431 protein-coding genes, 33 pseudogenes and 1 other annotated feature (2 of these 465 running past the window's edge) are annotated in these 451024 nt (G+C 61.9%); of the genes and pseudogenes, 210 read left to right on the forward strand and 254 right to left on the reverse strand.

What is annotated here, in order from left to right; all coding sequences use genetic code 11:
- The 4 genes in view from Q9316_RS23250 to Q9316_RS23265 are tightly spaced (at most 4 nt apart) and all read left to right on the forward strand, a layout consistent with a single transcriptional unit that may run on beyond the window.
- Positions 1 to 236, forward strand: the 3' end of a protein-coding gene (locus Q9316_RS23250; RefSeq protein WP_306036189.1) for an ABC transporter substrate-binding protein. 748 nt of this gene lie to the left of the window's left edge; only the last 236 of its 984 coding nucleotides appear in the window; its start codon lies off the left edge, out of view; it ends in the stop codon at positions 234 to 236.
- Positions 237 to 240: 4 nt separating this feature from the next.
- Positions 241 to 1050: an ABC transporter permease gene (locus Q9316_RS23255; RefSeq protein ID WP_306036190.1), complete on the forward strand. Its 810-nt coding sequence runs from the start codon at positions 241 to 243 to the stop codon at positions 1048 to 1050.
- Complete coding sequence (locus Q9316_RS23260; protein ID WP_306036191.1) at positions 1047 to 1799, forward strand: ABC transporter ATP-binding protein; 753 nt, start codon at positions 1047 to 1049, stop codon at positions 1797 to 1799. Before Q9316_RS23255 ends, Q9316_RS23260 begins: the two co-directional genes overlap by 4 nt.
- Complete coding sequence (locus Q9316_RS23265; RefSeq protein ID WP_306036192.1) at positions 1796 to 2986, forward strand: NnrS family protein; 1191 nt, start codon at positions 1796 to 1798, stop codon at positions 2984 to 2986. The genes Q9316_RS23260 and Q9316_RS23265 overlap by 4 nt, the downstream gene beginning before the upstream one ends.
- Positions 2987 to 3274: 288 nt before the next feature.
- Here Q9316_RS23265 and Q9316_RS23270 read toward each other — a convergent pair whose 3' ends face one another.
- From Q9316_RS23270 to coxB, 5 genes are read right to left on the reverse strand one after another with little or no spacing between them, the layout of a single operon-like run.
- Positions 3275 to 4321, reverse strand: a complete 1047-nt coding sequence (locus Q9316_RS23270) for a c-type cytochrome (protein WP_306036193.1) — start codon at positions 4319 to 4321, stop codon at positions 3275 to 3277.
- A complete protein-coding gene (locus tag Q9316_RS23275; protein ID WP_306036194.1) occupies positions 4315 to 4926 on the reverse strand; it encodes a cytochrome c oxidase assembly protein in 612 nt (203 codons plus the stop codon). Before Q9316_RS23275 ends, Q9316_RS23270 begins: the two co-directional genes overlap by 7 nt.
- Complete coding sequence (locus Q9316_RS23280; RefSeq protein WP_306036195.1) at positions 4923 to 5303, reverse strand: hypothetical protein; 381 nt, start codon at positions 5301 to 5303, stop codon at positions 4923 to 4925. The genes Q9316_RS23275 and Q9316_RS23280 overlap by 4 nt, the downstream gene beginning before the upstream one ends.
- A 4-nt stretch (positions 5304 to 5307) precedes the next feature.
- Positions 5308 to 7827 carry a cytochrome c oxidase subunit I gene (ctaD, locus tag Q9316_RS23285; protein ID WP_306036196.1) on the reverse strand — a complete coding sequence of 840 codons (2520 nt, stop codon included), beginning with the start codon at positions 7825 to 7827 and terminating at the stop codon, positions 5308 to 5310.
- Positions 7824 to 8684, reverse strand: a complete 861-nt coding sequence (gene coxB, locus Q9316_RS23290; RefSeq protein WP_371878084.1) for a cytochrome c oxidase subunit II — start codon at positions 8682 to 8684, stop codon at positions 7824 to 7826. The genes ctaD and coxB overlap by 4 nt, the downstream gene beginning before the upstream one ends.
- Before the next feature lie 336 nt (positions 8685 to 9020).
- On the opposite strand from coxB, the gene Q9316_RS23295 reads away from it, so the two are divergent.
- Complete coding sequence (locus Q9316_RS23295) at positions 9021 to 9362, forward strand: nuclear transport factor 2 family protein (protein ID WP_306036197.1); 342 nt, start codon at positions 9021 to 9023, stop codon at positions 9360 to 9362.
- A gap of 238 nt (positions 9363 to 9600) precedes the next feature.
- Here the strand turns inward: Q9316_RS23295 and Q9316_RS23300 are convergent, their stop codons facing one another.
- The 4 genes from Q9316_RS23300 to Q9316_RS23315 are packed head-to-tail and all read right to left on the reverse strand — an operon-like array spanning position 9601 to position 13532.
- Complete coding sequence (locus tag Q9316_RS23300) at positions 9601 to 10638, reverse strand: FecCD family ABC transporter permease (protein WP_306036198.1); 1038 nt, start codon at positions 10636 to 10638, stop codon at positions 9601 to 9603.
- Positions 10635 to 11675 (reverse strand): FecCD family ABC transporter permease, encoded by a 1041-nt coding sequence (locus tag Q9316_RS23305; protein WP_306036199.1) that lies wholly within the window; start codon positions 11673 to 11675, stop codon positions 10635 to 10637. The genes Q9316_RS23300 and Q9316_RS23305 overlap by 4 nt, the downstream gene beginning before the upstream one ends.
- Entirely contained in the window at positions 11672 to 12637 is a 966-nt protein-coding gene (gene fepB, locus Q9316_RS23310) for a Fe2+-enterobactin ABC transporter substrate-binding protein (RefSeq protein ID WP_306036200.1), read from the reverse strand. The genes Q9316_RS23305 and fepB overlap by 4 nt, the downstream gene beginning before the upstream one ends.
- 28 nt (positions 12638 to 12665) lie before the next feature.
- Complete coding sequence (locus Q9316_RS23315) at positions 12666 to 13532, reverse strand: siderophore-interacting protein (RefSeq protein ID WP_306036201.1); 867 nt, start codon at positions 13530 to 13532, stop codon at positions 12666 to 12668.
- A 169-nt stretch (positions 13533 to 13701) separates the two neighbouring features.
- Between Q9316_RS23315 and Q9316_RS23320 the strand changes: the two genes are divergently transcribed.
- A complete protein-coding gene (locus Q9316_RS23320; RefSeq protein ID WP_306036202.1) occupies positions 13702 to 14523 on the forward strand; it encodes an ABC transporter ATP-binding protein in 822 nt (273 codons plus the stop codon).
- On the forward strand, positions 14520 to 15803 hold the full coding sequence (locus tag Q9316_RS23325) for an NtaA/DmoA family FMN-dependent monooxygenase (protein WP_306036203.1): 1284 nt from the start codon (positions 14520 to 14522) through the stop codon (positions 15801 to 15803). The genes Q9316_RS23320 and Q9316_RS23325 overlap by 4 nt, the downstream gene beginning before the upstream one ends.
- A 72-nt stretch (positions 15804 to 15875) precedes the next feature.
- Here Q9316_RS23325 and Q9316_RS23330 read toward each other — a convergent pair whose 3' ends face one another.
- Entirely contained in the window at positions 15876 to 16661 is a 786-nt protein-coding gene (locus Q9316_RS23330; protein WP_306036204.1) for an IclR family transcriptional regulator, read from the reverse strand.
- Between the two features lie 186 nt (positions 16662 to 16847).
- On the opposite strand from Q9316_RS23330, the gene Q9316_RS23335 reads away from it, so the two are divergent.
- Positions 16848 to 18926, forward strand: a complete 2079-nt coding sequence (locus Q9316_RS23335; protein WP_306036205.1) for a TonB-dependent receptor — start codon at positions 16848 to 16850, stop codon at positions 18924 to 18926.
- A 172-nt stretch (positions 18927 to 19098) separates the two neighbouring features.
- On the opposite strand, the gene Q9316_RS23340 is transcribed toward Q9316_RS23335, so the two are convergent.
- The gene (locus Q9316_RS23340) at positions 19099 to 20412 is read right to left on the reverse strand and encodes an MFS transporter (RefSeq protein WP_306036206.1); all 1314 of its coding nucleotides are present in this window, start codon (positions 20410 to 20412) and stop codon (positions 19099 to 19101) included.
- A 282-nt stretch (positions 20413 to 20694) separates the two neighbouring features.
- Positions 20695 to 22215 (reverse strand): MFS transporter, encoded by a 1521-nt coding sequence (locus Q9316_RS23345; protein WP_306036207.1) that lies wholly within the window; start codon positions 22213 to 22215, stop codon positions 20695 to 20697.
- An 84-nt stretch (positions 22216 to 22299) separates the two neighbouring features.
- On the opposite strand from Q9316_RS23345, the gene Q9316_RS23350 reads away from it, so the two are divergent.
- Positions 22300 to 22842 (forward strand): TetR/AcrR family transcriptional regulator, encoded by a 543-nt coding sequence (locus Q9316_RS23350; RefSeq protein WP_306036208.1) that lies wholly within the window; start codon positions 22300 to 22302, stop codon positions 22840 to 22842.
- A gap of 22 nt (positions 22843 to 22864) precedes the next feature.
- Here the strand turns inward: Q9316_RS23350 and Q9316_RS23355 are convergent, their stop codons facing one another.
- The 8 genes from Q9316_RS23355 to Q9316_RS23390 form a co-directional block, all read right to left on the reverse strand.
- Complete coding sequence (locus Q9316_RS23355) at positions 22865 to 24100, reverse strand: NAD(P)/FAD-dependent oxidoreductase (protein WP_306036209.1); 1236 nt, start codon at positions 24098 to 24100, stop codon at positions 22865 to 22867.
- 16 nt (positions 24101 to 24116) lie between these two features.
- Positions 24117 to 25052 (reverse strand): 3-hydroxyacyl-CoA dehydrogenase NAD-binding domain-containing protein, encoded by a 936-nt coding sequence (locus Q9316_RS23360; protein WP_306036210.1) that lies wholly within the window; start codon positions 25050 to 25052, stop codon positions 24117 to 24119.
- Complete coding sequence (locus Q9316_RS23365; RefSeq protein WP_306036211.1) at positions 25052 to 25807, reverse strand: SDR family NAD(P)-dependent oxidoreductase; 756 nt, start codon at positions 25805 to 25807, stop codon at positions 25052 to 25054. The genes Q9316_RS23360 and Q9316_RS23365 overlap by 1 nt, the downstream gene beginning before the upstream one ends.
- A 9-nt stretch (positions 25808 to 25816) precedes the next feature.
- On the reverse strand, positions 25817 to 27238 hold the full coding sequence (locus tag Q9316_RS23370; RefSeq protein WP_306036212.1) for an aminobutyraldehyde dehydrogenase: 1422 nt from the start codon (positions 27236 to 27238) through the stop codon (positions 25817 to 25819).
- On the reverse strand, positions 27238 to 28170 hold the full coding sequence (locus Q9316_RS23375) for a 3-keto-5-aminohexanoate cleavage protein (RefSeq protein ID WP_306036213.1): 933 nt from the start codon (positions 28168 to 28170) through the stop codon (positions 27238 to 27240). The genes Q9316_RS23370 and Q9316_RS23375 overlap by 1 nt, the downstream gene beginning before the upstream one ends.
- Before the next feature lies 1 nt (position 28171).
- A complete protein-coding gene (locus Q9316_RS23380) occupies positions 28172 to 28972 on the reverse strand; it encodes an SDR family NAD(P)-dependent oxidoreductase (protein WP_306036214.1) in 801 nt (266 codons plus the stop codon).
- Between the two features lie 20 nt (positions 28973 to 28992).
- Complete coding sequence (locus Q9316_RS23385) at positions 28993 to 30132, reverse strand: aromatic ring-hydroxylating oxygenase subunit alpha (RefSeq protein WP_306036215.1); 1140 nt, start codon at positions 30130 to 30132, stop codon at positions 28993 to 28995.
- Between the two features lie 119 nt (positions 30133 to 30251).
- The gene (locus Q9316_RS23390) at positions 30252 to 31262 is read right to left on the reverse strand and encodes a GlxA family transcriptional regulator (RefSeq protein ID WP_306036216.1); all 1011 of its coding nucleotides are present in this window, start codon (positions 31260 to 31262) and stop codon (positions 30252 to 30254) included.
- Between the two features lie 105 nt (positions 31263 to 31367).
- Here Q9316_RS23390 and Q9316_RS23395 point away from each other — a divergent pair, with 105 nt between their 5' ends.
- The 5 genes from Q9316_RS23395 (at position 31368) to Q9316_RS23415 (ending at position 38446) form a co-directional block, all read left to right on the forward strand.
- Positions 31368 to 32330, forward strand: a complete 963-nt coding sequence (locus Q9316_RS23395) for an ABC transporter substrate-binding protein (RefSeq protein ID WP_306036217.1) — start codon at positions 31368 to 31370, stop codon at positions 32328 to 32330.
- Between the two features lie 12 nt (positions 32331 to 32342).
- Positions 32343 to 33401, forward strand: coding sequence for a quaternary amine ABC transporter ATP-binding protein (locus tag Q9316_RS23400; RefSeq protein ID WP_306036218.1), 1059 nt, complete (start codon positions 32343 to 32345; stop codon positions 33399 to 33401).
- Positions 33398 to 35500 carry an ABC transporter permease gene (locus tag Q9316_RS23405; RefSeq protein ID WP_306036219.1) on the forward strand — a complete coding sequence of 701 codons (2103 nt, stop codon included), beginning with the start codon at positions 33398 to 33400 and terminating at the stop codon, positions 35498 to 35500. Before Q9316_RS23400 ends, Q9316_RS23405 begins: the two co-directional genes overlap by 4 nt.
- Positions 35501 to 36285: 785 nt before the next feature.
- Complete coding sequence (locus tag Q9316_RS23410) at positions 36286 to 37758, forward strand: nucleobase:cation symporter-2 family protein (RefSeq protein ID WP_306036220.1); 1473 nt, start codon at positions 36286 to 36288, stop codon at positions 37756 to 37758.
- A 133-nt stretch (positions 37759 to 37891) separates the two neighbouring features.
- A complete protein-coding gene (locus Q9316_RS23415; protein WP_371878085.1) occupies positions 37892 to 38446 on the forward strand; it encodes a nucleoside deaminase in 555 nt (184 codons plus the stop codon).
- Between the two features lie 138 nt (positions 38447 to 38584).
- On the opposite strand, the pseudogene Q9316_RS23420 reads toward Q9316_RS23415, so the two are convergent.
- A pseudogene (locus Q9316_RS23420) lies at positions 38585 to 38695 on the reverse strand (RidA family protein); the annotation flags it as partial.
- A gap of 42 nt (positions 38696 to 38737) precedes the next feature.
- The gene (locus Q9316_RS23425; RefSeq protein ID WP_306036222.1) at positions 38738 to 39784 is read right to left on the reverse strand and encodes a LacI family DNA-binding transcriptional regulator; all 1047 of its coding nucleotides are present in this window, start codon (positions 39782 to 39784) and stop codon (positions 38738 to 38740) included.
- A 99-nt stretch (positions 39785 to 39883) separates the two neighbouring features.
- Between Q9316_RS23425 and Q9316_RS23430 the strand changes: the two genes are divergently transcribed.
- A complete protein-coding gene (locus Q9316_RS23430; RefSeq protein ID WP_306036223.1) occupies positions 39884 to 40720 on the forward strand; it encodes a phytanoyl-CoA dioxygenase family protein in 837 nt (278 codons plus the stop codon).
- A 107-nt stretch (positions 40721 to 40827) separates the two neighbouring features.
- Here Q9316_RS23430 and Q9316_RS23435 read toward each other — a convergent pair whose 3' ends face one another.
- Positions 40828 to 41304, reverse strand: coding sequence for a DUF3597 domain-containing protein (locus Q9316_RS23435; RefSeq protein ID WP_306036224.1), 477 nt, complete (start codon positions 41302 to 41304; stop codon positions 40828 to 40830).
- A 478-nt stretch (positions 41305 to 41782) separates the two neighbouring features.
- Between Q9316_RS23435 and Q9316_RS23440 the strand changes: the two genes are divergently transcribed.
- The 4 genes from Q9316_RS23440 (at position 41783) to Q9316_RS23455 (ending at position 44281) form a co-directional block, all read left to right on the forward strand.
- Positions 41783 to 42871, forward strand: coding sequence for a YihY/virulence factor BrkB family protein (locus Q9316_RS23440; RefSeq protein ID WP_306036225.1), 1089 nt, complete (start codon positions 41783 to 41785; stop codon positions 42869 to 42871).
- Positions 42872 to 42963: 92 nt separating this feature from the next.
- Positions 42964 to 43491, forward strand: a complete 528-nt coding sequence (locus tag Q9316_RS23445) for a DUF4142 domain-containing protein (RefSeq protein ID WP_306036226.1) — start codon at positions 42964 to 42966, stop codon at positions 43489 to 43491.
- A 49-nt stretch (positions 43492 to 43540) separates the two neighbouring features.
- Positions 43541 to 43765 carry a hypothetical protein gene (locus Q9316_RS23450; RefSeq protein WP_306036227.1) on the forward strand — a complete coding sequence of 75 codons (225 nt, stop codon included), beginning with the start codon at positions 43541 to 43543 and terminating at the stop codon, positions 43763 to 43765.
- Positions 43766 to 43960: 195 nt separating this feature from the next.
- Positions 43961 to 44281 carry a GFA family protein gene (locus Q9316_RS23455; RefSeq protein ID WP_306036228.1) on the forward strand — a complete coding sequence of 107 codons (321 nt, stop codon included), beginning with the start codon at positions 43961 to 43963 and terminating at the stop codon, positions 44279 to 44281.
- A gap of 198 nt (positions 44282 to 44479) precedes the next feature.
- On the opposite strand, the gene Q9316_RS23460 is transcribed toward Q9316_RS23455, so the two are convergent.
- From Q9316_RS23460 to Q9316_RS23485, 6 genes and pseudogenes are all read right to left on the reverse strand, one after another.
- On the reverse strand, positions 44480 to 44989 hold the full coding sequence (locus Q9316_RS23460; RefSeq protein WP_306036229.1) for a gluconokinase: 510 nt from the start codon (positions 44987 to 44989) through the stop codon (positions 44480 to 44482).
- Positions 44986 to 45891 (reverse strand): annotated as a pseudogene (locus Q9316_RS23465) (GntP family permease); the annotation flags it as partial. The gene Q9316_RS23460 and the pseudogene Q9316_RS23465, both read right to left, overlap by 4 nt.
- Positions 45892 to 45937: 46 nt before the next feature.
- A complete protein-coding gene (locus Q9316_RS23470) occupies positions 45938 to 46357 on the reverse strand; it encodes a type II toxin-antitoxin system VapC family toxin (protein WP_306036230.1) in 420 nt (139 codons plus the stop codon).
- Positions 46354 to 46608: a FitA-like ribbon-helix-helix domain-containing protein gene (locus tag Q9316_RS23475; protein ID WP_306036231.1), complete on the reverse strand. Its 255-nt coding sequence runs from the start codon at positions 46606 to 46608 to the stop codon at positions 46354 to 46356. Before Q9316_RS23475 ends, Q9316_RS23470 begins: the two co-directional genes overlap by 4 nt.
- A gap of 390 nt (positions 46609 to 46998) precedes the next feature.
- Positions 46999 to 47655 (reverse strand): phosphoribosylanthranilate isomerase, encoded by a 657-nt coding sequence (locus tag Q9316_RS23480; protein WP_306036232.1) that lies wholly within the window; start codon positions 47653 to 47655, stop codon positions 46999 to 47001.
- Positions 47656 to 47697: 42 nt separating this feature from the next.
- Positions 47698 to 48552 (reverse strand): MurR/RpiR family transcriptional regulator, encoded by an 855-nt coding sequence (locus tag Q9316_RS23485; RefSeq protein ID WP_306036233.1) that lies wholly within the window; start codon positions 48550 to 48552, stop codon positions 47698 to 47700.
- A 145-nt stretch (positions 48553 to 48697) separates the two neighbouring features.
- Between Q9316_RS23485 and Q9316_RS23490 the strand changes: the two genes are divergently transcribed.
- From Q9316_RS23490 to Q9316_RS23510, 5 genes are all read left to right on the forward strand, one after another.
- A complete protein-coding gene (locus tag Q9316_RS23490) occupies positions 48698 to 49951 on the forward strand; it encodes an ABC transporter substrate-binding protein (RefSeq protein WP_306036234.1) in 1254 nt (417 codons plus the stop codon).
- Between the two features lie 67 nt (positions 49952 to 50018).
- Complete coding sequence (locus Q9316_RS23495; RefSeq protein WP_306036235.1) at positions 50019 to 50912, forward strand: carbohydrate ABC transporter permease; 894 nt, start codon at positions 50019 to 50021, stop codon at positions 50910 to 50912.
- Complete coding sequence (locus Q9316_RS23500) at positions 50909 to 51748, forward strand: carbohydrate ABC transporter permease (RefSeq protein WP_306036236.1); 840 nt, start codon at positions 50909 to 50911, stop codon at positions 51746 to 51748. Before Q9316_RS23495 ends, Q9316_RS23500 begins: the two co-directional genes overlap by 4 nt.
- A gap of 19 nt (positions 51749 to 51767) precedes the next feature.
- Positions 51768 to 52979, forward strand: coding sequence for a trans-sulfuration enzyme family protein (locus Q9316_RS23505; protein ID WP_306036237.1), 1212 nt, complete (start codon positions 51768 to 51770; stop codon positions 52977 to 52979).
- A 10-nt stretch (positions 52980 to 52989) separates the two neighbouring features.
- Positions 52990 to 53967, forward strand: a complete 978-nt coding sequence (locus Q9316_RS23510) for a carbohydrate kinase family protein (protein ID WP_306036238.1) — start codon at positions 52990 to 52992, stop codon at positions 53965 to 53967.
- 241 nt (positions 53968 to 54208) lie between these two features.
- Here Q9316_RS23510 and Q9316_RS25745 read toward each other — a convergent pair whose 3' ends face one another.
- From Q9316_RS25745 to Q9316_RS23555, 10 genes are all read right to left on the reverse strand, one after another.
- The gene (locus tag Q9316_RS25745; RefSeq protein WP_371878086.1) at positions 54209 to 54301 is read right to left on the reverse strand and encodes a LacI family DNA-binding transcriptional regulator; all 93 of its coding nucleotides are present in this window, start codon (positions 54299 to 54301) and stop codon (positions 54209 to 54211) included.
- Between the two features lie 158 nt (positions 54302 to 54459).
- A complete protein-coding gene (locus Q9316_RS23515) occupies positions 54460 to 55407 on the reverse strand; it encodes an ROK family protein (RefSeq protein WP_306036239.1) in 948 nt (315 codons plus the stop codon).
- A 101-nt stretch (positions 55408 to 55508) separates the two neighbouring features.
- Entirely contained in the window at positions 55509 to 56312 is an 804-nt protein-coding gene (locus Q9316_RS23520) for an alpha/beta fold hydrolase (RefSeq protein WP_306036240.1), read from the reverse strand.
- Entirely contained in the window at positions 56309 to 57148 is an 840-nt protein-coding gene (locus tag Q9316_RS23525; RefSeq protein WP_306036241.1) for a sugar phosphate isomerase/epimerase family protein, read from the reverse strand. The genes Q9316_RS23520 and Q9316_RS23525 overlap by 4 nt, the downstream gene beginning before the upstream one ends.
- Positions 57148 to 58221, reverse strand: coding sequence for a Gfo/Idh/MocA family protein (locus tag Q9316_RS23530; RefSeq protein ID WP_306036347.1), 1074 nt, complete (start codon positions 58219 to 58221; stop codon positions 57148 to 57150). The genes Q9316_RS23525 and Q9316_RS23530 overlap by 1 nt, the downstream gene beginning before the upstream one ends.
- Positions 58222 to 58274: 53 nt before the next feature.
- Positions 58275 to 59303: a hydroxyacid dehydrogenase gene (locus Q9316_RS23535; RefSeq protein WP_306036242.1), complete on the reverse strand. Its 1029-nt coding sequence runs from the start codon at positions 59301 to 59303 to the stop codon at positions 58275 to 58277.
- Between the two features lie 12 nt (positions 59304 to 59315).
- Positions 59316 to 60440 carry a Gfo/Idh/MocA family protein gene (locus Q9316_RS23540; protein ID WP_306036243.1) on the reverse strand — a complete coding sequence of 375 codons (1125 nt, stop codon included), beginning with the start codon at positions 60438 to 60440 and terminating at the stop codon, positions 59316 to 59318.
- A 66-nt stretch (positions 60441 to 60506) separates the two neighbouring features.
- A complete protein-coding gene (locus Q9316_RS23545) occupies positions 60507 to 61523 on the reverse strand; it encodes a sugar-binding protein (protein WP_306036244.1) in 1017 nt (338 codons plus the stop codon).
- Between the two features lie 91 nt (positions 61524 to 61614).
- Positions 61615 to 62595 carry an ABC transporter permease gene (locus Q9316_RS23550; protein WP_371878087.1) on the reverse strand — a complete coding sequence of 327 codons (981 nt, stop codon included), beginning with the start codon at positions 62593 to 62595 and terminating at the stop codon, positions 61615 to 61617.
- Between the two features lie 38 nt (positions 62596 to 62633).
- Positions 62634 to 63377, reverse strand: coding sequence for an ATP-binding cassette domain-containing protein (locus tag Q9316_RS23555; protein WP_306036246.1), 744 nt, complete (start codon positions 63375 to 63377; stop codon positions 62634 to 62636).
- A gap of 283 nt (positions 63378 to 63660) precedes the next feature.
- Between Q9316_RS23555 and Q9316_RS23560 the strand changes: the two genes are divergently transcribed.
- Positions 63661 to 64860, forward strand: coding sequence for an ROK family transcriptional regulator (locus tag Q9316_RS23560; RefSeq protein WP_306036247.1), 1200 nt, complete (start codon positions 63661 to 63663; stop codon positions 64858 to 64860).
- Positions 64861 to 65034: 174 nt separating this feature from the next.
- Positions 65035 to 65529 (forward strand): GyrI-like domain-containing protein, encoded by a 495-nt coding sequence (locus Q9316_RS23565; RefSeq protein ID WP_306036248.1) that lies wholly within the window; start codon positions 65035 to 65037, stop codon positions 65527 to 65529.
- 579 nt (positions 65530 to 66108) lie between these two features.
- On the opposite strand, the pseudogene Q9316_RS23570 reads toward Q9316_RS23565, so the two are convergent.
- The 3 genes and pseudogenes from Q9316_RS23570 to Q9316_RS23580 all read right to left on the reverse strand — a co-directional run bounded on the left by Q9316_RS23570 (position 66109) and on the right by Q9316_RS23580 (position 67914).
- Positions 66109 to 67297, reverse strand: a pseudogene (locus Q9316_RS23570) (IS3 family transposase).
- Between the two features lie 48 nt (positions 67298 to 67345).
- On the reverse strand, positions 67346 to 67675 hold the full coding sequence (locus tag Q9316_RS23575) for a homocysteine S-methyltransferase family protein (protein WP_371878088.1): 330 nt from the start codon (positions 67673 to 67675) through the stop codon (positions 67346 to 67348).
- A complete protein-coding gene (locus Q9316_RS23580; RefSeq protein WP_306036249.1) occupies positions 67567 to 67914 on the reverse strand; it encodes a hypothetical protein in 348 nt (115 codons plus the stop codon). The genes Q9316_RS23575 and Q9316_RS23580 overlap by 109 nt, the downstream gene beginning before the upstream one ends.
- Before the next feature lie 126 nt (positions 67915 to 68040).
- Between Q9316_RS23580 and Q9316_RS23585 the strand changes: the two genes are divergently transcribed.
- Positions 68041 to 68421 (forward strand): hypothetical protein, encoded by a 381-nt coding sequence (locus Q9316_RS23585; protein WP_306036250.1) that lies wholly within the window; start codon positions 68041 to 68043, stop codon positions 68419 to 68421.
- A gap of 21 nt (positions 68422 to 68442) precedes the next feature.
- Here the strand turns inward: Q9316_RS23585 and Q9316_RS23590 are convergent, their stop codons facing one another.
- From Q9316_RS23590 to mobC, 3 genes are all read right to left on the reverse strand, one after another.
- Positions 68443 to 68661 (reverse strand): hypothetical protein, encoded by a 219-nt coding sequence (locus tag Q9316_RS23590; RefSeq protein WP_306036251.1) that lies wholly within the window; start codon positions 68659 to 68661, stop codon positions 68443 to 68445.
- Between the two features lie 442 nt (positions 68662 to 69103).
- Positions 69104 to 71680 (reverse strand): relaxase/mobilization nuclease domain-containing protein, encoded by a 2577-nt coding sequence (locus Q9316_RS23600; RefSeq protein ID WP_306036252.1) that lies wholly within the window; start codon positions 71678 to 71680, stop codon positions 69104 to 69106.
- The gene (mobC, locus tag Q9316_RS23605) at positions 71670 to 72038 is read right to left on the reverse strand and encodes a plasmid mobilization relaxosome protein MobC (protein WP_306036253.1); all 369 of its coding nucleotides are present in this window, start codon (positions 72036 to 72038) and stop codon (positions 71670 to 71672) included. Before mobC ends, Q9316_RS23600 begins: the two co-directional genes overlap by 11 nt.
- Before the next feature lie 451 nt (positions 72039 to 72489).
- Here mobC and Q9316_RS23610 point away from each other — a divergent pair, with 451 nt between their 5' ends.
- A complete protein-coding gene (locus Q9316_RS23610; RefSeq protein ID WP_306036254.1) occupies positions 72490 to 72885 on the forward strand; it encodes a ParA family protein in 396 nt (131 codons plus the stop codon).
- Positions 72845 to 73123, forward strand: coding sequence for a hypothetical protein (locus tag Q9316_RS23615; RefSeq protein ID WP_306036255.1), 279 nt, complete (start codon positions 72845 to 72847; stop codon positions 73121 to 73123). The genes Q9316_RS23610 and Q9316_RS23615 overlap by 41 nt, the downstream gene beginning before the upstream one ends.
- Before the next feature lie 15 nt (positions 73124 to 73138).
- Here the strand turns inward: Q9316_RS23615 and Q9316_RS23620 are convergent, their stop codons facing one another.
- From Q9316_RS23620 to Q9316_RS23635, 4 genes and pseudogenes are all read right to left on the reverse strand, one after another.
- Positions 73139 to 73564, reverse strand: coding sequence for a hypothetical protein (locus Q9316_RS23620; protein WP_306036256.1), 426 nt, complete (start codon positions 73562 to 73564; stop codon positions 73139 to 73141).
- Positions 73506 to 73895: pseudogene (gene repC / locus Q9316_RS23625) on the reverse strand (replication initiation protein RepC); the annotation flags it as partial. The pseudogene repC (Q9316_RS23625) and the gene Q9316_RS23620, both read right to left, overlap by 59 nt.
- Before the next feature lie 273 nt (positions 73896 to 74168).
- Positions 74169 to 75017, reverse strand: a complete 849-nt coding sequence (locus tag Q9316_RS23630) for a DUF932 domain-containing protein (protein ID WP_306036257.1) — start codon at positions 75015 to 75017, stop codon at positions 74169 to 74171.
- 473 nt (positions 75018 to 75490) lie between these two features.
- Positions 75491 to 76000: a hypothetical protein gene (locus Q9316_RS23635; RefSeq protein ID WP_306036258.1), complete on the reverse strand. Its 510-nt coding sequence runs from the start codon at positions 75998 to 76000 to the stop codon at positions 75491 to 75493.
- A gap of 52 nt (positions 76001 to 76052) precedes the next feature.
- Here Q9316_RS23635 and Q9316_RS23640 point away from each other — a divergent pair, with 52 nt between their 5' ends.
- Positions 76053 to 76355, forward strand: a complete 303-nt coding sequence (locus tag Q9316_RS23640; RefSeq protein ID WP_306036259.1) for a helix-turn-helix domain-containing protein — start codon at positions 76053 to 76055, stop codon at positions 76353 to 76355.
- A 75-nt stretch (positions 76356 to 76430) separates the two neighbouring features.
- On the opposite strand, the pseudogene Q9316_RS25750 reads toward Q9316_RS23640, so the two are convergent.
- The 5 genes and pseudogenes from Q9316_RS25750 to Q9316_RS23660 all read right to left on the reverse strand — a co-directional run.
- Positions 76431 to 76602: pseudogene (locus Q9316_RS25750) on the reverse strand (ISNCY family transposase); the annotation flags it as partial.
- A 94-nt stretch (positions 76603 to 76696) separates the two neighbouring features.
- Positions 76697 to 77827, reverse strand: a complete 1131-nt coding sequence (locus Q9316_RS23645) for an NAD(P)/FAD-dependent oxidoreductase (protein ID WP_306036260.1) — start codon at positions 77825 to 77827, stop codon at positions 76697 to 76699.
- 44 nt (positions 77828 to 77871) lie between these two features.
- Complete coding sequence (locus tag Q9316_RS23650) at positions 77872 to 78879, reverse strand: Gfo/Idh/MocA family protein (RefSeq protein WP_306036261.1); 1008 nt, start codon at positions 78877 to 78879, stop codon at positions 77872 to 77874.
- 18 nt (positions 78880 to 78897) lie between these two features.
- Positions 78898 to 80406 (reverse strand): amino acid ABC transporter permease/ATP-binding protein, encoded by a 1509-nt coding sequence (locus Q9316_RS23655; RefSeq protein WP_306036262.1) that lies wholly within the window; start codon positions 80404 to 80406, stop codon positions 78898 to 78900.
- 60 nt (positions 80407 to 80466) lie between these two features.
- Positions 80467 to 81303: an ABC transporter substrate-binding protein gene (locus Q9316_RS23660; protein WP_306036263.1), complete on the reverse strand. Its 837-nt coding sequence runs from the start codon at positions 81301 to 81303 to the stop codon at positions 80467 to 80469.
- A gap of 225 nt (positions 81304 to 81528) precedes the next feature.
- Here Q9316_RS23660 and Q9316_RS23665 point away from each other — a divergent pair, with 225 nt between their 5' ends.
- Positions 81529 to 82608 carry a LacI family DNA-binding transcriptional regulator gene (locus Q9316_RS23665; protein ID WP_306036264.1) on the forward strand — a complete coding sequence of 360 codons (1080 nt, stop codon included), beginning with the start codon at positions 81529 to 81531 and terminating at the stop codon, positions 82606 to 82608.
- A gap of 104 nt (positions 82609 to 82712) precedes the next feature.
- The gene (locus Q9316_RS23670) at positions 82713 to 83042 is read left to right on the forward strand and encodes a hypothetical protein (RefSeq protein ID WP_306036265.1); all 330 of its coding nucleotides are present in this window, start codon (positions 82713 to 82715) and stop codon (positions 83040 to 83042) included.
- On the opposite strand, the gene Q9316_RS23675 is transcribed toward Q9316_RS23670, so the two are convergent.
- The 5 genes from Q9316_RS23675 to Q9316_RS23695 form a co-directional block, all read right to left on the reverse strand.
- The gene (locus Q9316_RS23675) at positions 83023 to 83733 is read right to left on the reverse strand and encodes a winged helix-turn-helix transcriptional regulator (RefSeq protein ID WP_306036266.1); all 711 of its coding nucleotides are present in this window, start codon (positions 83731 to 83733) and stop codon (positions 83023 to 83025) included. The genes Q9316_RS23670 and Q9316_RS23675 overlap by 20 nt on opposite strands.
- Before the next feature lie 11 nt (positions 83734 to 83744).
- Positions 83745 to 84521, reverse strand: coding sequence for a 3-oxoacyl-ACP reductase FabG (fabG, locus tag Q9316_RS23680; protein ID WP_371878080.1), 777 nt, complete (start codon positions 84519 to 84521; stop codon positions 83745 to 83747).
- Positions 84518 to 86233, reverse strand: coding sequence for an acetolactate synthase catalytic subunit (locus Q9316_RS23685; RefSeq protein ID WP_306036267.1), 1716 nt, complete (start codon positions 86231 to 86233; stop codon positions 84518 to 84520). Before Q9316_RS23685 ends, fabG begins: the two co-directional genes overlap by 4 nt.
- Positions 86230 to 87579 carry an aspartate aminotransferase family protein gene (locus Q9316_RS23690; RefSeq protein WP_306036268.1) on the reverse strand — a complete coding sequence of 450 codons (1350 nt, stop codon included), beginning with the start codon at positions 87577 to 87579 and terminating at the stop codon, positions 86230 to 86232. Before Q9316_RS23690 ends, Q9316_RS23685 begins: the two co-directional genes overlap by 4 nt.
- 98 nt (positions 87580 to 87677) lie before the next feature.
- The gene (locus tag Q9316_RS23695) at positions 87678 to 88364 is read right to left on the reverse strand and encodes a GntR family transcriptional regulator (protein WP_306036269.1); all 687 of its coding nucleotides are present in this window, start codon (positions 88362 to 88364) and stop codon (positions 87678 to 87680) included.
- A 202-nt stretch (positions 88365 to 88566) separates the two neighbouring features.
- Between Q9316_RS23695 and Q9316_RS23700 the strand changes: the two genes are divergently transcribed.
- The 7 genes and pseudogenes from Q9316_RS23700 to Q9316_RS23730 all read left to right on the forward strand — a co-directional run bounded on the left by Q9316_RS23700 (position 88567) and on the right by Q9316_RS23730 (position 95739).
- Positions 88567 to 89676 (forward strand): ABC transporter ATP-binding protein, encoded by a 1110-nt coding sequence (locus tag Q9316_RS23700; protein ID WP_371878089.1) that lies wholly within the window; start codon positions 88567 to 88569, stop codon positions 89674 to 89676.
- On the forward strand, positions 89673 to 90557 hold the full coding sequence (locus Q9316_RS23705) for an ABC transporter permease (protein ID WP_306036271.1): 885 nt from the start codon (positions 89673 to 89675) through the stop codon (positions 90555 to 90557). Before Q9316_RS23700 ends, Q9316_RS23705 begins: the two co-directional genes overlap by 4 nt.
- 151 nt (positions 90558 to 90708) lie before the next feature.
- On the forward strand, positions 90709 to 91419 hold the full coding sequence (locus Q9316_RS23710) for an ABC transporter permease (RefSeq protein ID WP_371878090.1): 711 nt from the start codon (positions 90709 to 90711) through the stop codon (positions 91417 to 91419).
- Positions 91420 to 91477: 58 nt separating this feature from the next.
- A complete protein-coding gene (locus tag Q9316_RS23715; RefSeq protein ID WP_306036351.1) occupies positions 91478 to 92488 on the forward strand; it encodes an extracellular solute-binding protein in 1011 nt (336 codons plus the stop codon).
- A 113-nt stretch (positions 92489 to 92601) separates the two neighbouring features.
- Positions 92602 to 93294: a winged helix-turn-helix domain-containing protein gene (locus Q9316_RS23720; protein ID WP_306036272.1), complete on the forward strand. Its 693-nt coding sequence runs from the start codon at positions 92602 to 92604 to the stop codon at positions 93292 to 93294.
- 119 nt (positions 93295 to 93413) lie between these two features.
- Positions 93414 to 94689 (forward strand): annotated as a pseudogene (locus tag Q9316_RS23725) (aminotransferase class I/II-fold pyridoxal phosphate-dependent enzyme).
- An 858-nt stretch (positions 94690 to 95547) separates the two neighbouring features.
- The gene (locus tag Q9316_RS23730) at positions 95548 to 95739 is read left to right on the forward strand and encodes a hypothetical protein (protein ID WP_306036273.1); all 192 of its coding nucleotides are present in this window, start codon (positions 95548 to 95550) and stop codon (positions 95737 to 95739) included.
- A gap of 55 nt (positions 95740 to 95794) precedes the next feature.
- On the opposite strand, the gene Q9316_RS23735 is transcribed toward Q9316_RS23730, so the two are convergent.
- The 8 genes and pseudogenes from Q9316_RS23735 to Q9316_RS23770 form a co-directional block, all read right to left on the reverse strand.
- On the reverse strand, positions 95795 to 96088 hold the full coding sequence (locus Q9316_RS23735) for a hypothetical protein (RefSeq protein WP_306036274.1): 294 nt from the start codon (positions 96086 to 96088) through the stop codon (positions 95795 to 95797).
- Positions 96089 to 96188: 100 nt separating this feature from the next.
- Entirely contained in the window at positions 96189 to 96389 is a 201-nt protein-coding gene (locus tag Q9316_RS23740) for a hypothetical protein (RefSeq protein ID WP_306036275.1), read from the reverse strand.
- Positions 96390 to 96576: 187 nt separating this feature from the next.
- Positions 96577 to 96828, reverse strand: coding sequence for a hypothetical protein (locus tag Q9316_RS23745; protein ID WP_306036276.1), 252 nt, complete (start codon positions 96826 to 96828; stop codon positions 96577 to 96579).
- Between the two features lie 939 nt (positions 96829 to 97767).
- Positions 97768 to 98460: a permease gene (locus Q9316_RS23750; protein ID WP_306036277.1), complete on the reverse strand. Its 693-nt coding sequence runs from the start codon at positions 98458 to 98460 to the stop codon at positions 97768 to 97770.
- 658 nt (positions 98461 to 99118) lie between these two features.
- Positions 99119 to 99367: pseudogene (locus Q9316_RS23755) on the reverse strand (response regulator); the annotation flags it as partial.
- Between the two features lie 18 nt (positions 99368 to 99385).
- A pseudogene (locus Q9316_RS23760) lies at positions 99386 to 100574 on the reverse strand (IS3 family transposase).
- A 63-nt stretch (positions 100575 to 100637) separates the two neighbouring features.
- A pseudogene (locus Q9316_RS23765) lies at positions 100638 to 100790 on the reverse strand (response regulator); the annotation flags it as partial.
- 12 nt (positions 100791 to 100802) lie between these two features.
- Positions 100803 to 101906: a PAS domain-containing protein gene (locus Q9316_RS23770; RefSeq protein ID WP_306036278.1), complete on the reverse strand. Its 1104-nt coding sequence runs from the start codon at positions 101904 to 101906 to the stop codon at positions 100803 to 100805.
- A 225-nt stretch (positions 101907 to 102131) separates the two neighbouring features.
- Here Q9316_RS23770 and Q9316_RS23775 point away from each other — a divergent pair, with 225 nt between their 5' ends.
- Entirely contained in the window at positions 102132 to 103931 is a 1800-nt protein-coding gene (locus Q9316_RS23775) for a sensor histidine kinase (RefSeq protein ID WP_306036279.1), read from the forward strand.
- Between the two features lie 364 nt (positions 103932 to 104295).
- Here the strand turns inward: Q9316_RS23775 and Q9316_RS23780 are convergent.
- From Q9316_RS23780 to Q9316_RS23795, 4 genes and pseudogenes are all read right to left on the reverse strand, one after another.
- Positions 104296 to 105536: pseudogene (locus Q9316_RS23780) on the reverse strand (type II toxin-antitoxin system HipA family toxin).
- Positions 105529 to 105843, reverse strand: a complete 315-nt coding sequence (locus tag Q9316_RS23785; protein ID WP_306036280.1) for a helix-turn-helix domain-containing protein — start codon at positions 105841 to 105843, stop codon at positions 105529 to 105531. The pseudogene Q9316_RS23780 and the gene Q9316_RS23785 overlap by 8 nt, the downstream one beginning before the upstream one ends.
- Complete coding sequence (locus Q9316_RS23790; RefSeq protein ID WP_306036386.1) at positions 105795 to 105950, reverse strand: hypothetical protein; 156 nt, start codon at positions 105948 to 105950, stop codon at positions 105795 to 105797. The genes Q9316_RS23785 and Q9316_RS23790 overlap by 49 nt, the downstream gene beginning before the upstream one ends.
- A 46-nt stretch (positions 105951 to 105996) precedes the next feature.
- A complete protein-coding gene (locus tag Q9316_RS23795; RefSeq protein ID WP_306036281.1) occupies positions 105997 to 106464 on the reverse strand; it encodes a helix-turn-helix domain-containing protein in 468 nt (155 codons plus the stop codon).
- A gap of 71 nt (positions 106465 to 106535) precedes the next feature.
- Between Q9316_RS23795 and Q9316_RS23800 the strand changes: the two genes are divergently transcribed.
- Positions 106536 to 107726: an MFS transporter gene (locus Q9316_RS23800; protein ID WP_306036282.1), complete on the forward strand. Its 1191-nt coding sequence runs from the start codon at positions 106536 to 106538 to the stop codon at positions 107724 to 107726.
- Positions 107727 to 107744: 18 nt separating this feature from the next.
- On the forward strand, positions 107745 to 108314 hold the full coding sequence (locus Q9316_RS23805; protein ID WP_306036283.1) for a GNAT family N-acetyltransferase: 570 nt from the start codon (positions 107745 to 107747) through the stop codon (positions 108312 to 108314).
- 177 nt (positions 108315 to 108491) lie between these two features.
- Here Q9316_RS23805 and Q9316_RS23810 read toward each other — a convergent pair whose 3' ends face one another.
- From Q9316_RS23810 to Q9316_RS23835, 6 genes are read right to left on the reverse strand one after another with little or no spacing between them, the layout of a single operon-like run.
- Positions 108492 to 109511, reverse strand: a complete 1020-nt coding sequence (locus Q9316_RS23810) for a histone deacetylase family protein (RefSeq protein WP_306036284.1) — start codon at positions 109509 to 109511, stop codon at positions 108492 to 108494.
- 12 nt (positions 109512 to 109523) lie between these two features.
- A complete protein-coding gene (locus tag Q9316_RS23815; RefSeq protein WP_306036285.1) occupies positions 109524 to 110906 on the reverse strand; it encodes an aminotransferase in 1383 nt (460 codons plus the stop codon).
- A 42-nt stretch (positions 110907 to 110948) separates the two neighbouring features.
- Positions 110949 to 111758 (reverse strand): ABC transporter permease, encoded by an 810-nt coding sequence (locus Q9316_RS23820; RefSeq protein WP_306036286.1) that lies wholly within the window; start codon positions 111756 to 111758, stop codon positions 110949 to 110951.
- Positions 111758 to 112660 carry an ABC transporter permease gene (locus Q9316_RS23825; RefSeq protein WP_371878081.1) on the reverse strand — a complete coding sequence of 301 codons (903 nt, stop codon included), beginning with the start codon at positions 112658 to 112660 and terminating at the stop codon, positions 111758 to 111760. The genes Q9316_RS23820 and Q9316_RS23825 overlap by 1 nt, the downstream gene beginning before the upstream one ends.
- Positions 112657 to 113724 carry an ABC transporter ATP-binding protein gene (locus Q9316_RS23830; protein ID WP_306036287.1) on the reverse strand — a complete coding sequence of 356 codons (1068 nt, stop codon included), beginning with the start codon at positions 113722 to 113724 and terminating at the stop codon, positions 112657 to 112659. The genes Q9316_RS23825 and Q9316_RS23830 overlap by 4 nt, the downstream gene beginning before the upstream one ends.
- 22 nt (positions 113725 to 113746) lie before the next feature.
- Positions 113747 to 114790 (reverse strand): ABC transporter substrate-binding protein, encoded by a 1044-nt coding sequence (locus Q9316_RS23835; protein WP_306036288.1) that lies wholly within the window; start codon positions 114788 to 114790, stop codon positions 113747 to 113749.
- Between the two features lie 176 nt (positions 114791 to 114966).
- On the opposite strand from Q9316_RS23835, the gene Q9316_RS23840 reads away from it, so the two are divergent.
- The 9 genes from Q9316_RS23840 (at position 114967) to Q9316_RS23880 (ending at position 124877) form a co-directional block, all read left to right on the forward strand.
- Positions 114967 to 115533 (forward strand): MarR family winged helix-turn-helix transcriptional regulator, encoded by a 567-nt coding sequence (locus tag Q9316_RS23840; RefSeq protein WP_306036289.1) that lies wholly within the window; start codon positions 114967 to 114969, stop codon positions 115531 to 115533.
- Positions 115534 to 115612: 79 nt separating this feature from the next.
- Positions 115613 to 116539: a hydroxymethylglutaryl-CoA lyase gene (locus Q9316_RS23845; protein ID WP_306036290.1), complete on the forward strand. Its 927-nt coding sequence runs from the start codon at positions 115613 to 115615 to the stop codon at positions 116537 to 116539.
- 8 nt (positions 116540 to 116547) lie between these two features.
- Positions 116548 to 117294, forward strand: coding sequence for an enoyl-CoA hydratase/isomerase family protein (locus tag Q9316_RS23850; RefSeq protein ID WP_306036291.1), 747 nt, complete (start codon positions 116548 to 116550; stop codon positions 117292 to 117294).
- Complete coding sequence (locus Q9316_RS23855) at positions 117294 to 118481, forward strand: CaiB/BaiF CoA transferase family protein (RefSeq protein WP_306036292.1); 1188 nt, start codon at positions 117294 to 117296, stop codon at positions 118479 to 118481. Before Q9316_RS23850 ends, Q9316_RS23855 begins: the two co-directional genes overlap by 1 nt.
- Entirely contained in the window at positions 118481 to 119260 is a 780-nt protein-coding gene (locus Q9316_RS23860) for an enoyl-CoA hydratase/isomerase family protein (protein ID WP_306036293.1), read from the forward strand. Before Q9316_RS23855 ends, Q9316_RS23860 begins: the two co-directional genes overlap by 1 nt.
- Positions 119250 to 120872 carry an AMP-binding protein gene (locus Q9316_RS23865; RefSeq protein ID WP_306036294.1) on the forward strand — a complete coding sequence of 541 codons (1623 nt, stop codon included), beginning with the start codon at positions 119250 to 119252 and terminating at the stop codon, positions 120870 to 120872. The genes Q9316_RS23860 and Q9316_RS23865 overlap by 11 nt, the downstream gene beginning before the upstream one ends.
- Positions 120873 to 120876: 4 nt before the next feature.
- The gene (locus tag Q9316_RS23870; protein WP_306036295.1) at positions 120877 to 121866 is read left to right on the forward strand and encodes an NAD(P)H-dependent flavin oxidoreductase; all 990 of its coding nucleotides are present in this window, start codon (positions 120877 to 120879) and stop codon (positions 121864 to 121866) included.
- Entirely contained in the window at positions 121856 to 123286 is a 1431-nt protein-coding gene (locus Q9316_RS23875) for an NAD-dependent succinate-semialdehyde dehydrogenase (RefSeq protein ID WP_306036296.1), read from the forward strand. The genes Q9316_RS23870 and Q9316_RS23875 overlap by 11 nt, the downstream gene beginning before the upstream one ends.
- A 7-nt stretch (positions 123287 to 123293) precedes the next feature.
- Positions 123294 to 124877, forward strand: coding sequence for a GMC family oxidoreductase (locus Q9316_RS23880; RefSeq protein ID WP_306036297.1), 1584 nt, complete (start codon positions 123294 to 123296; stop codon positions 124875 to 124877).
- 159 nt (positions 124878 to 125036) lie between these two features.
- Here Q9316_RS23880 and Q9316_RS23885 read toward each other — a convergent pair whose 3' ends face one another.
- Genes Q9316_RS23885 through Q9316_RS23895 form a run of 3 tightly spaced genes read right to left on the reverse strand, consistent with a single transcriptional unit; the run spans position 125037 to position 130162 of the window.
- On the reverse strand, positions 125037 to 128147 hold the full coding sequence (locus Q9316_RS23885; protein ID WP_306036298.1) for an efflux RND transporter permease subunit: 3111 nt from the start codon (positions 128145 to 128147) through the stop codon (positions 125037 to 125039).
- A complete protein-coding gene (locus Q9316_RS23890; protein ID WP_306036299.1) occupies positions 128147 to 129250 on the reverse strand; it encodes an efflux RND transporter periplasmic adaptor subunit in 1104 nt (367 codons plus the stop codon). The genes Q9316_RS23885 and Q9316_RS23890 overlap by 1 nt, the downstream gene beginning before the upstream one ends.
- An 18-nt stretch (positions 129251 to 129268) precedes the next feature.
- Complete coding sequence (locus Q9316_RS23895) at positions 129269 to 130162, reverse strand: NAD(P)/FAD-dependent oxidoreductase (RefSeq protein WP_306036300.1); 894 nt, start codon at positions 130160 to 130162, stop codon at positions 129269 to 129271.
- Between the two features lie 95 nt (positions 130163 to 130257).
- On the opposite strand from Q9316_RS23895, the gene Q9316_RS23900 reads away from it, so the two are divergent.
- Positions 130258 to 130941: a TetR/AcrR family transcriptional regulator gene (locus Q9316_RS23900; protein ID WP_306036301.1), complete on the forward strand. Its 684-nt coding sequence runs from the start codon at positions 130258 to 130260 to the stop codon at positions 130939 to 130941.
- Positions 130938 to 131834, forward strand: a complete 897-nt coding sequence (locus tag Q9316_RS23905; protein ID WP_306036302.1) for a class I SAM-dependent methyltransferase — start codon at positions 130938 to 130940, stop codon at positions 131832 to 131834. Before Q9316_RS23900 ends, Q9316_RS23905 begins: the two co-directional genes overlap by 4 nt.
- Before the next feature lie 210 nt (positions 131835 to 132044).
- Here Q9316_RS23905 and htpG read toward each other — a convergent pair whose 3' ends face one another.
- The 3 genes from htpG to Q9316_RS23920 form a co-directional block, all read right to left on the reverse strand.
- Entirely contained in the window at positions 132045 to 133937 is a 1893-nt protein-coding gene (gene htpG / locus Q9316_RS23910; RefSeq protein ID WP_306036303.1) for a molecular chaperone HtpG, read from the reverse strand.
- A 308-nt stretch (positions 133938 to 134245) separates the two neighbouring features.
- Complete coding sequence (locus Q9316_RS23915) at positions 134246 to 134605, reverse strand: GNAT family N-acetyltransferase (RefSeq protein ID WP_371878082.1); 360 nt, start codon at positions 134603 to 134605, stop codon at positions 134246 to 134248.
- Positions 134606 to 134737: 132 nt separating this feature from the next.
- On the reverse strand, positions 134738 to 135034 hold the full coding sequence (locus Q9316_RS23920) for a type II toxin-antitoxin system TacA family antitoxin (protein WP_306036304.1): 297 nt from the start codon (positions 135032 to 135034) through the stop codon (positions 134738 to 134740).
- A 481-nt stretch (positions 135035 to 135515) separates the two neighbouring features.
- Between Q9316_RS23920 and Q9316_RS23925 the strand changes: the two genes are divergently transcribed.
- Positions 135516 to 135848: a hypothetical protein gene (locus tag Q9316_RS23925; protein WP_371878083.1), complete on the forward strand. Its 333-nt coding sequence runs from the start codon at positions 135516 to 135518 to the stop codon at positions 135846 to 135848.
- A 170-nt stretch (positions 135849 to 136018) separates the two neighbouring features.
- Here the strand turns inward: Q9316_RS23925 and Q9316_RS23930 are convergent, their stop codons facing one another.
- The 15 genes from Q9316_RS23930 to Q9316_RS24000 form a co-directional block, all read right to left on the reverse strand.
- Complete coding sequence (locus tag Q9316_RS23930; RefSeq protein ID WP_306036305.1) at positions 136019 to 137452, reverse strand: NAD(P)(+) transhydrogenase (Re/Si-specific) subunit beta; 1434 nt, start codon at positions 137450 to 137452, stop codon at positions 136019 to 136021.
- 16 nt (positions 137453 to 137468) lie between these two features.
- Entirely contained in the window at positions 137469 to 139043 is a 1575-nt protein-coding gene (locus tag Q9316_RS23935; RefSeq protein ID WP_306036306.1) for a Re/Si-specific NAD(P)(+) transhydrogenase subunit alpha, read from the reverse strand.
- 68 nt (positions 139044 to 139111) lie between these two features.
- On the reverse strand, positions 139112 to 140386 hold the full coding sequence (locus Q9316_RS23940; RefSeq protein ID WP_306036307.1) for a hypothetical protein: 1275 nt from the start codon (positions 140384 to 140386) through the stop codon (positions 139112 to 139114).
- Positions 140383 to 141243 carry an ABC transporter permease subunit gene (locus tag Q9316_RS23945; RefSeq protein WP_306036308.1) on the reverse strand — a complete coding sequence of 287 codons (861 nt, stop codon included), beginning with the start codon at positions 141241 to 141243 and terminating at the stop codon, positions 140383 to 140385. Before Q9316_RS23945 ends, Q9316_RS23940 begins: the two co-directional genes overlap by 4 nt.
- A gap of 11 nt (positions 141244 to 141254) precedes the next feature.
- Positions 141255 to 142043, reverse strand: a complete 789-nt coding sequence (locus Q9316_RS23950; RefSeq protein WP_306036309.1) for an SDR family NAD(P)-dependent oxidoreductase — start codon at positions 142041 to 142043, stop codon at positions 141255 to 141257.
- A 15-nt stretch (positions 142044 to 142058) separates the two neighbouring features.
- Positions 142059 to 143036 (reverse strand): ABC transporter ATP-binding protein, encoded by a 978-nt coding sequence (locus Q9316_RS23955; protein ID WP_306036310.1) that lies wholly within the window; start codon positions 143034 to 143036, stop codon positions 142059 to 142061.
- 13 nt (positions 143037 to 143049) lie between these two features.
- Entirely contained in the window at positions 143050 to 143292 is a 243-nt protein-coding gene (locus tag Q9316_RS23960) for a hypothetical protein (protein ID WP_133036475.1), read from the reverse strand.
- A gap of 1 nt (position 143293) precedes the next feature.
- The gene (locus Q9316_RS23965) at positions 143294 to 144439 is read right to left on the reverse strand and encodes an ABC transporter ATP-binding protein (RefSeq protein ID WP_306036311.1); all 1146 of its coding nucleotides are present in this window, start codon (positions 144437 to 144439) and stop codon (positions 143294 to 143296) included.
- A 42-nt stretch (positions 144440 to 144481) separates the two neighbouring features.
- A complete protein-coding gene (locus Q9316_RS23970; RefSeq protein ID WP_306036312.1) occupies positions 144482 to 145339 on the reverse strand; it encodes a carbohydrate ABC transporter permease in 858 nt (285 codons plus the stop codon).
- A gap of 9 nt (positions 145340 to 145348) precedes the next feature.
- Positions 145349 to 146314, reverse strand: a complete 966-nt coding sequence (locus Q9316_RS23975) for a carbohydrate ABC transporter permease (RefSeq protein WP_306036313.1) — start codon at positions 146312 to 146314, stop codon at positions 145349 to 145351.
- Positions 146315 to 146416: 102 nt separating this feature from the next.
- Positions 146417 to 147841: an ABC transporter substrate-binding protein gene (locus Q9316_RS23980; RefSeq protein WP_306036314.1), complete on the reverse strand. Its 1425-nt coding sequence runs from the start codon at positions 147839 to 147841 to the stop codon at positions 146417 to 146419.
- A gap of 50 nt (positions 147842 to 147891) precedes the next feature.
- Positions 147892 to 149046: an ABC transporter ATP-binding protein gene (locus Q9316_RS23985; RefSeq protein WP_306036315.1), complete on the reverse strand. Its 1155-nt coding sequence runs from the start codon at positions 149044 to 149046 to the stop codon at positions 147892 to 147894.
- A gap of 21 nt (positions 149047 to 149067) precedes the next feature.
- Positions 149068 to 149850, reverse strand: a complete 783-nt coding sequence (locus Q9316_RS23990) for an SDR family NAD(P)-dependent oxidoreductase (protein WP_306036316.1) — start codon at positions 149848 to 149850, stop codon at positions 149068 to 149070.
- Positions 149851 to 150027: 177 nt separating this feature from the next.
- The gene (locus tag Q9316_RS23995) at positions 150028 to 150951 is read right to left on the reverse strand and encodes a LysR family transcriptional regulator (RefSeq protein ID WP_306036317.1); all 924 of its coding nucleotides are present in this window, start codon (positions 150949 to 150951) and stop codon (positions 150028 to 150030) included.
- Between the two features lie 176 nt (positions 150952 to 151127).
- A complete protein-coding gene (locus Q9316_RS24000; protein ID WP_306036318.1) occupies positions 151128 to 152030 on the reverse strand; it encodes a LysR family transcriptional regulator in 903 nt (300 codons plus the stop codon).
- A 109-nt stretch (positions 152031 to 152139) separates the two neighbouring features.
- On the opposite strand from Q9316_RS24000, the gene Q9316_RS24005 reads away from it, so the two are divergent.
- Positions 152140 to 153207 carry an SDR family oxidoreductase gene (locus Q9316_RS24005; RefSeq protein WP_306036319.1) on the forward strand — a complete coding sequence of 356 codons (1068 nt, stop codon included), beginning with the start codon at positions 152140 to 152142 and terminating at the stop codon, positions 153205 to 153207.
- Positions 153208 to 153290: 83 nt separating this feature from the next.
- Here Q9316_RS24005 and Q9316_RS24010 read toward each other — a convergent pair whose 3' ends face one another.
- From Q9316_RS24010 to Q9316_RS24085, 16 genes are all read right to left on the reverse strand, one after another.
- Positions 153291 to 153587, reverse strand: a complete 297-nt coding sequence (locus Q9316_RS24010) for a NifU family protein (protein ID WP_306036320.1) — start codon at positions 153585 to 153587, stop codon at positions 153291 to 153293.
- Positions 153584 to 154594: an amidohydrolase family protein gene (locus tag Q9316_RS24015; protein ID WP_306036321.1), complete on the reverse strand. Its 1011-nt coding sequence runs from the start codon at positions 154592 to 154594 to the stop codon at positions 153584 to 153586. Before Q9316_RS24015 ends, Q9316_RS24010 begins: the two co-directional genes overlap by 4 nt.
- A gap of 145 nt (positions 154595 to 154739) precedes the next feature.
- The gene (locus Q9316_RS24020; RefSeq protein WP_306036322.1) at positions 154740 to 155549 is read right to left on the reverse strand and encodes an inositol monophosphatase family protein; all 810 of its coding nucleotides are present in this window, start codon (positions 155547 to 155549) and stop codon (positions 154740 to 154742) included.
- 11 nt (positions 155550 to 155560) lie between these two features.
- Positions 155561 to 156460 (reverse strand): MurR/RpiR family transcriptional regulator, encoded by a 900-nt coding sequence (locus tag Q9316_RS24025; protein ID WP_306036323.1) that lies wholly within the window; start codon positions 156458 to 156460, stop codon positions 155561 to 155563.
- A gap of 68 nt (positions 156461 to 156528) precedes the next feature.
- A complete protein-coding gene (locus Q9316_RS24030) occupies positions 156529 to 157407 on the reverse strand; it encodes a sugar phosphate isomerase/epimerase family protein (RefSeq protein WP_306036324.1) in 879 nt (292 codons plus the stop codon).
- Between the two features lie 59 nt (positions 157408 to 157466).
- A complete protein-coding gene (locus tag Q9316_RS24035; RefSeq protein ID WP_306036325.1) occupies positions 157467 to 158378 on the reverse strand; it encodes a sugar phosphate isomerase/epimerase family protein in 912 nt (303 codons plus the stop codon).
- Between the two features lie 10 nt (positions 158379 to 158388).
- Complete coding sequence (locus Q9316_RS24040) at positions 158389 to 159174, reverse strand: SDR family NAD(P)-dependent oxidoreductase (protein ID WP_306036326.1); 786 nt, start codon at positions 159172 to 159174, stop codon at positions 158389 to 158391.
- Complete coding sequence (locus Q9316_RS24045; RefSeq protein ID WP_306036327.1) at positions 159158 to 160501, reverse strand: arsenate reductase/protein-tyrosine-phosphatase family protein; 1344 nt, start codon at positions 160499 to 160501, stop codon at positions 159158 to 159160. The genes Q9316_RS24040 and Q9316_RS24045 overlap by 17 nt, the downstream gene beginning before the upstream one ends.
- Positions 160498 to 161421 (reverse strand): phosphoglycerate dehydrogenase, encoded by a 924-nt coding sequence (locus Q9316_RS24050; protein WP_306036328.1) that lies wholly within the window; start codon positions 161419 to 161421, stop codon positions 160498 to 160500. The genes Q9316_RS24045 and Q9316_RS24050 overlap by 4 nt, the downstream gene beginning before the upstream one ends.
- A 12-nt stretch (positions 161422 to 161433) precedes the next feature.
- On the reverse strand, positions 161434 to 162009 hold the full coding sequence (locus Q9316_RS24055; RefSeq protein WP_306036329.1) for a glucose-6-phosphate isomerase: 576 nt from the start codon (positions 162007 to 162009) through the stop codon (positions 161434 to 161436).
- A 13-nt stretch (positions 162010 to 162022) separates the two neighbouring features.
- The gene (locus tag Q9316_RS24060) at positions 162023 to 162973 is read right to left on the reverse strand and encodes a shikimate dehydrogenase family protein (protein WP_306036355.1); all 951 of its coding nucleotides are present in this window, start codon (positions 162971 to 162973) and stop codon (positions 162023 to 162025) included.
- Between the two features lie 7 nt (positions 162974 to 162980).
- Entirely contained in the window at positions 162981 to 164480 is a 1500-nt protein-coding gene (glpK, locus tag Q9316_RS24065) for a glycerol kinase GlpK (RefSeq protein WP_306036330.1), read from the reverse strand.
- A 75-nt stretch (positions 164481 to 164555) separates the two neighbouring features.
- On the reverse strand, positions 164556 to 165551 hold the full coding sequence (locus tag Q9316_RS24070) for a galactitol-1-phosphate 5-dehydrogenase (RefSeq protein WP_306036331.1): 996 nt from the start codon (positions 165549 to 165551) through the stop codon (positions 164556 to 164558).
- On the reverse strand, positions 165548 to 166606 hold the full coding sequence (locus Q9316_RS24075; protein ID WP_306036332.1) for an alcohol dehydrogenase catalytic domain-containing protein: 1059 nt from the start codon (positions 166604 to 166606) through the stop codon (positions 165548 to 165550). The genes Q9316_RS24070 and Q9316_RS24075 overlap by 4 nt, the downstream gene beginning before the upstream one ends.
- Before the next feature lie 4 nt (positions 166607 to 166610).
- A complete protein-coding gene (locus Q9316_RS24080; RefSeq protein ID WP_306036333.1) occupies positions 166611 to 167444 on the reverse strand; it encodes an SDR family NAD(P)-dependent oxidoreductase in 834 nt (277 codons plus the stop codon).
- Positions 167445 to 167502: 58 nt separating this feature from the next.
- Positions 167503 to 168144, reverse strand: coding sequence for a bifunctional 4-hydroxy-2-oxoglutarate aldolase/2-dehydro-3-deoxy-phosphogluconate aldolase (locus Q9316_RS24085; RefSeq protein WP_306036334.1), 642 nt, complete (start codon positions 168142 to 168144; stop codon positions 167503 to 167505).
- Between the two features lie 201 nt (positions 168145 to 168345).
- Here Q9316_RS24085 and Q9316_RS24090 point away from each other — a divergent pair, with 201 nt between their 5' ends.
- Positions 168346 to 168981: an HAD family hydrolase gene (locus Q9316_RS24090; RefSeq protein WP_306036335.1), complete on the forward strand. Its 636-nt coding sequence runs from the start codon at positions 168346 to 168348 to the stop codon at positions 168979 to 168981.
- A gap of 519 nt (positions 168982 to 169500) precedes the next feature.
- Here Q9316_RS24090 and Q9316_RS24095 read toward each other — a convergent pair.
- Genes Q9316_RS24095 through Q9316_RS24105 form a run of 3 tightly spaced genes read right to left on the reverse strand, consistent with a single transcriptional unit; the run spans position 169501 to position 172317 of the window.
- Positions 169501 to 170475, reverse strand: a complete 975-nt coding sequence (locus Q9316_RS24095; RefSeq protein WP_306036336.1) for a zinc-binding dehydrogenase — start codon at positions 170473 to 170475, stop codon at positions 169501 to 169503.
- Between the two features lie 13 nt (positions 170476 to 170488).
- Complete coding sequence (locus Q9316_RS24100) at positions 170489 to 171190, reverse strand: SDR family NAD(P)-dependent oxidoreductase (protein WP_306036337.1); 702 nt, start codon at positions 171188 to 171190, stop codon at positions 170489 to 170491.
- A complete protein-coding gene (locus tag Q9316_RS24105; RefSeq protein ID WP_306036338.1) occupies positions 171187 to 172317 on the reverse strand; it encodes a glycerol dehydrogenase in 1131 nt (376 codons plus the stop codon). The genes Q9316_RS24100 and Q9316_RS24105 overlap by 4 nt, the downstream gene beginning before the upstream one ends.
- An 86-nt stretch (positions 172318 to 172403) precedes the next feature.
- On the opposite strand from Q9316_RS24105, the gene Q9316_RS24110 reads away from it, so the two are divergent.
- Positions 172404 to 173210, forward strand: a complete 807-nt coding sequence (locus Q9316_RS24110; RefSeq protein ID WP_306036339.1) for a shikimate dehydrogenase family protein — start codon at positions 172404 to 172406, stop codon at positions 173208 to 173210.
- 16 nt (positions 173211 to 173226) lie between these two features.
- On the opposite strand, the gene Q9316_RS24115 is transcribed toward Q9316_RS24110, so the two are convergent.
- From Q9316_RS24115 to Q9316_RS24135, 5 genes are all read right to left on the reverse strand, one after another.
- Positions 173227 to 174213 carry an ABC transporter permease gene (locus Q9316_RS24115; protein WP_306036340.1) on the reverse strand — a complete coding sequence of 329 codons (987 nt, stop codon included), beginning with the start codon at positions 174211 to 174213 and terminating at the stop codon, positions 173227 to 173229.
- Between the two features lie 5 nt (positions 174214 to 174218).
- Entirely contained in the window at positions 174219 to 175706 is a 1488-nt protein-coding gene (locus Q9316_RS24120; RefSeq protein WP_306036341.1) for a sugar ABC transporter ATP-binding protein, read from the reverse strand.
- Positions 175707 to 175764: 58 nt separating this feature from the next.
- Positions 175765 to 177003: a sugar ABC transporter substrate-binding protein gene (locus Q9316_RS24125; protein ID WP_306036342.1), complete on the reverse strand. Its 1239-nt coding sequence runs from the start codon at positions 177001 to 177003 to the stop codon at positions 175765 to 175767.
- A 107-nt stretch (positions 177004 to 177110) separates the two neighbouring features.
- A complete protein-coding gene (locus Q9316_RS24130) occupies positions 177111 to 178100 on the reverse strand; it encodes a transketolase family protein (protein ID WP_306036343.1) in 990 nt (329 codons plus the stop codon).
- A gap of 1 nt (position 178101) precedes the next feature.
- Entirely contained in the window at positions 178102 to 178965 is an 864-nt protein-coding gene (locus Q9316_RS24135) for a transketolase (RefSeq protein WP_306036344.1), read from the reverse strand.
- 107 nt (positions 178966 to 179072) lie between these two features.
- On the opposite strand from Q9316_RS24135, the gene Q9316_RS24140 reads away from it, so the two are divergent.
- Together Q9316_RS24140 and Q9316_RS24145 are read left to right on the forward strand one after the other, a co-directional pair.
- Positions 179073 to 180569: an aldehyde dehydrogenase gene (locus Q9316_RS24140; RefSeq protein ID WP_306035837.1), complete on the forward strand. Its 1497-nt coding sequence runs from the start codon at positions 179073 to 179075 to the stop codon at positions 180567 to 180569.
- 49 nt (positions 180570 to 180618) lie between these two features.
- Positions 180619 to 181797: an iron-containing alcohol dehydrogenase gene (locus Q9316_RS24145; RefSeq protein ID WP_306035838.1), complete on the forward strand. Its 1179-nt coding sequence runs from the start codon at positions 180619 to 180621 to the stop codon at positions 181795 to 181797.
- A gap of 15 nt (positions 181798 to 181812) precedes the next feature.
- Here Q9316_RS24145 and Q9316_RS24150 read toward each other — a convergent pair whose 3' ends face one another.
- From Q9316_RS24150 to gabD, 3 genes are read right to left on the reverse strand one after another with little or no spacing between them, the layout of a single operon-like run.
- Positions 181813 to 182484, reverse strand: a complete 672-nt coding sequence (locus Q9316_RS24150; protein ID WP_306036356.1) for a GntR family transcriptional regulator — start codon at positions 182482 to 182484, stop codon at positions 181813 to 181815.
- Between the two features lie 54 nt (positions 182485 to 182538).
- A complete protein-coding gene (locus Q9316_RS24155; RefSeq protein WP_306035839.1) occupies positions 182539 to 184143 on the reverse strand; it encodes a GMC family oxidoreductase in 1605 nt (534 codons plus the stop codon).
- A gap of 50 nt (positions 184144 to 184193) precedes the next feature.
- Complete coding sequence (gene gabD, locus Q9316_RS24160) at positions 184194 to 185645, reverse strand: NADP-dependent succinate-semialdehyde dehydrogenase (RefSeq protein ID WP_306035840.1); 1452 nt, start codon at positions 185643 to 185645, stop codon at positions 184194 to 184196.
- Between the two features lie 76 nt (positions 185646 to 185721).
- On the opposite strand from gabD, the gene Q9316_RS25755 reads away from it, so the two are divergent.
- Positions 185722 to 185985 carry a GMC oxidoreductase gene (locus tag Q9316_RS25755; RefSeq protein ID WP_371878053.1) on the forward strand — a complete coding sequence of 88 codons (264 nt, stop codon included), beginning with the start codon at positions 185722 to 185724 and terminating at the stop codon, positions 185983 to 185985.
- Positions 185986 to 186081: 96 nt separating this feature from the next.
- Here the strand turns inward: Q9316_RS25755 and Q9316_RS24165 are convergent, their stop codons facing one another.
- The 10 genes from Q9316_RS24165 to Q9316_RS24210 form a co-directional block, all read right to left on the reverse strand.
- Complete coding sequence (locus Q9316_RS24165) at positions 186082 to 186594, reverse strand: gluconokinase (RefSeq protein WP_306035841.1); 513 nt, start codon at positions 186592 to 186594, stop codon at positions 186082 to 186084.
- A gap of 1 nt (position 186595) precedes the next feature.
- On the reverse strand, positions 186596 to 187351 hold the full coding sequence (locus Q9316_RS24170) for an SDR family oxidoreductase (RefSeq protein WP_306035842.1): 756 nt from the start codon (positions 187349 to 187351) through the stop codon (positions 186596 to 186598).
- A gap of 8 nt (positions 187352 to 187359) precedes the next feature.
- The gene (locus tag Q9316_RS24175) at positions 187360 to 188391 is read right to left on the reverse strand and encodes an L-idonate 5-dehydrogenase (RefSeq protein ID WP_306035843.1); all 1032 of its coding nucleotides are present in this window, start codon (positions 188389 to 188391) and stop codon (positions 187360 to 187362) included.
- Positions 188392 to 188401: 10 nt separating this feature from the next.
- Positions 188402 to 189349, reverse strand: a complete 948-nt coding sequence (locus Q9316_RS24180; protein ID WP_306035844.1) for a 2-hydroxyacid dehydrogenase — start codon at positions 189347 to 189349, stop codon at positions 188402 to 188404.
- A gap of 14 nt (positions 189350 to 189363) precedes the next feature.
- On the reverse strand, positions 189364 to 190038 hold the full coding sequence (locus Q9316_RS24185; RefSeq protein ID WP_306035845.1) for a 4-carboxy-4-hydroxy-2-oxoadipate aldolase/oxaloacetate decarboxylase: 675 nt from the start codon (positions 190036 to 190038) through the stop codon (positions 189364 to 189366).
- A gap of 94 nt (positions 190039 to 190132) precedes the next feature.
- A complete protein-coding gene (locus Q9316_RS24190) occupies positions 190133 to 190969 on the reverse strand; it encodes an ABC transporter substrate-binding protein (RefSeq protein WP_306035846.1) in 837 nt (278 codons plus the stop codon).
- Between the two features lie 26 nt (positions 190970 to 190995).
- On the reverse strand, positions 190996 to 191763 hold the full coding sequence (locus tag Q9316_RS24195) for an amino acid ABC transporter ATP-binding protein (RefSeq protein WP_306035847.1): 768 nt from the start codon (positions 191761 to 191763) through the stop codon (positions 190996 to 190998).
- On the reverse strand, positions 191760 to 192518 hold the full coding sequence (locus Q9316_RS24200) for an amino acid ABC transporter permease (protein ID WP_306035848.1): 759 nt from the start codon (positions 192516 to 192518) through the stop codon (positions 191760 to 191762). The genes Q9316_RS24195 and Q9316_RS24200 overlap by 4 nt, the downstream gene beginning before the upstream one ends.
- A complete protein-coding gene (locus tag Q9316_RS24205) occupies positions 192515 to 193222 on the reverse strand; it encodes an amino acid ABC transporter permease (protein WP_306035849.1) in 708 nt (235 codons plus the stop codon). The genes Q9316_RS24200 and Q9316_RS24205 overlap by 4 nt, the downstream gene beginning before the upstream one ends.
- Positions 193219 to 193971, reverse strand: a complete 753-nt coding sequence (locus Q9316_RS24210) for an SDR family oxidoreductase (protein ID WP_306035850.1) — start codon at positions 193969 to 193971, stop codon at positions 193219 to 193221. Before Q9316_RS24210 ends, Q9316_RS24205 begins: the two co-directional genes overlap by 4 nt.
- A gap of 150 nt (positions 193972 to 194121) precedes the next feature.
- Here Q9316_RS24210 and nac point away from each other — a divergent pair, with 150 nt between their 5' ends.
- Positions 194122 to 195033: a nitrogen assimilation transcriptional regulator NAC gene (gene nac, locus Q9316_RS24215; protein WP_306035851.1), complete on the forward strand. Its 912-nt coding sequence runs from the start codon at positions 194122 to 194124 to the stop codon at positions 195031 to 195033.
- Here nac and Q9316_RS24220 read toward each other — a convergent pair.
- Genes Q9316_RS24220 through Q9316_RS24250 form a run of 7 tightly spaced genes read right to left on the reverse strand, consistent with a single transcriptional unit; the run spans position 195030 to position 200978 of the window.
- Positions 195030 to 196232: a pyridoxal phosphate-dependent aminotransferase gene (locus Q9316_RS24220; protein ID WP_306035852.1), complete on the reverse strand. Its 1203-nt coding sequence runs from the start codon at positions 196230 to 196232 to the stop codon at positions 195030 to 195032. The genes nac and Q9316_RS24220 overlap by 4 nt on opposite strands.
- Before the next feature lie 26 nt (positions 196233 to 196258).
- Positions 196259 to 197026 (reverse strand): LamB/YcsF family protein, encoded by a 768-nt coding sequence (locus tag Q9316_RS24225; RefSeq protein ID WP_306035853.1) that lies wholly within the window; start codon positions 197024 to 197026, stop codon positions 196259 to 196261.
- 9 nt (positions 197027 to 197035) lie between these two features.
- A complete protein-coding gene (locus Q9316_RS24230) occupies positions 197036 to 198028 on the reverse strand; it encodes a biotin-dependent carboxyltransferase family protein (RefSeq protein ID WP_306035854.1) in 993 nt (330 codons plus the stop codon).
- Positions 198025 to 198723, reverse strand: a complete 699-nt coding sequence (pxpB, locus tag Q9316_RS24235) for a 5-oxoprolinase subunit PxpB (RefSeq protein WP_306035855.1) — start codon at positions 198721 to 198723, stop codon at positions 198025 to 198027. The genes Q9316_RS24230 and pxpB overlap by 4 nt, the downstream gene beginning before the upstream one ends.
- Entirely contained in the window at positions 198720 to 199187 is a 468-nt protein-coding gene (locus tag Q9316_RS24240) for a hypothetical protein (protein ID WP_306035856.1), read from the reverse strand. Before Q9316_RS24240 ends, pxpB begins: the two co-directional genes overlap by 4 nt.
- Positions 199174 to 200541, reverse strand: coding sequence for an acetyl-CoA carboxylase biotin carboxylase subunit (locus tag Q9316_RS24245; RefSeq protein ID WP_306035857.1), 1368 nt, complete (start codon positions 200539 to 200541; stop codon positions 199174 to 199176). The genes Q9316_RS24240 and Q9316_RS24245 overlap by 14 nt, the downstream gene beginning before the upstream one ends.
- Positions 200541 to 200978, reverse strand: a complete 438-nt coding sequence (locus tag Q9316_RS24250; protein WP_306035858.1) for an acetyl-CoA carboxylase biotin carboxyl carrier protein — start codon at positions 200976 to 200978, stop codon at positions 200541 to 200543. The genes Q9316_RS24245 and Q9316_RS24250 overlap by 1 nt, the downstream gene beginning before the upstream one ends.
- 382 nt (positions 200979 to 201360) lie before the next feature.
- On the opposite strand from Q9316_RS24250, the pseudogene Q9316_RS24255 reads away from it, so the two are divergent.
- Positions 201361 to 201606, forward strand: a pseudogene (locus Q9316_RS24255) (transposase); the annotation flags it as partial.
- A gap of 463 nt (positions 201607 to 202069) precedes the next feature.
- On the opposite strand, the pseudogene Q9316_RS24260 reads toward Q9316_RS24255, so the two are convergent.
- A pseudogene (locus Q9316_RS24260) lies at positions 202070 to 202615 on the reverse strand (alpha/beta fold hydrolase); the annotation flags it as partial.
- On the opposite strand from Q9316_RS24260, the pseudogene Q9316_RS24265 reads away from it, so the two are divergent.
- Positions 202601 to 203058 (forward strand): annotated as a pseudogene (locus Q9316_RS24265) (ATP-binding protein); the annotation flags it as partial. The pseudogenes Q9316_RS24260 and Q9316_RS24265 sit on opposite strands and share 15 nt — an antisense overlap.
- Before the next feature lie 257 nt (positions 203059 to 203315).
- Here Q9316_RS24265 and Q9316_RS24270 read toward each other — a convergent pair.
- From Q9316_RS24270 to Q9316_RS24280, 3 genes are all read right to left on the reverse strand, one after another.
- Positions 203316 to 203984 carry a BA14K family protein gene (locus tag Q9316_RS24270; RefSeq protein ID WP_306035859.1) on the reverse strand — a complete coding sequence of 223 codons (669 nt, stop codon included), beginning with the start codon at positions 203982 to 203984 and terminating at the stop codon, positions 203316 to 203318.
- Between the two features lie 196 nt (positions 203985 to 204180).
- Positions 204181 to 204777 (reverse strand): general stress protein, encoded by a 597-nt coding sequence (locus Q9316_RS24275; protein ID WP_306035860.1) that lies wholly within the window; start codon positions 204775 to 204777, stop codon positions 204181 to 204183.
- 23 nt (positions 204778 to 204800) lie between these two features.
- Entirely contained in the window at positions 204801 to 205118 is a 318-nt protein-coding gene (locus Q9316_RS24280; RefSeq protein ID WP_306035861.1) for a PepSY domain-containing protein, read from the reverse strand.
- Between the two features lie 178 nt (positions 205119 to 205296).
- On the opposite strand from Q9316_RS24280, the gene Q9316_RS24285 reads away from it, so the two are divergent.
- From Q9316_RS24285 to Q9316_RS24295, 3 genes are all read left to right on the forward strand, one after another.
- Positions 205297 to 205704, forward strand: coding sequence for a DUF1236 domain-containing protein (locus Q9316_RS24285; RefSeq protein ID WP_306035862.1), 408 nt, complete (start codon positions 205297 to 205299; stop codon positions 205702 to 205704).
- 131 nt (positions 205705 to 205835) lie between these two features.
- Positions 205836 to 207299 (forward strand): sensor histidine kinase, encoded by a 1464-nt coding sequence (locus tag Q9316_RS24290; protein WP_306035863.1) that lies wholly within the window; start codon positions 205836 to 205838, stop codon positions 207297 to 207299.
- Complete coding sequence (locus Q9316_RS24295; RefSeq protein ID WP_306035864.1) at positions 207271 to 207930, forward strand: response regulator; 660 nt, start codon at positions 207271 to 207273, stop codon at positions 207928 to 207930. Before Q9316_RS24290 ends, Q9316_RS24295 begins: the two co-directional genes overlap by 29 nt.
- Here Q9316_RS24295 and Q9316_RS24300 read toward each other — a convergent pair.
- Positions 207927 to 208370, reverse strand: a complete 444-nt coding sequence (locus Q9316_RS24300) for a hypothetical protein (protein WP_306035865.1) — start codon at positions 208368 to 208370, stop codon at positions 207927 to 207929. The two genes, Q9316_RS24295 and Q9316_RS24300, sit on opposite strands and share 4 nt — an antisense overlap.
- 235 nt (positions 208371 to 208605) lie before the next feature.
- Between Q9316_RS24300 and Q9316_RS24305 the strand changes: the two genes are divergently transcribed.
- The 4 genes and pseudogenes from Q9316_RS24305 to Q9316_RS25760 all read left to right on the forward strand — a co-directional run.
- Complete coding sequence (locus tag Q9316_RS24305; RefSeq protein ID WP_306035866.1) at positions 208606 to 208800, forward strand: hypothetical protein; 195 nt, start codon at positions 208606 to 208608, stop codon at positions 208798 to 208800.
- Positions 208801 to 209127: 327 nt separating this feature from the next.
- Positions 209128 to 209448, forward strand: coding sequence for a hypothetical protein (locus Q9316_RS24310; protein ID WP_306035867.1), 321 nt, complete (start codon positions 209128 to 209130; stop codon positions 209446 to 209448).
- 150 nt (positions 209449 to 209598) lie between these two features.
- Positions 209599 to 210417, forward strand: a complete 819-nt coding sequence (locus tag Q9316_RS24315) for a DUF1206 domain-containing protein (protein WP_306035868.1) — start codon at positions 209599 to 209601, stop codon at positions 210415 to 210417.
- 111 nt (positions 210418 to 210528) lie between these two features.
- A pseudogene (locus Q9316_RS25760) lies at positions 210529 to 210900 on the forward strand (IS256 family transposase); the annotation flags it as partial.
- A gap of 357 nt (positions 210901 to 211257) precedes the next feature.
- Here the strand turns inward: Q9316_RS25760 and Q9316_RS24320 are convergent.
- A pseudogene (locus Q9316_RS24320) lies at positions 211258 to 211888 on the reverse strand (ATP-binding protein); the annotation flags it as partial.
- Positions 211889 to 212084: 196 nt separating this feature from the next.
- Here Q9316_RS24320 and Q9316_RS24325 point away from each other — a divergent pair.
- Positions 212085 to 212876, forward strand: a complete 792-nt coding sequence (locus Q9316_RS24325; RefSeq protein WP_306035869.1) for a DUF1236 domain-containing protein — start codon at positions 212085 to 212087, stop codon at positions 212874 to 212876.
- Positions 212877 to 212911: 35 nt separating this feature from the next.
- On the opposite strand, the pseudogene Q9316_RS24330 reads toward Q9316_RS24325, so the two are convergent.
- Positions 212912 to 213768: pseudogene (locus tag Q9316_RS24330) on the reverse strand (chromate transporter).
- 293 nt (positions 213769 to 214061) lie between these two features.
- Here Q9316_RS24330 and Q9316_RS24335 point away from each other — a divergent pair.
- The 3 genes and pseudogenes from Q9316_RS24335 to Q9316_RS24345 all read left to right on the forward strand — a co-directional run.
- Positions 214062 to 214988 (forward strand): annotated as a pseudogene (locus Q9316_RS24335) (IS3 family transposase); the annotation flags it as partial.
- Positions 214343 to 214459 (forward strand) — a sequence feature (AL1L pseudoknot). (Overlaps the previous pseudogene by 117 nt.)
- A gap of 34 nt (positions 214989 to 215022) precedes the next feature.
- Positions 215023 to 216441 carry an IS30 family transposase gene (locus tag Q9316_RS24340; protein ID WP_210421835.1) on the forward strand — a complete coding sequence of 473 codons (1419 nt, stop codon included), beginning with the start codon at positions 215023 to 215025 and terminating at the stop codon, positions 216439 to 216441.
- A gap of 4 nt (positions 216442 to 216445) precedes the next feature.
- A pseudogene (locus tag Q9316_RS24345) lies at positions 216446 to 216747 on the forward strand (integrase core domain-containing protein); the annotation flags it as partial.
- Positions 216748 to 216986: 239 nt separating this feature from the next.
- On the opposite strand, the gene Q9316_RS24355 reads toward Q9316_RS24345, so the two are convergent.
- The 3 genes from Q9316_RS24355 to Q9316_RS24365 all read right to left on the reverse strand — a co-directional run bounded on the left by Q9316_RS24355 (position 216987) and on the right by Q9316_RS24365 (position 219071).
- Complete coding sequence (locus Q9316_RS24355) at positions 216987 to 217286, reverse strand: DUF982 domain-containing protein (RefSeq protein WP_306035870.1); 300 nt, start codon at positions 217284 to 217286, stop codon at positions 216987 to 216989.
- A gap of 77 nt (positions 217287 to 217363) precedes the next feature.
- Positions 217364 to 217837: an Hsp20 family protein gene (locus tag Q9316_RS24360; RefSeq protein WP_306035871.1), complete on the reverse strand. Its 474-nt coding sequence runs from the start codon at positions 217835 to 217837 to the stop codon at positions 217364 to 217366.
- Positions 217838 to 218144: 307 nt separating this feature from the next.
- Positions 218145 to 219071 (reverse strand): AraC family transcriptional regulator, encoded by a 927-nt coding sequence (locus tag Q9316_RS24365; RefSeq protein WP_306035872.1) that lies wholly within the window; start codon positions 219069 to 219071, stop codon positions 218145 to 218147.
- Between the two features lie 245 nt (positions 219072 to 219316).
- On the opposite strand from Q9316_RS24365, the gene Q9316_RS24370 reads away from it, so the two are divergent.
- The 10 genes and pseudogenes from Q9316_RS24370 to Q9316_RS24415 all read left to right on the forward strand — a co-directional run.
- Complete coding sequence (locus tag Q9316_RS24370; protein ID WP_306035873.1) at positions 219317 to 220747, forward strand: extracellular solute-binding protein; 1431 nt, start codon at positions 219317 to 219319, stop codon at positions 220745 to 220747.
- A gap of 138 nt (positions 220748 to 220885) precedes the next feature.
- The gene (locus tag Q9316_RS24375) at positions 220886 to 221764 is read left to right on the forward strand and encodes a carbohydrate ABC transporter permease (protein ID WP_306035874.1); all 879 of its coding nucleotides are present in this window, start codon (positions 220886 to 220888) and stop codon (positions 221762 to 221764) included.
- Complete coding sequence (locus Q9316_RS24380) at positions 221761 to 222594, forward strand: carbohydrate ABC transporter permease (protein ID WP_306035875.1); 834 nt, start codon at positions 221761 to 221763, stop codon at positions 222592 to 222594. Before Q9316_RS24375 ends, Q9316_RS24380 begins: the two co-directional genes overlap by 4 nt.
- Before the next feature lies 1 nt (position 222595).
- Positions 222596 to 222802, forward strand: coding sequence for a DUF2160 family membrane protein (locus tag Q9316_RS24385; protein WP_306035876.1), 207 nt, complete (start codon positions 222596 to 222598; stop codon positions 222800 to 222802).
- A 5-nt stretch (positions 222803 to 222807) separates the two neighbouring features.
- Positions 222808 to 223848, forward strand: coding sequence for an NAD(P)-dependent alcohol dehydrogenase (locus Q9316_RS24390; RefSeq protein ID WP_306035877.1), 1041 nt, complete (start codon positions 222808 to 222810; stop codon positions 223846 to 223848).
- 1 nt (position 223849) lies between these two features.
- Positions 223850 to 224620, forward strand: coding sequence for an SDR family NAD(P)-dependent oxidoreductase (locus tag Q9316_RS24395; RefSeq protein ID WP_306035878.1), 771 nt, complete (start codon positions 223850 to 223852; stop codon positions 224618 to 224620).
- A 65-nt stretch (positions 224621 to 224685) separates the two neighbouring features.
- Entirely contained in the window at positions 224686 to 225756 is a 1071-nt protein-coding gene (locus tag Q9316_RS24400) for an ABC transporter ATP-binding protein (protein ID WP_306035879.1), read from the forward strand.
- Positions 225757 to 225784: 28 nt separating this feature from the next.
- Positions 225785 to 226510 (forward strand): SDR family oxidoreductase, encoded by a 726-nt coding sequence (locus Q9316_RS24405; protein WP_306036357.1) that lies wholly within the window; start codon positions 225785 to 225787, stop codon positions 226508 to 226510.
- Between the two features lie 21 nt (positions 226511 to 226531).
- Complete coding sequence (locus Q9316_RS24410; RefSeq protein ID WP_306035880.1) at positions 226532 to 227260, forward strand: SDR family oxidoreductase; 729 nt, start codon at positions 226532 to 226534, stop codon at positions 227258 to 227260.
- A gap of 336 nt (positions 227261 to 227596) precedes the next feature.
- A pseudogene (locus tag Q9316_RS24415) lies at positions 227597 to 227785 on the forward strand (IS66 family transposase); the annotation flags it as partial.
- A gap of 34 nt (positions 227786 to 227819) precedes the next feature.
- On the opposite strand, the pseudogene Q9316_RS24420 reads toward Q9316_RS24415, so the two are convergent.
- A pseudogene (locus Q9316_RS24420) lies at positions 227820 to 228011 on the reverse strand (TRAP transporter large permease subunit); the annotation flags it as partial.
- Positions 228012 to 228091: 80 nt separating this feature from the next.
- Between Q9316_RS24420 and Q9316_RS24425 the strand changes: the two are divergent.
- Complete coding sequence (locus tag Q9316_RS24425; protein WP_306035881.1) at positions 228092 to 228313, forward strand: GNAT family N-acetyltransferase; 222 nt, start codon at positions 228092 to 228094, stop codon at positions 228311 to 228313.
- A gap of 186 nt (positions 228314 to 228499) precedes the next feature.
- On the opposite strand, the gene Q9316_RS24430 is transcribed toward Q9316_RS24425, so the two are convergent.
- The 4 genes from Q9316_RS24430 to Q9316_RS24445 form a co-directional block, all read right to left on the reverse strand.
- A complete protein-coding gene (locus Q9316_RS24430) occupies positions 228500 to 229876 on the reverse strand; it encodes a peptidase S41 (RefSeq protein ID WP_306035882.1) in 1377 nt (458 codons plus the stop codon).
- A 60-nt stretch (positions 229877 to 229936) separates the two neighbouring features.
- Positions 229937 to 231112: a class C beta-lactamase gene (gene ampC, locus Q9316_RS24435; protein WP_306035883.1), complete on the reverse strand. Its 1176-nt coding sequence runs from the start codon at positions 231110 to 231112 to the stop codon at positions 229937 to 229939.
- A 165-nt stretch (positions 231113 to 231277) separates the two neighbouring features.
- Positions 231278 to 231682 (reverse strand): VOC family protein, encoded by a 405-nt coding sequence (locus tag Q9316_RS24440; protein WP_306035884.1) that lies wholly within the window; start codon positions 231680 to 231682, stop codon positions 231278 to 231280.
- Between the two features lie 28 nt (positions 231683 to 231710).
- On the reverse strand, positions 231711 to 232043 hold the full coding sequence (locus tag Q9316_RS24445) for a cupin domain-containing protein (RefSeq protein WP_306035885.1): 333 nt from the start codon (positions 232041 to 232043) through the stop codon (positions 231711 to 231713).
- 148 nt (positions 232044 to 232191) lie between these two features.
- Here Q9316_RS24445 and Q9316_RS24450 point away from each other — a divergent pair, with 148 nt between their 5' ends.
- Complete coding sequence (locus Q9316_RS24450; RefSeq protein ID WP_306035886.1) at positions 232192 to 232740, forward strand: MarR family winged helix-turn-helix transcriptional regulator; 549 nt, start codon at positions 232192 to 232194, stop codon at positions 232738 to 232740.
- 38 nt (positions 232741 to 232778) lie between these two features.
- Here Q9316_RS24450 and Q9316_RS24455 read toward each other — a convergent pair whose 3' ends face one another.
- The 3 genes from Q9316_RS24455 to Q9316_RS24465 all read right to left on the reverse strand — a co-directional run bounded on the left by Q9316_RS24455 (position 232779) and on the right by Q9316_RS24465 (position 235169).
- Positions 232779 to 233642, reverse strand: a complete 864-nt coding sequence (locus tag Q9316_RS24455) for an NmrA family NAD(P)-binding protein (RefSeq protein WP_306035887.1) — start codon at positions 233640 to 233642, stop codon at positions 232779 to 232781.
- 62 nt (positions 233643 to 233704) lie between these two features.
- Complete coding sequence (locus Q9316_RS24460) at positions 233705 to 234628, reverse strand: DMT family transporter (protein WP_306035888.1); 924 nt, start codon at positions 234626 to 234628, stop codon at positions 233705 to 233707.
- Between the two features lie 13 nt (positions 234629 to 234641).
- On the reverse strand, positions 234642 to 235169 hold the full coding sequence (locus tag Q9316_RS24465) for a MarR family winged helix-turn-helix transcriptional regulator (protein ID WP_306035889.1): 528 nt from the start codon (positions 235167 to 235169) through the stop codon (positions 234642 to 234644).
- 69 nt (positions 235170 to 235238) lie between these two features.
- Here Q9316_RS24465 and Q9316_RS24470 point away from each other — a divergent pair, with 69 nt between their 5' ends.
- Positions 235239 to 236132: an arginase family protein gene (locus Q9316_RS24470; RefSeq protein ID WP_306035891.1), complete on the forward strand. Its 894-nt coding sequence runs from the start codon at positions 235239 to 235241 to the stop codon at positions 236130 to 236132.
- Positions 236133 to 236234: 102 nt separating this feature from the next.
- On the opposite strand, the gene Q9316_RS24475 is transcribed toward Q9316_RS24470, so the two are convergent.
- The 4 genes from Q9316_RS24475 to Q9316_RS24490 all read right to left on the reverse strand — a co-directional run bounded on the left by Q9316_RS24475 (position 236235) and on the right by Q9316_RS24490 (position 240864).
- Positions 236235 to 236684: a GFA family protein gene (locus Q9316_RS24475; protein WP_306035892.1), complete on the reverse strand. Its 450-nt coding sequence runs from the start codon at positions 236682 to 236684 to the stop codon at positions 236235 to 236237.
- Between the two features lie 781 nt (positions 236685 to 237465).
- Entirely contained in the window at positions 237466 to 238560 is a 1095-nt protein-coding gene (locus tag Q9316_RS24480; RefSeq protein ID WP_306035893.1) for a nucleotidyltransferase family protein, read from the reverse strand.
- Positions 238561 to 238900: 340 nt separating this feature from the next.
- Entirely contained in the window at positions 238901 to 240175 is a 1275-nt protein-coding gene (locus Q9316_RS24485) for a HAMP domain-containing sensor histidine kinase (RefSeq protein ID WP_306035894.1), read from the reverse strand.
- Between the two features lie 2 nt (positions 240176 to 240177).
- On the reverse strand, positions 240178 to 240864 hold the full coding sequence (locus Q9316_RS24490; protein ID WP_306035895.1) for a response regulator: 687 nt from the start codon (positions 240862 to 240864) through the stop codon (positions 240178 to 240180).
- A gap of 252 nt (positions 240865 to 241116) precedes the next feature.
- On the opposite strand from Q9316_RS24490, the gene Q9316_RS24495 reads away from it, so the two are divergent.
- The 3 genes from Q9316_RS24495 to Q9316_RS24505 all read left to right on the forward strand — a co-directional run bounded on the left by Q9316_RS24495 (position 241117) and on the right by Q9316_RS24505 (position 245714).
- Positions 241117 to 242247 carry an efflux RND transporter periplasmic adaptor subunit gene (locus Q9316_RS24495; RefSeq protein WP_371878054.1) on the forward strand — a complete coding sequence of 377 codons (1131 nt, stop codon included), beginning with the start codon at positions 241117 to 241119 and terminating at the stop codon, positions 242245 to 242247.
- A complete protein-coding gene (locus tag Q9316_RS24500) occupies positions 242244 to 245315 on the forward strand; it encodes an efflux RND transporter permease subunit (protein WP_306035896.1) in 3072 nt (1023 codons plus the stop codon). Before Q9316_RS24495 ends, Q9316_RS24500 begins: the two co-directional genes overlap by 4 nt.
- Before the next feature lie 102 nt (positions 245316 to 245417).
- Positions 245418 to 245714, forward strand: a complete 297-nt coding sequence (locus tag Q9316_RS24505) for a hypothetical protein (protein WP_306035897.1) — start codon at positions 245418 to 245420, stop codon at positions 245712 to 245714.
- Between the two features lie 362 nt (positions 245715 to 246076).
- On the opposite strand, the gene istB is transcribed toward Q9316_RS24505, so the two are convergent.
- The 6 genes from istB to Q9316_RS24535 all read right to left on the reverse strand — a co-directional run bounded on the left by istB (position 246077) and on the right by Q9316_RS24535 (position 252456).
- Positions 246077 to 246889, reverse strand: a complete 813-nt coding sequence (gene istB / locus Q9316_RS24510; protein ID WP_306031938.1) for an IS21-like element helper ATPase IstB — start codon at positions 246887 to 246889, stop codon at positions 246077 to 246079.
- The gene (istA, locus tag Q9316_RS24515; protein ID WP_306036359.1) at positions 246879 to 248405 is read right to left on the reverse strand and encodes an IS21 family transposase; all 1527 of its coding nucleotides are present in this window, start codon (positions 248403 to 248405) and stop codon (positions 246879 to 246881) included. Before istA ends, istB begins: the two co-directional genes overlap by 11 nt.
- Before the next feature lie 106 nt (positions 248406 to 248511).
- Positions 248512 to 249513, reverse strand: a complete 1002-nt coding sequence (locus tag Q9316_RS24520; RefSeq protein ID WP_306035898.1) for an RHE_PE00001 family protein — start codon at positions 249511 to 249513, stop codon at positions 248512 to 248514.
- A 260-nt stretch (positions 249514 to 249773) separates the two neighbouring features.
- Positions 249774 to 250685 carry a nucleotidyltransferase and HEPN domain-containing protein gene (locus Q9316_RS24525; protein WP_371878056.1) on the reverse strand — a complete coding sequence of 304 codons (912 nt, stop codon included), beginning with the start codon at positions 250683 to 250685 and terminating at the stop codon, positions 249774 to 249776.
- A gap of 558 nt (positions 250686 to 251243) precedes the next feature.
- Positions 251244 to 251831, reverse strand: a complete 588-nt coding sequence (locus Q9316_RS24530) for a thermonuclease family protein (protein ID WP_306035899.1) — start codon at positions 251829 to 251831, stop codon at positions 251244 to 251246.
- 1 nt (position 251832) lies between these two features.
- Complete coding sequence (locus Q9316_RS24535; RefSeq protein ID WP_306035900.1) at positions 251833 to 252456, reverse strand: hypothetical protein; 624 nt, start codon at positions 252454 to 252456, stop codon at positions 251833 to 251835.
- Between the two features lie 83 nt (positions 252457 to 252539).
- Between Q9316_RS24535 and Q9316_RS24540 the strand changes: the two genes are divergently transcribed.
- The 17 genes from Q9316_RS24540 to Q9316_RS24620 all read left to right on the forward strand — a co-directional run bounded on the left by Q9316_RS24540 (position 252540) and on the right by Q9316_RS24620 (position 267722).
- Entirely contained in the window at positions 252540 to 253100 is a 561-nt protein-coding gene (locus tag Q9316_RS24540; RefSeq protein ID WP_306035901.1) for a lytic transglycosylase domain-containing protein, read from the forward strand.
- Between the two features lie 45 nt (positions 253101 to 253145).
- The gene (locus tag Q9316_RS24545; RefSeq protein ID WP_306035902.1) at positions 253146 to 253469 is read left to right on the forward strand and encodes a TrbC/VirB2 family protein; all 324 of its coding nucleotides are present in this window, start codon (positions 253146 to 253148) and stop codon (positions 253467 to 253469) included.
- A gap of 1 nt (position 253470) precedes the next feature.
- Positions 253471 to 253761: a type IV secretion system protein VirB3 gene (locus Q9316_RS24550; protein WP_306035903.1), complete on the forward strand. Its 291-nt coding sequence runs from the start codon at positions 253471 to 253473 to the stop codon at positions 253759 to 253761.
- Entirely contained in the window at positions 253758 to 256169 is a 2412-nt protein-coding gene (locus Q9316_RS24555) for a VirB4 family type IV secretion/conjugal transfer ATPase (RefSeq protein ID WP_306035904.1), read from the forward strand. Before Q9316_RS24550 ends, Q9316_RS24555 begins: the two co-directional genes overlap by 4 nt.
- Positions 256162 to 257325: a transglycosylase SLT domain-containing protein gene (locus Q9316_RS24560; RefSeq protein WP_306035905.1), complete on the forward strand. Its 1164-nt coding sequence runs from the start codon at positions 256162 to 256164 to the stop codon at positions 257323 to 257325. The genes Q9316_RS24555 and Q9316_RS24560 overlap by 8 nt, the downstream gene beginning before the upstream one ends.
- A gap of 8 nt (positions 257326 to 257333) precedes the next feature.
- On the forward strand, positions 257334 to 258050 hold the full coding sequence (locus tag Q9316_RS24565) for a type IV secretion system protein (RefSeq protein ID WP_306035906.1): 717 nt from the start codon (positions 257334 to 257336) through the stop codon (positions 258048 to 258050).
- 183 nt (positions 258051 to 258233) lie between these two features.
- Entirely contained in the window at positions 258234 to 259253 is a 1020-nt protein-coding gene (locus tag Q9316_RS24570) for a type IV secretion system protein (RefSeq protein ID WP_306035907.1), read from the forward strand.
- 54 nt (positions 259254 to 259307) lie between these two features.
- Positions 259308 to 259541 (forward strand): hypothetical protein, encoded by a 234-nt coding sequence (locus Q9316_RS24575; RefSeq protein ID WP_306035908.1) that lies wholly within the window; start codon positions 259308 to 259310, stop codon positions 259539 to 259541.
- A gap of 11 nt (positions 259542 to 259552) precedes the next feature.
- The gene (locus tag Q9316_RS24580; RefSeq protein ID WP_306035909.1) at positions 259553 to 259927 is read left to right on the forward strand and encodes a hypothetical protein; all 375 of its coding nucleotides are present in this window, start codon (positions 259553 to 259555) and stop codon (positions 259925 to 259927) included.
- Between the two features lie 156 nt (positions 259928 to 260083).
- A complete protein-coding gene (locus Q9316_RS24585) occupies positions 260084 to 260818 on the forward strand; it encodes a virB8 family protein (RefSeq protein ID WP_306035910.1) in 735 nt (244 codons plus the stop codon).
- Complete coding sequence (locus tag Q9316_RS24590) at positions 260818 to 261600, forward strand: TrbG/VirB9 family P-type conjugative transfer protein (RefSeq protein WP_306035911.1); 783 nt, start codon at positions 260818 to 260820, stop codon at positions 261598 to 261600. Before Q9316_RS24585 ends, Q9316_RS24590 begins: the two co-directional genes overlap by 1 nt.
- Positions 261597 to 262982 carry a type IV secretion system protein VirB10 gene (gene virB10, locus Q9316_RS24595; RefSeq protein WP_306035912.1) on the forward strand — a complete coding sequence of 462 codons (1386 nt, stop codon included), beginning with the start codon at positions 261597 to 261599 and terminating at the stop codon, positions 262980 to 262982. Before Q9316_RS24590 ends, virB10 begins: the two co-directional genes overlap by 4 nt.
- The gene (gene virB11 / locus Q9316_RS24600; RefSeq protein WP_306035913.1) at positions 262979 to 263977 is read left to right on the forward strand and encodes a P-type DNA transfer ATPase VirB11; all 999 of its coding nucleotides are present in this window, start codon (positions 262979 to 262981) and stop codon (positions 263975 to 263977) included. Before virB10 ends, virB11 begins: the two co-directional genes overlap by 4 nt.
- Positions 263974 to 266088, forward strand: coding sequence for a type IV secretory system conjugative DNA transfer family protein (locus tag Q9316_RS24605; protein WP_306035914.1), 2115 nt, complete (start codon positions 263974 to 263976; stop codon positions 266086 to 266088). Before virB11 ends, Q9316_RS24605 begins: the two co-directional genes overlap by 4 nt.
- Before the next feature lie 153 nt (positions 266089 to 266241).
- The gene (locus Q9316_RS24610; RefSeq protein ID WP_306036361.1) at positions 266242 to 266631 is read left to right on the forward strand and encodes an antitoxin Xre-like helix-turn-helix domain-containing protein; all 390 of its coding nucleotides are present in this window, start codon (positions 266242 to 266244) and stop codon (positions 266629 to 266631) included.
- On the forward strand, positions 266628 to 267326 hold the full coding sequence (locus tag Q9316_RS24615; protein ID WP_306035915.1) for an RES family NAD+ phosphorylase: 699 nt from the start codon (positions 266628 to 266630) through the stop codon (positions 267324 to 267326). Before Q9316_RS24610 ends, Q9316_RS24615 begins: the two co-directional genes overlap by 4 nt.
- Before the next feature lie 231 nt (positions 267327 to 267557).
- Positions 267558 to 267722 (forward strand): thermonuclease family protein, encoded by a 165-nt coding sequence (locus Q9316_RS24620; protein ID WP_306035916.1) that lies wholly within the window; start codon positions 267558 to 267560, stop codon positions 267720 to 267722.
- Positions 267723 to 267907: 185 nt separating this feature from the next.
- Here Q9316_RS24620 and Q9316_RS24625 read toward each other — a convergent pair whose 3' ends face one another.
- Genes Q9316_RS24625 through Q9316_RS24635 form a run of 3 tightly spaced genes read right to left on the reverse strand, consistent with a single transcriptional unit; the run spans position 267908 to position 273358 of the window.
- The gene (locus Q9316_RS24625; RefSeq protein ID WP_306035917.1) at positions 267908 to 271168 is read right to left on the reverse strand and encodes an error-prone DNA polymerase; all 3261 of its coding nucleotides are present in this window, start codon (positions 271166 to 271168) and stop codon (positions 267908 to 267910) included.
- A complete protein-coding gene (locus Q9316_RS24630; protein ID WP_306035918.1) occupies positions 271168 to 272682 on the reverse strand; it encodes a Y-family DNA polymerase in 1515 nt (504 codons plus the stop codon). The genes Q9316_RS24625 and Q9316_RS24630 overlap by 1 nt, the downstream gene beginning before the upstream one ends.
- Positions 272600 to 273358 (reverse strand): ImuA family protein, encoded by a 759-nt coding sequence (locus tag Q9316_RS24635; protein ID WP_306035919.1) that lies wholly within the window; start codon positions 273356 to 273358, stop codon positions 272600 to 272602. Before Q9316_RS24635 ends, Q9316_RS24630 begins: the two co-directional genes overlap by 83 nt.
- A gap of 207 nt (positions 273359 to 273565) precedes the next feature.
- On the opposite strand from Q9316_RS24635, the gene Q9316_RS24640 reads away from it, so the two are divergent.
- From Q9316_RS24640 to xth, 8 genes are all read left to right on the forward strand, one after another.
- Positions 273566 to 275635, forward strand: coding sequence for an ATP-dependent helicase (locus Q9316_RS24640; RefSeq protein ID WP_306035920.1), 2070 nt, complete (start codon positions 273566 to 273568; stop codon positions 275633 to 275635).
- Positions 275636 to 275755: 120 nt separating this feature from the next.
- Positions 275756 to 276796, forward strand: coding sequence for a DNA polymerase IV (gene dinB / locus Q9316_RS24645; protein ID WP_306036362.1), 1041 nt, complete (start codon positions 275756 to 275758; stop codon positions 276794 to 276796).
- A 92-nt stretch (positions 276797 to 276888) separates the two neighbouring features.
- Positions 276889 to 277479 (forward strand): SOS response-associated peptidase, encoded by a 591-nt coding sequence (locus tag Q9316_RS24650; protein ID WP_306035921.1) that lies wholly within the window; start codon positions 276889 to 276891, stop codon positions 277477 to 277479.
- The gene (locus tag Q9316_RS24655) at positions 277479 to 277736 is read left to right on the forward strand and encodes a hypothetical protein (RefSeq protein WP_306035922.1); all 258 of its coding nucleotides are present in this window, start codon (positions 277479 to 277481) and stop codon (positions 277734 to 277736) included. Before Q9316_RS24650 ends, Q9316_RS24655 begins: the two co-directional genes overlap by 1 nt.
- A 266-nt stretch (positions 277737 to 278002) precedes the next feature.
- Positions 278003 to 278185, forward strand: coding sequence for a hypothetical protein (locus Q9316_RS24660; RefSeq protein ID WP_306035923.1), 183 nt, complete (start codon positions 278003 to 278005; stop codon positions 278183 to 278185).
- 93 nt (positions 278186 to 278278) lie between these two features.
- A complete protein-coding gene (locus Q9316_RS24665; protein WP_306035924.1) occupies positions 278279 to 278527 on the forward strand; it encodes a DUF982 domain-containing protein in 249 nt (82 codons plus the stop codon).
- Between the two features lie 138 nt (positions 278528 to 278665).
- The gene (locus Q9316_RS24670; RefSeq protein ID WP_306035925.1) at positions 278666 to 278923 is read left to right on the forward strand and encodes a hypothetical protein; all 258 of its coding nucleotides are present in this window, start codon (positions 278666 to 278668) and stop codon (positions 278921 to 278923) included.
- A 9-nt stretch (positions 278924 to 278932) separates the two neighbouring features.
- Positions 278933 to 279715 carry an exodeoxyribonuclease III gene (gene xth, locus Q9316_RS24675; RefSeq protein ID WP_306035926.1) on the forward strand — a complete coding sequence of 261 codons (783 nt, stop codon included), beginning with the start codon at positions 278933 to 278935 and terminating at the stop codon, positions 279713 to 279715.
- Between the two features lie 2 nt (positions 279716 to 279717).
- Here xth and Q9316_RS24680 read toward each other — a convergent pair whose 3' ends face one another.
- Complete coding sequence (locus Q9316_RS24680) at positions 279718 to 280602, reverse strand: hypothetical protein (protein ID WP_306035927.1); 885 nt, start codon at positions 280600 to 280602, stop codon at positions 279718 to 279720.
- A 24-nt stretch (positions 280603 to 280626) separates the two neighbouring features.
- Positions 280627 to 280809 (reverse strand): hypothetical protein, encoded by a 183-nt coding sequence (locus Q9316_RS24685; protein WP_306035928.1) that lies wholly within the window; start codon positions 280807 to 280809, stop codon positions 280627 to 280629.
- Positions 280810 to 281012: 203 nt separating this feature from the next.
- On the opposite strand from Q9316_RS24685, the gene ku (Q9316_RS24690) reads away from it, so the two are divergent.
- From ku (Q9316_RS24690) to ligD (Q9316_RS24700), 3 genes are read left to right on the forward strand one after another with little or no spacing between them, the layout of a single operon-like run.
- Positions 281013 to 281918, forward strand: coding sequence for a non-homologous end joining protein Ku (gene ku, locus Q9316_RS24690; RefSeq protein ID WP_306036363.1), 906 nt, complete (start codon positions 281013 to 281015; stop codon positions 281916 to 281918).
- An 11-nt stretch (positions 281919 to 281929) separates the two neighbouring features.
- Positions 281930 to 282742 carry a non-homologous end joining protein Ku gene (ku, locus tag Q9316_RS24695; RefSeq protein ID WP_306035929.1) on the forward strand — a complete coding sequence of 271 codons (813 nt, stop codon included), beginning with the start codon at positions 281930 to 281932 and terminating at the stop codon, positions 282740 to 282742.
- Positions 282743 to 282795: 53 nt separating this feature from the next.
- Positions 282796 to 283839, forward strand: a complete 1044-nt coding sequence (ligD, locus tag Q9316_RS24700; protein ID WP_306035930.1) for a non-homologous end-joining DNA ligase — start codon at positions 282796 to 282798, stop codon at positions 283837 to 283839.
- A 105-nt stretch (positions 283840 to 283944) separates the two neighbouring features.
- Here the strand turns inward: ligD (Q9316_RS24700) and Q9316_RS24705 are convergent, their stop codons facing one another.
- From Q9316_RS24705 to ligD (Q9316_RS24715), 3 genes are read right to left on the reverse strand one after another with little or no spacing between them, the layout of a single operon-like run.
- Positions 283945 to 284457, reverse strand: coding sequence for a DUF4334 domain-containing protein (locus tag Q9316_RS24705; RefSeq protein WP_306036364.1), 513 nt, complete (start codon positions 284455 to 284457; stop codon positions 283945 to 283947).
- A gap of 60 nt (positions 284458 to 284517) precedes the next feature.
- Complete coding sequence (locus Q9316_RS24710) at positions 284518 to 284928, reverse strand: DUF4112 domain-containing protein (protein WP_306035931.1); 411 nt, start codon at positions 284926 to 284928, stop codon at positions 284518 to 284520.
- On the reverse strand, positions 284925 to 287567 hold the full coding sequence (gene ligD / locus Q9316_RS24715) for a DNA ligase D (RefSeq protein WP_306036365.1): 2643 nt from the start codon (positions 287565 to 287567) through the stop codon (positions 284925 to 284927). Before ligD (Q9316_RS24715) ends, Q9316_RS24710 begins: the two co-directional genes overlap by 4 nt.
- Before the next feature lie 178 nt (positions 287568 to 287745).
- Between ligD (Q9316_RS24715) and Q9316_RS24720 the strand changes: the two genes are divergently transcribed.
- The gene (locus Q9316_RS24720; protein WP_306036366.1) at positions 287746 to 287949 is read left to right on the forward strand and encodes a cold-shock protein; all 204 of its coding nucleotides are present in this window, start codon (positions 287746 to 287748) and stop codon (positions 287947 to 287949) included.
- 23 nt (positions 287950 to 287972) lie between these two features.
- Here Q9316_RS24720 and Q9316_RS24725 read toward each other — a convergent pair whose 3' ends face one another.
- Complete coding sequence (locus tag Q9316_RS24725) at positions 287973 to 288419, reverse strand: DUF1810 domain-containing protein (protein ID WP_306035932.1); 447 nt, start codon at positions 288417 to 288419, stop codon at positions 287973 to 287975.
- 792 nt (positions 288420 to 289211) lie between these two features.
- On the opposite strand from Q9316_RS24725, the gene Q9316_RS24730 reads away from it, so the two are divergent.
- A complete protein-coding gene (locus Q9316_RS24730; RefSeq protein WP_306035933.1) occupies positions 289212 to 289496 on the forward strand; it encodes a hypothetical protein in 285 nt (94 codons plus the stop codon).
- A gap of 54 nt (positions 289497 to 289550) precedes the next feature.
- Here Q9316_RS24730 and Q9316_RS24735 read toward each other — a convergent pair.
- Both Q9316_RS24735 and Q9316_RS24740 read right to left on the reverse strand, forming a co-directional pair.
- Positions 289551 to 289935, reverse strand: a pseudogene (locus Q9316_RS24735) (hypothetical protein); the annotation flags it as partial.
- Positions 289936 to 290049: 114 nt separating this feature from the next.
- A pseudogene (locus Q9316_RS24740) lies at positions 290050 to 291313 on the reverse strand (DUF763 domain-containing protein).
- 244 nt (positions 291314 to 291557) lie between these two features.
- Here Q9316_RS24740 and Q9316_RS24745 point away from each other — a divergent pair.
- From Q9316_RS24745 to Q9316_RS24775, 7 genes are all read left to right on the forward strand, one after another.
- The gene (locus Q9316_RS24745) at positions 291558 to 291845 is read left to right on the forward strand and encodes a hypothetical protein (protein ID WP_306035934.1); all 288 of its coding nucleotides are present in this window, start codon (positions 291558 to 291560) and stop codon (positions 291843 to 291845) included.
- 29 nt (positions 291846 to 291874) lie between these two features.
- A complete protein-coding gene (locus Q9316_RS24750; RefSeq protein WP_306035935.1) occupies positions 291875 to 292342 on the forward strand; it encodes a hypothetical protein in 468 nt (155 codons plus the stop codon).
- A 78-nt stretch (positions 292343 to 292420) separates the two neighbouring features.
- Positions 292421 to 293467: a YihY/virulence factor BrkB family protein gene (locus Q9316_RS24755; protein WP_371878058.1), complete on the forward strand. Its 1047-nt coding sequence runs from the start codon at positions 292421 to 292423 to the stop codon at positions 293465 to 293467.
- A 68-nt stretch (positions 293468 to 293535) separates the two neighbouring features.
- Positions 293536 to 294063: a DUF4142 domain-containing protein gene (locus tag Q9316_RS24760; protein ID WP_306035937.1), complete on the forward strand. Its 528-nt coding sequence runs from the start codon at positions 293536 to 293538 to the stop codon at positions 294061 to 294063.
- A gap of 37 nt (positions 294064 to 294100) precedes the next feature.
- Entirely contained in the window at positions 294101 to 294325 is a 225-nt protein-coding gene (locus Q9316_RS24765) for a hypothetical protein (RefSeq protein ID WP_306035938.1), read from the forward strand.
- Positions 294326 to 294337: 12 nt separating this feature from the next.
- Positions 294338 to 294520, forward strand: a complete 183-nt coding sequence (locus tag Q9316_RS24770) for a hypothetical protein (protein WP_306035939.1) — start codon at positions 294338 to 294340, stop codon at positions 294518 to 294520.
- Complete coding sequence (locus Q9316_RS24775) at positions 294517 to 294891, forward strand: GFA family protein (protein WP_306035940.1); 375 nt, start codon at positions 294517 to 294519, stop codon at positions 294889 to 294891. The genes Q9316_RS24770 and Q9316_RS24775 overlap by 4 nt, the downstream gene beginning before the upstream one ends.
- 54 nt (positions 294892 to 294945) lie before the next feature.
- On the opposite strand, the gene Q9316_RS24780 is transcribed toward Q9316_RS24775, so the two are convergent.
- The 4 genes from Q9316_RS24780 to Q9316_RS24795 form a co-directional block, all read right to left on the reverse strand.
- Complete coding sequence (locus Q9316_RS24780; RefSeq protein WP_306035941.1) at positions 294946 to 296259, reverse strand: Nramp family divalent metal transporter; 1314 nt, start codon at positions 296257 to 296259, stop codon at positions 294946 to 294948.
- Positions 296260 to 296347: 88 nt separating this feature from the next.
- Complete coding sequence (gene treZ, locus Q9316_RS24785; RefSeq protein ID WP_306035942.1) at positions 296348 to 298150, reverse strand: malto-oligosyltrehalose trehalohydrolase; 1803 nt, start codon at positions 298148 to 298150, stop codon at positions 296348 to 296350.
- Entirely contained in the window at positions 298147 to 298920 is a 774-nt protein-coding gene (locus tag Q9316_RS24790) for an SDR family oxidoreductase (RefSeq protein WP_306035943.1), read from the reverse strand. The genes treZ and Q9316_RS24790 overlap by 4 nt, the downstream gene beginning before the upstream one ends.
- 3 nt (positions 298921 to 298923) lie before the next feature.
- Positions 298924 to 299184 carry a hypothetical protein gene (locus Q9316_RS24795; protein WP_306035944.1) on the reverse strand — a complete coding sequence of 87 codons (261 nt, stop codon included), beginning with the start codon at positions 299182 to 299184 and terminating at the stop codon, positions 298924 to 298926.
- 153 nt (positions 299185 to 299337) lie between these two features.
- Between Q9316_RS24795 and catE the strand changes: the two genes are divergently transcribed.
- The 3 genes from catE (at position 299338) to Q9316_RS24810 (ending at position 302781) form a co-directional block, all read left to right on the forward strand.
- Complete coding sequence (catE, locus tag Q9316_RS24800; protein ID WP_306036367.1) at positions 299338 to 301500, forward strand: catalase C; 2163 nt, start codon at positions 299338 to 299340, stop codon at positions 301498 to 301500.
- 113 nt (positions 301501 to 301613) lie between these two features.
- Entirely contained in the window at positions 301614 to 302114 is a 501-nt protein-coding gene (locus tag Q9316_RS24805; protein ID WP_023513649.1) for a YciE/YciF ferroxidase family protein, read from the forward strand.
- Positions 302115 to 302199: 85 nt separating this feature from the next.
- A complete protein-coding gene (locus tag Q9316_RS24810; protein ID WP_306035945.1) occupies positions 302200 to 302781 on the forward strand; it encodes a cysteine hydrolase family protein in 582 nt (193 codons plus the stop codon).
- An 18-nt stretch (positions 302782 to 302799) separates the two neighbouring features.
- On the opposite strand, the gene Q9316_RS24815 is transcribed toward Q9316_RS24810, so the two are convergent.
- The 6 genes from Q9316_RS24815 to Q9316_RS24840 all read right to left on the reverse strand — a co-directional run bounded on the left by Q9316_RS24815 (position 302800) and on the right by Q9316_RS24840 (position 308510).
- Entirely contained in the window at positions 302800 to 303207 is a 408-nt protein-coding gene (locus Q9316_RS24815; RefSeq protein ID WP_306035946.1) for an HD domain-containing protein, read from the reverse strand.
- Between the two features lie 4 nt (positions 303208 to 303211).
- On the reverse strand, positions 303212 to 303445 hold the full coding sequence (locus tag Q9316_RS24820; protein ID WP_306035947.1) for a DUF2934 domain-containing protein: 234 nt from the start codon (positions 303443 to 303445) through the stop codon (positions 303212 to 303214).
- 45 nt (positions 303446 to 303490) lie between these two features.
- The gene (locus Q9316_RS24825) at positions 303491 to 304660 is read right to left on the reverse strand and encodes a zinc-dependent alcohol dehydrogenase (protein WP_306035948.1); all 1170 of its coding nucleotides are present in this window, start codon (positions 304658 to 304660) and stop codon (positions 303491 to 303493) included.
- An 11-nt stretch (positions 304661 to 304671) separates the two neighbouring features.
- Positions 304672 to 306477: a YbhB/YbcL family Raf kinase inhibitor-like protein gene (locus Q9316_RS24830; RefSeq protein WP_306035949.1), complete on the reverse strand. Its 1806-nt coding sequence runs from the start codon at positions 306475 to 306477 to the stop codon at positions 304672 to 304674.
- 97 nt (positions 306478 to 306574) lie between these two features.
- Complete coding sequence (locus Q9316_RS24835; protein ID WP_306035950.1) at positions 306575 to 307441, reverse strand: SDR family oxidoreductase; 867 nt, start codon at positions 307439 to 307441, stop codon at positions 306575 to 306577.
- 103 nt (positions 307442 to 307544) lie between these two features.
- Positions 307545 to 308510, reverse strand: a complete 966-nt coding sequence (locus Q9316_RS24840) for an SDR family oxidoreductase (RefSeq protein ID WP_306035951.1) — start codon at positions 308508 to 308510, stop codon at positions 307545 to 307547.
- A 145-nt stretch (positions 308511 to 308655) separates the two neighbouring features.
- Between Q9316_RS24840 and Q9316_RS25765 the strand changes: the two are divergent.
- Positions 308656 to 309006: pseudogene (locus Q9316_RS25765) on the forward strand (DUF6766 family protein); the annotation flags it as partial.
- A 395-nt stretch (positions 309007 to 309401) separates the two neighbouring features.
- Here Q9316_RS25765 and Q9316_RS25780 read toward each other — a convergent pair.
- The 6 genes from Q9316_RS25780 to Q9316_RS25790 all read right to left on the reverse strand — a co-directional run bounded on the left by Q9316_RS25780 (position 309402) and on the right by Q9316_RS25790 (position 311906).
- Positions 309402 to 309710: a DUF982 domain-containing protein gene (locus Q9316_RS25780; RefSeq protein ID WP_371878061.1), complete on the reverse strand. Its 309-nt coding sequence runs from the start codon at positions 309708 to 309710 to the stop codon at positions 309402 to 309404.
- Between the two features lie 164 nt (positions 309711 to 309874).
- Positions 309875 to 310069 (reverse strand): DUF2934 domain-containing protein, encoded by a 195-nt coding sequence (locus Q9316_RS24850; protein WP_306035953.1) that lies wholly within the window; start codon positions 310067 to 310069, stop codon positions 309875 to 309877.
- Positions 310070 to 310146: 77 nt separating this feature from the next.
- Entirely contained in the window at positions 310147 to 310449 is a 303-nt protein-coding gene (locus Q9316_RS24855) for a DUF982 domain-containing protein (RefSeq protein ID WP_306035954.1), read from the reverse strand.
- Positions 310450 to 310539: 90 nt separating this feature from the next.
- Positions 310540 to 310923: a response regulator gene (locus Q9316_RS24860; protein ID WP_306035955.1), complete on the reverse strand. Its 384-nt coding sequence runs from the start codon at positions 310921 to 310923 to the stop codon at positions 310540 to 310542.
- Between the two features lie 6 nt (positions 310924 to 310929).
- Positions 310930 to 311463, reverse strand: a complete 534-nt coding sequence (locus Q9316_RS25785; RefSeq protein WP_371878062.1) for an HWE histidine kinase domain-containing protein — start codon at positions 311461 to 311463, stop codon at positions 310930 to 310932.
- 59 nt (positions 311464 to 311522) lie between these two features.
- Positions 311523 to 311906: a PAS domain-containing protein gene (locus Q9316_RS25790; RefSeq protein ID WP_371878063.1), complete on the reverse strand. Its 384-nt coding sequence runs from the start codon at positions 311904 to 311906 to the stop codon at positions 311523 to 311525.
- 413 nt (positions 311907 to 312319) lie between these two features.
- On the opposite strand from Q9316_RS25790, the gene Q9316_RS24870 reads away from it, so the two are divergent.
- Positions 312320 to 312832, forward strand: a complete 513-nt coding sequence (locus Q9316_RS24870) for a ferritin-like domain-containing protein (RefSeq protein ID WP_306035956.1) — start codon at positions 312320 to 312322, stop codon at positions 312830 to 312832.
- Positions 312833 to 313464: 632 nt separating this feature from the next.
- Positions 313465 to 314175: a Crp/Fnr family transcriptional regulator gene (locus Q9316_RS24875; RefSeq protein WP_306035957.1), complete on the forward strand. Its 711-nt coding sequence runs from the start codon at positions 313465 to 313467 to the stop codon at positions 314173 to 314175.
- Between the two features lie 15 nt (positions 314176 to 314190).
- Here the strand turns inward: Q9316_RS24875 and Q9316_RS24880 are convergent, their stop codons facing one another.
- The 3 genes from Q9316_RS24880 to Q9316_RS24890 all read right to left on the reverse strand — a co-directional run bounded on the left by Q9316_RS24880 (position 314191) and on the right by Q9316_RS24890 (position 315092).
- Complete coding sequence (locus tag Q9316_RS24880) at positions 314191 to 314424, reverse strand: DUF6894 family protein (protein WP_306035958.1); 234 nt, start codon at positions 314422 to 314424, stop codon at positions 314191 to 314193.
- Positions 314425 to 314552: 128 nt separating this feature from the next.
- Positions 314553 to 314786, reverse strand: a complete 234-nt coding sequence (locus Q9316_RS24885; RefSeq protein WP_306035959.1) for a DUF2934 domain-containing protein — start codon at positions 314784 to 314786, stop codon at positions 314553 to 314555.
- A 117-nt stretch (positions 314787 to 314903) separates the two neighbouring features.
- Entirely contained in the window at positions 314904 to 315092 is a 189-nt protein-coding gene (locus tag Q9316_RS24890) for a general stress protein (RefSeq protein WP_244763831.1), read from the reverse strand.
- Between the two features lie 183 nt (positions 315093 to 315275).
- Between Q9316_RS24890 and Q9316_RS24895 the strand changes: the two genes are divergently transcribed.
- On the forward strand, positions 315276 to 315806 hold the full coding sequence (locus tag Q9316_RS24895; RefSeq protein ID WP_306035960.1) for a sigma-70 family RNA polymerase sigma factor: 531 nt from the start codon (positions 315276 to 315278) through the stop codon (positions 315804 to 315806).
- On the opposite strand, the gene Q9316_RS24900 is transcribed toward Q9316_RS24895, so the two are convergent.
- Positions 315799 to 315948, reverse strand: coding sequence for a hypothetical protein (locus Q9316_RS24900; RefSeq protein WP_306035961.1), 150 nt, complete (start codon positions 315946 to 315948; stop codon positions 315799 to 315801). The genes Q9316_RS24895 and Q9316_RS24900 overlap by 8 nt on opposite strands.
- 218 nt (positions 315949 to 316166) lie before the next feature.
- On the opposite strand from Q9316_RS24900, the gene Q9316_RS24905 reads away from it, so the two are divergent.
- Positions 316167 to 316757 (forward strand): response regulator, encoded by a 591-nt coding sequence (locus tag Q9316_RS24905; protein ID WP_306035962.1) that lies wholly within the window; start codon positions 316167 to 316169, stop codon positions 316755 to 316757.
- A 125-nt stretch (positions 316758 to 316882) separates the two neighbouring features.
- Positions 316883 to 317113: a hypothetical protein gene (locus Q9316_RS24910; RefSeq protein ID WP_306035963.1), complete on the forward strand. Its 231-nt coding sequence runs from the start codon at positions 316883 to 316885 to the stop codon at positions 317111 to 317113.
- 16 nt (positions 317114 to 317129) lie between these two features.
- Here the strand turns inward: Q9316_RS24910 and Q9316_RS25795 are convergent, their stop codons facing one another.
- Positions 317130 to 317441, reverse strand: coding sequence for a DUF982 domain-containing protein (locus Q9316_RS25795; protein WP_371878064.1), 312 nt, complete (start codon positions 317439 to 317441; stop codon positions 317130 to 317132).
- A complete protein-coding gene (locus Q9316_RS24915; RefSeq protein WP_306035964.1) occupies positions 317432 to 317785 on the reverse strand; it encodes a hypothetical protein in 354 nt (117 codons plus the stop codon). Before Q9316_RS24915 ends, Q9316_RS25795 begins: the two co-directional genes overlap by 10 nt.
- Positions 317786 to 318011: 226 nt before the next feature.
- On the opposite strand from Q9316_RS24915, the gene Q9316_RS24920 reads away from it, so the two are divergent.
- The 4 genes from Q9316_RS24920 (at position 318012) to Q9316_RS24935 (ending at position 320589) form a co-directional block, all read left to right on the forward strand.
- Complete coding sequence (locus tag Q9316_RS24920; protein ID WP_306035965.1) at positions 318012 to 318167, forward strand: hypothetical protein; 156 nt, start codon at positions 318012 to 318014, stop codon at positions 318165 to 318167.
- A 45-nt stretch (positions 318168 to 318212) separates the two neighbouring features.
- Complete coding sequence (locus Q9316_RS24925; RefSeq protein ID WP_306035966.1) at positions 318213 to 319583, forward strand: NAD(P)/FAD-dependent oxidoreductase; 1371 nt, start codon at positions 318213 to 318215, stop codon at positions 319581 to 319583.
- The gene (locus Q9316_RS24930; RefSeq protein ID WP_306035967.1) at positions 319580 to 319999 is read left to right on the forward strand and encodes a DUF983 domain-containing protein; all 420 of its coding nucleotides are present in this window, start codon (positions 319580 to 319582) and stop codon (positions 319997 to 319999) included. The genes Q9316_RS24925 and Q9316_RS24930 overlap by 4 nt, the downstream gene beginning before the upstream one ends.
- Positions 320000 to 320061: 62 nt before the next feature.
- The gene (locus tag Q9316_RS24935; RefSeq protein ID WP_306035968.1) at positions 320062 to 320589 is read left to right on the forward strand and encodes a DUF4142 domain-containing protein; all 528 of its coding nucleotides are present in this window, start codon (positions 320062 to 320064) and stop codon (positions 320587 to 320589) included.
- A gap of 29 nt (positions 320590 to 320618) precedes the next feature.
- Here Q9316_RS24935 and glgA read toward each other — a convergent pair whose 3' ends face one another.
- The 3 genes from glgA to Q9316_RS24950 form a co-directional block, all read right to left on the reverse strand.
- Positions 320619 to 322103: a glycogen synthase GlgA gene (glgA, locus tag Q9316_RS24940; RefSeq protein WP_306035969.1), complete on the reverse strand. Its 1485-nt coding sequence runs from the start codon at positions 322101 to 322103 to the stop codon at positions 320619 to 320621.
- Between the two features lie 59 nt (positions 322104 to 322162).
- On the reverse strand, positions 322163 to 322405 hold the full coding sequence (locus tag Q9316_RS24945) for a DUF2934 domain-containing protein (RefSeq protein ID WP_306035970.1): 243 nt from the start codon (positions 322403 to 322405) through the stop codon (positions 322163 to 322165).
- Between the two features lie 869 nt (positions 322406 to 323274).
- Entirely contained in the window at positions 323275 to 325467 is a 2193-nt protein-coding gene (locus tag Q9316_RS24950) for a putative bifunctional diguanylate cyclase/phosphodiesterase (protein WP_306035971.1), read from the reverse strand.
- Positions 325468 to 325722: 255 nt separating this feature from the next.
- Between Q9316_RS24950 and Q9316_RS24955 the strand changes: the two are divergent.
- From Q9316_RS24955 to arsH, 8 genes and pseudogenes are all read left to right on the forward strand, one after another.
- A pseudogene (locus Q9316_RS24955) lies at positions 325723 to 326534 on the forward strand (chromate resistance protein ChrB domain-containing protein).
- A gap of 5 nt (positions 326535 to 326539) precedes the next feature.
- Positions 326540 to 327942, forward strand: a pseudogene (chrA, locus tag Q9316_RS24960) (chromate efflux transporter).
- 161 nt (positions 327943 to 328103) lie between these two features.
- On the forward strand, positions 328104 to 328457 hold the full coding sequence (locus Q9316_RS24965) for an ArsR/SmtB family transcription factor (protein WP_306035972.1): 354 nt from the start codon (positions 328104 to 328106) through the stop codon (positions 328455 to 328457).
- On the forward strand, positions 328454 to 328894 hold the full coding sequence (gene arsN2 / locus Q9316_RS24970) for an arsenic resistance N-acetyltransferase ArsN2 (RefSeq protein ID WP_306035973.1): 441 nt from the start codon (positions 328454 to 328456) through the stop codon (positions 328892 to 328894). Before Q9316_RS24965 ends, arsN2 begins: the two co-directional genes overlap by 4 nt.
- Before the next feature lie 15 nt (positions 328895 to 328909).
- On the forward strand, positions 328910 to 329437 hold the full coding sequence (locus Q9316_RS24975; protein ID WP_306035974.1) for an arsenate reductase ArsC: 528 nt from the start codon (positions 328910 to 328912) through the stop codon (positions 329435 to 329437).
- Positions 329437 to 330495, forward strand: coding sequence for an ACR3 family arsenite efflux transporter (gene arsB / locus Q9316_RS24980; RefSeq protein WP_306035975.1), 1059 nt, complete (start codon positions 329437 to 329439; stop codon positions 330493 to 330495). The genes Q9316_RS24975 and arsB overlap by 1 nt, the downstream gene beginning before the upstream one ends.
- A gap of 2 nt (positions 330496 to 330497) precedes the next feature.
- A pseudogene (arsC, locus tag Q9316_RS24985) lies at positions 330498 to 330782 on the forward strand (arsenate reductase (glutaredoxin)); the annotation flags it as partial.
- 108 nt (positions 330783 to 330890) lie between these two features.
- Entirely contained in the window at positions 330891 to 331619 is a 729-nt protein-coding gene (gene arsH / locus Q9316_RS24990) for an arsenical resistance protein ArsH (RefSeq protein ID WP_306036368.1), read from the forward strand.
- On the opposite strand, the gene arsK is transcribed toward arsH, so the two are convergent.
- Entirely contained in the window at positions 331611 to 332873 is a 1263-nt protein-coding gene (arsK, locus tag Q9316_RS24995) for an arsenite efflux MFS transporter ArsK (protein WP_306035976.1), read from the reverse strand. The two genes, arsH and arsK, sit on opposite strands and share 9 nt — an antisense overlap.
- The gene (locus Q9316_RS25000) at positions 332821 to 333189 is read right to left on the reverse strand and encodes an ArsR/SmtB family transcription factor (protein ID WP_306035977.1); all 369 of its coding nucleotides are present in this window, start codon (positions 333187 to 333189) and stop codon (positions 332821 to 332823) included. Before Q9316_RS25000 ends, arsK begins: the two co-directional genes overlap by 53 nt.
- 37 nt (positions 333190 to 333226) lie before the next feature.
- Here Q9316_RS25000 and Q9316_RS25005 point away from each other — a divergent pair, with 37 nt between their 5' ends.
- Entirely contained in the window at positions 333227 to 333742 is a 516-nt protein-coding gene (locus Q9316_RS25005; protein WP_306035978.1) for a DUF6428 family protein, read from the forward strand.
- Positions 333743 to 333824: 82 nt separating this feature from the next.
- Here Q9316_RS25005 and Q9316_RS25010 read toward each other — a convergent pair whose 3' ends face one another.
- Together Q9316_RS25010 and Q9316_RS25015 are read right to left on the reverse strand one after the other, a co-directional pair.
- Positions 333825 to 334991, reverse strand: coding sequence for a GGDEF domain-containing protein (locus Q9316_RS25010; protein WP_306035979.1), 1167 nt, complete (start codon positions 334989 to 334991; stop codon positions 333825 to 333827).
- A gap of 423 nt (positions 334992 to 335414) precedes the next feature.
- Positions 335415 to 340529, reverse strand: coding sequence for an autotransporter outer membrane beta-barrel domain-containing protein (locus Q9316_RS25015; protein ID WP_306035980.1), 5115 nt, complete (start codon positions 340527 to 340529; stop codon positions 335415 to 335417).
- A 1353-nt stretch (positions 340530 to 341882) separates the two neighbouring features.
- Between Q9316_RS25015 and Q9316_RS25020 the strand changes: the two genes are divergently transcribed.
- From Q9316_RS25020 to Q9316_RS25030, 3 genes are all read left to right on the forward strand, one after another.
- Positions 341883 to 343190, forward strand: a complete 1308-nt coding sequence (locus Q9316_RS25020; protein ID WP_306035981.1) for a hypothetical protein — start codon at positions 341883 to 341885, stop codon at positions 343188 to 343190.
- A 62-nt stretch (positions 343191 to 343252) separates the two neighbouring features.
- Positions 343253 to 343984, forward strand: coding sequence for a hypothetical protein (locus Q9316_RS25025; protein WP_306036369.1), 732 nt, complete (start codon positions 343253 to 343255; stop codon positions 343982 to 343984).
- 273 nt (positions 343985 to 344257) lie between these two features.
- On the forward strand, positions 344258 to 344437 hold the full coding sequence (locus Q9316_RS25030; RefSeq protein WP_371878065.1) for a hypothetical protein: 180 nt from the start codon (positions 344258 to 344260) through the stop codon (positions 344435 to 344437).
- Between the two features lie 18 nt (positions 344438 to 344455).
- On the opposite strand, the gene Q9316_RS25035 is transcribed toward Q9316_RS25030, so the two are convergent.
- The 3 genes from Q9316_RS25035 to Q9316_RS25045 all read right to left on the reverse strand — a co-directional run bounded on the left by Q9316_RS25035 (position 344456) and on the right by Q9316_RS25045 (position 345777).
- Complete coding sequence (locus tag Q9316_RS25035) at positions 344456 to 344863, reverse strand: HD domain-containing protein (RefSeq protein WP_306035288.1); 408 nt, start codon at positions 344861 to 344863, stop codon at positions 344456 to 344458.
- Positions 344864 to 344867: 4 nt separating this feature from the next.
- On the reverse strand, positions 344868 to 345101 hold the full coding sequence (locus Q9316_RS25040; RefSeq protein ID WP_306035982.1) for a DUF2934 domain-containing protein: 234 nt from the start codon (positions 345099 to 345101) through the stop codon (positions 344868 to 344870).
- A gap of 373 nt (positions 345102 to 345474) precedes the next feature.
- Positions 345475 to 345777 carry a DUF982 domain-containing protein gene (locus Q9316_RS25045; RefSeq protein ID WP_306035983.1) on the reverse strand — a complete coding sequence of 101 codons (303 nt, stop codon included), beginning with the start codon at positions 345775 to 345777 and terminating at the stop codon, positions 345475 to 345477.
- Between the two features lie 224 nt (positions 345778 to 346001).
- On the opposite strand from Q9316_RS25045, the gene Q9316_RS25050 reads away from it, so the two are divergent.
- From Q9316_RS25050 to Q9316_RS25070, 5 genes and pseudogenes are all read left to right on the forward strand, one after another.
- Positions 346002 to 346526 carry a (2Fe-2S)-binding protein gene (locus tag Q9316_RS25050; protein WP_306035984.1) on the forward strand — a complete coding sequence of 175 codons (525 nt, stop codon included), beginning with the start codon at positions 346002 to 346004 and terminating at the stop codon, positions 346524 to 346526.
- Complete coding sequence (locus Q9316_RS25055; RefSeq protein WP_306035985.1) at positions 346523 to 347539, forward strand: FAD binding domain-containing protein; 1017 nt, start codon at positions 346523 to 346525, stop codon at positions 347537 to 347539. The genes Q9316_RS25050 and Q9316_RS25055 overlap by 4 nt, the downstream gene beginning before the upstream one ends.
- 9 nt (positions 347540 to 347548) lie before the next feature.
- Positions 347549 to 349801: a xanthine dehydrogenase family protein molybdopterin-binding subunit gene (locus tag Q9316_RS25060; RefSeq protein ID WP_306035986.1), complete on the forward strand. Its 2253-nt coding sequence runs from the start codon at positions 347549 to 347551 to the stop codon at positions 349799 to 349801.
- Entirely contained in the window at positions 349798 to 350949 is a 1152-nt protein-coding gene (locus Q9316_RS25065) for a catalase family protein (protein ID WP_306035987.1), read from the forward strand. The genes Q9316_RS25060 and Q9316_RS25065 overlap by 4 nt, the downstream gene beginning before the upstream one ends.
- Before the next feature lie 295 nt (positions 350950 to 351244).
- A pseudogene (locus tag Q9316_RS25070) lies at positions 351245 to 352500 on the forward strand (diguanylate cyclase).
- A gap of 43 nt (positions 352501 to 352543) precedes the next feature.
- Here Q9316_RS25070 and Q9316_RS25075 read toward each other — a convergent pair.
- Positions 352544 to 352789, reverse strand: a pseudogene (locus Q9316_RS25075) (DUF899 family protein); the annotation flags it as partial.
- A gap of 106 nt (positions 352790 to 352895) precedes the next feature.
- Here Q9316_RS25075 and Q9316_RS25080 point away from each other — a divergent pair.
- A complete protein-coding gene (locus Q9316_RS25080; protein WP_306035988.1) occupies positions 352896 to 353282 on the forward strand; it encodes a response regulator in 387 nt (128 codons plus the stop codon).
- Between the two features lie 42 nt (positions 353283 to 353324).
- Here Q9316_RS25080 and Q9316_RS25085 read toward each other — a convergent pair whose 3' ends face one another.
- Genes Q9316_RS25085 through Q9316_RS25095 form a run of 3 tightly spaced genes read right to left on the reverse strand, consistent with a single transcriptional unit; the run spans position 353325 to position 356979 of the window.
- A complete protein-coding gene (locus Q9316_RS25085; protein ID WP_306035989.1) occupies positions 353325 to 354347 on the reverse strand; it encodes a sensor histidine kinase in 1023 nt (340 codons plus the stop codon).
- Position 354348: 1 nt separating this feature from the next.
- Entirely contained in the window at positions 354349 to 354807 is a 459-nt protein-coding gene (locus tag Q9316_RS25090; protein ID WP_306035990.1) for a response regulator, read from the reverse strand.
- A 3-nt stretch (positions 354808 to 354810) separates the two neighbouring features.
- The gene (locus tag Q9316_RS25095; RefSeq protein WP_306035991.1) at positions 354811 to 356979 is read right to left on the reverse strand and encodes an ATP-binding protein; all 2169 of its coding nucleotides are present in this window, start codon (positions 356977 to 356979) and stop codon (positions 354811 to 354813) included.
- Positions 356980 to 357286: 307 nt separating this feature from the next.
- Between Q9316_RS25095 and Q9316_RS25100 the strand changes: the two genes are divergently transcribed.
- Positions 357287 to 357691, forward strand: a complete 405-nt coding sequence (locus tag Q9316_RS25100) for a response regulator (RefSeq protein WP_306035992.1) — start codon at positions 357287 to 357289, stop codon at positions 357689 to 357691.
- A gap of 155 nt (positions 357692 to 357846) precedes the next feature.
- Entirely contained in the window at positions 357847 to 360309 is a 2463-nt protein-coding gene (locus Q9316_RS25105) for a PAS domain-containing protein (protein WP_306035993.1), read from the forward strand.
- Between the two features lie 18 nt (positions 360310 to 360327).
- Here Q9316_RS25105 and Q9316_RS25110 read toward each other — a convergent pair whose 3' ends face one another.
- Together Q9316_RS25110 and Q9316_RS25115 are read right to left on the reverse strand one after the other, a co-directional pair.
- Positions 360328 to 360816 (reverse strand): biliverdin-producing heme oxygenase, encoded by a 489-nt coding sequence (locus Q9316_RS25110; protein ID WP_306035994.1) that lies wholly within the window; start codon positions 360814 to 360816, stop codon positions 360328 to 360330.
- A 176-nt stretch (positions 360817 to 360992) separates the two neighbouring features.
- Entirely contained in the window at positions 360993 to 362324 is a 1332-nt protein-coding gene (locus Q9316_RS25115) for an NAD(P)/FAD-dependent oxidoreductase (protein WP_306036371.1), read from the reverse strand.
- A gap of 135 nt (positions 362325 to 362459) precedes the next feature.
- Between Q9316_RS25115 and Q9316_RS25120 the strand changes: the two genes are divergently transcribed.
- The 5 genes from Q9316_RS25120 to Q9316_RS25140 are packed head-to-tail and all read left to right on the forward strand — an operon-like array spanning position 362460 to position 366200.
- Entirely contained in the window at positions 362460 to 363098 is a 639-nt protein-coding gene (locus Q9316_RS25120) for a sigma-70 family RNA polymerase sigma factor (protein ID WP_306035995.1), read from the forward strand.
- Positions 363095 to 363751: a ChrR family anti-sigma-E factor gene (locus tag Q9316_RS25125; protein ID WP_306035996.1), complete on the forward strand. Its 657-nt coding sequence runs from the start codon at positions 363095 to 363097 to the stop codon at positions 363749 to 363751. The genes Q9316_RS25120 and Q9316_RS25125 overlap by 4 nt, the downstream gene beginning before the upstream one ends.
- A gap of 3 nt (positions 363752 to 363754) precedes the next feature.
- Complete coding sequence (locus Q9316_RS25130) at positions 363755 to 364570, forward strand: DUF1295 domain-containing protein (protein ID WP_306035997.1); 816 nt, start codon at positions 363755 to 363757, stop codon at positions 364568 to 364570.
- A complete protein-coding gene (locus Q9316_RS25135) occupies positions 364567 to 365604 on the forward strand; it encodes an SAM-dependent methyltransferase (protein WP_306035998.1) in 1038 nt (345 codons plus the stop codon). The genes Q9316_RS25130 and Q9316_RS25135 overlap by 4 nt, the downstream gene beginning before the upstream one ends.
- The gene (locus Q9316_RS25140; protein ID WP_306035999.1) at positions 365601 to 366200 is read left to right on the forward strand and encodes a hypothetical protein; all 600 of its coding nucleotides are present in this window, start codon (positions 365601 to 365603) and stop codon (positions 366198 to 366200) included. The genes Q9316_RS25135 and Q9316_RS25140 overlap by 4 nt, the downstream gene beginning before the upstream one ends.
- Here Q9316_RS25140 and Q9316_RS25145 read toward each other — a convergent pair.
- Positions 366165 to 366566 (reverse strand): DUF2177 family protein, encoded by a 402-nt coding sequence (locus Q9316_RS25145; protein WP_306036000.1) that lies wholly within the window; start codon positions 366564 to 366566, stop codon positions 366165 to 366167. The two genes, Q9316_RS25140 and Q9316_RS25145, sit on opposite strands and share 36 nt — an antisense overlap.
- Before the next feature lie 121 nt (positions 366567 to 366687).
- Here Q9316_RS25145 and Q9316_RS25150 point away from each other — a divergent pair, with 121 nt between their 5' ends.
- From Q9316_RS25150 to hemH, 4 genes and pseudogenes are all read left to right on the forward strand, one after another.
- Positions 366688 to 367068, forward strand: coding sequence for a DUF2147 domain-containing protein (locus Q9316_RS25150; RefSeq protein ID WP_306036001.1), 381 nt, complete (start codon positions 366688 to 366690; stop codon positions 367066 to 367068).
- 20 nt (positions 367069 to 367088) lie between these two features.
- On the forward strand, positions 367089 to 367913 hold the full coding sequence (locus tag Q9316_RS25155; RefSeq protein ID WP_306036002.1) for a DUF1365 domain-containing protein: 825 nt from the start codon (positions 367089 to 367091) through the stop codon (positions 367911 to 367913).
- 146 nt (positions 367914 to 368059) lie between these two features.
- A complete protein-coding gene (locus Q9316_RS25160) occupies positions 368060 to 369268 on the forward strand; it encodes an SAM-dependent methyltransferase (protein ID WP_306036003.1) in 1209 nt (402 codons plus the stop codon).
- Positions 369269 to 369285: 17 nt separating this feature from the next.
- Positions 369286 to 369987: pseudogene (gene hemH, locus Q9316_RS25165) on the forward strand (ferrochelatase); the annotation flags it as partial.
- A 718-nt stretch (positions 369988 to 370705) separates the two neighbouring features.
- On the opposite strand, the gene Q9316_RS25170 reads toward hemH, so the two are convergent.
- Together Q9316_RS25170 and Q9316_RS25175 are read right to left on the reverse strand one after the other, a co-directional pair.
- The gene (locus tag Q9316_RS25170) at positions 370706 to 371008 is read right to left on the reverse strand and encodes a DUF982 domain-containing protein (RefSeq protein WP_306036004.1); all 303 of its coding nucleotides are present in this window, start codon (positions 371006 to 371008) and stop codon (positions 370706 to 370708) included.
- A gap of 918 nt (positions 371009 to 371926) precedes the next feature.
- A complete protein-coding gene (locus Q9316_RS25175) occupies positions 371927 to 373636 on the reverse strand; it encodes an amidohydrolase family protein (protein ID WP_306036005.1) in 1710 nt (569 codons plus the stop codon).
- Between the two features lie 312 nt (positions 373637 to 373948).
- On the opposite strand from Q9316_RS25175, the gene Q9316_RS25180 reads away from it, so the two are divergent.
- Positions 373949 to 374308: a type II toxin-antitoxin system RelE/ParE family toxin gene (locus Q9316_RS25180; protein ID WP_306036006.1), complete on the forward strand. Its 360-nt coding sequence runs from the start codon at positions 373949 to 373951 to the stop codon at positions 374306 to 374308.
- Positions 374298 to 374621 (forward strand): helix-turn-helix domain-containing protein, encoded by a 324-nt coding sequence (locus Q9316_RS25185; protein WP_306036007.1) that lies wholly within the window; start codon positions 374298 to 374300, stop codon positions 374619 to 374621. The genes Q9316_RS25180 and Q9316_RS25185 overlap by 11 nt, the downstream gene beginning before the upstream one ends.
- A gap of 449 nt (positions 374622 to 375070) precedes the next feature.
- Here Q9316_RS25185 and Q9316_RS25190 read toward each other — a convergent pair whose 3' ends face one another.
- The 3 genes and pseudogenes from Q9316_RS25190 to Q9316_RS25200 all read right to left on the reverse strand — a co-directional run bounded on the left by Q9316_RS25190 (position 375071) and on the right by Q9316_RS25200 (position 377379).
- On the reverse strand, positions 375071 to 375592 hold the full coding sequence (locus Q9316_RS25190; RefSeq protein WP_306036008.1) for a hypothetical protein: 522 nt from the start codon (positions 375590 to 375592) through the stop codon (positions 375071 to 375073).
- Between the two features lie 137 nt (positions 375593 to 375729).
- Positions 375730 to 376425: an SMC-Scp complex subunit ScpB gene (gene scpB / locus Q9316_RS25195; RefSeq protein WP_306036009.1), complete on the reverse strand. Its 696-nt coding sequence runs from the start codon at positions 376423 to 376425 to the stop codon at positions 375730 to 375732.
- 1 nt (position 376426) lies between these two features.
- Positions 376427 to 377379, reverse strand: a pseudogene (locus tag Q9316_RS25200) (DUF1403 family protein).
- A gap of 242 nt (positions 377380 to 377621) precedes the next feature.
- Here Q9316_RS25200 and Q9316_RS25205 point away from each other — a divergent pair.
- Positions 377622 to 378621 (forward strand): annotated as a pseudogene (locus Q9316_RS25205) (tyrosine-type recombinase/integrase); the annotation flags it as partial.
- A gap of 106 nt (positions 378622 to 378727) precedes the next feature.
- The gene (locus Q9316_RS25210; RefSeq protein ID WP_371878066.1) at positions 378728 to 379663 is read left to right on the forward strand and encodes a lytic transglycosylase domain-containing protein; all 936 of its coding nucleotides are present in this window, start codon (positions 378728 to 378730) and stop codon (positions 379661 to 379663) included.
- Positions 379664 to 380127: 464 nt separating this feature from the next.
- On the opposite strand, the gene Q9316_RS25215 is transcribed toward Q9316_RS25210, so the two are convergent.
- Complete coding sequence (locus tag Q9316_RS25215; RefSeq protein WP_306036010.1) at positions 380128 to 380817, reverse strand: winged helix-turn-helix transcriptional regulator; 690 nt, start codon at positions 380815 to 380817, stop codon at positions 380128 to 380130.
- Between the two features lie 154 nt (positions 380818 to 380971).
- Here Q9316_RS25215 and Q9316_RS25220 point away from each other — a divergent pair, with 154 nt between their 5' ends.
- Positions 380972 to 382129 (forward strand): acyl-CoA dehydrogenase family protein, encoded by a 1158-nt coding sequence (locus Q9316_RS25220; RefSeq protein WP_306036011.1) that lies wholly within the window; start codon positions 380972 to 380974, stop codon positions 382127 to 382129.
- 306 nt (positions 382130 to 382435) lie between these two features.
- Here the strand turns inward: Q9316_RS25220 and repC (Q9316_RS25225) are convergent, their stop codons facing one another.
- From repC (Q9316_RS25225) to Q9316_RS25240, 4 genes are all read right to left on the reverse strand, one after another.
- A complete protein-coding gene (gene repC, locus Q9316_RS25225; RefSeq protein WP_306036012.1) occupies positions 382436 to 383650 on the reverse strand; it encodes a plasmid replication protein RepC in 1215 nt (404 codons plus the stop codon).
- 153 nt (positions 383651 to 383803) lie between these two features.
- Complete coding sequence (gene repB / locus Q9316_RS25230) at positions 383804 to 384826, reverse strand: plasmid partitioning protein RepB (protein WP_306036013.1); 1023 nt, start codon at positions 384824 to 384826, stop codon at positions 383804 to 383806.
- Complete coding sequence (gene repA, locus Q9316_RS25235) at positions 384823 to 386037, reverse strand: plasmid partitioning protein RepA (RefSeq protein WP_306036014.1); 1215 nt, start codon at positions 386035 to 386037, stop codon at positions 384823 to 384825. Before repA ends, repB begins: the two co-directional genes overlap by 4 nt.
- 325 nt (positions 386038 to 386362) lie before the next feature.
- Positions 386363 to 387811 (reverse strand): helix-turn-helix domain-containing protein, encoded by a 1449-nt coding sequence (locus Q9316_RS25240; protein WP_306036015.1) that lies wholly within the window; start codon positions 387809 to 387811, stop codon positions 386363 to 386365.
- Between the two features lie 147 nt (positions 387812 to 387958).
- Between Q9316_RS25240 and Q9316_RS25245 the strand changes: the two genes are divergently transcribed.
- Genes Q9316_RS25245 through scpA form a run of 4 tightly spaced genes read left to right on the forward strand, consistent with a single transcriptional unit; the run spans position 387959 to position 393946 of the window.
- Entirely contained in the window at positions 387959 to 389491 is a 1533-nt protein-coding gene (locus tag Q9316_RS25245) for an acyl-CoA carboxylase subunit beta (protein ID WP_306036016.1), read from the forward strand.
- 9 nt (positions 389492 to 389500) lie between these two features.
- Positions 389501 to 389791 carry a hypothetical protein gene (locus Q9316_RS25250; RefSeq protein ID WP_306036017.1) on the forward strand — a complete coding sequence of 97 codons (291 nt, stop codon included), beginning with the start codon at positions 389501 to 389503 and terminating at the stop codon, positions 389789 to 389791.
- A 25-nt stretch (positions 389792 to 389816) separates the two neighbouring features.
- Entirely contained in the window at positions 389817 to 391820 is a 2004-nt protein-coding gene (locus tag Q9316_RS25255; protein ID WP_306036018.1) for an acetyl-CoA carboxylase biotin carboxylase subunit, read from the forward strand.
- A complete protein-coding gene (scpA, locus tag Q9316_RS25260) occupies positions 391820 to 393946 on the forward strand; it encodes a methylmalonyl-CoA mutase (RefSeq protein WP_306036373.1) in 2127 nt (708 codons plus the stop codon). Before Q9316_RS25255 ends, scpA begins: the two co-directional genes overlap by 1 nt.
- 10 nt (positions 393947 to 393956) lie before the next feature.
- Here the strand turns inward: scpA and Q9316_RS25265 are convergent, their stop codons facing one another.
- From Q9316_RS25265 to Q9316_RS25280, 4 genes are read right to left on the reverse strand one after another with little or no spacing between them, the layout of a single operon-like run.
- Complete coding sequence (locus Q9316_RS25265; protein WP_306036019.1) at positions 393957 to 394655, reverse strand: ABC transporter ATP-binding protein; 699 nt, start codon at positions 394653 to 394655, stop codon at positions 393957 to 393959.
- Complete coding sequence (locus Q9316_RS25270) at positions 394648 to 395439, reverse strand: ABC transporter ATP-binding protein (RefSeq protein WP_306036020.1); 792 nt, start codon at positions 395437 to 395439, stop codon at positions 394648 to 394650. Before Q9316_RS25270 ends, Q9316_RS25265 begins: the two co-directional genes overlap by 8 nt.
- A complete protein-coding gene (locus tag Q9316_RS25275) occupies positions 395436 to 396614 on the reverse strand; it encodes a branched-chain amino acid ABC transporter permease (RefSeq protein ID WP_306036021.1) in 1179 nt (392 codons plus the stop codon). The genes Q9316_RS25270 and Q9316_RS25275 overlap by 4 nt, the downstream gene beginning before the upstream one ends.
- A 4-nt stretch (positions 396615 to 396618) precedes the next feature.
- Positions 396619 to 397527 carry a branched-chain amino acid ABC transporter permease gene (locus tag Q9316_RS25280; protein ID WP_306036022.1) on the reverse strand — a complete coding sequence of 303 codons (909 nt, stop codon included), beginning with the start codon at positions 397525 to 397527 and terminating at the stop codon, positions 396619 to 396621.
- 283 nt (positions 397528 to 397810) lie between these two features.
- Here Q9316_RS25280 and Q9316_RS25285 point away from each other — a divergent pair, with 283 nt between their 5' ends.
- The 3 genes from Q9316_RS25285 to Q9316_RS25295 all read left to right on the forward strand — a co-directional run bounded on the left by Q9316_RS25285 (position 397811) and on the right by Q9316_RS25295 (position 399991).
- Complete coding sequence (locus Q9316_RS25285) at positions 397811 to 398947, forward strand: branched-chain amino acid ABC transporter substrate-binding protein (protein ID WP_306036023.1); 1137 nt, start codon at positions 397811 to 397813, stop codon at positions 398945 to 398947.
- A 175-nt stretch (positions 398948 to 399122) separates the two neighbouring features.
- Entirely contained in the window at positions 399123 to 399356 is a 234-nt protein-coding gene (locus Q9316_RS25290; protein ID WP_306036374.1) for a BrnA antitoxin family protein, read from the forward strand.
- A 215-nt stretch (positions 399357 to 399571) separates the two neighbouring features.
- Positions 399572 to 399991 carry a GFA family protein gene (locus Q9316_RS25295; RefSeq protein WP_306036024.1) on the forward strand — a complete coding sequence of 140 codons (420 nt, stop codon included), beginning with the start codon at positions 399572 to 399574 and terminating at the stop codon, positions 399989 to 399991.
- Positions 399992 to 400003: 12 nt separating this feature from the next.
- Here Q9316_RS25295 and Q9316_RS25300 read toward each other — a convergent pair whose 3' ends face one another.
- Positions 400004 to 402160 carry a putative bifunctional diguanylate cyclase/phosphodiesterase gene (locus Q9316_RS25300; protein ID WP_306036025.1) on the reverse strand — a complete coding sequence of 719 codons (2157 nt, stop codon included), beginning with the start codon at positions 402158 to 402160 and terminating at the stop codon, positions 400004 to 400006.
- Between the two features lie 218 nt (positions 402161 to 402378).
- Positions 402379 to 403893, reverse strand: a complete 1515-nt coding sequence (locus Q9316_RS25305; protein WP_306036026.1) for a GumC family protein — start codon at positions 403891 to 403893, stop codon at positions 402379 to 402381.
- 161 nt (positions 403894 to 404054) lie between these two features.
- On the opposite strand from Q9316_RS25305, the gene Q9316_RS25310 reads away from it, so the two are divergent.
- A complete protein-coding gene (locus tag Q9316_RS25310) occupies positions 404055 to 404303 on the forward strand; it encodes a hypothetical protein (protein WP_306036375.1) in 249 nt (82 codons plus the stop codon).
- A 132-nt stretch (positions 404304 to 404435) separates the two neighbouring features.
- Here the strand turns inward: Q9316_RS25310 and Q9316_RS25315 are convergent, their stop codons facing one another.
- The 4 genes from Q9316_RS25315 to Q9316_RS25330 form a co-directional block, all read right to left on the reverse strand.
- The gene (locus Q9316_RS25315; RefSeq protein ID WP_306036027.1) at positions 404436 to 406385 is read right to left on the reverse strand and encodes a caspase family protein; all 1950 of its coding nucleotides are present in this window, start codon (positions 406383 to 406385) and stop codon (positions 404436 to 404438) included.
- Between the two features lie 240 nt (positions 406386 to 406625).
- Entirely contained in the window at positions 406626 to 407627 is a 1002-nt protein-coding gene (locus Q9316_RS25320; RefSeq protein ID WP_306036028.1) for a glycine betaine ABC transporter substrate-binding protein, read from the reverse strand.
- Between the two features lie 88 nt (positions 407628 to 407715).
- Complete coding sequence (locus tag Q9316_RS25325) at positions 407716 to 408822, reverse strand: mandelate racemase/muconate lactonizing enzyme family protein (RefSeq protein ID WP_371878092.1); 1107 nt, start codon at positions 408820 to 408822, stop codon at positions 407716 to 407718.
- Positions 408823 to 408841: 19 nt separating this feature from the next.
- Positions 408842 to 409912, reverse strand: coding sequence for an alcohol dehydrogenase family protein (locus tag Q9316_RS25330; RefSeq protein WP_306036376.1), 1071 nt, complete (start codon positions 409910 to 409912; stop codon positions 408842 to 408844).
- Between the two features lie 292 nt (positions 409913 to 410204).
- On the opposite strand from Q9316_RS25330, the gene Q9316_RS25335 reads away from it, so the two are divergent.
- Positions 410205 to 411176, forward strand: a complete 972-nt coding sequence (locus tag Q9316_RS25335; RefSeq protein WP_371878067.1) for a LysR family transcriptional regulator — start codon at positions 410205 to 410207, stop codon at positions 411174 to 411176.
- A gap of 80 nt (positions 411177 to 411256) precedes the next feature.
- Here the strand turns inward: Q9316_RS25335 and Q9316_RS25340 are convergent, their stop codons facing one another.
- The gene (locus Q9316_RS25340) at positions 411257 to 411610 is read right to left on the reverse strand and encodes a DUF2200 domain-containing protein (protein ID WP_306036030.1); all 354 of its coding nucleotides are present in this window, start codon (positions 411608 to 411610) and stop codon (positions 411257 to 411259) included.
- Positions 411611 to 411680: 70 nt separating this feature from the next.
- A complete protein-coding gene (locus Q9316_RS25345; RefSeq protein WP_306036031.1) occupies positions 411681 to 412688 on the reverse strand; it encodes an AraC family transcriptional regulator in 1008 nt (335 codons plus the stop codon).
- A gap of 194 nt (positions 412689 to 412882) precedes the next feature.
- Here Q9316_RS25345 and Q9316_RS25350 point away from each other — a divergent pair, with 194 nt between their 5' ends.
- The 20 genes and pseudogenes from Q9316_RS25350 to Q9316_RS25440 all read left to right on the forward strand — a co-directional run bounded on the left by Q9316_RS25350 (position 412883) and on the right by Q9316_RS25440 (position 433443).
- Positions 412883 to 413650 carry a 3-hydroxyacyl-CoA dehydrogenase gene (locus tag Q9316_RS25350; protein WP_306036032.1) on the forward strand — a complete coding sequence of 256 codons (768 nt, stop codon included), beginning with the start codon at positions 412883 to 412885 and terminating at the stop codon, positions 413648 to 413650.
- A 13-nt stretch (positions 413651 to 413663) separates the two neighbouring features.
- Entirely contained in the window at positions 413664 to 414851 is a 1188-nt protein-coding gene (locus tag Q9316_RS25355) for an acetyl-CoA C-acyltransferase (RefSeq protein ID WP_306036033.1), read from the forward strand.
- Positions 414852 to 414874: 23 nt separating this feature from the next.
- On the forward strand, positions 414875 to 416002 hold the full coding sequence (locus tag Q9316_RS25360) for an acyl-CoA dehydrogenase family protein (protein WP_306036034.1): 1128 nt from the start codon (positions 414875 to 414877) through the stop codon (positions 416000 to 416002).
- A 63-nt stretch (positions 416003 to 416065) separates the two neighbouring features.
- Entirely contained in the window at positions 416066 to 417298 is a 1233-nt protein-coding gene (locus Q9316_RS25365) for a 3-methyl-2-oxobutanoate dehydrogenase (2-methylpropanoyl-transferring) subunit alpha (RefSeq protein ID WP_306036035.1), read from the forward strand.
- 1 nt (position 417299) lies between these two features.
- Positions 417300 to 418313, forward strand: coding sequence for an alpha-ketoacid dehydrogenase subunit beta (locus Q9316_RS25370; protein WP_306036036.1), 1014 nt, complete (start codon positions 417300 to 417302; stop codon positions 418311 to 418313).
- A 2-nt stretch (positions 418314 to 418315) separates the two neighbouring features.
- Positions 418316 to 418564: pseudogene (locus tag Q9316_RS25800) on the forward strand (biotin/lipoyl-containing protein); the annotation flags it as partial.
- 201 nt (positions 418565 to 418765) lie between these two features.
- Positions 418766 to 419635: pseudogene (locus tag Q9316_RS25375) on the forward strand (dihydrolipoamide acetyltransferase family protein); the annotation flags it as partial.
- A gap of 4 nt (positions 419636 to 419639) precedes the next feature.
- Positions 419640 to 421028, forward strand: coding sequence for a dihydrolipoyl dehydrogenase (gene lpdA, locus Q9316_RS25380; protein ID WP_306036038.1), 1389 nt, complete (start codon positions 419640 to 419642; stop codon positions 421026 to 421028).
- Positions 421012 to 422100: an enoyl-CoA hydratase/isomerase family protein gene (locus Q9316_RS25385; protein WP_306036039.1), complete on the forward strand. Its 1089-nt coding sequence runs from the start codon at positions 421012 to 421014 to the stop codon at positions 422098 to 422100. Before lpdA ends, Q9316_RS25385 begins: the two co-directional genes overlap by 17 nt.
- On the forward strand, positions 422097 to 422987 hold the full coding sequence (gene mmsB, locus Q9316_RS25390; protein ID WP_306036040.1) for a 3-hydroxyisobutyrate dehydrogenase: 891 nt from the start codon (positions 422097 to 422099) through the stop codon (positions 422985 to 422987). Before Q9316_RS25385 ends, mmsB begins: the two co-directional genes overlap by 4 nt.
- A gap of 20 nt (positions 422988 to 423007) precedes the next feature.
- A complete protein-coding gene (locus tag Q9316_RS25395; protein WP_306036041.1) occupies positions 423008 to 423778 on the forward strand; it encodes an enoyl-CoA hydratase in 771 nt (256 codons plus the stop codon).
- A 176-nt stretch (positions 423779 to 423954) separates the two neighbouring features.
- Positions 423955 to 426375 carry a TonB-dependent receptor domain-containing protein gene (locus tag Q9316_RS25400; protein WP_306036042.1) on the forward strand — a complete coding sequence of 807 codons (2421 nt, stop codon included), beginning with the start codon at positions 423955 to 423957 and terminating at the stop codon, positions 426373 to 426375.
- 56 nt (positions 426376 to 426431) lie between these two features.
- Positions 426432 to 427364: an iron-siderophore ABC transporter substrate-binding protein gene (locus Q9316_RS25405; RefSeq protein WP_371878093.1), complete on the forward strand. Its 933-nt coding sequence runs from the start codon at positions 426432 to 426434 to the stop codon at positions 427362 to 427364.
- Positions 427361 to 428404, forward strand: a complete 1044-nt coding sequence (locus Q9316_RS25410) for a FecCD family ABC transporter permease (protein WP_306036044.1) — start codon at positions 427361 to 427363, stop codon at positions 428402 to 428404. The genes Q9316_RS25405 and Q9316_RS25410 overlap by 4 nt, the downstream gene beginning before the upstream one ends.
- A complete protein-coding gene (locus Q9316_RS25415) occupies positions 428401 to 429387 on the forward strand; it encodes a FecCD family ABC transporter permease (RefSeq protein WP_306036045.1) in 987 nt (328 codons plus the stop codon). Before Q9316_RS25410 ends, Q9316_RS25415 begins: the two co-directional genes overlap by 4 nt.
- Positions 429388 to 429394: 7 nt before the next feature.
- Entirely contained in the window at positions 429395 to 430171 is a 777-nt protein-coding gene (locus Q9316_RS25420) for an ABC transporter ATP-binding protein (RefSeq protein ID WP_306036046.1), read from the forward strand.
- 253 nt (positions 430172 to 430424) lie between these two features.
- Positions 430425 to 430973, forward strand: a complete 549-nt coding sequence (locus Q9316_RS25425) for an RNA polymerase sigma factor (RefSeq protein ID WP_306036378.1) — start codon at positions 430425 to 430427, stop codon at positions 430971 to 430973.
- Positions 430974 to 431034: 61 nt separating this feature from the next.
- A complete protein-coding gene (locus Q9316_RS25430) occupies positions 431035 to 431985 on the forward strand; it encodes a FecR family protein (protein WP_306036047.1) in 951 nt (316 codons plus the stop codon).
- A gap of 58 nt (positions 431986 to 432043) precedes the next feature.
- Entirely contained in the window at positions 432044 to 432340 is a 297-nt protein-coding gene (locus Q9316_RS25435; RefSeq protein ID WP_306036048.1) for a DUF2218 domain-containing protein, read from the forward strand.
- Positions 432341 to 432543: 203 nt separating this feature from the next.
- The gene (locus tag Q9316_RS25440; protein ID WP_306036049.1) at positions 432544 to 433443 is read left to right on the forward strand and encodes a helix-turn-helix domain-containing protein; all 900 of its coding nucleotides are present in this window, start codon (positions 432544 to 432546) and stop codon (positions 433441 to 433443) included.
- 39 nt (positions 433444 to 433482) lie between these two features.
- On the opposite strand, the gene Q9316_RS25445 is transcribed toward Q9316_RS25440, so the two are convergent.
- Positions 433483 to 435621: a TonB-dependent siderophore receptor gene (locus Q9316_RS25445; protein WP_306036050.1), complete on the reverse strand. Its 2139-nt coding sequence runs from the start codon at positions 435619 to 435621 to the stop codon at positions 433483 to 433485.
- A gap of 279 nt (positions 435622 to 435900) precedes the next feature.
- Here Q9316_RS25445 and Q9316_RS25450 point away from each other — a divergent pair, with 279 nt between their 5' ends.
- The 5 genes from Q9316_RS25450 to Q9316_RS25470 are packed head-to-tail and all read left to right on the forward strand — an operon-like array spanning position 435901 to position 440870.
- Complete coding sequence (locus tag Q9316_RS25450; protein WP_306036052.1) at positions 435901 to 436896, forward strand: iron-siderophore ABC transporter substrate-binding protein; 996 nt, start codon at positions 435901 to 435903, stop codon at positions 436894 to 436896.
- Positions 436893 to 437939, forward strand: coding sequence for a FecCD family ABC transporter permease (locus Q9316_RS25455; RefSeq protein WP_306036053.1), 1047 nt, complete (start codon positions 436893 to 436895; stop codon positions 437937 to 437939). Before Q9316_RS25450 ends, Q9316_RS25455 begins: the two co-directional genes overlap by 4 nt.
- Positions 437939 to 438976, forward strand: a complete 1038-nt coding sequence (locus Q9316_RS25460; RefSeq protein ID WP_371878068.1) for a FecCD family ABC transporter permease — start codon at positions 437939 to 437941, stop codon at positions 438974 to 438976. Before Q9316_RS25455 ends, Q9316_RS25460 begins: the two co-directional genes overlap by 1 nt.
- Positions 438973 to 439821, forward strand: a complete 849-nt coding sequence (locus tag Q9316_RS25465) for an ABC transporter ATP-binding protein (RefSeq protein ID WP_306036055.1) — start codon at positions 438973 to 438975, stop codon at positions 439819 to 439821. Before Q9316_RS25460 ends, Q9316_RS25465 begins: the two co-directional genes overlap by 4 nt.
- Positions 439818 to 440870: a DUF2218 domain-containing protein gene (locus Q9316_RS25470; protein ID WP_306036056.1), complete on the forward strand. Its 1053-nt coding sequence runs from the start codon at positions 439818 to 439820 to the stop codon at positions 440868 to 440870. Before Q9316_RS25465 ends, Q9316_RS25470 begins: the two co-directional genes overlap by 4 nt.
- Positions 440871 to 440896: 26 nt before the next feature.
- Here the strand turns inward: Q9316_RS25470 and Q9316_RS25475 are convergent, their stop codons facing one another.
- The 4 genes from Q9316_RS25475 to Q9316_RS25490 form a co-directional block, all read right to left on the reverse strand.
- Positions 440897 to 441376 carry a DoxX family protein gene (locus Q9316_RS25475; protein WP_371878069.1) on the reverse strand — a complete coding sequence of 160 codons (480 nt, stop codon included), beginning with the start codon at positions 441374 to 441376 and terminating at the stop codon, positions 440897 to 440899.
- Positions 441354 to 442133 (reverse strand): HvfC/BufC N-terminal domain-containing protein, encoded by a 780-nt coding sequence (locus Q9316_RS25480; RefSeq protein ID WP_306036057.1) that lies wholly within the window; start codon positions 442131 to 442133, stop codon positions 441354 to 441356. Before Q9316_RS25480 ends, Q9316_RS25475 begins: the two co-directional genes overlap by 23 nt.
- Before the next feature lie 3 nt (positions 442134 to 442136).
- Positions 442137 to 442991, reverse strand: coding sequence for an MNIO family bufferin maturase (gene bufB / locus Q9316_RS25485; RefSeq protein WP_306036058.1), 855 nt, complete (start codon positions 442989 to 442991; stop codon positions 442137 to 442139).
- A 64-nt stretch (positions 442992 to 443055) separates the two neighbouring features.
- Positions 443056 to 443337, reverse strand: coding sequence for a BufA1 family periplasmic bufferin-type metallophore (locus Q9316_RS25490; protein ID WP_306036059.1), 282 nt, complete (start codon positions 443335 to 443337; stop codon positions 443056 to 443058).
- 225 nt (positions 443338 to 443562) lie between these two features.
- Here Q9316_RS25490 and Q9316_RS25495 point away from each other — a divergent pair, with 225 nt between their 5' ends.
- Both Q9316_RS25495 and Q9316_RS25500 read left to right on the forward strand, forming a co-directional pair.
- Positions 443563 to 444117: a sigma-70 family RNA polymerase sigma factor gene (locus Q9316_RS25495; RefSeq protein ID WP_306036060.1), complete on the forward strand. Its 555-nt coding sequence runs from the start codon at positions 443563 to 443565 to the stop codon at positions 444115 to 444117.
- Positions 444118 to 444753 (forward strand): DUF1109 domain-containing protein, encoded by a 636-nt coding sequence (locus Q9316_RS25500; RefSeq protein WP_306036061.1) that lies wholly within the window; start codon positions 444118 to 444120, stop codon positions 444751 to 444753. It begins immediately after the preceding gene.
- Positions 444754 to 444790: 37 nt separating this feature from the next.
- Here Q9316_RS25500 and Q9316_RS25505 read toward each other — a convergent pair whose 3' ends face one another.
- The 7 genes from Q9316_RS25505 to Q9316_RS25535 all read right to left on the reverse strand — a co-directional run.
- Positions 444791 to 445447 carry a GntR family transcriptional regulator gene (locus tag Q9316_RS25505; RefSeq protein ID WP_306036062.1) on the reverse strand — a complete coding sequence of 219 codons (657 nt, stop codon included), beginning with the start codon at positions 445445 to 445447 and terminating at the stop codon, positions 444791 to 444793.
- A 121-nt stretch (positions 445448 to 445568) separates the two neighbouring features.
- Positions 445569 to 446876 carry an aspartate aminotransferase family protein gene (locus tag Q9316_RS25510; protein ID WP_306036063.1) on the reverse strand — a complete coding sequence of 436 codons (1308 nt, stop codon included), beginning with the start codon at positions 446874 to 446876 and terminating at the stop codon, positions 445569 to 445571.
- Between the two features lie 5 nt (positions 446877 to 446881).
- Positions 446882 to 448030 (reverse strand): phosphotransferase, encoded by a 1149-nt coding sequence (locus tag Q9316_RS25515; protein ID WP_306036064.1) that lies wholly within the window; start codon positions 448028 to 448030, stop codon positions 446882 to 446884.
- 35 nt (positions 448031 to 448065) lie between these two features.
- Complete coding sequence (locus Q9316_RS25520; protein ID WP_306036380.1) at positions 448066 to 448848, reverse strand: SDR family NAD(P)-dependent oxidoreductase; 783 nt, start codon at positions 448846 to 448848, stop codon at positions 448066 to 448068.
- 5 nt (positions 448849 to 448853) lie between these two features.
- Entirely contained in the window at positions 448854 to 449951 is a 1098-nt protein-coding gene (locus Q9316_RS25525) for an ABC transporter ATP-binding protein (RefSeq protein WP_306036065.1), read from the reverse strand.
- A gap of 14 nt (positions 449952 to 449965) precedes the next feature.
- Positions 449966 to 450388 (reverse strand): diol dehydratase small subunit, encoded by a 423-nt coding sequence (locus Q9316_RS25530; RefSeq protein WP_306036066.1) that lies wholly within the window; start codon positions 450386 to 450388, stop codon positions 449966 to 449968.
- Positions 450385 to 451024, reverse strand: partial view of a propanediol/glycerol family dehydratase large subunit gene (locus tag Q9316_RS25535; RefSeq protein WP_306036067.1) — the 3' portion only. It continues 1634 nt past the right edge of the window; 640 of the gene's 2274 nt are visible here — the last part of the coding sequence; its start codon lies beyond the right edge, outside the window — the gene reads right to left on this strand; the stop codon is at positions 450385 to 450387. Before Q9316_RS25535 ends, Q9316_RS25530 begins: the two co-directional genes overlap by 4 nt.

Below are 451024 nucleotides of genomic sequence, written 5' to 3' on the forward strand. Positions count from 1 at the left end.
TCGAGGCCGCGCTTGCCGATGCGCTTGGCGACCCCGGGGCCGCCTCTGCCGCTGTCGCGGACGCCCTCGGTTTTCCGCCGGAAATCATCGCCGCATCCTTCCCGACCAGCCATTTGAGCGCGATCCCCGCCAGCGCGGCACGCAAGACCCTCGAAGGCTTCTATGGCGTGCTGGCGGAGGCCAATCCGGCGATCATCGGCGGCAAGCTGCCGGGCGACGGTTTCTATCTGGTGTGATGCCATGAACGCTCTCCTTGTCGGCCTCGGCTGGACGGGCCGCTATCTGTGGGCCGGCTGGGCGGGCCTTGCCGGCATTTTCTGCTTTCTCGCCGTCTGGCAGGCCGGGCACGAAATTTACGGCTCCTTCGTCCTGCCGTCCCCGCCCGAAACGGCGGCGGCAATCGGCACGCTCGTGGCGCGGCCGGATTTCTGGACGATCGTCTCGCAGAGCGCCGGCCGGGCGCTTTCGGGTTTCGCGCTCGCCGCCATTATCGGCACGGCGACGGGGCTCGTCGCCGGCTATTCCTTCGCCGCCATGCGGCTGATGAAGCCGGTGGTCACCGTCATGCTGGGCGTGCCGCCGATCGGCTGGATTGTGCTTGCGCTGATCTGGTTCGGCTCCACGGGCGGAACCGCGATCCTGACCGTCGTCATCGCCTCCGCGCCGCTCTCCTTCGCGGGCGCGCTGGAAGGGGTCGCCAAACGCGACCGGCAGCTCGACATCATGGCCCAATCCTTCGGCGCCTCCTGGCTCTACCGACTGCGCACGATCACCCTGCCGCATGTGCTCTCCTATCTTTTTCCTGCTTGGACAACGACGGCCGGCAGCGCCTGGAAGGTGACGGTCATGGCCGAACTCCTCTCCAATTCCGGCGGTATCGGCGGCGAGCTTGCAACGGCGCGGGCACTCTTCGACATCCCGCTCGTCACGGCCTGGCTGGCGATCACCGTGATCCTGGCGCTCGCAACCGACTACGGCGTGCTGCATGTGGTGCGCGAGGCTGTGGAGCGCTGGCGCAGCGCCGGCCTTCCATGGGGCGTAAAGCGATGACGGAAAGCGCCACGCTGGCCTTCTCCCGCGTCGGGCATGCCTTTCTCGGGCGCAGCCTCTTTGAGGATTTCGACCTTGCCATAAGCAAGGGCGAGGCCGTTGCCCTGCTTGGTCCCTCCGGCAGCGGCAAGACGACCCTCTTGCAGATCGCCGCCGGCATCGTCGAACCTGTCAGGGGGCGGGTTTCGCGAGGATACCACCGCCAGGCCGTCGTGTTCCAGGAACCGCGCCTGCTGCCGTGGATGACGTTGACGGACAACATCGCCTACGGCCTTGCCGCGCGGGGCGAGGGCATAGCGAGACGGCGCAGGACGGCCGAACGCCTTGCTCATGCCGTCGGCCTGGAGGAGGCGGATTTCGGAAAATACCCGGCAGAACTCTCCGGCGGCATGCGGCAACGGGCGAACGTGGCGCGGGCGCTCGCCGTCGATCCCGACATGCTGTTTCTCGACGAGCCCTTCAGCGCGACGGATGTCGGCCTGCGCCGGCACCTTCAGGATCTGCTGATCGCCGCGGCGCAGGAGAAAGGTTTTTCCGTGCTGCTGGTTACGCACGACCTTGCCGAAGCCGTTCGCGTGGCGGACCGCATCGTGGTCCTCTCTGCCCGCGACGGGCGTATCGCGGCGAGCCGCGCGCTTGCCGGCCGGCCGGGCGACCGCTCGGAACGGGCCATTTTCCAGCAGGTGGAGGCGTGGTCGCGCGATCCTGTCTTCGGCGAGCTTTTTTCGGCGTCGGAGCGACTGAGATGACGGAGCGTCCCATCCTTGCCGAAGCACTGCGGCTGTTCTTTCCCCTGGCCGCCGCCCATGGCGCACTGCTGCCTTTCCTGTGGGTGATCGCGGGTGGTTATGAGTTGCCCTTCGCCGCGGACATTCCGCCCTCGCAATGGCATGCCCACGAGATGATCTTCGGCACTTACGGCATGGCGCTCGCCGGTTTCCTCGGCTCGGCCGTGCCGGAATGGACCGATACCCGCCCGGCGCGGGGCAGGACGCTGCTCTGCCTTGCCGCCCTCTGGCTGCCGGCGCGGCTGATCGGCGCGATGGGAGCGGATGTCTTGAGCCTGGTCGCCGCCGTCTTCGACCTCGCCTTCCTCCTTGCGCTTTCGATGCTGATCGGCCGGGCAATGCTTGAACGCCGCACGGCGAAGCATCTCGCCTTCCCGTTCTGGCTACTCTCCTTTGCCGCAGTGGAGGCCAGTATGCGCTATTGCTGGTTCACCCGCGATGTCGCACTTGCCGCCCGCCTCCTGGAAACGGCGGTTTGCATTTTCATCGTGATGTTTTCCCTCTCCGCCTCGCGCATCAATGTCGTGGTGATCAACCTGGCGCTAGACCCGACCGGCGAAACGACACCGTACCGACCGCATCCGGGGCGGCGTCATGCGGCCGCCGCTATGACGGTGCTCTATCTGGCCTCAGCCTTGTTCTTTCCCGAAAGCGCCGTCTCGGCTTGGCTGGCGCTGGCGGCTGGCGCCGCGTTCCTCGACCGGCTTGCCGAATGGTTCATCGGTCGTCCCGCCTTCAAGACGGAGGTCGCGATGCTGGCGCTTGGCAACGCCTTTGCCGGCGCGGGTTTCTTTGCGCTCGGCGCGACGCGCTTGGGCTTCGATCTGCCGCGTGTCGCCGGCCTACACATGCTCTCGATCGGCGCGCTCGGATGCGCGGTGATTGCCGTGCTGATCATCGCGGGCCTGCGGCATACGGGCCGCGATCTTCTCCACCTGCCCTGGCAGGCCCACGGCGCGGCCCTTCTGATGGCCGCCGCTGCCTTCGTCCGCGTTCTCCCGGAATTCGATTTCGCCTCCGGCCTCGCACCCCTGCACCACGCGGCGAGCGCGGTGCTGTGGGCCGCGAGCTTTGGCGTGTGGCTTCACGGCTTCTTCCCGATGCTCGCCACTCCAACCGTTGGCCAGGAGGAGAGTGCCTGCCATTGACGACGGAAAGACGCCTTGGCCGCGCACGGCATCACCCCGTTCCGAGACGAGAAGCCTTTATCAGATGAGTGCCCAGTCCTTCGTCTGGCGGCGGCGATACGGCCTCCGGCGGTGATGAGGTCGTCGCGGCTGCCGGATTTCGGCGCCGAGGCGAACAAGATCGCTCGGCGTCATGCCGCCCGGCGGTGTCAGGTTATCTAGGGTCATGCCGAATACGCTTCGCCTCGCGTTCACACGGAAACCCACAACAACTTGAAAGAAATCAATTTCTATTATCCGTCTCCGCTGTCAGTCCGTCGACTGTCTTGCGGCGAAGTAGGCCGCGAGGGCCGCCATGTCTTCCTCTTCCAGGTTCGCGGCAACCTTCTGCATCACATCCCTGAACGGACCGCCGCCGCGCGTCTTGGCGGCGAAGCGTTTCAACTGGCTTTCGAGATAGGCGGCCGGCTGGCCGGAAAGCCGCGGAAAGGCGGGGTTGGCGCCGGCCTTGTCATGGCAGGACAGGCAGGCAGGAACGCGTCTGGCCGGATCGCCCTTCAGGGCGAGCGTTTCGCCGCGCGCCGTGTCCCTAGAGACGGGGTGTCGGAAACCCGGAGGCTGGGCGGCAAAGTGGCGGGCGAGGGTGCGGCGGTCCTCGTCGTCCAGCCCCTCGATCGCGACGGCCATGACGCCGCTTCCGCGCGTTCCGTCGGCATAGGCGGCAAGGGCCTGCTCCAGATAGGTGACGGATTGCCCGGCAAGCTGCGGGATGAGGCTTTGCCCGTCGAGCCGGTCCGGCGCGTGGCAGCCGTTGCACGTCCCGATCACGCTGTCCATCGCCGTCGACCGCGTGGCGGCAAAGCCCGCAAGGTCGCGATAGCCCGCCGCGTCGAGCTGCCGATAGCGGCGCAGGAAGGCGACCATGGCCCAGGCTTCATCCTCGCGCCCCGCCACCGGCCAGGCCGGCATGCCGGTGAAGCGCACGCCATGCTGCACGATCTGGAAAAGCTCGGCATCGCTCCATTCGCCGATCTTGTCCTTCAGGTCCGGCGGGGCGGGCAGCATGTTGCGGACGCTCGCCGGCCGCGGCAGGGCGGGCGAACCGTGACAGAGGGCGCAGCCTTTCTCGAAATGGCCGGCCGCCATCGGCAGCATGCCCTCTGTGAAGGCGGGGACCGGCGTTCCGATGGCCGCCGTGCGCACGGAGGAGCGCATCACCCAGTGCAGAAACCAGTCGGTCGCCTTCCAGTGGCCCGTGCTCGCGCCCACCCCGATGATGCCTGACCAGGCAACGAGGAAGGCGGCGACCATGCCGGCAAGGACGAGGCCGGCAATCTGTTTCCAGCCGATCAGCATTGCGCCCTGTCCTCCCGCAGCAACCCGGCCAGCAGCACTATCCCTCCGAGAAGATAGGCGCAGGCGCCGACCATCAGCATGACGACCCCGCCGATCTGCTGGTCGGCGGCGGCCGAAAGCGAAATGCCGAAGCAGGAGACGTCGCCCTCGCCGTAGAGGGGGCGAGGGGCGAGGGCCAGCAGCACGCCGAGCAGGGTCATGTGCATCGAGGTGAACAGCAGCCCGGCCGCGCCGGCAAGACGGCCTTCCCCCGGCCGGAGGCAGGCACGCCAGAGCAGGACACCCGCCGCAAGGAAACTTGCCTGTTCGAGAAGCGAGAGCGCGAGGCTCGCATCGGCGAGCGCGCGTAGCGCCGGCAGGTGCCAGAACCAGACGGCGACGAGTTCGACGAAGGATGCGAGCATGGGCGTCATCCGGGCGACGCCCGGAAGCGCATCGAGCCGCGTGCCGGGCATGCCGCAGGCGATGAGCGGCGCGGCGACCGCGACGATACCCATATGGACGACCATGTGGACGGCGAACGAGCCGCCGCCGAAGCTCGCCACGAGAACGGCGCAAAGCACGATGAGGAGGAGAAGGCCAAGGATGCGTGCGGATCTCTTCATGGCTGGCAGGCCTCGATGAAGACGAGCGGCACGGCGACGAAGAGCACGGCCACGAAGCTGAGGCCGGAGAGCAGCAGCGTCGCGAAGCCCTGGAAGAGCAGGCGATCCCTGCGGGTCGGCTCGTCGTGCGGCGGATCGCCGGAGCCGAAGCCCCATTGCCGCCAGGCGAGAAAGGCGGAGAGGACGATCCCGCCGAGCGCCGCAAGCGTGACGGCGCCGAGCGCGAGGCGCATCGTCCCGAAGGAGAACGGCGCGGCACCCGCTTTCGCACAGTAGGTCGCGGCGGTGATGTAGCAGGCGAGGAAATGCAGCGCCCAGATCGTCGGTGCGGTGAAGAGCGTCCAGAGGCTTTCGACTTCCTTGGGGATCAGGCGCATGGCATCACCTCAAACCCGGAAAGAGGCCGAGGACGCCGAAGGACGTGATCGCCGTGATGACGAGGAAGTGCCAGTAGAGCACGACATTGCGGAGGTCCATGTCGTGGCGGGCGCTCATCCGGCCCGCCAGACTCCGCGCCAGGCAATAGGCCTGCATGATGACGCCGACGCCGCCATGCACGACGGTCCACAGGGCGACGACCCAGACGATGGCCGGATAGACATGTGCGGTCGGGTCCATGCCGGTGAGATAGGGGCCGGCAAGGCCGGCGCAACCGGCGGCGAGCGTCAGGAGGGCGGAGAGCACGAGCCAGAGGCGCGTGCGCGTATGGCGGTCGCCTTCGTTCGCCTTGCGGGCCGCCAGCATCGCCAGCCAGGCAAGCGTGAAGAGGAGGGCCGCGGCGAGCGGCCAGAGCGTGCCGGGGCCGGCATGGCCGGCGGTGAAGTCGTCGTGGATCGTCCAGTAGAAGAAATAGCCGAACATCAGGCTGGCATAGGCCGTGCCGTCGCCCGCCATGGTGATGAACATGGCCCACCAGCCGACCGATTGCGGGCCGGATGTATAGAGCGGCAGGGTTTCGCCGAGGCCGACGTCGCGCATCTCCTCCCGGGGAATGGCGGCCGTGCCGGTCCAGAGCCAGGCGACGATGGCGGCAAGTGTCAGCACCGCGAAGGCCGCCGTCGCGATCCACCAGTGGAAGGTGAGGGCGATGAAGACGCCGCCGAGCGAGAAGGCGGCGAGGATGGTGAGGAGCGAGGTGCCACCGACGCGCAGGCACTGGATGGGCGTGGCGTCGAGCACGGAAGTGACGAGCGTCTCGCGCGCGCCGTCCTTCGCATCCGGCAGGTAGAAGCGGCCGGCCTTGATGTCCTCGACGAGGCCCGGCTGGTCCCAGATCGGATAGCGGCTCCGGATGATCGGGATGGAGCGCACGCCCCATTTCTCCTCCGGCTCGGAAATCCATTCCAGCGTGCCGGCATTCCAGGGGTTCTCCTCGCCCCTCGGCTGGCGATGCTTCGGCCGCAGCACGTCGATGACGACGACGAGCACGCCCGCCGCGAAGACGAAGGCCCCGATGGTCGAGATCAGGTTGAACCAGTCCCAGCCGATATCGGCGGGATAGGTGAAGACGCGCCGCGGCATGCCCCGCAGGCCCGCCAGATGCATCGGGAAGAAGGCGACGTTGAAGCCGCAGAACATCAGCCAGAAGGCGACCTTGCCGAGCCGGTCGGAGAGCTTTCGGGCGTCCAGCAGCGGATAATAATAGTAGATGCCGGCGACGATCGGGAAGAGCATGCCGCCGATCAGCACATAGTGCAGGTGCGCGACGATGAAATAGGTGTCGTGCGCCTGCCAGTCGAAGGGCACGAGCGCGACCATCACGCCCGTCAGGCCGCCGATGATGAAGATCGCAAGGCCTCCGGTGCCGAACAGCATCGGTACGGAGAAGATGACGCGGCCGGCGAGCATGGTGGCGATGAAGACGAAGATCTGCACGCCGGTCGGGATCGCCACGGCCTCCGAGGCGGCGGAGAAGAAGGCGAGCGAGATCTGCGGCAAGCCCGTCGTGAACATGTGGTGCACCCACAGGCCGAAGCTCAGGAAACCGGTGCCGACGGCGGCAAGCACGATCCACGAATAGCCGACGATGGGGCGCTGCGCGAAGGTGGGCACGATCATCGCCATCAGCGCGATGGCCGGCAGGAAGATGATGTAGACCTCCGGATGGCCGAAGATCCAGAAGAGATGCTGCCAGAGCAGCGGATCGCCGCCGCGCGCCGCATCGAAGAAGGGCCAGCCGAACATCCGCTCCATCTCGAAGAGGATGTCGCCGGCGATCAGCGGCGGGAAGGCGAAGAGGATCATGCCGGCGACGATCAGCAGATACCAGGCGAAGAGCGGCATCATGTTGATACGCATGCCCGGCGCGCGGCACTTCATGATGCCGACGATGAGCTCGACGGCGGCGGCGATGGAGGCGACCTCGATGAAGGAGAGACCGAGCAGCCAGATGTCGGCGCCGATGCCGGAATATTCCTTGTCGGTGGCGAGCGGCGGATACATGAACCAGCCGGTGTTCGGCGCCGCGCCGAAGAGGATGGAGCCGCAGACGAAGATGCCGCCGAGCGCGAAGCTCCAGAAGCCGAAGGCCGAAAGGCGCGGAAAGGGCAGCTCCCGCGCGCCGAGCATGGAGGGAAGCAGGAAGATCGCCACCGCCTCGAAGATCGGCACGGCGAAGAGGAACATCATCACCGTGCCGTGCAGGGTGAAGGCCTGGTTGAAGATATCGGCGGAGAGGAAATCGTTATCGGGCACGGCGAGCTGCACGCGCACGAGCAGCGCCAGCACGCCGGCGAACAGCATGAAGAGGAAGGCCGCCGCGCCGTACCACAGGCCGATCTCGGTATTGTTGACCGAGGTCCAGTAGCGCCAGCCGGACGGCGTGCGCCAGACTTCGCGCAGCTCCGCTTCCTGCGCCTCGCGCTCCTCCTTCGAAAGATCGGGGCTCAGGGCATCGGTCATTTGAGCCCCGCGAGATAGTCGGCGATGGCGGCGATGTCGCTTTCGGGCAGCATGTCGAAGGCCGGCATCTTTGCACCGGGCTTCACGGCGGCCGGGTCTCGGATGAAGCGGGCGACGTTTTCCGCGGTGTTGGCGAGCGTTCCGGCGCCGACCGTCTGGCGCTGGCCGAAGAGGGTGAGGTCCGGGCCGAGGCTTGCGGCGGGCGTCACGCCGCGCACGCCATGACAGCCCGCGCAGCCGTGCCGGGCGAAAAGTTGCTCCCCTTCGCCGCCCCCCGCCCGGCTTCCCACCGCCTGTGCGCTGCGCCATGCCGCATAGTCCGCTTGCTCCATGACGATGACGGAAAAGGCCATCAGGGTATGCGAGGCCCCGCAGAATTCGGCGCAGGGCGCGCGGAAGACGCCCGCTTTCGTCGGCAGCAGCGACAGCGTGTTCGTGCGGCCGGGGATCATGTCCATCTTTCCGCCGAGCGCCGGGATCCAGAAGGAGTGGATGACGTCGGCCGCCTTCAGCGAGAAGGCCACGCGCTCGCCGATGGGAAGGCGCAGCTCGTTCGCCGTTTCGAAGGCGGGCAGGCCGTCCGTCGCCGGATAGCGGATGCGCCACCAGAACTGTTCGCCCGTCACCTCGATCGTCTCGGGCGCCGGCGCATAGCGCGCGAGCCAGGGCCGGATGGCCGGCATCAGCCAGACGGCATAGGCGAGCAGCGCCAGCAGCACGACGAGCGGAAAGGCGACGCCGCCCCAGACGATCAGCCGCCCGGCCGTCTTCTCGCTCCAGGGCGCCTTCTGCTTTCGTGCCGCATGCAGGAGCAGGCCGACGACGGCAAGCCAGATCAGCGCCCCGCCCATGACCATGACGAGAAGGAGCCGGTAGATCGCGGCCGCTTCCTCACCCGCAGGGTCGAGCGCCGACTGGACGCCGGAACAGCCGCTCAACGGCATTAGCAAGGGAAGAAGGGCGCGTCGGTGAATGTCCGTGCTCCAGGCTGGGTTTCCTGTTGGCGATATGGCTCGCGGCAGCGCACAGGCAAGGGTTGGGGAGCAGTAATCGCAATAGCGCTCGGCAATCTCGAATATACCGTATCGGAACACCGGTACGTTCGGCGCGTTTCTGACCGTGAATCCAGGAGGTCCAAATGAAGACGATCATCGTCCTCACCTGCATGGGGCTGTCGTTGGCGGCGTGTCGCCATGCCTAGCGATCCCGTCTGGACGCTCGAACGCAGCTTCTGGCTCGAAGGGGCTTCTTTTTACGATGCGCACCTTCATGCCGGGGCGGTGATGATCTTTCCCCATATGGGAACCCTCGACCGCATCTCGATTATAGAAAGCCTCGCTGCGGCCTCGCGTTGGACGGAGGTCGAGATGGAAGAACGGCACACGGCAGCAGCAGACCATACGATCGTCTTGACCTATCTGGCTGTGGCACACCGTGATACCGATCCACCCTATCGTGCCTTTTGCAGCTCAACCTATGTCCGCACGGGCGACGACTGGATGATGTTGGCGCACCAGCAGACACCACAAGACTAGGCAGTGATGCTTGCGGGCCTGAATTGCGCAGAACGAGGACATGGTCCCTCGTGCATCGGGAGATTGCCGCGCAACACGGGGCCCTGCGTCTAAGAGTTCCATAAACTGCGTTATGCAAGAAGCACCTGTAGAGGGGGTACATTCTATTCCAGTCCCGGCATTGCTCCTCTGCTCTCAAACGAATTCAAACCACTTTGGAGCACCTGTTGCGGACTATCGCTTATGGCGGCTGCCTTGATCAGATGGATCTACTGCGTACCAGCAGCCAAAGGAGATAGAACCCGCCCAGAAGGCCAGTGGTCAGACCGATGGGCATGTGGATGTTGATCGGCAGGTGCTGGCTGGCGAGATCGGCGGCGAGAAGCAGGACCATGCCCATCATCGCGCCGGAGACGACAGGCACGTCCGGCGATGCGCTCAACCGGCGCGCAAGCTGCGGTGCGGCGAGTGCGACGAAGGCGATGGGGCCGGCGGCGGCGGTGGCGATCGAGGTCAGCCCGACGGCGGCCATGATCATCACGAGGCGCGTGCGCTCGGCATCGACGCCGAGCTGACGGGCGGCATCGTCGCCCATTTCGAGCAGGTTCAGCCGGCGTGCATGGAGGATTGCGATCGGCAGGACGACCGCAAAGCCGATGGCGGCCGGCACGACATGCGACCAGGTGCGTGTGTTGAGCGAGCCGGCGAGCCAGAGCTGGGCGGACGCCGCCTGGTCGAGATCGCCGCTCACCAGCAGGATCGTGTTGACGCCGGAGAGCGTTGCGCCGACGCCGATGCCGACCAGCACGAGCCGGTAGCCGCCGGTGGAACGCCCCTTGCGGGCGAGCAGGAAGACCGCGACGGCGGTGAGGACGCCTGACAGGACGGCCGCCACCGACGTCTCGAACGGCCCGGCATCCAGCAGCATGATCTGCACGATCGCCCCGGTCGCCGCCCCCGTCGTGAAGCCGATCACATCGGGCGAGCCGAGTGCGTTGCGTGAGATGGACTGGAAGATCGACCCCGCCATGCCGAGCGCGCCGCCGACGAGGATGGCCGTCAGCAGGCGCGGCAGCCGGATGCGCAGGAGGACGCGCTCGGCCTTGGCATTGTCCCCCTGCCCGGAGAGCACCGCCAGAACCTCGCCGGCGCTGAAGGACAGGGTGCCGCTGCCGAGGAGCAGGATGGCGAAGGCGGCAAGGACCAGTGCCAGCACGCCGCAAAGCACGACGACCCTCGGCCGCCAGCGAAACGACAGCGACCCGACCCGGCGGACGGAGGCGGGCGCGGTTCTCATAGCTGCTTCAGCCGGAACTTGCGGACGATGAGGATGAAGAACGGCCCGCCGACCAGCGCGGTGACGATCCCCGCCGCGATTTCCTCCGGCGCGACGATCACTCGGCCGAGGCAATCGGCGCCGAGCAGCAGGATGGCGGCGAAAAGGGCCGAATAGGGAAGCAGCCAGCGATAATCCGGACCGGTAATGGTGCGGGCGAGGTGCGGCGCCACCAGGCCGACGAAGCCGATGGGACCGGCCGCGGCCGTCGCCGCACCGGCAAGCAGCATCACCGAGAAACACGCGAGGACCAGCGTGAGGCGGGTATCGAGGCCGAGCGCCTTGCCGAGGTCTTCCCCAAGGGCGATGGCATTGAGGTTTGCGGCGATGGCGAACGCAGTTCCAAGACCGCAGGCCGTCGCGACGGCGAGGATGGCGGCGATGTCGAAACCGCGCCCGGCGACCGACCCCGCCGCCCAATTGCGGAAATTGTCGAGCACCGAGAGCGGCGCATTGATCAGCACGATGCCGGTGACCGCGCCCAGCATGACCGAGAGGCCGGCACCGGCCAGCACCAGTCGCACCGGGTTCGTGCCGGTTTCATGCGCGCGCCCGAGCAGGAAGACGGCAACTCCCGCAAGCCCCGCGCCGGCAACGCCGAACCAGACATAGCCGGCCATGGTCGTTGCACCGAAAAGGCAGGCGCCGAGCACGACCGCGACGGCAGCGCCGGCATTGACGCCGAGCAGCCCGGGTTCGGCCAGCGGATTGCGCGTGACCGCCTGCATCACCGCCCCGGCGACGCCGAGAGCAAGGCCGGCAAGCAGCGCGACCGCAGTTCTCGGCAAGCGCAGGGTCCAGACGATCAGGTGGCGGTCGTCGCGCGCGTCATGGGCGAAAATCGCATCGAGAACGGCCTGGAGGGGGATGGGCCGCGACCCGAAGGCGAGGCTGGCGAGGGAGAGCAGGACAAGCACGGCAAGGCCGGCGACAAGGCCGGCAAGCCGCCGCCTTCGGCGCGCGCAACTCTGTGCCCGACCCGAAACCGCCGCGGTCATCGGTTCTTCAGGGACCGGGCCACCGTGTCGATCATCTGCCGGCCGGAATAGTAGTCGATGCGGAAGGAGGTCGGCCCGAGCGGATAGACCCGCTTGCCCATCACGGCAGGAAGGTTGGCGAGGACGGGATCTGCGAGGAAGGCCCCGACATCGTCCTCCGTCGCGCGCAGCAGGAAGATCGTCTCGCCGGCAATCGCCGCCGGCAGGTTCTCCTGCGAGATGAACTCGAAATCGGAGGCGCGCGTTACCTGGCCGCGCAGGCTCTCGGGCAGGCCGACCACCGTCATGCCAAGCGCGGAGAGAAGCTGCGCCTGCGGGCTCGCGGGCTTGCTGACGGAATAGCTGCCGCCGATATTGTAGCCGACGATGCTGACCGGCTCTTCGACGGACGGCAATGTGGCCGCGACCTCCGCCGCATAGGCATCGAACCGGCGGATAGCATCGGCCGCCTGGTCTTCAAGGCCGGTGGTCCTGCCGAGCGCGCGAGCGATATCCTGCCAGCTTTGGTTGGAGTAGTTGACGACGATGGCCGGAATACCCTGCGCCTCGAGCTCGGCATAATGCTGCGCGACGCTGTCGGCGCCCGTCGCCGAGATGACCAGCAGGTCCGGTTCGGCGCCGATCACGGCCTCGATATCGAATTCGAGCTTGCCGTAAAGCACCTCGACCCCACGCTCGTCGGCGACGCCAGCCCATTGCGAGAAGAAGCCCTTGTCATCCGTCAGCACGCTCGGCGTCGTCGCGGCGCTGGCGACGACCGGCGCGCCGATGGCGAGCAGGATGCCGGTGAGGCTCGGCGCGGTCGAGACGATGCGCTGCGGCCGGGCCGACAGGGTGAGTTCCCCGGCGTCGTGGCGCACGGCGCGCGGCCATGCCTCTTCGGCACGTGGCGCGCGCAACGGCAGGAGCGCGGTGGCGGCAAGGCCGAGGGCGGACGTCAGGAAGGTGCGGCGGAGGGTCATGGGTCGTGTCCGTGCCATTTGTTCGGCGTCAGGCGAGAACGTCGAGATCGTCCATCTGACGCAGTCCGCCCCCTTCGGCGCGGACCGCCTCATACTGCTGAAGCCGCATGCGGTCGATGTCGGAACTGCTCATGCCCTTGCGCCAGTAGCCGAAGACGCGCACGCGATCCTTCGGCAGGCCGCATTCCTCGGTGAAATAGGCGCGGATGGCGCGGATATCCTGGCGCTCTCCCGCCGCCCAGATCATGCGGTCCTGCGGATCGGGCAAGGCGCGGGCGGCGGCGACGAGCTTTCCGGTCGTGCCGGGCTCTTCGTCCGGGCCGCGCAGCAGGAGGTGCCGCTCGACGCCCTCGACCTCCGGCAGTTCGTCGAAGGCGGCGCGGTCGGCGGTTTCGACGTAAAGGTCGCCGTGGCTTCCCTTCTGCCAGGTGCTGAGGATCGCATGAATGGCCGGGATGGCGGTTTCGTCGGCAAAGAGGGCGATGTCGCCCCCGGAGGCATGGTCTGGCAGGAAATGCGGCCGGGGCCCGACGAGATGGATGGAGCTGCCGACAGCCGCGCGCTCCAGCCAGCGCATGGCGGGACTGTCGTCGGCATGGATCACGAAATCGATGTCGACCTCGCTGCGGGCTTCGTCGAAGGAGCGGATCGTATAGACGCGCGATACCGGGCGCTGGCCTTCCGGGCTCTCGACTTCGAGGCGCACGGCAAGATTGGGCCGGCGCCACGGGGCGGGATCGGCCGGGGCGATGCGGCCGGTGACGCGGATGACGGAGGGCACCGGGCGCGCCAAGGCGACCACTTCCATCGACAGCCGTTCCATGCTGCCCATATGGTCTTCCTGCGCCAGCAGGTTGCTGCGATCTTCGACACTCTCGTTGCGCGGCATGGCCATGGTGCCCGTGTCTCCTGTCATCCCTCACATTGCGGCGCAAACGGTTGCCTGAGGCAGCCAAACAGCGCTAAAACATGAGTAATTAAGTCCATATTGTTTGTCCATATTGCAGAATGCATTCTGCAATGCAATACGGTATCGCCGCCCGCCGACCGCTGGAAGAACAGCCATGACCCACCGCCTTCATGCCAGCTCCGTGACGTTGCGTTACGACGAGCGAACCATATCGAGCGACCTGACGATCGCCATTCCGGACGGCTCCTTCACCGTCATCGTCGGGCCGAATGCCTGCGGGAAATCGACCCTCTTGCGCGCCATGGCGAGGCTGCTCGCGCCGTCAACCGGCGAGATGATCCTCGACGGCAGGAGCATCGGCGCGTTTGCGACGCGCGAGATCGCGCGCCGGCTCGGCCTCCTGCCGCAGAGCGCAACGGCACCCTCCGGCATTACGGTCGCCGACCTCGTGGGCCGGGGACGCTACCCGCACCAGTCGTTCTTCCGCCAATGGTCGAAGGCTGACGAAGCGGCCGTTATGGCGGCCATGCAGGCGACCCGCATCACCGATCTTTCCGATCGGCTGGTCGACGAACTGTCCGGCGGGCAGCGCCAGCGCGTCTGGGTCGCCATGGTCCTGGCGCAGGAAACGCCGATCCTGCTGCTCGACGAGCCGACCACCTTCCTCGACATCGCCCACCAGATCGAACTGCTGGAACTTTTGGCCGACCTCAATGCCGAAGGACGGACCGTCGTCGCCGTGCTGCACGACCTCAACCATGCCTGCCGCTACGCCTCCCACCTCGTCGCCATGCGCGACGGCGCGATCCTTGCCGAGGGGCGCCCCGCCGAGGTGGTGACGGAAGCCCTGGTCGAGGCGGTGTTCGGCCTGCCCTGCATCGTCATCGACGATCCGGTTTCACACACGCCGCTCATCGTGCCGCTCGGGCGCCACCGTCCGGCACACCCGCGGCAGGAAAGGATTTCGGCACCATGACCGACAGACAGCTTCATATCGGCCTGTGCCTCACCGAGACATGGCTGCAGGGCCGCGCGCCGGAGGATGCGGAGCTTGACGAACAGCGGCAAGATCCGGCCGGCTTCTACATCAGGCTGGCGCAGGCGGCCGAGCGGGCCAAGCTCGACTTCGTCTTCAAGCCGGACGTACTGGTCATGCGGCGCGGCAAATCGGGCACGTCGCCCTCCTTCGTCGGACTGGACCTGACGGTGCTGCTCGCCGCCATTTCCACGGCCACAAGGCGCATCGGCCTCGTCACGACCGCCTCGACGACCTTCAACCCGCCCTATGTCGTCGCCCGCCAGATCCAGTCGCTGCACTGGATCAGCAACGGGCGCGCCGCCTGGAACATCGTTACCTCGATCGAGGGCGCGGAGAATTTCGGCGATGCACCGATGCCGCCGCCGCAGGAGCGCTACCGCAAGGCCGCGGAGTTCACCGATCTCGTCCGCCGCCTTTGGCGGAGCTATCCGCATGCGGCGCTGGAGGGCAAGGCCGAGCCTGCCGCGATCGACCACCGGGGCGAATTCTTCAGCGTCAAGGGACCGCTGAACGTGCCCGGCCATGCCAGCGGCCCGCCGCCGCTGTTCCAGGCCGGCGCCTCGGAGATCGGGCGGGATTTTGCGGCCTCGGTGGCGGATGCGACCTTTGCCTCGACCCCCGACATGGCCGCTGCCCTCGACCTTCGCAACGACCTGCGCGCGCGCGCGCAAAAACATGGACGAACCGATGCGCCGCGTATCCTGCCGGGCCTCTACTTCTTCCTGGCGCAAACGCGGGAGGAAGCCGCCGCCATGCACCGGCGCGCCCATGCGCATCTGACGCCTGCGCAACGCCTCGATGCCGTGAAGACCATTCTCGGCCTCGACCTCTCGCATCTGCCGCCCGGCGCGCGCGTCACCGCCGACCTCCTGCCGACGGACGACCGGCCGGTGCGCAGCCGCACCCATGCCGACCTGCTGCGCCGCTACATAGAGAACAACGAACCCTTGCTGGAAGACCTGCTGGCGCGGCCGGAAGTGGTCGGCTCGGCGCATTGGGTCTGCGTCGGCACCGTCGAGGATGTCGCCGCCGAGATTGCGGAATGGTTCGAGGCCGGCGCGATCGACGGCTTCATCGCGCTGCCGGGCGGCTCGCTGGAATCGCTACGCCTGTTCCTCGACGACCTCGTGCCGCTTCTGGTACGCCGTGGCCTGTTCCGCGCGGACTACGACGGCGAGACGCTGCGGGCGCATCTGCGCATCGGTGAGGACGCGTGATACGGGGCGTGTGCTAAGTTTGCCCCTCACCTATTCCTGGAAGGTCACCCAGCAGCTTGACGAGGCGTCGGCTCAGGTCCCGCCCGAATCCCGCGTCGCCTGCCGCGCCGCCTCGATCAGCGCAGCGCCATGTCCTTCGCTTTCGGCTGTCTCGACGAAGGAAACCGTCGTGACCACGCAACAGATATCCCCATAGACGTCGAAAACCGGCGCGGCCTTACCGGTCAGCGCGGAGAACAGCCGTTCGTTCAATTCGGCGCCACCGGCACGGCGGACGTCCTCCAGCACGCCCGGCGCCGGCGCGCGGCCGCGAAAGGCATCCGGCTGCAGCCGCCGCACCGCCTCGATCCGCTCCGCCGGCAGGTAGGCCTGGAACACCAGCCCGCAGGCGGTGTTGTCGAGCGGCAGGACATCGCCAAGCGTCACGGTGCTGATGGCAAACCGGGCGCTGCGATACCATTGCACGATGGTCGGCCCGCGGTCGGTCCAGATCGCGACGCCGCAGCTTGCCGCAATGCGCGAGGCCATGGATTTCATGTGTCGCGCGGCGACCGCCACGGGATCGATGCGCTTCAGCGCGCTGATGCCGATATTGAGCGATGCCGGGCCAAGATCGTAGCAGCCGGTGACCTGATCCTGTGCGACCAGCCCTTCGCGCACCAGACTCTGCATGTAGCGGTGGGCGGTGGAGCGGCCGGTTCCGGCACGGCGTGCGAGCTCCACCAGCGGCAGTTCTCCGTCGGATGCAGCGAGGATGTTGAGGAACCGCGACGCGATCGACACGGACTGGATGATGCCGGCCCGCTTCTCGCTCGCGGCATCCGACAGCTCGTCCGCACTTTCTTCGAATTCGTTCAACGACATCCTCCCGTCAACACGGTCCGGCGCTTTCGGCTTGACGCAGCAGCGCCGGCACTGTTGCGGATATGACACGGCTTGCGCCTGACGGCAATCTGCTCATTATGTGGAAAGCATTCCCTATTGCGGAACATTCATACTCTCGCTACTCCAACATGAGTGGAATACTCATGTTTAGGGGTTGTTATGGGGACTCATATTCATCGCAGGCTCGCAGCCGGCGTCAGCGTCGCTGCATTGTCGTTGCTTCCGGCCCTGGCGGCTCTCGCGCAGGATAACGCGGCGGACGGCGCCACGGTTCTCGAAGCCATCACCGTGACCGGCGAGAAGGTCTCGCGCGACATGAAGAACACGGCCTCGTCCGTGTCGATCAAGACGAGCCGCGAGATCGACCGGGAAAAGACCGGCAACGCGTCCGTCTCCGAGGTGATCGCCGACGTGCCGAACGTCGTCTATTCGGACAGCGTCAGCGCACCGGTCATCCGCGGGCAGGATACCCAGGGTCCGCTGACCGGACAGGGCTCGTTCTGGGGTGGCACGGTGCCGCGCGCCACCATCAATCTCGACGGCCATTACCTGAACTACAACGAGTTCTATTTCGGCGCGACGTCGGTCTGGGACCTCGACAGCATCGAGGTCTTCCGCGGGCCGCAGACGACCTCGCAGGGCGCGAACGCCATTGCCGGCGCCATCATCGTCAACACCAAGGACCCGACCTTCACGCCCGAGGGCGCGTATCAGGCGGAGATCGGCAGCTACAACACCAAGCGCACGTCCGTCGCCCTGTCCGGCCCGATCGTCGAGGACCAGCTGGCCGCGCGCCTTGCCATCGACTATTCCGGCCGCGACACCTTCATCGACTATGTCAATGCCGGCTTCCAGCATGGCGACACGGACCAGGATTTCAGCGCGCTCAACGCCCGCTTCAAGCTGCTGTGGGAGCCCACGGAGGTTCCGGGCCTCACAGCGAAGCTCACCTATTCGCACAACAGCAGCAACCGGCCGACGCAGGAGGCCGCCTCGCGTCCCTTCGATGAGCTCGAGCACGTCACCACGACGATGCCGACCTGGGACCAGCACACCAATACCGGCATCCTCGACATCGCCTACGATTTCGAGAACGGCGTCAAGTTCTTCAACCAGACGCAATATTCGTCTTCGAACGTGAAGCGCACCACCGGCCTCGTCAACGGCGGGGATGCGGATGTCGACCAGGCCAACGTCTCGAACGAGGCGCGCGTGACCTTCGGCGATGTGGACGACGATGTCAGCGGCGTCGCCGGCTTCTACTATGCGAACACGCAGACCGACGAGATGCTCTACCTGTCCGGCATATCGTCCTTCAACGACACCAAGCGCAATCTCGGCCTCTTTGGCGAGGTGAGCTACCGCTTCGCCGAGCAATGGACGCTGACGACGGGCCTGCGTTACCAGAACGACCGCATCGAGCGTGTCGGCACCTCGGTCTTCGCGCCAACGCCGGTCGATTTCGACGCCACCTTCTCGGCGCTTTTGCCCAAGGCCTCGCTTGCCTATGCGGTCAACGACGACTGGACCGTCGGCGCGCTCGTCAGCCGCGGATACAATCCCGGCGGCGTCTCGCTCAACCTGACGGCCCGGCGCTGGCAGCCCTTCGAGGAGGAGAAGATCTGGAACTACGAGCTGTTCACCCGGGCCAGCCTACTCGACGACCGGCTGACGGTGAACGGCAACCTGTTCTACATGGACTTCCAGAACGCCCAGTACACCATTCCGGTGGTGATCTCGCCGGGCGTGACACAGTCCTACACGATCAATGCCGAAGAGGCCCATGCCTACGGCCTGGAGATCGGCGCGGACTATCAGCTCCTTGACAACCTTACGCTCAAGGGCAGCGCCGGCGTGCTGCGCACCAAGATCGACAAGATCGCCAGCAACGTCGCCTATGAGGGCAACGAGTTCGCCAAGTCGCCGGGATACATGGTCACGCTCGGCGTGAGCTGGGACGCCACGGAGAAGTTCACCCTGTCGGGCCAGGTCCGCCATCTCGACGGCTACTATTCCGACACGGCCAACACGGCGGCCTATGTGATCGAGCCCTACACCATCGCCGACATCCGGGCGAGCTACAAGGTGCACGACCACATGGAGGTCTACGGCTATGTGAAGAACGTCTTCGACGAGCGTGCGCCCACCTATATGCAGCAGAACCGCGGCATCGGCGGCATCGAGGCCAGCATGACCTCGCCGCGCATGTTCGGCATCGGCGTCAAGGGTTCGTTCTGATCGACAGAGCGAACGGAATGCTCAGGGTATTTGAGGACCGAATGCTCCCGAGAGCTTTCATGCGATGATTGCGGAGGCGGACCGGTTCAGTGCCAAGGAGGTCATTGCGCTGGGCATTCCGCCTCCCCTTTCCGCATCTCTCCGACCCTGACGTTGGCGTGCTCCCGGATGTTCACGCCAGCGATGTGCGCCGTGTCTCCGCGTCGATCAGGAAGGCCGCGACCGCAGCGGCGACCAGCAGGCCTGCGAAGATGCCGATGGCGAGGCCGAAGCTGCGCTCCACGACAAGCCCCATCAAGGACGGCGCAAGCAAGCCGCCGAGCCTTGCCATGGCGCCTGCCGTCCCCATGCCTGTCGCGCGCGACGCTGTCGGGTAGAGTTCCGGCGTAAAGGCGTAGAGTGCGCCCCAGGTCCCGAGCAAGGCGAAACTCATGATCAGCAGGGAGGCGCCGATCAGCGTCGTCGATCCCGCCACGACGAACAGCAGGCATGCCAGCGCCGACAGCAGGCAGAAGCCGATCAGGGTCGGGCGGCGGCCCCATGTTTCGACGCCGTAGGCGGCCAGTGCATAGCCGGGGATCTGGGCCAGCGCGAGAAAGACGAGGAAGCCGTAGCCCCTGACGAAACCGAAGCCCTCCCCCGCAAGCCTCGGCGGCAGCCAGGTGAAAACGCCATAATAGGATATCGAGACCAGAAACCAGATCGCCAGGATCATCACGCTGCGCTGGCGCAAATCCGCGGAGAAGAGGCCGGGTTGGGGAAGGCTTGCCGGTGGTGCCAGCGACACGTCGTCCCCGAGCGGTGCCTTGCCGTTGGCAACGAGCATCCGGTCGAGAACGGCCTTCGCTTCCCCTACCCTTCCGCGCCGCAGCAGGTAGAGCGGCGATTCCGGCACCAGGAAGCGCAGGCCGATGCCGATGAGCGCCGGGATTGCCGTCACGGCGAAGATGTAGCGCCAGCCATCGGCAACGCCCCCAAGGCTGAGCGCCCAGGCAACGAGCGCGACGATGAGCGTGCCAAGCGCCCAGAAGCCTTCGAGCATGACCAGCCAGCGGCCACGGTTCCGGGCCGGCAAAAACTCCGCCATCATCGCATAGTCGACCGGTAGCGTGCCGCCCACCGCCAAGCCGGTGAGGAACCGCAGGACGAGCAGGATGGAAAAATCGGGTGCGAAGATGGACAATGTGCCGAAAAGGGCATCGCAGGCGACCGTGATGATGAGGACGCGCCGCCGTCCAATACGGTCCGCAAGCCTGCCGAAACCTGCGGCGCCGACAAGCATTCCAAGGAAGAACAACGTTCCGGTCTGCAACGCCTGCGCAACCGTAAGACCGAACGTGGCCGCAATCGATGCCGCCGTGAAGCCGACCGCAAGAACCTGCATCGCGTCTGCCGTCCAGACCAGGCCGAAAATTGCCAGAAGTCGCCGTTGATACGCCCCGGCGCCGGCGCGATCGAGCACGTCGTCTATTGTGATTGCCGTCATTCGATCTTTCTCCGAATCCGCATTCGTCCGGCAAGGACAGCGGCACATTAACCGCCTGCCGGGATCGGCGGAATCGAGAAAATTTGCCGCGGGCAAAAACGCTGTATGGGAGGGAAGCAATGCGGTTCGAGCCTGAGCAGCTTGATCAAGTCAACAGCACCTGACTGCGTTGTAGCGGACCCTAGAGTTTGTCAGGGAAAAGTGGGAACCGGTTTTACCGAAAAGACAAACGAAAACAAAAGAATTCAGAGCATGTCTGGTTCAATCTGAACCTGACATGCTCTAGTGATGGGCAGTGCCCTTTTCGCGATAGCTGGCCAGCATGAAGAAGACCAGGATGGCGAGGGCGCCGATCAGGCCGGAGGCGGTCGAAAGCAGGACCGAATGGGTCGAGGAAAAGGCCTCCTTGCCGGCTTCGATCAGCGCCGCTCCCTGCTCGAAGCCAAGCTGTTGGGTCACCAGATAGGTGTCGCCGATCGACCGGACGGCCTGTTCGGCTTCTTCGGGTGCGAGCCCTTGCGGGATGGTGATGGCATGCCGGTATGCCGCCGACATGAAGACGCCGAAAAGGGAGATGCCCAGGCCGGTGCCAAGTTCATAGCTGGTTGCCTCGAGCGAGCCGGCAGCGCCCCCCTTGCTCGCCTCGACAGACCCCATGATCGCGATGGAGGATGCGGTGAGGCCGATACTGAGCATCAGTCCCAGCACCGCAAGCAACACCGGAACGGTCAGCCCAGGATCATGAAAATCGCATATGGCGAGAAAGCCGAGCGTTATCGCCGAAACGAACAGCGACAGGCTCGCCACCAGTCGCAGGCCGAAGAGGTTCGACAGGTAGCCTGCCACCGGTCCGCCGACCGCAGCCGCCGCCATGAGGGGAATCATGAAGACGCCCGCCTGAAACGGTGTTTTGCCCAGGACATATTGCAGCTCCTGCGCCAGCGTCAGTTCGACGCCTGCCAATGCGCCACTCGCAACAATGGCAATGATCATTCCCGCTGCGATGGCGGGATGGGAGAACAGCGCCAGATCAAGCATTGGCTCGCGAGCATGCAATTGCTTGCGCGCAAAGAGCGCCAGCATCATCAGCCCGAAGACCAGCGTCAAAATGACGACGGCAAGCGGCTGCTTGGCTCCGACCCCGGCCTTGAGGCTATAGACAACCGAAATCATGCCGGCGATCAGCAGAAGCGCCTGGCCGATCGCCCATTTTCCCGGGCTCGTAAGCTCGGCCCGCGGGAGAAGCAGATAGCAGGCGGGGGCAACCACCAGCATCACCGGCACGTTGATCAGGAAAACCGATCCCCACCAGAAGTGCTCAAGCAGCGCGCCGCCGATCAGCGGGCCGACGGCGGCACCGGCCGCCCCGACCGTACCCCAGAGGCCCAGCGCCATGGCCCGCTCGCCCTCGTCCTCGAAGGCACGGCGGATAATGCCGAGAACACAGGGCATGATCATCGATCCGCCTAGCGCCAGCAACATGCGTGCCGCAATCAGCATCGCCGCGTTCGGCGCGAAGGCGGCGAGCGCCGATGCCGCCCCGAAGATGGTCAGGCCGATGAGCAGGATGCGTCGCTGACCGACCCGGTCGGCCAGCGTGCCCATCGGCACGAGCAGGCCCCCCATCAACAGCGGGTAGATATCGATGATCCACAGGACCTGCGTGCTGGACGCGCCCAATGCCTGGGTCATCGTCGGCACGGCGACATGCAGGATCGTCATGTCGAGCACGACCGGCAGGAAGGCGAGCATGACGGCTATGAGGACCAGCCAGCGTCTCGGATCAGCGTGGGTAACGAACATGGTTCACCGGAAATGTATTGCCGCTCCCGATATAAATACATACGTATGGATTTCAATGTGAAAACACAATGATCGGAGGGAAGAATGGGCCGGAAACCGACAATCACCCGCGGGCAGCTCCTGGATCTTGCCGAAGAGATCGTCCGAACCGAGGGTGCAAAGGCGTTGACGATCGACGCGCTGGCGCGTGCCGCCGGGATATCGAAAGGCGGCGTGCAATACTCCTTCGTCTCGAAGGATGATCTGGTGCGCGCGTTGATCGAGCGGTGGACCAGCCAGTTCGACGCGATGCTGGATGCGGACGAGACATCGAGCGCCACCGATCTGATCCGCAGCTACATCCGCGCGATGCGCGCCTCACAGCAGGCGCCGAATGCCAAGATGGCCGGGCTGATGATCACCTATCTCCAGGACCCCGCCAACATGCAGGAAACACGAGATTGGTATCAGGGCATCTTCGACCGGATCGGAATGGCATCAGCCGAAGCGCAGGCCGCACGCGTTGCGTTTCTTGCCGTCGAAGGATTGTTTCTCCTGCGCATCGTCGGGATCGACGAGGACGGCGCCTGGACCGGATTTCTGGATGATATCGAGATGGTGCTGGACAGGCTGTTGGGTCCGGCATGACTTGATAGGTTCCGGCGCGCTATTACGAAAGTAGAGCCTTGAGGTCGGTGGCCGGGTCGCTGACGATCTTGGCAGACGGCGACCTGCCGGCTTCGATCAGCCTCTTGGCGACCATGTAGACCCTCGGCTCGTTCATCGCGTCGACCGCAAGGAGTTCATCGCCGCGATAGTACCAATAGGACATGCCACCCGCAGAACCGACCCGTGTCGCTACATTGTCATAGCCGGCCGAAAGCCCGGCAATCTGCAGCTTCACGTCGTACTGGTCTGACCAGAACCAGGGCTTTGCATCATAGCAGCTGGGTGTTCCTGTAAGGGAGCGCGCCACCGCTTCAGCCTGCTCGATGGCATTTCCGACGCTCTCAAGGCGGATCCGGCCAGCCCGCCAGGGGAACGAGGCACAATCGCCTGCGGCGTAGATTTGCGGATCGGAGGTCCGGCAGGTCTCGTCGACGGCGATACCATTGTCGATGGAAAGTTTGGCAGCTTCCGCCAGTTCGACATTCGGAATGACACCTACGCCGGCAATGACGAAATCGACCGGAAGGACGGAGCCATCGACGAGCCGCGCAGAACGGACATGCCCGTTCTCGCCCTCCAGCGCCTCAAGTGCTGCCCCTTCGAGCAGCGTGACGCCTTTCCCGTCGTGCAGGCCCCGGAAATAGGCCGAGGTTTCGGGGCAGGCGACACGCTGAAGGATGCGCGGCGCGGCTTCGATCACCGTCACCTTCAGGCCCAGCTTGGCCGAGACGGCCGCCGCTTCGAGCCCAATGTAGCCTCCCCCCACGATGAGCACGCGTTGCCCCTCAAGGAAATGCTCGGCCATGGCGTTGATATCGGCGAGATTGCGAACGCAGAAGACGCCGTCGAGGCTGCCGCCGATTGCCGCCGGCAAGACCCTCGGCCGCGCGCCGGTGGTCAGGATGAGGCGATCGTAGGCGATGATATTGCCGTCGGTGAGCACGACCACCTTGCGGTGACGATCGATGGCCGATGCGGTCGCCGAGAGTCTGAGATCGATGGACCGCTCTTCATAGAAGCTCAGCGGACGGAAGTAGAGGCGGTCCTCGGTGATCTCGCCGAGAAGGTAGCCCTTTGACAAGGGCGGCCGCTGGTAGGGCGGATGCGCCTCCTCGCCGATCAAGGTGATCGGCCCCTGATGTCCCAGATCGCGCAGCTTGGCGCAGGCGGTAAAACCCGCCTGCCCCGCCCCGATCACCACGATACGGGCGCAAGGGTCGATTGGCTCGTCACGCATGACCACCTCTTCCGTTTCAGTTTGCGCGTAGCGGCGCCATCGCCTTCTGGATGCTGGCGATCAAGGCATCACGATGGGCGGAGAGATCCGCCGGCGACTGGCCGTTGGCTTCCTCAGTGACGCCGGCGACCAGCGTCTCGGCGAGCGCGGGGTCGAGGTGGAGCACGCCGAGGTCGTCCCACCAGCGATTGAAACTGTCGGTATAGCGTTCGCAGAAGGCGGCAAGCCCGCCCTCGCCGGCGCCGAGATGGAAGAGCATGGTCGGCCCCATGGCAGCCCAGCGCAGGCCGGGCCCGGCCCACATCGCCTTGTCGACATCCTCGACGCTCGCGACGCCGGATTTGACGAGATGGATGGCCTCACGCCAGACCGCTGCCTGAAGGCGGTTCGCAACATGGCCGGGCACCTCGCGGTTGACGCGAATGGTGACCTTGCCCACCGCGCCATAGAAGCGCTCGGCCGCTTCGACGACACCATCCGCCGTCCGCTCGTTGCCCATCACCTCGACCAGCGGAATCAGGTGCGGCGGATTGAAGGGATGGCCGAGGACGAAACGGCCGGGGTTTTTCCAGCCTTCCTGCATCTCGCTAAGGGTGAGGCCGGATGCGGAGGTTGCGACCACGGCATCCGTGCCGAGCGACGGTTCGATTTCCTTGTAGAGCGCGTGTTTGATCCCGATGAGTTCGGGCACATTCTCCTGGACAAAGGAGGCACCTTCGACGGCTTCGGCCGCCGACATGCAGAAGCGGATACGATCCGGATTGCCGCCCTTCACGAGGCTGAGACTTTCAAGCGTCGGCCAGGCGCGGGCAACATAATCCCGGACGGTCTTCTCGACGGTCGGCGAATTGTCGTAGACCGCGACGTCGCGGCCGGAGGCGAGGAAAAGTGCCGTCCAGCTCGCGCCGATCACACCGGCGCCCAGTACTGCGGTTTGCTTGAATTCGGTCATCAGAATAATCCTGGTTGAAGGGGCGATGCGGCGGTCAGGCCGCCGTCGAGGGTGATGCAGTGGCCGGTAACGAAGGCGCTTTCGGTCGAAATGAGCCAGGCGACGACATTCGCGACGTCTTCCGGCTTGCCGAAACGGCGGGCAGGATGGCGGGCGATGGAATCGGCGCGCGCCTTTTCCGGATCGCTTGCCAAGGCAAAGCCGCTTTCCGCCATCTCGGTCATGATCCAGCCGGGGCTGACGGCGTTGCAGCGCACCTTCGGGCCATGATCGACGGCGATCGATCGCGTGAGGCTGTGAACGAAGCCCTTCGAGGCGTTGTAAATCGCCATCGACGGATCAGCCACCATGCCGGAAATCGAGCCGAGATTGACGATGTCGCCGCCACCTTCCGCCATCAGTGGGAGGACTGCGCGGCACATGTTGAAGACGCCCCGGCAATTGATGCCGACGAGCTGGTCCCACTCGGCGTCCGTCGTCTCAGGCACCGTTTTCTCGATCTGGACACCGGCATTGTTCACGAGCGCGCCGATATCGCCATGCTCCGCCGCGCAGGCGACGATGCGCCTGGCGTCTTCCGGTTTGGAGACGTCGCCCGTCATCCAGATGACATCGGCCGGAAGATCCGCCGGGCGCTCGCCGCGTCCACAGGTCACGACGGTCGCCCCATCCCGCCGCAGCCGTTCAACGATGGCGCGGCCGATACCCCGGCCGCCGCCGGTGACGATCGCGATCTTGCGTTTTGCTCCTACCATCCTTCGCCCCTATCCGTGCGAGATCATGACGTGTCGAACCGACGTATAGGCGTCCAGTGCATGGATGGACATGTCGCAACCCGTGCCTGATCCCTTCATGGCGGACCAGGGCATTTCCGGCGTGGCGACGCCGTGGGTGTTGACCCACGTGAAGCCGTAACGCAGGCGGCTCGTCACATCCATCGCCCGGCCGACGTCCCGCGTCCACACCGACGAGGCGAGGCCGTAGCGGCCGGCATTGGCGATGGACAGTGCCTCGTCGGCATCCGAGAAACGCGAGATGGTGACGACGGGGCCGAAGACCTCGTTCGTGGCGATCTCGGCATCGTTGTCGACATTGGCGATGACTGTCGGCTTGTAGAAGAAGCCCTGCCCTTCGCCGCGCTCGCCGCGGACAACGATCTCGCAGCTCTTGCGGGCGCGCTCGACGAAGCCTGCGACGCGATCCGCCTGAATGGCCGAGACCACCGGCCCCATCTGCGTGCCTTCGATCTTCTGGGCGCCGATACGGATTTCGCCGACCTCACGCGCGGCGGCGGCGACGAGCGCATCGTACAGGCCGTCCTGTACCATGATCCGGCACGGCTGCGCGCAATCCTGCCCGGCATTGAAGAAGCTGCCGTACCGGATCGTCTGCGCGACCGCGTCCACATCCGCATCGTCGAACACGATGACGGGAGCCTTGCCGCCAAGTTCCAAGTGGACGTGGCGGATCTGCTGCGAGGCAGCCTTCATCGCGGCCATGCCCGTCGCGGGCGAGCCGGTGACGGCAATCGCCTCGATCTGCGGCGCGTTCATCAGCCTGCCGCCGATGGTTGCGCCCCGGCCATGGACGACGTTGAAGACGCCCTTGGGAAGAAGGTCGGCAAAGAGTTCCGCCACCTTCAGCGTGGAAAGCGGCGTGATCTCCGAAGGCTTCAGGACAATCGTGCAGCCGGCCGCAATCGCCGCGGCGATCTTCCAGGCCGCCATCATCAGCGGGTAATTCCAGGGCGTGATGGCGGCCACAGGGCCAACAGCCTCGCGACGGATCATGCTGGTATGGCCGGAAACATATTCCCCGGCAACCGGCCCGGTCATCGTCCGCGCAGCGCCCGCGAAGAAGCGGAACGTGTCGATGGTCAGCGGCATCTCGTCGTCATACGCGGATGGCCACGGCTTGCCCACGTCGAGGCTTTCCAGTTCGGCGAGTTCCCGGCTGTTCCGCTCCAGCACATCGGCCATCTTCAGGAGAATGCTCGCACGCTCGGAGGGCGTGGTGCGGGAAAACCTGTCGAACGCGGAAGACGCCGCCGCCACCGCGGCATCCACCTGCTCCGGGGTCGCCTCGTTGATGGTGACAACTTCGCTGCCCGTCGCGGGGTCGAGAATGGCAATCGCCTCGCCGCCGCCCGGGACGAAGGCACCGTTGATGAAGAGGTTCTTCTGCATCAGAAACCGACCTTGTCGCCGCCTTTGAGGCCAAGCCGCTCACGGGCTTCGGCGGGCGTTGCGACGGTCAGGCCGAGCCGTTCCACGATCTCACGGATTCGGTGCACCTGCTGGGCGTTGGAGGTCGCAAGCTCGCCCTTGCCGATGAACAGGCTGTCCTCAAGACCGACACGCAAGTTGCCGCCGAGCAGCGCGCTCTGCGTCGCGAACGGCATCTGGTGGCGACCGGCGGCCAGCACGGACCATTCGTAATTTTCCGGGCCGAAGAGCTTGTCGGCGATCTTATGCATGTGGACAAGGTTTTCGAGGTCGGCGCCGACGCCGCCCAGGATGCCGAACACCATCTGAACGAAGAAGGGCGGCTTGATCAGGCCCTGATCGATGAACCATTTGATGTTGTAGAGGTGGCTGAGGTCGTAGCATTCGAATTCGAACTTCGTGCCGTGGGCCTCACCAAGATTCTTCAGCGCATATTCGATGGTCGCAAACGTGTTCGGGAAGATGAAATCCCGCGTCATCTCCAGGAATTTCGGCTCCCAGTCGTGCTTCCATTCCTTGTATTTGCCGAGCAACGGGAAGATGCCGAAATTCATCGACCCCATGTTGAGGCTCGCCATTTCGGGGCTGGCCGACGTCGCCGCCAGCAGGCGCTGGTCTATCGTCATGCCGAGGCCGCCGCCGGTCGAGATGTTGATGACGGCGTCGGTGGACTGCTTGATGACGGGCAGGAACTGCTGGAAGATTTCCGGGCGCGGATCGGGTTTGCCCGTCTCGGGATCACGGGCGTGGAGATGAATGATCGAGGCGCCGGCTTCCGCTGCCTCGATGCTGGCCGTCGCGATTTCGGCCGGCGTGATCGGCAGGTATTCCGACATGGTGGGCGTGTGGATACCGCCGGTCGGAGCGCAGGTGATGATGACGGATTTTGCCATGTCAGAGCCTCATTTGCTGGACCTGAGCGGAAAGGCCGCCGTCCAGCACCCATAATTGTCCGGTCGCGTAGCGGGCTTCATCGCTCGCCAGCCAGTTCACGAGATTGGCGATATCGTCGGGCGTGCCGTAGTTGCGGATCGGATGAACGTTGCGAACCGCCTCCTTCAGGCTGTCGATCGTGCCGCCCTTGCCGCCCGAGCCGGCGCCGGAGAAGAAGCTTTGCAACATCGGCGTATCGACATAGCCGGGGCAGATGGCGTTGACGCGGATACCCTCCGGCCCGTGGTCGACGGCCATAGCGCGGGTCAGCGCATGCACCGCGCCCTTCGTGGCGCAGTAGGCTGCAAGACCGGGATCGGCGATGAACCCGTCATAACTGCCGAAATTGATGATCGAGGCGGTAGTCCCGCCGGCAGCGGCTCGGCGCAGCAACCGCAGGCCATGCTTGGCGGCGAGGAAGGTGCCTGTCACGTTGACGGCGAAGCTCCGGTTCCATTCCTCCAGGGTCGTGTGTTCTATCGTCTTCTCAAGCTCGATCCCGGCGGCGTTGACCAGGATATCGAGCTTGCCGGAAGTGCGCTCCACCTCGGCCATCGCCGCAATGGCCTCGTCTTCGGCCGTGACGTCGAGGCGGACGAAACGGCCGTCGTTCGCCAGCGCCACGCCCATGCTTCCGGCATCGGAGAGGTCGGCGGCGTAGACCGTCGCCCCCTCCCGGATAAACCGCGCGCAGATCGCCCGGCCTATGCCGCCGCGCCCGCCCGTCACGAGCGCGACTTTTCCTTCAAGGCGTCCAACCATCCCGATGCCTCCCTTTCCGCTTACGCCGCGGTCTTCGCGTAGGCGTCGAGGACAAGGCCGTGGAAGTGGTGCACGGCATGTTCGGACTGACCCGAGCCATCAGGATCGTTGACAATACGGCCCTGCGTGAAGGCCGGCGTGTTCATGCCCTTCTGGACGCTTTCGACGATCTTGATGTCCTCGACCTGAAGCACCTCGTCGAGATACTTGATGGTCTGAAGTTCCATCTCGTTCGGCTCGGTGTCTTCCAGGAAGAAGTCGTAGGTCTCGAGCGTGCGGTCGGGACCAGCCGGGATAATGTTGAGGATGATCATCGAGGAGCGGCCGGGATAGCGCATGATGCAGGTGTTCGGCCACAGCCACCAGACGGCGTGGGTCGTCACGGTCGCATTCGAGACGTCATAGGCGCTGTTGCTGTTCTTGCCGGCGTCCGCCATGTGGCTGGAATAGATGCCGTGCGTCGTCACCTTGTAGGTGTCCATGTCGACGAGCGTGCAGAAATCCTTGTGCGCCGTCGGGCAGTGGTAGCATTCGAGGAAGTTGTCGACGACGTTCTTCCAGTTCGACTTGATGTCGTAGGTCAGGCGCCGCGCGAAGGTGAGCTTGTCGATATCGGGCGCCCAATGGCGGATCTCGGTTTCGAGATCACCGGTCTGCGCCTTCAGCGACGGCGCGTTCGGGTCAAGGTTGACGTAGATGAAGCCACAGAACTCCTCGACCTGCACCTGGTCGAGACAGATTTCCTTGGTGTCGAACTCTTCCAGTGTTTCGGTGTGCGGCGCGCGGACCAACTGACCGTCAAGGCGATAGACCCAGGCATGGTAGGGACACATGATACGCGTGGACTGGCCTTCGCCCTCCAGAAGCGCATGGGCGCGGTGCTTGCAAACATTGTAGAAGGCCCGCAGCACGCCTTCACGGTCGCGGACCACGGCGATCGGATGACCGGCGACTTCGACCGTCACATAGCGGCCGGGCTCCCGAACCTTCTCGACATGACAGACCCATTGCCATGTCTTGGCGATGATCTCCTGCAGATCGACGGAATACCAGCGCGGGTCGGTGTAGGCGGCGGCATTCAGCGACAACGAACGAGAGGCGTTCGGCGAATAGCCCTTCTGGATGGCGGCGAACTCGTCCTTCGACGGAAGCAATGTCATGGCGGCGTCTCCCAGGTCCGGGGCAACGTGTTGCTGCCCTTCACGATGACCTAGCTTCCCGCCAACCGGAGCCCCTTTCTATGCGCCGTACGCCATCGGTTTAGCTTTTTTCGCCGCTGCTAGGTGCCGCCGGATTTGCGATGCATGGGCCAGGCACGGAATTCGAACGGGATTCGACCATCGACCCTGTCGGTGCGCGGCGACAGGCCGAAGCGCTCGCGGTAGGCACGGCTGAAATGCACCTGGCTTGCGAACCCGGACGCGATCGCGATCTCCGACATCGGCATGTCCGTTTGAGTGACGAGGCCGCGGGCGCGGTCCAGCCGGATATCGCGATAATAGATGGCCGGCGATTTCCCGACATAGCGCATGAACAGCCGGTTGAGCTGGCGGTGGGAAATCTCGACTTCGTCCGCAATCTCGGGAATCGACAGCGCATTTTCGAGATGCTGCTCCATGACGATGATCGCCTGCCGGATCGTGTTGGGGACATGCGTGCCGAGCGGCTCCGAATTTGCCGGGTTTTGAGAGGTGCCCGCCGGGCGTAGGGACGGATGGAAGATATAGCGGGCCGAGGCGTTGGCGAGCGCATCGCCGGAAATCGCCCTTATGATATGCAGCGCGATATCCGCCGAGGCGATCCCTCCCGAACAGGTGAAGCGCTTCTCGTCGCGCACAAAGATGTCCTCTGAGACATCGACGTCGCCATGCAGTTCCCTGAAGGCATCGATATGCTCGTAATGCACGGTCGCCCGATGGCCGCGCAGCAGCCCGGCATCCGCCACGATGAAGGCTCCCGTATCGAGCGCACCGATGATGCTGCCGGCGCGCGCCCATTTTCGAAGCGCGGCGAGGAGCTGAGGCGTCTTGCCGGTTTCCGGCGTCCAGCTCGCCGACATGACGACGATATCGGACGGATCGTTCTGAATATCGGCGAGCTTGCGCGTTTCCACCGTCAAGCCGTTGCTTGCCTGACACGAACCGCCAGGCGCCGAGGCCAGAACCCAGCGGAACCGGGTGACGCCTTCGAGATAATTCGCGGCGCGGAACGGGTCTATAAATGCAGTCGTTGCGGCCAGATTGAAATTCGGCGTGACGAGGATGTGAATCTGGATCGCGGTCTTGTCCATCTGGGGCGCCGTCCAAATATGTAAAATCGATGGCGTGAATGGTTAAGTCAGCCGGTCGCTTTGTGCAACACTTTCACCGGGAACTAAAACACCGGGAGAGTGACAATGCGAAATATCTACAAGCTCGGCATCTCGACCTGCCTCGCGGCGCTGTCTGTAACCTCGCTCCAGGCCGCCGAACTCGGCGCGAAGGATGAGCCTATCAAGCTCGCCGTCAACGAATGGACGGGCCAGCAGATCACGACCCGCATTGCCGGTCACATGCTGGAGACGGCCGGCTACAAGGTCGAATATGTCACCGCCGGATACCAGAACATGTGGCAGGCCGTTTCCGAGGGACAGCTTGACGCTGCAATGGAAGTCTGGGGCTCCAATGTCACCGACCAGTATCGCCAGCTCAACAAGGAGGGCAAGGTCGAGGATCTCGGTGAACTCGGCCTCGTAGCGCGCGAAGGCTTCGTCTATCCGCCGCATGTCGCCGAGCTTTGTCCCGGCCTGCCCGCCTGGGAAGCGCTGAAGGCCTGTGCGACCGCCTTCGCCACCGCCGAGACGCTGCCGAACGGACGCCTCGTCGATTATCCGGGCGAATGGGGCACACCCGGCGCCGACCGCATCAAGGCGCTCGGCCTTCCCTTCAAGGCGCTGCCCGCCGGTTCGGAAGGCGCGCTCGTCGCCGAGTTCCGCGCTTCGGCCGAGCGCAAGACGCCCCTCATCGCGGTGTTCTGGCAGCCGCACTGGGCGATTGCCGCATTCGACCTGAAATTCGTCGAGCTGCCGAAGGGCACCCAGGAGTGCTACGACGATCCGGCTTACGGCCCGAACAAGGACGCCACCGGCGACTGCGACTTCATCCCGACGCGCGTCTTCAAGGCCGCCTGGCCGGGCCTGAAGGACAAGTGGCCGGCGGCCTACGAGATCCTCAGGAACTTCACCCTCACAACCGAACAGCAGCAGCCGCTCATGGGCGCTGTCGATGTGGATGGAAAGCCGACCGAAGCCGTCACGGCCGAATGGCTGGAAGCCAATGCCGATACATGGAAGCCGATCGTAGAAGCCGCAACGAAGTAAGGAGGGCGCCTCATGTCCCAACCCTCCTCTCCTGCGGCCATCTCCTGCGAGGGCGTCTGGCAGGTCTATGGCGCGGATGCGCGCGAACAACTGAAACGGGCGCTCGCGGAAACCGGGAATGACGCGCGCGCTGCAGCCACGCTGTTGCGCGAGCGCGGCCTCGTTCCCGCCGTTCAGGACGTCACCTTCGACGTCCGTGAAGGAGAGGTCTTCGTCATCATGGGCTTGTCCGGGTCGGGCAAGTCCACGCTGATCCGCACCATCTCCCGCCTTGCCGAGGGAACCGCCGGGTCGATCCTTATCCACGGAGAGGACATCCTGACGGCCAGCAAGCAGCGGCTGATCGAGCTGAGGCGCAACAAGCTGGGCATGGTCTTCCAGCATTTCGGCCTCTTCCCGCATATGACGGTGGCGGACAATGTCGGCTTTCCATTGAAGATGCAGGGCCTCAACCGGCCGGACCGGCGCAAGCGTGCGCTGGAGATGCTGGAACTTGTGGGCCTCGCCGGCCGCGAGGATGCCTTTCCGCGCGAGCTCTCAGGCGGCCAGCGCCAGCGCGTCGGCATCGCCCGGGCGCTCGCCGTCAACCCCGACCTGCTCTTCCTCGACGAGCCCTATTCCGCCCTCGACCCGCTCATCCGGCGGCAGCTTCAGGATGAGTTCCTGAAACTCCAGGCGGGGCTTCAGAAGACCTCGGTCTTCATCACGCACGACATCACCGAGGCCCTGAAGCTCGCCGACCGTATCGCCATCATGCGCGACGGCATCGTCGTGCAGATCGGCACGCCGGACGAGATCATCGTCAACCCGGTGGACGACTATGTCCGAGAATTCACGCGCGACGTGCCCAAAGGCCGCTATTCGCATGTCAGCGCCATGATGAACATGCCCGAGACGCTGCCCAAAATGCCCGACGATCCGAAGATCGAAGAGGACATGACGATCGACGACGCGCTCGCCTCCTGCATGGCGCTCTACCAGCCCGTGCCCGTTTGGGGGCGCGACGGCAAGATGGCCGGCATCGTCCACCCGAGCCAATTGGCCGGTGCGCTCCAGGCGGAGCGGACATGATCGGAATCAGCGCAAGTGGAGCCGTGGGTTTGGCGAGCAACAACAACGAGGTTGCGGCGGCGCGACTGAAAGGCCTGACGCCGGGCGTCCGGGTCGCACTTCTCTGCGTGCTTGTCGGTGCAGCCTGTCTTCTGCTCGCGCCCAGCCAGGCGTGGATCAAGACCTGGCCCCAGGCGCTGACGCTGCCGGCGACCGCATGGATCGGCAGTGGCCTTACGGCGACTTTCGAGTTCCTGAAACCCGCCGCTCGGCTCGCCGCCAAGCTCCTCGAATATCCGATGGCCGGCGCGAACCGGCTTCTCGTGGGATCGCCATACGCCTTGACGATCGGTATCCTCGCCGCGCTCGGCTGGCACATCGGCGGCAGCCGCATGCTTGCCCTCGTGCTCGCCGGGCTCGGATTCATCCTCGCCAGCGGCTACTGGATCGCCAGCATGAACACGCTGGCGCTGGTTGTCGTCTCCGTACCCCTCGCGCTCGTCGTCGGCGGCCTGATCGGCGTGTTCGCCTATGAGTTCCGCTCGGTCCGGCGCACGGTCGAAACCGTGCTCGACATCATGCAGACGGTACCGACCTTCGCCTATCTCACGCCGCTGCTTCTCCTCTTCGGTTTCGGCCCCGTCGTTGGCCTCATCGCATCGGTGATCTATGCCGCCCCGCCGATGGCGCGAAACGTCCTGCTCGGTCTGCAGCGGGTAGAGCCGGACATTCGCGAGGCCGCCATCATGAGTGGGGCGACGCGCGTCCAGCAGCTCCTCCTCGTCGAAATTCCCTCGGCCACCCAGCAGATCATGGTGGGCGTGAACCAGACCATCATGGCCGCGCTTTCCATGGTGATCATTGCCGCGGTTATCGGGGGCTTCAACGATATCGGCTGGGAAGTGCTGCTCACGATGCGCAAGGCCGCCTTCGGCCAGAGCCTGATCGCCGGCGTCGTCATCGTGATCTTCGCCGTGCTTGCCGATCGCATGAGCAGCGGGCTTGCCAAGGACCGCAAGCGGCATTCGTGGAAAGTCACGGTCGCGGTCCTCCTCACAGGCATCATCGTTGCTGCCCTTCAGGGCCCGTACCTTCCCGCCGCAAACGATTTCGCCGTGTTCAAGGGCGCAACAGCCGTGATCGATCGCTATCTTGGTGCCTTCACCGCGGCAAACGGCGCCCTTCTCGAGGGAATAAAGAACACTACCATGTTCTTCGTGCTCCTGCCGTTGCGCATCGGCCTCGATGAAGCGGTCCTACCCTTCACCTGGGGCTTCCAGTGGACGAGCGGTATCAGCATCGCCGTCTTTGGCATCGCCTCTGTTGCGGCGCTTGTTCTGGGCATGCGCAATCGCGCCATTGCCGGTCTGTCACTGCTGGTGGCGACAGGCATCCTCGTGACCGGCATTGCCAACCTGCCCTGGCCGTTCGTGCTCGTCGCCCTCGGCGGCCTCGGCTGGCTTGCCGGCGGACCAAAGCTCTCAGCCTTCGCCGTCCTGATGGTGAGCGTCGTCCTCGTGATGGGGCTTTGGGAGCCCGCCCTGCTCTCGCTCTATCTTTGCGCCGCCTCGGTTCTGATCTGCGTGGTCGTCGGCGGAGCAATAGGCTTGGCCTGCGCCGTCAGCGAAAACGTCTGGCGCGTCATGCGCCCGGTCTGCGACTTCCTGCAGACCATTCCGCTCTTCGTCTTCCTCATCCCCGTGCTGATGTTCTTCCAGATCGGCGAGTTCTCCGCCTTCCTCGCCATCTGCGCCTACGCCATCGTTCCTATGATCCGCTATACGCACCACGGCCTCACCTCCACGCCGGAGGAGCTGATCGAGGCCGCCGTCTCCTCCGGGGCAAACGAATGGCAGGTCATGCGCGAGGTCAGGATTCCCTATTCCGCGCCGACCATCCTGCTCGGCCTCAACCAGACGATCCTCTACGCCTTCTCGATGCTGGTCATCGCCGCCCTGATCGGTACCACCGACCTTGGCCAGCAGATCTACCTCGCGCTCGGGCAGGGTGACGTCGGGCTCGGGGTCGCCGCGGGCGCATCGATGGCGATCCTCGCCTTGGTGGCGGATCGGCTGATTCAGGGGTTCGCGGCACGGCAGCGGCACGCCCTTGGCCTCTGAGCAAGCGCGCTGCAAGCAAGAAATTTCACAAGCGGAGGAAGAAACCTATGGCCGACGCGCCATCACGGCGGCGTTACGATGGTTGCTGCATCGACAAGGGATCAGACTTTATCGGAATTGATATAGGTCTCTTTCAGCTATGTTGATAAAACCGTGTTGAGAGCGCGCGAAATTGAAATGTTCAGCCGGTTTTTCCATCCTTTTGGGGGAAAACGGGCGAATCCAGGCTGGATCCTCGTTCGCCTGTTTCACCTGCGGGGGCGATGCGAGCATTCCCCTCTTGACAGCTTTCGAAAGCGAATACACGCTTAGGGAAGTGTGAGGCATCCGCCTCTCGGCATTGCCCCGTTCAACGCAAGTTGATGACGATCCGGAGCTCGCACCTCCTGGAACAGGGTCCCGGCGAAACTGGCTTGAAAGCCGGTTCAACTTGGAAACTGGTGGGCATGAAGAGCGCTGCATCCTTCCGTGAAGTCGTTGTCTTGGGTTCGTCTTTCGGCGCGCGCCGCACACGGCTGCCGATCTTACCGGCCGAATGGCGCAGGGTGGTGTCCCGGCTGAGCGGCACCCTTCCTTGCATCCCGTCCCGTCCCGCCACCCCTCTCGCGCGCCCACAGGTTTCTCGCGCCCATCACGGTCACCATGGCCGCAAACGGCAGCGACATCCGCTTCAGGCATGAGCCCGGCTCCGGCATCGCCTGTGCCCCGATGGCCGTGCCGACAAGCCTGATCCGACAGGGGCGTCATCCAAAGCGAAACGCTTGCAAGGTAGGGAGGAGTTTACCTTGGCATATGCAGATGAAGACAGCGCGTCTGGTGATCGGCCGGAAGACGAAAAGCTCGGCGTGGCCGCCAATATCGCCTACGGGCTTCAGCATGTTCTGACGATGTATGGAGGCATCGTCGCCGTTCCCCTGATCGTCGGCCATGCGGCGGGGCTGAGCCCCAGCGACATCGGCCTTCTGGTGACGGCTTCGCTTTTTGCGGGCGGTCTTGCGACCATCCTGCAAACCCTCGGCCTTCCCTTCTTCGGCAGCCGCCTGCCGCTGGTGCAGGGCGTCTCGTTTTCCGGGGTGGCGACGATGGTCGCCATATCCGGCAACGGGGGCATTCCGTCCATTCTGGGGGCCGTCATCGCCGCCTCGCTGATCGGCCTTCTGATCACGCCGGTCTTCTCGCGGATCACCCGTTTTTTCCCGCCGCTCGTCACAGGCATCGTCATCACCACCATCGGGCTGACGCTGATGCCGGTCGCAGCTTTCTGGGCGATGGGCGGCAACCCGACGGCCTCCGATTTCGGCAGCCCGGCGAACATCCAGCTCGCGGCGGTGACGCTCGCCATCGTTCTCCTGCTCAGCAAGGTCGGCAATGCCTCTATCTCGCGGCTGTCCATCCTGCTGGCGCTGGTCATCGGTACGGGCATTGCCTATGTCGCCGGCATGACCGATTTTTCGCAGGTTGCGAACGGCCCCGTCTTCGCCCTGCCGACGATCTTCCATTTCGGCTACCCCACGTTTGAAATCGCCGCCATCATCTCCATGCTTATCGTCATCGTCGTCACGCTGGTGGAGACGTCGGCCGACATTCTCGCGGTCGGCGAGATTGTCGAGACCAAGGTGGATTCGCGCCGGCTCGGCGACGGCCTGCGCGCCGACATGCTGTCGAGCATCCTCGCGCCGATCTTCGGCTCGTTCACCCAGAGCGCCTTCGCGCAGAACGTCGGTCTTGTCGCCGTGACCGGCATCAAGAGCCGCTACGTGGTGGCGACGGGCGGCCTGTTCCTCGTGATCCTCGGCCTGCTGCCCGTCATGGGGCGTGTCGTGGCCGCGGTGCCGAGCTCCGTCCTCGGCGGGGCCGGGCTCGTGCTTTTCGGAACGGTGGCGGCGAGCGGCATCCGCACCCTCTCGAAGGTCGACTATCAGAACAACATGAACCTGGTGATCGTCGCGACGTCGATCGGCTTCGGCATGATCCCTATTGCCTCGCCCAGCTTCTACGAGCATTTCCCGGCCTGGGTCGCGACGATCTTCCAATCCGGCATCAGTTCCGCCGCGCTGATGGCGATCGTGCTCAACCTGCTGTTCAACCACCTCAAGACCGGCAATTCCGACCAGCAGTCGGTGTTCGTCGCGGGAACCGAGCGGACGATCCGCTACACGGACATCGCCCGGCTGCACGACGGCGACTATTTCCTCAACGGCAAGCTCTATGACGCCAAGGGCATCGAGATCCCGATGATCCCGGAAGCGGCCCATTAGGCGGCTCGCCCCATCATGGTCCGGTTCAGCAAAGAACCTGTTCCGGACCACCCCTTTCCACGACATCAAAGGAGAAAAAATGTCGCACGAACAACATGAAACAAGCCGCCTGCTCGATGCCCTTTTCGGCACGATGGAAGACGACGTCATCCCCACCACCGAAGCGGGCGTCGCCGCAGGCAACAAGGTCTTCGGCGCGGCGTTGCTGCGCAAATCTGACCTCTCGCTCGTTCTCGCCGAAACCAACAACGAAACGGAAAATCCCCTGTGGCACGGGGAGGTGCATACGCTGAAGCGGTTCTACGAGATGCCGCAATGCGACCGGCCGGACACGAAGGATCTCATCTTCCTCTCGACCCACGAGCCCTGCTCGATGTGCCTTTCGGCGATCACCTGGGCCGGCTTCGACAATTTCTTCTATTTCTTCAGCCACGAGGATTCCCGCGATGCCTTCGCGATCCCGCACGACCTGAAGATCCTGAAAGAAGTGTTCACGCTGGAGCCCGGCGGCTACAACCGCAGGAACGCCTTCTGGGAAGGACAATCCATCCATGCGCTGATCGACCGGATGCCGGAAGCGCAACGCGCGGAACTGAAAGAGCGGGCGGCTGCCATCAGCCGCAAATACGACGATCTCTCCGCCGTCTACCAGGCGAGCAAGGACGGAAACGCCATCCCGCTCAACTAAGCGCCTGCCGCTTCTCCCCCGACGCGCTGCTGGTGGCTCCCCCTCACTGGCGGCGCGTTCGTCGTGATCGTCATCGTCGATGCCGCATGCTGCCGCCGGCAGGTCGTCGGTTTCTCCAGCGTGCGATGGGCCCTTCTCTCAACAGGCAGCCGTTATGATGATTTCTACGCGCAGATCGGCGCGCGCCAGTCTGGATTCACCGCAAGCGCGCGCTGGTGCGTGGCCGACAGGTACCCACGCATCCCAAACTCGTTGTCGCGCGATCGCGATGCCACGCGGGCAAAACGATGTTCAAGATCGCGTACTACCGCCGCTGACGGAAGCGCGCTCGATCAGTGCGCATCCAAGTTTGTGAACCGCATGCCGTGCCGCGACCGGCTTTTTGGCAAGCTGCGCAATCGCCCAGGCGCCCATCGGACGATGGGGAAGTTCAAGTGTGGTCAGTTGGGGTCGCAGATGGCGTGAAAGCTCGTCATCGTCATAGCCGACAACGGAAATATCGTTTGGGATCCGCATGCCGGCCTCCGTGATCGCAATAAAGCAACCCATCGCCATCTGGTCGTTCTGACAGAAGATGGCGGTCGGCGGCTCCTTCAGCGACAGGAGCTTCTGCGTCGCTTCGAAGCCGGATGTCGGCGTCCAGTTCCCTGCAGCCACCAGACTGTCGTCATAGGCGATGCCGGCCTGCGCCAATGCTTCCCTGTATCCGGTCAGGCGGTCCTGCGCCGCCTCCATGAAGCTCTCGCCGACGATCGTGCCGATGCGCGTATGGCCCCTCCCGAGGAGAGACATGGTCGCCATGCGGCCGCCTGTCGTCTCATCGGGAACCACGGCGGGAAATCGGTTGTCGTCCGTATAGCAGTTGAGCAGCACCAGGGGCACTGGAAGCGTTTCCAGAACCGGATCGAGCGACACGCGGCGGGTGAAGATCGACATATAGACGATGCCCTGCGCGCCGGCCTGCAGGAGGCGCGCCACCGCCTTGCGCTCGTGTTCGGCCCGTCCCTGCGTCTGTGCCACGAGGATGGTTACGTCGTTTTCCCAGGAGGCGTGCCGCGCGCCCTCGATCGCGTTGACCGCTTCCGGCGTGGTCGCAAGCTGGTCCACGATGAAGCCGATGCAGCTCCCTCGCAGGTTCGCCAGCCCCGCCCGCCGGATCGGACCTGCGAGCCCGTAGCCCAGCGTTTGCGCCGTCTCCAGCACCCGCGCACGCAGATCCGGCGATATCTTGATGTCCGTGACGTTGTTCAGGACGACGGAGACGGTCGCCTGTGAACAGCCGGCCGCCTTGGCGACATCCATCATCGTCACGCGTTTCGTGGTCTTTCGGCTGCTCATCGATCCTCCGCTCCGTCCTTCTCTATCTCAACTAATAAATTTCGGACATTGACTAATAATTATTAGTGGCGGTACCCTGACAGTGGGAGGAACGGACATATGAACACGCAATCGGCATTCAAATACGATATCGACGCGCAAGTGGCTCAGCTCGCCGAGGACGGCATTATCGGGTTGAAGGGCGCCTTCAGCCCGCAATGGGCCGATGCGATGCGCGAGGACATGATGACGGCGTTCTGGTCAGCCATCCAGAGGCCGGGCGGCGCTGTCGGCCGCGGGCCGCGCCGCTGGTATGTGGAAATCCATCCGCAGGCTTTCGGTGGCTTCGTCGATCTCATCACCCACCCGTGGGTCGTGGATGTCTGCACCAATGTGCTCGGACCGGACTACCAGATCGTGGAAATCGGTTTCGACGTGCCCTTTCAAGGGGCAAGGTACCAGCCTTGGCACCGCGACTTCCCGTCGCCGCCCGATACCTATCGCGACGGCAAAATCACCTCGCTCGCCTTCAACCTTACGGGCGTCGACGTCACGGAGGACATGGGACCGTTCGAGGTGGCGCCGGGAACGCAATATGACGATGGCCGCGCCTGGAAACATGAGATGTTTCCCGACAAGACGCTCTGGGGTCGCTTCCAGGAGCGCGCCACGCGCAAATATCCGCGACGGGGCGATATCTCCTGCCGCTCGGCGTTGACGGTCCATCGCGGGACGGAGCACCTGTCGCCCATCGCCCGGCCCGTCATGGTGCTGGGCGTCGACAGGCCGGGGGCCGGACACGCCGAGTTGCACGACATGATGGTGACGCGCGAGTGGCATGATGCCCTTCCCGAGATCGCCAAGCGGCATCTCGTCTGCCGGGTCGTTGACGAACTGGTGCCGATCACCCAGAAGCACGACATCGAAGGTCTCGTCATGGGGGCCGATCCGAGCTGATCATCCTCGCGCCTCGGTCGGCCTTGCCGTATGCGGGGCCGCCGCCGCCTGGCGACGTTCCAAAATCACGGCCACTTCGTACCCTGCATGGGAAACCCGCGCCTCCTCTAGTCGAGCAGTTCCGCGGGAACCTTGCCGCCGTTGTCGGCCAGTGCCTTCATGAGCGCCTTGTGAAGCCACATGTTCATGGTGGCGGAATCGTTCTTGTCGCCGACGTAGCCCAGCTCCTCGGCCAGTTCCTTGCGCGCCGACAGGCTGGAATCCAGATCGAGGGCCTTCATCAAATCGACGATCGAGTGGCGCCAGTCGAGTTTCTGGCCAGTCTTCTTTGCCGCCACATCCATGATGGCGGCGACATCGACGGGCTCAACCCTCTTCAAAGTTGCGGGTTCGGCGTTGGCTCCCGCGAGCGTCGCGGAGACCTCGTCGTTGAGGCTCGGCTCGGCGATATCTCCATTTTGGGGATGGACGGTCGGCGTCGCGCCGAGGTCGGCGGTCGCGGGGCTGCCAGCAGTCACCAAATGGTCCGGTCTGTCCTCCGAATTGCCGAAGAGTTTTTCCTTAATGCGGCTGAAAATGCCCATCGATCGCTCCTGTATGTTTGACACCACTGACATTAGAGCGGCGCCATGGGGTTTCAATAATGCGCGGCATCCTGAAAGACCCCGCCCTTCCTGTCGGAACAATATCGAACTGGTCGGGTTTGACGGTATCAAAAGGAGGCTGACATGACCTTTGAGCCGAAGGATCCCAAAAAGCCGAGGGAGGCTCCGCCGGAAGAAACACCTGATTCCCTGCCTGACGTGCCCGAGCGCCCGATTGAAGAGCCAGGGCCCGATATGGTCCCGGAGGAAGCCCCCGACGTTACACCCGTACCGGATGAAGAGGTGCCCCCGAAAATGCGCCACGGAGGCATACGCGATGGAAAAGCCCGGGCGGCGGGCAAGCTGCGAAAGGCCTTTGGTCACGATCGGCGCCGTCGCTTCGGTCTCGTTCCTTCTCGGCGCCATGCACATGAGGATGGAACACGACCTATGAAAGAATGCGTCAGGTATCTCTGACATGGTGGAAAATCGCCGCGTCCGGCGCATGCCTTCTATATCGATAGTCACATTAACGATGATAGCCGGCGCGTTACTCTGGGTGGCGGTTTCGTCACGCCGGCCGCCGTCGGTGAATTCTTATGACCGCGAACCGGACAGGCATGGCCGCACGGCCGACGTCCCCGAGGCGATACCTGCGCGCGGCCTCCACGACGTGTTCTGGCGGGTGCTCCATGAAGTCTCGACCGACCGGGTGATGCTCATCGCGGCGGGGGTGACTTTTTATCTGCTTCTCGCAATCTTTCCCGCGCTGACGGCATTGGTTTCGCTTTACGGCCTGATCGCCGATCCTTCAACGATGGCGGACCATCTCAATATCCTTGCCACGCTTCTGCCGCCCGGCTCCTTCGAGATCGTCAGGGATCAGGTCGCCAGCCTTGCCGCAAGCCGCGAGCGAACCCTCGGGATAGCCTTCTTCCTCGGCCTGACCATTGCCTTGTGGAGTACACGAAATGGCGTGCTTGCGATCTTCGACGCCATGAACGTCGCCTATGACGAAGAGGAAGAGCGCGGCTTCATTCGGCGGAACGTTATCGGACTGGTGTTCACAGCCTGCGCGATCCTGGGGCTTGCCGCTTTGATCGGCGCCGTTGCCGTCATGCCGGTCATCCTCGCTTATGTCTGGCTCGACGGCGTGGACGAGCGGCTCCTTCTCGTCCTTCGATGGCCCGTCCTTATTGCGTTCGCCTTCGCCGCGGTCACCTGCATCTACCGGTATGGACCGAGCCGTGCGCCCGCGCGCCTGCGGTGGCTAACCTGGGGTGCAGCGCTGACAGTCGTTGCGTGGATCGCGATGTCCATTGGCTTTTCCTTCTATCTCGGGAATTTTGCCGACTATAACGCCGCCTATGGCGCTTTCGGCGCCCTGATGGGCCTTCTCGTCTGGATGTGGTTTTCGGTCGGCATTCTCATCGTCGGGGCCGAACTGAATGCCGAACTCGAGCATCAGACGGCGCGAGACACGACGACGGGCGCGCCGCGCCGGATGGGCCTGCGGGGCGCCTTCGTCGCCGACACGCTGGGGGAAACGGCGGATGAGAAGCAGTAAGAACTACCAGCTGTGACGAAGAGCCCTTGCCGCTGGGAGGAGCGTGGAACAAGCGGCCACCAGCGAAGTTCACACAGCAAAGGAGACCCACCATGAAAAAGCTGTCTGTCACTCTTGCCCTGTTCATGATCTCGTCCGGTGCCTTCGCCCAATCGACGGCCGAGACGACCGGCGTCAACTCCACGCTGGGCATTCCTCCGAAGACCGAGGATTTCGTGATGGAGGTTTCGATGAGCGACATCTTCGAGATCGAATCGAGCAAGCTTGCGCTTCAGAAGGGCGGCGCCGCGACGAAGGCATTTGCCCAGCAGATGATCGATGCCCACGAAAAAACCACGAGCGAGCTCAAGGCGCTGATCGACAGCGGAAAGGTGACGGCGCCCATGGCAACCGGCATGTCCGATGCCCAGAAGAAATCGTTCGACGAACTCAAGGATCTCTCGGGCAAGGAGTTTGACGACGCCTACCAGGACGATCAGGAAGACGCCCATGAAGATGCCCTCGACATCTTCAAGCGCTACGGCTCCGAGGGCGACAATGGCGACCTGAAAGCTTGGGCCACAAAGACGGTTCCGGCTCTCGAGCATCACCTGAAAATGGCGGAAGCACTGGACGGTTAGTCTCATCAGCCATCATCGCCAACATTGCTTGTTGCAAAGGAGACTACAGATGACCTCGAGCAAATCACCGGAGCGTCCGGAAGACGTCGAGAATGATGCTGCTGGCCAGTTCGCGCCTTCGCAGGCGGATCGCCAGGCGGATGGCGTGGCAAGCGCGAAGCCGACCGTCGTCACCGGATCCGAGGACGCCACTGCGCACCGCGACCCGCCCGGCAACAAACACGGGAAGGACTGGGATGTCGGTTTCGACGAGCGCCAGGAAGACCGGTCATGAACAGGAGGCAGTCATGAGCCAGGAGAGTTCTCATCCCAAGGGCGAACGTCCCAACCGCAAGGCACCTGCGCAAACTCACGGCGAGGAGGTTTCCGATCCACATCCGGGCAGCATATCGGATGGAACCCATCCCGAAGCCTCTGAAGTGAAGCATCCGCGAGGAGCGGGGGACCCTCATGCCGCGGGAGGCTCGTCATGACGACTCTCACCGGTTCCTGCCTGTGCGGGCGTGTTCGAATTGCGGTCCACTGCGCTCCGAACAGGCTCGGCATCTGTCACTGCACGGACTGTCGCCAACAAAGCGGCTCGGCCTTCGCCTTCTTCGGCATATGGCCAGCGGGGCAGTTCGAACACAGTGGAGAAACACTAAGCTTTTCCGGGCGCTGCTTTTGCCCGCACTGCGGTGCTCGCCTGTTTAGCCTTGATGAGCATGAAGCGGAGATCCAGCTCGGCGCCTTGTCTGCCGCCCCGACGAACCTTACTCCGACCTACGAACTCTGGACCAAGCGCCGCTAGCCTTGGCTTCGCCCTATCGACGGCGCCGACCAGTATGAGGAAGACCGGCATTGAGCATCTGCCGGCACAGATACTCAACGGTATGATGGCAAAGCGCACACCGTCAAATCCACAGCAGCTATCGGCCGTCCAAAAGCCCTTGCATCCGGTAGGCCCGCTGCTGCAGCAGCGGGCACCGGTGCATGTGGTCGGGACGGCTCAGTAGCCCAATCCACGCATGGCGAAGTCAATCTGTTCGGTGATGGACAGCGCCACATCGACGACAACGCCATCCTCATCCGGGCCGAGGGGTTCGAGCGTTGCGAGCTGCGAATCGAGCAATGAGGCCGGAAAGAAATGTCCGCCGCGATGCGCGAGCCGATCGGCCAGCACGGCGCGATCGCCATGGACATGCAGGAAGCGCACTCGGGGCGCGCCGCTGCGCAGGACGTCGCGATAGGCGCGCTTGAGTGCGGAACATCCCACCACGGAGGGGCGGCCCGCCGCCTCGTCCCTGGCGATCTCCGCCGCCAATGCCCTCAGCCAGGGCGCGCGGTCCGCGTCGTCCAGCGGGATGCCGGCCGACATCTTGGCGACGTTCTCCGGGGGATGGAAACTGTCGCCTTCGATAAAGCTCCAGCCAAGCCTTTCGGCAAGCGCCTCCCCGACCGTCGTCTTGCCGCTGCCGGAAACGCCCATCACCACGATATGCTCCACACTCCTGCTCATAGGATCCACCATCCGACAAGAGCGAAGGCGAAACCGATAACGCCGAGCAGGGTTTCCATCACGGTCCAAGTCTTGAGGGTCGTCCGCTCGTCCATCTGCAGGAAGCGGCCGACCAGCCAGAAGCCGGAATCGTTCACATGACTCAGCACCGTCGCGCCGCAGGCAATTGCGATGACGAGGAAGCACAGGTCGAAGGAACTGAGCCCCGTCGTCGCCGCGACGGTCGGCGCGAGCAGGCCCGCGGTCGTGGTCAGCGCAACGGTGGCCGAGCCCTGCGCCACGCGCAGCGCCGTGGAGATCAGGAAGGCCGCGACGATCAGCGGCATGCCGACGGCCTCCAGACTGCCGGCAAGCGCCTGGCCGATGCCGCTGGCGCGCAGCACGCCGCCGAACATGCCGCCCGCGCCGGTCACCAGGATGATGCCGCAGATCGGGCCGAGCGCCCCGTCCATCAGCTTCTCCATGTCCTTGAATGTGCGCTCGCCGCGGAGCATCACCATGCCGACCAGCACGGTGATCAGCAACGCGACCGGCGTCTGGCCGGCCATGCGCAGGATGTTCACCCACAGCGCATCGCCGTCGACCGCCTTGGCGGTCACGAGGGTTCCAAGGCCCGTATTGAGGAAAATCAGCACGAGCGGCAACAGCAGCACGAGCATGACCGTGCCGAAGGACGGCGGCTCGCGGTCATGCGCCGCATCGCCGGGCGCGCTGAGGAGATCCGGCACCGGAAGCACGAAGCGCTTGCCGGCCCATAGGCCGAACAGATAGCTGCCGACCAGTTCCCGATCCGGGAGTGGTGGGCGTCCTCTGGCTCTGGAAGGGGAACCTGCGGCCCGCGCAGCGATATTCGACCGGGCGACACCCAACGTCTCGCAGACGGTCTTCATCCTAAAATCCCCCCTCTTGAAGGGATCCGAACTCATGATACCGACATGCACACTATAGTTATCTGGACCAGGGGTTTATGACTTTCAGCCTAGCAGCCTCGAAAGGGCTTGTGTCGCGAGTGGCGATCGCGAGGCCGTTTGCCGCCGCTGTGGCTGCAATGTAGCCATCAGCCGCGCCAATCGCTCTCCCGGATACTCGAGCGCGTGCTATCAGTTCAGAATAAAACTGAGAAGCAGCCAGGTCGAAGGACAGGATGCGCTCGGAAAAGTGGGGCAGCACTTCGCCCTCAAGGCGGTCGCGAAGGATAGTTTGCCGTTTCCCTGAAGGCATAGCGGCGATCCCCAAGCGGAGTTCAGCAATCGTTATTGCGGAAAGGAAAAGCGTTTCGATAGCTTGGGCGTCCAACCAGGCGATTACTGCCTCATCAGGCACCGGTTTCCAAGGCTCGGATATAACGTTGGTGTCCAGCAGGATCATTCGAAGGTCATCGGTTCGGCAGGTGTCTTGTCGCGAATTTTCTGCAGGGCTTCAACATCGCTGTCGGAAAGCCCGGCGTCGCGACCAATTGCAGTCAGCACAGAACCGAGCTTTATACGCTCAGGAGGACGGACAGCGGCATCAATAATGTCGCGGATCTCGGCCTCGGTGCTCCGGCCATGATGAGCCGCTCGCACCCGCAGAGCACGATGTGTTTCGTCAGAAAGGTTTCGAATGGTGACTGCCGGCATTGATATCATCTCCATAAAAGTGATGACTTTGATATCAAACTATATAGAATGACGCAAAATTTCAAGACGTTCATTAACGATGACGAACATCTTGTCAGTTTAGATATCCCGCTCTTGAACGGATACGAACCGTCGACCGATAGCTTTACGAGCAGGCGCGGCGTCTTTGTCGCTGACAGCGCTGCCCTTATTGATGGTGCCAGATGTCGACACGTCTGCAACGCGCCGACCGCCACAGAGAACAAGGCCGGAAGCAACGGAATGTAATCAATGTCATTGGGGTGCCCGCACCGGCACCGCTATGCCGATGCGGGCAAATACAGCCGGAGTCAAGACGGAAAGGCCGGTCGAAAGGCGAAGCGATGTCCCCTTTCTATCTTTCCGTGGCGCTCAAGCCGCCCCTGCCGCCTTCACGAAGGCGGCGATCTTGTCGATATCCTTGCGGAAACCGCCTTCCGGCAGCGGCTTGTTGGTGTGGGTCAGCGAATCCACCGCCCAGGGCTGCACGGCGGCGATGGCAGCCGCGACATTGTCCGGGCCCAGACCGCCGGCAAGGATGACCGGCAGCTTACTGCGCTTGACGATTTCGCGGCTCAGCGACCAATCGTGCGTGACACCCGCCGCGCCGATGCCGCCGATATGGGCGGCAACGGAATCGAGAATGAAAAGATCCGAATAGGGCTCGAAGGCCGCCGCATGGTCGAGCGCCTCCGGCCCCGTCATCGGAATGGCCTGCAGGATGCGCAGCTGCGGATAAAGCGGCAGGAGCTTCTCCCGCAGTACCCTCACCTGTTCGGGCGTCACCAGCGAGATATTGCCGCAAAGATGCAGCACGTCCGGCTGGACCGCCGCCACCATGTCGGCGATGGCGCCGAGATCGCTTTCGACCGACAGCGCAACACGCTGCGCCTTGCCCTTGAGGGCATCGGCGATCTCGCGGGCCGTAGCAAAGTCGATCTCCCCCGGCAGACCACGATTGGACGGGGTCAGGCCGAGATAATCGACGCCGGCCGCGGCAGCGGCAAGGGCCTCGGAAACGGTCTGCATTGTGTAAATCTGGACTTTCACGGCACTACCTGTGTCTGGAAACTAGATGGATTTCGGAAGGATGGCGTTGACCATCCGCTCTTCGGTGAGCTGCGCCCGCTCGGCATTGCGCGCGACCAGCGCCGAATAGAGCGCATCGACAAGGGCCATCTGCGCGATCTGCGCGGCCATCGGCTCGCTGCCCTGTTCGTGCGAGACGCTGACGAGCACGACATCGGCAAGGCGTGCCAGCGGCGAGGCGCTATTGCCGGTTATACAGAGCGTCGCGGCCCCGCGGGACCGGGCCTCCTGCAGAACGAGAACCGGATCGCTGGTAATGCCCGAATAGGAGATGACGACGACAAGATCGCCCGCACCGGTCAATGCCGAATGCATGATCTGAAGCTGGGAATCGACGGGCGCGTCACACCGCAGCCCGAGACGGATGCATCGCTGGTAAAAGGCCTGCGCGACGATGCCGGATCCACCGACGCCGCCGACGAGGATGTGCCGGGCGCCCGCGATCAGATCGAGCGCCTTGGCGAAGGTCCCCTCGTTCAGCACGCCCTGCGTATCGCTGATCGCCTGCGCCACGGCGCGAAAGAGGCGGTTTGCGGCCAGGAGGTCGCTCGTTTCCGGTTCGTTCGCCGTCTCGGCACGACCGCCGCGCGGCTCCTGCGCCAAGGCGAGCTTGAGATCGGTGAACCCTTCGAACCCGGCTGTGCGACACATGCGCAGTACGGTGGTGTCACTGACATCGGTCGCCTGGGCGATGGCCGACATGGAATTGCGGATCGTCGCCTCGACATTGTCGAGAACCCACAGTGCAACGCGCCGCTCCGAATCTGAAAGTTTCGGCAGGACGCTGCGCAGCCGACTGCTGGCCGGACTTGCGGGAACGCGCGGATCGACATTCATGAACGGTTCTCTCGCTAGCGAACGCTTTCGTAAACGAAGCTAGCATGGCTATGTTGTGGTGTCACTATAGACATGACATTTTTGATGTGGCATCACTACATGGATGCGGCCGGAGGGGCTGCATACGCTTTTCGGGGAGGAAATCGTGAAGCTGAAACGTCTTCTCATTGCAGGCGCATCCTTGGCACTGGCGGCATTCCCGGCAACCGCCGGTGAGCTTACTTTCTGGCATGCCTATGCCGGGCAGCAGGACAAGGTCGATTTCATCAACTTCGCGCTGGATGCCTTCGCCAAGAAGCATCCCGACATCACGCTTGATGTCGTCGCCGCCGAACAGTCGGCCTACAAGACCAAGCTGAACACCGCGATGGCCTCCGGCAATCCGCCCGACGTCTTCTACACCCTGCCCGGCGGCTTCCTGAATGCCTTCGTCAAGGGCGGCCAGATGTATGCTCTCGACCAGGACCTCGCCAAGGACGGCTGGCGCGAGAGCTTCCTGGAGAGCGCCATCGCCCAGACCAGCAAGGACGGCCACACTTATGCCGTGCCTGTCGACGTCGATTCCGTCGTGTTCTGGTACGACAAGGCGCTGTTTGCAGAAAAGGGTTGGACGGCTCCCAAGACCTACGACGAGCTGATGGCGCTCGCCGAGAAGATCAAGGCCGACGGCATCGTGCCCTTCGCGCTCGGCAACAAGGATTCCTGGCCGGCGACCTTCTGGTTCCAGTACATGGAAATGCGCCTGAAGGGCTCGGGCGTCGTCGCCTCCTTCGTCAATGGCGATGCCGATGCCACGCTCGGCGCGGAAGGCGAAAAGGCCTTCGAAAAAGTCGCCGAGATCGCCAAGAACGAATACTTCCCGACCGGCTTCAATGGCATGAGCGACCAGGAAGCCAACATGCTCTTCCTGAACGGCCAGGCCGCGATCCTGCTCAACGGCACCTGGCAGATCGGCGCTTCGTCCGATGCACCCGAGGGCTTCGAGCTCGGCACCTTCGCCTTCCCGACCGTCGAAGGCGGCGCTGGCGACCAGACCGACGTGCTGGCGGGCGTTGCCGCCTCCTTCGGCATTTCTGAAAAAACCGAGAACAAGGCCGATGCGGTGACGCTCCTGAAGTTCCTCTCCTCGCCCGAGGTGATGACCAAATATGTCGAGCTGCGCAAGACGATGGTGACCGTGAAAGGCGCCACCACGGAAGCTGCCGCCGGCCCCGTGCTCTACGGCATCAGCAACGACCTGATGAATGCCGCCGGGCATCTCGATTCCTTCTACGACACGGCGATGCCGCCGGCAGCCACCAACACCTATTACACCGCGCTCCAGGGTGTGCTGGATGGGTCCGTGACACCGGCCGACGCTGCCAAGCGCCTCGAAGGCGCGCTAAAGGACAACAAGTAAATCTCCCAAGGCCGCAGCCGCCGGTTCGCCGGCGGCTGCGAAAAATTCCAAACGCCCGGGCGGGATCATGAGCACGGACATCGGCCTAGCGAAAAGACACAGTCGGGCGACGCTGCTCTTCCTGGCGCCGGCCCTGATCTTCGTCTTCGCCTTCGTCGCCTATCCGGTCGTCTATGCCGGCTGGCTGTCGATGTTCGAATGGGACGGCGCGTCCGCCCCGCTCTTCATCGGCGCCGGCAATTTCCTGAAGCTTGCCGCCGATCCGGTCTTCTGGGCCTCGCTCGGCCGCAATCTCCTGGTCGCCCTCTCGGCCATCGTCTTCCAGGTCTTCCTCGCGCTTGCCATCGCCTATTGCCTGGTGCGCATCGTGCCGGCCTTCAGCCGCATCTTCCTGTTCTTCTATCTCGTGCCGGTGATGGTCAGCGAGATCTGCATCGGCCTGCTCTGGCGCTTCATGTACAACCCCTATTTCGGGCTGGTGAACGCCGCGCTGAAGGCCGTCGGCCTCGATAGTCTCAAGCGCGGCTGGCTCGGCGAATCCGAAACCGCCTTCCTCGCCGTCGTCGTGGTGATGAGCTTCACCTATCTCGGTCTCTACGTCCTGCTCTTCACCGCCGCCGTGCGCAGCGTGCCGGAAAGCGTCTATGAGGCCGCCGAACTCGACGGCGCGGGCGACTTCCGAAAATTCTTCTCGATCACCGTGCCGATGGTCTGGGACGCCGTGCGCGCCAATTCACTGCTCGCCATCATCGGTTCGCTCAAAACCTTCTCGCTGGTCTTCGTGCTGACCAATGGCGGGCCGAGCCACGCTAGCGAAGTCGTCTCCACCTATCTCTACAAGATGGGCTTCGGCAGCTTCCAGATGGGCTACGCCGCCACCATCGGCTTCGTGCAGATGGTGCTGACCGCACTTGCCGCCTGGGTCGTCTTCCGGTTTCTGCGCCGCAAGGAGGACGCATGAGCGCCACCGTCCGCCGCTGGAACCGCACGAGCATCGTCGTGCTCGCCCTCCTCACGCTGCATGTGCTGATGGTGATCTTCCCCTTCGTCTGGATGATCTACAGCACCTTCAAGACCAACAAGGAGTTCATGCGCTCCGTCTGGTCCTTCCCGACACGCCTGAACTTCGACGCCTATGTGGGCGCCTGGAGCGGCGGTGCGCTCGGTGGCTATGCGATCAATTCTCTGATCATCATGGCCGGCGCGACCGTCATCACCGTACTGGTCTCCACGCTCGCCGGCTATGCGCTCGCGATCTACCGCCCGCGCTGGATGCCGGCGGTGGAGCTGTCGCTGACGGCGGCCATGGCCATCCCCGCCTATGTTGCACTGGTGCCGCTGGTCGTGATGCTGCGCACCGCCGGCCTGCTCGATACGCATCTCGGCGTCATCCTGCCGACCGCCGCCTTCAATGTGCCCGTCTCGATCTTCATCATGCAGGCCTTCTTCAACACGCTGCCGCGCGAACTCTTCGATGCCGGACGCGTCGACGGCGCCTCCGAATGGATGATCTTCCGCACCATCGCCCTGCCGATCGCCCGGCCCGCCATGTTCACCGTCGGCATCCTCAACATGATCTGGGTGTGGAACGACTTCCTGTTCCCCGTCGTCTTCATCAACAATCCCGCCCGCAAGACGCTGCCGGTCGGCCTGACCGATTTCGTCGGCGAGCATGTCACCAACTATCCGGTCATGCTCGCGGCGATCCTGATGGCGGCCATCGCGCCCCTTATCCTCTTCGTCTTCTTCGAACGCCAGATCACGGCCGCGCTCATCGGTGGCGCCGTGAAGGAATGATTTTTCAGGAGAAATGCCCATGTCCGACACGCCGTCCAAAGCCCTCGAATTCGCCAGCCGCGCCGTGTTCTACGAGCCGGAGGAGCATTCCCAGTCGATCAGCTATCCGATCTACATGTCGGCGAACTTCCAGTATGGCGGCGACATCTACGACCAGATCGTTGCCGGCGCCCGCAAGGAAGTGAACATCTACTCGCGCTGCGGCAACCCGACGGAATACAAGCTCGAAGAGCATATCGCGCAGCTGACGGGCGGCACCGCCTGCCTTGCCACCGCCTCCGGCATGGCCGCCATCTCGCACGCCCTCTTCGGCATCATGAAGGCGGGGGACCACATCGTCGCCGACCTCACAACCTATTCCTCGACTCATGAATTCTTCGACCACCGCGCCCAGGATTTCGGCCTGAAGGTCAGCCTCGTCGATTGCTCGGACGTGCGCGCGGTCGAAAACGCCTTCACACCCGAAACGAAGATTCTCTACGTCGAGGCCATCGCCAATCCGACGATGAAAGTGCCGCCGCTGAGGAAGCTGGTCGAGATCGCCCATGCCCGCGGCATCGTCGTCATCTGCGACAACACCTTTGCCTCGCCCGCGGTCTGCCGCCCCCATGATTTCGGCGTCGACGTCGTGGTGGAAAGCGCGACGAAGTTCATCGGCGGCCACAACGATGCCGTTGGCGGCGTCATCACGCTGAAGTCCGATCTCCTGCCGAAGGACTGGCTGGAGGATGTACGCTGGAACACGCTGAACAAGCTCGGCGCGCCGCTCTCGCCCTTCAATGCCTGGCTGCTGCTGCGCGGCGCGCAGACGCTGGCGCTGCGCCTCGAAAAGCAGTGTGCCAACGCGATGGCGCTCGCCAAGCACCTGGAGGCCCACCCTGCGGTCAAGCGGGTGTTCTATCCCGGCCTGCCCTCGCATCCGAACTACGCCTCGGCCTCCGAACAGCTCATCGGCGGCGGCGCCATGCTGTCTTTCCAGGTCGATGACGAGGCCTGTGGCGTGCGCTTGCTGAAGCGCCTGCAGCTCTGCTCGTTCGCGGCAAGCCTCGGGGGTCTTCGCACCACCACGCAGGTACCCGCCACCATGGCCTTCCTCGACATTCCGAGCCAGGAACGCGAGGCGATGGGCGTCGTCGACGGCCTCGTGCGCTTCTCGGTCGGCATCGAGCATATCAACGATATCATTGCCGACGTCGACCAGGCCATCGCCCTCATGCACGTCGACCTCTGAGGCGGCGGACATGGCCGTCATCGTCCTTCTCGGCGATATCAACATCGACCTCGTGCTCGCCATCCCCGCCTATCCAGGCGAGGGTGGCGAGGCCATCGCCACCGGCCAGACGGCGATGATCGGCGGCTCGGCGACGAACACCGCCATCGCGCTCGCCAAGGCCGGGCATGACTGCCGCCTGATCGGTCGGGTAGGAATCGATTCCTGGGGGCGCGAGGCATTGTCGGAGCTTGCCGCCACCGGCATCTCCACCCGCTGGATCGGCCGCGACGATCGCGAACCGACGCAGATCAACGTCATCACCGTCAGCCCCACCGGCGAGCGCACCATGTTCGCCTATCGCGGCGCCAATGCGCGCCTGTCGGCCACGGATGTCGATCCGGCAGCCTTTGCGGGCGCCGCCCTGTTCCATCTTTCCGGCTACGCCCTGCTCCAGCCACGCCAGACGGAGGCCGCCCTCACCGCCATAGACCTCGCCGTCGACGCTGACATCCCCGTTACCCTCGACATTCCCGGCGGCGTGGTTGCGGGCATTGCAGCACAGGTAAGGGCCCTCCTCCCGAGGATCGACACGATCCTGCTCGGCAGCGCCGATCTCCCCGGGCTTCTGGAACAGACGGAGGAAACAGACGAGGAAAACCTCGTAGCCATGCTGCTGAAAAGCGGCGTCCGGCGCGTGGCCGTCAAAGGATCTGGCGAACCAGCATCCCGCCTTCATGAGATCGAAAAAAGCGCGAGCGCACCCTGGTTCCGCGTGGACGTGGTCGATACGATCGGGGCGGGCGACGCCTTTGCCGCCGGTCACATCCACGGCCGCGTCACTGGCCTTTCCGCTCCCGACTGCTGCCGCCTCGCCAACGCCTACGGCGCGCTCGCCGTAACCCAAAAAGGCGCCGGAACGGCAATGGCCGGGAGGGATGAAGTCTATGCTTTTATTGAGAAGCCTGAGCGGAATTTGAACAGGCACTCCGGTGAAGGCAGCGACTGAAACCAACAGCGATCCGATATGCTTAGGGTGGATTTCGACCATAGGCTGACCTTATCCCCGCAACTCTCCGGAATATCCGCGACGGAGGCCAACTTGCTTCCAAGGCTGGCCTCAACAGGATTGCGTGATGTCTCCGTGCAACCACGGAGGTGCTATGCAATGGCTAGGGACAAATCGCAGTGCTGTCTCGCTGAACCAGCCGTGGCCCGCCGATGATCGGGCGGTACTCTTCCCCGAATACCTAATCCTTCCGGTTCAGGACCTTCGATACTGTCGCAGTCGAGACCCCAGCGCGCCTTGCAATGTCTTTGATCGTTATCGCCACTATTCCCACCGCCGCCAACCGAGCCAAATATCGGCCCGATCCAGCAATGTCGTCTATCTTGCCATCGGATGGAATGTCCAGACATTGACCGGGTAGGTGTTCTTGCGCAGAGTTCTACAGCGGAAATTGCCCTCTGCGACCTTTAGCTGGTTGAGTTGGCCGGCTTCTCACCTCTGCCGGATAATGGCCAGATCGGCCACCCCGACGAGGCCCGCGTCGTCGCCAAGTCTTGCAGGCACGACAGGAACCTCTCGAAAGGGAGCCATGGCGTCTCGGCGGATGCGTGCGCGAATGCCGGGTTCGAGCAGATCGAAAGCGACGGAAACGCCACCGCCCATGACGATCATCTGCGGGCTGTAGAGGTGCAGCAGGCTGGCGAAACCGGAGCCGAGCCAATCGGCCTCTTCGGCGACGAGGGCAAGGCAGGCGGCATCGCCCGCCCGCGCGCCCTCCACCGCGTGACGGCCCTCGATCGTCTCGTGCTCGGCCATCTTGCCAAGATAGGAGGCGGGGTTTCCGCTTGCCGCCGCGCGGACCCGCTTGCCGAAAGCCGTACCGGCAGCAACCGCCTCGAAGCAACCGACGCGCCCGCAGGAGCATACGGGTCCTTCCGCAACCAGCGTGAAGTGCCCGAGATGGCCGCCCATTCCCCGCGCGCCGTGCATCAGCCGGCCGTCGACAACAACACCGCCACCGATGCCGGTGCTGACCGTGACATAGACCATGTGATCCAGCCCGCGCGCAGCCCCGTATTGCCATTCGCCGAAGGCGGCCGCGATGCCATCGTTCTCAACGATGGCGGGAAGGCCGAAAATCTCCGACAGGCGGTCGCGCAGGGGGAACTGCTCCCAGCCGGGAAGGGTCGGAATATGGTCGATAACGCCGCTCACGGTGTCGAGCGGCCCCGGGGTGCACATACCGATCGCGCGGACCGGCGCGCTGCCTGCCACCTGCGATACCTCCGCGACAAGCGCACCGAACTGCCGCATCACCTCGTCCGGGCCGCTGAGATCCGTGCGCGCCGCCGTGCGCGCCAGAACCTTTCCGGCGCGCACCAGCGCGGCGCGAACCTGCGTGCCGCCAAGATCGAGGCCGATGGTGAAATCGTCATTCATACGAACCTCTCCCCTCGAAGCCAAGCGACCGCATGACGACGGCCTCGGCCATCAGCCGGTCCCCCTGCAATGGTTCGAGCCGTTCGGAAAACGGCCGCATCTCAGAGCTCCTTGAGGAAGGCCGACAGGGCGGCGCGAAAATCGGCGCGATAGGCGTCGGCATCGTCCACTTTCGGCGTGATCTCCACCAGTCGAGCGCCCGGGATCATCGCGGCAATCGACCGGGCATGACCGAGCGGATGAACGAAGTCGCGCCCATGGCCGATCACGAGCGTCGGCACGGCGATGGCAGAGACCTCCGCCGCAGTGACGTCAGGGCCGTCCATCGAGATCGCCCGGAGCAGCGCCGCGGTGACGTCGATCGGTTCGCGCGTGAAGAAGCCGCGGATCGAGGCAAGATTGTCCGGTGCGTCCCGCTTCAGATCTTCCGCCAAGGGCAAGGCCTCATACTGCCGGCGCGCCTCCTGCGGCGGATGGCGGTCCAGAAGTTCGCCGGCAATGCGGTTCGGCGCCATGTTTTCCGGGCTGGCGGCACAAATCCAGGCGGGACGGGCAATCACGAGCGCCCGAACCAGTTCGGGCCGACGGACGGCAAGCCGCAGCGCGATCGCTGCGCCCATCGAGATTCCGCCCACCACGGCTCGTCCGCTACCCTCTACTGCAAGATAATGGGCAATGTCGTCGGCGAAGGTGGCGATCGAGAAGGCGGCCTTCGGACCGGCATCCGAGGCGCCGTGGCCGCGGCATTCGACGGTGATGCGCCTGAAGCCGGCAGCGGCTGGAAAGACCTGGCCCGGCTGAACCTGATCACCGCAAAGACCGTGCTGGAAAACGAAGGGCATGCCCTCGCCTTCCTCGTAGACCGCGAGGCTCGCTCCTTCGACGTGATGGCGGATCGGTTTCATGCGCTACGGCCCTCCGGGTCGATCAGGGGCGCAAGGAAGGCAGCGACGCCCGGCGCTTGCGCTGCCGAGAGCCCGTGGGTGATCACGTCCCCGTCGAAACCTGCCCGCTTCAGCGAGGCCACGTAGCGCAGATAATCGATGACGCCCCTGCCCGCGGTGGCGAAGGAGCCGTCGGCATTGCGATCCTTGGCGTGCGCGATGGCGATCCGGTCTTTCAGCAGGTCAATGGACGCGTCGATGATGCGGCCGCGCGTTTCGGCATCCTCGTTCTCGAAGAGATTGGCCGGATCCAGCACGATGCGGATGCGCTCGCTCGCCATTGTGTCGATCAGCCGCCGCGCCTTTTCAGCAGAGTTGATGACATTGGCAAGCTCCGGCTCGACGCCGATGAAGATGTCGTGCCGTTCCGCGATGGCGAGCAGATGGTCGAACTCGGCGATCATATCCTGCCAGGCCTCGGTCCCCTGATTGTCCGGATGGTCGCGCCACTGGTCGGCGGCATCCCGGCTTCCCGTGCACACGGTCAGAAGGGTCGAACCTGCCGCGCGTGCCACTGCGGCAATCGCGGCAAAGCTGCGCCGGCCAGCCTCTCGCACGGCGATATCCGGGTGGATCATGTTGTAGGTGGCGGAGAACGCCGCGACGGCGACGCCGGCTCGTTCCGATGCATCACGGATCGCCGCGACGGCAGCGCCTGGGATCGTCTCCGGCAAGGCCCCAAGACCCGAGCAGGCGAAATTGTATTGCACCGACGCGTAGCCGGCATCGCGCGCGGCGGCGAGCACGACGTCCGGCGTCGTGCCTGCGAAAGTCTTGGCGAAGATACCGGTGCGCATCACACGCTCCCATCCGCGTCGGCGAGCTTGACCGGCGCCTTTGTGCGAACCGACTGCATCACCGCCGCCATGCCGCGCACCGAGGCGATACCGTCGTCGATGCCCGCGCCGGTCATCGGCCCGCCATCGAGAATCGTATCCGCAAAGCCCTCCAGCTGGCGCCGATAGAAATGGCCGTCCGCTCCCAGCACGCGGCTGGTCGCCCCGGTCTTTTCGCTGAAGATGTCCACCTCGCTGCTCTTGAACAGCCAGGGATTATAGGTCTTGCCGAGAATGCTGCCGTACTCGCCGTAGATCTGAAAGCCTTCGTGCCAGTCCATGCGCACGGCAACCGTCAGATCCAGATGGCCCATGGCGCCGTTTTCGAACTCGACGTCGATGAACCAGCAGTACGCGCCGAACCGCTGGCGCAGCCGCGCATCGACGGCGAGGATGGGACCGGCGAAATAGCGGGCGGTGTCTAACAGGTGGCTGCCATGGGCGAGCATGAAGTACTGCTCGAGATCGGCCTTCGGATTTCGCGACGGCTTCTTCGCATTGGCGCTGCGGATCATGTAGGGCTGCACCGCATCGGTTACGGCATAGCGATGGGTGGAATCGCAATACCAGGCCTTCAGCGCGAGCATCTCGCCCATTTCCGTGTCGATGAAGCTCTTGGCGCTCTGAAGGCCGGCGTCGTAGCGCTTCATATGGCCGACCTGGAAAACCATGCCGCTCTTCTCGACGACGGACCGCAGGCCTTCGACCTCCTCGACGGTCATGCCGAGCGGCTTTTCGCAGAGCACATGCTTGCCGGCCTCGAGCGCGCGTGCGGCGGCAGCGACGTGGAAGGCGTCCGCCGTCGCGATGATGACCGCATCGACATCCGGGTCGGCCAGCATCGCATCGTAGTCGGAGAAAGCCTTCCTCGGCGCATGGGTCGCGGCCATGCGGGTACGCAGATCGTCCGCAACGTCGCAGATGGCGTAAAGCTCGGCGTTGCGCGCCTTCACGGCGCTTTCGAAATGACCGGCCTGCGAGATCGGCCCGCAACCGAGAATTCCGACCTTCAGCAGCGGCTTGCCCTCGTTCATCTCCATTGTCCTTTCCGTGGTGGACGGTGCTTTCAAGACCGGTCCCGTGTTCTTCAACTTTTCGACACAGGCATGCTGCGGAAGCGCATGGCGGTCTCCGGCTGCGCCACCTTGCAAACGGCGGGCGGAAGACCGCGGGCGATCAGTTCGATATCGGCGGTGATCGACGCGCCCATGGCGTTCAGCGTCGATTCCATGGCGCCGGCCTGATGGGGCGAAAGAATGATGTTCGGCGTCCGGCGCACCGGATCGTCGGCCGCGACCGGTTCGACGGGAAAGACATCGGTCGCGACCCGGATCCGGCCGGAAGCAGCCGCCTCCAGCATGTCGGGAAAGTTGACGACCGCCGCACGGCTCAGAAGCAGCAGACACGCCCCCTGTTTCATGGATTCGAATGCACGCTTGTCGAGGAAACCGGCATTTTCGGAGGTAACGCCGGCGAGCACGAAGACGAAATCGCTCTCGGCAAGGACGGTCTTCAGTGCTACCGTCCGGCAGCCGGCCCCTTCGATCAGGAGGGCCGGCACCCAAGGATCGTAGACATCGATGGTCGAGGTGAACGGTTTAAGCAAGGGCAGCAACGCGCGGGCAAGATCGCCGAAGCCGATCAGCCCGACCCGGGCACGCATCAACGGTCGCGCGTCGCGGTTGGCCGCAAATCCGTACTCTTCCTTGCCTTCCCGCATCAGCCGGTCGGCCTCGGTAATGCCGCGACCGAGGTCTATCGCCATGGCCAGCCCGATTTCGGCGACCGGTTCGGCAAAGACATGGCTCGCCGACAGCACGCGGATGCCATGCTCGAAACAATGGCGGTAGTCGATATTGGGCAGGAAGTTTCCCTCGCTATTGACGAGGGCCTTGAGATTTTGGCACCGTGCCAGCCGCTCCGCCGGCATGTCGAAAATGCCCATCGCGATATCGGCCGGCGCAACGTGTCGTTCGAAGTCCTCATCCGTCAGCACATCGCCCTCGTGGATGACGACGTCGCCAAGCGCACGGAGCCGCGCAAGATGGGCGTCCGTGAAGACATCTTCCACGAGGCGCGGATGTGCCATGATGAAGGTGCGGAAGGGTGTGGTCATGAACGATTTCCTTCAGATGTCTGTCCAGCGGCCTTCTTCAGCGCCCGAGCGAAGGGCAGCATCGACGAAACGCAAGCCGCGCACGCCGTCGCGGATACCTGGTAACAGCAGGGCATCTGCCGCCGGAGCACGGCCAGCGCGACGCGCGTCGATCTGGTCGGCCATGTCGAGATAGAGCCGCGCCAACGCCTCGATGAACCCTTGGGGATGGCCGGGCGGCATCGTTCCCTTGAAAGCCGTTCCGTGCGAGGCCCGGTCGATCACCATGCGCCGGCCGCCGAGCGGCGCGAATGTCAGCCGGTTCGCCGCCTCGACCGTCCAGCCGAGCGAGCCCTTGTCGCCATGTACATCGATCCTCAGCCCGTTGGTCTCGCCGATTGCCACCTGGCTTGCCCAGAGCAACCCCTTGGCGCCGCCGGCAAAGCGCAGCTTCGCCATCACGTTGTCATCGACGCGGCGGCCGGGAACGAAGGTATCGACTTCGGCCGAAAGGGCGGTCGCCGAAAGGCCCGTTATAAATTCTGCAAGGTGGAAGGCGTGGGTACCGATATCGCCGATGCTGCCTGCACCGCTTCTTGCCGGATCGGTGCGCCATTCGGCCTGCTTGTTGCCGGTCGCCTCGGCCGCGGTCGCCAGCCATTCCTGCGGAAAGACGACGCGGACCAGGCGCACCGCGCCGATTTCCCCGGCCGCCACCATGGCGCGCGCTTCGCGCACCATGTCGAAGCCGGCATTGGTGTAGGCGACACCGAAAAGAGAGGAACTGTCCTCTGTCGCCGCCTGGAGTGCCAGCGCCTCATCCAGCGTGGCGGTCAGCGGCTTGTCGCAGAGAATGTTGATGCCGGCATCGAGGAAAGCGCGGCAGGCGGGCGCGTGCAAATGGTTCGGCGTCACCACGGCGACGAGGTCGATGCCGTTGTCGGCTGCCTCGTGCTTCGCCATCGTCGTGAAATCCTCATAGCAACGTTCCGGGGCGAGACCAAGATCGCGCCCGCTTTGGCGCGCGCGAACCGGATCGCTCGAAAGGGCGCCCGCGACCATCGAAAAGCGTCCCGTCATCGCAGCGGCGGCACGGTGGGCGGCGCCGAAGAACGCACCATTCCCGCCGCCGACCATACCCAGTTTCAGCGTTCTCATGTCCCTGCCCTGTCTGGAATGAGACAGGCCGACGTTTTCCGCCGGCCCGTCTCTCTGGTGACGGTGTTACTTGGCGGCGACCTTGCCGCAGGTGGTCAGCGCATCGGCCGGGGTGCAGGTCTCGGTGCCCGTCTGGATGAACGGCTCAAGCTTTTCGCCCTTGGTCAGCTTGTCGAGGGCGATGATGGTCTCGTAGCCCATGTCGTAGGGACGCTGGCCGATATTGTAGTGGCTGAGGCCTTCGGCGAGCAGCGGAAGCTGCGGACCGAAGTTGTCACCGAAGACCACGACGAGATCCTTCTTGTCGAGGCGTTCCTTCAGCGGCTCCATCGCCTGCTTGTAGGCCTGCGGCGCATACTGCGCCCAACCGCCCACGGCGACGAAGGCGGAGAGGTCCGGATGGTTGGTCATGACGTCGCGAACCTGCTGGGCCGCAAGCGCGATATCGTCGTTGTTGTAGACCGGGCAACCGGCCGGCTCGGTCCAACCGTTCTGGCCGGTGAGTGCTTCCACCGGCTGGTCCTTCGAGGCGCCGGCGAGCGTGTCGCGGATCCCCTGGACGCGGGCCTTCAGGTTTTCAGAGGCCGGCGCACCGGATTGGATGCAGACCGTGCCGCCTTCCTTCTTGTTCTCCAGAACCTTCTTGGCGAGTTCCACGCCGAAGGAGTAGTTGTCCGTGCCGATATAGGTGGCGCGCAGGCCCGCGTCTTCGGGCAATACGTCGGTGTCGAAGGTGACGACCGGGATACCCTTGTCGTTCGCCATCTTGAGGATGCGGGCCATCGCCTTCGGGTTGCCGGCGGAAATGCCGAGCCCGTCGACCCCGCGGGTGATCATGTCCTGCGCAAGCTGCACCTGCTTGGCTTCGTCATATTCCGTCGGGCCGATATAGGTGCAGGTGACGTCGCCGAGTTTTTTGGCGGCTTCCTTGCAGCCGGCGTCGATCGGCGGGCTGAAGGCGTTGTTGAGCACCTTGAAGACCAGCGCGAATTCCCGGTCTGCGGCATTGGCCGTCGAGGCAAAGGCGCAAAGCGCGATCGCGGCGGACGACAGGCTGAATTTCAGGCTTCCTGACAGCGACATGGTATCTCCTCCTTGGTTCGCTGTTAAAGACATTGCATTTCACGGCGCGGCGGCACTCCTCCCCCGCGCCCTGACTGTGCGGACGCGGCCGTCAGCGGCGCAGCGACCGGATGCGTTCGAGAAGCACCGCAGCGAGAATGAAGCCGCCGACGAACGTGCCCTGCCAGAACGGATTGACGCCTGCGATCAGCAGCGCGTTGCGGATCACCTCGATCAGGATGGAGCCGATCGCTGCACCCAGTGCCGTGCCGAAACCGCCCGTCAGGGACGCGCCGCCGATGACCGTCGAGGCGATCGTCTGCAATTCGTAGCCCGTGCCGATGGCGTTCGTGACGGCACCCAGCCAGCCGACGAGGAAAATCGCACTGACGGCGGCCATCAGGCCACTGAAGGCATAGGCGGAGATTTTGATCGCATCGACCGAGATGCCCGCGAGACGCGCAGCGCTCTCGTTGCCGCCGATCGCGAAGATGTAGCGGCCCCAGCGTGTCATAGTCAGGAGGCAATGCAGCAGGATGACGAAGACCACGAGCGCATAGACGACATTGGGAATGCCAAGCGTGTAGCCGCCACCGAGCGCCAGGATCGATTCCGTCGCTGTGCCGAACTCGTAAAACACCTGATTGTCGCTGACGACGAGCGCAAGGCTGCGTCCGATCGACAGCGTCGCCAGTGTCACGATAAAGGGGGGCAACTTGGCGAGCGTGATGACGGCGCCGTTGAGCCCGCCGAAAACGAGACCGACGGCAAGCGTTCCGGCGATGCCGACCGGCAAGGGCGCGCCGGCATTCAGCAGGATGCCGAGCGTCACGCCGCTCAACCCCAGGATCGAACCGACGGAAATATCGATGCCGCCGCTGATCAGCACCGGGGTCATGCCGAGCGCCATCAGGCCGATAAAGCAGGCATTTTGCAGCACGTTCATGAGGTTGCCGGACGTGGCGAACTTGCCGGAGATCATAGAGACGGCCAAGCCGAGCACGACGATGGCAATCGCGATCCACATTTCCTGCGTGAGCATCAGCCGGCGCAGAAGCGATCGGTCGTGGCGCTTCAGGAGGTCGACATTCATGTCGGGGACGTCTTGCTGGGACATGGTTTCCTCCCTTCTCAGGCGGCCTGGATGGCACCGGTGATGAGACCGGTGACCTCCTCCGGGCTGGATTGGTTTATCGGCTTGTCGGCGACCTTGCGGCCGCGCCGCATGACCACGACACGATCGCAGACGTCGAAGACATCGGGCATGCGGTGACTGATGAGGATGACCGAGAGGCCCTGTTCCTTCATCCGCCGGATCAGCGCCAGCACCTCGGCCACCTGCCGTACGCTGATGGCGGCGGTCGGCTCGTCCATCAGCACCAGCTTGGAGTTGGAAAGCCGCGTGCGGGCGATCGCCACGGCCTGCCGCTGACCGCCGGACATGCGATCGACGAGATCGGCCGGCCGCGTCTCCGATTTCAGCTCGCGGAAGATTTCCGCCGAGCGCGTGTTCATCAGCTTCTTGTCGAGCACCCGGAACGGCCCGACCTGCCGCATCGGCTCGCGGCCTAGGAAGACATTGGCTGCGGCCGTAAGGTTGTTGCAGAGTGCCAGGTCCTGGTAGACGACCTCGATACCGTGCCGGCGGGCATCGGCAGGGCCCGAGAAACGAACATCCTGATCCTCGAAAACGTAGCGGCCGGAGGTCGGCTGGAAGTTTCCGGCAATGGCTTTCACCAGGGTCGACTTGCCCGCGCCGTTGTCCCCCATCAAGCCGAGCACTTCGCCGCGGTTGATGTCGATCGACACGCCGTCGAGTGCGCGGATAGCGCCGAACTCCATGACAATGTTCTCGAGACTGGCAAGCTTGCTCATCCAACCTCCTCCCTGAGCCTGGATAAATATATTTCTTAAAGTAAGAAATAGAACACATTTGGCTTTGTCAACGATGAATGTCTTTTGCATTCCAACAGGGAATTTACGTCAGCAAAGCTGACGTGATGGGTTTAAGGCCCGACTTTCGCGCATTCCTCCCGTGAATACCAAACGAGAGCCCAAGAATTTCACCCAAAACGAAATGACATTTTTTTACAAAAGACATAAATGATTCCAGACATCGGATACGGATCGCAAAAAATGAAAGACGGTGAATTTCGACATGGCGGACCAGACGCTTGCCAAGGAAGTCAACGAGCGCCAGATCCTTCGTTTCCTGCGGCTGTGCGGTTCGGCGAGCCGAGCCGATATCGCCCGTCATCTCGAGGTGACACCGGCCTCGGTGACGCGCCTCGTCAACGGGCTCACTCTGCGCGGACTGGTGCGCGAGGTGCAGCCTGAAGCAAAAACGCCGGGGACAGCGCGTGATGCCGGGCGGCCGGGCGTCGCGCTCGCGCTCAATCCAAGTGCCGTCTATTTTCTCGGCGTCGAGATCGGCGTCGGCATTTTGCGCTATGCACTTCTCGATCTGACGGCAAACAGCGTTGCCACGTCCGATGTGCATGTCAGTCGCACGATCACGCCGGAAGAGGTCGTGGATGCGATCGCCGCGCATGTGGCTATGCTGGAACGCGATCTTCGTTATTCCGGCCGCGTTCAGAGCGTCGGTGTCACGGTGCCTGGCGTGGTCAATCTGGAAGGTTTTGTCATCAACCTGCCGATCCTTGGCTGGAAGGGTGTCGATCTCCTGACACCCTTGCAGGCCGCCGTTGGCCGGGCCTGTTTCGTGGAAAACGACGCCGGCGCTGCAGCGTTCGGTTCCGTCTACACCATGCCCGAACTCCAGACCGGCTGCTCCGTCTTCCTCGTGATAGGCCGGGGGTGTGGCGGAGCGGCGGTGGTGAACGGCCGGCTCCTGCGCGGGGCGAGCGGCGCCACCGGCGAACTTGGCCACATGCGCATCGCCCGCGATGGCGCCGTTTGCAGCTGCGGACACCGCGGCTGCCTTGAAAGCCGTGTCGGACTCGACGCGCTGGCGCGATCCTATTGGGGAACGGACAGCCTCGAAGAGAAGCAGTTCGAGGCGCTGTCTGCGGAGGTGGCCGACCGTTTCAGTTCCGGCGAGCCCGCTGCGGTCGCTTCCGTGACCGATCTTGCGGGATGGCTTTCGCTGGGCATTGTCAGCCTTGCCAACATCTTCAACCCTTCGACGATCTTCCTCGGCGGCGCGCTAGGCCCAGTTCTCTCCCTCATTATCGATGACCTCCGCCGGGATGTCGCCGCCGGCATCGTTCCCGGTCTGCCGGCGCCAGAGGTTCGCCTTTTCAGTCTTGAACCCTACGAATGCGCGATCGGCGTTGCTGCCATCGCCCATCAGCGCTGCTTCGATAGCTCTCGTATCGACAAAGATATGGCCCGTTGACCGTATTTCCCCATTCTTGATGCGACGAAACGCACAGACAGACGAAAAGATGCAGGCCAAATTCAAATTGTGCGCTACTGCTCCAAATGGCACCAAGGTGACATGAGATAAATTCGGCGCTCGTGTCGGATCAGAAGGCATTCCTTCGTCCTTAGCTGACGAAAGGAGACCATCATGCTGACGATGCCAGAAACTATTGAGTGGGGGCCTAAGAGCTATGTTGCGGTCCGGCTACCGGTGGTTATTCCATTTGGCCAGGAAGTACACCCAGCCTTCGAAGAGCTGTTCGAGGCGTTCGGGCAAGCCGGCGTTGAACCTGACGGCATCGAATTCATCAAATTCAACGTAGTTGACATGCCACGCCTCGAGATCGAGGTGGGAATGACGACGGACGCCACTATCCCTCTATCCGGCCGCTTGGTGAACGGCGTGCTTCCCGCCGGTCGCTATGTAAGCATGACATATACCGGTCCCTACGATGGCCTCTACGACGCAACGGCTATGCTTGTCGGATGGGCAAAAGAAAAGGGTCTACAGTGGGACGCTCAAAGCACCGAGAATGGAGACGTGTTTGCCTCTCGGCTGGAGGTTCACGACAACAATCCCTCCATCGAGCCAGATCCCGCGAAATTGGTTACGACCCTGCTGTTCAAACTTGCGGGGTCGTGATCCGCATCCTTCCATCTGCCGGGAATTGTTGGGCAAAAGGCTTGACACTCAACAGGTCGATACAGGTCGAAAACGCATCACTCACTAAAGCCCAGTATAGCGACCGGGAAGCGCGCAACGTACTCGAACGTTTCTTAACGACAAAAGATCAGTGACGCGATGGAACAACCATTGATACAAAGAGCTTTGCTGGCGCCCTAAACGCCCCTAATCTGAGAGCTAAAGGCGAGTGTCCCCTCCCCCTTGGACACTCGCCTTTTTGTCCTCGCGGGAGGCGCTTTGCCATTTGAGCACAAAGTGCACCGAACTCCTGCGGGTCACTGTCGTCAAGCTCTGTGGCTTCGTCCAATTCTGCATGGCTACGGCGCGAGGCATTTGGTCGAACCAAGCCAATCCGGTTGAGCCAGCGTGGCGGTAGCTGGTCAAGGAAATGGTCGGGATGGGCGCAATTGATCCCGTAGTAACGGGCGTATCCGTCGGTCCCTACTTCAACCTCGCTGAGCGCGGAATCGAGATCCTCCCGGTCGGCGACCGCCCGTCTGTCTCGACCGTGAACGAGAGTGACCTGCCACCGATTTTTCATCCGGCTGCGATTAGAGCCTCGGCTGTTTTGATAAGCCAAATGGCGTGGTGGGAGCAACCGGCGGAAACGCGAAGCTTCCACATTGCGTAGCGTTGGAGCCGGTTGCGGCGATGAGCCCGGCATAATCCGCCGGGGTCTGGTATCCGAGCGATGAGTGCGGCCGGAAATTGTTATAATCGTCGGCCCATTCCGCAATGGCGCTGCGGGCATGATCGAGTCCAAAGAACAGGCTCTCGTTGAGCAACTCGTCGCGCATCCTGCCGTTGAAACTCTCGACATAGCCGTTTTGCATTGGCCTTCCCGGCGCGATGTAATGCCACTCGACCTTGTGATCCTTCGACCAGGCCAGGATGGCATTCGAGGTCAGTTCGGTCCCGTTGTCTAAAACAATCATGCCGGGCTTGCCTCGTCGCTCGATAAGCGTCGTCAGTTCCCTCGCGACACGGCGACCTGATATCGATGTGTCCGGGATCGCCGCCAGGCATTCGCGCGTAACATCGTCGACCACATTGAGGATGCGGAAGCGCCTGCCGCAGGCGAATTGATCGTGGACGAAATCCAGTGACCAGCGGGCATTCGCCTTTGCTTCGACGAGGATCGGCGTACGCGTGCCAACAGCACGACGCCTGGCTTTGCGCTTGCGCACGGAAAGACCTTCCTCGCGATAGAGCCGGTAGATGCGGTTGACACCGGAGGCCTCTCCGTCTCGCCGAAGCAGAATAAACAGCCGTCGGTAGCCGAACCGTCGTCGCTCATTGGCCAGATCGCGCAGCTTCGTTCGCAATTCGACCTCAGTCGGTCGAGAGGATTGATAGCGGATCGTCTTTCGGTCGGCGGATATGATCTGGCAGGCCCGCCGTTCCGAAAGGCCCATGATGGCCTTCAGGTGCGCGACAGCGTCGCGCTTGGCGGCATGCCCTACCATTTTTTTGAAAGAAGCTCGCGGAGTGCGGCTGTATCCAGCATTTGTTCGGCGAGCAACTTCTTCAGCTTGGCATTCTCGTCTTCAAGCGCCTTCAAACGTTTGGCCTCCGACACCTCCATGCCGCCGTATTTGGCTTTCCAGTTGTAAAAGGTCGCCTCGGAAATCCCGTGCTTGCGGCAAAGATCAGCGGCCTTAACGCCCGCCTCCTGCTCCTTCAGCACCCCAATAATCTGCTCTTCCGTAAATCGCTGCTTCTTCATAAGTCCGTCCTCGATGGGCCGAACTCTAATCCAATCTGGAGGAAATTCTCAGGGGCAGGTCAAGAGCGCAAATGGCAGTCCGAGACCGCGCGCGCAGTTGACCACTCCGATAGCCTCCCCGGGATGAGTGATTGTGAACGCTGACGCTATGTCCACACCTTCCTCTGCGAAGGTTTCCAGCTGGGCGCTGTGCAGGTGGGCTGCGTCGGCGGGGGACAGAAGTTGCTCGGGTGCATAGCCATCGCCGGCTGGTCCAAGCACGCCCTCAATCAGGATATGGTCGCGCCAAGAATGAGCGTTTCGCAGATTCCGGGCGAATTGAATAGCACGGCGATATCCCGGATTCCAGGGTCGTCGAGTCCGAGCTTGGGGCCCCAGCCGCCGTTGGCGCGCCAGGTCGGCGTGCCCAGTACAAAGCTCCGTCCCGCAGCCTCTGCCAAATCGAGATAAGTATCCACGTAGCGTCGGAGCATTTCGCGTCCATCGGGGCTGTCGAGCAAAACGAAAGAGGCGAACAGCGGCATGTCTGCCCGGGTGTGGAAGTTCAGGTCGGTTTCCAGGCCCCCATCGCTGATAAACAGATTCGACGACGAAAACAGGCGATCAAGCATGCTCATGATATCCCCCATTCGACTATGCTAATTTAGCCGACTACGAGGAAGCGGTCGACCGTCGTAGCGATCAGGCCTCAGGACCGGCCACCACCTAGGACACCATTATCGGCGGTTTCGAGATGATCTCCTTTGAATAACCACATCCCAGATCACACCATCGGCGCTTCGCACGGCAACAAGCGCCCTTGTCAGCGCGGACATGCGCGCACGAAAGCGTCTACGGCCAACCTTTTCGAAACGCTGACGCAAGGCAAACTTGCCATTGTCCCGGCCCATGTCGCCGAGGAGAAGCGGTTGGATCCGGAAATTCGTCTTTTTCGCACAAGCACGGAGCGGACCGCCTGGTCGATTGCGGCTCGGCATCTAGCGCGCGGACAGAAGGATCCTGTCAAAATGATCGTTGAAGCGATCGAGCTGGAGCGTGACCGCTGCGTGGCCTTGCTCCAAGCTTCCGGCAGCGCGGATGCGCAAATCCCTGCCCACCTCATTGATCCGGATTTGGACTGGTAGCCTACGGTCCCGCGGGCGTGGTCATGCTTCGGATCGACGTCCGCGAAAGCTTCGGAGTGGCGGCAACTGCGCGTGAATTTCAGCCAGCGCCTCCAGCCAGGTTTCAAGCTCATCGGGGATCGGCTCGTTTCCAGTTTCCATGGCCTCAATCCAAGAAAGCTCGCATTGCAACGCCGAGGCGAGATTGATCGGCGTCCAACGGATCAGGATAAGAGATTCAACGAAGCGGGCGGGAGACATTCTGGCACCATGGTGACACATTGGCAGCGGCTGTTGGGATGGAAATCAGCCGCGACAGCAGCTTAAGATCATTGGATACGACAGTCGTCCGCCGATCGCTATGGTACCAATCGTCTCAGACCGTTAGGGAACGGCGAGAGACGATTGAGACAAGCGCATACGCAAAACTAAATGCGCTCACCAAACCCTATCGCAGGGATCCAAGAAACTGTAAACGAGGCCACTACGATGGAAACTGTCACGATTGAAAATCGCAGCGATCTCGCACAATGGGCAATAGAGTGAGCAAAGGCGATAGTTGCAAAGGAAGGGGGCAACCTCTGTCTGGCGGTGCGCGACCAGGTTACGAGCAGAGCGCTGCCGCGGCTAATGCGCTTGGCCAGGCCATCGTCGACGCCCTGCTGGAGGTTTTCGACGGCTTGACGCAGGAGTGAAGCGGGACCTATCGCTCCGCGCCATCCCGGTCATTGCCGCGCTGACGTTCCTGCGCGCCTTGCTGTAGGATTTGCTGGCGCTGTTCGTCCTGCAAATTCTTGGAAGCGCCAGCCTGCTCGCGCGATGCTCGGGCGGCACGACCGGCGGCGATCGCCAGCTGCTGAGCGGCAATGGCAGGATCGACATTCACGAGCGCCGGTCGCTGAAGGGCTAGACTATCATCGCCGCGAGCCGCCGTTAGCGTTCCCCCTCCCCCGCCGTCTCGCATGGTCGATGGCATCTGCTGCATCTGAATATCCCGGCGCTGTTCTTCGAACACCGCGGAGATTTCCTTGCGCATCTCTTCGATCGCCTGGCGCTCGGCGCCACTTTCGACCATCCCCTCGAGGCGATGAATAGACTTCTTGGCGCGCGCAACGCGCTCGTTGAACTGTTCGAGCGATAGTGGCATGGCATTCCCCTTGTGCGGTGCGAAGTCTGTCCGTGATGTCATCGAGCCGGCCGAAGGCGTCGCCGGTTTGGCCTGCGCCGGTTGCCGATACGCATTGAACCAGTTCTGTAGCCACGCCGTCGGCGCGCCATCCTTTGCCGAGGCCGCAGCTTCTACGGTAACGGCCGCTTTTATTCCGGCCCCCCGGAGAAGACGAGCTTCAATTTCACGAGACACCTTCCGCATCTCGGCGCCGGGGCCGAATTCCCGGTGCTGGCGGGTCAACTCGCGCTCGATCTTGCTCGTGCTTGCTGATGTCAGCATAAACACTGTCATCTCGCTGCCATGGAGCGTCATGGATTTCCGCCCGGCGCCGGTGGCGCTCTGGATCACTGCAGCCACCTTCCGCTGATCCCACGGCTGCTCCATCGCGAGCCGGAGAAGGACAAATCCTTTGGCAGGGTGGGCACCGCCCTTGTGAGCATGACCTGCTGCCGCCGCTGCGAAACGATTCGCTGCAGCGATGACTGACTGTTTCGCCCCAGCCTGCTTCAGCGCGTGGGCCGTCGCCCACCACCTCGAGGCAAGGGCAAGATTGCCGTTGGCGAGCGTTGCGCGATCGGCGATGCCTGCCCGCTTACGCTCGACCCGCTGATTGATGGTGCTGGATTTCAGATAGCGTGGATCGGCCCGGCCGCGCTCATAAGCGCCAGCCTGTGCGTGGCTATAGGGCCGCGTCGCCGCAACATCGGCGCGGCGTGTGACAACCATGGCAATGCCATGCGTCCGCGCCTTCGCTGCGAACCGCTCTCGCCATGCAAGAAGTTCCGGCTTCGTGAGCCGCAATGGCTTGCCGACATCGTCTCGCGCCGTGATCATCGCGTGAACATGCACATGACGGGTATCGGGATGATGAGCCGTAACCCAGCGATGGCCCGCAACATGTTCGCTGAGGAAATCACGAACGGCGAGTTTCATCGCCTCCGCATCCGTCCCGGCACGCGCAGAGAAGATCACGTGGAAGGCGTTGCGCGGTTCGACGGTTCGGATCTCGGCCGCCCACCCGCGCCAGATCCCGTCGGCGATATCCTTCACCGCTGCGCCACGCTCGACCGCCTCGCCGGTGCTGGTGAGGATGAGCTTCTCGGTTCGGAGGAACTTTTCGAGAAAATACCGGCCAGATTTGTCGGAGACCGCGGCGCCGACAATCCGCACCTCGCCCAAGACGCCGGCATCCAAGATCCTGCCTGCGATATCCGCTTCGGCCTTATCAAGCGTGCGGCTCCGCCCTTCCTCCTTCTCGCGCACCCTGAGGGCGCCAGCAATCTTCTTGGCAGGGAAGCCCGTCACAGCGTAAACGGAGACATTTGCGTCCTGATGGCGAGAATAGACGAACGGCTTGGGGCCGAACGCCGCATGCAATGCGTCGTGTAGCGTTTCGTCGCTGACCGCATCCCTCAGTTTGATCGACAGCGTGGCGACGGCGTCCAGGGTATAGGGTTCACGAAACTCCGACACCCAATTCTGAAGAGCTGCCGCCCGATCCGCACGGCTGGCAATTGCGACCCCGTCCTGATCGAAGATCGGGATATCCGCTTTGCCGTTTTCACCGTTTTCCTTCTCGACTTCGCGCGTTCCCAGATAGCTCATCAGGCCGGCGGCCGACGCCCTGCTCGAAACAGTCGACGTCACCTTGATCACTACGGGCTGCGCGCCGGCTGCGAGCGCCGCGCGGCTTATACTCTCGACCGCCCCCTGTTTCGCGGCTAACGGCCGAACAGCAAGCAAACGGGCGATGCCAGCCACCTTGGGTGATCCCCCTCTCCCGCCGCCCGACCTTCGGAGCTCGTCATCCATCTCGGGATTCGCGCCCGCGTCAAGCGTCCCGACCAGAGCGATGATCTGCCTCGGCGTGCCCCGCGTCGGCCGGAGCATGGTGTCGATGGTTGTTTCATGGACAGAGACGTCCGACATGCGGCGTTTGCGGGCAATACCGGAAGGCATGGACCTCTGCTGTAACGGCTCGGCCGCCGTGGCGATCCGCAAAGACCCTCCTCGGCCGCGACGCTCGTCTTCGTCATCAAGAAGAGATTTTACCCGCCGCACCTGGAAACCTTCGATTTCGGCGAGGAGACTCATCCAATCATACGCCATGACCGCCCCTCCTCCGCGCCTGCCGGCTGATCCGCAGCATCTGATCGACGTCCGCCCGCAGGCGAAACACACCCTCGAGGAGGCTGCGCAACGCTGCATCGAGATGCGGTTCATAGCCGACGCGTCCTTCATTCATCGCGCGGACGGCCTGGTTGAGGTTGATGCCGATGCGCCGAAGCTCCTCATTGGTGCGGCTTAAGGCCAGAGCTTCGGCCGGCCCAACCGGGAGCGGCAGTCCGGCCTGGTCGCGAAACAGCAGCCGGATCACGTCGCTGGCAGTGCGATCGTCGCCGCAAAGGTTCGCCAGAATTTGCCGCTCCTCAGGCCTTAGACGGACCCTGACCACCTCGCTGCGCATCGCTTTCCTTCCGCTTGCCAGGTTGCCGGAGGCGACCCCAAAGCGCCACCGGCGCGCACCTGAGCCCTGCTATGGGGCGGGGCGACGTCGAGTTTGTACCACAAACTTGACTATCCTGCCACACAAAAAGAAACTATATTTTATTCACAACCTAGCACTGCGGATACGCGGTCACGGCGCCTCTGCTCCGTCTGAGCAATTGACAATCGTAATTGTGAACATAGCTACAGCCTATGCGACATTGCAGTTTCCATCAAAATATCGATTGTTAAGCGCTACCTGCCCTTCGTTTCCAACGGGCAATTGGCAGTTGTCTGCTGGTCAATACCAATGGCCGACGAACGATCATCACTCGACAATCATCAATAGAATTGAGCAAACGGCCAGGGATTGCCTTGTGGAGAGGAATAGAAGAGATATTATAATTTACTCGCGGAACAAAGGAGGGATAATGATCGTCACCATCGCCAATCCGAAGGGCGGGACTGGGAAAACCACGCTCGTCCGCGCGCTCTCCGGCACGGCCGCCCACGCCGGTAACAATGTCTTCCTGATCGATGCCGATAGCCGCGCCAATACGATGCGATGGGTCACGATGTCGAAACAAATGGAGATCTGGCCAGAGCTGCTGGAGGCGGAAAGCTGCCTCGACCCAAACCAGATCTACAAGCTCGCCCTCCGCAAACTACACGAAGGAAAGATTGTATTTGTCGATGTCGAAGGCACGACCAACGAAACCCTCTTTGCAGGCCTCTACCGTGCCGACATCGTCCTCATTCCGCTGCAGACGACCCAGGACGACGTCGTTGCCGATGCAGCTCGCGTTGAACCATGTTTCGGTGGTTGAAGACGATCACAGACGCAAGCTGTCGACGATGAACGTCATCAACCAGCACGATTTGGTAACCGGACGCGCCAAGGCCCATGAACCCCTCCGCGAAATCCTGCGTGAAAGCGGTGTTGCTCTTGCGTCCCGGCCGATCGCCCGGCGGGCGTCCTATCAGTCCATCGGCGCCGCCGGCACACTCCAGACCCGCCTTGAAACCCGATTTGAAAGCAATTGCGGAAATAGAAGTGCTCCTTAGCGAGTTGCTCGCCCTCTACAAGGCGTTGGCCTGCGAGGCAAACCAATAAGCGGGGGCGTAGACAGCAAGCACCTTGTGCTCGGACTGATTTCGACGGGGCGAGACAGGCCCTCTTTGCGAGAAAAGGCAGGTCCTGCCGCAAAATCGGCCGACGAAGATCAGGCGTCGACACTGAAGCTGCCCTTGGCCCGCGGCCGGCTCCGCGGTCTGGTGGCCAAGGGCGAAAGCCGGGACCCGGTCGCGGGTAAACGCTTCCGCGACACCGAGAAAGTCACAACCGGCATCTAAATCCGCGCCGAGGTCCAAAAGACGCTGAAGATGCTCGCTGCGATCGAACGGCGGAAGTTCAACGCCTAAATCGAAGAGGCGATCGACGACTATCTCAAAAAAATCGCCGACCGGATCCTCGATATCTACTGAGCGTGAGCAAGCCGCCTTCATCAGGCGATCCGCCTTGCGGTCTCCCCATTCGCCGCAAGGCGGCCATCAGCATCGGGCCAAGGCCAAATTCACCGCGCGACGCCTTACGCGTAAGGTCGCGCAGATTGCCGCTTGCCGAATTGATATGTTCGGCCCTTTCCAGGATGCGGGCGACCGCAATAGCGGCATTTTCCGCACCCATCACCTCGCAAGCCTCATGGTCGGCCGAGGGACTGACCCCGAGCATCGATCGGACGACCACGGCGGCCGTAATCAGGTTCCGCCAACTCTCGATCCGGCCGCCGGTCGTGTAGTCGGCGATCTGCGGGCAAGCTTTCAGCACCAGTGGTAGATCACCTCGATTTTCGGCGTCTGCCGCCATCCGCTCGAGGATGCTCTTCTTCATGCGTTACGCCCCCAGACATTGTGAACGAGTTCAAGGATTTCGAAATTCACGCAGTCGGCGCTCTCGATGGCCCGCTTGAGGGGTTCCCGGCAGTGGCGGTCGGACCGGAACACCGCAGATTGGTGATGCTTGTGAGATGCGCGGACTTAGCGAGCAAGCCTCCATATTCTGGTGATGGGGGGAGCGCCACCGGTGGCGACGGCGCTCTCGTACTCGCGGTCAGGATTTCAGCGCCGCCATCCGCTCACCAAGCAGCCAGAGGGCTTTGTTCAGCTTGATGTCCTGATCGATCCCGGTCACGGCGCGGGACGTCGCACGGCGCGGCCTGCCGAGATCGTCGCGGCCGACGCCGCGCAAACCACCCTTGATCGCATTCTCCTGGACCACGTTCCAGACGGTCCAGAGGTCATCCCCGCGATCGTTGTTGCGGCGGGGCACAAGCAACTGTTCCGCCTTGATGGGGGTTTTGGTCTCGCCATCCGCATCTGCGAAACGCAAGACGTGCGCCGCATCGGCAAGGATTTCCTTCTCCTCCTGCCTCAGGCGCATGGCAGACCAGTGTTGGGGGGCGGCAAGCGTGCGTTCTGCCTCGCCGAGAACGCGATAGGTGCCCTCGATGACCTTGTGCTGCACGTCACCACAATGCCGAACCGTGATGGCGTCGATAGTGCCGGTCTGCACCACCAACGAATTAAGGCAGCGAATGCGGAAAAGCCCAGCCATCAGTTCATAGGCGCTGGTTCCGTCATTGGCATTCTTCAGCAGGATTTCGCAGACGGTATCGCCCACGTTGTAGACCCTGCCGTCATCGACGCGGCGCAGGCGGATCAGATGCTTGGTAAAGTCCGCCTTACCCTCCGTGCGGCTGTGGGATTGCTTTACGCCGACCGGTAGAAAGCCCTCATTCATGAGGCCGCGAAGGATATCGATGGTCGGGATGGGTCTGAAGCGTTTGGACCGGCTTTCATGGGCGGATACGGCAAAGATGGAGGGAGCGATGCGGCGCATTTCGCCTTCGGCCAGGGCCCGGCCGGTGTCGAAACGCGCAGTCTGGGTGTAGATAGTCATATTCTGTCTCCTTTTCCGCAAGTCCCAAAGGAAGACCCCCTTGGGCGAAGCCTCCCCGGTCTTTCCGGGGAATGGCCTCTGACATTCCCCCGGACAGAGGGGGGAGGGCACAGCCCGCCCCACGGCGGCGCGCGGGCGGATCAAGGGGTCGTGTCGGGGAAAAAACGGAAGGTTCGGCGCACAGCGTTGAAAGCCGTTTTTTCTGCCGACGCGACAAGCGGCTTGCCGCGCCTGCCCCTTGAACCGAACGCTCGGCGATGTCAGGGGCCAGACGAACGATGCGGCCCGTATGCGGGCCTCATGAGAGCGAGCTGCGGCGCAGACCTGACGGTGCGTGTCGCTACCGAAGACGGCCGTCTACGATTGGTCGTTGCTGTCACCTTCAGTGGATGTTTTGCGGAACGACGCTGCCGGCGTGACCGAGCAGGGTGTGTGCCGCCCGGATTAAGCCTTCCGCAACCGAGAAAATCGGTCTATCTGTTGAGTTCGAACCAGTGCCGCTCGGTTTGTCCTGACGTGTCATTCTCGATGTCGAAGTAATATGGCTCTAACCTGAGCGGTCGGGATATGGAGATCGTTTGAATGCAACTCCGCTGCCGATCAGAATTGTAGAAACCGTGCGCTTTGTCCTGGCAAATGCTGACCGTCTTGACGCAGAGATCGCCTTCTTGGGTGAGACTGTCGCCATCTTTCCTTCTTCCAACCCGATAGCCTTCCGGGCACGCAGCGTATCTCTCGTGGCCCGGCCGGCTTGTTCCCGCCTCAGGACAAGCGGGCCAATCGAAGCCGGGTTTGTTCATCGCAGCAATAAGCCGCTTCATCGGCGGATGGCATGCGGACACGCCTCGCCAGGATGGCTTGGAAGACGAGGCGCAAAACAGGACTTCGCAGCCCCATTCGCTTGCAGCCACGGGAGCGTGAAGTGTCGCGGCAGACAAAACCACTTCGAGGATGACGCATGCAGAAATGGCTCTGAGGCGCATCAGCGAACTCCTTCTCAAACACCGCAATGAATAAACTATAGTTTATGCTACAATGACGGGCAAGCGCAAGAAAACCGACACAGACCTCGGCAAAATGATCCTTCGAAACATGGCGACGGTCATGGAGCGCGAGCGGGAGAACCGCGCCATGACAAAGAAGGAATTTGCGGTGATCTGCGAGATTACCATACCGTATTATTTCAGGATCCTCGATGGTACGGCGAACCCTTCGCTCCAGGTTATGACGCGGATCAGCACCAACCTGCAGGTGCCTTTGCAGGAATTGATGACGGGTGCCAAGCTCAGCGACGACCAAATTCAACTTCTAACCGCGATTAACAGGGCCACCGAATAATCGCGGAATAGACAATAATTTACTCCCCAAACCCCCGAAAAGCGACCGAGCGGAAAGGGAGACGACGTCGAGGACTTAGCATCGCCGGCCGTTCTTCTCGCTGTTTGTCCGGCGTCGTGGCTGCTCCTGACGTTTCTTGATGTACGCCAGGACGACACCAAACCCTTCGTTCTTGTTGATCGCCGCATGCGTCACCCGCTCGTTCTTGTCGAACGCTCCGGTATGACAGAGTGCCCTTCCAGCGCATTTATCTTCGAGTAAATGGACCGAGCTCGTCCTCGCAATCGGTTGGTTATTCAAGAAGCGGCGGGCTCGTTTCCTCGATGCCTGCGGAGATCGGCTTAGCGCACGGAAAACCGCTCCGGGCGGAACGTCGCCAGCATGGGATGCTCGGCGCATGTCGCCATCTCGTATGCGAGCAATTCGCCGACGATGAGTCCGAGCGTCGCGCCGCTATGGCTGAACGCGACATAATAGCCCGGGATGTCCTTGAGCGCGCCGACGACCGGTTCGCCGTCGCCGGGGATCGGCTTGCCGCCGACGCCGATCGTGGCGACTTCGAGCTTCGGATTGCCCTCCATCACCTTTGCGGCTTCGGCCAGAAGCGTCGCAACGACGCTGTCGTCGATGTCGTATCCGCCATCCGCACGCAGCGTCACGCCCTCGTCGGCAGCCCAATCGGCGTCGATCGAGAAGGTGCCGCCCGGCGCGGGGCGCACCGCGACACGAGGCGTGTTCAAGACGGCGCGCAGGGGATGGGCGAGCGGCTTGGTCTGCACCAGAAAGGCGACGGGCGTCCCATCGCCGATCGTCTGCCCGCTCTCCGCCGCCATCTTCGGCACGGCGGGGCCGGTCGCCAGCACGATGGCATCGGCGGCGAAACGCTGGCCCGCCGCGGTTTCGGCACCAACGGCACGGCCACCCTCGATCACGACCCGCGCAGCCCCCTGATCGGTCACCAGCACGCCCCCGAGGCCGGAAAACTCCGTGAGAAGCAGACCGATCAGCGCCGGCAGATCGACCCAGCCTTCGCCGGGATTGAAGATCGCGCCCTGCGGCGTGATCGCCCTGGCATCGATGCCGGGCGTGACGCCGGCGATGGCTGCCGCCGGAAGCCATTGTGCATCATAGGCAAGCGAGATTTCGTAGCGATAGGCCGCATCGATCGCGTTGCGCGCGTCGTCTGCATCCCAGGTCAGGCCGCCGTCGAAGCGAAGCCAGTCGGCATCCGGAAACCGTGCCGAGAGCGTTCGGTAGCGGTCGATGCCGGCCATGCGCAGCCGGTGATAGGGCTCGGAGCGCATGCGCGCCGAATTCAGCCAGGACAGCGAGCGGCCGGAGGCGCCGTTGGCCGGCGGGCCGTCATTGAGGATGGTGACGCGGATGCCGCGCCGGGCGAGCTGGACGCCGGTGGAAACGCCGAAGATGCCGGCGCCGATGATGACGGCCGAGGAGATGGTGGTGTCGGTCATGGTGGTGTCTTTCAATCGGTTGGTCATGCAGATGGATCAGGCGCTCACGGCTCTTCCCAGCGACCGCTGACGGCGGAGCGGAAGAGCGCGTCGACGGCCTTCATATTGGCGACCGCATCGTCCAGCCCGGTTTCGAGCGGCTTGCCGGTGAGCACGGCTTCGGCAAAGGCATCGGCCTGCTCGCGATACTGATCGACGGGCGCGATGGCGATCTCCTCGCGCCCGCCTCCGGCAAGATCGCGGCCGTCGTCCAGCACGAGCCGGGTCGGCGCATCGGCCGGCGCATTGAAGGGAATAGGGATTTCCAGGCGCGCCCGCGTTCCGAGCACCGTGACCTTCTGCGTGAGGGCAAGCTGGGTCGAACAGGTGAAGGCAAGCTGCCGGCCCTCGGGGAACTCCAGCAGCCCGCTCGTTAGCCGGTCCGTGCCGAAGGTGGGATCCCTCTCCATCAGGGCGATCGCCCGCAGCGGCTCGGCACCGAACAGGAAACGGGCGGTGTTGACGGCATAGCAGCCGACGTCGAACAGGCCGCCCCCGCCGATATCCGCCTGGTTGCGTACATTGCGCGGGTCGTCCAGATAATAGGAGAAGATCGTCTGGATGGCCCTCACCTCGCCGAGCCGCCCTTCGGCCACCAATGCATGCGCCGTCTTCCATTGCGGGTGATGGCGCACCATGAAGGCTTCGGCGACCGGCAGGCCGGCGGCCTTCTGCGCGGCCGCAATCTCCATCGCCTGCGCGGCGTCAAGCGCGATCGGTTTTTCGCAGAGCACCGGCTTGCCATGTTCCAGCGCCCCGATCGTCAAAGGCACATGCAGGTGGTTGGGGAGCGGGTTGTAGATCGCATCGATCTCGGGATCGGCCAGCAGATCCTCGTAGCTACCATGGGCTTTGGGAATGCCGAAGCGCGCCGCCATCGTCTTCGCCCTGTCCAGATCTCGCGAGGCAATGGCCGTCACGCGGCCGAGGCGGCTGGACTGGATGGCGGGGATGATCGCTTTCGCCGCGATGCCCGCGCAGCCGAGCACGCCCCATCGTATCCGTGGTGTCATGGTGTCCTCCTTCCCGGCTTAGAGCACTTCCGCGAGGAAGCGCTGCAGACGCGGGCTCTGCGGGTTGCCGAAGATCGCCGCTGGCGAACCCGCCTCCACCACGCGCCCCTCGTCCATGAAGACGACCTGATCGGCGACGCGGCGGGCAAAGCCCATCTCATGCGTGACGACGACCATGGTCATGCCGCGCTTGCCGAGATCGGCCATCAGGTTGAGCACGCCCTTGACCAGTTCTGGATCTAGCGCGCTCGTCACCTCGTCGAAGAGAATGACTTCGGGCTCCATGGCGAGCGCGCGGGCGATGGCGACGCGCTGCTGCTGGCCGCCCGAGAGACCGCCGGGTCTGTGATGCTGCCGGCTCGCAAGGCCGACATCGGCAAGGCGCGCCTTGGCGATGCGCTCGGCCTCGGCCTTCGGCAGCCCCTTGATCTTCGTCAGTGAGAGCATGACGTTTTCCAGCACCGTGTGGTCGGGGAAGAGGTTGAAGTGCTGGAACACCATGCCGACCCGCCGGCGTAGCGTTTCCGGCTTCATGGCGAGGATGCTCTCGCCGTCGATGAGGATATCGCCGCTCTTCGGCTCGACGAGACGGTTGAGCCCGCGCAGAAGCGTCGACTTGCCGGACCCGGAGGGGCCGATGATGCAGGTGACGCTGCCCGGCTTCACCGAGAGGTCGACGCCCTTGAGCACATCGAGTTCGCCATAGGCCATACCTAGATTGCGCACATCGAGACTGCCACCCTTGAAGGCAGCTTCGGAAGTACGGCTAGCACCATCAAGCTCGCTGACCTCCTCCAGCCCGCTGGTGACGACCGCCGGACGCTGCTTGCCGATGCGCAGGCGGTTGTCGATAGCGTTGACCACATGGGTGAGCGGCACTGTGACGACGAGATAGAAGACGCCGGCCAGGAGCAGCGGCGAAAGGTTGCCCGTAACCACGGCCTGATCCTGCCCGACGCGAAAGATCTCGCGTTCCGAGGCCAGCAGGCCGAGGAAATAGACCAGGCTCGAATCCTTGACGTTGCCGATGAACTGGTTGACGAGGGCCGGCAGCACGCGGCGCACGCCCTGCGGCACGACGATGAGCCGCATGCCCTGGCCGTAGCTCATCGAGAGCGCCCGGAAGGCCTCCATCTGGCCGCGATCGACGCTCTGGATGCCCGAGCGGAAGATCTCGCCGATATAGGCGCCGGCGATCAGGCTAAGCGCGAGAATGCCGAGCGGATAGGGCGACGGACCGAACAGTTCGCGCCCGATGCGCGCAAAGCCCTGCCCGATCAGCAGGATGGTGACGATCGCCGGCAGGCCGCGAAAGATATCCGTGTAGAGGCGCGCTGGAATGCGCAGCCAGGGCGACCTGGAAATGCCCATGATGGCGAGCACCATGCCGATGACAACGCCGAGTACCGTCGAGGCCGCGGCAAGGATAAGGGTATTCTTGAGCCCGACCGTGATCATGGTCGGCAGCACTTCTGCCATCGCATTCCAGTCGAGGAAGCTGCGGCGCAGGTTTTCAAGCCAGTTCATCAGGAGGTCCCTTGAAAGAAAGACCGGCCCGACCGACAAGATCGGACCGGCAAGGCAGCATCACTGCTTGGGAAGATACGCGTCCGGCATGGGCGTGCCCGGGAACCATTTTTCGTGCAGGGTCTTCCAGGTGCCGTCCTGCATGGCGGCCTTGAGGCCCTTGTTCAGCGCGTCGCGCAGGGCGTCATTGCCCTTGCGGACGACGAAGCCTGCGGGCGCGTCGAAGCTCGGGATGTTGACGGCGACCTTCAGCTCGGGATAGCGCGCCGCGTAGTCCTTGGCGGCTTCATAATCGAGGAAATGCGCATCGACCGTGCCATTGTTGAGCGCGGAGACGGCGGAGTTGTTGTCGGGGAACTTGACGAGATCCGCCCCGGTGAAATTCTTCTCGGCATAGATTTCCTGGAGCGTGCCCTGCACGACGCCGAGGCGCTTGCCCTTGAGGCCGGCGGGCTCGGTGATACCGGCATCAGAGGTCAGCACCGTCAGGAAGCCGGCGAGATAGCCATCCGAGAAATCGACGGTCTCCTTGCGCTTGTCCGTCGTGCCGATCGCAGCGGCGGCGACGTCGAAGCGGCTGTTGGCGACCGACGGCATCAGCGCGGAGAATTCCTGCCCCGTGAAAATCACCTGCTCCTTCTTGTAGCCCAGGCGCTCCGCGACATTCAGGAAGAGCTCTATGTCGAAGCCGGTGAAGTTGCCGTCGGCGGTCGTGAAGGCATAGGGCTTGGCATCGCCCATCGTGCCGACGCTGATGACGGCGGGGTCGATGAGGCCCAGCGGATTGTCCTCAGCAAGGGCCGGCGTCATGGCGCCTGCCAGCACGCCGAAGGCCATCGCGAGGGCGCCGGCCCGCAACCGGGCGATAGGGGCAATCAGAGATTTGGAAAATTGCATCTGGTTCGTCTCCTCTGGTGGTTCTTGCAAGGATTTCAAGGCGCGCGAAATCCCATCCTGACGGCGGCATGAACCGCGCGTCCGTCCGAGCGCCTCTCTAGCTGGATCGATCGCTTCTTCTATTTGAGACCGGTCTCAATGTAGAAGAGACCGGTCTCTTTCGCTTTTGACAATTGTTATCTTCGCATTTGCCAGTGGTCAATATCTCTTGTAAGGCTAGCCTTCATGGATCAGAGCCCGCCTCGAAACACCTCTGTCACCGTGGCCGATGTCGCGCACAAGGCGGGCGTCTCCAAGGCGACCGCCGCTCGTGTGCTGGGCGGCTATGGAACGGTCAGCGACCGGGTCCGCGAGGCCGTTACGGCCGCGGCCCGTGCGCTCGACTACCGACCGAATGAACTGGCCCGCAGCATGACGACGGGTCGCTCGGGCACGATCGGCGTCGTGGTCGGGGATATCGAGAACCCGTTCTTCAGCCTGGCCGTCCGCGGGATCACCGATGTCGCACGCCAGGCGGGCTTCACCGTCATCCTCATCAATTCGGGCGAAGACGTCGCGGCTGAGAAGGCGGCGATCCGAACCTTGCTGGCAAAGCGCGTCGATGGCCTGATCGTCTCGCCGGCCAAGGAGAGCGATGTCGAGCATCTGCGCGAGGCCTTCCGCTCCGGCCTCCCTCTCGCGCTGCTGGACCGGGGAAGCGACGAACTTGACGTCGACACGGTCATCGCCGACGACCGGCACGCGGCTGAAGCCGTCACCTGCCGCCTCCTCTCGCTCGGTCATCGCAACATTGCCTATCTCACGGCCTGCGACACGCCCGATCACCGGTTCCGCACGGCAAAGGACATCAACACCGGATCTGTGCGGCGACGGATCGAAGGGTTTCTCGGCGCCTGCCGTGACGCAGGTCTTACTGGCATGGAGCAATGGATCCATGTCGGTGCGGTGACGCCGGAACATACGCAACGGATCGCCAAAGGAATGCTGCAATCGGCGCTGCGCCCGACGGCCCTTATCGCGTCCGACAGCGTGATCGGCCTTGAAGTGTTCAAGGTCTGCCGGGAGCTTGGATTGAGCGTGCCGCACGATCTATCGCTGGTCTCATTCCACGACGCGGACTGGACGTCGGTCACAACGCCCCCGGTAACCGTCGTGCGGCAACCCGTCTATGGTCTCGGCGAGACGGTGGCCAAATTGCTGGTAGAGCGGTTAAACGGTGAGCGCCAGGACGCCCGAAAGGTTGTCCTCAAAACTGAAATCGTGGAGCGCGCCTCCACGGGCGAACCCATTCAAGGTGAGCGATAGATCGTGATGTCGGCTTGCGCTGTTTCGGACGACCTGCACACCCTCCGAAATACCCCGCCCCACGTCCTTGCCTTGCGACCGCCTGCCAACCACGCTAAAACTCCATGACATATCGCCAGGGACGGCACGACCTCGATTTTTCGAAGGTCACATGTGCGACAACGTCCGGCTCTCAGCCCCATATCAATCCATCGCCGGACGCGTTGGAGATCGATGTGTCGCGCGATATCAAGCTTCGGGATTTGGCAAACGGTGGTCCAATCGAAACCGCGGAGGCTCGTTCCGAGGCGTCCAAAATGACGGCCGGGGCCATCGAGATGTTTGGGGGCAACGCGCCAACCGCCGTCGCCTATTGCGGGCTTGATGCGTGGCTGGAGGGAGATGAGAAACAAGTCGCGCTGTGGGGCGAGGTCTTCAACCGCCTGAAGACCTGACCTCGTCGTCCTGGACGTCGCCCGGCGCACGAAGCGCATAGCCCGCTCCGCGGACGGTTCGGATGAGATCTGGTCCGAATCTTTTCAAAGTCCGCCTGATATGGCCGAGATGAATATCGACGGTGCGCGGCTCCACCTCGGCGTTGTCAGGCCAGCAGCGTTCAATGAAGTCGTCCCGGCTGCAGGCTTCGGCCGGACGTTCCAACATATGCCGCAACAGCTTGAACTGAAGCGGCGTCAGCGGCACTTCCATCCCGGACCGAAGGACCTGCATTCGTGCTAGGTTCATTTCGAGATCAGCAAACTTGAACGTGCCGTCAAATCCCGACGACGATCCTGTCGTGGTGCCGCGATATCGCAGTCTGCGAAGAAAACGGACAAGCTTCGACGGGTCGAACGGGCGCGCCAGGAGAAGGTCGTCAGAGCCGAGCACATCGTCAAAGCCCTGGTCGCCTTTGGACAGGATGACAAGCGCCGCCCGCGGGAACGCGCGGCGGATCTCGACGAGGCGTTCGGGCACGGCCTGGTTCGCAGCGTCTACGACAACGGCGACATAGTCCGCCTCGGTCGGTTGAGCGCCGGCATCGTTGTCGGCGGCGAGCACGACCTCAAACCCTTCGACCGCGAAGAGATGTCGAACGAAGAGGAAAAGTTGAGCGTCGTCAAATCGGGCGAGCACCTTTTGAGTCATGACACACTCCATCAAAGGGGCGCGAACTCCCCTCCGTTCACATCGATAATCGCGCCGTTGATGAAGCCGGCTTCGTCGGAAAGCAGAAAGCGTATGAGGGCGGCGACGTCAGCGCCGGTCCCCAGACGCCCGACGGGGATGCGCCGCAGCGCCTCAAGGTTCGTGCTGCTCGTGGGGTCCCCCGCCATGTCCGTAGCGATCCGGCCCGGGGCGACGACGTTGATGGTGATGGCAGACCCATTGCATGCGGCAACCATCGACTTTGCAAGACCCGCGAGCGCCGCTTTCGAGGCCACGTAAGGCGCACCCGCAATTTTGGGAATTGTCCGACCGGCCACCGAGCCGATGAGGACGATGCGCCCGCGACCGGATGGCTTCATGCGTTTCAGGGCGGCCTGGCAACACCAGACCGCCCCTGTGAGGTTGACGCTGAGGACGTCATGCCACTGGGCGGCATCGACGTCTTCAAACGGCACAGCGCCGTGGGCGTCTTTTGGAGAAATGCCCGCGTTGCAGACCAGAGCGTCAACCCGCTCCCAGCGCTCGTCGACCAACGCGAAAAACGCGTTCACCGAGGGCTTGGACCTGACATCGACGCACGCAGTCAGGATCGCCGACGCGTCAGCCGTTGTTCGCAGCATGTCCTCGGCCTTTTGGACATGCTGCACATTCTGGCTGAAGAAGGCGACCCTGTAGCCCGCGGCCAACAGGGCCGTAACGGTCGAAAGCCCGATACCGGTGCTTCCGCCCGTCACGATCGCGACAGGTGCTTGTTGGCTCTCGATCACGCGGCCTCGTCCATCGCGGCGAACAGGGAAAGTGGCGGGTGCGCTTCGGGATCGGTCACCACCTCGATAAGGTTTGGCCGGTTTGATCCAATCGCGCCTTCGAGCACGCTCGCCAGCTGGTTTGGATCGCTCACATAGGCCGCATCGCAACCGCAAGCCTGCGCGATCGCGGTGTGCTCGACCGGAGAAAAGTGGCATGCCGTGGTGAAGCGACCGAACTTGACGGTCTCGGCATCCCGCTGGAATCCGAGAATGCCGTTGTTGAGAACGATGATCGTCACCGGGATGTGAAGACGCACGATCGTCTCCATCTCAGCCCAACTGTGCGCGAACCCACCATCTCCGACGATCGCCACGACGGGGCTCCCTGGTCGGGCGAGCTTCGCCCCGACGGCGAGCGGAAGACCCCAGCCGAGGCCCGCAAGTCCTCGCGGCGTGATGAACCGAGCCCCCGCTTTCGGAGCGCGCAGCTGGCCGGTCACCCACATGGACGAATAGCTCGCGTCCGCGACCACCGTGAGCCCTTGGTCCAGCCAAGGCTGAAGCTCTCGCATGATCCGTTCCGGCCTGATCGGCGAGCTGCCCGATTCATAGACGCTTCTGCGCGCCTGCTCAAACGAGGACCAGCATCGGGCGATCTCGCGTTCAAGCTCGTCACGCCGTGCCGTTCTCTTGTCTAGGTTCATCGGCGCGATGGCATCGGCAAGCGCGTTCATCGTTGTCGTCGCATCGCCGACGAGACGAAGGGCCTCATAGTTGCGGCCAATCTCGCACGGATCGACATCGATATGGATGACGCGCGCGGTCGGGGAAATCTGACGCCAGCTATCGGTGCCGTTCTGGTTGGTCCGCGTGCCGGCCAGGATGACCAGGTCCGCCGTCTCGACGAATTTGCGCGTGAAGGCACCCAGCGACCGCGGCCCTGTCAAAGCGCCGAGCACGCCGACGGAGAGCGGATGATGCTCATCGACAACGCCCTTGCCCATATTCGTCGTGCACACTGGAAGGCTTGCGAGCTCCTGCAAGCAGGAGAACGCGGCAGCCGCGCCGGCGGCATGGACACCGCCGCCTGCGATGACGACGGGACGTTCGGCCTCGACGATCCATTGCGCCGCCTGCCCCAGGGCCTCATTGCACGGGCGCGTGCGATCGAGCGGCCAAATGCCGAGGGTCGCGGTGCGCCGCCGCTCGGGATGCCGGATTTCCGAGCGGAGCAGGTCCGCGGGCAGAAGGAGCGCGACAGGACCCGGCCGGCCGGATGTGGCTGCCGTGAACGCCGCATCGATATAGTCCTCGACACGCGCCTCGACCTGAAGGCGGCGTACCCATTTCGTGCAGGACTGGAACAGCGCGACCTGATCGAAATCCTGAAACGCATTCTTGTCCGTCTGGTCCCGTTCGACATCCTGGACGAGAGCGACAAGGGGGATGCTCGCCTTCAGAGCCTCGGCAAGAGGTGCCACAAGCAGGGTCGCCGCCGGCCCGTTCTGGGCCGCGACCACGCCAACCCTGCCGGAGATGCGCGCGTATCCGTCAGCCATGGCGCCGCCCATATTTTCCTGCCGGTAGGCGATCTGGCGAATCCCGATGGCTTCAGCAGCAAGAACGACCGCGGACGGAAGGCTCTGCGCAAAGAGGGTATCGACGCCGTGCCGCTTCAGGGCCTTGGCGATGCATTCGGCGACGGTTTCGTTGATGGTCGTGGTTGTCAAAGCTGAGCCTCCTGGCTTGCAAAACGATGGCTTGCGAGAAATTTATCGAACGCCGCGGACACCTGATCGAGATCCGCATCGGTCATGGGAGACGAGAGACAAGCCGCTGCATCATGCGGCAGCAAAATGCCTTCGGCTCGCAGAAACCGGCTAAGACTGCGCATGGTCGCCGCTTCCCCTGGCGTCTGAGCCGCCGCCGCCCAGGAACGAGGCGGCTCGGCTTTGGGATGAAGGCGAAACAGGGAGGCCGCCCCGGTTACCGAAAATGGGGCTCGGTGGTTTCGGGCTATCTCTGCGAGTTGCGCGCGAAGGCGGTTTCCCTGTTGCTCGAGCCGATCGAACATGGCCGGTGTCGCCGCCTCCATGGCGACGCGGCCCGCCACCATGGAAACAGGGTTTGCCGAGAAAGTGCCGCCTTGCGAGACCAACGGGGAACGCCGGTCGCCCCCGAACACGGCCATGACAGTTGCGCTGCCTCCGACGGCGCCGATCGGGAACCCGCCGCCAATGACCTTGCCGGCGACGAGGAGATCGGGTTTTAGGCCGTAACGGGCGGAAGCCCCGGCAAAGCTCTGCCGCAAATTCAGGACTTCGTCCGCGATGATAAGGATGCCATGCCGTCCGGCCACGGCTGTGAGGCGGTCGATGAAGTCACGTGTCGGCGCGATGAGTCCGGCCCGACTGGGCATCGGGTCAATGAGCACCGCAGCAAGGCGATCGGCATTCGCTGTCAGTGCGTCCTCGACCGCATCGGCGTCATTGAAGTCCAGCACCAGAACATCGTTCGCCACCGCATTGGGGGCGCCCTGATAGGCAAGGCGCGCCTTGCGGCGCCCCGCATCGTCGGCTTCAAACCCGTTCTGGCCGGCCTCAGCCCAGTCGTAGGCGCCGTGGTAGGCGCCGGCGAAACGGGCGATGGCGGATCGGCCGGTGAAGGCTCGCGCCGCCTTGATGGCGAACATGACGGCTTCGGTGCCGGTGTTTACGAAGCGAATCCGCTCGACGCTCGGAATTCGCGAGGTCAGGAGTTCAGCGAGTGCGATCTCGTGCCGCGTCGGGTTGGAAAAGCAGGTCCCCGTCGACAGCAATGCGCTGACGGCTTCCATCACGGGCTCGTAGCCGTGGCCGTGAAGGAGCGTGGTGAAGTTGTTGTTGAGGTCGAGGAGGCGCGCATCGTCGACATCGACGAGAAAGGCCCCCTCCCCGCGCGCGGCGTAGATGGGGTGAGGATCCCTGTCGATCGTTGCACGCGTCACCCCGCCGGGAAACACGGCGTGGCCGCGCTGATAGAGATCGACGGACCGGGAGTGCGCTGACTCCTCGGCGTCGGCCGGTTCTGTGAGCATCTGGCTATCCTTGCTGCAAAAATGAGACTTTGTGAAAGCTTCACATTTTTGTTGCAACAAAATAGCCGCATGTCAATGCGATGCGACAAAAAACGTCGCTAGACGGAGGTGCGCGCCCTTACAGCGCTCCGCAGCCGCAGATATCCGATGCGGATGTCGCTTTCGAAAGCGGCGCGCAGGGCCCGACCATCACCTTCCTCGATCGCGTCGATGACCATTTCGTGGTTGCGTACCCCGTACCGTTCCTCGGCGAATTCAGGATAGAGGCCGTAGAACGAGGGGCCCACGCGCAGCCACTGAGCCTCGATCAAGCCGACGAGCCGGGGCAGGCCCGAGCGCCCATAGACGTGGAAATGGAACTCCTTGTTATGCCAGAGAACGGACGCGTAATCGCGGCGCCCTAGCCCCTCATTGATCTGGATTTGCAGGGACTTGAGCCTCTCGACATCCGACGCGCCGCAGTTTTTCGCAGCCTCCTCCGCCGCCAGACCCTCCAGCGCTATTCGCACCACAGTGACCTCTCTGAGATCGGACTCCGACAGAACGGGGATGATCACCGTCTTGGGGCCGGCATAGACCAGAGCATTTTCGGCCGTCAGCCTGTTGATGGCATCGCGCGCCGGGGTCGAACTGACACCGAGGGTCTCCGCAACAGATCGAACCGTCAGTTTGTCGCCAGGCCTGTAGACGCCCCTGCTGATCCGGTCCTTTAGCGCGTCATAGGCCGCCTCGCCCAGCCGCGGATTTGCGGCGCTTTTCATGCCATCGGTTTCATCATTAATCATTTTACATCCCAAGATGGTTGACACGGCTTATTTTTGTTGCAACAAAAAACGCATTGTGAACGTTTTGCAAAGTTATGTCGCATCAATACTACCGCGTCGCGGACCTGATGTCACATGTCCAGCGCATGCCACGAACCAGACGGCACGGATGCGCGCCGTCGGCCGCGGCAGAACGCCTTCAGTACATAGATTGGGGGACAAGTTGATTGGAAAGAGTTTAACCCTATCCGGCATCTCGAAGGCCTATGGGGCCGTGGAGGCCGTCAAGAATACGACGCTCGAGATCCACGCCGGCGAATTCGTCTCCATCGTTGGACCGTCCGGATCCGGCAAGACATCGTTGCTCACGATGATTGCAGGGTTCGAGCATCCGAGCACCGGAACGATCCATATTGCGAGCCAGGATATCACATCGGCTGCGCCGCACCTGCGCAACATTGGCATGGTCTTTCAGCGATATGCCCTGTTCCCGCACATGACGGTGCAAGAAAACATCGCGTTTCCCTTGCGCATGCGCCGCGTGTCCAAAACGCCAGACGGCCGCAGACGCGTGGCAGAGATGCTCGACCTTGTCCAATTGGAAGGTCTCGAAGATCGCTATCCTCATCAGTTGTCCGGCGGGCAACAGCAGCGCGTTGCCGTGGCACGCGCGCTGGTATTCAATCCGCCAGTCATTCTCATGGACGAACCGCTCGGGGCGCTGGACAAGAAGTTGCGCGAGGCGATGCAGCTTGAGATCAAGCGGATCCAGGAGCGGCTCGGCGCAACCGTCGTCTATGTCACGCACGACCAAGAGGAAGCGCTCACGATGTCGAACCGCGTCGCGGTGATGCATCGCGGCACGCTTCAGCAGATCGGCGCCCCGGACGAGCTCTACCGGGACCCGCGGAACGCTTTTGTCGCGGACTTTGTCGGGTCCATCAATTTTTTGCCCGTGACGGTCGTTTCCTGTGACGAGAGCAGCGCCGTGGTGGTCCTGAGAGGTTCGTCGGCTCCAATCTCCGTCAGCAGGCGGGCATCGGATCGTCCAACACCGGGACAATTCTACCAGCTTGCGATCCGTCCGGAGCATCTGGAACTACGGCCGACACAATGGGACCGCAATTCGGTCATCGAAGGCGTCCTTGATACTGTCGTGTTTGCGGGCGCCACGCGCACCGCGGTCGTGCGCATCAGCGCCCTCGGCGACGCCGTCGTGCGGGTTCAGGTTCCCTTCTCGCAGGCAATCCCGGAAAAGGGCGCTCTGGTTTCCCTCGAGTTCGCCGCTGTGAACGCCCGCCTCTTTCCAGCGGAAAGCGAGGCCCTGCCGTGAGCGACAACAAAGTTTTCAGCTGGGTTGCGCAGTTCCGGCGAGGGCAGTCTGCGAAGGCCTATCCGCCGGCCGTCTCCCTTCTTCTCGTCAGCCCGCTGATCTCGCTGCTGTTCATCGGGTTCGTTTATCCCGTTGCGCGGCTCGTACAGCTCAGCTTCGCCAATGGCGCCGAGCCTTATGTCCGCCTGGTTCAGGGCGATCTCTACATCGGGGTGCTTATCGACACCGTCTTGATATCGGCTGTCGTCGCCGCCCTTTGTCTCATTCTTGGATATCCCGTCGCCCTTGCGATGGCCCGCCTCAAACGAAGGGCCGCGCTCCTCGTGACGGCTTGCGTCTTCGTGCCGCTTTGGACCTCCATCCTCATCCGGTCCTACGCGTGGGTGGTGCTCTTGCAACGCAATGGCCTCGTCAACGACCTGCTGCAGGCCACCGGGCTGAGCGACGGCCCCTTACGCCTTCTCTACACACAGGGCGCGGTCATACTCGCGATGACCCATGTGCTTCTTCCCTTCGCAATCCTTCCCATCCAGGCAACGCTGAGGAGCCTGCCGGCGGATCTGACACGCGCGGCGTCCAACCTTGGCGCGACACCGATCCGCGCGTTTCTGCTCATCACCCTGCCGCTCAGCCTGCCCGGCATCTTCGCCGGCACCCTGCTCTGCTTCGTCCTGGCTCTGGGCTTCTACATTACCCCTGCCCTCGTCGGCGGTCCCAGTTCGATGATGATGGCCACCCTTATCGGCCAGCAGACCCTCGTCGTTCTCGATTGGCCCTTCGCCGCGGCCCTTTCGACGCTGCTCCTGACGGTGAGCTTGCTCCTGGTCGCCGTCTTCCGGCGCGCTCTTGCCCAAAGCAAAGGATTCAGCAGTGCCCATTGATCAAATCACCGATCCGCGAGCGCAGGAGCGCTCTCTCAGCCCACCTCGCGTCCCGGCGCCGTGGCGTCCACGTCCGCTGCCCGTGCTCTGTGCGCTCATCGTAGGGCTGGTGCTGTTCTTCCTGATCCTTCCGACGGCGATCATCGTTCCGATGTCACTGAATGCGTCTTCGCACCTGACGTTCCCGCCGTCGGCGCTCACGCTCGACTGGTATCGCGCGTTCTTCTCGGACCCGGACTGGATCGCGTCGACGCTGTTCAGCCTGAAGATCGCGTTCTGGACGTCGCTGGCATCCACGATCATCGGGACAATGTCGGCCCTAGCGATCGTTCGTGGCGAACTGCCATTCAAGGCGGCGATCCAGGCCATGGCGATTGGGCCCATGATCGTTCCTCACGTGGTGCTCGGCGTGGCGCTCTATCTCGTTTTCGCACCCCTGGAACTGACGGGCTCTCTCACCGGCTTCCTGATCGGTCATTCGGTCCTGTCGGTTCCTTTCGTCGTCATCACGGTCACAGCGTCCCTCCAGCGGCTCGATCCCGCGCTTGAGCTTGCGGCGGCCAATTGCGGGGCGACACGCCTGCAGTCCTTCATCCACGTGACCTTTCCGAACATCCTTCCGGGGATCGCGGCCGGCGCGGTCTTTGCGTTTCTCGCCTCCTTCGACGAGGCGACCGTCGCGTTCTTCATCTCCGATATCGGCGGCAAGTCGATCGGCCGAAAGATGTTCGAGGACATCGACTTCAATCTGACCCCCGTCATCGCCGCGGCATCGACGGTGGTGGTCGCAGCCTCGCTCTGCCTGATCGGTATCGCTCATCTCATTTCGTCTTCAACTTCATCCAGAACCAAACAGGAGTAACCCAATGCAAAATAGAACCATCTTCATGCTCGCCATTCGCTCAGCCCTTGCATCGGCGATGTTGATCGCAGCCGGTAGCGCGATGGCCGGAGAACGTGTGATCATTGGATCGACCGGCGGGGCCTACGACCGTGCGCTGAAGGAAGCGTGGTTCGACCCCTTCACGCAGGAGACTGGGATCGAAGTCGTCGTCGTCTCCGGAACGAACGCCGAGCTGCGCGCGAAGGCCTCGGCGATGGTCGCATCGGGGAACGTGACCTGGGACCTTTATCTCGACGGGGAGATTCAGGCAGCGTCCGAAGCGCACAGGGCAGTCACGGAAGACCTGACGGACTTCTGCCAGCCTTACAAGGGGCGGACGGACCTGCCGGCGAATACTTGTCAGGCAGGGGGTGCGCTTGTCCAATCGACGGCCACCCTGCTGGTCTATCGATCGGACGCCTTCGGCGCGCAGGCGCCGGAAACCTGGGCCGACATGTGGGATACGAAGCGCTTCCCAGGGGGACGGGCGTTTCCCAACTTCGACGACCCCTGGCGCGTGCTCGCCGCAGCGTTGCTTGCCGACGGCGTTGAAAAGGACAAGCTCTTTCCCCTCGATGTCGATCGCGCGTTCCGCAAGCTCGAGCAGATCAGGGACTCGGTCTCTTTGTGGTGGAAGACAGGCGATCAGAGCGTTCAGGGCTTTCGCAACGCGGATTACGACCTCGGTCAAATCTGGCTGACACGCGCCAAGGCCATGGCGAATGAGGGCCTTTCGATAAAGTGGTCCTATAAGGCTTCGTTCCTCGTCGGCGATCGCGTCGCCCTCATCAAGGGTGCGCCTAACCCGGACAATGCCCGTAAGCTGATTGCTTACTGGCTCGACAATCCTGCAGCACAGGCCAAAGCCTGCAACGTCCTGTCCTGCACGCCGCCGAGCGCAGAAGCAATCGCGCTGATGTCCGAAGAGGCGCGTCGCTCCATGCCGACGACGGCAGAAATCTCGGACAATGTCGTGGTGCCGGACGCGGCATGGATCAACGCCAATGCTCCCGTCCTCCTCGAGCAATGGAATAACTGGGTGCGATAACGGGATCCCGGGCCAACCTCCACCATCCTCGAACGAACATCCACGACGTGGAAAGCACATCAAAGCATCCTGACTCTGCAGGTGACAGATCTGGAGCACCTGCGGAGTCAACTATGGGTCCAACCGTACTCGTTGCGACGGAAGACGCGGATTTTTCGCTTTTTCTCACGCACCTTCTGGCCGCCGGGGGGTTCCGGGCGATATCGATCGCCGTGCGCATCGAAGAACTTGAAGCGCGAATCTCGTCGGCCAAGGCATTGATCATCGACAGCACGGACATCGAGCGGGCGCTCGAACTCTGCCGGAGGGCGCGCGTGCGTCAGCGGACGTCGGGGATCCCGATGATGGCCTTTATCCGCGCCCAGAACGAGAGGCACTACCTGAAGTTCCTGAAGGCTGGCGTCGATGAATGCATCTTGAGGCCATTATCTCCCGAGCTCATCTTGTCGGGGGTGAGAGGGATCATCGCGCGCCGCGATCAGCGCGCGCCGGCCCGGCACACGAAAAGCCGGAGCGAGCATGGTGGCGCGTTTCTTGTCGACAGTTCGACCCGCATCCTCAACGGCGCACAAGGAAGGGCCTGCCTCAGCCCGACCGAGTTCAGGATCCTGCAGCGCATGCTCGCCTCCCCCGGGCAGGTGTTGAGCCGCCGCGACCTCGTAGAGGCGGCGTGGCCGCCGGGTCGATATGTCGATGACAAGACAGTCGATGTACACGTCTCTAAATTACGAAAAGCCATCTATACCGCAACCGGAAAGAAGTTAATCCAGACTGTCCGCTCCAGCGGATTTATTGCAGATCTTTAGCGAGCAATAAGTACTATTTACCCGTTCGCATTTTCTTATTCTTTTCTTTCAGATTTTTTCGTCGCATTCGCTTGTCTCCTGTGGCGATCTCCCATTGCACAAGCATCGGGATGTAAACCATGACAGACACAAAATCCGACAAGACGATCCATCAATCGCTTCGCAACACGTCAACAATGATCGACACAGCTTCTGCAAGCTTCGACCATGCGCACTACCAAGGCATCATGGCGATCTATGCGGCGCCGGCACAGGGTCGCCTCGTGCATATTCAGCCGACCGGCCAGGCGGTGACGGACTTTGTCCGGTGCTCCTACCTCGGCCTCGACAATCACCCGGAGATCCTAGAAGGCGCCCGAGAAGCCATTTCGCGCTCCGGCGCCTTTCACTGGTCCTGCGCCCGCACCCGGCTCAACTTCAATGTGCTGGGTCAGCTGGAGCAGGAACTCTCCGATCTCTTCAAGGCGAGGATCCTGACATTCACGACGGTCCTGGCCGCGAACATGAGCGCCCTTCCCATCCTGGCGTCGGGTCATCTGACCGGGGGACGCAAGCCCCTGATGGTCTTTGACCGTCTGGCGCATGCCACGCTTGCCCATCATAAGGCGGCGGTTGCGCAGGAAACCGACGTCACCACAATCCCCCACAACGACATGGCGGCGCTCGAAGCCTTGTGCCAGAGCCATCGACAGGTCGCGTACATCTGCGACGGCATCTATTCGATGGGGGGGCCATGCGCCAATGGGCGATCTGCTCCGCTTGCAGGCCAAGTACGGATTGTTCCTGTACATCGACGACGCGCACGGCATTTCCATCCACGGCGAGACAGGCGCGGGGTATGCGCGCACGGCGATCCCCGATCTCGGCGACCGCACGATCGTTGCCGCTTCGCTCGGCAAAGGCTTTGGGGCATCAGGCGGCATTCTCATGCTTGGCACGGCCGCGCAGGAGGTCCTGTTCCGAAGGTTTGCGGTCGCCCATGCGTTCTCGGCATCCCTGACGACCGCCGCGGTCGGCGCGGCGCTTGCGTCGGCGGCCATTCATGCCTCGCCGGAGCTTTCCCGCCGGCAGCAGCAGCTGCAGCAAAATCTCGCCCATCTGGACGGACGATTGAACAGCGCGGAGCCGTCCTCGAACCTCCCCATTCGAACGATCCGGTTCGGCGACGAACTGGTGTCTGTCGCTGCGGCGCGGGAGCTGCTTCGGCGAGGCTTCTACACGTCTGCCATTTTCTTCCCCACCGTCGCGCGCGGCCAGGCGGGGCTTCGCGTCTGCCTTACCGCGTCTCATACGCAGAAGGATATCGACGGGCTATGTGACGCGATCGACGAGGTAAAGGCCGAGGTCACCGGCAACCGTATAGATATTGTTTCGGACAGCTACGGCGGTGGATGACTTCTCTCCCCGGGAGATGGCAACGGCCGGAAACCGGTTGCTCACGCGAACCGTACCATAGCGGATGTCAAAGACGATGGCCTTCTCACGGCCATACTTATACTACCGTGTCGCGATGTGTAGTATTTCCAAATGACGGCTTCGGGATAGAAGCTGCAAACATCGATTGGGCGCGGCACGCCGAAGGTTCTTCATGCGGGCACGGATGCTGCCACCACCTCGAGCAGCCAAGCCTTTGGTTGATCGGCTTCGGTGCGCGCCAGTGCGGGTGCTTCTCTCGAAACCAATCCTCGGGGTCATACCGGAGCGCTCCCCGGACGCTGCTTTCCAACGCTAGCGGTCCGGTGGAAGAAGCGAACAGACAGGGAGCATAGATAGCGACGACATCAAAATGACGAAGGGATCAACAGAGACGACAAAAAGCGACAAAAATACATGCACAAGTACGATGAAGTGTTCACGAATATAGAGGCTCGGAAAGCCGTCGTGAAAGAATATGACACGGAAATCAATGCATTGCTCGAAATGGAATTAACCGTCGTTGCGCTCGCACACAAACACAACCTGAGGCCGATGATACTTGATGTTTCCGCATTCGATCAATGACTGACTAGCGGCTATAATTTTGCATGACCGCAAAAACACGAGACCCCGGACGAACACAGACGTCCGGGGTCTTTTTTTTGCGGCATCGGGGCAGGTTCGCCGCGCGCTGCATCGAGGGGGTGAATGCAGCATCACGCCATTTTAGGTGTGACTTATATACCATATCAGAAGAATTTTTAGCGTCTCGGACAATTTTGCGCGCACTCGTAAACAGAATGGTTAGCCCGGTACACCAAATGATATACATCGATCATGGAGATAGCTGAAGTCAGCCCGCACATCGTCAAAAGCCTCGCTCGCCAACAGTTGCGCAAGCTTGAGGAGCAGCTTCAATTGGCGGCGTTGAAGGATAGAGCAGCGAGCATGGACGCATTCATGCGAGGTATCGAACATGTCCGCGTTCTATTGCCGCATTCGAGCAAGGCCGCCAAGCGGCGGGCATGATGATGATGAATGCGGCTGAAGCTCAAGTCGCCGACCGTCCCTAATCCGAGTCTGGCTAGCGGCTATAAAAGCGCCGCGCCATGCTGATCAGCAGTGATCGCTTCTGCTTGTCGTCCATATCTGCCGACACGAACCGGTCGGCAACGTACTCGCGGAATTCATCGCGCGCTTCAGTCGCAAACCACGGCTCTGCGATTATCTTCTCAACGATGTCGGCAAGGACGCCGAGATTTCGATCGCGATTAGGCAACGCTATCCCAAGCATGCGCTCCAGCATCGCAGATGCAACTCTAAACTTCACGGTCGCCCCCGGCTTCGCGTAAAAAAATGGCGCGACCCGCTCCAGCAAGCCGCGCCGACGTTCCAAGCGGGGAGAGAACGTCAAGGCATTCGTGCAGGATCAAACTAGCACGACAAATCGTAATCGCAGATGGACAATTTTTGGCGGGTTATGCCGCGCGGCTGTAGAACTTCTTTGCAAAGTGCTCGATGATCGCCCGTTGCTCAACAGCGTCGAATTCACCGTCCGGATAAGAAGCAATGAGATATTGAGCGAAGCGGTCTCTGTCCGCGACATCGAACCAAGGTTCAGCCGTCACTTCATCGAATACGACTTTCAGGGCTTCAAGCTCTTCTTGTTGAAATACCACGGCGGCTGCTCCTTTTATCGTTGTGGTTTTGGGCACTGCATGCGGTGGAATACGACAAGCATACGCGCAATAGCGACATTGTCTACAAACAATGACGCAGTCCTATGTCATCCAAGCAGAATGGTTTCGCCTCTGGACAAGACGAACCCTTTCACTGCTGGGGGCTACAGTTCTCCAACCCCGGATACTACAGCCAACCGACCGCTTTTGCTGTCTCAGGCGGACGCGAATAGAATATGCGAGCCGACGCCTCAGCTACTGACCGGTGGCGTTTCATCGCCGCAATGTCGGGACAAGTCTCGATCAAATAGCGGGCAAAGGCCTCACGCTGGTCGGGATCAAACCAGTCTTCGGCGGTGACATCGTCGTAGATCGCTTTCAAGGCGCGCAGTTCATCCGGCTCGAAAACGGACTTCTGTACGCGACGATAGCCCTGCATGCGGCACTCTCCGGACACCCGTTGATTGCACTTCACCCTCTCTGGATTGCATAGATTAGCTCTAGCGGTGCAAAGGTCAACAAACATTTCGGGGAATGGTGAACGTCGATTGACTCCTACCATATGGAGAACATAATAAGAACACCATGCAGGAAATAGCCGAATGGTACGACTTAGACTAATCGCTCGGCGGGTGTCTCCCGACGCTCCGCAATCTACTTATGCCTCTTCAAATAGGCGGGAAATGCTGGAACTGCGGGCATGCCTTTCCGCTGAACCACTATTGCCTCCAGTCTACCATTTAGTAGACTGCAATAATATTTCGTCTCTTCGCAATATTATTTCGAGCGTGACATCCGCGTGACAGCCACTTCCGCTCGGCTTTTTCGAGCGCTTAGACGCGGCAGCACTCTAATCAAACCATAGACTAGGAGCTATACTAAAATACAAGAGCACTAATATCTCCAGCACGCGGGCAAGAAGCGCTACCTAAAAGTAGGTTCGCTCGACTGAGATAACGGAGATAGCATCGGCGCGCACCGCGCTCACGCTTGGGGTCTCGATGCGGGCGGATGGAACCACTCGGACCACGGATCAAGATCAAGTCATCGCCCGTGACGCCGCCGCTGCGCCGCTCGCCTCGAACGCACGACACCGGACTAAAGTGAACCGCAGTTCATCCAACGGCGGGCATCTGCGTGCAGAGTAATCCAACGCTCAGGACCCTCAAGGATGCAGTCATCGCGGTGGAATGCAAGTGTTGCCGCATGTACGGCGAGCTTGTCCGGAAGGATGTCGTGAAACGGTATCGTGCGAGTATCACCGTGTCGCGCCTGCGCCGCTGCCTCGTCGGCGCTTGCGAGAAAATGTGCGCCGACGACGGCGATAATTGCCAGGCGCGGGTGACGGCCTTAACCAGATTGGCTGGGTCTGCTCTGCTCAGCCCCCGGCGGAAGCAGGCTGCTTGTAGACCGTGTGAAACTCGATGCTGACGAGTACAGCCACGACGAGCGCCAGTATCGTGGCAGTCATAAAGGCGGCAACGAATATCCCGGTAGCCTTGATCGGCCCGACACGCAGGTCCTGGATGAACCATCGAACCTGGCATTGACCATACCAGATGATCGCCACCGCAAGAGCGGTCAATCCCGCCAGAATGCCCCTTTCAGCAGGCATCACGAGAAGATCGATTGCCAACCCGAAGACGAAGACGAAAGGTGCCGCAACGAAGCATTGGCTGAAGAACGGCGGACGAAGAGAAGACCGCGTGAGCTTTACCGACTTGTAGAAAAGTAGCGCCACGGCCATGCACAATGGGTAGATGCCGAAAACGATACCGCGCGCGATCATCAGGTTCGAACCCGCGGCGTTGGCCTCGGCAACTCTCGCCGGATCGACGACCGAGGGAAAAGCGGTCGAAAGCCCCTGTGACAGGAGGAGCGTGATCAGCAGGAACAAGGGCGGGCTCAGCGTATCGTCGTATTGGTTTTCCGGGCGATGAGACAGCTCCATGCCCGCATAACGCATCATGCTTAACGGCCGTGTCACGGAACGCCACATCGTTGCCGGATAGAAGACCAGCCAGCTGACGAGTTCATACAGAAGCTCCTCGAGCGATTTCAGCAGTTTCATGAAATCCAAGGGCATTCCCCGCTAGCTTTATCCACTCCAGAACCCGTACCAGGCCCGGCTTGTCAGCGCCACGATGTGACGAATGGCGTTCGCTGGTATAAACAACCGCTAGTCGCACCGCCGCTATTTTCCCCTCGGCGCCAGGTTCCGTGAGAAGGTTTGATCGAGTACTTCGACGCGTTCGGACTGCGCCTTTCCGTTTTCCACGCACTTGGGCGTGTTCTCCGGACCGCTCATGACGCCCTTCGCCTCGCCGAGGATAAAGCCCCCATTCTGTCTATCCCACGCTACCCAGACCGGGATGTTCCCGGCCGATAAGCGGCGAACCTGGGCCCGTCGGCGAATTCCGCGCCGTCCCGGTTCAGCGGAACGAAACAGCGCGCGGAGCATCGCGATCCCAAAATTTCCCGGGGCGAAATACCGTCCGAACAGCACCGACTGCACCCGTCTGATTTCGGCGCTGTGCCATAGCCTTCTCCGATTGAGGCCCGCAAAGTGTATTAGTTTTTCCGTCTCCCGTGGTCCAGCCCGAGGGGTTCACTCCAATCCCGGGTCAGTTTCCACGGGCAATCACCATTGTTGTGTCAGTTCCCCGCCATTTGAATGCTGAGCCATATTGGAGAAATCCACGCAACTGGGGCAGCAAGGGAACCCTCCGTTAGTTTGCTGGAACGAGACTAGGCGGAACCTCTGGGTATGCGGTCCCCGTAACAAAGGCTTTGAGATATTCGATTGCGTTCTGAATGCCGTTGATGGTGTACGGTTTCTCTATAGCACCTATCGCGCCGGCGAAGTCGTCGGGTATTCGCTTCAAGTTCCCGGATACGAAGACGTAGGGTATGCCCCTGGAGGCTAGGTGTCGTCCGACGTCGATGCCTGTCGGACCGTCTAGCAGATGTATATCTACTGACCTGCCACCGATTTTTCATCCGGCTGCGATTAGAGCCTCGGCTGTTTTGATAAGCCAAATGGCGTGGTGGGAGCAACCGGCGGAAACGCGAAGCTTCCACATTGCGTAGCGTTGGAGCCGGTTGCGGCGATGAGCCCGGCATAATCCGCCGGGGTCTGGTATCCGAGCGATGAGTGCGGCCGGAAATTGTTATAATCGTCGGCCCATTCCGCAATGGCGCTGCGGGCATGATCGAGTCCAAAGAACAGGCTCTCGTTGAGCAACTCGTCGCGCATCCTGCCGTTGAAACTCTCGACATAGCCGTTTTGCATTGGCCTTCCCGGCGCGATGTAATGCCACTCGACCTTGTGATCCTTCGACCAGGCCAGGATGGCATTCGAGGTCAGTTCGGTCCCGTTGTCTGAAACAATCATGCCGGGCTTGCCTCGTCGCTCGATAAGCGTCGTCAGTTCCCTCGCGACACGGCGACCTGATATCGATGTGTCCGGGATCGCCGCCAGGCATTCGCGCGTAACATCGTCGACCACATTGAGGATGCGGAAGCGCCTGCCGCAGGCGAATTGATCGTGGACGAAATCCAGTGACCAGCGGGCATTCGCCTTTGCTTCGACGAGGATCGGCGTACGCGTGCCAACAGCACGACGCCTGGCTTTGCGCTTGCGCACGGAAAGACCTTCCTCGCGATAGAGCCGGTAGATGCGGTTGACACCGGAGGCCTCTCCGTCTCGCCGAAGCAGAATAAACAGCCGTCGGTAGCCGAACCGTCGTCGCTCATTGGCCAGATCGCGCAGCTTCGTTCGCAATTCGACCTCAGTCGGTCGAGAGGATTGATAGCGGATCGTCTTTCGGTCGGCGGATATGATCTGGCAGGCCCGCCGTTCCGAAAGGCCCATGATGGCCTTCAGGTGCGCGACAGCGTCGCGCTTGGCGGCAGGCCCTACCATTTTTTTGAAAGAAGCTCGCGGAGTGCGGCTGTATCCAGCATTTGTTCGGCGAGCAACTTCTTCAGCTTGGCATTCTCGTCTTCAAGCGCCTTCAAACGTTTGGCCTCCGACACCTCCATGCCGCCGTATTTGGCTTTCCAGTTGTAAAAGGTCGCCTCGGAAATCCCGTGCTTGCGGCAAAGATCAGCGGCCTTAACGCCCGCCTCCTGCTCCTTCAGCACCCCAATAATCTGCTCTTCCGTAAATCGCTGCTTCTTCATAAGTCCGTCCTCGATGGGCCGAACTCTAATCCAATCTGGAGGAAATTCTCAGGGGCAGGTCACTACAAACGCGAAATCCGGGTGGGCGGACCCGATCAATGACATCGCCTCTTTGCTGTCGGCGGCCGATCCCACGACCTCGCAGCCACTGGCTACCACCTCGCTCTCGAGTTCCATCGCGAGGAGGACCTCATCTTCGACAATAAGCACTTTCAAGCCTTGCTTCCTTTATCTGTCGACCAATAGCGTGACTCGGACGTCCGTCATTCGCCCTTCGACTTTTCGTTCCATTTTCGCGCGGAGTTGCCGTATCGATGCATCAAGCATCGCGGCCGCGAACGCCGCTTCCTCCACGTCGACTTCGACGGGTGTGACCGTATCTGTCAGGCGAATGAGGAAGTGGCCATTGAGCCGACGGACCTCCAGATGGATCTCGCCACCACCATCGCTAAGGCCGCGTCGCACCGCGTCGCCCAGCAGTTCGTTGATAATGAGCGCAAGCGGCGACGCCTTTGTCGCGGGAACGACAACCTCATGCAGGTCTGTGGTCAGCTTGATGTCGTCCCGCTTCAGCGCGCCAACGACGTCGTGCACCAGATCACGGGCAAAATCGGCGACATCGAAGTGACCGATCTCGTCGTCGTTTAGAAGTTTGCGCTGGACTGTACTCAGGGCTTCGACGCGGCTCAGCATCCCTTGGACGGTTCGCTTCACACTCTCGTCTGTCGAAAGACGTGACTGGAGCTTCATTATCGACGCGATCGTCGCAAGGTTGTTTTTGACCCGGTGATCGACCTCGTGAACAAGCGCTGTCTTTACGCGGAGCGCCTCGGTGAGGTCCGCCGTCCGACGCGCGACCTCTTCCTCCGCTTGGTGACGGGCCCTGGCGAGCTTGGCTTGGCTGCTCTTGATGTCGGTAAAATCCAGTTGGGAGGCGAAGAAGTACATCACCTCACCGCCTTCGTTGCGCACGGGGCTGACAAAAAGGGCGTTCCAGAAGGTGCTGCCGTCCTTTCGATAATTCAAGATATCGACCGAAACGTCGTGTTCGCCATGAACCGCTTCGCGCAGTTTAGCGACTGCTTCCTTGTTTGTTTCCGGCCCCTGCAAGAGGCGGCAATTCCGACCGATAAGTTCTTCCTGCGAATAACCGGTCAGTTCGGAGAACGCCAGATTGGAGAAGATGATCGGATTGTCTTCCTGATGTGGATCGGTGATCAGCATCGGCATCCGCGTTGCTTTGAATGCCGCCGCAAACGGATCTTCCGACAACTGCGCGGCGATAAGCCTGTCGCCTGCATCGCGCGCGTCGCCGACTTTGTCATTGCTCATATTCAATCGTTCCACGGATGATTGCGGGCACAATGCGCAAACTAGCGCGTGGGTTCAGTTCCGACAGTCCCGGTTGGCCAATCCGAGACGATTTTTTACCTGTAAGCTTTGACTATCCTTCCGATCCCTTGCCGTCTCAGAGACTTGCTATAGTTTCTCCGACATCCCGCGCCCGCGCGAGGAAGATTGGGCATTTGTATGGGGAACACGAGACTGGGTCACGATATGCAGCCGCCGCCAGCAGTTCCGGTGGAGACGCTCCTCGATACGGTAGACTGGTCTTCGAGCCCACTTGGCCCCAAGGATGGATGGCCGGACTGTCTTCATTGGGCGATCGACATCATGTTTCCCTCGGACGCGCAGATCGTCATGTTCTGGGGTCCCGAGTACGTTGCCCTGTACAACGACATCTACGCGCCCACGATCGGTGACAAACACCCGCACGCCTTCGGGCGGCCCGCGCGTGAATACTGGACGGAACTCTGGGATGATCTCGAGCCCCTTCTAAACCGCGTCCTCCAGGAGGGAGAGACCGTTTCCGCGAAGGACAGGCCGTTCTACATCGAGCGCCACGGATATCCCGAGACAGTCTACTTCGACATCTCATATTCCCCCATTCGCGACCGTGATCGTGTCGTCCGCGGTGTCTTCTGCATTGTCAACGAGACAACGGAGCGCGTGAAGGCAGATGCCCAGGTCCGCGAGAGCGAGGAGCGCCTTCGGGCAATTTTCGCACAGTCCGCCGCTGGCATCGCCCTTGGAGAGCTTTCCGGACACCTGGTAAGCGTAAACGACAGGTACTGCGAGATCGTCGGCCGTTCCCGGGAAGAGGCTATCGGCATGCGCATGCAGGACATGACGTTTCCCGACGACCTGCCGGAGAACAAGCGCCTTTTCACGCGCCTCGCCGAAACCGGGGAGAGTTTCGAGATCGAGAAGCGCTATGTTCGTGGCGACGGCAGCCTGGTGTGGGTATCGAATTCCGTGTCCGCCATCCGAGACGCGCAGGGGAGGATATCCCAAGCCGTAGCGATTTCGATCGACATCGGCGAGCGTCGTCTCGCGCAAAACGCCGAGAAACATCTCGCCTCCATGATCGCTTCCTCGAATGACGCGATCCTCGGAATCGATCTGGACATGAAGATAACGAGCTGGAACGCGGCGGCCGAGAAGCTCTACGGCTATTCGGAGTCCGAAGCTGTCGGAAAATCTGTCCTTATGCTGGTGCCAGAGGATCGCAAGGACGAGGAACCGACGATACTCCGACGGATCAGGGCGGGGCGGATCGTGGAACCATATGAGACCGTTCGCCTGCGCGAAGATGGTCGGCCAGTCGAGGTACTGCTTAGCGTTTCGCCAATTCACGACGCGAGCGGACGTGTCATTGGCGCTTCAAAGCTCGCGCACGACATAACGGCCAGGAAGGACGCTGAGCGTCTTCAGACGGTTCTCGTGAACGAGATGCACCATAGGGTAAAGAATAGCCTTGCGACCGTCATCGCAATCGCGAGGCAGACCCTCGGCCGGGATAAGTCAAATCGGGACGATGTCGACGCGTTCACGAACCGGGTTCAATCGCTCACTCGTGCTCAGGACCTCCTGGTCCAAGGAGACTGGCAAAAGGCCGACCTTCGAGCCGTCGTAACGCAAGCCACGTCGCCATACCCAGCCGAAGTATTTCACGTGAGTGGTCCGCCAGTGCCGCTGCCACCCAAAGCGGCTATTTCAATCTCGCTGGCGCTTCACGAACTGGCGACGAATGCGGCGAAATACGGGGCGCTTTCCGTACCTGGCGGGCGCGTTTCGCTTATGTGGCAGTACGATCCCGCAGTAAGCCCGCTCTTAAGCCTAACGTGGCAAGAGACCGGAGGACCTGAAGTTACAGCGCCAACCCGCAAAGGGTTCGGGACGACGCTGGTCGAGCGCCTCCTCGCCGCCGAGCTCAAGGGGGAGGCCCGGCTCACTCACGACACGGATGGGGTGATGTGCGTTGTCGTTGCCGACATATCGCAACTAACGGAGTAGCGCCTAAGCGCGACGAGCCACCCTCGGAGACGCAAGCCCCAGGTCGGAGATCGCAGCGGTCTACACCGTCTTCACACCTGCCGACGACGGAGCGCCCCAGTCTGGAAAGGGTCACGCTCGTCTTGAAGTTGGCGGCCGGTGCTTTCCTCACACTTTCGCCGCAGAGGCGCCATGACCTGCACCCTAAGCGCATGAGATCGCCTTTCAGCTTGCAAAGTCGAAGCGTCGGTCATCTGCCGATAGCCTGGTTGCGTTGCGGATTGAGGAGGTCTTAGCCTCGGCACGCCGTGTCATGACAGATGCGGGATTACATTCGCACCTTATTATTGACTATCGGGCGCGGGCTCCATTCGGCCGGATGGCTTCACTCCGCGCACGTGCCAAGGATCGGCGTCATCAGCCTTACATGCGTATCGATACGCTCGAGAACCTTCGCTGGAGCGACAGTACGTTCCGGCAGCGACCACCAGACCTTATTGACACGCTCGACCGTATCGACCACCGCTTTAAGCACGGCCGCTTCCGGCAAGCGCGCGCGATTGGCGAAGGCTTTCCATCGTTGCGCACTCAACGCCTTGAAGGGGCGCTCGCCGGCAAGCGACAGCGCCATTGCATTGGCTGGGATGTAAGGGATTGTCGACAGCACGTCGTAGACAGGCGCAAACTCCGGTCTGTCGCCCGCTCCGCGATAGATCAACGACCAGTTTTTCAGGTGCATGTCACCATTGCCGGTTATGGCAGCCAGAGCCAATCGGCGGACGAACTCGAGCGCAGCGTCGGACGAAACGGCGACGTTCAGGGCTGCAGCGATATCATGATATGCAGTTCCTTCGTATTTCCGCGAAGGATAGACGCCGAATACCTGCGCGAAATCCTCGATATGGATCCGCTCGCCATCTGCGCCACGATCGAAACGTTTGACGAGCAGGACTCTGCCGTCCGACAGCGTCTCGAACTCCTTCGGGATACCTGCAAACTCTGATTGTTCGACGAGTTCACGCTCCGGAACCTCCATGCCAATCGCTTCAGCCAGTGCAAGATTGGCATATTCGTTTTCCGACACGCCGGGGGAAACTTGGCGATATAGGCCCCCTGCTCGTCGCCGACCGGCAACGTCAGTCCACCGCCCTTCCCCGTGTTCTTGATGACCGAAAGCTTCATCTGAACGCCGGCGAGCGAAAACCGGGCTTTCGGCTTTATAGCGGGCAGATTGTCGAGACGGGCAATCGTCCCGTCGCTCGGCACGACGCGGACGGCGCCTGGCAGATCCGAACCGAGCGCGACGAGCAGGTCGAAATCGTTTCCGGCGCGGACACTCCCCGCGTGGTGTTTTTCCATTGCTTCCCGCAGCTTGTCTTCAGGGAGCAGATTTGCAAAGAACGCGGGCAAAGCGCGGGCAACGGGTTTCGGGTCCTTGCGCAAGCCGCCAGTGGCTGCGCGAAAAGACAGGCTGAGCACTGGGAAGCCGCCCGATGCGCGATAGCTGTCCTCGAAGCTGAAGGCGTTGAAATCGCCAGGCGTCCTGACGATCGTGCCGACCTTCATATCGTTCAGCAGCACGTCGAGCGACGAGATGGATCTCGGATCGGATGAGGCGTCAGGCATTCTCATCCCCATCTGCACGAGCCATGAATGCCGGGAGATCGTCGAGATCGTCATGCGGTCGGAGCAGCGCGTCGACGGCCGGAACCATTGCCTGCGGTATAAGCATTAGCTCAAGCCCGAGAGCGCGGCCGATGTTGATCAAGGTGGTCGTGCGCGCGGCACTGCTACCGGCCTCTATCTCGCGATAGCGGGGGCGCGATATCCCCGCCATGTCGGCAACCTGCTCCTGGGTCAGTTGCTGGCCTTTACGGGTATCCTTCAGCAACCGCCCGATTTCCAACAAGGCATCTGACCCAGACCGTGCCATTTGAAGTAGTTTTCCCAGTTGCACCGCCCACGGCTTGTAAAGTCGATTTCCATCTCCCGGAAGGCGAGATCAAACACCTTCGGCTGGATCGGCATGAAGCGATCCATGTCCTTTCGGCCGTCAGAGTCGCAAGGTAGCCGCGACGTCTTCCGCCTACTTTGTTAGATGGCTGCTTTGGCCCTCAAGCTTCCGCCCACTTGTTGATTGTCGTCTTCGACGCGAGCGTGACTCATGTTTGAGGCCAATGCGCAGCAACTTTTGGAAGCTGGGACACTCCAGATGGGATGGAGCCGGGCAGTCGGCAACATGACGCATGATGGCAGCAAGCGATTCCATTTCTCTCGCCTTGCGCACCAACTCTTCAGCCCTGAGGTGCAACTCTTCGCGAGGGATGAGGACACTGCTATTGTCGCTAAACAATGGGCCGGTCTCGTCCAATGAAAAGCCTGCCGAACGCGCCATGGCAATAAGCGCCAGCCTTTTCAGGACATCGCGCTCGTACTGGCGCCGCATGCCGCGCCGGCCGACGGATTCGATCAGCCCAAGTTCCTCATAATAGCGAAGCGTGGAAGCCGGGTGACCACTAGCGGCAACGACCTGCGCAATATCGAGTGTTTTCATGCTTGACCTCAAGTTGACTTGAACTTGTAGAGTGTCTGCTCTCGATCGAAAATGCAATGGAGGCAAGCCTGATGCAGGAAATCAATGGCCCTGAACAGCCGACAATATGGCGAGATCACCGCGCGATTGCCTTGATGATGGCGGCGTCTCTCACTGTGATGACGGCAGCTACGATAAGCCCGGCCCTGCCTGGGCTGGAGAGACAGTTTGCTTCCAGCGAAACCAACGCATTCCTGACCCGACTTCTCGTGCCAGCGCCGTCCCTTGCAGTCGTCTTGGTCGCTCCGTTGTGCGGTGCGATTGCCGATCGATCCGGCCGTCGGCGGATGCTCTTGTTCGGCTTAAGTCTGTTTATCCTAGCTGGAAGCGCCGGCCTTATCTTGCCGACTCTGCCGCTGATTTTGATCAGTAGACTGTGTTTAGGGGTCGCACTCGCCATGATCATGACCGCCCAAAGCGCACTGATGGCTGATTATTTCTCGGGTAAGGCTCTCCACGCAGTGTCCAGCGGTCAGATCTCGGCACGAAACTTTGGCGGCTTTGTCTTCATCATTCTGGCTGGTCTGCTTGCCTTGGGTGGACCAAGATGGCCCTTTACAGTTTATGCTTTGCCAGTTCTGGCACTCCCATTTTTCTGGCGCGTGATCAGCGACCCACCTGCCGCGAGGAACGATCAGTCCGTGCCTTCTGACTCCAGTTCGCCGAGGTCGCATCAAGCTGTGCGGCTTCTTGCCATTGGCCAAATGGGGCTCACGATGCTGTTCTTCGTCATGCCAACGCAGCTGCCATTCTTCCTTGCCGACACGGGTCATACCTCACCGGCCATGACTGGCGCGGCGCTGGGAGTACTAATGCTTGCGGGTGGCGCTGCCGCTCTCGTTTATCCTCGTGTACAGACTGCACTTGGAAATGCAGGCAACTGGGCTTGCGGCTTCGGGCTTATGGCCGTGGGTTTTGCGATCCTCATTGGCGGCCATGGAGTTTCCATGGTCTTCATCGGAAGTGCAGCCATAGGGGCAGGCTACGCGCTTGCCGCACCAGGGTTTGTCGCCCTGTCGCTGGCAGTGACGGTTCCAGAAGAGCGGGGCAAAACAGGCGCGCTATTGACTGGATCCGTTTTTCTGGGCCAGTTCCTCTCGCCATTCATGAGCAATCCGGCAATCGCGATGTTCGGGTGGCATGCAAGCGGCTTCTCCTTGGCGATCACGCTGGCGATCATCGCCGTGATATGTGCTGTGCTTTCCCGAAGTTCTTCTCACTAGAGGTGGAGACACAGGGCTGTGGCCAAGAAAATTGAAACCGCGCGCCTTATCCTGCGGCCATGGGACGAAAAGGACCTTGAGCGTCTCGTTCTCAGCCTGAACGATTTCGACCTCGCGAAGTGGATGGCTTTCATCCCTCACCCTTATTTGATTTCTGATGCCCATGACTGGATCACAAGGTGCGGGGAGATCACCAAGAAAGGGCCGCGCCCGACGGCTTACGAGTTCGCGGTTGAACTCAAATCGAATGGGCTGCTGATTGGAGGGGTCAGTCTGAACAAGATAAACTGGGAGACACAAACGGGCGGCGGCGGGATTTGGATTACGAGGAACCATCAGGGGTTTGGCTATGGAACGGAGGCGTTCCAAGCGAAGATCGCGTTCGCTTTCCGCGATCTGGGCCTGAAGAGGCTTATTAATGGGTATTTCAAGGGCAACGACCGTTCTTGGGCAATGCAGCGCAAGCTAGGCTATCGACGCGCGGGCGAGGTTGCAGCCCGCTGCATGGCTGACGGAAGACAGACCATTGAACATGTCACCGAGTTGCTGAGCAGTAATTGGGAACACCACCGCGGCCAGAAGCGCTGACACGTTAGCATTTGGCGCGGGACGCTGTTCGCCCGACCTTCTTCGCTTTGAAGGGATTTGAACCGACAACACGTTATTCGACTTTCCTTGCTCAACGAATTCAAACTGCTGCCGTCAGAATTCCGCAATAGCGATAAAAGAATTTTGCAATGCCAAAGCGGCGTAATCCATGGGCTGTTACTGGGAAACGGCAGAAATGAAGGCCGCGAGCGTAGCGGCGAGGTGAGGTGAAACATACCCTCCTTCCTGGACGATGACGGTCGGGACCCGTAGCTCCGCGATAGTCCCTGCTATGCGGGCAAAGTCCTCGTCGTTCACCCCCATACAGGCGAAGGGATCGTTCACGGACGCGTCAAGGCCGAGGGCAAGGACCAGGAAGTCGGCGCCGAACCGTCGGACTTCATCACACGCCGCCCGCACCGCCGCCAGGTAGCCCGCGCCGTCGCTGCCGAGCGGAAGAGGAAAATTGCGGTTCCTTCCGGCCCCCGCGCCGAGCCCACATTCATCGGCATAACCCGCGTAATATGGGTAGAGAGAGGCAGGGTCTCCATGCACTGACAACGTCATGACGTCACCGCGATCGTAGAACATCGTCTGCGTCCCGTTGCCATGGTGCACATCAATGTCGAGAATTGCGACGCGCCGTCCTGCCAGGACCGCCCGTTCGGCGGCAAGGGCGGAGTTGTTTAGATAGCAGAAGCCGCCGGCCTTGTCGCGATAGGCATGATGGCCGGGCGGCCGGCACAAGGCGTACACCATACCTTCGCCTTCAAGCACGCGCGCCGCGGCATCAAGCGCCGTCAGCGCGCTTGCCCGGGCGGCCTCCCAGGTTCCTTCCACCAGAACGCAGCCGGCATCGGCCTGATAGAAGCCGGCACGGCCGAGAAGATCGTCGGGACGCCGGGTCATATAGACGTTCGGGTGGATGCTGGACCGCAGCTCCGGGCCATTGCCCGGGATAGTGCGCCAAGCGGCAAAGCCGTTCTCGAGGAAGTCGAGGTAGCCAGGGTCATGCACCGCACCGATCAGACTGGTATCGGCGGCGGCAGGCGCGACGACATCGATACCCGCCAGCGCCAACCCCTCCCTCAGCAGCACTATGCGTTCGGGAACCTCGAGATTGGGTTTCAGCACGCCGCCCGCGATGCGGGTCAGGGGCCGGTGCAGCGCCTGCCGTTCGTCATAGATCGCCAGCACGACGGCCTCCTTTCAGTCGCCGAGCCGGCCGCCGTCGGCGAGGTACGCGTCAAGAGACTTGTCGAGAGCGTCGCGGAACCGGGAGACGACCGCATCGATCTGCTCCGGCGTGCTGATGAGCGGCGGCGCGAAGGCGATCGCCGTGCCGAGGGAACGGCAGACCAGTCCGTTCTCGAAGGCGCGGTTCTGAATGCCTATGCCAAACTGCATCTCGGCAGGAAAGGCTTCGCGCGTCCGCTTGTCGCGGACGATCTCGACCCCCCACATCAGGCCGACGCCGCGCACCTCGCCGACGAGCGGATGATCGGCAAGCGGCATCATGCCCTCGGCCATGCGCTCCCCGAGCGCCGCGACACCGTCGATGATGCCATCCTCCTCGTAGATCCTGAGCGCCTCGACGCCGACGGCGCATGCAACAGGATGTGCGCCGTAGGTGTAACCATGGCCGAAGACGCCGATCTTCTCGCTTTGCGCCTTCATGCCGGCATAAAGCCGCTCGGAAAGCAGGACAGCTGAGAGCGGCATATAGGCGGCGGTCAGCGCCTTGGCGCAGGTAATCATGTCCGGCTCCAACCCGAAGGTCTGGCTTCCCCACCAGGCGCCGGTGCGCCCGAAGCCGGTGATGACCTCATCGGCCACCAAGAGGACGTCATGTTCCTTCAGGACCTTTTGGATCTTTTCGAAATAGGTTTTCGGTGGAATGACAACGCCGCCCGTGCCCATAGCCGGCTCGGCGAAGAAGGCCGCAACCGTATCCGGCCCCTCCGCCAAGATCAGCGCATCCAGTTCCTCCGCAAGACGCGTGGAAAAGTCCTCCTCCGTCTCCCCCGGCCGGCCCTCGCGATAAAAATGAGGGCATGTGACATGCAGAAAGCCCGGCAGGGGTAGGTTGAACTCGCGGTGTAAGTGCGGCAGGCCGGTGATGCTGGCCGAACCAATCGAGGTTCCGTGATAGCCGCGGTTGCGCGCGATGATCTTCTTCTTCTCCGGCTTGCCTTGGGCGTGGAAATAGTACCAGGCGAGCTTGACGGCGGTGTCGTTCGCCTCCGAGCCGGAGCTCTGGAAGAGCACCTTCGACATCGGAACTGGCGCGATCTTCAGGAGACGCTCCGAAAGCTCGATCGCCGGCTCCGTCGCGCGGTGGGCAAAGTTCTGGTAGTAGGGCAATGTATTGAGCTGGCGCGTCGCCGCATCGACCAGGCGCTTCTCGCTCATGCCAAGCGCCGCGCACCAGAGGCCGGACATACCCTCGATATATTGCTTGCCGTCGTCGTCGTAGACATAGGCGCCTTCGCCGCGGGCCATGATTGTCGGCCCGACGGTCTCATGGGCGGCAAGATTGGTCTGCGGATGAATCTGGGACGCGATGTCGCGCATGCGCAGCGAATTGTACATGGTTTCCTCCTGAAATGTGATGCGGGGCGCATCGGATGGGCGTCACACGTCCTTGCGCTTCACGAACTGGGCAGCGATCAGGACGACGATCGACAGCGCCACCAGCATTGACGATATGGCGGCGACGGTCGGATCGACCTGATCGCGGATGTTGGCGAACATGCGCTTGGTCAACGTCGAGTTCGCGCCGCTCGACACAAACAGCGACACGACGACCTCGTCGAAGGACGTGACGAAGGCGAAAAGCATTCCGGAGAAGACCGAAATGCGGATCTGCGGCAGCGTGACGCTGAGAAAGGCCGTCACGGGAGAGGCCCCGAGGCTGCGGGCGGCGCGTTCGAGATTGGGATCGAAACTCTTCAGCCCGTTGCCGACGGCGATCATGACGAACGGGATAGCAAGCGTTGTATGCGCCAGAACAAGGCCTGTGATGGTGTTGTTGAGCCCAAAGCGGGCGTAGACGAAGAACACGCCTATCGCGACGAAGATCAGCGGGATCATCATCGGCAGCATCAGCAGGCCGCGTGTGAGGGGCGCGAAGAGGCTGGTCGCCTTGTAAAGCCCGTAGGAGGCCAGTGTGCCCAGCACGGTGGCCAGCACCGTCGTGAGGCCTGCCACCTTGAGCGAGACCACGGCGGACTGGATCCATTCCGGCGACGTGAAGAAGGCTTCGTACCAGCGCAGGCTGAGGCTGCGTGGCGGAAACTCGAGATATTGCGAGTCCGAGAATGACATCGGCATCACGAGGATGCAGGGAATGACCAAGAAGGCCATGACGAGCGCAACCGTCGCATAGAGCCATAGGCGCTGGCCATGAGTGACCTGGGTGGAGGTGGCGGGCGTGTTCAGCATCACATTTTCCCCGCGGAAAAGCTCAAGGCGTCGGTCAGCCTGCGCACGCCCCACAGAACGACGGCCGTCACCACCAGCAGCGCCACGCTGAGGGCGCTCGCCGCGCCCCAGTTGGAGAATTTCGAGACGGCATCGGCGATCTGCGTGGACCACATGGCGACACGTCCGCCGCCGAGTAGAGCCGGCGTCAGGTAGAAACCGAGGCAAAGCACGAAGGTCAGTGCGCCGCCCGAGGCAAGGCCGGGCATCGACAACGGCAGGAAGACCTGTCGGAACGCCTGGCTCGGCGAGGCGCCGCAATTGGCCGCCGCGCGCAGGAGCACCGGGTCGATTGCCTTCATGGACGCATAGAGCGGCAGGATCAGGAAGGGCAGCATGACATGCACCATGCCGATGATCGTGCCCGTCAGATTGTGCACCAGCGCAAGCGGTTCGTCGACCACGCCCACCGAAAGCAGCCAATCGTTGATGACGCCGTTGCGCTGCAACAGGACCAGCCAGGCATAGGTGCGCACCAGCACCGAAGTCCAGAACGGCAGGATGACGAACACCAGGAGGATCTGCGCGGCGCGCGCGGAAAGCTGCGACAGGAGGTAGGCGACCGGATAGCCGAAGACCACGCAGAGCGCCGTCACCAGGCCGGCGACCTTGAAGGTGGTGAGGAAGCTGCTGACATAGGCGGGCCGCAGCAGCCGGGCGTAGTTCTGGCTTGTGAGATTGCCGGCGGCGTCGAACAACGAAAGCCAGGCAAGCCACGCGAAGGGAATGAGAAGAATGCAGGTGACGAGCACCAGCGCCGGCAGGGCAAGCCCGCCGAAAATACGCCCTTCCCGGCGCCTGGCGCTCTTGAGCATGGCGCGATTGAGCGGCATGGCGGGGGCTCCATCGATGGCAAGCGTCATGGCGCGGCGCTCCCGATGACGAGGCTCACTTCCGCCGGCAGCCACAGGGCAAGAGTATCGCCAGGCTGCGGCAAGGGCTGCTGTTCCGCCCCTGCGTGGCGGATTGCGACCTCATGCCCGCCGGGCAGCGAGACGGAAACCTGGTTGCAGTCCCCCCGATAGACGACATCGAGCACCCTGCCCTCGATGCGGTTGTCGCGGTCGGGATCGCCCTGCCAGCGCAGACGCTCCGGGCGGACCATGAGCCAGGCCTCTCCCGTCGATGTCACGGCCCTCGTATCGACAAGCCGGAGCGGCCGTCCGTCGAGCACATAGGACTGATCGCGGCGCTCCACGGGCAGGAAGCGCGTCTCGCCCATGAAGCCGGCAACGAACTTGCAGTTCGGGCGATCGTAGACCGTCGCGGGCACGTCGAGCTGGATGATCTTTCCCTTGTCGAGAACCGCGATGCGGTCCGACATGGTCAGGGCTTCCTGCTGGTCGTGCGTGACATAGATCGTTGTCATACCGAGCTGCCTATGCAACCGCTTGAGCTCGATCTGCATGTGCTCGCGCAGGTTTTTGTCGAGTGCGGAGAGCGGCTCGTCCATTAAGAGCAGGCGCGGTTCGAAGACGACGGCCCGCGCCAGCGCCACACGCTGTCGCTGGCCGCCCGACAGCGCGGTGATCCGCCGGTCGGCAAGGTGCTGCATGTGGACGATCTCGAGCGCGTCCATCACCCTCTTGCGGATGGAGGACCTGTCCACCTTTCGCAGCTTCAGCGGATAGGCGACGTTCGAGAAGACGTCCATATGCGGGAACAGCGCATAGTTCTGGAACACCATGCCAAGGTCGCGCTTGTGGGGCGGACGCGTGATGAATTCGACGTCATCGACCAGCAAGCTGCCGAGATCGGGCCGCTCGAAGCCGGCGATGACGTTGAGAAGCGTGGTCTTTCCCGAACCGGAAGGACCGAGAAGCGTCAGGAACTCCCCCGCCTTGATATCCAGCGAGACGCCATCGAGCGCCCTGAAGCTGCCATAGGCCTTGTGGACCTCGCGGAGGTTGACTCTGCCCGAGCGCATCCTGTCCTCCCGGCTCTTTCGATCAGTTCGACATCAGCAGGCTGTAGTCCTCACGAACCAGCTCGTTGTTGTCGCGCCACCAGTTGGCGTCGAGGAAGGTCTGTTTCTTGACGTTTTCCGGCGACATGTTGGATTGCGCCAGCACCTCCGGCGAAAACGCCTTCACCTCGAAGGCCAGGCTGTTGGTCGGACCGTAATAGGGCATCATTTCCGGAATGCGCGCCTGCACGTCCGGCGACACCACGCCGGCGATGAACTTCTGAGCGCTCGCCGCATTCGGCGCGCCCTTGAGGATCGCCAGGCAGCCGTAACCCAGGATCGCGTCCTGGTAGGTGAACTTGACCGGCGCTCCGTCCGCGATCACTGACGCCACGCGGCTGCCCCAGATCGCCATCATGTCGACTTCGCCATCCTTGAGGAGCTGGGCGGATTGCGCTCCGGACGACCACCAGACGCCGACATTGGCTTTGATCTTCTCGAGGGCCGCGAGCGCACGCTCGGTGTCGAGCGGATAGAGCTTGTCCTTGTCGACGCCATCAGCGATGAGCGCGATTTCCATCATTTCCTGCGGGTAGGTGCTGAGGGCACGGCGGCCGGGAAAGGCCTCCACATTCCAGAAATCCTGCCAGCTTGCCGGCGCCTTGTCCTTGTAGACATCGGTGCGCCAGGCCAGAACGACAGAATAGGTGTTGGTCGCGATCCAATGTTCGCCATAGCCGCGCGCGTCAAAACCCTTCGTGCTGATCGTGTTGTAGTCGAGCGGCTCGAAAAGCCCCTCCTTGCCGCCGACCGCGCATTCGTCCGCGCCGAGATGCACCACATCCCAGGTCGGGGAGCCGGACTGGACCTGGACTCGCACGGCGGCGAGCCCGTCATGCGTTTCCTCGCGCAATTCAATGCCTGCAGCATCGGCCGCAGGCTGCCAGATCGTCTTGCGTAGGTCCGTCTGAAGGTTGCCGCCAAAGCCGGCGACGGTGAGGACATCCTGCGCCGCAGCGGCGCCAGTGAAGGAGAGCACGCCCGCTGTCGCGGCGATGGTCAAGAATGCGCGATTACACGATGCCATTACCAAGTTCCTCCTCAGGTGATGCTCGGCTGGAGCCATCCTCCACAGCCCGAATGCATGATCGACATTCCGCTCCCTGCGTGCCAATCTAGTTAATGGAATGAACTATATTGTTCACCTTGTCAACTAAATTTCTGCGCGTGGAATCCCCATGCGGAACGGCTTGGAGCAACCATTTGAATAAGAAAGTCGAACACCTCACGGATCGCTCCGACGGCAATTTCTTTCGTGGGCACCTGGCGCCCCAGAAGAGCGAGCCGGACATACGGGACCTGTTCTCCTTCGAACTACAGCGGCTGGCCGGGCTGTCCACCCGCATCGCGGCGCTCTCGATCCGGCCGAAATACGGCATTACCGCCCGAGAATGGCGCGCGCTGGCCGTCCTCAAATATCTCGGCGAAGTGCCGCTACAGGAGCTCGCAAAGCACAGCGGACTCCTGAAGAGCCAGATGAGTCGGACCGTTTCGTCGATGATCGAGCGCGGCTACATCCTCAAGACAGCAAACCCCGAGGACGGGCGCAGCATCCTCCTGAAACTAAGTCCGGAGGGTCTCGATCTGTCGGAAGCGGTCCTGGCCGATGCCTTCGAGCGCAATGAGAACATGCTCTCGACCCTCAGCCACGCCGAGCGGCAGATTTTGATCGAGCTCCTGCAACGGGTGGGACGCAATAGCGCGCACTATTTCCACGACCTCAAAACCCGCGCGTCTCAAGAGGATCTGCGTGAACTGGATGAGGAGTGAAGACGGATGGGCAGAATATTAGTTGACAATATGAACTAAATTTCGCATCACTACCTCCAAGGAAACCGGGAGGATCGAGATGTCGGACGCGCTGACGATCTGCGAGTGCTTTGCAAGGGACGGCTTGCAGCACGAAACGACAGACCTTTCCACGCAAACCAAGATCGCCCTGATCGACGCCATTTCTGAAGCCGGTTTCCCACGCGTGGAAGCGACGAGCTACAGCAGCCCCCATCATGTACCAGCGTTTGCCGATGCCAGCAGCGTCCTCGCCGGCATCCGCCGCCGGCCAGGCACGGCCTATAAGGCGACCTGCCCCAACCTTCATGCCGTCAGGCGCGCAATCGAGGATCGTGAAGCCGGCCACGGCCCGGAGGAGATAAGCCTGCTCGTGTCGGCGACACAGGCGCACACCGAGAAGAACCTGCGCACGACGCGCGAGCAGCAATGGCGCAACATTGCCGAGATGGTCGCGCTGGCGGGCGGCGGGTTCCGCCTGATCGGCGTGATCTCCATGGCGCTCGGCTGCCCCTTCGAAGGCCGGGTTGACCCGGCATCCGTCATCGGCGACCTGAAGGCCTTCTCCGACCTCGGCGTGCACCATGTCTCCATCTGCGATACGACCGGTCACGGCACGCCCGGCAGCGTGCGACGCCTCTTTGCCCGCGCCATGGCCGAGGTGCCCGACGTCACGCCGATCGCCCATTTCCACGACACGCGCGGCACGGGCATCGCCAACTGCATGGCCGCCTACGAGGCCGGCTGCCGCTGGTTCGACAGCGCGATCGGCGGCGTCGGCGGCCACCCCACCCAGATTCGCTATGGCGGCGGCTACACCGGCAATGTGGCGACGGAAGATCTCGTCAATCTCTTCGAAGCCGAGGGCATTGCGACCGGCATCGACATCGACCGGCTCCAGGCCGCCTCGTTGCAATGCGAGGAGGCGCTTGGGCGCGAATTGCAGAGCAAGGTGGCACGCACCGGTTTCGGCCATCTGGCAGCCTAGGATTTTTCATGACACAGACTGACGCTTCACCGATCCTCATCAGCGAAGACCGCGGCCCGGTCCGCATCCTCTCGCTCAACCGGCCCGACAAGCTGAATGCCCTCGACACCGCCCTGACGCAGGCGCTGAACGACACGATGCTCGCCGCAGACGCCGACGAGGCCGTGCGGGCGATTGTGCTGACAGGGACGGGGCGGGCCTTTTGCGCGGGAGCGGACCTTGCAGAGTTCTCCACCCTGACACCGGCCAACCAGGACCTCGTGGAAAAGCGCGCCGACCTCACCTGCCGGACCCAGGCGATGATGCAGCGCCTTTCCAAACCGGTCGTTTCGGCCGTGCGCGGCGCGGCCGTCGGCGGCGGCGCGGGACTGGCGATCGGTTGCGACATGATGGTCGCCGGCGCAGACCTGAAATTCGGCTATCCCGAGCTGAAGCATTCCATCGTGCCGGCACTGGTGATGACCGGCCTGCAACGCTCGCTTGGCCGCAAGGCCGCCTTCGAGATCGTCAGCCTCGGCCGCCTCATCGGGGCAGAAGAGGCACGCGCCCTCGGCCTCGTCAACCGGATCGTCGCGCCGGAGGCGGTCGTCGAGGCGGCGCTGGAGATCGCCGGTCAATGGGCTGACGCCCATCCTAAGGCGATGGCCGCCGTCAAGTCGCTGTACTACCGCGTCGCCGACCTCCCCTATGACGAGGCTATGGCCGCCGGGCGCACCGTCAACGCGCAGATGCGCAGCTTCCGGGAGGAGTGCTGATGAAGCCGCTGGAAGGCATCCGCATCCTCGATTTTTCCCGCGTTCTCGCCGGCCCCATGGCGACGCAGATCCTTGCCGAGCTCGGCGCGGAGGTGACGAAGGTCGAGCGGCCGGGCACAGGCGATGAATCCCGTCTGTTCGAGCCACGGCTGCCCCGCGGCGAAAGCGCCTATTTCTTCGCGTTCAACCGCGCCAAGCGATCCATGACGCTGAACCTGAAATCGCCCGAGGGGCAAGAGATCGCCGCCAGGTTGGCGGAGACGCACGACGTCGTTCTGGAGAACTTCCTGCCCGGCGAGATGGACCGCTTCAATCTCGGCTACGACGCCCTCTCCCGCCGCAATCCCGGCCTCGTTTATGTCTCGAACACCGGCTTCGGGCAGACCGGACCCTATCGCCTGCGCAATGGCTACGACACGATCTTCCAGGCGCTCTCCGGCATCATGCATCTCACCGGCCATCCCGACGCGCCGCCTGCCAAGGCCGGCATTCCGGTCTCGGACATGACATCGGGCCTGTGGATCGCAATCGCGATCCTGACGGGGCTGGTCGGGCGCGGGCGCAGCGGCCGGGGATGCCATGTCGACTTGTCGATGATGGACGTCCAGACCAGCCTGCTTGCGCTTGCCGCCGCCCGCCTCTTTGCGTTGGACGAGGACATCGGCCGCTCGGGAACGGAGCATCCGGGCCGTGTTCCCTCCGCGGCGTTCCGGTGCGCCGATGGGGGATGGCTGCATATCAGTGGCAGCGACCAGCACTGGGACGCTATCTGCGGGGTCCTCGGCCTCGACGATCTTGCCGCCGACGCGGCCTTGGGGAAGAACGCGGCCCGCGTCGCCGCCCGCGAACGGGTCATGGCGGGCATGCGGCAGGCGATCGCACAGCGCGACCGCGGACCGCTCGCCGAGGCACTGCGAGACCGCGGCGTGCCGGCCGGCGAGGTGAATACGGTCCGCGAGATCCTGGGCGACCCGCACAGCGAGGCCCGCGGCGCCGTCGGTACGTTCGATCACCCGGAGGAGGGCGCCGTGCGCGCCTTGCGCACGCCGCTGCGCTTTGTGGGCTACGAGGATCCTGCGATCGGCTGTCCGCCGCCGCTCGGTGCGGACACGGCGGCGCTGCTTGCCGGGGAGTTGGGCATGGCGGCCGAGACCATCGATCGGCTGAGGAATGAGGGAGTGATCTGATGAGCAAAGCGAAACCCCCGGTTCTCCTGCGGCGCGAGGCGGGTGTCGCCCATGTGGTCCTCGACCGCGCGGAAGCGCGCAACGCCCTCAACCTGCCGATGTGCCTTGCGCTGAAGGAGACTTTCGAGGCGCTCGATGCCGATGCCGACATCCGCGCCGTCGTGCTTTCGGCAAACGGTCCCGTCTTCTGCGCCGGTGCGGACCTGAAGGAGCGGAACGGCCGGGACGAGGCCTGGGTGATCGCCCGGCGCCGCGCCTCCTTTGCTGCCTACGACGCCATCGCCCGCTGCCGCAAGCCGGTGGTCGCGGCAACGCAAGGCCCTGTGGTCGGCTCCGGCGGCGAGATCCTGATGAGCTGCGACTTCGTGATCGCATCGGAGAAGACGACCTTCCGCTTCCCGGAGCCGCAATGGGGCACGGTCGGCGCAACGCAGCGCCTGCAACGCACGATCGGCAAGATGCGGGCCAAGGAACTCCTGTTCACCGGCCGCACCATGCCGGTCGAGGAGGCCTACCAGCTTGGCCTCGTCGCCCGCATCGTGCCGGCGGAGGCCCTGGCCGAAACCATCGCCGGCATCGCCGAGGCGATCGCCGCGGCGCCGCCGCTTGCCATGGCGCTGACCAAGCAGGCGGTGGATCTCGGCAGCGAAACCGACCTCAACAACGGTATCCGCGTCGAAATGGCCGCAATCGAACGGTGCCTGGCGGACGGCGGCTGGCGCGACGGCCTGAACCGCTTCGCAAACAGCGTCGGAGGCAAGGAAACCCATGATCTCTGACAATGCCGCACCCTTCGATATCGACGCGCTCTGCGCAACGACGATCTCCGCCGCACTCGCGCGGGCCGCAACGCTTGCCGGCGATGTCGAGGCCGTCATCGCGGCGGACGGGCGGCTGACCTACGCCGCGCTTGCCGCGGAGGTCGCACGCATCCGCGACGGACTGGCAGCGCAGGGCGTGAGGAAAGGCGAGCACATCGGCCTTTGCCTCGGCAATTCCACCCGCTGGGTGGCGATCTTTCTGGCGATCGGCTCGCTCGGCGCGGTGGCCGTGCCGATCAACACCCGTTTCGTCGCCGCCGAGATGGCCTATGCGCTTTCCCAGTCGAAGGTCTCGCGCCTCATCCTCTGCGACCGGTTCCTCAAGATCGACTTCATCGACCTGCTGCGGCAGATCGACCCCGCGCTTACCGAGCGGCTGCCCGCTCCCGCCCTTCCGGATCTCAAGCAACTGATCGTCATCGGAGATGACGTGCCGCCCGCGGCCATTGCGTGGGAGGCCCTGCTTGCAAGCGGAACCGCGCCCGCGCAGGCACGGGGCGAGGCCGACGACGCACTGCTCATCCAGTATACGTCCGGCACCACATCCTTTCCGAAAGGCGTTCTCCTCACCCAGCGCAGCATGCTGGGCAACGCCTTCGTCTCCGGTCATCGCATGGGCCTTCGCGTCGGCGACCGGTTCCATAGCGCGCGGCCGTTCTTCCACGTCGCGGGCACGACCCTGTCCATCCTCTCCTGCCTCCAGCACATGGCGACGCTCGTCTCCATGGACCGGTTCGAGCCGGGCGAGGCCCTGCGCCTGATGGAGGCCGAGCGCTGCACGCATTTTTCCGGCAACGACACGATGGCGCTGATGCTGCTCAGCCATCCCGAGCGCCCGGCGCGCCGCCTCGTTCTGCGCGGTGCCTGGCTTGCCGCCTCGCCGACCATCGTCGCCCGCGTCATCGACGAGCTCGGCGCGCGCGAATGCGTCGTCGGCTACGGGCTTTCGGAAGCCGCACCCAACGTCGCGCAATCCTGCTGGTGGGAGCCGGAGGCCGTCCGCATATCGGCCGCCATGCGGCCGCAACCGGGCATCGAGGTCCGCATCGCGAAGGAAGACGGCGAGGATGCCGCTTGCGGCGAACCGGGGGAAATCCTCGTGCGCGGCTGGAGCGTCATGCGGGAGTATTTCGACAAGCCCGCCGAAACGCGGGCCGCGCTCTCGGCCGACGGCTGGCTGTCCACCGGCGATCTCGGCGCGATGGACGAGAACGGCAGGCTGACCTTCCTCGGCCGCGTCAAGGAGATCGTGCGCGTCGGCGGCGAGAACGTCTCGCCGGCCGATGTGGAGAACGTCCTGCATCGCCATGCGGCGATCCGCCAGGCAGCGGTGGTCGGGGTGCCGGACGAGCGCCTCGTCGAGGTGACCGGCGCCTTCGTCATCCTGAGGGAGGGCGCCACGGCCGAACCGGCGGAGATCATGGACTGGGCGAAATCCAACATGGCCGGCTTCAAGGTGCCGCGTCACGTCTGGATCGTCGAGAGCTTCGAAGCGATCGGCATGACGGCAAGCGCCAAGATCCAGAAGAAGCACCTCGCCGAACACGCCCGCAAGCTGATCGGAGCGTGACGCCATGCGGATAGAAACCGATGTGACGCGGCTCCTCGGCATCGACCTGCCGATCATCCAGGCCGGCATGTCATGGGCCTCGTCCAACGCGGCCCTGCCGCTTGCCGTGTCGGCCGCCGGCGGTCTCGGCGTGATCGCCGCAGGTCCCATGTATGCGCACGACCTCGCCGCGACGATCGATGCGGTGCGGGCGGGCACAGACAAGCCGTTCGCCGTCAACCTGCCGCTCTATCGCAAGGGCGCCGACGAGATCATGGACCTCCTTATCGAAAAGCGGGTGCCCGTGCTCATCGCCTCCCAGGGCGGGCCGAAGCGCTACCTCGAGCGGTTCAAGGCCATCGGCACCGTCTGCCTGCATGTGGTCGCCGGTGCGGAGCATGCGGTCAAGGCGGCGGCGGCCGGCGTCGACGGCCTCGTCGCCGTCGGCGGGGAAGCCGGCGGCCACCCACCGCCGGACCTCGTCTCCACACTCGTTCTCGGCCGTGCGATCGCAAGGGCCGTGCCCGGCGTGCCGCTTATCCTCAGCGGCGGTTTTGCCGATGGATATGGCCTTGCCGCCGCGCTGGCGCTGGGGGCCGGCGCGGCGCAGTTCGGCACGCGCTTCATGCTGTCCCGCGAGGCACGCCTGCACGCCGCCTATAGCCGACGCCTGCTGTCCGCCTCCGTCACCGACACGATGGTGGTCGGCCATGGCCTCGGAATGATCCGCATCTTGCGCAACGGCTTTGGCGAACGAATGCAGGCGGCCGAAGTGGAGGGACGGCAGTTCGAGGAGCGCAAGGCGCTCTTTTCCGCCGCCTCGCTCAAGGCCGCGGCCTTCGACGGCGATGTCGAGAACGGCAAGGTCGAGGCCGGCCAGAGCGCAGGCCTCGTCGACGACATCCTACCGGCGGCAGACATCGTCGCCGCCATCGCACGGGACTACGCGGCGGCGCTTGCCGCCCTGCCCCGCCCCACGACACGCTCTCATGAAGGACTGAGCCATGCTGGATAAACCGCTTCTCATCAACGGCGAATGGCGTGCGCCCGCCGGCAGCCGATCGGCCGGGGTCCACAATCCGGCAACCGGCGACGTGATCGCGCAGCTCGCCTTGTGCGAGCGCGCCGACCTCGACGCGGCGCTTGAAGCGGCGCAGCAGGGTTTTGAAACCTGGCGCCGGACCACCGCCATCGAGCGCGCGAAGATCCTGCACAGGGCGGCGGCCCTTGTGCGCGAGCGCGCCGAAACCATGGCGCAGCTCATGTCCCGGGAGCAGGGAAAGCCGATCGCCGAGGCGCGCGGCGAGGCGAATGCCGCTGCCGAACACATCGAATGGCATGCCGAGGAGGGCCGGCGCGCCTATGGCCGCGTCATCCCCGCGCGCGTGCCCGGCGCACGCCAGGTCGTGCTGCGCGAGCCCGTGGGCCCGGTCGCCGCGTTCACCCCCTGGAACTTCCCGATTAACCAGCTCGTCCGCAAGGTCTCCGCCGCGCTCGCCAGCGGGTGCTCGATCATCGCCAAGCCGCCGGAGGAAGCACCGTCCGCCTGTATCGCCCTTGCCCGCGCTTTCCAGGATGCCGGCCTGCCGCCGGGTGTGCTCGGCATCGTCTTCGGCCCGGCGGCTGAGGTTTCAGAGCACCTGATCGCCTCACCGATCATCCGCAAGATCTCGTTCACCGGCTCCGTTCCGGTCGGCAAGAAGCTCGGGGCGATGGCCGCAGCCGGGGTCAAGCGCGCGACGATGGAGCTCGGCGGCCATGCGCCCTACATCGTCGCGAAGGACGCCGATGTCGACGCCGCCGTCAAGCTCGGCCTGATGCTCAAATACCGCAATGCCGGTCAGGTTTGCGCAGCGCCCACCCGCTTCTATATCGAGGAAGACGTCTACGACGCTTTCCGGTCGGGCTTCGTGGCCGGTGCGCGCGCCATCAAGGTCGGCGACGGCCTGTCGGACGGGGTCCAGATGGGCCCGCTCACGCATGCCCGCCGGCTCGATGCGATGGCGCGCTTCGTGGACGACGCCGTCTCGCATGGCGCTCGGCTGGAATGCGGCGGCAAGCGCGTCGGCAACAGCGGCTATTTCTTCGAGCCGACGGTGCTCAGCGATGTGCCGGAAGACGCAGCGGTCATGAATGACGAGCCATTCGGCCCGCTCGCAGCACTCGTGCTAGTCTCCAGTGTCGACGAGGCGATCCGTCGCTCCAACCGCCTGCCCTTCGGCCTTGCCGCCTTCGGCTTCACGCGCTCGCTCGCGACGGCGGACCGGTTTTCGACCGAGCTTGAGGCCGGCATGGTCTCGATCAATCATTTCGGCCTAGCCGCCGCGGAAACGCCCTTCGGCGGGCTCAAGGAGAGCGGCTACGGCAGCGAGGGCGGCAGCGAAACGCTCGACGCGTACCTGACGACGAAGTTCGTCAGCCATATCGGCCTGTGAGCGCCCGATGAAAAGCTACGACTACATTATCGCTGGCGGCGGATCGTCCGGCTGCGTTCTCGCAAACCGGCTCGTGACGGCAGGCAAGAGCGTCCTGCTTCTCGAAGCGGGGCCCGCCGACAACACGCCCTATATCCATATCCCCGCCACCTTCGTGAAGGTTCTCGGCACCCGGCGGACCTTCATGTACGCCACCGAGCCGGAGCCGGGCGCCAACAACCGGGTCCTGCTCGTGCCGCAGGGCAGGACGCTCGGCGGCGGCTCGTCCGTTAACGCGATGATCTACATTCGCGGCCAGGCCGAGGACTATGACACGTGGCGCGATCTCGGCTGCGAGGGCTGGGGATACGAGGATGTCCTGCCGGTCTTTCGCCGTTCGGAGGACAACGAGATTCTCGCCGACGAGTATCATGGCACGGGCGGCCCCCTGAAGGTCTCCGAGCCCCGCTTCCGCCACCCGATCAGCGCGGCCTTCGTCCGGGCCGCGCAACAGGCCGGCCTTGCCTATTCGCACGATTTCAATGGCGCGCGGCAGGACGGCGTAGGCTTCTACCAGACGACGACGATGCATGCCCGTCGCGGTTCCACGGCGGCGACCTACTTGAAGGCGGTGCGCCGCTCCCCGCTCCTTGAGATCGCCACGGAGTGCATTGCAACGAAGATCATCCTGGAGAATGGCGCGGCGGGCGGCCTTGCCTATCGCCGACGGGACGGCAGCATTGTCGAGGCGCGGGCGAAAGAAGAGGTCATCCTGTGCGCCGGAGCGCTCGCCACGCCGAAAATCCTGATGCTGTCCGGCATCGGTCCGGGCGAGATGCTGGCGCAGCATGGCATTCCGGTCGTCCGCGATCTTCCCGGTGTCGGCGAGAACTTCCAGGACCATATCGCCGTCTCCGTCTACGGCATCACCGATCGGCCGATCTCGCTGAAGGACCAGGACAAGGGCCTCAAGGCCATTGCAAACGGGCTTCGCTATCTGTTCGGGCGGTCCGGCCTCTTGTCGTCGAATGTCGTTGAAAGTGGCGGGTTCATCGACACGAAAGGCTGCGGGCGGCCCGACATCCAGATCCACGTCACGCCGACCCTCGTGGGCGATGCCACGCGCGGTCAAATGGAGGGCCACGGCGTCTCGATCAATCCATGCATCCTGCGCCCCGTTTCGCGCGGCAAGGTTTCGCTGCGCAGCGACAGGGCCGAGGACCCGATCCATTTCGTCGGGAACAACCTGGTCGCGCAGGAAGACGTCGACACCCTGGTGCGCGGTATCAAGCTCTCGCGCGAGATTCTCGCCGCTCCCGCCATGAAGGCCCTTGGCTTCCGGGAACTGGCGCCCGGGGACGACAACTCGTCCGATGCGGACTTCGAGGCGCATGCGCGGGCCAACGCCAAAACCGTCTACCACCCGGCCGGGACGTGCAGGATGGGCCGGGATAAGCTCTCGGTGGTCGATAGTCGGCTGCGGGTGCAGGGTATCCCGCGCCTGCGCATCGCAGACGCTTCGATCATGCCGACGCTCGTGAGCGGCAACACGAACGCCCCCTGCATAATGATCGCGGAGCGTTGCGCAGACTTCCTGTTATCGCACTTTTGATGGGAGTAAAAAGAGCCGGTGTCGTTCGACGCTTGGTCTTATTGCAGTTGAAAGGACCCGAACTTACAACCTACACATTTCTGAAGAGCTCATCGCGTTGATTGTCCATGATAATGTTCCTTCGGCGCCGTGGCGGTCGGCCATCATGTCCTCTCGTCCTCATTCCGCAGCCATCGCCAGTGGCAGCTCGGGTTCGACATTTAAACTCACGTGCGGCTGATTTTCGCTCGGCTTGATCCCAAACCATGCGGCGTATAGTGCCGGCAGGAAGAGCAAGATCATCACTGTGCCGACAGCCGTTCCGCCGATCAGCGTGTAGGCCATCGATCCCCAGAACACCGAATGGGTGAGCGGGATGAACGCGAGGACTGCTGCGAGTGCGGTGAGGATTACTGGACGGGTACGTTGCACCGTCGCTTCGATGACCGCGTGGTAATCGTTGAGGCCAGCCGCCTGGTTCTCCTTGATCTGCTCGGTCAGAATGAGGGTGTTGCGCATCAGGATGCCGGCAAGCCCGATCAGGCCCAGAATGGCATTGAAGCCGAAAGGTTGGTCGAACAGAAGCAGTGTCGGCACGACGCCGACGAGGCCGAGCGGCGCCGTCAGCATGACCATGGTCATGGTCGACAGGTTGCGAACCTGCAGGATGACAACGATTAGCATCGCTGCGATCATCAGAGGAAAGATTTTGACCAGGGCAGTATTCGCCTTGATCGATTCCTCGATGTTGCCGCCCATCTCAATCCGATATCCGACCGGCAGCGACGCGATCAGAGGCTGAAGGGCCTGCATCACCGCCTGCGACACTTCTGGGGGCTGCGTTGCCTCGTCGATATCCGCCCGTACCGTGATGACCGGCGTGCGGTCACGACGCCTCATGATCGGTTCCTCGAAGCTGACTTCGGAATGACCGATCTGATCGAGCGGAATGGCGCGACCGTCGCGGGTGATCAGCGAGAAACTGGACAGCTGCGAGGGATCCAGGCGGATTTCGCCAGCGCTGCGCGCAACCACGGGAACGTTGCGGATGTTCTCGCGGACCTGCGTGATCGGAACTCCGGTCAGCAGAAGCTGCAATTGCTGTGCTGCTTCCGCCGGCGACAGACCGATGAGTCTGAGCCTCTCCTGATCGGGCACGAAGCGGACCACCGGCGTGCGGTTCCCCCAGTCCCGGTTGGCCTGACGGACGTCTGGAACGGTCCTCATGATCGCGAGCGCTTCCTCCGATATCTGATAGAGCTTATCGGGATCAGGTCCCATAACGCGGAACTCGACGGGGAACGGTGTAAACGGCCCAAAGACTAGTTGCGTGACGCGCACGGCGGCTTCAGGAGCAAGGCCCCCGGCGATAGCGGCGCGCAGGCGATGCTTCACGGCTTCACGTCCCTCTGCGTCAGGCGTCAGCGCGACGATCTTGGCGAAGGCCGGATCCGGCAGTTCCGGCGACATCGCAAAGAAGAAGCGCGGCGCTCCTTGGCCGACATAGCTGGTAACAATTTTCGATTCCGGCTGCGCCTGAAGCCACTTTTCGATCTTCGCAACGGTTGCCGTCGTCGTTTCGATGCTGGTGCCTTCCGGCAACCGCACCTCGACGAGCACCTCAGGACGATCCGATGTGGGGAAGAACTGCTGCTTGACGCCGCCCATTCCGACCACCGAAACACCCATCGCAACAACGACCACGGCGCATGTCATGAACTTGTGGCGGACGGCAAACTTGATGACCGAGCGAAGACGCTGATAGTTCGGTGTTCCGTAGATGGCTTCATGGCCGCCCCTGACCGGCTTGATCTCCGGCAACATCTTCACGCCGAGATAGGGCGTGAACACGACCGCGATGATCCAGGAGACGATGAGTGCGAAACCGACGACCCAGAAGATATTCCCGGCATATTCACCTGCCGCCGACTTGGCGAAACCGACCGGCATAAGGCCGATGATGGTGACGAGCGTACCCGAGAGCATTGGTGCTGCCGTATGGCTCCACGCATAGGCGGCTGCCTTGATACGGTCCATGCCCTCTTCCATCTTCACCACCATGACCTCGATGGCGATAATGGCGTCGTCGACGAGAAGCCCCAGAGCGAGGATCAAAGCGCCAAGCGTGATGCGGTCGAAAAACCGTCCGGTCTCCAGCATGATCAGGAACACGACGGCGAGGGTCAACGGGACAGCAAGGGCGACGACGATGCCGACGCGCCAACCCAGCGCAATCAGGCTGACGAGCAGCACGACGCCGAGCGCCATGGCGAACTTCAACATGAATTCACCGACGGCGGCATCGATATTGACGGCCTGGTCGCTGACCTTTGCAAGTGTCATGCCGAGCGGAAGCGACTGCGCGATTGTCGCCGATCGTTCCTCGAGCGCCTTGCCGAGTTCCAGACCGTTCCAACCCGACTGCATGACAGCCGCGAGCATGATCGCCGGTTCGCCGTCGTGACGAATGATGTAGGTTGCTGGATCCTGATAGCCGCGCCGGATGTCTGCGACATCGGACAGTTTCAAGGTGCGTCCACCGGAAACAATCGGTGTGTCTGCTATGGCCTGAATGCTGTTATAGGCGCCGTTAAAGCGGATGAAGACCTGCGGTCCGCGCGTATCGATCGAACCTGCCGGCGTGACGGTGTTCTGGTTCTGAAGCGCCGACGCTATCTCCTGCGCCGAGATACCCAGCGTCGCGAGCTTGGCAAAGGAGAATTCGACAAAAATCTGCTCGGGGCGCTCACCGAGAATATTGATCTTCTTCACGCCGGGCACGTGCAGGAGGTCCTGCCGGATGGTTTCGGCCTGGCGCACCAAATCGCGCATCGGCATACCCTTGGCCTTCAGGGCATAGAGGCCGAAACTGACGTCGGAGTATTCGTCGTTGACGAAAGGCCCGAAGACACCCTGCGGCAAGTTACGCGCCTCGTCGCCCAGCTTCTTGCGCGCCTGGTAGAACTCCTCCTCGACAGCACTTGCCGGCGTATTGTCCTTCAAGGTCACCGTCAAATAGGCGTAGCCAGGCCGTGTCGTCGTCTCGACGCGGTCATACCAGGTCAGTTCCTGAATGCGCTTTTCCAGCGGTTCGGCGACGAGGTCCTGCATTTCGCGGGCAGTGGCACCCGGCCAGACACTTGTGACCGTCATCGTCTTGATGGTGAAGGACGGATCTTCCGCGCGCCCGAGGCTCAAAAAGGCATAGACGCCCGCAGCCGCCAGGAGAACGATGAAGAACAGGGTGACCGCCCGCTCACGAACGGCAAGCGCGGAAAGATTGAAGCTCATCAGTTTGATGCCTCAGCTTTTTCGACGGTAGTGCGAATCTTTTCACCGTCGGTCAGAAGATGGGCGCCAAGGGCCACGACCGATTCTCCCGCCTTCAGACCCGAGACGATCACGACGTCCTCGCTCAACCGTTCGACTTTTACTGGACGGAAATGAACGCTGGAGGCCTTTTCATCGACAACCCAGGCGCCTGTGCGATTGCCATCGTCGAGAATGGAACCGACCGGTATCTCGGCATGGGCAAGCGCCTCCTTGTTGGCGATCTTGATGGTGACGGTCGCGCCGAGCGGCGCATCCGCGGCGGCAGCTTGCAACACCCAACGCGTTTCATAGGTGCGTGTCTGGGGATCGGCGGAGGCGGATATCTGGCGCAGCACCGCGTTGTTGTCTGTCCCGCGGCCATAGATGCTCGCTTGAGCCGTCGCACCAAGCTCCGGCCGCAAGTTTTCCGGCATCCAGATCAGCGCCTCGCGAGCACCGGCCTTCGCCAGCTTGACCACGATTTGGCCTGCCGCAACCACCTGCCCCGGCTCTCCCAGAGTTTCGACAATCGTGCCGTCAACGTCGGCCAGGAGAACGGTGTAGGTCGCCTCGTTCTCGGCGACTGCCGCCTCGGCTTTTGCCGCAGCAAGCTGTGCTGTAGCGGTGTCCAGCATGGCTTTCGCTCTCTCGTACTGCTGCGTCGAGGCTGCATTGGTCTTCAACAGTGCCGCGAAGCGCCTTTCATCGCTAACGGCCTGGACATATGTTGCCTGTGCTGCGGCGACGGCATTGCGCTTTGCCGTCTGGGCAAGACGCAGATCGGTTCCGTCGATTTTCATTAGCGGCTGCCCAGCCTTGACGCCCTCGCCGATGTTGACGAGCCGCTCGACGATCTTTCCCGGAACCCGGAAGCCGAGATCGCTTTGAACTCTTGCCGCGATCGTTCCGGTAAAGCTGCGTAAGACATGGTCGGGTGTCCTGACCTTGACGACACGAACGAAGGGAGCTGCGGTTCTAGGATCGGCAGCCACCGAGACTTTTTCCGAGGACCAGAACACGACCGCCGCCGTGGCCGCGCCTACGATAACCACCGCGGCAGTGAGGAGGAACTTGGCTTTCATGGACTGACCCTTCTTCCGTTACGTCAGCATGGACTGCTGTGCGGAGATCCCGGCCGTCGCGCCTTGTGATATGGCCGTGGTAACCGAGGGCATGCCGGGGTTGGCGAGATCGCCAGCTGCGTAGATGCCGGGTACGCTGGTTTCGCGGCGCTCGTCGACTTTAAGGGCAATACCGGTTGGCGTATTGACCGTGGCAAGGCCCAGCAGTTCATGCAGAGTTGCGGACGGTTTGTTGCGTGGATGCGCGAACAGAATGTCGACAGCGACATCAGGGCCGGTATCGAGCCTGATGGTGGCATTGTGGCCCCCATGACGGGCGACTTCAATGATCCGGCCATCGACGAGAGGTGTGTTGCGACGCTCCATATCGGCCCGAATATCCGGTGGGATGTCATGACCATCGGCGAAGACCGTCAACCTGTCGGTCCAATCGTGGAACAGCCTGACTTGGTTCATCGTCTGCGGCCCGGACCAGACGAGGCCCCAATGTTGGCCAGCGACTTCAAACCCGTCGCAGTACGGGCAAGGCACAATGGCCGTACCCCAGCTCTCGGCAAAGCCCGAGACATCAGGCATCTGGTCTACCACGCCGTAGCTCAGGATGACGCGCCGCGCACTTAGGCTTTCGCCATCACCGGTCAGGACGGTGAAATTGTCGATGGCGCCGGAGATGCTGTCGGCGCGAGTGTTGAGCAGCTTGACCGTCGGATATCGCGCCAGTTGTTGTCTCGCCACTGCCAGGATGTCCGTCGGCGGCTTGTGATCGTGGCCGAGCAGACCATGCGAGTGGCCAGCGAAGCGATTGCGTTGCAGACCGGTATCGAGAACGGTGACCTTGCGGCGGGCCCGCCCAAGCTGAAGGGCGGCGGCGAGACCGGCAAAGCTGCCGCCGATGATGATGACGTCGTTCATGATGGGCTCCGTGTCCACTCTTTGGCTTGAACATTTCAAATACTATGTGGTATCGTAATTCACGAATTATGATACTGTCAAGGATCGAAATTACCATGAATGAAAATCCACCGAACCGGCGCGGCCGGCCCGCGAACGAGGCGCTTGGCCAGACGATTGTCGATGCTGCGTGCGAACTCTTTGTGGAATTGGGGTTTCAGGCGACAACCCTCGACAAAGTCGCCAGACGAGCAAAGATATCCAAGCTCAGCATCTACAGGCACTTCGAGAACAAGGAGGCGCTATTCAGCGCGGCCATCGCTGCTCGCTGCCATCAATTCGCGCCACAAGCCCTTGTTGACGGCACCGAGGGCTCGGCCGAAGAGCAGCTCATGGCGGCAGGATCATCCCTGCTTCACACGCTGCTGAGCCCGGACGTCCGCAGTGTAGAAGCCATGGTCATGGCCGACAAAACGAACCAGAAGTCATTGAGCAAGCTGTTTTACGAGGCCGGCCCCGCTCACGTCATCGCGCAGCTCGAGGACCTTTTACGTCAGTTGCACGCAAAGGCGGTTCTGAACGTACCCGATCCTCGCCAGTCCGCCCGCCTCTTTGGCGCGCTCATCAAAGGATCCGATCTTCTACTCATCACGCGCTTCGATGAGGCGAGAGCAAAGGACGAAAACGAAATCGAATCCTATTGCCGGTCGGCCGTCGCTATGTTCATCGCTGCGCATCGCAGCAACAGCGCGATTACGGATGTGCGAAGAGACGCCGATCAGGCGAAGGATACCGTATGACAGATGAGAATGCTGTCCAGGTACCCGATTGGAACGGCCAGAGCGGAGAGCGTTGGGTCGCTTACCAGACCCGGCTCGATGCCATGATGGCAGTGTTCGGCCAGGCGGCGATCGAAGCCGCCGCGCCAGCCAAAGGTGAACGCGTTCTGGACGTCGGCTGCGGCGCAGGAGCGACCAGTTTCGATCTCGCCGCCCGCGTCGGCGCGAATAGCCATGTGCTCGGCGTGGACATATCGGAACCGCTGATCGACAGAGCAAGAGCGCTTGCGCCACAGGATACGTCGGCTCTGTTCAAAGTGGCCGACGCCAGCAACATCGACTTGCCTGAAGGCGCATTCGACATCCTGTTCTCACGATTCGGGGTCATGTTCTTCGACAATCCGACAGCGGCATTCGCTCATATGCGCCGAGCGCTCAAGCCGGGCGGACGGGTCGCATTCGTCTGCTGGCGCGCAATGGCCGAGAACGATTGGCTGCGCTTGCCGATGATCGCGGTCAAGGACATCCTCCCGGCCATAGCGCCGCCCGGTCCCGAAGCGCCCGGCCCGTTTTCGTTCGGCGACCAGGGCCGGGTCGCTCGCATTTTGCGAGGTGCTGGTTTCACCGATGTCACCTTTATACCGTTCGATGCCGCTATCCCGTTTGGCAAGGGGGAAACGCGGGACGCTGCTATCGACGACGCCGTGAAGATGACATTTGAGGTTGGCCCGCTGTCGCGCGCTCTCGCCGATCAGCCCGACGCCGTCCGCATCCGCGCCTGGGCAGCGGCTCGGGCCGTCTACGCCGAGCATGCAGGCGAGCTGTCCGTGATGCTTAACGGCTCGGTGTGGATTGTCACCGCGCGTAATCCGATAGGGTATGGTTCCGCGCAGCAGCTATCGCCAAGCTCTTAAACGGAGCCGAATCATCGACCCGCTAAGTCCAAGCCAGTTGAAAAATTCAAAGATTGGATCAAGCTTCGTCCGCAATGACACGGTGGACTGATGAAGGCCTGCATTGCTTTCCATTCCCAGGATATTCGGAATCTCCAGCGATCATGATGGCCTGCCTTCACTTTCGAGGCTTTCTGGCGAGGCAGTCGAAGACCACCTCGCCAGAACCTGTTATTTGCCGCGCCCGATCGCAAGCGTAAACAGCCTGGCTTGCCGGTCAGCAAACGCGCGCGGGTTGGTGGGTTTGTCCCCATCAAGAATGCGTGCTTCGTCCAGCAAAAGCCACGCGGCATCCTCGCGAAACGTTTGATCGCCCGCCGATGCGATGCATTTAACAAGCTCGCTTTGCGCATTGATCTCCAGGATCGGCTTAGATGCTGTCTGCAACCGCCCTGCCCCTTGGAGGAGTTTTTCGAGCTGGCGATCGAGGCCAAGTTCCGATGCGACAAGGCAGACCGCGCTTTCGGTCAGCCGGTCGGAAACCCGCACGTCAGCGATTTCCTCACCGAGGGTGCTTCGAGCGAAATCGATGAACGCGGTAACTTCGGGAGAAGCTTGCCGCCCACCCTCATCGGTGCTGCCTTCGCCTGTCACAGCGTTCAGATCGGCAAGACCTTGGGTGACCGATTTAAAAGGCTTGCCCTCGAAATCAGGGGCGTTGGTCGGCCAGAAACTGTCTACGCCATCTGTAAGAAGAAGGACTTCGATACCCTTGGCCCGGAAACCCTCTAGTTGCGGAGACGATTTCAGTTGGTCGAGACTGGAGCCGGTGATGTAATAGATCGCCGACTGCCCCTCCTTCATTCCGGCTAGGTAGTCGGCCAGGCTCCGGGTTGCCTCGTCGGACACGGTACTACGGAAGCGAGCAAGCTTCAGCAACTGCGCGCGACGCTCGAAGTCGTCGTAGATACCTTCCTTGAGAATCGCGCCGAACAGATCCCAGAACTTAGAGAACGTCTCGGCTTCGCCTTCGGCCATCTTCTCCAGGGCGGAAAGAATTCGGCTCGTCACGCCCTTTTTGATAGCGGCAAGAACGGGACTCTCCTGGATCATCTCCCGGGAAATGTTAAGTGGCAGATCCGAGGTGTCAACGATGCCACGGACGAACCGCAGATAGCGTGGTAGCAACTCAGCTTCGTCAGTAATGAAGACGCGCTTCACATATAGCTTCATCCGACCGTGTCGGTCTGGATCGAACAGGTCGAATGGTTGAGCACCGGGAATGAAGGCAAGCGTCGTATATTCGTGGCGTCCCTCAGCGCGGAAATGCACGTTCGCCAGCGGCTCCTCGTACTGTCCCGAAACACTACGATAAAAATCGTCGTATTCCTGCTTGGATATCTCGCTCTTCTGCTTGGTCCAAAGCGCTGCACCATCGGAGACCTGTGACGGTTCGGCGCCCTCTTTCTCAACGAGACGGATAGGAACGGGCACGTGGCCGGATTGATCACGAATGATCTTCTCGACCGTCCATTTGCTGGTGTACTTTTTCGCATCCTCCATGAGATGCAGAATGATACGCGTTCCCCTCGCCGGCGCGTCGGCGAGATCGACGGCTACGACGTGATAACTTCCCTTGCCGTCGGAAGACCAACTCCAAGCCTCGCCCTCGCCAGCGCGGCGGGATATGACATTGACCCGATCGGCGACCATGAACGAGGAATAGAAGCCGACGCCGAACTGGCCAATCAGTTCGGCCTTCTCCCCAGCTTTGGCCGCCTCAAGCCGCTCCATGAACGCTTTTGTTCCCGAGCGCGCGATCGTGCCAAGCGCGTCGATCATCTCGTCGCGGCTCATGCCGATGCCGTTGTCCTCGATAACGAGTGTCTGCGTCTCCGCATTGAGCGACACGAGAATTCCCGGCTGGGTCCCATCGGACGAGAGCTCAGGCTTGGAAATAGACTCATACCGCAGCTTTTCGCAGGCATCCGCCGCGTTTGAGATCAACTCTCGGAGGAACACATCCTTATCTGAGTAAACCGAATGCACCATCATATGCAGGAGCCGGCTGACATCGGCCTCAAATACGTGTTGCTCGGGCTGCCGCTCTTGTACTGTCGTCATTAATACCTCCGTCCGTACAGAAATCGCCGGTCAAATGGTTTTTCTGGGATAAGAATTCAAGCGCCGTATGCCGCGTGACAAGGGTCGGAGTAACGTCTTTGGAAAGGTTTTGTCACCCTCTCCAAAAATGTTGATCGGCAGCTATCCACATTTCTTCAGGTTGGCCAAAGTCTGTGCGTAACAGTAGGAATCCTCGTTCAGTGGCGGCTTTAAAGGATTAGAACTCGCGGCCCTCATTTAATGTCGGGACCTTCTGCCGAAGATTCAGCGAGAACGATTGCATCAACCGAGATTTTGAGGAGTTCCGCCTAAGGGTTCAGCGCGTTATTGAGGTCATGCAGTCCGACCATCAGCATCATGGGGTCGGAAGGAGAAGACAGGAAACCGACCGCCTCATAGAAGGCTCGTGCGTCATCTGAAATCGCATGAACGAGCATACCTCGAATGCCAAGTACTTCCGCGGCATTGATTAGGCGCAGGCCCGCGTCGCGCACCAGTGCCCTGCCGATACCGCGACCCTGGTAGGATTGACCAATTGCGAGGCGACCAAGCACAGCGACCGGAATTGGATCAGGCATATTGCGCCGAAAACGGCCAGGCGCTTCCGGCTGTTTGACGGCGCCGGAAGCGAGCGCGTAATAGGCGATGACGCGGCTCTCCTCGCACACGACGAAGGTCCGCGATGCGCCGCTCGTTTGATTAGAACGGGCGCGACGTCGCAGCCAGTCGTCCAGTTCAATGACTCCAGAATTGAAGTCGGCCAGTTCATGATGATCCGCCAGGGGCCGGTACGCTGAGGGTCACGCCTCATCCCACGGTGCTTTGGTCGACATGGTGCGCGCTAAACGCTCATTGGGCTGCGTGGGTGCATCGAGCCGGGCAAGGTATTCAGCATAGATTTCCGCGCTTACCGTGAAGACAGCGCGATCGAGCAGCACTTCCTCGGCTCGGCGCTCGGAAGCTTCCAACATAAAATCCGTTCGCGTCTTACCAAGCAACTCAGCGGCGCGATCGATCAAGTTGCGGGTCGCGGGTTTGATGCGCATATTCAGCGGTACACTTGCATCCGAGCTTTTGCTCGTGTGTGAGGTCGGCATCGCAAACTCCAATTTGCGCCTATATAGCGTAACGACCATATCTTTACAAGATCCCGTAAAGACATCGTCGTTACGCGTGCGCAAGATTCGCGGCATTGGCTTATAAAAGCTCTTGATGGGATCCGAACCCACGACACCTTACCTAGATGTACAATGTGATTGACATCGGTCCGGTCGCGCATCTGGAGCATGCGCTTGTGATATTATCTCACATCCAGACGGTCGACACGGCCATTCTGGACATAGGTCTGCACGCCGTCCGGAAAATCGCGAAAAAGCGCGCAAACTGGCAGATTTGCAGCTAGGCCTCCGTCTCCATGTAGCGGTCATCGATCCGGACAGGGTTGTAGAGAGCCTGAATCTTTTGCAACTTATGTCTGCATTCGTCGCCCGCGCGTCTGCAACAATGCCCGATCAGAGCGGGTTTCGACGTGTAGCAAAAAACTATCGACCCAGCTCCAATGCCGAGGTGGAAAACGGCGTGCATTTCGTTCAAGAGGCTGGCCAGTCGCTGAACGAGATCGGCACGCATATCCGCGAAATCCACCAGCTCATCCAGGCGATCGCCACATCGGCGCGCGAGCAGGCCGTTGGCCTCGCCGAAGTCAACGCCGCCGTCAACATGATGGATCAGTTTACCCAGCAGAACGCCGTCATGGTGGTGCAGACGAATGGCGCCAGCGCAAGCCTCGCCGAGGAAGCCGATCGCCTAGCCCAATTGCTCGGTCACTTCCGCTATCCGTCATATGCGGCCCAGTCTCAGCAAGACCGGACGGCACAAGCCCACCCTATTCGGATCGTCAGTAGTCGGTAGCATTACAAAATTGACAAAACAAACTGTGTGATGAGGATGAGAGTAGAAAAAATAGAAGAGCGGCGAGCGTTGGCCTCCCGCTCTTTGCGGTTTGGCTGAGTGCGCAACTTCCGGTGAGAAAATGGGTTCCCTCCGAAATACAGATGAGGCCTTTCGGCCCCATCCGTGTGTCAGGAAACCATCGGCAACAACTGGTCGATGCTCTTCTTTGCATCACCGTAGAACATGCGCGTGTTGTCCTTGTAGAACAGCGGGTTCTCGATGCCGGAATAGCCCGTGCCCTGGCCGCGCTTGGAGACGAACACCTGCTTGGCCTTCCACACTTCCAGCACCGGCATGCCGGCGATGGGCGAGTTCGGATCTTCCTGGGCGGCCGGATTGACGATGTCGTTCGAGCCGATGACGATGACGACGTCCGTGTTCGGGAAGTCCTCGTTGATCTCGTCCATTTCCAGAACGATGTCGTAGGGCACCTTGGCCTCGGCGAGCAGCACGTTCATGTGGCCCGGAAGGCGGCCGGCAACGGGGTGGATGGCGAAGCGCACGGTCTTGCCGGCCGCGCGCAGCTTGCGCGTCAGTTCGGAGACCGACTGCTGGGCCTGCGCCACCGCCATGCCGTAGCCCGGCACGATGATGATGCTGTCGGCATCGTTGAGCGCGGCGGCGACGCCTTCCGAATCGATCGCCACCTGCTCGCCGGTGATTTCCATCGCCGGACCCGTCGTGCCGCCGAAGCCGCCGAGGATGACCGAGATGAAGGAGCGGTTCATCGCCTTGCACATGATGTAGGAGAGGATCGCACCCGAGGAGCCGACCAGCGCGCCGGTGACGATGAGAAGGTCGTTGCCCAGCGTGAAGCCGATGGCCGCCGCCGCCCAGCCGGAATAGCTGTTCAGCATCGAGACCACGACAGGCATGTCGGCGCCGCCGATGCCCATGATCAGGTGATAGCCGATGAAGAAGGCGGCGAGCGTCATCAGGATGAGCGTCCACGCGCCGGCGCCATTCACGTAGAGGATGAGCAGGAGAAGCGAAAGCAGCGCCGCGCCCGCATTGAGCGCATGGCCGCCGGTCAGCTTCTTCGCCTTGCCATCCACCTTGCCGGCGAGTTTGCCGAAGGCGATGACCGAGCCGGTGAAGGTGACCGCGCCGATGAAGACGCCGAGGAAGACCTCGACCTTCATGATCGACAATTCGACCGGCTCCTTGTGGGCGAGGATCGCCGCAAAACCGGTCAGCGCGGAGCGGGCGGCCTCGTCGAGACCGGCGACATGCGCCGCCTCGAGATGGGCATTGAAGCCGATGAAGACGGCGGCGAGGCCGACGAAGGAATGGAGCGCCGCGACGAGCTGCGGCATCTCCGTCATCTGCACGCGGGCGGCGACATAGGCGCCGAGCACCGCGCCGCCGGCGATCATCAGCACGACGATGAACCAGTTGCCGACGTCAGGCCCGAAGACCGTGGCGATGACGGCAAGCGCCATGCCGACGATACCGTACCAGACGGCGCGCTTGGCGCTTTCCTGGCCCGAAAGGCCGCCGAGCGAGAGGATGAAGAGAACTGCTGCCGCGATGTAGGCGGCCGAAACGATACCGATGGTCATGACAGTTTCCTCCCGCTCACGACTTCTGGAACATGGCGAGCATGCGCCGGGTGACGAGGAAGCCGCCGACGATGTTGATCGTGGAGATCAGCACCGAGAGCGCCGCCAGCACCACCACCAGCCAGCTTCCCGAGCCGATCTGCAGGAGCGCGCCGAGGATGACGATGCCGGAGACGGCGTTGGTGACGGCCATCAGCGGCGTGTGCAGCGAGTGCGAGACGTTCCAGATGACCTGGAAGCCGACGAAGCAGGCGAGCACGAAGACGATGAAGTGGCTCATGAAGGCGGACGGCGCATAGGCGCCGACGATGAGCAGCAGCGCCGTTCCGACGGCGAGCAGCACCAGCTGGCTCTTGGTCTGCGCCTTGAAGGCCGCCGCTTCGGCGGCGCGCCTTTCCTCCGGCGTAGGCTCCTTCACCTTTTCCTTCGGCTTCTGCGCGGCGATGGCCGCGATCTTCGGCGGCGGCGGTGGATAGGTGATCTCGCCATCCTTCGTCACCGTGGCACCGCGAATGACGTCGTCATCCATATTGTGAACGACGACGCCGTCCTTGCCCGGCGTCAGGTCCGTCAGCATGTGGCGGATATTGGTCGCATAGAGCGTCGAGGCCTGCGCTGCCATCCGGCTCGGGAAGTCAGTGTAACCGACGATGGTGACACCATTCGGCGAGACGATCTTCTGGTCGGGCACAGTGAGGTCGCAATTGCCGCCGCGTTCGGCGGCGAGATCGACCACCACCGAGCCCGGCTTCATCGCCGCCACCATGTCTTCGAGCCAGAGTTTGGGAGCGTCACGACCTGGGATCAGCGCCGTGGTGATGACGATATCGATCTGGGGTGCAAGTTCACGGAATTTTGCCAGCTGCTTCTCGCGGAATTCCGGCGAGGAAGGGGCGGCATAGCCGCCAGTCGCGGCGCCATCCTGCTGCTGATCGGCGAAATCGAGATAGACGAACTCGGCGCCCATACTCTCGATCTGCTCGGCCACTTCCGGACGAACGTCGAAGGCATAGGTGATGGCGCCGAGTGAGGTCGCCGTGCCGATTGCGGCAAGACCCGCGACGCCAGCGCCGATCACCAGCACTTTCGCCGGCGGCACCTTGCCGGCTGCCGTCACCTGGCCGGTGAAGAAGCGACCGAAATTGCTGCCCGCCTCGATCACCGCGCGGTACCCGGCAATATTGGCCATCGACGACAGCGCATCCATCTTCTGGGCACGCGAGATACGCGGCACCATGTCCATGGCGATCACGTTCGAGCCCGAGGCCTTCGCCGCCTCCAGAAGCTCCTTGTTCTGCGCTGGATAGAAGAACGAGATCAGCGTCCTGCCGGGCGACAACAGCGCCACCTCGGACGGTTCCGGCGGACGCACCTTGACGATCACATCTGCCCCGGACCACACCGAAGCTGCAGACGGCGCAATCTCCACACCAACCGCACGATACGCATCGTCCGAAAACCCCGCCGCCAACCCGGCGCCGGCCTCGATCACGCATCCAAACCCGAGCTTCTGCAACCCTTGAGCACTCTTCGGCGTCATCGCAACACGCGATTCACCGGCAAATACCTCCCGCGGTGTCGATATCTTCATGTCATACCTTTCCTTCACCGGTGCGACGCCGGTTTATCCTGTTCTGAAATTCTGCTGAATTGCCGTTATCAGTCAGCTGGTCCGGTGCGGAATGTCCCCTGCCTGCGGAGCCTGAAGCCGCACCAGCCAAGGAGAGGTAGAAAGGCAAGACCGAGCGCAAGACTACTGTTGCGCGGTTGGACCACGACGATGTCGCGGTTAAAGGCCGTACCCGGTCGCGTGGAGACCTGACCGGAGACAATCTCCCCGTCGGAGGGGACTGTCACGGCAAAGGCGGTCAAATCCTCCCTCTCACCCGGCTTGACGGAACGGACCCGATAACCGAACCCGGACCCCGCAGCCTGTTCGACCTTGAACCGCGCGAGCGACGCCTCGGCCTCGGCGCCGCCGAAATGCACCACGACCACGTCAATGTCTGCGGGTTTGCGCCGAACCACAATATCGCGGCCCGGCACGACATCCGCCTGCGGCGAGACGACGGACAGGTAGTCCGGCTCCTGAAAACGATCAGCCGCCGCAAGCGTCAGGTAAAAGGTCGAGCCCGGCCTGACAAATATGCGCTCGCCAGGATGATCGCTCTGGATCGGGCGCGTCCAGCGCTCCTCCGAAACGACGTCTGCAACAACCACGCCTCGCCCGTTCATGTCGATGATATCGAGCGTCCGCGCGGTTCCCTCGATTGGCCGTTCCTCCTCCGTATATAACGCCATGTCGTAGCGGCCAGCGGGGACAGAAAGCCGATAGGCCCGGACAGGGGCCGTCACAAGCCTGAGGCTTGGCGTCGGCAAGGCTTCGGGAGGCGAGATGACTTCAGCGGGTGCGCCCTTTATCCGGGCAGTGCCGGCCTCGACGAGCCTCTTTTCGTAAGCGGTCTGGCGGGCCAGAGCCTCGGAATAGCGACGATTGAACGATCGCTCATCATCTTGATAGGTTCTGTAAGCAGCCAAGGCGGCATCGCCCCATAACAATTGCCCGTGGCCGTTGACGGCTCCTTTTGGATAGAGGATCACATAGGGTGACGGGTGGATGACCGCGATATCCTTGCCGTCCTTGCTGATCTTCAGAACGCCATCGATGTCCTGACGTTTCGCTTCGAAATCGACATAGACCTGCCGTGAGAGCGGCCAGTAATACTCCTTGGTGCTGACAAAGGAGAGCGCACTGTCTTCACCCGCGATCAGGTGGAGCGCAGACGACCGCGAGGGCAGGAACATTTCCTGGAAGGCGAAGCCATCCCAGACACGTCCGGTTACAACAATGGCATCCCGGCGCTCGGGCTCGATTGCCACGGCGCTGCCAGCCGTCATCGCGGCAAGGAAAAGGGCAAGAAGAACGGACCTCATGCGCTGGCTCCCTTCAAGCGCGCCGTGAACCGGGCAGCGACAAGCAGGATTATCGTCAGCCCAAACGAGGAAGCAATCTGCGCAAGACCCGGTGTCGTGTGTTCGAAGGCGCGTTGAACCAGCAGACCAACGCCCGCAACGGGAGAAAGCACATGAACGAGTGGTGCGGTGCTTTCCAGCCCGGCACGCAGATAGAGCGCAAATAGGCTCATTTCATCAGCGGTCATGCCGCGCAACAGGCCGAGCATGGCCTCATAAACGGCCATCACCGATACCAGCGACAGATAGGCGACGACCGCGCCACGCACGGAACCGGCCCAGGCAGACACCAGAAGCCCCAACCCCATCACCGGGAGGACGAAAATGGCGGATACTCCAAGCGAGACGAATGCCGGGATGTGGATTACGCCGGCACCGAGTGGCTGGGCGAGCAGCAGATAGCTGCAATAGAGCGTTATCAGTCCGACAAGCACGATCCCTTCGACCAGATATTTCGACAGGACGATCGCGGACCAGGAAGCCGGCCCGACTAGAAGTACCTCCAGCGTACCGTGTTCCCGCTCCCAGCTCAGACCTCCGGCGAGGCGCAGCCCCAGGACAAGACCGAGAAAGATGACGACGCCAACGTTCAATCCCGCGAGGGGATCGGCGGCCACGATGACGGATTCGGTCTGGAAGGAGCTCTGGAAGCCGGAGCCGTAGGCGTAGGCCATCAATGCGATGATGGTCGCCACCAGCCAGAACCAGATCGCGTGGAATTTCGCCGCCGTCTCCCGCCGGACCAGGAGCACGGTCTGCCGGATGAAACCCGGAGGTTTAAGGTCCAATCCGACAAAGACGGGGCGAACATGTTCCATGGCCGGTTCTCTTACATGACAGTACGGATGAGGCCGCCATCGATCCGCAGGGCCGATCCATTGACGATACCGGTGCGCGACGAACCGAGGAAGGTGACGAAATCCGCGACTTCCTCCGGCCTGGACAGGCGCTGAATGAGCGAGGTCGGGCGGTTTTCCGCGACGAAGCGGCGCTCTGCCTCCGGCGTCGGCACACCGGGATAGAGGCCGGCAATCAGGTCGGCGACGCCTTCTGTGCTGCATGGACCGGGCAGGACCGAATTGACGGTGACATTGGTGCCCTTCGTCGTCTCGGCAAGGTTACGGGCAAGCGATAGCTGCATCGTCTTCGTCGCGCTGTAGGCCGGCATTTCGGGAGCGGGATTGATGCCGGATTCGCTCGCCATGAAGACCACGCGGCCGGCATCCCGCGCCAGCATCTTCGGCAGGTAATGGCGGGCGAGGCGCACACCGCTCATCACATTGACTTCGATCAGCTCATACCAGCGGTCGTCACCGGCCTTGTAGATATCGACCGCCTCGTAGATCCCGAGATTGACGACCAGCACGTCCACATCAGGACAATTGGCAATCAATTCGTCGCAGCCATCGCGCGTGCCGGAATTGCCGACGGCGGCTTCCAGTTTGGCGGCCGGCACCTCGGCGCTCAGGCGTGTGATTGCGCGGTCGATCGTCTCGACACTGCGCCCGTTGATCACCACGGTCGCGCCTTCGCGGGCCATGGCCCGCGCTATGGCAAAGCCGAGGCCGCCGGTCGAGGCGGTAATCAGGCAGCGGCGGTTGTTATAACCCAGGTCCATCGGACATATCCTTTCTTACATCAGGGCGGCGGCCGGTTCATGGCCTGCCACACATTCCGGCCGGGTCAGGCCGAGAAACACATCCTCCAGCGTTGGCATATCGACGTCGACGGAAAGCACCGTCAGTCCAGCCACCGATAGCAGGCTGACCGCTTGAGCGCGCGCGGCGCGCGCATCCCCGGGAGAAGCCTTCAGTTGGAGCCGGAGATGCTGCGGCCCGACCTGCCGGGCTTCGACGATCTCGGGCATGGCGGAGATCGCCTTCAGCGCGTTATCCATCGCCTCGAAGACCTCGGCCCGCAGGCCGCCATTCGCCCAGCCGCCCGGTGCGAGCTCGGACGGCCGGCCCGCGGCGATCACCTCGCCTTCACGCATGAAGACGACGCTGTCGCAGACGCGCTCCATCTCCGCCAGCTGATGCGAAGAAAACAAAAGCGTGACACCATCCGACTTCATCTCCCGGAAGATCGCCCGCATGTCGGCAACGCCGTTCGGGTCAAGGCCGAGCGTAGGTTCGTCCAACATCAGGAATTCCGGCCTGTGCAGCATGACGCGTGCCAGACAGGCCCGCTGCTGCATGCCGCGCGAGAATGAACCGAGCCTGCGCTCGGCGGCGGAACGCAATCCGACGCGATCGAGGGCCTCGTTCACCCGCATCGCCGCATCCGGCACGCCATAAAGATCGGCGAAGAAGCGGAGATAATTCCGCGCGGACATGTCGGGATAGATCCGCGGTCGCTCCTGAAGATAGCCGCTGCGCGCCCGGGCAATGGAGAGATCACCACGGTCGCGACGGCCAAGGAACTCGATCGCCCCTGCATCTGGCTCCAGCAAGCCCATGATCATGCCCATGACTGTCGTCTTGCCTGCGCCATTCGGCCCGAGAAAACCGGTGATCTCGCCACGCGCCACTGAAAAGCTTGCATGTCGGACAGCCTGTTTCGTGCCGAAAGCCTTGACGAGACCGTCAACGACAAGAGCATGGGTTGCCATCACCATTTCCCTCTCAGTAGACCACCGGCATCATGTAGAGCCGCGCGAGATTGATCACGATCATCGTGACACCGGCTGCGAGCAGGAACTCCATCGGCCAGGCGAGCAGCTTCACGCGATCGTTCCAGAGCTTCAGCGCCACGATGACCACAACCGCTGTCAGCGAGGCGGGCCAGTGCGACACGTTGCCGGTCATGACCGTGCAGGAACCGAGAAGCAGCGCCAGGATCAGGCAAAGAACGAATTTTCCCTGCATCTCACATCTCCTCGTTTTCAGACCGGCTGGCGGCTGCCTGCGCGATCGTGCGGCCGGAGCCCGGCTCGAACAGGTAAATCCAGTTCGGATCGAACCCGGCGTAGAGCCGGCTGCCCTCCCCTTTGTCTAGATGGGCGGTTTCTGTCGTCGAGCTGCGCGTCGTAATGGTCACGTCGCCACACTTCAGGACATAGAGGTTCTCTGCACCGGTAGGCTCGAAGGAATAGAGTTCGGCGGCAACACCGTGGCTGCCATCGGCCTTGTCGCTGACCGAGATATGCTCCGGCCGAATACCAAGCCGAGCCCCCTGCCCGACCAAGTTCTCGACGCCGTTCTCCCGCACCCACGTCGCATCGAGCGGGACGACGAAATCCTCCGTCATGGCCACAACCTTCCCCTCGATACGGGTGATGTGCACATCGAAGACATTCATTTGCGGTTCGCCGACGAAGGTTGCGACGAACTCGGTTGCCGGGCGTTCGAAGATTTCGCGCGGGGTGGCGAATTGCAGCATCTCACCGTCCTTCATGACGATGATGCGGTCTGCCATCGTCATGGCTTCGAGCTGGTCATGCGTCACGAAAATCGTCGTGACGCCGACACTCTTCTGGATGTGGCGAAGCTCTGCGCGCATCTGGCCGCGCAGTTGCGCGTCGAGATGGGACATCGGCTCATCCATGAGGAAGACATCGGCATCGCGCACCAGCATGCGGGCGATCGCCACACGCTGTAGTTGTCCTGCCGAAAGCTGATCCGGCTTGCGCTGCAAGACCTCGGTAATCTGCATGGTACGGGCAACCGCATTCACCTTGCGGGTGATCTCGGCCCGCTGCAGGCGGCGCACTTCTAGCGGATAGGCGATATTGCCGAACACCGTCAGGTGACGATAGAGGCCGTAATCCTGGAAGACCATGCCGACATTGCGGTGGCGAGGGCGCAGGAACGTGACATTGCGGCCGCCGATCGCGATCCGTCCGCTGCTCGGCATTTCAAGGCCGGCAATCATGCGCAGCGTCGTGGTCTTCCCGCAGCCGGACGGGCCGAGAAGGAAGACGAATTCACCATTGTTGACGGTGATATTCACATCGTTGACGGCCTGGAAAGCACCGAACTGCTTCATGAGGCTGTTGATCTCGATTTCAGCCATGGTGGCACTCCAATGTCTTGCCTGCGCTGGTGGGGAGAGGGATCATTTGCGCACGACCCCCTGCGATAGACCGCTGATCAACTGACGCTGCAGCAACAGGACGAACAGGATGAGCGGCGCGGTGATGAGGACCACGGCAGCGCCCAGTACGTTCCACTTGATATCGGCACCGATGGAATAGGCCATGATGGCCGGCGGCATGGTCTTCGCCTGGTTGCTGGTCAGGAAGGTGGCAAAAGCGAACTCGTTCCATGAGAGGATCATCACGAAGATCGCGGTTGCCGTGATCGACGGTGCCATGATCGGCAACGTGACCTTGCGGAAGGCCGCAAACCAGGTGTCGCCATCCACCATGGCGGATTCCTCGTAGCGGCGCGGAATATCGCGGAAATAACCGGTCAGCATCCATACGACGAAGGGAAGCTGCATGGCGGTGTAGAGAATGATCAACCCCAGCAGAGTGTCGAGCAAGCCGGCAGTCTGGAATGTCACGAAGATCGGGATGAGCACGGCGACCGGCGGCATCATGCGGTTGGTGAGCACCCAGAAGGAAACGTCGTCTCGTCCCGGAAAATCATAGCGTGCCAGCGCATAGGCGCAGAACATGCCGATCGTCACGGAGAAGAAGGTGGAAGCGAGCGACACCACGACACTGTTGAAGAAGTTCTTCATGATCCCCTTCTCGAAGATCAGGTAATCGAAGGCTTCCAGAGACGGCGTGAAGAACCAGATAGGCGTGGCGGACGAGGAAGTCGCGCCATCCATGAAGCCGGTCATCACGACCCGCAAATAGGGCAGGAAATTGACGACGCAGACGAGGATGAGAACGACATAAACCCACCAGTTGCGCTGCACCGGCGGTGCACTGGGCGATTCCGGCATGGAACTGAGCTTCATCATGGCAACCTCCTATTCGGCCACTTCGGTCTTGGACCGGAAGACGCGGATGAACACGAAGCTCATCACGATGATGATCATCATCATGATCAGCGAGAGCGCTGCGGCCTTCGATGCATCGAAGAACTCGAGGCCCGTCTTGGTGAGAAACACGTTGAGTGTGGTGGTGGCATTGCCTGGCCCGCCACGGGTCATGATGACGATCAATTCGTACGTGCGGAAGGCATCCATGGTGCGGATGATCACGGCAATCAGGATCGCCGGACGCAGCAGCGGCATGGTAATCGTCCAGAACACGCGCCAGGATCCCGCACCGTCGATTTCCGCTGCCTCATAGGGCTGACGGGGGATGGAGGCGAGCCCCGCCGACAGCATCAGGAACATGAAGGGCGTCCATTCCCAGACATCGACGAAGACAAGCGTCTGGAAGGCGATGACCGGATCGGAGAGGAACGGAATTTCACCGAAGCCCAGAGCCCGCGTCACGGCACCGACATAGTAGGTCATGAGACCGGCGCCGGGATAGAACATGTAGCGCCAGACCAGCGCGGCAACGAGCGGCGGCAGGATCATCGGAATGAGGATGAAGAGGCGCATGAAGGCGACACCCTGCATCTGCCGCTGGAAGAGCAGCGCCAGGCCGAGGCCGAGCCAGAATTCGATGAAAACCGCCTGGACCGTGAAGAGCAAAGTCTTGCGCAGCGCATGCCAGAATTCCGGATCCTGCACGACGGCTTGATACTGATAGAGACCGACGAAATACTGCGGAATGTAAGGCTTCGACAGGATGACGTTGTGGCCGGCGATATAGAGCGAATAGAGGAAGGGGTAGATGCCGATCGCGAACAGAATGATCAGCGTTGGTGCCATCAGTATCCAGGGGAAGATCGTCCGGTTCGAGGGACCGAAACGGGACAGGAAGCCCCGCTGCCCGAAGGTCAGCGTCTGGGCCGCAGTGGTATGTTCCGAGATCGACATGTCTCAGTCCCTTTGCATTGACAGTGAAAAAGGCGGCGCGGCGCTTAAGATCGTGCCGGACTATCCGTCCGGGCGTCAGACGCGCCCGGACGGACCCGATGATTAGTTCCAGGTGGAAGGCAGTCGGTCATAATAGGTCAGATCGCGCCACTGCTGTTTGGGCAGGTCGTCGCGGCCTGGGATATAATAGCCACCCTTCCGCATGACCTCAGTCATGCGCTTTTCCATATTGGCAGCGGCCGTTTTGCTGTCGATCTCGCCAATCCAAACGCGGTTGCCTTCCTCACCCATGATGTCGGAGATTTCTGCCCATTCCGGCACGCGGATGCGCTCGTCCGGATTGGTTTCCTTCAACATGAATTCGTAGACGCCCGGCCACCAGGGCTGATACTTCGCCAACGTCTCGCTCTTGTAGGTCGAGTGCCTCGAGGGACCTGCACCATACTGCGTCGCGCGGGCCTGGATGTCCTTGGATGTTAGCCATTGGATGAAGGTCCAGGTCGCTTCCTTGTTCTTGGAATCCTTGGACACACCGAGCGACCACGCACCGAACCAAGGGTCGATCACACCGTTCGGACCAACCGGCGTATGAAGATGGACATTCTTTCCGGCGACCTTCGCCTGCGTTTCGGGGTCTTCGAAGAAGCCCTTGACGAAGTCTTGGTAGTTCCAGGTGCCGAAAGCATTGCCCGCCTGATAGACGGCTGTCGCCTCGCCGATGCCCCAGTTGGCGCTATCAGATGGCATAAATTGCTTGAAGCTGGTGAAATAATCGATCGAGGCGACAGTCCGCTCGTTGTTGATCGAGATCTTCCAGTCCTTGTCGACATATTCGTCGCCCTTGGTCTCTGGCGTCTGGAACGCATAGAGATAGGGAAGATAGGTAACGCCCCAGAACCAGCGGCCCGGAATATTGGCGAAGCCGATCATGTTGCTTTCGGGGTTGTTCACCTTCTTGGCCGCATCGAACATGTACTGCGTAGTGAACTCCGGCGAGAAGCGTTCCGGCAGCTTGAAGCCAGCCTTTTCCGCAACATCCGTCCGGAAGGTCGTGCCGACGGGGCCGGCGCCGATCGGGATCGTGAACAGCGTGTCGTTGAAGACGCCTGTCCCGCTAATGACACGCGGCAGGAAGTCGTCGATATCGTAGTCGGCGTCGGTCAGGTCGGCATTCTTCACATAGGGCATCAGTGGTTCGAGGAAGCCGGCGGCGGCATACTCGGCAAGCCACATCACGTCTACGGCAAAGAAGTCGTATGTACCGGTGCCCTGCTGCATTTCGACCAGCGATTTCTGCCGGTAGTTTTCGAAAGGTACCTCGTCGACGACGACCTTGATGCCGTACTTCTGCTCAAATTCCGGAAGGAATTTTCCGAGCGCCGCAAACTGAGGCATGGACGGTGCAAGGAAATGGATCGTGGTGCCGGAAAGCGCTTTTTGCGCCTCGGTCTGAGCTTGCGCAGGTAGCGCAAGCGTCCAGAGCGCAAGGCCGGCGGCCAGTGTGGCCGAGGTTTTCATGAAGTTCATTCTCTCCTCCTCAGGTTTGGTGATGCATGCGCACCCTTCGCCACGCCTTGTCAGGCGTGGAGTCTTGCTTTCCCCCTTGTCGTGAAACGTGCCTGACGCACGGTGCGGCCCCGATCGGCATCGAAGAGATAGACGAAGTCCGGATCGATCCGGAACGAGATCGGCGCGCCGATCGTGCGGGGATATTTGAGTGCCGCGTCGATGGTGGACATCGCGCGGATCACGGTGCCCTCAACGTCGATATCGAAGACGACGCGCGACCCGAGCGTTTCTACAGCAAAGATCGTGCCGTTGACCCGGCAGGCATGCGTGCTGTCCGCCGGGCACAGGGAAAGATGTTGCGGCCGCAAGCCCAGCAGATACTTATCGCCCGGCCGGAGTGCCTCGCCATCCTGCATCCAGTCCTTGTCGACCTCGATATAGGCCTCGCCGATGCGCAGGAACCTGCAGCCGTTCGATTCCGAAATCACCGCCTGCATGACATTCATGGGCGGTTCGCCGATGAAGGTGGCTCCAAACAGTGTTGCCGGCCTGTCGAACAGCTCCTGCGGCGCGGCGATCTGCTCGATCCTTCCCTTGTTGATCAGCACGATCCGGTCCGCCATGGTCATGGCTTCCAGCTGATCGTGCGAGACGTAGAGCATCGTCGCGCGGAAATCGCGCTGCAACCGCTTGAACTCGACGCGCATGCGTGCCCTCAACTGGGCATCGAGATGCGAGATCGGTTCATCCAGCAGGAATACATCCGCGTCGCGCACAAGCGCACGGCCGATGGCCACCCGCTGCTGCTGGCCACCCGACAGCTGATTTGGACGGCGCTCCAGCAGCTTCTCGATCTGCAAGGTTTCCGCGACGCTGGAGATCTGGCGGCGGATATCCGCATCGGACATTTTCCGGATGCGCAGCGGATAGGCGAGATTTTCGTATATCGTGAGATGCGGAAACAGCGAATGCTTGTCATAGACCATGGCGAGATTGCGCTCGCGTGGCGTCCAACGGGTTACGTCGCGGCCGCCGATCATGATGCGCCCGGCGGTCGCGTCCTCCAGCCCGGCGACGAGACGAAGGGTCGTGGTCTTGCCAGCCCCCGAAGGGCCGAGCAGGAACACCGCCTCGCGGTCCGCCACATCGAGCGAGACGCCGTTAAGTGCGGTGAACCCACCCTTGAAAGCTTTCGCCAGGTTTTCGATCTGAAGGTCAGCCATGGTCTCTTCCGGTGTAAGAATTCAAAGAATTGCGCGTATGGTGCCGCCTTCGGCGCGCATCGCCATGCCATTCAGGGCAGGAGACGCGGCAAGATGAACGACACTCGCCGCCACCTCCGCCGGAGCGATCATCCGGCGGATAAGCGAGGTCGGCTCCGTCTCGTCGAAATAGTCGGATACAACCTGTTCACGCGTGACGCCTTTTTCGCGGGCGATTTCCTCGTGATAGCGGCGCACGGCCGTCGTATCGGTCGGTCCCGGCAGGATGGTGTTGACCCTAACCTGCGTGCCGCGCGTTAGCTCCGACAGCGCCCGCGACACACCAAGCAGGCAGGCTTTCATGGCGCCGTAATGCGGCATCCAGGCCTGCGGCTTCACCGCGCTTTCGCTGCTGATGAAGACAATCGAGCCTTCGCCCCGCTCCAGCATGTTCCTCAGGATGAGGCGCGACATCCGCACGCCGGTCATGACATTGACATCGAAGAAGCGGAACCAGTCTTCATCCCGCGTCTCGAAGAAGGGACGCACTTCGAAAATCCCCACGGAATTGATCAGAAATTCCACGGGTGCTGCCGCCTCGGCGAAATCCGTGAGCCGGTTGTCTTCACCCGCAACCGTCAGGTCGCACGCCATTCCCTGGGCATGCCGGCCGAGTTGCGCGACGGCAGCATTGACCTCCGCTTCGGAAAGGCCGCTGACTGTGGCGCGTGCACCTTCGGCAACAAACGCCTCGGCAACGGCCAGGCCAATGCCTGTCGCCCCTCCCGTTACAAGCACGTGCTTGCCTTCCAGCCCATAATCCATTGCCCAAACCTCCTTGGCATACGAAGCGATCAGCTTCGGCGCACCGCCCCTCCAGGCGGCTCTCGCGTTCCTCTCCTTTCGACCTGGCGGCCATTGGCCTCTCGGCCAAGGAACTTGCCTTGCCAGATAGAACTAATTTTTTTCTATAAGTTTTGCAAGAAAAAAAATTTTACACGATCAAGCGGCAGTTTGCCGCCACTGTGTTGGCTTTTCGCTGCTTCCGCCCGCGAAATGCTGCAAGGCAAAATCGATAAAAGCCGCTGTACGCGCCGGAAGCCTTCGCCGTGTATCGCTGATCAGGCTGACACGGGCCGCCGCCGGCTCGAAGGGCGCGAGAATTGGCACCAGCCTTCCCGAACGAAGCTCCGGCTCGATATCCGCACGCGCCGTGCGCAAGACGCCAAGTCCCTGCAGGGAAAGGGTTTTCAGGGTTTCCGGATCGCTTGCTCGGAACCGCCCACCAACGGCAATGCTGCGCTGGGCGCCCGCCTCGAATGTCCAGACATCACCGCCGATCGTCGAGCCTTCAAGACGCAGACAGTCATGATCTCCCAGCGCTTCCGGCGATGCCGGGATACCGCGCTCCGCCAGATAACCGGGAGTGGCGGCCGTCACGGTTTCCATCGTGAACAATTTTCGGATCGTCAGACCAGAGTCCTTTACAGGACCGGCGCGAAGGGCCGCATCGAAATGAAATTCATTGAGGCTGCCGGGCGGATCATAACGCAGCGAGAATTTGACATGCGGATGGGTGCGGGCAAAGGCATGGACGAGTGGCAGCACATGACCGCGTCCGATGTCGGTCGCGCAGGAGAGCACCAGCCCACCTTCGACCGCATGCCGCCGGCCGCCCATTTCGCGCTCGAGATCCGCAAAGCCGGAGAGCACCGGCTCCGCACGCTCCAGCAACAGCCTGCCCTCCTCCGTCAGAAGAAGCGAGCGCGTCGTGCGCCGAACCAGTGCCATGCCGTAGTGGTCTTCCAGCGCCTTCAATCGCCCACTGATCGTCGCAGGCGCCATGCCGAGGCGATTGGCAGCACTCGCCATGCTCTGTGAGCGGGCGATTTCCGAAAACATCCTGAGATCGGCCAAACAGTTCATCCGCAGTCCTCCCGTTCAGGCAGGCTCGCCTGGCGGATCTGGTTTACCAAGCGCCGTTTCGGGGCGCCCTCCTTCTGAAAAACCGGAGCCGTCGTCAAGCAGTAACACCGCCCGACGGAATCCCTCTGCGAATATTAGTCATTTCATTATGGAAAAAACGTCACAAATCGAAATCGCTATGGCGCGATGTGCTTGATCAGGTAGTCGATGAAAACACGGATACGTGGTGCCAGCGGCGATTGGTCGGCATAAATGATGGAAACGGGCTCGCGATCGCCAGGGTTGAATGTCTCAAGAACGGAGACAAGCCGCCCGGCCTTGAGATCATGCCCGATATGGAAATCCGAAAGGCGCGCGAGGCCAACTCCATCAAGGGCGAACCGGCGAAGGCTTTCGCCATTGTCGAGGCTGAGATTGCCCTTCACAGCTAGATCGAGTTGGGTAACGACGCCATCCTGATCGACGCGGAACGGCCATTTGCCATAGCTACGACTGAAGCCGAGCGTCAGGCAGTTGTGGTCCAGGAGATCGCGGGGTTCGATCGGCACACCATGCCGCTCAAGATAGGCAGGAGAGGCGACAACATGGCGGAGCGATGACGCGAGACGACGAAAGCGGATCGTGGAATCGGTCAGTACGCCCGTGCGGATGGCGACGTCGACACCCTCACGGATCAGGTCGGCGGTGGTATCCGCCAAGGAAAATTCCAAGGCGATATCAGGAAAGGTTTCGAGAAAACCGGCAACCAGCGGCGCTATACGATGAATGCCGAAAGGCACATTGCAACTGACCCGAAGCGTACCGCCGATCTGGCCGGCGCTTTCGCGTACACCCCGCTCCAGGCTGGATATGTCCTGCAGGATCTGCTTGCCACGGGCGAAATAATCCTCACCCTCAACCGTCAAGCGCAGCTTTCGCGTCGAGCGGATGGCAAGCGGCAGACCAAGGCGCGCTTCGATGCGGGCAACAATCTTGCTGATGGCCGAGGGAGACAGGCGCAAGGCATCGGCAGCCGCCGTGAAGCTGCCAGTCTCGACGACTTTGACAAAGACTTCGATTTCGGAAATGCGGCCGGACATGTCTCTCTCATTCATGACACGCTATCACTTCACTTATGACAGCGTGCGACTTACTACATCAAGTCGGAAATGGCAGTGATCTCCTTCAACCCAATGGAGGAGCTGAAACATGTATCAGAAACGAGCACTCGTGGTCGGCGCGACCGGTATTGTGGGGCTCAATGTGGCCGAACACCTGCGCGATCTCGGCGGCTGGGAAATCGCCGGACTCTCGCGCCGGCCGCCCGTCGGCGCATCCTATATGAAGACCCACGCCGTCGATCTCTTGGATCGCGAGGCAGCGCTGAAGACGCTGGCAACGCTTCGCCCAACCCATGTCTATTTCTGCACGTGGACGCTCGGGAAAAACGAGGACGAAAACATCCGGCTCAACGGAGGCATGCTGCGGACTCTCCTCGACGGCATTGCAGCCGCCGGCACGGTGGAGCATGTCGCCGTTGTCACCGGCACCAAGCATTATCTTGGACCATTCGAGGACTATGGCAAGGTAACGCCGGTCACCCCCTTCCGCGAGGACGCGCCACGCCTGACGAAGAAGAATTTCTATTACGAACTCGAAGACGTCGTCATGGACTATGCCGCCCGCCATGGCTACGGCTGGTCGGTACACCGCTCGCATACGATCATCGGCTATGCCGTCGGCAATCTGATGAATATCGGCGCCACACTCGCAACCTTCGCCTCCATCTGCAAGGCGACCGGCCGCCCCTTCACCTTCCCCGGCACCCCAACGGCCTATCATGGCATCAATGACATCACCGATGCGCGGCTGCTTGCCAAGCATATCGTCTGGGCCTCGACGGAGCCGAATGCCCGCAACGAAGCCTTCAACGCCACGAATGGCGACGTCTTCCGCTGGGACCAATTGTGGAAACGCATCGCCGATTACTTCGGTATTGAGGTGGGCGCCTATCCCGGCCAGTACAATTCACTGACGGATCGAATGCAGGGCCTCGATCCGGACTGGCGGGCATTGGTGCGACAGCATGACCTCCAGCCGCACGCTCTCGACCGTCTCGCTTCCCCCTGGCATACGGACCTCGACCTTGGCCGCCCGATGGAATGCCTGCACTCCATGGCCAAGAGCCGGGCGCTCGGCTTCGGGGAAATTCAGGACACGGAAAAGTCTTTCATCGACGTCTTCGACCGGCTGCGCGCGGAGCGTATCATTCCCTGAGGTCATCCCCAGGCTCACGCACGAAAAGAGCGCATCGGAAGGCCGATGCGCTCTTTCTTTTTGCGTCGATAGAAGTCCCGCCGTCAGGCGGCGGGATAGGGATGGGCGTTGAGCAGACTGGCAAGGCGCGACAACGCCCGCGGCCCGGCATTCACCTGATCACATTCGACGGCACTGACCCCAGGCACCTCCATCAGGAAGGTGCGGACAGGACCGACAAAGGTCATGGTGAGGTTCGGGCAGGCGCGGCAAGCGCCGGTCAGGCTAACACTGACCACGCCATCCCCGCTCACATCAGTGATGGCGATATCACCCCCATGCCCGAGGATAAGGGGCCGCGCACGGCCGAGGGCCGCATCAAGGAGGACACGATCGATCATGCCACCAGCCCCAATTCACGCTTCTTCGCCTCGATGTCGATACCCATGCCACGCGCAAACGCCTTGCCGAGGATATTTTCCTTCATCTCCCGGGTGATTTCTGGATAGCCATAACGCTCCTGCAGTTCCTCGGGCATTTCGAGATTGGCGAGCGTGTCGATATAGGTCTGGACATGCGGCCAGATGAAGGCTTCCGAGCCATAGCAGATGCGATCGGAGCCGACGTAAAGCAGCGCTTCGCCAAGCCGCTGCAGCATTTTCCAGGGCTGGAGATAATACTGGTTAAACCAGAGCGGCAGGATCAGGTAGATATTCTCGAACCGGCTCGCGATGGAGATTGTTTCGTCGACATAGGGATCGCCGAGATGGTGGATGCCAAAATTCAGTTCCGGGAAATCGGCGGCGGCATACTGGATATCGTTCGGCTTGAAGGCCTCCACCGGCCCGAGTTCCAGCGGGAATCCCTTGTGGAACTGAACCATCTTGACGCCGAGCTCGATCGCCTTTTCCCAAAGAGGATAGGCGATGTCACGGTCATCCGCGCGCCATGAACAGCCACGAGACTGATATTGGTAGAACTTGAAGCTGACGGCCCCAAGCTCGTGCACCTGCCGTTCCATTTCCTTCAGCGCCGGACCGAGGCCATGATAAGCAGGATCCACACCACCGGTGAGAACGATGCGCTTGGGATCCTTTTGGGCGAGTGCATGGCTGAGTTCCACGGGACCGAGACCTGCTCGCCAATGCGAAAACAGTGGCACGGAGCAAGCGCAGGCCATATCCGTGTCAGCCTTGCCGAACAACATATCCACCCCCCAATCGAGGTCAGGATTGGAAAACGTTTCGGTTTCCGGCGGCGGGCCGCGCCGGCCGGTCAGATTGATGAAGCCGGTCAGTTGCTCGCGCAGGATGCGCACGCGCCGTCCGTCACTGCCGTCCTTGATCTGACCATTACTGAAATCCTGGCAATGCACCGCCGCGTCAAAGACAAACATTCCGTCTTTCATTCGCTTTCTCCCATCAATCCAAAGGCGCAGACGCGCCGTGGCAGCCCTGAAAAGGCCACTTGGATCAATAGCATGGAAGCGAGTGCAGCAGTCTTCGAGTTATCCGAAGACTGCCTTCATGAGGGGCAGGGTCAGACAGGCTGACTCAACCGATTCGGAAGAGATCGACAAAATCCTGATACAGAACCGGGCCGCTGGCAAGCACCATCCCGCCCTTCGGAAGCGACGTTCCGGGTTGAGGATAGGTTAAAAAACGGCCACCGGCCGCCTTGATGAGAGCGAGGCCGGCAACGGCGTCCCAAGACCACATATGGCGCTCGAAATAACCGTCCACCCGGCCGGCAGCCACGTAGGCAAGCATCAAGGCGCCGGCGCCGACCTGCCGGAAGCTGCCGCCGGCCGAGAAGAGCCGTTCCGCATCGACAGCAAAAGCGGCCGGCGGAACACGGTGATTGTGGCCGAGACCGAGGCTCGTCCTGTCGATACTGCTGGTGGTGCTGACCGAGATTGGCATACCGTTGACGGTTGTCGCGATCCCGTCTGCCCCGGCAAAAAGTTCGTCGCGGAGCGGATCATAGATGACGCCAAGGATCGGCTCTCCCTTTGACCACAGACCGATCGAAACACACCAGTTATGCGCGCCCTTCAGAAAGTTCGATGTGCCATCGAGAGGATCGACGCACCAGACAAGGTCTGCTTCCTGCGCCCCGGAGATACCGGTTTCTTCGCCCAGAAACTCATCCTGCGGAAAGGCCGGACGAAGAATAGCGGCGATCGTGTCTTCCGCTTCGCGATCGGCGATGGAGACAAAATCGTTCAGCCCCTTCTGTTCGACGACGAGTTGGCTGCGTCGGCCATAATAGGCGAGCAACAGTCGTCCGGCTTCACGAGCGGCATGTTCGGCGGCAGCGAGTCGGGTTTCCAACCCAGCCGCCGAAGAAGACATCTCAGGCATTCATTGACCCTCTAATAGCGCGTCAACGCGGTCACGTCGGAGGTCCGTTCCAGCCCTTCGATGGCCCGGCCGAAATTGCGCACAGCATAAAGGGAATAGAGCGTGTCAATGACCTGAAGTTGCGCGATCTTCGAGACCATGGATTCGTGATATTCGCCCGGCCCGACAACACCTGTGATAGTGGGCGTGAACAAGCAGATATCCGCGTGCCGCACGATTGGCGAATCCGGAAAGGATGTGATTGCCAAGGTCGTCGCCCCCTGCAGCTTCGCCTGTTGCAGGCTGTCCACGGTGGAAATGGTGCGACCGGAATTCGACACGCCAATCGCCAGCGATTTCGATCCGAGCGTCGAGGTGGATATCTGCCGAATGCCGAGATCTCGGAAGAAAAGACAACGCTTGCCGACCCGCATGAACCGCAGGAGAGCATTTTCGACACAGAGCAATGAGGCACCCATGGCAAAGAACCCGAGCACATCAGCCTCCTCGATAGCCTCCACGGCGCGCTCCAGTGCTTTTTCCGCAAGGCCCGCCCGGGTGTCCGCAACAGTCATCGCATAGCGGGCGGCGACCTTGGCCAAAACCGAGGACGTGTCATCCTCATCCGTTATGTCCTCATAGACGTGGCGTTCGGAAAGCGGCTCGGTCGTCGCCGTGCCCTGGGATAATTCCTCGGCGATAAGGATCTTGAACTGCTGAAAACTCTGCACATCGATTTCGCGCACGAAGCGGGTGACGGTGGATTCCGAAACCTCGCATTGCACGGCGAGATCCTTGATTGAGATGGATTTGATCTCCTCCGGAGCCTTTAACACCCGATCCGCAATACGTCGCAAGGCAGGGTTCATATAACCCGCCTTCCAGCGAATCCGCATAAGGATCGATTGCCTGTTGTCCGTTGCGTTGTCCATCGATCACGACTCCTAGTGTTCGTCGCAATTCTATAGCTGGCAAATGTCTTAGAATGAAATTTCTTTTTTTACCAGATTTTGCGGCTGGCCTGCGCAGTCTCACGCGTAACGCGCAGGAGGTCGTAGGCGGAACGCGCGGCAACGAGCGAATCTTGCCAGGCCTCGCGCCACAGCCGTACCCCGCCTACAAGCGCCTCGCCTAGTACACGGGAAGAGAAGGCCTCGACTGTGTAGTCTCCGGCATAACCGACGCTCTCGAGTGCCCGGAAATAGGACGGAATATCGAAGTGACCACCGCCGAGTGCTCCACGGTTACTGTCCGCGACGTGAGCGTAGCCCAGCAAAGCGGCATTGCGCTGGATGGTTGCCGCGATATCGCCCTCCTCGATGTTCATATGGAAGGTGTCCATGTGAATGAAGAGGTTGGCGCCACCCGACGCGCGGATCAGCGACGCAGCCTCATCAAGAGTATTGACGAGATAGCTCTCGTAACGATTGACAGGTTCCAGCCCGAGCCGCACACCGAGTTCGCCAGCGCGGCGGTCTAGACGTGAGAGGCTTTCCGTGACCCGCGCCCGCGCGTCTTCGGTCGCGGGCGCACCATAATTGGAAAATGCCGCGTAGGTGATGCCTGAAACGGCAGGTGCGTGAAGCTCCGACGCGATCTCGAGAGCACGCGCAACTGTTGCTTCACCTCGTCGGGCGACTATCGCATCGGAAGAGGAGATATCCGTGTCGGACCCCAGCGCCATACCGAGACGCAGTTCCAGTCCCGCCTCGCGCGTCACCCGGCGAGTGAGCGGAATATCAAGCTCCGCCGGGTCGAACATCAGCACCTCAATCAACTCGTAGCCGATCTCGGACGCCGCTCGGCACGCCGTGGTCGCGTTTGCCGCGTCCCATCGATCCGTGAAGACGAGGGCATGAACACCTAACTTGCCGGACATGATATACTCCTTTCATGCAGTCCAACTCTGGGGCTTGCATTCCCCCGGTCGGATCTACCCTAAACAAATGGGCTGTTGACTTCTCGACGAGACAACGGATGCCGCGCGATCAGGCTCGTGGTCGCCGCATCAATCTGGCCGCGCATGAAACGCAGCCCCTTGGTCGCCAAATCCTCGCTGTCCGACCAGTGTGTCGTCCAGGCAGCGAGGGCATCCGCCACACCTCCCTTGAGGACGGCCGGCGAGAAGGCCTCGAACACGACCGTCCCGTTATATGAAGCACGTACCAGTGCACGGAAGTAGTCTGGGAAATTCACCGACCCAGAACCGAGATAGCCTCGATTACTCTCTCCGGCATGGGCGTGGCCAATGGTGTCGATGTTGCGCGCGATCGCATCCGCCGCGTCGTGCTCCTCAATGTTCATGTGGTAACTGTCGATATGGGCGAACAAAGCCGGCGACCCTACGGTCCGCACGATCCGGGCCGCATCGTCGACGGTGTTGACGACATTGCTCTCATAGCGGTTGACCGCCTCGATGCCGAGCCGAATGCCGGCAGCCTCAGCGCGTACGGCAAGACGGGCATAGGTCTCGATGACACGGTCGATGGTGCCCGCTGCGGCTGCCTGCCCATATCGGTGCATGGCCGAATGCGTGACGCCGCCGAGTAGATTCGAGCCCATGTCGCGCGTTGCAAGGATTGCGTCCGAGATAAACTGCTCACCTGCCTTCGCCACGGCAGGATCGGCGCTGGAGATGTCTGCGGCCGGATTGAGCGCCATGCCAGTCACCACACCGATCCCGGCCGCCGCGATCGCTTTTGCAGTCGCGGCTGGGCGTGCGTCCCGTGGGTCGAAGATGACCGCCTCGATCAGGTCGTAGCCGGTCTCAGCGGTCTTGCCAATGGCATAGCAAATCGTGTCCTCGGTCCAATCGGTGACCCAGACTAACGCGTGGATGCCAAGCTGCATGTCACGCGCCTCACCCGAAGATCGAGCGAATTGTGCCGCCGTCGGCACGATGGCAGACACCGTTCATGGCTGCGTTGGTCATCAACTGCACCACGCCACGCCCGTGCAGGGCCGGATCAATGAGCTTCTGCGTCAGGTTGGAGGGCTGGACGTCGCGGTAGAAATCGGCGAGCGCCTGCTCGATTGTCTTGCCCTGCTGCTTGGCGAGATCGGCAAAGTAGGTTTCGACCGACTCCGTCGCAGTCGAGCCTGGCATATAGCTGTTGACGCGCACATTCGTGCCGCGCGTCAGCTCTGCCAGTGAGCGGCTAAGCCCAAGCATCGCGGTCTTGGTGACGGAATAGGGCGTCATGTTGCCAATCGAACGGATGGCTGCTTCAGAGGAAATGAAGACGATGCTGCCATCATTGCGCGCCAGCATGTCCTTCATGACAAGGCGGGAGATGCGGATCGACGTCATGAGGTTGTGCTGGAAATATTCCATCCAGCGCTCGTCGCTGACCTCGAAGAAATCATTGACGTCGAACACCCCGATATTGTTGACGAGGAAGGAGACTGGGCCAAAGCCGGCGGCGAAGTCCGCAAGTGCAAGCGCGCCCTCCTGCGTCAGGAGATCGGCGACGACGCCATGGGCACGTGTACCGATGGCCGCGGCGGCCTTGGTGAGCTTGGCCTGATCGCGGCCGTTGATGATGACTGTCGCGCCCTCTTCGTGAAAGGTACGTGCTATTGCGTGACCGATGCCCGTCGCGCCGCCGGTGACGATAACAATCTTGTCCTTAAGTCCGAAATCCATCGTCCTCACTCCCTTGTCCGATATTCTGCTGTGCTGCCCGTGCGAAGTGCGCCAGCCGCTCGCAGGCTACGCTGATTTGGTCGAAAACCGCCTCGAACGCGCCCCGCCCCTGCCCCCACGGATCGATGATCGTTGTTTCCTCGCCCAAATTGGCGTAGGCGCCGAGCCGGCCGATTCGGGCGTGGCCGCCCTCCGGACGGAGTGCCCGGATGGCCTCCATGTTGAGATCGTCCATCCCAAGGATCAAGTCGAATTCTTCGAAGTCAGTCTTCCGAATTTGTCGCGCAACCAGCGTCTCCAGCGCAACGCCGCGCGCGGCTGCGACAGAAATGGTTTCGGCGTGGGGCGGTTTTCCGACATTCCAGTCCATGATCGCGGCGCTGTCGATTCGGTGACCAGGCAGAGCGGCGCGCAGAACGCCGTGAGCAGTGGGCGAGCGGCAGATGTTGCCACGGCAGACGACGAGAACGGATAGTGGGGGCCGGATGAGAGGTTGGACGCGGTAGGTCGTCGAGGCCGTCGCGAGCCGCACCTCGACATTCGGCGTCAGTGTCGCGAGCTTTCGCGCACCCTCCTCGGGATCGAGCGTGTTGAACTCGAAAAGACCGAAATGATGGCCGATCATTGCCCGCGCGCCGATCTCGTCCGCTAGTGCGACGGCCTCCTCCAGCGACAAGTTGCCAGGTACGCCATTGGCGGCGCGCGTTGCATCCCGCCCGTTCACCGGCAGCAGCGCGAGATCGACCCGGAAAGGCATCAGCCATTCCGCCAGACCGGGAAATGGGATGGTGTCACCCGAATGCCAGAGCGTCACCCCGCCGCCCGTAAGCACATACCCCAGGAAGAGGTAACCCTCCGTCGTCCGGCGAAGGTCCTCGTGCGCGGCTGGCGTGGCCGTAACGATAACACCGCCGAGATCGATGCTCTCACCCGCGTCTATCAGCGTTAGGTGATTTTCCGGCACGCCAAGCTCAATGGCCCGCGCTTTCTCTGCACGGGGCACGAGCACCCGTGCCCGCGGATTTGCGGCGAGCAGGGCCGGGATCGTTCCCGGATCCATGTGATCGGTGTGTCCATGAGTGCAAAGCAGCCAGTCAACGTCGCGCAGGTCGCCCGGTTTGACGGGCACGGGCATCATCCGCTGATGCGGAAACCGGGTTCCCCGGTATTTTTCCGCAAGCGAGTCGGAGAGATAGGCGTCGATGACGATCTTGAGACGGCCCTGCCGGATGAGGAAGCCCGCCTGGCCGAGCCAGGCGAGTGTAGCGCCTTCTCCAGCACCAAAGCTCTCCATGGCCGCCAGAGGTTCAGTCTCGACGACGTTCACGGCCGCACCAGATTCTTCAAGAGGTTATCGACAGCGACACTCGTTGCCCTATCGACACTTTCCTCGGTGAACCCGCCGGCATGCGGTGTCAGGATCACTCGTTCATGGCTGAGGAGCGCCGAACTTTCAGGAGGCTCGTGATGGAAGACGTCGGTTGCCAGCGCCGTCACCTGTCCCATCTCCAACGCCGCCAGCATCGCGCCATCATCGATCAGTTCCGCGCGCGCCGTGTTGACGATGATCACGCCTTTCTTCATGCGTGAAAGCATGGCGGCGTCGAGGATCGGCTTTTCGCCTGGCGGGCAGTGAAAGGATACGGCATCGGCGGCGACCAGCGCATTTTCAAGTCCCTCAAAACGGAACCCGGTGGGCGCGAAGCGACAATCCGGATACGGATCGTAACCGATTACCTCCATGCCCAGCCCGAGCGCCATGTTCACGACCTCCCGGCCGATTGCGCCACATCCAACAACAGCGAGCGTCCGCCCCTTCACTTCCTGGCCGATCCGCCTGCACCATTCGCCCTTGGCGAGATGCTGATGGGACCATGGAATGTGTCGATACGCGGAAAGGAGGAGGCCGATGGCGAGTTCGGCGACGCCGCGGGCATTCGCGCCCATGGCGCGCTCAACGGTAATGCCGCGCGCCTCCGCCTCGCGGAGGTCGATATTGTCGACCCCCGTCCCGTTGCGGCTGATGACCCGCAATCCCTTGGCCGCATCGAGCACCCGCGTGCTGATCGGTTCGACACCGGCAAGCCAGCCGACGCAGCCGGGTATAGTAAGCAACAGCTCCTCCTCCGATGGCGTCTTGCCAGGCGCGGGAAAAACGATCTCGAACCCCTCGTCCAGCAGGCGCGTGAGAACCGGATGGCCGGAGCCGGAGAGAGAACGGGGCGTGATGGCGATCCGACCGGGCATCGTTCTATCCGCTCAACCGTTCCAGCGGGGATTGTCGATGACGGTCGGCTTGCCGTCGCGCTCGACCATCAGTTTGCGGAACCCTTTGCTTTCGATTGTACCGTAGTCGTGGCCGGCATTACCAGGAAAGGCGAAGAAGGTGATCAGCGGCTCGGTTGGATGAACGTTGATCGAGCGATGCGCCCAGCGCCCTGGCACATAAACCGCCTTGCCGGGAAGGAACTCCAGCCACTTAGTTTCGCCTTCGGGCGTTTCCATCATCATGTAGCCATGGCCGCGCAGGCAGTAGTACACTTCGGCCGTGTCGATGACGGTATGAAAGTGACCCTTGGTCATGTGATATTCGTCCCCGACCTTGCCGGGATAGGTGATCGATGTGCCATAGGCGACGTCCTTTTCGCTGTCCGGTACACCCATGTCGTAGAATTCGTAGAGCAGCGCATCGCCGTTCGCCAACTGCGCCTCGAAGGCAGCTTCATCGTGAAACATACCTTTCATCTTGGACAATGTGCGGCGGATGGGCTCGCGCGTTGAGCTCAGGCCGTTGTTGAGATTAAATTCGTGAAGGCTGGGAAATACGGTTGTCATTTTCTTCGTCCTTTCAGGCAGTTGCGTCACGGGCGATGCGGCTCAAGGCTTCGAAGGCTGGCCCGGACATGGGGATGTCGATGTCGAAAACTTCGGCGATGACGCGCGTCCATCCGTGGATGAAGTAGACCCACCCGTCATGGACCGTGAGATTACGCGCTTGCTCCGCCGCGCGGGCCTGGTCGAGGAAAACGAGGTCGCCGCGGTAATTGAATTCCCAGATGAGGCCGTTCTCCGGAAAACGGACCGCGTCGGTGAGCGGTGACCCGGGACCATCCTTGCCAAGGCCGGTGGCGTTGACCACCATTGAGCCCGCAGGCAATTCGCCAACCACTTGATCCGCTTCCTCAGGCGTCGGCGCAAGCCGGTATTCCACTGGGATCGAGAAGCCGATCTCGCCGTGAACATGGCGCATCTCGGCGAGGGAAGCCTCGCGCCGGGCGGTCACGATCAGGCGCGCGGGAACGTCGCCGCCGGCCTGCTTCTTGTTGTGCAGGTAGAGGGAAAGCGCCAGCGAGGAGCCGCCGGACCCGAGAACGCAGAGCGGCGCGCCGGTTTTCATCCAGTAACCGTCCGGCACGATCGCCTCGAAGCTCGCCCCCGCCGTGATCGGGTCCTTCGCGTGGCCGACGAGGTGACCGCTGCGTTTCGAAATCGAGCTAATCTCGTGCAGGGTGCGGGCATAGGGATCGAGATCGTCAAAAAGATCGCGCGATGCTTTCAGCAGATTGACCTTATGGGTCGTTACCAACGCACCTAGCGATAGGGGATCGGCCTTGATGAATTGCACCGCGCCGTGATAGGCGACGGGATCGGAGTTCGGCGCGAAATCGATGCCCTTCATCTCGGCATCGAGACCGAGATGTGCCGACCAGGCCGGAAAGACCTTCATGATCGACGATTTTCCGGTAGTGACCCCGATGAAATACATCGTGCGCCGGGTTGCGGGGGCGTATGGCATCAGAGCGTCCTCATTCGTGCTCGGCCCAGTCCCGCGACCGGTCAACGGTGCGGCACCAGCCGTTGTAAAGGTGATCGGCGGAGGCACGGTCCGTCGAAGGCTGAAATTCCCGGTCGAGCGCGAAAGCGGTATGCAGGTCGGCGATGTCCTTCCAGTAACCGACAGCAAGGCCTGCGAGGAACGCCGCACCCCGCGCGGTGGTGTCGATCACCTTGGGTCGCAGCACCCGCACACCGAGCTGATCGGCCTGGAACTGCAGCACGAAATTGTTCATCGCCGCGCCGCCATCCACCTTCAGCTCGGCAAGCGCAATGCCGGAATCGGCTTCCATCCGGTCGATTACATCGCGGATCTGGTAGGCCATGGATTCGAGCGAGGCGCGGATCAGGTGATTGCGGTTCGCCCCACGGGTGATGCCGACGATCGTGCCGCGCGCGTACTGGTCCCAGAAAGGCGCCGACAGCCCGGTGAAGGCCGGCACGATGTACACACCGTTCGTATCGGGCACCTCGAGTGCGGCAGCTTCCGTTTCCGATGCGCTATGAATGATCTTCAGTTCGTCGCGCAGCCACTGGACCACTGAACCGACGGAAAACAGCGTGCCTTCCAGCGCATATTCAAGCTTGCCGCCAAGCCGCCAGGCGACGGTGGTGAGAAGGCCGTTTTCCGACATCCGCATCTGCGCGCCCGTGTTCATCAACAGGGTACCGCCGGTGCCGTAGGTCGCCTTGACCATGCCCTCGGCAAAGCAGGACTGGCCGAACAGAGCACCCTGCTGGTCACCGATCGAGGACGCGACCGGGATCTCGGCACCGAAAAGGTCGGGATCTGCAAGGCCATAGACATCCGAACTGTCGCGCACGTCCGGCAGGAGGGAGCGCGGGACGTTGAGTTCAGCCAGAAGACGCTCGTCCCAATCGCCGGTATGGATGTTGAACAGCAGCGTCCGCGACGCGTTCGATGCATCCGTCACATGGGCACGGCCGCCCGTCAGATTCCAGATCAGCCAGGTATCGATCGTGCCGGCTGCAAGCTCCCCGCGCCTGGCCCGCTCGACGGCACCCGGCGTGTTTTCGAGAATCCAGGCAAGCTTGGTGCCGGAAAAATAGGCGTCGATGACGAGGCCGGTCGTTTCCTTCACATAGCGTTCGAGCCCCCTCGCCTTCAGCTGGTCGCAGACACCCGCAGTGCGGCGATCCTGCCAGACCAGCGCGTTGTGAAGGGGAACGCCCGTCTTGCGATCCCAGATCAGGCAGGTTTCACGCTGGTTGGTGATCCCGATGGCTGCGACCTGATGCGCCTCGATGCCGGCGTTATGGATGACCTCCCGCGCAACCGAAAGCTGGGTCGACCAGATCTCGTTCGCGTCGTGCTCCACCCAGCCCGGCCGTGGATAGATTTGCCGGAACTCCCGTTGAGCGAGCGAGACGATATTGCCTGCCCTGTCGAACAGGATCGCCCGCGCGCTGGACGTTCCCTCGTCCAGCGCCATGACATAGCGCTCCACCATAATGTCTCCTCCCAGATATGCGTCAGTCGTTCGGCTTGAACAAAATCTTGTGGTACCCGCCGAAGCTTCGTTCTTTCAGTGCCTTGAATATGGACGGCGCCTCCTCCAGCCCGCCCTGTGCGTGATGAGCGGCTCCACTTTCAGGCGGCCGTCACCAAGCAAACCAATGATGTCAAACCACTCCTTTCCAGGGAATGGCAGTGAGTAGGAATTCCAGGATCCGACGACCTCAAGCTCTTCCCGAACGATACGTGCGAAGGCTTTTTCCGCGAATGTGACATCGCCATACGCCGTGCCATACAGCATGACCGAACCCTGCTTGGCCGTGACCATGATGGAGAGGTTGCGGCCTGGCGCCGATCCCGCGCATTCCAGCGAGATCGCGACACCACGCCCGCCGGTCGCCTCCTGGACGCGGGCAACCACGTCGTCCTTCGTCGGATTGAGGCAGAGATCAGCTCCGACCTCGCGCGCGAGCGCCAGCTTGTCGTCATCGACATCGATGGCGATCAACGGCCACGCACCGGAGAGCTTGGCGAATTGAAGCGCGAAGTAACCGAGTGCTCCGCAGCCGACCACCGCGACCGCATCGCCGAGCTTGATATCAAGCTTGTGGATGCCGTGTAGGATGATCGCCGCCGGCTCGATGGTCGCCGCGACCTCGTAGGGCACGCTGTCCGGAACCTTCAAAACGTTTGTGGCGGGTGCGCAGAGATACTGGGCGAACGCACCATCGCTGCGCGAGCCCATGAAGTCGTAATCGTCACAGAGATGGAACTTGCCCGCATCGCACCATTGGCACTTTCGGCAGGGCATCAACGGTGCGACGGCCACCCGGTCGCCGGCCTTCAGATGGTTGACCGATGCGCCGACCTTTTCCACCCTCCCTGCAAATTCATGCCCGGGAATGGTCGGGAAATGATAGGTGCCGGTCCCCATGACGCGGCCGATATCCGAGCCGCATATCCCAGCGGCCTTGACTTCGACGAGAACGTCATCCGGGCCGATCTCGGGCACGGGCACGTCCTCGACCCTCAGATCACCGGGCGCATGCAACACAGCCGCTCTCATTGCAGCTTCTCCTCCTGCGGATAAATGATCGTTTTCATGCCCTTGCCGGACAGGGCATGTTCGAAGGCGGCAACCGCCTCCCCGATGCCAAAGCGATGGGTGACGACATCGGTGACACGGATCTGGCCGGTCTCGACGAGCCGGAGCGCGCGCGAATAGTCCTCGACGCTGGAGCCGGTCGAACCCAAAAGCTTCAGGCCCCAGTAGTGAACCTTGTTCGTATCGAGCTCGACACGCGTTCCCTTGTTGAGACCGGAAAAGAAATTCATCCGGCCGAGCCGCGCGAGGCATGAGAGCGCCTGGACCTGAAGCTCAGATGCCGGAGCGCAAGTGAGCGCCACATCGGCACCATGGCCGTCAGTGAGGCGCATGACCTCGTCAACCACGTCAACGCTGCTGGAGTCCACGGTATGCGTAGCACCCAGCGGGGCAATCTCCTCCAGCCGTTCGGCACGGCGGCCGACGACGATCACCTGCCGCGCGCCATAGGCGCGGGCAAGCTGGAGGAACATGCCGGCAATCGGCCCTGTTCCGAGGATCAGCACTCGATCCTCCGGCGTCACCGAAAGATCCTTCCAGGCATTGAAGCAGCAGGACAACGGCTCGACCAGCGAGGCTTCTTCGTAGCTCATCGTCTCGGGAATCTCGAAAAGATTGCCGCCCGAGATGGCGCCGGCCGTAACGATCATGTGCTGCTGGAAGCCGCCATCGATGTCGATGCCGAAAGCCTTGTAGTCCGCGCACATGTTGTTCAGGCCCTTGCGGCACATGTCGCAATGTCCGCAACCGATATTCGGCACCACGGAGACCCGCTGGCCGCGACGCCAGTGGGACACATGCCGGCCGACCTCGACGATTTCTCCCGCCAGTTCATGCCCGAGCACCCGCGTGTCGTTGACCCCGACGCGAAAGTGGCCGCCGCGAAGGACCTTCGTGTCCGTGCCGCAGATCGAGGCGGCGAAAACGCGGACCAGCACTTCGTCGTCCAGAGGCTGCGGCTGCGGCCGTTCCTCCAGCGCGATCCTGCCCTGACCCTGATAGACGGCGGCCTTCATCGCCTTAGACCTCCATCCCGTAGCGATGAGCCTTGTGGGTCGGGTAAAGCGAGATCGTCGGAATGGTGACGTCGGGCGTGCGGGTTGCGACATAAAGTGCCAGCCAGGCTACATTGTCGACGTCGATACAGGACGCGTGAATGCCTTCCTTGATTTCCTTCTCGTCGAGCCAGCCATCGACATAGGCCTCGAGGTCGCCATCGTAGAGACCCTTGTCGATGATCTCGGTCATCGGCGTCTTGACGTGGCTCGGATTGAGCACGGTCACGCCGATCTTCTTGTCCTTGCCTTCAAGCAGGATGTTCTTGGAGAAGCCCAGCATGCCGTGCTTGGAAGCGCGGTATGGGCTGTGTCCGGGACCGGAGGCAACGCGTGTGGACGACGAGCCCATGTTGATGATGCGGCCACCTTCAGCCTGCTTTTCCATATAGATGAAGGCTTCGCGGCAGCAGAGGAATACCGCCGTAAGGTTCGGGCCGATCGTCTTGTTCCACTCTTCCAGCGTGACCCGCGTGACCGGCGGGGCGAGACTGTCGCGGCCGGCCGAATTGACCACCACATCGATCGAACCGAACGTGTCGTTCACCTGCTTGAAGAAGGAGCGAACCGTTTCCTCTTCGCAGACATCGGCATAGATCGGCAGAACCGTGCCGCCAGCAGCCTCGATCTCTGCGGCAACGCGCTCCAGGCGCTCGCGGTCGAAATCGACCATGGCAACCTTGGCGCCGTTTTGCGCGTAGATGCGGGCAACGGCTTCGCCGATCCCGGATGCGGCGCCGGTAATGATGCAGGACTTGCCCCTGAGGGACAGGCCCTCTGACAGGGTATTGCTGGCCATGGGAAACCTCCGTGTTCGCTCCTCCCGGAGCATGTTTGCGTTATTGTTGAGAAATGCGTCACCCCTTGCGGGTGAGCGCGACGGCCTCCGCTGTGAGCCTGGAAATCTCTTCGAAATTCCTGTCGTGAATGAGCTTGGCATCCACCATCCAGGAGCCACCGCATGCCAGAACCGCCGGCACAGCCAGATATGACGCGAGATTGCCCGGACCGATTCCACCGGTCGGCACGAAACGCATTCCCGGATAGGGCCCCGTGAGAGCCTTTATGAAGGGAATGCCGCCACTTGGCTCGGCCGGGAAAAATTTGACAGTCTCCAGCCCGTACGACATTGCCTGCTCGACACCCGTCGGATTGTTGACGCCGGGCACGATCGGCAATCCCGCCGCCTGCGCGGCTTCGACGATCGTGGGGTTGAAACCAGGCGTCACGACGAACTGCGCGCCGGCCGCGCCGGCATCGGCAAGCTGCTCCCGCGTCAGAACTGTCCCGGCACCCACGAGCATATCGGGCGCATCCTTGCGGATGCGGGAGATCGCGTCTGAGGCAGCCGCAGTCCGGAAGGTGACCTCCGCCACAGCAAGCCCACCCTTTAGCAGGGCGCGTGCCAGTGGCACCGCATCTTCCGCGCGCTCCAGCACCACGACCGGCAGGAGACGCGCAGCAGCAATCCGCTTTTGAATATCCGTTCCAGCTGCCACTTGATTGCCTCCAATCGAATTTTCTACCGTGACAATTTGATAGAATGAAATTCGTTATTGCGCAATAGAGAAAAAAATGATTTTTATTTTTTGCTCCGAAGACGAGGTCGTTCGGCGCTCAGAACCCTTGGTAGACCCGCAACCTTGGGCACTCTCCCTCCGGAAAGCGGGTCCGGACTAGAACGGAAGCAGTGGAAGACAATGATCAAGGCAGTCTTGTGGGATATGGACGGTACGCTCGTTGACAGCGAGGACATCGCCGTCGATGCGCTTGGCCTTGCCATGAAGGAAGCCGGACTGATTCCACCGACAGATCTGAAGGAGCGTGTCGTCGGGCGCTCGTCGGACGAGATCTATCATTATGTCGTCGAAACCTTCGGCCTGCGGACTAATCCGATAGACTGGGAACGACGCAAGCACCATTTCTACTTTCGCGCGTCCGGAGCGTTGCGGGGTTATGACGATGCTGTCCTGACCTGGAGAAGGTTTGACGCCGCCGGCATTCGACAAGCGGTGATCTCGAACAGTGACCGAGCCATTATGGATGTCAATCTGCGCGCCGCAGGCCTTGTCCGGCCCGGGCTGGTAACAGTCGCGCGCAATGACGTATTGCACGGTAAACCTCATCCGGAAGGTTATCTGCGTGCCGCTTACCTTCTCGGCGTCACGCCGCGCGAATGCGTCATCGTGGAAGATAGCGTCAGTGGCGCGGCCGCCGCTCAGGCCGCGGGCATCGAGGCTGTCTTCGTCCCCCACAGCCACAGCACAGCGCCCCAAGGTGTCAGGACGCTCTCCTCCATGCGCGCATTTGAAGACGAGGTGCTTACGCGTCGATAATCGAGAACATCGGACATTGAGTACACGCCTCTTTCGGATGATCGAAGGCTCCCCGACACGCAGTCGTGGGAGCTTCGCGCTCAAGGGCTCAGCAATGACGAATGCCAAGCGGCGTGGACTGCGGAAGGCAAGTGCGGCTTTGGCGCGTCATCTTGCCGTCATCACGCATGCCATGCCACGCGATGGCACTTCGATCGAAACATGAGTTGAGGTAAATCTGTCGCCAGCGGCGAAGCCGGATAGGACATCCGAGGGCTGCCCCGCGAGGGAACGCAGGGACGCATGATCTGCAAAGGTTACTGAATGGGCCAGAGAGCTCGCTTGGAGTCAATGCAAGATTCGACCTTGTGAAACCCGATACAGCATGATCGCTGCCTGCAGCCATCAGTGCGAACAAATCCTTAAACCCTCAAGGGATAACACCGCCAAGCTCTGCAAAATACAGATCTCCTACTGAGTTTGCGGATCTGAGCGAACTGCCCACCAAGAACGGACCCCGCCGTAGAACTGCTCAAATCGTCAGATTTGAACCACGCGGTTGCCGGGATTGGGTCCGGATTTCAGACGCGACAGCGCCTCCGGCAAGCCTTCGAAAGCGGCAATTTCGACGATCTGGGGATCGAAGCGTCCCGACACGATATCAGTGGCGATCGCAGCACCTGCGGCAACGAGATTGCCCCACTGCCAGTTATCGGCATAGCCATGCATCGCGTTCAGCCCGACCTCGTGCAGGGAGATCGTCGTCGTAAACGCCGGAAGCGGCGTGGTTTCCTGCCGGTCCTGAACGCAGACGAGATGTCCGTTCGCCGTAAGAAGCGGCGCCAGCGAAGCCGCATGCGCGCCGCTCACCATATCGAAGACCGCCTGCAGCGGCTGGACACGCGTCTTTTCCCGGATTTCCTCGCGCCAGGCTGGAAGGTGATAATCCGTCACGGTCGCGGCACCGAGGCGCAGAACGCGGGCCGCCTGCGCGGCAGAGCAGACGGCGTGAACGATCCAGCCACGGGACCGCGCCAGTTGCAGAAGCGCGCCTCCGACGGCGCCGGAAGCACCCGTCACCAGCACATGCGCACCGGGACCGAGCGGAACCTTCGACACCGCCTGGAAAGCCGTCAGGGCCGGACACGGGATCGCCGCTGCGGCGCCGAACGGCAACGCTGCCGGCAAAGGAATCAGCGCTCTCGCCGGCACCACCGTATATTCGGCGAAGGAGCCCGGCCGCAGGAGATCGTTGTGATAGGCGACCCGGGCGCCGCGGGCGATATGCTGCACCCCCTCGCCCAGCGCCTCCACCTCGCCGGCGCCGTCGACGCCCGGAATGTGCGGCCATTCCCAGGCCGGATGACCCCACTCGATGAATTTCCAGTCGACGGGATTGAGACCGATGGCGCGGTTGCGCACCAGCGCCTCGCCCTTACCCGGCTTTGGCCGCGGCCGCTCTTCCAGCCGCAGGACGCCAGTTGCGCCGGTTTCGTGATGGACCCAAGCTTTCATTGTCATTCTCCTTTCAGCAAACGGAATAGCCGCCATCGATCGGCAGCATAGTACCCGTGACATAGGCCGCATCGGGCGACAGCAGGAAACGGATGACCGAGGCGACCTCGGACGGCTGCGCCCAGCGCCCCATCGGAATGCGGCCGTTTATACGCGCGGCGCGTTCAATGTCTGCGCGTGCCCGCGCCGACATGCGCGTCTCCACCCAACCCGGCGCCACGGAATTTACCCGCACACCCTTCCCCGCCCAGGCAACGGCCATCGAGCGGGTGAGCGCCGCCACCGCGCCCTTGCTCGCCGTATAGGCCGGCGCGCCAGGCGAGCCGAAGATCGCCCACATCGACGCGAGCATCACAATGGAACCACGGGCCACCTCCAGACGCGGTAAGAGCGCATTTGCAAGCGCGAAGCCGGCGCTGACATTGACCTGCATAACGGCATCGAAATCCGCGATCTGCCATTCCCGCTCATGACGCAGGATGCCCGCGCAGTGAACGAAACCGTCCAAGCCCTCTTCGCTATCAATGGCCGCAAGGATGGCATTCGTATTTGTCACATCTGCTTTATGGAAGCGAATGCCCTCCGGCAGGTCGTCGTCGCAATCAAGGCCGACCGCGATTACCCGCCAGCCTGCGGCTAACAGGAACTCCGCGGTGGCGCGGCCGATGCCGGTTCCACCACCGGTGATAAGGGCGAGTGGATATGGCTTGATCATACGCTAATCCTCCGATTTGGGGCCTTTTCCTCGACGCGCGTGATGGCAGTCACGAGTGTTTCCGCTTCGAGTTTGAATGGCATGTTCTTCATGTGACGGACGACAAGCGTCGCGTCGGCAAGGGCGGCAAGTTGGGCACGCGATGGCGCACCGAGACCCATGTCCTGCAGTGACAATGGAAGCCCGACAATCTTGTAGAGCCGCATCAGTTCAGGCGGGGGCTCTAGGTCCAACGCCTCGAAATGGACGATTAGCGCCCAAGCGACCTGGATACCGTGCAGCACGTCGCCGCCGCCCGGCAGAAGCGGGATGCCGCGCGTCAGCGCATGAGGCAGCGAAAGGCCACCGCTTTCGAAACCGAGGCCAGCCATGAGGATCATCGCTTCCACGGCCGCATCAAAGTCGTCGGTGACCGTGCCAGTTCCCACGACTGCCCAAGCGCCGGCGCCGTGCTTCAAAAGCGTCTTGTAACAGGTGTCGGCAACCTGATTGGCAAGCCGCGTCGAACGCGCCAGGAACATCGTCCCGCCGCCGCTGTTGAAGCAAGCATCCGCCTCGAATTTCTTGGCAAGCGCATCGCCCATCCCTGCGCGGAACAATGCCTTCGGCGCCTTGGATAGGATATCGGTATCGACGATGACGAAATCCGGGTTGCGCATGAGATGGCGCACCTCGAGCATTCGGTGGCCGTCTTCGTAGAGGACGAAATTCTTCGAGGTCGGCGCGTCGTTGGAGGCTACGGTTGGCAGGGTGATGAGACCGGAGCCGAGGCGTTCGGCCAGCGCCTTGCCGGCATCGATCGCCCGGCCACCGCCGGCCGCCAGCACCGCCGCGACCGGACCGTCGAGCTGCGCCTGCAATTCCGCGCCGGTAGCCGGGCCGAGATGCCCGGCAAAAGAGAGAACCTGGAGCTCGACGCCTGCGGTCGCACAGCTCTCCTCCACCTGCCCGGCCAGCATGTCGCGGATCGTGGCGTCGATGACAAGCACGGCGCGCGCGCCGAGCGTTGCGGCGCAATCTCCCACCAGACGCCAGGCGCCCCGTCCCTGGATATAGCGCCCCGGTGCACCGAAGACGGTGACGCGCGAATCGAACATCTCCATGATGGGTTTTTGTTGCAACGGCATTTCTGTTTCCTCCGCGTATCCTCATTTACATGATATATGATATATTTTAAAGCGATACCGTTTTCACCCGTGAGGAGGCTCCATCAATGGATCGACGCATCACCGGCACGACACACGTCGTCGTGCATCTCGCTTACCCATCCCACCACCTGCGCACGCCGACCTACTTCAACGCCTACTGCTCCGACCATGGCCAAAACGCCGTGCTGGTGCCCTGGCAGGTTGCGCCGGAAAACCTCGCGATGGCCTTCGAGGGGCTGCGCCGGATCGAGAGCCTTGCCGGCGTCATCGTCACCATTCCGCACAAGATCAGCGTCGCGGGCCTCTGCGATAGCCTGTCGGACACCGCCGGCTTTCTCGGTGTTGCCAATGTCGCGCGCCGCACGCCGGACGGCCGCTTCCACGGCGAGATGTTCGACGGCGCCGGCTTCGTGCAGGGGCTTCTTCGCGAAGGGCATGCCATCCGCGGTCGCAACACCCTGCTGCTCGGCGCCGGCGGCGCAGCCACGGGCATTGCCGAGGCGCTGGTGCGTGGCGGCGTCGCCCGCCTTGCCATTGCCAACCGTTCCATGGACAAGGCCGAGGAACTTGCGGCACGGCTGCGCGGCGCCTTTGCAGGACACGACGTCATCGCGGCCCCCGCCGATGCGCGCGGTTTCGACCTCGTCGTCAACGGCACTTCGCTCGGCATGAAGACGAGCGATCCGCTGCCGGTCGATCCCGCAACGCTGGAGCCGGGCGCGCTGGTCGCCGAGGTCGTGATGGAACCCGACGTCACGCCTTTGCTGCGGCTGGCGTCGGAACGGGGATGCGAAACCCACAGGGGTGTGCATATGATCACCGGACAGATTGAGTTGCTGGCAAGGTTTCTATTGGACGAACCGGGCGCCTGAGCGCCCGGCATTTGCCTCAGGTGCGCTTCGTCTCGCCGCTGACATTTTGCAGTAGTACGGCGAAGACGATGATGACGCCCTTGATGATCTGCTGCGGATAGGCGGGCACCGACAGCAGGTTCATGATGTTGCCGATAAGACCGAGGATGAGCACGCCGATCATCGTGTTGACCACCGAACCCTTGCCGCCCGAGAGCAACGCGCCGCCGATGACGCAGGCAGCGATCGCATCGAGTTCGAGGCCGAAACCGGTATTGGCCGTGCCAACCGCCGTGCGTGCCGTCGCCACCACGCCGGCCAGCGCTGAAAGCCCGCCCGCGATGGCATAGACGAGGAATTTGTAGCGCGCGACCGGGATGCCGGCGAGGCGCACCGCGACCTCGTTCGAGCCGGTGGCGATGACGAGGCGGCCGAACTTGCTCTGGGCCATCAGAACGACGAAGAGCACGATGAAGAGGAGCGCGATCAACACCGGCCAAGGCATGCCGATGCCGGGCAACGCGCCGCTGCCGAAGGCGCGCATGAGATCGGCTGCTCCCGTATCGCGCGGAAAGCGCACTGGCTGGCCGTTCGACATCATGAAGGCTATGCCGCGCGCGACCGTCATCATCGCGAGCGAGGCGATGAACGGCGCCATGCGGAAGAGAGCGACGAGGGCACCCGTCACCGCCCCTAGCAGCGCGCCAGCGGTAATTGCGGCGACAATGCCGACGACGAGACCGACAGCGGCCTGCGCCGGCAGATAAGGCAGCAGCATGGCGACGACCATGGCGCCGATGGCCGCAAGCGCCCCGACCGATAGGTCGATGCCGCCGGTCAGAATCACCAGCAGCATGCCAATGGAGACGAGGGCCAGCGGCACGAGCTGACGGAGCAGGTTCCACAGGTTCTGCGGCGTCAGGAACACATCCGACAACAACGCGGAAGCGACGACGAGCAGCGCCAGCATCAGAAAGATGTTGTAGCGGATCAAGAAGGCGGCGATACCGGCTTTCTTTTGCATGAGGGTCACGCCTCCGTTCCCATGGCGAGGCCGATGATGGCTTCCTCGCTGATTTGATGTTTGAGAAGTTCGCCGGCGACCGCGCCCTGGCGCATGACGACGACCCGGTCCGACATGCCGATCACCTCCAGCATGTCGGAGGAGACCATTATGACGGCGGCGCCCGCCTCGGCGAGTTCGTTCATCACGCGGTAGATCTCGATCTTGGCACCGACATCGACGCCGCGCGTCGGCTCGTCGAAGATGAGCACGCGGCACTTGGCGGCAATCCATTTCATGATCGCCACCTTCTGCTGGTTGCCGCCCGAAAGCGTACCGGCGGAAATGTCGATGCCGGCCGATTTCAGGCGCAGGCCCTTGGCGATCTCCTCGACGGCGGCGATCTCTTCGCGGTTGCGGATGAAACCGAAGGCCGAGATGAAGGGATTGGCCGGCGTCATCATGGCATTGATACGGATCGGCAGATCGAGCAGCACGCCCTGGTGCTTGCGGTCCTCCGGCAGCATGCCGATACCGTTGGCGACCGCCTGGCCCGGCGAGGCGTTGACGATCTCGCGACCTGCGAGCTTGATGCGGCCGGACTGCAGGGGATCGGCACCAAAGATGGCGCGCATGGTTTCCGTGCGCCCGGCCCCCACCAGCCCGCTTACGCCGAGAATTTCTCCGGCCCGGACGGTAAAGGAGACTTTGCGCACCATCGGCCCGGCATCGAGGCCTTCGACCTCGAGTAGCGTCTCGCCGGGCTTCGCTTTGCGCGGTGGGAAAAGGTCGGACAATTCGCGGCCGATCATCCGGCGCACGAGGCCCTTCTGGTCGATTGCATCGATTGGCCAACTGCCGACGGTCTGACCGTCCTTCAGCACCGTAACCCGGTCGCAAAGCGTAAAGATCTCCTCCAGCCGGTGCGAGATATAGAGAATGCACACGCCGCGCTCGCGCAGCAGGCGGATGAGGCGGAAGAGCTTTTCCGTTTCATGGCGGGTCAGCACGGCGGTCGGTTCGTCGAACACCAGGATCCGGCTGTCGCGCGACAGTGCCTTGCAGATCTCCACCACCTGCTGGTAGGCGACCGGTAATTCGCCGGCGGGCTGCATCGGGTCAATGTCTTCGAAACCCATGTCGGAAAGCAGCGCGTGGGTCCGCCGCACCATCTCGGTCCACGGGACCCGAATGCCGGGCCGTCCCAGTTCTTCGATCAGCACGTTCTCCGCCACGGAGAGATGGCCGGCGAGCGAGAATTCCTGGTAGATGACGGATATGCCCTTGGCGATCGCCTCATGCGGCGAGGCGATGTCGGCGGGCTGGCCGTCGAGATGGATTTCGCCGGAATCGCGCCGGTAGGCGCCGGCAAGAACCTTCATCAGGGTGGACTTGCCCGCCCCGTTTTCGCCCATCAGTCCATGGACCTCGCCGCCGAAGGCTTCGAGGCTGGCACCCTGCAGGGCCGCGACGCCGCCGAAGGCCTTGTCGATCTGCAACATCGAAAGATGCATCTGCTCCTCCTCCCCGAACGGCATCGCCGGGTCTCCGGCGATGCCCAAGGTCAAGCCGTCAGCCGCGGATCTGCGGGATCGTGCGGAAGGGCGGAACCTCGTATTTGAAGAACGGGTTCGACTGGTCGGGATCGATCAGGCTGTCGACATTCTCCTTGGTGATGATCTCGGCCGGGAAATAGGAACCGAGCGGCAGGTTGTTCGCGTCGAAGCCCTTGCGGAAGATCTCGTTGATCAGCACCATGACGCCCTCACCCGTGGCGCGGCCACTGTTGGCGCCGGTCACCAGCAGGTCGCCGCTCTTGACGAGATCGAGCGCAACGCGGAAACCATCGGCGGCGCAGGCGACCGGAATTTGGCCCTTCTTGCCGATGTTCTCGATGGCCGTCAGCGCGCCGATGCCCATGAAGTCGTTCTCGGCGAGCATCAGGTTGATGCGGTCGCCATGGCCGGCGAGCAGGTCTTCGGCGCCCTTCAGGCCGCCCTCTTCCGTCCATCCGCCCGGCTGGATGCCGACGACTTCGAACTTGCCTTCCGCCCAGTTGAACGAACCGCCGGTCTTCAGGTCCTGGAACAGGTTGAAGCCCTTCAGCATCGCATCCTCGCGGCTGAGGCCGAGATTGAACTGGTTCGAGCGTTCAAAAACGATGCCCGATAGCAGGCCGGTAATGCGGCTTTCCGAGGTCGAATTGCCGAGCGTGCCGATGGTGACGCCCGAGACGATCGACGCGTCCTTGCCGATATGCTTGGCCGCGTAGACACCGGCCTCGAAGCCGTTGCCGAAAGGATTGGCAAGAACCGTCGAAACGAAAGGACCCGAGGCATCCGGCACCGTGCCGAGCGCGATAACGGGAATGCCGGCATCGACGGCGCGCTGGGCGTCGGTCGCAGCGCCCGCCACGTCGGTCGGATCGACCACGATCACGTCGACACCCTTGGTGATGAAGGAATCGAAATGTGCCGAGGTCTTGGACGGATCACCGTCGGCCACCTGGATGTCGATCGTATAGCCGCCATATTCGGCCGCCTTGCGCTTGGCTGCCTCGACCACCTCTACGAACCAGGCATTGCCGAGCGTGATCTCGGTCCAGCCGATCACGATGTTCTTCGGGTCCTTCGGCGTCTTCGGCAGCGCCTTGACGATATCGGCGCGGTCGTCCATCTGCGGGTCGATCACGCCCGACAGCGCGGTGTTCGGCATGTGCGAGTAAAGTTCATGCTTTTCGGCGGCGAAAGCCGGACCGGACAGCGCCGTAAACAACAGCGCCGCGGCGGCGAATTTTCCATAGGTCTTCATCTGCGTCCTCCTCCAGGATGGACCGGCGACACTCCCGCGCCGATCCGATTAAAATACATGATATATCATTTACGGTGACAGCTCCTCGCTATCGCCAATTTCCTCGGTCAGCCGATAGCTTTCAGCACCAGTTCCTCGATGCCTTTCTCGTCGAGCTTGTAATGGGCGTAGAGATGGGTCGGCGGCGCGATCAGCGCGTACTCGTCGTGGATGCCATGGCGGATGAGCCGCTTGCCCACGCCCTCGTCCGCCAGTACCTCGGCAACGGCCGCCCCAAGACCGCCGATGATATTGTGCTCCTCGATGGTCATCAGCAGCTTTGAACGGGCCGCCGCTTCAAGCACCGCGTCGCGGTCGATCGGCTTGACGGTCGCCATGTCGATGACGCCGATCGACCGGCCGGCGGCATTGAGCCGCTTGGCCACCTGCACGGCGGGGTGCACCGGCAGGCCGCAGGCAATCATGGTGAGTTCCTCGCCGCGCGCATGCTCGATGGCCTTGCCGAAGACGAAGTCGGCCTTGGGATCGTAGAGGTCCGGCTCACGGCCGCGCCCGGTGCGGAAGTAGATCGGCCGATCGTGATCGACGCTGGCGCGGATCGCCGCCTCGAGTTGCGGGCCGTCGGCGGGGGAAACCACCGTCAGGTCGGCGATCGAGCGCATCGTGCCGATATCTTCCGTAGCGTGATGCGAGGTGCCGTAAAAGCCCATGGAAATGCCGGTGTGATGGCCGATCAGACGCACCGGCAGGGCGCAATAGGCGACGTCCATGCGGATCTGCTCGCAGGTAAGCAGGCCAAGGAACGAGGCGAAGGTGGCGACATAGGGCATTATGCCGGTCGTCGCGATGCCGGCGGCGGCGGAAACCATGTTCTGCTCCGAAATGCCGAAGCCGACATAGCGGTCCGGGTAGCGCGCCGCAAAACGGTTGAGGCCATTGGAGTATTGCAGGTCGGCCGACCCCGCCATGACGGGATGGCCCGCCTCTACCAGCGAGATCAGGCCGTTCGACAGATGGTCGAGGCCAGGATTCTTCTGGTTCAGTTCGCGGTAGTGCCAGGAATTCGGCGACTGGGGACGTGCGAGGGCTTGGCTCATGTCAGATCACCTTCGAAAGGATTTCGGCGCGGGCGGCGTCGGCGTCGATCGGATCGAGATAGCCGAGGTGCCAGCCAGGCTCGGTCTCCATGTAGCTCACACCCTTGCCCTTGAGGGTGCGGGCGATGATGCAGCACGGGCGCGTGCGGGCTTCATCTGCCTTCGCTCGGCGCAGCGCCGCCGTCAGTTCGGCGATGTCGTGGCCATCGACGACATGCACCTCCCAGCCGAAGGCGCGCCATTTCTCGTCGAGCGGCTCGATGCCCATGACATCGTCCACGGCACCGTCGAGCTGGTAGCCATTGCGGTCGACGATGGCGACCAGACGGTTGAGCTTGTGGTGCGCCGCCCCGATGGCGGCTTCCCAGACCTGGCCCTCCTGCATCTCGCCGTCGCCCAGCATGACGAAGGTGGTGAAGCTGCGGCCCTGCATGCGTCCCGCAAGCGCCATGCCGAGACCGTTCGACAGGGCATGACCGATGGAGCCGGAGGAGAAGTCGACACCCGGCACCTTGCGCATGTCGGGATGATCGCCGAGCGGATTGCCGAGGCGGGTATAGCCGTTCAGCACCTCCACCGGCAGGTAGCCGAGATCGGCAAGGATCGGGAACAGCCCTACGGCTGCGTGGCCCTTGCCCATCAGGAAGCGGTCGCGATCGGCCCATTTCGGATTGTCGCTCAGCCGCATCACGTCGTAATAGAGTGCGGCGAAAATCTCGGCCGCCGAAAAGACCGACGTGTAATGGCCGACCTTAGCGATCTCGATCAAACGGATCGTCTCCAGCCGCACGAACTGCGCCCGGTCGCGAAGCCGCGCGATGGTCGCCTCATCGGGGCGGAAATCATTTCTCAGTGCCGAATTCAATCTGCGTCCTCCCTGCGCTCGCCGCCCGATGGCAGCAACATTCGCTTGCCTGACGGGATTTAACATCATATATCATATATGTCACGCACAAATTTAGGGAGGAGAGCATGACCCTTCAACTGTCGAAATCCGACATCCTTGGAATCCGCAACCGCCTTGAAATCAAAGGCCAGGCGTTCATCGACGGCCGTTTCGTCGATGCAGCCTCGGGCGAAACCTTCGACGACATCTCGCCGCGCGACGGCCAGGTGATCGCCAAGGTGGCAGCCTGCGACACCGCGGATGTCGACCGTGCGGTCACGGCCGCCCGGCGCGCCTTCGAGGCCGGCGTCTGGCGCGACCGCTCCCCCAAAGAGCGCAAGAAAGTGCTGCAACGCTTCGCGGCGCTCTTCGAAAAGCATATGGACGAACTGGCGGTGCTGGAAACGCTCGACATGGGCAAGCCGATCAGCGAAAGCCGGACGATCGACGTCAATGTCGTGCTCGACACGCTGCAATGGTATGCCGAGTGCCCCGACAAGCTCTACGACGAGATCGCGCCGACCGGCCCGAACCAGCTTGCTACCATCACGCGCGAGCCGGTGGGCGTGGTCGGCGCCGTCGTGCCGTGGAATTTCCCCATGCTGATGGCGACCTGGAAGCTCGCTCCGGCGCTTGCCATGGGCAATTCCGTCATCCTCAAGCCCGCCGAGCAATCTCCGCTGACGGCCATTCGCATGGCGGAACTCGCAGCCGAGGCCGGAATTCCGGACGGCGTCTTCAACGTCGTGCCGGGCTTCGGCCCCACGGCCGGCAAGGCCATGGGCCTGCATATGGACATCGATTGCCTCGCCTTCACCGGTTCGGGCGAAGTCGGCAAGCTGTTCCTGCAATATGCCGGCCAGTCGAACATGAAGCGCGTCTTCCTGGAATGCGGTGGCAAGTCGCCAAACATCATTCTTGACGATGTCCCGGAACTGCGCGCCGCTGCCGAGCGTGCCGCTACCGCCATCTGCTTCAACCAAGGCGAGGTCTGCGTCGCGCCGTCGCGTCTCATCCTGTCGGAACGGATCCAGGACCAGTTCCTCGATATCGTCGTCGACACGGCCCGATCGATCCGGCCCGGCGATCCGCTCGATCCGGAAACGAAGCTCGGTGCGCTGGTCGAAGATGGCCATCGCTCGCGTGTCGAGAGCTATATCGCCAAGGGTCAGGAGGAGGGCGCCCGCCTCGTGCTTGGCGGCGACCGGCCTGACACCAATCTCGGCGGCTATTATGTCAATCCGACCATCTTTGCCGACGTCAAGAACTCGATGACGATCGCACGCGAAGAGATCTTCGGACCCGTACTGTCGACTATCACCGTCAAGGACGACGAAGAGGCGGTGCGGGTCGCCAACGACACCAGCTACGGCCTTGCCGCGGCCGTCTGGACGCGTGACCTCTCCCGCGCCCACAGGATTTCGCGCAAGCTGCGAGCTGGCAGCGTATGGGTCAACTGCTATGACCACGGCGACGTCACGGTGCCCTTCGGCGGCTTCAAGCAATCCGGCAACGGGCGCGACAAGTCGCTGCATGCGCTCGACAAATATACCGAGCTGAAGACGACCTGGATCGAACTCTAAGCCATCAGGAAGGCGGCTCTGGCCGCCTTCCCTTTTCGGACAGGATACCATGAGCACTCAAAACACCTACCAGATCACCCTGCCCACGCGCGTCCGTTTCGGCCCCGGCTCCATCGAAGCGCTGCCCCAGGAAGCCGCGAAGCTCGGAAAGCGGGCCTTTCTCCTCATCGATCCCTTTCTCGAGGGTTCACCTCTCGAAAGCACAATCGTCGGCACGCTTGCCGCAACCGGCATCGAAACCCGCCTTTGGCATGATATCGTGCCCAACCCACGCGCGGCGACCTGCGACGCTGCCGCCGCAGAGGCCCGCCGCTGGAAGGCCGACGCTATGATCGCCATCGGTGGCGGCTCGACCATCGATGCCGCCAAAGCCGTTTCGCTTGCAGTGACGAACGGCGCCCCATCATGGGACTTCACCGCCCGCACCAATGCCAGGGTCCGTCAGCCGGAAAAACCCGGACTGCCTCTCATCGCGGTGCCGACCAATGCCGGCACAGGTGCGGAAATTACTCCCTTCGCCGTACTCTCCAATCCCGATCTCAAGCTCAAGGCGACGATCATCCACCCCTTCTGCTACCCGGATGTGGCACTCATCGACCCTGGCCTTCATCTTACCAAACCATCGCGGCTCACCGCATCGACAGGAATCGATACCTTCCTGCATGCTTTCGAGGGCTATATCGGCACCAGGCCAAACAGCTGGACGGACGTGTTCTCGATCCGCGCCATGGAGCTGGTTGCCACCTACCTGCCGCTCGCCTGCGCCGACCCGTCGAACCTGGAGGCGCGCATCCGGATGGCCGAAGCCTGTTATATGGCAGGGGTGACTCTCGGCAATATTGGCGTCGGCATACCTCACGCCCTCGGCCAAGCGCTAGGCGCGCTCAAGGATACCCCGCACGGCGAGAGCTGTGCCGCCTTTCTCCTTTCCACCGTGCGCTGGACACTTCCGCACGCAGGCAACCGGCTGGCGAGGGTGGCTACGATCTTCCAGCAGGACCTGGCTGGCCTGACGGAGGTCGAACAGGCCAATGCGCTGCCGGAAGCCCTTCAGGGCTTCTTCTCGGCAATCGGCCTTTCGGGTGGGATTGGCTCGCTGGGCCTCCAGCGGAACGAGGCTGACGCCTTGGTGGAGATTGCGATGACGAACTACGGTCAGGACGTCGCGTGCTCGCTCAGGCCGGCCGATCGGAACGACCTGCGGACTATCGTGCTGGCGAGCTTCTGAAAGGGTGTCGGGCGGTCAAACCGCCCGTTTCTTTTCCAGCCAGTCGACGAGGACCTTTCCCCAGACGATGTCTTCCTGCATTGCGGCGCGCGCGCCTGCCGCGTCGCGCTTGCCCAGTGCCCGCAGGAGATCGTAGTGCTTGTGCGCGCCGCTTGTCAGGTCCCGCACCGGCACAGTGATGTGGAACGTCCGCAGAAGCGGTCCCATCAGCGTCCACATGTTCTCGACAGTCGCAAAGACCAGCGGCATGCCAGCGGCCGCGACGACGGCGAAATGGAACTGCCGGTTGATCAGCGACGCCTCCTGCGGATCCTCTCCGGCCGCCACGCGGAAAGCTTCCTGAAGGCTTTCCAGATTGGCGAGTTCCTTCGGCGTAATGCGCTCTGCGGCAAGTGCCGCCGCTTCGCTTTCCAGATGGTAGCGAATAAACTGGATCTCACGCAGTTCATCCGGCGCTAGATTGCGCACGTGAATAGCGGTTGCCGCCTTCATTTCCAGCGCGTGCTCGCTAACAAGGCGAAAGATCGCCTCGCGCACCGGCGTGATTGATACGCCTAGTTCTTCGGCGAGGCTGTTGATGCGAAGACGTTCACCCGGTTCGTAGCGTCCGTCCATCAAGGTTTCGCGGATCGCCGTATAGACCTGTTCGGAGAGGTTGCCACGGTCCAATTTGTTCAAGCTTGTCATAGGCACCTCCGTCTGCACCGACCGCCCTGCGTCGGTTTCCGACTCCATCCAACCTCAGGCGTTGCTTGGCGGCAATGGGTCGATGCCGCGGATTATGTCCGACGCCTTTTCGCCGATCATTATGGCCGGCGCATTGGTATTGCCCGAAATCAATGTGGGCATGATGGAGTTGTCCACAATTCTGAGGTTCCGCAAACCTCTTACCCGCAATTGTGGGTCGACAACCGCCATATCGTCCGTCCCCATCCGGCATGTTCCGGCCGGATGGTACACCGTCTTGCCCTTGGAGCGAATATAGGACTGCAGGGTCGCCTCGTCCTCGATTCCCGTTCCGGGGAAAGCTTCGGTCTTTTCGACATAGGGCGCGAATGCCGATTGCGAGAGGATGTCGCGCGCCAGCCGGAGGCCCTTGACGGAAAGACGCATGTCCTCGGGGTGGCTGAGATACCGGGGGTCGATGATCGGGTGATCGGCCGGATCCGTCGAGCGCAGCCGAATCTCGCCGCGGCTGAGCGGCCGCAACACACAGGGATTGATCGTTGCCCCCGCCCGCTTGATTTGCTCCTGGTCGCTGTCCAGGAAGACGATCGGCACGAAATGCAACTGTATGTTCGGCTCATCCTCCATGTCGTCGACATTGACGAAGGCGCAAGCCTCCGTGACGTTCGACATGACCGGACCCGACTTGAAAAGCAGATATTGCAGACCGTTACGCATCGAACGGAAGAACGTATCTTCACCGAAATAACCATATCGCCCGGTGCAGTAGCGGATCGCGGGAAATTCCAGGTGATCCTGCAAGTTCTGGCCAACGCCCTCAAGGCGGTGATGCACGGCAATGCCGTGACGCTTCAATTCATCCTCCGGCCCTACGCCCGAGAGCATCAGGAGCTTCGGCGTCTGCACGGCGCCCGCGGAAAGGATGACCTCCTTCTCCGCACGGATCGTCCGCAGCGCTCCGTCCTGCCGATATTCCACCCCAACGGCGCGATCGCCCTCAAAAAGGATGCGGGTGACAAAGCAGCCGGTCTGGATGTCGAGATTGCCGCTGGCCAGCGCCGGGCGTAGATATGCGACGGCGGCGCTGCAGCGCCTTGCATTGCGCGTCGTTGTCTGGTTGTAGCCCACACCTCGTTGCCGGCGGCCGTTGAAGTCGGACGTGAAGGGTATGCCCGCCTCCTGCGCACCGAGCACGAAGGCTCGTGTCAACTCATTGACCTGCCGAAGATCGGAAACACCAAGCGGGCCTTTCGTACCGTGATAGGCATCCGAAAAGCGGTCGTTGTCCTCCGCGCGCCGGAAGTAGGGCAGGACTTCGGAATAGGACCAGCCGGCCGCGCCGAGCGAGGACCACGTATCGTAATCGCTGCGCTGGCCGCGAATGTAAATGGTGGCGTTGACCGATCCACCACCGCCCAGCACCGCACCTTGCGGCATGATCGGCGAGCGCCCGGCAAGGCCGGCCTGTTGCTCGGTCTTGTAGTGATATAGAAGCTTGGAATCGAGCAGCTTTACAAAGCCCGCTGGAATGTGGATCAGCGGATGGCGATCTCGCGGCCCGCCCTCAAGGATCGTCACCTTTCCGGAGTTCGACATGGCCAGCCTTCCGGCTAGTGCACTGCCGGCCGAACCCCCGCCTACAATCAAATAGTCGGTCACAATTTTCCTCCCAGGAGTGATTTCATATTCGGACGAGCATTCGCGCTGCCTCAGGCGATGCCGCCGAGGCAGACATATTTGATCTCGGTGAACTCCTCGAGGCCGTATCTGGAACCCTCACGGCCGAGACCGGAGAGCTTCACGCCGCCGAACGGCGCTTCCGCCGTCGAGATCAGGCCCGTATTGACGCCGACCATGCCGTATTCCAGCGCGTCCGCCACGCGGAACACGCGCGACAGGTCCTTGGCGTAGAAGTAGGACGCAAGGCCGAATTCCGTGTCGTTGGCCTGAGCGATGACGTCATTCTCGTCCGTGAAGCGGAAGAGCGGGGCGACGGGGCCGAAGGTCTCTTCCTTCGCCACGGCCATGTCCGGCGTCACGTCCGTGATCACGGTCGCTTCGTAGAAGGTGCCACCAAGGGCATGGCGCTTGCCGCCCTGAACCACGCGGCCGCCCTTCTTCACGGCGTCGGAGACATGCTCCTCCACTTTTTCCAGCGCGGCACCGTCGATCAGCGGACCGAGCACCACGCCCTCGTCGAAACCATTGCCGGTCTTCAGCTTGCCGACGGCGGCGGCGAGCTTGTCCGAGAAGGCGTCATAGACGGCGTCCTGGACGTAGAGCCGGTTGGCGCAGACGCAGGTCTGGCCGTTGTTGCGGAACTTGGCGATCAGTGCACCCTCGACGGCCGCATCGAGATCGGCATCGTCGAAGACGATGAAGGGTGCGTTGCCGCCAAGTTCCAGGCCCAGCTTCTTGATGGTCGGCGCGCACTGCTTGTAGAGTTCGGCGCCGATTTCCGTCGAACCGGTGAAGGTGAGCTTGCGGACGGTCGGGTTGGCGGTCATTTCCGCGCCGATCTCGCGGGCAGAGCCGGTGATGACGGAGAAGAGGCCGGTGGGCAGGCCGGCGCGCTCGGCGAGGATGGCGATTGCGATGGCCGAGAAGGGCGTCTGCGAGGCCGGCTTCAGCACCATGGCACAGCCGGCGGCGAAGGCCGGGCCGGCCTTGCGGGTGATCATGGCATTGGGGAAGTTCCAGGGCGTGATGGCCGCGACGACGCCGATCGGCTGCTTCATCACGAGGATGCGCTTGTCCTTCTGGTGGCCGGGCACGATGTCGCCGTAGAGGCGACGGGCTTCTTCGGCGAACCATTCGACGAAGCTGGCGCCGTAGACGATCTCGCCGGTGGCTTCGGCCAGCGGCTTGCCCTGTTCCATGGTCAGGATGCGGCCGAGATCGTCCTTGTTCTCGATCATCAGCTCGAACCACTTGCGCAGCACGGCCGCGCGTTCCTTGGCGGTGCGGGCGGCCCAGCCCTTCTGGGCCTCGGCGGCCGCGTCGATCGCTTCCCTGGTTTCCTTGGCACCGAGCTTCGGGACATGGCCGACAAGCTCGCCCGTCGCCGGGTTCTTCACCGCTATGCCGCTGCCATCCGCTTCAATCCAGCGCTGGCCGACAAGGGCTGCCTGGCGAAGCAGGCTCGGGTCCTTAAGGGTCATTCGATAATAGCTTCCCACTTTTAACGATGCTATAATATATCATATATTTTTTAACGCAAGCGTCGCCGCTCCCGCCATGAAGGCCCTTAGCGTCCGGAAACTGGCGCTCGGCGAAGAGAGGTTGTCCGATGCGGACTTCGAGGCGCATGCGCGGGCGAATGCCAAAACCGTCTATCACCCGGCGGGGACCTGCAGAATGGGCCGGGACCAGCTCTCGGTCGTGGATAATTGGCCGCGGGTGCAGGGTATTCCTCGCCTGCGCATCGCAGACGCGTCGATCATGTCGACGCTAGTGAGCGGCAACACGGATGCCACGTGCATCACGATCGCGGAGCGTTGAGTCTACTGTCGCGTTTTTGATGGGAGTAGAAACAGAGACTGAGTCGTTTGACGCTCAGTTTTTTTGCATTTGATGAGATTTGAAGCGCAAACCAGCCTACCCAACCTCAAGCAGACTAATTACTTGATCAACGATCGCGTCCAGTGGCCGGTCGATATCGACCGTGATACTGTGTTCATCTGCGGCGGGCAGTTCGAGCGCCGCGAACTGGCTGTCGATGAGGATTGTCGGCATGAAGTGGCCCGTGCGGGCGCCCATGCGCTTCGTGATCAGCTCTGCCGTGCCGGAGAGGTGGACGAAGGTGACGGGCGCGCCGGCTTCCGCGCGGATGTGGTCGCGGTAGCGGCGCTTCAGCGCCGAACAGCCGAGGATGAGGATGCCGTCCGGGTTGGCGAGCCTTTGCCCGATGAGGGTGAGCCAAGGCCAGCGGTCCCCGTCGCTCAAGGGTTCGCCGCGGCTCATCTTCTCGATGTTTTCCGACGCATGCAGGTCGTCGCCGTCGAGATAGGCGGCGCCGAGGCGCGCGGCGAGTGCGGCGCCGACCGCCGACTTGCCGCAACCGGCGACACCCATCAGGACGATGCGGCTTATCGGATGGGACTGGGGCATCTCAGAGCGAGGCCGTGATGCCGCCGTCGACATAGAGCGTGTGTCCGTTGACGAAGGAGGAGGCGGCCGACGAGAGAAAGATGCAGGCGCCGACCAGCTCCTCCACCTTGCCCCAGCGACCGGCGGGCGTGCGCTTCTCCAGCCATTCGGAGAAGGAAGCGTCGGCGACGAGCGCGGCATTCAGCGGCGTGTCGAAATAGCCGGGCGCGATGGCGTTGCATTGCAGGCCGTGTTTGGCCCAATCCGTCGCCATGCCCTTGGTGAGGTTGCCGACGGCGCCCTTGGTGGCGGTATAGGGCGCGATGCCGGGGCGGGCGAGCGCGGTCTGGACGCTGGCGATATTGATGATCTTGCCCGCGCCGCGCGCGATCATGTGGCGGGCGACGGCCTGGCCGACATTGAAGACAGTCGAGATGTTCGTCTTCAGCAGCCGCTCGAAGGCATCGGCCGGGAAATCCTCCAGCGGCGTGCGGTGCTGCATGCCGGCATTGTTGACGAGGATGTCGATCGGGCCAATGTCGGCTTCGAAGGCGTCGACCGCCTTGCGCACCGCCGCGTGGTCGGTGGCGTCGAAGGCGAGCGTATGCTTCGCGCCGAGGTTCTTCGCGGCAGCCGCGAGCTTGGCTTCGTCACGGCCGTTGAGGACGACGTCCGCGCCGGCGGCGGCAAGGCCCTTTGCCAGGGCGAAGCCGATCCCCTGGGAGGAGCCGGTAACGAGGGCGCGCTTGCCCGTGAGGTCGAAAAGCTGGATGCTCATGGCTCTTCCTAACTGAACGCGATCTGCGTCTTCATCGATTGCCCCTTGTCCGAGGCAATCTCGAAGGCCGTCAAGGCCTCCGCAAGCGGCAACGTATGGGTGATCAGCGGTTTCACATCGATCAGTCCGCCCTGCATCAGCTTCACCGCGACGGCGAATTCCTCATGGAAGCGGAAGGAGCCGCGCAGGTCCAGCTCCTTGGCGGTGATCGCCATCATCGGCAGGCTCATCTCGCCGCCGAGGCCGAGCTGGACGATGACGCCGCGCGGGGCGAGCGCCTGGATGCCGGCGACGAGGGCGGGCTGCGCGCCGGAGCATTCATAGAGAACGTCGAAATATCCCTTGTTCGCGCTGAAAGGCACGAGCCCGTCGCGGTCCTCGGAAAGATTGATCGTGCGATCCGCGCCGACGGTGCGGGCAAAGCCGAGCGCCCGCTCGGAAAGGTCGGCCGCGACGATCTCGGCGGCACCTGCCCGGCGGGCGGCGAGGATCGAAAGAGTGCCGATAGGACCGCAGCCGGTGACGAGCACGCGCTTGCCCAGCATCTCGCCGGCCCGGCGCGTGGCGTGCAACGTCACCGACAGCGGTTCGGCCATCGCGGCTTCGCCGGCCGTAAGGCCGTCCGCCCTGACGCATTGGCTGGCCTTGGCCACCAGGCGCTCGCGGAAGGCGCCCTGGATATGCGGGAAGGGCATGGCCGAGCCGTAGAAGCGCATGTTGAAACAATGGTTCGCCAGGCCCTTCAGGCAATAGTCGCAGGCGCCGCAGGGCCGCGAGGGCGAGACGGCGACGAGATCGCCGACGGCAAGACCGGAGACCCCTTCGCCGAGCGCGGCGACATGTCCGGCGACCTCATGGCCGAGGATCATCGGCTCTTTCAGCCGCACCGTGCCGAAGCCACCGTGGTTGTAATAGTGCAGGTCCGAGCCGCAGATGCCGCCGGCAGCAAGGCGGATCTCCACCTCACCGGGACCGGGCGCTTCCACGGCGCTGTCCTCGATGCGCAGGTCCTTCGCCGCGTGGATGACGATCGCCTTCATGGCTTTCTCCTCACAGGACCGGGGTTGGCAGCGGCCGGCCGTCGAAATGGGACGACAGGTTGTCGAAGACGAGCTGGCCCATGGCCTTGCGGGTCTCGACCGTGCCGGAGGCCATGTGCGGCTGGAGCAGCACGTTGTCCAGCGCCAGGAAGCGCGGATTGAGGTTCGGCTCGCCCTCGAAAACGTCGAGCGCGGCCGAGCCGAGCGCCTTGCTCTCGAGCGCGTCGAGAAGGGCGCCCTCGTCGATGTTGGAGGCGCGGGAGATGTTGATCAGCATGCCCTCCGCCCCCAGCGCCGCGATGACCTTGGGCCCGACGATATGGCGCGTCTCGGCCGAGGCGGCGAGGGTGACGAAGAAGAAGTCGGAGCGTTCGGCAAGCTCGACCGGATCGGCGATGAAGGTCCAGTCCTTGGCGAAGTCCTTCGGACCGGTGTCGCTATAGGCGATGTCCATGTCGAAGCCGGTGAGGCGTTTGGCGACCTCGTAGCCGATGCGGCCGAGGCCGAGCACGCCGGCGCGCATGCCGTGCACCCGGCGCTTCAGCGGATAGAGGCCCTTCCTTGCCCAGTCGCCGCTCTTCACCCAGGCCTCGCCGCCGATGACGCCGCGCGCCTCAGCCAGCATCATGGCGATGCCGAGATCGGCGACGTCCTTGGTGAGTACGTCGGGCGTGTTGGTGACGCGGATGCCGCGCTCGCGGGCGGTGGCAAGATCCACCGCGTCATAACCGACGCCGTAGACGCTGATGACCTCGAGCTTCGGCAGCGCCTCGATCATCGCGCGGTTGGCGCCGAGTTCGCCGCGTGTCGCGATGCCGCGGATATTGCCGCCGTGCTCGGCGAGAAACGCCGCCTTGTCGGCCGCCTCGAAATAGCGGTGCATCGTGAAATGCGTATCCAGGCGTTCCTGGTCCCATTCGGGATACGGGCCAACCTGTAATATCTCGATCTTGCTCATAATGGACCCTCCGTTCACGCTTCGACCGTCAGGCCTTTGGCTTTCAGCACCGCTTCAAGATTGCTGACCTCTACGACCGATTTTCCGGCCTTGTAGGCGGCGATGTAGCCGGCTTCGGCGTCTTCACGCGCCTGCGAAAGTGCTGCCACGTCAAGCGCTTCCTCGCGTCGCACGATAACGAGACCGTCGGCGTCGCCCACGATGATGTCGCCGGGATGGATGAGTTCACCGCCGACGACGATCGAGTCGTTTGTGGAGGTCAGCGTTTCCTTGACGGTGCCCTTGATGCAGACACTGAGCGAGAAGACCGGGAAGCCGAGTTCGCGCAGTTGCAGCGAGTCGCGCACGCCGCTGTCCGTGACGAGACCGCCGATGCCTTTGGCGAGGCAGGCATTGGCCAGTACGTCGCCAAAGGAGCCAGCCTCCTCGTATTCGCCGCCCGAAACGACGATGATGTCGCCGGGATGGGCATAGTTGATCGCCAGTTGCAGCATGATGTTGTCGCGCGGCGCGCAGCGCACCGTGAAGGCCGGACCGCACAGCTTCATACGGTAGTCGACCGGCTTGATGCGCGAGGAGAGCGCGCCGCGCCTGCCCTGCGCCTCGTGGATGGTCGCGGGCGAGAATTTTGCAAGCGCCTCGATCTCGGCAGCGCTCGGACGGACGGGCATTTTCTTGATATGCGTCATGATTTTTCCCACGAGTGGTCGTTGCGGCGGGCGCAGCGCCCGCCGCCGTGTTGTTGAAGTCATGTTGGAAAGACTGTCGCCTGTGCCAGAGCCCTTACGGGATTTCGGTGAACTTCAGTTCGGAGAGCGGTGCGACTTTGTCGGTACGGGTCATCTTGTATTCGGTGTTCGGGCCGAGCCACTTGTCCCAGATCTGGTTGATCTCGCCGCTCTCGTCGAGCTTGCGCAGCACCTCGTTGATCTTTGCCGTCAGCGCCGGCTGGTCCTTCTGCATGCCGATGCCGATCGGCTGGAACAGCATCGGTTCCTCGATCATGCGCATCTCGCGGCCCTTCGTCTTGGATTCGTTGACCAGCTTGGTCGTCGTCATGGTGTTGGCGACCATGCCACGGGCCTTGCCCTGCTGGGCGGCGAGGTAGGCGGAGGCCGTGTCCTGGAAGGTCAGCGGCTCGGACTTGTTGAGCTTGATCGACATTTCCGAGGTCGAGCCCTTGGTGGAGGCGATGCGCTGGCCGACATAATCCGCCTTCACCTTGCCGGGATCGTCAGCCGGGACGATCAGCATTTCCTTGGCGAGATAGTAGGGATCGCTGAACTGGATCTGCTCGGCGCGGCTCTTGGTATAGGCGAGGTTGGCGACGGTGATATCGACGCGGCCGAGCTTCACCTCCGGCACGCGGGCCTCCACCGAAACCGGCTTGACCTCGGCCTTCACGCCGAGCTCGCGGGCAATGGCGCCGCACAGATCGACGTCGAAGCCGACCATTTCACGGGTCTGCGTATCCGGTGCGGCAAAGGGCGGCACGTCAGCAAAGGTCGCGCAGCGCAGCGTCTTGTTGGCAATGATGTCGTCAAGCTGATCGGCCGCGGCCGGCCCGGCAAGCGCGGCGGCCGCAACGGTCGCGGCGAGGATGAGATGATGGCACTTCATTGGCTGTTCTCCTTCGTTGCTTGGTATTAGTGGCGCAGGTCCGCGAGGAAGCGCTGCGCGCGGGGATGCTTAGGATTGCTGAAAAATTCGTCGGGCGTCGCCGTCTCGATGATCTGTCCGCCGTCGATGAACCAGATGCGGTCGGCCACATCGCGGGCAAAGCCCATTTCGTGCGTGACGCACATCATGGTCATGCCCTCGGCCGCCAGCGACTTCATGACGCTCAGCACTTCGCCGACCATTTCCGGGTCGAGCGCGCTGGTCGGCTCGTCGAAGAGCATGACCGGCGGCTCCATCGCGAGTGCCCGGGCAATGGCGACGCGCTGCTGCTGGCCGCCGGAAAGCTGGGCGGGATAGCTGTTGGCCTTGTCGCGCAACCCCACCCTTTCGAGAAGCTTCAGCGCCTTGTCGCGGGCCTGCGCCGCCGGCACGCCTTTCACGCGCATGGGCGACATGGCGACGTTGTCGACCGCCGAGAGATGCGGAAAGAGATTGAAGCTCTGGAAGACAAAGCCGATGCGACTGCGCAAGCGGTTCAGTTCGCGGCCCTTGAGCGGGGCGTGGATGTCCTGCCCTTCGAAGAAGATCGAGCCGCTGTTGATTTCCTCCAGCCGGTTGACGGTGCGGATGAGGGTCGACTTGCCGGAGCCGGAAGGGCCGCAAATGACCACCACCTCGCCGCGCGAGACCGTAGCGTCGATGCCTTTCAGCACGTCGAATTCGCCATAGCTTTTGCGGACATCGGCCAACTGGATCGTCTGATCCTTCGCGGGGGCGGATACTGAAGCGGTCATGGCTGCTCCGTGGCGTTGGTGGTCAGGGAAAGCGGAAGCGTCCGCTTCGGGGCAATAAGGCCGGCGCGACGTCGGGTGATGCGTCGCTCCACGACATTGGTGAGCGCGGTCAGCGACCAGCAGATCACGTAGTAGGTGAGCGCCAGGATCAGGAAGACCTGGAAGGGCTGCGTAAGGAGCTGGTTGTTGACCTGGCTTGCGGCGAAGGTGAGGTCCGGCACGTTGATGACATAGCCGAGCGTCGTGTCCTTGATGGTCGCGACGAAGGTCGACAGCATGCTCGGGATCATGTTGTAGAGCGCCTGCGGCAGGATGACGTAGCGCATGGCGCCGAACCAGCCGTGGCCGAGGGCCCTTGCGGCATCCATCTGCCCCTGCCCCAGCGCCACGATGCCGGCGCGGATGATTTCGCTGAGAAACGCGCCCTGATAGACCACGAGGGTGGCGAGCATGGTGAGGAAGCTCGGCACGTCGGCCCCCGTCAGCAGCGGCACGAGGAAATAGCTCCAAAGCACCAGCATCAAGAGCGGCACGCCGCGCGTCACATAGACCAGCACCGTCACCGGCCAGCGCAGCGCCCGGTATTTCGAAAGGCGGGCGAAGGCGAGCAGGATGGCGAAGGGAAAGGCGATGACGATGCTGAGCGCCGAGAGGATCAGCGTGTTGGCAAGGCCACCGAGCGGGCCGTTCGGATATTGGCCAATGAGGAGCAGCAGCCAGTATTCGTCGATGATGGCGATCAGGTCGTGGATCATCGGCGCGCTCCGTTCAGGGGATCGGCGCGCCAGGTGAGCCAGGCGCCGGCGCCCATGATGATGAGCGAAAAGAACAGGTAGAGGACCGTGCCGATCAGGTAGATCTCGAAGGTGCGGAAGGAGAGGTTCTCGATCTCCTTCACCGCGTGGCTGAGTTCCGGCGCGCCGATGACGATGGCAAGGCTCGAATTCTTGAACAGCGAGACGGAATGGTTGACCAGCGCCGGCAGCGCATTGCGCACGCCCTGCGGGATCAACACGTAGCGCATGGAGGAGATGTAGCCGTGGCCGAGAGCACGCGCCGCCTCCATCTGTCCGGGATTGATCGAGCGCAGGCCCGACCGAAGATCCTCGCTGAAATAGGCCGCCTGGCAGAGCCCGAGGCCGATGACCGCGAAGATCATCTCGGCCGAATGGGCCGAAAGCCAATCCGCCACGCCCATGGGCAGCACCGTGTAGATGCCGAAGTACCAGAGCATGAGTTGCACCAGCGTGGGCACGTTGCGGTGATAGGACACGTAACCCGCCACCACCGAATTGCCGATCCGTCCCGGTGAGAAGCGGATCGCAAGCAGCAGCACCGCAAGGCTCATGGCCAGCAACCACGAGCAGATCGCGATGATGAAGGTCATCTTGATGCCGTGCGCCAGCATGGCCATGTATTCGGGATTGCCGAGGATGGCGGTGAGGTCGAAGCCTTTCACGGCTGCCGCTCCTGCGGGCGAGCCGTCTGCAGGCCACCCATCACCTGGAGCGTCGGCGTGATTTCCATATGGCCGATATTGACCGCGACGGGCGCTGCGATGGCAAAGGCGATGGCGTCGGCGATGTCGGCGGCCTGCGGCAACTCGAAGCCGTCGATGAAGCGTTCGCGGATCGACGGGTCGTCGCCATGCACGTGGTTGAAGATGTCGGTCGCCACGCGGCCCGGGCAGATTTCCGTCACCCGTACGCGCTTGCCGAAGGTGTCGATGCGCAGCTGGTTGGACAGCATCGCGACGCCGGCCTTGGTGGCGTGATAGGTCGAATTGCCACCGAAATTGTAGTTGCCGGCGATCGAGGAAATATTGATGACATGGCCGCGATCGCGCGCCGCCATGCCGGGAACGATCAACCGGCAGAGGTGGAGGACGGCACGCAGGTTGACATCGACGAGGAGATCGATGTCGCCATCCTCCGCCTCCAGGAATTTCTTCGGACGATCGACGCCGGCATTGTTGACGAGGATGTCGAATTCGACGTCGCCGCAGAGCCTTGCGAGTGCCGCCCGGTCCGTGACGTCGACGGCGTGGGGAACGCAGCCCGTGCGCGCGGCGAGGTCCTGAAGGGCGCCCGCGCTGCGGGCGACTGCGTGAACTTCCAGACCCTCGCGGCGGAGCCGTTCGACGACCGCAGCACCGATCCCGGAGGAGGCGCCGGTCACCAGAGCGGTTCTGTAATCGGAAAAGGACATTGTGGTTCCCCTGTTGTTGAAAGAGAGAGTAGCGAAGCTTTTCCGCTCTGAATAAGACCGTTTGAATCTGGATGGATAAGGAAGCCTTATGGGCTTGCCGCAATCCTTCCGGCCTGTAACATGCGGCACCGTCAAGGACTGGTTCGGCATATGGATATCAGGCGTCTCAAATCCTTTATCGTCATCGTGGATACCGGCAGCATCACCCGCGCTGCCGACGTGCTGCACATCGCCCAGCCGGCCCTCAGCCAGCAGCTTGCCGCGCTGGAGGATCACTTCCGCCAGAAACTGCTGATCCGCAGCCAGCAGGGCGTCTCGATGACCGAAGCGGGCAAGGCCGTCTATCGCCACGCCCAGATCATCCTGCGCCAGATGGACCAGGCCCAGGCTGACGTGACGGCGGCCGGCTCGACGCTCGTCGGCCGCGTCTCGGTCGGCCTCGTGCCGTTTTCGAGCGCGGCGACGCTCTCCGTCGACCTCCTCACCGAAACCCGCAAGCGCCATCCCGGCATCCTTCTGCATCTTACCGAAAGCGTCGGCCAGACTTACAGCCAGATGATCATGAACGGCCGCCTGGAAATGGCGCTCATCCACGGCACCGGGCCGATCAAGGGCGTACGTTTCGAGCCGGTCTTCACGGAAGAATTTCACCTCGTCGCCCACAAGGATTTCGGCATCGAGGCCGGAGACGCGCCGCTGCCGGTGAGCGCGCTGAACGACCTGCCACTCCTCCTGCCGCCGCCCTACAATTTCGTGCGCCGCGCCATCGACCTCGCTTTCACCCGCGGCCGCCTGTCGCTGAACGTGGTGGCGGAGGTGGAGATCGTGCGCACGCTCGGCCGTGCCGTCAGCCGCGGCGTCGGCGCGACGATCATGCCGCGTGCCATCGCCGAGCGTATCGTCGCCGAGAGTTCCGAACCGATCGTCTCACGCATTGTGACGCCCCGGGTCGAGGAGACGCTGTCGCTTTGCGTTTCCGACCAGAGCGAGCTTTCAGAGCCCGCCCTGGCAGTGCGGTCCATCCTGATGGAATTGACCGCACGCCTCAAGGGCCAGGGTTAGCGCAGACCCGCGCAGAATTCGGCGACGCGGCCGCAGGCCTCGTCCAGCCGCTCCATGCTCGTGGCGTAGGAGATGCGGAAGAACGGGCTCATGCCATAGGCCGCGCCCTGCACGGTAGCGACATGATGCTCGTCGAGCAGGGCGAGCACGAAATCCGTGTCCGTCTCGATCCGGCGCCCGCCCTTGCTCGTCCGGCCGATCAGCTCGGCGATGTTCGGGAATACGTAGAAGGCGCCCTCCGGCTTGTGGCAGCGGACGCCATCGATCTCGCCAAGCCGGTCCACGACGAAATCGCGCCGGGTCTTATAGATCGCCGCCCGCTCCTTCAGGAGGTCCTGCGGCCCGTCGAGCACGGCGGCGACGGCGGCCTGCGTGATGGTGGACGTGCCGCCGCTGTTCTGGCCGTTGACGTTGCTGATCGCCTTGATGAGGTCCTTCGGCCCGCCGCAGAAACCGAGGCGCCAGCCGGTCATCGCATAGGCCTTGGAAGCGCCGTTGACCGTCAGCACGCGGTCCTTCAGACGCGGTTCGACCTCGGCGATGGTGCAGAATTCAAACCCGTCATAGATCAGGTGCTCGTACATGTCGTCGGTCATGATCCAGACATGCGGATGTTTCAGCATCACCTCGGCGATGGCCTTCATCTCGGCGCGCGAGCAGGCCGCACCCGTCGGGTTGTTCGGGAAATTCAGGAACAGCCATTTCGTGCGCGGCGTGATCGCCGCATCCAGGTCTTCGGCGCGCAGCTTGAAACCGTTCTGCTGCGGGCAATCGACCGGCACCGGCACGGCGCCGGCGAATTTCACGATATCGGCGTAGCTGATCCAGGAGGGCGACGGGATGACCACCTCGTCGCCGGGATTGCAGGTGGCCATGACGGCGTTGAAGATGATCTGCTTGCCGCCGCCGGCAACGACGATCTCGCTGGCATCGTAGTCGAGATTGTTGTCGCGCTTGAATTTACGCGCAATCGCCTGGCGCAGGGCCGGGGTGCCGTCGAGCGGCGGATATTTCGTATCGCCGGCAAGCGCAGCCGCATAGCCCGCCTCGACGGCATTGGCGGGGGTGGCGAAATCCGGCTCGCCGGAAGACAGGCTGATGACCTTGATGCCCTTGGCCGTGAGATCGCGGGCGCGCTGGGTCATCGCGGCGGAGGCGGAGACGGAAACGTTCTGCAGGCGGTCGGCTATGGCGGGCATGGTGGTCGCTTTCGATGGGACGGAAATTATCGCAGGAGTTTGGAAACGGGCGTGAGGGTGCCACCGGCCGCTTCGATCTCGCTGCGCACGGTGCGGGCAAGGTCGAGCGAACCGGGCGTGTCGCTGTGCACGAGGATGGAGCGCGCGCGCATCGGAATGACAGTTCCGTCGATGGCCGTGACAGTCCCGTCGAGGAGGAATTTTCGCACGCGGGCGCGCACAGAGGCCTCGTCCTTGACGAGGGCGCCGGGTTGGCCGCGCGGCACGAGCGCACCCTTGGCGTCATAGGCACGGTCGGCGAGAAAGAGGGTCAGGGTCTTCAGCCCGGCCTCGATTGCGGCACGCTCGATCACGCTGTCCGCTGTCGCAAAGACGATGAGGCCGGGATCGACGCTGTGGATCGCCGCCATCATGGCCGAGGCAAGCGCGGGATCGCGGTTGACCATGTTTCCCATCGCCGCATGGAAACTGACATGGGAGACCGTGACGCCCTCGGCCTTGGCAATCGCCGTCAAAGCGCCGAGCTGGTAGAGCATCTGCTGGCGCAATTCGTCCGGCCCGAACGGCAATTCGCGGCGGCCGAAGCCCTGCCGGTCCGGCAGACCGGGATGGGCACCGACATCGACACCCCGCTGCCGCGCCAGGCGCACCATGCGCACCATCGTATCGGGATCGCCGGCATGGAAGCCGCAAGCGATGTTGGCGGAGGTGACGACATCCATCATCGCCTCGTCGTCGCAGAGACGGTAGGGGCCGAAGCCCTCGCCCATATCGGAATTGAGATCGACCTGCATGGGAAACTCCTAAGCCATGGCGGCGAGTGCCTGGCGCACCAGCCGGGCAGTCTTCTGAACATCGGCGACATAGGCCGTAAGCGCCGTCTCCACGGCCTTCGCCTCCGCATGCGTCGCCGGCATGAAGCGCAGCAGCGAGCCGATACGCGCCTGCCCCAGCCGCCAGAGGTCCGCCTCGATGACGCCGGCGATCTTGGGATAGCCGCCCGCCGTGTTGGCGTCGCTCATCTGCACGATGGGCTCACCTGCCGGCGGCACCTGAATGACGCCGGGCACGACGCCGTGCGAACGCATCTCAACCACCTCGGTTGGATGGATCGGATCGCCGCTCAGCCGGTAGCCAGTGCGATCGCTGCGCGCGGAAATCTTCCACGGCTGCCCCCAGAACCGTTCCGCGTCCGTACCGAACAGATCGTGTTCCCCCGCCGGCAACGCCCGGATGATAAGTGCGCCGCCCTCGGCGACGGGGAAGACATCCTTCAGGGCCGTGGCCGGCGGCACGACGCCGAAACCGCCCTTCGGCAGGAAGCCGCCCGCCGCCGTGCCCGTCGCGATCCGGTCGCCCGCGGCCAGCACGCGCCCCTCCATCCCGCCGAAACCACCGCGCAGCGAGGTGCTGCGTGAGCCCATGACGGGAGCGACATCCACCCCGCCGGCAAGGCAGAGACAGGCGCGCGCGTCCTTCAAGGGCGGCGAGAATTCCAGCACCTGGCCCGCCTGCGCCTCCGTCACCCACCAGGGCGGCAGCGGCACGCCGTCGAGCGTCGCCCGGCAGTCCGCGCCGGTCACGGCAAAGGCGCCCCGCTCGAAAAAGCGCACACGGAACGGAAAGGTCTGCACTTCGATGCCGGCGGCATCGGGCGCATTGCCGGCGAGGATATTGCCGATCCTCAGCGCCAGCGTGTCCATAGCACCGCAGGCGGTGACGCCGATATTGCGATAGCCGGGACGGCCGAGGTCCTGGATCGTGTTCAGGGGGCCGGTTGAGACGATCTCGATCACAGCTCGATCCTTTCAGGACGGAAACGCACGGTATCGCCGGGGGCCATCACGGCGGGAAGAGCCGCCATCGGGTCGAACATCTGGAGTTCGGCAAAGCCGATCGAGTTCCAGCCGTTCGGCCCCGTCAGCACGGCGACGCCCGTCTGCATGCCGCCGATGGTCACGCAGCCGCGGGCCATGTGCAGCGAAGGCACGGTCTTGCGCGGCATGTGAATGTGCGGGTCGAGCCCGTGCAGGTAGCCGAAGCCCGGGGCGCTTCCGAGCGCGAAGACGCGGTAGGTGCCTTCGTGGTGGATGCGCACCACCTCCCGGTCGGAGAGGCCGGACAGGTCGCACAGCGCCGGCAGGTCCGTCGCATGTTCGCCGCCATAGGTGACGGCGATCTCGATCTCGCGGCCGGCAAGATCGACACCCCGCGCACGCCGCCATTCCTCCTGCAGCGCGAGGACGATCGCGTCGGACGCATCGGGCGTCTCCTTGAGGATGACCAGCAGGTTCGTCATGCCCGGCACGATCTCGGCAATGTCGGGCCGGGTTTCGAGTGCGTGCGACAAAGACCAGATGCGCCGCTGGTTCGGCAGGTCGAAGGCACCGGGCGCCTCGATGAGGAAGGCGCGTGTGCCTATGAAGGAAATGCGTGCCTGATCGTCGGTGTCGGGAACGATGGAGGCGGGGGCGGCTTGCCGGAAGCTCATCGAGAGGCCTCCATCGTCACGATGGCATCGCCATAGCCGATCAGGTCGCCGGTACGGACATGGACATCGCTGACCACACCGCCCTCGCGGATGAACACCGGAAGCAGCGTCGGCCCCACTTCGACAAAACCGACTATTGCGCCGCCTTCAAGCGCCCTGCCCTCGCCGGCAAGCGGCCCGGCGTCGGCAACGGCGGGATGCCTGTCATGGAAGCGGCCGGCAAGGGGCGCCTTGACGATACGCCCGTCCGGCCGTCCGGCCGGAATGTCCGGCATGGGGTCGGCCCTGTGCACCGGGCGGGCGCCGGCATTCAATGCGATCTTCAGCACGCCGCCGTCGGGCGTGGCGATTTCCAGTTCCCTGGCGCCGGAGCTTTCCAGCCAGCCGGTCAGGGTGGAGATCAGGGCTGGATCGGAGAGATCGCCGATCGTGTTCCTGTCCGTCGAGCGGTCACGCCTCGCCACGGGGTTCCTCCCTCAGCCGTTTTTCAAGATGGTGGATATCGACGCCGCCACGCACGAAATCCGGATCGGAGAAGATCCGCGCGTGCAGCGGTAGGTTGGTGGCGATGCCCTCGATGCGGGTCTCGGCGAGGGCGACCTGCATGCGGCGGATGGCGACTTCGCGGGTCGGCGCATAGACGATCAGCTTGGCGATCAGCGAATCGTAGTAGGGCGAAACGCGATACCCCGCGGAAACATGGCTATCGACGCGAACGCCAGGCCCGCTCGGGAAGCGGACCGCCGTGATGCGTCCCGGCGCGGCGACGAAGGTGGTGGGATCCTCCGCATTGATGCGGCACTCGAAGGCATGGCCCTGTGCCGTGCCGGCAAAGCGGGCCTCATCTAGCAGTGCACCCTGCGCGACGCGCAATTGCTCGTGCACAAGGTCGACACCCGCCGTCATTTCGGTGACGGGATGCTCGACCTGAAGGCGGGTGTTCATCTCGATGAAATAGAATTCGCCATTCTCGTAGAGAAACTCGAAGGTACCGACGCCGCGATAGCCGATTTGCCGGCAGGCTTCCGCGCAGCGCGCGCCGATCCGTTCTGCAAGATCGGGTGCGATGCCCGGCGCCGGCGCTTCTTCCACGACCTTCTGGTGCCGGCGCTGGACGGAACAATCGCGATGACCAACCCAGACGGCATTGCCGTGATTGTCGCACAGAACCTGGAATTCGACGTGGCGCGGATGCTCCAGGAATTTCTCGATATAGAGTTCGGGCTTGCCGAATGCGCGGCGCGCTTCCTCGCGGGTAATTGCGATGGCATCCGCAACCTCGGCGCTCTCGCGCACGACGCGCATGCCGCGCCCGCCCCCGCCGCCGGCCGCCTTGACGATCACGGGATAGCCGATCTCGTCCGCGATTGCCCGCACCGCCTCAGCGTCCTCCGGCAATGGCTCGCCCGGCCCCGGCACGCAGGGTACGCCGGCGGCCATCATCGCCCGCTTGGCGGCGATCTTGTCGCCCATGATGCGGATCGCGGATGCCGGCGGCCCGACGAAGGTAAGCCCGGCCTCCTCCACCGCCTCGGCGAAATCGGCGTTTTCCGACAGAAAGCCGTAGCCTGGATGGATGGCCTCCGCGCTCGTCACGCGGGCAGCCAGCAGAATGGCCGCCTGGTTGAGATAGCTGCGCCCGGGTGCGGAGGGGCCGATGACAAGCGGTCCGCCGTCCTTCGGCGCGGCGCGACCTGCCTTGTCCGCTTCGGACGCGATAAGGACCGGCCGCAGCCCGAGCTCCAGGCATGCGCGCTCGATGCGCACGGCGATCTCGCCGCGATTGGCGATCAGAACGGAGGTGAACGGGACCTCCATCAGACGATCTCCGCGATCGGATCGCCGAAGGCGACATCCTGCCCGTCTTCGAAGAAGATGCGCTTGACCGTACCGCCGAAGGGCGCGCTCACCGTGGTGAAAACCTTCATCGCCTCGACGATGCACAGCGCCTGCCCCGCCTCGACCCTATCGCCCAGGGCGATCAGCGGCGCCGCGCCGGGGCTTGCCGCTTGGTGGAGAACACCAGCAAGAGCCGACCGCACCAGCCGCTTGTCCGCTTCATGGTTCCGGCCGGCCGGTTCGGCGGGCGCAGAGACGGGCGATGCCGGCGACGGGACCGCAGGCGCATGCCCGGTCTCGGCCGTCGGGGAGGAATTGCGGATGACAACGGTCGTACCCGCCTCGCTGACCGTCAATTCCGAGATGCGCGAGCGGCCGACGAAATCGAGAAGCGTCTTGATCTTTTCCAGATCCATGGTTTTCCCCAAGGCACGCAGAACCAGCATATGGCCACGACGGCCAACCCTCCGGTCCGATTGGGAAAACCTTACACAGCATTGCGTTTGATGGGGGCAGACAAACTTTGAATACTGCCGCAAGCGCACCGCGCTGGACGGGGTAAAGGATCGAAACGTCTTGTAGCAGTAAATGCATTCAGTGATCTCAGACGATGATAAGGCTCTTGAGCCATTCCTGCCCAGATCGTGTCCCACCGAGTGGTGTAGTTCGGCGGTAGCACAGACGCTCGCGAGCGCGCGCCCAATCGCGCTGTAGCGAGTGAGGGGCTGTGCGGGCGGTCATCAGTGTTTTCCGCTAGGGTCGGGTTGTTCAAGACACAACCTGACGGAAAGATCGCTGATGACCATAGACATGATGAACCTGCGCTCGCGTTGAGAGGAGCGCTGATGCCGATTTGTTGCGCGAGATGATCGGCTTTGCGGCTGAACGGCTGATGGAGCTGGAGGTCGGCTCAGCTACGGATGTACGGATGCAGGGTTCGGGGAGAAGAACCCGATGCGGCTTGCACAGCGCAACGACTACCGTGACCGCGATTGGGAGACGCAAGCTGGCGCGGTCGAGCTTCGCATTCCGAAGCTGCGCAGAGACCATGGCGCAAATGAGCGATGATCCCAAATCAGCTTGCCCGCTGTGGCCCGTTGATATCCCTCCGACCCTATGTCGGAAAGCACGGCCATCAGCCGTCAGCTACACCACCTACGTGGACACGATCTGACTGGGATGCAGAGATCAGCCAAATATTTGGGAGCGCCTTGAAGGGATCAGAACCTTCGACCATGCAGTTTCGCAATCATTTAATATGTTTGCACCGCCGCTTGCGGGAATTCCGCGTCACGCAAAGACCAGCTTCTGTCCACACCAGTGATTAGCCGGTCGGAGCACGCAGACACGCTTCCCCTCACCCGCCTAGGAGAGGCAAGGCTGTAGTCGAGCATTGCAGACTGGTCCAATTGCGTCCCATGCTCCAATGCACTGAGGTATTGGATGCAGCCACCATAAAGATGCTGGCAGACGGCTTTACGCCGTCCGCCGCTATTCGTATCAGCTTTCACTCAGCGACCTTCACTGTGCTCTTCGCGGCCTGATCGATAACATCGGCGATGACTCCGGGCTGAGTCGCGAACAGCGCATGACTGGCGTCGACCTCGGTCACCTTGGCGCCGATGCGCTTGGCCATGTTCTGCAGCATGCGCTGGTCGAAGGCCTTGTCCTGGCGGGCGATGACTGCCCAGCTTGGCTTGGTGCGCCAGGCGGCATTTTCCAGCTTGATACCGAAGGAGGACAGGTTAACTGGCACCTTGGAGTTTTCCAGGAAAGCAGCGTCCGCATCGGTCATGTCAGCCGCAAAGCCCGCCTTGAACGTACCGGCCTTCAGGAAACCGTAGCCATCGGCAGTCGGTTAGATCACGAACTCCGGCGCTGTCGTGTAGCCCTCATACTGCTGCGCGGTCGTTTCGACTACATCCGGCGACGGAGCGGAGACGTAGACCAGGCCAGTGACCTTGGGGACGATGCCGGCTTCCGTAATCATAACGCCACCCCAGGAGTCGCCGACGAGAATGGTCGGGCCGTCCTGGCGTCCAAGCTGCCGCTGGCCAAGGACATCGAAGACTTCGACTTAACCGGCACACCGGTCAATGAAGGGCTGGTGCGTCAGCTCGCGGCAGGCTCGTTCCTCGCCGAGCAGCACAACATCGTTCTGGTCGGCGGGACTGGAACGGGAAAGTCCCACCTGTCGATCGCGCTTGCCCGCGCCCTGTTCCGCAACGGCGCGCGCGGACGCTTCAACAACGTCGTCGATTTGGTCAACGGTTCAAGAAAGAGGCGCGCAACGGCAAGCAGGGACGGCTCGCCGACTTCATCTCTAGGCTCGACTTCGTCATAATGGACGAGCTGGGATATCTGCCCTTCGCCCAGGCCGGCGGCCAGCTTCTCTTCCACCTCATCAGCCGCCTCTACGAACGCACCTCGATCATCATCACCACGAACCTGGCCTTCGGCGAGTGGCCCGCCGTCTTCGGGGATGCGAAGATGACTCGTCCCAGAATGATCACGCTATGTGTCCTCAACCACCTAACGGATGTGTCTCGGCGTAGCATATTGACTCTCTGGCGGGGTGACCCGGCTCAAATTTTCCCAGTTTATAATTTGCTAATGACCGGTCTAATTAGGACAAGCCCTTCAAAGAAAAGGCTCTGGGCAGGTGGTGGACGAATGCGAAAACCTTATAAAGTTCCACGATCCTCACGGGCGGTGCGTCCGTCTTATCTTAGGTTCTGTCCAGCTCGCGCTTTTCATTGGCACTGACGCCGTGGACCACCATTATATGGCTGGTATGTATTGTCGTCCGTGCGATAGGACTTGTAGCGCTCACCGCACTTGCGCGTGTGATCCTCAAGATCAGCGGTAACCAGTGGAGCATTCTTGTAGCCGTCCCCGAGCGAGTGATCTGAGCTCAAAAGCACTTCTTCAGCGGCTCCTCTGTCCTCGTCATGGATAGGAGCTCCATTCGCAAAGTAGGGAGAAACGCAATGCCGGCGTTTACCGGTATAGGGTTGATATGTGTCATCGTCGGCTCGATAGGAATTATACCTCGAAATACACCATTGCACATGTTCGCGGGACAGCGTCTTGGGACCGGGGTTTTGGTCTTCAGCAATTGAGCTCGTGACAAATTCGTCCGGCTGAGCATCCAAAAAGCTTTGCTGGTCATGGGTCTCATTGGGAAGGCTGCCCAATTCGATGCGCGATGCCGACATCTCTTCGCCCTCGGCAGCTTCCAGCTGGTGCCGGTTTCGCGCAACGACTTTAGGCTCGGTGGTCCATAGATCCGCGACCCCGATGGTTCTCGATAGCGAAGCCGGCTCAGGTGTCGAAAGATAAAGGGTCGCTCCAAACACACCGAGAGAAAATGTGACAATCGACAGCAGAACGCTCGCGATGATGGCTGCCAATGTTTTCATGATTGTTGCTCCATTCGCTGCCTGCCGCAGTCCGTGTTGGCGCCCTAGCGCAGGCCAAGGAATGAGAGGATTGCAATCACTATGACAATCAAGCCAACAATGTAGATGATGCGGTTCATAGTTTTTCTCCGAACGAAGGAAGGTGAACTTTTCTGCAGTCGAGCCAGGCGGCTCCTTGGAGCCGCCTGTCGCAGAGTTATCGGCGGTATCGCAGGCGCTCCTGCTCGATGTCCGCCGGGCCATACGGGTCAAGCGTGTCCTCAAAACGGGTCCAGCCCTGTTCAGCGTAATCGGCGCGCCGTGCGGCGGGATCGACCCAGTTGTTCTGACGAAGAATCGCCTCGGCCTCGGCGTGCAGGCTTTCATCGACCCTCGCTGTCACCAGCGTGCCGCCACGACGCACACCTTCGGCATAAACATGGGCATGCTCCTCCGGAACGCCCGAATCCGTCATTGCGCCGATCAGGCCGCCTGCCGCGCCGCCGGCGACCGCGCCAGCAGCGGCGCCCGCCGCCGTGGCGGCGAGCCAGCCGGCCGCGACCACTGGACCGACGCCCGGAATGGCCACGATGCCGAGGCCGGTCAGAAGGCCGCCGACGCCGCCGACCGCGGCACCGATCCCAGCACCGGTACCAGCACCTTCGGCAGCATTGGTATCCTTGGAATAGCGGTCATCGGCATTGTTCGAGACGATGCTGATATCGTTGGAGGGAACGCCACGCGCCTCGAGGGCGCTGACGGCAGCGCGCGCATCAGAATAGTCGTCATAGAGTCCGGTTACGGTCTTTGTCATGGAGATATCCTCGAACTGTGGTGTCACTCGGTGACGATGTTGCCCTGGTAGTCGAGCGCGACGGTGACGGACTTGCCGTCCTTGGTGGCCGTGCCGCGCCAGATGCCCTTGTCATCGAGCTTCAGGTCCGCGATGTCGGCATAGCCGGCCTCGATGAGACGTTCCTTCGCCTGATCCTCCGTGAAGCTGTTGGCTCCTTCGACCGGCGCGGTCGCGTTCTTGCTGTCGGGGGTCGCAACCGCGGGCGTGTCGCCATCCGTCGAAGGGGTGGTCGAAGTCTGCGCAAAGGCAGCAAAGGTCGATGCGCCGACGAACGCGATGGCCAAGAGAAGCGGTCTCATTATTAAGTCCTCTCAATGTTTGGTATTTCGCGTTTTAAAAGCGGCGGGCTGCGGCAATGGTTCCGGCTACGAGCATCAGTCAGACCTTTGTCCGTATTCGTGCAGGCATTGGTCCTAACGTCGGAACCTTCGTCAGCCAGACCGCTTCCTTTGCCGTCCAACCCAAAGGAGTGGAACTATGAAACTCAATCTTCTTGCCTCGGCTACCATCGCAGCCGCTCTTCTCACATCGCCGGTGATGGCCGATGACGACAATGATGGTGCCGTAACGGGCGCAGCAGGCGGCGCCGTAACCGGCGCAGTCGTCGGCGGACCAGTCGGTGCCGCCGTAGGCGGTGTCGTTGGCGCAATTGCAGGGACGGCGCTCGATCCGCCGCCGCGGAAGGTCGTCACCTACGTCGAACAACAGCCGATACCGTCCGACACGATTGTCGTTGAGGAAGTGGTGGAAGTCGGCAAGCCCCTCCCGAAGACTGTGGTGCTGACGCCGATTCCCGAAGACCCGACTTATGCCTATGCAGTGGTCAACAAGCAGAGGGTCATCGTCGATCCCAGCACGTACACGGTGGTGCAGGTGCTGAACTGACGCATTCCGCCTGCCACTTGTGGTGAAAGGGCGGGCGGTCATCTCGACGGAACCAATGCTCGCTTAATTCGTTCGGGGGGAGCTTAGGAATACCTCTTCCCGAGCGGAGGAAACCGAGGGTGCGAACGCGCGTGAACGCATCAAATCCCGCGTGTATAGAGTTGACAAAACAGCCTCAACGCAATTCCGTTTGGGGGCGCCAGTCCCTTGCCCGTCAGTTCTTCATCGTCGGCAGCGCTTTCTCCTTCGGCGCGATGGCGGTTGTCGGACTCTTCGTTACACACTTGATAGAAAACGCCGTTACCCGCAACGCCGCCGCCTCGACTGCGCTTTACGTCGACAGCATTATCGCTCCCGTGCTCCCTGATATGGCAAGCAGCGAAATCCTCGATGAAACCAGCAGCCGAGCGCTCGATGAGACCTTGGCGCAGGGGCCGTTGGGCCAGCGGCTCAAGGCGTTTCGTCTCTGGTCTCCTGACGGGCGGATACTTTACTCCAGCGACCCAGCCCAAATCGGAAAACAGTTTACGCCGAGTGAGGATTTGCAGAAGGCGTTCAGCGGAGAGCTGGTTGCTGAGTTCGATGAACTCGACGACGTCGAGAGTGCGGCTGAAAGGGAGTCGGGCCTTCCGCTCCTTGAGATTTATAGCCCGCTGCTACAACCATGGTCCGGTGAAGTTGTCGCGGTTACGGAATTCTACGAGCTTGCAGAGGGTTTGAAGGTGGACCTGTCTGTAGCCCGGTGGCAGAGTTGGAGCGCGGTTGCCGCTGTCACGCTCGCCTTCTTTCTCACCTTGTCCGCCATCGTTTTCCGGGGAAGCAAGACTATAAGCCATCAGAGCCGGGAACTTGAATCTCGCATTGCCGAACTGACACATCTTTTAAGCCAAAATGATGCTCTCAAGTCTCGCATCCAGCGCGCAGCCGCTGCCACCACGGCCCTCAACGAGAGCTATCTTCGCACTGTCGGGGCTGACCTCCACGACGGGCCCGCGCAGTTGGTTGCCTTTGCCGCCCTAAGAGTTGATAGCGGTCTTCTATCCGATCCAGGCACGTCCAAGGAACGTCGAGAGAAAGAGGTCAGCATTATCAAGGCCAGTCTGGATGAGGCAATGTCCGAAATACGCACGATATGTACGGGATTGGTGCTACCGCACGTCGAGTCGGTCAGTCTCGCTGAAATGTTGGAGGAGTTACTGAACAGTTACCGCGCGCGTACAGGTAAGACGGTCGAATTGCGCAATCGGGCTACGATCAAGGCTTTGCCAGTCGCGGCGAAGATCTGCATTTACCGCTTCATTCAGGAGTCTCTCAACAACGGGTATAAACACGCGGCCGGTTTGGGCCAGTGGGTCAACATAGCACAATACGATGACGGAATCGAAGTCCAGGTCGGCGATGCAGGGCCTGGTCTATCGCAGCTGAATTCAGGTGGTAGCGGGATAGGCCTGGCCGGAATGAGAGACAGAGTTGAGAGCCTGGGAGGGACCTTCCACGTAGCGCCGGCCCCCGCAGGCACCATCGTGACAATGACATTACCCCTGCACAACATGGAGGCACACCGACATGAGTCCGATCCGCGTTGCGGTCGTTGACGACCACCCCATCTTCCGGGAGGGCGTCACAAGTTGTCTGATGGACATCGGAGGGTACGATATCGTCGGTGAAGGCGGCAGTCGTGCGGATGCGGAGGCGATCGCACAACAGGCGGACCCGGATCTCATGCTGTTAGACATCTCGATGCCGGGCGGTGGTCTCAATGCGGTGGCTTCGATCCTGGAGCGACGGCCGGCACAGAAAATCATCGTGTTGACCGTATCGGAATCTCATTCCGACGTCGCAACGGCTTTGAGACTGGGAGCCAAGGGCTACGTGCTTAAAGGTGTCGGATCGCGTGCCCTCTCCGAAATCTTGCGAGCCGTTCAAGGTGGCGAGATGTATCTCTCACCTTCCCTGTCTGCGCGGATGATAGCTGATCTATCGCAAGTGGGAGACCACCCATCCACACCGGGCATCCGTGACTTGACCGAGCGTGAGTATGATGTGCTACGTCTCGTGGCGGCAGGCCTCAGTAACAAGCGGATTGCGCGCGATCTCGACCTTCACGAGAAGACGATCAAACATCATTTGACGCGCATATTCGCCAAATTGAACGTTAGCAACCGGACCGAGGCAGCGATGGCGTTCCGAGATGCAGGCGAAACGGCGCCGGCCCATCTGGGTTAAGGAACGATCGCTTTCAAAAGAAGACGCATGCGGTCTTGTGCCGTTGCCTTGCGGTTCACAATCGTCCGGCCCTTCGAATCCTTCATGATGAAGCGGCCTTTGACGACCTGCTCCAGGTACCCGTTGCGATAGCGAACTGAAACGGAATTGGGTGTGACTTCCTTCTTGGCGACTGATGCGGGCCGCCCCTTTGCCTTACCAGTCGCGCCATTTCGTTCTTTGCTGCTTTTGCTGTCAGATCCCTTACCGCCTCGGCTGTCAGATCCGCCTTTACCGCCGCTGCCGCCGCCATGTCCACCCCCGTTGCCGTTCTTCGCATCTGCGCTGGCAAGCGTAAGGGCTAGCGTACCGCTTTTCCATTCGACGTGAACGGGCACCGCCACAACCGCCAAGACCACGCCGATTGTAAGGACTGCTTTCGCCGAGTTGTAAACCGTCATGTTGGTTATCCTGCGCTCTCGCCGGTGCAACGCGCAAGAACGTTCTACGTTCATCAACGCAGTCGATGTCAGGGCCTATGCGGAAAAGGACGGTCCATTTGCTCTGTCCTCGTATGGACTTTGGTCCAATCCCTCCTGGCAAAAGCCCTGTGCGAGGAACACCGGCGTGGCGCCTGTGTTGATGGCTCGGTGAGCACCTGTGCGCGTAGAGCGAGAACTGGAAGGGGAAAACACCATGAACATTGTTTCAAAAAAGACGATTGCCGCTGTGCTCGCAAGTGGCCCTGCATTCTTCGGTGGAGCGTCCATGGCGCAGGAACAGTCCATCAATGGTGCCAGCACCTCCCAGGATGGCGCCAATGTCATCGTCCCTCACGCAGGAGCGACCGGACACGAGTGCCTGCGCGGATACGTTGAAAATGAAGAGTGAGGCCGGCGCGGACGCTGCCGCGGGCAAAAATATCGAGAACGGTGGTTTAACGGCCGAAGGAGTTTACGTCATTGCCGCGTGATTGGTGGACTGATGCCTCGGAGAGGGCGCGCGCCATTGCCCTTCCGCATATCAGGAAAGGAAATAGACTATGACAAGGAGCTCATTCGACAAGTCGCCCGACCAAGGGTTCAGCGTCGGCCTTCCCTTGGCAATTATCACCTGCTGCACGCTTGATGTCTCAGTCTATCTCGCTGTTTCGGGCGCGAACATCCCGCCGCCGTCAACGAAGGCATATCTGGCCTCGAACGCTGTTGGAAACCCGTGATGTTCGGCCTCGCGCTCGAACATCTGTCCGTAATACTCATGGAGTTCACACACGTGGGCAAGACTTGCTACCGATACCTACTCACCCGGTTGGATAACAACGAACCGACGATTGCGTCCCTCGAGCAGACAATTGAGGACATCAAGGCCGTTTTAGCGGCAAGCAACGTTCCGATCTCGGAGGGGCTCGCCGAACTCCACCAGTCCGGTACATTCAAGATCGTCAATGACGTTCAAACCGGCAAGATCGAGACAATTCTTATGGCGAGAGCAGAAAGCGCCGGCGCAAGCGATCCGTCTGGAGCGAGAGAAGCAATGTAGTCAATGCAGAAGCGCGTTCCGAGACGCGACAAGGAAGGCGATGGCTTTGGCGCTGCATTCGCGATTTTGCACATTCACAACTAGATCTGAAGATTTTGAGAGAACCAGACGCCTCCATTCGCGTTCCAGAGCAAGCAGCGGGAGCGACTCATGCATCTACGAACTGGCTTTCAAATACTGGCGCGCAGTGGTTATGTCGCTCGAGGAATTGTGTTCCTCCTTCTGGGAGGACTGGCCCTCTTCACCGGGACGACAACGACGAAATCCGCGCTCGATTCCCTTCTTGCTCAACCATTCGGCCAATTATGGCTTGGCCTTATTGGCCTAGGCCTCGTTGGGTTCGTCGCCTGGCGACTAACTCAGGCGATTGCGAACGCTGATAATCACAAGCAGGACCTCAGAGGCTATGCGGTCAGGGCCATGTTATTTGGCAGTGCGGTCGTTTACATTGGACTCGCATATTACAGCTTCGACCACGCCTTTGGTTTTGCGGCTGCAAGAAGCTCCGACGGTGAAAAGGATCTCGCTGGGTGGGCAATGTCGCAACCGTTCGGTCGGTACCTTGCGGCCTTGATCGGTCTCGGTTTCCTGATCGGAGGCTTGGTCACGATCGCAAAAGGCGTAATGGGAAAATATAAGCGATACCTTGAACCGCAGGCGACGAAAAACACGTCGATCAAAATCATCTGCGTGTACGGGCTTTGCGCTCGCGGCGTCCTTTTTGCGGTCGCCGGCGTATTCTTCTGTTATGCGGCGTTCACGATCGATCCTCAACAAGCAGGCAGCATCGCTGATGCGCTGAATTGGTTGAGACAACTGCCATTTGGAGGGATTCTGTATGCTCTGGCCGCGCTGGGCCTGTTCTTATTCGGCGGATACAATCTTATCGAGGGACGGTATCGCATCGTTCGCACGCCGGATCCGGGTGAAGTGCGGAAACTGGTTTCGCCGACGAACAGTCCGGTGTAGCGAGGCTCAGGCTATGGCGGAAACTGGGTGATGACGGTTTGACGATGGCGACGTATCGAGGGGGGTGTCATAGCCACAACCTCTCGAAGGAGTGATACGCCATGAAAAGAGATACCACCGTTGATTCCTTTTCCCCATTTTGATGCATGCGACGATCCCCTGACATCTGGTTTGCGCGAAGGCGCCCGCCGGCTCTTGGCGCAGGCTGTCGACGCGGAGGAGACCGAGACATTCCTCGCGGTCGTGGCCGAGAAGCGCCTCTTCGACGGGCGTGCCCGCATGGTGCGCCAAGGACATGGTTCCGAGAGACGATCCAGACGGAGATTGGTCCGGTCGCGGTGAGCCGCGTCAAGCTGCGCGAGCGGGCCGCGGATGGCTGCGGGGAGGACAGCATCACCTTTAACTCGGCGATCCTGCCGAAAGGGCGCGACGGAGCGGTGGACCGAGAGCCTGGATGCGCTGGTGCTGCTTCTCCACCCGAGACCAGCTCGCCCTTCTCGACCGGCTAGGCACCGACCATGCCCCGTCCGTCGACTCGCCTGCCTAAGGACATCGGGAACGCCTTCGCCCGGGGTCCCGAGCCAGGTCGCCAAGTTTCTTCAGGCGAGCCTGCACCTCCGACGCGGCAATCGCGGAGTTCGGGACGTAGCGCTTCGCCGCCAAAGTCGCCGCAATCGCGGTCGCCTCACCTGTCATGGTGCAGGCTGGCACGCTACGTGTGGAACCGAGGGGCGATGGCGTCGACGGAAAAAGCCGACGAAAATCGTGGAATCGCAATAACACTGGTCGGAGGTCGAAGTACGCTGATTTCCGAGAAACGCCACACGACTGGGTCTCCGAAGCTCCCCATTCGCCGACAGATCGATTTGAGGTGATCTGGATCGAACCCTTCTCGTAGCGCCGGGACACCAACTGAAAGAACAGGTGGGCGGCATTGGCCTCGAAGCGCAGATAGCCCCGCTCGTCGATGATCAGCGGTTTCGGCCGCGACAGAAGCGTCAACTGCTTGTCGAGCAAGCCGTCGCTACGGGCCTTGGCCAGCGTCGCCACCAACGTCGCCGCGGTGATGAACTGCACATTGCAACTCTGACCGTTCGCCTCGCGGCCGAGGGTGACGGCAAGACGCGTCTTGCCCATTCCGGGCGGACGAAGGAGCAGGAGCGTATCACCATGCGCAATCCATCGGCAGGTCGCAAGCTCCCGGAACCGCTCCTGATCCAGCGATGGCTGGGCATCGAAGTCGATGCCGTCGAGCTCGCGCACAAGGGGAAGTAGGCGATCTTGCTCGACCTGGAGATAGGGCGCTCGTCACGCCGGGCGATCTCGCGCGACACCAGGAAGCCCAAGGCCTCACGCAGGCTCATCTTCGAGCGGGCCGCCTCGTCGAGCAGCGTATCGAGCCAGTCGCGGATCCCGTCAGCTTCAGCCGGTCGAGCGTTGCGATAAGCAGGTCATGATCGACGTTCGTCATCACTCCCTCCGACATCGCATGGGTTCCATCCGCCGGACTTTGGTCCAGCATCATCGCGGCATTGGTCGGCACCCCAGCGACTGAAGACCGGGGACAGGAACAGCGCTCGCAGCCTCCCGTTGTGGGATCGGCCTTGCATGGATGAGCGAAACGCCCTCGTCCATGCTGGTCCAACCATCAACCAAGGAGAACGATCATGAAGATGTCCATGCGAAAAAATCTCGCCATCCTCCTGCTGAGCGGCACGACAGCTCTCGCCGGCCCGGCCTTTGCGCAGCAGGCGGACCCGGCCAATCCGTTGCTCGTACCAGAAGGGCAGGGCCAGGGTTCGACACAGACCGAAGGCAGCACCGATACGAATGCCGGCTCCGCCGAAGGTAGCGCCGACACCAATTCGCAGGTCCAGACCCCGGACGGCGTCGCAGCCGAGCAAAATTCGGCCCAGGGTAGCGGTTCGGCAAACGGCGAGACCGAGACGCAGACTAGCGAAAAGCCTGCCGACGGCAAGGCCGATCAGGACGCCGCCCAGGCGACGGACGGCACCGCCACCAACAAGATCGATCGCCAGACGACGGCCGAAGGCGGCGACGCCACGAGCGATGGTACAACGACGGACAATGCCCGGTCGACCAACGAAAGCGAGACGAAGTCGCAAACATCAGCCGGCGCGTCGAGCTCCGAGGAGACGGATGAATCCGCGCAGTCCGCTCCGTCCAACGAGACCACTGCCAGCATCGACATCACCACAGAACAGCGCACCGAAATCCACAACGTCATCAAGGAAAGCGATGCCAGGCCGGTCGATATCGACATCGACGTGACTGTCGGCACCGTCGTGCCGCGCACCGTCGAGCTGCTTCCGCTACCGCCGCGCATCATCGAGATCGTGCCGGCCTATCGCGCCTACAAGTACATCCTTCTGGCGAACGGCACGATCCTGATCATCGAGCCGGCAAGCCTGAAGGTCGTCTACGTGATTGCGGCGTAATGCCTTCAAAGTGGGGCGGCGCTTTAATCGCCGCCTCATCCCTCAATCGGGCCGCGTACCGCCGGTCCCCTCCGCGATGGAGAAAAGACATGCGAAAACATCGCTTTGAACAGCAGCAGGACCCCGGATTCGGTATCGGCTTTCCCGTGGGCGTCATCGCCTTTTGCATGCTCGCCATCATCGGCTATCTCCTGGCGCTGGGCGTCCAGGTACCCCCGCCGCAATCCGGCGTCTATCTCGCCTCCGACCGATAGCGCACAGCGAGTGCAAGACGGCTGGCGCCCGTGCATCATGCCGCCGCACCACATGCCAAGCAATGTCCAGACCATGCCGAGGCCGGCACAGCCCAGAAGGACCGGCATCGCCCCCATTTTGAGGCGGAAGATGGCGATAAACGCTGCGAGCGTGAGCACGACGGACGGCCAGTCCACCGACACCGGCACCGGGAGGTCGAGGGAAACCGGGCCGAACTGATGGGAGCCGACCTCCCGGAACAGCACATGCAGCCCGAACCAAACGGCGAGGTTGACGATAACGCCAACGACGGCGGCGGTGATCGCCGCCATGCCGCCGGAGATCGCGGCATTTCCCCTGAGCCGCTCGATAAAGGGCGCGCCGAGGAAGATCCGGAGGAAACAGGGCACGAACGTCACCCAGGTCGCAAGCATGGCGGCGAGCGTCGCCGCCAGCAGCGGATCGACCCCGCCCGGCGCGCGGAAGGCCGCCATGAAGCCGACGAACTGGAGCACCATGATCAACGGCCCGGGCGTGGTCTCGGCCATGCCGAGCCCGTCGAGCATTCGCCCGGCCGCAGCCAGCCGAAATTCTGCACCGCCTCCTGCGCCACATAGGACAGCACCGCATAGGCGCCACCGAAGGTCACAACCGCCATCTTGCTGAAGAACACGCCGATTTCGGTGAACACATCATGTGGTCCAAGACCGAGGTAGAGGAGGAGAACCGGCCCCAGCCACAGAACGAGCAGGGTGCAAGGACACAAATGCCGACTTTTTCAAAGAGGACAACGTGGGTCGGGAACCCGGCTTATTCCTTTCATCGCAGGGCGCTGGAATGCGCCCGTCTTCCTGTCGCGCTGGGCCCGCCTTGAAAGGAATCGAACCAACGACGGATCTGAACCGCACCGGGTTTGCCGGAGGCTCCAACTTCTGAGAGAGTGGAGCCGATATGAGCAAGACAACGAACAAGTTTTCACCTGAAGTCCGCCAACGCGCCATCCGTATGGTGCTGGATCACGAGGCAGAGCACCCGTCGCGGTGGGCGGCCGTTTCATCTATTGCGGGCAAGATTGGTTGCTCGCCAGCCACGCTGCATGAATGGGTGAAGAAGACCGAGGTCGACAGCGGCAAACGAGCAGGCTTGCCGACTGACGCGGCCGAGAAGATGAAGGCTCTGGAGCGGGAGAACTGCGAGCTTCGTCAGGCCAACGAGATTTTGCGCAAGGCGTCTGCTTATTTCGCGATGGCGGAGCTCGATCGCCCCTTCAAACGGTGATCTCGTTCATCGACGAACACCGTAGCGTGTTCGGGGTCGAGCCGATCTGCAGGCTTTTGCCGATTGCCCCATCAACCTACTACGAGAACGTCGCCAAGCGCTTGGATAGGGACCGCCTGTCGGTTCGCGCCCGCAGCGATATCGGCCTGAAGATCGAGATACGCCGGGTGTTCAATGAGAACTTCCAGGTCTACGGGGTGCGTAAAGTCTGGCGGCAGTTGCAGCGAGAAGGCTACGCCATCGCCCGCTGCACGGTCGCTCGGCTTATGAGGTCGATGAGCGTGCAGGAGATCATTCGAACCGGTCCGCACGACATTCTCGGACAAGGCAGCCCCGAGCCCGCTTGACCGGGTAAGCCGCCAGTTCAAAGCCCTAGCACCAAACAGGCTGTGGGTCTCGGACTTCACCTATGTCGCGACCTGGCAGGGCTTCGTCTATGCGGCGTTCGTGATCGACGTCTTTGCCCGACGCATCGTTGGTTGGCGGGCGAGCCGGACGGCACATGCGAGCTTTGTCCTTGATGCCCTTGAACAGGCACTTCATGATCGGCGTCCCGTTCATGGCGGCGGGCTCGTGCACCATTCGGACAGGGGCGTTCAAGGCAGATTCAACCGGTCGCTGCAACACCCCAAACATGGAGGTGTTTATTGTGACGGGAAGACGGAAATCAGAGCGGTCAACGCGGCAGAAATTATCCTCGCCAGGGCGACCACCGGTGTGGCAGCGTGAGAACCTGTGCCGGTTCTGGCGAGAAATAGCGGCAGGCTTGTCCAGCGAGGATGCCGCTGTGGAAGCCGGCGTCTCTGCCCCCGTTGGGAACCGGTGGTTTCGGAGTTCAGGCGGTATGCCTCCCACACATCTTTCGCCCTCGGCAATAACACTCAGGAATCGCAGCCTGACGTTCAGAGAGCGAGAGGAAATTGCTTTGGAATGCGCCCGCGGTACTGGAATCCGTGCTATCGCACGTAAATTGGGACGATCACCGAGCACAATCTCGCGCGAGATCAGGCGCAATTCAGCGACACGCGGCGGCGACTTCGACTATCGTGCGATTACTGCACAGTGGCATGCTGATCGAGCGGCTCGACGGCCGAAGGTGGCAAAACTTGCAGCTAATGTTGCCCTTCGCGACTACGTCCAGGACCGACTCGCTGGCCTCATTGCCACACCCGACGGCATCGCCTTCGATGGCCCGATCGTGGTATGGAAAGGACGCCGGGCCGTTCATCGGCAAAGCCGACGCTGGTCCAAAGCCTGGAGCCCGGAACAGATTGCGCGGCGTCTGAGACTGGACTTCCCCGAGGACGCGACCATGCGCATCAGCCACGAAGCCATCTATCAGGCGCTTTACATTCAAGGCCGAGGCGCTCTGAAGCGTGAACTATCGGCCTGCTTGCGTTCCGGTCGAGCGCTGAGGTTGCCTCGCGAACGCGCTCGCAGCCGTGGCAAGTCCTTTCTTGGTGATGCACTGATGATCAGCGACCGCCCCGCGGAGATTGGCGATAGAGCGGTGCCCGGTCACTGGGAAGGTGATCTCATACTCGGTCTCGGCAGCTCCGCGATCGGCACTCTAGTCGAACGCACGACACGATTCACAATGCTCCTGCACCTGCCACGCATGGAAGGTCACGGAATCAAAAAATCCGTCAAGAACGGTCCTGCACTCGCTGGACACGGCGCTGAAGCGGTTCGTGATGCGATCGCTGAGACCATCATGGAACTTCCGGCGCATCTACGCCGATCCCTGACCTGGGACCAGGGCACAGAAATGTCTCAGCACGCACAGCTTAGGATCGACACTGGCCTGGATATCTACTTCTGTGACCCTCAAAGTCCGTGGCAGCGTGGAAGCAACGAAAACACCAACGGTTTGCTACGTCAGTACTTTCCGAAGGGAACAGATCTGAGCCAGCACGGAGCCGGTGAGCTCAGCGCTGTAGCGCATGCCCTTAATAGCAGGCCTCGCAAGACGCTGGGTTATCGCACACCAGCAGAAGCGCTCGACGGCCTGCTTAAATCGGATATGATCGAAGGTGTTGCAGCGACCGGTTGAATCTGCCCAATACGTGTCCAGCCGGTATTCCGAGCGGCTGGCAGAAGCTGGCATTGAGCCGTCTGTCGGAGTGTCGGCGACAGTTATGATAATGCCCTCGCCGAAACGATCAACGGTCTCTACAAGGCCGAGGTCATCCATCGGCGCGGACCATGGAGGAACTTCGAAGCGGTGGAATTCGCCACTCTGGAATGGGTCGACTGGTTCAACAACCGTCGCCTTCTGGAGCCCATCGGCAACATACCGCCAGCCGAAGCCGAAGAACGATATTACGCCATGCTGGATGCACCGGCCGTGGCCGCATAACTTAAACGAAATGGCCTCCGGCAAACCCGGTGCGGTTCAAAGAGCCGGCTTTGAATCAACCGCATAGTAGTCAGATGCCCACGCGGCAAGTATGGCTCGCTTGTCATCGATCGACAGAGATGGGGACCTTACGACATCGATCGGCCGCTGGAGCTGCATGCCTTGCATTAAAACCACGTGGCCATGGTGAGTGCCCGGTCGACCGCCTCCTGCAATATGGCGTTTTCCATAACAACACCTCATTGCACGTGGGGATCGCGGTAGCGTCGCTCACGATCCGCAGCAGTCGCAGTCGTGTCGGGGGCCAGCAGATCATGCATGGCGGAGAATGCTGCGAAGAGGCCGCGCGCCGTCTCTGCTTCGATTTCTCCGCGAAGTGCGGCCTGGCACGCTTTCATAGCTACGGAGTGCGCCGTGTCTCTGAATGATGTCGGCCATTCGGCGAGGTGTCGGTAAGCGTCCATCACGCTGCGAACTTCGGCAGGGAAGCCCAGGCCGACTAGAATGGTGACAGGTTGTTCGAACATATCGGGTTTCATCGTTCTCTCCTTCCCAACCCGGAATGTTGATGGGCGCCACTGCAGTGGCGCCCTCGCTTAATGCTTACGGCTGGAATTTAAGCAGCCTTCTGTGCTTCGATCTGAGCCGGGCGGGGTGAGGTCAAAGCGGGCGAGCTCTGGATTGTAATCTTTCGAGGCTTCAGTGCCTCGGGGATCTCACGGACGAGCTCGATCGACAGGAGACCATTGCTCAGATCGGCCCCGTTCACCCTGACATGATCGGCAAGCTCGAAACGATGTTCGAACGGACGACCGGCAATGCCGCGATGCAGGTAGCCATCTGCCGAACCTTCCTGCTTCTTGCCGGTGACGGTTAGCAGATTGGATTGAAAACTGATGTCGAGATCGTCCTGGGCAAAGCCCGCCACCGCGATTGAGATGCGGTATGAGTCGTCGCCTGTTTTGACGATATCATAGGGCGGCCAGTCATTTGTTGAACGGGCGCGCTGTGCGTTTTCCAGGAGATTGAAGATCCGGTCGAACCCAACGCTCGAGCGGTAGAGAGGTGCGTAGTCGTAAGATGTTGCCATAGCCATATCCTCCTTGAAGCAACATGGGTACGGGAGTGCCAAAAGCAGCGCTCCCGGCGACGCCAGCCCTGTCTCAGCGGCTGGCGGGAAACGATTTAGTTTTGACCATTTTCCGATTCAAGATCGGCGGCAAGATTTTTTTGCCGTCCCAAGTAGGCCTATCGTCAGTGCACTGATCGGCTGAGAACGCGATGCGGGTAGGCCGCCTTGAACTGCGAGATCATTGCGGATGAAACAAACTACGATGAAGCTGCATGAGCAAAATACATCTTCCCACCTAGCGAAGTATCATCGAACAATCTCCAAGCTACGGCATAGGAAGGTGATCTGTCGCGGTCTGAGGTAACGGAACGGTTCTGCGGTTGGTGGACAGTTTCCGATACCTTGTCGGTGTCAAATTATGGTGGCGAAGAAACACTCGATTGAAATTTGACAGATTGCGATAACCCACCTCGAAGCAGATGTCCGTTATCGGCATAGCGGTATCGGTCAATAGCTGACCCGCCTTCCACATACGAAGCTTGTTGACGTGATCAGTGAAGCTGTGGCCGCTGTTTTTCTTGAAGAACCGCGAGAATGCGCTGTCGCTCATGCCAACCATGCGCGCCATGTCCGGCAACCGGATGTCCTCGGAAAGATTGGCAAAGAGATATGCGAAGACCTGCTGCAGAGCTTCGAGCGAACCATAGCTCAGGTCCGGCACATAGGCTTCTGAAGACAGAGTGTCGAACTCGTCAGTGTCCCGCAGCAGCGAAAGCAATGACAGGAAAGTAGAAAGGCGCATCGAGCCGGTCTGGAACTCCATATCGAGTATCAGCGCCTCCGCCCGTTCCCGAGCCCGGCCCTTGAAAGAGAGCCCCCGCTGCGCGCGGGTAAGAAAGTCGCGCAGTCCCGTCAGTTCCGGCAGGAAGGCCGAGGCCTGCTCCATCTTGGCCGGCAGAAACTGGATGACGATGTCGCGTCCAGGGATGCGCTCATCCGGTCCGAGCGGCGTCACCCAATCGTGCGGCAGGTTGCTGCCGATGACGGAAATATGGCCGGGCGTGAACGCGCCGACATGATCACCTGCCAGCAGGACGCCGCTAGCATTGGGAATATAGTGGATCTCCACCTCCGGATGGAAATTCCAGACGTTGCGTTCCCATGGATAGTCGTCGCGGCGCCAGAGAAACGACTCGTCCGCGCCGGTCAGGACATATTCAAATCGCGCGACCGTCGGTGAAATAGCTGACATTGTGACCATCCTCCCAAGGTATCCGAGCATGCGCGTTGCGACGGCAATCGATATTCGATTGTGCAATGCACACAAGAATTCATGTATATATTCGGCATTTCGCGCATGAGAGTATTAGTATTGCGCAACGCCCGCGCTTGTGTCCACCCGTTCTTTTTACAACTATTGAGGTCCGTTGGGCGTTTTGGAGGAGAGTTTACAACGCACAACCGGACCGATTTTTGCGATCCAAATGGAGGAGAAACATGAACAGTTTCGTCAAAGCCGCGGGCGTCGGCGTCATTTCGCTTGGCCTTTGGAGCTCGGCCGCTCTTGCCCAGGATTCCTGGTGGAAGACTGCCGCCCAGCCCTATCAGGGCGTGACCATCCGGGGCATCTCGGAATCGACCCCAGCGTCGAAATATGTCGAGCAGGTGCTCGGTCCGAAATTCACCGAGGAGACCGGCATCAAGGTCGAGTTCGAGGCGACCTCGTGGGACCAGATGTACGACAAGGCGATCAAGGACATGGAAGCCAATACCGGCATCTATGACTTCGTCTATATCGAGCAGGATATCGTCTATACGTATCTGGCCCGGAACTTCCTGGTCGATATCACCAAGTCGCTCGTCGACAATGCGAAGATCGCTTCGCCCGACTTCAAGCCTGAGAATTTCACCACGTTCCTGAACTATTTCAAGGATCCGAAGTCGGGCGATGTCATGGGCGTGCCCATGGAAGCATTCATCAAGCCCTACCTGTATCGCAAGGATCTTTTCGACGATCCGGCGATCCAGAAGGCCTACAAGGATGCCACCGGTGCGGATCTGAAGCCCGCGACGACGCATGAAGAATACACCCAGATCGCCAAGTTCTTCACCGAATACGGCGCGGACAAGGAGCTCTGGGGAACCACCGTCCAGGCCTCGTCGAGCCACCCCGCCGCGTTCTATGAATTCTTCGAGTCGATTGCGCCGACCTTCGGCGTGTACAACTGGGGCATCGATGGCACGACCTTCGCGGCCACTGAAGCGAATGGCGGCCAGATGAACTCGGCTGCGGCGAAGAAGGCGCTCAACTACTGGGTCGGCCTGCTGAAATATGCCCCGCCGGAATCGACGTCGTCCACCTGGGACGAGGTTGCCGGGACATTTGCCGCCGGCCGCGCAGCCCAAGGTCTCGTCTACGGTGAAAACGCTGCCTGGATCGCGACCGACGCATCCAAATCGACCGTTGTTGGCAAGGTGGGGGTGGCATTGCCTCCGGTTGAGGCGGGTGTCCTAGAGGCGGCAGAAGCCGGCAAGGGATATATCGGCTACTACGACGGCGGCGCCTTCGGCATTCCGCATTCGTCGAAGAACAAGGACGCCTCGCTGCTCTTCCTGCAATATATCGGGCAGGCTTCGGTGCAGACTGACTGGGCGCTGGCCGGCTCCCGCATCGTCATGAACTCGACCTACGACGATCCAAAGATTGTTGAACAGGACAAAAAAGTGAACGGTTACTACACGCTGATGCGTGACGATGGAAAGCTGTTTGCCGGTGCTCCGCCGTACCCGTTCCACTCGCAAGTGCTGCAGGTCGTCGCGCCGTTCATCTACAAAGCCATCGTCGGTGAAATCAAGCCGGACGAGGCGCTGGACCAGGCCGCTACCGCAGCCGAAGCTGAGCTCGTGAAGCTCGGCTACCGCAAGTAACAAACCGTACCTCCCGGCGGTTGGCGGTCGCCTTTGATAAAAGGTGGCCGCCCCGTTTTCTGACTGCGTTCCGCGGGTCTGTCCGCGACGCTGATTACCGGGCATGAAAGACTTACGCACAATCTGACGGAGCGAAGGATGAGACAATCCAACATCGGATGGCTGTTTCTGGCACCAGCCACGCTAATCCTGTTCGTTGTGGGGTTTATTCCCTTCATCTATATTCTTTATGTCGGGTTCTTCGACTGGAACACCAACGCAGTCGATCCCACCCTGCGCTGGGCCGGCCTGCAGAATTATCGCAGCCTCGTTTTCGACGCGACGTTCCTGAACTCGCTTGCGCGCACGCTGGTCTTTGCCTTCTTCGTCGTCATAAGCGAACTGTTGTTAGGCTACGTCTTGGCCCGCGCACTGATGGCGGACCGCCTATGGGGCCGGCAGTTCTTCCGCACGATCCACACATTGCCGATCGTTGTCGCGCCCATCGCAGTCGGCGCCACCTGGCGACTGCTGTGCGTTCCGGGCTTCGGCATCGTGCCCTATTATCTGAAACTGTGGTTCGGCATCGACTACAACATCTCGACCAATGCCTTTCACGCCTTCTCTACGGCGATCATTATGGACCTGTGGCACTGGACGCCATTCGTCACCCTGTCGCTCATGGCGGGCCTGACCGCCCTGCCGAAAGAACCGCTTGAACAAGCGCAGATCGATGGCGGCAACAAGCTGCAGATTTTCTGGTATGTGATCGTACCGATGTTGAAGCCGGTCCTGCTGACAACCGTCTTCATCCGGCTGATGGACGCGCTGCGCTCGGTTGATGAAATCTGGATGCTGACCAAGGGCGGTCCGGCCGAGGCGACCCGGTTCATCGGCCTTCATATCTGGATCAACGTCTTTCCGAAGACGGACTACGGCTATGGCGCGGCCATGTCCCTTCTCACGCTTTACGTCACCATCGTTTTGAGCTGGCTGCTGTTCGTCGCCATGACCGGCCGCAAGGGAGGCGCACAATGAGACGCTCCGGTATAACCTCTTTCGTCCTGTGGGTCGGACTGACCATTCTGACGCTGCTTCCGGTCTGGTGGATGCTGGTTGTTTCGATGCGACCCCGCGTGAAACTTTATTCGAAGTCGGTCCTCATCGACGATCTCTACTGGGACAATTTCCTGGCGGTGCTGAACAGCTCGACCTTTCTGCAGTATCTCTGGAATTCGATGGTCGTGGCGACGTCGAATGCGGCGCTGGTCTGCGCGCTCGGCCTGCTCGCGGCATTCGGGCTCTCGCGTTACAAGATCAGCGGCGGCGACAACGTGTTTTTCTGGCTGATCACCAACCGCATGGCGCCGCCGGCCGTGTTTCTGCTGCCGCTCTTTCTGTTGTTCACCAAGTGGTTCGTCTTCGGCGATTTCATGCTGTTCGACACGAAGATCGGCCTGATCCTGCTCTATTGCGTCTTCAACCTGCCGTTCGCCATCTGGCTCCTGAAGGGCATGCTGGACGGGATTCCGCTGGAGCTGGACGAAGCAGCAAGGGTCGATGGGGCCACAACCGGTCAGGTGCTGTCCCACGTCATCCTGCCGCTGGCGCGGCCGGGATTGGCCGTCACCTTCATCCTGACCTGGATTTTCGCGTGGAACGAGTACCTGTTCGCAGCAACGCTCACGTCTTCGGCCGGCGCCAGAACCGTGACGACCGCGCTCGCCGAATATGTTTCGGTCACCGGAACGAACTGGGGCGAGATGGCAGCCATGGCGTTTCTCACTACGCTTCCGGCCTTGGTCGTGCTCGGTTTCGTGCAGAAGCACATCGTGACAGGTCTGACCTTCGGTGCATTGAAAGGGTAAGATGATGGCTGGCATTCAACCTCGGAAAGCCGAACGCGACGGGTTCCTGCCGATCCGGACCAACGGCTTCGACAGAGGCTTCATCTCGGTCGTGATCCTGATCCTGGTGCATCTTCTCTGGATGCGCTTTCTGGAGGGCCTGTTGCCTCTGTGGGTGGCGACGGTGCTCTGCCTGGCGCTGGCCGTATTCATCATCCGAAAGGGCTAAACGACATGAGATCGCTCGTTCTCGAACGAAAAGACAAACTGCGCATTCGCGACCTTGACCCGAAAGAGGTGCTCGGTCCCACCGACGTGCGCATCGCCATCAAGACCGTCGGCATCTGCGGCTCGGATGTTCACTATTATACGCATGGCGCCATCGGCCCCTTCGTGGTGCGCGAGCCCATGATCCTCGGCCATGAAGCCGCCGGCATTATCGAAGAGGTCGGCAGCGCCGTTCAGAATCTGAAGGTGGGTGACCGCGTTTGCATGGAGCCCGGCATTCCCGACCCTCAAAGCCGCGCGTCGCGGCTCGGTCTCTACAATCTCGATCCCGCGGTGCGCTTCTGGGCGACGCCTCCGGTGCATGGCGTGCTGAGGCCGAGCGTGGTCCATCCGGCGGCCTTCACGTTCAAGCTTCCGGACAATGTGTCCTACGCCGCCGGCGCCATGGTCGAGCCGCTGGCCGTCGGCTTTCAGGCCGTCTCCAAGGCGAAACTGACGCCCGGCGCGGTCGCGCTGGTGATGGGTGCAGGGCCGATCGGCATGGTGACCGCGATCGCGGCGCTGTCGGCCGGCTGCGCCAAGGTGATCGTGACCGACGTTGTCGATGAGAAGCTCGCCGTGGCGCGTAAGCTCGAGCCCGCCATCATGACCGTCAACGTCCGCTCGCAGGACCTGAAGAGTGTCATCGCCCGCGAAACCGATGGTTGGGGCGTCGATGTCGTGTTCGAATGTTCCGGCGCGGCCGCAGTGATCGCAGATACGGTGCATCACGGCTGCCCCGGCGGCGCCATCGTCTTTGTCGGTATGCCGCTGCAGCCGGTCCCACTCGATATTGTCATCGCCCAGACCAAGGAACTGCGCATCGAACACGTTTTCCGCTACGCCCATGTCTATCCGCGCATCGTCGCGCTGTTGGGATCGAACCAGATCCACGTCGACGCGCTGATCACCGATACCTACGCCTTCGAGGATTCGATCGAGGCGTTCGACTACGCCGTGCGGCCGAAGCCGTCTTCGGTGAAGATCCAGATCGAGCTTGGTAAGTAGCATGTATCTGCAGAAGTTGGATCTGAGCGGAAGGGTCGCGGTCGTCACCGGTGCAGGACGCAACATCGGTTATGCCTGCGCGGATGCTTTGTCTGAAGCCGGTGCGCGTGTCGTGCTGACCGATCTCGATGAAGAACTCGGCCAGTCGGCCGTCTCGAAACTCGCCGCGATGGGCCGAAAGGCCGAATTCATGCGTCTCGACGTGACCGATTCCGGCGAAACCGACCGCGTCGCGGCGGCGATCGCTTCCAAGCACGGTGGCGTCGACATTCTGGTGGCCAATGCCGGCGTCGCTGCCCACAGCCCGGCGGAGGCAATGTCCGATGCGGATTGGCTCAAGGTCGCAAATGTGAACCTCAACGGCGTGTTCTGGAGCAACCGCGCCTTTGGAAACCTGATGCTGAAGGCGGGCAACGGCTCGATCGTCAATATCGGTTCCATGTCCGGCATCATCGCTAACCGGCCGCAGCCGCAAGCCAGCTATAACGCCTCGAAGGGTGCCGTTCACATGCTCACGAAATCGCTTGCGGCCGAATGGGCCGAGCGGGGCGTTCGCGTCAACGCGGTCGCGCCGACCTATATCGCGACCGACATGACGAAGGCCGCGATCGAGAAGACCGGTTGGGACAAGCAGTGGATGGACATGACGCCGATGAAGCGCATGGGCGACGTCGAGGAAATTGCGTCCGTCGTCCTGTTCCTGGCGTCAGATGCCGCGAGCCTGATGACCGGCAGCATTGTGGTTGCGGATGCAGGATACACCTCATGGTGAAGCTGCCTCCGCACCCGTCCCAAATGATCCGCGGCCTTGCCGCCACACTGACTGAGGATTGAGATATGGCGACGATCGAGCTCGACCAGGTTGACAAGCATTACGGCTCCTATCACGCACTGCGCAACGTCTCGTTCGATATTGCCGACGGTGAGTTCGTCGTCCTAGTCGGACCCTCCGGTTGCGGTAAATCCACGCTGCTACGATCGCTTGCCGGCCTTGAGGAGATCACCGGCGGCACGATCACGCTTGGCGGACAGCGCGTCGACCACATCCCCGCCAAGGACCGTGACGTTGCGATGGTGTTCCAGAACTACGCGCTCTATCCGCACATGACCGTCCGCGAGAACATGGCTTTCGCACTGAAGTTGCGCGGGGAAACTCTTGCCGATCGGAATATCAAGGTCGACAAGGCTGCCGAGATGTTGCGGCTTACGCCCTATCTCGACCGATATCCGAAAGCGCTGTCCGGAGGCCAGCGACAGCGTGTCGCCATGGGGCGCGCGATGGTTCGCAACCCAAAGGCGTTCTTCTTCGACGAGCCCTTGTCAAACCTCGACGCCGCGTTGCGCGTGGATATGCGCTCCGAGATCAAGGCTCTTCACCAGCGCCTCGGCGCGACGTCCGTGTATGTCACTCATGATCAGATTGAAGCGATGACAATGGCGGACCGCATCGTCGTGCTTCGTGACGGCAAGGTGGAGCAGATCGGAGCGCCGTTGGAGCTTTACGACAGACCGGCAAATACCTTCGTCGCCGGTTTCATCGGATCGCCGGCGATGAACATGCTGCCGGCCACGATCGATCTCTCCGTGAACTCGGCGCGGCTTGCTGACGGCTCTGCCCTTCCCCTCCTGCAGGGCATCCGGGCAACGAATGGCCAGGAGGTGATATACGGGGTCCGCCCTGACCAGTGGACCATGGCGCATGGCGATGCCGGCGTACCAGCGACTGTCGAACTGATCGAGCCGACCGGGGCGGAAATTCTTCTAGCAGCCAAATTGGCGGGTAAGCGGGTCCTTTGCGCCTTTCGCGAGCGCCACGCACTGAAGCCGGGCGACACGATACGGCTTAATGTCGATCCTGCCGCGGCTCACGTGTTCGACAAGCAAACCGACCAAAGACTCGCGTTTTGAGCAACGGGTATCTGAAGGATCAATCGTGTTGGACTTTACAGGAAAAACGATCATCATCACCGGTGCTGGCAAGGGTATCGGTCGCGCTTGCGTCGAGCTGCTCACCGGCCGTGGTGCACGGATCGTCGCGTTGTCGCGCTCGCAGGCAGATTTGGATGATCTAGCTGCAAAATTTGGTGCGACGGTGATATCGGTGGATCTCACCGACAATTCAGCAGCGCGCGCCGCCATGAAGACGGCAGGATTGGCCGACGCCCTGATCAATTGCGCGGGAACAAATGTGCTCGAAAGCGTCCTCGATATGACGGAGGAAGGCTATGAGCAGGTCCTTGGGATCAATCTGCGGGCCGCGTTGATTTGCGCGCAGGAATTCGCCCGTGCTCGCATTTCCAATGGGGGCGGCGGTACGATCGTGAATGTCACCTCGATCGCCGGACATCGTGGTTTTGTGGATCACGTGGCTTACGCCGCCTCGAAGGCAGGACTGGAAGGCGCGACACGTGTCATGGCCAAGGAACTCGGCGTCCACGGAATTCGCGTCAACGCAGTGGCGCCGACGGTTACCATGACGGAACTTGCCGCAACGGCGTGGTCCGAACCTTCCAAGCGAGACCCGATGATCGTTCGCCATCCGATGGCGCGTTTTGCAGAGGTCGACGACGTCGCACGCGCGATCGCCCTGCTGATTTCAGAGGACGCAGCCATGGTCAGTGGCGCAGTCCTGCCCGTCGACGGCGGCTTCCTTGCAGTCTGAAACAAAGAGCGAGACAAGACGATGACAAAACCACTTGAAGGAAAGATCGCTGCGGTGACCGGGGCTGCGTCCGGTATCGGGCTGGCCACGACCCGTGCCCTCATCGACGCCGGCGCCAGGGTCGTGATGGTCGATTACAACAAGCAGGCGCTCGAAACCTACGCCGCCGAGTTCGGCGATGCCGTCGTGACACAGGTTACCGACCTTCTGGACACTGCAAGCTGCGCGGCCATGGTCCCGGAAATCCTGGCGAAGGTGGATCACCTCGACATCCTGCACTGCAATGCCGGGTCCTACATTGGCGGGGACCTGATCGATACCGATACCGCGACAATGGATCGGATGCTCAACCTCAACATAAACGCCGTCATGAAAAACGTCCGCGACGTCGCTCCGCACATGATCGAGCGCGGGACCGGGGACATCCTGGTTACTTGCTCTGTGGCCGGCCATGCGCCGATCCAGTGGGAACCGGTCTATTCCAGCTCCAAATGGGCGATCACCAGTTTCGTCCAGATCATGCGCCGGCAACTCAAGAGCCACGGCATCAGGGTCAGCCAGGTATCCCCCGGCCCGGTCGTTTCAGCCCTGCTCGCAGATTGGCCCGCGGAAAACCTTGAGAAGGCAAAAGCCAATGGCAGCCTGATCGAGCCCTCGGAGGTCTCCGAAGCCATCATCTTCATGCTGACCCGCCCGCGAAACGTCACGATCCGGGACATGATTGTCTTGCCGACGAATTTCGACGTGTAGGAATCACGTTGCCTTTGGGTATAGTGCGCGAGGTTTTATCGCAAAACGAGCGCAACCGCTGAAAGCTTCTCGTACGGTCGCCGTAAAATAGGCGCGCAGATCTTGCTGAACATCGGGGCCTGTCATCGTCTCAATCAGAGCAAGGTCGTATCGCCAAGCGTGTGTCTCAAGCTCGTACGCCAGAGATCCAGATAGCCAGATTCTTGGAGCACACAAGCGACCTGTGTGTCCCATTCCGGGTGATCGTGGATCAATTGAACGGGATCGAACCGTCGGCCAAGAGTTTAGATCGATATCGTTCACACCACGTTCTAGCGAGCGGACCACCGTCCTCACGGTGATGACACACCTGTAACTGTGCGGGAACCCGAAAGGGGCAAGACAAGGGCCGGCCGATTGTGGACCGATTTTGCGGCGCCCGCCCATGGTGACACGACGCTACCGGCGGTCTGCTACTTCCTCGGTCCGGATCGCAAGGGCCAACGTCCCCGGCAACATTCTCATGCCACGTTTGCCCGCCCGTGAGCACCACGCGGGCGTTGGGTGCCTTTGGAAGTTTGCGTCCAGTGATCCCAGGGAAGGCGACCAACAAGGCAACGGGGAGGATCTGGAGCATGATGAATGGCACGAGCGCCCGGAGAATAATGCCCAGCGTGATACCAGGAGGGGCAACAGACTTCTGATAGAAGGCTGCCGGGCCGAAGGGTGGCGACAGGAACGATACCTGCATGCTCATGCAGAAAAGCACGCCTACGATGAGATGCGCTCTGACGAATACCGCAAGGGAAATATTCCGTTCCTTCTTCTTGAGCGGGGGCATCCTGTCGGCAGGTGCGCCTGGTTGCCGTCGTGCATGATCGCCAACGGCAGGGATTGGGGCGAACCATGAAGACCATGCTCGAAATTGCAGCCGTCGGGAAGGAGGTCACTTGTCTTAGAGTCTATCCGGCGCCGGATGCAGTTGCATTCTACGAAAAGCTCGGATGGACCAAAATTGGCGCGCCCAGCGATCGTCTGCTGATGATGAAAATGTTGGAGGGCACTAATCCTTGACGCTGGCACCTCAATCGTGATCGCTGCAGCATAAGAAAGGCTGGAAGTGTGCACGCCTTGTGGCCACATGCTTGAATTTCCTGCTCTGACGCCACTGCGGCGAACAAACCCGCAAAGCGGCCTTGATCACATGCTCCAGCCTACCCCTACGCCCGCGCGACCGTCGGAGCTCGACGATAGGTATCGTTAGTATTCCTGTTTTGCCAATTCCACAGCCTTTTCGAGCACTGGATCCCGGCCTTCCGCATATTCGGCGAAGGTAAGGTCAATCATAATATCCGGCGAGATCGATATACCGCGTGGACCGAAGGCGACCGTCGCCCAATAGCACAATCTGAAATCCGTGCAGCCTGTCTCATAATCCTCGAATTCCGTGCTATATCGTACGACGACCTTTGAGTGTGGCAGGGTAATTTTCCCACCCTCCGCCCAGAACTGTCCACCGTCTCCCATCGGCTCCCCGATAAACGTCACCCGTTCTCGCCCGTTTCCTTTTAGCATGGCGGCGGTAACGATGCCGGCGGAAAAGGTTGCCCGGCTGACAAGGACAAAAATCCTACCATCGCGCGGCAGAAGGCGTGGGAGCGCTTGTGTAAAAAGAATGCTGTTGAAGAAGTCGCCACCGTTGTTGAGGCGAAGGTCTACGAGAACATGCTTTGGTCGGGACGGCAGAATCATGTTCTGGATGATGCTGCCGAACTTCTCAACGAGCAGAGTGTCTCCGACGTTGTCGACAGTGTCGTTGCGAATATAGAGAATTGTCTTCGTGTCGTCCAGGAAAGCCGCCGCGACGTCGCTCCGCTTTAGATAGCCCTTCGATATGTCCGGGGCTCCATCGAGCACATGAGGCCAGCGCCCGGCAGTGTCGCTTGGGTCAGGGATAAGCACGGAATATCCCCTGTTCAATCCGGTCTTTCGCTCATCACAAGGGTCATCTTCACTCGTCGCCAGATGCAGGGTTTCGGTTGTCCCGTTTCTCAAAAGCAGTGTCAGGGGGATCGAGGCCGTTCCATCAACTGCACCAATGTGCTCCAGAATGCGCGGCGTAACAAGATAACCTGGGCCCAGGAAGCGGGTCCTTTGATCCGTACCGGCGAGATAGGGTTCCAGTCGCGCTTGTGCCTGCGACGCAGAAAGCGAGCCAAGCCGATCAATGCGAGCGCCGATCAAGCGCGCGAAATCGGGATGGGCTTTTACAACATAAAGCCCATCGGCAAACCACCAGGCACGTATGGGAAGATCCCGCCCTAAATAAGGGCCGATATTTGCACTTGTGTGCCCATTTCCGGCGATCGCGACAGCACGCATGACTTCCATCGCGAACGCTTTGGGGGTCAGCGTTTCAACCCCGCTTTCGATCTTCGCGACGTGGGTTTCGAACGCTCTGCGGTGGTCTACCGTGAGACTCTTATCGAGAGGCGCCCATTTCGATCGGAGCACCGCCAAGTCTTCGCGCATCTGCTTCGGCGTAAGTTGGATCTCGTCTGCCCGTGCCAGAGAGGACAAACATATCGCTGCGGCCAGCATGACAACAACAGGAAGACGTTGAAACAGGGTCGTCATGTGAGTTTCCTCTTCGGCTCTCGCACTCGACAATGCCGTTTTCTGACAATGGGACGGTTCTCACTTCTCCAGCGCGGAGAGTATCGTGTAGGCCGCCTTGATACGCTCGGGAACTGGAAAATTCCTGTTGCCAAGCAGAACAATGCCGATCCCGCGGCCGGGTATGAAGGCCGCATAGGCGCCAAAGCCCCCCGTCGACCCGGTCTTGTTCATGAATACTTCCTCTGCCGGTTTTTGCGGCGGCTCAAGCCTTGTGGTCAGCTGGGGCTTGAGCGCCATGTCGGACGAATTCCCCTGCAGCAGAACGTCAATGGTCGCAGGCCAGGCATAGAGCTCCCATCCCAGGGATTGATATGTATCCCCCGTTCGATAGTAGCCGACCTTGGTGGCGGCTATCGCCTTCTGCAGAGATAGTTCGAGCCGCGACGGGTCGATATTGGCCTGGATAAAGCGGAGCATATCGCGCGCTGTCGTCTTGACGCCATAGGCTTGGGCATCAAGCGCTCCAGGGTTCACTCGCACCGGTTTGCCGGCCTTGTTGTAGCCAAAGGCATAATTCTTCATTTCGGCTTCGGGAACGTGAATGTAGGTCTTTGCCAGACCGAACCCGGACAGAAGCGTATCCTGGATTGCCTCGACATAAGGCTGGCCCAAACTTTCAGCCGCAAGCTGCCCGAACAGCCCAATGCTGGGGTTGGAGTAGACACGATGGGTGCCTGAGCGAAATTCCGGCCGCCAAGCACGGAAATAGCGGATGGTCGCAGTGTCATCAATGACCTCGTCGGGAAACTGTAGAGGCAAGCCGCCCCCGGTATAGGTTGCGAGATCAAGCAGAGAGACGCGATCAAAGGCGCTGCCGGCCAGCGCCGGCATATGGCGACTTGCCGGGTCAGATAGTGCGAGCTTGCCTTCCGCCGCCGCGTAAGCCCCCAGTGTCGCAGCGAATGTCTTGCTCACGGAACCGATCTCGAACAGCGTATCATCGGTTACCGGGGCTGCATTCTCACGGTCGGCAAATCCATAGTTGAAGACAAGCTGGCGCTCCCCAACGATGATACCCACGGCCATTCCAGGTACGCTGTTGTCGCTCATCACCGCCCTGATGGTCTTGTCGATTACGGGCGCAATCTCACGTTCGATGTCCTGGCCAACTGCGCGCGCGGGGAGGAAGCTGAAGGCTGAACAGACATAAGCCGCGGCTATGAGAGTCGAGGTGACAGATCGAGAATTTTTCATAACTGCACCGCCTCCGCATGTGCACCGGAGGGCACACGTGCTCTGTTTTTGTTATGGAATCGCCCGCAGACGTTTGACCCCAGCGATATAGACCCATGTTCACACTTGGGCCAAACGAGGAATTCTGGGTGGTACCATGAGAATTTCTGGGGCTTTTTGAGCCGCTTAGACTGCAGCGCTCGTGTCCATGTAAGCAGGCTCGAACACGTGCCCGTCCGGATCAGAAAAGCTACGCAGATACATGAAGCCCAAATCCTGCGGTTCACGCACATCCTTTTGTCCGCCGCCCTTGCCGGCCGCTTCCACCATCTGATCGACTTCTTCCCGACTGTCTCGCGAAAGAGCGATCAGCATGCCACTTGCGGCGTGCGCATCGGCAATCGGCTTCGTCGTAAACGTCTTGTAGTACTCGTGTTGAAGCAGCTGAAACGTGATCGTATCGGACCAGACCATGGAACTTGCGTTTTCGTCGCTGAACTGCTCGTTTTTCACGCAGCCGATCCCTTCATAAAACGCCGTGGCGGCCTTGATGTCCTTTACCGGCAGATTGATAAAAATAGACTTTGGCATTGGTTGTCTCCTCCTGGAATTGTGATGGCTAGACAAAGATTTGCTGGAACGTCTCGCTTGGGTGAACGCAAATCACTTCCAACCGGTCGGGACCGACATTTTCGAAGCGGTGAGGAATGTTTGCCGGCGCAACCAGAATATCGCCAGCGGAGCCTCGCGTTTTCTCTTCACCGACGGTGAATTCCGCATCACCCCGGCGCACGATCCAGGTCTCCGCATAGGGATGAACATGTAAGGCCGGACCCCGGCCTGGATCCGCATCCACGACAAACAACGATACCTGGCTACCATAGTCGCGACCCTCAAAACGCACGGTGCGACCTGCACTGGCTCCTTCTTCATGCCGACGAATGGAAATCATCTCTCGTCTCCCAATCAAACTATCTTGACGCAAAGATATATAGTCGGCGCCTTCTCGTCAAGAGAAATATCTTTGCGCGAAGACATATTGGCGTTTGAACCGGTTTGCCGTATTGTATTGTGACATTAGCGAAAGGACGGATTGGGCCATGAGGGTGCTGGACGACACCGGAGGAGGAATTGAGGATCATGTGGATCGGCTTCGCGCTCAATGGGCGCGGCAACTCCCGGATCTCGACACGGAACCGATGGCGATCCTTGGTCGTGCCAAACGGATCTCAAACCTCGTTGGCCCCTCGATCGAAAAGACGTTCGCGGCGTTTGGGCTCGATCGGGGCGAATTCGACGTCATAGCAACCTTACGCAGGTCAGGGGCGCCGTATCAGCTTACCCCAACAGATATGTATACGACCCTGATGCTTTCGTCAGGCGGGCTCACTCATCGCCTGCACCGCCTGGAAAAGGCAGGGTTGATAGAACGAACCAAGTCGAACCGGGATGGACGGAGCGTCGTTGTTGGCTTGACCCAGCTAGGAATTACCCTGGCTGAAGACGCGTTTCGCGCGGACATGCGGAGCGAGCAGACATACCTTCAAGGTCTGGATCGAGAGGAACGTGAAGCTCTTGCAATGCTGCTGCGGAAGCTGGCTTTGAGTCTTGAAACCCGTTCTGTGGTTGAGGTCCTGGAAGAGCAGTAAGATGATCGGCGGATGTTGAGCAGCCGTCGTACGAATGATCAGCGATCTCGGTCGTCAACCAGGGACCCCACATATGCCTGTAGTGTTGTGGTGCCGCGTACAGGATTCTCCGGTTTTGCGGGCTCGTCCACGACCGTGCGGGTCATGCAAGCATATGAATTCGCAGCCAGCTCGGAAAACCCGAGTCGGATGAAGGATTCTTTCCAATTGGCCAGCGGAATGATGTCCACGTTAACTTTGCGGTTGACCGCCTGCGCAAACGCGTCGGCGACGTCCTGCGCGGAGTAGCGCTCTGGACCTTCGACGTGCCGGAGTTCGAGGTCGCCTACCGCGCTGATAAGGCGCTGAGCGGCCGCTTCGCCAAGATCGGCGGGCGCGACCATGGGAATCGCAAGGTCAGCGGGAAGGAAACTTGTCAAGACGCCCTGTGCACGGACGCCGTCGAGCATGCTGTCCCAATTGCTCATGTAGTATGCCCCGCGGTTGATCGCCGCGGGTATCGGTTGGGCCCGAAGCCGTTCTTCGAATTCGTGGAGGACCGTCAGATCACCGCAGCGTTCCCCCGGTATTGCGCCATAGGTCGAAGCCGCGACGACCTTCTCGAGCCCGGAATCATTCAACGCCTCCAAGATGCCGGCAACATTGGCACGCTCCTCAATGTCGGTGTCCGTCGACGGAGCTGCCGGCGGGTTGAGGAGAAAGGCGCGGCGGCCACTACGGAAAACGTCGCGCAGTGCGCTCGCATCGCGGATGTTCGCCTCGACGATCCGCGCACCATCTCGCTTGAGCGCTGAGGCACGGGTCGCGTCACGCGTGACGATGGTGACAGGCTCACCGCGCTTGAGAAGGGCTTGCGCCGTTGCCGAACCAACCCGGCCTGTGCCTCCAAGAATAATATTCATAGTTTCCTCCTTATAAAACAGCGGTCGTACCGACCGATTCCACTCAGTCGTTATCGCGCGGCCTAGATTTGTTCCCGTGCCTTACGGCGGCGCGAAAGGATGATGGCGAGACCGATTAAGGCCGCTCCGGTAAGCTGCACGAGGGTTATCGCCTCTCCGAGCACAGCGTAGGCCCCCGTAAGGGCGAAGACGGGAACCAGCGAGAGCACGACGCCAAAGCGGGCGGCCGTCATGCCGCGAAGGGCATGAAGGTGGAGCCACACTGCAGCGCTATGCGCGAGCAGTCCCGAGAGAATTGCGAGCCAGATCGCCTCGCGCGGCGCGGCGACCAGTGGTGGAAGCGACACAACGTTAGCCACCACAAGAACCGTGACCCCACCGCCGAGGACGACCAGACCAACCGTTTGCTGGGCGAGTGCGAGCGGTAGCGGATCGGCGCCGGCAACCAAGCGGCGGTTCAGCACCGCGTAGAGCGCGCCCGTTGCAGCCGATACCAGTACGAGCAGGTCGCCATCGCTCGGGCGGCCAGCGCTGGCCAGGTCCGGCCCAGTAACTAGCAGGAGACCGGCCACGATAATGGCGAGCACGATGAGGAAATGCTTTTTGATGCGTTCGCGAAGCAGCAAGGCGGCGAGCAGCGCAATCAACGCAGGCTCGGCGGAGGCGATGATCGATGCATTGCCAGCGGTGGTTCGCGCCACGCCGAAGGCAAACACGGTATAGGTGAAGGCGTATTCAATGGCGCCGGACGGCACGCTCCGCCTCACCAAGGCTCCGCTCGGCCATCGACCCGCGAGTACACTCACGCCACCAAGCAGCGCGACGGAGCCGGCCAGTTGAACCAGCGCCAGGCTGAAGACATCCAGACCCGCTTCGAGCGCCGCACGCGCGGTTACAATGCCGAAGCCCCACCCCGCAGCGGAAAGGACACTCAAGATCATGGGCCAAAGCGGCCCGCGGGTCATGGTCGTGAGGGAGGTTGGCATTTGCAACACCACCTCACCGGCCCTTCTCGCGCGCCGCCTGCTCGACCGGGCAGATATCCAGCGGACAGCTTCGGAGATCGCACAGTCGGCACGTATGGTCGCAAGTTTCTCGATCCGATGTCAGGGCGGCCAGCATGTGCTCGAGCAGTTGCTCCAACGCATTCAGATCCTGAGATTCGAGCGGCGACAGAGCACGATCGAGCACCTCGCTCCGGGCCGCGAGGATGGTGGCTGCGCGGGTGTGTCCGGCTTCAGTTGCGCTCAGCGTTCGCGCGCGCCGGTCAGCGTCGCTGATGTCACGCCTGACCAGCCCTTCCTGCACGAGACGATCGACCAGGCGTGTCGTCCCCGCCGCCGACAGACGCAGGGTGCGTGCCAGCGAATCGATGGTTTCATCCGGCCAGGTCGCGATCTCTACGAGCGCCGCCGCTTCCGATGGTCCGCCCCTCGCTTGCTTTCGTATGGCGGAATAGAACTCGTCGGTCATCGCCAGCGCGAGTGCTCCCAGAAGATTGGCGGTTCGATTATTTGTTTGCATCATGCAAGGAACTCCGCGCGACGTAGATCGTTCCAAAAATTGTGGGGCCTCACGCAACCACCGGAGTCAAAGATGTCGACCTTTTCATATGCTCTCCTGGAAGCACCTTCCACACTGGGGCTGGCGACCGAAGGGGTGGAGCGACTGCCCCAACGCCTCCTGCAGTTCGGTTTCGCGGATCGGATCCGTGCACGACACGCCGGTCGCCTGGCCGTGCCGCCCAGACAACCGACGCCTGATCCCGAGACCGGAATTCTGAATGCCGAAGCTATCGCAAGCTGGTCGCCCATGCTTGCTGACGCGATGGAGCCGCTGCTCGATGCGGGCGAGTTTCCAGTCGTCCTCGGCGGCGATTGCACGATCCTGCTGGGCTCGATGCTCGCGCTCAAGCGCCGCGGCCGTTACGGCCTGCTCTTTGTCGACGGTAATGCCGACTTTTTCCAGCCCGAGGCCGAACCCAACGGCGAGGGGGCGTCGATGGATCTTGCCCTCGCGACCGGACATGGGCCGACGCTCCTGACCAACATCGAGGGCCGCGGGCCGCTGGTGCGTTCGGAGGACGTCGTCGCCTTCGCGTACCGGGATCACAAGGATCAGGAAGACTATGGGAGCCAACCTCTGCCAAAGGAACTCAAAGTCCTTGATCTACCCGCGGTGCGCGAGCTGGGCGTGGAGGCCGCGATGCGCGAAGCGCTCGAACATCTGAGCCGCACAGAGCTCGAAGGCTTTTTCATCCATGTGGATGCCGACTGCCTTGATGACGCAATCATGCCAGCGGTTGATTTCCGTGTGCCCGGCGGGTTGTCCTGGGGCGAACTGGGGACTGTGGTGCGAACGGCTATGGCGACTGGCAAGGCGGTCGGTATCGAAGTGACCATTTATAATCCGCGCCTCGACGAGGATGGCAGCGCTGGACGCGGTTTGACCGACGTACTGGCCGCGGCCCTGAAACCGGGAGCGCGATGACTGAGGCAACAGCGACGACGGCACTTCACAATGCCACGGATTGGAATCCGTCCGTGGCGCAGTTTGTCTGAATAGTACCCTGAGCTTCCGATAAGTCGAGCATCAATCGTTCTTTCTGCCCGATGGATAGCCGATTGCACGATCTCGTCGCCGCGTGTAGCTCTCGGCGCGCGGCAAGTGGTCCCCAAACTTAATCCAGGGAAGCTTCATAGGCCAAAAGCCGTGCGCCATAGGTTCATAACGCTCCGGGTGATCCATAAAGCCGATGGTCAACCAGATTTCGTCCTTGAGACCGTCATCCATGTACGCGATCGATGAGCCACATTTGGCGCAGAAGGTGCGCTGAACCCCGGATGTCTTGGAAAAGGATGTGGGTATTCCGGAGATAAAGTTCACCTGCTTGCAGTGATAGCCGATCCAGATCGTCAAGGGACTGCCAAGTGCTTTCCTGCAATCGTCATCGTGGTCGTAGTTGATCCAGAACGGTTCCCCCTCCGCTTCAGCGACAATCGTCCCGCAGAAACACGAACCCTTCTCAACGCGACGCGACATTTGAGAACCTTTCCGCGGCGGGAGTAGAAAGGGAACGCCCTAAAAGGGCGGGAAATATCAGCTCTTTCATTGCCTTTCGCTCCTTCGTGACCGCAGCGCTGGAAGCGGCAGCGCGATAACTGCCACCGTTGCGACGACGATACTTCACAATGCCACGTATCGGGACTGAAATCCTTTCTCCAAAACACAAATATAGGAGAAGGCTGCAGAGCGATTTGATGGACGCTCTGAGAGTGGAGGACGACCGCCTTTGGCAATCAACACCGCAGCCTCTGCTAGTCGATTATGCTAAATAAAAATCATGTCATCAAAGCTGACGGAGACCCCAGCGCGTGACGCTGGCCGTCAGCCGGGAGCATGATCGACCCGCCATGAACCCATACTCGAGATGCTGGACGCTCTCACCCCTCCACGCACTGGAGACTTCATCGCCTATGATGGTTCGCCGATCGAGTGGTAGCGACATGTAAAGTGCCGCAGATTCCTTGGGACGCGATCTCACTTCGGTTCAAGCGGCTGAGCATCTGCCTCAGTTACTCATTCTGAAGCTGAAGCTTCACCGCCAATTGAGACCGAAGTTGCAGGATCTCGCGGTCAAGCGCCAGAACTGGATCCGACTTAACTGGCTCCGCTTGCCCTGTCAGGGAGGTTGCCTGCTTCACATCCTTGTCTATGACTTGGCTTTACCGCCCGCCTTGAGCGGAATCGAACTCTCGACACCGTGTTTGTCTTAGCCACATTGAATCAAGTCAACTCCTTGGCTTTGGAAGCGGACGACAGCCTATTCTCCAAATGGAAGTTCAATTTCTTCGCGGTTCTTCTTTGCTCCCTCGATCAGGGCCATCTTGAACCGCTCGGCATCTTGTGCCGGCAGCATTCCCGCCCCGGTTCGTATACCTTCCTGCCACGCAGGTCCGCGCTCCCAAGCTTCGTTGTAGACCAGCGCCAGGTCGGCGGATCGCCTCGTCTGCTGCAGGGCTTCAAAGAGCAGCGCAGCTTGACGAATGTCCTTTTCTCGCTTCGCCGACCCATGCCCGTCAGTGTGTCGACGGCTGGCGACGATGAGCTTGTGGACCGCATACCGGGACGGATCAGGGACGACGACTGGGACACCGCTTCGGTGGAGCAGCATCGTTCTGACTGGATCCCTGATGAGGAAGTCGAGAAAGCGCAGCGGATCCGCGCTGGCACCGCCGAGGGCGGGCATCTTCGCCGGCTGGTCGATGTAGTCGTCCGAACCACGGTTCGACGTCAGGAATTCAACCCTGTAGCCGTCGGCATTCTGGAACGCCGACGAGGCCGCGGATCCTGATCGATGGGGAACTGGCCGGAAGCTGGCGTCGACGCCCTGCAGCAGTTCAATGATCGGAGGCAGGCTGTCTTCAACCTCCCGGCTGATGGCATAATCCTGGGCGATGTCCGCATCGCCGGTCAGGATCGCAGCCATGGGAAGGCGGACGCCCAGCAGTCCTGAATAGCACTGGAAGGCCACCGTGCCGATGAGAACACCCCGGAGTCGAAAGAGACCGCCGCCGGCAAGGGCCTCGACGATGTCACCCGACATGGCGTCAGGGGCGATCATCCCGCCTTCGCGGGTCAGGGTATTTACCAAGCGCCTGCGAGCGCGTAAATCGTCCTTGTCCCGCTTATGATCAGCGACGCGCTGCGATATATCCGGATCGTCGGCAGGACCGACGTAACGACGTTTCGTACCACCGTGTCCATCCGGGATGTCGAAGTACCAATACTTGCGCCCCTTGATGTTTGCGGGGGTGAACCGACCCTCCGGAGGGAAATCGGCCGTCCAAGCGGCGTCGAGCGAGCGTTGACCTAGCTCGGCAAGCATCGTCTGGTACATGAGGTCAATAGACTTCATAAGCTGGATTCCATCGTTATACTGTTTTTGAAAAACAGTATAACCGACGCTAGGATAGCGGGCAAGGTGGGATGTTGGCTCGATCGCCTTGAAAGGAATCGAACCGTTGGCTTCCAATTCTTTGGCTAGCTCGCTGGTTGGTCAGCTGCTAGACACCTGTGTGCCGTGCAGAATTATGGGACTTGCAGCTCCGGCGAACGACGATGGTTTAGGGTCTAAGTGGTGGATGGCCTTGGTACACGGATCGCTTATTAGCGCAGAAGCAGACCGTCTTTGTAGACACAACCGCGCTGTCTGATCATGCACGATCAAGCTCAACGCAAGCCTGGATCACAACCCATCAAGGACCTACATAATGGGCCGGCAGTGTGATGATTACGCGAAACCCTCCAGCATCCCTGTTTTCCGCCGATGCGGCGCCGCCATGCCATTCGGCGGCCCGGCGGGCGATGGCAAGGCCGAGGCCGAAGCCGGAGCGTGTGGTGACGGTCGAACTCTGTGAGAACGGTTTGAAGATCATTTCCAGCTCCGCAGCCGGCACGCCCTGTCCATCGTCGTCGATGGTAACGACCAGTTCTCGGTCCACGACCTTTGAGGCAACGCGGACCACAGTACCGGGTCCGGTGTGGGTGATCGCATTACGAACGACATTTTCGAGCGCGCGGTAAATTAGCTCTCCGTTGACTGAGGCCACGAAGCTGTCGACACCCTCGTAGTAAACGCTGATGTCGCGCGCCTGCCCCTCAAAACCGGCATCCTCTATGATCTCCCGGAGAAGATCGATAATATCGAGGGTCTGTCGCTCGAACCGAGGGGTACCGCGATCCGACAACCTCGCCAGGGTCAGGATTTCACCGACCAAAGTGTCGAGCCGCTCGACCTCGCCGCCCATGCGCTCAACCATCGCCGACAGCCTCGCCGGGTTTTGCTGTAGCACGCCGATGGCGGCCTGCAGCCGAGACAGGGGTGAGCGCAGTTCATGCGACACGTCGTGAAACAGCTGCTGCTGGGCTGTCTGGAGCTCCTCGAGCCGGGCAGCCGTGATGTCCATATCATGCGCAAGCGAGGTGATTTCGTCTCGCTTGGCACCGATCGTATGGGCGATACGTACGTCGAGTTTGCCTTGGGCCAGCGAGCGGAGTCCGTGGCGGATCTGCTCGACAGGGGTAATGAAGTGGCGGGCGAGCCAATAGGCGGCGCCGGCGGCAGCAAGCAAGGCCGCCAGCCATGGAACCGCTCGCCACCAGGTCTTTAACACCATGCTTGCCCTAGGGCCGGCTATCTCCATTCGATAGCATTCGCCGTTGTGCACGGCGTTTTGAACAAGCAAATCACCATCCTGCGCTGCACAGTCGATGGCTGGTCCGAGCGCGGTGATCGTGACCGAGGTGTCGCGACCGGTTCGACGCACAGCAGCCACCAGCCTTTCTGCCGCGTCGACCCCATTGGCCTGCAACGTCTGGGAAACAGTCGCCAGCGTCAGAGAAAGCTCGCGATTGGCGACCTCTTCTTCGAACGGCGACGGAAACAGACTGCTGATCGCGAACACGATCGCGATCGATCCTGCCATGGCCAGCCAGACAACGGTAAAGAATTTCCAGAACAGACGACGCATGGCTAGTCTTCCAGCAACTGGTAGCCGCGGCCGCGTACAGCCTGGATCCAAGGCTGGCCATCGGCACGTGCCCCAAGTTTCTGGCGGATGCTGCTGATATGGACGTCTATCCGGCGATCGAAGGCGGTCAGCGGTTTGCCGAAGGCACGTAACGAGATTTCCTGCTTGGAGACGAGTTGGCCCGCGGAGCGGGCGAGCACTTCGAGTAGACAGAACTCGGTGCCCGTCAGTTCCAGGGGAGCGGCCAGCCACTCGGCCTTCCGGCTCGACGGATGGAGGACAAGTTCGCCGGCCCGGATCTCGTTGAAGGTGCCGTCGCGCTCTGTCCGGCCGGACCGACGCAGGATAGCGCGGATGCGGGCTGACAGCTCACCCGGCGAGCATGGCTTTGACACATAGTCGTCGGCGCCGAGATTGAGGCCGGCGATGCGGTCGACATCGTCTCCCCGCGCTGTCAGCATCAGCACCGGCACATCGCTCACCTGACGGATCTTGCGCAGCACCTCAATGCCGTTCACCCGTGGCATCATGATGTCCAGCACGATCAAGTCGGCCGAAGCCGACATGGCCTCGGCCACTCCGACACGACCATCCACCGTTGTCTCGACCGAAAAACCTTCTTCGGTCAAATATTCGCCGAGCAGGTTGGTCAGCTCAGTGTCGTCATCGATCAAAAGTACCTTCGTCATACCCGGTTCTCGCTCATCCGCTGAGTTCAGCATTACGGCCTTGGGGCTGCGAAGACAGCAGTTTTACCTAACTTAACACGGTCTTGACCGACATTAACACAGCGATCCCTATAGTGCGGCCTCCACTGAAGGGCGGCTCTGCTTTTATGCGCACCATCTTTCCATCCTCTCTATCGGCCCTCACCGCCGTGAGCTTGCTCGCGGGTCGCACGAGCCGACCGGCGTGCTGGCCTCTGCAAAGGGAATGAACTGATGCGCAGATACTCATGTGCTTTGGCGACGATGACGATCGCCTGCATTGCTGGTCTGGCCCTTGCCCCGCCTGTGTGGGCGCAGGAGGACACGCAAGCAACGGCCGGTGCGGCCGCACTCACCGTGACCGTGACCAAACCGCAGATCTCCAGGTGGCCGGTGCTCATTCCCGCAAGCGGCCGCCTTGCTGCGTGGCATGAAGCCGTAATCGCCGCTGAAGTCAGCGGATTGCGGATCATCGACGTCAAGGCCGATGTCGGGACGGCAGTGAAAAAGGGCGATTTGCTGGTGCAGTTTGCAGCTGAAACCGCTCAGGCGGAACTCGAGCAACAGCAGGCAAGTGTCGAGCAGGCTGAGGCCGATCTCGAAGAGGCGACCGCAAATGCCAACCGTGCCCGCGGGCTAGCGGGCTCCGGGGCAATATCCAGCCAGAAAACGACGGAATATCTGATTGCGGAACGAAAGGCCAAAGCGGCCCTCGCCTCGTCACAGGCCGCACTGGTCTCGGCGCAGCTCACCCTCGGCCGCACGAAGGTCTATGCAAACGACGACGGCGTGATCTCGGAACGTTCCGCGTCGCTTGGCAAGGTGGTGACGGCAGGCGACGAGCTGTTCAAACTGATCCGCCAGAACCGGATCGAATGGCAGGCAGAACTGCCGGTTAAGCGACTGAGAGAAATCAAGGAGGGCACAAGAGCGGTCATTCCAACGCCGCTAGGCGAAGTGCGTGGTGAGGTAAGGTTGGTATCGCCGACGACATCGACCACCAACGGTCGGGCGATCGTTTATGTCGCCCTGAAGCCGACCGAAGGAATACCGCAGCCCAAGACCGGCATTCTCGTCAGCGGCAATTTTGAGTTTGACCCGACAGACGCGCTGACGGTCCCAGCGACCGCAGTCACCATGAGGGACGGATTTTCGTACGTCTTCCTCCTCAATGCGAAAGACCAGCCGACAGTGACGCGCAAGCGGGTTGAGACCGGCCGCCGGCAAGACAATCGTGTCGAGATCCTGTCCGGGCTCGATAAGGCCGAGGTCGTGGTGGTTTCGGGCGGCGCATTCCTGGCGGACGGTTCGGTGGTGCGGGTCGTCGATGGCGCCGAGGCAGCCGCTTCGGAGGCGGCGAAATGAATTTCTCTTCCTGGTCGATCCGCAATCCCGTTCCGCCGATCCTTTTGTTCGTCCTGATGACGGCCTGTGGCCTGTGGGCATTCAACCGCCTCAATATCCAGAATTTTCCGGATATGGATCTTCCGACGATTGAGATCAGTGCATCGCTCGACGGGGCGGCAGCTTCTCAGCTTGAGACCGAGGTGGCGCGCAAGATCGAGGACAAGCTGACAGGCCTTTCGCAGCTTGATTCTGTGACGACGACGATCACCGACGGCTCCGTCAGCATCTCCGTTGCCTTCGAGATCGGCAAGGATACGCAGGACGCCTTGGACGAGGTGAAAAGCGCCGTCGACCAGGCAAAGGAAGACCTGCCGGAAGAGATGAATGCACCAACGGTTTCCAAGCAGTCGTTGAACTCCTCACCGCTGATTACCTATGTAGTGCGATCCGACCGGCTAGATGATGCGGAACTATCCTGGTTCATAGACAACGACCTGTCCCGGGCTCTCATGGCGGTGGATGGTGTCGGCGAGGTCGGGCGGCTCGGCGGCATTGATCGAGAGGTTCGGGTTGAGCTCAACCCCAATCTGCTCGACGGCCTCGGATTGACCGCAAACGACATCAACTCACAGCTTGAGGCCGTACAATCAGATCTGTCGGGCGGCAAGGGGCGCATCGGTGGTGAAAGCCAGAGCGTCCGAACCCTGGCTGCCGCCCACAGCGCAGAAGAGGTCAGCGCAACCCCAATACCGCTTCCGACAGGAAGCTGGGTTCGCCTCGACGAACTCGGCACGGTGACAGATTCACACAGCGACCTCAGCTCGTTGGCCTATATCAACGGCAAGCCGGTGATCGCCGCGCAGATCAAGCGCTCCAAGGGTTATTCGGACGTCGCCGTTACCGACAATATCCGCGATGCAATGAAGACATTTGCCGCCGCTAATCCGAGCGTGACGATCGAGGAAGCCTACAACACGATCGTCCCGATCGAAGAGAACTACGAATCGTCGATGCACATGATCTATGAGGGCGCGGTGATAGCGGTCTTCGTGGTCTGGCTATTCCTGCGCGACTGGCGGGCAACCCTTTTGGCCGCCATTGCCTTACCGTTGTCGATTATTCCGACATTTCTCGTAATGTACATGCTCGGCTATGCGTTGAACACGATCACGCTTTTGGCGCTGTCACTGGTGGTGGGAATTCTCGTCGATGATGCGATCGTTGAAGTGGAAAACATCGAGCGACATCTCAACATGGGCAAGAACCCATTCGACGCTGCGATGGAGGCGGCAGACGAAATCGGTCTGGCGGTGATCGCCACCACTTTCACATTGGTCGCCGTGTTTCTGCCGACAGCATTCATGGGAGGCATTCCCGGCATCATTTTCAAGCAGTTTGGTATCACAGCCTCAGTCGCCGTTCTCGCCTCTTTGCTGGTCGCGCGCCTGGTGACCCCCATGATGGCGGCCTACCTGATGAAGGCGAGTGGAAAAACCCATGAAGAGGACGGCCGCTTGATGCGGCGTTACCTTTGGGCCGTCAAGGGCGCGCTTCGCCGCCGCTGGATACCGGTGTTGGGAACAGTCGCATTCCTGGCTTTTTCGGTTCTGCTTTTGAGCAATCTGTCGACCGGGTTCTTTCCCGCATCCGATGACAGCCAGACCAAGGTATCAATCACGACCCCGCCGAGCTCAACGATCGAGGCCACTGATGAAGCCGCGCAAAAGGCCGCCACCATTATCGCCAGCGTCGACCATGTCACATCTGTTTTCCAGGCCACGGGCACTGCGTCCACCGGTGGCCCGAATAGTACTTCGACCTCCAGCACCAACAGTGCCACGATCATCGTCAATCTTGCGCCGCTCGATGAGCGCGATGTAAAGCAGTCGCAGATCGAGGCGGACTTGCGTAAAGCGCTAGAAGCGCTGCCAGGTGTCCGTATCGAGATCGGTTCAGGCGGCAATGGCACGCAGCTCACGCTGACATTGGCGGGCGACGATTCCACGCTCCTGGAACAAGCAGCGACGCGGCTCGAGGCCGACTTGCGCACGCTGCCCGGTATTGGCAACGTCACGTCGTCGGCGGCAATGCAGTCGCCCGAAATCACCATCACGCCCGATCTGGCGGAGGCTGCGTCTTTGGGTGTGACCTCCAAGGCGATCGCCGAGGCTATCCGGGTTGCGACGGCAGGCGCTTACGATTCGGCACTGTCAAAGCTCAACTTGCCTGAGCGTCAGGTCGCCATAAGGGTCATGCTCGACACCGCCAGCCGACAGTCGCTCGAGGCCATCTCGCTCATCCCGGTCGAGGGCAGAAACGGCAATGTGGCACTGGGCGCCATCGCCGACATATCAATGGGGTCCAGCCCCAGCCAGATTGACCGGCTCGACCGCTCGCGCAACGTCTCGCTGACCGTCGAACTGAACGGCAGGAACCTTTCGGAGGTGACGAACGAGGCGGCCCAATTGCCGAGCTACAAAAATCTGCCGCAGGGCGTGAAATTCGTCGAGCAGGGCGAACTCAAGCGCCAGAGCGAACTGTTCAGCAGTTTCGGAACGGCAATGGCAATCGGCATCTTCTGCGTCTACGCGGTACTTGTGCTGCTCTTCCATGACTTCCTTCAGCCGATCACCATTCTGATGGCCTTGCCTTTGGCACTTGGCGGGGCGATGCTGCCGCTGGTCCTAACCGGTACCAGCTTTTCGATGCCCGCGGTTATCGGCCTGCTGCTCCTGATGGGTATCGTCTCGAAAAATTCAATCCTGCTGGTCGAATACGCAATCGAAGCACGCCGCGCTGGGATGTCGCGTTATGATGCGCTCGTCGATGCCTGCCACAAGCGCGCACGGCCCATCGTCATGACGACCATTGCCATGGGCGGGGGCATGTTGCCGGCAGCGCTAAGCCTCGTGTCGGGTGACTCAAGTTTCCGGCAGCCTATGGGCATCGTGGTGATCGGCGGCCTCATCACCTCGACCTTCCTTAGCCTCTTGGTCATCCCCGTCGTCTTCACCTTCCTCGATGACGTTCTGGTTTGGCTCAGGGCGCGGTTCCATCGGCCACACAAGGCCCCCTCGTCCAATTAGCATGGGCGCTTGCAACAGCGGCCATGCACCCAGCAGATGTCAGCTTTACACTCGGACGGCGGCGCTTCTACCGGACGTCCCGCAAAATACCAGGAGTTCACAATGAAAAAAATCATCATCTTCCTTACCACCATCATGACCGTTGTTGGCGGGATAACAACAGCAAACTCACAATCCGCCAGATCAGAATCCCCGACACAGCACGCAACCCAGTTGGTCCAGAAGAAGAAGCCCGGGCGACACATTCTGAACGGCCACCAGGGCGTAAAGGAACGGCGCAAGGGATACCGCCGTCACAGCGACGGTTACTGGTATCCGCCCGGGGCATTCGCGGACAAGTCACGAGGGAAGGACAACTTGCGGGACCGCAAAAGCTTGTCCAAGCGCGACCTGCGCTAAGGCGGTCACCCAAGCTGGACGCGCCAGCCATAGTTGTATAACCTAAACCAAACGGTCTCCGGTAAAGCCCGGGCGGTTCACTAGCTGATCCCGGCGGCGGCGCGTCTAGTCCGCCGATGATTTCTACCACGGTTGAAGACGTAACCTTCGAATTGCGACAAAAGGTGCTTTGACGAATGGTGAGTAGAGCCGGGGATGAGATAACGGCGGACTCGCGTCCGCTTAAGATGAGATTGCAGAGCGAGCCGCGAAGACAGAAGGTAGCGGTCATCCTGAAGCTGGCGGGCGTGGCCTGCATCGGTCTCGGTGTTGATTGCCACTGAGAACTGACCCGGCATTTCCACCGAGAATTGACCCGTTTATTAGATGTCGTTCGGGTCGATGGTTGCGGTCAAGCTCTTCCTTTTCTCCTTCGTCATTTTGGGCTCATGAGCCGAACTATTCTTGAAGCGGAAGCTGTCGTTTCCGGTTTCGAGGATGTGGCAATGGTGGGTCAAGCGGTCGAGCAGCGCGGTGGTCATCTTGGCATCGCCGAAGACGCTGGCCCATTCGCTGAAGCTCAGGTTGGTCGTGATGATGACGCTCGTGTGCTCGTAGAGCTTGCTTAACAGATGGAAGAGCAGCGCCCCGCCTGAAGCGCTGAACGGCAGGTAACCGAGTTCGTCGAGGATGACGAGATCGGAGTGTGCCAGGCGGTTGGCGATCTGGCCGGAACGCCCTTGTGCCTTTTCTTGCTCGAGCGCGTTGACCAGCTCCACGGTCGAGAAGAACCGAACCCGCTTGTGATGATGCTCGATAGCCTGGACACCGATCGCTGTGGCGATATGCGTCTTGCCCGTGCCGGGACCGCCGACGAGGACGATGTTGTTGGCGTCGCCGAGGAAGTCGCAGCGATGAAGCTGACGCACCAGCGCCTCGTTGACCTCGCTGCTGGCGAAGTCGAAGCCGTTCAGGTCACGATAGGCTGGAAAGCGTGCCGTCTTGAGCTGGTAGGCGGTCGATCGCACTTCACGTTCCGCCGTCTCGGCCTTGAGAAGCTGCGACAGGATCGGGATGGCGGCCTCAAACGCTGGCGATCCCTGTTCGGTGAGTTCGCCGACGGCCTGGGCCATGCCGTGCATCTTCAGTTGCCGCAACATGATGACGACAGCGCCACTTGCTGGATTATGACGCATGGCGAACCTCCGTCTTTCTGAGCGCATCGTAGCGTTCGACATTGGCCTTCGGCTCGTTGGTGAGCGTCAGGGCCTGAGGCGCGTCGATGGTCGGTGGTGTGAAGGATTTGCCGTCGACGAGGCGATGCAGCAGGTTCAGCACGTGCGTCTTCGTGGGGACGCCGGACTTCAGCGCCATGTCGACCGCCGATAGCACGGCCTGTTCGTCGTGCTGGAGAACAAGGGCCAGGATATCGACCATCTCGCGGTCACCACCCGGCTTCTTCAGGAGGTACTGCTGCAAGGCTCGGAACGCATCGGGCAGTTCGGCAAAGGGTGCACCATTGCGAAGAGCGCCCGGCTTGCGTTGCACCACCGCCAGATAATGCCGCCAGTCGTAGATGGTCTGTCCCGGTCGGTCATGAGAGCGATCGATGACCCGGCGATGCTCGCAGACGATCTGGCCCTCCGCGGCGACAACGACACGATCCGGATAGACCCGCAGGCTCACCGGCCGATTGGCGAAGGAGGCAGGAACGCTGTAGCGATTGCGCTCCAGATGAACGAGGCAGGTCGGCGTGACGCGCTTGGTATACTCGACGAAGCCATCGAACGGCCGGGAGACAGGCATCAATGCCAAAGCCTCCTCAGCCCAGATGTCGGCGATGGTGCCGCGCATCTGTCCGTGCGGGGTATTCGCCCACAATTCCTTGCAGCGCTGCTCCAGCCAGACGTTCAACGCTTCCAGCGACGGAAAGCGCGGCGTGGGCTGCCAGAGACGATGACGGGCATCCTGAACGTTCTTCTCGACCTGTCCTTTCTCCCAACCGGACGCCGGATTGCAGAACTCGGGTTCGAACACATAGTGACTGGCCATCGCCATGAAGCGCACGTTGACGTCGCGATCCTTCCCGCGACCAACCTTGTCGATCGCCGTGCGCATATTGTCGTAGATGCCACGGCCAGGAATGCCGCCAAAGACGCGGAAGGCATGGTTGTGGGCATCGAACAGCATCTCGTGCGTCTGGAGGAGATAGGCTCTCACGATGAAGGCGCGGCTGTAGCTCAGCTTCGTATGCGCGACCTGCAGCTTGGTGCGCTCATTGCCGATGATGGCCCAGTCCTCCGACCAATCGAATTGGAACGCTTCGCCCGGTTCGAAGGCCAGAGGCACGAACGTGCCGCGTCCTGTGGTCTGAAGTTCCCTCTGCCTGTCCGCCTTCCACTCTCGGGCAAAGGCTGCAACCCGATTATAAGAGCCCTCATAACCGAGGCCGACCAGATCGGCATGCAGTTGCTTGATCGTCCGCTTCTGCTTGCGGCCCTTCTTCGATTCCGTCTTCATCCATGCCGACAGCCGATCTGCAAACGGATCGAGCTTGCTCGGTCGCTCCGGCACCTTAAACTTCGGCTCCCCGCCATCAAGGCGCAGGTATTTGCGGACCGTGTTCCGCGAAAGGCCAGTCCGGCGACATATCTCTCGGATCGATAGATGCTCTCGAAGATGCCAGCGCCGGATCACGCTCAGTAACGCCATGTCGATCACTCCACAGCCCCCGCTTAAAACTCGCGAGGGACGGTTGAAACATGGGTCAATTCTCAATGGAAATATCGGGCTATGCCGGGTCAGTTCTCAGTGGCAATCAACACTCGAGCAGCTCCGGCAGTTTTGAAGACGTTCGCCTTCCCGACAATTTACGTTCCATCATGGTTCGGGCCAATGCCAGCCGGTCATGCTCTTTCATCCCGAACTCGGCGGCCACGATCAGGCCGTGGGCGATGGCGAGCAACCGGGTTTCCCGGTGACGATGACGGCGTCGATCGACGGGGATGGTTTTCAGGCCGAGATTGATCGCCGCCAAGTGGGCTCCGGTGGCGCCGGCCTGGCGCAGGATCGAGGCAGCCAGCAGTCGGCCGAGCCAGGGCGCATGCTGCAACACCGCAATCTCGTTCCAAGCATCGAGGGCGACAATCGCCTGGAGCACCGCCGGCAAGTCCTGCGCCTGTCGCAAAACACCCCGCCATTCCTCCAGCCGCGCGTCCTCATCCCAGTCGAGATCGTAGATCATCGGGTCTTTTTCTGCGCCCCGACCACTGGTGGTGCGGCCGGGCCGCGTGGCGTTCTTAATCGCCGCCTCCGATCGGGCGAGTACCGCATCGATGGCGGCATAGTCGACGCCGGGAAGATTTTCGCCACAGTATGCATCGTCCCCCTCCCCTATCGGCTCGACACCGACAGGCTGCTTGGCGCCGGCCGCCTCCGCCGCGTCAGCGTCGGCCGGCATGATCTCCGAGGTCTGCCGCAGCGTCCGAAGCCCGTCGGTGGAAAAAGCCCAGCTGGGCTGTTGGGTGGCGATGCGCCGGCGTGTGCGCAGCACGTCGCGGGCGATTGTCAACTCATGGGTGGGTGTGCGAATATCTCTGATATCGTCGTGGAGCACGAGGTCTTCGAGGTGAACAAGTTCACCGTCGATCCACAGCGAGGCGCAGGCATCGCCAAAGTGCATGCGTTCGATCCACCCCGGCCCGACCGGCGAACGGGCGATGCGCTCGTCGAGACGCGCCAGCACGATGCCCGCTTCAAAAGCGGGGCCAATCAGAGTCGATATTGGCAACTTTCCGAAATCGTAAGTCATTGAAATCATGGTAAATGATTTCTTACAGGAACTCTATCTGAAAGTTAGAGTTCCTCACTGCGTATGGATAGTAGTTGTGCCTCTTACTTCCGATAAGTAATCCTTATCGGAAGTGAAGTAGAGCTCCGGAGAAATGCATCACCCCATTGGACTTTTTGTGCGACGAGTACTTTAAATTCTACTCCCAGTAACCCCTAAAGGAATGGACGCTGTAGAATAGAGAACGTACGACTATAATCCGGCTGCGATGAAGGTGGGCCTCCGCAGATTTAGCTCGCTTCCCGCTTGAGAGCGCTCAAATGGTCGAGGCAGGCATCTTTCACCAGTTCAAGCAGGAGACTGGCGCGCTCTCCAAGCCACGCAAGCGCCTCAGCGCTGATTTGGAAGTGCTTTGAATATCGAGCCTTCACATAGGCTTCGCCCAATATATTGAACCAAGCTCGCTCGCGATGCTGATCGCGGGGAAATGCGTCAGTCAGCCGGCGATCTTGTTCTTCGGCCAATGAGCGGAGGAATTTGACGTTGTGCGATGGTGGCGCATAGTTCGTCAGCGTTAACAATACGCACGAATAAGCTTGTTCAAGCGCTTGATGCAATTCGAAGGCAGCGACACGAAGATTCCCGTTGGCCGCGTAGAAGCGGCTTCCTTTCATAAAGGTCTCGGCGAGTTCGAACCTATCGTCAAAGTACTCCTTCGCAATCCGCAATCTATCCGCCGGCGAAAGGACGCCAGGCTCCGCCAACGGCTCATCGTCGAGTTCATAGAGAACGACGCCGTCCTTGCGAATTTCGGAAAAGAAGTACCTCCCCTCCTTCAGAGAAGAATTCACCTCGCGTCTGGAATGAACAATAAATTTGACAGGTGTATCGATCAGAGGATCTCGGTTCAGCCTATCCTCGGCCTTGTGCCAGAACGCCGCGAAATCGCAGAGCTTTCGGTGGTTGACGATGACCAGCAGATCGAAATCCGACCGGTAGCCCTTCATCGTGAACGGCTCGTCGACCCAGCCGCCCTTCGCGTAAGAGCCGAACAGGATAATCTTGAGAATGCGCCCGCGCTTCTTGAAGTCTGCCGTCCCTTCCTTCAGCGCATCCTCGAACTCCTCGTGCAGGATTTCGAGAACACGCGCCAGTTCCCGCTGCTTGCGGGGCGGGATATGATCGAGAGAGGTCTTCATCATGGACAGGGCGGTTATTCCGAAGGGCAATAGTAATGGCAGAGAAGTCTAAGTCGTTGGAGATTCTACATGAAGCGTCGGAAACGGCAACCGGACGGCCATCGCCAAATTCTCGTCGCCGACGAACTGGAGCTTCCAGTTCTGCAATTCAAAAGTGATTTGGAGCCGCATTCTGCACGTTTCGCGGCCCGCTCGCCCTCCAACTGCGTCTTCCGCGCTTCCCCGGGCATGCCTGTGTCTCCGAGCTTCATAAAAGTTTAAAGTATAGTTTCCTCTTTCGACGCGTTCCGCGCTTGGAATGTGCACAGGCCGCAATCTATCCTTCCCGCAACGGTTGTCCATAGAACCTGCCTACGGCCGCTGAAGCTGGGCGTTATACGGCAGCCGAGGAAGCGCCGAAGCATTCCACTAGCCAAGGCGCAGGAGACAGATCGAGGAGGGGTCATGACGATCCAAACCGCATCCGAGCTCGTGATGGCACTTGCCGATCAAGTGACGCAAAAGAACAGGTGTCTTGGGGATCTGGCTGACCAAACTGGCCTCCCTCTGGAGCGTCTGAAGCTACTCCACAGCGGCGCCTGGGAGACGCTGACCGTGATGGAGATCGCCGCCATCCTCGAAGCCCTCGAACTCGACCTCAGGGACCTCTGACTGTTCCCCGCGGAGCAGGAGCGCGCTTGGATGGACAAACTGTCCCGCCCAAAGACCAGTGCCATCCTCTTTCGCCACGCCCTCGGCAACGGCGTAGGCCGGCAGCACCGCCGCGCCAGACGGCAGGACCGCGGCAAAGGCGAACCCGGAGGAAATCAATGCGGTGCCAACATCGACGGCCGCGCCGCCCACCTGGGCCGCGCAGACGACGAAGGTGGCCCCGTCCTTTGCCGCTCCGACCGGCTGGCACGCAATCGTGTTCGTGGAAAACAGCGCCGCCAATGCGCCGATGGAGCGCAGCCCGCAATCGCCATCCTCGCCGCCAGGCAGCCTGTACCGCGTGTCCCGGAGGCACGCCTGCACGCCGAACAGCCTGAATTTCGCGCCCTCATGGGTCCAGGTGTCACCCGTCTCGAACTGGACGGCGGCCGGAAAGGACACCGCCCCTCCGTCCGCGGCCGCCGGCCAAGAAGATAACAGCATGAGGAGCATCGACATCTCAATCCGCATTCTGGAACCCCATCGATCGCGACAGGGCCTGCGAGGCCTCCAGGTCCGGGCGCCGGGAACGGCCATCCGGCGTTCGAGCAATCGTCGCGAGGCCCAGGAACACCATGCTGTCGTCATCGTAGACCGTCCGAAGCGGCTCCCCCTCGCCGCCGACCAGCAGGAAACAGGAGGCCGGCAGGGCCTGATCACGATCTTCATCGAGAACGAGGGTCTTGCAGAGAACAACGCTGGCACGCCGGTTGTAGATGGAGCCGGCATAGTCTTGCGCCGCGTCAGCGCATCGCCACACCTGCATGCGGTTATAGACTACGGAATCCGCGGGACACGGGCTCAAGCCGCGCAGCCTTATCCGCCAGCCCGCGAGCCCGCGCTCGATCGGGCCATCGATGATCGCATCTCTGGTGAGCCTTTCCACCGTGCGCGCGGCCAGATTTCCGTCGGCGTCAAAGCGTTCGAGAACGAATATCTTGGCGCCTTCGGCAGCGAACTGGCGCAGATACCGCGGCGGCGGCTCCGCATAGGGATCTTCCCCCTCCGCCGCAGACGCGGTGATCATCAGCCCGAGAAGCAGCGTGACGGTCGCTTTAATTACAGGTTGTACTCTCATGGTCATTCAGCCGTTTCCCTTGTTGACACGAACTTACCCGGCGAATAAATTATAGTTTATTCGCATCAAGCATCAACCGGGAATACGCTTTGAAAACGCACCTCTCCGCAGCCCTCGTTCTTCTCTCGGCCACGACCGCGAATGCCTGCGCCCCTGTCGAGGCCGACCGCGTTTCCGAAATGATCGAAGCCATTGCGAAAGAAGAGGAGTTGGACCCGGCTCTGGCGCTCGCCGTGGCAGAGGTCGAGAGCGCTGGCGGCAAGCAGCAGGTCTCCGAGGCCGGCGCCGTCGGCATCATGCAGCTGATGCCGGAAACCGCTTCGGACTATGGCGTTGCCGATCGCTGCGACCCGGAATCCAACATTCGCGCCGGTGTCCGTTACATCAAGAAGCTCTACGCCGAGTTCGACGATCCGCTGCTGATGCTCGCCGCCTACAATGCCGGTCCCGCGCGCGTCTATGAGAAGGGCGGCATCCCGGAGTTCAACGAAACCACCCTTTACATCGCAAAGGTCATGAACCGCTGGTCGCTGAACGCCAAGGCGGCGGCAGCTGCGGAAAAGCGCGGCAGAAACCGCCTCGCCCGCGAGGACGCGGTCGCCCTCGCCTCCTCACCCTGGCGTGACCAGCACGTCTGGACCGCCGAGTAGCGCCACCCTCCCCCCTCTCCTTGCTCCAAACTGAAGGACATACGCATGAGCATCTCCCCCGTCCCGTCGCGCGCCCGCGGAAAGCTGATCCTCTCACTGGTTGTGCTTTCGACCTCCGTCGCGCTTGTTCCGGAGCTCGCCTATGCGCAGTCGGCCGCCCCCGTCGAGGGCATTCTCGAATGGTTCGTCGGCGTCCTCCAAGGCAGCGTCGCGCGCTCGCTCGCCATCATCGCCGTCTGCTTCCTCGGCTTCCTGTTCCTGACCGGGCGCATGGCCTGGCAGGGCGCGATCTCCATCGTGATCGGCATCGCGATGATCTTCGGCGCGGCGGAACTGGTCGATGCCATGAAGGCCGCAGGGGGTGTCTGACATGCGCGACGATGCGCCGGATGTCGAACCGCTCATCCAGCCGCTAACCCGGCCGCCGATGTATTTCGGGGTCGACATCATGGTGTTCGTGGTGAACGGCATCTTCGGGATCGTCGTCTTCATCGCATCCTCGAACTTCCTCGCGCCGCTGGTCGTCCTGCCCATCCATTTCGTCGGGCTCTACCTTTGCCAGCGGGACATCCACATCGTCCGCGTCGCGCAGGTGAGCCTGTCCATGCGGCGGGCGGTCCGCAACAGACGCTTCTGGAAAGCCGTGAGTTACGCCCCATGAGCATCGTCAATCACGACCTGAAGTTCGGCCGGGAGCGTGGGCGGGACCTGCGGATCGGCACCCACGTCCCCTACCTCCGGCATGTCGACGAGGAGACCATCGTCACCAAGGCGGGCCTGCTGCTGCAGGTGATCCGGCTGTCGGGTCTGCCCTACCAGACGATGGATCAGGCGGAGATCAATGCCCGTCTGGCTAACCGCAACATGACGGTCCGTTCGCTGGGATCATCGCGCTTCGCGCTCTATGCGACGATCATCCGCCGCCAGATCGTGCCTGACATCGAAGGCGACTTCGATAACCCCTTCGCCGCGGAGTTGAATGCCCGCTACATGGCCGGGCTGAAGCACAGGACGATGTTCGTCAACGAGCTGTATCTCACCGTCATCCGGCGGCCGATGACCGGCCGGGCGGGCAAGGTCGATCGGATCTTCGACGCCTTCCGCAAGGCCGATGCCGGTGCCGAAGCGCGGGATGAGGCCCTGCGGGACCTCAATGACATGGTCGCGGGTATCGTCGGCGATTTCCGATCCTATCGGCCTGAGGTGCTCTCCTGCGTTACGCGCGACGGAGGGTTCTATTCGGAACCGGCCGAGTTCTTCGCCAAGGTCCTCGCCGCCGGCGACCCGCGCGCGATGCCCCTGCCCCGCATGTCGCTCGCCGACTATGTCGGCACCGGCCGGATCCTGTTCGGCCGCAAGGCGGCGGAAATCTGGTCGGCGGACGGCGCGCGTTCGAAGGTCGCAGCCATGGTCTCGATCAAAGAATACCCTCCCATGACGACGCCCGGCCAACTCGACGGGCTGCTGCGCCTTCCCTACGAGTTCATTCTCACGCACTCCTTCGCCCCCGAGGATCGCACGACGGTGACGGAGGCGATCGCGACGATCAGCCGGCAGATCAGCAACTCCGACGATGGCGGGACCGCCGTGGAAGACGATATCGAGACGGCGCGCGACCGGCTGGCCTCGGGCGAGGTCGTGTTCGGCAAGCACCATATGACGGTGGCCGTGCTCGAGCGCGATCTGTCCCGCCTCAACCGCGCCGTTGCGGATGTGACAGCGGAACTCGCGCGCATGGGCATCGTCGCCGTTCGCGAAGACCTCAATCAGGAAGCGGCCTGGTGGGCGCAGCTGCCGGCGAACTTCGCCTATATCGCGCGCCAGGGGCTGATTTCGTCCGTCAACTTCGCCGGGCTGTTCTCCGCGCACAACTTTCCGTCCGGGCAAACGCACAAGGTCCATTGGGGGCTGCCGATCTCGCTCCTGGAGACCACCAGCCAGACGGCGTATTTCTTTAATTTCCACGAGGCCGACGTCGGCAATTTCACGGTGATCGGCCCGACCGGCTCGGGCAAGACGGTGGCGCTTTCGTTCCTCCTGGCGCAGGGCATGCGCGTGGAGCCGCGGCCGCGCTGCGTCTTCATCGACAAGGACCGCGGCGGCGAGATCTTCGTGCGCGCCATGGGCGGGCGATACGAACGGTTGTCGCCGGGCGAGCCGACGGGCTTTGCGCCGCTGCAGCTTGACGATACGCCGTCCAACCGCAGTTTCGGCAAGACGCTGGTCTCCTACCTCCTCACCCCGTCAGACCGGGTGCTCAATGTCGAGGAGATGGCCGTCATCTCCGATGCCGTCGACAGCATCTACACGGATTTCGAACGCCCGCAGCGCCGCCTCGACATGCTGGCCGAGGCCCTGCGCGGGCGAATGCGATCCAGCATCGGCGACCTTGCCGACCGGCTGAAGGAATGGACGACCGGGGACAAGGGCTGGCTCTTCAACAATCCGACGGACAGGATTGATTTTGCCAGCGCGGTGATCGGCTTCGACATGACCGAGATCCTGTCGGACAAACGCACGCGCTCGGCAGCCCTTCTCTACATGTTCCATCGCATCCAGGAGATCCTTGATGGCCGGCCGTCGATGATCTTTCTCGATGAAGGCTGGCGGCTCCTCGACGACGATGTCTTCTCCTCCTTCATCAAGGATTGGCTCAAGACCATCCGCAAGATGAACGGCATCGTCGGCTTCGGCACGCAGTCGGCCGCTGACGTCGTGCGGTCGGACCTCCGTAACACGGTCATCGAACAGACGATGACCAACATCTTCTTCCCCAATGCCGCGGCGGACGAGGACAGCTACCGCAAAGCCTTTGGTCTTTCCGAGAAGGAGTTCCGTTTCGTCAAGCAGGCCGACAAGGCGAGCCGAACCTTCCTGATCAAGCATGCGCAGGACTCGGTCATTGCCCGCCTCGACCTCTCGGCAATGCCGGATCTCGTGAAGGTCCTGTCGGGGCGCCCCGAGACCGTACGCGAATGCCAGGCGCTACGGGAGGTGCACGGCGAAGACCCGGTCGCCTGGCTGCCCCATTTCTGCGGATGGGACATCACGGGGACCGGCAATGCGTAATCGAGTGAACCTCCTTCTCGCGGTCATGGTGGCAGCCGCCACGGCACCCGCAGCCTTGGCCGATATTCCCGTGAGCGACGACGACGTCCAGGAAAAGCGCGCGGAGGATGAAGCGCATTCCCGCAAGGATACGGAGGCTCAAGCCGACCGGCTTGAGGGGCAGACGGTCACGAACTGCAACATTTCCCGCAAAGAGAAGAACCGGCGCCTCTATCGCTCGCCCGCGCAGGCAGTGGAGGAGGATGCCAGGAACGTCGCGTTGATCCGGCACTATGCGCAAAAGCACAATGTGCCCGTGGGCCTTGCCCTTTCCGTAGCGCACGCGGAGTCCGGTATCTCCACGTGCTCTGGCTCGCCGACCGGCGTCAAGGGCGTGATGCAGCTGACCGAGCGGACCGGCAGGGGCATGGGCTTCGACCGTGATATCAACGAGGAGAATATCGAGGGCGGCGTCAAATATCTGGGGCTCGGGGTCAACAAGTGTGGCAGCACGGATTATGGCTGCCTTGCCTCGTGGTACAACGGCTCAACGCCCGACGAGCAGCGCAATTGGGCCGGTAAGGTCGGACGGAACCACGCCTGGTTCAATGCCTATGCCGGGGGCTCTGATATCAACGACATTCCCTCTCCGGCGTTCAAGTCCTATGTCGACTACGGCTCAGGCGCCACCCGCAGCTCCAACAGTGCGGCAGCCCGGGCCGTCGAGCACGGTGTTTCTGGGATCGATGCAGCGACGGCGCGCGCCCGGGACGCAGGGCGCCGTATCGATGCGCTCTCAGCCACCGTCGGCGCTTCGGATATCTATCAGGACGCCTGGGACGACAACACGCAGGCCCGCGCGCTCAATGCCGAACTGCTGACCAACCTGACCACCGCCCGAACACTCTTCAACGAGCTGCTGCAGGCGCGCCTGCAGATACAGGTTTCAAAGGCGTCGGAAACGGCCAAGGCCCTGAAGGCCGATACCAGGGCCAATCCCTACAGCTGCGATCCCGTCATCCTGACAGAGATGAAGGTGCCGCGCGAGGCGTGGCCGGACTGTGCCATCGGCGCGGGCGCTCAAGGCGAAACGTCGATCCTACCTTCCGGCACGTCGGACAGAACGATCGGCAACACGCTCCTTTCCATCCAGAACGCCGCCAACGCGGCCGAATAGGAGGCATCATGAACAGACTTCTCACGATCTTCACCGCCCTCGCCTTCGCATCGCCTGCGCTTGCCGACATTCCGGTGATCGACAAAACGAACCTCGCCGTTGCCAGGAAGAATGCCCAGAACACCGGTGAGATCATGAAGACGAACGCCGACATTCTGGCAAAGACGAAAGAGATCCTCGACGCGCTTTCCGGCAACCGAGATGGTTCCATGGGCATTTCCTCAGCGGGCCTCGGCGGCAACATGTCGATCTCCGCCGCACCGTCCTTCTCATCGATCATGAACGGCGGAACGCTCTCCTTCGGTGGCCTAAGCGCCGATGCCCAGAACATTGCCGCGACGCTGATCAACGGCCTTCAACTCGTCAAACAGGTCAAGGCGATCGTCGAGGGAGAGGATGCCGGGGCGATGAACAATGCGTTCTCCGGCGCGGTCAACACCGTCGCCCTGCTCTCCGCGCTGACCCAGCAGGCCTCGAAGGGGGTGTCGCAGCGAGAGCAATCGCTGCAATCGGCAACCGGCCAGATCGGTTCGGCAGAGGACGTCAAAGGCTCCGTCGATGCCAACACCCGGATGCAGCTGGAGACGGCGCGCACCATCAACGAGCTTGTCGGCGTCTCGAATGGCGCGGTCTCGGCGCTGAATACCGAGATGCAGATGCGGCTGACCCAGCAGTCGGAGACCGCCAAGATGTTGCAATACAAAGACGTCAATCCATTCAAGTGAGGCCGCATGCGACCTGTCATTGCCATCATGCTGTTCGGCCTCACAATGCTCTCCGCCTGCCAGGCGAAGGGAGAGAAGAAGGCCCCCTGCCCGCCGATATCAGGCTACGCAGAAACTGAGGACCTGTGCGGGCCAGCAATGCCGGTCAACGCCGTCTTCACGCCTGTTCTGAAGGGTTAGCGCATGGCGGCAACGACGATCATCTCCGACATCTTCTCCAAGCTCGATGCTATCGGCGAGACGTTCATCAAGAACGCCTATGACGGGCTCGCACTGCAGGTGAACGTCCTGTTCGGGTCGATGCTCACCCTCTACGTGATCTGGTGGGGCTATATGATCCTCACAGGCCGCGCCGGATTTTCCGTGCCGGAAGCAGCCTGGCGGCTCGGCCGCGCCTTCTTCATCTACTATATGGCGACCAACTGGGCGGCGTTTTCGGCCACGCTCTACAAACTGGTCCAGTCCGTGCCGAATGTGATCTCCGACACGATCATCGCATCGATCGCCGGCTCCGGCGGTGTCCTAAACGGCGGAACGGACGACACGACCGGCGTCGTGAAGATCCTCGACGCCGTCTTTGAAACCGCGGGCAAGGTCTACGAACAGGTTGCGACCGGCACCTTCGAATATGTCGGCGCGCTGATCGGCGCGGTCGTGTTCGTTGTTGCGATGATCTTCATTGCGGTGGCGGCGGCCGCGATCCTCGCCGCCAAGCTGATGCTGTTCATCACGCTGGCACTGGCCCCAGTGTTCATCATCCTGGCGCTTTATCGCTGGACCTTCCGCTTCACGGACGGCTGGCTGCTGCTGATGGTCAACCTGATGGTGACGCAGACGCTGATGATGGCGTTCCTCGCCTTCCTCTACCAGTTGATCGAGCTCGCCATCAACACCGCCAACAACACCGCGACGGAAAGCAAGCTCTCCTATGTCGCGCCCTTCGTCATCGTCTGCCTTCTGGGGATCGTGGTGTTCCGGTTCATTCCGGCTTTCGCGGCGGCAATCACGGGTAGCGCTGCGCCGGGCGACGGAACCGCGTCATTTCGCGGAGGCAGGGAGACAATTATCCGCTCCGCCAACCAGTTTTCGGCTCGTGCACGGATCATGAAGACCGGCTTCGCTCGTCGTCGGACGTCTCTTGATGTTGTGAAGGCCCGGGCGCGCGCTCTCCAGCGGGAAACTGAGAAGAACGGCCATCTTTGAGCGAGGTAGAGGCACGTGGGACTTATCACATCTGGCTTTTGCGAAGGAGTTTACATGCACCCTTGGGACGATCCACGTCGCTATCATGCAGCTCTGCACCAGCAGGCTCAGATCAACAAAGAGGCTGCAGAGCGCGATCGCCTCGCGGCCAAGAAAGGTGGCGGTTTCGGTTGCCTCGTGTTTCTCCTCGTCGTGCTCTTCTTCAAGCCCCTCGCCGAGTATTGCGTCGATCTCTACAAGACGCTGGCCGGGTACGCGCATAGCCTTGCAGCACTGCTCGGCTCTTAAACAGGAGGTTCATGATGATGAAGTCTGCTTCGGCAATCGCCGCCGTCCTAGCGCTGCTACCCACCTGGGCATGGGCGCAATCGCCCAGCTCGATCCTGCCTTTGGTCACCGGCGCCTATGCACCGGCCGAAGCCGGCTGCGAAGCGGCCGCTGCGGCGTTCATCTATATCGAAGACAATGGGATCGGCGCAAACAAGACCTCCGGAAAGGTGCTGTCCGTCAAACAGGACGGCGCCTCCTACGTTCTCGATGTCCTGTGGATCGAAGCTGGCGCCGATAAAACGGACGGTGACCGCGATACGGTCCGGATCGAAATAGAGACCGAGCGCTCCTTCTTCTTCTCGAACACGGCCTCGGAAAAGACGCTGATGCGCTGGTGCAGCTAAAACCGTAGCGGCTGCGCGCCAGCGGGCGGACGGCCCTCATTCAATTGATAATCGGCTCGGCAACGCACCGGATCAAGATGGTGGAAGCCGTCGCACGAGCCGCCTCATAAACTATAATTAACTCCGCCCCTCACCGGCGGGTTCTCGGACACGAAGATGAGCAGTGCAGAATTGACCGGCCAGACACATGAGACGCCCCCACATGATCTCACCGCCTACTGGAAAGCAGGTGCCTCGTGGGAGATCGAGCTCTACCGGAAGGAACGCCGCTCGCGGAACATCGCCTGGACCGTCGCGGCGATTGCCGGGGTCTCCACGATGCTCAGCCTCAGCGCCCTCAATCTCCTCGTGCCCCTGAAGCAGTTCGAAGCTGTGGTCGTCATTGCCGACAAGACGACGGGTTTCGTCGAGGTCGCTCGCTCCCTTGACGAAAGCAAACTCTCGGAAAACGACGCGATCAAGACCGCAAACATTGTCCGCTATATCCGGGCGCGAGAGACCTATGATCCCCGGGCGCTGAAGGACAATTACGATCTTGCCCAGCTCTACTCAACCGGCCAGGCCGCCTCCGATCTCCGCCAAGACTTCGACCCTTCGAACCCACGGTCCAAGGACAAGGTACTCGGACGCAACGCCCGCATCGCCGTCACCGTCAAGTCGGTCTCATTCCTCAATTCGTCCACGGCGACCGTCCGCTTTTCGACCGAGACACGGCGTGAGAACACCCTGCAGCGAGAGCATTGGGTCTCGGTGGTTCGCTTCCGCTACACGACAGCGCCCCTGAAAAACGAATATCGTTTCGACAATCCGCTTGGCTTCCAGGTGGTCGAGTACCGGCGCGACCAGGAAACGCTGCCCGAGGTCCTGCCGGCGGACAAGGCGGCGCGCTGATGCACAAGTCGCTCCCGTCCCTTGCGGCGCTCGCCGTGTTTGCCCTCGCCAGTGTGTCCGAGGCCGCCGATCCTCGTATCCGCTACATCACCTTCAACAACAACGCTGTCGTGACCGTGCCGGCGGGTCTCGGCGTATCGACGATGATCCAGTTGAGCAGCTCCGAGACGATCGAAACGATCTCAGCCGGCGATACTGCCAGTTGGTCAATCGTTCCAAAGAAGGGTTCCGGCATTCTTTTCGTGAAGCCGTTGCGGGAAAACGCCGAGACGAACGTCAACATCGTCACCAATCAGCGCGTCTACGCGCTGCTGTTGAAAGGCTCGGCCGCCGAGGATCTGCGCGCGGCGTTCCAGGTCCGCTTCAAGTATCCCGATGAGGACGTCAACGCCCGGCTGCTTGCCGCCGCGCAGGAGAGCGTCAGAGATCCGCTCCTCAAGGATATAGATCCGAGCCGCCTGAACTACGACTACGTCTTCCGCGGCGATTCCAGTCTGAAGCCGCGCGTCGCCTTCGACGACGGCACGCAGATGTATCTGGAGTTCCCGAACGAGATCCCGGCCATCTTCGTGGTCGACGGCAAGCGCCAGGAATCCCTCGTGAACCTGCGCACGCAAGGCAGGTACGTCGTCATCGACAAGGTCGCCGCACAGTTCACGCTGCGCGCCGGCGACAGGTGGCTTTGCCTCTATAACCGTCAGGCGAACCGTCAGGCCTTCGATCTCATCGAGGACGCCTATGGGCCGAAGCGCCTCGGCGGGAAGCAGGAGCGCCAGAGATGAACAGGATCGACTTCGATCACCTCGACGGACAGAGCAGCGTCGCAAGCGAACGCGAGGGGCGTCTCGGCAAGCTCGCCCTTCCTCTCCTCCTTGCCGTCGGCGCGGGCGTGCTGGCCTATGTGAACTGGCCGAGCGCGCCACAGACGTCGGCTCTGAGCGATGGCCCGGAGACCTTCGAAACCTCGAATGCCAGCATCCACAATTTCCCCGAGGAGCCGGTGAAGCAGGCGGCCGACCCGAACCTGGTGCAGATCCCGATGAAAGAGGAGAAGAAGGTCGACGCCGACACCGTCAACCAGGGCGACGATCTGGAAAAGCTGCGCCAGCTCGAGGAGGCGCGCCGGCGAGCAGAGGAAGAGCGGCGTCGCGCCGAAGAAGAGGCGCGGCTCGCCGAACTGGAGGCAAAGCGTCGCGAGGAAGAGGAAAAGGCACGGTGGGAACGACTTCGCTCGGAGCAGATCATCGTCGACGGCAACAGCCGCGAAAGCCTGGCCGGCGGGGAGCAATCAATGGCGATCGCCGAAGATGGTCAGCTTGTCGCGGTCCCCGGCGCTGAAAGCGATGCGAACAAAGCGTTCCTGGCGCAATCGGAAAAGCAGGCGGCCGGCATCGTCAAGGCGACGCGTTTCGATCGAACGGACGCGCTTGTGGGCCAGGGCACGATGATCCGAGGGTTTCTGGAAACCGCCATCAACACCGACCTTCCCGGCATGGTCCGCGCCGTCGTGCGCGAGGACGTTCGCTCGCTCGATGGCACACGCATTCTAGTTCCCAAGGGATCCCGCCTGATCGGGGAATACAAGTCCGGGATGGCGCGGGGCCAGAAGCGCATCTTTGTCGTCTGGTCGCGGGTCATCCGGTCCGACGGCCTTTCTGTCGAGATCGCCTCGCCAGGCGCAGACCGTCTTGGCCGCGCGGGGCTTACCGGAAAGATCGACACGCATTTCTGGGAGCGTTTCGGCTCCGCGATCATGCTCTCGGTGATCGGCGGCGCCGCGGAGTTCGTCTCCGCGCTGGGCGAGACGGCGACGGAGGCTGCTCGAACCGTCTCCACAGTTGATCCGATCACCGGCGCGGTCACGACGGTCACGACCGAACCGAGCCGCACCGCGAGCGAGGCGCGTTCGATTGCAGCGGAAAAATCGTCTGGCGTTCTCCAGGAGGTCGCCAATGAGGCCTTCAAGGACAGCGCCAAGATCCCGCCGACCATCCATGTCGCCCAGGGCGAGGCCGTCATCGTCTATCTGCGGCGCGATCTGGATTTCTCGGATTTCTATGCCGATCCAGTGCGAGAAGAGATGACGCGGCTACGACGTGGCGGAGCGATCCGGCGCAGCGTCGATCCGACCCCCTATTATCCGATTGCACCGGTCGACAAATGAGCCCGTTCCCGTTTCTCGCCAAAGCGCTGGAGCGGCTGCGGCCCTACCTCTCGGATGAGCGGGTTTCGGAGATTTCCATCAACCGCCCTGGCGAACTCTTCGTCGAGCGGCTTGGCGTGAGCGAAATGGAGCGGATCGTCGACGGCCGGATTACCGCCGAGTGGATACGGACCTTGAGCGAACGCGTGGCCGGCTCCACGGACCAGGTCGTCAACGATGAACATCCCATCCTGTCGGCGTCTCTGCCGACAGGAGAGCGCTTTCAATGCATCCTGCCTCCGGCAGCGCCCGAAGGCGGTGCGATCTCCATCCGCAAGCAGGTCATCCACGACATCGGACTGGAGGTCTATAGGGAGCGCGGCGCCTTCGAGCACACGCGGATCGGGCGGCGCCTCGCACTCTCGGCTGTCGAAGAAGAGCTCGCCGCCATGATGCAGGCCGGCGCCGACGCCATGGAATTTCTCCGCACAGCGTTGCGCTCGCGCGTTTCGATCGTCGTGTCCGGCGGCACGTCGACGGGCAAGACCACCTTTCTCAATGCTCTGCTGAAGGACGTGCCGGAAGGCGAGCGCATCGTGACCATCGAGGACACCCGCGAATTGAAGCCAACCACCCCGAACTCGGTGGCGCTGCTTGCCTCGAGAGGTGGCCAGGGCCGCGCCAAGGTGACGGCGCAGGAACTGCTGGAAGCCTCCCTGCGCATGCGCCCGGACCGGGTGATGCTGGGCGAGCTTCGCGGCACCGAAGCGTTCTCCTTCCTTCAGGCAATCAACACCGGCCATCCCGGCTCCCTGACCACGGTCCACGCCAATTCGGCACGCGCGGCGTATGAACGCCTGGCGCTCATGGTCATGCAGAGCGGCATTGCGCTGGAGAAGCGGGACATCATCGACTATCTGAAGGAGGTCATCCCCGTGGTCGTGCAGCTTGCGCGCCTCCCGGACGGACGCCGGGTCGTTTCAGAGATCGTTTTTACGAAGGCAGACAGGCTTTGAACCCGGCAATCCTCCTGTTAGGACTGGTTCTCGCCGCAGCCATCTCCGCGTTTGCGGCCTCTCTAGTCTACGCCGGCCTCGCCTATGCCTTGGACAGCTCGACCGCGATGCTTCAGGCGTTGCAGGAGGACATGCTTGCATCTTATCGGGCCGCACAACTCGATCTCGCCGCTGGAAAATGGCATCGGCCTACCATCGCGGCAGCGGCCGGCCTGATCATCGGCGCGTCGGTGCTCGTTGCCGCTTTAGCCGGAAAGAGGAAGTCGACGGATGCGCGGTTCCTTAAACCCTTCGAGGCTCAAGCCCTGGGCCTGACGCGGGCCGGCGGGGTTTTCGTCGGGCGGATCGGCGGCAGCCTGATCAAGGTCCCGGGCCGATTCACCGAACGTGGTTCCGCGCGGCGGCGGCGCACCAGGCCTCTGCTGCTCGGCGGAAAAAAGCTATGGGTCGATGGCGACGACGTCGGCGGCTTCGTCATCGGCCCTCCCCGATCAGGCAAGGGCGCCGCGTTGATCATCCCCAACTGCCTGCTCTGGCCGGACAGCATCGTCGTGCTCGACATGCGCGGGGAAACCTATGAGGCGACGGCCGGCTATCGGTCGAAGTTCTCCCGCGTTCTGCGGTTCTCGCCGGCGGACGAAAAGGGCGAGACGGAATGCTATAATCCGCTCGACTTCGTCGCCATCGATTCAGACCAGCGCGACATCGACATCAACGCAATCGCGTCTGCGCTTCTGCCCACGCCGAAGGGGGATACCTACTGGGTGTCCGATGCGCGGGCGCTGCTCGCGGGCGTCATATCCTGGGTTCTGGAAAACCCTGACATTCCCGACGACGACAAGAACCTTAGAACGGTTCTCCTCATCACCGAGGGCGCTGATAGGCCGCTGCGGTCCTGGTTGGAGGAGGCCACCGACCCTGCGCTGCGCCCAAGATGGGTCAGCTCATTCACCTATACCACCCTCGCCCGCTTCGCGGTCATGGCCAGCAAGCAGTTCGATGGCGTCTACGGCTCGCTCGCGGCGGCGGTGCGCCCCTTCAAGAACAATCGGATCCTGCGCGCAACGGCGCGATCGACCTTCGACATTCGCACGATGCGAAGGGAAAACATGACCTTGTACCTGGATTTCCGCATCCAGCAAATCGGCTCGATCGGCCCGATCTTCAACGTGCTGATGGTCCAGTTTATGGATTACATGTCGCGCACCATGATGCGACAGGGCGATCGACGGGTGCTGGTTCTGCTTGATGAATTTCAGAACCTCGGCAAGCTGGAAAACGCCCTCACCGCCGCAAGCGTTCTTGGCGGCTACGGCGTGCCCTGCTGGTTCTTCGTGCAGTCGCTTCGGGCGGTAGACAACGTCTATACTCGCGAGGGCCGGCAGACGCTCGTCAACTCCGCCCGCGTTCAGATCTTTCTCGGTGCCCAGGATCCGGAGGACCAGCGCTATGTTTCGCAATTGCTTGGCGAGCGAAAGGACGTGACGATTGACAAGGCCGTGTCGACGGGCGCGACCCTCTTTGACCGGAAGGGCGCGACAATGTCTCACAAATCGGCGATGCGGCCCCTGATGCGTCCGGATGAGCTTGGGACGATGAACGAGACCCGATGCATCATCAAGATCAGGAATCAGCAACCGATCTTTGGGGTCCGAAATCTCTACTATGCCGATCGGCACCTTGCGAGCCGGGCTTGGCGTCGAGTTCGCAAAGTAGAGGATCCTTGTAGGTTTACGTGCCCGCCGAGGACAATGATCAACAATGTCGCGATCACGGAGCGGTCAATCTGCGATCAAGCTGTGCCAGCGGCAATCGTGCCTGGCGGCGCGTTCGCGGAGAGACGCGCGGCCTCGCAGACAGCCAACGTAACACTTGGCCCCGCTCGCAAGCGACATGCCGGGTTTGCGAAGGGGGAGCGAAGAGTTGACGACCCTCCTTCGAAAGTCGGTGCGACGGATTTCAGAGGAGCTATGGAACGAAGTGCCATCCGAAGGGGTGATGCGGAACGAATATTAGAGGCAGCCCTGTCACTGCTCGAAGAAACGACGAAGAATAAGCGTGAGGCCCGGAAAATACGGAAAGACATCGCAGCGGTTTTTACCGACGAGTGACCCTCGGAGCGTGTCATGAGCCGGCACATCATTTCCGGCTATGACCTCAGCGCTCCGGCAGATAATTCGTTACAGCGGACCAAATTCGGAGTCGTTCATATGGCCTTTACATTTAGGTCATATGGACTATCTTTAGAACGATAGGAGACCATGATGCAGCTCGTCGTCAAGCAGCACACAACCACGGAACTCAATGCCGTTGCGCTGAAGGCCTATTCAAGGATAGCCGATGCTTGGTCGCTTAGTCTGCGTGACGCCGCAGCCCTCGCCGACATGTCGGAGAGCACTTGGAAACGCGCACGCAAGCCTGGTTTTGCCGGCGAACTGACAAAAGACCAGTTGCTGCGATTGAGCGCAGTGATCGGCATCTACAAGTCGCTCGAACTTTACTTTTCGGAGCAGCTCGCCCGAAGCTGGTTCACCCGGCAAAATGCCGGCCCGCTCTTTGCCGGCGCGCGCCCGGTCGACACTGCTATCGACGGTGGTCTTCCGCAAATCCTGGCGATCCGGACCTATCTGGACGCGCTGCGGGGCGGCGCATGAGAAAGACCGAATTGTCGGTCCGCGGTCTGGTCCGGTTGTTGCCCGCGACCTATCACAAGCCGCCGGCGCTTCGCGGACTGGTCGATAGCGACGAAGAATTGGACGTCCTCGCCGAGATCGAAGGCATGACCAGTGCCCGTCTGCTCGCCGAACGCGGGCGCAATCCACATCTCGATCCGCGGGAACTTGCCTGGCGGCGGCGTACCCACGACCTCAGAATTTATGGTGACACGCATGTTAATGCGGCCTTCACCTATACCAGGACCGGCGGCAATCGCTTCAATTCCGAAGAGCGTGGGGCTTGGTATTGCGCCTGGGAAGCCATGGTGTCGGTCGCGGAGGTCGCATGGCACCGAACGCGCGAGCTCGGATTTACGGGATCGTTTTACGACAGTGCTCGCTATGTCGAATTGCTCGCCGATTTCATTGGGGAGTTCGACGACATGACAGACGAGCCCGGACACGCGGCGCTAAATCCCGATCCGCAACTGGGATATCTCGAGGGGCAGGAGCTTGCCGCGCGGCTGCGGCGCGATGGGAGCCGAGGCCTGATCTACCCTTCCGTCCGCGCACCGGGCGGCAGCTGTCTGGTTTGCTTCGAACCTGGAGCGGTTCAGTCCGTTCGGCCAGGCGCATCTTGGGACTTGGTCTGGGAGGGAACTCAGGATTATTCGATTATCGCCGTCTGCACCTGAAAATCGTATGGTGACGCGCCGAAAACGCTGGATGCACACTGATGCGTTCCCGCGGTTCATGGGCATAACCTCTCCTATCGGTAAAGCGCCACTCGACATCTGGCACTCGGATATCGTGCGGCGAGAGTGATCTGAGATGTGGAAATGAAACGGGTTTGTTGGCGGTCACGCTTGGCTTGGTATTAATGGGTTGCCAGAGTCAGAGCTTGGCCGAGATGTCAGGCGGACGGTGTGGACGTCAACCGCTGGCTCGTCGCCAACGGCTACGCCATCGAGTGGCCGAAATACAGCAAGGGTCGATACGCCGACGAGCAGCTTGAGGCTATGGATGCGAAAGCTGGTATTTGGTCCGGCAGCTTCGACTTGCCTTGCGTCGTGCGCGGCGTCCGCTGCTAACCACGACACGTCCGGAACAATCCGCGGCGCAACGAATTCAGCGTCCAGCGATGCTGGGAGGCCGTTATGAAACTCAGGTTGAAGCGTGAGAATGATCAGTCGCTGGTCGCAGCCGGCGCGCTTGTCCTTGCCGGACTGGTGATGCTGGGTATTCCGCCTTGGGTGCTTTTCGGGATGTGATCGGCTTAATGAAAATTCCGGCTTTTCACCTTCAGCCGGTCGATCAACAAATCCGCAATGAAGATATCGCGCGCCGGCGCGGTTGCCGCTCGCCGCTCCCGTGAGTCCGGCGCCCCATTCCCATGCGCAAATTCGTCGCCGCGCCCATGAGGCAGCGGAAAAGCCTCGCCGCGCTCGCCCAGCTGGCCGAGGTCCTCTGACAGGTCGAACAGCCGCTGCGCGACCAGGTGCACGACGTCTCCCTCCCGCTGGATCTTGCCGTTGATGGCCACCATCGACGCCGACAGGACAAGCCGGCGCTGCCGGTCGAAGACCTTTGGCCATATGACGGCGTTGACGACGCCGGCTTCATCTTCCAGCGTCATGAACATGACGCCTTTGGCCGAGCCCGGCCGCTGCCGAACGAGAACAAGGCCACCCGTCATCAACCAGCGTCCGTCCGCCGCCGCATTGGCCTCGGCGCAGGTGACGAGGCGCTTCCGGCGAAGGTCCTCGCGCAGAAAGGCGACGGGATGCTCGCGGAGGGTAAGGCCTACATGGGAGTAGTCCTCGACAACTTCATGCCCCGTCCGCATGGACGGCAGAGCAACCTCCGGTTCCTGCGCTTCGGCAATCTGCCGCGCCTCCCGCTCCGCAGCCGCGGTCCAAAGCGCGAGCGGCTCGTCGCGCAGCGCCTTGATTGCCCAGAGGGCGTGGCGTCGCTGAAGTTGCAGCGAGGCGAGGAACGCGTCCGCCTCGGCAAGCTGGACAAGCGCTGCCGTCGGTGCGCTGGAGCGACGCCACACATCATCGACGGAAGCGAAGGGCTCATCGGCGCGCGCGGCCACGATCCTGGCCGCGTCCGCCGTCGCCAGGCCTTTGACCATGCGCATGCCGAGGCGGACAGCTTTCAGGCTGCCGTCGCCAGCGTCCTCAAGCGTACAGTCCCAGCGGCTTAGATTGATGCAAACCGGCCGCACCTCGACCCCATGTTCGCGGGCATCGCGCACGATCTGCGCCGGCGCGTAGAAGCCCATGGGTTGGGAGTTCAGCAGGGCCGCGCAAAAGACATCCGGATGATGGCATTTCATCCAGGCCGAGGCATAGGCAATCAACGCGAAGCTGGCGGCATGGCTTTCCGGAAAGCCATAGGACCCAAACCCTTCCAGCTGAGAGAACGTGTGTTCGGCAAATTCCGCCGTGTAGCCGTTCTTCACCATACCGGCGACGAGTTTGTCCTTGAATCTCGAAACGCCGCCGGAGAATTTGAACGTGGCCATCGATTTTCTCAATTGGTCCGCCTCCCCGCCGGAAAAGCCGGCGCAGACCATCGCGACCCGCATCGCCGACTCTTGAAACAGCGGCACGCCGAGGGTCTTCGACAGCACGGCCTCCAGTTCAGGCGTCGGATAGTCGATCGGCTCCTTTCCCTCGCGGCGTCGAAGGTAGGGATGCACCATATCGCCCTGGATTGGGCCTGGCCGCACGATCGCTACCTGGATGACGAGATCGTAGAACGTCCGCGGTTTTAGGCGCGGCAACATCGACATCTGCGCCCGACTTTCGATTTGAAAGGTGCCGAGCGTATCGGCCTTGCGGATCATCGCGTAGGTCGGGTGATCTTCGGCCGGGATCGAAGCGAGGTCGCGCTCCTCACCCTTGTGGTCCCGCATCAGGGCAAAAGCCTTGGCCATGCAGGTCAACATGCCGAGCGCCAGTACGTCCACCTTCATGAACTTCAGCGCCTCGATGTCGTCCTTGTCCCATTCGATCACCTGGCGGTTATCCATGCGGGCCGGCTCGATCGGCACAAGGTCATCGAGCCTGTCCTGCGTCAGGACGAAACCGCCGGGATGCTGACCGAGGTGGCGGGGCGCGCCCATGAGCTGCTGCGCGAGCTCGAGGGTCAGTTTCAGGCGATAATCGGCAGCGTTGAGGTTATTTTCCGTCAGCTGACGTTCGGAAACCCCTTCCGACCAGCCCCAGATCCCCGACGACAATTGGCCGATCATGTCCTCCGGCAGACCCAATGCTTTACCGACGTCGCGCAGCGCGCCCTTGGCGCGGTAGCGGGTGACGGTGGCACAGAGGGCGGACCGACTCCGGCCGTAGGTCTCATAGATCCACTGGATGACCTCCTCACGCCGCTCATGCTCGAAATCCACGTCGATATCCGGCGGTTCGTCGCGCTCTTGGCTGATGAAGCGTTCAAAAAGGAGATCGTTGGTCTCCGGGTCGATGGAGGTGACGCCGAGGCAATAGCAAACCGCCGAGTTGGCCGCCGATCCCCTCCCCTGACAGAGGATGCCTTGTGACCGCGCGAAACGCACGATGGAAAAAACGGTCAGAAAATACGGCGCGTAGTTCATCGTCCGGATCAGTTCGAGCTCGTCCTGCAGGGATTTTCTGACCTTGTCCGGCACGCCTTCCGGATATCGGCCCGCGGCCCCTTCCCAGGTGAACTTGACCAGCGATTGTTGCGGGTCGAGACCGGGAACGATGGCCTCTTCCGGGTATTGGTATTGCAGCTCGGAAAGGTCGAAGCTGCAGCGTTCGACGATCTCCCGGCCGCGGGCGAGCGCTTCGGGATATTCAGCAAAGAGCCGATGCATCTCCTCCGGCGCTCTCAGGTATCTGTCGGCGTGACGCTCCCGATCAAACCCGACATCATCGATGGTCGTTCGTGTCCGGATGCAGCTCACCACGTCCTGGAGCTGTCGGCGGCCAGGCTCATGAAACAGCACGTCGTTGGTGACAACGGTGCGAACCTTGAAGCGCGCCGCCATGCTCGCAATACCGTGCAGGCGCAGACGATCGTTCGGCCGGCGCCGCAGGCACAGGCTGACATAGGCGCGATCACCGAACAGTTCAGCCATCTTGCGAAGCTGCATGGCGCATGCCTCATCGGCTTCATCCGGGACCAGCACGCCGATCATGCCGGCGGCGTGCTCGGAAAGGTCGGCGAAATCGATCAGGCAGTTGCCCTTGCCGCCGCGCGCCTTGCCGAGCGACAACAGGCGCGTCAGCCGCGAATAGGCCGGACGGTCCGTGGGATAGACGAGGATCGACATGCCGTCGGTGAGATCGAGCCGACACCCGACGACGAGGCGCACGCCGGTCGCCTTGGACGCCTCCCAGGCACGCACAATGCCGGCGAGACTGTTGCGGTCGACGACGCCGAGGGCATCGATACCGAGCGCGGCCGCGGTCGCGAACAGCTCGTCCGCGCTGGATGCCCCGCGCAGAAACGAGAAATGCGTCGTGACCTGCAGCTCGGCATAGCGCATCAGCCGAACACCCCGTGCAGGAACCACAGATGTGAACCGGTCTCCGGATCGATACCGTCGCCGGCGCGATAGACCCAGTAACGCTCGCCAAGCTCATCCTCGACCACGAAATAGTCCCTGACAGCCTGGAATTCGCGCGGCCGCATCCACCATTCCCCGAAAATGCGCTCCGGGCCGTCTGCGCGGACGACCTTGCGGCGCTTTCCGCGCCAGGTGAAGACCGCCGGCGGCTGGTCCGGCAGGAGCGCCATGACATCGATGCGTTCGGGGTTCGCTAGCAACCGCGACGGCCGTGGCCACTTGTTGGCCCATGTCTGGCCGATATCGGGTGCGGTCGCCGGTATTCGCCGAACGGAGCGTTCCGGAACGTCAGACGCGACCGGGGCGACCCGGAACAACCGATGACCGCGATTGCCGAGAATGTCGACGAGCGGCGTGATATCCGCGATCTCCTCCTCGACCAGCGAGGAGACCACCTGCCGCTCCTCCAGCGGCTCGGCGAAAACCGCGACGAGCACAAGCTTTTCGATGCCGAAACCGGGATCGATTTTCTCGATGCGATCGCACAGCAGCTTGGATAGGCGCGCCGGATCGCGCACCGGCTTGGCAAGACCGACGCGAAGATGCTGGCGCGTGTTGTCGACGCGGTGGATGACGAGGTCGCAGCGCCGTGCGCCAAGACCGTTTTCGGCAAGCTTGGCGGACAGCTGCCCGACCAGCCGCCGGACATATTTGGCGATGGTTTCCGGCGCGCCGATCGGCTCGGCGAAATTCTTCGAAACCTCCACCAGCTCGGGCGTGCGGATCGGCTCTATTGGCTCCGCCACCCGCCCGAACAACTGGTCGAGCCGGCGGGCGGGTTCCAGTCCGAAGCGAAGGGTCAGTGGCGCGCGCGGCATGGCGGAGAGCTGGCCCACCGTATCGATACCGAGAACACGAAGTCCTTGGATCGTCTCGGCCGGAAGCCGCAAGGCGAGGATGGGCAGGTCGACCACGGCTTTCGGCACATGCCCGACCGGAACCACCGTCGTCTCCGCCGAGATAAGCCGCGCGATGGCGTGCGAGGCGCCCCATGTGTCCGAGACGGCTGCCCGTGCCGTCAGGCCGTGGCCGCGCAGCCGATTGACCAGCCCAGAGATGAGAAGATCCTCGCCGCCCTGAAGATGGTCCGCGCCCTCGGTATCGATCACCAGACCGTCGGCGCCGTCGACGGCGACCACCGGGCTATATTGGCGGAGCGCCCAGAGCGCCAGCCGCTCGAGCGCGGCCGCATCCTCGACGGGCGCGGCGTCGATCATCAGGAGATCGGCAACCATGGCCTGCGCCTTGCTCGCCGGCATGCCGACGCGCAGGCCGAGTTTTGCGGCCGTCGGATCGGCCGCGGAGATCCAGCGCTTCGATCCGCGCCGCGCGATCACGACGAGCGGCTTGTCAGCCGGCAAGGCTTCGCCAGAGTGCCGTCTGATCCGTTCGGTCGCCAGATACGGGAAGTAGACAGATACGACCCTTGTCATCGGGGGCTCCAATTTCAAATTCGGCGCATTCGCCCGCCTTCACACGCATTATCTCCGCCAGCCAGCGCGCCCTCCCGACGCCGGCCACTGGCAATCGCTCCGACGGCAGGGTGCTGATGCGCCACCGCGTCGTCGAAGCCGTTGGCTGCCCATAATCCGACGCCTCGTTGTGTCGCCGCCATCGGCGCAGGACGATGCCCATGTTGCCGGTCTTCTCGGCCGCGAGCTGCAGCCGGCGGGACGCGGTCATCGACAGGCGGACCAGTTCGCCGACCACACAGGACAAGCCAGCGAAAGACAGCCCCTCCTCGAAGGCCGACAACACCTCCTCCTCCCGGTCGCTTTCGCAGAAGACGACGCGATCGGGATGCAGCCCTGCCTGCGAGATCGCCGGGAAAAACAGGTCCGGGCGCGTCATGCACCACAGCACCCTTCCCTTCGTCCGCGCGGCGACGCCTGCGGAAAACAGCGCCGCAGCCGCACCGTCGACAGTGCCGCCTCCTCCGCCGGCAACCTCGTGCAGCGCCCCGAAGGCCAGCCCTCCTCCAGGCAGTGCCCGGTCGATGTCCGGAACGCCGAACGGAAGCGTCTGCCTTGCGCGCTGCGCGCCGCCTTCGAGGCGGCCGATGCGCTCCCGCAGTTCCGCAAGGACAGGATTGAGGGCATGGTTGGCCACGGCAGAATTGTTGCTCCTTCAGGGTTTTCAGAGGGTCTTCAAGCTGATATGTTCATTATTTGTTCCGATTGGCGAAACGAGTCAATCGGGCCTCCGCCCCGGACGCCCCGCTGCCGCTAAGCCGTTGAAACGAATCCGTTAGCTGCATCAAGGGGATATCTGGTCGATGGAGGGTCAGGAAAATTTTCTTATGCGTGCTGGGGACAAATGGCGGCGGCTCATCTCGAAAAACTCAACGAACGCCAGCGCGAGGCGGTGGAACATGGCGTCGGCCTGCCCGACGGACAGACCGGCGGTCCGCTGCTGATCATCGCAGGCGCCGGGAGTGGCAAGACCAACACGCTGGCGCACCGCGTTGCGCATCTGATCGTCAATGGCGCCGATCCGCGCCGCATTCTGCTGATGACGTTTTCCCGCCGCGCGGCAACCGAGATGACGCGGCGGGTGCAAAGGATCTGCCGGCAGGTGCTCGGCGACAATGCCGCGATCATGACGGATGCGCTCGCCTGGGCGGGGACGTTCCATGGCATCGGCGCACGGCTGCTTCGCATGTATGCCGAGCAGATCGGGCTTGGTGTCGATTTCACGATCCATGACCGCGAAGACAGCGCGGACCTCATGAATCTCGTTCGCCATGAGCTTGGTTTTTCCTCAAAGCAAAGCCGGTTTCCCACGAAGGCTACCTGCATCGCGATCTATTCCCGGGTGGTGAACGCTGAGACATCGATCGGTGAGGTTCTGAAGACCGCCTATCCCTGGGCGCAAGAATGGGAACAGGAGTTGAAGGCGCTGTTCGCAGCCTATGTCGAGGCCAAACAGGCCCAGAACGTCCTGGATTACGACGACCTCCTCCTCTACTGGGCGCAGATGGTCTCGGACCCGGATCTGGCGGACGATGTGGGAGGCCGGTTCGACTATGTCTTGGTCGACGAGTATCAGGACACCAACCGCTTGCAGGCGGCCATCCTGATGTCGCTGAAGCCGGGCGGCCGCGGCCTGACCGTCGTCGGCGACGATGCTCAATCGATCTATTCGTTCCGCGCGGCCACCATCCGCAACATCCTCGATTTCCCGCAGGAATTCTCACCGCGGCCGGCCGACGTGATCACGCTCGACCGCAATTATCGGTCGACGCAGCCGATCCTGGCGGCCGCCAACGGCGTCATCGGCCTTGCGCGCGAGCGCTATACCAAAAACCTTTGGACCGATCGCACCTCCGAGCAGCGGCCGATGCTGGTGACGGTAAAAGATGAGGTCGACCAGGCTGCCTATATCGTGGAGCAGGTTCTGGCCGCCCGCGAGGTCGGCGTCGCCCTCAAACAGCAGGCCGTGCTGTTTCGCAGCTCGAACCACTCCAGCGCGCTGGAAATCGAGCTGACCCGCCGCAACCTGCCCTTCGTGAAGTACGGCGGCTTGAAGTTCCTCGATGCCGCGCATGTCAAGGACCTGCTCGCCGTCCTGCGCTTTACCCAGAACCCGCGCGACCGCGTTGCCGGTTTTCGTCTGCTCCAGCTTCTTCCGGGCATAGGGCCGCAGACGGCCAGCAAAATCCTCGACACGATCGCGGCCGATCCCGAGCCGCTCCAGTCGCTTGCCGAAATCCCGCCGCCGCCCAAGAGCGGCGACGACTGGCCCGCCTTCGTCACGCTGGTCACCGCCCTGCGCAAAGCCGAGGCCGGCTGGCCGGCGGAGATCGGCACGGTTCGGATGTGGTACGAGCCGCATCTCGACCGCATTCACGAGGATGCCGACACGCGTAAGGGTGACCTCCTTCAGCTCGAACAGATCGCCAGCGGTTATCTGAGCCGGGAACGTTTTCTGACGGAGTTGACGCTCGATCCACCCGACGCGACCAGCGACCAGGCTGGCGTGCCGCTGCTCGACGAGGACTATCTGATCCTCTCAACCATTCATTCGGCCAAGGGTCAGGAGTGGCGCTCCGTGTTCATGCTCAACGTCATCGACGGTTGCATCCCGTCCGATCTCGGCACGGGCACAACGGACGAGCTCGAAGAGGAACGGCGGCTGCTTTATGTCGGCATGACGCGGGCGCGCGACAGTCTGGCCCTCATCACGCCGCAGCGCTTCTACACCTACGGTCAGAATTCGCAGGGGGATCGCTACGTCTGCGCGCAAAAAACCCGTTTCATTCCCGCGACCCTGTTGCAGTATTTCGAGGTGGCGAGTTGGCCGAAGGTCGGCGCATCGGCCGCTGAACGGAGCACGCGAAACGTCCGGATCGATGTCGGCGCGCGAATGCGCTCGATGTGGACGTGACACACGCGGGCAGGATGCGAGCGCACGCGGCCAAAGGCGATGGATAGACAGGACGCAACCGAGACGATGGCGGTGGGTGCGGACGGCGAGCGGCGGGTCCGGCGCATCATCCATATCGACATGGATGCCTTTTACGCCTCCGTCGAACAACGCGACAATCCGGAGCTGCGCGGCAAGCCCGTCGCCGTCGGCGGCTCCGCGGCGCGCGGCGTTGTCGCCGCGGCGAGTTACGAAGCACGCGCTTTCGGCGTTCGTTCCGCCCTTCCGTCCGTCACCGCCAAACGGCGCTGCCCGGACCTCATCTTCGTGCCGCCGCGCTTCGAAACCTATCGCGCCGTCTCCGCGCAGATCCGGGAGATATTTGCCGAGCACACGGACCTGATCGAGCCGCTTTCCCTGGACGAAGCCTATCTCGATGTGACGGAAAACAAGCAGGGCATCCCGATCGCAACCGACATCGCGACGATCATCCGCGCGCGCATCAAGGAGGTCACCGGCCTCAGCGCGTCGGCAGGCATCTCCTATTGCAAGTTCTTAGCCAAGATGGCGTCGGATTTGAACAAGCCGAACGGTCAAGCCGTCATCACGCCGAAATACGGACCTGCTTTCGTCGAGGCGCTGGCGGTCAAGAAATTTCATGGTGTTGGGCCGTCCACCGCATCGAAAATGGAACAGCTCGGCATCCTGACCGGCGCAGACCTTAAGGCGAAATCGCTGGCCTTCCTGCAGCAAAATTTCGGCAAGTCTGGCGCCTGGTACTATAACATCTCCCGCGGCATCGATAATCGGGCAGTCCAGCCGGATCGACCGCGCAAATCGCTCGGCGCGGAAGACACCTTTTCGATCGACATCTTCGATCACGCGGCGGCCCGTGCCGAAATCACCCCAATCGCCAATAAGGTCTGGCGTCAATGCGAGGCGAAGAGGCTCCATGGGCGCACGGTAACGCTGAAGGTCAAATATGCCGACTTTCAGATCATCACGCGCAGCAAGACAACAACGGCGCCGATCGCCACGATGGACGAACTTGAGGCCCTTGCGCAATTGCTGCTCGACCCCTTGTTCCCGACCGCAAAAGGTGTTCGCCTGCTCGGCATTACGCTGTCGTCCTTCATCGATGACGAGGTGAGCGAGGCGGGTCAGCTCGAATTACAGATCTAGGTCGGTCGACTTCCGGCGCCGTCGGTCGACATTCGGCCGGGCCGCCTTACATTGCCACTGCATCGCAACGAAGCCCGCCAATCGGAGGAGCCATGTGCAACGATTATCGCCTGATGGTCGATCTGGCCTCGGTCATCGAGGAATTCGCGCACTTGAAGATCAAAATCCGGTTTCCCGAAGGGCGTCCCAATATCGAGGCGCGCGAGGACATCAAGATCACTGATACAGGACCGATTGTCCGAACCGTCGAGGGCGAGCGCGGCGCCGGCGAACTGGTCCAGCGGCGGTGGAGCTGGCCAAGCCCGACCAGAAAGCCGGTTTATAATTTTCGCTCTGAAGGCCGAGAGTTCACATCCAACCGCTGCCTCATCGTCGCCGACGGTTTTTATGAGTTCACGGCCCCGGCTGACCCAAAAAAGAAGCGCAAGGACAAGTGGCTGTTCCGCAAGGTCGGCGAGCCCATATTTGCCATTGCCGGCATATGGCGTGAAACAGAGGACATCGGCGAGGCTTACACGATGCTGACGATGGAACCGGGGCCGGACATCGCACCCTATCATGACCGCCAGATCGTCATCCTCGAGCGCGACAGCTGGGCCGATTGGCTCGACCCTTCGGTGTCTGCCAAACCACTGATCAAGCCCCTTCCGGCCGGATCCCTCTCGGTGGAGCAGATCGGCTGATGCGCTTCTCCTTTCCTCACAGCCATGCATTTCCGAGCGGTGAAGTCCGGATCGAGGATGCCGAAGCAACCGAAGGAAACTGCGTGGTGGAATTTAGTGACGGCGTCGCGATGCTCGGAGACTGGCATCCGGACGGCGATGCCATTGTTCTCGATATCCCATCCTATCGTACCGCCAGGGGAGCGGATGTCGAAGCCCGGCGCTGGCGATTGGTCCAAGACCAACAGGGCCGCTGGCGCTCGAAACTCTGCCCTTGAACTGGATCGACCGCTTTTCACTGGAGCCTGGGCCTATTTGCCTCGAGGCGCGGCGAGAGACGAAAGGCCCGAGCATCCGCCGGGCCTTTCGCCTTTTTGGCTGCCGTTGGCTGAAGCAAACACACACACTCCGACGACAGCCCACCCCCGGATGAGCCATCCTACATCCATGACCTGTTGACGCTTTAAACTTTGACGTACCCTGTGCTCGGTGCGCGGAACATTCCCGGGATTTTCACGGTTGGTCGACGTGAAAGGAGCAAAACATGACCGACGATCCAAAAGACCCGAAAAGACCTCAGGACATCCCGCCGGGAGAGACGCCGGATTCGCTACCGGATCTTCCCGAGCGCCCGATTGAAGAGCCCGGGCCGGATGTTGTCCCGGAGGAAGCCCCCGATATCACGCCGGTCCCAGAGGAGGACGTCCCGACAAAGATGGGGAAGTAGGTTGCCTGCGCAGGCTGCACAAATTTCCTCGATCTGAAGGGAACCACTCGCCCGAGTGGCATTTATCGGCCCGGTTAGACGGGGAATTATGAAATGCTTTCTGTGGCTTGGGACAACGCACTCGCGATCCTCCTTCCCGGTATGCCCCGGGCAATCGAGATCAAAGATCCACGGAACGCGATGTTCGTGCTGGCGGAAAGATGGCCGGTGACCTACGGCCGCGCGTTTCAGCGGGCACTCGCATTTTGCGCCAAGGCACTCGAGGGCAAATGCTCGCCGTCCAGAGCGCGGTTGGCGTTCCTCGCGGCGGCGCGAGAAGCGGACGTCGCGGTCGTTCGCTAAGGGTTCGCCACCGCACGGCTCGTGCGTGCCTGTCATGGAACGAATGCGCCGTTCTCGGCATTTCGCCGCCATACGATGTTGGCTCGTCGCCCCGCTACCGAAGCGGGGCGTCTTTTTGGAGCCCAACAGGAGGTCGCCATGAATGTCAGAATTCCTTCGCCGCAACAGCCGACAACCGATCCTGATGTCACGCTGGAATGCGAGCACGCGGTTGACGGCGCAGTGCGTGAGATCGTCGATCATGCCATCGTCGCCGGTTGGCCGCCCGAAGTGGCATTTGAGGCAATCAAACGCGCTGCCGAACGTCAGGCGGCGGCCTATCGCGAAGATCCAGATCCGGCAGACGACCCGGCCGAAGCTCGCGCGCCGACCGGCTTTTCGCTAGCACCGTTCTAATGGTCGTCGATGAAGATCGCGACCTACAACGTCAACGGGGTCAACGGACGCCTCGCCGTGCTGCTTCGATGGCTGAAGGAGGATTCCCCTGACGTCGTATGCCTTCAGGAACTGAAATCACCGAACGATCGGTTCCCACGCGCAGAACTTGAGCGCGCCGGATATGGCGCGGTCTGGCACGGCCAGAAAAGCTGGAATGGTGTCGCGATTCTCGCCAAAGGCCTTGTTCCCCTCCTGACGCGGCGCGGCCTGCCGGGCGATCCCGACGATACGCACAGTCGCTATATCGAGGCCGCGGTCGACGGCCTTCTAGTCGGTTGCCTCTATCTTCCGAACGGCAACCCCGCGCCCGGCGCCAAATTCGATTACAAGCTTCGCTGGTTTCAGCGGCTTCACGCCTATGCCGGCGAGCTCATCGATCTCGACGTTCCCGCCCTGCTGGTTGGCGACTATAACGTCGTGCCGACGGACCTGGATGTCTATGCGCCGGAGCGTTGGCGCGACGATGCACTGTTTCGCCCGGAGGTTCGCAAGGCCTATGCCGAACTGGTTTCGCAAGGCTGGACCGATGCCATCCGCCATCTCCATCCCGACGAGCGGATCTATACGTTCTGGAAATATTGGCGCCATGCCTTCGAACGCGACGCGGGCCTGCGGATCGACCACTTCCTGCTCAGTCCCGCTGTCGCCCCCTGGCTGCGTTCGGCGAGCGTGCGGCGCCGGCCGCGCGGCTGGGATCACACCAGCGACCACGCACCAGTCATGATCGAAATCGAGTCGCCATCGGATTGATCTCAGGCTGAAGCGCGTTGCCCACTCCTGCGCTCGCGCGACCGCGCAGCCCGCCGCGCGTCGCGTAGTTCCTCGATGGTCGGAAACCACCAGCCACGCTGGCGCTCGTCATCCTGAGGTGCGGACTTCGACGGCCACGTCTGTACGAGTTCTTCCAGCGACGGAACGCGCCACGATCCCCAGACCTGGTCATCGGAGATGTCGGGATAGAGATCGGCGACCTCCTCATGCTCGACCAACTCACCGGTGATGTCGCTGACGACGATGATGCCATAGGCGGCAGTGGCGACGGGCCGGTTCAGCGGCGGCAGGTCGCCCGCCGGAAGGGGAATGCGCCGACGCCGGCGCTCGGCCGTGCGACGACGGGCGTTCCGTTCGTCCTCGGTGCCCTTTCGCGCTTCGGCGCGCTTGCGGCGCTCGTCCGGCTCACAGCGCTGGGCCTCGGCCTCGATCGCCTGCCAGTGATGAACAAGCTCATCGTAAGACGCGAAGGGAATGCGCCACACCTTGTTGTCACCGTCCCACCGCGCGAACGGCACCTGCCGGATTTCCTCGACCAGCTTTCGCGAGTAGGGCGTTCTGATGCGAAACCCGTCCTTGTCGACACTCAGATATGGGCTGAGGATCGGCTCGAAGGCGAAGGCGTCCCTGCCCTTTTCTTCTGCAAACGGATCGGCGCGGGATTCTTCCTTAGCTTTCCAGCGGTCGAAGCGCCGCAGGGCTGTCTTTCCAGGGACGAGCCAAGCTTTGCGCCGATCGCTCCAACGGGCACGGGGAAATTCCTGCCGGAAACGCTGGACCGTCATCCGGTCGAACGGAAACGAGACGGCGACATGCTCGTCGCCGTCATCGTCGGTCATGGTCCCAGGTTCGGAATCGTCGCCCATGCCTTCATCCAATGGAACAACGGCTCAGTGCTTGGTATGCCTGTCGCCGCGGTCGCCCTCGCCCGGTTTGGCCTCGGTTTGTGCCTTGTGACGGCGATCAGCGGAAAGCGACTTCCCGACATCGACGCTTTCCTTGAACTGGCCTTTTTCGTCCCGGCGGACATAGCGCTTGTCGGTTCCGGTATCGATGGTCTCACGCTTCGTCATGACATTCTTCCTTTCGGTTACGGTTTCGGAAGAACGCACGATCTCATCAAAAAGATGCAGCGAATCAAAGGCATATTCCAGACTCGCCATAGTGGAGCAGAGACGCGTCTAAGTTATTGATTTTTGATTCATTTTCGAATCGGAACAAATTCGCAAGTGATTCGCTTGACTCGCTTTGGTTGCGTCGGTTCGGGAGTTTCGAGATGGCCGGTCATCGTGCCCAATGGAAGGGTTTCATCAAGTTCGGCGAGGTGAGTTGCGGGGTCGGGCTCTACACAGCCGCCAGCACCTCCGAGCGCATCTCGTTCCATACGATTAACAAGAAGACCGGCAATCGCGTCAACCGCGTCTTCGTCGACAGTGACACGGGCAAGGACGTCGAACGCGAGGACCAGACCAAGGGCTTCGAGATCGAGAACGGCCAATACCTCATGATCGATCCCGAGGAAGTTGCCGCCACTGTCCCTGAAAGCAATAAAACGCTCATGGTCGAAGCCTTCATCGCCTGCTCCGATGTCGACGACGTCTATTTTGACAAGCCCTACTATCTCGTCCCGACCGACCGCGTGTCCTCCGACGCTTTCACGGCGCTGCGCGATGCCATGGAAAAATCCCAGGTCGCCGCCGTAGCGCGCACCGTCCTCTTCCGCCGGATGCGCACCGTACTGATCCGCACGCACGGCAAAGGTCTGATCGCCACAACCATGCAATATGACTACGAGGTTCGCTCGTCGGAGAAGGCGTTCGAGGAGGTTCCGAAGCTGCGCATCAAGGGCGAGATGCTGGATCTCGCCAAGCATATCATCGCCACCAAGAAAGGAACCTTTGATCCGGCCGCGTTCGACGACCGCTACGAGGCGGCCGTCGCTGAGCTGGTGAAGGCGAAGGCCGAGGGCAAGGCCCTGCCGAAGCGCAAGGAGGTCAAGGTCTCGAAACCGGACGACCTGCTGGCGGCGCTGCGCGAAAGCGCCAAGATGCTGAAAGCCGGTGACGACAAGCCGAAGCGCTCAGCCGCCAATGCCAACAAGGGCGCCGGCCGTAAGCCGGCGGCGCGCGCGCCTGCCTCGAAGTCGAGCCGTAACGCGGCTGCGCAGCGCAAAGCCGGTTGAGGAGAGAGACGATGGCGCCCCGCCCTTATTGGAAAGGCTATCTCAAGCTCTCGCTCGTGACCTGCCCGGTCTCGATGTCGCCGGCGACGTCCGAAAGCGAGAAGGTGCGGTTCCATACCCTCAACAAGGAGACGGGCAACCGGGTTGTCTCGCAATATGTCGATGCGGTCACCCGCAAGCCTGTCAAGGACGAGGACGAGATGAAGGGCTACGCCCGCGGCGAGAACGACTATGTGCTTCTCACCGACGATGAACTGGATGCGGTCGCGCTCGACACCGTCAAGACGATCGATATCGAGAAATTCGTGGCGCGCGACAGTATCGAATGGATTTATCTGGAGAAGCCGCATTACCTCGTCCCGGACGATCCTGTCGGACACGAGGCCTTCGCCGTCATCCGTGACGCCATGTCCGCTGACAAGGTGTTCGGCATATCCAAGCTTGTGATTGGCCGGCGCGAGCGGGCTGTTGTGCTCGAACCGCGCGGTGAGGGAATCGTGCTCTGGACGTTGCGCTTCGGCGACGAGGTGCGGCCGGAAGAATCCTATTTCGAGGACATCGACGATAAGGCGGACCCCGAGCTTATCCCCCTGGTGCAGAAGTTCATCAAGCAGCACACCAAGGAGTGGTCGCCGGACATGGTGTCCGATCCCGTGCAGGAGGCGCTGCTGGACATGATCGCCAAAAAGAAGAAGGCGCTGAAACCGTCGCGCAAAGGCAAAGCCAAAGGCGAGGAGCGACCGTCGGGCGGCAACGTCATCGACATCATGGATGCACTTCGCAAGAGCCTCGCTGCCGGCGAAAAAGGCAAGCGCGCATCCTGAAAATCGTCACGCAAGCGACCTATGTTCGGACCCTCCAGATGTGATGGACATCGATGAAACGAAAGCGCCAATCCGCCATTCCCCTTTACGATGAGTCCCGCGAGACGCTTCAGTCGCGCCCGGTTCGCAGGCGCGACCCCGAGCAGCCGAGCCTGCCCCTCGACCCGATGCCCGATCGTATCGAGCCCTGTCTCGCCCTGCTCCGGCCAACGCCACCTGTGGGACCGGACTGGCTCTACGAACTCAAATGGGACGGCTATCGCCTGGCGATCCATATCGAGCCGAAAGGCGTTCGCATCATCACGCGCGGCGGACACGACTGGACCCATCGGTTTCCGGCAATCGCTGATGCCGCCAAGAAGCTCGGGGTGGGGTCGGCCATCCTCGATGGCGAAGCAGTGGTTCTCAACAAGGAAGGGCATTCGGATTTCGGGGCGCTGCAGCGGTCGCTTGGCGGGCGCGGCGGCAAGCGCGCCTCGACCGAAGCGGTCTTCTTTGCCTTCGACCTCCTCTATTTCGACGGATACGATTTGACCAGGACCGAGCTTGCCGTCCGCCGTCATCTGCTCGCGGACTTTCTCGACGGAACGATTGGCGCGGTCCAGCTCTCGGAAGAAGCCGCTGGTGACGGGGCGAAGCTACTGGCAAACGCCTGCAGAATGGGCCTCGAAGGCATCATCGCCAAACATCGTGATCGTCCCTATCGATCCGGCCGAACCGGCGACTGGATCAAGATCAAATGCGTCCAAAGCGAAAGCTTCATGATCGTCGGCTACGAGCAATCGGACGCTGCGCGCGGCGGCATCGGAAGCCTGTTGCTGGCAGCACGCGAGGGCGACGGCTGGGTGTCGGTCGGCTCGGTCGGCACAGGGTTCAAAACCGCCGACGCGGAATACCTGCGCAAGACACTCGACAAGTTGAAGACCAAAAGGCCCGTCGTGCCGCTGAAGGGCAAGAACTACGTCTTCGCCCAGCCGACTCTCATCGCCGAGATCGAGTTTCGCGGCTGGACGGACGACGGAAATCTGCGCCACGCCTCCTACAAGGGACTACGCGAAATTCAGGACAATGCCGCGGTGTTCGAGATCAGGGACTAGCTGGCCGGTGGATAGGGCGCGTGATCCTTTCGGGGCGCCTTCTCACCCCGACGCCGCAGCACACGAGCTGCGGTGACAATCGGCACCAACGGGTGATCGGAGCAATTATGTCGAACCGTCGACGTGCTCAAGCTCGAAAAAGAACCGCCGATCGTCATGCCTCATTACCATCACTCCCATGAGATGCTTGTCGTCGATCCTTCGGAAATGATCCACGATCGGCTGCTCATCGTAGACCATGGCGGCGCTCGCAAGGCCGTCGAAGGCAAGCATTCTGACAGAAGCGACAGGACCATTCGCGCGCAGCCGGCGCTCCAGATAGGAGAACAGGTTTCGTGCGATGCGCGTCCGGCCGAACTTGTGAAAGCGGAGCGCCAACCGAAGGGGTATTCGCCTCGGATCGATCGCGATCAGACGGCACTCTCCCGACCGGAATAGTAAGGCGTCCGCTCGCATCTGCGGGGTAAACCGCTTGCCGAACCAGCCGAGATTCTCCAGCACGCCGTCGAACGGATGGTCCGACGGGATGCCCCGCCCTTTCCATAGGCCGACGAGGTCGTGCTGCTCGATCGGCGGCAGCCGCCGAAATCTCTCAAGTGCCGTTTGCTGGTTTTCCAACGACTCACCTGTCCTCTTGGTGCCGCCCGCGCGGTTCGATACCACCGACACTGACGGATTCTAGTGGTCGAGGTCGGCATGATCGAGGCCGAAGTGATCCAGCACGAGTTGCAGGTTTCGGCGGTTGGACTTGAAATAGACGTCGAAGACATCGCCCAGCACCGGGACGCTTCCCGCCACCGTGTCGAAGCCAACATTGACAAGCATCTTGAAGAGCGTCTCCTTCGGCACACCGAGGCGGCGCGCCTCGTTGACGATGAAGAGGCTGACCGCGGCGGCGCCGAAATCGCCAATACCCGGGACCAGGCCCAAAACCGAGTCCGCGCCGAGCGAGAAGCGGGTGCCGGGAATCCGCAGCGCCGTGTCCATCAACCTGGCCAGACCGCGTATCCGGCGCAGACGCAGCAGCTGATCGACCGGAATGTCGTGTTGCCTGCCGGTTCGCGGTCCCCTGCCCTGTCTCGCACTCATGCCGCAGCCTTCTGTTTGCCGAGCCGCTTGATCGCCTGCTCAAGCGGGCGCTGTCCGTCACAATAATCCTCCCAGGCCGTTGTCTTCGCCAGCAGAGCCGGCACGGTCCTGACGGTGAAACGCTTCGGATCGAGGCCAGCTTTGACCTGCGTCCAGTTGAGCGGCATCGACACTGTCGCCCCCGGCCGCGCGCGCGGCGAAAGCGGCGCCACAGCGGTCGCCATGCGATCGTTGCGCAGATAGTCGAGGAAAAGCCGCCCTTCCCGCAGGCTCTTCGTCATCTTGATCAAATAGAGGTCCGGATTGTCGCGGGCCATCTCCTGGCAGACGTCATGGGCAAAACCCTTGGCGTCGGCCCAGGACAGCGGCTTTCGCTTGTTGACGGCGAGCGGCGTAACGACATGCAGCCCCTTGCCGCCGGTGGTCTTGCAGAAGCTGATCAGGCCGAGATCGTCCAGCCGGTCGCGCATCTCGCGCGCAGCAGCGACCACGGTGGTGAAATCGACATCCGGCCCGGGGTCGAGGTCGAAAACGAGACGGCCCGGGACTTCGGGCTGGCCGGGTTCGCAGTTCCATGGATGAAGCTCGATGCCGCCGATCTGCGCGATGGCAACAAGACCTTCGACGCGATCGACTTGAAGGTAAGGCTTCTTGTCGCCGAAGACCTCGACCAACTCCAGCAGGTTTGACGTCCCCGGCATGGCGTGCCGCTGGAAGAACTGTTCGCCGCCGATGCCGTCGGGCGCGCGGATGATCGAGCACGGCCGACCCTTCACATGGTCGATAAGCCAGGAACCCACCGCCTCGTGATAGCGGGCGAGATCTTCTTTCGTGACCGGCGCGCCATCGCCGGCATCCGGCCAGAGCGGCTTGTCGGGATTGGAGATGAGCACGCCCATGACCTCAGCTTTCGCGCCCTTTCGGCGGCTGGGTTTTGTCTTCGCGGCGACCTCGGGTTCTGGCGTTGCGGTCTTGGCGGGAGAAGCCGGCTTTTCCGCCTCGACCTCGGCCGCCGGCTTATCCTCCCGCAGGCCCTTGAACGCGGCCTGGCGCACAAGGCCGTCCGCGGTCCAGCCGGCGAATTCGATCTCGGCGACGAGCTCGGGCTTCAGCCAGACGACCTCCTTTTCCTTGTTCGGCGCGCCGATCCCGGTGAAGGGGGACTTTTCCGCCTCGACAGCTTTCAGCTTCGGCAGCAGGGTCTCGACCTTCTTGGCGCCGTAGCCCGTGCCGACGCGGCCGACATAGACGAAATGGTCGCCACGGTTGACGCCGACCAGCAGCGAGCGAAACTTGCCGTTCGTCTTGGCGTAGCCGCCGATAACCACTTCATGGCCGGCGCGGCATTTGGATTTCGCCCAGGTCTCGGTTCGGCCGGATCGATAACGCGCATCCACCTCTTTCGAGACGATGCCCTCGAGTGAAAGCTTGCAGGCGGAACGCAGCACCGCATCGCCGCCGGTTTCGAAATGCTCGACGAACCGCAGATGGGGATCGTCGGTGGCATCATCCAGGAGGTCCCGCAGGCGCGATTTCCGGTCGGTCAGCGCCTTCTCCCGCAGATCCTCGCCACCATCGAACAGCAGGTCGAAGGCGAAATAGACGAGGTTGCCGGTGTTCTTCTCAGACAGCGCGGCCTGCAGCGCGGCGAAATCCGGCGCGCCGTTGTCATCGAGCGCGCAGATCTCCCCGTCGATGATGCAGTCCGGAAGAGAAGTAGCGGCATCCGCGATCTCGGGGTATTTGGCGGTCCAGTCGAGGCCCTTGCGGGTCTTCAGCGTGGCCTTGCCATTGGCGACCCGCATCTGGATGCGATAGCCGTCGAACTTGATCTCGTGCAGCCAGTTATCGCCGGCCGGCGGGCGGTCGAGTGTTTCGCAAAGCTGCGGCGCGATGAAATCTGGAAGATCCGCAATCGTCGACGTCGCCACGGTTTTGCTGGATCGATTTTTCTTGCGCTCGTCGGCAGCGAGGCCGTGCTTGCTGTCCCAGACGGCATCCGCCTCGACATCGCCGCTCGCCATCATAAACGGCTTCGGCTTGCGGCCCTTGCCGGCAGCAATCTGCGCCATGACGCGCCCCGAGGCCACCGAGGTCATGTTCTCGTCGAGGATGGCCGCGCCGTTCTCCTCGACGGAATGGTCGTCATGGTGCTTGATCAGCAGCCAGTTGGTGCGCTTGCCGCCGTCGCGGTCATGACGCATCCGAACCAGCACGAAGCTGCCATGGAGGCGCTTGCCGTGCAGCACGAATTTGAAGTCGCCCTTCCTGAGCGTCTCCTCCGGCGACTTGTTGCCCTCCGGCTCCCAGTAACCTCGATCCCACAGCATCACCGTTCCGCCGCCATATTGGCCTTTCGGGATCGTGCCTTCGAAGTCGCCATAGTCGAGCGGGTGGTCTTCCACCTCGACGGCGAGTCGCTTGTCGTCCGGATCGAGTGACGGCCCCTTCGTGACCGCCCAGGATTTGAACACGCCATCGAGTTCGAGGCGGAGATCGTAATGAAGACGGGTGGCATCGTGTTTCTGGATGATGAAGCGCAGACGGTTTGAGGGTTTGACCTCCGTCGAACCGCTCGGCTCCTGCGTCTGCTTGAAATCCCGCTTCTTCTTGTAGGTTGAGAGCTTGTCAGCCGCCATCATCGACCTCGATCTATCCCGCGTTGCCGGCGCCCGTCGAACGACCACCCGCGTCGAGAGGAAAACCCCGCGCGAAGGATTCTTGTTCCCGTCGTATCGCGCATGTCAGGTTGCGAGTATCTCGCGTGGCGAATATGCTCGCCACTGGCGCAATGCCGCTAAGCTTACGAGGATCTTCATGGCAACGGGTACGGTCAAATTTTTCAATCAGGACAAGGGTTTCGGATTCATCACGCCGGACCATGGCGGGCAGGATGTCTTCGTCCATGTCTCGGGCGTGATCTCGGGTGGGCCGCTGCGCGATGGTTCGAAGGTCAGTTATGAGCTCGGTCAGGACCGCAAGACCGGCAAGTCGAAAGCGGAAAACGTTCGCGCGATCTGACCGGCGCGGGTCAGGGGCGGCAGCTAGCTGATGCCGCCGCCGAGCAGTTCAAGGGTTCGCGGATCCGCTTCGCCGGCGAAGAAGCGCTGAAGGGCGAGCCGAAACCGTTCGCCCTCCTCCCCATCAGCGGCCGCGCTGAACAATGTCATCGAGGAGCGGAATTTCAGATCGTCGGGCGAACCGAAGATCTCATGGGCCGAACAGCCGGATACTCCAAGGACCGCATCGACCGCCTGCGCCAGTCGTTCAGCAAGAAGGTGATGCAGCAAATAGGCTCGCGCCTCTTCAATGGAGCCGATCCCGTAAAAATTCGCAGTCGGAGATCTGCCGAGCGCGCGCAGTTGCGGAAAGACGAACCACATCCAGTGGGTTTGCTTGCGCCCGGCTCTCAGCTCGGCAAGGACCGTATCGAAGACAAGATCCTGCGCAGCGACGAAGCGGGAAAGCTCAAACGGATCGTCCTCTGTCATCGATCGCCGCCTTCGATCTCGATATCAGACCGGTGCGGCCGCCAGCAGGACAGCGACAGGAACCGTTATCGCCGATGCGCTGATCGCCAAAGCCGCCGCAAACTTGATCAAACGGGCGCGCCGCGCGCGCCGGGGATCCCATTCATACGCCATACAAGTCCCTCCGACGGGAAAGAAAGCATGGGCAACGAGCGGAGTCCATCCTTGCCATATTCAGAACACACATCGCCAACGCTCGCCATTGCAAAACGGCCCGCCGCTCCCATCTTTTCGCAAGGGGGAACGGAGAAGTGCAATGCGACGGTTTTTCAAGGATATCCCGCCTGACGATGGCATTGAAATCATCAGCCCGCCGAGGATGAACGCTGGTCCCCGGTGTTCCGCAGTCTGCCTCTGCTGCGAGCAGGCGAACCAGCCAATGGACGACGACGGTTGCGGCATTTGCGATACATGCCTGGGCACTCCTGCTCGTGCGGCAGACAATCCAGATGGGCTTGAATTTCCCGGCGGCCTCTCCCATCTAACGTTCACCACCCGTAATCGATGACTGCCTGCAGCGATGGTGCTCTGTCGCGCGTTCGTAGTCGTCCGGGTTCAAAGGGCGCTCCCCGGAAGGGTCGAGCGCCCTTCGTTATTTCTGAAGATGCCCTGCTGCCGAAATGATTGACTTCCTGCCGCCGTGCTCCACTTCACCTTCGTTATTCCGTTTCACGGCGGCGGACTGGGGAGGCTTTTGCAGCCCCGCTGCAGCGGGGCTTCCCGACAAACAGACATGCGCATGCAGGAAACGAAATGCCTCTCATCAGGAAGAATGGTGCATCCGCACCAAGGGAACTCGGGCTGTTCTGGTCAATGCAGACGCCCGAAGGAACCGCTGTCGACGTCTTTATCTATGCCAGCACCCTTCAATCCTTCGATCCCGCCTCGCTCGGCCCGGTCGGGCTGTTGAAGAGGCACAGATCCTTGCTCGAGAGCGTCGCGAGCGAGAAATACGACCGCGAAGGTACGGCTGAAGGAAACCTGCTTCATCTCACAGAAGAAGATCTCCGAGCGACGACACCCACCGACTCTACCTAAGAACGAAAGAGCGGCCTACAGGCCGCTCCTTCCTCTATTGGACGCAAGTAACGGCTAGCGTCTATAACGCAACCGCTCCTGCTCAATTTCCGCGGGGCCGTAGGGATCGAGTGTGTCGTCAAGCCAAGTCCAGCCCTACTCAGCGTAGGCGGCACGGCGCTCTGTCGGATCAACCCAGTTGGACTGACGCAGGATCGCGTCAGCCTCGGCATAGAGGCTTTCGTCGACACGCGCCGTGACGAGCGTGCCGCCACGGCGAACACCTTCGGCACAAACATGGGCATGCTCTTTCGGCACGCCAGACTCCGTCATGGCGCCAATGGGCCCACCGGCCGCGCCGCCGGCGACGGCGCCCGGCCGCTGCTGCTGCCGCCGTTGCGGCAAGCCGCCCGGCGGCAACCACCGGTCCGACACCCGGAATGGCCATGATGCCGAGGCCCGGTGGACCAAGGCGGAAGCATTGACTGCGTTCTTTCTCCCAGACGACGGAACGAAAAATGCTGACGGATCGGTGTTCCGCTCGTCGCATGGACAATATCGCGTCCACAAAAGCTCAGTCGTCTGAATTCGACTTCCCGAGATCACGTTCCCACCCGAACACGCTGCGGCCGTCGATGGTGGCCGAACGGCGAAATTCCCCGGCGACGATCTCCTTCAGATCCGGCCCCGTCACATAGCGTTCGAGTTGACGGTTTTGCTCGTCAAGCCGCTTCAGCGCTTGCAATTCCTCTTCCAACCCCAACCTCGCCTTGCGGACTGCGGATTTCATCACGCCGATCGTCTCGTCATACACTTTCAATGGCACTGGAAACGGGTGTCTGTCCTTACCACCATGGGCGAGCGAAAACCGGGCGGGGTCGGAAAAGCGGCAGGGTGCTCCGTGCACAACCTCGGCCACCAGTGCCAGAGCCTGAACGGTGCGGGCTCCCACGCCCGGCGTGAGGAGCAGACCCTCGAAGTCGGCCGGTCCGCGCTCCGCTGCCGCAGCGAAATTGCCGTGCAAACGCCGCATGTTGATGTCGCTCTCGCGGACATCGTGATGTGCCGGCATAACAAGATGCGGCAAGGTGAGTTGTGCGTCGCCTTTCTTCACGCTGATTGCCGGTGCTTTCTCAATCAAGGCCAGTTCGCGGACGATACGGTCCGGCCCGAGCGTTGCAAGAAGATCGAGCTGTGCCTCCCGCGAGAGCTTGGCGCGCGTGTCGGCAAGATTGACGATTTCCCCCTGGTCCCTCCCCTCGATGGCGGCATGCGGCGAGTCGAGAAAACCGTTCAGCCCCTCGGATAAACAGTGATACCGCCGAGCCTGGCGTCTGTCGCCGTTCATGCCCTGCTGCACGACAACCCATTTCCCGTCGTCGGCAACCACAAATCCGTGCAAATAGAGGTCGAACCCGTCCTGCACCGCGGCACTATCGACCTTTGCGACCAATCGGCTTGTCGTGGAAAGTCTCACGCCGTCAAGGCCGACGCGATCACCGATGCTCATCAGTTCGCCCGGCGTCTTGCGCGACTGGGCGCCGCGCCCGCCGCAGACATGAAGGCCCAGCTCACCGGAGAGCGGAACCAGGCCGCGCTTCAACGCGCCGAGAACGCTGGTCGTTACCCCCCGAGGAATGCCAGTCCATTCCCATGACGGCGCCGAAGGACTGGAACCAGAACGGATTGGCCAGCCGGCGCAGATAGTCATCACGCCCATAGTGATGAACGATCGCCTCGGTGATGATCGCGCCGAGCCGCGTCATACGATCCCCGAGCCATCTCGGAACTTTTCCGCCATGCAGGGGAAGATCGGCGCTTCCTGCGCGTTTCGCCAATGTCGTGACCTCTGAAATACCCGACGACAGATAGACAGTGCAGGACCAGTCTACAACATCGCGGACCGCTCTATCGACACGTCTGATCCAAATGACATCCGCTGACGGGACAGCGTCGCCCAGACGCAAGGAGCAAGCGCAACAACCCTCTGCGCCAGCGATAGTTGCTAGCAAAATTCGCCCGGTGGGGAACTTCCGATCCAAGACCTTGTTTCCGTTGCGATCATGACATGGAGACCAGACGATGACCATAAACCCAATCGGTGAGCCCATCCCCCGAGGGGTGATAGCCTACCCCTCCCCCGACACCACGTCCGATGCGCAGGAAGCCGTCTCACCAAGCGGGCTGCAGGCTTGGAACGAACTGGCTGATATCGGCTTGAGCCTCGCCTTCATTCCCGCCCTCGCATGGGCCAGTTTCGTGACAACCAGCACCGCGGCCTGGCAGGCATGGGCGTTCCCCGATCTGCAAAGCGGCGCGCCGCCGGTTTCAAAACTCTCGTCTGGCGAGGGCAGACCGTTCTCGAGCTGATCTGACTACTCGAATTTATGGAGGCACGCATGGACAATGAATCCGTTTCACCCGCCGTGATATCGTTGCTGAACGAGCAGGCGGAACAGACGGCAAAACGCAAGACCAGGCTCGACAAGGGACTGGAGGATACCTTTCCCGCATCCGACCCGGTTTCCGTGACGCACACCGCTACTGCAACCGGTTCAACAGCGGCGACGGCCGAGCCCCACGAAAGTGAACGTCTGGGGCTCCACCCGTCCAACGATCCCTCGGCGTCGACAGATGATCATGCCGCCGTGCTTCACGAGATACGACGCGATCTGGAGAACCTCCGTGACCGCTTTCGTGCTACCACCGTCGACGTCAGTGGCACCGCACGCGCCAAAGCCAGCGCGATAGAACGCCGTGTCGAACAGATAATTCGCGAACGACCTCTGGTGACAGTCGGCCTGGCTACCGCACTGTCCTTTATTCTCGGCGCCGGGTATGGCGCCAGAAGGAGAGACTATCGATGACAGTCCGTCCCGGTCGTCTGTGAGATGTCGAAAGGTCACCGCGCCAGCTCGACTCGGCTGACATCGATAATCGCATTGATGGCAATTGCCGGCGCGGCGCTCTGGGTGGCTGCGCCGACATGGCGAGCATCCGGACTGGTTCCTGATAAGCGTGAAATCGATGCGCATGGCCGCGAAGCCGAGGTGCCGGAATCAATCCCGGCCCGAGGTCTTCGCGATGTCTTCTGGCGGGTGTTCCATGAGGTCTCGACCGACCGGGTGATGCTTATCTCTGCCGGTGTAACATTCTACCTGCTACTCGCCATCTTTCCCGCCCTGGCGGCTTTGGTGTCGCTCTATGGCCTTGTCGCCGATCCATCGACCATGGCAGATCACCTGAACGCCTTGGCCTCGCTTCTTCCGCCTGGTTCCTTCGAGATCGTCGCCGATCAGATCGCCAGTCTTGCCGCTAGTCGAGACCGAACGCTCGGATTGACCTTCTTCGTTGGCCTCATCATCGCACTTTGGAGTACACGAAACGGCGTTCTCGCGATCTTCGACGCGATGAACGTTGCCTATGACGAGGAAGAAAAGCGCGGTTTCGTCAAGCGGAACCTGATCGGGCTGGTGTTCACCATCGGCGGGGTCTTGGGGCTCAGCGCTTTGATCGGCGTTGTTGCTGTCTTGCCGGCCATCCTGGCCTATCTCAGGCTGGACGGCGCCGACGAGCGACTTCTCCTGATCCTACGTTGGCCGATCCTGCTGGTGCTCGCTTTTGCCGCCGTGACCTGTATCTACCGATATGGGCCAAGCCGCTCGCCGGCGCGTCTACGGTGGCTGACATGGGGCGCAGCGCTGACGGTGGTCGCGTGGATCGTCATGTCCGTCGGCTTCTCCTTCTATCTCAGCAATTTCGCCGACTATAACGCTGCCTATGGTGCGTTTGGTGCCCTGATGGGTCTTCTCATCTGGATTTGGCTTTCGGTCGGCATTCTGATTGTGGGGGCGGAGCTGAATGCGGAACTCGAACATCAGACGGCGCGGGACACCACGACAGGTCCGCCGCTTCCGATGGGCGCACGTGGCGCCTTCGTCGCCGACACCCTCGGAGCAACGGCAGACGCGATAAAGAGTAACAAAGACTAGGCTTCTTCTGTCGAAGCGCTCGGAACAAGCGGCGGACTGCGAGGTTCAAACAACAAAGGAGACCTGCCATGAAAACTCTACCTGCCACTTTTGCCCTGTTGCTGATTTCATCCGCCGCCTTTGCCCAATCGACGGCCGAGACCACAGGCGTCAACTCCGCCTTAAACATTCCTCCCAAAACGGAGGATTTCGTGAAGGAGGTCTCGATGAACGACATCTTTGAGATCGAGTCCAGCAAGCTCGCGCTGCAGAAGGGTAACGCGGCGACGAAAGCCTTCGCCCAGCAGATGATCGACGCTCATGAGAAGACGACGAGCGAACTGAAGGGCCTGATCGACGGCGGCAAAGTGAAGGCGCCTGCGGCCACAGGCATGTCCGACGCACAGAAGAAATCGTTCGACGAGCTCAAGAATCTCTCGGGCAAGGACTTCGACGACGCCTATCAGGACGATCAGGAAGATGCCCATGAGGACGCCGTCGATGTGTTCAAGCGCTACGCTTCGGAAGGTGACAACGCCGACCTGAAGGCATGGGCCGCAAAGACGCTTCCGGCGCTCGAACACCACCTGAAAATGGCTGAAGACCTGGACGACTAGCCGCTCCATTGCGCGTTTTGTCATGGAGGAAATTCCAATGAATTCCGATAAATCCGCAAAAGGGTCGACAGACCCGCAGCGCGACGCCGCCGGCCAGTTCGCCCCCTCGCAGGCCGACCGGTCGGCAGACGGCGTCGCAAGCGCGAAGCCGACGGTCGTCACCGGTTCCGAGGATGCCACTGCGCACCGCGATCCCCCTGGCAAGAAGCGCCAGAAGGATTGGGACGTCGGCTTCGATGACCGCCAACCCGATCGATCGTGAATGGAGGTGGCCATGAACAAGGGTAAAAATCCGGGAGTCGAATACCGAAACCTTGAGCAGGCCCCCCGAACACGCGGTGAGGAGGTCTCCGACCCGCATCCCGGCAGCGTATCGGACGGCACCCACCCGGAAGCCTCCGAGACGAAGCTCCCGCGCGGCGCAGATGACCGCCACACGGAAAGGCGACCGACGTGACGCTGCTCACCGGATCATGTCTTTGCGGACAGGTAAGAATCACAGTACGGGGCGCTCCCGACCGCGTCGGGATCTGCCATTGCACCGATTGTCGGCAGGAGAGTGGCTCAGCCTTCACGTTTTTCGGGGTCTGGCCTGCTGGACAGTTCGAGCATACGGGAGAAATCGCCAGCTTTTCCGGACGGTCCTTTTGCCCGCACTGCGGCGGGCGTGTCTTCTCCCTCGATACACACGAAGCAGAGGTTAAGCTCGGTATTCTGTCTGATGCGCCGTCACCCCTCACCCCCAGTTACGAACTGTGGATGAAGCGCCGTGAACCCTGGCTTCGGCCTATCGATGGCGCCGAACAATATGAAGAAGACAGGTCGTGACCGTGATCGGCTCGCTCGATTCATCCGTCGCTAAACCGCACCGTTCTGACAGCATCACCGATAGATTATCATCGCTGCGGCTGCGGCCGCCATCACAGTTGTGGCTGACCAGCCGGCGAAAACGAGCATCGGGCGTGCCGTGAATTGTTTCATGCGTGCATGGCGGCTGACGACCATCATCATGCCGATCATAATCGGGACAGCGACGAAGCCGTTGATAACGGCACTCCAGAAGAGCGCGCGGATGGGATCAATGGGAAGGAACTCGATCACAAGTCCGAGCATGGTAGCGATCGCGATAACGCTGTAGAAACCTATCGCCTCCTTCGGCCGGCTTTCGAGGCTGCAGGCCCACCCACAGCACTCCGACGCTGCATAGGCGGCTGAGCCCGCGAGCACCGGAATCGAAAGCATGCCCGTTCCGATGATGCCGACGCTGAAGAGCGCGAAGGCGAAGTTTCCAGCGACGGGCTTCAGGGCCTCGGCCACATCGGCTGCGGTCCCGATATGTGTCTTTCCGCTCGCGTGGAGGGTCGCCGCCGTGCTCATGATGATGGCGATGGCGACCAGATTGGAGATCGCCATGCCGGCAAAGGTATCGATGCGGATACGCTTCAGTTCGCGCTTTGCCTGGCGCGGCGCCTGCCTTAGCGGCTGCGCCTCATCCTTTCCCTCTATCTCCTCCACCTCCTGGCTGGTCTGCCAGAAAAACAGGTAGGGGCTGATCGTCGTGCCGAGGATGGCGACGATCACCGTGAATGTTTCGCCGTTCAGCTCAAGCGAAGGCATGACAAAGCCCTTGCCCGCCTCGAGCCAGTCGATCTTCACAACGAAGAGGACAGCGACATAGGAAAGCAGCACCATGGTCAGCCATCTCAGGTAGGCGGCGTAGCGATGGTAGGGTACGAACATCTGCAAGACGAGCGACACGACCGCGAAGGCGACTGTCGTCGGCATGCTCGGCAGCCCTGTCGCAAGCTCAGCCGATGCCCCCATGGCCGAAAGGTTGGCGCCGATATTGATCGTGTTGGCGACGAACAGCAGGCCAACCAGGAGAAGCACCATTGAGCGTGGCCAGATGGTGCGCAGGTTGGCGGCCAGCCCACACCCCGTCACCCGGCCTATCCGCCCGCTGATCATCTGGATGGCCGACATCAGCGGGTAGGTCAGCAGCATCAACCAGAGCAGATTGAAACCGAACTGCGCGCCGGCCTGCGAATAGGTGGCGATCCCGGAAGGGTCGTCGTCCGCGGCCCCCGTGATCAGGCCCGGCCCGAGTTGCTTCAGGATGGGTTCTGATCCGGCGTCGCGCGGAACATCCCCTTGACCCGCTGAATCGGTTTGCAATTTAGAGGCTGTATCCGTCATCGATCACACGCTCCTGCTTGGCGCAAGTCCTCAGCGGGGCGCCGGCACGCGAACCGGGATGGCGCAATGAAGTTCCACGCCACCACCTTCATGATCCAGCCTCGTGAGCGAAAATCCCCGAAGGGCGCACGAAGAGGAGGGTAGACCAGGCAGCGATGACATCTCGCTTTCCGTCGGGGCCGCTCGCATAAACCAGATCACCAAGATCGGCACCAAAAGTGCGAGGCTCCTCAGAGGTATTTGCCCGCAGTTGAAGCAGCCCGCCATTCAGCCGCCAGTCGACGAAGAGTTCCGCGTCCGTCTCCGAGACGATGGCCCCCGCACAGCCTCGGGCATTTGCGAGCAGCGGGACCACGAACCGACGACGCGTTTCGATAAGGCGGGTTATGAATGCACGCCAGTCCCGCTGCTCCGGCACGTCCAGGTTTGCCCAATCGAGCTTCGACTTTGTGAAGGTGGCCCAACCGTTCGGATCCACGATATCCTCCGGCCCTGCCCCGGCGGGATAACCGCCAAAATTCTCCGCCTCTTTGAAGCGGTTCCGGTGGATGTCGGCGGCGAGATCTCCACTATAGTCGGCGAAAAAGCGAAACGGACGGTCGCTCAGATGTTCGTCGCCCATGAAGACCAGGGGGATTTGCGGCGACAGGAAGAGGATCTCGGTCAGAAGACGATGGACCTTCGGCTCAAGTGATGTGTGAAGCCGGTCCCCCAGCGCCCGATTGCCGACCTGATCGTGATTTTGAAGGAAGTGCACGAACGCCGTCGGCGGCAGGCACGCGGAGTTCGGTAGCGCGGAACCGACCGTGGTCTTGCCCTGGTTCAGATAGCCCTTGGCCAGCGCTTGCTTCACTTGTTTCCAAGGGCGGTCCTTATAGGGAGCATAGTGGCCCTCGGCTTCTCCGGTCACAGCAACGTGCATCGCGTGGTGGAATTCGTCGTTCCAGTCGCCCGCAAACAGGCGATGACCAGTTTCATCCGCTACGAGCAGATCACCCCCGTTGCTGGGATTTTCGACAACGAGATGCACCTGGCGATCGGTGAACGTCGCATCCACCGTGTCTGAGATTTCCTGCAGGATGTGCGGCGTTCCAGCATCGACAATCTGATCGACGGCATCGAGCCGAAGCCCATCAAACCGATATTCCTGCAACCAGTGAAGAACGTTTCCGATGAAGTAAGATCGTACCGCCGGTTCATCGAAAGCAATCCGAGATCCCCACGGCGTGGGATCCTCGCTATGGAAGAAGCCGGGCGCATAGTGCGCCAGGAAGTTACCTTCCGGCCCAAAATGATTGTAGACTACATCGAGAAAGACCATCAGCCCGCACTGATGGGCCGCGTCCACGAGGCGCTTCAGATCGTCCGGCGTGCCATAGGCGTTGTGCGGCGCGAATTGGAGAACACCGTCGTAACCCCAGCCCCAGCGACCGGGAAACTGAGCAATCGGCATCAGTTCGATCGCGGTAAAGCCCATTTCGGCAAGCCGGGGCAAGTGCTCGATGGCTGCATCGTAGGTTCCATCCCGCGTGAACGTACCGACATGGAGCTCATAGAAGACGGCCTCTTCCCACGGACGTCCGCACCAGTCAGCCTGTCGCCAGGCAAAACAATCTGGCCCGCACAGCAATGAGGGGCCATCGACACCCAGCGGCTGGAAACGGGATGCGGGATCGGGCACGCGCCTGCCATCGGAGAGCACGAAGCCGTAGAGCGCTCCTACGGGTTGATTCTCGAGACGGACCGCGAACCAACCGTCATCCTGCCGCTTCATCGCAATACGGCGGCCATCGATCTCCAAAGCCAATGTGGATTCGGCCGGCGCCCAAAGCCGGAACACCGTTGAGCCGTCCTCGCAAAACTGCGGCCCCCAACTGCATGCGCGCATCATCGCAGCAACCCCTGGCCGCCGTCTACGTAGACTGGCGAGCCCGTCATATGCGATGCCTCGGCGCTGAGCAGGAATCGGATGACCTTGGCAACATCGATTGCCTGGCCAGGCCTACCGTCGGTCAAGGGAATGCTGCCCTGCGGCCAGATGACCGGCACTTCCGTTTCCGCGCGGTTGCGAATTTGCGAGCCGGCGACAATGTTTGTTTCGACCGCTCCCGGGCAGACGACATTCACCCGGATGCGGTGTTTTCCGAGTTCAAGGGCGAGTTGCTGCGCCATGGCCACCTGCGCCGCCTTGGACGCGCTATAGGCGGTCGCACCGGGATTGGTGAAGGTGCGCACCCCGTTGATCGACGATACGACGACGATTGCCCCGCCTCCAGCTCTTTTAAGCAGCGGAACCGCCGCGTGAAGCGTGAGGAAGGTACCGCGAAGATTGACGCGGATCGTCTCGTCCCATTCGGAGGGGCTTAGATCCTCGATAGGTGCCCAGACGCCGTTGATGCCGGCATTCGCCACGACCGCGTCCAGGCGGCCGAAATGGTCTTGTGTCCTCTGGACCATGTCGCCAAGGTCAAATTCATCAGAAACATCACCGGCGATAGCGATTGCCTCGGTGCCATCCACCAGAGCTTTCTGTGTTTCGGAAAGGGCATTTTCGTCGCGGTCGAAGAGCACGAGACGATGGCCCGTTGACGCAAGAAGTTCCGCCGTCGCCCGCCCTATTCCAGATGCGGCCCCGGTAATCATCGTAACGGGAGACCCCATAGGTCAGCTCCGCGCTTCTGATGTGAAGCCGGTGTCCTCGGCAGCTTCCTCGTTTATGGTCTCGTCGTCGATATCGCCCTGCTGCGCGGGATCGGTATCGAAAGCAGTGAGCTGGACCATGATTTCCTTGGCGCGCGTGATCGCAGCATCTTCTTGCACGTCATTCGCGGCCATGCAGACCGATACCTTCTCCCCACCCTCTCCGACGAACTCGACCGTCGTCGTGCCTTCGCCGCTGTGAACATTCGTTTCGATGAGTTGCATGGTGACCTCCTATCGGGATGGTCAAAACCGGAGAGGAGGGACGAAGTTCCTGTACGTTTGCGGACAGACTCCGTCGTCGGGAGCACGAAAATGCCGACGTACGGAACCTTTCGCCGCACGTGTTGTTGGCTAGTCGCAAACAGGGAGCGCACCATGGCCAAGACCACATCACCGAAAGCAGCATCGGCGAAATCATCGAAATCCACGGCAACGGCCGCGCAGATCCACGACCAAAAGCTAGTGCGTGGCGATGGCGGCGAACTGCACCAGGTCGCCGAGGGCGAAACGCCCGTTCTGACGACGGCACAAGGTGGTCCTGTCGCTGATGACCAGAACTCGCTCCGCGTCGGCGCACGCGGGCCGTTGCTGGTCGACGACTTTCATTTCCGCGAGAAGATCTTCCATTTCGACCACGAGCGCATTCCCGAACGGGTGGTGCATGCACGCGGGTATGGAGCGCACGGCTTCTTCGAGACTTACGAGTCCCTCGCTGCGTATACGCGCGCCGACCTCTTTCAGCGCGCCGGCGAGAAGACGCCGGCTTTTGTTCGCTTTTCCACCGTCGCAGGAAACAAGGGTTCCTTCGATCTGGCCCGCGACGTGCGCGGCTTTGCCGTCAAACTCTACACGCAGGAGGGCAACTGGGATCTTGTCGGCAACAACATCCCGGTCTTCTTCATCCAGGATGCCATCAAGTTCCCGGACATGGTGCATGCGGTGAAGCAGGAGCCCGACCGTGCCTTCCCACAGGCCCAGAGCGCGCATGATAATTTCTGGGACTTCATCAGTCTGACACCGGAAAGCATGCACATGATCATGTGGGTCATGTCGGACCGGGCCATTCCCCGTTCCTTCCGCTTCATGGAAGGGTTCGGTGTTCATACCTTCCGCCTGGTCAACGCGAAGGGTGAGTCCACGTTCGTCAAATTCCACTGGAAACCCAAGCTCGGCCTGCAATCCGTCGCCTGGAACGAGGCCGTGAAGATCAACGGTGCCGACCCGGACTATCACCGCCGCGACCTGTGGAACGCCATCCAGTCGGGCAACTTCCCCGAATGGGAGCTCTGTCTCCAGCTGTTCGATCAGGATTTTGCCGACAGTTTCGACTTCGACATCCTCGACCCTACCAAGATCATCCCCGAGGAGGTCCTGCCGGTGAAACCGGTCGGCCGCCTCGTCCTCGATCGCATGCCGGAGAATTTCTTTGCCGAGACGGAGCAGGTCGCGTTCATGACCCAGAACGTACCGCCCGGTATCGATTTTTCCAACGATCCGCTGCTGCAGGGGCGGAACTTCTCCTACCTCGATACGCAGCTTAAGCGTCTGGGCAGCCCGAACTTCACACATATCCCGATCAACGCACCCAAATGCCCTTTCCATCACTTCCAGCAGGACGGGCATATGGCCATGCGCAACCCCGTCGGCCGCGCCAATTACCAGCCCAACTCCTGGGGAGAAGGACCGCGTGAATCGCCGGTCGCCGGGTTCCCGCATTTCCCCGCCGAAGAGCAGGGCCAGAAGGTGAGGCTACGCCCCGAAAGCTTTGCCGACCACTATAGCCAGGCGCGCCAGTTCTACATTAGCCAAACCCCGGCCGAGCAACGGCACATCGCGGCCGCTCTGACCTTTGAGCTCAGCAAGGTCGAAACACCCGTGATCCGTGAGCGCGTCGTCTCGCATGTGATGAATATCGACGAGACCCTCGCCAACACCGTCGGCGAAAAGCTCGGCTTCCAGTCCATGCCGAAACCCGCCGATGCCGCAATGCCGACACGGCAGGACCTCGAGCCCTCGCCGGCGCTGAGCATCGTGGAGCGGGGACCGAAGCGCTTCGAGGGGCGCAAGCTTGGCATCCTCATTACGGACGGCGTCGATATCGACCTCTTGACCGGCCTGCAGGACGCCATTCTGGCGGAAAAGGCTGAGGTCGCCCTGATCGCGCCGAAAGTTGGTGGCGTGACAGCGTCCGACGGATCATGGGTACCGGCGCAGTTCATGATTGACGGCGGCCCGTCCGTGCTTTTCGACGCGGTGGCGCTGCTGCCGGCCAAGGCAGCCATGGACGACCTTCTGCAGGAGGCGACCGCGCGCGACTTCGTCGCCGATGCCTTCCAGCACTGCAAGTTCATTGGCCACGCCGCCGATGCCTTCCCGCTTCTGGAGAAGGCCGGGATCGCCGACAAGCTCGATGAAGGCGTCATCGAACTGCCGTGTGAAGACGGCCTCTCGGCCTTCGTCGCGGAACTCGGCAAGCTGCGCCTTTGGGCGCGCGAGCCCTCCGTCAAGCTCGGCAAGGCATCCGTTCCGTCCGCATAGCGGGTGGCTTGCCTTGCAGCATCCGCGGGGAACAAAGGTCCACAAGGCTGGTTAGCTCCCCGCGCGATCGCGCCTGCCATCTAGGCTAATGTTCACAACAACAGGAGAGACCCATGCCAACCAAGACAATGGAAGACCTTTTCCTCGATGGTATCAAGGACATCTACTACGCCGAGCGCAAGATCATTGCCGGCCTCAAGAAGATGATCCGCGGCGCCGAGGCCGAGGACCTGAAGGCCGCCTTCGACAAGCACCTGCAGGAAACCGAGGGCCAAGTCGAGCGGCTCGTGCAGGTGTTCGAGCTTCTCGGCAAGCCCGCCCGCGGCAAGACTTGCCCGGCCATCGACGGCATTCTCGAAGAAGGCCAGGAAATCCTCGAGGAATTCAAGGGGTCGCCCGCACTCGACGCAGGCCTTCTCGCCGCTGCGCAGGCCGTCGAGCACTACGAGATCGCCCGCTACGGCACCTTGAAGTCCTGGGCGATGCAGCTTGGCAAGAACGATGTCGCCAAACTCCTCGACCAGACGCTCGCCGAGGAAACCAAGACCGACCAGGCCCTGACGCAGCTTGCAGAGGCCAAGGTCAACCGCGAAGGCAAGACCAAGGCGGCATGACGCGGAACGGGCGGAGAAGCGCTCTCCGCCCGACCCTCTCCGCGGCGGAAGACGCCCGGTCCGATGCGAAGCAACGGGAGTGGAGATGTACAGTGAGTGGCGACATATCTGCGTGGATATGCAGCGCATGTTCGCTGAAGACACGCCCTGGAAAGTCGCCTGGATGGAGCGGGTCTCGCCAGAAGTCCTGGAAGTCGTGGGCCGCCATCCCGAGCGCACGATCTTCTCCCGGTTTCTCCCACCCGCCCGCGCTACCGATGCCATGGGCATGTGGCGAAACTACTACGAGAAGTGGTGGATGATGACGGCCGAGCACCTGCCGGGCGAGATGTACGGCCTCCTCCCGGAACTCGCCGCATTTACGCCGCCCGCTATCCTCTTCGACAAGCGAACCTATTCTCCCTGGATCGACGGACGGCTACACGCCTATCTAAAGGGACACGACGTGGAGACGCTGGTCATCACCGGTGGCGAGACCGATGTCTGCGTTCTCGCCACAGCCCTCGGTGCCATCGATCTCGGCTATCGCGCCATCATCCTGACGGATGCCGTCTGCAGTGGCACGGACGAGACGCATGACGCGTCCTTGAAACTGCTCGAAAGCCGCTTTACAGCACAGATGGAAGTGATGTTGACCGAGGCGTTCCTGTCGTCGGTTGCCTGCTAGCCGCCTGCCGAGAGGCTGTCAGCGTTCAGTGATTAGACGAAGGGCTCGCAGATACTTCTGACCATCCTCGCCGATCGTCTGCACTTGCGAAAGATTGTCCTCAAGGTCTGCCAGCTTCACGGGCTTTGCGACAGAGTTCGAAGCAGCCCGGCGGACAAATGCCTCCCACTCCTCATCCTCTCGCCGCGTCATCGCATCCACCGCGCTGATGACGTCGGGCGGGAAACCCTCCTCCCGCAGCCGATCCAGCGTCCAACCTTTACCCTTCTCGACCACATCATGCAGATACGCGACGACTTTTCCGGTGTCATCGGTGACGGAGGAGGCGACGCGACGGCAGTGCTCGAAATAGGATCGTCCGGTCTTGTCGGCTTGGCCTTCATGCGCCGACTGGGCGACCTGAATTGCGTGATCGAGGTGGTTCACGGGCTCAAGGTCCTTCGGTCCTTTTGATTCTCTTGCGAGGCGGCTCATCTCCGGTCGAGATTTCCACTTCCGGTGTGTCAGTCGTGGCGGCGTCTCCGCTGGACCCCTTCCTCGAAGCCTCGAACTCCGCTTCCGCCATTGACCAGTGGCGCAGATCGTCACCGGTCGGAGATCCTTCCTCTTCCCAGATCCAGTAGGCACGCCGGCGGATTTGTTCATGTCGATCGGTATCGGTCATCGATTTTGTCCTTAGGGTGGCACAGAACCATCGGCGCGCAGAGGCTCACGGCTTGAGCACGACCTTGATGCAACCGTCCTTCTTGTCGCGGAATGTCTTGTAAAGCTCGGGGCCGTCTTCCAGCCCTGCCCGATGGGTGATCACGAAGGACGGATCGATGTCGCCCCGTTCGATGCGCTCCAGCAGGATCGGCAGGTAGTGCTGCACCGGTGTCTGCGCCATGCGGAAGGTCAGGCCGCGGTTGATGGCCGACCCCATCGGGATCTTGTCGACGAAACCGCCATAGACGCCGACGATCGAGACCGTGCCGAAGTTGCGGCAGCAATGAATGGCCTGGCGCAGCACATGCGGCCGGTCCGTGCCCATGAAGGTGGCGACTTTCACCCGATCGACGATCGCGTCGAAGCCGGACATGGTGTCCGGCTCCGTGCCGACCGCATCGATACAGGCATCGGCTCCGCGGCCGGCGGTCAATTCCATCATTCGGTCATAAATATCCTCGTCGCGGAAATCGAGCACGAGCGCGCCGCTCGCCTCGGCAAGCGCCTTGCGTTCCGGCACGGTGTCGATGGCGACCACCCGTTCAGCGCCGAGCAGAAAAGCGCTCTTGATTGCCATCTGGCCGACAGGTCCGCAGCCCCAGATCGCGATCGTGTCCCCAGGAGTGATGTCGCAGAATTCAGCTGCCATGTAGCCGGTCGGAAAGATGTCGGAGAGGAACAGCACCTGCTCGTCCGTCAGGCCATCCGGCACCTTGATCGGCCCGACATCGGCATATGGCACGCGCATATATTCCGCCTGTCCGCCGCTGAAACCTCCAAGCAAATGGGAATAGCCGAACAGTCCTGCAGGCGAGTTTCCCCAGAGCTTCGCGGCCTTCTTACGGTTCGGGTTTGAACGCTCACAGCCCGAGTAATGACCGCGCTTGCAGAAGAAGCACTCACCGCAGGCGATGGTGAAGGGCACCACGACACGATCGCCCACCTTCAGCGCCTTGTTGTCCGAGCCGACCTCGACCACCTCGCCCATGGTTTCGTGGCCGACGATGTCACCATGTTGCATGCTGGGGATCACGCCGTCGAAGATGTGCAGGTCCGACCCGCAGATCGCACAGGCCGTCACCTTGATGATCGCGTCGCGGCCATGTTCGATCTTGGGATCAGGAACGCTTTCGCAGCGGATATCGCTTTTGCCATGCCAGGTCAGGGCTTTCATCTCTGTTCTCCTCAGTTGGCTCCAGCTCTGCGCTCGAATGTCCCTGTTATTTCGCCCTTGCTGAGAACGTGACCCTTCATCGCCTCAAGCACGTCTTCACGCATCGCGCCCGGATCGATGCCGAGGGTCTCGACATCGAGTGCGAAGACCTGGAAATGGTAGTGATGGGCGGGGTCGCCAACCGGTGGTTTGGGCCCGGTATAGCCAATAGATCCCATGCTATTGGCGCCCTGCTTCAGGCCCTCCGGCTCTTGGAGGATTGGTGTCCCCGGCATCCCCTCGCGTAGCTTGATGACGTCGCCCGGGATATCGTAGGCCACCCAATGCGTGAACGGTTTGGGTTTGTCGGCATCGGGATCGTCAACGATGACAACATAGGATTTTGTGCCCTCGGGTCCGGCATCCCATTCCAGTGCCGGCGAAGCATTGTCGCCGTCGGCACTATACTGAAGCGGAATCGGCTGGTTCGCCGCAAACGCGCTTCTGACGGCAATCACTTGCGCCTCTTTCGCCTCGATCAGGTCGAGCGCGGTCTTCGACGCAGGCTTATCCGCCACGACGTTGGGAATCGCTTCGGCATTGTCCGCGCTTGCCTTTTGCCCGCCTTCGTAGTGCACCCGATAGACGATCCCGTTGCTGTCATCGGCAACGAACAGCGCGCCATCCATGCCCACAGCGACGCCGGTCAGGCGACCGAGATAGCCGTATTTCCCGTTCTCCTGCTGCAACAGAAAACCTTCAAGGAACCGCTCGAAGGCGACGGGTTTGCCGTTTTCGAAATCGATGCGGACGACCTCGTAACCGCTCGGCGGGCGGCGGTTCCACGAGCCACGCATGGCGATGAACGCATCTCCTCGATAGCCTTCCGGAAAAGCGTTACCGTCATAAAACGCCATCTGCATCGGCGCGCTGTGCGGTGTGTAGCCGAGCAGCGGTTCGCTCGACTGTTGTGCCCAATCCTGCAGCGATATTCCTTCCGGCGGGTCGATATGCGGATTGAGGCCACTCTTGCCATAAACATAGGGCCAGCCGTACTTCTTCCCCTGTTCGAGCAGGTTCAGTTCCTCGATCTGCACATCGTCCCCAAGCCAGTCAATGCCGTGGTCGACGCCGTAGAGGGCACCCGACGTTGGCTCCCAGTCGAAGCCGATCGTATTCCTGAGACCGCTAGCAAATATCGTCCGGCTCTTGCCGTCCTTGCTGGCGCGCAGAAGAGCCGCGTTTTCGGGATTGTCCTCCTGGCATTCATTGCAGGTGCTGCCTGAGGAGATATAGAGCATGCCGTCTGGCCCAACGGCGAGAGTGCGGTTGGCATGCTGGCCGGCGTCGGGCAAATCATTGATGATACGAGTCAGAGGACCGAATGTACCATCTTCCTTGACATCGGCCGTATAGACATCGTGGATCGTCACGAGGAAGACTTTGCCGCCATCGAACGCGATGCCATGCATGCCCGGGCGACTGGCGACCGTCACCGCGCCGTCGGCCTTGCCGTCGCCATCGGCATCCTTCAGCATGATGACGTCGCCGACGGAGCGGCGGGTGGCATAGAGGACGCCGGTATCGGACACCGCAAGCATGCGCGGATTGACAAGATCGCGCGCAAAAACCTCGACCTTGAAGCCGTCCGGCGCCCTAATGAGATCTGTGAGCTTGTCGTCGTCGCCCATCTGGAGTTTTTCCGGCTCCAGAATTGAACCCTCGATGATCACGTCCGACGCGCGGCCAATCTCGCCCTTGATCTGGGCGTGCGCGCTTGCGGGCAAGAGAAACAAGAGAGCACAGGCCGGGAGGCGCAGGTTCTTGAACGTGTCCATATACAAATCTCCGGTTTCTAGGCCTAAGGCTTTGCCTGCGCATAAGCGGTGCGGGCACACGATCCGCACCGCAGGGACGTTGTTGAGCAGCGGCCGTTCAGATCATGATTTCGCCGCCCGTCACGGGAATGACGGCGCCCGTCATGTAACTGCCGAGGTCGGAGGCGAGCAGGACGTATGCCCCCGCCAGTTCGGCTGGTTGGCCGGCGCGGCCAAGCAGGGCTTGTTTGCCAAAATCCTTCGTCTTCTCCGGCGGCATGGTGGACGGAATGAGGGGCGTCCAGATCGGCCCTGGCGCCACGGCGTTCACCCGAATGCCCTTGTCGGCCACCATTTCGGCCAGACCGGCCGTGAAATTCGAGATCGCACCCTTTGTCGATGCATAGGCGAGCAGATGGGGCGATGGTTGGCGCGACTGGATAGACGTCGTGTTGATAATCGAGCCGCCAGGCTTCATATGCGGGATCGCGGCGCGGGCGAGAAAGAACGGAGCATAGATATTGGTTCGGAACGTTCGATCCCATTCTGCTGTGCTGATATCGCCGATATCGGCATAGGTGCGCTGGAAGGCGGCATTGTTGACGAGGACGTCGAGCTGCCCGAAGTTCTCGATGCATTGGCGCACGAGGTGGGCGCAGTGCTCTTCGGTGGTTATGTCGCCCGGAAGGACAAGCGCTCGTCGCTCCTCCCGTTCGATCCAGCGGGCCGTTTCATTGGCATCCTCGTCCTCGCTCAGATAGGAGACGACGACATCTGCGCCTTCGCGGGCAAACGCGATCGCCACGGCGCGGCCGATACCGGAATCGGCGCCTGTGATCAACGCAACCTTTCCCTTGAGGCGGCCCGACCCGACGTAACTGTCTTCACCGTGGTCGGGAACGGGCGTCATGGCTTTTGTCAAACCTGGGGGCGTTTGCTTCTGTTCCGGCTGCGGCGGAAGCGGCCGGCGTTCGTCGTCGCTCATGGTGTTCTCCAGTTTTTTAGGCTCAACTAGCCAACTCGACTGGGTAGGAGATGTTCCCGCGCTTTGGGCTGGCGTGGCAACAAGTGGCAAGGGCCGCCGAAAATCATCGTCGGCTGCGTCTGGCAGCAAGGAAGCCGAGCAGCGCAATGCCTGCCAGCGCGACCAGCACCGTTCGGCTGGTACGGTGAGGCGATCTCAGCCCTCCATCGATATGGCCTGCATCCGCTGAAGGGTGATAGAGATTGCCGTCACCCGTGGCGACGCGCCGTGCGCGCTTGAAATAGCTGGCCATCCCGCGTGCCAGAATGCGTGCTGTAAGATCGGGTGCAAGCAGATGCACGAGCCTGGAGACACTCGTCACGGCCCCCACGGTCGTCGTTGCACGTGGGAAACGCGCCACGCGAACGATCGCCTCGGCTACGTCACGCGCATCGATTAACGGGGGTGGCGCGGTGATCTCGCGCCCGACGTAGTTCGCTCCATGTCGCAGGCCGGGCGTATCGACGAAAGCCGGGTAAACGTCGCAGATATGAATGCCGGGCCGGTCCGCAAGCTCACCTCGCAGCGCTTCCGAAAATCCGCGTAGACCGAATTTGCTGGCGCTGTAGGCGGTTGCAAACGGCGCGGCGGCGAAGCCCCCAAGCGAGATCATGTTTATGAAGACACCGCGTTGCTGCCGAAGGAAAATCGGCAAAACGGCATGGGCGTCGTTGATATGGCCTAAGAGATTGGTTCGAATGATTTGTTCATGAGCCTCGATCGGTGTTTCCTCGAAACGCCCGACCGCGCCAACGCCCGCATTGCTGATCCAGAAGTCGATCCGCCCGAAAACCAATGCCTTTTCAGCGAGAGCTCTGACAGATGCGGCGTCACCGACGTCGGCAATGACCGGTAACGCCTCCGCACCAAGCCGGTTGCAAGCATGCGCCACCCGCGAAAGAGCCTCGCCATTTCGAGCAGCCAGTATGAGCCGGCTCCCATGCCTGGCAAAAGCCTCAGCCGTCGCCTGGCCTATGCCGCTCGACGCACCGGTTATCACCACGACTGCGCCCGCAAGTTCTTTCGCCATAACTGTTCACCTTTCAAGAATGGCAATCGAACAAGCAGGACCTCGAAAGGTTCCGTCCGGGAAGGTGCGACGGACAAAGCGCTCTGTTGAGGAACAACGCGGTTCCGCACCGGTTTGGAGAACCAGTCATTCACGGAGTAGGTCGATGAAGTTTGTTCGAGACAACGGTTTGACCATCGTGCTCGTCGCCGCCACGATTGGAACGCTGGTCGGTATGACGGTGAGCGGGCTATCGGTTTACAACGAGGAGCTGGCTGAACATCGCCTGCCTGCCACTACCTTCGCCAGTTATGTCGCCAGCGGCCATTTCCTATCCGCACTTTTCGAAAACTGGGAAAGAGAGTTCCTTCAGATGTCGGCTTACGTCGTTCTGACGGCATTTCTGTTTCAGCGGGGTTCCGCAGAATCCAAAGACCCTGATCAGATTGAAGAGCATGACCTGGAACCCACTGATCAAATCGGGCGACCCGGCACTCCGAAAAGTGTGCGGGCGGGCGGTCTCGGCCGAACGCTTTACGCGTACTCGCTTGGAATAGCGCTATTCACCTTATTCCTGCACCGCGGTCGACAAAAACTCCGACTGCCAGTTCTGAAAGGATTCGAACCAGAATTGCGCACTGACAGCATGCTCCCAGATCGTAGGTATCGGCATCCCATGGCGTTGTGCGTCCAGGGTCGCGGCGCGAGCGCTCTCCAGCAAGTGCAAGGCAATGCTGGTCGTTCTTTCGATTTTCCTGCGTTTCCGAGGATCGCCGGAGTCCAAGCCTGTCGCGGCTCCGCACGCGCAGACCGGCGCCTAGCAAGCCAAGGCGCGGGCCGCTTGGCTATGGAAATAGCGTCGCCCGCCACGATGCGGGCGACAACGGGTCAAAGAGGGGCCGTCATTGTTCATCAAGGGTTAGAAATCGAGCTTGCCACGAGCGGACCGGCCGTGCGCATCATGGAAAGAATACCAGCTTCTACGGCCGCCGCGATAAAGGCTTCTCGGGCTTGCGACAGCCCGCCATGCCCCTCCACGCACATCGCCGTCACCGCGCATGCCTGTTCGTACCGCCTTCCGCGCTGATCAGGCCAACGGATCAAGAGGTAGTGGAGCGCCTGTTCCGGTCCATGAACGGTTTCGCCGCACCCGGGTTCGAATGCGAGGACGACGGGCACGGTCCACACGCCCACAGTGGCCTTCTTCAATGCAATTCCCATGTTCTCCTCCCAGAAAGATGGTCTGCTTGAATGACAATAGGATCGGTTTTCGAAATTCAAATGACGGCGGCGCCCATTGTCCGATTCCGTACAAACGAAAAAGGCCGCCCGGCCTTGCGAGGGTCGAGCGGCTGCGTGAAGAGTATTCGATCAAGGCTTGAGCCCTAACTCGGCGGTGGAGGGCGATTCTGCAGGTTATCAGGATCTCGTGCGCTCGCCTCCGACTCAGTGGCAGACTCGGCATCAACCTCTTCCTGAGCTTGAATCCAGTGCTCAAGCGTGACCCCGTCTTCAGAACCGTCGCGCTGCCAGATTTCGTTTGCACGTTCGCGGATTTTGTCCTCTCGGTCGTTGGTCATCGGGAACCTCCTGCTGATCGTGAAAACCAAACCGGCGGCGCGCGCGTATGTTCCAGGCGACGTTTAGCGAACTTACGCTAAGCGCTCATTCGCGGCGGCGAAGAAGGGCCGGACCAATGCCACGCTGGCGGAAGACCTTGAACGGGCAGGCCGGCCTCCAGCCACGCGGCGACGAATGCCTCGCGAGCGATAGCGACCGGCCTCATGCGATGGAGCGCAGCGCGGCATTTCTCCCGCGCGCGTTTGTAACGCTCGCCATGACGCAGAGGCCATTCATTTTCGAGAAAATCGACGGTGTCATGGACGCTCTCGAACGAGCGCGTTACTCCGTTGGGAAAGGACACCTGAAGGGGAACAGAGAAGTAGACATCAGCCAGCATCGCAATCCTCCTTTCAGCGACAATTCTGGCGCTACCAATTTGGTTGTCGTTGCCCGTTTTCAAGGGCAGCTCGCCACCATCGAGTGGAAGCTACGCAGTCAGTGCCAGAATCGAGTTTACGAGGACTTTCAAATCGCTCGGCTTCCCGATGTTGCGGGCGCCGGCGAGGGCGCCGTACCGAGCCAACTCCGCAGCATCAGCGGCGCTGGCAATGACGTACGGCACGTCGAGCAGATTCAGCCGCTCAGCCACGGGTATCACATTCTCCCTTCCGAGATTGACATCGAGCAATGCCGCGTCCGGCCGTTGTGTGGAAATCAGGCGGAGCGCATCTCTCACCGACCCGGCCGGTCCGAGCACCAAAAACCCTGCATCTTCCAAACAGGCCTTCAGCTCCAGCCCGATGAACAGCTCATCCTCCACAACGAGAATGGATCGCCTGCGTTCGATGGCATCTTCCGCAGGGTCGCTCATGAGGCCTCACAAGGGGATCTGGATTGATGCGCTTAAACCGTCTGGATGGTAGTGAAGTTCCACACGCCCGCCAATATGAGCGGAGGTTCCCTCTATAAGTTCCGTTCCATAGCCGCGCCGGCTCGGAAGCGAGACGGGCGGTCCGCCGATTTCCCGCCACTCGCACACAAGGTCTGAGGCCTCCTCCAACCCTTCCTCCACGGCCCAGGTCACATGGACCCGCCCGCCGGCGACAGACCAGGCACCATATTTCAGCGCATTCGTGCCAAGTTCGTGGAGGATCATGCTGATGGCGAGCACCCGCGAACTTGGAACCTGGATAGCGACACCCGTGCAGTCGAGCCGCCCCTCCCCGGCGTCTCCGACCGATTGACGAAGCAAGCCTTCAAAGTCGGCGGCCTCGTGGTTCGCGGCAATTTCCTGCGCGCGCAACGTCGCCTGGAGGCGGCCAAGCAGGGCGTCGCGGTATTCCACGGCCGTATAGTCATGCGTATCCGTCTGCATGGCGATGGCGCGCACGACAGCAAACAGGTTCGCCATTCTGTGCCGCGCCTCCGAAATGATGAATTCCTTTTCGGCATCCTGTCGTTGGCGTTCGGTCACGTCGTCAAAGATGACGAGAATGTTTGAGCTGTTGTCGTCCGGGTGAACCAGGCGCCGCGCGTCGACCAGAATGGTCCGTGACCGATCGCGGGAAAATCATGCGTCACCTCGAAGCCGACAACAGCCGCTGCCTTCGGAATCACGGCGGCGATCAGGTGGCGAAGCTCTGGAATGTCCCATTGACCATTGCCGAGCTCAAAGAAGTTCGTGCCAATGATATCATCTCGGTCGACCCTGAAGGTCTTGATGAACGCATTGTTCGCGGTGGTCACGCATAGATTCCTATCGAGCACCACCACGGCTTGGCTCATCGTATCGACGACACCCTGCGCCTGAACATGGCCGGCCTTCAGCAGCCGATACAAGTCTTCGAGCATCATGGTCTTTCCTTCCGCGCGGCCGAGGATCGATTTTGAATCTCGACCTCAGGGGATACTATTTCAAGCATGTGGCCATTGACAGGAGATTGTAATCGCCTGCTGCAGTCCGCCTTGTTTCCCGCTTCGATTTCCGTCCTGTGATAAGAACCTCGCGCATTCGCGGGGTGTTCAGTGCAGGGCAAATACTCTGCGCTGTGGCCTGCCGATGGCCTGTACTGCCCGGCACAGGGGCAACCACAAAGACTCGACCTATTTCAGGGCTTTCCCGCCATCGTGGTCAGGTAGGATTTGTTGCGATCGCACAGTGAAACGCGCACCTGGAGCGCTCGCACGAGAAGAGGCCTTGCAAAGGATTGCGTTGGAACATCCCCGAGACCCAGCGGTTAGGAGCGCTCCGAACAAAGGAGAGTATCATGGCTTCCGACCAGATCAGAGACGTTTTCATCGCCGGCCTGCGCAATGCACACGCGATGGAAAATCAGGCGCTCAGCATCATGAAACCGCAGGTCAAGAGGATAGAAACCTATCCAGAGGTGGCAGCGAAGCTGGAGCAGCACATTGCCGAGACCGAACGGCAGATCGTGCGCCTTGAGGACGTCCTAACCGGGCTCAATGAAGATCACTCCACGTTCAAGGATCTCGCGTTGTCATTTACCGGTGCTATGGCCGCGCTCGGCCACACCGTGGCGGGTGACGAAATCCTCAAAAACTCGTTCGCGAATTTTGCGTTCGAGAACTTTGAAATTGCCGCGTATCGCTCCCTACAGACGATTGCCGAGGCTGGCAGCTATGGCGCGGCGGTCTCTGCTATCGAAGCCAACCTTTCGGAGGAAAAGGCAATGGCGAGATGGCTTGAGGAGAATCTTGTCGGCGTTACCACGAGATTTCTTTCGCTACGCGAGGTCGGCGAGACGGCAAAGGTCTAGGCGCAGCAAATTTGTGCAATCCCGAAACATGTGGTTTCCATGGAGGTCGATATGTCAGACGGACCGATTTCTCCTGCCGTCAAATCCCTGCTCGCCGAGCAAGCGGACCAATCGGCGGCAGACAAAACCCGACTGGAAAAAGGGTTGGAAGATACATTTCCCGCTTCTGATCCGGTGTCGGCAACGCACACCGCGACCGCGTCGGCGCCGACGGACTCCCGACGAGGGTGAATTCCTCGGCCTACGTCCAATGAGGCAGCCGGACAGCCCTACCGAGTTTCAACGTGCGGAACTTCAATCGCTACAGCGCGACGTCGTTGCCCTTCGGGAAAAAATCACGACCACGAGGCACAGGCAGGTTGTGAGGATACCGGTCGTGTCCGGTGTTCTCATGGCCGTCGCGTTGCTCGGGGGCGCCGCGGTCGTGTTCTCCCGTGCCGCAAAGTGGTGAGTACGACCTCGCCCGGTCTTTAGAACTGGAACAGCGGCGCGCGAACAGACGGGTGCTTCTGAGCCGTTGGCATTTAGGCTGGCGCCTTTGCTGCGACACCGCCGGTACGAAAACCGGAGCTGATGGAACCGAAACGCATCAATGTGGTTAGGGGCCACGTTGACGGCGTGGAGGGTTCGACTTGCAACCAATATATGACGGGAAAAACGGCTTACTTGGAAATCTGCACGCGGATGATTTCGCCGAAGTATCAGCACGCCTTGAACGCGTTGAGCTGAACCAGGGGGAATTCCTGTTCAAGTCCTATGAGACCATCGACCACGTCTATTTCTTCGAGAGCGGGCTCTCATCGGAGATCGCGGGATCCAGGGGCGCTGAGAGCATAGAGGTGGGATGTATCGGCCACGAAGGGCTATCAGGCGTCCCAGCCCTCCTCGACGTTGACAGCAGTCCGCACTACGCGTTCATGCAAGTTGGCGGAACCGCACACCGCATAGAGACCTCTGCATTGCGGGCTTTGTCGAACAATCGACCGGCAATACGGCGGGTTCTTCTCCGCTTCGCGCACGTTTTCATGATACAGATTGCGGCCACCGCTCTCGCTGACGGCCGCTTTGGGGTCGAAAAACGGCTCGCCCGCTGGCTTTTGATGTGCCAGGATCGCCTCGGCGGAAGGCTGCCTCTCACCCATGATTTCTTTGCGCTTATGCTCGGCGTTCGCAGGCCGAGTGTTACCGACGCACTGCATGCGCTCGAGGGGAAGCTGCTGATCCGATCGGAACGTAGCCTCGTCACGATCCGCAATCGCGCCGGCCTTGAGGAATTGGCAGGTTCTTCATACGGACTGCCGGAATCCGAGTATCGACGTCTTATCGTAGATCGACAGCGCTGACCGGTGTCGCAACCTCTATTGTGGCCTGAGGGCTGAGCGAAATGGGACATTCGCCAGAACGCGGCCGTCCTCGTCTACGATATCGAAGGACTGGCCGTCCGGCTCATATCCCGCAAGCACCCGTTCCGCCATGATTTCTCGCGCCGCCATCTGCGCGTCGTCAATCGCCAATTCCAGCGTATCGAATTCAGACCCTTCGAAGTCCCGCTCCGTCTTTTCTCCGTCACGGATGTTGAAGAAGTATCGCACTGCCAAGTCCTCCTGCACAGCGCGCGAACAGTAAGCCCCCGGTGATTGTTCCCAAAAGATATCCGCACGGAATGAAAACGGATATTTGAGACACTGGAGCCGCCGGTCTCCTCGGCCCCGGCGCCCGTTCATTTTGGATTTGCCAGGGTTGCTTCTAATCTTGCCGGCGCGCGCTTCTTCCCACCACGGCCCGTATTGCCGCGCTCCTGTCCGGCCGACTGGTCGGGTCGCGGATACAAATCTTCGAAATCGGGCTGCTCGCCGGCGCGCTTCCAATGGTCTTCATGAAGACCCTCGGGCCTCCCCTCCTCTTCCCAGAATCTATACGCACGTTCGCGCTGCTCTTGTTCTCGGTCATCCATGGTTCGCTCCATGCGCCTTCTGGCGCAGCACACACCGTGCTCTGTCCGCATGCCCTGGGGTCAGGGCCTGCCGCCGCGGGCGCGCGGCGGCAGAAAAAAAGCATTTGCGTCAAGCGGCTAGCTCTGGCCGCCCTTGCGACCGGCTTCCGAGGCCTTTTCGGGGTCGTTCTTGAAACTGCCCCCGGATTCCTTGCCGCCCTTCGATGCGGCTTCGCGCTGCTTGTCCTCGTCCATAGAGGCGAAACCGCGCTTCGACGTATCGCCGCCGCTGTCACGGCCGCCCTTGTCCTGCTGCTGGTTCGGCATGTCTGCTTCTCCTGTTGTGATTTGCCCCTTGGTGGAGCGGCCTTCTAACCACGCTATTCGTGAGACGTTCCACGAAATCGACCAGAAAGCGCGGAGAGCTTTTGTGCCTGAGCGTTTCGCCCCGGCGAAACCTTCCGCCGCCATTGGCGTTAGCCCTTATTAATTATCCGGAAAACCGAGATCATGGCCCTCCCGATGCACGCCGCGGAAGAAGAATGCGCCGCCCTGAGCCAACAGGTCGTCGATCTCATTCCCGCACTCAGAGCCTTCGCCCGCACGTTTACGATCAACGCGACTGATGGTGATGACTTGGTGCAGGAAACGCTGTTCCGGGCGCTTCGTAGCATCGAGACGTTTCGCCCCGGCACGAGCCTTAAATCGTGGCTCTTCACGATCATGCGCAATACCTATTGCACGCAATATCGCAGGAAGGTTCGCGAACAGCCGGGTGCTTCTGACTGCATATCCTTGAAGCTCGCCGTGTCGCCAACGCAGGAGTGGTCACTGGCGGAAACTGACCTGAAGAAAGCGCTGTCACGACTGACGCGCAAGCAACGTCAGATCATCGTGATGGTCGCCGGGTTGGGGTTCAGCTACGAGGAGGCGGCAGGCGTTATAGGATGCGCGGTCGGTACCGTCAAAAGCCGCCTTAACCGCGCTCGAGAAGCTTTGGCGCGGGAGCTGGGCGGCAACCCTTTGGACCCTTCTACTTGATGCTCTCTTCCCGTTTATCCAGCGCGGCCTGAAGTGCCTTGGCGAGTTCAAGCATCCTGTGCGGCGTCGATTCTCGACGTATCTCTTTCATCAGGTCTTCGACCGCTTTGTCGGATTGTTTTGCAGCTTCCTGTTCGGCCATGTGCGCCTCCGGCTTTCATTCCTAATATGTACTACGGCGCGCCGTCCTCAATAGATCAATCCGATGCGATGACGTTCGCCTAACCACACTCCGTCAGAACAGTTCCAACAGGTGTGGATCGACGAGCGGAACATTCGCTCCCGCTCAAGGTTGTCGATATGCGGACTGGTCTGCGATTCGACGTTAGAACGAGTCAGCCTCCGCCTGAAGGGATGGTCGTGACAATCGTAAGTGGCTCTAAGGTTCTCATCGTCGAGGACGAGTATTTTATCGCGACCGAGCTAGAACGCTTTCTCGTCAAGCTCGGTGCAACCGTCCTTGGCCCGGCGCCTTCGATAGAACGAGCGGTCGATTACCTCGCTGACGCCGATGCAGCAATTCTCGATATTCGTCTTGACGGCAAGTACGTCTTCCCGTTTGCCGACGAGCTCGTTAATCGACATATTCCTTTCGTGTTTTACACGGGATGCAGCGACATCGCGATTCCGGATCGTTTTCGCTATGCCAGTTATCTGTCGAAACCGGCTGCGGCAGAAACCGTATACAGTGCGCTCCGTTTTGCCCTCGATCCAGGCCCTGCTGCGCAGAGCTCGCATGAAGGAACCGTATTCTCGGCGCTTCCTCAGCTTCGTCTGGCGGCGCGCCTTCATCTTAACGACCCACATGCCGCCGATCGTCTGGTCGAACTTACGCTACAAGAAGCGATAGACCATGCACAATCGAAGCCCCACGACGTTTCGATCAATGTCTGGTTGGGCCGCCTCATGGAAACCATTCATCGCAACAGGGGATCCAAGCTTCTCAGCTAAGCTGCGACGGTAGCAATTCGGCTGCCTACCCGCTTCGCGACGCCGGAAGACTGAGATGGAAGCGAAAGCCGGCAACAATAGGCACGATCGCCTCGCACGCGAAGCAATATTCAGGAGAAGACGAAATGGCGCACGATAACCTAAGCGACCCAGCTGCATTTGAGACCGCTCTCGCGACGATGACCGATGACGAGGTCTTCGAGGCGATGTCGCAACTCGAAGGCATGAGCGAGCAGAAGGAAGAAGACGAAAGGGCGCTTGCCTTCATCCAGCTGGCGGAAACCGAAATCGAACGACGGTTTCCAGGTCAGGTGCTTTCACCCTACAAAGCCTGGCAACGCCGCAAGATTCTGTAAAGGGGTCGACGTGAGGCTAGTGGATCGTAACCGCCACCTCGGCTTCTCGTGCCGCGGCAATGAACCTGGATTGGGCCTCTTCATCACTCGCGCGGCCTTGAACCGCATCAGTGCAAACCTTGAGGGCTTTGCGAAACGCCTTCCCGGAACGCCTCGGCCAACAATGCACCAGATACTCTGCAGCTTCCAACGAGTTTTGGACGACCACAAATGACGTGTCGTGATTGTATGTAACAACCACCGCACGCGGCCAGTTTTTTACGTCGCCGAACAGCACGGTTCGTCCTCTCTTTCCAAATATTTCAGCGCCTCCGCGGATCAAAGCCACCCCAAGGCGAAGGCGACCCCTGCGAACACGAAGACAGCCGCCGCGAATACAAGCGCAATGCCGACCACCGGTATCTTGGTTTGAGGCGGATGGTTTGCCGGGAAAATCGGGCGCATGGCTGAGCCTTCGTCCCCAGAGACATCCGGGCGCTTCCCCTCAAGCTGCGTCCTGCGCGCGGTCTCGATCATCCTGCCATCGAGGGGCGTGCCCGCCGCCTCGGCGTCGGTCTCGAGCGGCACGAGAGCGGGATCAAATCCAGGACGCTTGTCACCGGTAAGCCCCGCCTGAATATCGCCGCGAACCTGCGCCGGGTTGAGACCATCAGAGATAGGCCGTTCTTTCATGGGACGCTCCTGGGGTGCTTGAGCGGCTAACCGCGAGCGGCAGGAATGGTTTCCTTTCTTCGAGCCACCTCTTCCTGTCACGGCCATCCATGCCACCCGCAGTCGGGCAGGAACAAAACGGCCTACGGCAGGTTAGCGGCCGTCTTTAGCGATCCGGAGGTTCTCGTGCGATTCATTCCAACTCGCGCCCACGGTTTTTCTCGACTATCTCGCGGGCGGCCTGCTCTTGGCCCTCGATGTCACAGGCAATGGCGGGTTGGCTCTGATCGCATTCGGCGCCTTCAACATCCTCTACAGCCTGCTGACGGACGATGAGTTCGGCGCGGTCCGGTTTTTTGAGGCTGCGCTTCCGGGCTGCGTCAAGGTCGTCCTCACACCGTGAACATCTTGTCTTCGTGCAGACGCCGGCCGAAAGGGAACCAACGTCATGTCACAACCACACACCAAACGGGCCGCGCATTCACGGCCCAGGGTCGTTATTGTCGGGGCAGGATTCGGAGGACTTGCCTGTGCGGGCGGCCTTGGCAATACCGACATCGATGTCACAATTATCGATCGGCGCAACCATAACCTCTTTCAACCCCTGCTTTATCAGGTCGCGACCGCCGCTTTGTCTCCAGCCGATATTGCAGAGCCTATGCGGCGGACACTAGGCCGGTTTCGCAATGTTCGGGTCACGCTGGGAGAAGTCGATGGCATCGATCCTACTCAACGCCGCGTCGCGCTGAAGGATGGGGACTTCATTCCCTATGAGACGCTCGTGATCGCAACTGGCTCCGAATACAATTACTTCGGAAAGAACGAGTGGAAAGCCTACGCTCCCGGCCTCAAAACCATCCATGAGGCGCGCTTGATCAGGCATCGGTTGCTGGCAGCCTTCGAGCGCGCCGAGCGTATCTTCGATCCGGTCGAGCGCCGCAAGCTTCTAACCTTCGTGATCATCGGTGGAGGACCGACCGGCGTCGAGATGGCAGGAGCGATCTCGGAACTGGCGCGCTACATGATCGCCCGCGATTTCAGGACGATCGGCGAAAGCGATTTCGAGGTCATTCTCATTGAGGCCGCGCCGCGCATCCTGACCGCGTTCCCGGAAAAGCTTGCTGCCTATGCTCACCACTACCTGAATGGTATCGGCGTTCGCATCATCACGGACCGCCGGGTCACGGCACTCGATGACCGTTCGGTTTTCCTCGATGGCGAATGGATCGACACAGGGTGTGTGATCTGGGGCGCGGGTGTTCGCGCCTCGCCGGCGGCGGACTGGCTGGGCCTTGCCGGTGGCAGCCAGGGACGGATACCGGTCGAAAGCGACCTGTCGGTAAAAGACTATCCCGATATCTATGCCATTGGTGACACCGCACTCGCTCTGGACGAGAACGGTGCAGCACTCCCCGCGTTGGCGCAGGTCGCCAAACAGCAGGGTATCTACCTCGCCCGGCGGATCAAGAATGAGTTCGCCGGATCCCGCGATATCCAGCCATTCCGATTTCACAATCGCGGCAACACCGCGGTGATCGGCCGAAACGCCGCGATCTTCGATTTCGGAAAGTGGACACTGAAAGGCCGGCTTGCCTGGTTCCTGTGGGCGTTCGTACACGTCTATCTGTTGATCAACTTCGAGAAGCGCCTGCTTGTCACCGTTCAATGGGTTTTTCGCTATTTCACAAGACAGCGCGGCGCCCGGATAATCGACGAAGACCATATCCCCTCAGGAGGCGACGGCGCACGAACGCAGCCGGTACACGAGCCGGAGCCAGGAAGAAAGGAGCGGTCGCAATCTGAGGAGCATCTACCATGAGCGCGACGACGGAGTGGCCGCCGATTTCGCCCTATCGCACAGGGATCAGGGGTCTATGTCCCCGTTGCGGTCGAGGACATCTGTTTAATGGCTACCTCACCTTGAAGCCAGAATGCGAAGTCTGCGGGCTCGACTATTCATTTGCCGATCCCGCGGACGGTCCTGCCTTCTTCGTCATCTGCTTCACCTGTGTCCCTGCCGTGGCGTTCGCGACTTGGCTCGAAGTGGTTCACAGCCCACCCCTATGGATCCAATTCGCGACGACGGGTCCGCTCGTCCTGTTAGCCTGTCTCCTTCCTCTCCGGCCACTCAAAGGATGGCTAGTAAACAGCCAGTATTTTTACAAAGCTGAGCAGGGCGTCCTGGACCTGGAAAATGACCCCGTTCACAAGCCGACGCCGAACGACGCGGACTAATCTAGGGAACCAAAAGGACGATTGGAGGTTCGAAGGACCGGCGAAACCAGAGAGGTAAAACCATGCAGTATCGCACCTGCAGCCGAGTAACCTCGCACGCAATCGGCCTTGCTGTATGCATCTGGACATCAAGTGCGCTGGCGGAGCCTGCCGCACAATTCGTCGATGCAGCCGCTTCGCTGAACCAGTTTCTCATCCAGTCGGGTACGCTTGCCCAATCGAGGGCCACCAAACCGGCGACGCGAATCTACGCAAATGAAACCGTCGAGATCATCGCCGCTGCCGAAAAGGAGCTTAAAGCTTACGCAGAAGCTGAGAAAGCGGCGGTCTCGTCCAGCCTGCCAGCCGAGCAGGCTCAAGGCCTCAAGGCGCTTCAAGAGGCCCCAGCAGCCGACTTCGACGCCGCCTACATGTCGGCGCAAATAACGACCCATGCCGAGATCAAGAAACTCTACCTGACATTCATACAGGACGGCATCGCCGGCAAAGTTCGCGCCTATGCCGAAAAGACGTATCCCGAGCTGCACATGCTTGAAGTGAGGGCGCTATCGCTGGCTTCACCGGCTACCTTGACGGACGGCGAGCAATAGTTCGAAGCGAACGACCCGAGATCTGACCGCTAGGCGTGGCCCGCCGAGGCTGGCGCTGAACCGCCCGTCGACTGGTGCCAAGCCGTCCAAACTGCTTCGAACAATTGGGCATATTGCGCAGCACTCCGTTCCCAGGAAAAATCCGCCTTCATCGCCTGTCGTTGGAGACCGGACCAAGAGCTTCGGTCAGAGTATGCGTCGCATGCGCGCCGAACGGCCTCACGAAGACTGTGTGGCTCAACCGGGTGAAACTGGAAGCCTGTTGCGACTTCCCGCGCCATCGCGGCATCGTTGGCGTCAATTATCGTTTCGGAGAGCCCACCAGTGCGGCCGACGAGAGGTATGGCACCATATCGCATGGCGTAAAGCTGTGTCAGGCCACAGGGTTCGAATCGCGAAGGTTGGACAAGGATATCAGATCCCGAAACGATCAGATGAGCCAAGTCCTCGCTGTAGCCGACGTGCAGGCCGATACGCTCATGATGGCGTTCCGCACAATTCTGCAGAGCTGTTTCAATCGCACGGTCCCCCTGCCCGCAGATTACGAGATGTCCCCCATGCGCGACGATCTCTTCCACCGCTTCCGGCAGCATGTCCGCGCCCTTTTGCCATGTTAGGCGCGTCAACGCTGCAAAGAGAGGCCCCCCATGATCAATGAGGCCGAAACAGCCAAGCAGCGCGGCACGGTTCTGTTGGCGACGTGCCAGTGACCGAACGTCATATGTCTTTGGAAGATGCGGATCCACTGCCGGATTCCACACCTCGGTGTCGATTCCATTGACGATTCCGTAGAGCGCCGACCGACGCGTCTGCAAGACGCCATCGAGCCCCATGCCCAGCTCTGGTGAAAGGATTTCCCTTGCATAGGTGGGGCTGACAGTCGTCACAATGTCCGAACAGGTAAGGCCACCTTTCAAAAAACCGATGCCGCCGTAGTACTCCAGGCAATCGATATCGAGGGCCGACGACGGCAGTTCAAGTTGCGGTGCGATATGGAAAGCGAATTGCCCTTGAAAAGCGAGATTATGGATCGTGCACACGACGGGCAGTGTGCTTGCGTACTTGTGTCGAAGATAAACCGGGAGAAGTGCTGCCTGCCAGTCATGGACGTGAACGAGATCGAGCTTCAAATGCGGCAGTTCACCAAGGCCAATCCGGGCACCTGCAAGAGAAAAAGCAGCAAAGCGCAGCCAGTTATCGGGGTGATCGCGCGCATGTTCATCGAGATAGGGGCCTCCGGCCCGATCGAACAGTTCGGGGATTTCGAGGACAAGCAGGTCAAGACCTTCGGTTTGCGCACGCGTCACAATCGCGGTGTGGCCGAGCACCCCCTCGAGGCGGCCGGCTTCTTTCCTGTGAGGGAGTCGTGCGAGAACCTGAGGATAGCCCGGCACGAGCGATAGAACCCTAATGCCTTGGGTAGCCAATGCCTTTGGGAGCGCTCCGGCGACGTCAGCCAGACCACCGGTTTTAATAAGCGGATAGATCTCGGACACGACAGAAAGAACGTGCATAGCCGGAAGGTGAATCTCTGTTGCTCACAAACGTCGCCGCGGCGCGGGGGTATGGCCGCTCAGGCAGAAGCGATCCGGTTGGTGCTCGCTTCTCGGCGCTTATGTTTCCGGGAGGAAAGAACAACACGCGATACGGCAAGAGGCACCACCACAGCTGTTTTTCGAGTTCGGGTTTCCTGCAGACGAGAATTCACGCGGGCTAGCGCCATCTGCCAGTGCTCGTGATCCTGACCGTCAGGCCGGCCCGCCGATTCCCAAATTAGATATGCTTCAGTGCGAACAAGCTCTTCAAAATCGACCATGGCACGTCCCTCGCTCGCTGGCGTTCTGCCCGGATCGAGGCCTTGCCCCTCCACGGACTGGTTTCAGCCCTAACCTGACGGAAGCGCGTTTGTTCCTGGCATTTCAGATTTGACCCACCCTTTGTCTCTCCGCCAGAAGCCTCGTGGCAGGCGGCCGCTTACTCGGAGCACGGGCCGCGCAAGCAGCCACCAAGGCCGGCGATTAACAAAGAGAGAACCGGCCTGCCGGGAGGGACATCATGACCGGCGCTTGCTAACCAGGCGAGAGGCGATCTGTGCCACGTAACGTTCAGTAATACAGCCTCCGTACAAATGGGCCTCCCGCACTGCGCTCCTAAGCCAATGATCGGGCCGCTGGGCTAGTGATCCGATCCCCGTCGCTGGATCAGATTTCCAGTTCTGAATGAGCTTCCAACCGCCGATCAGCCGATCAAACCCGTAGCCTCACTGAGTACCTGAAATCATCGGCTAACGAACAATCGAAACATCAGGGTCGCTCCCGCTACGCCGTTAGCAGTGCATGCAGGAAACGAAATTCCCCTCATCAGAAAGCATGCCCGCCAAGGCCGAAAGAACTCGGATTTTTCTGGCCAATGCACACGCCCGAGGGAACGGCGGTCGCTGTCGTTGTCTATGCCAGCATCCTATGATCGTTCGTCGGATCGCTGAAGGGCCAGAGGCCGTTGGTCGAAAGCATTGCAAGCGGCAAATATGATCGAGAGAGCGCAGTCGGAGGTTCTTTCGCGCAGATCACGGAAGACGATTTACCTGCTATTAGGGCCAACGAGACGATCGCCGACGATATGCACTAGCATGCGACGCCTGGGTGCCACGCCAGAGCGGCGCCGACGCGCTGCTTCGCACCCGTCCTACAATGCGCGACCGATACCGGCGTCACTCGCCAACATCGCATCGATCGCCGCTGCCGGTACCGGCCTTGAAAGCAGATAGCCTTGCACATCATCGCAGCCAAGGCGCTGCAGCACTGCGTTTTGCTCGGGGGTCTCGATGCCCTCAGCCGTCGTTCTCAGTCCCTTGGCCTGCGCGAGTTTGATCATCGCGCGCACGATCTCCTCATTTCCACCGGGTTTGCCGAAGCCGTCGACGAAGCATTTATCAATCTTGATCCTGTCGACGTCGAGGCTTTGCAGTCTCCCGAATGATGAGAAGCCCGTACCGAAATCGTCGAGGGCAAATCGGATTCCAAGTGCGCGCAGCGCAGCGATGTTCCGTTCGCAGTGACCGGAGTTGTCGCCCAGAGCCGATTCTGTGATCTCGATTTCCAGTCGTGTCGGATTAAGGCCCGCGGCATTCAGCGTGGACAGGACGCGCATTGCATAGGTCTCGTTTCGCAATTCGATGGCAGAGACGTTGACGGCCACCGTCAGATCCGGCCAATGCACTGCGGCAAAGCAGGCCTCGCGCAAGACGAGTTCTCCGAGAGGCTCGATCAATCGCGTTTCCTCTGCCACCGGAATAAAGACGTCTGGAGGGATCGCCCCCTTTTGCGGATGCCGCCATCGCACGAGCGCTTCGACACCTTTCAACACCTGATCCTTGGCGGAGTAGACAGGCTGATAATGAACACTGATCTGGTGGCCCTCAAGCGCAATGCGCAGGTCCTGTTCCATCTGCCGGCGCGCTCTGACCAGTTCATCCATGTGGGATCCGAAGATGGCGTATCGGTTTCGTCCTGCAGCCTTGGCGTGGTAAAGCGCGATGTCGGCCTTTCGTGTCAGTTCACTTGCATCCCTGCAGTCCTCTGCCGCAATCGCGACGCCGGCGCTCAGTCCAATAGTGATCGGGTGCCCTTGAATAACGAAGGGGCGCCGGACCGCAGCGACCAGCAACTCGCACAGCCGTTCGATCGACTCGATGTCGGCGGCGGTGACGGCTACGGTGAACTCATCTCCGCCGACACGTGCGGCCATGCCCGCCGATTGGCCGATCGTATCTTTCAGACGTGCGGCAACCTCGATCAGCAAGGCATCGCCAACAGGATGGCCCAATGTGTCGTTGACCTCCTTGAAGCGATCCAGATCGAGATAAAGCGCGGCAACTGTGTCGGCCGGTCGGCGCGTTGCCAGCACTGATCCCAAGTGGCGCGAAAAGGATGCGCGATTGGGAAGGCCGGTCAATCCGTCGCTGTGGGCCATATGTTCCAGTTGCCGTCGGCTTCGAATGAGATGGGAGGACCGCCGCCATGCAAGCGCCCCCAGAAACCCCGTCAGCCCCAGAAGCAAGGCCGCGCCGCCGGCGAGAAATGGCGTCGCATTGCCAAGTACGGCTGTTCCCGGCCGGAACGGCTTCCAGGTCAGGTAGCCGATGAGTTTGCCCGACACGGTGCGCAATGGCGCACGGCTCTGGCTGTCGCCGACCGCGCCGATACGCGTGAACTGGAGATTTTCGAAAAGATAGTCCCTTCCGATCGTGTCGAGGAAATTCCCGTCGAGAAAACGAACGGCAATATGGATGAATTCTTGTCCCGGCACCTGCTCGATATTCCCGCTATCGGAGATGATCGGCTTAAGGCTGATGATAGCAGGGCGAGCTCCGATCGATCCGATATCGCTTTCCCCTATGCTCAGCACATGATCATCGACCCCAGTGTCGTCTTGCCGCACCAGACGCGAGCGGAGTTTCTCGATCAGCGGCCGGGCCACATCCGCGATGCGAGCGTAAGCGGCATGCCGATCCGTTTGCCCGTCGAGAAAACCGAGCAGGATGTCGTCCTTCGGGCTGACGATGAATGCGCCGTCATGCTGGAAATAGGTTTGCATCCATTGGCCGAGATTGTTTTCCAGCCACTCCCGATCGGGCGTCTGGTTCATCACTACGCGCACGGCATCATCCCAGACCGAGGAGCTTTCCTGGTCGTGTGCGATGTCGGCCTGCATGTTGGAGACGATCAGAGTGACGAGCTGGCTCTGACGTTCCTGCGCCAGATAATCCGACTGTCGCGCCGACCAGGTCAACGCGAGATACAGCGCAAAACTCAGCCCCATAGCAAATGCGAGAGGAACTGCGAAATTCAGGATGAAGCGGAGTTGACGGGGAGGCATGGAGACTCTTGGTTGAAAATTCCAGGCCGAGACTAAAGATAGCTTGATTAACGCTCGGCAAATTTCCTTTGTACGGTGGCGTACACTTCCGGACACTATTCTCTCTCACAAGGACCGACGCCCTCGGAGGAAGCTCATATCACGGCTGATCGCAGGTCCACGATTTAAATTCTCGCCCATGGGGTAGCGATCGCCCCACGAGGCCACGGCCGAAGAATCGCGTCCTGTGAACCCGAGAAACCGGAGGGACGCGCCATGCCGTCATTTCTTGAAATCACGCCCGAAAAACTCAACCGCATCGTCGGCACGCCGAACGCGTCGGTGATTGTCGACGTTCGCAACGACGAGAATTTCGCTGCCGATCCTCGTCTGCTGCCCGGATCGATACGGCGCGACTACCGCGCCGTGGCGGATTGGGCGGAACGCCTGGCGGGGCCATCCGTCGTTCTGTGCCAGAAAGGCCAGAAGTTCAGCCACGGTGTCGCCGCGCATCTTCGCGCCCTTGGCAAGGCTGCCGAGGTTCTCGAAGGCGGCTTCGAGGCCTGGCGCCCGTCGAAGGCCACCCTTGTCCCCGAAGAAAAGCTGCCGCCTCGCGACAACCGCGGGCGAACGGTCTGGGTGACCCGCGCGCGGCCGAAGATCGACCGTATCGCCTGTCCCTGGCTGATCCGGCGCTTCGTCGACCCGTCCGCAGTCTTCTTGTTTGTGCCGGCCGCGGAGGTATCGGCGGTCGCCGACCGCTTCAACGCTGCGCCCTTCGACATCGATGAGGCCTACTGGAGCCATCGTGGCGAGCTTTGTACCTTCGACGTCATGGTCGAGGAATTCGGCCTGGGAACCGATCCCATGCTCCGCCTCGCGACGATCGTCCGGGAGCCGACACGTCGAGACCCGATCTTGCCCCCGAAGTGCCGGGACTGCTTGCCGCCTCGCTCGGTCTGTCGCGCATGTTCAACGACGACCTCGAGCAGCTCGCGGCGGGCATGACGCTCTACGATGCCTTCTATAGATGGTGCCGGGACGCGACCGACGAAACGCACAACTGGCCCAACCCGAGGAAGGCGTGAACGCCATGACAGACCTTGCAAAGACCAGCGTCCGCCTGGATGCACCTGTCGGAGACATCGTTCCGCTCTCCGAAGCCGTGAAGGTGTGGGCTCGTGTGGCCGCGCTCAGCTTCGGTGGCCCGGCCGTCCAGATTGCCGTTATGCACCGCATCGTCGTCGACGAGAAGCGCTGGGTGGGCGAGCACCGTTTCCTGCATGCGCTCAACTACTGCATGCTGCTGCCGGGGCCGGAGGCCCACCAGCTCGCCATCTATATCGGCTGGCTTCTCAACAAGACCAAGGGCGGCATGATCGCCGGCCTGCTGTTCGTTCTGCCGGGGTTTCTCGCCATCCTGGCGCTCAGCTACATCTATGTGATTTTCGGCGACATCACTGCGATCGAGGGCATGTTCTTCGGACTGAAATGCGCGGTGCTCGCCGTCGTGGTCCAGGCTGTCTTCCGGATCGGCAGCAGGGCGCTGAAAAACAACGTCATGGTCGCCATCGCGGCGGCAGCGTTCGTCGCGATCTTTTTCCTGCACGTGCCCTTTCCGCTGATCATCATCGCGGCCGGGCTTGTCGGCTACATCGGCGGGTGGGCGGGTCTTGCCGCGTTCAAGGCGGGCGGCGGGCACGCGTCGGGATCGGGCAGGATACTCGAAGACAGGGATTCCGTTCTCGGCGAGGATATCCCGCTACACGCCAGGCCCAATCTCACCTGGTCGCTCAAGATTTCCGGCGCCCTGGCGGCACTTTGGCTCATTCCCGTCGCGGCGCTGATCGTCGCGCTTGGCTGGGACAACGTGTTCTCGAAGATCGCTCTGTTCTTCAGCCAGATGGCCGTCGTAACCTTCGGCGGCGCCTATGCCGTCCTCGCCTATTGGCTCAGGCTGCCGTGGAAAACTACGGCTGGCTTCGCCCGGGCGAAATGCTTGACGGCCTTGGCATGGCAGAGACGACGCCCGGTCCGCTCATCATGGTGACGCAGTTCGTCGGCTTTCTCGCAGGCTATCGCGATCCGGGGTCCCTCTCCCCGCTGGCGGCGGCGACGCTGGGCGCGATCCTCACGACATGGGTAACCTTCCTGCCGAGTTTCCTCTGGATATTCGCCGGCGCGCCCTTCATCGAGAAAATGCGTGGCAACGCGGCGCTCGGCGGGGCGATGTCGGCTATCACGGCGGCGGTCGTCGGGGTCATCCTCAACCTTGCGGTCTGGTTCGGTCTGCACGTGCTATTCGCCGAGGTCGCACCTGTGGTGCTTGGTCCGATCACCTTGGACGTACCTGTCCTCGGATCATTGCTCGTGCCCTCGCTGGCCCTAGCCCTGCTGGCCGCATTCGCCATCTTCCGTCTCAAGCTCTCCGTAATCATCACCCTTGCCATTTCGGCGGCGGTCGGGATTGGATGGCGATTGGCCATGCGGGGCTAAAAATCGTGCGTCCATGGAGGGAGATGACAGGGACGAAAGCGGGCCGGGAAGACCTGCGATATTGCTCACTCTTGACGGCAAATCACGAAATTCCAGCTGTTGCTGGAAGTGCAGGATGCTTACTTGGTTGACAAGGATATAATATCCACTATTCTGGATATATGGATAACGAAAAAGCGATTGCGGCGCTCGGCGCCTTAGCCCAGACCACGCGGCTGGAGACCTTCCGGCTGCTCGTGCGCCACGAACCCGACGGCATTCCGGCAGGCGAACTCGCCCGTCTCATCGACGTGCCGCAGAACACCATGTCGGCGCATCTCGCGACACTTTCGCGGGCCGGGCTCGTCACGAGCGAGCGGCAGAGCCGGTCGATCATCTACCGAGCCGATCTCAATGGTCTGCGCGAACTGACCCTATTCCTCCTGAAGGATTGCTGCGGCGGCTCGACGGAGCTTTGCGCGCCGCTCATCGCCGAGCTGACGCCCTGCTGCGCGCCGGAGGCGAAGCTGTCATGAGCACGATCCGGCTGGAGCAGGTTGCAGGCAATGACATCGGTCTCAAAGCAGCTTTGATAGACACCCATCTGCCAACCGGTGACGTCGAGGATCACGGCCGGGCTTTCTTCAAAGCCGTGTCGGCGGATGACCGGATCGTCGGTTTCTCCGGCGTCGAGCGTTGTGGCGACGATTTTCTCCTCCGGTCGGTCGTCGTGCTTCCCGATCACCGCGGACAAAACCTGGGTGGGGCATTGGTCGAGCAGACCCTGGCCGGCCTCGGTCGGGATGGTGACGTCTTTCTCGCAACGACGAGTGTGGCGCTGTTCTTCGCACGTATCGGATTTTCGGAAGTTCAACGGGACAGCGTGCCCGCAGCCGTGCTGGCGACGCGCCAGCTTTCCTCGATCTGCCCATCGTCAGCGACCATCATGAGGCTCACCAACCCGCCGACCTAACCACGGACCACGACCATGACTGACAAGACCTACAACGTGCTGTTCCTCTGCACGGGCAATTCCGCTCGTTCTATTCTCGCCGAATCCATCCTCAACAAGGAGGGTGGCGGACGGTTCAAAGCCTTCTCCGCCGGCAGCCAGCCGAAGGGCGAGGTCAATTTGCGTGCTCTGAAGGAGCTGGAAGCGTTGGGCTATCCATCGACGGGCTTCTCGTCGAAGAGCTGGGACGTGTTCGCGGAACCCGGTGCGCCGCAGATGGATTTCATCTTCACCGTCTGTGACAGCGCCGCTGGCGAAGCTTGCCCGATCTGGATCGGCCATCCGATGACCGCCCATTGGGGTATCGAAGACCCTGCCGCCGTCACGGGCTCGGACGTCGAGATCCAGCGTGCCTTCGCTCAGGCCGCACGTTTCCTCAAGAACCGGATTGCCGCGTTCGTCAGTCTGCCGCTGGCATCCATCGATCACATGGCGCTCGAAACGAAGCTTCGCCAGATCGGTGCGATGGAAGGTTCGACGTCGCCGCAGGGAAAGTCCGCCTGATGTCCACCTTCGAGCGCTATCTGACCATCTGGGTATTCTTGTGCATTATCGCCGGTGTTGCCCTCGGCCATGTCATGCCCGGTCTCTTTCAGATCATCGGCGCGGCCGAGGTCGCCAAGGTGAACATCCCCGTCGCGATCCTGATCTGGTTGATGATCATTCCGATGCTGCTCAAGATCGATTTCCGGTCTCTGGCGCAGGTCGGCACCTACTGGCGCGGCATCGGCGTGACCCTGATCATCAACTGGGCCGTCAAGCCATTCTCGATGGCATTGCTCGGCTGGCTATTCATCGGCTGGTTATTCCGCCCCTACCTGCCTGCAGACCAGATCGACTCCTACATCGCCGGCCTGATCATCCTGGCCGCGGCTCCCTGCACGGCCATGGTGTTCGTCTGGAGCAACCTGACACGCGGGGAGCCATTGTTCACGCTATCGCAGGTGGCGTTGAACGACGCCATCATGGTCGTCGCCTTTGCTCCGATCGTCGGCCTGCTGCTTGGCCTCTCCGCCATCACCGTGCCGTGGGATACGCTCGTTCTCTCCGTCGCTCTCTATATCGTCGTGCCCGTCATTATCGCGCAGATCATCCGCCGCCGGCTCACGGCTGAAGGAACGACGCGGGCACTGGATGGCGTGCTGGCAAGGTTGCAGCCTATTTCAATGGTGGCGCTGCTCGCGACGCTGGTTCTTCTCTTCGCCTTTCAGGGTGAACAGATCATCGCCCAGCCCGCTGTCATCGGCTTGCTCGCCGTGCCGATCCTGATTCAAGTCTATTTGAACTCCGGCCTCGCTTATCTGCTCAATCGGATGGCCGGCGAGCGGCATTGCGTTGCCGGCCCGTCAGCCCTGATCGGCGCCAGCAATTTCTTCGAACTCGCGGTTGCCGCCGCCATCAGCCTGTTCGGCTTCCAGTCTGGTGCAGCACTCGCCACCGTCGTCGGCGTCTTGATCGAAGTGCCTGTCATGCTCTCGGTCGTCTGGATCGTGAACCGCTCGAAGGACTGGTACGAGGCCACCCCTGCCGTTTCCCGAACCGCCGTCACCGAAAGGCATTGACCATGGACGTCACCATCTACCACAACCCTGCTTGCGGAACGTCCCGCAACACGCTGGGACTGATCCGTGCTGCCGGGATGGACCCCGTCGTCATCGAGTATCTGCAGCGCCCGCCGACCCGCGAGCAGCTTGCGACGATGATCACAGATGCCGGCCTGACTGTCCGGGAAGCCATTCGCGAGAAAGGCACGCCCTATGCCGAACTCGGCCTCCACAACCCGGACTTAAGCGATAACCAGTTGCTCGACGCGATGATCGCAACACCGATTCTGATCAATCGCCCCTTTGTCGTGACTCCCCTCGGCACCCGGCTCGCGCGTCCGTCCGAGGTCGCCCTCGACATCCTGCCAGATACCTTCAAGGGACCGTTCTTCAAGGAGGACGGTGAACAGATCATCAGGAGGGAAAGCGCATTGCCTGATACATTCCCCGCATTGCAAGGCGATCACCTGCACTCGACTGATCTCGAAGCCCTGCGTCCCGCATACGCGACGCACAGACCGCGCATCCTGATCCTCTACGGTTCGCTGCGCGAAGTGTCCTATAGCCGCCTGCTTGCATTCGAGGTTCGCCGGCTGCTCGAACGGCTCGGATGCGAGGTTCGGATCTTCGATCCCAAGGGCTTGCCGCTCCCCGATGAAGCACCCGTCGGCCACCCGAAGGTGCAGGAACTGCGCGAGCTTTCGCAATGGTCGGAGGGCCAAGTCTGGGTCAGCCCGGAACGCCATGGCGCGATGACCGGCATCATGAAGTCGCAGATCGACTGGATTCCGCTCTCGGTCGGATCGGTCCGGCCGACGCAGGGCAAGACGCTCGCGGTCATGGAGGTCTCGGGCGGTAGCCAATCCTTCAACGCCGTGAACCAGATGCGTATCCTCGGCCGCTGGATGCGGATGATCACCATTCCCAACCAGTCCTCGGTCGCCAAAGCCTATCAAGAGTTCGACGCCGATGGTCGGATGAAGCCCTCGTCCTATTACGACCGGGTGGTGGACGTCTGCGAAGAACTGGTGAAGTTCACCATCCTCACGCGCGATGCGTCCGCCTATCTCACCGACCGCTACAGCGAGCGCAAGGAACAGGCGGCGGAGCTTGAGAAGCGCGTTTCGCTGCGATCAGTTTGACGGGCTCGGGGTGGCGACAAGCGTCCGCCTGGTCGCCATCGCAACCGCGCTAAAGGCTGCGATGCCGATGGAGCCGAGGGCTGCGCTCAGGACGAGCGATGCGCCTATGCCGACATGCTCCATCGTCGCCGCGAAGGCAAAGGGCGCCGCAGCGCCAGCAGCCAGTCTTGCTGCCGCCATCTTGCCGGTGAGCGCGCCATATCCATCCGAGCCGAACAGGTAGAGGGGCAAGCTGCCCTGTGCGATGCTGTTGATGCCCGATCCGAGGCCGAGGCAAATCGAGAAGGCGATAGCGCCGGGGAGCCAGTTGCCGGACAGGGCCAAGATAACGACGCTCAGCACCATCAAGGTCGCGGAGACAACCGCAAGGCCCGGCGGCGCGAGCCGCGTGCCGAAGATCATGTTGATCAGGCGGCTGAGAACCTGCGCGGGTCCGAACAGCGAGCCGATGACGACGGCGGCACTCCCGAAGCCGAGCGCACCGAGCATCGGCACCATATGCGCCAGCATCGCGCCAAGCGTGAAGCTCAGCAGCGCGAATGCAGCGGACACGACGATCACTGCGCCGCGTCGGCGCTCGCGCGGAATAGCTCCGACGACAGGCTCGCGCATGGGTCTTTGCCTGCCGGCCGCGGCAACCTTTCCCTTCCGCATGATCCAGACGTGAAACGGCATGCAGACGAGAAGATTGAGCCCGGCATAGACCAGATAGATTTCCCGCCACGAGAGATAGCCGAGCAGCGCCGTGGCGATCGGCCAGAAGATCGTGGAGGCGAAGCCGGCGATCAGCGTGAGACAGGTGATGCTCCGCGACGCGGATCGGGGATCGGCTTCCACCAGCGCCGCGAACGCGGCCTGGTACTGGACCATGCCGGACGATATCTCCAGGAGGACGATGGCAAGGGCGAAGATCGCCACCGAAGGCGACCAGGCGCAGAGGATCAAGGTCAAGGCGGACAGCGCCGAGCCGATTGCCATCACGGTCGCCGCGCCGATACGGTCCATCTGGCGGCCGATATAGGGCGCCGACAGGCCGCCAACGAAGAGCGACGCCGAGAACACGGCAAAGACCTGCGCGACGGTGATGCCGAGGTCAGCCGCCATGCCGGGGGCCAGAATGCTGAAGCTGTAGTAGAGGGTGCCGTAGCCGATGATCTGGGTCAGGCCGAGCGCGGCGACGATGCCGACAGGAACCTTCGCACTACGCACGGACGCCGCCCTCGCTGCGCGCGGTATCGGTGCTGCAGCAGCCATCGGATCGCCCGACGCTCTCGCGGATTGTCGGATGCCCGGCGCAGCAATCCTCCATGAGGAATTTCACGAGATCGGCCAGCGCATCGTAGTTGGCGCTATAGACAATCGAGCGGGATTCGCGCCGCTGCGCGATAAGGCCTGAGCGCTCCAGCTCCTTCAGATGGAAGGACACATTCGAGGGCGAGACGCCCATCCGTTCGGCGATCACGCCGGCGGCAAGCCCGTCCGGTCCTGCGACGACCAGCGTGCGGACGATGGCGAGGCGCGTTTCCTGCGACAGGGCCGCGAATGATGTGAGGGCTTGACGCTCGTCCATATTTCAATAATCCTTGAATAATTGAAGAGTAGCGCGAATGAATGCGATCGACAAGGCCGTTTTGCCCGATATCACGCTCGGCCAGCTTCTCGACGGTCTCGCGGCCTCGCCCGAAGCGCCGCTGGTGTTCGTCTATGACGGGCACCCAGTGAAGACGGGCTACCATGTGACAGAGGTCAAGGCGGGCGCGTTCTCGGCGCTCGACTGCGGCGCCAATCCCGAAGCGTGGTCGGAGATGTTCGTCCAGCTCTGGGATGTCGACGAGGACGGCCGGAGCCACATGCCGGCGGGTAAGTTCTCGGCGATCATCCGCAAGGTTTCCGATCACGTTCGGCTCGATCCGGCGGTCAAGCTGACCTTTGAAGTCAGCGACGGAAATCGACCGATGGCGCTCTACTGCGCATCGTCGCCGCGCATGGCCGAGGACAAAATCGAGGTGGCGCTGACCGCAAGACCGGCGAGCTGCAAGCCGCGGGATCGTTGGTTAGCCGAGAACAAGGGCGCAAAAATCTCCTGCTGCAATCCGGCCGATGCTTCGCAATGTTGCGTATGAGAGTACCGTACCGTATGAAATCGCAAACTGGGTCAGAACCTGTCGATAGCCAAAACAGCGCTGGCAAGCTGGATACCGTCTCTCAACTGGACGCCATTCCAGCGCGCAGATTTTTGCCAACGGGTCGAACACAATCGCGTCCATCTGCTTTGGCCTGGTAAAGTGCGCGATCAGCACGATCCATAAGAGCCTCGAGGCCTTCACCCTCCTGCGCAATTGCAATTCCGAAACTGGCCGTCGGGTAGGCCTCTTCCGAAACGACGGACGGCGCGACCTCTTTGAATGCCTTCCGAGCCTCTTCGGCTAACAGGTGCGCGGTTGTGGCCTTGCCGGGTGGGAGAACTACCGCAAATTCCTCGCCGCCAAGGCGGGTTATAATCGCGTCACGCGGGGCTTTTTCTTTGAGAACTTCTGAAAAACGTCGGATAATCCTGTCGCCGCCGACATGCCCAAAGCGATCGTTAATCGACTTAAAGTGATCGAGGTCGCTCAGGATCACCGCAACCGGGGCGTTGCTTGTCTGTCGCGCCAACGCATCGCGCGCACGGGGTTCAAAACCCCTGCGATTGAATAGCCCGGACAGAGCGTCGACTTGAGCCTCCGATTTCATGCCCTCCATAACGTCGCTTGCGATCACCGCGAATATGCCCACCGCCGTCATTGCGCAAATAAGAGCATCCGAGATCGAGACGACCAGCCAATAACTTCCTTCGAACTGTCCGACCTCGGCGCCTGACGCGAGTAAATAAAGAGGCCTGAGCAAGAAACCCGCACACGAAATGATGATAAGGCCAAACAGCACTTGCTCAACCGGAGTTCGATATGAGGCCTTTGCAACGTCCAGCAGCATGATGAAACCGACCGCAGCGAGCCCGCAGTTTAGGTAAATAACTCGCGCCAGCAGGCTAAGCGCTACGAACTGATGGTAATAGAGCGCTCCCAACGCAACCGCAGCGATACTGACGAGGAACTCATAGCGCGGCCTTCGTCCGCGCCGGTTGGACAACCCGACGGACAACAATATCATTGCCAGCATTAGGAATACATTAGCCGACAACCGCAATACGGGGTTCTCGAACGCAAAGGCAAAATAGAATATGCCGAAGCAGAGAACCCTTATGGCATATGAAAGAACTAGGATACCAATATATCTAAGGTGTTTATGATGAAGCCAAAGAACAAACAGGGACACACAAAAGATCGCCGACATACTGGTATTCAGCAGACCAATGACGCTCTGATAGCTCATACCGTACCGCACACCAAGATCAACTCTTGCCCCTCGTCCACATGGCTAAGACTGTGATTACCCCTGTGTCCGTAAATATCGGGTGAAGCTGGTCCGAACATGGCCAAGTTACCTCCCGTTTCACAACGCCCTCCTAAATACTGTATCATTTGTTACCATGATCACGAAACCCGATAGCGGTAAAGCGATGCCCCGTTGAACAGGTGGCTACGCTTCCTCCTTGGTGCTTCCGGCTTGATTGAGGCTGACGGTGGCGGGAGTTGCTTGGCGGGTGGTTAAATCTTTTGAAGATAGGCGCCAGGTAACGGCGATATCACCGCTTTTCCCTGGCGGCGACGTCGCTGAGACAAGGCTATTTGAGCGTTTTCAGATGGTTGTTTGCCGCTAAAAAGAGCTTGTGTGGGCTACAAGCATATTTGCATCCTAGAATTTAACATTCAGGCCCATGCTCCCTGTCAGAGCATGGTTATGCCCGAAGTTGTTTAGACTCGTGTTGATCGTGGCTTCTCCATAAATGGCGTACTTATCATTGCCCCACCTGTAGGTGCCCCCTAGACCGAGGCCACCCCAGAGTGCTTCTTGCTCGGTCATGAACTTGACGCCGGAAACCCGGACACCCGAGTTCGAGTGTAAGTCGTAGTCGAGGTTTGCGATGCCATAGGCGTGGACACGGCGTGTCTGGCCGCTGCTGTCGGCCCAGCTGTTCTCGTAGTCCGCAGAAATGCCAAGGCGCCCTCTGAGCTTATGCGCGTCCTTCAGCGAAACCGCGGCGCCGAGGGAATCGGTAAAGTCGTTGTAGTCGATTTTCGAATAGGTCAGCTGTGCCTGCGGGGTCACTGACCAATTGGCGCCGAGCGCAATCTGCCGTCCAGCCTCCAGTCCGAATGCATAGCCGAAGCCGTCATTGCCCGAAATCCGGCCGGTAGCCACAGCGGAAGAGGAAAGGTCGCTGTCGTACCAGGTGGCGTTCGCCTGGGCATCAAGATAAAGTCCGGATGTCCCGTACCAGGTCATCGACCCATCCAGGCCAAAACCGGTACTTGTGATCGAGCCGTCGCCGAAAGTCGAAGACACATCGGCGGAGATTGTGCCGTAGCGCCCGGAAACACCGACGACCAGATCACCTGCATCTCCAGAGTAGAGCTCGCCATCGACCCCGCCCTGCAATTGCCAGATGTCGACGTTATAGTTCGCGCCTGTAGTCGACTGCTTGGGGTCGATGCTTACCTGTCGGCCAAGGATCCGCCCCCACATGCCGCTTCCCGCACTGTCGGCATCGACCGCCGAGTTCGCCACGGCCGCGCCGTTCGACCATGAGCGGTTGCCAAGGCGCTGTTGCAGCGTATCAAGTTGGTTGAAACTCTGCAGCACGTCTGCATAGACTTCGTAGATCGGAGTGAGCGGCTGGTAGAGGGGCGTTTCGACATTCAGGACCGAGCGCAGATACCAATCGCCGTCGGTGGTTGTGCTCCCGCCGCCCTGATAGAGGCGATACGCGTAAGCACCTGCTATCACCGCCTGGTCGCCCTCGAACACATAGTTCCCGAGAAGCGTGAAGCTGCCATCAGAGGCGCCGGCGACATCGATGATCTTGATGCCTTCGACGGTTTGTGCGCCGGCACCGGCGAGGTTGATCACGTGCACATTCGTATTGCCCGACGTGTTGCCGGTAACGATCAGTTTGTCGGTGGCAGAACTGTCATCGCCAAGCACGGTCTCGATTTCCAGCGTGCCTCCACTGCCGACATAGTCGCCGGCGACGGTGAGCATGCCGATCGAATCTCCGGGTGCAATCGTGCCGCCTGCAAAGTTAGTGGTTTCCCCCACCTGTCCAATGCCCTGAAGTCGCCCGCCTCTGACCGCCATCGATCCGCCCAGAATACCGTTGACCGCGAGAATTCCCTTCTTGACCTGGGAACTGCCCGTCAGGGCGGAACTGTCGCCCGTGAGAATGGTGGTTCCCATTCCAATCTGGTCGATGCCGCCGGTTCCGGTAATTGCACCGTCGAATGTCACCACATCCGTGCGGTTGAAGGCCAGAGTGCCATTGTTGGTCACGTCGCCCAGAAGCGAGCCCGTCGTGCCACCGTCTCCGAGTTCCAAGGTGCCGTCGGCAATCGTGGTGCCGCCAGTATAAGTGTTGTCGGCAGTGAGAATGGTCTTCCCGCTACCGATCTGATGGACACCCCCCGTCCCCGAAATGGCGCCGTCGAATGTCACGACATCCGCGCGGTTGAACGCCAGGATGCCGTTGTTGGTGACGTCGCCGTCGCCCAGGATCGAGCCGGATGTGCCGCCGTTGCCGAGTTCTAAGGTGCCGTCGGCAATTGTGGTGCCGGCGCTATAGCGGCTGTCGCCGGTCAGAGTAGTTGTACCCGAACCAAGCTTGTTGAAAGAACCGCTACCAATGATCGTGCCATTGAAGGTAATGTCGTCGGAGCGGTTGAACGCCAGGATGCTGTTGTTCGTAACATTACCCTCGAGGCTGCCCGAGGTGGCACCATTGCCCACCTGCAGCGTTCCGGCGGTGATCGTGGTGCCGCCGGTCTGAGTTGCATTGCCGGAGATGACGAGGTTTCCCGCTCCATCCTTGATCAGGGAACCGACGCCGCTCACACTGCCTGTAAGCGTCGCCGTCGTGCCTGCTTCGGTCAGGAATGTGCCTGCACCAGCCAGATCCACGCTGCGGCCGGAGGTGATATCGGCGGTGGTATTGAGCGTACCGCCATCGAACGACAATCCACCCGTGGCGTCACCGAGATTGGCGCCGGAGGCGATCCGCACCGTACCGCCATTAAGCGCCGTGCCGCCGGTATACGTGTTCGTGCCGGTCAGCACGAGCGTGCCGAGATCGGTCTTGACGAGTTGGCTGGTGCCGGTCAGTTCCGCGTCGACGGTGGCGGTATACCCTGCGCCTGTCGCCGTGCCGTCGCCGACGCGGACCGTCACCTGCGGCCCGACGAGCGTCAGCGCATCGCCAGTGATCGCATAGCCATCGGTGGCAAACTGCATGCCCGCAACCTTCACAGCACCGTCGCTATTGTCCACCATCACCGTGCCGGACGCGCCGGCAAAGACGGCGAAGCTGCCGTTCTGGTATGGGGCGTTGATTGCTCCGGTCGCCTCGGTCCAGTTGTCGTCGGCGCCGCCAACATGCCAGACGCCGTCGCCACCATTGATCGTCCCGTCATTCTTGAGGCCGGCACCACCGTCCCAGAAACTCAGGTCCAGCCCTGCCGTATTGATCAGGTTTACCTGGTGGTTCACCGCCGTCTGCACGATGGTGTCGCTGCCGAACGGCATCGTACCGAGTTCGAGTCCGTTGTCGGTCAAGGTGCCGTCGTAATTGAACACGCGGTAGATGCCGCTGCCGAAGGGGCCGCCGGACGACACGGACACATTGAGCGTCCCGTCCAGGATCAGGTCACCGCCGACATTGACCAAATCGTTGAGGGCGCCGCCGACCACGCCTGCTTCGCCGAACTGGTAGTCCAATGTCGCGCCGCTGGCGAGCGACAGGTCGCCGTTGATCGTCAGGGTGCCGGGACTGTTGCCCGGCGCCAGGACAGCACCGTCGGCGATCGTTACGTCGCCGCCCAGCGTGCCCCTGCCGCCGAGCGTGGCGCCGCTGTTCACCGTGGTCAATCCGGTCGCCGCACTCTGGTCGCCGTTGACCAACAGCGTACCGGTATTCACCGTGGTGGCGGCGAGATAGCTGTTGTCCGCAGTCAGTTCCAGCACCCCGGCACCGTTCTTGACCATCGTTCCGCTGCCCGAGATGACGCCGTCAAACACTAAGGTGTTGGACCGATCAAAGACCAGAGTACCAGCGTTTGTAACATTCCCGGCGACGGAGCCCGTGGTGCCGCCATTTCCCAGTTGTAACGTGCCGTCGGCAATCGTGGTGGCGCCTGCAAAGGTATTGTCAGCGGTCAGCGTTGTCTTGCCGGTGCCGCCCTGTTCAACCCCGCCGTTACCCGAGATCAGGCCGGAAAAATTGACATTGTCCGAGCGGTTGAACGCCAGCACACCCTCATTGGTGACGTCTCCGAGAATGCTGCCGGTCGTGTTGCCGTCGCCCAGCTGGAGCGTGCCGGCCGTGATTTTGGTGCCCCCGGTATAGCTGTTGTTTGCGGTCAGGATCGTCGCACCCGAACCGGCCTTCTCGACCGCACCGTTGCCCGAGATGACGCCGTCGAATGTCACTGAACCCGCGCGATTGAAGGCCAGAATACCGTTATTGGTAACGTCGCCAAAGATCCAACCCGTCGTTCCCCCGTCGCCAAGCTGCAGGATGCCTTCGACGATTGTGGTGCCGCCGCTGAAAGTGTTCTCACCGGTCAGGGACAACGTACCCAAGCCGTCCTTGGTCAAACCGCCCACGCCGGCAATCACAGGAGTGATGCGGATATCGTGACCATTCGTGTCGATGATTCCACCGCCGGCGCCAAGGTTCACCTGCTGACCGCCGTAGTTGGAAAAGAACGAGGCGTTATCGTCGATAGCGCGCACAATACCGCCATCGATTGTCAGGTCAGCGGTTCCCAGGCCGCCCCGGAATCCACGCGTTTCCAGAGTCCCCCGAGCCCCAGGCGTGCCGTTGACACTCAACGTCCCGCTAGCATTTGTCCCTGAAATGCCGAGGTGGACGCCCGTCTTGGCAAAAACACGCGCCCCATCTTCGATGGTCATCGAGCCGACGCCGAAATTTCCTAGGACGAGGTTGAAGTCCGTCACCTCCCAGCTCGAGTTGCTCCCCGTCACTGTAACGATCCCGACACTGCTGGCACCGGCTCCTACATAGCCCTGGGAACTGGTGACGGTGGCGCCGTCTTCGATGCGCATGGTACCTGTACCAAAGCTGCCAACCGTAAGCTGCCCGGAATTGACCCATGTCGAGACTCCGCCGGTGACGACCACATCTGCGGTGCTGGTGTCGCCAATAATAGCCAGCGTATTTGTGATACGCCCGCCATCCTCAATCCGCAAACTTGCCTTATCGATCGTCAGCCGTCCGGTATTTTCCCAGGATGAACCGTTTCCAGAAACCAGCGCGTCGCCGTGGAACAATTGCCCAAGATACGCATCCGTGTTTACGAGAACCTTGCCGCCATTGAGGATGTTCAGTGAGCCAGTGGCGCTTTCACCGACCAAGAAATAGCCGTTGTTGATCCAGGTTGAGGCATTTCCGCCACCATCCTCCCCGGACACAGTGACAACACCGTCGACAATGCCACTGCTGTTGGTGACCAGGCCGCCGTTTTCGATATTGAACGCCCCGCCATCCGCACGGGTTTCCGTGGTCGTCAATGTGGACCCCGCCCCCGTCACGGTCACCGTGCCGCCAGATCGTATGGTGACCGTGTCGCCTTCGGCATCGTTGCCGGAAATGATGGCATTGCCGGGGTTCACTTCGATAGACGTGGACGCATCCGGTACGGCCGAAGTGTCCCAGTTTCCTGCGTCGAACCAGTCGTCGTTCCCCGAAGCTCCGGTCCAGGCGGTCTGCGCCAATACAGGGTATGCGGTGCCAGCCATTAAGCAACCAAGCAACACAGCGCTTGAAAGCAACAAATTACGCCGTCTGGCGGCTGAATTGGCTGTGGGTCGCACAAGCGTCGATGAGGACGAGAACGGTGTGCCAGCCTCCCATATCGGCGATGCATGAAAAGCAACTTCGCAAGTCGGGGCAACTAGGGTTAGGTTTGGGCTTGTTCTCGACCCCAGCAATTTGCGCACCGTCCTTGTCCGTAAAAGCAGGCTAAAAAGGACGCAAAACTAAACCTCACCTATTGAGAGCATTTTGTGGTTAATTATCAGTGAATAGAAGGTGCTGTTGCAGCATTACCGCTGGCTGCATTCCGGTATCGAACAGTCTCTCTAACCCAAAGCACGGCCTCGGGAGCGTACGTGCAAAAGCCCTATCGCCGACAAAGGGCGTTCTCTACCTTTTTGTTTGAGTGCCCGAGGCACCTCGCTGGCAGCGCGTCTTCAGCCTAGATCGAATGCGGCGGAGCCTTGAACCAACCGGGAAGAGGATCTACTGCTCCATTGAGGCTAGTTTTGCGGTGGGGAGTACCGGAAACTATCAATGCAGCATTGAACGGGCCGACGGGCGTCGGGGTAAAAATAGGCTCGGTCTAGTGACCTTGAGCCGAGCAAAAAGCCTTTACCGAGATTAGTTTCCAGCTCTTGATGGGATCAGGATCGCCGACCCCAACCATTGCAACTACTTTTTGAACCAGCTCCACTAGCGAGGCCGACGACTTAGCTTACTCGGGCAATCGGATCGCTTAGGGAAGTGTGAGGCATCCGCCTCTCGGCATTGCCCCGTTCAAGGTAAGTTGATGATGATCCGGAGTTCGCACCTCCTGGAACAGGGTCCCGTCGAAACTGGCTTGAAAGCCGGTTCAACTTGGAAACTGGTGGGCATGAAGAGCGCTGCATCCTTCCGTGAAGTCGTTGTCTTGGGTTCGTCTTTCGGCGCGCGCCGCATACGACTGCCGACCTTACCGGCCGAATGGCGCAGGGTGGTATCCCGGCTGAGCGGCACCCTTCCTTGCATCCCGTCCCGTCCCGTCACCCGTCTCGCGCGCCACGTGTCACCCGACCGAACGACATTGGTACCTGCCCTAGTGGGCGTCGACCCGGCGCATCGAGGCCACGGTCGGCGATACCTTGATGGTGTACGCGCTCGCTCGATGCGATAGCGATCATACTTTGCGGCGCACGGATGGCATGGCCCATACTTGTAGCTGCCCAGCTTGGTACCGCGATCAAGTACTGGAAGCAGGCAGCACCGGTGGCACGGACGTGGTAAAATCGAGCTAAGCCTTCATTTTGCCCCCTTCTTCAGAACTTGTTAAGAACTCAACTCCGTCGGAGATTTTTATGGCGCTTGGCGCATCGCATCGCTTGCAGGACAGCGTCCTCGCCGTCGAAACCATGACGCGCTTTGCGCTTGCTGTCCTCGCTTTGGCATCCGGCGTCTATACCTATCTCGGGGTTCGCAGCCTTCTCGACGGTTCTGCGACCGCTGTCTTTTTTGCCGCCATCATCTACTCGGCTTCGGTTTCTGTGGCGATCTATGCCTTCTGGTCCTACATGGCGCGCTTTTATCCGCATGTCACCGGAGCGGCATCCCGCGGCGCCATGATCGGGGTGATGGCACTCGGCTGCGCCATGATCATCGCCATGTCGAGCTGGCTGAACGCGGCAGCCCTTGCCGGATCCGCGGCGTTAGAACAGCATCTTGCCGAGACGGTGCAGGATTATACGGCCGACCTCGACCAGGCACATCAGAACGCACTGGCAGCACAAAGCTTGCTGCCGGACATCCAGCGGACATCGGAACGCTTTTCGAAGCTTGCAGAGGACGAACGCAAGAACGGAGCATTAACGGGAACAACGGGTTCCGGCAGCGTCGTCCAGCTTCTGTCGCAGATGTCCTCGCAATTGAGCGAGCTTGAGACCGGCATCATCGCCTCCCGTGAACGGGTCGCCACGCTCTTCGACCAGGGGCGGAGCCACCTAGCGACCATGCGCACATTAGTTTCGGCGCGAGGGGCCGTGGAGCCGCGCAGCGATGAATTCTCTGCCGAGGTCGTAGCGCTCTCTGGCGTCATAACCTCGCTGGAACAGACTTCGATCGCGCCCTCCGTCAAGCGGGCCGCCGAGGACCTGTCGCTCGGTTTCATCGCGCCCGTTGCCGATGGCCAGGCTGCCGACCTTGCGGACCGGCAGGACCAAGTCATGCAAACGATCCGTGCTTCTGTATCCGCTCAGTCGCTGGTGCTATCGCAGGCCGCAAACGATATATTGGCACGGGAGCCTGTGGCGGAGCGCCGCTTCGTGCCGCTGTCTTCTGCCGAAGCCGTTCTGCGCTATGCCGACGATTTCATTCCTGCTTGGGCAGGCGCAATCTCCATCGACCTCCTTCCGGCCGTCCTCGTATTCATCCTCGCAGTCGTTCACGGTGCAATCCGCCGGCAGGAGGAGCGGCTACCCTTTGCGCAGCGGATTACCGCCGCAGAACTTCTGGAAGCTATCGAGGTGCAGCGAGCGCTCGGCCGACAGGGGATGGACGTGGAACAAGCGTTACAGTCGGCGGAAACCGAGGACGAGCGCGGGCGGGCCGAGTCCAACATCACCAGCCTCGACGTGTCTGCGAAGACGCCTCGCAAAGGGCCGCCCGCGTGAAACACCCGCCACTCGTCCCACGCTTGAGGGCAGCCCTTCTGCGCGCCGACGACGGCCCGCTGATGCGCGGCGCTTTCTTCGGGCTTCTGGTGGCAGCGGGCGCCTTCCTCGTCGTGGACTTGCGGGAGATGAGCCTGGTGAATACCTCGCTCCCGGGCCATGATCCGATGAGGACAGAAGACCCCGTGCTTCCGCCTGCGCTGACGGATGGCGTTCCCCGGTCGTCGCCGGTTGAACCCGAGAGTTCACCCGAGGTCCTACGCCAGCCGATGCGCTTCGAACTCCTCGCCAGCGGCATGCTCAAGGCGGAGGGGTCGATCGATGTAGGCGCAGCCGAACGCTTCGCCAAAGAGATCGCAGCACGCGGCGAGTATGTGAAAGCAGTGTTGCTGAATTCGCCGGGCGGCTCCGTCGAGGATGCGCTGGCGATGTCGACGCTGATCCGCGAGAAGGGCCTGAATACCAAAGTGGCGACGAAGGCGATCTGCGCGTCCTCCTGCCCCCTTGTCTTTGCCGGCGGGGTCGGGCGCGAGGCGGAAAAGGACGCCATCCTCGGCGTCCATCAGGTTTTCAACGCCGGCCAAGGACAGCCTTCTCCCGAGCAAGCCATGTCGGGCGCCCAAAGCATGACGGCGCGCATCGCCCGACATCTGGACGAGATGGGCATCAGCAACGGGCTCTGGATCAACGCACTGGAAACGCCCCCGGACCGACTTTACTACCTGACGTCGGAGGAGATGGTGGAGTACAGGCTGACAACCACACCGGGGGCGACGGCGAAGCACGTGGACTAGGTTTCGTTCAGGTCTACTCACTGCATGACCCTGTTCGAACATTCCGGCGCGCCTTTAGCCACGTCCTTGACCGCGTCCCGGTGCACCCTTAGCAGCATACCCGTAGTTCGCGCGATGGAGTGGCCATCGGTGGTGGATGATGACGGCCAATCACTTGCCGGCCGAGAAGTATGGGATCCTTCTGGAACTCGCCGTGTTCGCACCGCCCGCAGATCGACGGACGGCTCAACGCGTTTCTGAAAGGGCTCGGCGTCGATACGCTGGTCATCACCGGTGCGGAAATCGACGTCTGCGTTCTCGCCACTTGGATATAGCGCGATTATCCTGATCGATGCCGTCTGTAGCGGCACGGACGAAACGCATGACGCATCGCTGAAGCTGCTCGAAAGCCGCTTTACAGCTCAGATGGAGGCGATGTTGACCGAGGCGTTCCTGTCGTCGGTTGCCGGCTAGCCGCCTGCCGAGACGCTATCAGAGTTCCGTGATTAGACGAAGGGCTCGCAGATACTTCTCACCATCCTCGCCGATCGTCTGCACTTGAGAAAGGTTGTCCTCAAGGTCTGCCAGCTTCACGGGCTTTGCGACAGAGTTCGAAGCAGCCCGACGGACAAATGCCTCCCACCCTTCATCCTCTCGCCGCGTCATCGCATCCACCGCGCTGATGACGTCGGGCGGGAAACCCTCCTCCCGCAGCCGATCCAGCGTCCATCCTTTGCCCTTCTCGACCACGTCATGCAGATAGGCGACGATTTTTCCGGTTTCATCTGTGACGAGGGAGGCGACGCGACGGCAGTGCTCGAAATAGGATCGTCCGGTCTTGTCGGCCTGGCCTTCATGTGCCGACTGGGCGACCTGGATTGCGTGAGCGAGGTGGTTCACGGGTTCAAGGCCCTTCGGTACTTTTGATTTTCTTGCGAGCCGGCTCATCTCCGGTCGAGATTTCCACGGTGGGTACCTCAGTCGTAGCGGCGTCTCCGCTGGAACCCTTCTTTGAAGCCTCGAACTCCGCTTCCGCCATTGACCAATGGCGCAAATCCTCACCGGCCGGACATCCCTCCTCCTCCCAGATCCAGTACGCACGCCGGCGAATTTGTTCGTCACGATCAGTATCTGTCATCGGTTTCTCCTCGCTTTTGACTTTTGCTCGCATACCGCCATCTGACGGCCTTAATGCATGACAATGGGGCTGGTTTTCGCGATTCAAATGTCCGGAGCGCCCAGTGTCCGATTTCGTCCGAAAGGAAACGCCGCTCGGCCTGGCGAAGGTGGAGCGGGGTTCATCGAGAGTACGGCTCCAGTCTCAGCATCAAGCTCTTCCGCGCTTGATCCAGTGACCAAACGTGACCCGCCTTCGAAGACTTCCGCCAATTGGAATGGCACGGGCGCGAATCTTGTCTTCATGGTCGTTGGTCATCGGGAACTCCTGCCGGTCGTGAAAACCAAACCGGCGGCACGCGCGTATGTTCCAACCGACGTCTAGCGAACAACCGCTAAGCGCTCATCCGCGGCGGCGATGAAGGGCCAGACCGATGCCAGGCCGGCGGGAGACCTTGGACGGGAAGGCCGGCCTCAAGGCACGCGGCGACGAACGCCTCGCGCGCAACAGCGACGGGCGCCATCCGGAAGAGCGCAGCCCTGCATTTCTCGCAGGCGCGTTTGTAACGCTCGCCATGCCGGAGAGGCCATTCATTCGCGAGAAAATCGACGGTGTCGTGGACGCTTTCGAACGAGCGCGTCACCCCGTTGGGAAATGACACCTGAAGGGGAACAGAGAAATAGACATCGGCCAGCATCGCAATCCTCCTTTCAATGACAATTCTGGCACTATCAATTTGATTTCCGCTGCTGTGTTTTCAAGACGATGCCGATGCTGGCGCACTTCGCCCGGACATAGGGGCGCTACACCAACCACTAACCCGCATTGAACTTGCCGAAACACGGACCATCCGCCGCGAGCAGGAACAATGGAGGCTGCCTCTCGTTAGCGAACAGTTCCCGCAATGAAAAGGCAGAAGATATGGACACTCCGCGCGCTCAATCGAGCCTCCCCACCTCTTCGCTCATCCTCGATATCAATGGCGTGGCTCACACCCTGGATGTCCATCCCTGGACAACCCTGCTCGACCTGCTGCGCAGCGAGCTCGAACTGACCGGCACCAAGAAAGGCTGCGACCACGGGCAGTGCGGCGCCTGCACGGTGCTGATCGATGGCGAACGGATGAATTCCTGTCTCAAGCTCGCCATCACGCTTGACGGCGCCGAGATTACCACGATCGAGGGTCTCGGCACACACGGCGACATGCACCCTTTGCAGAGAGCCTTCCTCGAGCACGATGCCTTTCAGTGCGGATATTGCACACCCGGGCAAATCTGTTCGGCCGTCGGCCTCATCAACGAAGGCCATCCGCAAGGCCGCGAAGAGATCCGCGAACTGATGAGCGGCAACCTCTGTCGCTGCGGCGCCTACACGAACATTGCGGACGCCATTGAGACGGTACTCGCGGACCAGGCTGGAAACCGCCATCGGGAGGCCGCGGAATGAAACCCTTTTCCTACACGCGCGCCGAATCCGTCGGCGATGCGGTTGCCGCGCTGATGGCCAATCCGCAGGCACAATTGCTGGCCGGCGGAACCAATCTCATCGACCTGATCAAATATGACATCGCTCAGCCGGAGGCCGTTGTCGATATCAATCGTCTGCCGTTGAAGGAGATCGTCGAACTGCCCGACGGCGGCCTGCGGATCGGCGCACTGGCCAGCAATTCGGCTGTCGCCTACGATCCGCGAATCAAACAACACTTTCCGCTTTTGTCGAGCGCCATCCTCGCCGGCGCCTCGCCGCAACTGCGCAATGCAGCGACGACCGGCGGCAATCTGCTCCAGCGTACCCGCTGTTATTATTTCTATGACCCGGCATCGCCGTGCAACAAGCGTGAGCCTGGCAGCGGCTGTCAGGCTATCGGCGGCCTCAACCGCATCCATGCCATCCTCGGTGCGAGCGATGCATGTATCGCCGTGCATCCCTCCGACATGTGCGTGGCGCTGGCTGCGCTGGACGCCACGGTGGAGGTCGAGGGGCCGGATGGCACGCGCGAGATCGCCTTCGCCGATTTCCACCGCCTGCCCGGCGACACACCGGAGAGGGACAACACGCTCGGCCGTGGCGAGATCGTCACTGGCGTCCGGCTCGAAGCCAACCATTTCGCCGGGCATCACACCTATCTGAAGCTGCGCGACCGCCTCTCTTATGCCTTCGCGCTCGTCTCAGTCGCCGCGGCCGTGCAGGTTGCCGACGGACGTTTCGTCGAACTGCGTGTCGCGCTCGGCGGGGTTGCTCACAAACCATGGCGCGATCCACTGGCCGAGGCGGAATTTGCCGGCGCGCCAGCCGGAGAAGAGACCTTCGTCCGCCTCGCCGATCGCTTGCTGGCGGGAGCGGAAGGCCGGGGCGATAACGCCTTCAAGATCTCTCTCGCCCACCGCGCCATCGTGCGCGCGCTGCGGCAGGCCGTTGGCGGCCGTCCGCAGAATCAGACGGTCAAAGCGATCCAGTAGGAGGCGAACATGCTCAATCAATCCAGAACCGTCGGCCTGCCGGTTTCGCGCATTGACGGCCCGTTGAAGGTGACGGGCCGGGCACGATATGCGGCAGAGCATTTCGGGCCGGGCATGCTCTACGGGCATGTGGTGCCTGCGACCATCGCCACCGGCCGCATCCGCGCCATCCATACGGCAGCAGCCGAACATTTCCCCGGCGTCGTCAAGATCTACACACACGAGAACCGACCCAAAGCGGCCTACCGGGACAGCAAGTGGAAGGACGCCGTCGCACTGCCCGGTCATCCGTTCCGCCCGCTCGAAAACGATCGCGTGCTCTTCGACGGACAGCCCGTCGCGTTCGTGGTCGCCGAAAGCCCGGAAGCGGCGCGCGACGCCGCCGGTCTGGTGCAGGTCGAGTATGCGGCCGAGGAGCCGCACACCGATCTTGCGGCCCAGATGCACGAAAGCTACGAGCCGCCGGTGCCGCGCATGAAACAGTTCATGCCGCCACCGCCAAGGGGGGATGCGGAAGGAGCGTTTACTGCCGCCGCACACAAGGTCTCTGCGGACTATGTTCTTTCCGGCGAGCACCACAACCCGATGGAACTCTTCGCCGCCACCGTTCTCCTGGAGAAGGACGGCACGCTGACCATCCACGACAAGACGCAGGGCTCGCAGAACAGCCGCGACTATGTCTGCGGTGTCTTCGGCCTCGATCCGGAGAAGGTGGTCGTGAAGAACACTTTCGTCGGCGGCGCCTTCGGCCAGGCGCTGCGGCCCAAGCATCAACTGTTCTTCGCCGTCATGGCGAGCCTCGATCTCAACCGGTCGATGAAGGTTGAGATGACGCGACAGGAAATGTTCTACCTGACATGGCGCCCGTCCTGCATTCAGACCGTCTCGCTCGCGGCCGACACCGAAGGGCATCTGCAGGCGGTCATGCACCATGCCGTTCATGCCACGTCGCGCCATGAGGATTATCAGGAGAACGTGGCGAACTGGTCGGGCCTCGCCTACAAATGCGACAATGTCAAAATCTCCTACGAGATCGCCAAGCTCGATCTCGCGACGCCGGGCGACATGCGCGCGCCCGGCGCGGCGACCGGTATCACCGCATTGGAAACGGCCATGGACGAGCTGGCCTATGCGGTCGGCATTGATCCGTTGGAACTGCGCATCCGCAATTTCATCCATCGCGACCAGAACCAGGACAAGGCGATCACCTCCAAGGCGCTGCACGCCTGCTATCGTGAAGGCGCGGCACGGTTCGGTTGGCCGGAGCGCACTGCCGCGCCGCGCTCCATGCGCGAGGGCAACGATCTCGTCGGTTGGGGCATGGCAGGCGGCATCTGGGAAGCGATGATGTCGAAGGGCGAGGCAAAGGTCCAACTATCGATCGATGGCAGCGTAACCGTCAGCGCCGCAGCGTCCGATATCGGCACCGGCACCTATACGATCCTCGGCCAGCTCGCGGCGGAAGCCTTCGACTGTCCGGTCGACGCCGTGAGGGTCGAGATCGGCGCATCCGATCTTCCCAAAACTGGCGTCGAGGGTGGCTCTTGGACGGCTGCGACCACAGGATCGGCCGTGCAGGCCGCCGCGAAGGCGGTTATCAAGACGCTTCTCACGCACGCTCAGTCGATGGAGAATTCGCCGTTTGAGGACGCGAAGGAGCAGCAGGTCGAAATTGCCGAAGGCCGCCTCGTCCTGGAAAGCAATCACCAGATCGGCGTTTCAACGGCTGACATCATGCAGGCGGCGGGGCTCGAAGCGATCGAGGAACATGCCAAGGTCGGCCCGGACATGCTGACCATGAAGCAATATGCCTCCTATACCCATTCGGCGGTCTTCGTCGAAGTGAAGGTGGACGAGGAGCTTGGCATCGTGCGGGTCACCCGCGTCGTCAGCGCTATCGGCGCCGGGCGCATCCTCAATCCCAAGACCGCCCGCAGCCAGATCCTCGGCGGCATCGTGATGGGGATCGGCATGGCGCTTCACGAGGAGGGCATGATCGACCACCGCACCGGCCGGATCATGAACCACAATCTCGCCGAATATCATGTGCCCGCCCATGCGGACATCCACGACATCGAGGTGATTTTCGTGGAGGAGGACGACAACATGGCAAGCCCGATCGGCGTCAAGGGCCTGGGCGAGATCGGCATCGTCGGCGTCGCCGCCGCCGTGTCGAATGCAATTTTTCACGCCACAGGGAAACGCATCCGTAACCTGCCGATCACTGTAGACAAGATGCTCCAGAGCGAGGCCGTTCAATGACCGAGCGCCTCGCCATCACCCCGCTCCGCTACCGCCCTAACCTGGAGCAGATCGAACCCGATGAGCCGCAGATCGCTCGCGACCTTGCCGAAACAATGCTGTCCATCGCGCAGAAGACCTATGCCGATAACGGCCACGCCATGCGATGCGTCCATGCCAAGAGCCACGGCCTCCTTGCGGCGCGCCTGGAAGTGCTTGCCGATCTTCCGCCGGAACTCGCGCAGGGCATCTTCGCCGGTGTGCAGAGCTATGAAGCCGTCATCCGTCTCTCGACGACCCCTGGCGACCTGCTGCATGACAGCGTCTCGACACCGCGCGGCATGGCCCTGAAAATCCTGGATGTCGAAGGTGCGCGGCTGCCTGGCGCCGAGGGGTCGGCGAACCAGGACTTCGTGCTGGTGAATGGCAGAGAGTTCAACTCGTCGAGCGGCAAGGCCTTCCTCAGGAGCCTGAAAATGCTCGCGCTGACGACGGATCGGTTGGAAGGTATGAAGGAGCTGCTCTCCAAGGCGTTGAAGAGCCTGGAGGCCGTCGTCGAGACGGTGGGCGGCCAGAGCACGATGCTGAAATCCCTCGGCGGCCATCCGCAAACCCATATCCTCGGCGAAAGCTTCTTCTCGCAATTGCCTGTCCGCTACGGCAACTACATCGCGAAGGTCGCCATCGTGCCCGCATCTGACAATCTCCGTGCGCTCTCTGATGTGCGGCTGGATACCGACGAGGACCCCGACGTCATCCGCCACGAAGTCGAGCAGTTCTTCGCCGAGGAGACGGCGGTCTGGCACCTGCAGGTCCAGCTCTGTACCGATCTCGACGACATGCCGGTCGAAGGGGTCGCGCCTTGGGACGAGAAGATCAGTCCTTTCGTCACGGTCGCCCGGCTCGTCGCGAATCCCCAGAGGGCCTGGAGCGAAGAGCGTTCGGAAACCCTCGACGACGGCGTGCGGTTCAGTCCTTGGAACGGTCTTGAGGCCCACCAGCCGCTCGGCTCGATCATGCGGCTGCGCAAGCTGGCTTATGAAAAATCAGCGGCCTTTCGGGCTCAGCGCAATGCCACGCCGGTCACCGAACCGCAGTCTAATCCGTTGACGCGAGGCGTGCCGGGATCAGGAGCCAGCGAAGAGACAACGCGTTTCGGACAACCGTAGCGCGCGTCTGCTCAAGTGATATGACATCGGCCACACATTGCAGCCGGAGTGGAAAGTGATAGAGCGGCCAGCGATCATCAAGGCTCTCGGCCTTCAACCCGATTTCGACGCCGCGCATGCAATCGAAACGCCATGCCGACGAACCACCATTCCGGGGTGCACATGGTTCGAATTGGCGCAGACAATCCCCTGTAGCCCTCGAGCAGAAAGAATCGTTTGACTGTCCCATGCCTGCGCCCCACGCGTTTGGCAGCCGGTCCTTGCATGGGGCAACACGCCCGCTACTTTCCCTCGTATGGATGTTGTGCAAACCAATATCGCTGCGAAGTTGAGAGACACGCAGCCGCTCATCGCAGGGCGGTTGAGCCCCAGCATTGGGGCCGACGTCGAGCGCCTGCTCGCGGGTCGTACGCGCGACATCCGGCTAAGCCGGGAATTGACCGCGCTGTTTCGGGAGCGGTCCTGGCCGCAAGCCGCCAAAATCATCCGCGCGTGGATGGCTTGGGTCATTATTCTCGATGTGCTGACACTGGCGGTCAACGCTGTCCTTCTTCCGGCCGAAACGGTCGTACGAATGCTTGAACCCGCATCGATCCTTCCGCCCGCGGCTCTTGCCGTTGCGCTCGTTTACGTGCGGCCGCGCGCACTGTGGCTGGAGGGCGCCGCCATGCATGTAGGGCTGTTCCTGATCCTTCTGTCGGTTGCCCTGGTTGGCGTGAGCGCAGGCGGCGAGTTCTAACAACGGCATCTGACGATCATGCTGTTCGTCGCCGTGACGGCTGTCATCATCTTTCCGATCCCCCTTCCATGGGCGATGGCCATTGGGCTTTACGCCCTTTGCCTCTATCTCCTTTTTCAATTGCAAAACCCGGATATCGGAACGGGAAGCGTCTTAGCGGGAACGCTGTTCTTCGTGAGCGGCGTGGCCGCCACCGTCGTTGCTCGAAGGACCGCGACCCTTCTCGCGCACAAGACCTTTCTCCTGGAGTTGCGCGATCGCATGCGCGTCGCGGAGCTTACGGACGCAAACGGGCGGCTCGAACTGCTCGCACGCACCAACCCGCTCACCGGCATCGCCAATCGGCGCTGGATGATCGAGACGCTAGACCGCCTGTGGAATGCGGGAGATAGCGTGAACCTTGCTTCGATCCTCATGTGCGACGTCGACCACTTCAAACACCTCAACGACTGCCTGGGCCACGCCGAGGGAGATCGCTGCCTCGTGAAGGTTGCCGGCATCATCCAGAGCTGCATGCGGGATGAACGCGACCAGGTTGCGCGGTACGGTGGCGAGGAGTTTCTGGTCCTCCTTCCGGGCGCGGATGCATCGCAGGCCAAGCCGTCGCCGAACGCATTCGCAGCCGGGTGGAGGCGGCGTCGCTGCCCAACCCGGCCTGGCCTGTCTCGTCGTTTGTTACCGTCAGCATCGGCATGGCCACGTTCGACCGAAATGCCGAACGCCTTTCAGCCGAGGAATTGCAGCGCCGGGCTGACGAAGCCCTGTACCGTGCGAAGAGCGAGGGGCGAAACCGGACAATAGCCTATTCGTGACCTGCACATCCGGTCGCGTCATTTCCGTGACCAGCGACTCCGGCTACGCCTCTCCATTCAGGTGTGGTGGATCGGGTTCCGCGACGGAGCGGTAGTTGTCGTGCAGACGCCACCAGATGCAGGGATCGCCTTGCGGGCGCCCGTTCGGCACGTCCTGCCAGGTTTCCTGCCGACCGAGCGGAGTCATGTCCAGAAAGGACCAGACCGGACCTATATCCTCGATGCCGCGGCCGTTCAGGAAGTAGGCGCGGAAAACACGGTCACTGCGTCGGATGAAGACGTTGATGCCAGATTTGCGATTTCACGCGATATCGCTTGCCTCAGCGTATTGAGACATTGACGGACAGTTTCGCGCTCCTAGTTAGGTGGGTATTGGCAGAGACGTTCAGAGTATCATGGTAAAAAGTAGCCTAGAAAACAAACGTATCCTCATTTTGGAGGACGACCCTCTCCTCGCCCTCGACCTGGAAGATTTCTTCACGGAAGTCGGCGCCAAGGTGATCGGCCCCGTCTCAAGCGTCGAGCAAGCCCTTGAGGCGGTTTCTTCCGGCATCGACGGGGCGGTTCTCGACCTCAATCTAAGAGGCGTTTACTCCTATCCCGTTATCGAAATACTCGCCAAGGCCGGGACACCCCTCGTCGTCTGTTCTGGATATGCTGAACTGCCTGACACCCGGACAGAACTAACCGACATCGTGCTGCTGCCGAAACCTTGTGACCTCAGGGTTTTGCAGGCCCGGCTCGCGGAGCAGATTGCCGCAACGCCCCAGACGGCCTTCTAGACGCGCTAGATCCGAGCCGGCGAAGTATCGAAACAGGACTCCCTAGGCAGATACGGTCCTTACCGCTTCACTCTCGGGGATAGGCACGTCGATCTCTGCCTTGAAGCCTTCCGGCGGGTAATGGAGGCTCGCCTGCCCTCCCAACTCATATTCGATATTGGCCTTTATGAGCCGGGTGCCGAACCCTTCGTCACCCGGCACCTTGATGGCCGGCCCGCCATGCTCCGTCCAGCTGAGGCGCACGGATCGCCCTAGATTCGTCTTGTCGACTGCCCACGCTATGGAGATCCGCCCCTGCTCATTGGCCAGCGCCCCGTATTTCGAGGCATTCGTCACGAGCTCGTTGAAGACCATTCCAATGGAAAGCGCGGTCTTGGGGTCTAGCCGAACGAGATCGTGCCGTCCGATGTCGAAGCGCGCCAAATCCTTGTTATGTGGCCGAACCGCGCGCTGGAAAACACTCAGAAGTTCGGTCTCGTCCCAGTTGCCCTCGAACAACAGCTCGTGGGCATCCGCCAGCGCGGAAATGCGGGCAAGGAGTTTCTCCTCGAACTCCGCGACCGATCTGCAACTGCGGCCGGTTCGACGAATGAGCGAAAGCACGACCGCGAGATTGTTTTTCACGCGATGGCTGAGTTCGCGGACAAGCAAATCCTTCTGCTGCTCGATCCGCCGGCGCTCCGCCCGCTCGCGCGCTTCGTTCAGCGCGCGCGTCACGGCAGCGGGCAACCGAGCCAGGCGCGGCTTGAGAACATAGTCCGTCGCGCCCTTGCGGAACGCTTCAATGGCGGCGTCCTCTCCAAGAACACCGGAGACGAAGATAAAAGGCGCATAGGGAGCCGAGGCGACCGCCAGCTCAAGCGCGGCCATTCCATCGAAATCCGGGAGCGAGAAATCCGAAAGGATCACGTCGAACGTGTCGTCTGCCAGCGCAGCCTGATAAGCCGCGCGCGTAGCGACGCGCTTCACGGCGAAGGCTTCGTCCAGGCTTTCGAGCTGCGCCTCAATGAGTTCAGCATCGATAGTGCTGTCTTCCAGCAACAGGATACGCAGCATTCCGGCCATATCAGTTGCCACCAACCTGCCGGAGCTTCGGCGGGGCCTCGTTGACAAGCGCCCAGAAAACACCGAGGTCCTGAATCGCTTTGAAGAACTGGTTGAACTCGACCGGTTTGACCACGAATGCGTTGACCCCGAGCTCGTAGCTTTTCACCAGATCCTGCTCTTCACGGGAAGAGGTGAGCATGACAACCGGAACGTGGCGCAGGCTCTCGTCACGCTTCACCTTTTCGAGCACCTCCAGTCCGTCGACTTTGGGAAGCTTGAGGTCGAGTAGCACCACGGCGGGATCGCCGGGATCGCGGCCCGCGTGGGAACCGCTGAGATAGAGGAAATCCAACGCCTCGGCACCATCGCGGGCAACCACGATGTCATTGGCGATCTGACACTTTTCAAGTGCCGTCAGGGTCAGTTCGAGATCCCGGGGATTGTCTTCAACGAGCAAGATAGGCCTCAGTTCTGGCACGGATCACTCCTCAGGTAGCGCCGGTAGGGAAAAAGTGAAGCATGAGCCCTCGTCAACCGTGCCCATGGCGTCCACGCTGCCGCCATGCCGCTCGACGATACGCTTGATGAGGGCAAGGCCGATACCTGTGCCCTCGAAATCCTCGCTTCGCTGCAGCCGCTGGAATACACCGAACAGCTTGGACTTGTAAGCCATGTCGAAGCCGACGCCGTTGTCCGCTATCCGGTACAGCACGCCGTCGTCGGTCAGGGCAGCGGATATCTCGATATGCGCCTCCTCACGCAGCCGCGTATATTTGACCGCGTTGTCGATGAGATTGTACCAGACCTGCCGAAGGAGGGTGGCGTCCCCCGTCGCAGCGGGCAGATCTTCGACCTGCCAAACGATCGAGCGGCCCGCCGTTTCCTCCGCCAGTCCCCGCCGCACCTCCGCGACGAGCTTGTTCATATCCACCTTGTCCGTGGAGAGCGTTGCTCGACCGAGATGGGAAAACGTCAGGAGATCGTCGACGAGCTCCCCCGCGGCCAGCGCCGAATCCGAAATCATCTGGAGATAATGGCGCGAGCGCTCGCCGAGGTCCTTCTCCCGCTCCGTCAGAAGCTGGGAGAAGCCGACGATATGGCGGAACGGCGCCCGCAGGTCGTGCGAGATCGAATAGGAGAAGGCCTCCAGTTCCCTGTTGGACTTCTGAAGGTCGGCGGCAAGCCTGGCCAATTGTTCCGCCTTCTTCAGCACGATCTCCACGATAGAGGCGCGCAGGTCTCGGGCGGCGGCGATCTCTGCCGGATGCCACGGCGCGCTCCTGCCGCGCACCATCTCGCGCCATGCTTCGAAAGACTTGCGGGGATGGATCCGGCCGCTCTCCCGCACTACCTTGTGCGGATCTCCCCCCCAGGTGACCGTCTTGACGACTTCCTGGCGGAACCAGATAAGCCAGCTATCTTCCACTTGGGAAATGCGCACGGCGAGGACACCGCAGGTCCCGTCGGCGAATCCATCGTCCTGCGGGAAATCCGAGGCAACGGAGGCCGTGATGTAGAAATCGGCCACCGCACCGGGCTCTGAGAGACGGCCGATCAGACGCCTCACCTCCGGTTCTTCCGGTGCCGCACCGAGAGGCAGGAAGCTGTCTTGCGACAGGATCGCGGCGCCATCCGCCCGGGTGAGTTCCAGCAGCGTTGCTGGCGCGCCGGCCAGCCCTTCTTCCCATCGGTCGGCCTGCGCCATTGCGGCCAAGAGCTTGCCATGCACACGTGCGAGCTCGACGCCGAGTGCTGCCGTCTCGGCCCGGCTGTCAGAACTTATTCGCATGGCAAGACTCTGGACCACGAAATCGCAGGCCTCGCGTATGTCACCTGCTACATGGTGGGGATTGCGGCTGTGGCAGGACAGGAGGCCCCAGAGCTTGCCCTCCACCATGACCGATATCGACATGGATGAAAGCGTGCCCATGTTGCGCATATATTCGAGATGGACCGGCGACACGCTACGAAGCTGCGTGAAGGTCATGTCGATGGCGCCCGCATCCTGCTCTTTACCAAATGCAATCAGCGGGACCGGCTTGTAATTCGCATCGGGGATCAGGCGTATGCGGTTGAGGCTGTAGAGATTGCGGGCCTGTGCCGGAATATCGGCAGCGGGGAAACGAAGGTCGAGATAGGAAGGCAGGGTACCGTTGCCGGCTTCGGCCACGACATGCCCGTTCCAGTCGGGATCGAACCGGTACACGAGAGCCCGGTCGAAGCCGGTCAGGTTGGCGATCAGGTGCGCGGTCGCGGAAAGCGCCTCCGCCAGCACCTCGGTGGCCGTCATTTGCTGTGCGAAGCCCGTCAGGCGAAAAAGAAGCTGGTTGTGAACTGCGGGCGTGCTGCGTTCGAACTCGACGATAACGCGGCCTTGATGGACATGCGCGGACATGTCGACGTCCGGATCCTCTAGACGGGCGCGATATACATTGGCTCCGCTTGCTTGCCAGGTCTGCAGAGTAGGCTCGATCAACCGGCGTAACCCGATCGGCGTCCGGCCCGTGATTTCCTCGAAATTTGCCGATGCCCAAAGGATATCCAGATTTGCGGGATCAAGAACAAGCAGAGATCCATGGGGCTGGATAGCACCGGGAACATGAATCGGCTCGCGTGCGCAAGCATCAAGATCGGTTTGCCTCCCTGACATAGAATCCTCTCTCCTGGCGCGCCAATCACAGGCCAACCTTAGTGATAGTCTGGATCGTGTAAACCGATCGCGACAAGGTTAGAAGGCCGTCTACTATCTAAGATTGGGTTGGAACTTTGGTAGCCCTCTGCCAGGTCGGTATCCGGACAAATTAAAGATAAGTGGCTCCGAATATCGCAAGCGCATGACCCGCGCCCGCAGCATGTCCTTTGCATTTTATTAAGATTGTTCACAAAGACTGCCCTCGGGGACGGGCGAAATTCCAGGGGATGCGCGTTGTGTCAAGACCAACGAACTGGAGATACCGATGGCCGCATCGCAGTCCACCATTCTCGTCGTCGAGGACGAACCGCTCATCAGCCTCATACTGATCGAGGCGTTGCAGGATGAGGGCTACCGGGTTCTGGCGGCATCCAATGTCCTGGAAGCCATCGGCCATATAGCAAGACACGCCGAAATCGACGGCCTGGTCACGGATGTCGATCTGCCCGGCGGGCTGAGTGGCATCGATCTGCTGAAACTGTTCAGCAATTGCAGGCCGGACGCGGCCAGGATCGTTGTTTCGGGAAGAGGCGATCTGCAGGAGGCGACATTGCCGGCGACGTGCCGAACCTTCGCAAAGCCCTACAGACTGGGCGACGTGATCGCCGAATTAGACAACCAGATCAAGGCGAAAGACGCCGGCCTGTCTGCCCGGAGCGTGCGTTCGTAGCGTCACGGCGCGACGGCCGGCAGTTGGCCGCGCCGGCGCAACATCACTTCTCTTATATTCCTCTCAATTTTTTTAAAAATTTTCACAGCGTTACGGTGCTTTTCAATTCTTCGGACTGATCCATATAAGCCCGCGACACATCGAGAAACGGCAAAATGACCCTCACTCCAAACGCAGTCAGCGAGATGAACCAGCGCATTCGGGCGATCGACTGGGAGAAAACATCCTTTGGTGCCGAAGCCGACTGGCCGCAGGAACTACGGATGGCGCTGAGCCTGTGTCTCGCCACTACGCTTCCTACGGCGCTCTATTGGGGAGACGATCTTCGTCTTCTGTATAACGACGCCTGGGCGCCGATTGCGGGAGAAAAACACCCTTGGGCACTGGGGCGCCCGGCCCGCGAGGTCTGGGCCGATATCTGGCACGTGATCGAGCCCCAACTCCACGCCGTGCTGCAGACCGGCCAGGGATTTTCGGTCACCGATCAGATGCTGCCCATGCAGCGCGGCGGTCGCATACAGCTAACCCACTGGGACTACAGCTTCGCGCCGATCTTCGGACAGAACGGCAAGGTCCTCGGCATATTCAACCAAGGCAACGAGACGACGGCGCGCCTGTCGGCCGAGCGGGCGCTGCGCGCCAGTGAGGAGAGGCTGGAATATGCTCTTGGCGCATCGGATACGGTGGGCACATGGGATTGGGACATCCCCAATGACCGGGTGATTGCCGATGCGCGCTTTGCCAAACTCTACGGCGTAACGCGCGAAAAGGCCGCCGCCGGGGCGCCGATTGCCGATTTCTTCAATGCCATCCACCCGGACGATCTTCCCCATGTGGAAAAGGCCATTGCGGCGGCCTTGAAGGATGGCAGCGTTTTTTCCCAGGAATACCGTCTCCTCCAGCCGGACGGCGCGCACAGATGGGTCATCGCCGAAGGCCGGCCGACGCTTGCGCCCGATGGGACGCCTCTGCGCTTCCCCGGCATCAGCTTCGATATAACCGACCGTAAAGATGCAGAAGCCGCTCTCCGCGACAGCGAGGAGCGCCTCCGGGCGATCACGAACTCCATCGACCAGATGATCTGGTCGACGACGCCGGATGGATACCACGACTACTATAACCAGCGCTGGTACGATTTCACTGGGGTCCCGCCAGGTTCGACCGATGGCGAGGGCTGGGCCGGCATGTTCCATCCCGAGGATCAGGACCGTGCCTGGTCCGTCTGGCGGCGTAGCCTGGAGACGGGCGAGCCCTATCACATCGAATATCGGCTTCGGCACCGTAGCGGAAAATACCGCTGGGTGCTGGGCCGCGCGCAGCCTGTGCGCAATGAGGATGGTGCAATCACCCGCTGGTTCGGCTCCTGTACGGACATCCAGGACATTGTCGATGCGCGAGAGGTGCTCGCCCGGTCTCGCGAGGAGCTTGAAAAGGAAGTGCAGGAACGAACCGCCAGGCTCATCGACGCCGAAGCGCAGCTTCGGCAGGCGCAAAAAATGGAAGCCGTCGGCCAACTCACCGGAGGCGTGGCCCATGACTTCAATAACATGCTGGCCGTCATTCTCGGCGCGATGAACCTCCTTGAAAGACGCCTGGCCCGCGGGGAAACAGATCTAGCGCGTTACATCGAGGCCGCCAAGGACGGGGCAAACCGTGCCGCCGCCCTCACCCAGCGCCTGCTTGCCTTCTCCCGTCGCCAGCCGCTTCAGCCTGAAATCATCGAACCGAACCGCATGGTCACGGGCATGAGTGATCTGCTGGCGAGAGCCCTCGGAGAGCAGGTCCAGGTCGAAACCGTGCTCGCCGCGGGGCTATGGCGCATTAATGCGGATGTCAGCCAACTTGAGAACGCGATCCTCAATCTTGCCGTCAACGGCCGCGATGCCATGCCGAACGGCGGCCGGCTGACGGTCGAAACCGCCAACACATTCGTCTCAGAGGACTATGCCCAAGAACATTCGATGTCGCCCGGCCAATATGTGATGATTGCCGTCACCGATACGGGCACGGGAATGAGCAGCGACACGCTCGCGAAAGCGTTCGATCCCTTTTTCACGACAAAAGAGGTCGGCAAAGGGTCCGGCCTCGGCCTGAGCCAAGTTTTCGGCTTCGTACGCCAGTCGGGCGGACACGTAAAGATCTATTCCGAACCGGGCCACGGAACCACCGTGAAGCTCTACCTCCCACGTCATTACGGCGAGGCGGAAACCAGAGACATAACACCGCAGAATGTCGAGCCTGCTCGTGGCGCACATGGCGAACTCGTACTGGTGGTGGAAGATGACGAGCGGGTGCGCAACTTCTCCGTCGAGGCGCTACGCGAACTCGGTTACACGGTGGCGGAAGCCAATAGCGGGGCGGCAGCGCTAGCCCTGTTGGGAGAGGGCCTGAAGCCCACGCTCCTCTTTACCGATATCGTTATGCCGGAGATGACGGGCCGCGAGCTCGCCACGCTGGCATCGAAAGATCTAGGTGAACTGAAGGTACTTTACACGACCGGCTACACCCGGAACGCCGTCGTTCACAACGGCATCCTGGATCCAGGAACCCATCTGCTTCAAAAGCCTTTCAGTCTGGAGCAACTGGCTGAAAAGGTTCGACGCGTGATCGATGGCTAGTCGGCATCCAGTTTGACGTCAGGATACGGCGACCCGCTCTGTCTCGACGCACCGCAAGGCGAGGTCGAAGACCGCATTGGCGGCCCGGTCGGCGCATTCGATGTCGAAGTCTTCAGCGTCGTCCAGTTGACGAAGAAAGGACTGCCAGTGCGAGATGTCGCGCGTCATCACCGCCAGATGCCGTGCACCGAAACTATCAGTCATTCCCAGCGCAGCGGCTCGTGATTTTAGAACCCGCGCGCCTAGGGTGGATCCTTCCAGAACGTAAAGCGCACCCAGCAGTGCACTGTGATTATCAAATGGAGCGATAGAAGTGTGGGCGTCCGTTAGCCGGATACCTAGATCCGAGGCGTCCTGCGCAATCGAATCGTACACGGCCTGCGGGCGCCAGGACCAATCCCTCGGCCAGATGACATTGTGCATAACGCGATCCATCGCAAAGCGAAATCTGCCGATAAAGGCAACATATCCGCGATACTCTTCAACGCTTTGAAATACGCCGATCAAGGCATCGAGCTTCTCGTGCTTGTATCGTGTTCGATCCCGAAGCCCGAACCTCCTTTCACTATGCCTCATGTGCTCCCGTCAAGAAGCGTATCGTCGTGCAACCACGCGGAAGAGATTTCCCCATACAACGATCGTACCAGAGTTAAGGACCGGAAGCACCTGAGAAGCTTAGATGTTTAAGCGCCCTGCAAGTTTTGGAATATTCGATCGGATTCTCCTCGGACCGACCATGGCCGCATAACTCCACCCAGGTTCTCACCAACAGCCAAGCCCGCTTGGATTGCATCTTCATGAAAGCCGGATCCGAAATAGGACCCACAGAACCAAGTGTTCGCTTCACCCTGCAGCGACCATAGTTGCCGTTGGGCGGTTAGAGTCGCCGCATTGAAGAGCGGATGCTGGTAGAGCCCGCGCCAGATTACCTTGTCTTCGGCCGGGGCATGTAAGGGGCTAAGCGTGACGAAGTACGGACGAGGATCGGAAATCCCCTGCAACCGGTTCATCCAGTAGGTGACACAGGGCTTGCGCATCGCCGCGCCGTCACGTCCGGATTGCGCGAGGTAGTTCCAGCTTGCCCAGACACGCCTGCGACTTGGCATCAAAGTTTCGTCCCGATGAAGCACCGTCTCGTTGTCGCCATAGGCGAACACGTTCAACAGTTCATCTTCGCGTGGGGAGCGGTCGGCAAGCATCGCCAGTGCCTGGTCGGCATGGGCGCCGATCACGACGTGATCGAACCATTCGGCCTCGCCGCCACCCACGGAAATCTCAACCGCGCCGTTGACGCGACGGATTGACCTCACCGGCGCATTTGTCCGGATCCTGTCGCGGAATGACGCGGTAAGACGCTCGACATAGGCGCGACTTCCGCCATCGACCGTTCGCCAGATTGGTCGGCGCACGAATTTCAGCAAGCCGTGGTTCTCGCAGAAGCGCACGAAGGAAAGCGCCGGATAATTCCCGATCTCAAGTGCCGGTGTCGACCAGATCGCAGCCGCCATTGGATAAAGGTGGTCTTCGCGAAACGCCCGCCCGAAGCCGGCGCTATCGAGATAGTCGTTGAGGCTAGCGGAAGGATCGAGATTGCGCACGCCGCTTGGCGCCTGACGGTAGAAACGCATGAGGTCTCGCAGCATCGACCAGAAGCGCGGGCTGGCGAGGTTGCTGCGCTGGGCGAAAAGACCGCCAAGGTTCGCGCCGGCATATTCCAGCTTCCCACCGTCCATCGAAACGGCGAAGGACATGTCCGACGCCTTGGTCGGCACGTCGAGATGTGCGAACAAAGCCGTGAGGTTGGGATAGGTCGCCTCGTTGTAGACGATGAAGCCTGTATCGACCGGCGCGCCGCCGGCATCCACCGTGTGCGAATGGCCGCCAATACGATTGTCGGCCTCGAAAACCGTCACGTCGTGGCGTTGCGACAGCAACCACGCCGCTGAAAGACCGGCAACGCCCGTGCCGACGATCGCGATTTTGAGTGGCCGATCCGATTGAGGAAAATGGCGCATGGTGACCCTTTTGCGGCTTTCGAAGTCTGGATAACTATCTGTATCCTTTACGAGCGGAGACTTCTGACGGATCACTGCGAAGAAACTATATTGCATGGTGTGATCCGCTTTGAAGAGCACCGCGTAGAAGGATGCATGAATGAAGCTTCGAACCCCGTTGAGCGTGATCACAAACCCGGTTTCCAGACCGGCCGGCGGCTTGCTGTGGTAAGTTCAAGGGACAAACAACAAACGCCCTCGCCCGATGCACTTGTCGACATGATGAGACAGGTCTCGCAGGATAGGGACCGTCAAGCTTTTGCCCTCCTCTTCCGCCATTTCGGGCCGAAGCTGAAAACCTTCTTCCTGCGCTGGACGATGTCGTCCGTCGCGGCGGAGGATCTCGTACAGGAGACGATGCTGACCGTTTGGCGCAAGGCATCGTATTTCGATGCGGATCGCGCGGGGGTCGCCACCTGGATCTTTACGGTCGCGCGCAACATTCGCATTGATCACCTGCGACGGCAGAAGGACCCCTCGGCTCTGCCGCCAGATCCTGAAAACGCAGCCGATACGGTCGAGGACGGAATGCTCGGCGCCGAGCGGGATGCGGCGGTGCGCGACGCGCTAACCGCGCTCTCGCCCGAGCAACAGACGATCATTCGCCTCTCGTATTTCAGCGAGAAATCGCAGACTGAAATCGCCGATGAGCTGGGCATCCCGCTCGGCACCGTGAAATCTAGAACACGCCTGGCCATGAACCGGCTTCGCGGGCTGCTGGAAGACAGATCATGACCACCACACATCACGCAACCGACGAGACCCTGATGCGTTATGCGGCCGGCACGCTTGCCGCCGCGCCCGCCATCGTCGTCAGGGCGCATCTGGCGAGCTGCCCGGCCTGCCGCGCCCGCGTCGGCGAATATGAAGCGCTGGGCGGCGCGCTCCTGGAAGAAACGGAACCGACGCAGATGTCGGCAACTGCACTGAACGACGTCCTCGCCATGCTCGATGACGAGGATGCCGCCCCCGCCCTCCTCGCACCGCCGCCGCTGGCGCCGGTAGAGATTGAAGGCATTCGCCTGCCGGACGCCTTGCGCGGCTGCGATATCGGACGCTGGCGCTGGATCGGCCCCGGTATGAAGATGAGCCGGGTCGGCGTGCCGCAGGATCCGGATGCCAATCTCATCTTGCTCAAGGTCGCCCCCGGCCGCGCGCTTCCCGACCACGGGCATGTCGGCACCGAGTTCACCTACATCGTATCGGGATCGTTTTCCGACCGTTTCGGCCGGTTCCTCCCCGGGGACCTTGCTGAAATGGATGAGGATGTCGAGCACCAGCCGATCGTCGACAAAGATGGCGAGTGCATCTGCCTCGCCGCCCTAGAAGGCAAGATGCGCTTCAAGAACGTCATCGGCCGCATGCTGCAGCCGATCTTCGGGATCTGAACCATGTCGGCGGCGGCGCTCTTCCTTTTTCTGGCCGCCGCTATCTCGCTGGGCATGGCAGCCGTTTGGCTCGCGGTCGTGAAGGGGGCGGGATCCGGCTGGGTCGATACCGTCTGGTCCTTTCTCGTGGGCGGGGCCGGTGTCGCCGCCGCGCTTGTTCCGGTTTCGGGCTGGGAGGGCGATGGGCAGCGACGGCTTCTCATGGCAGCGGTGGCCGCGCTCTGGTCTTGTCGTCTTGGCCTGCATATCCTGCGGCGCACACTGAAAGGCGGTGAGGATCCTCGCTACGCGAAACTTCAGGAGGAATGGGGCGAACGCTGGCGCTGGCGTCTCTTCCTGTTTCTGCAGATCCAGGCCGCCGCCGCGCTTCTCCTGACCACCACGATCTTCGCCACAGCACGCAACCCGGCCTTGGGCTGGCAGTGGAGCGATATTGCCGGCATCGCGATCATCGTCATCGCCGTCGTGGGGGAAGGCATTGCCGATGCGCAGCTGGCGCGGTTTCGCGACGACGACACCAACGGGGGTAAGGTCTGCGATGTCGGGCTCTGGGGCCTGTCGCGCCATCCCAACTATTTCTTCCAGTGGTTCGGATGGGTTGGTTATGCAGTCGTGGCTGTTGGTCCTGCCGGAGATTGGGGCTGGGGTTGGCTGGCGCTTGCAGGCCCCGCCCTGATGTATTGGCTGCTTGTGCACGTTTCAGGGATTCCGCCGCTTGAAGCGCACATGATGCGTTCGCGTGGCGCTGCCTTCACCGCCTATGCCAGGCGCGTCAATGCCTTCTGGCCGGGCCCACAAAAACGGGAGCAGACGACATGAACCTTGCCGTTACCGCCATCACCGCCGCCGAGCGGCTACCGTTACCCGATCATGCCCTGCGCTTCGGTATCAGCCGGCTCGTTGGCCGCACGCGCCGGCTACTGGCGGAAGGGAGCGGTCCGACGGACCGGGACTTTGCGCGCTCCATGAGCGAATGGCCCATCGCCGTGCATACCGATGATGCCAATGCCCAGCACTATGAGCTTCCCGCGGCATTCTTCTCGCTGGTGCTCGGCCCGCGCCGCAAATATTCATCCTGTTTCTATGCCTCGCCCGCCACGACACTCGCGGAAGCGGAAATCGCGGCGTTGGAAGAGACATGCCGTCACGCGGACCTCGCCGACGGGCAGGACATCCTCGAGCTCGGTTGCGGCTGGGGATCCCTCTCGCTGTTCATGGCAGAGCGCTTTCTGTCCGGTCGCATCGTCTCCGTTTCGAATTCATCCTCGCAGCGGACTTATATCGAGGCGGAGGCCAAGCGCCGCGGCCTTCGCAATCTCACCGTGATCACCGCGGATATGAACACCTTCTCGCCGGATGGCACCTTCGACCGCATCGTGTCGGTGGAAATGTTCGAGCACATGTCCAACTGGCATTGCCTGCTCCAGCGTGCACGCAGCTGGATCCGTGACGAGGGGCGGCTTTTCCTGCACGTCTTCTCGCATCGCAAGACGGCCTATCGCTTCGACCATGCCGACAAGGCGGACTGGATTGCGCAGTATTTCTTTACCGGCGGCGTCATGCCCAGCCATGGACTGGTTCGCGCGTTCGACGACAGTTTCACCGTCGAGCGGGACTGGCGTTGGAACGGCAAACATTACGAGCGCACCGCGCGGGACTGGCTCGACAATTTCGACCGAAACCGCGACGCGGTCCGAGCCATCTTCGAGGCGACCTACGGCAAGGACGCATCCGTCTGGATGCGGCGCTGGCGAATGTTTTTCCTCGCCACGGCCGGGCTCTTCGGCCATGCCAATGGAGAAGAATGGGGCGTGAGCCACTATCGCCTCAGCCCCGCCGGCGCAGGCCGGTGATCTTCTTTGTGAAACGCCTCACCGCGATGGTACGGGCCTACGCGCACCATCGCAACCCGCGTGTCGCTGCGGCGAACGTGATTTCCTTGCTGGTCGCGTCGAACCAGCCCTTTTACCCGCTCTATCTCTTCTGGTTGGTGAGTGCCGACATCACCGCCGCCTGGTTCACGTTCCTGTCGACACCGTTCTTTCTCTCCGTGCCGGCCGTGGCGCGCCGGAATGATGTTGCAGGGCGGGCTCTGCTGCCGCTGGCGGGGATCTGCAACACCGTGCTTTCGGCATGGCTCTTCGGCACGGCTTCGGCAGTTGAAATCTTCCTTGTTCCATGCGGAGTCATCGCGCTTCTCCTGTTTCGGCCGCGGGAGCGCGTCGTCGCCCTTGCGCTTGCCGCGCTCGCCTTCGGCGTTTTCCTTCTCTTGCACGATGCCTATGGTCTGCCGCTCGCACGGTACGACGCGGCGCAATACGCCGCGTTGGCGCGGCTCAACCTTGTGAGCGCATGCGTGCTCACCGCCTTCGTCACCATCCTGTTCTCAGGCATCCTTGCTGAGGCCGAACAATCAGCCGACGCGGCTCGCCGCGAGAAAGCCGGCTGATGCGCCGACCGCGGTCACGAAAGCACCCCAGGGAATATCGGCGAGCGTAACGGAAAGCGGCCAGTCCTTGAGCGTCGCCTGGTTGGTGAGATCGTAGGTCGCATATGCCACGAGACCGAGGACCGCACCGTTCAGCGCCGCCTTGCCGAGCCCACCCCCATCGAGCGCAGGCATCACGGCGAAAAACACGATGCCGACAACATAGATCAGATAGAACACAACGGCCGGTGCCAGATGAAACTGCGGCGCCAGCTTGTCGCCCAGGAGCGGCCGGTACAGCATATCCGCCATCGTCGAAAGCCAGATGGCATCGACGATCAGAAAGGCGATGCCGGTCGCCAGATAGGCGATGACGATGGTTTTCATACCGATGTCTCCCACGACGTTTTATCGACATTTCTACGTCTTTGTCGTCCTGACGGATCACCTCGGGTGAACCGATCCGCCCGCGCGTGCGTATTCAAGGAAAAGCAACGAGGATTGGCCGATGAGGATAGCCGTTCTGACTGCACTTTCCGCTCTGACACTGACTGCCGCGGCCTCCCAGGCGCAGCAATCCGCCGATCCAAGCGGTGTCTGGCTGCGCGACGACGGGAACGCGCGTGTGCGCATCGCACCATGCGGCCGCAATATCTGCGCGACCAATCTCTGGATCCGGGATACCAGCAAAGGCGAAGAGGCCGGCGACCGCCTGATCATGTCGCTTCAGCCCAAATCGCCGGATACATTGTCCGGCACCGCCTTTGATGAGAAACGCGATCGCACTTATTCGATCACGGTGCAGGTATCCGACAAATCGCTTTTAACGCGTGGCTGTATCCTCGGCGGCGTGCTTTGCAAGAATGTGCGCTGGCGGCCTGCTCGATGATGAACGGAAAGAAGCAGGGCATGAAGCAGATCCGGGTCACCAGCATGGCAGACAACGGCCCACCGCCCTCTGCGGCCGGTACGCTTTATCCGGGAAAAGTGATGCACCAGAGGCTCCATCCCTTCTGCCATCGCTTCAGCTATAGCGTCTTTTCTCTTCTGATCGATGTCGACCGGCTTGTCGCTCTTGCCGGACAGACCCGCTTGCTTGCCGTGAACCGCGCGGGAATTCTGTCGTTCCACGAGCGCGATCACGTCGAAGAGGACGGCGAGACGTTGCGACAGTTCGCCGACCGCCTGCTGGCGCCCGCCGGTCTCGAAAGGCCCGCGGCCCGTATACTGCTCCTCGCCTACCCGCGCATGTTCGGTTATGTCTTCAACCCGCTCTCGACCTATTTCGCCTATGACGACGAAGACCGGCTGATTGCCATCATCTATGCAGTCAGGAACACCTTCGGCGAACGCCACAGCTACGTGGCACCGGTCCTTGCGGGCGACATCAGCGCCGCCGGCATCAGGCAGACGCGAACGAAGGTTTTTCATGTTTCCCCCTTCATGGACATGGGGCTGCGCTACCATTTCCGCATTCTCCCGCCCGGCAGGACCGTACGGGTGCGAATTCATGAGACCGCCGGCAAGGACCCCGTCATGGCCGCCACGTTCAATGCGGACGCGGCGCTGCTGACGGACGCCGTGCTGGCGCGCTGCCTGATCCGGTTCCCCTTCATGACGATGAAGGTGATGGCCGGCATCCATTGGGAAGCCTTCAAGCTGTGGCTGAAAGGGGCGCGCTTCCGCACAAGTCCGCCACCGCCGGAAACCGCGAGTTACACAGACGCCGCGTGAACCGGTTTCGAACACACGGCGTCTGAAGCGCCTGCACCCATAGTTTTATCGAATTTTTTCAGGAAGACATCGTGCTCGCATTAGCAAGAATATTCAGACGTGGTCTTAGAGAGAACAGAGCGGGGACCGGACTTTTCGCGCGTGCAATGGACGCCGTCATTTCATCAGTCGATATCGGGAAAATCACGGTCGTCCTGCCCTCCGGCGAACGTATTGAACATGTCGGAACACGCCCGGGGCCTTCGGCGGCGATCACTATTCACAAATGGCGGGCCGTCCGCCGGCTCGCGACAGGCGGTGATCTCGGCTTCGCTGAAGCCTATGTCGACGGGGACTGGTCGACGCCGAATCTGGAAGCCACCCTGGAACTGGCCGCACGCAACATCGATATGCTCGATGGGAAGATTTCAGGTCACTTGGCGATCAGGCTGCTGCAGCGGTTTCGCCATGTTCTGCGCGCGAACAACAAGACCGGCAGCCGGAAGAACATCGCCTATCACTACGACCTCGGCAATGCCTTCTACAGGGAGTGGCTCGATCCGAGCATGACCTATTCCTCCGCACTCTACACGGAACCGACCCTCAGCCTGGAAGAGGCCCAAAGGGCAAAGATAGAGCGAGTCAAACAGCTCCTGATGATCGAAGGTGGAGATCGCGTTCTGGAGATCGGCTGCGGTTGGGGAGCGCTCGCCGCAAGTCTCGGCCACGCAGGCGTCGAGGTGGAAGGGGTCACGCTCTCCCCCGCGCAACTGGACTACGCGACGGAACACATCCGGGCCAGCGGTCTGGAGGACGCGGTACGTCTGCAGTTGAAAGACTATAGGGATGTTACAGGGACCTATGATCGGATCGTCTCCATCGAGATGCTGGAAGCGGTAGGCGAGGCCTATTGGCCCCTGTTCTTCAAAACGCTGCAGCAAAGGCTTCGCGCGGGCGGACACGCCGTGCTTCAGGTCATCACGATCGACGAGAGCCGTTTTGCCGCATATCGAGGCGGTGCAGATTTCATTCAGCGACATGTCTTCCCTGGCGGCATGCTTCCGACCAAAGGCATAATTCAGGAGCAGGCCGCGCGCGCAGGACTTCAATTGGTGCAATCCGAGTACTTTGGATTGGATTATGCTCGAACGCTCCTCGAATGGCGGCGACGCTTCCATGCTGCTTGGCCCAGGATTAGCGCATTAGGTTACTCCAAACAGTTCCACCGGTTGTGGGACTATTATCTTTGTTACTGCGCGGCCGGTTTTAAGGCCGGAACCATAGATGTCGGCCTTTACGTCCTCGAACGGCCTGCCGACCCGACTCGCCCAAGGCGGGAAACTGCCGCGCTTATTCCCACGCTTCCTGGTAACTGAGATTGGCATACCAAAGAATGCGAATGACATCTGCAAGAATCGAACACAGCCATCCGCCTGTCAAACACGGCAAGGTCGGCGTGTTGCTCGTCAATCTCGGCACGCCTGACGGTACGGACTACGCGTCGATGCGGCGCTACCTGAAGGAGTTCCTGACCGACAAGCGCGTGATCGAGTGGCCGAGGATCGCTTGGTACCCGATCCTCTTCGGCATCGTGCTCAACACCCGCCCCGGCAAGGTCGGCAAGGCCTACGAGACTATCTGGAACAAGGACAGGAACGAGAGCTACCTGCGCACCTATACGCGCAGCCAGGCCGAACTGATGGCGGCCTCGCTCAGCGAGCACAGCCATGTCGTTGTCGACTGGGCCATGCGCTACGGCCAGCCCTCCATCGCCTCGCGCATGGAAGCCCTTCAAAAGCAGGGTTGCGAACGCATCCTCGTCTTCCCGCTCTATCCGCAATATGCCGCCGCGACCACGGCGACGGTCAACGACAAGGCCTTCGAGACGCTTCTGAAGATGCGCTGGCAGCCGGCGCTGCGCACCGTGCCGCCCTATCACGACGACCCCGCCTATATCGACGCGCTCGCCATCTCCATCGAAAAACACCTCGCGACGCTCGACTGGGAGCCGGAACGGCTGCTGACCTCCTTCCACGGCATTCCCAAGAGCTATTTCGAGAAGGGCGACCCCTATTACTGCCAGTGCCAGAAGACGCTTTCCGGTTGGGTAAAGCCCAAGGCGCCGTAGTAGGCGTTAGTTTCTGCCTACCGGGAATTCCTTTGGAGTAAACCCAGTATCGCTCCGCTTCTTTCGGTCTAAGCGGCAATACGAACGTAGAACGATCGCGTGCCAATCACTGTCCAGAGACGAAAATTTGCTCGTCTCAGTCGCGCCTTGATTTCAACCTCTGAGACTATGGGATTAGCAAGGCTTCACGAACAACAAGGGTAAGCACAATGTGACTATATAGCCCGCCCACATGCAAGCTTGCCAATCACCCCGGCCATCTTTCCGCCAGGACAAACATGCCGTTTCGGATGTCTCTAATCTCAATTGCACGGCGCATACCCAGAAGAAGAACGGCGGGAGCGCGATCCCAAGTCGCAGACAGCATTTTCGTATTTCCCTGCCAAATCGGGACCAGGAATGCAAATTGTATGCGGATGGCTCCATGTTAGTTCGATGAATTTTGTGTGAGAAGCGCGGTATGACAGCGGCCCATGTTCTCAACGAGAAAGTCGCCAAATGCGCGAACCAAGCAAGACTTGAACCGCACCGACAATGAGCTGGAGATTAACAAGCTAGACATCATAAGCCGTCTTCGCGACCGATGCGCCGGCTAACTTACAGCGCTCGCGGCATACGGCAGCGGCATGACGGGGCTGTTAGCAAGAGAGGCTGCATCGGCAGCCTCTCCCTTCTGCAATAACTCTTACGCGGACAGGCGTCCGCCGCCGGAGCGCGACCGGATCATCCACGGCATGACGCTGGGTGTTTTCACCAGAATGCCCTTCTTCTCTCCAAAAGAGCGAATGGCATTGCGTCCAATCTTTACGGGTTTACGGCCGTCGAAGGCCATGTAGCAGGTCTTCAATGCTGCGTCGTGAACGATGTCACGATCTCTCTCAGGCCATTCTTCCAGAAAATCGATGGCGTCTTCCAGGCACGTTATCTCTCGGATCAGCTCCCTGCGCTCCCTCAGATATACGGGTCTATCAAATACCTTAGAGTTCATCTCTACCTCACTGAAAACGTTGGTGATCAACAAGGGTGGTGTCGGGATCGAGCACCGACCGAAGATGTATTTCCACGGGTTTTCGGTTTCAAGATCAATCTCGGGAGAGCCGGCGAAAATATGGCGAGATGGCGCTGTGAGTCTATGAAGGCCACCCCCATACCTCAATCTTCGATGACGGCGCGTTATCGACGAGCCACGCACCTAACTCACTGTGATCGCCCCAGTGGACACAAGGGCGGTAACGTCGAGGTCGAACCGTTCTGCGAACTTTGACGTCCTCTCAGGAACCTGCTCGACTATATGCAGAAAAAAGGAATGTTCCCGGCGGTGCAGTCGCTCAATCTCAGTGTCCGAAATCTTCTGTCCGACGTAGATCCCGTCATCGACTTTGTGTCCCTCGACCAGAACAGAATGCCTTACCGTGAATTTCACTGGGGTAATGGTCATTGGTTTCCTCCATATCGCAGCACTTTGACACGGACCTGGCGGAAGAAAAACTCGATTACGTGGTAAAGACCTCGTCATAAGCGCTGGCACGCGTCGACACCGCTCGTCGATCCCTGACTTGCCGCCCATCTCGCGGCCTTCGCCGAGCACTTTTCCCGATCCTGCTGGTGCCGCCTTGCCAGCCGATTGTCCGCGTTGCGCTTCTAGCAACAACGCCGGTGATCGAGATCTTCGTCCATCCCACCGCCTGGCCGACCCACGACACCTGCGCCGCCTGCCTGCTGTCATCGCGGTGCGCGGACCGGGACGGGTTTCGCTTAATGCGGTTGTCGCACGTCGAGTTTAGCGATCAGCGTGGACTGCATAGTCGAGGTTTCTTTGGAAGTTCTTAGTGGGATGCGAACTGGCGGCCCCGCTGTTGCAGAATGCGCAAGGACTCGAGATGCTAATCGCGGATCCAATGGCCGACTAAGCGCCTCTGCGATAGCTGACTTTGCCGCCACAAACCGTGATCGCAGGCTCCGCTTCCTGCAGAACATCCGCCTGCATCGCCCCGATATCTTTGGAAAGCACGACGATATCGGCGAGATAACCGCATTTCAGGCGGCCCTTGCGGTGTTCCATGAATTGGGCATAGGCGCCCTCGACCGTATAGGCTGCGAGTGCCTCCATCAGCGTGCAGCTCTGGTCGGGATAGCCCGGTGCGAAGGGTTTGCGGCGGATGGCGGCCTGGATGCCGAGGAGGGGCGAGATCGGCGAGACGGGCCAGTCAGAGGCGAACGGGATGTGGGCGCCAGCTTCACGCAGGGTGCGCGAGGCCCAGGCATAGGGCCAGCGTGCCCGGCCGACGCGTGACAGCGTCGGTTCCAGCGGCAGGTTCATCGCCCCCGGCGGATGCTGCGGCTGCATGGCGGCAATGACGCCGAGGTCGACGAGCCGCCTGATATCGGCGGGGCGGATGACTTCGACATGTTCGATGCGATGGCGGCTGTCCCGCGGGCCGTTCATTCGGCGCGCATGCTCGTAGCCATCGAGGATGGAGCGCACGGATCCGTCACCGCAGGCATGCACCGCTATCTGCAGGCCGCGCCGGTCGGCCTCGGCGGCGAAGGCGTTGAAATGCTCCTGCGTGAACAGCGGTTCGCCATGCCAATCGGTGCGATCGGCATAGGGTTCGTGCATGTAGGCGGTCCAGCTATCCAGAACGCCGTCCATGAAGGCCTTCACCATGCCCGAGGACAACCATTCGGACCGGTAGCGCTCGGCCATGACGGAGGCCTTCTCCAGCACATCGGGCGTCATGAAATTCTTGTAGTGGAAGGGAATCTGGGCCCGCACGGAGAGCGCGCCTTCGGCTTCGATCTCCGCCAGCAGTTCGAGCTGATAGAGATTGCCGTCCATGTTGTGCAGCGAGGTGATGCCCTGGCTCGCGCAATAGGCAAGGCCCCGTTTCGTCATCTCCCTGTCGGCCGTGCGCTCGGCCTCCGTCGGGGGACGCGCCGGCTCGCCGCCGGTGATGAGACCGAGCGACAGGCGCAGCTCACCGCTCAGTTCCAGCACGGGCTCGAAGGCGCCCCATTCCCGCAGCTCGCCGCCGGCAAGCCCGTCCGCGCCCATGAGGATTTCGTTGCCGGGCGGAAGGTCCCTGCCATGCAGCAGGCCGGCGGCCTCCAGGGCCCGCGTGTTGACCCACATCGTATGGCCTTCCGCCGCGGTCATGGCGAAGGGACGGTCGGCGACGATGCGGTCGAGATGATGCCGCGTGATCCGCTCGCCGCCAGGCAATATCTCGTGGTCGGCACCCGTGGCGCGCAGCACCGCAGCCTGCGGATTGGCCTTCGCATGGTCGCCGATCTTCCGCGCCAGCGCATCGAAGCCGCGCACGCCGCCGAGATCGAGGCCGCCCAGCCGCGTGATGTCGGCGGGAATGGCGGCACTTGGCTGCTGCAGTCCGCCATAGACACCGGTGACATCGCCGATGTTTCCGGCCTCGTCGAAACTGAACGCGACGATACCAATCTCGATGATTTCGTCCTTGCGGGCGTTGAGGCCGGTGGTCTCCGTATCGACGACGACGCCCTGTAACGGAAAGCCGGGCCGCGGCGCATCCGCGATGGCGCGGGCCTCCAGTTTCCGCAGAACGCGATAGCGGCCGGTTTCTTCGAGCCGGCGGACCATCTCGATTTCGTCTGCGAGGCCTCGCACATCGTGTGCGGACGGAGATTGGGCCTTCACTTCCGGCTCTCTCGCCTCCCCCGTTCCGAACAAGTCGAACTGCTGCTTCATGCCACCTATCTCGCATTGGCGAGCGCGTAACGCCGCGCGCTTGAGGGCTTCTTATAGAGCCTGCATTGAACATTCGAAACTAGAGGATGTCGAAGCCGCAAAACAGGGCGCACTTGCTGCCCGAATTCTGAATCAGGTATGGGAGGCGCCATAGCTCTCCTATTAAAATATTGATGGATGTAGCACTTAGTGCTATATAGACCGATGTCAGAACGAGTGTTCAAAACGGCGTGGTTTGCCAAGGCAGCAAAGAAGGCGCGCATCTCCGACGAGGCGTTGTCGAAGGCAATCGTTCAGGTTGCCCTTGGACAGGCCGACGATCTCGGCGGTGGCGTCTTCAAGAAGCGCCTCAACGACAACATGCATCGTTCAATTGTTTTGGCGAAGGCCGGGGAGTTCTGGGTGTTCGCCTATCTCTTCGCCAAGAAGGATCGGGCGAACATCGATGACGACGAGCTTCTGGCGTTCCGGAAACTCGCAGATCTCTACCGAGGCAAGGCGAAAGCCGACCTCGAAGCGGAACTCAAGATCGGCGCCTTATTGGAGATTGATCATGGCAACTAAACGCAAGTTCAAGAGCGATGCGTTCGAGGCAATCCATAGCGCTGTCGAAGGCATGTTCGCGGCTGGGACCATCGACAAGGAAACGATGCGGACCTTCGATGAGGATTGCCTTGTGATCCCGCAGGAACTGTCGCCTGGTGAGATCAAGGCGCTCCGCGAGGACAACCATGTCAGCCAGCCGGTCTTTGCCCGTTATCTGAACACGAGCCAATCGACGGTCCAAAAGTGGGAAACCGGTGCCAAGCGCCCGAGCGGGCCAGCGCTCAAGCTCCTCTCGCTCGTGCAAAAGCACGGGCTGCAGATGCTTGCGTAGCTGAATCCCCACTGGCGCACGACAGGCGCGCGCTGCGCTTTCGAATTTCAGGGGCTTCCTGATGACGAATCGCCGCCATAGTGAAGCCGCATGTTTCCAGAGCCTTGCAACCGTCTAATGCCGATCTGCGTGTGCAAGATTGCTCATGACGGCCATGATGATAGCCATGGTTTGAAGCGACCATTTTGCCGGTCCTACTGAACCCCTACGTCAAAACACTCAACATGCAGATTTGCCGTCAATGGATGCATCCTATCCAAACCTTGCCCAGACGCTTTCTAACCGCCTGAGCAACCGCCACGTCGCAGCCGTCAGAAAAAACCATGCCAAAAGGCTTCCTCAACGGCTCGTAATCCCCATAGTCATCCAACGTGCCAGCTGGTTCCGGCCCAGCCAGTGCATATCGGATTGAGGCCCAAAGCTCCCATGCCAGCTCCAGTTCGCCGGGATCACCAGGATAAACGCGGCTCGCTGGCACCATTTTTTTGAAGAGACCCATTTCTCCCAAAATGATGGATGAAACGAAATGAGCGCAGCAATCGGCCAGTTGGATACCGATAACGGACTTTGAATCGCAGCCCATCTTCAGCAAAGCCGTCAGGCAGCTTGACCGAATTCGATTTCATGCCCTGATCAAGATAGACGGTCTGTTCGGCATACGATCCATGATGCGTGATCGCTTCGATTATTCTCCCTGCCAGTGACATAAGGTGATCCCGCTCATCAACGGAGCACACACCGAATGCGATCTGGCATTTTCCGATAATCTCTTGGAAACGATCGCGCAGCTGTTGCGCACCGGGGTTTCCGGCCATTTTCATGCTGCTTTTGAACTCGTCCTGACAGGGGACGAAACCACAGGAGGACAACGCTTTCTCAGCCTGTTGGGTTTGTTCTTCGCTCGCCACTACAGCAGCCAGAACAATAAAGTTCGCCCTAGCGTGGATGCTTTCATCGATATAGATGCTCATAGCATCACTGCGCCAAACGGCCCATTGTTTGTCAAGGAGACATGGCATAGGTTGCCAGCCTGCGTCGGCACTTCAAGCATCCGGTAGCGTGAATGGGTCTCCCGGTCTGCCCGACGCCGCGACGAGCCTGAAGAGATCTATTCCTCCTCGCCCTCAGCCGCATCTAGCGCTTCATCCTGCATACCCTTCCGGCTGAGCATCCCGGCATCCTCGAGCGCCTCGATGTCGGGCAGATCGCGCAGCGTCTCCAAGCCGAAGGCGGCGAGAAAGTGCTTCGTGGTGACATAGGTGTACGGCGCGCCCGGCGTCGGGCTGCGCGGGCCGGAGGCGAGGAAGCCGGCGCTGCGCAGGCTGGCGATCGTGTCGCGGCTGACCTCCTTGCCAAAGATTTTTGACAGGTCGCCGCGGGTGATCGGCTGGAAATACGCAATCGCCATCAGCACCATGGCCTCGAAGTCGGACAGCGCCGGAGCCCCTCCCCGCGTCGAGGCCTGCGACGCCCTAATCGAAACGGCGAAACGCGAACGCGTTCGGTACTGCCAGCCGCCGGCGACGACGACGACCTCATAGGGCCGGTCCCGCAATTCCGCGCGCAGGTCGTCGATCAGCAGGTCGATGCTGCAGTCCTTGCCGAGGACACGGGCCAGCGTCTCCCGACCGACCGGCTCGGCCGCGGCAAAGATCACCGCCTCGACGCGCAGCATCCATTCGCGCCAGCGCAGCTCCGGTGGCAGATCCACCAGTTCCCGATCAAAGAGATGTTCATCTCCAGCGTTCGCTTGCTTGGTGCGTCCTTTGCCCTGTGGTGCCTTGGCTGCGATGGATCCGTTCATGTCACAACCCATAAATCCTGAACGCGCTGCGGCCGGACAGTTCGCGCACGGCGCCAAAGCCTTCCAGACGATCGAACATCCGCGTTGCCGCCCAGCGCGACAAATGACTACCCGGGGCCGACGCGGCCACGGCATCCTCGTCGAGCAGTTTTGCAATGACCAGGCCGGCGCCCTTCGTGCGAACCTTTGGCGCGGCGGCGCGCAGCGTCTCGGCGCGCCGCGCGATGTCGCCGGCGGTGCGCAGGGCAGCACCGGTTGCCTCGAAAAGGGCGAGGCAGACGGCCCGGGCAAAGGCAGGCTCGCCCGGGCGCACGCGGCCCCTGCCCCCAAGCGTCTTGAAGGCGGGCCCATAGCGCTCGGCCATCAGCAGCGGCAGGGCAAAATCCCACTTCAGCAGCGCGGCGATCAGCATGTCGGCCAGCATCCAGGCGAGCGGTTCGGCATCCGGACGCGTGGCATGAACAGAACTCACCAGATTCGCCGCCGCAAACGGCGCTGGACGGCCGGATTGCAGTGCATCGTCGGCATGGTCGACCGCCGCGGCCAGCCGATCGTCCCAAACGAGCCCCAACAAGTCGGCAAGCTCTGCCACCGCCTTCGTCGAGAAGGCGGGTTTTCGGGTGGAAAGCCTTTTGTAGGCTAAAACACCCGGCCGGCCGGGCCGGGATCGTCGCCGGCGGTCGTCAGCAAAAGCGCATCCCGCAATGCATGCTCGTCCTCGCTGCGGCCCATCAGGCGGACCGCGACGGCGGCACATTTGAGGGCGTGGCGCGCGCGCCAGCAGCCGGCCCAAACGGGCTCGGAACGAACGATATCGTCCAGCGATTTCAAAGCGATGCCGGCGGCGAAGGCGGCTGAAAGATCGCCCGGCTCGCGACCATGTGGCAGGGCCCAGCCGGGCAGCGTGGCGGCGGGCGTCGGGGAGGCGACGGGTGCGATGACGGGCGAATCCATGGCAGTCAGCCTACACCGGTTGTGCGGTTTACGCCATACTATTGATTATATACCGCACAGCATGTCGCTCCTACATAATGATGGATAAGATTGCCTTACCGCTCATTATTCTCTTCATATAGGAGATGGCTCGACGAAAACAGCGAAATTCACCCTCTGGAGCGTTCTGCGCTGCCGCGCAGCACGGTGGTTTTCACTGTTGTTTCCGTGGCGGTGTTGGCCGACCTCCCTGTCTTCCCGAGGCCAACGCCGACCGGCCTGCCCACCTGCAATATCTCACCGAGCGCGCCCGTGGCTATGTCGCGGCTGCGTCGTCGGCCAGTACTCGGCGGGCGTACGCAGCGAACTGGAAGCACGTTTCCGCCTGGTCCGACTCCAAATTTTCGCCCCTCCCCCCGGATCCGCAGATCGTCGGCCTCTATATCACCGCCTGCGCATCCGGCAGTGCTGTTGGCACGCCGCCGTGGCGGCAAGCCGAACAGCTTTTCGACCATTGAGCGCCGCCCTCCGCTGGAACGATGCCCAGCGCGGCGAGCAAAAACACGATCGCAAGGACCGGGCAATCGCCACCGTGCTCGTCGGAATCCGCAACAAGCACGCCGTCCCGCCCTGGCAGAAGGAGGCTATCCTGCCGGAAGAACTGATCGCGATGCTGGAAACCCTCAAAATGGGGACGCTGCGGGGCACACGGGACTGCGCGATGCTGCTTGTGGGTTTCGCCGGCAGGCTCAGGCGCTCGGAAATCATCTGGCTCGACCTCGGTCGCGACCAGACGGGCGACGCGCGGTTGGATTGAGCTATTCGACAATGGCGTGCTGATGAAATTGCGCGGCAAGACGGGCTGATGCGAGGTGGAGATCGGCCGGGGATAGTCCGACTCACCTGCCCCGTTGCGGCGCTGGAAACCTGGATTCGGTTTGCGCGACTCGCTAGGGGACCGCTCTTTCGCCGCGTCACGGGTGAGGGCAAGGCGATCGGGCTGGAGCGTCTCAACGACCAGGGGGTGGCACGCCTCGTCAAGAAGACGGCGCTGGCGGCGGCGTGCAGGGCAATCTTTCCGAGCAGAAGCGAGGCTAGAAATTTTCCCGGCATTCGCTGCGCGCCGGTCTCGCCTCTTCCGCCGAGGTCGATGAACGCCATGTACAAAAGCAACTTGGCCATGCCTCAGCCGAGATGACCCGCCGCTACCAGCGGCGGCGTGATCGCTTCCGGGTCAACCTAACGAAAGTCGCCGGCCTGTAGGCGCCCCTCCCCTCTCGGGCCTGAGGTGGAGATACGAGGATTAAAACTCCCCCTTTAAAATGAGGTACAGTCCTATCGTCTTTCACATCGATGACATGAGGAAGAGATGTGGCACGCACGGCGGAGATGGTACGGGAGAAGACTTGCCTTGCTGGCTGCAGGAGGGTTGATCGTCGGCATATCGACCGATGCCGCGTTTGCCCAGATTGAATGGCGTGCGCCGCCCTGTACTTACTCATTGGCCACCAGCACCGGAACGCTCTGCGTCCGCGCGGGCAGCTTCAATCGCGACATATGCACGGCGCTTGCCCATTTCGCCGGCGAGAACGATCTACCGCCAGATTTCTTTGCCCGGCTGATCTGGACGGAAAGCCGGTTCCGTCCAGATGCGGTCAGCCCGAAGGGGGCTGAAGGAATAGCCCAGTTCATTCCCTCCACCGCAAGACTGCGCGGCCTGGCGAACAGTTTCGACGCTTTGGAAGCACTGAAGAAATCTGCGGAATATCTCGATGACCTACGTGATCGCTTCGGCAATATCGGTCTCGCCGCCGCCGCCTACAATGCCGGCGAAGGCGGGCTGCGGGCGTTCCTGAAAACCGGAAGTCTGCCGCAAGAGACCCGCAACTACGTCCTTGATATCACGGCTCATGCGGCCGAGGACTGGCGCGATAACCCGCCTGCAACCGTTGATCTGCGCTTAGACGAGCAGAAGTCTTTCGAAGACGCCTGCATCGCGCTTGCCGACACGCGACGCCTCAAGGCCCCGGAATTCGAAGTGGAAGGCGCATGGGCACCCTGGGGCGCGCAACTGGCGGGACATTTCCAGAAGCGGGTGGCAGTCAGACTCTTTCTGTCGACCGTCCGCTCCCTGCCTGCACCGCTGAACAAGGAAAAACCGCTGATCCAAAAGGAACGCAACCCCGCTTTCGGGACAAGGCTGCGATACACGGCCCGCATTGGCCGGCCGACCCGAAAGGAGGCCGAGGCCGTGTGCCTTGAAGTCCGCAAGAGCGGAAGCGCCTGCATCGTCTTCAGGAACTGACCGCGACAAGCGCTTGGCCAAATCGCGCACCGCTGGGCCCGACAAGAATGCTGCGACTTCGAAATACTGCCCCCTCCCCTTCCAAGCGCTTATGAATGAAGCCACGTAAGGTCTCAGAGCTCCCACGGGGACGCGGGTTCTAATCCTGTTATCTCAAAATCCTTGAGATTGCGCCGGTCGCGGTTTACCTGAACAGTTGCCGCTATCATTCCGCCCCAAGCGACATATCCGCCCTTTTCGGGGCCGCGGCATCTATGACTCGCCAGAAGCCAGCATGGCTTCCTCAGCAGTCCGAAAAATCGATCTGCAAATCGGTGACGCTTCTCGCGCAATCCCTTTTCAAATCGATCCGTCCGTTGATCCGGCCTGATCTTCTGGATGTCGAAGGAATCTCACCGATCATCTGCTGCCAGTATTGCCCTGGTCCAGGTCCCGACCGGACATGATCTCCACAGTTGGGGAATCTAGGCTGTCATTCGAGGCGTTTTGGCGAAGACGCTCAGACCGAGCCATTCCTGGATGTCGCGCGCGAGTCTCTTGTCGCCTTCCAACCTCAGCGTCTCCGCCTCGACTTCCTGACGTATGGTCGACAGACCCATCCAGATTGCGGTCATCGAGCGAAGCGCGGCCTCGACAAGAAGGTCGACGTCATAACCTGGATCGAAGTTGCACAGATCGACTTTTCCGTTCTCGATAACGATCCACCAGCACTTCTGCTTGGCCGAAAGCTCCGGGTACAGAAACTGTATCGTACAACGACGCGGCGGAAGCCTTCGCGTATCGAGGTTGCGCCGCATGTCCCACATGAGCAGGGAAGGGTCGAGGTTCTTCAGGGAGAGGCGCGACTCCATCCACCGTTGCGCCCAGTTTCCAAGGCCGATGATCAGCGGCCTCAGTTCTTCGCCCGCTGACGTCAGTTGGTAGTCGGTTATGCCGTTTACGCTCCTCGTCGCGATGATGCCCGACTGTTCCAGTTCTTTCAGGCGCTTGGACAGAAGAGCTGGCGACATTTTCGGCAAACCGCGGCGCAATTCGTTGAAACGCGTCGATCCGCACAGGAACTCGCGGACGACGAGAGTCGTCCAACGCGAGCATAGGACTTCCGACGCCATCGAGACGGGGCAGAACTGCCCATAGCCGTCGCGCTCTCCCATAGGGACCTCCAAAGGTCTGGATCGACCAAGATACGACAAAGCGGCCATTCCGCCAATCGCCCCTGCCCCCGCAGCTTGCAGTACAGTTCGTGTACTAGCCGGATTTGCGAAAGGCGCGCACAGTTTCCATCCTCATCAGAGAGGAGGCATTGACATGCTCGAGCTTGCAGAAACAACGCAAAATCCTGGCGACGGTCCATCGATCGTCGAGCTGACCAATTCAATCCTGCCGATCCTGGCCCAACGCGCTGGGTCGATCGACGAGAGCGACACCTTCGTCGGCGCGAACTACGCGCTGCTCAAGGATACCGGCCTCGTACGAGCGGGCGTTCCCACCGAACTGGGCGGACTGGGCGCGGAGGTGCCGGAACTTTGCGAGATGCTCAAATCCATCGCGCGGGTCTGCGGTTCCACAGCACTCGCCTTTTCCATGCACACCCACCAGGTCGCGATCCCCGCCTGGCGCTGGCGAAACCAGAAAGTGACCGCGGTTGAGCCGCTGCTGAGGCGTGTCGCGTCGGAGCAAATCATCTTGCTCTCGAGCGGCGGATCGGACTGGATCGGCGGATCCGGGACAGCCACGAAAGTCGACGGCGGATATCGGATCACCGCACGCAAGCGTTTCACATCAGGCGCAGCGGCAGGCAACGTCCTGATGACCGGCGCCGTCCTCGAAGACGAGAGCGGGGCACGCTCGGTCCTTCATTTCGGCGTTCCCATGGCATCGCCGGAGGTTTCGATCGAGGATACCTGGCGAACCCTCGGCATGCGGGGAACCGGCTCGAACGACGTCATGATCGAAAACCTCTTCGTGCCGGATGGAAGCGTTGCATTTTCCAGGACTGCGGGGCAATGGCACCCCGTCTTTCAAATCATCGGCACCATCGCCTTTCCGCTGATCTACGCTGTCTATCTTGGTGTCGCGGAGAGCGCTCGCGACATTGCCGTTGAGATGGTCCGTGGCAAATCCGCCAGCGACCATGTGATCGGGCTGGTCGGGCGCATGGAGACGTCGCTGAGAGCTGCGCAGATCGCCCATCGCTGGATGCTGGAGGTGGTTGGCCGAAACGAACCGTCTGCCGAAACCATCAACGAGGTCATGATCGGCCGTTCTCTCGTCGCACGCCACTCAATCGAAGTGACGGAACTTGCCATGGAGGTCGCAGGTGGTGCGGCGTTCTATCGAAGCAACGGGCTTGAGCGGTGCTTCCGCGACATTCAGGGGGCGCGCTATCATCCGATGCAGCCGGGGCCGCAGTCACACTATGCGGGCTCGTTCGCGCTCGGGCTATCCATTGAGAACATCTTTTGACGCCGTCACGGTCACTTTCACGAGGCCGAACGTATGGAAAGACTGTTCCACCCGTTCGGCCTCGTCGCTAAAAATAACCGGACTTCCTCTGCCCTCCGTCACGGCCCTCAAAGAAAGCGTTATTTTTCAGATGTTTAGATCAGTGGTCAGTTGACCACCGAAAACGTGCTGTAAGGCCTACCGATTCGGCTGCAGCAGAGGTGCCTTAAAACATCCATATTTTCAATAACTTACATCGGTGGTCAGGTGACCACCCCGAATCTCAGATGGCTGCGGGCACGTCTCGCCTTCAGGGTGGCGGCCATTCTATCCGACCTTCAAGCGTCCCGCCGTGTTGGCCTTGAACAGGGCCATGAGCATCGGGCCGAGCGAGAATTCGCCGCGCTCCGTCCGCCGTGTCAGGTCTCGCAAATATCCTCCGGGGGAATTGATGAAGTTCGCGCGCTCCAGAATACAGGCAACCGCAACCGCCGCATTTTCCTGCCCCATCGCCTCGCACGCCTCCTGATAGGCCGAAGGGCTTATGCCAAGCATGGATCTTGCCACGACGGAAGCGGACATCAAATCGCGCCAGCTCCCGATACAACCGCCCGGACCGTAATCTCCAATCGACGGGCAGGCCTTGAGTACCAAGTCTAACGGAAACGCCTTTAGCCGTTCAACGCCGGGGGTTTGGTTTTTATTCGGCTTCGCGCCCTGCTCTCTTTCAGAGCGAGGTTCAAATTCAATTGTGGAGTCGGGTTTTGAATTCTGTATGTGGCGCTCGAATTGAGCATCATTGGTGCTAATATTTTCAGATTTTCCTTGGGTTTCCAGTCTATTGACGATTTCCTCGCGGAGCATTTGCATGCCCTCGAGTGAAGTTGCCAAGTCGGTCGGCGCCGGTGTCCGCGGGATGGCCCGCACAAGAGAAATATACATGTCTTCGACCGCGGTCCAATCGCCGTCCGCGCCCTCTTCCATCGCTGCTGTGATGAGTTTCCGCACATCACGGCGGCAAATCGTCAGGTTTTCCTTCGCCTTCCTGAAAGCGGCTCGATCGGCCATTACCTGCTGGGCCATCGCGGCCAGTTCCTCAGACCTAGCGAGAAGCGGCGACAAGTCGAAACCGAATGCGCTCTCGATCTGACCGGCGTCGTCCTTTCGTGCATAGCGTTTGCCGTTGGCGCTGTCCTTTCGTACGATCAGGCCTGCCTCGACGAGAATGGCTATATGCCGGCGCAAAGTGGCGCCCGCCATTCCGTGCGCACGCAGCGCAAGCTGCGTGTTGGACGGGAAGACGATCAACTGGGCGTCCTGGCGCAATTCATTGCTTGGATAAAAGCTCAACAGCGCATCGAGAACAGCAAGGCTGTTGGACTGGATTCCGAGCAGCGCCATGGCCGCCGAAGCGTCCCTAAAGACCTTCCACTTGTCGGCAGTCTTGCCTTCCCTGATATCCGCCAGCGCCGTCTGGCGTCGCACCAGCGCAAGCGTCATCGGCCGCCGCCCGAAGGGCGTCGTGACATTTCCCGTCTCCATTGCCTCACCTTTCAGCAGGCAAAAGAAATGAACTCACCAAAACGGTGCCAAAGACTCTTGACGAGGATTCGAGGAAATGCGATTCTGTTCTTGCTACAGAGACAAAAGGGCTTCCGCGACGGCGACGTTGTGGGGGCTCTTTTCTTTTGCTGGTTACTCTCCCTGTTTGCGTTGATTGCCGTCGCGATACGCTTGATAGAGCGCCGGCACATGCTCGAGCACGAAGGCCGCAAAGTCCGGCGTCGCCTTCTTGTCGATCACGATCTCCAGTTTGGTCTTGCTCTGGCTCACCTGGGCAAGCCGGTCTCCTTCAGGGCTCGACAGGACATCCGGAAGCGCACGCGCGGCACGAGCCGGCTTCAGATGGCCGATCACCGCCTTGAACCGCTCCGCGGAAGGCAATGCCTGCACATCGTCCGACATGGCGAAACGGAGGGCGCTCGATGGGGCAGGGGCCTTTTCGAGCAGTTCGGCCAATTGCTGCCAGTTCGGCCGGCCGATACCCGGCGCCGCGCCGATGGCATCGATCAAGTCCGAGGGGAGGGCATCGACAAGCAGAAGCATCTTGGACAGGTTGCTCTTGTCGATCGACATCGCCGCGATGACGATCTCCCGCGGAAAATGCTTGTTGAGACGATAGGCAAAGCGCGCCTTCTCGATGAAGGTTAGGTCTTCGCGTTCGTTGTTCTCCTGCCCTTGCGCGACGACCAGTTGCTCGTCCGTTAGCGCGCGGACCACCGCCTTTACGGGCTGCCCCAGTTGCGACAGGGCCCGCAGCCGGCGATGGCCGAAGGCGACCTGATAGCGTCCGGATTGAACCGGATGAGGCCGCACAAGGATCGGAACCTGCTGGCCCTGTTCCCGGATCGACGCGAGGAGACCGTCGATCTCGCCCTGCATGCGATCCTGAACGAATGACGGTTCGATCGTCGATGCGTCCAATTCGATCACGACCTGGCCTTCCGACAGGCGCCGCTCGATTTCTTCAGCACGATCAAGACGCTCGTTCTGCTCTCGCAGGGCGTTGCCGATATTCGCCGTGAGCTTCGTCGCGGGGTCGCGTTCCTTCCGCGCCACACCGAGAAGCGGCATCGAACGGGTCTTCGCCGTGCGATCATCGGGAAGGGAAGGGGAGGGGACGTCCGTCGAGACGCCAAGGATGTGTTTGCGGCTCATGTCGTCCTACCCCAGGCTTTCTTGATCAAGGATTCGATCTCGTCGTTTACGGCGTTCATCGCCTCCAGCGCCCGGTCATAGGTCGATCGCGTGAATTGCCCGCGCTCGACTTCGAAAAGGGTCTGGTTGGTCAGGCCGGCATCGGACACTGCCGTGGTCTTCAGCATGGGGAAATTGAGCACATTCTCGCCGAAGATCGATCGCAGATAGCCGACCATCTGGTTCTGCGGGCCGTCGCTCGGCTCAAAGCGCGTGATCAGGTAGCGCATCCAGTTGAACTTGAACTCGGCGCCGGCATTTTCGATTTCCCGCAGCAGGTTCGACGTCATCGCGAGGAACTGGTTCATCGACATCACGTCCAGCATCTGGGGGTGGACGGTGACCAGAATGGATGTCGCGGCCGTCAGCGCGGAAAGTGTGAGGTAACCGAGCTGCGGCGGGCAGTCGATGACGACCACGTCATAATTGTCCGCGATGTCCTCGATGACCTGGCTGATGCGGCCATAAAACAGCGTGTCCCCCTCCTTGCGCTTCATCAGCGCACGCGGCGTGTCGTGCTCGAATTCCATCAGTTCGAGATTGCCGGGGATCAGATGAAGGTCCGGAATATAAGTTCCGCGCACAACCTGCTCGATCGGCACCTGTTCGTCGTCGTATCTGATGGCGCCATAGAGGGTTTCGTTCGGGCCGACATCCGTTTCCGGCTGGCTGCCGAAGAGCGCGGAAAGGCTTGCCTGCGGATCGAGGTCGATGGCGAGGACCCGGTATCCGCGCATCGCCAGATACTGCGCCAGGTGCGCAGCCGTGGTGGTTTTGCCGGAGCCGCCTTTGAAGTTCATGACCGAGATGACCTGAAGCTGCTCGCCATCCCGGCGATGCGGCAGGTAGCGGCGGTTGCCGCGGCCGACCTGGTCCATGTGCTTGCGAATGGCATGGATATCTTCGATGGAGAAGATGCGCCTGCCGCCGGGACTCGTGGTAACGTTGAGCGCAGGCATTTCCGTCACGATCTGCCTGAGATAGGATTCGCCGACGCCAAGCAACCTGGACGCTTCCGACGGACCGAACTTGCGGATTCCCTTTTCGGCGGTCGGCGGGAAGACCTTGAGGTGATGCGCTTGAAGCTGGCTGGAGAGGGCATCGGAATGACGCTCCATCAACGCGGTGAGGCCCTCGAATACAGGCGCATCTTTTGCGGCGGTCTTCGCCATTTCAAAACCCATTCTTTGCCAGTGGCGGTATTTTGCGAAAAACGGAGAAAGTTTCGCCACTGGCAATAGGCCCTGATTCCCACCATGGAGCAAGGGCTTTTTGGTTAACGCATGGTTAGCAGCGCGAACGCATGAAGAGTTCTAAAGCATGTTTTTCTATTTAAAAACCATTGCTTAGGCATCCTGCTCGGTGAAGGCGAGTTCACATCGGATTCACAGGTTGTGCACGCGCGCGGCCCCCGCCTTGCCCGACGAGGATACCCACAGATGAAATCTCCCTCCAGGCGATTCGCAAGCGCGAGCCGTTTGGAGACGGGCGAGGGGCCTACTCGTCGGCAATACGAGCCTGATCGAGACGGTCATGGATGACCTGATAGGGGATCGTTCGGCGGATATTGTGTTCCACGACGAGGCGGCCCTTGAGCGGGGGAAGGGCGCGGCTGGCGCATTGGGTGCGCTCGCAGATCCGGCAGGAAATGCCGATCGGATCGTAGGCCCCCGCATTGGTGAGATCGAGACCGTCGGCATAGACGAAACTCTCGGCATGGGAGACCTCGCAGCCGAGCGCCAGCGCATAGTGCTGCTGCGGCTGGCGGAAGCCCCGCCCGCCGCGTGAGACCTGCATGGACAGGCAGAGATAGCGCACACCATCCGGCGTTTCCGCGAGCTGCCGGGCGACCCGGCCGGGATTTTCAAAGGCCTGATGGCCGTTCCAGAGCGGACAGGCCGCGCCGAAACGAGCGAACTGCAGGCGCGTGGCGCTGTGGCGTTTGGTGATGTTGCCCGCCCGGTCGATGCGCGCGAAAAAGATGGGAACGCCCTTCTGCCCCGGTCTTTGTAAGGTCGAGAGGCGATGGCAGACCTGTTCGAGGCTCGCGCCGAAGCGGGCCGCGAGCAGATCGAGATCGTGCCGCACCTCCTGTGCCGCCGCCATGAACTTGCGGTAGGGCAGGAGAAGCGCGCCGGCGAAGTAATTGTGCAGACCGATGCGACAGATCTCGTATGCTTCCGCTGTCCGAAAACCGGCGCCGGCAGCGACGCGCTCGACGATGGAGCCCGCATGGAGCTGGGCGATCTGCAACGCGATCTGGAAAAGCCGGGTCGGCGCCGGCAGGTATGAATTCAACGTCAGAAGGCGGGCATCGGGGTCATAGGCGCGCACGAGATCGTCGTTGTGTGCCGCACGCACGATCCGCACCCCATGGTGCCGTTCGAGATAGCCGGTCAGCAACGGACCGGGATCGACCTCGCCAATACCGATCTCTCCCGCCAACCGCTCGGCGGGGAGGTCAAGATCGCCGACATAATTGTCGACGAAATGAAAGAAGTCGCGCACCTCCTCGTAAGGCGTCGTCTCGATAGCGGCGTGACTACGGCCCAGCGTATCGTTGATGCCGGCGAGCTGTTCGGAATTATGGCGGTAGGCGCGATGGGCGGCAATGAGCGCGTGGGCAAAACCCGGCGCGTTCTGGGTGACGAGCTTCAACTCCTGGAGGCTCGGCGTATAGCCGTCGAAAAGCGAATCCGTCAGCGTTTCCGAAAGGGCCGAGACCAGCCGGTCGTCTTCGCCACCGGAGAGATCGGCAAGGTCGATGCGGAATTTTTCCGCGAGCGCCAGCAGCACGCCGGCGGAAACCGGGCGCTGGTTGTTCTCGATCTGGTTGAGATAGGAGGCGGAGATGCCGAGGCGCTCGGCGAACTGCGCCTGCGTTGCGCGGTTCGCCTGGCGCAGGTCCCGCACCCGTCGACCGATATAGAGTTTGCCTGTAGCCATGTTTGCAACTTTGCAAATTGAATTTGCAAAAAGTTTAATGCTTGCATGTCCACGCGATCAAGCGTTCATTTTCAACGATGTCGGCATTAAGCAGGATCAATCCCCGGGACTGTAAGCACCCCGGCTGGTCAGCAACGGACGGATACCATGCACGCAATTCTCGACCAACTTGAAGCCCGCCGGGAAGCGGCGCGGCTTGGCGGCGGCCAGCGCCGTATCGATGCCCAGCATGCCAAGGGCAAGCTGACCGCGCGCGAACGCCTCGACGTGCTCCTCGACGAGGGCTCCTTCGAGGAATACGACATGTACGTCACCCATCGGGCGACGGAATTCGGCATGGAGAGCCAAAAGGTGGCGGGCGATGGCGTCGTCACCGGTTGGGGCACGATCAACGGCCGGCAGGTCTACGTCTTTTCGCAGGATTTCACGGTTCTCGGCGGCTCGCTTTCCGAAACTCATGCCCAGAAGATCTGCAAGATCATGGACATGGCCGTGCGCAACGGCGCGCCGGTCATCGGCCTCAACGACTCGGGCGGCGCGCGCATTCAGGAAGGCGTGGATTCGCTCGCCGGCTATGCGGAGGTGTTCAGGCGCAATGCCGAAGCCTCCGGCGTCGTGCCGCAGATTTCGGTCATCATGGGCCCCTGCGCGGGCGGGGCGGTCTATTCGCCGGCCATGACGGATTTCATCTTCATGGTGCGCGACAGTTCCTACATGTTCGTGACCGGCCCCGACGTGGTGAAGACCGTCACCAACGAGATCGTCACTGCCGAGGAACTCGGTGGCGCGCGCACCCATTCGCAGAAATCCTCCGTCGCCGACGGCGCCTATGAGAATGACATTGAGGCGCTGGAGCAGGTGCGCGCCCTTTTCGATTTCCTGCCGCTCAACAACCGCCAGAAGCCGCCGCAGCGCCCGTTCCACGACGATCCGGCGCGGCTGGAAGCCCGGCTCGACACGCTCATTCCCGACAGCTCCAACAAGCCCTACGACATGAAGGAGCTGATCACGGCGGTCGCCGACGAAGGCGATTTCTTCGAGATTCAGGAAGCCTTCGCGCGGAACATCGTCACCGGCTTCGTGCGCATCGAGGGCGAGACGGTGGGCGTCGTCGCCAACCAGCCGATGGTGCTGGCCGGCTGCCTCGACATCGACGCTTCGCGCAAGGCCGCCCGCTTCGTGCGCTTCTGCGATGCCTTCTCCATCCCGATCCTGACGCTGGTCGACGTGCCGGGTTTCCTGCCGGGTACCGCGCAGGAATATGGCGGCGTCATCAAGCACGGCGCGAAACTGCTCTTCGCCTATAGCCAGGCGACCGTACCGATGGTGACGCTGATCACGCGAAAGGCCTATGGCGGCGCCTATGACGTGATGGCCTCCAAGCATATCGGCGCCGACATCAACTATGCCTGGCCGACCGCCGAGATCGCCGTGATGGGCGCCAAGGGCGCAACGGAAATCCTCTACCGCTCGGAACTCGGCGACGCCGAGAAGATCGCGGCGCGCACGAAGGAGTACGAGGAGCGCTTCGCCAACCCCTTCGTGGCGGCCGAGCGCGGTTTCATCGACGAGGTGATCATGCCGCACTCCTCGCGCCGCCGCATCGCCCGCGCCTTTGCCTCGCTGCGCGGCAAGCAGGTGGAGACGCGCTGGAGGAAACACGACACGATACCGCTTTAGGACGGTCCGATGGGGAGGCACGAAAAGCCGGAATTGACGCCGGAGGAGGCGCGCAAGGACCATTGGCGCATGCTGCGCTACATGATGCTGCATGCGCTCATCGGCGGACTGATCGGCGCCGCGACTGTCGCCGCCGTGATCCTCCTCGATATCGGCGGTATCGGTACGCGCATCGCCCGGGCGGAAAATCCGATCATGCCCGTGCTGCTGCTTGTCGTGCCCTTCGCCGCGCTGTTCGGGGGCGCGGCCACGGCATCGGCCATCCTGCTGATGCCCTATGAAAAGAAATACAAAGATTGAAGTGACCGGGACTGGAAGACACCTGATGTTCAAGAAGATCCTCATCGCCAATCGCGGCGAAATCGCCTGCCGGGTCATCAAGACCGCCCGCAGGCTCGGCATTCCCACCGTCGCCGTCTACTCTGATGCCGACCGCGGCGCGCTGCATGTATCGATGGCCGACGAGGCGGTGCATATCGGTCCCGCGCCGTCGTCCCAGTCCTACATTGTCATCGAGAAGATCATCGAGGCCATCCGCAAGACCGGCGCGGACGCCGTACATCCCGGCTACGGCTTTCTGTCGGAAAACGCCGCCTTCGCCGAGGCGCTGGAAAGGGAAGGCGTCGCCTTCATCGGCCCGCCGGTCGGCGCCATACAGGCGATGGGCGACAAGATTACCTCCAAGAAACTCGCCGCCGAAGCGGGCGTCAGCACGGTGCCCGGCCATATGGGCCTGATCGAGGATGCGGACGAGGCGGTGCGCATTGCTTCCAGCATCGGCTACCCGGTCATGATCAAGGCGTCCGCCGGGGGAGGGGGCAAGGGCATGCGCATTGCCTGGAGCGATGCGGAGGCACGCGAGGGCTTCCAGGCCTCCAAGAACGAGGCGAAGAGCTCATTTGGCGACGATCGCATCTTCATTGAAAAATTCGTGACGCAGCCGCGCCATATCGAGATCCAGGTGCTCGGCGACCAGCACGGCACCACGCTCTATCTCGGCGAGCGGGAATGCTCCATTCAGCGGCGAAACCAGAAGGTCGTGGAAGAAGCCCCTTCGCCCTTCCTCGACCCCGAGACCCGCAAGGCCATGGGCGAACAGGCGGTGGCGCTGGCCAAGGCCGTCGGCTACCACTCCGCCGGAACCGTGGAATTCATCGTCGACGGCAACCGCAACTTCTACTTCCTCGAGATGAACACCCGCCTGCAGGTGGAGCATCCGGTGACGGAGCTGATCACCGGCATCGACCTCGTGGAGCAGATGATCCGCGTCGCCGCCGGCGAAAAGCTGTCCTTCGGCCAGAACGACGTCAAGCTGAACGGCTGGGCCATCGAAAGCCGGCTCTATGCCGAAGATCCCTACCGCAACTTCCTGCCCTCCATCGGCCGCCTCACGCGCTATCGCCCGCCGGCCGAAGGTGCGCAGGCCGACGGCAGCGTGGTGCGCAACGACACCGGCGTCTTCGAGGGCGGCGAAATCTCGATGTATTACGACCCGATGGTCGCAAAGCTCTGCACCTGGGCCCCGACCCGGCTCGACGCCATCGATGCCATGGCGACCGCGCTCGACGATTTCGAGGTGGAGGGCATCGGCCACAACCTGCCGTTCCTTTCCGCCGTCATGGGCAGCGAACGCTTCCGCGCCGGCCGGCTCACCACCGCCTTCATCGCCGAGGAGTTCCCCGATGGCTTCCACGGGGTCGCACCGGATGGCGCGGCAGCCCGGCAACTCGCCGCCGTCGCCGCCTTCGTGCAGCAGGCGGTGCAGGCGCGCGCCGCGCAGATCTCCGGCACGATCGGCAACCACCGCCGCATCGTCGGCACGGAATGGGTCGCGAGCCTTGCCGGCGAGGATCATGCACTGACACTGGAAAGCGGCCCAGCCGGCGTTGCCGTTCGCTTTGCCGACGGCGAGGCGTTGCGCATCGCCAGCGACTGGGTGCCCGGCCTCCGCCACGCCGTCTTCACCGTCGCGGGAAGACGCATGGGCGTGAAGGTGGATCTTGTCGGCCCTGCGATCCGCCTGCGCTGGCGCGGCATCGATGTAACCGCGCATGTACGCTCCCCCCGCGGCGCCGCGCTCGCCCGCCTGATGCCGAAGAAGCTGCCGCCCGACACTTCGAAGCTGCTGCTCTGCCCCATGCCGGGGGTCGTCACCGCGCTTCTCGTTGCGGAAGGTGATATCGTGGAGGCCGGCCAGGCGCTCGCCACCATCGAGGCGATGAAGATGGAAAACATGATGCGGGCGGAGCGCCGTGCCGTCGTCAAGCGCGTCGCCGTCAAGACCGGGCAGAGCCTTGCCGTGGACGAAACGATCCTGGAGTTCGAATGATGGCCGACAAGACCCTGAAAGATTGGGAAGCGCTGGCGGAAAAGGAACTGCGTGCCACGCCGGAGACGCTGACCTGGAATACGCCCGAAGGCATCGCGGTCAAGCCCCTCTATACGGCTGAAGACCTTGCGGGCGCGGACCATCTCGGCTCGCTGCCCGGCTTCGCCCCCTTCGTGCGCGGCCCGCGCGCCAGCATGTATGCCGGCCGCCCCTGGACGATCCGCCAATATGCCGGCTTCTCGACGGCCGAAGCCTCGAACGCCTTCTACCGCAAGGCGCTCGCCGCCGGCCAGCAGGGCGTTTCCGTCGCCTTCGACCTCGCCACCCACCGCGGCTATGACAGCGACCATCCGCGCGTCGTCGGCGATGTCGGCAAGGCGGGCGTGGCCATCGACAGCGTGGAAGACATGAAGATCCTCTTCGGCAGCATTCCGCTGGAGAAGGTCTCCGTCTCCATGACCATGAACGGCGCCGTCATTCCCATCCTCGCCAATTTCATCGTCGCCGGCGAGGAGCAGGGCGTGCCGCGCGGCGCCCTGTCCGGGACCATCCAGAACGACGTCCTCAAGGAATTTATGGTCCGCAATACCTACATCTACCCGCCCGAGCCCTCGATGCGCATCGTTGCCGATATCATCGACTATACGGCGCGGGAAATGCCGAAGTTCAATTCCATCTCGATCTCCGGCTATCACATGCAGGAGGCCGGCGCGACGCTGGTGCAGGAACTCGCCTTTACCATCGCCGACGGGCGCGAATATGTGCGCGCCGCCATCGCAAAGGGCCTCGATGTCGACGATTTCGCCGGCCGTCTCTCCTTCTTCTTCGCCATCGGCATGAATTTCTTCATGGAGGCGGCGAAGCTGCGTGCCGCGCGCCTGCTTTGGGACCGCGTCATGGGCGAGTTCCAGCCGAAGAAGGCGTCCTCGCGCATGCTGCGCACGCATTGCCAGACGTCGGGCGTCTCGCTGCAGGAGCAGGACCCCTACAACAACATCGTGCGCACCGCCTTCGAGGCGATGTCTGCCGCCCTCGGCGGCACGCAGTCGCTGCACACCAATTCCTTCGACGAGGCGATCGCGCTGCCGACGGAGTTCTCCGCCCGCATCGCTCGTAATACCCAGCTCATCCTCCAGCACGAGACGGGCGTGACCAAGGTGGTCGATCCGCTCGCGGGCTCCTACTACGTCGAAAGCCTCACCCATGAGCTCGCCGAAAAGGCCTGGGCGCTCATCGAGGAGGTCGAGGCGATGGGCGGCATGACGAAGGCCGTCATCGAGGGCCTGCCGAAGCGCCTGATCGAGGAGGCCGCGACCCGCCGGCAAGCCGCCGTCGACCGCGGCGACGAGGTGATCGTCGGCGTCAATCGCTACCGCCTCGAGGACGAGCAGCCGATCGATATTCTGGATATCGACAACGCCGCCGTGCGCGCCGCGCAGATCAAGAGGCTGGAAGATATCCGCCACCGGCGCAGTGCGGTGAATGTAGCCGAAACCCTCGACGCTCTCGAAGCGGTCGCCAGGACCGGCGAAGGCAACCTCCTCGAAGCCGCCGTCGCGGCGGCGCGGGCACGCGCTACCGTCGGCGAGATTTCCGACGCCATGCGCCGCGCCTTCGGCGATCACGCCGCCGTGCCCGAAGTCGTCGGCGACATCTACGGCCCGGCCTATGGCGACGACCCGGAATACAGGACCCTCTCGAGCCGCATCGCCGGGCGCGCGGCAAAGCCGAAGATCATGGTGGCCAAGCTCGGCCAGGACGGCCACGACCGCGGCGCCAAAGTCATTGCTTCCGCCTTCGGCGACCTCGGCTTCGACGTTCTGGTCGGCCCGCTTTTCCAGACGCCGGAGGAAGCCGCCGACCTCGCCGTCGCGCAAAAGGTGCAGGTTGTCGGCATGTCTTCGCTTGCCGCCGGCCACAAGACGCTGGCCCCGGCACTGATCGCCGCGCTGCGCGAGCGCGGCGCCGAAAACACCGTGGTCGTCGTCGGTGGCGTCATTCCCCGCCAGGACTACGACTTCCTGCTGGAAAACGGCGTCGCCGCCGTCTTCGGCCCCGGCACGAACGTGTTAGACGCGGCCAATGCCGTGCTCGACCTCGTGGACGGCCGGATCCGCAACCAGTAGCAACAGCGCCTTACAAATACATGTGCTTGATCGTGTCGTCCGCCAGCATCTGGTCGCGAGACCCTTCCACGGCGATTTGCCCGCGTACCAGCAGATAGCCGCGGTCTGCGATCGACAGCGCCTTTTCCGCGTTCTGCTCGATCAGCAGCACCGTTCGTCCCTCGGCGTGGATGCGCGCCACCGTCTCGAAGTATTCGTCGATCAGCTTCGGCGACAGGCCGAGCGAAGGCTCGTCCATGACCAGCAGTTCAGGATCGCCGATCAGCGCGCGGGCGAGCGCCACCATGGCCTGCTCGCCGCCCGACATGGTGCGCGCCTGCTGGCCGATGCGCTCCTTCACGCGCGGGAAGAGATCGTAGATCACCTCCAGCCGCGCCTCGAACGGCGTCTTGCAGCCGGAGGCGTCGTAGCCGAGCTTCAGGTTCTCCCGCACGGTGAGCGAGGGAAACAGTTTTCGTCCTTCCGGCACGAAGCCGACACCGAGCGCGCCGAGATTCTCCGTGCCGGTTCGCATGACGTCCGCGCCCACCATGCGGACCGCGCCACCATTGAGCGGCAGGAGGCCGGAGAGCGCCTTGAAGGTCGTCGATTTTCCCGCGCCGTTGGGCCCGAGCAGGCAGACGAGTTCGCCTTTCTTCACGGAAAGCGAGACGCCGCGCAGCATGGAGACCTGCCCGTAGGAGGTGCTGACATTGGCCAGTTCAAGCATCTTCCACCGCCTTCTGCCCGAGATAGGCCTGCTGCACGCGCGGCAGCAGCCGCACGTCGGCGAACTTTCCGTGTGCGATCTTCTTGCCGTAGTCGATGACGACCACGTCCTGCGGGAGCTCGGCCACCAGCCGCATGTCGTGCTCGATGATCAGGAAGGAGAGGCCGGGATTCTCCGCCATCACGCGGCGGATATCCGCCATCAGGTCAGCCGTGTCGCGGTCGTCCATGCCGGACGACGGTTCATCGAGCAGGATGAGTTTCGGCTTCGAGGCGAGCGCGCGGGCGATTTCCAGCCGTCGCCGGTCGGCCTGCGGCAGAATGCCGGCCGGCTCATAGCGGCGGGCGAAAAGCGCCTCCGACAAGCTCTTGAGGATGCGGCCGGCTTCTTCGGCGCAGCCGGCAAGCTCGCGGCGGGCGCGGCCGGGGGTGAGAAGCGCGGTCAGGACACCGGTCCTGGTGCGCGCGTGCATGCCGATCATCACGTTGTCGAGGATCGGCAGGTCCTCGAAGAGCCGCGAGGACTGGAAGGTGCGGGCGATGCCCTTGGCCGCCACCTGATGGGCGGGAAGGCCGGTAATGTCTTCGCCATCAAGCGCGACGGTGCCCGCGGACGGCTTGTAGATGCCGGTGATCAGGTTGAAGAGCGTGGATTTTCCCGCGCCGTTCGGCCCGATGACGCAGGTGATATGCGAGGGCGGCAGGTCCAAATTCACGTCGTCGACGGCGACCAGGCCGCCGAAACGGATGCCGAGGCCACGCAGCGAAAGCAGCGGCTCTGTCATGAATGGGCTCCATAGTGGCGCGGGCGCTGCGGGAAGAGGCCCTTGGGCCTCAGCACCAGGAAGAGGATCACGACGACCGAGACGAAAAGCAGGCGGTAGTCGGAGAAGATGCGCAGCTTTTCCGGCAGGAGGGTCAGCAGGAAGGCGCCGACGATCACCCCGAACGTGTTGTCCATGCCGCCGACGATGACCATCGTCATGATCGTCACCGACACGAGGAAGGTGAAATTGTCCGGCGAGATATAGGAGACGTAGAAGGCGTAGATCGTGCCGGCGAAGGCGGCGAGGAAGGCATCCACGGCGAAGGCGAGGATCTTGTACCAGGCGACGTTTATGCCCTGGCAGCGCGCCGCGAGCTCGTCGGCGCGGATGGCGTTCCAGGCAAGGCCGATGCGGCTTTCGTGCAGGCGTTTGGCCGAGAGGATGGCAAGGCCGAGCAGCGAGACGGCAAGGTAGTAGAAGTTCGCCTGCGAGGGCAGGCGGAAGCCGAGAACGACGATCGGCTGCATGAAGGAATGCCCGAGGAGGCTGGGCGCGGGAATGCCGACGAGGCCGTTCGGACCGCCGGTCCAGCTCAGATTGTTCAGCATCTGGTGGATGACGATGCCGAAGGCGATGGTGACGAGCGCGAGGTAGCTGTCACGCGCCCGCATCGACGGGATGCCGAGCAGGAAGCCGAAGGCCGTGGCGACGAGGGCGGCAGCCGGCAGCGTCGCCCAGAGCGACAGGCCGAAATTGATGGCAAGCAGAGCGGACGTATAGGCGCCGATGCCGTAGGTGGCGCCGGTCGCGAAATTCGGGATGTTGGCGGAGCCGAGCTGGAAATTCAGCGCCAGCGCCAAGACCGAGTAAAGCAATGCCACGATGACCAGATGCAGCGCATAGGTATTGGCGCCGAGGAAGAACGGATAGATGAGCACGATCGCGATGCCGAGCACGGTGGCGACCTGACGGGCGGAGCGGAAGGCGGAAACGATCGTCTCCTCGATGGCGGGGCGCACCTGGATCAGGGCGAAGGCGCCGCCCATGATCGCGAAAAGGGCGAGCACGAGGGGTGTCGATTCTGCCGTCAGCAGCGCCCAGAGCAGGGCGGCGCCGACGATCTCGGCAAGGATGACGATCAGCGCGGGCGGCAAGGCGGGGCTGGCCGCCGAAGGGATGGCAGGGGTGGACATGCGCCTAGACCTTTTCGACGACGGGTTTGCCGAGCAGCCCGGAAGGGCGCACGCAGAGCATCAGGATCACCAGCAGGAAAACGAAGACGAGCCGGTAGGAGGCGCCGTCCGCCATGTTGGCCTGCACGAGGGCCTCGATGCCGGCAATGGCGAGCGAACCGAGGATCGCCCCGCTCATCGAGCCGAGCCCGCCGATGACGGCCGCGGAAAAGCCGATGAGGCCGAGCTGGACGCCGAAATCGAAGCGCACGACGCCGGCATGGCTGGCGAAGAACAGCGCGCCGAGCGCGCCCACCGCCGAGGCGAGGAAGAAGGTGAAGGCGAAGACGCGTTCGGGAAAGATGCCCATCAGCCGCGCCGTCTCGCGGTCTTCCGCGACGGCCCGGATGCGGGTGCCGATCGGGGTTTTCTGCAACAGCACATACATCAGCACGACGACGCAAACCGAGGTGACGATGATGAGGACCGGCTGCAAGGAGAATTGGGCAGCGCCGAGGGACAGGGTGCCCTCGACGATCGCCGGAAACGCTTTGGGGTTGGACCCTTGCGGATAGATCGCCCGGATCAGCTCCCGCACCACCGTGCCAAGCGCGACGGTCGCCACCAGCGCCATCATGGCCGGCGAGCGGCGGAAGCGGCGGATCACCAGCCTGTCCGCGCCGATGCCGACAAGGCCGGTGGCAAGGATGGCGAGCACCAGCGCCACCGCCATGGCGCCGGGGCCGCCAAGCGTGCCGAGCAGCGCCTGGAGCGCCGCCAGCCCCACGAAGGGCGCGACCATGGAGACGTCCCCATGGGAAAAGTGGATCACATTGAGCAGGCCGAAGAGCAGGCTGAAGCCGATGGCGACCAACGTGTAGATGCTGCCCAGTACCATCCAATTCATGAGGTACTGGACGAGAAGGCTATCCATAGCGACCTCTCCCGGTTTGAAAACTGTTCCCTGTTTTGCGGCGGAGGATGCAAGAACGAAGCCGGGGCGTAAATTGAAAAGACGCAAATCCGGCATAGCTTTTTCCGAAGCACAGGCTCAGCAAAAACGACTTTAAGGATTTGTCCGCCCGACGCTAAGGTCCCTTCCAAAAGAACGACAACGCGAACGTGCGAAAGAGATTTCGCCAAGCGAAATCAATAAATTATATCGGGAACTAAGTCCTGCGCCGTCCGCGCGGGAGCTCATCATGGGAGAGGATTTGATGGCATATTCGACGATTAGCCGCCGCGCGGTACTGGCGGGGCTCCTGCTTTCCACGCTCGCCTTCGTGGCTCCGGCCCACGCCGACAAGACGAAGGTGAAGCTCGGCTTCCTCGGCCCACTCTCGGGCGGCAATGCGCAGCAGGGCCTCGGCGCCAAGAACGGCTTCCTGCTCGCCATCGAACAGGCCAATGCGAAGGCCGACGGCGCCTATGAATTCGAGGGCGTGGTGCTGGACGACGCGTCCGATCCGCAGACCGGCGTTTCGGCCGCGATGAAGCTCGTCAACGATCCCGAGGTGGCGGCCGCGACGGGCCATTGGAATTCTCCGGTGGCGCTCGCCACCATGCCGGTCTTCGCCCGCTTCCAGACGCCGCTGGTCGTCTGGGGTGCGATCTCGCCCGCCATCACCCAGCAGAACCTGCCGGAAGTGACCCGCGTCACGCCGACGCTGCTGACCGAGAACAAGCCGCTGTCCGAATGGGCGGTCAAGACGCTCGGCGCCAAGCGCATCGCGATCGTCGCCGACACGTCCGATTTCGGCAAGGCGAATGCCGACGCCGTCAGCGCCTTCGTGCCGGAAGCGGGCGGCGAGATCGTCTCGACCGATCTCCTGCCGGTCGGCTCGACGGATTTCCGCACCATCCTGACGGCGCTGAAATCGAAGAACATCGACGCGATCTATTTCGGCGGCGTCATCACGGAAGCCGGCATCCTGGCCAAGCAGATGAAGGAAGTCGGCCTCGACAAGCCGATGCTCGGCACATCGGGCATGTACGATCCGGAATTCATCGCCGTTGCCGGCGATGCCGCGCAGGCCGCCATCGTCTCCTATCCGGCCGCGGCCGTCACCGACAACCTGAAGAAGCTCGATGCCGACTATGCGGCGCGGGGCTTTGCGGAAGCCGCCAGCCCCTACACGAAATATGCCTTCGACGCGACGAACGTGCTGATCCAGGCGATCAATGAGGTCGGCAAGGACGACAAGCCGGCGCTTTCGGCCGCCATCCGCAAGATTAAGCATGAGGGCGCCACCGGCACGATCACGTTCGACGCCAATGGCCAGACCGAGACGCCGGTCGCCATCGAGTTGAAGACCGTGCGTGACGGCGCCTGGACGGACTACAAGGCGAACTGATCGATATCTGGACCTTGAGGCGCCTCCGCTTGCCGGCGGGGGCGCCTTCGTCGTTTCCCAAGGTAGATCCTGAGTGTCCGCGTGTTCCTCGCGTCAAAAACCCGGCCGCTGAACAGCATTGCTCGACAGACCGCCCGGAAAGGAGCACAACCGGACAACGACGAAGGAATCGATGATGGCAACGACACCACGAAGACACGCCAACCCCAAGGATGCCGCCGAGGCCCTGTTCAAGCCTGCGAAGAAGGCGGCCGCGCCAGCCGTCGAAAGGCCTCCCATCCCGAACGCCAAGGAGCTGATTTCGCTGAAAATCGATAGCGACGTGCTCGCCCATTTTCAGGCGGACGGACCGGGCTGGCAGGACCGGATCAACGATGTTCTGCGGACTGCCATGAAAGAGGCATCTTGATCCTCGCTCGTAGGAAATGGAACCGCGAATAGCAGGCAGACGAGGTCTTCCTCTGGACTTCGGCGGTTCGCGCGCTATCTCGATCTTTCGACGGGCCTGAAGCCGTATCCAGGCCTCGCCCTTTTGCATCGCCAACAGCATGAATTGCTGTCGCGCCTGCGTTTCTTCCCTCTTCAATTCATCGAATCTAACCGCAAGCAGCGGGAGGAGTTTCCATGACCAATGCCCAATGCGCCTGCGGCGCACTCAGACTGACATTCAGAGAACCGCCGCAATTGACAGCGCTGTGCCACTGCTTTGCCTGCCAGCGCAGAACCGGTGCGGCATTCAGCGCGAACGCGTTCTACGCGATCGACTGTGTCGAAATATCCGGAACATCAACCGAATTCATTCGCACTGCCGATAGCGGCCGTAAGGTCCGGATGCATTTTTGCCCGGCGTGCGGCTCGACCGTCTATTGGAAGGCCGACGCTTCGCCATCCATTGTCGGGGTAGCGGTGGGTTGCTTCGCTGACCCGGTTTTCGTGCCACCGGCGATGTCGGTATTCGAGCAATCGAAGCACGAGTGGGTGCAGCTGGACGAAACGATGGAGCATTTCCGAGGTCTTCCGGTCGGCGGCAACGAGACGGGTTAGCGGATCGCGCCACTACCTTCGGCGTATGCTCCAGCCGCGTTCGGCGAGGGAGCCGGCGTCGGCTAGCTGCTTGCTCTCCTCACGCCCGGCCGCGATCTTCTCCGCAGGGGAAGCCGGCACGAGGCTTGCACGGGCGCTCCGGTCCATGATCGCGATCTGCCCGCTTGCTAGAATGTGCTCGAGAGCGGCCGGGCGGCCGAGAAGGTAGCCTTGCGCTTCATCGCATCCTTCCTTCTTGAGAAGGGCGAGTTGCCCTTCGGTCTCGATTCCTTCGGCGAGGACGGGAATGCTGAGGCTGCGCCCCAGTGCGAGCACGGCCCGGATGATGGCTTTTGCTTGCGGACTGGACTCGAGTTCGATGATGAAGGAGCGGTCGAGCTTGATCTTGTCGAAAGGGAACGAACGAAGCGTGTCGAGCGAAGAGTAGCCGGTCCCGAAATCATCGAGCGCCACATTCACCCCCAGATCCTTGATCTGCCGCAGAATTCGCAATGCGCGGTCCTTGTCCGCGAAGATGGTCGTTTCCGTCAGTTCGAGCTCGAGCCGTTCCGGCACCAGGCCGCTTTCCTTCAGGATCGCCGCAATGACATCAGGAAGATTGGTGTAGGCGAACTGCACGGCCGAGATGTTGACCGAAATCTTGTAGGGCGGCTCCCAGGTCGCAGCCTTCATGCAGGCAGTGCGCAACACCCATTCGCCGAGTTGCAGGATCAGCCCGTTCTCCTCGGCGATGCCGATGAACTCTGTCGGAGGGATGAAGCCCCTTACCGGATGTTCCCAGCGCAGGAGCGCTTCGTAGCCTATGATCTCGCCGGAGGAGATGACGGTCTGGACCTGATAGTGGATGGTGAGTTCGTCCCGCTCCAACGCTTCGCGTAGGTCGTTGGCAAGGCTGCGCCGCTGCCGCACCGTCTCGTCCATCGACGACTGGTAGAAACAGACGGCACGGGAAACATCGGCCTTGGCCCGGTACATCGCCAGGTCGGCGTTGTTGATGAGCGTTGCCTTGTCCGCCGCGTTGTCGGGATAGATCGCAACACCGATGCTCGCACCCGGCAGAACATGGTACTCGTCAAAATCGATCGGTGCGTTCAGGATCGCTTCAAGCCTTCCGACGAAATCCATGAGGCTCGCCTGCGATTCCATGCGGTGGATTGCTGCAAACTCGTCTCCGCCCACCCGGCCGGCAAACTCGGAACTGGAGAGCGTAGCGGCCATGCGGTGCGAGAGGACACGAAGGACCGCGTCGCCGGCCGCATGTCCTCTAAGGTCGTTGATCTCCTTGAACCGGTCGAGATCGATACCGACAAGCGCAAAACTGCTGCCGGTCGCGTTTGCGATCTGGATTTCCTGTTCGAGCCGTTCCTGGAAACCGCGGCGGTTCGCCAGGCCCGTCAGGCCGTCGCTCATGGCCATCTTCTGCAGTTCCCGGTAGGAATCCGCCCGCACGCCGTCGTCGATGAGATAGCTTGCAAGGCCCGCACAGCCGATGAGAAATGCGACCCCGGCGACGGCGAAGCCCAGCGCTTGCAACGCAACCGGATTCGAGACGCTGGCGTCGATCATCAGCGGTTCGACCCTGAACGCCGTCATGCCCGTGAAATGGAGCAGGACGATCGCCAGCACCAGCAGGGCCGACGCGAATGTAATCGCGTGTTTCCCAGCCTTGCAGCTGGCGACGTGAAGCGCCCAGGCCGAAATGGTCACCGAGAGAAGGATGGACGCATAGACATAAGGCCAATCCCAGGAAATGATCCCCTTCGCCCGGTAGGCGATCATGCCGGAATAGTGCATGGCGACGATTGCCAGCCCCACGATGGCGCCACCGAGGGCCGGTGAAAGACGCTGGGATCCCAAGGTCGTGACCCAGAAGCCGACGGATGTGCCGACCATCGCCACGAGCAGGGAAAGCACCGTCAGAGCCGGGTCCACCTCCACGGGCACGCCCGCATCGAAGCCGAGCAGCGCGATGAAGTGCGTCGACCAGATCGCGGAACCGGCCAGGATAGCCGTGAGGAAGTTCCACACGACCCTCTGAAGGCCCTCGCGATCACGCGCCCGGCCGTGCAACCGGATCACGCCCCACGAACTGATGATACAGACCACGGCAGCGGCGAGAACCAGCCAAGGATTGTGCTGATGATAGACGCAGTTGAGGACGGTCATCATGGGATGTCATTCCTGCTCGCGTGCCCGGCCCGCGCATAGATCGATAACGAGGGCGTCGTGGATGACGCGCCGCCGCAACGCGATGCCGTTCGAGCCTCCTGTCTGCATTGATGTTGCATCCCGTCCTTCGTGATCGAACCTTGCCGCAGTGGAGCCATCATGCCGTCAAAAGCTTCACACTTTGCGTATTTCGCCATGGTGAATATCCACACCCATCGTCATCCGAGAACATCCTTGTTGAGGAGAGATGTCATCTCGCCACGGGCATAGTGGCGTTGCGGCAGATGCGGCCATTGCTCCTGCGTCAAATCCTTCAAGGCGGGATCCTGCGAGCGGGCGATATCTTGCAGAATGCCATAACCGAGCACACCGACCACCCCGAGCGCAAGCCCGGCGACAAGGCCGAACAGCGATGCCTGCGGCACGCTCGGCGGCCAGGAGCGGGTTCGCGGCACGACGGGGTCCGAAATGACGCGAATATTGGTCGAGTCGAGCTGTTCGCGTTCCGCCGTCAGCCGCGCACGCGCCAGGAAGGCTTCGTAGACGGCGCTTCGCGCACTGGCCTCGCGTGTCAGTTCACGCAGCTTCACTTCGGCATCGTTCTCGGAGAAAAGATCGTTCGAAACGGACGACACTTCCTTTTCAAGTTCCTCGACGACATCCTTCGCCTGGGCATATTCGTTTTCAGCCGCGCGGCTCAGCCGTCGCGTTTCATTCTGGATTTCACGCTCCAGCGTCTTCACGTTGAGCTGCACACCCTTGTAGCGCGGGTGCAGCGTGCCGTAGACAACGGCATATTGATCGGCCTGCTGCTTGGCCGTCGCAAACTCGGTGCGCAGCGTGGCCAGCGTCGTCGATTGCATGACCGCGAAATCGCCGCTGCCCGACATCAGTTGCTTGTAGCGGGATTCGGCGGCGATCAGCCGCTCGCGCGCCTCGCGAAGCTGGGTATCGACCTGCGACATGGATCGGCTGCTCGACAGTTCACCCCGGCTGATGCGCAGGTCGTTCTGCCGGCGAAAAGTTTCCACGGCTTCCTCCGCCTTGGTCACGCCGGCCTTCAGCTCGACCAGCCGGCCGACCAGCGAAGTGGTCACGCGGCCCGCGCCATCGGAATCGGCGACACTGAGCTCGGTGCGGAATTCCTCGATCAGCGCTTTGGAGATGCGCACGCTCTTTTCGGCGGTCTGCGACCAGACGGTGAGGATGATGACGAAGGAATTTTCGTCGCGTCGGGCGGAAGCGCGCCGCTCCAGCGCATCGAGCGCGATAACCTCCGGGGGCGTGGCGGTCTCCGACCCCAGACCGAAACTGAAATTGACCAGGCTGAACCAGGATTTCGGCACGAATTCGCGATCATTGGTGAGGTCGAGCTTTTCAGCCACACGCATCAGCACATTGCGCGACAACAATGTCTGCAGCTTGCTGTCGACATTGAGGAGCTGCGTGTCCCGATCCTCGTTCCGCCGGTAAAGGTCGTCGTCGACCACCTTGAACCCCGCTGGATCGACGAGGATTTCGCTGGTGACCGTGTAACGCCGCGCGGCAAGCAGACTATAGTCCGCACCGATCAGGAGGCCGACGATCGCAACCGCAATGATCCATCTGTACTTTATACGCAGCCACTGGACGAGTCGCTTGAGATCGATCTGCAGATAGTTCGCGAGGCCCTGTTCGACCCGGTTTTCCAGGCGGTGGGTGGTATATTCCCGGTTGTCTGGTCTTTCCTGCATGATGCCCTGAACTCTTGCGTTGCGTGTATTATTTTACAAATTAAACTTAAGGATTAGTTAGGGGCCTGCAAAACGGGATTCCACCTCGGCTGATCGGTGGCTGCTTTGACGACGCCTTCGGGCAGGCGTAATGTAGAGGGCAATTGTCGGGAGCATCAGCCATGCGTGTTGGAGTGCTCATCCTTGGCCTGGCCATCGCCTCGGTTCCTGTTTGGGCGGATGCCCATAATTGCAAATGCCGAAATCGCGGCATCATGTTCGAGCTCGGCGAGGTATCCTGCCTGAATGTCGACGGCGGCTCCTATCTCGCGCGCTGCGAAATGAAGCTCAACGTTTCGTCCTGGACGAAGATTCAGGAAGGTTGCCCGGTGACGGCACGGACCCTGCCGCAACCGACGCTGGTAAACTGATCAATTCGTCAAGTTTCCGTAAGGCGGGCATCGACTGGTCACGCGCTTGCGGCTCGTCTCGAAGACGCGGCGTGCCTTGTCTCCTGACGGCTCAAGATGAGTGATGCACCATCACAGTCCGGGATTGCCCGGCTAGCCACCAAAGGCTGCGATGCAGGCCTGCAAATCGGCAAGCATGGCGTTCGAGCCGGCGAGGCTCGCCGTTCCGTCATGCAACCCGACTTCACGGCCAGTTTTCAGAGCCTGAAGAACCTGCGGTGTTGAAGCGATTTTGTACGCGATTTCGTTTCCCGAGGTGACCCGCGTTATATATGGCATCTCGCTACCATCGACGCGGTACGTGAACGGCCGCCCCGTTACGTCCGCGAAGCGCCGTTGACGATCGACGAAGCCAATGGAGATTCCGCCATAGGGGTCGAGGCGGAAGACGTCGAGGCGATCCGCGCCGTTCCCGCGCATCGCCTGACAATTCTGCAGGTAAAGGCCTTCCTCATCAAGGACGGCCACGATATCCCATCCGGCAACCGTACGGACTTTTCGGAAAGGCTCAGTCGACGGCTTGTCATGCTGCGTGATCGCTGAGACGTCCGCGGCTTGGCGCTCCTTCAGCTTGCCAAGCGTGTTCTGATATTTCCATGTCAGGCCCAGCTCGGCTGCGTTGACGACCTCAAACCGATAGGCCAGGAGCTCCTCTGCGGGAGCTACCCGGGCCTTGGCGAGCAGTTGAGCACTGAAACACGTCCCCTCACAGGAATCGATCGTAATATAGTCGGTGGCCTGCGTCGTCGGTGTCGCCAGTTCGACCAGGATCTCACCCTCGTCGTGCATGCGGCGATAGGTGAATATCAGATGGTTGAAGCCCGCTAGGAAATCAGCATACGGCACCGGATCGAATGGTATGTTGGCCGCAGTTCGATAGAACGTCCTGCCAAAATAATCGATAGAGATGACATTCTTGCTGAAGCCGCTTCCCTCGACATCGCGCAGCGAGTCGAAGAATACCGTATTCTTGCAGGGTGCATCGGCGTATGGAAAATACAGATCAAGGAGAATGATTTCTCCATCCGCAATGTCCTTCGCCGTTTGACCGTCTGCATTGCTGAAGTCTCCTCTTCCGCACGGGTCGTCCGTGGATGTGCCGAACGTGAAATGACGAAAAGCCTCGCTCTGCCGCCGGAAACTGAAATCCTTGTCCATGAATTCGATCTTTTGACGCGCAAGGCTTGCAAACAGTCCCTCCGGATACCGTGACAGGTACTTTTGATAAGCCTCCTGACTGTCGGCTAACGCAGCGAACTCAAAAAAAGCCACCTCGTCGCTGCCGCCCGCGGACCTGCCATCGACAAACTGGAAGTCGCCATAGACCGCGCTGTTTTCCCACGGCTCCTGCTTGCCCCCGGTGCGCTCCTGCACGGTGGCGCGAACACGCTTGAAAACACCTTCAATGGAAAGGCCGGGTATCCTCACGGATTCCGCGAATGCCGTCGCATAGGGACTGGCTCCCGTGTCGCCATCAGTCGCGACATTGCCGGGGGAGGTCGAGAAGGCGAGGATACGACCAAGCCGTTCCGGCGCGGTGGCAAGGCCCCGTCGAAGGCCACGGGTTTGATCGAAGGGGTTGTCGCGACAGGAATCGAGCACGATGATCTGCAACTTGCTCTTTAGCACGTCGAGACGGCGCACGAGCTCGCTCAGCGAGAGCGCGATCGACCGCAGATCCTCTTCGGAGCCCAGCTTGGTATCGACGGGAAGCAGATAATTTTCACCCGCGATCTGAACGCCGTGGCCGGCGAAGTAGACCATCACGACAGGATTTTCGACGGTCGCGAGGCGCGCAATGAAAGCATCCATCGCCGCCAGCATATCCGCCGCCTTGGCATTGGCTATTTTGGTGACGGTAAAGCCGCTCTTCTCAAGCGCCGGCCCGACGAGCTCGATGTCGTTCTCGGGATTACGTAACGGGGTCGCCACCTCGTAGCGGCTGTTGCCAATCAGGAGCGCGTATCGTTCGGAGGAGATTGCCTCGACAGGCAGTAGCAATATCAGGAAGATAAGAATTCGCTGAATCGAAGCGATGCCCACGTATCCCTCCTCATCCGACGGTCGAATGCAAGCACGCCCGGCACGCGAAACGGTGCGCAGCCAATTTATTAAGATTAGCTAATTTTCCTGATGAGAACCACCGGTTTTTTGCGCCGGGCCAGTCAATCTGGAGGCGGTTTGCGGGTGTTGGCGGGTACAGTGGTTGACGGCTTTCGGCATGCGTTGCTTAGGATACGCGAGATTGGCTCGCGCGCCGCATGAGGCGGCGCGCATTTGTGACTAGAGGGCTGCTGCAACTTTTTCCGCAACGTCAGTCGGAACCCACTTCGACCAGATGTCCCTGTTTTCCGCGAGGAAGTGTTTTGCACCGTCTTCACCCGCGGCCTGGTTCTCCGTCTGCCAGGCCATGAGCTTGCCGACAGTGTCGTTGCTCCAGCCACGCGTCTTGAAATAGGTCATGACCTGCGGGCTGGTGCGGTCCGCGAAGGCCTTGGTCACGACGGTATAGACCTTGTCGACGGGCCAGGCATTCACCTTCGGATCAGTGCATTCGAGATTGGTGTTGCAGCGCTTCCATTCCGCCGCGTCGTGCGGGACAGTCGGCTGAAGCATGACCATTTCGTAGCGGCCGAGAAGCGCCGTCGGTGCCCAGTAATAAGTGATGAACCCTTCCTTGCGCTCGTAGGCCTTCGCGATGGCACCGTCGAGACCGGCGGCGGAGCCGGGATCGAGTAGTCGGAAGCCTTTTTCCTCGCCCTTGTAGGCCTTGAACAATTGCGCCGTCACGATCGTCGCGCCCCAGCCGGCCGCACCGTTGAAGATGACGCCTTTGCTCGCGTCTTCCGGATCGGGGAACAATTCGGGATGCTTCAAGGCATCGTCGATCGTCTTGATGTCGGGATGCGCATCGGCAAGGTATTTGGGAATCCAGAGGCCCTGGACGCCGCCATCCGGCAGGACGGGCGCACCCAGCACGATCTTGCCATCGGCAACGCCACGCGGGACGATCTCGGGCAGGAGATCGATCCAGGTCTCGGAAGACACGTCGGGGTCCCCCTTCTCGACCATCGAGGTGGTCGTCGGCACGGTATCGCCGGGGACGGTCTGCACGGTGCAGCCATAACCGTTTTCGAGGATGAACTTGTCGACGAAGGTCAGGACCTCCGCACTCTGGACGTTATGTACGGCAAGCACCACATCGCCACATTCTGCAGCGTTTGCCGTCGAAATACTCCACAGCAATGCGACGATCGCGGATGTCGAAAGCAAATATGTCTTCATTTTATTCCCCTTTTTCAGGCGGCGCATTCGTCACGCGGGCCGCCGCCTTTCGACCGCGCGTTTGATCCCGATGCTCTGCCGCGCCGGTCTAGGCGTAGGTGGCAACGGGGTTTCCGAGCGCGTCCAAACGCGGTGTTATTCCAAGGCCTGGGAGCGATGGGGCGACGACGCGCCCCTCCCTGACGTCGAACGGACCGTCGGCCGTTTTCACGGTCACCATGTCCCGGCATTCCAGAAGGCAGCGCAAATTCCGTTCCGGGACCGTCTGCCCAAGGTGGACGATGGCGGCAAAGGCGATGTCGGATCCGGTCGTCTCCTGAACGCTGACCGTGTAACCGGCGGCGAGGCAGATATCTCGATGACGGCGCCCTTTCGTGAGGCCGCCGTTCTTCGATATCTTGAGGCCGATGCCTTCAGCGGCATCATCGCCGATCAACTGGACGATGGATGCATCATTGGTTGCCAGTTCGTCGAAGATGATGGGAACATCGGTGCGCCGGCGGAGCGACACGCATTCCCGCCAGGTCGCGCAGGGCGCCTCGAGCACGAAATCAAGACCGGCGGGCAGGAGCCGCAGCATCCGGAGCGCCGTTTCGACCAGCATGCCCCCATTTGCGTCCACGATGAAGAACTCGCCCGGCTTCTTGTCCGCCAGCGATGCGGCGATGCGTTCGGCATCCTCTGCCGGCTCGCCGCCGATTTTGACCGAGTGACCGACATAGCCCATTGCCCGATGCTCGGCGACGCGCCGTCGCATGTCTTCCGGGTTGCCCATATAGATCGATGAAATAACGGGCATGCGGACGCCCGTACGTCCGCCAAGCAGATCGCAAACGGGCAGCCCGACGGATTTGCCGAACACGTCCCAGCAGGCGACATCAATTGCCGTCTTGGCATGGTCGTGCCCGACCAGAGCGGCGTCCATAGCGTCGTTGATGCGGTCGACACGGCGAGGGTCGAGACCGATCAGATGCGGGGCGATTTCCGCAATGCCGGCCCGCACGCCCAAGGCATGGGAAGCGATCCATGTCGAACCGAAGGGGGTGCTTTCGCCCCAGCCTTCCAGGCCGTCATTCGTCGTCACCTTGACGATGGTGGCATCGAAACTGCGGTATTCGCGCCCGCCGGAGAGCGTGTAGACACCACCGGAATAGGGCAGGTCCACCTGGTACACATCGATCTGTTTGATGCTGATATCGGTCATGGGACTTCCGTCATTGGATGATGAGGACAAGCTTTCCGCCGAAGGTCTTCGAGATGAAGTCCTTCTGTGCCTCGACGATGTTTTCGAGCGGGTAGGTTTTGCTGACGACAGGCCGGATCTCGCCAGCCTCCACGTAGCGCACGAGATTTTCGAACACGATGTCGTCCTGGAAGGTGCAGCCGTGGAAGCTGAGGTCCTTGAGGTAGAGGGTGCGAACATCGAGTTCGACGATAGGACCGGCGATCGCGCCGGCAACAGCGTAGCGACCGCCCTTCCTCAAAACGTCGAGCAGTTGGGGAAAGGCCGGGCCGGCGGCGACGTCGAGGACAATGTCCATGCTCATCGAGCCGAGCTCCTCGACGAGATTGTCGCGCCGGTCGATGACCCGGTCGGCGCCGAGGGCGCGGACCTGCTCCGCCTTCTCCTTGCCGGCGACGGCAGCCACCACTGCACCCCGGCGCTTGGCAAGCTGCACGGCTGCGGAACCGACGCCGCCGGAAGCGCCAGTGATCAGCACATGCTCACCATGCCGTACATTCGCGCGATGCAGCATGCCTTCCGCGGTGGAGAAGGCACAGGGCAGGGCCGCAAGTTCGGCATCGCTCCAATCGCAATCGATGCGATAGGTCTCGCGGGAGGGTGCCTTTGCATATTGCGCGAACGCGCCATCGCATTCCGATCCGAACGTCCAGCATTCCATCGGACGGTAGCCGACGTAGGAGCGGAGCATGTTGCGCACGATGACGCGCTCGCCGATGCGTTCTGGGTCCACCTGCGGACCGACCGCAACGATGCGGCCGCAACAGTCGGCACCCTGGATGCGGGGAAATCTCAATGCCTCTCCTGACCAACTGGCATCGGAGTCACGCAGGTTTTCTATGCCCTGCAAAGCGTTCTGGCCGGTCTCGCTCTTGACCGTCTTGGAATACCAGCCAATGCGCGTGTTGATGTCGGTATTGTTGATGCCCGCGGCCGTGACGCGGATCAGGACTTCACCTGGGCCGGGTTGCGGGACGGGAAGATCATGACGGTATTCGAGTTTGTCGAACCCGCCGTGGCCGACGAGATGGACCCCGGTCATGCGGTCTGGAATTGCGGACGACGACGCGCCGTCCGGGCGAAGAGAGGCTCTTTCCACCGGCTGATTTCCCAAGAGATGTGGTCGCGATGCAAATCACGGCAGGCGGTGTCGTTCCCCGTTCTGGTTATGGTGACAGCCTGCGTTTCTCCCATCTGAGGCCATTCGATCGTGCCTGACAATGCGCTAAAATCTCAAGCTGAGTTGACTTCAGGTTGACTGAGGCCCCTCGACGACCGCTTTTCGGCACAAAACGAACTCGTGCGCGTCGATTTTCATTGATCGGTTTGTCGTCTTGCCCTTCGATATGGAATGGAAGAGCGGGGTGCGCATGACGGGCCGATATTATGAACTGCCATCGCTGACGGCGCTCGCCGTGTTCGAGGCTTCAGCTCGCCATTCGAGCCTCAAACTGGCGGCCGGTGAACTCAACGTGACCCCGAGTGCCGTGAGCCGCCAGGTGAAGGCGATCGAGGCGGAGATCGGCGTTCAGCTGTTCATTCGCAACGGGAAAGGCGTGACGCTGACCGCGGAAGGCGAGGAGCTTTATGGCGTGCTTGCCAACTCGTTTTCGCGCACATCCGATGCTGTCAGGTCGATCAAGCGGAGCAACCGGGCGAAAAACGTAAAACTTGCCTGCAGCGACGTGTTCGCCACCATGTGGCTGATCCCGCAAATGCCGGACTTCTGGCGGGGGCACCCCGAGATCATGGTCGATCACCTGATTTCGGATGATATGTGGAACTTCCGCCGTGCGGAGGTTGAGTTGCGGGTTCGCTTCGGGCGCGGGACATGGAGTGACGAAACCTCCGAATTCCTGTTCGACGAATGTGTCTACCCGGTCTGCAGCCCGACATTTGCCGCAAGACATGCGGGCGCGGTGACGGCCGACCTGCCGCATCTCCCGCTGCTGGATGTGAACTGGGTAGGCCCCGACTGGATCGGCTGGACGGATGCGCTTCGCACAGCAGGTCTCCCGCATACGACGTTCGACGGCAGGCGCTTCGGCAAGTTCAACGTTGCGCTGCAAGCGGCGATGGCGGATCAAGGCCTCGTCATCGGCTGGCATCGTATTGTAGGGGATCTGGTAGAGCAGGGCACCTTGGTCCGGTTCACCGACCTCGTGATCAATTCGCCAGGGGGCTATTATCTTACCTGGAACGCGAATTACGAGCTGTCACCGGCAGCGTTGATCTTGCGAGACTGGCTGAGGTCGGTAGCAGGTATCACGCGTGCGGGCCTTCGCCCGCTGGCGACCGTTGACTAGCGCGTCCGGAGCGATGGCTGAATTCCCAAATGTCTTGGTCTGTCGCCCCAGAGCTTGGTAGAGCCGGGAGGGCGCGTCTTTTAGCCCTCCCGCAGGATTCTGGACATAGCTTTTCCCTTGGCCAGTTCATCGACGAGTTTGTCCAGATAGCGGATCTCCCGCATGGTCGGCTCTTCGATCTCCTCTATGCGGACGCCGCAGATTACGCCGGTGATCAAGGTTCTCGAAGGATTGAGGTGAGGCGCTTTTGCAAAGAAGGTCTCGAAGTCGGTCTTATCGTCGAGCCTTGCTTGTAACGTCTCCTGATCGTAGCCGGTCAGCCAGCAGATAATCTGGTCGACTTCCGCTGCCGTGCGCCCTTTCTTTTCGGCCTTTGCGATGTAGTGCGGATAAACGCTCGCAACGCTGGTCGTAAATATGCGGTGCTTAGCCATAAGCTCTCCTCCAGTTTAAGCTACTTCACCTCCTGGTGAGCGGCCTGTCCAACCAATACCGCGCCAGTTCCTAGCGAAAACCATGCCGTCTCTCTCGCCGGAAGGCCGCCGGGCTCTTCGTCGTCCATTTGCGGAACGCACGGTGAAAGGCGCTGGGCTCTGAGAAGCCGAGGCGGGTGGCGATCTCGCCGACGCCGAGCGTTGTTGCCTGCAGCATCTCGATGGCAAGGTCGCGACGGATTTCATCCCTTATGGCGGCGTAGTTCTGGCCCTCGGCATGCAGGCGATGCCGCAGCGTGGAGGGTGAGATGCGCATCTGCGCGGCGAGGTCATCAAAAGCACTCCATGCTGTCGGCGGCACCTGCCGCAGGCGCTTGCGCACGCTCGCGGCAAGGCCGGCATCGTAGCGGTAGCGCACGAGGATGTTGGCGGGCGCGTTGCGCAGGAACTGTTTCAGGGCCTGTTCGCTGCGGGCGATTGGTAGCTTCAGAACCGAAGCGTCGAAGGCGAGCCGGCTGACCGGCTGCAAAAAGCGCACGGGCGCGCCGAAGAACAGCCGGTAGTCGGCGCCGTGATCAGGTTCAGCGCAGCGAAAATCGACCATTTTCAGCGGAATGCGCCGCCCGACGAGCCAGCATGCAATGCCGTGCAGCAGGATCCAGTAAGTACGGTAGGCGAAGGCGGAGCGTGCATTACCTCTATCGTTGAGCACGATCTGGGCGAGCCCGTCGGCGACCTGGAGATGGCCTTGCGGGTCTTCCAGAACGAGGTTCAGGAAGCGTAGCGCCCGCCGCAGCGCCTGATCGAGCGTTCCGGCATGCAGCACACAGTGGCAGAGCAGCGTGAAGCTGCCGCGCCGCATCGGCCTTCCGCCCATGCCGAAGTATTCGTCGTCCATCTCGGCGGCGATGGCGAGCCAAAGCGCCCCGTAACTCTCGGCGGAGACGGGCGTGTCGAGAGGGACGGCGATGCCGGCAACGGCCAACGCCCTCTCGGGCGATTTTCCCTGCCGTCTCAGGCCGTCGAGCGCTTCTTCCACGAAGAAAGGCGAGATCATCCGCCGTCCGGTTTCCGTCATCGTCATGCCCTGCGGAATATGGTAAAACTGGCCGAACGTTCGAGACGCTTTGGTCATCGCATGCAATATCGCACCGTCATAGAGTGAGGCAAGACGGATGGGGCGGCGCCCCGCCGAGGGTATGCGGCTTTGGAGGGCCGCAGGACGCTTCGGACCGGATTTACGGAAATCGAATGCGCTGAGGGAGAGCAGCCATGTTGATCCGCACGAAGACCTTTCTTGTCACCGGGGGCGGTTCGGGCCTCGGCGCGGCCGTCGCCCGCATGCTGGCAGGCGAGGGTGCAAATGTCGTGATCGCCGACGTCAATGCCGATGCGGGTCGCGGTATCGCCGAAGAACTCGGAGCCGGCGCAGCCTTCGTCCAGACCGACGTGACGCAGGAGGCGGATGGGCAGGCGGCTGTCGATCTGGCGCTGGCGCGCTTCGGCCACCTGCATGGGCTGATCAATTGCGCCGGCGTTGCACCCGGCGAAAAGGTGATCGGCCGCGATGGGCCGCACCGGCTCGACAGTTTCGCCCGCACCGTCGGCATCAATCTCATCGGCACCTTCAACATGACGCGGCTTGCGGCGACGGCGATCGCGCGAGGGGAACCCGAAGCGGACGGGGAGCGTGGCATCGTTGTGAACACGGCCTCGGTCGCGGCCTTCGACGGTCAGATCGGCCAGGCGGCCTATGCGGCCTCCAAGGGTGGTGTCGCGGCCATGACGCTACCGATCGCCCGCGAGCTCGCCCGCCACGGCATCCGGGTCGTCTCCATCGCGCCTGGGATTTTCCAGACGCCGATGATGGCCGGCATGCCGCAGGAGGTGCAGGATTCGCTGGGGCGCAGCGTGCCCTTCCCGGCGCGTCTCGGCAAGCCGGCGGAATTCGCCGCGCTGGTGCGCCATATCTGTGAGAATGTCATGCTGAACGGCGAGGTCATCCGCCTCGACGGCGCGCTGCGCATGGCCCCGCGCTGAGGGAGTTTTCGATATGATGCTGCAGGACCCCATCGTCATCGTCGGTTCGGCCCGCACCCCGATGGGCGGCTTCCAGGGCGACCTCAAGGATGCCACAGCGCCGGAGCTCGGCGCGGCCGCCATCCGCGCGGCGCTGGAGCGCAGTGGCGTTGCCGCCGATGCCGTCGAAGAGACAGTGTTCGGCTGCGTGCTGCCGGCGGGCCAGGGGCAGGCGCCGGCACGGCAGGCCGCGATCGGCGCGGGTGTTCCTTTTGCCGCCGGGGCCACCACCGTCAACAAGATGTGCGGCTCGGGCATGAAAGCCGTCATGCTGGCGCACGATCTCATCGCCGCCGGCAGCGCCTCGGTTGTCGTGGCCGGCGGCATGGAGAGCATGACGAATGCGCCCTACCTGCTCGACCGGGCGCGCGGTGGCTACCGGCTGGGGCATGGCCGTGTCATCGATCACATGTTCCTCGACGGCCTCGAAGACGCCTATGACAAGGGCCGCCTGATGGGCACCTTCGCCGAGGATTGCGCCGAGGCCTACCAGTTCACCCGCCCGGCACAGGACGATTACGCCGTTACCTCCCTGACCCGCGCCCGGCAGGCCATCGAGACGGGCGCCTTCGACGCCGAAATCGTTCCCGTCACCGTGAAGGCGGGGCGGTCGGAAACGATCATCAGCTGCGACGAACAGCCGGGCAAGGCGAAGCTGGAAAAGATCCCGACACTGAAGCCGGCCTTTCGCGAGGGCGGTACGGTGACGGCGGCGAACGCCTCCTCTATTTCCGACGGCGCGGCCGCGCTGGTGCTGATGCGGCGTTCGCAGGCGGAGCAGCAGGGCTTTGCGCCGCTCGCCACCATCGTCGGCCATGCTACCCATGCGCAGGCGCCCAACCTCTTCGCGACCGCTCCCATCGGCGCGCTGAGAAAACTCGGCGAGCGCACCGGCTGGAACCTTGGCGATGTCGACCTCTTCGAGATCAACGAGGCTTTCGCCGTCGTCGCCATGGCGGCAATGCGGGATCTCGACCTGCCGCACGACAAGGTCAACGTGCATGGCGGGGCCTGCGCGCTCGGCCATCCCATCGGCGCATCCGGCGCGCGCGTGCTCGTCACCCTGCTTGCGGCGCTCGAGCGCTACGGAATGAAACGCGGCATGGCGACGCTCTGCATCGGCGGCGGTGAGGCGACGGCGGTCGCCATCGAACGGCACTGAACGGTTTCGGGAGGAGGCCGGACATGATCCTGACGGAACAGCAGACCCAGATCCGCGACATGGCGCGCGATTTTGCCCGCGAGCGGCTGGCGCCGGGCGCGGCAGGGCGCGATGCGGAGAGCCGCTTTCCCCGCGAGGAGCTGAAGGAGATGGGCGAACTCGGCTTTCTCGGCATGCTGGTGCCGGAAGCCTATGGCGGCGCGGATACCGGCGCGCTCGCCTATGCCGTGGCGCTGGAGGAGATCGCCGTCGGCGACGGTCCCTGCTCGACCATCATGAGCGTGCACAGCTCGGTCGGCTGCGTGCCGATCCTGAAGTACGGCACGGAGGAACAGAAAAAGCGTTTCCTGCCGAAGCTGGCTTCCGGCGAATGGATCGGCGGCTTTGCGCTGACCGAGCCGCAGGCCGGCTCCGACGCCTCGAACCTGAAGACCCGCGCCCGCCGCGACGGCGACCATTATGTCATCGACGGTGCAAAACAGTTCATCACCTCCGGCAAGAACGGCAATGTCATTATCGTCTTCGCCGTTACCGATCCCGATGCCGGCAAGAAGGGCATTTCCGCCTTCATCGTGCCGACCGACACGCCGGGCTACGAGGTCGTGCGCGTCGAGCAGAAGCTGGGCCTCCATTCCTCCGACACCTGCCAGATCGCCTTCAACGCCATGCGAATTCCCGCCGAAAACCGTCTCGGTGCAGAAGGTGAGGGTTACCGCATTGCACTCTCCAACCTCGAAGGCGGGCGCATCGGCATCGCATCGCAGTCGGTCGGCATGGCGCGGGCGGCCTTCGAGGCGGCGCGCGATTATGCGCGCGAGCGCATCGCCTTCGGCACGCCGATTATCGAGCATCAGGCCGTCGCCTTCCGCCTCGCCGACATGGCGACGCAGATCGAGGTGGCCCGCCAGATGGTGCTGCACGCCGCCCAGTTGAAGGAGGAGGGCATGCCCTGCCTCACGGAGGCCTCGATGGCAAAGCTGTTCGCGTCCGAAATGGCGGAGAAAGTCTGTTCCGATGCGATCCATATCCATGGCGGCTACGGCTACATGGCGGACTATCCGGTCGAGCGCATCTATCGCGACGTCCGCATCTGCCAGATCTACGAGGGCACGAGCGACGTCCAGCGCATCGTCATCGCGCGCAATCTGTAGGCTTTGGGCCATGCCCGCTGCTGGAGCGCGGCGGGGTGGTCGGCATGGGAGGTATGACAGGGCATGACCGAGGTTCCGCATCTGAGCCTGCACGTCCCCGAGCCGGCGGTCCGGCCCGGTGGCCAGCCGGATTTCTCCAGCGTCAAGATCGCGAAAGCCGGCGCCGTGCCCCGGCCGGCGGTTGATGTCGCGCCCGAAGAAATCCGCGATCTCGCCTATTCCATCATCCGCGTGCTCAATCGCGAAGGCGAGGCGATCGGCCCATGGGCCGGTCTGCTTTCCAATGAGGAGCTGCTGACGGGGCTGCGCAACATGATGAAGCTGCGCGCCTTCGACGCCCGCATGGTGATGGCGCAGCGGCAGGGAAAAACCTCTTTCTACATGCAGCATCTCGGTGAGGAGGCGGTCTCCTCCGCCTTCCGCAAGGCGCTGGACAAGGGCGACATGAATTTCCCGACCTACCGGCAGGCGGGCCTCTTGATCGCCGACGACTATCCGATGGTCGAGATGATGAACCAGATCTACTCGAACGAGGCCGATCCGCTGCGCGGCCGGCAATTGCCGATCATGTATTCCTCGAAGGCGCACGGCTTTTTCACGATCTCCGGCAACCTTGCCACGCAATATGTCCAGGCCGTCGGCTGGGCCATGGCGTCGGCCATCAAGAACGATACGAAGATCGCGGCCGCCTGGATCGGCGACGGCTCGACAGCCGAATCCGACTTCCACTCCGCCCTCGTCTTCGCCTCCACCTACAAGGCCCCGGTCATCCTCAACATCGTCAACAACCAGTGGGCCATCTCGACCTTCCAGGGCATCGCACGAGGCGGCTCCGGCACCTTTGCCGCCCGCGGCCTCGGCTTCGGCATCCCGGCGCTGCGCGTCGACGGCAACGACTATCTGGCCGTCTACGCCGTCGCCAAATGGGCGGCCGAGCGGGCGCGGCGCAATCTCGGCCCGACGCTGATCGAATATGTCACCTACCGCGTCGGCGCCCATTCCACGTCGGACGATCCGAGCGCCTATCGCCCGAAAACCGAGTCCGAAGCCTGGCCGCTCGGCGATCCCGTCCTCAGGCTGAAGAAGCACCTGATCGTGCGTGGGGTCTGGTCGGAGGAGCGCCATACCCAGGCAGAGGCGGAAATCCTCGACGAGGTGATCCAGGCGCAGAAACAGGCCGAAAGCCACGGCACGTTGCATGCCGGGGGAAAACCCTCGGTGCGCGATATCTTCGAGGGCGTCTATGCGGAAATGCCCGCCCATATCCGCCGCCAGCGGCAGAAGGCAGGATACTGATATGGCAAGAATGACGATGATCGAGGCCGTGCGTAGCGCCATGGACGTCTCGATGGGGCGGGACGACGATGTCGTCGTGTTCGGCGAGGATGTCGGCTATTTCGGCGGCGTTTTTCGGGCGACGCAGGGCCTGCAGTCCAAATACGGAAAGACCCGCTGCTTCGACGCGCCGATCAACGAATCCGGCATCCTCGGCACGGCCATCGGCATGGCGGCCTATGGGCTGAAGCCCTGTGTCGAGATTCAGTTCGCCGACTACATGTATCCGGCCTACGACCAGATCACCCAGGAGGCGGCGCGCATCCGCTACCGCTCCAACGGCGATTTCACCTGCCCCATCGTCGTGCGCATGCCGACCGGCGGCGGTATCTTCGGCGGGCAGACGCACAGCCAGAGCCCGGAGGCGCTGTTCACCCATGTCTGCGGGCTGAAAGTGGTCGTCCCCTCCAATCCCCATGACGCCAAGGGCCTGCTGATCGCCGCGATAGAGGATCCGGATCCGGTGATGTTCCTCGAACCCAAGCGCCTCTACAACGGCCCTTTCGACGGCCATCACGAAAGGCCCGTCACGCCCTGGTCGAAGCACGAGCTCGGTGAGGTGCCGGAAGGGCATTACACCATCCCCATCGGCAAGGCGGAAATCCGCCGGCCGGGCAGCGCGGTCACGGTCGTCGCCTACGGTACGATGGTGCATGTGGCGCTGGCGGCGGCCGAGGAGACGGGGATAGACGCGGAGGTGATCGACCTGCGCAGCCTGTTGCCGCTCGACCTCGACACGATCGTGGAATCCGTGAAGAAGACCGGCCGCTGTGTCGTCGTACACGAGGCGACGTTGACCTCCGGCTTCGGCGCGGAAGTCGTCTCGCTCATTCAGGAGCACTGCTTCTACAATCTCGAAGCGCCGGTGGTGCGCGTGACCGGCTGGGACACGCCTTACCCCCATGCCCAGGAATGGGACTATTTCCCCGGCCCCGGGCGGGTCGGGCGGGCGCTCAAAGAAGTGATGGAGGGCTGAGGATGGGCGAGTTCGTCATCAAGATGCCCGATGTGGGCGAGGGCGTGGCCGAGGCCGAGCTTGTGGAATGGCACGTCAAGCCGGGCGATCCGGTGCGCGAGGACATGGTGCTCGCCGCCGTGATGACCGACAAGGCGACTGTGGAGATACCCTCCCCGGTGGACGGCACCGTGCTCTGGCTCGGTGCCGAGATCGGCGACATCATCGCCGTCAAGGCGCCGCTGCTGCGCATCGCGATTGCCGGGGAGGGCGAGACTGAGAGCGTAGCGGAGGAGGAGCGGCAGCCCCTCCCTTCTCCCCAAGGGGGAGAAGGTGCCCGAAGGGCGGATGAGGGGGTATCTCTGTCCGCTCAGAAGGAGCCGCCCTCACCGAGCCAGCCGCCCCCCTCATCCGGCCCTCCGGGCCACCTTCTCCCCATTGGGGAGAAGGGGAAAACCTCGACGGCGGAGACAAGACCCCTCGCTTCGCCTGCCGTCCGGCTGCGCGCGCAGGAAGCGGGCGTCGATCTTCGACAGGTCCCGGGCACCGGCCCGGCCGGCCGCATCACCCATGACGACCTCGACCAGTTCGTCGCGCGCGGCGCACAGCCCGTTGCCGTATCGACGGGCCTTGCCCGCAAGACCGCCACGGAGGAAATCAAGGTCACGGGATTGCGCCGCCGCATCGCGGAGAAGATGCGCCTCGCCGCCTCGCGCATTCCCCACATCACCTATGTCGAAGAGGTTGATGTCACCGACCTGGAGGACTTGCGCACGACGATGAATGCCGGCCGCAAGCCCGATCAACCGAAGCTGACCATCCTGCCCTTCCTGATGCGGGCACTGGTGAAGACGCTCGCCGAGCAGCCCGGCGTCAACGCCACCTTCGACGACGATGCCGGCATCGTCACCCGCCATGCCGCCGTCCATATCGGCATCGCCACGCAGACACCCTCCGGCCTGACGGTGCCGGTGGTGCGCCATGCCGAGGCACGGACGATCTGGGACAGCGCCGCCGAGCTGACGCGCCTCGCCGATGCCGCGCGCAACGGCACGGCCGCGCGTGAGGAACTGTCCGGCTCCACGATCACCATAACCTCGCTCGGCGCGCTCGGCGGCATCGTCACCACACCGATCATCAACCACCCGGAGGTGGCGATCGTCGGCGTCAACAAGATGGTGACGCGGCCCGTCTGGGACGGCACGCAATTCATCCCGCGCAAGATGATGAACCTGTCGTCGAGCTTCGACCACCGGATCGTCGACGGCTGGGATGCGGCGGTCTTCGTCCAGCGGGTCAAGGCGCTCATCGAAACCCCCGCACTGATCTTCATCGAAGGCTGAGGACATGAAAGAGATCGTCTGCAAGCTCCTCGTCATCGGTGCCGGCCCCGGGGGCTATATCTGCGCCATCCGCGCCGGCCAGCTCGGCGTCGATACGGTCATCGTCGAAGCCGCCAAGGCCGGCGGCACCTGCCTCAATGTCGGCTGCATCCCCTCCAAGGCGCTGATCCATGCGGCCGAAGAATTCGACAAGGTCCGCCATATGACGAGCCCGAACGTGCTCGGCATAACCGTCGAAGCGCCGAAGCTCGACCTAGCCCAGACCATCCGCTGGAAGGACGGCATCGTCGGCCGGCTGAACAGCGGCGTGCTCGGCCTCCTACGCAAGGCCAAGGTCAAGATCGTGCACGGCGAGGCGCGTTTCCGCGATGGCAAGACCGTGGAGGTGGAGACGGAGACGGGAAGCCAGGTGATCCGCGCCGAGACGGTGGTGATCGCCACCGGTTCCGAACCGGTGGAACTGCCGTCGCTGCCCTTCGGCGGTGCCATGCTGTCCTCCACGGGTGCACTGTCGCTGACGAGCGTTCCGCGAAAGCTCGCCGTCGTGGGCGGCGGCTATATCGGGCTGGAGCTCGGCATCGCCTTCGCCAAGCTGGGCGCCGAGGTCACGGTGGTCGAGGCGATGGCGCAGATCCTGCCGCAATACGATGCTGAACTCGTCAAGCCCGTCGCCAAGCGCCTGAATGAACTCGGCGTACGCGTGCTGACGGGCGCGAAGGCGAAAGGTTATGCCGGGGAGGCGCTGGTTGTGGAGACCGCTTCCGGCGAGGAAGAGCGCATTGCGGCCGACAAGGTGCTCGTCACCGTCGGACGCAAGCCGCGCACGGAAGGCTGGGGGCTTGAAGAGCTCGACCTCGATCGTGCCGGCCGCTTCATCCGTATCGACGAGCGTTGCCGCACCTCCATGCGCGGCGTCTATGCGATCGGCGATGTCACGGGCGAGCCGATGCTGGCGCATCGCGCCATGGCACAGGGTGAGATGGTGGCGGAGATCGTCGCCGGCCGCAAGCGCGCCTGGGACAAGCGCGCCATCCCCGCCGTCTGCTTCACCGACCCTGAAATCGTCACCGCCGGCCTGTCGCCCGACGAGGCCCGCGCGCAGGGCTATGAGGTCCGCGTCGGCCTCTTCCCCTTCAATGCCAATGGCCGCGCCATGACGACCCAATCGGAAGACGGTTTTGTTCGCGTCGTGGCGCGGGCCGATACCAACCTCGTGCTCGGCCTGCAGGCGGTCGGCGCCGGTGTCTCGGAGCTTTCCAGCGCCTTCTCGCTGGCGCTCGAAATGGGTGCGCGACTGGAGGACATCGCCGGCACCATCCACGCCCATCCGACCCGCAGCGAAGGCTTGCAGGAAGCCGCATTGAAAGCCCTCGGCCATGCTCTCCACATCTGATCCGCAGATCCTCGTTGGCCGCACCGGTTCGCTCGGGCGCATCCGGCTCAACCGGCCGAAGGCGCTCAACAGCCTCACCCTCTCCATGGTCCGCGACATCGAAAAGGCGTTGGATGCCTTCGACGCGGATCCCGAGGTTGCCGCCGTGCTTCTCACGGGCGAGGGCGAACGCGGGCTATGCGCCGGCGGCGACATCCGCATGATCTATGACGGCGGCAAGGCCGGCTCGCCGGAACCCGTGGATTTCTGGCGCGAGGAATACCGCATGAACGCGCGCCTCAACAGGCTGCGAAAACCCTTCGTCGCCTTCATGGACGGCATCGTCATGGGTGGCGGGGTCGGCGTTTCGGTTTATGCCAGCCATCGGATCGTCACCGAACGGACGCGCCTGGCCATGCCCGAGACGGGCATCGGCTTTTTCCCCGATGTCGGCGCCTCGTGGTTCCTCACGCGCCAGCAGAACGAACTCGGCACCTATGCCGCCCTGACCGGTGCACAGCTTGCCGCCGGCGACGTCATCGCCTTCGGCCTTGCCGACAGCTATGTCCCCTCGGAACGCCTGCCGGCCCTGGCCGACGTGCTGTCCCGCCTGCCGGCGGGGGCCACGCGGGCGGACGTCTCGGCAACGGTTGCCGCCTTTGCGGATACGCCGCCGCCGGGGCAGGCCGCAGCAGAGCAGCCAGCGATAGACCGCCTTTTTTCCTTCGATACGATCGAGGAAATTCTTGAAGCGCTCGCGCAGGACGGGTCGGATTTCGCCGAAAAGACACTCGGCGTTCTGCGGACGAAGTCGCCGCTCAGCCTGAAGGTCACGTTGCGCCTGCTCCGCCTCGGTCGCGTGGAAGATTCGCTGGAGGCCTGCCTGGAACGGGAATTTTCCGCCACCGCGGCCGTGCTGCGCAGTCACGATTTTTATGAGGGCGTCCGGGCCGCGGTCGTCGACAAGGACCGTAATCCGCAGTGGCGCCCGGCGCAGTTGGACGACGTCACGACGGAGGACGTCGCCGCCTTCTTCAAACCGTCGGCAGAACCGCTCTTTGCCACGGATGCAGGGAAAGGAGAACGCCCATGAGCCCCATCGCATTCATCGGCCTCGGCCATATGGGCGGCCCCATGGCCGCAAACCTCGTGAAGGCCGGCCATGCCGTGCGCGGTTTCGACCTGTCGGCGTCCTCGCTCGAACTTGCCCGGGCGAACGGCGTGACGACGGTTGCCTCGATCGCCGAGGCGGTTTCCGGCGCAGGAACCGTCATCACCATGCTGCCGGCGGGAAAACATGTGCTGGCGGTCTGGCAGGAGCTGGTCGCCGTCGTGCCATCGGGCACGCGGCTTATCGACTGCTCCACCATCGACATGGACAGCGCCCGCAAGGCGCACGCGCTGGCAGAGGCGCATGGCTGCCCCGCGCTCGATGCGCCCGTCTCCGGCGGCACGGGCGGCGCGACGGCCGGCACGCTCACCTTCATGGTAGGCGGCGATGCCGATGTCTTCGCCGGCGCAAAGCCCGTCTTCAAGGCGATGGGCAAACGGATCATCCATTGCGGCGCTGCCTCCGCCGGCCAGGCGGCAAAGATCTGCAACAACATGATCCTCGGCATCAGCATGATCGCCGTGGGCGAGGCTTTCGTGCTTGGCGAACGGCTCGGCCTCACGCATCAGGCACTGTTCGACGTTGCCTCCGTCTCCTCGGGTCAATGCTGGTCGCTCAACACCTATTGTCCGGTGCCGGGCCCCGTCCCGACCTCGCCGGCCAACAAGGATTACGAACCCGGTTTCGCCGCGGCGCTGATGCTGAAGGATCTCATGCTTTCGCAGGCGGCGGCGGAGGATACTGGCATGACGACGCCACTTGGCGCCAAGGCTGCGGAACTCTACCGGTCCTTCGCGCAGGCGGGCTTCGGCGACAAGGATTTTTCCGGCATCATCAACATGTTGCGCGACAAGGCGGCTGCCGAGTGAACGGCGCGGGAGGAACTGCGATGGACCACCCCATCATCATCGAGCGGCAGGACCGCGTCGTCATCGTCACTCTGAACCGGCCGGCGGCGCGCAACGCGCTGAATTCCGCGGTCATGCTCACCCTGGCGGACGACCTCGCCCCGCTCGATCGCGACCCCGGCGTCGGCTGCTTCGTCATCCGCGGTTCGGAAAAGGCGTTTGCCGCCGGTGCCGACATCAAGGAGATGGCGGACAAGACTTTCGCCGAGATGTACACGCAAGACTTTTTTGCCGCCTGGGAGCGTTTCGCCGCGTTGCGCACGCCAAAAATCGCGGCGGTCTCCGGTTATGCGCTGGGCGGCGGCTGCGAGCTCGCCATGATGTGCGACATGATCTTCGCCGCCGACACCGCGATGTTCGGCCAGCCCGAGATCAAGCTCGGCGTGATCCCCGGCATGGGCGGCACGCAGCGGCTGACGAAACTCGTTGGCAAGGCGAAGGCGATGGACCTCATCCTCACGGGACGGATGATGGACGCGGCGGAAGCGGAGCGCGCGGGCCTCGTTTCCCGCGTGATTGCCGCGGACAAGCTGATGGAGGAGGCGCTGGCCGCCGCGCAGACGATCGCCACCTATGGAAAGACGGCGGCAATGGCCGCCCGCGAAGCCGTCGATCGCGCGCTTGAATTGGGCTTGCGCGAAGGGATCGTCTTCGAGCGCCGCCTGTTCCATGCCCTGTTCGCCACGTCGGACCAGACGGAAGGCATGGCCGCCTTCATCGAGAAGCGCCCACCTAGCTTCACCGGGAAATAGACGAAGAAGTCGCGGCCGCCGGGCATCGTGAACGCCGATGGACGGATAGTTTCAAAAACATTGACCCGTCTGGAGTCCCAAATCGGGAAACCCAATCGTCAAGGCAATGAGCGGGTGTGATCCGCTTCATTGGTGGACTGCGGCGCCTTGAACGCCGCATGGATTTGGGGGTTTTCATGAATACGCGTTTTTCCGTCAGGGCGATGCTCCTGGCCGGAACTGCCGCCCTTGTGTTCGGTGCGCCGGCGCCGGCGGGTGCTCAGGCACCGGCACAATCGCAATCTGCAGCTCGGTCCATCATCGTACCGGCCGGTCCGCTCACGCCGGCGCTGAACAGCCTTGCCGCGCAGACGGGTCTCCAGATTCTCTATGACGCTTCCCTGACAACCGGAAAATCGACGGGCGGGGTGCGCGGCACCCTGACACCATCGCAGGCCCTGAACGCCGTGCTGGCCGGCACCGGCGTAGATGCACGGTTTGCCGGAAGCAACCAGGTGACCCTGAGCCTGGACCCTACGGGAACCGGCGCCACGACGGGCACGGTCGACGAGGGTGCGACCATGCTGGAGGCGATCACGCTCTACGGCGCGCGTGAGGCGACGACGCTTAACGATACGACCGCAAGCGTCGGCATCGTCAATGCCAAGGCGATCCAGGACGGCCAGATCCGGCACACGCAGGAAGCCTATCGCCGCCTTGCCAACGTGCTGGACAGCGCGACGGTCAATTCCGGCTTCGTCATCCGCGGCATGAGTTCGGAAGGGTTCGTTCCGGGCGGCGCGCCGGTCGGCTCGCTTTATGTGGATGGCATTCTCCAGACCCGCTACAACGCGCGTTTCGGTGCAAGAAACCTCTGGGATGTCGAGCAGGTCGAGGTTTATCGCGGTCCGCAATCGACGCTCTCCGGCCGCGCCGCCATGTCTGGTGCGGTCTACATCAAGTCGAAGGATCCGACCTTCGACAAGGAAGTGGAGCTTTCCAGCACCGTCGGCAGCAACCACCTCGTGGGCGGCGCGTTCGTCGTCAACACGCCGCTGGCCGAGGAGCAGATTGCGCTGCGCATCGCCGGTGCGTTCGAGCGGTCCCGTTCCGATGTCAGCTATTCGAACTTCGACCACTATGCCGGTTATGACGACCTGACCACCGATATCAGCGGCACCATCAGGGCCAAGGTGCTGATCACGCCGTCCGAAATGCCGGAGACCCGCGCGGTTGCGACCTATTCCTACTCCAAGGATCGCCCGAACGATCGCCTGGTGGGCCTCTACGACGGGCGTGGCGACTTCAACAACAATCCCGATACCTATACGGAATATCGCTGGACCGAAGTCCACAATCTCGGCCTGGAAGTCACGCATGACTTCTCCGACGCGCTTCGCTTCACGTCGCAATCGGGCTTCCAGTACGGCATCAACAATCGCCGTTCCGTCGATGGCGACACGCCCGGTTACGTGACCGGCGTATGGGGCACGGATGACGATTCGATCGTCACCCAGGAACTTCGCCTCAACTACGAGGCCGAGCGCTGGAAGTGGGTCGCCGGTGTTTTCGGCAGCCATCAGGTCTTCGAAGGCGCATCGCGTTTCATCGCCGAACCCTATCCCGATTTCCTGCCGGGTGTGATCTATCAGCTCGATGACGACCAAAAGCGCACGACCACGAATCTCGCGGTGTTCGGCGAAGCGACCTATGAATTCGTGCCGACATGGTTTGCGACCGTCGGCGGGCGACTGGACTATCTGAAGGAAACGAACACCGAGCTGAACTCCATGGTGCTCTATGGAATGGAACCGGTATGGTCGCCGCCGAATGGCACCTCGTCCTTCAACGAAGTGAATTTCGTCCCGAAAGTCGGCCTGGCGAAGGAGTTCGGTGACAGCCACAAGGTCGGCATCACCTATTCGCAGGGCTTCCGTTCGGGCGGTTCCTACGTCAACCGAAGCCAGGCCCCGATCTACACCATCGATACGTATGATCCCGAATATTCGCAGAGCTACGAGCTTTCCTACAAGGGAATGCTGCTGGACGACCGGCTCACGCTGAATGCCAATCTTTTCTACACGAAATATACGGACCAGCAGGTCGAAATCCGCCCGCGGTCGGACGTTCCCGGTTACCGCGTGACGGAAAATGCCGCGTCCTCGCGCGCCTGGGGTTTCGAGATCGAACCGGCCTACCAGGTCACGGACCAGTTCTTAGCCTTCGCTTCGATTGGCTATCTCAACACGAAGTTCCTCGAATGGAACCATGTCGGTCTCGGCGATCAGGCCGGCAACTCCTTCCCCGAGGCGCCGGAATGGACCGTCGGCTTCGGTGGACGATACGAGTTCGAGAACGGCTTCTATCTCGGTGCGGATGCCAAATACACCGCCGACTACAATTCGCGGTTCGGCACGAAGGGCATGTACAAGATCGATTCTCGTTTCCTCGTGAACGCGCAGGCCGGTTTCAAGAAGGACAATTGGGAGATTACCGCCTTTGCGGAAAATCTCACCGACGAGAAATATTTCACGATCATCGACCCGGATGCCGCCTTGCCCTTCGGCCAGGCCGGCGCACGGCGGTCGTTCGGGCTGAATCTGCGCGCCAAGTTCTGAAATCGGATTGCGGGGCGAAAGCCCCGCGATCTCACCGCCCGCGTTTTTCTGAAATGGTGTTCGTCTTGCGCTTTTGTCTGACTGTCATGTTCCTTCTCTCCTCTCTCTCGCTGGCAAGTGCGGCCTGCCAGGGACGGGAAATAACGGAAGGCGTCTATAATCCCCCGCTCTGCGTTCCGGCGGAGGCCAAGCGGATCGTCACGCTCGATCCTCTTCTGACGCTCGGCCTTCTCATCGAACTCGAGGCGCCGGTCGTCGCCACACCTTACATGGCCATCCAGGACGAGCAGGTTTTGGATTTCATCAAGCAGGCGAAAATGGTGGATCTCGGCAATCCGCGCGAACCCAGTCTGGAGCGCGTCGCTGCCCTGAAGCCTGATCTCATCATCGGCAGCACGGAGGGCCATGCCGCGATCTATGAGACGGTGTCTAAGATCGCGCCGACCGTGTTGCTCGATCACACGGACTGGAAGAAATATCGCCAGCGTGTCGCTCAGATCACCGGCCGCGAAGGCAAGGCCAACGAGGCGTTGTCGGCCTATGAAAAGCGCGTTGCGGCGATCCGCGAGCGCATGAAGGACAAGGACCTGACCGTGTCCACCGTGCGCTTCGCACCGGGCCGGTTTGTCGTCTTCCTTGATGGTCCCAGCGCCTATGCGCCGTTCGCGGTCCTGCACGAAGCCGGCGTGAAACGCACGCCCTACGAGACGGTGACGGACGGGACGATCGTCAAGCGGCCGGACTGGGAGGAACTCGCCAATCTCGACGGCGATATCCTTCTCTATGTATCCGCCAGCGGCTTCGAGAGCGGCCCGGACGATGCGCTGGAGAAGGAAGTCACCGGCAATCCGCTCTGGCAGCTTCTGCCCGCCGTGCAGAACGGCCGTGCCCATCGCGTCGATCGGGCGACCTGGCAGAGTTTTCACGGCATCGCCTCCGCGCACCGTATCCTTGACGATATCGAACGCTACATCCTGGCGGATCGATGAACCGTGACAGCATGGACATCGCGCGGCGTCGTCGCCATGCGGCGCGCGAAGGGAGCAGGCTTTTGGGCCTGCTCCTTCTTTTCTGTCTGCTCGTTGTCGCTACGCTGTGGTCTGTCGCGACAGGCGCGACACGTATTCCGCTTCCGGTGGTGTGGAATGCGGTCGGCAACTTCGATGGGTCGCGGGAGCACCTGCTGGTCATGATGATCCGTCTGCCACGGGTGCTTGCGGCCGTGCTCGCGGGCAGCGCGCTCGCCGTTTCCGGCGCCATCATGCAGGCGGTGACGAACAATCCTCTCGCCTCGCCGGGGCTGCTCGGCATCAATGCCGGCGCGGCGTTTGCCGTCGTGCTGGTCATGACGCTTTTTGGAGCAGGCACCGGGGACATCTACATGTGGTTCGCCTTCGGCGGGGCCGCCGCCGCTGCCGTGTTCGTCCATGCCCTGGGATCCTTCGGCCCGGCGGGACAGTCGACATTCGGGATCGTCATCGCCGGCGCCATCGTCGCCACCTTCCTGACGGCGCTCACAAGCGCGGTGCTCATCTTCGACCAAAACACGCTGGACGCCGTCCGCCTCTGGACGGCGGGCTCCGTCTCCGGCCGGACGATGGCGCAAAACGCGAGGGTGGCGCCCTATATCCTGGCGGGGCTTGCGGCGGGTCTTCTCCTCGGGCGACATCTCGTCACCCTGAGCCTTGGGGCTGATGCGGCCCGCTCGCTGGGGCAGAACCAAGCGGTCTGGCGGACGATTTCCATCGTCATCGTCATCCTGCTTGCCGGCAGTGCCGTATCGCTTGCAGGTCCCATCGGCTTTGTCGGGCTCGTCGTTCCTCATATCGTACGGCTGACCATCGGCGTCGATTATCGCTGGATCCTGCCCTTCAGCGCGGTCGGGGGCGCGCTGCTTGTCGTTGTGGCCGATCTTGCCGGACGCATGATCTTCGGCAGCCAGGATTTTCCCGTCGGCGTGACGACCGCCCTGATCGGCGCACCGTTCTTCCTCTGGCTGGCCCGCAGCCGGGCAGGGAGCCAGGCATGATGCGCTGGCTCGTTCTCCTCGCGATCGTCCTCGTCGGTCTGGTCATTGCCAGCCTTGCGCTCGGGGATATCGCCTTGTCATGGCAGGATCTCTGGAAAACGCTCATCGGATCTCAAGATGCGAGCCTGCAGAACGCCATGATCGTCTACGATCTGCGTCTGCCCCGCGTCCTGCTCGCCGTTCTTGTCGGTGCGGCGCTCGCAAGCGCCGGTACGATCACGCTGGCGATCATGCGCAATCCCCTCGCCGAGCCGGGCGTTCTGGGCATCAACAGCGGTGCTGCGGCCGCAGTGATGGCCGTCATCGTGCTCCTGCAGGACCCACCGGTCCTGCTGCTGCCCGCCGCCGGCTTCCTGGGCGCGGCGACGATGGCGGCAGCGGTCTACCTCCTGTCGTGGCGCGCCGGCACGTCGTCGTTGCGGATCATCCTGATCGGCATCGGCCTTGGTGCGCTCGCCAGCGCCGCCACGACCTTCCTTTCGGCGTTCGGCGAGATCGGCGATGTCCAGCGTGCGATGATCTGGCTGGCGGGCAGCGTCTATGATGCCGACATGGCGAAGGTGCGCTTCCTGCTCCTCTGGTTGATCGTTCCGCTGGCGCTGGCATGGATGGCGGCGCGGGAGCTGGATTTGATCCGTCTGGGTGATGATGCGGCGAAAAGCTTCGGTCAGCCGGTGGATTGGATTCGCGGTCTGATGATCGTGCTCTGCACGCTCATTTCCGGTGCTGCGGTTGCCACGGCAGGACTGATCGGCTTCGTCGGACTGGTCGCGCCCCATGTCGCCGGCCGCCTGGTTGGCCCGTCCCATGCGAGGATTTTCCCCGTCGCCGCCCTGTGCGGGGCGATTCTCCTGGTGGCCGCCGATCTCCTCGGACGCCTGGTCATTGCGCCGATCCAGCTTCCGGCTGGGATCGTGACAGGATTGATCGGCGCACCCTTCTTCGCCTCACTTTTATGGAAGCGCCGCTATGCCCGGGGATGAACGCACCATGTTGGCAAAGCTCGCCGGGCAGGGCGTGTCCATCGCCTACGGTGATCACCGGATCGTCGAGGACCTCGACCTTCTGGTGCCGAAACACCGCTTCACCGCGCTTATCGGGCCGAATGGCAGCGGTAAATCCACCATCCTGCGCACCTTCGCCGGGCTCATGGCGCCCTCGTGCGGCTCCATCCTTCTGGATGGCAGGAGCATCGAAACGCTCGGCACGCGGGAGATGGCGAGGCGCGTCGGCGTGCTCCTTCAAGGGCCTGTCGCGCCGGAAGGATTGACGGTGCGGGATCTCGTCCAGCAGGGGCGCTATCCGCATCGTTCTCTTTTCGGCCGCTGGTCCGAAAGCGATCAGGCGGCCTGCGACGAGGCCCTGATGCTGACGGGTACGACGACATTGGCCGAGGTTCCTCTCGACACGCTTTCCGGCGGTCAGCGGCAGCGGGCATGGATTGCGATGACGCTGGCGCAGCAAGGCGAAGTGCTGCTCCTCGACGAGCCGACGACCTACCTCGACCTCGCTCACCAGATCGAATTGATGAACCTGATCACCGTTCTCGTGCGCGATCACGGCAAGACCGTCGTTGCCGTACTGCACGATCTCAACCAGGCGGCCCGTTACGCGGATCACGTCGTCCTGTTGAAAGGCGGAAGGATCAGTGCGGCGGGCCATCCATCGGACGTGATCTCGCAAGAGTCGATTGCCGATGTGTTCGGCGTGCGGTCGCTCGTTATTCGCGATCCCGTCGCGGGCACGCCCCTTTGCATTCCGTTGTAAAAATGTCACGCCGCGCGGCTTTCCGGGCAGAGGGCACAAACCCGGAATTCGACCGGCGAAAGGATTTCGACAACGAAATCAGATATAAAGATGAGTTTTTTTGTCTTGATTTAACGGAGCAGCTTATCGGGATTCTAACCTGTTGCACTTGCAGGTGTTTTGCAGAATCGGTAGCCCTTTGCTGGAAGGCTCGAAATGTCTTTTGCTCGTCCGAGCGCAGGCATGCCGTCATGCGATTGGGAACAGAGTGCCGATGTCCAACTCCTCCTCTCCGCTCAGCTGGGATGGCCTCGATGGCAACGATCTGCTCAACCGCGCCATGGAGGCCCACTACGCCGACATGACAAGGGCGGTGCGGCGAAAGGGGCATCCGCTTTCCACCGCCAGGGATGTGGTTCACGACCTCTACATCAAGCTGGCAGCCCAACCCGACGTCCTGCGCAAAAAGCGCTCCATCAAGGCCTTCCTCTGCCGCTCCGCCATCAATCTGGGTATCGACCGGTTGCGGCGCGAGAACAGGGAGGCGCGGCTTTTCTCCGGCACGGAGCGGGAAGCGCTCGCCGTCGCCTGCATTGGCCCGGCGCCCGACCGGGCGCTTGAAATCGAGGCGCGCGTCGCCATCCTCCGCGAGGCCATCGCGGAGCTGCCCGAGCGTCGCCGGGTTGTGTTCATCCTGCACAGGCTGCACCATCTTTCGCCGGATGAAATTTCGATAAAACTCAAGATTTCCCGCAACATGGTAGACCGGCATCTGCGCAGAGCGTTCGCGCATTGCCTCGACCGTCTTCTTTGGATCGAGTAAGAGTCCCGAACAGGCGGTGCCATTCGTCTACAAGGCAGGACCGAGGCTCCGGGAGAAGTCGATGAGGGGCAACCGTGCCAATCAAATTCAGCGAAAGCGCAACAGGGAGGCGACGGTCTGGCTTCTGCGAAACCGCGATCCCGGGCAACCGGCGGAAGACAAGGCGCATTTCGAGGATTGGCTGAACGACCCGGAAAATTGTCGCACGTACCGGGTCGCCGAGAAGCTGATGGGTGACGCCCGCGCGGCTATCGAATCCGATCCGGCGTTGCGCAACATCAGGACGGAGCCACGCAGCCGCGCAAAGCCGGTCCTCCCGTCCATTCTGGTCCTGACCTGCGCCGCGACGGCGTTTCTCGCCCTCGACGGTCCGATGCGCCTGCAGGCCGATGCCCTGTCGGGCGTGGACGACATGCCGGTTCTCACGCTCGAGGACGGTTCCGTCGTGCAGATGAATGCCTCTTCTGCGATCGCTGTCGACTTCGATGAGAAGCGTCGCACGATCCGTCTGCTGCGTGGACAGGCTTTTTTCCAGGTTGCTTCGGCGCCCGAGAGGCCGTTTACGGTCGAAGCCGGGGATATGCGCGTGACCGCCCTCGGCACGGCATTCGATGTCCGCTATGGCGCGCTCGACACGGGGGTGACGGTCACCGAGCACACCGTTCTGCTCGAATCGAGCAGCGCAGGCTCGCCGCCCATGCGCCTCTCCGAGGGCGAGCAGGCCACCTATGACCGTGCCAGCGGAAAGACCGATGTCCGGCCAGTGGACGGCCCCGTAGCCCTAGCCTGGCAGCGTGGCCAGCTCGCCGTGGAAAACGCGCCGCTTTCCTATGTCATCGAGGAAATCGGGCGCCATTTCTCCGGCCGGATCGTCCTTGCCGGCAGCGGGCTCGCCAATCGCCGGGTGAGCGGCACGATCACCGTCTCCGATACGGCCGCCGCCCTGTCTTTCATCCGGCAGGCACTCGACGTGAGCGTGACACGGATCGGCCCGCTGATCGTCGTCCGCTAGCGCCGACCAAGGTACCCGACCCTTTCGACAGACAGCAATCGATGACAGGAGCAATGGCATGATCGAAACGACCGCCGTGGTGAAAACCGAATTTGCCGCCAAGTATCTGGTGCAGATGTGCAAGCACTTCGCCCACAAGGTGGATGTCGAATACACCGATACCCACGGCGAGTGCCGCTTTGACGGCGGCATCGCAATCTTCGATGCAGATGCGGAGGGCCTGCATCTGTTCGTGAAGGCACCGACCGAGGAGACCGTCACCTGGGCCCAGTCGGCCATCGAAACCCATCTGGTGCGCTTTGCTTTTCGGGAGAACCTCGAAAGCCTCGCCTGGCAGCGCTCGCATATCGCCTAGCCTATGCGTTCGCCAGTTTGAAAACCTTGCCATCGCGACGCGGTTTTGGACGTGCCGAGATGGAGCCCGCGATATCCGCTAGTTGGCGAATCCCCTTGGACTCTGTTGCCGCCCCACTAAAAAGATGATAAACGCCGTCAACTTATTTGTGCTCACGTGGCTGGACGGGCTGCCAGATTTCATGACGGAAGAAGTGGTCTAAAATGGGCTTTTGGCATTCCATGTCATGGAAAACCGAAGGCATTCGGGTCACGGCGCCGGTCCAGTGGCGGCAATATGACGGGTTGGTCAGCGTTCTCTGGGAGGCGGAAAGCCAGGCGGGCGCCAGCGGCTATTATCTAGCCGACGATCCTCGCATCATGTTTTTCTTCAACGATGTCTCGTCGCATGTCCGCATTTCGAACGAGGACAACGATTTCGCGCGCAGTTCCCGCCCCATGGCGCGGGCCGTCTACGTTCCCGCCGGCGTCCCGCTGTGGACCGGCAGCCGGAAGACGCACAGCTTCAGCCATCTCAACCTGCATCTCCACAGGGATCGGGTGCTGCGCTACCTGACGCCATCCGTTGGAACGTCTGCGGCGCAGACGGCTTTGCGCCGTCCGGTGGAATTGCAGGACGCCGCGGCGATCGATGCATTGGCGAAGCTGTTGGCGGATGAGATCAAAAGTCCCTCACGGCATGCGGTCTATGCGGAGAGCCTTATCGGCAGCATCGTCGCGGGGCTGCTGGATATTCCGGCGGAAAGCGAAGAACGGGCCGGCGGCAGGCTGACGCAGGGGCAGATGAACAAGCTTCTCTCCCATGTCGAGGAACTGGGCGATTATCGCATGTCCGTCGCCGACATGGCGGCGGTGGTCGGGCTGTCCGAGAGCTGGTTTGCCAGCGTCTTCAAGCAGACGACGGGACACACGCCCTTGCAATGGCAGCTTGGAAAGCGGGTCGAACGCTCGAAGCAACTGCTTTGCGAGAGCAGCCTGCCGGTTGCCAGCATCGCCGCGCAGCTCGGTTTTTCCGATCAGGCGCATCTGACGAAGGTTTTCCGCCAGATCGTCGGGGAAACACCGGCCGCCTGGAGGCGGATGCAGCAGTTGCGGCGACTGTGAAATCCCGCCCGTCGAGGCAACGGGCGGGACGGGTTTTCCTTACCAGGTCTGGCGCAGCGTCGCGAGGATGGAGCGGCCAGGATTGTAATAGACGGCGCCGAAATCCTTGCTGGCGACGTGCTTCTCATCGAACACATTGTTGACGTTCAGCTGGAACGTCGTGTTTTCCTGCACCTTGTAGGTAAAGGCGGCATCGAACACGACGGCGCTGTCCGACGACTTGGTGTTTTCGATATTGGTGTAATACGCATCCGAATAGCGCGCACCGAGTCCGAACGTCATGTCGCCGCGCCCGCCTTCACCCTCCAGCGTATACGTGCCCCAGATCGAGGCCATGTTTTCAGGCACGCGCATCAGGCGGTGGCCGTTGTTGGCGCCGCCCGGCTCGACGATCTTCGAGTCGATATAGCTGTAGGCGGCAATGATGTTGATATTGTTCGTCAACTCCGCCTTGGCCTCGAGTTCGAAACCCCGGTGCCTGACCTTCTCGACGGTTTGCGGAATATAGGTCACCTGATCGAAGACCGTGATATTGCTCTTCGTCAGGTCGTAGACGGAGGCGGTGAACAAGGCCGGGAAGGCGTCCGGCTGATATTTGATGCCGATCTCATACTGCTGGCCGGTTGTCGGCTCGGCACCGATGGCCGGCGGCGCGACGGACTCGGCGTAGCTGATATACGGCGCCAGTTCCTCGGTGATCTTGTAGCTTACGCCGAATTTCTTCGTGAACTCGCTGTGCTCTCCAGCCTTCGTCGCACCACTCAGCAGATCCGTCTCGCTCAGGTCGAGCCAGTCGTTGCGCAATCCGGCGCTCACGGTCAGTCTGTCGAAGAAGGTCAGGTCCTGCTGCAGATAGATCGCGGTCGTCTGCTGGTCGTTGTTCACGCTGGCATAGGGCGGTATCGAGCCCGGGCCACCGGAATAGATCGGGTTTTCCCAGTTGATCGACGGCGCCGATGTATAGAAGCTGTCGCTGTAAGCCTCGTATTCGTTGTAGGTGGCACCGAAGAGCGTGCGGCTCTCCACGTCGTTGAAACTCGCGTCGTACATCAGATGCGCGTCGATGACGAACTGTTCGGTCGATTTCTCGTTGCCGAAGAAATAGCGGCCGGCAAATGTCGAGCCGTCGGTCGGCGTGCTGCCGATATAGGCACTGCCGAATCCGTCGTTCAGATTGCTGTAGCGGGCATTGGAGCTGAAGCTCAGGCCGTTGCCGAAGTCGTGGTCGAACAGGACGCTATAACTGTTGCGGTTCGTCTCGCTGAAATAATAGTCCGGCTCGCCGAAGAACGCGTCGCGGTCGAAATCCGTGCCGAGCGGGTGGCCGCCGCTGCCGGGAACGCCGTCCTTGTCGAGATGATCGAACACGAAGGTCAGGCTGGTGGCATCCGTCGGACGCCAGGTCAGGCCGCCCATGATGAAGTTTTCGTCATCCTGGGAGTAGTCATATTCCGCGTCGGCTCGCTGGAACTTCCCCGTCAGACGATAGGACAGCGTGTCGTCCCCGGTGAGGTTGTCGCCGAAATCAAAGCCCAGCTCCTTGTGCGCGAAGGAGCCGCCGGTGCCATAGACCTCGCCGAAGCGCTCGTTCTTGGGCGTCTTGGTCACATAGTTTACCGAACCGCCCGGCTCCGCCGCGCCAAAGCTCGAGGAGCTCGCGCCCTTCAAGACCTCGATGCGCTCGTAGGCATAGGGTTCTTCCCGGACCCCGGCGAAGGTCCGGCCGATAGTGAGGCCATCGCGGTAGGTATAGGGGGTAAAGCCGCGAATGTCGAAATAGTCAAAACGGTCGTCCGAACCGTAGAAGTCGGTTACGACACCGGCCGTGTATTGCACGACCTGCTCGACGGTATCGGCACCACGTTCCTGGATTTCCTTCGAGGTGATGACGGAGACCGCGGCGGGCGCGACGAGGATATCGGTCGGCATCTTGCCGGCGCCGGTCGTCTGGGTCGCGACGATCGATTTCGAATCGTTTTGCGTGTTGAGCACGGTTCCGCCGGATTTCTCGACCACGACCGTTTCCAGCGTGGTTGTCCCACCTTCCGTCGTGCCGGCATCCTGCGCGAGCGACAGGGCGGGGGTCAGGGCGACAAGCGCCGTGCAACCGAGAAGACGTGCGTTTCGGAAGCGGATCGGCGTGCGCGTTGCGCGACGTGCTTTGTGATCGATATCCATGTTCATGTTCCAACTACGTAGCTGCTGATGCGGTCGGTCTCAGGCATCCGGCCGGTCAAGGCGAGGGCGCCCCGTCCGCTCCGGTCCCCTGCCTGAAGGCCTTGCCCCGATGATCGGCTATTAACTGGAGAATATTTGTCTAGTATTGTATATTTCCCCGGTTTTGTACGATCCGCCGGAAATCTCCACGCACTTTCTCCATATAGGCCGCTTCGCCGTTGACGTCGCGGAGTTAAGCTGAGATTTGGGGTCAACTTATAGCGTTGAATGGAGTGGATGATGAAGCGGTTTCGTTTTGCCGGATTGGCAGTGATGATCTTCGTTTTCATCTGCGTGGCCAAAAACGCGTTTGCCGCCGAGGGCGCTTCCTATCCCATCAGCATCGAACATGCCTTCGGCACCACCGTCATCGAGAAGAAGCCGGAGCGGGTGGCGACGGTCGCCTGGGCAAACCATGAGGTGCCGCTGGCGCTCGGCATCGTGCCCGTCGGCATGGCGCGCGCCAATTTCGGCGACGACGACGGCGACGGCGTTCTGCCATGGGTCGCGGCACGTCTGGACGAACTCAAGGCCGAAACGCCTGACCTGTTCGACGAGGGCGACGGGATCGATTTCGAAGCGGTCGCCGCCACGCGTCCGGACGTCATCCTTGCCGCCTATTCCGGCCTCACGCAGGCGGATTACGATACGTTAAGCGCGATCGCGCCTGTTATCGCCTATCCGCAGGCCCCCTGGTCGACGGACTGGCGCGAGACGATCCGGCTGGATAGTGCCGGCATCGGAATGGCCGCGGAAGGTGAGGCGCTGATCGCCGGCATCGAAGCCGACATTGCCGCCGCGCTCGCCGGATATCCCGAACTCAAGGGCAAATCGGCGATGTTCATCACGCATCTGAGTTCCTGGGATCTCAGCACCGTCAATTTCTACACGACCAATGATACCAGGGTGCGGTTCTTTGCCGACCTCGGCCTCAAATCGCCGAAAAGCGTGGTTGAAGCCTCGCAACCTGGAAAGTTCTCCGGTTCGGTCAGCGCGGAAGAGATCGACGCCTTCGACGATGTCGATATTCTCGTCACCTATGGCGACGGCAAGCTTCTTGATGCTCTGAAAGCCAACGCGTTGATGTTGCATATGCCGGCCGTTGCGGAGGAATCGATCGTGATGCTCGGCAACAGTGCGGTCGGCACCGGCGCCAATCCGACGCCACTCTCGATCCGCTGGGTCCTGAAAGACTATATGAAGCTGCTGAGCGAGGCGGCCAAGAAGTCCAAATGAACACCGGCACGCTCAGCACATCGAACCCGCGCTGGTCGGCCGCATCCGGTTCCAACCGGACCAGAAGCCTTTGGTTTGCAGGACTTGTCGGCCTTCTGACGATGTTCGTGTTCCTCTCGGTCACGATCGGGACACGCGATGTCGCCTGGGCCGATGTCGTGGCCGCGATCGGCGGCGCGCAGGACAATATCGGCCGGGCGGCTGTCGCCCTGCGTATTCCCCGGACCTTGCTGGCCCTCATTGCCGGCGCCGCGCTGGGCCTGGCAGGGGCCATCATGCAGGGCGTGACCCGCAACCCCCTGGCCGATCCCGGTATTCTCGGCGTCAATATGGGTGCATCGCTTGCCGTCGTCGTAGGAGTCGCCTGGTTCGGCATGTCGTCCGCCTACGCTTATATCTGGGTGGCGATCGCCGGCGCCGGCTGTGCCGCGATCTTCGTCTATGCCATCGGCTCGCTGGGGCGAGGCGGCGCGACGCCGCTCAAACTGGCCCTTGCCGGGGCCGCGACCTCGGTCGCCCTTGCCTCTCTGGTCATTGCGGTCGTGCTCCCGCGCGGCGATATCGCGGGCGGCATTCAATCCTGGCAGATCGGTGGTGTCGGCGGCGCGACCTACGACCGCATAGTGCCGGTCTTGCCCTTTCTGCTCGCCGGCTTCACCATCAGTCTCTTGTCGGCGAGGAAGCTGAATTCTCTTGCGCTCGGGGACGAGCTGGCTGCCGGGCTGGGTGAAAACGTGGTGGTTGCACGGGCGGTGGCGTCTCTCGGCGCTATCCTGCTTTGCGGCGGAACGACGGCGGTGTGCGGGCCGATCGGCTTTCTCGGTCTCGTTGTGCCGCATGTCTGCCGGCTGCTGGTCGGGGTCGATCACCGCTGGCTGCTGCCGTTTTCGGCGCTTGGCGGCGCATGCCTGCTGCTGGCAGCCGATGTCCTGGGACGCATCGTCGCCCGTCCCGCCGAGATCGATGTCGGGATCGTCACCGCCCTGGTCGGCGCGCCGTTTTTCATCTGGATCGTCAGGCGGCAGCGGGTGAGGGACCTGTGATGAACGAGGCCGCCACCATCGACGTCGTCATCGCAAGCCGCCGGGGACGTGCCCGCCGATATGCTGCCGTGTTGGCGGTGCTGCTCGCCCTCGTGGTGGCGGTCTTCGCTATCACCTTGTCGATCGGGAAAACGATCACGCCGCCGGGGGACGTCTTGCGGGTGCTGTTTGGCGAGCCGGTTCCGGGGGCCGATTTCAGCGTGGGGCAGCTCCGGCTGCCGCGGGCCGTCCTGTCGATTCTCGCCGGACTGTGCTTCGGGATGGGCGGCGTCGCCTTCCAGGTCATGTTGCGCAATCCGCTCGCCAGCCCCGATATTATCGGCATCACCTCCGGGGCCGGGGCAGCGGCGGTCTTCGCCATCGTCGTCCTGTCCATGAGCGGGCCCATGGTTTCGGTCTTCGCCATTGCGGCGGGGCTTGGCATCGCGATGCTCGTCTACGGTCTTTCGTTCCGCAACGGTGTCGCCGGTACGCGGCTTATCCTGGTCGGTATCGGCGTATCGGCCATGTTGCAGAGCGTCATCGCCTATATCCTGCAATCCGCACCTGCCTGGAGCCTGCAGGAGGCCATGCGCTGGCTGACGGGAAGCGTCAACGGTGCACAGCTCGACCAGGCCCTGCCGCTCCTGCTCGCGCTCCTGTTCTTCGGCGGTCTCCTTTTGAGCCGCAGCCGCGATCTGGATGCCCTGCGCCTGGGAGACGACATGGCGGCAGCGCTCGGCACCCGAGTGTCGCGAACCCGGATGCTGGTGATCGTCGCAGCCGTCGGCCTTATCGCGTCGGCCACGGCCGCAACGGGGCCGATCGCCTTTGTCGCTTTCCTGTCCGGGCCGATCGCCGGCCGCATCGTTCGAAACGACGGATCGCTGCTGATTCCCTCCGCGCTGACGGGTGCGACCCTCGTTCTTGCGGCCGATTACATCGGGCAGCACCTCCTGCCAGGACGATACCCGGTCGGTGTCGTGACCGGCGCCTTGGGAGCCCCCTACCTGATTTACCTGATCATTCGCGCCAACCGGATCGGAGGCACGCTGTGACCGATCATCTGCTCGTCGCCAGCGGCCTGTCGGCCGGCTACGACAAAACCGAAATTCTTCACGGGCTCGACCTCACGGTCCCATCCGGCAAGATCACCGTGATCGTCGGCGCAAATGCCTGCGGCAAGTCCACCTTCCTTCGGACGATATCCCGGCTGATCGCCCCGTCGGGCGGACAGGTCCTGCTGGATGGAAAATCCATCCACCGCATGCCCTCACGCGCTCTCGCACGCACATTGGGCCTCTTGCCGCAATCGCCGATCACCCCCGAAGGCATCACGGTCGCGGATCTGGTCAGTCGAGGGCGGCATCCGCACCAAGGCCTGTTTTCCCGCTGGACGCGGCAGGATGACGAGGCGGTCGATAGCGCGCTGGCGGCCACCAAGACTTTCGATCTTGCAGAACGGCCGGTCGATGAACTCTCCGGTGGCCAGCGTCAGCGCGTCTGGATCGCCATGGCGCTCGCGCAGCAGACGGATATCCTGCTGCTCGACGAGCCGACAACCTTTCTCGACATCAACCATCAGATCGAGGTGCTCGATCTGCTGACCGACTTGAACCGCACGCGCGGGACGACCGTGGTCATGGTTCTGCACGATCTCAATCTCGCGGCGCGCTATGCCGATCATCTCGTCGCCCTCGCATCCGGCCGCGTGCACATTTCCGGCACGCCGCACGAGGTGCTGACGGAAGAGACCGTACGGCACGTTTTCGGGCTGGAAAGCCGCGTCATCACGGATCCCATATCCGGCCGGCCCATCATGCTGCCGATCGGCCGGCACCGGATGGCGGGAGCCACCGATGATGAGACAGGCCGCCCACCACCACAGGAGAAACGCGCATGAACGAGATGTCGTCCTTCAAGCTTTCGGGCATTGCCGTTCCCGGCAATGCCGCCGACATGCTCGACGAGATCTGCGAGCACTTCATCGAGCATGCCGACGTGGAGCGGACCGGCGACCTAGCCCTGCTGAAAAGCAATGTCGGCGGCCTTGCGCATATCCAGATCGATGCGGGCCGCCTGTTGATCGATCTCGACTGCCCGACGGCCGATGCATTGCAGATGAGCCGCACGATCCTTGCGGAACATCTTTTCTACTTCGCCGAGGGCCAGCCCTTTGAATTGACGTGGTCGGAACCGACATCCTTGTCGGCGCTGCCGAACCTGCATGAAGTCACGGTCGTTTCCGCCGAGGACGTGACGCCGCATATGCGCCGCGTCATCTTCTCCTGCGCGGATGTCACACCCTTCATCGGCGGCGACATGCATGTCCGCCTGCTGGTTCCGCCGAAAGGCAAGGCACCCGTATGGCCCGGCTTCCGGGAAGACGGCCGTATCGCATGGCCGGAGGGCGAGGACGAACTGCTGGTGCGCGTCTATACGATCCGTGCCGTCGATGCCGAGCGCGGCGAATTGTGGATAGACTTCCTGCAGCATCCCGCGCCAGATGTGGCGACCCCGGGCGCGGATTTTGCCCGCGACGCGCAACCCGGCGACGTGGCCGCTCTCCTCGGCCCGGGCGGCGGCGACCTGCCATCGGCGGAATCGATCCTGTTGATAGGCGACGAGAGCGCGTTGCCGGCCATCGCGCGGATCGTCGGCGAGATGCCGGCGCGAACGCGTATGCAGGCGATCATTGAGGTTTGGGACGAAGCGGAAGAGCAGCCGCTTCACACCGACGGCATCCTCGATATCCGCTGGCTGCATCGGGACGCCGCTCTCGGATCTCTGCTGGAGGAAGCGAAGAAAGCCATCGCGACCTTGGAAGAGGGGACATTCGTATGGGCCGCATGCGAAAAGGACGACATCCGCACCATTCGAACATGCCTCAAAGCACGTCAGCATGATCGCAAGAAGATGTATGTCGCCTGGTACTGGGAGAAAAAGTCGTGAGGTGACCCTGAGTTGGCCTGCTCTCGTCATGCTTGATGGCGCCACCAACGAGCAATCATCGCATCCAACGACAGCAGCCCCGGTCCTCGCGCCGCAATAAAGAGCAGGCAGGCGGCCCAGGTGCCGTGGGTGGGCCAGGCGCCCGGATAGACGAAGATCTGGATCACCAGGGTCATGCCCAGAAGCGCCAATGCCGAGAGGCGGCTGGCGAGGCCTATGACCAGAAGTATTGGGAAGATGTGCTCGGCAAGGGCCGCAAGATGAGCGGCGAGCCAGGGATCGACGAGCGGCAGCCTGTATTCGTTCTCGAAGAGATAGAGCGCATTGTCGGAAAGCATCCAGCCGTTCACCTTCGTCTGGCCGGATTGCCAGAAGACGCCGGCAATAGAGAGCCGGGCGACCAGCGCGATGAAATCGTTCGGAATGCGGCCGAGAAGGGCGCGCGCCCGGTCGTAGAGGCCGCGCGATGCGGGCGGCGCAAGCTCAGACATGGTGTCGGTCTTCATTTTCATTGTCCTCCTTGATGGCCGAAAAAGCGCCGGAGTGGAGCAGAACGGCAAGTGTCGCGGATAGGTCGAAGCTTTCGCCCTCGGCCGCCGAGGCAGCGTCGGCGAGGCACGCGCCGCCGGCAAGGCGGCGGAAGAAGGTCGCGCCGGCCGCGGGCAGCGGGATAAGCTCGACCGTCAGGCGCGGGCGGACGACGAGGGCGTGTTCGCCCTGCCATGGGTCGATGGGGCCGAGCGGGCGTTCCCCGGAATTCATCGCCCAGATCGTCACGATCGGATGGAGCGAGGAAAGGACCGACATCGCAGGATGCGGCGCAAGGACGAGATCGCCGAGCTTTTCGGGATTGACCGAGGCCAGCGTCGCCGGATCGAGCGGCGGTACATCGGCGGCGTGATAGGCGCGTCCCCGCGCCACCTCAAGACGCATGACATCCGGCAGGTAGGCGAGGTCCCTGGCCGGCTCGAAGGCGGCGACGAAATCCGGGAACGTATTGCCGTAGGCAAGAAGCACCGGCGAGCGCGGCGGATGGGCGCGGATGAAATCGTCCGCCATGGCCCGGAAGAAATCCCGGCCGACAATGTTCTCCGCCACCGGGAAGCGAGAGGCGAGAGCGCCCGCAAGACTTGCCGAGACATTGTTGCGATAGACCGCGTATCGCCGCACCGGCACGGCCGCATTCCAGGCCGCCAGCCCGGCGGGCGGCGGTGCCTGCGCGAAAAGCCCCGCAGCGAAGGCGCTCTGGGTGGCCGCGGACATGGCTCAGGCCGCCTTCCGCCGGCCGGCGGCATCCAGCAGGCGCTGGGCCGCCGCCGCTTCCTGCCGCAGCACTGGCCAGTCAGGCACGTCATTGTCCCATTCGATGAGGCTTGCGACCGGCCCGATGCGGCCGAGGACCGTCTCGTAGAGCGCCCAGACGGGATCCTTCACCGGCGTATCATGACTGTCGATGAGGAGGGGCGCGCCGAGATCGTCCACCGTCTCGGAATGACCGCTGAGGTGGATTTCGCCCACGGCTTCGAGCGGAAAGCGGGCGATATAGGCATCGGGATCGAGGTTGTGGTTCGTCGCGGTGACGAAGACATTGTTGACGTCGAGCAGCAGGCCGCAGCCGGTGCGCCGGGCGATCTCGGCTAGGAAGGCGGTTTCCTCGATCGTGCTTTCCGCGAAGAGCAGGTAGGTGGCAGGGTTTTCGAGCAGCATCCGGCGGCCGAGCGCCGCCTGTACCTCGTCGACGTGATCGGCGACGCGGGTGAGCGTTTCTTCCGTGTAGGGCAGCGGCAGCAGGTCGTTGAGGAACACACTGTCATGGGTCGACCAGGCAAGATGTTCGGAAAAGCTCTCCGGTTGGTAGCGGTCGCACAGGGTCTTCAGTCGGGCGAGATGAGCGCGGTCGAGCGGCTGCATGGAGCCGATGGAAAGGCCGACGCCATGAACGGAAAGCGCGTGGTCCTCGCGCAGCTTGCCGAGTTGCGCATGCGGCGGGCCGCCAGCGCCCATATAGTTCTCCGCATGGACCTCGAAGAATCCGATGGGCTGCGGTTCGGCGAGGATATCGACGAAATGCTCGGGCTTGAAGCCAATGCCGGCACGGCGCGGAAGGGCGGAGGGGATCATGTCGGGGCCTTTCTGAAGAGAGGTGACGGCGCCGGTGGCGCCGTCCGTTCGGGCGGGCTTGGCGTCAGGCCGGTGCCGGCCCCTGTTCCAGCATGCCATGGCCGTCGGGTGTCTTCATCGACACGCAGGTGCCCTTGGGAACCAGCTTGAAGGCGTTCTTCTGATAGTCGATCTTCGAGGTGCCGGCGCAGGTCGTGCCCGGGCCTGCGGCGCAGTCGTTCTGGCCCTTCATCGCGATGCCGTAGCATTTTTCCTTGGCGTCATCCGCAGCGGCGGGCGTTGCGATGGCGGCAAGCGCAGAAGCGAGCGAACCGGCAAGAGCGAGGGTGGCGATCGTGGTCTTCATTCTCTGTCTCCGATTTAGGGCCAGCCGCGATTGGCTGTGCATGGACGGCTACGGAGAAGGGTCCGCCTTCGTTACAGGCGGGATGCCGGATTTTTCCGCCCGGCCCTTGCAGAACGGTCGGCGGTGTAGGAAAAAGCCCGGCGCATCAAGCTCTTGGGCGCGTTACGGTTTCTTTTCGTGGTGCGCGGTAACAAAATCGTGTCTCCCCGCGTAGGGTAGGAAACAGTGAGACAGTGGGCGCGAGAAGAGGAATGGGCGGCCTGGCTGCGCCTCGCCATCAGGGGCGATGCGCAGGCCTATAACCGTTTTCTCGTCGCCGTGACGCCGCAATTGCGCAGCATGGCGCGGCGGCGCTGCGATCAATACGGCGCGCCGCCGAGCGAGGCGGAGGACGTGGTGCAGGAAGTGCTGCTCGCCATCCACCTGAAGCGTGGCACATGGGATCCGGCCCGCCCGCTCGGCCCGTGGCTGACGACCATCGTGCGCAACAAACTGGTCGACAGCCTGCGCCGCCGCGGCCGGCATGCGAATGTGCCGCTTGAGGATGTGGCGGATTTCCTCGAGACGGCGGACGAGACGCACGAGGCGGCCAACCGCCTCGACACGCAAGCCATGCTGGCGAGGCTGAAGGATCCGCAGCGCGATATCGTACGCTCGATCTCCCTGGAGGGAGCGGATATTCGCGAGACGGCGGCGCGGCTGAAAATGACGGAGGTCGCGGTGCGCGTCTCCCTCCACCGGGCGCTCAAATCCCTCGCCGCCCTTTATCGGAGCGAATGAATGAAGACCGACGACCTGATCACCCTGATGACGCAAGACGCGCCCGTCGGCATGCGCTACGGCCGGGCGCTCGCCCTTGCGCTCGGGGCGGGCATCGTCTTCTCCGCCCTGCTGCTCGTCGCCACGGTGGGTCTGCGGCACAACATGGCCAGCGTCTTCGAAACCGCGCGCGTACTGTTCAAGATCGCCGTGACGCTTGTGCTCGCGGTTCTGGCCGCGCGGCTCGCCATGCGGATCGGCCGGCCCGGAGCGGAGACACGCTTTCCCGCGCGGCTGATCGCCTTGCCTGTCGCGATGGTCGCCGGTGCGGTTGTCCTTGAACTCATCGCACTGCCCACCGACGCCTGGCGGGCCAGTCTCATGGGTCGCAACGCGCTGTTCTGCCTGTTCTTCGTGCCGGTCCTGTCGCTCGCGCCCCTGGCCGGGCTGTTCTGGGCATTGAAAAAGGGGGCGCCGGAGAACCCCACGGCTGCCGGCGCTGCCGCCGGCCTCGCTGCCGGCGCGATCGCAGCGGCGATCTATGCCTGGCATTGCCCCGATGACAGCCCGCTCTTCCTTGCCACCTGGTACACCCTGGCCATCACCGGAGTGACCGCCGCCGGCGCACTTCTAGGGCAACGCTTCTTGCGCTGGTAGAGGCCAAACGCACCCTCCTCTCGGGGGAAGGATTGTTTCAGGACGGAAGCAGCTCGATCAGGACGGTGGCGGCTTCGCTGATGTCGCGGCCGGCCGCCTCCGATACGGCCTGCACGTCGCCGTGGCGCAGGGCCGCGATCATGTTGTCGTGCTCTTCGTTGGCGATGGCGTGGAAGCGGCCTTCCTGCGCCAGCCGGTTCAGCCACGGCCCGGTCCTCAGCCAGCACAGGCCGATCAGCTGCTGGAGATAGGGCAGGTCGGATGCTTCGTAGATCAGGAAATGGAAGGTCTGGTTGTCGGCGAGGTAATCGGGAAAGCGGCCTTCCGCGATGGCGGCGTGCATCCGTTCAGAGAGCGTCTGCAGCCGGTCGCACAGCTTTTCGTCGGCCCGCGCGGCGGCGGCCTCGGCGGCGAAGCGCTCGAGGCGCAGGCGGATTTCGGTGACTTCGACGAAGCGGCGGCGCGTCATGACCGGAACCTGGATGGTCCGGTTCGGGGCGAGCTCCAACGCCCCTTCCGCGATCAGCCTCTGCAGCGCCTCGCGCACCGGCGTTGCCGAAATCCCAAGGCTGGCGCCCAGGCCCCGGATCGTCAGCGACTGGCCCGGCACCAGCCGCCCCATCAGCAGCGCATTGCGCAACGTGGCGTAGGCCTGCTCATGCAGCGGCTCGGACGTCAGCTGTGTGAACTCCATTCGGTTCTCTTTCCTGCTTTTTGTCCGAAGCTAGTGCAATTCCTGCGGGACCGTGAATGCTTTTTCTTCAAGAATCGCAGCAAAACAACAAGATGGAGCCTGTCCGCAAGGCATTCCCGGATCAGTGCGCCGCCAGCGCCTCCTGCATGGCTTCGACGAAGCGTTCGGCCTCCGCCCGGCGAAGCACCAGCGGCGGTCGAATCTTGAGGATGTTCGCCCCCGGCCCGGTGGCGCTGATGAGGACGCCGTTGCGGCGCAGATGGTTGACCACGTGGCCCGCCAGCCGGGCATTGGGCGCACCACCCTCGACGCATTCGACGGCGAGGAACAGCCCGGCGCCGCGCACGTCGCCGATATCGTCGCGGCCCGCGACGATCGCCTTCAGCCCCTGCTTGAGGAAGGCGCCGGTGGTGCTCGCATTGTCCTGCAGGCCCTCCTCTTCGATCACGTCGAGCACGGCCATGCCGGCGGCGCAGGCCACCGGATTGCCGCCGAACGTGTTGAAGTAGCGGGCTTTTGCGCCGAACTCCTCGACGAGATCAGGGCGCAGCGCCACACCCGCGACCGGAAAGCCGTTGCCCATCGGCTTGCCCATGGTCACCATGTCGGGCACCAGCCCGTGGCGCTGGAAGCCCCAGAAGGCATCTCCCGTGCGCGCGAAGCCGGGCTGCACCTCGTCGGCGATGAAGACGCCGCCCTCCGCGCGGACCAGGTCGACGGCGGGTTTGAGGAAGCCCGCCGGATCGGGGTAGAGCCCATCGCTGGAGAAAATCGTATCCACGATGAAGGCGGCCGGCTCGATGCCGTCGGCGCGCATCGCGGCGATGGCGGCGGCGAGATCGGCGGCAAGCTTCGCGCCCTGTTCGGCGGGCGGCACGGTGAGCGCGTTCGGCGCGGGGATCAGCCGCACGCGCGGTCCGCGCGGCACGAAGCCGCCCAGCGACGGCGAGATCTCGGAGACCGCCTCGGTCACGCCGTGATAGGCGAGGCTGGTGACGATCACGCCCTGCCGCCCGGTGAAGGAGCGCGCGATCCTGAGCGCCAGGTCGTTGGCCTCCGATCCGGTGCAGGTGAACATCATGTGGCCGAGCGCGTCGGGCATGGTCCCGAGCAGCCTGTCGGCATAGGCGACGACGCGCTCGTGCAGGTAGCGGGTATGGGTGTTGAGGGTGCCGAGCTGGCGCGTGACCGCCTCGACCACCTTCGGATGGCAATGGCCGACCGACGCGACATTGTTGTAGGCGTCGAGATAGGCCCTGCCCTTGTTGTCGTAGAGCCAGACGCCCTCGCCGCGCACGAGATGCAGCGGCTCTTCGTAGAACAGGCGGTAGGCGGGGCCGAGCACCTTGCTGCGATGCTCGATCAGGGCCGCATCCCCGGCTTCGAGGCCGGAGGCGCGGTTCGGGTCGAAGGCGTTGACCATGGTCATGGCGGTTACTCCGGTTTGGCGGAAAGGGCGGCGGCGCGCAGCGCTTGCGCGGTCCTGTCGGGGCCGATGCGGTCGACCGCGTCCAGCCCGCGCAGCGAGGCGGCGGCATTGCGCAGGATATAGGCGGCGTTTTCGGGATAGCGTCGCGCCCGCCATGCGGTGATGGCGAGCGTGGTGATGTGGCGCAGCCGGATCAGGTCGGGCAGCAGCGCGAACTCCTCCTCCTCCAGCGGCAGGACGCCGCTATAGCCGGCGACCAGATCGGCGACCCGGCGCAGCGGCTCGGCGCCATCGGTGACGTGATAGGAGCAGGCGATGGCGAGATCGCAGAGGATCGGCGTATGCACCATGTCGCCGAAATCGATGATCCCGGTCGGCCGCGTGGCCTCCATCGCGTTCACCACGAGGTTGTGCGGGTTGAAATCGTTGTGGACGATCTGGGTGCGCAGATGCGGCAGGCGCGGCGCGATTTCGGCGTCGAAGCGGTCGAGCAGCGCCGTCAGCCGGAGCCGCAGGGCGCCGTCCTCGACGGATGCCAGCATGGGGCGCAGCCGCCCGGCATGCTTGATGTCCCATTGCAGCACGTGGCCCGCCGCCGGATGGAAGAAGCCGCGCAGCGCCTTGGTCAGCCGCGCGAGCAGGGCGCCGATGCCGCGGTGCAGGTCGGGGCCGGGGCTGGCCGCGTGCAGCATGGTGCCGTCGATGAAGGTCAGCAGCCGCGCCACATGCGCCTGCCCGGAAGGGCCGGTGACGATTTCCCAGGGCCTGCCCGCCCGCGTCTCGCAGACGCGCTGCACCGGCAGCGCCGGGTCGACGGCGGCAAGATGCGCGAGGGCCGCGGTCTGCATGGCCGTGACGGCGCGGTCCTCCGCGGCGTTGGTGATCTTCAGCAGCGCCTGCTCGCCGCCGGCAAGGCGGATGTGGAAGTTCGAATCCCGCTCGGAGGACAGCATCCGCATCTCGCCGGCAATGCCGAACACGCGCTCCGCGATGCGGGCGCCTTCCTCCAGCGAGATGCCGGGCGGGGCCACGGACAGGAGCGCGCTCTCGGCGATCGTCCCGGCCTCGGCCGTGCGGGCGGGATCCGTCGTCGCCACGAAGGGCGGCAGGCCGCCGGAAAGCCTGGCAGCGGCGGGGTGGGAATTGATCAGCACGACGATATCCTTGTTGCTGCGCTTCGGCTGCCTGGTCAGACCGAGGAGTTGCTGCCGCCGGCGAGGCACTCGCCGCCATCGACCACCAGCGCATGGCCGGTGATGAAGGAGGAGCGATCCGAGCAGAGGAAGAGCACGGCTTCGGCGATCTCCTCCGGCCGGCCGAAGCGGCCCATCGGCACGAGATCGCGCACGACCTTCTCCAGCGCCGCGCGGCCGCCGAGCTGCGCTTCATAAGGACCGTTGAACGGCGTGTCGACCCAGCCGGGGCAAAGCGCGTTCACCCGGATGCCGTCGCGGGCGTAATCCAGCGCGATCTGCTTGGTCATGGTGATGACGGCCGACTTGGTCGTGATATAGGCGAGCATGCCCTTGTCGAGAAAGACGCCGGCATTCGAGGCGGTGTTGAGGATCACCCCGCCGCCCTGCGCCCGCATGTGCGGCAGCGCCGCCTTGCAGGCCGTAAACTGCGCGACGACGTTGATCTCGTAACTCCTGCGCATGTCGCCGGCATCGATCTGTTCCAGCGCGCCGCCGATCTGGATGCCGGCATGATTGTGCAGGATGTTCAGCGCCCCGCGTTCGCGCACCAGCCGGTCGAAGACCCCGGTGACCGCGGCCTCGTCCGCCACGTCGATCGCCGACGATGCGCAAATGCCGCCGGCGGCGCGGATGGCCTCCGCCGTCTCCTCGGCCAGTCCCCCGTCGCGGTCGGTCACCATCACGAAGGCGCCGTTGGCCGCGAGGATGCCGGCGGACTGCCGGCCGATGCCGGATCCGGCGGCGGTGACGAGCGCGGTCTTGCCGCTCAGAAGCATATCGCTCACGGGGTGTCTCCTTCATGGCGCAGGCTGCGTTCGGTCTCGGCGTCGAACAGATGCACGGCCCCCGCATCGACATGGAAGCTGCGCGTCTGGCCGCGTTCCGGCGCTGTGCCCGGTTGCAGGCGCAAGGTGACGTCCCGGCCGGCAAGGTCGCCGATGACATAGACCTCGGCGCCGCAGGGCTCGATCAGCGAGGCGGTGATGGTGAAGGACGGCCAGTCGGAACGGCGCGCCTCCAGATGGAACGCCTCGGGCCGCACGCCGAGCAGCACCTTGCGGCCGCTCTCGTCCTTCAGGTGGGCGAAGGCCGGCGGCAGCGGGAAGGAGGGGCCTCCTGTCACGATAATGACGCCATCCCCGACCGTTGCCGGCAACAGGTTCATGGCTGGCGAGCCGATGAATTTCGCCACGAAGGTAGTGGCGGGGCGATTGTAGAGGTCGTCCGGCGAGCCGATCTGCTCGATCCTGCCGGCGCGCATGGCGACGATCCGGTCGGCGAGCGTCATCGCCTCGATCTGGTCGTGGGTGACGTAGATCACGGTCTGCTTCTCTTCCAGATGCATGCGCTTGATCTCGGCCCGCATCGAGGTGCGAAGCTGCGCGTCGAGGTTGGAGAGCGGCTCGTCGAAGAGGTAGACGGCCGGCTGGCGCACCATGGCGCGGCCCATGGCGACGCGCTGGCGCTGGCCGCCTGACAGCTCCCGGGGCTTGCGCGACAGCAGGTGGTCGATATGCAGCATCTTCGCCGCCCGGTTCACCTGGTCGTTGATCTGGGGCTGCGGAACCTTGGCGAGCTTCAGGCTGAAGCCCATGTTCTCGGCCGCGGTCATATGCGGGTAGAGCGCATAGGACTGGAAGACCATCGCGATATCGCGATTGCGCGGCGAAAGGTGCGTGACGTCGCGCTCGCCGATGCGGATCTCGCCCGCCGTGGTGGCTTCCAGCCCGGCGATCATGCGCAGCAGCGTGGTCTTGCCGCAGCCGGAGGGGCCGACCAGTACCACGAATTCCCCGTTGGCGATCCTCAGATCGAGGTCGCGGATGATATCGACCGCGCCGAAGCTTTTGGCGAGCCGGACGACTTCCACCTGGGCCATTTGTCTTTCCTCTTCTAGAATCTCTTGGTGAAAAGGCCGCGCCGCTCGCAGACGTCGGCGGCCTCCTCGATCAGGGCGGCGATGCGGTTCGCGCCATAGTCGCGCCGCATCAGCGCGGCGCGCGCGCGCAGCTGATCGGCGGATTTGGCGCGGCCCGGGCGCAGCAGCTCGTAGGTGTCGAGCAGCATGTCCTGCGGCACGGCGACCAGTTCGGCGGCGCGCTCGAAATTCTCGGCCAGACGGTCGCGGTCCGTGGCGCGCGCGACATCGGCCTGCAACCGCAGCGCCTCGGGCGTGATCGCCAGATCCTGCGCGCCTATCCGACCTTCCAGCACGGCGTCGACGGTGAAATCCTCAAGCCCAAGCCCCGTCTTGCTGCGCACCAGATGGGGCGCCTTTTCGGAGAGCGGGTAGAGATCGCGGGCATCGGTGCTCATGCGTTACGCTCCGCGCTGGCGAAGAACATCTCTTCCGGCTCGGCGCCGGGTTCTGTCATTTCCGTCTCGATGGCGTAGAGCAGCGCGACGCGCGGGTGGAAGCGCGCGCCGAGCGCCTGCCCGTCATTGGTCACGATGATCGGCTCGGGTGTCTCGCCCCAGGTCATGCGTCCGGCATTGCGGCCCATGGCGCGATATTGCTCCAGCGAGACCAGTGGCGCGTTGGAGAACAGTTCCAGGTTCATGTGCGGCAGCCGGTCCCGCTGGTGGATGATCGCGGTGCCCTTGGCCTGGATGCCGATGCCGTAGCCCGAGCCCGCCAGATGCGCGGCGCTGAGGCCGAGGAAGGAGGTGTCCGCCGTGTGCCGGATGCGCACCACGCGCGGCATGCCGCCGCCTTCCAGCACACCGCGCGTTAGCGCATCCAGCACGTCGCTGACGGCATGGCCCGCCGTCGTGCGGTGCAGCCGCTCGCCGAAGGCCGGCGAGATGCCGATCACCACCTCGTGCGGATCATGACCCTTCTCCGCCTTGCCGATCGGGTAGAACTGCGCCGACCCCGCCGGCGCCTCGTGGCTGCCCTCGGCGTCGAGCACATGGCTGCGGTTGATCGTGCCGCGGACCGCCTTCACGCGG

Origin of the sequence: Shinella zoogloeoides (assembly GCF_030733845.1) — a bacterium.
Lineage (GTDB): Bacteria > Pseudomonadota > Alphaproteobacteria > Rhizobiales > Rhizobiaceae > Shinella > Shinella zoogloeoides_C.

Coding starts and splice junctions, on each gene's coding strand:
- Q9316_RS23255 (WP_306036190.1), top strand. CDS start 241: ATGAACGCTCTCCTTGTCGGCCTCGGCTGGACGGGCCGCTATCTGTGG.
- Q9316_RS23260 (WP_306036191.1), top strand. CDS start 1,047: ATGACGGAAAGCGCCACGCTGGCCTTCTCCCGCGTCGGGCATGCCTTT.
- Q9316_RS23265 (WP_306036192.1), top strand. CDS start 1,796: ATGACGGAGCGTCCCATCCTTGCCGAAGCACTGCGGCTGTTCTTTCCC.
- Q9316_RS23270 (WP_306036193.1), bottom strand. CDS start 4,321: ATGCTGATCGGCTGGAAACAGATTGCCGGCCTCGTCCTTGCCGGCATG.
- Q9316_RS23275 (WP_306036194.1), bottom strand. CDS start 4,926: ATGAAGAGATCCGCACGCATCCTTGGCCTTCTCCTCCTCATCGTGCTT.
- Q9316_RS23280 (WP_306036195.1), bottom strand. CDS start 5,303: ATGCGCCTGATCCCCAAGGAAGTCGAAAGCCTCTGGACGCTCTTCACC.
- ctaD (WP_306036196.1), bottom strand. CDS start 7,827: ATGACCGATGCCCTGAGCCCCGATCTTTCGAAGGAGGAGCGCGAGGCG.
- coxB (WP_371878084.1), bottom strand. CDS start 8,684: ATGGTCATGGGCGGGGCGCTGATCTGGCTTGCCGTCGTCGGCCTGCTC.
- Q9316_RS23295 (WP_306036197.1), top strand. CDS start 9,021: ATGCCTAGCGATCCCGTCTGGACGCTCGAACGCAGCTTCTGGCTCGAA.
- Q9316_RS23300 (WP_306036198.1), bottom strand. CDS start 10,638: ATGAGAACCGCGCCCGCCTCCGTCCGCCGGGTCGGGTCGCTGTCGTTT.
- Q9316_RS23305 (WP_306036199.1), bottom strand. CDS start 11,675: ATGACCGCGGCGGTTTCGGGTCGGGCACAGAGTTGCGCGCGCCGAAGG.
- fepB (WP_306036200.1), bottom strand. CDS start 12,637: ATGACCCTCCGCCGCACCTTCCTGACGTCCGCCCTCGGCCTTGCCGCC.
- Q9316_RS23315 (WP_306036201.1), bottom strand. CDS start 13,532: ATGGCCATGCCGCGCAACGAGAGTGTCGAAGATCGCAGCAACCTGCTG.
- Q9316_RS23320 (WP_306036202.1), top strand. CDS start 13,702: ATGACCCACCGCCTTCATGCCAGCTCCGTGACGTTGCGTTACGACGAG.
- Q9316_RS23325 (WP_306036203.1), top strand. CDS start 14,520: ATGACCGACAGACAGCTTCATATCGGCCTGTGCCTCACCGAGACATGG.
- Q9316_RS23335 (WP_306036205.1), top strand. CDS start 16,848: ATGGGGACTCATATTCATCGCAGGCTCGCAGCCGGCGTCAGCGTCGCT.
- Q9316_RS23340 (WP_306036206.1), bottom strand. CDS start 20,412: ATGACGGCAATCACAATAGACGACGTGCTCGATCGCGCCGGCGCCGGG.
- Q9316_RS23345 (WP_306036207.1), bottom strand. CDS start 22,215: ATGTTCGTTACCCACGCTGATCCGAGACGCTGGCTGGTCCTCATAGCC.
- Q9316_RS23350 (WP_306036208.1), top strand. CDS start 22,300: ATGGGCCGGAAACCGACAATCACCCGCGGGCAGCTCCTGGATCTTGCC.
- Q9316_RS23355 (WP_306036209.1), bottom strand. CDS start 24,100: ATGCGTGACGAGCCAATCGACCCTTGCGCCCGTATCGTGGTGATCGGG.
- Q9316_RS23360 (WP_306036210.1), bottom strand. CDS start 25,052: ATGACCGAATTCAAGCAAACCGCAGTACTGGGCGCCGGTGTGATCGGC.
- Q9316_RS23365 (WP_306036211.1), bottom strand. CDS start 25,807: ATGGTAGGAGCAAAACGCAAGATCGCGATCGTCACCGGCGGCGGCCGG.
- Q9316_RS23370 (WP_306036212.1), bottom strand. CDS start 27,238: ATGCAGAAGAACCTCTTCATCAACGGTGCCTTCGTCCCGGGCGGCGGC.
- Q9316_RS23375 (WP_306036213.1), bottom strand. CDS start 28,170: ATGGCAAAATCCGTCATCATCACCTGCGCTCCGACCGGCGGTATCCAC.
- Q9316_RS23380 (WP_306036214.1), bottom strand. CDS start 28,972: ATGGTTGGACGCCTTGAAGGAAAAGTCGCGCTCGTGACGGGCGGGCGC.
- Q9316_RS23385 (WP_306036215.1), bottom strand. CDS start 30,132: ATGACATTGCTTCCGTCGAAGGACGAGTTCGCCGCCATCCAGAAGGGC.
- Q9316_RS23390 (WP_306036216.1), bottom strand. CDS start 31,262: ATGGACAAGACCGCGATCCAGATTCACATCCTCGTCACGCCGAATTTC.
- Q9316_RS23395 (WP_306036217.1), top strand. CDS start 31,368: ATGCGAAATATCTACAAGCTCGGCATCTCGACCTGCCTCGCGGCGCTG.
- Q9316_RS23400 (WP_306036218.1), top strand. CDS start 32,343: ATGTCCCAACCCTCCTCTCCTGCGGCCATCTCCTGCGAGGGCGTCTGG.
- Q9316_RS23405 (WP_306036219.1), top strand. CDS start 33,398: ATGATCGGAATCAGCGCAAGTGGAGCCGTGGGTTTGGCGAGCAACAAC.
- Q9316_RS23415 (WP_371878085.1), top strand. CDS start 37,892: ATGGAAGACGACGTCATCCCCACCACCGAAGCGGGCGTCGCCGCAGGC.
- Q9316_RS23425 (WP_306036222.1), bottom strand. CDS start 39,784: ATGAGCAGCCGAAAGACCACGAAACGCGTGACGATGATGGATGTCGCC.
- Q9316_RS23430 (WP_306036223.1), top strand. CDS start 39,884: ATGAACACGCAATCGGCATTCAAATACGATATCGACGCGCAAGTGGCT.
- Q9316_RS23435 (WP_306036224.1), bottom strand. CDS start 41,304: ATGGGCATTTTCAGCCGCATTAAGGAAAAACTCTTCGGCAATTCGGAG.
- Q9316_RS23440 (WP_306036225.1), top strand. CDS start 41,783: ATGGTGGAAAATCGCCGCGTCCGGCGCATGCCTTCTATATCGATAGTC.
- Q9316_RS23445 (WP_306036226.1), top strand. CDS start 42,964: ATGAAAAAGCTGTCTGTCACTCTTGCCCTGTTCATGATCTCGTCCGGT.
- Q9316_RS23450 (WP_306036227.1), top strand. CDS start 43,541: ATGACCTCGAGCAAATCACCGGAGCGTCCGGAAGACGTCGAGAATGAT.
- Q9316_RS23455 (WP_306036228.1), top strand. CDS start 43,961: ATGACGACTCTCACCGGTTCCTGCCTGTGCGGGCGTGTTCGAATTGCG.
- Q9316_RS23460 (WP_306036229.1), bottom strand. CDS start 44,989: ATGAGCAGGAGTGTGGAGCATATCGTGGTGATGGGCGTTTCCGGCAGC.
- Q9316_RS23470 (WP_306036230.1), bottom strand. CDS start 46,357: ATGATCCTGCTGGACACCAACGTTATATCCGAGCCTTGGAAACCGGTG.
- Q9316_RS23475 (WP_306036231.1), bottom strand. CDS start 46,608: ATGCCGGCAGTCACCATTCGAAACCTTTCTGACGAAACACATCGTGCT.
- Q9316_RS23480 (WP_306036232.1), bottom strand. CDS start 47,655: ATGCAGACCGTTTCCGAGGCCCTTGCCGCTGCCGCGGCCGGCGTCGAT.
- Q9316_RS23485 (WP_306036233.1), bottom strand. CDS start 48,552: ATGAATGTCGATCCGCGCGTTCCCGCAAGTCCGGCCAGCAGTCGGCTG.
- Q9316_RS23495 (WP_306036235.1), top strand. CDS start 50,019: ATGAGCACGGACATCGGCCTAGCGAAAAGACACAGTCGGGCGACGCTG.
- Q9316_RS23500 (WP_306036236.1), top strand. CDS start 50,909: ATGAGCGCCACCGTCCGCCGCTGGAACCGCACGAGCATCGTCGTGCTC.
- Q9316_RS23505 (WP_306036237.1), top strand. CDS start 51,768: ATGTCCGACACGCCGTCCAAAGCCCTCGAATTCGCCAGCCGCGCCGTG.
- Q9316_RS23510 (WP_306036238.1), top strand. CDS start 52,990: ATGGCCGTCATCGTCCTTCTCGGCGATATCAACATCGACCTCGTGCTC.
- Q9316_RS23515 (WP_306036239.1), bottom strand. CDS start 55,407: ATGAATGACGATTTCACCATCGGCCTCGATCTTGGCGGCACGCAGGTT.
- Q9316_RS23520 (WP_306036240.1), bottom strand. CDS start 56,312: ATGAAACCGATCCGCCATCACGTCGAAGGAGCGAGCCTCGCGGTCTAC.
- Q9316_RS23525 (WP_306036241.1), bottom strand. CDS start 57,148: ATGCGCACCGGTATCTTCGCCAAGACTTTCGCAGGCACGACGCCGGAC.
- Q9316_RS23530 (WP_306036347.1), bottom strand. CDS start 58,221: ATGAACGAGGGCAAGCCGCTGCTGAAGGTCGGAATTCTCGGTTGCGGG.
- Q9316_RS23535 (WP_306036242.1), bottom strand. CDS start 59,303: ATGACCACACCCTTCCGCACCTTCATCATGGCACATCCGCGCCTCGTG.
- Q9316_RS23540 (WP_306036243.1), bottom strand. CDS start 60,440: ATGAGAACGCTGAAACTGGGTATGGTCGGCGGCGGGAATGGTGCGTTC.
- Q9316_RS23545 (WP_306036244.1), bottom strand. CDS start 61,523: ATGTCGCTGTCAGGAAGCCTGAAATTCAGCCTGTCGTCCGCCGCGATC.
- Q9316_RS23550 (WP_371878087.1), bottom strand. CDS start 62,595: ATGAATGTCGACCTCCTGAAGCGCCACGACCGATCGCTTCTGCGCCGG.
- Q9316_RS23555 (WP_306036246.1), bottom strand. CDS start 63,377: ATGAGCAAGCTTGCCAGTCTCGAGAACATTGTCATGGAGTTCGGCGCT.
- Q9316_RS23560 (WP_306036247.1), top strand. CDS start 63,661: ATGGCGGACCAGACGCTTGCCAAGGAAGTCAACGAGCGCCAGATCCTT.
- Q9316_RS23565 (WP_306036248.1), top strand. CDS start 65,035: ATGCTGACGATGCCAGAAACTATTGAGTGGGGGCCTAAGAGCTATGTT.
- Q9316_RS23580 (WP_306036249.1), bottom strand. CDS start 67,914: ATGAGCATGCTTGATCGCCTGTTTTCGTCGTCGAATCTGTTTATCAGC.
- Q9316_RS23590 (WP_306036251.1), bottom strand. CDS start 68,661: ATGTCTCCCGCCCGCTTCGTTGAATCTCTTATCCTGATCCGTTGGACG.
- Q9316_RS23600 (WP_306036252.1), bottom strand. CDS start 71,680: ATGGCGTATGATTGGATGAGTCTCCTCGCCGAAATCGAAGGTTTCCAG.
- mobC (WP_306036253.1), bottom strand. CDS start 72,038: ATGCGCAGCGAGGTGGTCAGGGTCCGTCTAAGGCCTGAGGAGCGGCAA.
- Q9316_RS23610 (WP_306036254.1), top strand. CDS start 72,490: ATGATCGTCACCATCGCCAATCCGAAGGGCGGGACTGGGAAAACCACG.
- Q9316_RS23620 (WP_306036256.1), bottom strand. CDS start 73,564: ATGAAGGCGGCTTGCTCACGCTCAGTAGATATCGAGGATCCGGTCGGC.
- Q9316_RS23630 (WP_306036257.1), bottom strand. CDS start 75,017: ATGACTATCTACACCCAGACTGCGCGTTTCGACACCGGCCGGGCCCTG.
- Q9316_RS23635 (WP_306036258.1), bottom strand. CDS start 76,000: ATGCGCCTCAGAGCCATTTCTGCATGCGTCATCCTCGAAGTGGTTTTG.
- Q9316_RS23640 (WP_306036259.1), top strand. CDS start 76,053: ATGACGGGCAAGCGCAAGAAAACCGACACAGACCTCGGCAAAATGATC.
- Q9316_RS23645 (WP_306036260.1), bottom strand. CDS start 77,827: ATGACCGACACCACCATCTCCTCGGCCGTCATCATCGGCGCCGGCATC.
- Q9316_RS23650 (WP_306036261.1), bottom strand. CDS start 78,879: ATGACACCACGGATACGATGGGGCGTGCTCGGCTGCGCGGGCATCGCG.
- Q9316_RS23655 (WP_306036262.1), bottom strand. CDS start 80,406: ATGAACTGGCTTGAAAACCTGCGCCGCAGCTTCCTCGACTGGAATGCG.
- Q9316_RS23660 (WP_306036263.1), bottom strand. CDS start 81,303: ATGCAATTTTCCAAATCTCTGATTGCCCCTATCGCCCGGTTGCGGGCC.
- Q9316_RS23665 (WP_306036264.1), top strand. CDS start 81,529: ATGGATCAGAGCCCGCCTCGAAACACCTCTGTCACCGTGGCCGATGTC.
- Q9316_RS23670 (WP_306036265.1), top strand. CDS start 82,713: ATGACATATCGCCAGGGACGGCACGACCTCGATTTTTCGAAGGTCACA.
- Q9316_RS23675 (WP_306036266.1), bottom strand. CDS start 83,733: ATGACTCAAAAGGTGCTCGCCCGATTTGACGACGCTCAACTTTTCCTC.
- Q9316_RS23690 (WP_306036268.1), bottom strand. CDS start 87,579: ATGCTCACAGAACCGGCCGACGCCGAGGAGTCAGCGCACTCCCGGTCC.
- Q9316_RS23695 (WP_306036269.1), bottom strand. CDS start 88,364: ATGATTAATGATGAAACCGATGGCATGAAAAGCGCCGCAAATCCGCGG.
- Q9316_RS23710 (WP_371878090.1), top strand. CDS start 90,709: ATGTCACTGAATGCGTCTTCGCACCTGACGTTCCCGCCGTCGGCGCTC.
- Q9316_RS23715 (WP_306036351.1), top strand. CDS start 91,478: ATGTTGATCGCAGCCGGTAGCGCGATGGCCGGAGAACGTGTGATCATT.
- Q9316_RS23720 (WP_306036272.1), top strand. CDS start 92,602: ATGGGTCCAACCGTACTCGTTGCGACGGAAGACGCGGATTTTTCGCTT.
- Q9316_RS23730 (WP_306036273.1), top strand. CDS start 95,548: ATGGAGATAGCTGAAGTCAGCCCGCACATCGTCAAAAGCCTCGCTCGC.
- Q9316_RS23745 (WP_306036276.1), bottom strand. CDS start 96,828: ATGCAGGGCTATCGTCGCGTACAGAAGTCCGTTTTCGAGCCGGATGAA.
- Q9316_RS23750 (WP_306036277.1), bottom strand. CDS start 98,460: ATGAAACTGCTGAAATCGCTCGAGGAGCTTCTGTATGAACTCGTCAGC.
- Q9316_RS23770 (WP_306036278.1), bottom strand. CDS start 101,906: ATGAGCAATGACAAAGTCGGCGACGCGCGCGATGCAGGCGACAGGCTT.
- Q9316_RS23775 (WP_306036279.1), top strand. CDS start 102,132: ATGCAGCCGCCGCCAGCAGTTCCGGTGGAGACGCTCCTCGATACGGTA.
- Q9316_RS23785 (WP_306036280.1), bottom strand. CDS start 105,843: ATGGCACGGTCTGGGTCAGATGCCTTGTTGGAAATCGGGCGGTTGCTG.
- Q9316_RS23790 (WP_306036386.1), bottom strand. CDS start 105,950: ATGGATCGCTTCATGCCGATCCAGCCGAAGGTGTTTGATCTCGCCTTC.
- Q9316_RS23795 (WP_306036281.1), bottom strand. CDS start 106,464: ATGAAAACACTCGATATTGCGCAGGTCGTTGCCGCTAGTGGTCACCCG.
- Q9316_RS23800 (WP_306036282.1), top strand. CDS start 106,536: ATGCAGGAAATCAATGGCCCTGAACAGCCGACAATATGGCGAGATCAC.
- Q9316_RS23815 (WP_306036285.1), bottom strand. CDS start 110,906: ATGTACAATTCGCTGCGCATGCGCGACATCGCGTCCCAGATTCATCCG.
- Q9316_RS23820 (WP_306036286.1), bottom strand. CDS start 111,758: ATGCTGAACACGCCCGCCACCTCCACCCAGGTCACTCATGGCCAGCGC.
- Q9316_RS23825 (WP_371878081.1), bottom strand. CDS start 112,660: ATGACGCTTGCCATCGATGGAGCCCCCGCCATGCCGCTCAATCGCGCC.
- Q9316_RS23830 (WP_306036287.1), bottom strand. CDS start 113,724: ATGCGCTCGGGCAGAGTCAACCTCCGCGAGGTCCACAAGGCCTATGGC.
- Q9316_RS23835 (WP_306036288.1), bottom strand. CDS start 114,790: ATGGCATCGTGTAATCGCGCATTCTTGACCATCGCCGCGACAGCGGGC.
- Q9316_RS23845 (WP_306036290.1), top strand. CDS start 115,613: ATGTCGGACGCGCTGACGATCTGCGAGTGCTTTGCAAGGGACGGCTTG.
- Q9316_RS23850 (WP_306036291.1), top strand. CDS start 116,548: ATGACACAGACTGACGCTTCACCGATCCTCATCAGCGAAGACCGCGGC.
- Q9316_RS23855 (WP_306036292.1), top strand. CDS start 117,294: ATGAAGCCGCTGGAAGGCATCCGCATCCTCGATTTTTCCCGCGTTCTC.
- Q9316_RS23860 (WP_306036293.1), top strand. CDS start 118,481: ATGAGCAAAGCGAAACCCCCGGTTCTCCTGCGGCGCGAGGCGGGTGTC.
- Q9316_RS23865 (WP_306036294.1), top strand. CDS start 119,250: ATGATCTCTGACAATGCCGCACCCTTCGATATCGACGCGCTCTGCGCA.
- Q9316_RS23870 (WP_306036295.1), top strand. CDS start 120,877: ATGCGGATAGAAACCGATGTGACGCGGCTCCTCGGCATCGACCTGCCG.
- Q9316_RS23875 (WP_306036296.1), top strand. CDS start 121,856: ATGCTGGATAAACCGCTTCTCATCAACGGCGAATGGCGTGCGCCCGCC.
- Q9316_RS23880 (WP_306036297.1), top strand. CDS start 123,294: ATGAAAAGCTACGACTACATTATCGCTGGCGGCGGATCGTCCGGCTGC.
- Q9316_RS23885 (WP_306036298.1), bottom strand. CDS start 128,147: ATGAGCTTCAATCTTTCCGCGCTTGCCGTTCGTGAGCGGGCGGTCACC.
- Q9316_RS23890 (WP_306036299.1), bottom strand. CDS start 129,250: ATGAAAGCCAAGTTCCTCCTCACTGCCGCGGTGGTTATCGTAGGCGCG.
- Q9316_RS23895 (WP_306036300.1), bottom strand. CDS start 130,162: ATGAACGACGTCATCATCATCGGCGGCAGCTTTGCCGGTCTCGCCGCC.
- Q9316_RS23900 (WP_306036301.1), top strand. CDS start 130,258: ATGAATGAAAATCCACCGAACCGGCGCGGCCGGCCCGCGAACGAGGCG.
- Q9316_RS23905 (WP_306036302.1), top strand. CDS start 130,938: ATGACAGATGAGAATGCTGTCCAGGTACCCGATTGGAACGGCCAGAGC.
- htpG (WP_306036303.1), bottom strand. CDS start 133,937: ATGACGACAGTACAAGAGCGGCAGCCCGAGCAACACGTATTTGAGGCC.
- Q9316_RS23920 (WP_306036304.1), bottom strand. CDS start 135,034: ATGCCGACCTCACACACGAGCAAAAGCTCGGATGCAAGTGTACCGCTG.
- Q9316_RS23930 (WP_306036305.1), bottom strand. CDS start 137,452: ATGACCATCGGTATCGTTTCGGCCGCCTACATCGCGGCAGCAGTTCTC.
- Q9316_RS23935 (WP_306036306.1), bottom strand. CDS start 139,043: ATGAAGATATCGACACCGCGGGAGGTATTTGCCGGTGAATCGCGTGTT.
- Q9316_RS23940 (WP_306036307.1), bottom strand. CDS start 140,386: ATGAGGTCCGTTCTTCTTGCCCTTTTCCTTGCCGCGATGACGGCTGGC.
- Q9316_RS23945 (WP_306036308.1), bottom strand. CDS start 141,243: ATGGAACATGTTCGCCCCGTCTTTGTCGGATTGGACCTTAAACCTCCG.
- Q9316_RS23950 (WP_306036309.1), bottom strand. CDS start 142,043: ATGGACCTGGGTTATAACAACCGCCGCTGCCTGATTACCGCCTCGACC.
- Q9316_RS23955 (WP_306036310.1), bottom strand. CDS start 143,036: ATGGCAACCCATGCTCTTGTCGTTGACGGTCTCGTCAAGGCTTTCGGC.
- Q9316_RS23960 (WP_133036475.1), bottom strand. CDS start 143,292: ATGCAGGGAAAATTCGTTCTTTGCCTGATCCTGGCGCTGCTTCTCGGT.
- Q9316_RS23965 (WP_306036311.1), bottom strand. CDS start 144,439: ATGGCTGAAATCGAGATCAACAGCCTCATGAAGCAGTTCGGTGCTTTC.
- Q9316_RS23970 (WP_306036312.1), bottom strand. CDS start 145,339: ATGATGAAGCTCAGTTCCATGCCGGAATCGCCCAGTGCACCGCCGGTG.
- Q9316_RS23975 (WP_306036313.1), bottom strand. CDS start 146,314: ATGTCGATCTCGGAACATACCACTGCGGCCCAGACGCTGACCTTCGGG.
- Q9316_RS23980 (WP_306036314.1), bottom strand. CDS start 147,841: ATGAACTTCATGAAAACCTCGGCCACACTGGCCGCCGGCCTTGCGCTC.
- Q9316_RS23985 (WP_306036315.1), bottom strand. CDS start 149,046: ATGGCTGACCTTCAGATCGAAAACCTGGCGAAAGCTTTCAAGGGTGGG.
- Q9316_RS23990 (WP_306036316.1), bottom strand. CDS start 149,850: ATGGATTATGGGCTGGAAGGCAAGCACGTGCTTGTAACGGGAGGGGCG.
- Q9316_RS23995 (WP_306036317.1), bottom strand. CDS start 150,951: ATGAACTGTTTGGCCGATCTCAGGATGTTTTCGGAAATCGCCCGCTCA.
- Q9316_RS24000 (WP_306036318.1), bottom strand. CDS start 152,030: ATGTCCGGCCGCATTTCCGAAATCGAAGTCTTTGTCAAAGTCGTCGAG.
- Q9316_RS24005 (WP_306036319.1), top strand. CDS start 152,140: ATGTATCAGAAACGAGCACTCGTGGTCGGCGCGACCGGTATTGTGGGG.
- Q9316_RS24010 (WP_306036320.1), bottom strand. CDS start 153,587: ATGATCGATCGTGTCCTCCTTGATGCGGCCCTCGGCCGTGCGCGGCCC.
- Q9316_RS24015 (WP_306036321.1), bottom strand. CDS start 154,594: ATGAAAGACGGAATGTTTGTCTTTGACGCGGCGGTGCATTGCCAGGAT.
- Q9316_RS24020 (WP_306036322.1), bottom strand. CDS start 155,549: ATGCCTGAGATGTCTTCTTCGGCGGCTGGGTTGGAAACCCGACTCGCT.
- Q9316_RS24025 (WP_306036323.1), bottom strand. CDS start 156,460: ATGGACAACGCAACGGACAACAGGCAATCGATCCTTATGCGGATTCGC.
- Q9316_RS24030 (WP_306036324.1), bottom strand. CDS start 157,407: ATGTCCGGCAAGTTAGGTGTTCATGCCCTCGTCTTCACGGATCGATGG.
- Q9316_RS24035 (WP_306036325.1), bottom strand. CDS start 158,378: ATGCAGCTTGGCATCCACGCGTTAGTCTGGGTCACCGATTGGACCGAG.
- Q9316_RS24040 (WP_306036326.1), bottom strand. CDS start 159,174: ATGGATTTCGGACTTAAGGACAAGATTGTTATCGTCACCGGCGGCGCG.
- Q9316_RS24050 (WP_306036328.1), bottom strand. CDS start 161,421: ATGCCCGGTCGGATCGCCATCACGCCCCGTTCTCTCTCCGGCTCCGGC.
- Q9316_RS24055 (WP_306036329.1), bottom strand. CDS start 162,009: ATGACAACCGTATTTCCCAGCCTTCACGAATTTAATCTCAACAACGGC.
- glpK (WP_306036330.1), bottom strand. CDS start 164,480: ATGGTGGAGCGCTATGTCATGGCGCTGGACGAGGGAACGTCCAGCGCG.
- Q9316_RS24070 (WP_306036331.1), bottom strand. CDS start 165,551: ATGAGAGCGGCTGTGTTGCATGCGCCCGGTGATCTGAGGGTCGAGGAC.
- Q9316_RS24075 (WP_306036332.1), bottom strand. CDS start 166,606: ATGAAGGCCGCCGTCTATCAGGGTCAGGGCAGGATCGCGCTGGAGGAA.
- Q9316_RS24080 (WP_306036333.1), bottom strand. CDS start 167,444: ATGGCCAGCAATACCCTGTCAGAGGGCCTGTCCCTCAGGGGCAAGTCC.
- Q9316_RS24090 (WP_306036335.1), top strand. CDS start 168,346: ATGATCAAGGCAGTCTTGTGGGATATGGACGGTACGCTCGTTGACAGC.
- Q9316_RS24095 (WP_306036336.1), bottom strand. CDS start 170,475: ATGAAAGCTTGGGTCCATCACGAAACCGGCGCAACTGGCGTCCTGCGG.
- Q9316_RS24100 (WP_306036337.1), bottom strand. CDS start 171,190: ATGATCAAGCCATATCCACTCGCCCTTATCACCGGTGGTGGAACCGGC.
- Q9316_RS24105 (WP_306036338.1), bottom strand. CDS start 172,317: ATGCCGTTGCAACAAAAACCCATCATGGAGATGTTCGATTCGCGCGTC.
- Q9316_RS24110 (WP_306036339.1), top strand. CDS start 172,404: ATGGATCGACGCATCACCGGCACGACACACGTCGTCGTGCATCTCGCT.
- Q9316_RS24115 (WP_306036340.1), bottom strand. CDS start 174,213: ATGCAAAAGAAAGCCGGTATCGCCGCCTTCTTGATCCGCTACAACATC.
- Q9316_RS24120 (WP_306036341.1), bottom strand. CDS start 175,706: ATGCATCTTTCGATGTTGCAGATCGACAAGGCCTTCGGCGGCGTCGCG.
- Q9316_RS24125 (WP_306036342.1), bottom strand. CDS start 177,003: ATGAAGACCTATGGAAAATTCGCCGCCGCGGCGCTGTTGTTTACGGCG.
- Q9316_RS24130 (WP_306036343.1), bottom strand. CDS start 178,100: ATGAGCCAAGCCCTCGCACGTCCCCAGTCGCCGAATTCCTGGCACTAC.
- Q9316_RS24140 (WP_306035837.1), top strand. CDS start 179,073: ATGACCCTTCAACTGTCGAAATCCGACATCCTTGGAATCCGCAACCGC.
- Q9316_RS24145 (WP_306035838.1), top strand. CDS start 180,619: ATGAGCACTCAAAACACCTACCAGATCACCCTGCCCACGCGCGTCCGT.
- Q9316_RS24150 (WP_306036356.1), bottom strand. CDS start 182,484: ATGACAAGCTTGAACAAATTGGACCGTGGCAACCTCTCCGAACAGGTC.
- gabD (WP_306035840.1), bottom strand. CDS start 185,645: ATGACCCTTAAGGACCCGAGCCTGCTTCGCCAGGCAGCCCTTGTCGGC.
- Q9316_RS25755 (WP_371878053.1), top strand. CDS start 185,722: ATGAAGGCCCTTAGCGTCCGGAAACTGGCGCTCGGCGAAGAGAGGTTG.
- Q9316_RS24165 (WP_306035841.1), bottom strand. CDS start 186,594: ATGCCCCAGTCCCATCCGATAAGCCGCATCGTCCTGATGGGTGTCGCC.
- Q9316_RS24170 (WP_306035842.1), bottom strand. CDS start 187,351: ATGAGCATCCAGCTTTTCGACCTCACGGGCAAGCGCGCCCTCGTTACC.
- Q9316_RS24175 (WP_306035843.1), bottom strand. CDS start 188,391: ATGAAGGCGATCGTCATCCACGCGGCGAAGGACCTGCGCATCGAGGAC.
- Q9316_RS24180 (WP_306035844.1), bottom strand. CDS start 189,349: ATGAGCAAGATCGAGATATTACAGGTTGGCCCGTATCCCGAATGGGAC.
- Q9316_RS24185 (WP_306035845.1), bottom strand. CDS start 190,038: ATGACGCATATCAAGAAAATGCCCGTCCGTCCGAGCGCTGCCGAGATC.
- Q9316_RS24190 (WP_306035846.1), bottom strand. CDS start 190,969: ATGAAGTGCCATCATCTCATCCTCGCCGCGACCGTTGCGGCCGCCGCG.
- Q9316_RS24195 (WP_306035847.1), bottom strand. CDS start 191,763: ATGACCGCTTCAGTATCCGCCCCCGCGAAGGATCAGACGATCCAGTTG.
- Q9316_RS24200 (WP_306035848.1), bottom strand. CDS start 192,518: ATGATCCACGACCTGATCGCCATCATCGACGAATACTGGCTGCTGCTC.
- Q9316_RS24210 (WP_306035850.1), bottom strand. CDS start 193,971: ATGTCCTTTTCCGATTACAGAACCGCTCTGGTGACCGGCGCCTCCTCC.
- nac (WP_306035851.1), top strand. CDS start 194,122: ATGGATATCAGGCGTCTCAAATCCTTTATCGTCATCGTGGATACCGGC.
- Q9316_RS24220 (WP_306035852.1), bottom strand. CDS start 196,232: ATGCCCGCCATAGCCGACCGCCTGCAGAACGTTTCCGTCTCCGCCTCC.
- Q9316_RS24225 (WP_306035853.1), bottom strand. CDS start 197,026: ATGCAGGTCGATCTCAATTCCGATATGGGCGAGGGCTTCGGCCCCTAC.
- pxpB (WP_306035855.1), bottom strand. CDS start 198,723: ATGAGCTTCCGGCAAGCCGCCCCCGCCTCCATCGTTCCCGACACCGAC.
- Q9316_RS24245 (WP_306035857.1), bottom strand. CDS start 200,541: ATGGAGGTCCCGTTCACCTCCGTTCTGATCGCCAATCGCGGCGAGATC.
- Q9316_RS24250 (WP_306035858.1), bottom strand. CDS start 200,978: ATGGATCTGGAAAAGATCAAGACGCTTCTCGATTTCGTCGGCCGCTCG.
- Q9316_RS24270 (WP_306035859.1), bottom strand. CDS start 203,984: ATGAAAACATTGGCAGCCATCATCGCGAGCGTTCTGCTGTCGATTGTC.
- Q9316_RS24275 (WP_306035860.1), bottom strand. CDS start 204,777: ATGACAAAGACCGTAACCGGACTCTATGACGACTATTCTGATGCGCGC.
- Q9316_RS24280 (WP_306035861.1), bottom strand. CDS start 205,118: ATGAGACCGCTTCTCTTGGCCATCGCGTTCGTCGGCGCATCGACCTTT.
- Q9316_RS24285 (WP_306035862.1), top strand. CDS start 205,297: ATGAAACTCAATCTTCTTGCCTCGGCTACCATCGCAGCCGCTCTTCTC.
- Q9316_RS24295 (WP_306035864.1), top strand. CDS start 207,271: ATGAGTCCGATCCGCGTTGCGGTCGTTGACGACCACCCCATCTTCCGG.
- Q9316_RS24300 (WP_306035865.1), bottom strand. CDS start 208,370: ATGACGGTTTACAACTCGGCGAAAGCAGTCCTTACAATCGGCGTGGTC.
- Q9316_RS24305 (WP_306035866.1), top strand. CDS start 208,606: ATGAACATTGTTTCAAAAAAGACGATTGCCGCTGTGCTCGCAAGTGGC.
- Q9316_RS24310 (WP_306035867.1), top strand. CDS start 209,128: ATGTTCGGCCTCGCGCTCGAACATCTGTCCGTAATACTCATGGAGTTC.
- Q9316_RS24315 (WP_306035868.1), top strand. CDS start 209,599: ATGCATCTACGAACTGGCTTTCAAATACTGGCGCGCAGTGGTTATGTC.
- Q9316_RS24325 (WP_306035869.1), top strand. CDS start 212,085: ATGAAGATGTCCATGCGAAAAAATCTCGCCATCCTCCTGCTGAGCGGC.
- Q9316_RS24340 (WP_210421835.1), top strand. CDS start 215,023: ATGGAGGTGTTTATTGTGACGGGAAGACGGAAATCAGAGCGGTCAACG.
- Q9316_RS24355 (WP_306035870.1), bottom strand. CDS start 217,286: ATGAAACCCGATATGTTCGAACAACCTGTCACCATTCTAGTCGGCCTG.
- Q9316_RS24360 (WP_306035871.1), bottom strand. CDS start 217,837: ATGGCAACATCTTACGACTACGCACCTCTCTACCGCTCGAGCGTTGGG.
- Q9316_RS24365 (WP_306035872.1), bottom strand. CDS start 219,071: ATGTCAGCTATTTCACCGACGGTCGCGCGATTTGAATATGTCCTGACC.
- Q9316_RS24370 (WP_306035873.1), top strand. CDS start 219,317: ATGAACAGTTTCGTCAAAGCCGCGGGCGTCGGCGTCATTTCGCTTGGC.
- Q9316_RS24375 (WP_306035874.1), top strand. CDS start 220,886: ATGAGACAATCCAACATCGGATGGCTGTTTCTGGCACCAGCCACGCTA.
- Q9316_RS24380 (WP_306035875.1), top strand. CDS start 221,761: ATGAGACGCTCCGGTATAACCTCTTTCGTCCTGTGGGTCGGACTGACC.
- Q9316_RS24385 (WP_306035876.1), top strand. CDS start 222,596: ATGATGGCTGGCATTCAACCTCGGAAAGCCGAACGCGACGGGTTCCTG.
- Q9316_RS24390 (WP_306035877.1), top strand. CDS start 222,808: ATGAGATCGCTCGTTCTCGAACGAAAAGACAAACTGCGCATTCGCGAC.
- Q9316_RS24395 (WP_306035878.1), top strand. CDS start 223,850: ATGTATCTGCAGAAGTTGGATCTGAGCGGAAGGGTCGCGGTCGTCACC.
- Q9316_RS24400 (WP_306035879.1), top strand. CDS start 224,686: ATGGCGACGATCGAGCTCGACCAGGTTGACAAGCATTACGGCTCCTAT.
- Q9316_RS24410 (WP_306035880.1), top strand. CDS start 226,532: ATGACAAAACCACTTGAAGGAAAGATCGCTGCGGTGACCGGGGCTGCG.
- Q9316_RS24430 (WP_306035882.1), bottom strand. CDS start 229,876: ATGACGACCCTGTTTCAACGTCTTCCTGTTGTTGTCATGCTGGCCGCA.
- ampC (WP_306035883.1), bottom strand. CDS start 231,112: ATGAAAAATTCTCGATCTGTCACCTCGACTCTCATAGCCGCGGCTTAT.
- Q9316_RS24440 (WP_306035884.1), bottom strand. CDS start 231,682: ATGCCAAAGTCTATTTTTATCAATCTGCCGGTAAAGGACATCAAGGCC.
- Q9316_RS24445 (WP_306035885.1), bottom strand. CDS start 232,043: ATGATTTCCATTCGTCGGCATGAAGAAGGAGCCAGTGCAGGTCGCACC.
- Q9316_RS24450 (WP_306035886.1), top strand. CDS start 232,192: ATGAGGGTGCTGGACGACACCGGAGGAGGAATTGAGGATCATGTGGAT.
- Q9316_RS24455 (WP_306035887.1), bottom strand. CDS start 233,642: ATGAATATTATTCTTGGAGGCACAGGCCGGGTTGGTTCGGCAACGGCG.
- Q9316_RS24460 (WP_306035888.1), bottom strand. CDS start 234,628: ATGCCAACCTCCCTCACGACCATGACCCGCGGGCCGCTTTGGCCCATG.
- Q9316_RS24465 (WP_306035889.1), bottom strand. CDS start 235,169: ATGATGCAAACAAATAATCGAACCGCCAATCTTCTGGGAGCACTCGCG.
- Q9316_RS24470 (WP_306035891.1), top strand. CDS start 235,239: ATGTCGACCTTTTCATATGCTCTCCTGGAAGCACCTTCCACACTGGGG.
- Q9316_RS24475 (WP_306035892.1), bottom strand. CDS start 236,684: ATGTCGCGTCGCGTTGAGAAGGGTTCGTGTTTCTGCGGGACGATTGTC.
- Q9316_RS24480 (WP_306035893.1), bottom strand. CDS start 238,560: ATGAAGTCTATTGACCTCATGTACCAGACGATGCTTGCCGAGCTAGGT.
- Q9316_RS24485 (WP_306035894.1), bottom strand. CDS start 240,175: ATGCGTCGTCTGTTCTGGAAATTCTTTACCGTTGTCTGGCTGGCCATG.
- Q9316_RS24490 (WP_306035895.1), bottom strand. CDS start 240,864: ATGACGAAGGTACTTTTGATCGATGACGACACTGAGCTGACCAACCTG.
- Q9316_RS24495 (WP_371878054.1), top strand. CDS start 241,117: ATGCGCAGATACTCATGTGCTTTGGCGACGATGACGATCGCCTGCATT.
- Q9316_RS24500 (WP_306035896.1), top strand. CDS start 242,244: ATGAATTTCTCTTCCTGGTCGATCCGCAATCCCGTTCCGCCGATCCTT.
- Q9316_RS24505 (WP_306035897.1), top strand. CDS start 245,418: ATGAAAAAAATCATCATCTTCCTTACCACCATCATGACCGTTGTTGGC.
- istB (WP_306031938.1), bottom strand. CDS start 246,889: ATGCGTCATAATCCAGCAAGTGGCGCTGTCGTCATCATGTTGCGGCAA.
- istA (WP_306036359.1), bottom strand. CDS start 248,405: ATGGCGTTACTGAGCGTGATCCGGCGCTGGCATCTTCGAGAGCATCTA.
- Q9316_RS24520 (WP_306035898.1), bottom strand. CDS start 249,513: ATGATTTCAATGACTTACGATTTCGGAAAGTTGCCAATATCGACTCTG.
- Q9316_RS24525 (WP_371878056.1), bottom strand. CDS start 250,685: ATGATGAAGACCTCTCTCGATCATATCCCGCCCCGCAAGCAGCGGGAA.
- Q9316_RS24530 (WP_306035899.1), bottom strand. CDS start 251,831: ATGTCGATGCTCCTCATGCTGTTATCTTCTTGGCCGGCGGCCGCGGAC.
- Q9316_RS24535 (WP_306035900.1), bottom strand. CDS start 252,456: ATGACCATGAGAGTACAACCTGTAATTAAAGCGACCGTCACGCTGCTT.
- Q9316_RS24545 (WP_306035902.1), top strand. CDS start 253,146: ATGAGCATCTCCCCCGTCCCGTCGCGCGCCCGCGGAAAGCTGATCCTC.
- Q9316_RS24550 (WP_306035903.1), top strand. CDS start 253,471: ATGCGCGACGATGCGCCGGATGTCGAACCGCTCATCCAGCCGCTAACC.
- Q9316_RS24555 (WP_306035904.1), top strand. CDS start 253,758: ATGAGCATCGTCAATCACGACCTGAAGTTCGGCCGGGAGCGTGGGCGG.
- Q9316_RS24560 (WP_306035905.1), top strand. CDS start 256,162: ATGCGTAATCGAGTGAACCTCCTTCTCGCGGTCATGGTGGCAGCCGCC.
- Q9316_RS24565 (WP_306035906.1), top strand. CDS start 257,334: ATGAACAGACTTCTCACGATCTTCACCGCCCTCGCCTTCGCATCGCCT.
- Q9316_RS24570 (WP_306035907.1), top strand. CDS start 258,234: ATGGCGGCAACGACGATCATCTCCGACATCTTCTCCAAGCTCGATGCT.
- Q9316_RS24575 (WP_306035908.1), top strand. CDS start 259,308: ATGCACCCTTGGGACGATCCACGTCGCTATCATGCAGCTCTGCACCAG.
- Q9316_RS24580 (WP_306035909.1), top strand. CDS start 259,553: ATGATGATGAAGTCTGCTTCGGCAATCGCCGCCGTCCTAGCGCTGCTA.
- Q9316_RS24585 (WP_306035910.1), top strand. CDS start 260,084: ATGAGCAGTGCAGAATTGACCGGCCAGACACATGAGACGCCCCCACAT.
- Q9316_RS24590 (WP_306035911.1), top strand. CDS start 260,818: ATGCACAAGTCGCTCCCGTCCCTTGCGGCGCTCGCCGTGTTTGCCCTC.
- virB10 (WP_306035912.1), top strand. CDS start 261,597: ATGAACAGGATCGACTTCGATCACCTCGACGGACAGAGCAGCGTCGCA.
- virB11 (WP_306035913.1), top strand. CDS start 262,979: ATGAGCCCGTTCCCGTTTCTCGCCAAAGCGCTGGAGCGGCTGCGGCCC.
- Q9316_RS24610 (WP_306036361.1), top strand. CDS start 266,242: ATGCAGCTCGTCGTCAAGCAGCACACAACCACGGAACTCAATGCCGTT.
- Q9316_RS24615 (WP_306035915.1), top strand. CDS start 266,628: ATGAGAAAGACCGAATTGTCGGTCCGCGGTCTGGTCCGGTTGTTGCCC.
- Q9316_RS24625 (WP_306035917.1), bottom strand. CDS start 271,168: ATGCGCTATGCCGAGCTGCAGGTCACGACGCATTTCTCGTTTCTGCGC.
- Q9316_RS24630 (WP_306035918.1), bottom strand. CDS start 272,682: ATGACAAGGGTCGTATCTGTCTACTTCCCGTATCTGGCGACCGAACGG.
- Q9316_RS24640 (WP_306035920.1), top strand. CDS start 273,566: ATGGCGGCGGCTCATCTCGAAAAACTCAACGAACGCCAGCGCGAGGCG.
- dinB (WP_306036362.1), top strand. CDS start 275,756: ATGGATGCCTTTTACGCCTCCGTCGAACAACGCGACAATCCGGAGCTG.
- Q9316_RS24650 (WP_306035921.1), top strand. CDS start 276,889: ATGTGCAACGATTATCGCCTGATGGTCGATCTGGCCTCGGTCATCGAG.
- Q9316_RS24655 (WP_306035922.1), top strand. CDS start 277,479: ATGCGCTTCTCCTTTCCTCACAGCCATGCATTTCCGAGCGGTGAAGTC.
- Q9316_RS24660 (WP_306035923.1), top strand. CDS start 278,003: ATGACCGACGATCCAAAAGACCCGAAAAGACCTCAGGACATCCCGCCG.
- Q9316_RS24665 (WP_306035924.1), top strand. CDS start 278,279: ATGCTTTCTGTGGCTTGGGACAACGCACTCGCGATCCTCCTTCCCGGT.
- Q9316_RS24670 (WP_306035925.1), top strand. CDS start 278,666: ATGAATGTCAGAATTCCTTCGCCGCAACAGCCGACAACCGATCCTGAT.
- xth (WP_306035926.1), top strand. CDS start 278,933: ATGAAGATCGCGACCTACAACGTCAACGGGGTCAACGGACGCCTCGCC.
- Q9316_RS24680 (WP_306035927.1), bottom strand. CDS start 280,602: ATGGGCGACGATTCCGAACCTGGGACCATGACCGACGATGACGGCGAC.
- Q9316_RS24685 (WP_306035928.1), bottom strand. CDS start 280,809: ATGACGAAGCGTGAGACCATCGATACCGGAACCGACAAGCGCTATGTC.
- ku (WP_306036363.1), top strand. CDS start 281,013: ATGGCCGGTCATCGTGCCCAATGGAAGGGTTTCATCAAGTTCGGCGAG.
- ku (WP_306035929.1), top strand. CDS start 281,930: ATGGCGCCCCGCCCTTATTGGAAAGGCTATCTCAAGCTCTCGCTCGTG.
- ligD (WP_306035930.1), top strand. CDS start 282,796: ATGAAACGAAAGCGCCAATCCGCCATTCCCCTTTACGATGAGTCCCGC.
- Q9316_RS24710 (WP_306035931.1), bottom strand. CDS start 284,928: ATGAGTGCGAGACAGGGCAGGGGACCGCGAACCGGCAGGCAACACGAC.
- ligD (WP_306036365.1), bottom strand. CDS start 287,567: ATGGCGGCTGACAAGCTCTCAACCTACAAGAAGAAGCGGGATTTCAAG.
- Q9316_RS24720 (WP_306036366.1), top strand. CDS start 287,746: ATGGCAACGGGTACGGTCAAATTTTTCAATCAGGACAAGGGTTTCGGA.
- Q9316_RS24725 (WP_306035932.1), bottom strand. CDS start 288,419: ATGACAGAGGACGATCCGTTTGAGCTTTCCCGCTTCGTCGCTGCGCAG.
- Q9316_RS24730 (WP_306035933.1), top strand. CDS start 289,212: ATGCCTCTCATCAGGAAGAATGGTGCATCCGCACCAAGGGAACTCGGG.
- Q9316_RS24745 (WP_306035934.1), top strand. CDS start 291,558: ATGACCATAAACCCAATCGGTGAGCCCATCCCCCGAGGGGTGATAGCC.
- Q9316_RS24750 (WP_306035935.1), top strand. CDS start 291,875: ATGGACAATGAATCCGTTTCACCCGCCGTGATATCGTTGCTGAACGAG.
- Q9316_RS24755 (WP_371878058.1), top strand. CDS start 292,421: ATGGCAATTGCCGGCGCGGCGCTCTGGGTGGCTGCGCCGACATGGCGA.
- Q9316_RS24760 (WP_306035937.1), top strand. CDS start 293,536: ATGAAAACTCTACCTGCCACTTTTGCCCTGTTGCTGATTTCATCCGCC.
- Q9316_RS24765 (WP_306035938.1), top strand. CDS start 294,101: ATGAATTCCGATAAATCCGCAAAAGGGTCGACAGACCCGCAGCGCGAC.
- Q9316_RS24770 (WP_306035939.1), top strand. CDS start 294,338: ATGAACAAGGGTAAAAATCCGGGAGTCGAATACCGAAACCTTGAGCAG.
- Q9316_RS24780 (WP_306035941.1), bottom strand. CDS start 296,259: ATGACGGATACAGCCTCTAAATTGCAAACCGATTCAGCGGGTCAAGGG.
- treZ (WP_306035942.1), bottom strand. CDS start 298,150: ATGATGCGCGCATGCAGTTGGGGGCCGCAGTTTTGCGAGGACGGCTCA.
- Q9316_RS24790 (WP_306035943.1), bottom strand. CDS start 298,920: ATGGGGTCTCCCGTTACGATGATTACCGGGGCCGCATCTGGAATAGGG.
- Q9316_RS24795 (WP_306035944.1), bottom strand. CDS start 299,184: ATGCAACTCATCGAAACGAATGTTCACAGCGGCGAAGGCACGACGACG.
- catE (WP_306036367.1), top strand. CDS start 299,338: ATGGCCAAGACCACATCACCGAAAGCAGCATCGGCGAAATCATCGAAA.
- Q9316_RS24805 (WP_023513649.1), top strand. CDS start 301,614: ATGCCAACCAAGACAATGGAAGACCTTTTCCTCGATGGTATCAAGGAC.
- Q9316_RS24810 (WP_306035945.1), top strand. CDS start 302,200: ATGTACAGTGAGTGGCGACATATCTGCGTGGATATGCAGCGCATGTTC.
- Q9316_RS24820 (WP_306035947.1), bottom strand. CDS start 303,445: ATGACCGATACCGATCGACATGAACAAATCCGCCGGCGTGCCTACTGG.
- Q9316_RS24825 (WP_306035948.1), bottom strand. CDS start 304,660: ATGAAAGCCCTGACCTGGCATGGCAAAAGCGATATCCGCTGCGAAAGC.
- Q9316_RS24830 (WP_306035949.1), bottom strand. CDS start 306,477: ATGGACACGTTCAAGAACCTGCGCCTCCCGGCCTGTGCTCTCTTGTTT.
- Q9316_RS24835 (WP_306035950.1), bottom strand. CDS start 307,441: ATGAGCGACGACGAACGCCGGCCGCTTCCGCCGCAGCCGGAACAGAAG.
- Q9316_RS24840 (WP_306035951.1), bottom strand. CDS start 308,510: ATGGCGAAAGAACTTGCGGGCGCAGTCGTGGTGATAACCGGTGCGTCG.
- Q9316_RS25780 (WP_371878061.1), bottom strand. CDS start 309,710: ATGGGAATTGCATTGAAGAAGGCCACTGTGGGCGTGTGGACCGTGCCC.
- Q9316_RS24850 (WP_306035953.1), bottom strand. CDS start 310,069: ATGACCAACGACCGAGAGGACAAAATCCGCGAACGTGCAAACGAAATC.
- Q9316_RS24855 (WP_306035954.1), bottom strand. CDS start 310,449: ATGCTGGCTGATGTCTACTTCTCTGTTCCCCTTCAGGTGTCCTTTCCC.
- Q9316_RS24860 (WP_306035955.1), bottom strand. CDS start 310,923: ATGAGCGACCCTGCGGAAGATGCCATCGAACGCAGGCGATCCATTCTC.
- Q9316_RS25785 (WP_371878062.1), bottom strand. CDS start 311,463: ATGGCGAACCTGTTTGCTGTCGTGCGCGCCATCGCCATGCAGACGGAT.
- Q9316_RS25790 (WP_371878063.1), bottom strand. CDS start 311,906: ATGATGCTCGAAGACTTGTATCGGCTGCTGAAGGCCGGCCATGTTCAG.
- Q9316_RS24870 (WP_306035956.1), top strand. CDS start 312,320: ATGGCTTCCGACCAGATCAGAGACGTTTTCATCGCCGGCCTGCGCAAT.
- Q9316_RS24885 (WP_306035959.1), bottom strand. CDS start 314,786: ATGGATGACCGAGAACAAGAGCAGCGCGAACGTGCGTATAGATTCTGG.
- Q9316_RS24890 (WP_244763831.1), bottom strand. CDS start 315,092: ATGCCGAACCAGCAGCAGGACAAGGGCGGCCGTGACAGCGGCGGCGAT.
- Q9316_RS24895 (WP_306035960.1), top strand. CDS start 315,276: ATGGCCCTCCCGATGCACGCCGCGGAAGAAGAATGCGCCGCCCTGAGC.
- Q9316_RS24900 (WP_306035961.1), bottom strand. CDS start 315,948: ATGGCCGAACAGGAAGCTGCAAAACAATCCGACAAAGCGGTCGAAGAC.
- Q9316_RS24910 (WP_306035963.1), top strand. CDS start 316,883: ATGGCGCACGATAACCTAAGCGACCCAGCTGCATTTGAGACCGCTCTC.
- Q9316_RS24915 (WP_306035964.1), bottom strand. CDS start 317,785: ATGAAAGAACGGCCTATCTCTGATGGTCTCAACCCGGCGCAGGTTCGC.
- Q9316_RS24925 (WP_306035966.1), top strand. CDS start 318,213: ATGTCACAACCACACACCAAACGGGCCGCGCATTCACGGCCCAGGGTC.
- Q9316_RS24930 (WP_306035967.1), top strand. CDS start 319,580: ATGAGCGCGACGACGGAGTGGCCGCCGATTTCGCCCTATCGCACAGGG.
- Q9316_RS24935 (WP_306035968.1), top strand. CDS start 320,062: ATGCAGTATCGCACCTGCAGCCGAGTAACCTCGCACGCAATCGGCCTT.
- glgA (WP_306035969.1), bottom strand. CDS start 322,103: ATGCACGTTCTTTCTGTCGTGTCCGAGATCTATCCGCTTATTAAAACC.
- Q9316_RS24945 (WP_306035970.1), bottom strand. CDS start 322,405: ATGGTCGATTTTGAAGAGCTTGTTCGCACTGAAGCATATCTAATTTGG.
- Q9316_RS24950 (WP_306035971.1), bottom strand. CDS start 325,467: ATGCCTCCCCGTCAACTCCGCTTCATCCTGAATTTCGCAGTTCCTCTC.
- Q9316_RS24965 (WP_306035972.1), top strand. CDS start 328,104: ATGGATAACGAAAAAGCGATTGCGGCGCTCGGCGCCTTAGCCCAGACC.
- arsN2 (WP_306035973.1), top strand. CDS start 328,454: ATGAGCACGATCCGGCTGGAGCAGGTTGCAGGCAATGACATCGGTCTC.
- Q9316_RS24975 (WP_306035974.1), top strand. CDS start 328,910: ATGACTGACAAGACCTACAACGTGCTGTTCCTCTGCACGGGCAATTCC.
- arsB (WP_306035975.1), top strand. CDS start 329,437: ATGTCCACCTTCGAGCGCTATCTGACCATCTGGGTATTCTTGTGCATT.
- arsK (WP_306035976.1), bottom strand. CDS start 332,873: ATGGCTGCTGCAGCACCGATACCGCGCGCAGCGAGGGCGGCGTCCGTG.
- Q9316_RS25000 (WP_306035977.1), bottom strand. CDS start 333,189: ATGGACGAGCGTCAAGCCCTCACATCATTCGCGGCCCTGTCGCAGGAA.
- Q9316_RS25005 (WP_306035978.1), top strand. CDS start 333,227: ATGAATGCGATCGACAAGGCCGTTTTGCCCGATATCACGCTCGGCCAG.
- Q9316_RS25010 (WP_306035979.1), bottom strand. CDS start 334,991: ATGAGCTATCAGAGCGTCATTGGTCTGCTGAATACCAGTATGTCGGCG.
- Q9316_RS25015 (WP_306035980.1), bottom strand. CDS start 340,529: ATGGCTGGCACCGCATACCCTGTATTGGCGCAGACCGCCTGGACCGGA.
- Q9316_RS25020 (WP_306035981.1), top strand. CDS start 341,883: ATGGCGCTTGGCGCATCGCATCGCTTGCAGGACAGCGTCCTCGCCGTC.
- Q9316_RS25025 (WP_306036369.1), top strand. CDS start 343,253: ATGCGCGGCGCTTTCTTCGGGCTTCTGGTGGCAGCGGGCGCCTTCCTC.
- Q9316_RS25040 (WP_306035982.1), bottom strand. CDS start 345,101: ATGACAGATACTGATCGTGACGAACAAATTCGCCGGCGTGCGTACTGG.
- Q9316_RS25045 (WP_306035983.1), bottom strand. CDS start 345,777: ATGCTGGCCGATGTCTATTTCTCTGTTCCCCTTCAGGTGTCATTTCCC.
- Q9316_RS25050 (WP_306035984.1), top strand. CDS start 346,002: ATGGACACTCCGCGCGCTCAATCGAGCCTCCCCACCTCTTCGCTCATC.
- Q9316_RS25055 (WP_306035985.1), top strand. CDS start 346,523: ATGAAACCCTTTTCCTACACGCGCGCCGAATCCGTCGGCGATGCGGTT.
- Q9316_RS25060 (WP_306035986.1), top strand. CDS start 347,549: ATGCTCAATCAATCCAGAACCGTCGGCCTGCCGGTTTCGCGCATTGAC.
- Q9316_RS25065 (WP_306035987.1), top strand. CDS start 349,798: ATGACCGAGCGCCTCGCCATCACCCCGCTCCGCTACCGCCCTAACCTG.
- Q9316_RS25080 (WP_306035988.1), top strand. CDS start 352,896: ATGGTAAAAAGTAGCCTAGAAAACAAACGTATCCTCATTTTGGAGGAC.
- Q9316_RS25085 (WP_306035989.1), bottom strand. CDS start 354,347: ATGGCCGGAATGCTGCGTATCCTGTTGCTGGAAGACAGCACTATCGAT.
- Q9316_RS25095 (WP_306035991.1), bottom strand. CDS start 356,979: ATGTCAGGGAGGCAAACCGATCTTGATGCTTGCGCACGCGAGCCGATT.
- Q9316_RS25100 (WP_306035992.1), top strand. CDS start 357,287: ATGGCCGCATCGCAGTCCACCATTCTCGTCGTCGAGGACGAACCGCTC.
- Q9316_RS25105 (WP_306035993.1), top strand. CDS start 357,847: ATGACCCTCACTCCAAACGCAGTCAGCGAGATGAACCAGCGCATTCGG.
- Q9316_RS25115 (WP_306036371.1), bottom strand. CDS start 362,324: ATGCGCCATTTTCCTCAATCGGATCGGCCACTCAAAATCGCGATCGTC.
- Q9316_RS25120 (WP_306035995.1), top strand. CDS start 362,460: ATGAATGAAGCTTCGAACCCCGTTGAGCGTGATCACAAACCCGGTTTC.
- Q9316_RS25125 (WP_306035996.1), top strand. CDS start 363,095: ATGACCACCACACATCACGCAACCGACGAGACCCTGATGCGTTATGCG.
- Q9316_RS25130 (WP_306035997.1), top strand. CDS start 363,755: ATGTCGGCGGCGGCGCTCTTCCTTTTTCTGGCCGCCGCTATCTCGCTG.
- Q9316_RS25135 (WP_306035998.1), top strand. CDS start 364,567: ATGAACCTTGCCGTTACCGCCATCACCGCCGCCGAGCGGCTACCGTTA.
- Q9316_RS25145 (WP_306036000.1), bottom strand. CDS start 366,566: ATGAAAACCATCGTCATCGCCTATCTGGCGACCGGCATCGCCTTTCTG.
- Q9316_RS25150 (WP_306036001.1), top strand. CDS start 366,688: ATGAGGATAGCCGTTCTGACTGCACTTTCCGCTCTGACACTGACTGCC.
- Q9316_RS25155 (WP_306036002.1), top strand. CDS start 367,089: ATGAAGCAGATCCGGGTCACCAGCATGGCAGACAACGGCCCACCGCCC.
- Q9316_RS25160 (WP_306036003.1), top strand. CDS start 368,060: ATGGACGCCGTCATTTCATCAGTCGATATCGGGAAAATCACGGTCGTC.
- Q9316_RS25170 (WP_306036004.1), bottom strand. CDS start 371,008: ATGAACTCTAAGGTATTTGATAGACCCGTATATCTGAGGGAGCGCAGG.
- Q9316_RS25175 (WP_306036005.1), bottom strand. CDS start 373,636: ATGGTCCGCCGGCTCGAAGAAACCGGCCGCTATCGCGTTCTGCGGAAA.
- Q9316_RS25180 (WP_306036006.1), top strand. CDS start 373,949: ATGTCAGAACGAGTGTTCAAAACGGCGTGGTTTGCCAAGGCAGCAAAG.
- Q9316_RS25185 (WP_306036007.1), top strand. CDS start 374,298: ATGGCAACTAAACGCAAGTTCAAGAGCGATGCGTTCGAGGCAATCCAT.
- Q9316_RS25190 (WP_306036008.1), bottom strand. CDS start 375,592: ATGAGCATCTATATCGATGAAAGCATCCACGCTAGGGCGAACTTTATT.
- scpB (WP_306036009.1), bottom strand. CDS start 376,425: ATGAACGGATCCATCGCAGCCAAGGCACCACAGGGCAAAGGACGCACC.
- Q9316_RS25210 (WP_371878066.1), top strand. CDS start 378,728: ATGTGGCACGCACGGCGGAGATGGTACGGGAGAAGACTTGCCTTGCTG.
- Q9316_RS25215 (WP_306036010.1), bottom strand. CDS start 380,817: ATGGGAGAGCGCGACGGCTATGGGCAGTTCTGCCCCGTCTCGATGGCG.
- Q9316_RS25220 (WP_306036011.1), top strand. CDS start 380,972: ATGCTCGAGCTTGCAGAAACAACGCAAAATCCTGGCGACGGTCCATCG.
- repC (WP_306036012.1), bottom strand. CDS start 383,650: ATGGAGACGGGAAATGTCACGACGCCCTTCGGGCGGCGGCCGATGACG.
- repB (WP_306036013.1), bottom strand. CDS start 384,826: ATGAGCCGCAAACACATCCTTGGCGTCTCGACGGACGTCCCCTCCCCT.
- repA (WP_306036014.1), bottom strand. CDS start 386,037: ATGGCGAAGACCGCCGCAAAAGATGCGCCTGTATTCGAGGGCCTCACC.
- Q9316_RS25240 (WP_306036015.1), bottom strand. CDS start 387,811: ATGGCTACAGGCAAACTCTATATCGGTCGACGGGTGCGGGACCTGCGC.
- Q9316_RS25245 (WP_306036016.1), top strand. CDS start 387,959: ATGCACGCAATTCTCGACCAACTTGAAGCCCGCCGGGAAGCGGCGCGG.
- Q9316_RS25250 (WP_306036017.1), top strand. CDS start 389,501: ATGGGGAGGCACGAAAAGCCGGAATTGACGCCGGAGGAGGCGCGCAAG.
- Q9316_RS25255 (WP_306036018.1), top strand. CDS start 389,817: ATGTTCAAGAAGATCCTCATCGCCAATCGCGGCGAAATCGCCTGCCGG.
- scpA (WP_306036373.1), top strand. CDS start 391,820: ATGGCCGACAAGACCCTGAAAGATTGGGAAGCGCTGGCGGAAAAGGAA.
- Q9316_RS25265 (WP_306036019.1), bottom strand. CDS start 394,655: ATGCTTGAACTGGCCAATGTCAGCACCTCCTACGGGCAGGTCTCCATG.
- Q9316_RS25270 (WP_306036020.1), bottom strand. CDS start 395,439: ATGACAGAGCCGCTGCTTTCGCTGCGTGGCCTCGGCATCCGTTTCGGC.
- Q9316_RS25275 (WP_306036021.1), bottom strand. CDS start 396,614: ATGTCCACCCCTGCCATCCCTTCGGCGGCCAGCCCCGCCTTGCCGCCC.
- Q9316_RS25280 (WP_306036022.1), bottom strand. CDS start 397,527: ATGGATAGCCTTCTCGTCCAGTACCTCATGAATTGGATGGTACTGGGC.
- Q9316_RS25285 (WP_306036023.1), top strand. CDS start 397,811: ATGGCATATTCGACGATTAGCCGCCGCGCGGTACTGGCGGGGCTCCTG.
- Q9316_RS25290 (WP_306036374.1), top strand. CDS start 399,123: ATGGCAACGACACCACGAAGACACGCCAACCCCAAGGATGCCGCCGAG.
- Q9316_RS25295 (WP_306036024.1), top strand. CDS start 399,572: ATGACCAATGCCCAATGCGCCTGCGGCGCACTCAGACTGACATTCAGA.
- Q9316_RS25300 (WP_306036025.1), bottom strand. CDS start 402,160: ATGATGACCGTCCTCAACTGCGTCTATCATCAGCACAATCCTTGGCTG.
- Q9316_RS25305 (WP_306036026.1), bottom strand. CDS start 403,893: ATGCAGGAAAGACCAGACAACCGGGAATATACCACCCACCGCCTGGAA.
- Q9316_RS25310 (WP_306036375.1), top strand. CDS start 404,055: ATGCGTGTTGGAGTGCTCATCCTTGGCCTGGCCATCGCCTCGGTTCCT.
- Q9316_RS25320 (WP_306036028.1), bottom strand. CDS start 407,627: ATGAAGACATATTTGCTTTCGACATCCGCGATCGTCGCATTGCTGTGG.
- Q9316_RS25330 (WP_306036376.1), bottom strand. CDS start 409,912: ATGACCGGGGTCCATCTCGTCGGCCACGGCGGGTTCGACAAACTCGAA.
- Q9316_RS25340 (WP_306036030.1), bottom strand. CDS start 411,610: ATGGCTAAGCACCGCATATTTACGACCAGCGTTGCGAGCGTTTATCCG.
- Q9316_RS25345 (WP_306036031.1), bottom strand. CDS start 412,688: ATGACGGAAACCGGACGGCGGATGATCTCGCCTTTCTTCGTGGAAGAA.
- Q9316_RS25350 (WP_306036032.1), top strand. CDS start 412,883: ATGTTGATCCGCACGAAGACCTTTCTTGTCACCGGGGGCGGTTCGGGC.
- Q9316_RS25355 (WP_306036033.1), top strand. CDS start 413,664: ATGATGCTGCAGGACCCCATCGTCATCGTCGGTTCGGCCCGCACCCCG.
- Q9316_RS25360 (WP_306036034.1), top strand. CDS start 414,875: ATGATCCTGACGGAACAGCAGACCCAGATCCGCGACATGGCGCGCGAT.
- Q9316_RS25365 (WP_306036035.1), top strand. CDS start 416,066: ATGACCGAGGTTCCGCATCTGAGCCTGCACGTCCCCGAGCCGGCGGTC.
- Q9316_RS25370 (WP_306036036.1), top strand. CDS start 417,300: ATGGCAAGAATGACGATGATCGAGGCCGTGCGTAGCGCCATGGACGTC.
- lpdA (WP_306036038.1), top strand. CDS start 419,640: ATGAAAGAGATCGTCTGCAAGCTCCTCGTCATCGGTGCCGGCCCCGGG.
- Q9316_RS25385 (WP_306036039.1), top strand. CDS start 421,012: ATGCTCTCCACATCTGATCCGCAGATCCTCGTTGGCCGCACCGGTTCG.
- mmsB (WP_306036040.1), top strand. CDS start 422,097: ATGAGCCCCATCGCATTCATCGGCCTCGGCCATATGGGCGGCCCCATG.
- Q9316_RS25395 (WP_306036041.1), top strand. CDS start 423,008: ATGGACCACCCCATCATCATCGAGCGGCAGGACCGCGTCGTCATCGTC.
- Q9316_RS25400 (WP_306036042.1), top strand. CDS start 423,955: ATGAATACGCGTTTTTCCGTCAGGGCGATGCTCCTGGCCGGAACTGCC.
- Q9316_RS25410 (WP_306036044.1), top strand. CDS start 427,361: ATGAACCGTGACAGCATGGACATCGCGCGGCGTCGTCGCCATGCGGCG.
- Q9316_RS25415 (WP_306036045.1), top strand. CDS start 428,401: ATGATGCGCTGGCTCGTTCTCCTCGCGATCGTCCTCGTCGGTCTGGTC.
- Q9316_RS25420 (WP_306036046.1), top strand. CDS start 429,395: ATGTTGGCAAAGCTCGCCGGGCAGGGCGTGTCCATCGCCTACGGTGAT.
- Q9316_RS25425 (WP_306036378.1), top strand. CDS start 430,425: ATGTCCAACTCCTCCTCTCCGCTCAGCTGGGATGGCCTCGATGGCAAC.
- Q9316_RS25430 (WP_306036047.1), top strand. CDS start 431,035: ATGAGGGGCAACCGTGCCAATCAAATTCAGCGAAAGCGCAACAGGGAG.
- Q9316_RS25435 (WP_306036048.1), top strand. CDS start 432,044: ATGATCGAAACGACCGCCGTGGTGAAAACCGAATTTGCCGCCAAGTAT.
- Q9316_RS25440 (WP_306036049.1), top strand. CDS start 432,544: ATGGGCTTTTGGCATTCCATGTCATGGAAAACCGAAGGCATTCGGGTC.
- Q9316_RS25445 (WP_306036050.1), bottom strand. CDS start 435,621: ATGGATATCGATCACAAAGCACGTCGCGCAACGCGCACGCCGATCCGC.
- Q9316_RS25450 (WP_306036052.1), top strand. CDS start 435,901: ATGAAGCGGTTTCGTTTTGCCGGATTGGCAGTGATGATCTTCGTTTTC.
- Q9316_RS25455 (WP_306036053.1), top strand. CDS start 436,893: ATGAACACCGGCACGCTCAGCACATCGAACCCGCGCTGGTCGGCCGCA.
- Q9316_RS25460 (WP_371878068.1), top strand. CDS start 437,939: ATGAACGAGGCCGCCACCATCGACGTCGTCATCGCAAGCCGCCGGGGA.
- Q9316_RS25470 (WP_306036056.1), top strand. CDS start 439,818: ATGAACGAGATGTCGTCCTTCAAGCTTTCGGGCATTGCCGTTCCCGGC.
- Q9316_RS25475 (WP_371878069.1), bottom strand. CDS start 441,376: ATGAAGACCGACACCATGTCTGAGCTTGCGCCGCCCGCATCGCGCGGC.
- Q9316_RS25480 (WP_306036057.1), bottom strand. CDS start 442,133: ATGTCCGCGGCCACCCAGAGCGCCTTCGCTGCGGGGCTTTTCGCGCAG.
- bufB (WP_306036058.1), bottom strand. CDS start 442,991: ATGATCCCCTCCGCCCTTCCGCGCCGTGCCGGCATTGGCTTCAAGCCC.
- Q9316_RS25490 (WP_306036059.1), bottom strand. CDS start 443,337: ATGAAGACCACGATCGCCACCCTCGCTCTTGCCGGTTCGCTCGCTTCT.
- Q9316_RS25500 (WP_306036061.1), top strand. CDS start 444,118: ATGAAGACCGACGACCTGATCACCCTGATGACGCAAGACGCGCCCGTC.
- Q9316_RS25505 (WP_306036062.1), bottom strand. CDS start 445,447: ATGGAGTTCACACAGCTGACGTCCGAGCCGCTGCATGAGCAGGCCTAC.
- Q9316_RS25510 (WP_306036063.1), bottom strand. CDS start 446,876: ATGACCATGGTCAACGCCTTCGACCCGAACCGCGCCTCCGGCCTCGAA.
- Q9316_RS25520 (WP_306036380.1), bottom strand. CDS start 448,848: ATGCTTCTGAGCGGCAAGACCGCGCTCGTCACCGCCGCCGGATCCGGC.
- Q9316_RS25525 (WP_306036065.1), bottom strand. CDS start 449,951: ATGGCCCAGGTGGAAGTCGTCCGGCTCGCCAAAAGCTTCGGCGCGGTC.
- Q9316_RS25530 (WP_306036066.1), bottom strand. CDS start 450,388: ATGAGCACCGATGCCCGCGATCTCTACCCGCTCTCCGAAAAGGCGCCC.